The following is a 446,811-nucleotide window of genomic DNA, read 5'->3' as shown; positions in this document are numbered from 1 at the left end:
TTACATTCCGAACCCGGAAGCTAAGCCTTTCAGCGCCGATGGTACTGCAGGGGGGACCCTGTGGGAGAGTAGGACGCCGCCGAACAATCATTGAGCCCCAACCCCCGAGCTTCGGCTCGGGGGTTGGGGCTTTTTTGTTGTCTGTCACCCCATGTTCATGTGTCGGCGGGAACCTTGGCACCTCGACATGTGGAGGTAGGGACGTGCGTCAGCTGATGATGGACAGGCAACCCCTGCAAGGTCTGGGTATCGGAGTCGGCGACGAGGTGATCGTGCCGTCCTTCGCGCCGGAGTCCTCCGCGGCGGCCGTGGTGATGGTGGGCGCGACACCGGTGTTCGCCGATATCGACCCGAGGACGTACTGCCTCGACCCCGCCTCCGTGGAGGCCGTGCTGACCCCCCGGACGTCGGCCGTCATAGCGGTGCACCTGTTCGGCCACCCGGCGCCGATGCGGGAGTTGGGCGAGCTCGCGGCGCGACAGGGGATCGCGCTGGTCGAGGAGGAGGAGCCGGCGGGGGACGCGGGGGAGATCGCCCGGCGGCGCGCCCATGCCCGCTTCCTGGACTCGGCGCTGACCGGCGTCATCGTGCCGTACGTCGAGCCGGGGGCGCACCATGTCTACCACCACTACACCGTGCGGATCCCCGGCAACGGTCGGCCGGACCGGGACGCCTTCGCCAGGGCGCTGTCGCGGCGCGGTGTACGGGCCACCGTGAGCGTCCCCACGCCCGTGCACCGGCTCGCGGCGCACCGGTCCCGCGAGGTGCTGCCGGAGACCGAACGCGCTGCGGCGCAGGCGCTGTCGCTGCCGGTGCACTCGGGGCTCACCCAGCGGGAGTTGACGCATATCGCGGATGCCTGCAACGCCCTGGGCGGCCTGCTCTGATCCGATGCGACGGCAGGTCGGGGCGGGTTACCGAGCACGGCCAATCATGGGTTAAGATTTTCCATGTCGACACCGAGCCCCTATAGCTCAGTCGGTAGAGCGTCTCCATGGTAAGGAGAAGGTCTGCGGTTCGATTCCGCATGGGGGCCCCAGTAGAGAAAGACCCCTCGCCTTTGGGCGGGGGGTCTTTCTGCTGTCCGGGCACTGCCGTCCGGACAGCTTCCGGCTTCTGCCGTGCCGTCAGTTGTCGGGCAGCGCGGGGACGCGCATCGCGAGAATGGCCATGTCGTCGGAGGGCGCATCGGAGGCGAAGCGTTCCACTGCGCGCTGGATACGGGCGGCGACCGCGCCGGCGGTGAGGCCGGTGCAGGTGGCGAGAACGTCGGCGAGGCCGTCGTCACCCAGCATGCGGGTGCCCTCGCGGCGTTCGGTCACGCCGTCGGTGACGCAGAGCATGACATCGCCCGGGTCCAGGGTGATGGTCTGTTCGACGAGCTCCAGGTCCTCCAGGACGCCGAGCAGGGGCTGCGGGTCGGCGGCGGGTTCGACGGTGCCGTCCGGGCGCAGCCGCAGAGGCAGCGGGTGCCCGGCGCAGACGACCTTCAGGACGGCGCTGCCGTCGGGCTGCGGCCACAACTCCCCGTAGAGCAGGGTCAGGAAGCGGCTGCGGGCGCCCTCGTCGAGGATGGCGGCGTTGAGCCGCTCCAGGACGGCCGGGCCGCCGAAGCCCTCGCGGGCGAGCAGCCGGATCGCGTGCCGGGCCAGGCCGGTGACGGCCGCGGCCTCGGGGCCGGTGCCGCAGACGTCGCCGATGGCGAAGCCCCAGCAGCCGTCGCGGATCGGGAACAGGTCGTAGAAGTCGCCGCCGACCTCGTTGCCCTCGCCGGCCGCCCGGTAGATGACCTCGACCTCGACACCGGGGATGGGAGGCAGCCCCGGCGGCAGCAGGCTGCGCTGGAGGGCCTGGCTGATGGCCGTGCGCTCGCTGTACAGGCGGGCGTTGTCCAGGGCGAGGGCGGCGCGTCGGGAGAGGTCCTCGGCGAGTTCGAGGATCTCTTGGCGGAAGCGTTCGTCGGCGGGTTTGCCGAGGGTGAGCATGCCGATGACGCGGTTGCGCGCGACGAGCGGCAGGACCACGGTCTCGCCGCCGACCGCGGCGGCGGTCGCCAGCGCGGTGCCCGGTCCGGTCGCCGGGCGGCCCGCCTCGCCGAGGCCGAGGCTCCGCAAAGAGGCGCGCAGCGCGGTGGAGTGGGCGGCGTCGGAGGGCGCGGTCCACAGGCGCGCGCCGGGGGTCGGCTCCGGGGCGGGCGGGTTGAGCTTCGCGAGCAGGGCCTTGATGCCGTCGATCCGGTCCTCGTCCTCGTGCAGCACGAAGGCGAGTTCGGGTTCCGACTGTTCGGCGATGGTGTAGACGGCGCACCAACTGGCCAGGGTGGGAACGGTCATCTGGGCCATGAGGGCGAGCGTCTGGTCGCGTTCCAGGGTGCCCGCGAGCAGGTCGGAGGCTTCGACGAGGAAGGACAGCGAGCCGCGGCGCAGCCGTTCCAGCTCGGTGAGGCGGGCGCTCTCGACGGCCAGTGCGATGCGGTCGGCGGCGAACTGCAGCCGCAGCGCTTCCTCGTTGGAGTAGCGGCCCGGTGCCTCGGCGGCGACGCCGAGGGAGCCGGTGAGACGGCCTTCGACCTTCAGCGGCACGGTGACGATGGAGCGCATGCCGGTGCCGGCGAGCAGCGGGACGGCGCCGGGGACGGCGTTGAGGTCCTCGTGGACGGCGGGCATCCTGGCGCTGCCGTAGCGGCCGGTGCCGGCCTCGACGGGGACACGGGCGAACCGCTGGCGGGCGGAGGGCAGGCCGGTGGAGGCGCGTACCTCCAGCTCCGTTTCGTCGTCGGTGGCGAGCAGCAGGTACGCGGCGTCGCCGTCGAGCATGTCGCGGGCGCGCTCCACGGTGCGCTGCAGGAGCCCGTCGAGGTCGTCGGGCGCCGGGGAGCCGATGAACACCTCGAAGGCGTCTGCGGCCTTTCCGCGGTCGCCGGAGGCGGCGTCGGAGGTGACGGGGCCGCGTGCGGGGCTCTGCAGGACGGCCCGCTCGTCGGCGCGGACCAGCAGGCAGACGGTGGAGGGCTCGCCCGAGGTGTCGCGGACCCGCAGATGGGAGCCGTAGACGGGCTGGACGCGGCCGTCGGCGCCCCGTATCCCGTACGTGCCCTCCCAGCGGGAGAGCAGCAGGGCCTCGGCGAGGCCGATGCCGGTGCCGGGTGTCTGCGGCCAGGCGGTGAGCTCGGTGAGGGGCTTTCCGACGATCCGGTCGGAGGTGTGGCCGAAAAGATCCGTGGCGTCGTCGTTCCAGCGGGTGATGGTGGCGTGCCGGTCGACCTGGATCACGGCCACACGGACCCGCTCGTCGGTGAGCGGCAGGGCGGCGGTCGGCAGCACGGGGCTCGCGGCGCGGGTGCCCGCGGAGCGCTCCGGCAGGTCGAGCTGGAACCAGACGTGCTTGGCGGCGGGCGTGTACTCCACGCCCCAGCGGCTGGCCAGGGCGGAGCACAGGACGAGGCCGCGGCCGCCCTCGCTGTCCGGGTTGCGGATCTGCAGTCCGGCGTCCTGGACGGGGACCTCGCGCTCGGGGTACCGGTCGGCGACCTCGACTCGTACCGCTGTGTCGTAGCGCAGGCACTGTACGTCAGCGGCGGTGCCGGCGTGGACCACGGCGTTGGTGACGAGTTCACTGGTCAGGACGACAGCGTCGTCGACGATGTCGGAGAAGCCCCAGCCCTGCAGAGTGTCGCGGACGAAGGCGCGCGCGATGGCGACCGATCGCCCCACCGGCTGGAAGGTGGCCGCTGCCCGCGCCGTGATCACAGAACTCCTTGTGCGCCCCAGGACGCTGTCGTCGGTCTCGCTCTCGATTTCCTGCGCCGTCACCGGCGGCCCCCGTGAGGTGTAGGCCCGGTCTGTGGCGGGCAACCGGATGCCAGGTTACTTACCTCCGCTGATGGCGCGTGCGCTGGTTCCGGGTGTTTCTGCCTCGATCGTGCGACGGGTCATATGCGAAGCTGCCGAACTGTTATGGCCAGGCGCAGGCATGGTGAAACACTGGGCATGTCTAAGAGGCAGTTCACGAGCAGTTTTGGTCGACCCTCCGGGAGGGACACGGTGGAGTCCAGCGCATCGACGCGCGGTGCAGTTTCGCGTGCAAAGAACGCGCGATCCCGCGCCAACGGGACCATCGAGGTGGATTCGGCTGCCTTGTACAGACTTCTGGCGGCGCTGGCGTCCATGAGGGACGGTAACTTCCGCAAGCGGTTGACGGTCTCGGGAGACGGGCTGATGGCGGAGATCTCCGCCGTCTTCAACGAGGTCGCGGACCGTAATCAGCACCTGACGGGTGAGCTGGCGCGGGTGCGCCGGGTGGTCGGCCGTGAGGGAAAACTCACCGAGCGCCTGGAGACGGGGGCCTGCGAGGGTTCGTGGGCGGCGGCGATCGACGCGTCCAACGCGCTGGTGGACGATCTCGTCCGGCCGGTCTCCGAGGTCGGAAGAGTGCTGTCGGCGGTCGCGGAGGGCGATCTGGAACAGCGGATGGACCTGCGGTCGCAGGGCTCGGACGGCTCCGCGCACCCGCTGCGCGGTGAGTTCCTCAAGGTCGGCCGGACGGTCAACGGCCTGGTGGACCAGTTGTCCGCGTTCACCGACGAGGTGACCCGGGTGGCCAGCGAGGTCGGTACCGAGGGCAAGCTCGGCGGCCAGGCCAAGGTGCGCGGTATGTCCGGTTCGTGGAAGGACCTGACGGATTCCGTCAACACGATGGCGTCCCGGCTCACCGCCCAGGTGCGTGACATCGCTCTCGTGACGACGGCGGTCGCCAAGGGCGATCTGTCCCGGAAGGTCACGGTTCACGTGGCCGGCGAGATGCTGGAGCTGAAGAACACCGTCAACACGATGGTGGACCAGCTGTCGTCGTTCGCCTCCGAGGTGACGCGGGTCGCCCGCGAGGTCGGTACGGAGGGCGAGCTCGGCGGTCAGGCGCAGGTGCCGGACGTCGCCGGGGTGTGGAAGGACCTGACGGACTCCGTCAACCTCATGGCCGGGAATCTGACGGCCCAGGTGCGGGACATCGCGCAGGTGACGGCGGCGGTCGCCAACGGCGACCTGTCGCAGAAGATCACCATCGGGGCGCGCGGCGAGGTCGCGCAGCTCGCCGAGACGATCAACGCGATGACCGAGACGCTGCGGACGTTCGCCGACGAGGTGACCCGGGTGGCGGGCGAGGTCGGCGCCGAGGGGCTGCTGGGCGGTCAGGCGCAGGTGCCGGGCGCGGCGGGCACGTGGAAGGACCTCACCGACTCGGTGAACACCGCCTTCCGCAACCTCACCGCGCAGGTGCGGGACATCGCGCAGGTGACGACGGCGGTCGCCAACGGCGACCTGTCGCAGAAGGTCACGGTGGATGTCTCCGGCGAGATGCTGGAGCTGAAGAACACCGTGAACACGATGGTGGACCAGCTGTCCTCCTTCGGTGCGGAAGTGACGCGGGTGGCGCGTGAGGTCGGCGTCGAGGGCGAGCTGGGCGGTCAGGCGCAGGTGCCGGGCGCAGCGGGTACGTGGAAGGACCTCACCGACTCGGTGAACACCGCCTTCCGCAACCTGACGGGTCAGGTGCGCAACATCGCGCAGGTGACGACGGCGGTCGCCAACGGCGATCTGTCGCAGAAGGTCACGGTGGATGTCTCCGGCGAGATGCTGGAGCTGAAGAACACCGTGAACCGCATGGTCGACCAGCTGTCGTCCTTCGCGGCCCAGGTGACCCGGATGGCGCGGGACGTGGGTACGGAGGGCCGGCTCGGCGGCCAGGCACGGGTGGACGGCGTCGCCGGTACCTGGAAGGACCTGACGGACTCCGTCAACTTCATGGCGGGCAACCTGACGTCCCAGGTGCGGCAGATCGCCCAGGTGACGACGGCGGTGGCGCGGGGCGACCTGTCGCAGAAGATCGACGTGGATGCCCGGGGCGAGATCCTGGAGCTGAAGAACACCATCAACACGATGGTCGACCAGCTGTCCTCGTTCGCCGACCAGGTGACCCGCGTGGCGCGGGACGTGGGTACCGAGGGGCGCCTCGGCGGCCAGGCGCAGGTGCCGGGCGTTGCCGGTGTGTGGCGCGATCTGACCGACTCGGTGAACGGCATGGCCGGGAACCTGACCGCTCAGGTCCGCAACATCGCGCAGGTCGCGACGGCGGTGGCGCGCGGTGACCTGTCGCAGAAGATCGACGTGGACGCCCGGGGCGAGATCCTGGAGCTGAAGAACACCCTGAACACGATGGTCGACCAGCTGTCGTCCTTCGCCGAGCAGGTGACCCGGGTGGCGCGCGAGGTGGGCACCGAGGGCATCCTGGGCGGCCAGGCCGAGGTCAAGGGCGTGAGCGGCACGTGGAAGGACCTCACGCAGTCCGTCAACTTCATGGCCAACAACCTGACGAGCCAGGTCCGCAACATCGCGGAGGTCACGACGGCGGTCGCCAGTGGCGACCTGTCGAAGAAGATCACCGTCGATGCCAAGGGCGAGATCCTCGCGCTGGTCACCACCGTCAACACGATGGTGGACACGCTGTCGGCGTTCGGTGACGAGGTCACCCGCGTCGCCCGCGAGGTGGGTACCGAGGGGCAGTTGGGCGGGCAGGCCCGGGTGCGCGACGTGTCGGGCATCTGGAAGGACCTGACCGACAACGTCAACCTGATGGCCAACAACCTGACCAACCAGGTGCGTTCGATCGCCGCGGTCGCCACCGCGGTCGCCAACGGCGATCTCACCAAGAAGATCACCGTCGAGGCGCGCGGGGAAGTCGCACAGCTTGCAGAAACGATCAACACCATGGTCGACACGCTGTCGGCCTTCGGTGACGAGGTCACCCGCGTCGCCCGCGAGGTCGGCACCGAGGGCATCCTCGGCGGCCAGGCCCGCGTTCCCGGCGTCGCCGGTACGTGGAAGGACCTCACCGAATCGGTGAACGGCATGGCGTCCAACCTGACCGGTCAGGTCCGCAACATCGCCATGGTGACGACCGCGGTGGCCCGCGGCGACCTGTCCAAAAAGATCGACGTGGACGCGCGCGGCGAGATCCTGGAGCTGAAGACGACCATCAACACGATGGTCGGCCAGCTGTCCGCCTTCGGTGACGAGGTCACCCGGGTGGCGCGCGAGGTGGGTACCGAGGGCCGGCTGGGCGGCCAGGCGCGGGTGCCGGACGTCTCCGGCATCTGGAAGGACCTCACCGAATCGGTGAACCTGATGGCCAACAACCTGACCAGCCAGGTCCGCAACATCGCGCAGGTGGCCACCGCGGTGACCCGCGGTGACCTCAATCTCCGCATCGACGTGGACGCGGCCGGCGAGATCCTGGAGCTCCAGGACTACATCAACACGATGATCGTGCGCCTGCGGGAGACCACGCTCGCCAACAAGGAGCAGGACTGGCTCAAGGGCAACCTGGCCCGCATCTCCGGCCTGATGCAGGGCCGCCGGGAGCTGGGCGACGTGGCCGCGCTGATCATGAGCGAGCTGACGCCGGTGGTCTCGGCGCAGCACGGCGCGTTCTTCCTCGCCGAGGAGATCGGCGACGGCACCGAGATCGGTGTGGGGGAGGAGGGCGAGGACGCGTACGAGCTGCGGCTCGTCGGGTCGTACGGCTTCTCCAAGCGCTCCATGCCCACCACGTTCCTGCCCGGTGAGGCGCTGATCGGGCAGGCCGCGGTGGAGAAGCGGTCGATCCTGGTCGAGAACGTGCCGCCGGGGTACCTGAAGATCGTCTCGGGGCTCGGTGAGGCGCCCCCGGCGCATGTCATCGTCCTGCCGGTGCTCTTCGAGGACCGGATCCTGGGCGTGATCGAACTGGCCGCGTTCCAGCCGTTCACCCAGATCCAGAAGGACTTCCTCAGCCAGATCACCGACATCATCGCGATCAGCGTGAACACGATCAGCGTCAACACCAAGACCGAGGGGCTGCTCGAGCAGTCCCAGGAGCTGACCGAGCAGCTCAAGGAGCGGTCCGGCGAGCTGGAGAACCGGCAGAAGGCGCTGCAGCTGTCCAACGCGGAGCTGGAGGAGAAGGCCGAGCTGCTGGCCCGGCAGAACCGCGACATCGAGGTGAAGAACACCGAGATCGAGGAGGCCCGGCAGGTCCTGGAGGAGCGCGCCGAGCAGCTCGCGGTCTCGATGCGGTACAAGTCCGAGTTCCTGGCCAACATGTCGCACGAGTTGCGCACCCCGCTCAACTCGCTGCTGATCCTGGCCAAGCTGCTCGCCGACAACGCCGACGGGAACCTGTCGTCCAAGCAGGTCGAGTTCTCCGAGACGATCCACGGCGCGGGCTCGGACCTGCTGCAGCTCATCAACGACATCCTCGACCTGTCGAAGGTCGAGGCGGGCAAGATGGACGTCAGCCCGACCCGTATCGCCCTGGTGCAGCTCGTCGACTACGTCGAGGCGACGTTCCGTCCGCTGACGGCCGAGAAGGGCCTGGACTTCTCCGTCCGGGTCTCGCCGGAACTCCCGGTCACCCTGCACACGGACGAGCAGCGGCTGCTGCAGGTACTGCGGAACCTGCTCTCCAACGCGGTCAAGTTCACCGACAGCGGCTCCGTCGAGCTGGTCATCCGGCCGGCGGGTCCCGAGGTCCCGCAGTCGATCCGCGAGCAGCTGCTGGAGTCCGGGGCGCTGCGCGACGCGGACCAGCCGCTCATCGCGTTCTCCGTCACCGACACGGGGATCGGGATCGCGGCGAGCAAGATGCGGGTGATCTTCGAGGCGTTCAAGCAGGCCGACGGCACCACCAGCCGCAAGTACGGCGGCACCGGCCTGGGCCTGTCGATCAGCCGGGAGATCGCCCGGCTGCTCGGCGGGGAGATCCACGCCGACAGCCAGCCCGGCCGCGGCTCGACGTTCACTCTGTACCTGCCGCTCAGCAGCGGTGAACTGCCGCCGCACGGCTATCCGCAGCTGCCCGGCGCCGAGGTGATCAGCGACTCCGACCACCACGCGCCCGCCCGCAACCGGCTGGCGGGCAGCAGCCTGTCCCGGCTGCGCCGCCGCTCGGCGCCCCCGCAGCAGCTGACGTCGCTGCCGGGACAGCCCACCGCGATGCCCGCGGAGGAGTCCTGGGTGGACGGGGCGCACTCCGAGGGGTACGCGCGCTTCACGGGCGGCTTCCACGGTGAGAAGGTGCTCATCGTCGACGACGACATCCGCAATGTCTTCGCGCTGACCAGCGTGCTGGAGCAGCACGGGCTGACGGTGCTGTACGCGGAGAACGGCCGTGAGGGGATCGAGGTCCTGGAGCAGCACGACGATGTCGCGATCGTCCTGATGGACATCATGATGCCGGAGATGGACGGCTATGCGACGACGACGGCGATCCGCAGGATGCCGCAGTTCGCCGGGCTGCCGATCCTGGCGCTGACGGCGAAGGCGATGAAGGGCGACCGGGAGAAGAGCATCGAGTCCGGTGCGTCGGACTATGTCACCAAGCCGGTCGACACCGATCACCTGCTGGCCCTCATGGAGCAGTGGATGAACGCCCGCGGAACGCCCCGTTGAAAGGTGGACTGTTGACGCGGTGTGTCCATTCAGGTGTGAGGGGGCGGGATTCAGGGAACCTTCTGGTCTCCGCTAGCGTTTCTGCTTCGTGCACAGTGACATGGCGGTGACAGGGTGTGGCGAACGGCAGGTGCGGCTACCATGACCGGCACAAGGATGGGCGGCGCAAGGGAGTCGTCCCCGGGGGCGACCACCAGCGTGGTGCCGGGACGAGGAGGGCGGGCCATGGTGCAGAAGGCCAAGATCCTTCTTGTCGATGACCGGCCGGAGAATCTGCTGGCGCTGGAGGCGATCCTCTCGGCGCTGGATCAGACGCTGGTACGGGCGGCATCCGGGGAAGAGGCGCTGAAGGCGCTGCTCACGGATGATTTCGCGGTGATCCTGCTCGATGTCCAGATGCCGGGCATGGACGGGTTCGAGACCGCCGCCCACATCAAGCGGCGCGAGCGGACCCGTGACATCCCGATCATCTTCCTCACGGCGATCAACCACGGCCCGCACCACACCTTCCGCGGCTACGCGGCCGGTGCGGTCGACTACATCTCCAAACCCTTCGACCCGTGGGTGCTGCGCGCCAAGGTGTCGGTCTTCGTCGAGCTCTACATGAAGAACTGCCAGCTGCGGGAGCAGGCGGCGCTGCTGCGGCTCCAGCTGGAGCAGGGTGCCTCGGTGGGCACCAACGGGGCGAAGGAGCCCGCCGGGCTGCTCGCCGAACTCTCCGCGCGGCTGGCCGCCGTCGAGGAGCAGGCCGAGGCGCTGTCGAAGCAGCTCGACGAGTCGGCGGACGCGGCCGCGGTGGCGACCGCCGCGCATCTGGAGCGCAAGCTCACCGGTCTGCGGCGGGCGTTGGACGCGCTGGAGCCGGGCACCGGCGAGGGCGGCGTCAGGTTTCCCTCGCAGGACTGAGCGGCACCCCCGTCGTTGACGCTGCGTCACCCTTGGCCCGCCCGACGCGCGACACGGACGGGGGTATCCGACGCACGCGTGTCCCGCCGGTCCTTCAGAGGTAATCTCGGCACCATGGCCTCACGTACGCCCGGCGGCACTGCCAAGAAAGCTCCGGCGAAGCCTGCGGCCAAGAAGACCGCGGCGAAGAAGACCGCAGCGAAAAAACCTCCTGCCAAGAAATCGGCGGCCCCCCGTGCGGCGAAGGGGGCCGCTGCCAAGCCTGCCCCCAAAGCGGCCCCTTCGCCGACCGGTGGCGTGTACCGGATGACGCGCGCCCTGTGGCTCGGCGTCGCCCACGGCATCGGCGCGGTGTTCCGCGGCATAGGGCGCGGAGCGCGCGGGCTCGACCCCGCGCACCGCAAGGACGGCGTGGCGCTGCTGCTGCTCGGTGCGACGCTGGTCGTCGCCGCGGGTACCTGGTCCAACCTGCGCGGCCCGGTCGGCGACCTCGTGGAGATGCTCGTCACCGGCGCGTTCGGCCGGCTCGATCTGTTGGTGCCGATACTGCTGGGCGTCGTCGCGGTCCGGCTGATGCGGCACCCGGAGCAGCCGGAGGCCAACGGGCGCATCGTCATCGGCCTGTCCACCCTGATCCTCGGCGCCCTCGGCCTGGTCCACCTGGCCTGCGGTTCGCCGAGCCGGGATGCGGGAGCCGAGGCGCTGCGCGACGCGGGCGGCCTGATCGGCTGGGCGGCTGCCGCGCCGCTGCTCTACACGGTGGGCTCCGCGCTTGCCGTACCGCTGCTGCTGCTGATCACCGTCTTCGGGCTGCTGGTCGTGACGGCCACCCCGGTCAACGCCATTCCGCAGCGGCTGCGGCTGCTTGCCACCAAGCTCGGCCTGTACGAGGCACCGCCGGACCTGGACGCCGTTCCGATGGAGGAGCTGTTCGACGAGGACCCGGAGCAGGAGGAGGACGACTTCCCGCGCCGCAGGTCCCCGCTGCGCTTCACCAAGCGCGACCAGGGCATGGAGGAACTGGCGGCCCTGGGGGAGTTCGGCGACGAGGAGCAGGCCGACGAGCCCCGGCCGCGCCGCCGCCCGCGGCGCAGGGCCGAGCCCGGCGAGCAGGAGTACGCGGCCGCCTCCGGCATGGACGCCGTGGATGTGGCGGCCGCCGCGGCCGCGGCGCTGGACGGCGCCGTGTTGCACGGCGTGCAGCCGTCACCGCTGCTGGCCGGCCTCAGCAGCGGCATCAAGACCGGGACCGGGACGACGGGGACCGGCACCGGCTCGGGGGTGCCCGCGGCCCGCGCCGAGGACGGCGCCGAGCCGTCGGTCGGCTCCGGCGTCCCCGACCTGACCAAGAAGACCGTCGACCCGGTGGACCCGCTGCCGCCGCGCGCCGAGCAACTGCAGCTCTCCGGCGACATCACGTACTCGCTGCCCTCGCTGGACCTGCTGGAACGCGGCGGGCCCGGCCGTACCCGCAGCGCGGCGAACGACGCGGTGGTCGCCTCGCTGCAGCAGGTCTTCACCGAGTTCAAGGTCGACGCCACGGTCACCGGCTTCACCCGCGGCCCGACCGTCACCCGCTACGAGATCGAGCTCGGTTCGGCGGTCAAGGTCGAGCGGATCACCGCGCTGGCCAAGAACATCGCCTACTCCGTCGCCAGCCCGGACGTCCGGATCATCAGCCCGATCCCGGGCAAGTCGGCGGTCGGCATCGAGATCCCCAACAGCGACCGCGAGATGGTCAATGTCGGCGACGTGCTGCGCTCCGCGGCGGCGGCCGGCGAGGACCACCCGATGACGGTGGCGCTCGGCAAGGACGTCGAGGGCGGCTACGTCATGGCGAACCTCGCCAAGATGCCGCACATCCTGGTCGCCGGCGCGACCGGTTCGGGAAAGTCGTCCTGCATCAACGGCCTCATCACCTCGATCATGTGCCGCGCCACCCCGGACGAGGTCCGGATGGTGCTGGTCGACCCCAAGCGCGTCGAGCTGACCGCCTACGAGGGCATCCCGCATCTGATCACGCCGATCATCACCAACCCGAAGCGGGCTGCCGAGGCGCTGCAGTGGGTGGTCCGCGAGATGGACCTGCGCTACGACGACCTGGCGGCCTTCGGCTTCCGGCACATCGACGACTTCAACGCGGCGGTGCGCTCCGGCAAGACCCAGCCGCTGCCGGGCAGCGAGCGCGAGCTGTCGCCGTACCCGTACCTGCTGGTGATCGTGGACGAGCTCGCCGACCTGATGATGGTCGCGCCGCGCGATGTGGAGGACTCGATCGTCCGCATCACGCAGCTGGCCCGCGCCGCCGGGATCCACCTGGTGCTGGCCACCCAGCGGCCCAGCGTCGACGTCGTCACCGGTCTGATCAAGGCGAACGTGCCGTCGCGGCTGGCCTTCTCCACCTCCTCGCTCGCCGACAGCCGCGTCATCCTGGACCAGAACGGCGCCGAGAAGCTGATCGGCAGGGGTGACGGGCTCTTCCTGCCCATGGGCGCGAACAAGCCGACACGTATGCAGGGCGCCTTCGTCACCGAGGAGGAGATCGCCAAGGTCGTCCAGCACTGCAAGGACCAGCTGACGCCGACCTACCGGACGGACGTGGCGGTCGGCACGGCGCCCAAGCGGGAGGTCGACGAGGAGATCGGGGACGATCTGGACCTGCTGTGCCAGGCGGCGGAGCTGGTGGTCTCCACCCAGTTCGGCTCGACCTCGATGCTGCAGCGAAAGCTGCGTGTGGGATTCGCCAAGGCGGGCAGGCTCATGGATCTGATGGAATCGCGCGGAATCGTCGGGCCGAGCGAAGGTTCGAAGGCGCGCGATGTCATGGTAAAAGCGGACGAACTGGATGGGGTGCTGGCCGTCATCCGCGGTGATGCTCACTCGTAAGAGCACGCGGGGCAACCGTTTCTCCTGTTCGTGCGTCAAGTTGATGCAGGAGGACGACATATGGCCGACTGTCAGGCTCGCGCGGGCTGTCAGGTCCATGCGCGCCGGTGCCGTAAGAAACGGTCCGGCAATCCTGATGGCGGACAAAGACCGGCTGTCCGCTTGCCCCACTCTTTCGCACCCCCCCTAGACTGAATCTCCAGCAGGTGGCTGCAGCCTGAAAGGCTTCCTCGTGTCCCTCGGCAACCCGCCCTCCGACGACCGGCCCTCCGTCGGTCGTGCCCTTGCCCAGGCCCGCCTCGCCGCCGGACTGACCATTGACGAGGTCAGCTCCACGACGCGAGTGCGCGCCCCCATCGTGCTCGCCATCGAACAGGACGACTTCTCCCGCTGCGGCGGCGACGTCTACGCCCGCGGTCACATCCGCAACCTCGCCCGCGCCGTCGGGATCGATCCGGAACCGCTGGTCAAGCAGTACGCCGACGAGCACGGCGGGACCACCGCCCAAGTGCCCGTCGCGCCGCTCTACGAGGCGGAGCGGATCCGCCCGGACCGTCGCCGCCCGAACTGGACCGCGGCGATGGTCGCGGCGATCGTCGCCGTCGTCGCGTTCGTCGGGTTCACCGCGTTCAACGGCTCCGGCGGCAAGCCGCCGTCGGCCGCCGCCAAGCCCTCGGTGACCACCACCACGGCCAAGCCCAGTCCCAAGCCGGCCGACCCCAAGCCCGAGCCGACGGACAGCGCGATCGCCGCCGCCCCGGTGGGCAAGGTGACCGTGAAGCTGACCGCGGACGTCGGCAAGAGCTGGATCCAGGTGACGGACAGCACCGGCAAGCCGCTCTTCGCCGACACTCTGGAGAAGGGCGACTCCAAGACCTTCACCGACGGCAAGAAGATCAAACTCGTGATCGGCGACGCGGGCGCTATCAAGCTCTTCGTCAACGGCAAGGACCTCGGTCCCGCGGGCACCGACGGCCAGGTCGTGCGGCTCACCTTCACGCCCGGAGACCCCCAGGCTGGGTGAACGTAAGGGTGAACGTAAGAGGGACGGCTGGGACAAAGTAGGCTGAGCCTATGCCCGAACCCCGTACCGTCGCCCTTGTCACGCTCGGCTGCGCCCGCAATGAGGTGGATTCCGAGGAGCTCGCCGGCCGTCTGGCGGCGGACGGCTGGCAGCTGGTCGATGACGCCGCGGACGCCGATGTGGCCGTGGTCAACACCTGCGGCTTCGTCGACGCCGCCAAGAAGGACTCCGTGGACGCCCTCCTGGAGGCCAATGACCTCAAGGGTCATGGCCGCACCCAGGCGGTCGTCGCGGTCGGCTGCATGGCCGAGCGGTACGGCAAGGAGCTCTCCGAGGCCCTGCCCGAGGCCGACGCCGTGCTCGGCTTCGACGACTACACGGACATCTCCGACCGCCTCCAGACCATCCTGTCCGGTGGCGTGCACGCCTCGCACACTCCACGCGACCGCCGCAAGCTGCTGCCGATCAGCCCCGCCGAGCGGCAGGCCGCCGCGGTGGCGCTGCCCGGCCACGCGCAGGAGGCCCCGGCCCCCGCGCCGGCCGACCTCCCCGAGGGCGTCGCCCCCGCCTCGGGGCCGCGCGCGCCGCTGCGCCGCCGCCTGGACAACAGCCCGGTCGCCTCGGTGAAGCTGGCCTCCGGCTGCGACCGCCGCTGCTCGTTCTGCGCCATCCCGTCCTTCCGCGGCTCGTTCATCTCGCGCCGCCCCTCCGACGTCCTCGGCGAGACGCGCTGGCTCGCCGACCAGGGCGTCAGCGAGGTCATGCTGGTCAGCGAGAACAACACCTCGTACGGCAAGGACCTCGGCGACATCCGGCTGCTCGAGACGCTGCTGCCCGAGCTGGCGGCCGTCGGGGGCATCGAGCGGATCCGGGTCAGCTACCTGCAGCCCGCCGAGATGCGCCCCGGCCTGATCGACGTCCTGACGTCGACCGACAAGGTCATGCCGTACTTCGACCTGTCCTTCCAGCACTCGGCGCCCGGAGTGCTGCGCGCGATGCGCCGCTTCGGCAGCACCGAGAGCTTCCTGGAGCTGCTCGGCACCATCCGCGGCAAGGCTCCGGAGGCCGGTGTCCGGTCCAACTTCATCGTCGGCTTCCCCGGCGAGACCGAGGCGGACCTGGAGGAGCTGGAACGCTTCCTCAGCGAGGCACGCCTCGACGCCATCGGCGTCTTCGGCTACTCGGACGAGGACGGCACCGAAGCGGCCGGCTACGAGGACAAGCTCGACGAGGACACCGTCGCCCAGCGTCTGGCGCGGGTGTCGCGGCTGGCCGAGGAGCTGACCGCGCAGCGCGCCCAGGAGCGGCTGGGCTCCACGGTGCGGGTGCTGGTCGAGGCCATCGACGAGGAGACCGGCGAGGCGGTCGGCCGCGCCGACCACCAGGCGCCGGAAACGGACGGATCGACCACTCTGACCTCCTGCGAGGGCCTGAAGCCGGGCATGATGGTAACCGCGAAGGTGATCGACACCGAGGGTGTCGACCTCATCGCGGAATGCCTGTCCGGTGGCGGCAGTGTCGTGGAGGAGGTGGGCAGATGACCGGAGTCCCCGTGCCCGCCGCGGCCACCCCGGACCACATGGGCGATCCGGTGGTCGGCCAGGCCGGGCTCTGGAACATCGCCAACCTGCTCACGATGATGCGGCTGGTGCTGGTTCCCGGCTTCGTCATGCTGTTGATCCATGACGGCGGCCACGACCCCGCCTGGCGCTCGTTCGCCTGGGCGGCGTTCGCCATCGCGATGATCACCGACCTCTTCGACGGGGAACTGGCCCGGCGCTACGGGCTGGTCACCGACTTCGGCAAGATCGCCGACCCCATCGCCGACAAGGCGATCATGGGCGCGGCGCTCGTCGGGCTGTCCGCGCTGGGCGACCTGCCGTGGTGGGTGACCGGAGTGATCCTCTTCCGGGAGGTCGGCATCACCCTGATGCGCTTCTGGGTTATCCGGCACGGAGTGATCCCGGCCAGCCGCGGCGGCAAGCTCAAGACGCTGACCCAGGGCATCGCGGTCGGCATGTACATCCTGGCCCTGACCGGGCCGCTGGCGACGCTGCGGGCCTGGGCGATGGCCGCTGCCGTCGTGCTGACCGTCCTCACCGGACTCGACTACATCCGGCAGGCCGTGGTGCTGCGCCGGGCCGGCCTCGCCGCGCAGCGCGAGCGCGCGGCCTCGCAGGCGAAGCCTCAGGCTGAACCTGAGCCCGACCTTCGGGCCGCGCCCGCTCCGGAGCCGGAGCACGACCAGCGGAGCTCCTCGCGGCGGCAGAGTCACCAGAACGGATGACGGCTGCCGAGGTGCTGCGACTGCTCGACGGCCGGGGGCTCACCCTGGCGGTCGCCGAGTCGCTGACCGGCGGTCTGCTGGCCGCGGAGCTGACGGCCGTACCCGGCGCCTCCCGGTCCTTCCGCGGCTCGGTGACGGCCTACGCGACGGAACTGAAGCACGTACTGCTCGGCGTGGACGCCGGCCTGCTGGCCGCTCGAGGAGCGGTCGACCCTCAGGTGGCCCTTGAGATGGCCGAGGGAGTGCGGAGCAGACTGGAAGCGGACTGGGGCGTGGCCACCACCGGGGTCGCCGGACCCGACCCGCAGGACGGGCAACCGGTCGGCACCGTCTACGTGGCGGTGGCCGGCCCCGGAGGCTCTGCGGTCAACCCGCTGCGACTGGAAGGCGGCCGCTCCGAGATCCGTGCCGCCAGCGTGGATGCCGCACTTGCCTTGCTGGAGCGGTCCCTTACGACAGGGGTGCGGGCGAAGGATAGGGAAGAAGACGGGGGGAAGGGATGTTTGCAGCCCTGAGTGAACACGACATCGCTCCCCGCACGGCCGGTGCCCGAGGCGGTACGGTGGGGCAAGAAGGATCCGGATTCGCGGTCCGAGGAGGGAGCCACCGATGATCCTGCTCCGTCGCCTGTTGGGTGACGTGCTGCGTCGGCAGCGCCAACGTCAGGGCCGCACTCTGCGTGAGGTCTCCTCTTCCGCCCGGGTGTCCCTGGGCTATCTGTCCGAAGTGGAGCGAGGGCAGAAGGAGGCATCCTCCGAGCTGCTCTCCGCGATCTGCGACGCGCTGGACGTCCCGATGTCCGAGGTCATGCGCGAGGTCAGCGACGATCTGTCGCTCGCGGAGCTGGCCCAGTCGGCGGCTTCCGAGACCCCCGCGGCTCCGATGCGACCACTGCTGGGTGCGGTGACCTCTGTCACATCCGTCACGACCGAGCGAGTCACCATCAAGGCGCCGAAGGCGCCCGCGGAGGCCGTTGACGTGGTCGCGGCCTGACGCAGCCGTAACTCCAGAAGTTCTTGCACCGGGACCCCGGTCGGCACTGCCGACCGGGGTCCCGCGCTTTTGCCAGGTGCGGCGGGACGAGGCAGGGTAGGCGATACGGAGTTAACGGGGTTAAACGGACTATTCGTCAGTCCTGTCGCCAGTAGGAGGATTCCGCATGAGCGTCGTCAAGAGTCCGCTGTCCGAGAAGCAGCGCAAGATCGTCGGTGAGGCGCTGCAGGGCGCACTGGTGGATCTCGTGGATCTGGCGCTGGTCTCCAAGCAGGTCCACTGGACCGTGGTGGGCCCGCGCTTCCGCTCGGTCCATCTGCAGCTCGACGAGGTCGTCGACACCGCCCGGCTGCACGCCGACACGGTGGCGGAGCGGGCCTCCGCCATCGGCGTCACGGCGGACGGGCGGGCCGACACGGTCTCGAAGACCAGCGGGATCGACACGGTCACCGACGGCTGGATCAAGGACACCCAGGCGGTGGGCATTCTCATCGCGGCACTCGACTCGGTGATCGAGCGGATGCGCGAGCGCATCGGGACGACGGCGGACGCCGACCCGGTCACGCAGGACATCATCATCGGGCTCACGGCCGACCTCGAGAAGTTCCACTGGATGTTCCAGGCCGAGAACGTGTAGCGGCGGGGGTTGGGGCGGGCGTGACGGGTGCTGGAGGGGCGTAGAGCGCGTGCGGGCGGTCCTGGGCGTCTCTGGGATGCCGGTGGGCGGCTGCGGGTCGTCCCGGGCGCCTCACGCGCCTCCTGTGCCCCGGGTGCGCCGGGGTGCGCACCGGCGCCGCGCACGCCCTGGTGCCCGTGGTTCGACGCGGTCTACGATGGGCGATTCATCACGTTGAGTGCCCGCGTCATCGCAGGCAGTGGCGGCATGCTGCTCCCATCGGGTGAACGTCCTGGCGGGGATGGCGGCAGAGGGCTAGCGATCTTGGGAACCGGGCATCGCACCCTGGTGCGGAGCGCCTCTCGGGGCGCTCCGCCGCAACCTCGGGGTTCCGAAGGAGGCGGCCATGCGCGTACTCCAGCTCCAGGTCATCCGGAGTCTGTGGTCCCGCAGGGCGGTCCGCTGGGCTGTCGCGCTGGGCCTGGGGGTCCTGTGGTGGTGGGCCGCGCTGCGGCTCGCCGTGCAGCCCGACCGGGCCGGGCCCCTCGAGAGCGCCCTGCTGGCGGGTGGCTGGGGGCTGGGCCTGATACCGCTGCACGCCGTACCGCGGCCTGCCGCCCGTGCCAGGCGCGTCCGCTACCAGGGCATGGCGACCCCGCCGTTCGGCCGGAGGATCTGGCCGGTGGTGAAGGCCGAGGCGTCGGAGGCGAGGAAGAGCACGGACCCCGCAACGTCCTCGGGGGTGCCGACCCGCCCCAGCGGCGCCATTCGCACCAGTGACGCCTCAGCGCGCGCCTGGGCGGCCTCGTCGAAGGATCCGTCGGATCCCGTGCCGTAGTGGGAGGTCATCGGGGTGCGGATGAAACCCGGGGCGATGGCGTTGGCGCGGATGCCGAGCGGGCCGAGTTCGGTCGCCAGGGTCCTGGTGAGCTGCACGACGGCGGCTTTGGAGACGCTGTAGCAGAGCAGGCCGCGGGCGCCGGTGTCGATCGCGCCGGAGGCCATCGAGATGATGCTGCCGGACCGCTGGGCGGTCATGGCGCGGGCCGCCTCCTGGGCGCTGTGCAGCACGCCCTTGAAGTTGACGCCGAGCACGCGGTCGAGGTCGGCGTCGTCCGTCTCCAGGACGGTGCTGCTGTGCATGATCCCCGCGATGGCCGCCAGGATGTCGAGCCGGCCGTGGTCGCGGACGGTCTCGGCGACGGTCTCGGCCACCTGGGCCCGGTCGGTGACGTCCAGTTGCCGGGCGCGGGCGGCGCCGCCGGCCTTCTCGATCAGTTCGGCGGTCTCCCGCACGCCGGGGCCGTCGCGGTCCGCGCAGACGACGGTGGCTCCGGCTTCGGCCAGCAGAACGGCGGACGCGCGGCCGATCCCGCTCGCGGCGCCGGTGACCAGCGCGGTGCGTCCGGTGAGGTCGTACGCCTTCATGGGCATGACGCGACGGTACGACCGTATCTGACGGTCCGTCAATTGGCGTGCGGGTGCGGACCTCGCTGGCAGCGCGGACACCAGTAGGCGACGCGGGCCCGCTCCGGCGGCCCGTGCTGCCCGGCGCGGACGGCGGTGCCGCAGCGCAGGCACGGCCGGTGCTCCCGGCCGTACACCCAGTGGGTGCGGCCGCGCCGCAGGTCCCCGGTGGTGATGTGGCCGGGGCGGGCCTTGTTCGCCTCCAGCAGCTTCTTGGCGAGCACGACCAGCTTCTCGGGGCCGGCCTCGCCGACCGGCGCCCAGGGGGTGATGCCGCGCAGGAAGCAGAGCTCGGACACGTAGACGTTGCCGACGCCCGCCAGATTCCGCTGGTCGAGGAGGGCCTCGCCGACCGGTCGGGCGGCCTCGGCGCGCAGCCGCGCGACGGCCTCGGCCGGATCCCAGTCGGGACCCAGCAGATCGGGGCCCAGATGGCCGACGACGCTGTCCTCCTCGGCGGTCGGCAGCAGGTCGAGCACCGGCAGCCGGTAGCCGACCGCCACCCGGGCCGGCGTCTCCAGCACGGCGCGGACCTGGTGGAGCGGGCCGCCGCGCCACCGCTCGCCCGGCGCGTACAGATGCCAGGAGCCGTCCATGCGCAGATGGGAGTGGAGCGTCAGACCGCCGTCGAACCGGGTCATCAGGTGCTTGCCGCGGGGCACCACCTCGGTGACGCGACGGTCCACGAGGTCGGTGGTGGCGAGCTGCGGGACACGCAGGTCGGCGCGGACGAGGGCCTGGCCCGCCAGGGCCTCGTCGAGCCGGCGCGCGGTCAGCCAGACCGTGTCTCCTTCGGGCACCTCCCCATCATGCCCGCAGTCGCAGGCCGCGCGGTGTGGCGTGGAAGCCGGCGGTCTCCAGGGCGCGGCCCAGCGGTGACGTGAGCGCCGACTCCCCGTTGGTGCGCTCGACGGTGAGCCGGCCGAGCGCGCCCTCCCGGACCGCCAGCGCGAGGGTGTCCGCGGCGGCCCGCAGCCGGTCCTCGTCATCGGGCCAGGCGAGCAGCGTCTTCCCGCCGCGTTCCACGTACAGGGCGAGCTCGCCGTCGACGAGGACCACCAGGGCGCCCGCCTTGCGGCCGGGCTTGTGGGTGACGCCCTCGGGCTGCGCCGGCCAGGGCAGGGCGGCGCCGTACGCGTTGGCGGGGTCGGCGGCGGCGAGGACGACGGCCCGCTGTCCGGTGCGGGTGCCCTCCTCGCGGTCGCGGGCGGTGTTGATCGCACGGAGCCGGTCCACCGCACCGTCCATCGCGAACTGCGCGGCGCCGAGCCCTTCGACGACGTAACCCCGCCGGGTCTGGCCGGTCTCCTCGAAGGCCGACAGCACCCGGTAGGCGGCGGAGAAGCCGCCCTCGACGCCTTCCGCGGCGACCGCCCCGCGCGTGACGACGCCATGGCGGTCCAGGAGGGTGTGGACCAGGGCGTGCGCCCGCAGCGTCGGATCCGATTCCGGGGAGGGGACGAGCGACCAGCGGCCCGCCGTCGTCGGAGGCCCGGTACGGGACGCGGTCGCCCGCGGCACCCGCCCGGAGAGGGAGCCGTAACGCCCCCGGGGGACCGAACGCGGTGCCCGGTGCGCGGTGGACCCGGCGGTGCGCCCCGAACCGAGCAGGGCGCGCAGCGGGGCCAGGGTGTCGTTGGTGAGCCGGCCGGACCAGGCCAGGTCCCAGACGGCGTCCGCCAGCTCGGGGTCGGAGGGGGCCTCGCCCGCGGCCCGCACCTGGTCGGCGATCTGCCGGAAGAACAGGCCGTAGCCACCGGAGAGGGCGCCGAGCACGGCTTGGTGCAGCGGGGAGAGTTCGAGCGGCTGGGCCTCCTTGAGCAGCAGCGGGGCGGTGTCGGCGAGATGGAGCGAGACCCAGCCGTCCTTGCCGGGCAGCGCCCCCGCGCCGGACCACAGGACTTCACCGGACGCCGTCAGCTCGTCCAGCATCGCCGGGGTGTAGCCGGAGACCCGGGACGGCAGGACGAGCTTCTCCAGGGCGGAGGCGGGCACCTCGGCGCCCTGCAACTGCTCGACGGCCCTGACCAGCCCGTCGATACCACGCAGGCTGTGGGTGCCGACGTGCTGCCACTGGGGGAGGAAGGTGGCCAGGGTGGCGGGCGGCACCGGTTCCACCTCGTGCCGCAGCGCGGCCAGCGAGCGGCGCCGCAGCCGCCGCAGCACCGCCGCGTCGCACCATTCGTGGCCCGCGCCGCCCGGCCGGAACTCGCCCTGGACGACGCGGCCGCCCGCGGCGAGGCGCTGCAGCTGGCCGTCGACCACGGCCGTGCCGAGACCGAAGCGCCGCGCGGCCTCGACGGAGGTGAACGGGCCGTGGGTGCGGGCGAACCGGGCGAGCAGATCGCCGAGCGGGTCCTTGACCGGCTCGGTGAAGGCCTCCGGGACGCCGACGGGCAGCGCCGTGCCCAGCGCGTCCCGCAGCCGCCCGGCGTCCTCGACCGCCGCCCAGTGCTCGTCGCCGGCGATCCGGACCCGGATCGCGCGGCGCGCGGACTCCAGGCCGGCCGCCCAGCCCGGCTCCGCGCCGCGCGCCGCCAACTCGGCCTCGGTGAGCGGCCCGAGGAGCCGCAGCAGGTCGGCGACGCCTTCGGCGTCCTTGACCCGGCGGTCCTCCGACAGCCACTGCAGCTCCTGCTCCAGCTCGGCCAGGACATCGGCGTCCAGCAGCTCGCGCAGCTCGGCCTGGCCCAGCAGCTCGGCCAGCAGCCGGGAGTCCAGCGAGAGGGCGGCGGCGCGTCGCTCGGCGAGCGGCGAGTCCCCCTCGTAGAGGAACTGGGCGACGTAACCGAACAGGAGCGAGCGGGCGAAGGGGGAGGGCTCAGGCGTGGTGACCTCGACCAACCGCACCCGGCGCGCCTCGATGTCACCCATCAGCTCGACGAGACCGGGCACGTCGAAGACATCCTGCAGGCACTCGCGGACCGCTTCGAGGACGATCGGGAAGGAGCCGAAGTCCGAGGCCACCTGGAGGAGCTGGGCGGCGCGCTGGCGCTGCTGCCACAGCGGGGTGCGCTTGCCCGGGGAGCGGCGGGGCAGCAGCAGGGCGCGGGCCGCGCACTCGCGGAACCGGGAGGCGAACAGGGCGGAGCCGCCGACCTGGTCGGTGACCAGCTGCTCGACCTCGCCCTTGTCGAAGGCGACATCCGAGGCGCCGACCGGCGACTGGTCGTTGTCGAACTCCGTGCCCTGCCGGAGCGGTTCTGTGGCGTTGTGGTTGTCGAGTAGATCGAGACCCATCAGGTCGGCGTCCGGCAGCCGCAGCACGATGCCATCGTCGGCGTGCATCACCTGGGCGTCCAGCCCGTACCGCTCCAGAAGGCGGGCGCCCAGCGCCAGCGCCCAGGGTGCGTGCACCTGCGCGCCGAAGGGGGAGTGGACCACCACCCGCCAGTCGCCCAGTTCGTCACGGAAGCGCTCCACGACGATGGTCCGGTCGTCGGGGATGTGGCCGCAGGCCTGCCGCTGCTCCGACAGGTAGGCGAGCACGTTGTCCGTCGCCCAGGTGTCGAGCCCGGCCGCGGCCAGCCGTTCGCGGGCCTCCTCGGGACCCAGCCGCCCGACCTCGCGGACGAACGCGCCCACCGCCCGGCCGAGCTCCAGCGGGCGGCCCAGCTGGTCGCCCTTCCAGAAGGGCAGCCGGCCCGGGACGCCGGGCGCGGGCGAGACGAGCACCCGGTCGCGGGTGATGTCCTCGATCCGCCACGAGGTGGTGCCCAGCGTGAAGACATCGCCGACCCGCGACTCGTAGACCATCTCCTCGTCCAGCTCGCCGACCCGGCCCCCGCCCTTCTTCGGGTCGGAGCCGGCCAGGAAGACGCCGAACAGCCCGCGGTCCGGGATGGTGCCGCCGGAGGTCACGGCCAGCCGCTGCGCTCCGGGGCGCCCGGCGACCGTGTTCGCCACCCGGTCCCAGACGATGCGCGGCCGCAGCTCCGCGAAGGCGTCGGAGGGATAGCGGCCGCCCAGCATGTCGAGCACCGCCGTGTACGCAGAGTGCGGGAGCGCCGCGAAGGGCGCCGCCCGGCGCACCAGGGCCAGCAGTTCGTCCACGTCCCAGGTGTCGAGCGCGGTCATGGCCACGATCTGCTGCGCGAGGACGTCCAGCGGATTCGTCGGCACGCGCAGGGACTCGATGGAGCCGGTCCGCATCCGCTCGGTGACGACCGCCGCCTGCACCAGGTCACCGCGGTACTTGGGGAAGACCACCCCCGTGGAGACGGCACCCACCTGGTGCCCTGCCCGGCCGACGCGCTGCAGCCCCGAGGCGACCGACGGTGGCGACTCCACCTGGATGACGAGATCGACCGCGCCCATGTCGATGCCCAGTTCCAGACTGGACGTCGCGACCACGGCGGGCAGCCGCCCGGCCTTGAGGTCCTCCTCGACGAGCGCCCGCTGCTCCTTGGAGACCGACCCGTGGTGCGCGCGGGCCATCAGGGGCGGCGCGCCCTGCGCGGCGCCCGACTGGGCCATGATCTCGGCGGGCGGCGAGGTGTCGGGCAGCGGTTCGCCGGTGGCCCGCTCGTAGGCGATCTCGTTGAGTCGGTTGCACAGCCGCTCGGCGAGCCGGCGGGAGTTGGCGAACACGATCGTCGAGCGGTGCGCCTGCACCAGATCGGCGATCCGCTCCTCGACATGCGGCCAGATCGACGCCCGCTGATCCGCTCCCGCCGCGGGCCCGCTGTGGTCCGCGACGGGGGAGCCGCCCAGCTCGCCCAGGTCCTCGACGGGCACGACCACCGACAGGTCGAACTTCTTCTGCGACGCCGGCTGGACGATCGTCACCTTGCGCTGCGGCGACAGATAGCGGGCGATCTCCTCGACCGGCCGGACCGTCGCCGACAGCCCGATCCGCCGCGCGGGCCGGTCGAGCAGCTCGTCCAGCCGCTCCAGCGACAGGGCCAGATGCGCCCCGCGCTTCGTGCCCGCGACGGCGTGCACCTCGTCCAGAATCACCGTCTCCACGCCGCGCAGCGCCTCACGGGCGGCGGAGGTGAGCATCAGGAAGAGCGATTCGGGGGTGGTGATCAGGATGTCCGGCGGGCGCGTGACCAGGGTGCGGCGTTCGGCGGCGGGCGTGTCCCCGGAGCGGATCCCGACCCGCACCTCCGGCTCGGGCAGGCCGAGCCGGACGGACTCCTGGCGCAGCCCCGTGAGCGGGCTGCGCAGGTTGCGCTCCACGTCGACCGCGAGAGCCTTGAGCGGGGACACATACAGCACCCGGCAGCGCCGCTGGGTCTCGGCGGGCGGCGGGACGCTCGCCAGCCGGTCCAGGGCTGCCAGGAAGGCGGCCAGCGTCTTGCCGGAGCCGGTCGGCGCGACCACCAGGACGTCGGAACCCTCACCGATCGCCCGCCAGGCTCCGGCCTGGGCGGCGGTGGGCGCGCTGAAGGCTCCCCTGAACCACGCGCGGGTGGCGGGGGAGAACGCTTCCAGGGCGGCGGCCGGATCCTCCTGCGGTTCCGGCTTTCCCTGACTGGTCCGTCGCGACATGTCCTCCATCCTGCCCCGCCCCACTGACAACGGCCCGGGACATGGGCCGGGACGTGGGCCGGGACGTGGGCGGGCACCGGCCGCGGGGCTTCCGGCCCGGCGGCAGAATGGGCATATGGCACGGCGCGAGAAGGCACCTGAGCAGGCACCTGAACAGGCACGGCACTGGCAGCATCCGCAGCTGCCCGGCGTGGACCTGCTGCGCGCGCGGTACGTCAGCCACACGTTCTCCCGGCACTCCCACGACGGATATGTGATCGCGGCGGTCACCGGAGGCGTCGAGGGCATCGGCATGCCCGGCGGCGACCTGCGCGCGGGCGCCGGCGGGGTCGTCCTCATCAACCCCGAGACCCCGCACTCCGCGTACGCGGGGACCGAGGACGGCTGGAGCTACCGGGTCCTGTATCCGAGCCTCGACGTGGTGGCGGCCGTCGCCGCCGAGACGACGGCCGGTCGGCACGGCACCCCGGCGTTCACCGACACCGTCCTCGACGACCCCGACTGCGCCCGGCTGATCGCGGACATCCACGCCGCCGCAGAACACGACAACGCGCTCGCGGCCGACACCCTGCTGCGCGTCGCCGTCGCCCGGCTGCTGCGCCGTTACGGCGCCGACCCGATCGCGCCCGGTGCGCTGCCCTCAGCCGGCGCGCTCACCGCCGGGCGGGCCAGGGAGCTGCTCGTCGAGCGGATCGCGTGCCCGCCGACGCTGGACCAGCTGGCCGCGGAGCTCGGCACCAAGCCGTTCGCGCTGCTGCGCGCGTTCAAGAGCGTCTACGGGCTGCCGCCGCACGCCTGGCTGACCAGCGAGCGGGTGCGGGCGGCCCGCCGGATGCTCGACACCGGGACCACGCCCGCCGAGGCGGCGCTCGCGGTGGGGTTTACCGACCAACCGCATCTGAACCGGCACTTCACGCGCATCGTGGGCGTACCCCCTGGTGCCTACCGTCGCGAACGCGCAAGAACGTACAAGACAGGTGAGGACTTCGCTCCATAACGTTCGATGAGTGACACGAGCAGCGGGCATACACAGTGACAGCGGTGGACCGGGCGGCACGGAGGACGTGGCGCCGGCGGTTTCGGTTCTGGCTGTTTCAGGGCCGACGGAACCGTTGGAGTCGGAGTCCTCCGAGCCCTCACGGTCCTCGGAGCCGTTGGGGTCCTCTGAGCCCTCGGGGTCCTCGGAGACGAGGCCCCCGTCCGCCGTGGTCCGTGACGCACTCGGCGTCGGCGTCGCCGTGGGCCTGTCCGGGTTCGCCTTCGGCGTGACCTCGGCCGGGGCCGGACTGACCGTCGCTCAGACCTGCGCCCTCTCCCTGCTGGTCTTCAGCGGCGCCTCGCAGTTCGCCCTGGTCGGCGCGCTGGGCGCGGGCGGCAGCCCGTTCGCGGCGGCCGCCGGGGCGTTCTTCCTCGGCGCGCGCAACGCGTTCTACGGGCTGCGGCTGTCCCAGCTGCTGCGCTTCCCCCGGGCGCTACGCCCCTTCGCCGCGCAATGGGTGATCGACGAGACCTCCGCCGTGACCCTGGCGCAGCCCGACCGGCGCAGCGCGCGGCTCGGCTTCACCGTCACCGGCGCCACCATCTACCTGCTGTGGAACCTGACCACGCTCCTGGGCGCGCTCGGCGCCTCCGCGCTGGGCGACCCGGCCGGCTGGGGGCTGGACGCGGCGGGCCCCGCCGTCTTCCTGGCACTGCTCGCTCCCATGCTGAAGGGCCGCCGCGAGCGCACGGTGGCCGGGCTGGCCGTCGTCCTCGCCCTCGTCTGCCTGCCGCTGCTGCCCGCCGGGGTGCCGGTGCTCGTCTCGGCACTCGCCGCACCGATCGTCCTGCTCGCCACACGCCGCGGCACGGCACGCACGGACGCCGCCGACGTCACGAGCCTCACCAACGCCGCAAACGCCGCACACAGGACGGAGAAGGACCGATGACCACCTGGATCGCGATCGGCGTGACCGCCTTCGGCTGCTACGCGGTGAAACTGCTCGGGCTCTCCGTACCGGCCGGAATTCTGGAGCGGCCGCTGGTGAAGCGGCTCGCCGCGCTCGTCCCGCTCGCCCTGCTGGCCGCTCTCACCGCGCTGCAGACGTTCAGCACCAGCGAACTGAAACTCGTCGTCGACGCCCGCGCGGCCGGGCTCGCCGCGGCGGCGGTGGCGCTGCTGCTGCGCGCGCCGTTCCTCGTCGTCATCGCCTCTGCGGTCCTGGTGACCGCCGCCGTACGGGCCCTGACCGGCTAGCCGACCGTCCCAGGGTTGGATCGGACGGCTCAGGCCGGTCGGTCGGTTCGGGCGGCTCCGATGGGGCGGCCGTGGGCGCGCAGCGTCCGCAGGGCTTCGATGGTGATGATCGGCCGCCACTCCAGCCGGGTACCCGGCGCCCACGCGCGCCAGCGCATCGGCCAGCCGCCGTCCTCGTCCTGCTCCGCCGCCAGGAAGTCCAGCGACCGTTCCAGCTCCGCGTCGGTGAACCACTGCCGGGCCAGCGAATCCGGGCCGCGCGCGTAGTCGTGCGCGAAGTGGTACTCGCCCGGCGCGTACCCGGCGGGCAGCGGATACCGGTCCGCGCGGTCCGGATCCAGCACCACCAGCTGCTGCTCGCGCACCGACTTTCCCAGCCGGTGCGCCGCGTCCCGTGCCCGCGCCCGGTCCGGGACGGAGTCGAGGAACGCGATCGCCGCCAGGACCTCGTACGGATGGGTCGAGTCCAGTGCCTCGATCGCCGCCCAGCAGAAGTCCGTGGCCCGGAACAGCCACGCGTGCCACACACCATTGCTGTGCAGCGTCCCCACCACCGGACCCGTCGCGAGCAGATCGCCCTTCGGCGCGTCGACCACCGGGATCCACGGTGCCGCCGGATAGCCCCGCAACGACGGATGCACCGCGGGCAGTGCCCCCTCCGCCGTCGACACCTCCGTCAGGTACCGGCACACCCGCTCCGCCCGCTGGCCCCCGCACCGCCCGATCTCGTCGAGCACGCGCAACGCGTGCGCCGTGGGCAACGGCTGGCTGACGGGCCCGCGCAGATCCGGCTCCAAGGCGTGCCCGAAGCCGCCGTCGTCATTGCGGTACGCGTTCAGCGAGGTCTCGACCGCCACGGCCGCCACGTCGGAGCCGTCGAGAAAGTGGTACGCGAACCTGCGCTGCTCTAGCACGCGCGCGGTCAGCCACACGAAGTGCTCGGCGCGCGCGAGGGGAGTTCCTGACATGCCCGCACAGTAGGGCGCCTTCCCCGCACTGGATACGCCTGTCACAAGGGAGCACCCGGCCGTGCGACTCCAAGCCCCCATGTGCGGGATCCGGCCGCCCCGAAGTTGACGCGCGCGGCACCCGGGTTCCCGGCCGGCGCGGGTTCGCGGGGTCCGTCGGGACGGCGGCTCAGGCCTGCCGGGGTTCCTGGTGCGGTCCGGGTGCAGGCGCCGGCGCCGGGGCTTGCGCGGGCGGCTTTCCGGGCCAGGGAGGCAGCAGTTCGGTGGTGACAAAGGCGACGACGGCCGCCAGGATCACCACGGGCGTCATGGCGGAGCTGCCGAGCAGAAGGACCACGAGCACCACACTGCTGACCGGCAGCCGCAGGGCACTGGCCGCCGCGGCCGCCATCCCCGCCGCCATCCCCGGGACGATCCCCAGGCCGGGAAGGGGCCCGAGCAGCACGCCCACGGCGGCTCCCAGGAAGAGCGCGGGGAAGACCGGGCCGCCTCGCAGGCTGCCCAGGCAGAGCGCGTAGGCGACGCCCTTGAAGAGCAGGACGGCGAGGAGCGCACCGATACCCCAGACATGGGGGTCGCCGGCCATCTGGCCCAGCGTCGCCTGGCCGGACGAGGCGACGTCCTCTGGTGAGCGATCGGTGATCAGCGCGTAGAGGGCGGCGCAGGCGGCGGCACCCAGCGCGCAGAGCACGGTCCTGGGGAACGTCCGTGCCGAGACGAACGCCGCGACCAGCCGGCCCCCGGACAGCGCCAGGTGCACGGCGGCAGCGATGGCCACGCCCATCAGCAGCGACCAGACGACGTCCGGTGCGTCCAGGCGCGGGAACGGCATGGGCAGTTGCAGCGCCAGGCTGCCGGTCTGCAACCCGGTCCACCGTCCGAAGCCGGTGAACACCAGCGCCCCCACCCCGCTGGACAGCAGGGCGGGAAGCATGACGGCGAACAGCTGCGGCCCGCCGACTCCCGCCACCTCGATGAGCAGCACGGCCGCGATCAGCGGGTTGCCGAAGATCGCCGCGATGGCCGCGGCGGCGCCGGCGGCGCCCAGGAGCGCCGTGCTCTGCGGTGTCGCCGCGGCCCGGACGAGGTTCCTGAGGAGCAGGGCCAGGCCGCTGCCGAGGGCGATCAGCGGCGCCTCGGGTCCCAGCACCGCGCCGAACGGCAGGCCGGCCGCCGCGGCGAGCAGCACACCGGGGAGAGCGGTGGTCGAAGCGCCTCCGACGTGCAGGCCGGAGGCGGGGACATGGCCGCCGGCGCCGGGCAGATGCGTGGCGATGAGGCCGACACAGACACCGGCGATCACGAAGAGGGGCAGCGGCCACCACCACGGAGGGGTGTCCCAGCCCCAGGCGTGCGGAATGTCCGCCCACAGAACGTGTTCCAACTGGTGCATCCCGACGAGGAACCAGAACGCGGCGAGGGACACCGGCACGCCGATGAGGGCACAGAAGACGAGCGCCTTGCGGTAGCCGGGGGACAGCAACAGGTCCCGCAGCCGGTCCGCCTCCGCCGGCTGCGTCCCGCCGTCTCCGGATACGGCCGGTCGGGGCTTCGGTTCCGTCATGGGCCGTCCTCCGGGAGTTCCGGCAGGGATTCCTGCGAGGCTGCTGATGCCGCATCTCGCCGCCGGAGACCGATCCGGACCGCGCCGAAGAGCACCTTCGCGATCAGACCCACCACGATCAGGTCGGCGACCATCTGCACCGTGGTCAGCACACGGCCGGCCTCGCTGACGGGCGCGATGTCCCCGAAGCCCACGGTCGCGAAGACCGTGACCGTGAAGTAGAGCGCGTCGGTCCGGCTCAGCGGCTCCGTGAACGACGACGGCTGGTCCCTGGCGACCAGGAAGTACGCCGAGGAGAACAGCAGTAGGAACAGTGGCACGGCGGTGGCCAGCGCCTCGACGGCGCGCAGCCCGGGATACGCCGCATGAGTGACGGCCCGGACCTGCCAGACGACCAGACAGCCGAAAACGACCAGGCCCAGGCAGAGCAGAGTGGCAGTCGTGGCGTCGAGTCCGCGGTCCAGAGGTGTCAGGTAGTACAGCCAGGTGAGCAGCGCGGCCGAGGCCGCCGAGCCGAGCAGACGTCCCACCAGAACCCGTCGGCGCTGCCGCGTGATGCGGCTGTCGCTCATCGCCTCTCCTCACCACGGGCCGCGGCGGCCCTGCGGCCATTGCAGCATTCGCGGCAGTGCCTCGCACCTCGCACTCCCCACCTCTCAGCCACTCGTGTCGCGGGATACTGGGCGCATGAAGTTGACGGTGTTCTGGGAGCGGATGCGGGCGCAGTTCGGGGAGGGGTACGCGGATTCGTTCGCCCGGGATCATGTGATGGCCGAGCTGGGCGGGCGGACGGTGTGGGAGGCACTGGACTCGGGGTGGGAGGCCAAGGACGTGTGGCGGGCGGTCTGTACGGCGATGGATGTGCCGGTCGGACGGCGCTGAGCCCGCGGAGGGTTGGTCCCGGACTTTCCGCCCCGCGCGTCCAGACTGGGGTTCGTGTCCGGAACCGGCGAAAGCACCGTGCAGGAGGAGCCCCGGGCTCCGCGTGCGCGGATGCCGCGGTGGCTGCCGCGGGCGATGGCGCTCGCGCTGGCGCTGTTGGGCTGCTTCCAACTGGCCGGCTGGGCGTTCCACCAGCTGACCGGGTTGCTGGTCAACATCCTGATCGCGTTCTTCGGCGCGCTGGCCATCGAGCCGGCGGTGGACTGGATGGCGGCACGCGGCATGCGGCGCGGGATCGCCACGGGGGTGGTCCTGCTGGGGGCGTGCCTCTCGGTCGCGGCCTTCGTGGTGGCGCTCGGTTCGCTGCTCGTGGACCAGATCACGACGATCGTCGACAACTTCCCGCAGTACGTGAACGACGTCGTGGTGTGGCTCAACACCAACTTCCACACGACGTTGGACGTCGGGAAGCTGCAGGAGAACGTTCTGCACTCCGACTGGGTCCGCACCTACCTGCAGAACAGCGCGGGCAATGTGTGGGGGCTGTCGGCCACGGTCATCGGGGGCGTCTTCCAGCTCTTCACCGTGGTGCTGTTCGCGTTCTACTTCGCCGCCGACGGGCCGCGGCTGCGCCGGACGCTGTGCTCGGTGCTGCCGCCGGCGCGGCAGGCGGAGGCGCTGCGGGCCTGGGAGATCGCGGTCGCCAAGACGGGTGGGTACATCTACTCGCGGGCGCTGATGGCCCTGGTGTCGGGTGTCGCGCACTACGTCCTGCTGCAGGTGCTCGGTGTGCCGTACGCCCCGGCGCTGGCGGTGTGGGTGGGGCTGGTGTCGCAGTTCGTGCCGACGGTCGGGACGTATCTCGCGGGCGCGCTGCCGATGCTGATCGCGTTCACGGAGGATCCGTGGGACGCGCTGTGGGTGCTGTGCTTCGTCGTGGTCTACCAGCAGTTCGAGAACTACGTGCTGCAGCCGCGGATCACGGCGAAGACCGTGGACATCCACCCTGCCGTCGCCTTCGGGTCGGTCGTCGCCGGCACCGCGCTGCTGGGGGTGGTCGGCGCGCTGGTCGCGATCCCGGCGACCGCGACGCTGCAGGGGTTTCTCGGGGCGTACGTGAAGCGGTACGAGGTGACGGACCCGAGGGCGCACGGGCCGCGGCGGCGGCCCTGGCTGCGGAGAAGGCGTCGCACCTGACGGGGGAGACAGCGCGCCGGAGGCCCAGCGTGTCGCTTGACACGCAATTCGAACATCCATTCTCATGGGTGGTCCGGGCAGGTTATCCGCGGAGGTTTTCCACAGCTCGGAGCGACGTCCAGGCGCATTGTCAGTGGCAGGGACTAGCGTCATGGACGTGAAGCGATCGACTCAAACATCCCGGGTGGAGCCCATGGCAGGTAACGACCGCGAGAAGGCGCTGGACGCCGCGCTCGCACAGATTGAACGGCAGTTCGGCAAGGGCGCGGTCATGCGCCTCGGCGACAAGCCGAACGACCCCATTGATGTCATCCCCACCGGGTCGACCGCACTGGACGTGGCCCTCGGCGTCGGCGGTCTGCCGCGCGGCCGTGTGGTGGAGGTCTACGGGCCGGAGTCCTCCGGCAAGACCACTCTGACGCTGCACGCGGTGGCCAACGCGCAGAAGGCCGGCGGCACGGTGGCGTTCGTCGACGCCGAGCACGCGCTGGACCCCGAGTACGCCAAGGCGCTCGGTGTCGACACGGACAACCTGCTGCTCTCCCAGCCGGACACCGGCGAGCAGGCGCTGGAGATCGTGGACATGCTGGTCCGCTCCGGCGCCATCGACCTCATCGTGATCGACTCCGTGGCCGCCCTCGTGCCGCGGGCCGAGATCGAGGGCGAGATGGGTGACTCTCACGTGGGTCTGCAGGCCCGGCTGATGAGCCAGGCGCTGCGCAAGATCACCGGTGCGCTGCACCAGTCCAACACCACGGCGATCTTCATCAACCAGCTCCGCGAGAAGATCGGTGTGATGTTCGGCTCGCCGGAGACCACGACCGGTGGCCGCGCGCTGAAGTTCTACGCCTCCGTGCGGCTCGACATCCGCCGTATCGAGACGCTCAAGGACGGTACGGACGCGGTCGGCAACAGGACCCGCGTCAAGGTCGTCAAGAACAAGGTCGCGCCGCCCTTCAAGCAGGCGGAGTTCGACATTCTCTACGGCCACGGCATCAGCAAGGAGGGCGGCCTGATCGACATGGGTGTCGAGCACGGTTTCGTCCGCAAGGCAGGCGCCTGGTACACGTACGAGGGCGACCAGCTCGGCCAGGGCAAGGAGAATGCCCGTAACTTCCTCAAGGACAACCCGGACCTCGCCGACGAGATCGAGAAGAAGATCAAGGACAAGCTCGGCATCGGTGTCCGGACCGTAGCCCCCGGCGTGGAGCCGGGTGCGGACGCGGCGGGTCCGGCGGCCGATCCGGCCAAGGCCGAGGTCCCGGCGCCCAAGACGGTGAAGGCGACCAAGGCCACCGCGGCCAAGGCCTGAGGCCATGGCGAGTCGGCACCCCGATCGCGGCGGCTCTTCCGAGTCGAGGGCCTCGAAAGAGCCGCCGCTCAGCCCGGAGGAGCAGGCGCGGGCGTTGTGCCTGCGCCTGCTCACCGGGAACCCCCGCACGCGCAAGCAGCTCGCCGACGCGATGCGCAAGCGGGAGATCCCGGACGATGTGGCGGAGCAGCTGCTGGAGCGGTTCCAGGAAGCCGGCCTGATCGACGACCAGGCGTTCGCCAACGCCTGGGTGGAGTCCCGGCACCGCGGGCGGGGCCTGGCCCGCCGGGCGCTGGCGAGGGAGCTCCAGACCCGCGGGGTGGACGCGGAGCTGGTCACCGAGGCGGTGGGCCAGCTCGACTCCGACCAGGAGGAGGAGCGGGCCCGCGAGCTGGTGGACCGCAAGCTGCGGACCACCCGCGGGCTGGAACGTGACAAGCGGCTTCGCCGTCTCGCGGGAATGCTCGCCCGCAAGGGCTACCCGGAGGGCCTCGCCCTCCGGGTGGTCCGAAGGGCCCTGGAGGAAGAGGGCGAGGCGGAGCCGGATGTCCTGGAGTACCACCCGCTCGGATGACGTCTCCCCGTCCGGGACAACATCCCTGGCCGACACGGAATCCCCGGCCTGGGGGCACCTCCCAGCGGTAGCTGGCGGGGAGCCCGGCCGCTCGGGCCGGGAACGGCCGGCCGTCAGATATGGCCTAGGGCGTCCGGCCGCTGACCGGCTCGTCCTGCGGTGCCGTCCGGTGCGGGGGGCCGCCGCGGGCCAGGTCCGCGTAGGAGTACAGCTCGGCGGGGCGGCAGCCGACCATGACCGTCACGAGATGGCCGTCCGGGCGGATCAGCAGCACGCTGTGTGCCGTCGCACCGGGGTAGCTCTCGGTGACCAGCAGTTCGGCGCTCATCGGCAGTGCGGCGACCGCCGACGCCAGCCGCGGCATCAGACCGGCCGTCAGCCAGTGCCGGCTGTCCCACACGCCGGTGCCCGGGGCGATCAGCATCACCAGCAGGTTCTGGCCCAGCCGGTCCCGCAGCCGGCCGACGGTGCCGTCGAGCGCCGTCACCGGCACATCGACGACCAGTCCGCCCGGGGGAGTGGCGCAGGTGGCGACCAGCGGTGACCCTGCGGTCCTGCCGCCGCCACTGCCGCCCCCGCCCGGCCGCGGCGCGGGCAGGGCGAGCGGCGACCGGCCGTAGACCGGAGGGGACGCGGCGGGTCCCCGGCCGAGGTGGCTGTCGGTCAGCAGCTCGGCGTGCCCGCGGGCGGATCCCGAGAGCAGCGAGTGGCGTACCGCGTTCCAGGTACCGCCGGCGCGTACCAGCGGCAGTGCCTGGTCGGTGGCGCGCAGCCGGGCCCCGACCGCCTCGCGGCGCTCGGCCTGGTAGCTGTCGAGCAGGGTGTCGGACGCGCCGTCGTGCCAGGCCAGCGCGAGCTTCCAGGAGAGGTTCTCGGCGTCCCGCAGACCCTCCTCCACGCTCTGGGCGCCCAGGGCGCCCATCAGGTGGGCGGCGTCGCCGGCGAGGAACGTCCGGCCCACCCGCCAGCGGCGGGCGAGCCGCTGGTGCACCGGATACTCGGCCGAGCCGACGAGTTCGTACGGTACGACGCTGCCGCACCACGTCGTCAGGATGGAGCGGATCCGGGTCACCAGCTCGTCGGCGGTCAGCAGTTCGCCCCGGGCGGGCAGCAGCCAGTCGAACCGCCACAGGCCGTCCGGCAGCGGACGGGCCGTCACCTCCTGGCCGGTGCCGGCGCCGGGGGGATCGCGGTGCAGCAGGGCCACACCGGGTTCCGGGAGGGAGACGTGCAGCGCTGCGACGAGGTGCCGGTCGACGGCGGTCTTCCCGGGGAAGCGCACCGCGAGCAGCTTGCGGACCGTCGAGCGCGGTCCGTCGCAGCCCACCAGATAACTGCCGCGCCACCAGGTGCGGTCGGCGCCCCGGGTGTGCACGGTGACGCCGGTGGCGTCCTCGTCGACCGCGTCGACGCGGGAGCCGGTCACGATCCGCACGAGGCCGTGGCCGTGCAGGGCCTCACGCAGGCCCCGTTCCAGCCGGTGCTGGGAGATGTGCACCGGGGACGGTGCGGCGGCGGGTTCGACGGGTTCGCCGTCGGACGCGGAGCCGAAGTCGACGCGCAGCAGCTCCTGCCGCCGGCGCAGCGTGCGCCACCCCTTCCAGGTGGTGCCGTCCCGGTACACCTGTGGATAGCCGAGCCGTTCCAGCAGGGCGGCGGTATCGGCGCCCAGGACGGTGGTGCGTGGATGGCGCAGGTCGTCACGGGCGTCGGCCGGCCCCTCGGCTTCGTCGAGGACGATGGTCGGGACACCGCGTTTGGCCAGAGCGAGCGCGAGGGCGAGGCCCACGGGGCCCGCCCCGGCGACGATCACCGGGTCCACAGGGCGGTCCCCGGAAGATGTGCAGTCACGATACGTATGCAATCCACTGCGAGTGCGTGCGTCAAGTGACGGCGGAACGTCGGCGCGGTGCGAACGGACACACCGTCACTCCGCGGGCCGACGTACCGTCACTTCCGTTACCGACGCACCGTCAATTCCGGCGCGGACGACGGCGCATCCGCGCCGCCGTCACTCCGCGGTGGCGACCAGTGCCTCGGCCTCCGGGGCGGCCGGCGGCGCACCCTTCGGGCTGCGGCGGGCGCGCTTCTCGACCCAGGTGGCGATGCCGGAGAGCACCATGCACATCGCGATGTAGATCGCGCCGATGACGAGCAGCACCTGGAAGTACGGATAGTTGCCGGGGGTCGGGGTGTTGCCCGCCAGGATCCGGCCGACGTACAGCAGTTCGGTGTAGGCGATGAGGTAGCCGAGCGAGGTGTCCTTCAGGGTCACCACGAGCTGGCTGATGATGCTGGGCAGCATGGCCCGTACGGCCTGCGGGACCAGGATGGTCAGCATGACCTGGGTCTTGCGCATGCCCAGCGCGTAGGCGGCCTCGCTCTGGCCCTTGGGCACGGAGTTGATACCGGCCCGGAAGATCTCCGCCTGCACCGAGCCGTTGTAGAGCGTCAGACCGATGACCAGCGCCCAGAAGGGCTCGAAGACGGTCGCCCACAGCAGGTAGATCATGATGATCAGCGGCAGCGCCCGGAAGAACTCCACCGCCGCGGAGGCGATGATCCGGACCGGTTCGTGGTCCGAGAGCCGGCCGGCGGCGAACACGGTGGCCAGCAGGAGCGAGAAGACCGCCGCGAGGACGAACGCCTTGAGGGTGGCGACCACGCCGTCCGTGATCTGCTGCTGGACCCCCGCGTACTGGAACAGGTCCCACATGTACGACTTGAACTCGCCCTTGGAGTTGAGCCGCATGACGAGGAAGGCCAGCAACCCGGCCAGCGCCAGACTGCCGACAACCGTGTAGATCCGGTTGCGCATCCTGGTCCTGGGTCCAGGGGCGTCGTACAGGACACTCGCCGTCATCGGGCCACCGCCAGCCGGTTCTCGAGCAGCCGGAACAGGCCGCTGATCGCAAAGGTGATGATCAGGTACGCGAGGGCGATCCAGATGAAGATCACGGTGAGGTTCAGGCCCCTGTCGCTCAGGAGCTTCTGCGTGGAGAACAGCTCCGTGACGCTGAACGCACCGGCGATCGCCGAGTTCTTGGTCAGCGCGATCATGAGGCTGCCGACCGGCGCGATGACCGTACGGGCCGCCTGCGGAAGGATGATCAGCCGCAGGATCTGGGAGAACGTCATTCCGATGCTGCGCGCGGCCTCGGCCTGCCCGAGCGGCACGGTGTTGACACCGGAGCGCACCGCCTCGCAGATGAACGCCGAGGTGTAGAAGCCCAGTGCGAGCACCGCCAGCTGGTACGAGGTGAGCCCGGTGGTGAGGACCTCGGGCACGATGAAGGTGGCCACGAGGAACAGCAGGGTCAGCGGGGTGTTGCGCAGCAGCGTCACCCACAGCGTGCCGAAGGCCCGCAGCGGCGGCACCGGCGAGACCCGGAACGCGGCTATGAGTACACCGAGCAGCAGGGCGAGCACCGCGCTGGCGCCGGTGAGTGTCAGCGTCCCGAAGAACCCCTGGCGGAACAGGGCGAAATTGTCGGTCAGGACGTGCAGGGCGTCGGTCAGGACGTTCATCGTGGCTCACCTCGCCGGTTCGCTGAGGTCTGGCAGGAAGGCATCGTCCAGGAAGGCATCGTCGGTCCAGGGCGTGCGGGGGGTACGACGGGTCGCGCCCCGGAGGGAAGCAGCATCGAGGTTGGCCTCACGAGGACGTCGCGGCCCACCGGCCGGACGCCGCGGCCGTCGAAACGACGGAGCCGCGGCGACCGGCCTGCGGGCCGGCGGATCAGTAGCGGTCGAGGGCCGGCGGCGCGGAGTACGGCGAGCCCGACAGGCCCAGCGTCGCGTCGTAGGCCTTCTTGTAGTCGCCGTTGTCCTGGTGCGCCTTCAGCGCGTCGCTGATCGCGTCGCGCAGCACCTTGTCGTCGTGGGCGAGGCCGATGCCGTACGGCTCCTGGGAGAACGTCTTGCCGACGACCTTGAACTTGCCGGGCGCCTGCGCCGCGTAACCCTTGAGGATCGCGTCATCGGTGGTGACCGCGTCGACCTGGCCGGTCTGGAGCTGCTGCACGCAGTCCGAGTACTTGCCGAGCGCGTTGACGACGGCTCCGTACTTCGGGTCCTTGATCCGCTCCAGCGGCGTGGAGCCGGTGATGCTGCAGACCTTCTTGCCCTTGAGGGTCTCCGGGCCGGTGATGTCGGTGTTGTTCTTCGACACCAGCAGGGACTGGCCGGCGAGGTAGTACGGGCCGGCGAAGGAGATGTCCTTCTTGCGGGCGTCGTTGATCGTGAAGGTGCCGACGTAGTAGTCCGCGTCGCCCTTCTTGATCGCCGGGACGCGCAGGCTGGAGTCGAAGGTCTTCCACTCGATCTTGTCGGGACCGAAGCCGAGGTCGGCGGCGACCATCTTGGCGATCTCGATGTCGAAGCCGTTGCGGTCGTTGGTGCCGGGCGGCTGGAAGCCCAGGAACGGCTGGTCGGACTTGACGCCGATGACCAGCTTGCCGCGCTGCTGGGCCTTCTTCAGTACGGCGGAGTCGAGCGTGACGCCCGTCTTCGGCGCGTACGTCGGCAGCTTGGGGGCGTCGGCGCCGGTGGTGGCCTTGGCGCCGGGCGCGGTCGGCGTGCCCTCCTTGCCGCCACAGGCGGTCGCGGTGGCGGTCAGCGCCAGGACGACGAGCCCGGCGGCGGCGGATTTACGGATATTCATGGGGACATCCCTTGCGTCGTCAGTACGTCGTCAGTCATCGGTCGGCTGTGGTGCGGAGCCGGCCGTGCGCAGCAGCGCCCGGTCGGCCGTCAGGCAACGTCAGTGGTGAAGGGTCTTCGTCAGTGGTGAAGGATCTTCGAGAGGAAGTCCTTGGCGCGGTCGCTGCGCGGATTGCTGAAGAACTGCTCCGGCGTCGCCTCTTCGACGATCCGTCCGTCGGCCATGAAGACGACCCGGTTGGCGGCGGAGCGGGCGAAGCCCATCTCGTGCGTGACGACGATCATCGTCATGCCGTCCCGGGCGAGCTGCTGCATGACTTCCAGCACCTCGTTGATCATCTCCGGGTCGAGCGCGGAGGTGGGCTCGTCGAAGAGCATGACCTTGGGGTTCATCGCCAGCGCGCGGGCGATCGCCACCCGCTGCTGCTGGCCGCCGGAGAGCTGCGCCGGGTACTTGTCCGCCTGGACACCCACGCCCACCCGGTCGAGCAGCTGGCGGGCCCGGTCCTCGGCGGCCCTCTTGTCGGTCTTGCGGACCTTGACCTGTCCCAGCATCACGTTCTGCAGAACGGTCTTGTGCGCGAAGAGATTGAACGACTGGAAGACCATGCCGACATCGGCACGCAGCCGGGCCAGTTCCCGGCCTTCCTGCGGAAGCGGCCTGCCGTCGACCGTGATGGAGCCCGAATCGATCGTCTCCAGCCGGTTGATGGTGCGGCACAGCGTGGACTTGCCGGACCCCGAAGGGCCGATGACGACCACGACCTCACCACGGGTGATCGTCAGGTCGATGTCCTGGAGCACGTGCAGGGCGCCGAAGTGCTTGTTGACGCCTCCCAGTACGACCAGGTCGTCGGTCGCCGGCACGGCGTCCTTGGTCACTGAGACTTTGGTCATCGGCCTGTGCTCCATCCTCGTCGGTCAGGCAGACCTTAGTGATGCATGATGACGAGCGTCATTACATCTGAGCTGAACTTGAGCATCACGATTCGGATACTCTCCGCCACCGGTGATGTGCCCTGTGTTGTGGTGCGTACCGGCTGGATAACAGTCCGCGGCAGGTACCGATGCCCCCTTGACGCGCCCCTCGCCGGTCGGTCTGTATTCCGGGTAGGTATCGGAAGCCGGCCGACGGCGGGCGTCCGACCTGTGACCGAACGATTGCCGATGTGGGAAAGGAGGGTGAACCGATGCGATTGCTGCTGGTGGAGGACGACGACCGGGTTGCCGCCGCACTGTCGGCCGTGCTCGCGAAGCACGGCTTCGACGTCACCCATGCCCGCAGCGGCGAGGAGGCGCTACGCGCGCTGCTGCCCGCCCAGGGCCCGTCCTACGGGTGCGTGCTGCTCGACCTCGGCCTGCCCGACCAGGACGGCTTCGAGGTGTGCAGCCGGATCCGCCGGCGTACCTCCACCCCCGTCATCATGGTCACCGCCCGCGCCGACGTGCGGTCCCGGATCCACGGCCTGAACCTCGGCGCCGACGACTACGTCGTCAAGCCGTACGACACCGGTGAGCTGCTCGCCCGCATCCACGCGGTCGGCCGGCGACCCCCGCTGCGGCCCGGCGCGGAGTCCGCCGCCGCACCCGCCTCCGCCGACGGAACCGGCGCCGGTGAGCGGCCGTCGTCCGGCAGTCTGCGGCTCGGCCCCGTCGACATCGAACTGCCCACCCGCCGCGTTAAGGTGAGCGGCGAGCCGATCGCGCTCACCCGCAAGGAGTTCGACCTGCTGGCCCTGCTCGCGCAGCGACCCGGAGTGGTCTTCCGCCGCGAGCAGATCATCAGCGAGGTGTGGCGCACCAGTTGGGAGGGGACGGGGCGCACCCTGGAGGTGCACGTCGCCTCGCTGCGCTCCAAGCTGCGGATGCCGTCCATGATCGAGACGGTACGCGGGGTCGGTTACCGGCTCGTCGTTCCCGCCGTCTGAGATCCAGGACCCGCCGTTGAGCTCGCGTCTTCTCCCTCTGCTGCTCGCGCTGATGGCGGGCGTCCTGCTGGCTCTGGGCTTTCCGCTGGCCGCGAGCATGGCAGCGGCGCAGCAGCAGCGCGTGGTCGTCGACCGCATCGACGACACCGCGCGCTTCGCGTCGCTCGCCCAGTTCGTCACCGCCCGTACCCCGCAGTCCGCGAGCGAGGTCGGCGACGACGAGCGGCTGCACGCGCTGCGCTCCGAACTCAGCCGGTACGAGGAGCTCTACGGCATCCGCGTCGGTGTCTTCTACCGCGACCGCACGGCGATGGGCGTGGCTCCCGACGACTGGGCGCTCCCCGAAGCGGGCGAGGCGTACGGCGCGTACAGCGCGGCGCTGGCCGGCCGCCGCAGCCACGACCCGGCACAGGTGTGGCCGTGGCAGCGCCGCACCCTGGCCGTCGCCTCGCCGATCATCCGCGACGGGGACGTCGTCGCCGTCGTCCTCACCGAATCGCCCACCGGGGCGCTGCGTTCACGCATCCTGCACGGCTGGCTGCTGCTCGGCGCCGGTGAGCTGGCGGCGATGGCCATCGCCGTGCTGTTCGCGTTCCGGCTCACCGGCTGGGTGCTGCGGCCGGTCGCGATCCTCGACCGCGTCACGCACGACATCGCCACCGGGCGGATGAAGTCCCGGGTCGCCGCGGCCGGCGGGCCGCCCGAACTGCGGCGGCTGTCCCGGTCGTTCAACGAGATGGCCGACAACGTCGAGCAGGTCCTCGAACAGCAGCGGGCCTTCGTCGCCGACGCCTCCCACCAGCTGCGCAACCCGCTGGCCGCGCTCATGCTGCGGATCGAACTGCTCGGCTTCGAACTCCCCGAGGGCAACCAGGAAGTGGCCTCCGTGCAGGACGAGGGCAAGCGGCTCGCCCAGGTCCTGGACGACCTGCTGGGGCTGGCGCTGGCGGAGCACACGGACGCGGACCTCGCCCTCATCGACATCGCCGCGCTCGTCGGCGAGCGGCTCGGCGCATGGCGGCCGGTGGGCGCGCGCGAAGGCGTCGCCCTGGAGTACGCGGGCAAGACCGCGGTCACCGGCTGGTCCGATCCGGTCGCGCTCTCCAGCGCGCTGGACGCCGTCATCGACAACGCGCTGAAGTTCACACCGCGCGGCGGACGGGTCCGGGTGCTGGTCGCGGGGGCGGGCGACGAGGTCACCGTCACCGTCTCCGACGGCGGGCCGGGCCTGACCGATGAGGAGCTCAGCCGTATCGGCGACCGCTTCTGGCGCAGCTCCCGGCACCAGAACATCGACGGCTCCGGGCTCGGCCTGTCCATCGCCCGCGTCCTGCTGACCCAGGGCGGCGGCCGGCTCTCCTTCGCGGCGAACGAGCCCACCGGCCTCGCGGTGACCCTCACGATCCCGCGCTCGGCGCCGTAGCCGCCGGCCGGGCAGAACCCCGCTCCACCGCGGGATCCCTCAAGGCAGGCCGCTAGCCGCACTCCGTCTGGTCGGGCGGCAGCTGGTCCGCGAGCTCCTTCGGGGCGAGCGGCTTGAGGTAGGTGTCGTACGAGGACTTCCAGTGGCCCGAGGAGATCTCGTCCCGTATGGCGTCGCACACCGCGCCGCGCAGCGCGGGCTCGCTCCGGCGCAGGCCCACGCCGTACTGCTCGCGGCCGAACGGAGCGCCGAGCAGCCGCAGTTCGGTCGGGTGCTGGGCCCGGTAGCCGGCCAGGATCACGTCGTCGGTGGAGACCGCGTCCACCGTGCCGGCCAGCAGGTCGGTGACGCACAACCCGTACGAGGCGCGCGGTTCCAGCACTATCCGCGGGTACTCGGTGCGCAGCCGCTCCTCCGGCGTGGAGCCCTGCACGGTGCAGACCTTGTGGCCGTCCAGGTCGGCGACGCCGTTCACGCCGGTCGACCGGGCCGGCACCAGGAAGTCCTGCCCGGCCACGTAGTACGGGCCGGCGAAGTCCACCGCCTCCTTGCGCTCCTGGGTGATCGAGTAGCTGGCCACTATCAGGTCGACCTGCCCGGTGCTGAGCCGGTACTCGCGGCTCTGGGTGTTCACCACCTCGAACCGCACCGTGTCGAACCCCAGGTGCTTGGCCACCGCCCGCGCGATGTCGATGTCGAATCCGCGGAAGCCGCCGGCGGCCTGCGCGGAACGCTCGCTGAGCCCCGGCTGGTCGCCCTTCACCCCGACCAGCAGGTAGCCGCGCTCCCGGGCCGCCCGCAGGGTCGCGGAGGCGTCGAGTGACGGGCCCGCGGACACGGTGAGCCGGTCCACGGCGAACCAGCCGGCCGTCACGAGCACCACCAGCGCCAGCGCGGCCGCAGGCCACGCGCGCGGGGCGCGCAGCCGGGCGGTGAGGCCGGTGAGGCCACGGGGCGGAACGGTCGCATCAGCAGTCGCATCAGCGGTCGCGTTCGCGGAACGAGATGAACCGGACGAGCCGGATGAGCCGGATGAGCCGGTCGAACCGGACGAGTCCGTCGAGCCGGTCGCGTGCGGCGGGCCCGGCGGTCCCGTGTCCGCGGCGCTCGTGACACGGGAACCGCCGGCCCACGGCAATTCCGGGACGGGCGTCTGGCCGTCCTCCGGGTAGAACGCCATCGGATGCTGCGGGGTCTCCTGCGCCACATGCTGCAGCAGCTGCTCGGCGCGCTGCGCCGTCAGCCGCGCCAGCGGGTCCTTCACCAGGAGGCCCTCGATCAGCGGCCGCAGCGGTCCGCAGTGCTGCATCGGCGGCGGCTCCTCCTCGCGCACCGCCTCCAGAACCTCGTACGGGGTCGGCCCGCGGAAGGGCGCGCGTCCCTCGACCGTCTCGTAGAGCGTCACCCCGAGCGACCACAGGTCGGCGGCGGGCGTCGCCTCGCTCGGCGACCGTCCGTGCGGGGTGCACAGCTCAGGTGCCAGGTAGCGCGGGGTGCCGACGAGTTCGTGCAGCCGGGTCACCTGGGCCGCGCCTTCGAACGTCGCGATGCCGAAGTCCATCAGCACCGCGCGCCCGTCCCGGCGGAACAGGATGTTGTGCGGCTTCACGTCCCGGTGCAGCACTCCCGCCGCGTGCACCGCCCGCAGCCCGCGCAGCACCTCGAGGCCGATCCTGGCCGTCTGCAGCGCGGCGAGCCGGCCGCGTTCCTGCAACTGGTCCGCGAGCGACCGCGGATTGACCTGCTCCATCACGATCCAGACCTGGCCGTCGGCCTCGATCACATCGTGCACCGCCACCACGTGCTCATGCCCGATCCGGGCGATGGCCCGCGCCTCGCGGCGTGCCCGCTCCACCCACTGGGCCTGTGTGTCGGGATCCACCGCGCCCGGGAACAGCAGTTCCTTCACCGCGACCTGGCGCCCCAGCCGGTTGTCGTACGCCTCCCACACCACGCCCATACCGCCACGGCCCAGCGGGCGCTGCAGCTCGTACCGGCCGTCGACAAGAGTGTGGGGCCCGCCGCCTGGTGTACCCCCGTTTCGCATGGGTAGAGATTAGGGCCTGTTCCCCTGCGTGCGATGAGCTGGCCTAGGGTTTTACGGATCGGTAGTACCGGCGGGCGCCTTCGTGCAGGGGGAGCGGGTCGGTGAAGACGGCGGTGCGCAGGTCCACCAGTTGGGCGGCGTGCACCTTGTTGCCGATCTCGTCGCGGCTGTCGATGACCGCGCGGGTGAGCCGTTCGACGAGTCCGGTGTCCGCCCGGTCGGTCGTCACGAGCAGGTTGGCGACGGCGATGGTCGTGACGGCCGTGCCGTGCTGCATCGTCGGATAGGCGTCCGCGGGCATCACCGCCTGCCGGTAGTAGCCCATCGGGTCGCCCTTGGCGTGCAGCTTGTCCACCAGGTCGCCGAGCTGGACGAGCTTGACGTTGCTCGACGCAGCCAGAGTGTTCACGGCGTTGGTCGGCAGGCCGCCGGACCAGAAGAACGCGTCCAGCTTGCCCGCCTTGAGCAGGCCGGGCGCCGTGTCGATGCCGACCGGCACCGCGGTGAGGTCCTTGGCCGGGTTGAGCCCGGCGGCGTCCAGCAGCCGGCGGGTTATGAGGTTGACGCCGGAAGCCGCCTGGCCCACCCCAACGCGCTTGCCGCGCAGGTCACGGGCGGAACTTATCGGCGAGTCCCGTGGGACTATCAGCTGCATGTAGTCGTCGTACAGCCGCGCGCAGGCGCGCAGGCTGTCCTTGCCGGGGCCCGTGTAGTCCGCCACCGCGTCGGCGGCGGCGATCGTGAAGTCGGCCCGCCCCGAGGCGACGCGTTGCACGTTGTCGACCGAGCCCTGCGACTGGACGAGGTTCACCGTCACACCGGGCAGCTGGTCCCGCAGATCGGACTTGAGCATCTTGCCGTACGTCTCGTACACGCCGGTGGCCACGCCGGTGGAGAAGGAGACCGGTTCGCGCGGATACGAGGGACCGCGGGACGGCAGCAGCCACCACAGCAGCAGCGCGAGTGCGGCGGCGGCCGCGAGGGCCGACTGCAGCGCGCGGCGTCTGCCGATGTGGGGGACGTTCATGGTCCGGATCCTGCCAGGCGGGCGCCGCCGTGGGTAGGGCAGGCTCCCGCGGGCGGGGCCCGAGGGGCGGGAGGGGCCGAGGGGGCCGGGCCGTCCGCGGCTCTCGGTACCCCCGCGCCCCCCGTACCCTGGTTGGGTGAGCGGTGAGGTGGCTGGTTTGAGGACATACGAGGTCCGCACCTACGGGTGCCAGATGAACGTGCACGATTCGGAACGGCTGTCCGGCCTCCTGGAGGGCGCGGGCTATGTCCGTGCGCCCAAGGGGGCCGACGGGGCGGACGTCGTCGTCTTCAACACCTGCGCGGTGCGGGAGAACGCCGACAACCGGCTCTACGGCAACCTCGGCCAGCTCGCCCCGCAGAAGGCGGCCCGGCCGGGCATGCAGATCGCGGTGGGCGGCTGTCTCGCCCAGAAGGACCGCGACACCATCGTGAAGCGGGCCCCCTGGGTCGACGTGGTCTTCGGCACCCACAACATCGGCCGGCTGCCGGTGCTGCTGGAGCGGGCCAGGATCGCCGAAGAGGCACAGGTCGAGATCGCCGAGTCGCTGGAGGCGTTCCCCTCGACGCTGCCCTCGCGTCGCGAGTCCGCCTACGCCGCGTGGGTCTCGGTCTCGGTGGGCTGCAACAACACCTGCACCTTCTGCATCGTGCCCGCGCTGCGCGGCAAGGAGGAGGACCGGCGGCCCGGCGACATCCTCGCCGAGGTGGAGGCCCTGGTCGCCGAGGGCGTCGTCGAGATCACCCTGCTCGGGCAGAACGTGAACGCGTACGGCTCGGGCATGGGCGACCGCGAGGCGTTCTCCAAGCTGCTGCGGGCTACCGGGCAGATCGAGGGGCTGGAGCGGGTGCGCTTCACCTCCCCGCACCCGCGTGACTTCACCGACGACGTGATCGCCGCGATGGCCGAGACGCCGAACGTGATGCACCAGCTGCACATGCCGCTGCAGTCCGGCTCCGACACCGTCCTCAAGGCGATGCGCAGGTCGTACCGGCAGGACCGTTACCTCGGCATCATCGAGAAGGTGCGCGCGGCCATGCCGGACGCCGCCATCTCCACCGACATCATCGTGGGCTTCCCGGGCGAGACCGAGGCGGACTTCGAGCAGACGATGCACGTGGTGCGCGAGGCGCGCTTCGCGCAGGCGTTCACCTTCCAGTACTCCAAGCGCCCCGGGACCCCGGCGGCCGACATGGACGGGCAGATCCCCAAGGAGGTCGTCCAGGAGCGCTACATGCGGCTGTCGGCGCTCCAGGAGGAGATTTCCTGGGAGGAGAACAAGACGCAGATCGGCCGCACGCTGGAGGTGCTGGTCGCCGAGGGCGAGGGCCGCAAGGACAAGGCCACGCACCGCCTGTCGGGCCGTGCGCCCGACAGCCGCCTGGTGCACTTCGAGAAGCCGGCCGGTGTCGAACCCCGCCCCGGCGACATGGCCACGGTGGAGATCACCTACGCCGCCCCGCACCACCTGCTCGCCGAGCGCCCCGCGCTCTCCGTGCGGCGCACCCGGGCCGGTGACGCGTGGGAGCAGCGCACCGCCGCGCCCAAGGCGCCGGCCGGCGTGATGCTGGGGCTGCCGACGATCGGCGCCCCGGCGCCGTCGCCCGTGGTGGAGAGCGGCTGCGGGCTCGGCTGACGGCAAGGGCGCCGCGCGTTCCGCCGGACCCGCGAGGACGTCGCGCGGTTCCGGCGAACCGGTGTCCACGGTCCGCCGGAACCGCGCAGTGCCCCGTTAGGCTGCGCTCATGCTCGTAGCCGCCGCAGTCTGCCCGTCCGCCCCGCTGCTCGTACCCGAGGTCGCGGCCGGTGCCGCGTTCGAACTGGACGCGCTGCGTGCCGCGTGCGCCGATGCCATCGGGGTGCTCGCGGCGTCCCGGCCGGACCGGCTGGTGGTGATCGGCCCGGCGGGGCAGCCCGACCGGGGACGGCACCACGAGGGCGCGCGCGGTTCCTTCCGGGAGTTCGGCGTGGACCTGGACGTAGTCCTCGGCACCGCACCCGAGACCCCGGCCGAGGACGCCGGCGCCGACCGCGCGCTGCCGCCCTCGCTGGCCGTCGCCGCCTGGCTGCTGCGCGGCTGGGCCGCGGCTCCGCTGGAGGGTCTGGGCGTGGGCGAGCCGCTCGAACAGGACCGCTGCGCCGCCACCGGCGCCATGATCGCGGCAGCGGCGGACCGGGTCGCGCTGCTGGTGATGGGCGACGGCAGCGCCTGCCGCACCCTCAAGGCGCCCGGCTATCTGGACGAGCGCGCGGAACCCTTCGACGCCTCGGTCGCCGCCGCACTGGCCGCCGCCGACACGAAGGCGCTGGCCGCGCTGGACGCGGAGCTGGCGGAGACACTCAAGGCCGCGGGTCGCGCCCCCTGGCAGGTCCTGGCGGGCGCCGCGCAGGACGCCGGCCTGGCCGGACAGCTGCTCTACGAGGACGCTCCGTACGGCGTCGGCTATTTCGTCGCCACGTGGACGTAGCCACCGCCCTGGCGTAGCCGCCCCCCTGGTTGCACGCGGCACCGACGGCACCGACGGCACCGACGACTCAGACGGCGGAAGGCCGCGGGGCCGAAGCACCCGCGGCCTTCCCGCGCGCAGAGCCACGGGGAGATCAGGCCGGAGTGTCCGGCCCGCTTCCCTCCTTGCCGCCCTTCAGATGGTCCAGGGCGCCCTTCGCCTTGTGCACACCCGTGTCGATCTTGTCCGTGTACTTGCCGTGGGTCTTGGAATCCACCGCGTGGGCGGCCTTCTCCAGCCCTGACTCGATCTTTTCTCCGCCCTGGTGTGCGAGGCCGCCCGCCTTCTCCTTGGCCAGGCCGAGTTTGTCCTTGATCGTGTCCATGAGGCTCATCGGGCACCTTCCCTCGAGACAGCTATGTGCGGGCGCCCTCACCGGCCTCGCTGTCGGCGGCGTCCGCTGTGGACTGCTGCTTGGGGATGCCGACGGGCTCCGCCGCAGCATCCGGCTCAGCGTCCTCGTCCGGCTCCGTCCGCTGCTCCGCCGCGGCGGGCTCCGCGACCACCTCGACGTCCTCCGGCTCCGCCGTCAGAGTGACGGCTTCCGCCGCCTCGGTTGACGGGTCGGCCGACTGACGTCGAAACCATCCGAAAACGCCCATTTCTACTCCAGACCATACTCGTGAGGTCGAAATTCCGCGTTGCCCGGGGCGCCTCGTTGCGCTGCTCGGGTCGGGCCGGTCCGTAGAACCCGGAATCCGGCCGGCGGAATCTCTCCAGAGGCAACGAGTCCGGCGGCGCTCCGTCACGTCCCTCGATCGTGAGGGGGCCCGGAGGTTTGGGAGACTGGACACGTGCTGCACACTCCCGGGGAGCGACCCCCCGTACTTCCGAGCAAAGATCTTGTCATCGCCGTCGTCGGCCCCACCGCGGCCGGCAAGTCCGATCTGGGCGTAGCCCTGGCCCAGGCCCTGAACGGTGAGGTCGTCAACGCCGACTCCATGCAGCTCTACCGGGGCATGGACATCGGCACCGCCAAGCTGACCACCGGCGAGCGCCACGGCGTGCCGCACCACCTGCTGGACATCTGGGACGTCACCGAGGCCGCGAGCGTCGCCGAGTACCAGCGCCTCGCCCGCGCCGAGATCGACCGGCTGCACGCGGCCGGGCGGACACCGGTGCTGGTCGGCGGCTCCGGGCTCTACGTCCGCGGCGCCATCGACGCGCTGGAGTTCCCCGGCACCGACGCCGCCGTCCGGTCCCGGCTGGAGGCGGAGCTCGCCGAGCAGGGATCCGCCGCGCTGCACGCCCGGCTCGCCGCCGTCGACCCCGAGGCGGGGCGTGCCATCCTGCCCAGCAACGGCCGGCGGATCGTCCGGGCGCTGGAGGTCGTGGAGATCACCGGCCGGCCGTTCACCGCCAACCTGCCGGGCCCCGACTCCATCTACGGCACCGTCCAGATCGGCGTCGACGTGCCGCGGCCCGAGCTCGACGAGCGCATCGCGCTGCGCGTCGACCGCATGTGGGACGCGGGACTGGTGGACGAGGTGCGGGCGCTGGAAGCGGTCGGCCTGCGGGAGGGGCGCACCGCCTCGCGGGCGCTGGGCTACCAGCAGGTACTCGCGGCGCTCGTGGGGGAGTGCACCGACGAGGAGGCGCGCGCCGAGACCGTACGGGCCACCAAGCGCTTCGCGCGCCGCCAGGACTCCTGGTTCCGTCGCGATCAGCGGGTGCACTGGCTCACCGCCCGTGGCCCGGAACTCACCGAACAGGCGCTGACGTTGGTCGCAGCTGCGGTTACAGCCTGATCACGTGATGGCATCGGGACGCCTCAGCGTGAGGAGACGGCCACGCGGCCGTGCCATCATCGAGCAACGAGTTACGGCGTCAGAGATTGGGGAGGGCGCGTGGCGATGGAAGCCGGTCCCCGAGACTCTTCACCCGACCGTCATGCCAGGGCCGAGGCCCAGCCCGGGACGGACGAGCTGCTCGACCCCGGGACGCTGATCGACCCGGAGACGATGATCGAACCGGAACTCGTTCCGGTGGAGCTGCGGCCGCAGCGGCGGCTGCGGATCTGGCAGCTCGCCCCGATCGTCGCCCTCGGTGTCGGCGGGTCCCTGATGTTCGCCTTCCCCCTCGCCTTCGAGTTCGGCGACGGCGGCGCGGTCGTGGCCATGCTCGGCCTGCTGCTGAGCTGCTGCTCCGCGGGGTGGGGCATCATGGCCGCCCGCCGGGTCGGCTACACCTGGCCCGGACTGCCCGCCCGTGGCTCCGGCCGCCGCGCGGACTGGCGCTTCATCGTCGCCTACACGCTGATCAGCGCCCTGCTGGCGTTCCTCGCCATCTGGCGCGTCGCCCGCCTGCGCTGACCCCGCCCGCGCTCGGTCGCGCCGCGGCGGTGGCCTTACGCTTGTCCCTGTGACCACCACGCAGCAGAGCCTTTCCTTCCTCAAGGGCCACGGCACCGAGAACGACTTCGTGATCGTCCCCGACACGGACGGGCGCATCGAGCTGTCCGCGGCGGCTGTCGCGCGGCTGTGCGACCGCCGGGCGGGCATCGGCGGCGACGGGCTGCTGCGGGTCGTGCGCTCCGCGGCCCATCCGGAGGCCGCCGGCATGGCCGGCGAGGCCGAGTGGTTCATGGACTACCGCAACAGCGACGGCAGCATCGCCGAGATGTGCGGCAACGGGGTCCGGGTCTTCGCCCGCTACCTGCAGCGCGCCGGCCTCGCCGTTGCCGGTGACCTGGCGGTGGCCACCCGCGCGGGCGTCCGCCGGGTGCACATCGCCAAGACGGACCCGGACGGCACCCTGGGCGAGATCACCGTCGGCATGGGCCGCGCCGCCCTGCCCGAGGGCGAGGTGGCCGTCGCCGTGGACGGACACAGCTGGCCCGCGCGCAACGTCAACATGGGCAATCCGCACGCCGTCGCCTTCGTCGACAGCCTGGACGACGCGGGAAACCTGTACGCCGCGCCCGCCGTCACGCCCGCCGCCGCGTACCCGACCGGCGTGAACGCGGAATTCGTCGTCGACCGCGGTGAGCGCCATGTGGCGATGCGCGTCCACGAGCGTGGCTCCGGTGAGACCCGCTCCTGCGGCACCGGCGCCTGCGCCGTCATGGTCGCCGCCGCCCGCCGCGACGGCGCCGACCCGGCCGTCACCGGACGCCCCGTCACCTACACCGTGGACGTGCCCGGCGGCCGTCTGGTGATCACCGAGGGCGTCGACGGCGAGATCGAGATGACCGGCCCGGCCGTGATCGTCGCCGAAGGGACCATCGACCCGGAGTGGCTGGCCGCGCCGAACGCCTGACTGCCCGCCACGGCCCGCGACAGCGTCGGGAATCGGAGTTCCGGGCCGCCTTTGCGAACGAGCCTTCCGTACTGACTTCCCGCACTTGTTCCCTCGAACGGGTGATGGCGATCACTCTCGACGAGAGCGCGGCTGCCGCACGTGGTGGGCTCGATAGCATCAAGCACCGGCGCGGCCCCCATTCTCCGTGGAGAGCGCCCGCCGCCGGTTGACGCTGCCGGAGGTGCCCGATGAGCGCGGACAACGCAGTGGATGCCGCCCCCGCCCCCGACGATGAGGGCCGCAGGCGCGGACTTCGCCGCATCGACCTGCGCCGACTCGGCCGCGCGGCACTGCTCGGCCCCGGTGGCCGGGAATGGGGCCTGCCCGCCGGTGGCCGGGGCCAACGCGTGCCGGATGCCATCGAGCACCTCGCCAAAGTGCACCGGCTGCGCCATCCCGAGGTCGGCGCGGCCGGTATCGAGACGCTGCGGCGCGCGTATCTGCTCGCCGAGTCCTCGCACCGCGGTCAGATGCGCAAGAGCGGCGAGCCGTACATCACGCATCCGCTCGCCGTGACGCTGATCCTGGCCGAACTCGGCGCGGAGACAACGACTCTGACGGCCTCTCTGCTGCACGACACCGTCGAGGACACGGAAGTGACGCTCGATCAGGTTCGGGAGGAGTTCGGGGAGGAGGTCTGCTACCTCGTCGACGGCGTCACCAAGCTCGAACGGGTCGACTACGGCGCGGCCGCCGAGCCCGAGACCTTCCGCAAGATGCTCGTCGCCACCGGCAGCGACGTACGCGTCATGTCGATCAAACTCGCCGACCGGCTGCACAACATGCGCACCCTCGGGGTGATGCGCCCCGACAAGCAGGCGCGGATCGCCAAGGTCACCCGGGACGTCCTCATCCCGCTCGCCGAACGGCTGGGCGTGCAGGCGCTCAAGAGCGAACTGGAGGACCTGGTCTTCGCCATCCTCCACCCCGAGGAGCACGCCCGGACCCGCGCGATGATCCTCGCCAACGCCGCCCGCCCGGACCCGCTGGCAGCCGTCGCCGACGCCGTGCGGGGCGTGCTGCGCGAGGCCGGGATCGCCGCCGAGGTCGCCATCCGGCCGCGGCACGCCGTCTCCGTCCACCGGGTGCTGCTCAAACGCCGCGCCGCCGAACTCGGCGGCTGCGAGTTCGGACGGCTGCTGGTGCTCGTCGCGGAGGACGCCGACTGCTACGCCGTCCTCGGTGAGTTGCACACCTGCTTCATCCCGGTGATCGCGGAGTTCAAGGACTTCATCGCGGCCCCCAAGTTCAACCTGTACCAGTCGCTGCACACCGCCGTCGCCGACGAGGAGGGCCGGATCGCCGAAGTCCTGGTCCGCACCCGGCAGATGCACCGCGTCGCCGAGGCCGGTGTCATCGCGCTGGGCAATCCGCACACCGTCGCCGAGCCCCCGCAGGCCGCCGACGGCGAACGCGTCGACCCCACCCAGCCCGGCTGGCTGTCGCGGCTGCTCGAATGGCAGCGCGACGCCCCCGACCCCGACACGTTCTGGACCGCGCTCCGCGCCGACCTCGCGCAGGACCGCGAGGTCACCGTCTTCTCCGCCCACGGCGGAGACACCACCGGCACCATCCGGCTGCCCGCCGGGGCCAGTTGCGTGGACGCCGCCTACGCGCTGCACGGCGAGGCCGGCCACTCCTGCGTCGGCGCCCGCGTCAACGGACGCCTCGCACCGCTGCGCAGCAAGCTGCGGGACGGCGACATCGTGCAGATCCTGCTGGACGAGACCGGCGCCTCCGGCCCGTCCGTCGACTGGCTGGAGCACGTCCGCACGCCGGCGGCCCGTATCGCCGTCACCCGCTGGCTGGAGCTCCACCCGGCGCAGCCCGCCGACGAGGAACCCGCGGCCCGCGCGGAACGCCCCGCGTACAGCGCGGACACCGCGGCCGAGGACGAACCGGTCGCCGTCACCGACCTGGCGGGCGCCGCCGTCCGCCTCGCGCGCTGTTGTACGCCGGTACCGCCCGACGAGGTCACCGGTTTCGTCATCCGCGGCGGCACCGTCGCCGTGCACCGCGAGGAGTGCCCGACCGCGAACCGGATGACCGGCGCCGGCCGCGCCCCGATCCCCGTGCGATGGCGCGGCGGCCGCCCCGCCGGAGCGGGATTCCGCGCCACCCTGCTCGCCGAGGCGCTCGGCCGGCCCCGGCTGCTCGCGGACCTCACCGAGGCCATCGCGGGCCAGGGCGTGGGCATCGTCTCCGCCTCCGTCGAACCTCCGCAGGAGCACCGGGTGCGCCACACGTACACCGTGGAGCTGCCCGACGCGGAGGCGCTGCCGGGCCTGATGCGCGCCATGCGGTCCGTGCCCGGCGTCTACGACGTCTACCGGGCCCAGCGGGCGATGGCCGCCGCGCGGCGGTAACGGGCGGTACGCGGTCGGATCTGATCCGGTCCGGTCGGGTCCGGACAGTCGGCCGGGCGGATCAAGGCGGATCAGGGCCGATCGGGTGCGGTGCTGCGCGTCGCGCGTCCGCGGCCGCCGCCCCCTGATAGCGGTAACCCATGATCCCCATCACGCCGCGCAGCGGCGCCGTGCTGGCGGCGTTCGCCGCCGTACTGACCCTGACCGCGGCGGACCTGCCCGGTGATCCGGCCGCATCGGCTTCCGGCATCGGCGACCGGCTCTACCCGGACCTCGGCAATCCCGGCTACGACGTGGCCGCCTACGACCTCTCCTTCGACTACCACGGCCAGGACAAGCCGCTGGACGCCGTCACCCGCATCAAGGCCCGCGCTCTCGCGCCGCTGACCGGCTTCCATCTGGACTTCGCCGACGGCACGATTCGATCGGTGCAGGTCAACGGGCGTCCGGCGGCTTACAGCAGGGAGCGCGAGGAGCTCGTCGTCACCCCCGCGGAACCGGTGGAGGCCGGCGGCGAGCTGCTGATCACCGTCGCCCACACCAGCGACCCGCGCGCCGCGAACACCGGATGGGTGCGGACCGCCGACGGGCTGGCGATGGCCAACCAGGCCGACGCCGCGCACCGCGTCTTCCCGTGCAACGACCATCCCTCGGACAAGGCCGCCTTCACCTTCCACGTCACGGCCCCCGAGGACCTCACCGTCGTCACCAACGGCGTTCCCGACACCGCGCCCGTGGCCGCGCCCGGATCCGCCGTGACCTGGACGTACCGTCCGGCGAGCGCGATGGCCACCGAGCTCGCGCAGGTCTCCATCGGGCGCTCCGCCGTACTGCACCGCGCCGGTCCGCACGGGATGCGGCTGCGCGACGTCGTCGGCGCCGCCGACCGCGACCGGCTGGAGGCCCGGCTCGCGATGACCCCCGGGCAGATCGCCTGGATGGAGGAGCAGGTCGGTCCCTACCCGTTCGAGACCTACGGGATTCTCAGCGCCGACACCACCACCGGCTTCGAGCTGGAGACCCAGACCCTCTCGCTCTTCGAGCGCCGCGTCCTGCTCGCCCCCGAGGCGCTGGCCGCCCCGCTGATGGTCCACGAGCTCGCCCACCAGTGGTTCGGCGACAGTGTCACCCCCGCGACCTGGTCGGACCTCTGGCTGAACGAGGGCCACGCCACCTGGTACCAGTGGCTGTACGGAGCGCAGAAGTACGGCGTCGACCTCGACCAGCAGGTCCGCGCCGCCTACTCCGGCGACAACCGGGTACGGAAGGCCGACGGCCCGCCCGCCGAACCGAAGGTGCCCGAGCCGGGCAAGCTCGGCATCTTCCGGAACAACGTCTACGACGGCGGGGCGCTCGCCCTGTACGCCCTGCGCCAGGAGATCGGCGCCCCCGCCTTCCAGCGGCTGGAGCGTGCCTGGGTGGCCGGCTACCGGGACGCGACCGCCTCGACGGCCGATTTCACCGCCCTCGCCTCCGAGGTCGCCGGACGGGACCTGAGCGGCTTCCTGCATGCCTGGCTGTACGGGGCCGTCACCCCGCCGATGCCCGGCCACAGCGACTGGGTCGCCGGCCCGGCCGGAACCCGCGCGGCGACGCCGGCGAAACCCGCGTGACCCTCGGCGGCGGGCGTGCGACCATCGTAATGACGGACAACACGCCCGTCCTCTTCCCAGCCGATCGACCAAAGGATCCAATGACCTCCTCTTCCTCCTCTTCACAAGACCGCCAGCGCCTCCCCGAGAGCCTTCGCGCAGACGCCCTGATGGAAGAGGACGTCGCCTGGAGCCACGAGGTCGACGAAGAGCGGGACGGTGCTCAGCTCGAACGCTCCGACCGCGCCTCGCTGCGCCGCGTCGTGGGTCTGTCCACCGAGCTGGAGGACGTCACCGAGGTCGAGTACCGGCAGCTCCGTCTGGAGCGCGTCGTACTCGTCGGTGTCTGGACCTCCGGAACCGTGCACGACGCGGAGAACTCCCTCGCGGAGCTCGCCGCCCTCGCGGAGACCGCGGGCGCCCTGGTGCTCGACGGCGTGATCCAGCGCCGCGACAAGCCGGACCCGGCCACGTACATCGGTTCGGGCAAGGCGCGCGAGCTGCGGGACATCGTGCACGAGACGGGCGCCGACACGGTCGTCTGCGACGGTGAACTCAGCCCCGGCCAGCTCATCCAGCTCGAAGACGTCGTCAAGGTCAAGGTGGTCGACCGCACCGCCCTGATCCTCGACATCTTCGCCCAGCACGCCAAGTCCCGTGAGGGCAAGGCCCAGGTCTCGCTCGCGCAGATGCAGTACATGCTGCCGCGACTGCGCGGCTGGGGTGCCTCGCTCTCCCGCCAGATGGGTGGCGGCGGATCCAGCAGCGGCGGGGCCGGCGGTGGCGGCGGTATGGCCACCCGCGGTCCCGGTGAGACCAAGATCGAGACCGACCGGCGCCGTATCCGCGAGAAGATGGCGAAGATGCGCCGGGAGATCGCGGAGATGAAGACCGGCCGCGACCTCAAGCGGCAGGAACGCAAGCGCAACAAGGTGCCGTCGGTCGCGATCGCCGGATACACCAACGCGGGCAAGTCCTCGCTGCTCAACCGGCTCACCGGCGCGGGCGTGCTGGTGGAGAACACGCTGTTCGCCACCCTCGACCCGACCGTACGCCGGGCCGAGACGCCCGGCGGGCGGCTGTACACGCTGACCGACACGGTCGGTTTCGTACGGCACCTGCCGCACCACCTGGTCGAGGCGTTCCGCTCCACCATGGAGGAGGTCTCCGAAGCCGACCTCATCCTGCACGTGGTGGACGGCTCGCACCCGGTCCCGGAGGAGCAGCTCGCCGCCGTGCGGGACGTCTTCCGCGAGGTCGAGGCGCTCAAGGTGCGCGAGATCGTGGTCATCAACAAGGCGGACCTGGCCGATCCGCTCGTGCTGCAGCGCATGCTGCGGAACGAGAAGCACGCCATCGCGGTGTCCGCCCGCACCGGCCAGGGCATCGACGAGCTGCTCGCGCTGCTCGACGAGGAGCTGCCGCGGCCCGAGGTCGAGATCGACGCCCTCGTGCCGTACAGCCAGGGCGCGCTCATCGCCCGGGCGCACGCCGACGGCGAGGTGCTCTCCGAGGAGCACACCGGCGAGGGCACGCTGCTCAAGGCGCGGGTGCACGAAGACCTGGCCGCCGAGTTCGAGTCGTTCGCGCTCGTCGCGAAGCACTGACCGGTTCGCCGGCCGGTTCGCCGGAGCACGTACGGAAGGGCCCGTCCGGTGGGGACGGGCCCTTCCGCGTGCGGTGCCCTGAGGCTCCGGCGCTACTTGAACTGCTTGCTCACCTTGTCGTACACGGCCTTCGCCTCGGCGCCCAGGTGCGGGCCCGCCAGCCAGGTCGCCGTGATCGGGCCGATCGAGGTGTTGCTGACCAGCGACACCTCATTGTTCGCCGGGTTCTTGGCGTACCAGCCGCCGCCCGACGAACCGCCGGTCATGGTGCAGCCGAGCCGGTACTCGGTCGGCTGGTCGGCGACGAGCGACAGCCGGCCTGCCTTGCCCGTGCAGTTGAACAGCCGCTGGCCGTCGAAGGGCGGCGCGGCCGGGTAGCCCCAGGCGCCGATGTTGCCCATCTTCGTCACGGACGGCGCGTTGAACCACACCGGAAGGGCGGAACCGACCTTCTCCTCCAGCGACTTGGTACCGCTGGCCTTGTCCGGGGTCACGTGCAGCACCGCGAAGTCGTAGGGGGAGCCCTTGCCGCCGGTCTCCGCGCCGTTCGCGATCCACTGGTCGGAGGTGGCCGCGCCGTCCGCCCAGAAGACGCCGAGCGGTGCGAGCTCGTCGCGCTTGGCGCCCTTCAGTTGCGCCGCGGTCTTCCCGCTGTCGTTGTACGACGGGACGAAGATGACGTTGCGGTACCAGCCGCCCTCGCCACCGGCGTGCACGCAGTGACCCGCGGTCCACACCAGGTTGGACTTGCCCGGGTGGGCCGGGTCCTTCACCACGGTGCCGGAGCAGACCATCGAGCCCTTGGGGCCGTCGAAGAAGAGCTTCCCGTCGCCGGGCCCGTTCTCGTGGTACGGCGCGTCAACGGCCTTGGCCTTGTTGACCGCGGGCACCGGGTCGGTCTTGCCCTTGTCCGCCGCGACGTCGTCGGGCACCTTCTTGTCGTTCTGCTCCGCGCCCTTCATCCGGTCGTTGTCCCACAGACCGTCGATGACCGGGTTGATGAATTCGGAGGCCTTGCGCAGCCACTGGTCCTTGTCCCAGTTCTTCCAGGCCCCGTCCTGGTAGGCCTTCTTCCACTTCTCGAGGTCCCCGAGGCTGGTGGGCAGGGAGCTGGGGAGCTTGGGGCCGTCCGCACTCGTGACCGAGGCGCTCGGCTTGGGATCCGCCTTGTCGTCCGACGGCCCGCAGGCGGTGGCCGACACCGCGAGCAGGGCCGCGACCGCGGCGGCGGCCAGTGGCCGGCTTATGGATGGCATGGGTTGTGTCCCCCTGGTTGTCTAACGGCATTTCGGCCCCGGTGAAGGGGCGGTCCCCCACTATGCCGGGTGCTGTGGGGGACGGTTCGCAGCGGGTCCGCGGTTCCGGCGCGAAAGATCTCCCGGCCGACCGTGATCGGACCAGCGGCGCGTCGTTAGTGCGCATGGGGGACGACTACCGGAGGAGTGAGCACGTGGCCGCCATCCAGAGCGCGCCGGAGCAACTGGCCGAGCCGGCAGACGACTTCCCGGTGGGGCAGGGGATCCTGCGACGCCAGTCGATGCGTGAGTCCGCGGCCCGTACCTACGCCCGCTCGCTGCCTGTCGTACCGGTCAGAGCCCGCGGGATGACGGTCGAGGGCGCCGACGGCCGCCGCTACCTGGACTGCCTGTCCGGCGCGGGGACGCTGGCCCTCGGACACAACCACCCGGTCGTCCTGGAGGCGATCCGCGCGGTCCTGGACTCCGGGGCCCCGCTGCACGTCCTCGATCTGGCCACACCGGTGAAGGACGCGTTCACCACCGCCCTGTTCGAGACGCTGCCGCCGGAACTGGCGGCCCACGGGCGGGTGCAGTTCTGCGGACCCGCCGGCACCGACGCTGTCGAGGCGGCCGTCAAACTCGTACGCAACGCCACCGGTCGCGGCGGGCTGCTGGCCTTCACCGGCGCCTACCACGGCATGACCGCGGCCGCGCTGGCCGCGACCGGGGACACGGTGGCGCGCGCCACGGTCGGCGAGGCGGACGCGCGGGTGACGCGGCTTCCGTACCCGTACGAGTACCGCTGCCCGTTCGGCACCGGCGGCGACCGCGGCGCGGAGCTGTCCGCCCGGTGGACCGCGAGCCTGCTGGACGACCCCAAGGGCGGTGTACAGCCGCCCGCCGGGATGCTGCTCGAAGTGGTGCAGGGCGAGGGCGGGGTGATCCCCGCGCCCGAGGCGTGGCTGCGCCGGATGCGGGAGATCACCGCGCGCCGCGGCATCCCGCTGATCGTCGACGAGGTACAGACGGGTGTCGGGCGCACCGGCACCTTCTGGGCCGTCGAGCAGAGCGGCATCGTGCCCGACGTGATGGTGCTCTCGAAGGCGATCGGCGGCAGCCTCCCGCTCGCCGTCATCGTCTACCGGGAGGAGCTGGACACCTGGCGGCCCGGCGCCCACGCCGGCACCTTCCGGGGCAACCAGCTCGCCATGGCGGCGGGCACCGTCACCCTGAAGTACGTCCGCGAGCACGGCCTCGACGAGCGGGCCGGCACCCTCGGTGGCCGGATGCTCGCCCGGCTGCGCGGGCTGGCCGCGCACCACCCGTGCATCGGGGACGTGCGGGGCCGCGGCCTGATGATCGGCGTCGAGCTCGTCGACACCGAGGCCGAACCCGACGACTACGGGTCGCTGCCCGCGGCACCGCGGCTCGCCGCCGCCGTGCAGCAGGAGGCCCTGCGACGCGGTCTCATCATCGAACTCGGCGGCCGGCACAGCAGCGTCGTCCGGCTGCTCCCTCCGCTGACGATCACCGACGAGCAGGCCGAGGCGGTGCTCGAACGGCTCGCGGACTCCATCGCGGCGGCCGAACGGGCGGTCTCCGCGGCCCCCGGGGTTTCCGGCGCGTGCGCCGGTTCGGAGTTTTCCCGTGCGTCCGAAGACGCCGCAGCGATGGAGGAGCGCGCATGACGAGCCCGCCGGTCACGGCCGAGTACCCCCCGACCTCCGGGCCGACGGGCCCCACCGACCCACGGAGCACCGGCATGAGCGCATGCCCCGGCACCAACGCCGATCCTGCCGCCGACAGCACGACCCGCCAGGACGGGCCGACCCGCCAGGACGGGCCGACGCCCCAGGCCGGCACGGACCACCAGGCCGGCCCGGACCACCAGATCAGTGCGGCCCACCAGGCCGGCGCGGTCCAGGTCACCCAGGCTTCCCACGACAGCACGGGCCTCGTACCGCCGCAGTCGAGGCGGGCCCTGCCGCTGCACATCGGGCCCGATCCGCTCGAAGGGGCCGACGCCTACGCGGCGGCCGACGCGGCGTCGATCGAGAGCCTGCTGCGCTGCTGGGTGCGCGAGAGCGCGCTCACCGAGCCGCGGGACGGCGTGCTGCGGGTGGCACTCCCCGCCAGCGGCACCGGCTTCGACGTCCGGATCAGGCACTGGTCCGCGACCGGTCACCACCGGTTCGACACCGTACGGCTCGCCCTCGCAGACCAGGTCCCGCTGACCGCCGTCTGCCTGGCGGCGCTGCTGGCGCGCGAGGCCGGCACGGACCCGGCCGAGGGCGGCGACCTGGTCGGTCGGGTCGCCGACTCGGCCCGCCGTACCGCGCTGTTCATCGCCGACCGGCGGGCCCACCCGGCGGCGCCCGCCGGCACCGACCCCTTCCTCGAAGCCGAGCAGTCGCTCATCCTCGGCCACCCGCTGCACCCCACGCCCAAGGGCAGGGAAGGCCTCTCCGAGGAGGAGGCCCGCGCCTACTCGCCCGAACTGCGCGGCTCCTTCCCGCTCCACTGGTTCGCCGTCGACCGCTCCCTGGTCGCCACCGACTCCGCCTGGACCGTGCGCGGCCGCAGCATTCCCGCGGAACAGCTCCTCACCGAGCTCGCGGGCCCGGGCCTCGAACTCCCCGACGGCGCCGCCGCGCTGCCCCTGCACCCCTGGCAGGCCCGCGAGATCCGGCACCGGCCCGAGGTACGGGAGCTGCTCGAGACGGGACGGCTGCGCGACCTCGGCCCGCTCGGCGACCCCTGGCACCCCACGTCCTCCGTGCGGACGGTGTACCGGTCCGGAGCCCCCGCGATGCTGAAGCTCTCCCTCGCGCTGCGGATCACCAACTCCCGCCGCGAGAACCTCCGCAAGGAGCTCCGGCGCGGCACCGAGGTCCACCGACTGCTGCGCAGCGGACTCAACGAGCAGTGGCGTGCCGCGCACCCCGGCTTCGACATCGTCCGCGACCCCGCGTGGCTCGCGGTGGACACGCCGGACGGCGAGCCGCTCCAGGGCCTGGACGTGGTGCTGCGGCACAACCCGTTCGGCCCCGGCGACCAGGCCCACTGCCTGGCGGGGCTCACCTCTCCGCGCCCCTGGTCCGGGCAGGCCGCACCCGCCCTCAGCTCGCGGCTGGCCGATCTCACCGGCCGCCTCGCGGCCCGTACCGGCCGCCCGGCCGCGGCCGTTGCCACCGAGTGGTTCCTGCGCTACCTGGACGCCGTCGTCCGTCCCGTGCTGTGGCTGGACGGCGAGGCGGGGATCGCTCTGGAGGCCCACCAGCAGAACACCCTCGTCCTGCTGGACGCGGACGGCTGGCCCTCCGGCGGCCGCTACCGGGACAACCAGGGCTACTACTTCCGTGAGTCCCACCGGGCCGCGCTGGAGCAGCGACTGCCCGGGATCGGCTCGGAGAGCGACACCTTCGTCGCGGACGGGATCGCCGACGAGCGCCTCGCCTACTACCTCGGCATCAACAACGTCCTCGGTCTCATCGGCGCGTTCGGCTCCCAGGGGCTGGCCGACGAGCAGCTGCTGCTCGCCGCGTTCCGCCGGTTCCTCGGCCGCGCGGCGGCCACCGGCCGCTCACGCCTGCCGGAGCAGCTGCTCGGGGCCGCGACACTGCGCTGCAAAGCCAATCTGCTGACCCGGCTGCACGGTATGGATGAACTCGTCGGCCCGGTCGACACCCAGTCCGTCTACGTGACCATCCGCAATCCGCTGGCCGCCTGAGCGGTCCGACCGCAGGAGAGGAGGGAGCCGTGCTGCCGCCCGCCGACTCCAACACCGAGGACACCCTGGACCTGAAACTGTCCGACGAAGTCCTCGCCCTCTTCAACGCGCCGGACCCGGCACGGTCCGCCGGGGCTTCGGGCGGGGACGGCGGTCTGCTCGGCGGTGTTGCGCAGTGGGGACCGGCGGCCACCCGGGCGGGCACCTTCCAGCTCGTTCCCGCGACCGTGGAACGCGATCTGCCGATGATCTCCGGCTGGATGAACGACCCGGTCGTCGCCGAGTTCTGGGAGCTCTCCGGCGAACCACGGATCACCGAGCGGCATCTGCGCGGCCAGCTCGACGGCGACGGCCGCAGTGTCCCCTGCCTCGGCGTCCTGGACGGCACGCCCATGAGCTACTGGGAGATCTACCGGGCCGATCTCGACCCCGTCGCCCGCTACTACCCCTCCCGTCCGCATGACACCGGAGTGCACCTGCTCATCGGGGGCGTCGACGACCGGGCCCGCGGCCTGGGCAGCACCCTGCTGCGAGCCGTCGCAGACCTCGTACTCCGCCACCGGCCGGCCTGCGCACGGGTCATCGCGGAACCGGACCTGCGCAACACCCCCTCCGTCGCCGCTTTCCTCGCCGGGGGATTCCGCCTCTCCGCCGAGGTGGAGCTGCCCGGCAAAAGGGCGGCTCTGATGATCCGCGACCGTGCTGTGAGACACCTCCTCTGACCACCTGGATCCTCCGACCACCTGGATCTCCGACCACCCGGACCCCTTCGGGACCTCCTCCTCCGACCCCTGTCCGCCGCCGCGCTGTCCCCCGCAGAGGAGCACCGACCTTGCCCATTCCGCCCCCGCTCCGTGGCACCGGCTGGCAGCTCGCCGCCCGCCGCATGTTGGCCAAGATGCTCGCCGAGTACGCGTACGAAGCCGTCATCACCCCGGAGCCGGATCCCGACGCCGATGCTGCCGCAGGAATCGGAAACGGAAACGAAAACGGGTCGGGTACGGGCGGCTCGCCGTACCGGCTGGCCCTGGGCGACGGAGTCGTCTACCGGTTCCGCGCCCGCCGCGGCGCCTACGGCAGCTGGTACGTGGACGCCGGCTCCATCACGCCCACCGGCGATCCGCTGCACTTCCTCGCCCATGGACACGACACCGTGCTGGAACTGCCCGGCGACACCACGGGGCATCTGATCCGCGAGCTCCTGGCGACGCTGGCGGCCGACGTCCGGCTCGACGCCGGCGCGGTCACCGCCGCCGAGCTCGCGGCTCTGGACTACGCCGACCTCGAAGGCCACCAGACCGGCCACCCCTGGCTCGTCGCCAACAAGGGCCGGCTCGGGTTCTCCGCGGCCGACAGCGCCCGCTGGGCTCCCGAAGCCCGCCTGCACCACCGCCTTCCCTGGATCGCCGTCCACCGCGACCTCGCCCAGTACCGGGGCGTCGCCGCCCTCGACACCCCCGACCGGCTCTACGCCGAGGAACTGCCTCCGGACGTACGCGCCGCCTTCTCCCGCACCATCACCGACCACGGGCGCGACCCCGCCGACTACCTCCTGCTGCCCGTCCACCCCTGGCAGTGGGAGGAGACGATCGCGCCCCTTTTCGCCGCCCATCTCGCCGACGGTTCCATCCTGCCCCTCGCCACTGACAACGACCTGCGGCTGCCCCAGCAGTCGATCAGGACCTTCCTCAACACCAGCCGCCCGGACCGCCGCACGGTCAAACTCCCGCTGTCCGTCCTCAACACCCTCGTCTGGCGCGGGCTGCCCACCGAACGCACCCTCGCCGCCCCCGCGGTCACCGCCTGGGTGCACGCGGTGCGGGACGCCGACCCGTTCCTGCGCGACGAGACCCGGGTGATCCTGCTGGGCGAGGTCGCCTCGATCACCGTCGAGCACCCGCTGTACGACCGGATCCCGGGCGTGCCCTACCAGTACCGCGAACTCCTCGGCTGTATCTGGCGCGAGCCGCTCACCGGCCGGCTCGGCCCCGGCGAGCGGGCCCGTACGCTCGCAGCGCTGCTGCACACAGACCCGGACGGGCGCTCCTTCACCGCCGAGCTTGTCGAACGCTCCGGGCTGGCGCCACGCGTCTGGCTGCGGCATCTCTTCGCGGCCCTGCTGCCACCGCTGCTGCACTTCCTCTACCAGTACGGGACGGTCTTCTCCCCGCACGGCGAGAACGCCATCGTCGTCTTCGACGAGCACGACATTCCCGTCCGGCTCGCCGTCAAGGACTTCGTCGACGACATCAACATCTCCGCGGAGCCGCTGCCGGAACACGCGTCGATGCCCCCGGACGTCAGCGCTGTGCTGCTCACCGAACCCCCCGCCTTCCTCACCCAGTTCATCCACTCCGGGCTCTTCATCGGTGTGTTCCGCTACCTCGCGCCGCTGTGCGAGGACCAGTTGGGCGTCCCGGAGAGCGAGTTCTGGGGTCTCGTCCGCGAGACGGTCCTCCGGCACCAGGACCGCTTCCCCGAGCTGAAGGAGCGGTTCGCGACCTTCGATCTGCTCACCCCGCGGATCGACCGGCTCTGCCTCAACCGCAACCGGCTGCACCTCGACGGCTACCGGGACCGTCCCGACCGCCCGCACGCAGCCGTCCACGGCACTGTCCGCAACCCGCTGAGCGGCCCCTGACCCGGCCCCGTTCCCCGATTCCCTGCCCGGGAACGGGTGGGGAACGGGTGGGGATACCGTGTCGGAAACCACGGGAGACGGCGGCGGGGGGCGCGATGCACGACGGCGGTGACGGTCGTGACAGCGGTGACAACGGCGTCGGCGGGTCGTGCCCGGAATGCGGCCTCGCCGGCGCGGTCGCGGGCCAACTCGTCTGCCGGGGCTGCTACGTACCGTTCTCGCTGATGGCGGCGCCCGCGCAGGCCGTCCCGCCGACGCGGCCGGGCATCACCCGACGGGACGCGCCCGGCCGCGCGCTGCGGATCGTCTTCCCCGACGGCGCGGCGGTCGTCGAGCCCGGCGACCGGATCCGGCTCGGCCGGGATCCGCAGCAGTGCCCGGCCGTACGCTTCCTCGTCGGCCGCGACAACCTCTCCCGGGTCCACGCCATGGTCGGCGTCGACCCCGACGGCTCCGCCTGGATCACCGACGAGGGCTCGACCAACGGCACCTTCGTGCGCGGTTCGCGGATCGCCGCAGGAGAGCGCGTACCGCTGCGCCCGGGTGACGCGCTGCGGCTGGCCGCGGACGTCACCGCCCGCGTGGAGTCCTGACCGCCGCGTACGACGTCACACAGCGCGCCAGCGGATGGTCGGGCCCGAGCGCCGCCGCCGTCCGCGTGGACAGGTCCGTCAGCCGGCGGACGACCGTCCCCGCGCCGTTCAGCCCCTCCAGGACCCGTGCCCGGCCGAAGAGCGCGGCGAACGCGGCCGGCTCGCTCTCCCCGCCCGACCTGCTGAGCTGCTGATACAGGTTCCAGTAGCAGCGGTCGGCGTCGCCGAACCGGCCGGCCGCGAGCAGCCGCTCGGCCTCCTCCAGCCGTGACCAGGAGCTGTCCCGCGGACCGCGGTCCAGCACGGTCGGCGTCCGGGGAACCTCCCTCTTCCGAGCCGGTGCGGGCCGGACCGCCGCCCGCAGCCGCTCCGCGGTCTGCGCGGCGCCGGCCGGCCGCTGCGCCGGATCCTTGGCGAGCAGCGCGTGCACCACTTCGGCGAGCGCGGCGGGGACCTCGGGGCGACGGGCGGCGAGCGGAGCCGGCGCCTCGTGCACATGCAGGTACGCGTAACCGACGGTGTTCCCCGCCTCGAACGGCGGAGCCGCCGCCAGCAGCGCGTACAGGACGCACCCCAGCGAGTACAGGTCGGAGCTCCCGGTCACCTCGTGGCCCAGCGCCTGCTCGGGGGAGAAGTACGGCGGGGATCCCAGAATGGACATCGGCTCGGTGTACCGGGTGACGTTCGCGTCGCGCTCCGCCACCAGCCCGAAATCGCAGATCTTGACGATGCCCCTGGGCAGCAGCATCAGGTTCTCCGGCTTGATGTCCCGGTGGACCAGCCCCTGGCCGTGCGCGTGCTCCAGCCCCGCGCAGATCTGGATGCCGTACGACACCACGTCCGCGACCGGCAGCGCGCCCTGCTCCAGCAGGACCTGCCGCAGGTCCTTGCCGCGCAGCAGTTCCATCACGATGAACGGTGACCCGCCGTGCTCGCCCGCGTCGTGCACGGCGGCGATGTTCGGATGGCCCAGCCGGGCCACGGCCGTCGCCTCCCGGCGGAACCGGCCCTGCCGCGCCGAGCGCTCGCCGTCCGCCCACTCGGGGCGGAGCGTCAGGACCTTGACCGCCACCTGGCGGCCGAGCGCCTGGTCGCACGCCGAGTACACCTGCCCGAAGCCGCCGCCACCCAGCGCGACCTCCAGCCGGTACCGGCCGTTGAGCACCGTTCCGACGCCGATTTCTCCGGCCAACTCGAACGACATGCGCCAGAAGTTAGCACCGGGCGGCGGACTCCGTACGGCGAACGATCACGGCATCCGGGGGCAGGACCGCGTTGTCAGTGCGCCCCCTTAGGCTGGTTTCCCTATGACGAAGCCCGCCCTCACCGAACTCCTCCACGCAGCCGTCACCGCCGTCGGCGGTGTGGAGCGCCCCGGCCAGGTCACGATGGCCCAGGCCGTCGAGACCGCCGTGGACGACAGCGCCCATCTGCTCGTCCAGGCCGGCACCGGCACCGGAAAGTCCCTCGGCTATCTGGTCCCGGCCCTCGCCCATGGCGAGCGGGTGGTGGTCGCGACCGCCACCCTCGCCCTGCAGCGGCAGCTGGTCGAGCGCGACCTGCCGCGTACCGTCCAGGCGCTGAAGCCGCTGCTGCGCCGCGAGCCGCAGTTCGCCATGCTCAAGGGCCGGTCGAACTATCTCTGCCTGCACCGCCTGCACGAGGGGGTGCCGCAGGAAGAGGAGGACGGTCTCTTCGACCCCTTCGAAGCCGCCGCTCCCACCAGCAAGCTCGGCAAGGACCTGCTCCGGCTGCGCGACTGGGCGGACGAGACCGAGACCGGTGACCGTGACGGCCTCACCCCGGGTGTCTCGGACAAGGCGTGGTCGCAGGTGTCCGTCACCTCGCGCGAATGCCTCGGCGCCACGAAGTGCGCCTATGGCGCGGAGTGCTTCGCCGAGGCGGCCCGTGAGCGCGCCAAGCTCGCGGATGTGGTCGTCACCAACCACGCGCTGCTGGCCATCGACGCCATCGAGGGCGCGCCGGTGCTGCCCAGCCACGAGGTGCTGATCGTGGACGAGGCGCATGAGCTGGTCTCCCGCGTCACCGGCGTCGCGACCGGCGAGATCAGCCCCGGCAGCGTCAACCGCGCCGTCCGGCGGGCCGCTAAGCTCGTCAACGAGAAGGCCGCAGACGCGCTGCTCAGCGCCTCCGAGGGCTTCGAGCGGCTGATGGAACTGGCGCTGCCCGGCCGCCTGGAGGAGATCCCGGAGGACCTCGGCTACGCGCTGGCGGCGCTGCGCGACGCCTGCCGTCAGGTGATCACCGCGATCGGCGAGACCCGCGACAAGTCGGTCCAGGACGAGAACGCGGTGCGCAAGCAGGCGCTCGCCTCGGTCGAGCACGTCCATGAGGTCGCCGAGCGCATCGTGCAGGGGTCCGAGTACGACGTGGTCTGGTGCGAGAGCCACGACCGGTTCGGCGCCTCGCTGCGCGTCGCGCCGCTCAGCGTCTCCGGCCTGCTCCGCGAGAAGCTCTTCGCGGAACGTTCCGTGGTGCTGACCTCCGCCACCCTCAAGCTCGGTGGTGACTTCAACGGGGTCGCGGCCTCGCTCGGCCTCGCCCCGGAGGGTATCGAGGGCGAGGACGTGCCGCCGTGGAAGGGCATCGATGTCGGCTCGCCCTTCGACTACCCGAAGCAGGGCATCCTCTACGTCGCCAAGCACCTCGCCCAGCCGGGCCGTGACAGCCGCCGCGAGGACATGCTGGACGAACTCGCCGAGCTGATCCAGGCTGCGGGCGGTCGCACGCTGGGGCTCTTCTCCTCGATGCGGGGCGCCCAGGCGGCGGCCGAGGAGCTGCGGGGCCGGCTCGAGAATCCCATCCTGCTGCAGGGCGAGGAGACGCTCGGCGAGCTGATCCGCACCTTCTCCGAGGACGCGGCCACCTGCCTGTTCGGCACGCTCTCGCTGTGGCAGGGCGTGGATGTGCCGGGGGTGAACTGCCAGCTGGTGGTGATGGACCGGATCCCGTTCCCGCGCCCGGACGACCCGCTGATGAGCGCCCGGCAGAAGGCGGTGGAGGAGCGCGGCGGGAACGGCTTCATGTCGGTGGCCGCCACGCACGCGGCGTTGCTGATGGCGCAGGGCGCGGGTCGGCTGATCCGCGCCTCGGGCGACCGGGGTGTCGTCGCTGTCCTGGATCCCCGGCTCGCCACCGCTCGGTACGGCAGCTTCCTGCGGGCCTCGATGCCCGACCTCTGGTACACCACCGACCGCAACCAGGTGCGCCGCTCGCTGGCGGCCATCGACGCGACGGCGACGGCCATCGCCGAGACCGCGGAAGAGGTGGCCGAGGAAGCGGCGACCGGGGATGCGGTGACCGAGGATGCGGCGACCGGGGATGCGGTGACCGAGGAAGAGGTCCCCCTGGTCGAGGCCATCGCGGAGGAGAGCGTCACCGGGTGAGCCGCGGACGCGGACACGGCAGGGCCCGGGGCTCAGGACATGGCAGGGCCCCGGAACCGGCGCAGAGGTTCCGGGGCCCGGTCGTAGGGGTCGTTCAGACCCGGCGCAGTACCGCCACCACCTTGCCGAGGATCGTGGCCTCGTCACCGGGGATGGGCTGGTAAGCGGCATTGTGCGGGAGCAGCCAGACATGGCCGTCCTCGCGCTTGAAGCGCTTCACGGTCGCCTCACCGTCGAGCATGGCGGCGACGATGTCGCCGTTCTCGGCGACGGGCTGACGGCGGACGGTCACCCAGTCCCCGTCGACGATGGCGGCCTCGATCATCGAGTCGCCGACCACCTTGAGCACGAACAGCTCGCCGTCACCCACCAGCTGGCGGGGAAGCGGGAAGACGTCTTCCACCGATTCCTCGGCGAGGATCGGACCGCCGGCGGCGATCCGGCCGACGAGCGGTACGTACGACGCGGACGGCTTGCCGGTGGTGTCGGTCGGCTGCGAGTGCGTGGCGTCGGAGCCGCGGACCTCGTAGGCGCGTGGGCGGTGCGGGTCGCGGCGCAGGAATCCCTTGCGCTCCAGAGCCATCAGCTGGTGGGCGACCGAGGAGGTGCTGGACAGACCCACGGCCTGGCCGATCTCGCGCATGGACGGCGGGTAGCCACGGCGCTGGACCGAATCGCGGATCACTTCGATGACCCGGCGCTGACGGTCGGTGAGGCCGGAGCTGTCCGCGCGGATCCCGGGCGGCCGGCCGGGGAGGGAGCGGGCGGGCTTGGGCGTTTCGTCGTTCATCGCGTCCATCGGGCTGAGCCGATCCTGGGAGCGGTCCTGGGCGGTCAATGCTGCGGTGTCTGCGGTGGTGGTCACGGCGGCCCCTCTCGAGATGTTCTCCCTGTGACAGACGCTTCGCAGACTGCCCGGCGGCAAGGTCTCCACGTCCTACGACCGCACCAACTGCGTGCGGTCGGCCCGCTCAGCTGTCGCGGACAGTTAGTACAACGGTAGTGGGTTTCGAAAGGTTGCGCCAAACACACGTTCGAGTGAAATTTTGTAAATCACCTGACGTGATCAAGGTATCGGGTGTACTGATCGAATGTTCATTCGATTCCTCGCGGGAGCCGGGGTCGCCGGCGGGCCGCGTGCCCAGTGTCGCACCGTCGGCCTCCCGCCACGCCGAGGCGCGACGTCGCGTAGGCTCCGACCCGCCGCGCCGCCGCGACACGCGGAATGTTGCGCTTGGGACTCCGGCACCAGATCTAGTGGTTACATAAGTGCCAGCCACCCACCTGTAGTGGTCCCGGGGCCCCAACGCCTCAAAGGATCGCCTATGCTTGGGGCTGTTCCCAGGGGCCGTGACGAGGCCCCGGGAGCGAAATTGTCGTGCGCTCAGCCGCCGCTACGGGCTGAATGAGGGAGGGGATGGGGAACATGCACTGCCCCTTCTGCAGACACCCCGACAGCCGCGTGGTCGACAGCCGCACCACGGACGACGGCACCTCGATCCGCCGCCGCCGCCAATGCCCCGACTGCGGCCGCCGCTTCACCACGGTGGAGACGGCTTCCCTGATGGTGATCAAGCGCAGCGGCGTCACGGAACCTTTCAGCAGGAACAAGGTCATCGCAGGCGTCCGCAAGGCGTGCCAGGGCCGCCCCGTCACCGAGGACGCGCTCGCCCAGCTCGGGCAGCGGGTCGAGGAGGCGGTCAGGGCGACCGGCAGCGCCGAGCTCTCGACCCACGACGTCGGTCTGGCCATACTCGGCCCCCTGCAGGATCTCGACCTGGTCGCGTACCTGCGCTTCGCCTCGGTCTACCGGGCCTTCGACTCGCTCGAGGACTTCGAGGCCGCCATCGTCGAGCTGCGCGAGCAGCTCCCACCCACGAACCTATCCGGGCTCGACGAGGACCTCAGGGTCCCCGCGCCCGCCCCCGCCGCTGACTGACCGAGCACGGCCGATCAGCGGCAGTACCCACAGATTTGCCGAGGCGCACTGCGCCGAGGCGTCGGACAACGAACCGTGCGGCGGGATGATCCGCGCACTTCTAGGCGTTTTGCCTGTATTGGGAGGCGGCACATGACTGAGACGACGAACGGCGCGGCACGAGGATCCCGTACCAAGGGATCCAAGGGTGGCAAGGGCCTGCGGATCGAACGGATCCACACCACCCCGGGCGTGCACCCGTACGACGAGGTGGTCTGGCAGCACCGCGACGTCGTCATGACCAACTGGCGCGACGGCTCGATCAACTTCGAGCAGCGTGGCGTCGAGTTCCCCGACTCCTGGTCGGTGAACGCGGTCAACATCGTCACCAGCAAGTACTTCCGCGGCGCGGTCGGCAGCCCGACCCGCGAGTCGAGCCTGAAGCAGCTCATCGACCGCGTGGTGAAGTCCTACCGCAAGGGCGGCGAGGACAACGGGTACTTCGCCTCCCCGGCCGACGCCGAGATCTTCGACCACGAGCTGACCTACGCCCTGCTGCACCAGGTGTTCAGCTTCAACTCGCCGGTCTGGTTCAACGTCGGTACCGCCCAGCCGCAGCAGGTCTCCGCCTGCTTCATCCTCTCCGTCGACGACTCGATGGACTCGATCCTGGACTGGTACAAGGAAGAGGGGATGATCTTCAAGGGCGGCTCCGGCGCCGGCCTGAACCTCTCCCGCATCCGCTCCTCCAAGGAGCTGCTCTCCTCCGGCGGCAACGCGTCCGGCCCGGTCTCCTTCATGCGCGGCGCCGACGCGTCCGCCGGCACCATCAAGTCGGGCGGCGCCACCCGCCGCGCGGCCAAGATGGTCGTCCTGGACGTCGACCACCCGGACGTCGAGGCCTTCATCGAGACCAAGGTGAAGGAGGAGGAGAAGATCCGCGCCCTGCGCGACGCGGGCTTCGACATGGACCTGGGCGGCGACGACATCACGTCCGTCCAGTACCAGAACGCCAACAACAGCGTCCGCGTGAACGACGAGTTCATGAACGCCGTCGAGTCCGGCTCGAAGTTCGGGCTGCGCGCCCGGATGACCGGCGAGGTCATCGAAGAGGTCGACGCGAAGTCGCTCTTCACCAAGATGGCCGAGGCCGCCTGGGCCTGCGCCGACCCCGGCATCCAGTACGACGACACCATCAACCACTGGCACACCTCGCCGGAGACGGGCCGCATCACCGCCTCCAACCCGTGCAGCGAGTACATGCACCTGGACAACTCGTCCTGCAACCTCGCCTCGCTGAACCTCATGAAGTTCCTGCGTGACGACGACAAGGGCAACCAGTCGTTCGACGCGGACCGCTTCGCGAAGGTCGTCGAGCTGGTCATCACCGCGATGGACATCTCCATCTGCTTCGCCGACTTCCCCACCGAGAAGATCGGCGAGACCACCCGCGCCTTCCGCCAGCTCGGCATCGGCTACGCCAACCTCGGCGCCCTGCTGATGGCGACCGGCCACGCGTACGACAGCGACGGCGGCCGCGCCCTCGCCGGCGCCATCACCTCGCTGATGACCGGCACCTCGTACAAGCGGTCGGCCGAGCTCGCCGCGGTCGTCGGCCCGTACGACGGCTACGCCCGCAACGCGGACGCCCACAAGCGCGTCATGAAGCAGCACTCGGACGCCAACGCGGTGGCGCTGCGCAGCGACGACCTGGACGTACCGGTCTGGGCCGCGGCCACCGAGGCATGGCAGGACGTTCTCCGCCTCGGCGAGAAGAACGGTTTCCGTAACGCGCAGGCCTCCGTGCTCGCGCCGACCGGCACCATCGGCCTGATGATGGACTGCGACACCACGGGCGTCGAGCCCGACCTGGCGCTCGTCAAGTTCAAGAAGCTCGTCGGCGGCGGCTCCATGCAGATCGTCAACGGCACGGTCCCGCAGGCGCTGCGCCGCCTCGGCTACCAGCCGGAGCAGGTCGACGCGATCATCGCCCACATCGCCGAGCACGGAAACGTGATCGACGCCCCGGCGCTGAAGACCGAGCACTACTCGGTCTTCGACTGCGCCATGGGCGAGCGGGCGATCTCGGCCATGGGCCACGTCCGGATGATGGCGGCGGCCCAGCCGTTCCTGTCCGGCGCGATCAGCAAGACGGTCAACGTGCCCGAGACGGCCACGGTCGAGGAGATCGAAGAGGTCTACTTCGAGGGCTGGAAGCTCGGCCTCAAGGCGCTCGCGATCTACCGCGACAACTGCAAGGTCGGCCAGCCGCTCTCCGCGAAGAAGAAGGAGCCGGCCGCCGAGGTCGTCGTCCCGGCCGAGGTCCAGAAGGTCGTCGAGTACCGCCCGGTCCGCAAGCGCCTCCCGAAGGGCCGTCCGGGGATCACCACCTCGTTCACCGTCGGCGGCGCCGAGGGGTACATGACCGCCAACTCCTACCCGGACGACGGTCTCGGTGAGGTCTTCCTCAAGATGTCCAAGCAGGGTTCGACCCTCGCGGGCATGATGGACGCCTTCTCCATCGCGGTGTCGGTGGGCATGCAGTACGGCGTGCCGCTGGAGACCTACGTCTCCAAGTTCACCAACATGCGCTTCGAGCCGGCCGGTCTGACCGACGACCCGGACGTGCGGATGGCGCAGTCGATCGTCGACTACATCTTCCGTCGCCTGGCGCTGGACTTCCTGCCCTTCGAGACGCGCTCCGCGCTCGGCATCCACTCGGCCGGCGAGCGTCAGCGCCACCTCGACACCGGCTCCTACGAGCCGGGCGACGACGATGTCGACGTCGAGGGCCTGGCCCAGTCCGCACCGCGCCAGGTGGAGGCCCCGGCCCCTGCCCCGAAGGCCGCACCGAAGCCGGTCGCCGTCGCCAAGCCGGCCTCCCCGGCCGCCGTCCCGGCCCCGAAGCAGGCGCACAACTCCACGGAGCTGCTGGAGATCCAGCTCGGCCTGAACGCCGACGCACCGCTCTGCTTCTCCTGCGGCACGAAGATGCGCCGTGCGGGCAGCTGCTACCTGTGCGAGGGCTGCGGCTCGACCAGCGGCTGCAGCTGATCGTGCGGGTGCCGCGGGTGTGAACCGCGGTTGAGGAAGTGAGAGGTCCGGTGCCGACGGGAGTTGGCACCGGACCTTTTCCGTGTCCGGGGTGATGTCCGTGTCAGGGGTGCGGGGTTCAGCGCCGGCGGCGCGGCCGGGAATACGTGTGATCTTGAAGGACTTGTCATCGGTGAAGACACGGGGGCGGTGTTGCGGGCGGGGTGTCCGGACGGTGCGCCGCCGCCGTTTCCGCTGATGACAGGGGGCAGTTGCCATGACCGAGTTGGATATTCACTACGTGGGCGGGCCGACCGCGGTGATCGGGATCGGAGGTCTGCGGCTGCTCACCGACCCGACGTTCGACGCGCCGGGGGAGTACCCGATGGGCAACCGGTCGCTGGTGAAGACCGCCGGTCCCGCCGTCGGCGCGGACGCGGTCGGGGCTGTCGACGCCGTACTGCTCTCGCACGACCAGCACCCGGACAACCTCGACACGTCCGGGCGTGAGTACTTGGCGAGCGTGCCGCTGACACTGTCCACCGGTTCGGCGCTGGGGCGGATCGGCGGAAACGTCACGGCCCTGCCGAACTGGGAGCACACCGAGCTGACCCGCCCGGACGGCGGAACCCTCCGCGTCACCGGTGTGCCGGCGCAGCACGGGCCGGACGGCAGCGAGCCCGTCGTCGGCGAGGTCACCGGCTTCGTTCTCTCGGGCGAGGGCCTGCCGACGGTGTACGTCAGCGGGGACAACGCGTCGCTGAAGGTCGTACGGGACATCGCGGAGCGGTTCGGCCCGTTCGACGTCGCGGTGCTGTTCGCCGGCGCCGCGCAGACCCCGCTGCTTCCCGGCGCCGATCTGACGCTCGGCAGCGTCCACGCCGCCGAGGCGGCGGAGATCCTCGGCGCGCGGCAGGTCGTACCGCTGCACTTCGAGCACTGGGGGCACTTCACGCAGAACGGCGACACCCTGGTGGACGCCTTCGAGCGGGCGGGGATCAGCGACCGTCTGCACCTGCTGAAGCCCGGTGAGCGCTTCGAATCCGGGACCTCGCGGTGACGGCGACACCGGTCGGACCGGTGGCGGAGCGGGAGACGGAATCCGGGACGGCGCCCGCCGTCGGGACACCGGCTGCCGAGATACCGGTTGCCGACGTACCGGCTGCCGACGTATCAGCCGTCGAGGCACCGGCGGAGTCCGTGTGGGGCGGTGACCGGCTCGACCTGGATGCCTATCTGGAGCGGACCGGGTACACAGGCGGTCTGGAACCGACCCTGGAGACGCTGCGGGGACTGCACCGCGCGCACAGCGCGGCGATCCCGTTCGAGAACCTGGACGTCGGGCTGGACCACGAGGTCCGGCTCGACCTGGAGAGCGTGCAGCACAAGCTCGTCACGGAGCGTCGCGGCGGCTACTGCTACGAGCAGAACTCCCTCTTCGCGGCGGTGCTCGAACGCCTGGGCTTCGTCTTCACGGCGCACGGCGCCCGGGTCCGTACGGCCGGCCCGACGCTGCGGCCCATCACCCACGTCCTGCTGCGGGTCGTCGTGGACGGCGCGGAATGGCTCGCCGACACCGGCTTCGGCGCTCTGGGGACCCTGGAGCCCGTCGAGCTGCGGGTGGGCACGCCGACGTGGCAGGGCGGCTGGGCCTTCGCGGTCGCCGAGGAGGCGGGCGGGGTGCGCGTGCTGCGTTCGCTCGGGGCGCGGGGCTGGTCGGACCTGTACGCGTTCGCGCCGAACCCGCTGTACCCGGTGGATCTCGTCGTCCTGAACCACTACACGTCGACGCATCCGCTGTCCCGGTTCACCGGCCAGATCGTGGTGCAGCGGGGCACGCCGCAGGTGCGGTACTTCCTGGTGCGGGACGAGCTGACGGTGACGCGCGCGGGTGAGGCGGACGGCGCGGAGGAGCGGCGGAAGGTGCCGGCCGGGGAACTCCCCGAGCTGCTGGAGCGCACCTTCGGCCTCGTCCTCTCCGCGGCCGACACCGAGCGCCTGCGCCGTCCGCTCGATCCGGTCCAGTAGCAGGACGGGCCACCCGGCCCAGCGGCACCGCGGTCCGGCTCAGGGCACCGCGATCCCGCTCGGCGGCACACCCGGTGCGGCTCAGCAGCGCACCCCGGTGCGGCTCAGTAGGACTGCAACTCGACGAGAGTGCCGTCCGGGGTGCGCAGGTGCGCCGTACGGAGGTTGGGTCCCCACTCCGGCCGGTCCTGGGGATCCGCGACGATCTTCGCGCCGTGCGCGGCGAAGCGCGGGGTGGCGTCGTCCACGCTGTCCACCCGCAGGACAAGCATCGCCGCGTCCTGCCCGGCGGCGGTGGCCGGCAGCGCCTCGCTGCCGGCCACCGCCGCGATCGCGGCGCGGGAGAACAGGACGAGGACGGCCTCGCCGTTCAGGTCCCAGTTGGCGTATCCGGCCTCGGGGATGACCTTCACGGGCTCGATGCCCAGGAGGTCGCGCAGCGCCTCGGTCCAGAATCCGGCGGCGGTGGTGAAGTCCTCCACGAGGAGGCGGGGGTAGAGAGCGTCCATGGATCCATCGTATTCACCACCTCACCAAGGGAATTGAGCGGGTGAGCGGGCACGGGAGGGGCACTCGTCGGACTTAGGATGGCGCGGTGCTGGTGAAGTGGATTCGCTGTGGGGTCGTGGACCGGGCGGGGTTCGAACGGGGGCAGCGAAAGTGGGCGGGGCTGCGCGGGCAGCCGGGATTCCGGGGTCAGGGCGGCGGCTGGAGCCGCGCGCAGCCGGGCGTGGCGCATCTGTTCGCGTTCTGGGACAGCAGGGCGGCCTACGACGCCTTCATGGCCGACACCCACGACCGGCTCGCCGGATCGCAGGCCGATTCGTACGAGAGCCTCGGGGTGCTGCTCTTCGAGCACCGGCTGGATGTGCGGGTGGGCTTCGAGGCGCGGTTCGCCGACGCCGATCTGCTGCGCGTCGCGCATTCGAGGGTGCGGCCCGACCGCGGCGAGCACTTCATCGAGATGCAGAAGAAGGTGTGGAACCCGGCGATGGCCGGGTCTCCCGGGCTGCTGCGCGGGGCCTTCGCCGAGGGTCCGGACAGCGACTTCCTGGTGCTCTCCCTGTGGATCTCGGCGAACGAGCGCGGCAAGTACCGGCCCGCCGCGATGGCGAGGCTCGCGGAGCGCACCGAGCTGGAGACCGATGTGGTCTCGGTGGCGGGCGACGTCGTGGACATCGTGCAGGCGTGGACGGTGTGACGGAGCCGGCTGCGTGACGGAGCTGCCGGTGGCCGGACGGGCCCGGGCTCCGGAGGGGCGTACCGCGCGCCCGGGATCCGCTGCGGGAATAGGGTGATCAGCATGGGCCGACCACGCCACATCGTGCTGATCCGGCACGGAGAGTCTCAGGGCAACGCGGACGACACCATCTACGAGAGGGTGCCGGACCACGCGCTCGAGCTCACCGCGACCGGGCGCCGGCAGGCCGCCGAGGCGGGGCAGCACCTGCGGGAGCTGTTCGGAGACGAGCCCGTCCGGGCCTTCGTGTCGCCCTACCGCCGCACCTGGCAGACCTTCCGTGGGCTGGCTCTCGACCCGTCGTTGACCCACGCCATGGAGGAGCCCCGGCTGCGGGAGCAGGACTGGGGGAACTGGCAGGACGCCGAGGACGTACAGCGGCAGCGCAAGGCCCGCGACACCTACGGGCACTTCTTCTACCGCTTCGCGCAGGGCGAGTCCGGCGCCGATGTGTACGACCGGGTGGGTGCCTTTCTGGAGACCCTCTACCGGGCCTTCGACAAGCCTGACTTCCCGCCGAACGTCCTGCTGGTCACCCACGGGCTGACCATGCGGTTGTTCTGCATGCGGTGGTTCCACTGGACGGTGGAGGAGTTCGAGTCGCTGTCCAACCCGGGCAACGCCGAGAGCCGCACGCTGCTCATCGGATCGTCGGGCCGCTACACGCTCGACCGGCCCTTCGAACGCTGGCGGCTCCCGGACCCCGTGGTGGATGAAGGATTCCGCGGGTGAGTTTGCGCACAGGGTGATTGACCGGGATCAGGCACGATGTCAGAGTTTCCGACGCGATGACCGCTCACCCAGTTGACTCAGAAAACATCTCCCGCGCCCTGGCAAGTCTGCGCGGGTTGGCCGTTGGCGACGCCCTCGGCTCCCAGTTCTTCGTCCCTTCCAACTACAGCGCCCTCCAGAACGGCGGGCTGCCGCCCGGCGTCTGGCAGTGGACCGACGACACCGAGATGGCCTGCTCCGTGCTGGCCGTGCTGGCCGCCCACGGTCGCATCGACCAGGACGCCCTGGCGCAGTCCTTCGCGGAGCACCATGACTTCGACCGCGGCTACGGCCCGGCCGTGAACCGCATGCTGCGCCTGATCCGGCAGGAGGGTGCCGACTGGCGTGAACTGGCCGCGGGCCTGTTCAACGGCCAGGGCTCGTGGGGCAACGGCGCCGCCATGCGCGTCGCCCCGCTGGGCGCCTGGTACGCGGGTGACGCCGAGCAGGCGACGCACCAGGCCGAGATCTCGGCGTACACCACCCACCAGCACCGTGAGGCCGTGGTCGGCGCGATGGCCGTGGCGGCCATGGCGGCGCTGGTCGCCGACCCGGACGGTCCGAAGGACCCCTCGGCGCTGCTGGGCGCGGTGCTCGACCTCGTGCCGACCAGCGCGGTGAAGGCCGGCATACGGCGTGCGCGCGATCTGCTCGACTACGCGGACGTGGCGACGGTGGCTGCGGTGCTCGGCTGCGGCCGGCGCACCAGCGCGCACGACACCGTGCCGTTCGCGCTGTGGGCGGCGGCGCGGCACCTGGACGACTACCAGAAGGCGTTCTGGACCACGGCCAAGGCCGGCGGCGACGTGGACACCACGTGTGCCATCGTCGGCGGGATCATCGCGTCCAGGCCCACCGGGCAGCCGCCGGGCGAATGGCTGGAGCGCACCGAAGCGCTCCCGCTGTGGGCCTCGGCGCCCGCGCAGGCCTGAGACCCGGCGCGCCGGGTCTGTCCCACCGCTGGATCCGCCGCTCCGCCGCTCGGCCGCGTTCATCGGGCCGGGCGGCGGTGCGGCGTCAGGCCGCCGGTGCGGCGGATTTCCCGCTGAGCGCTTCCAGGTCGCTCTTGCGCACCCGCACCACGAGCAGCGCGGTCAGTACGGCCAGGACCACGAAGCCGACCCCCGCCATGAAGGCGGTGGATATGCCCTGGGCGAGCACGTCGTGCCCCCAGGGGGCGGGCAGCTCGTGGGTCCTGGCGAACTCGGCCCGCTGCTGCGGGGTGGCCCTGGCGAGGAAGTCCGGCACCCGGTCCTCGAACTCGCCCCGGCTCGCCGTGCCGAAGACGGTGACCAGGATCGACAGCCCGAGCGAGCCACCCACCTGCTGGGTGGCGTTGAGGAGCCCGGACGCGGCGCCCGCCTCGTGCTGGGCCACCCCGGAGACAGCTGTCAGGGTGAGCGTCACGAAGTTCAGCCCCATGCCGAAGCCGAAGAGCACCATGGGGCCGAGCACACCGCCCGGGTAGCTGCTGCCCGGATCGAGCCGGGTGAGCCAGGCCATGCCCGCGCCGGTCAGCAGCGTGCCGGTGACGAGGAACGGTTTCGGGCCCAGCACCGGCAGCAGCCGCGTCGAGAGGCCCGCGCCGGTCACGATGGCGACGGTGATCGGAAGGAACGCGAGGCCGGACTCGATCGGGCTGTACTCGAGAACGTTCTGCACGAACAGGACGATGAAGAAGAACATGCCGAACATCGCCGCGGCCAGGCTCAGCATGATCACGTAGGTGCCGGAACGGTTGTGGTCGGCGAACATCCGCAGCGGCGTGATCGGATCGCGGGCCCGCCGCTCGACCACCACGAACAGGGCCAGCAGCACGACGGCCGCCCCGAAGGCGGCCAGTGTCAGGGGATCCTTCCAGCCGGAGTCGGCGGCCCGGATGAAGCCGTACACGAGCGTCGCCATACCGCCCGTGGAGGTGATGGCGCCGAGAATGTCGAAGCGCCCGGTCTGCCGGTCGGACTCGTTGATGAACAGCGGTGCGAGGAAGGCGATCAGCAAGCCGATGGGCACATTCACGAAGAGCACCCAGCGCCAGTCGAGCCACTCGGTGAGCATGCCGCCGGCGAGCAGGCCGATCGCGCCGCCGCCCGCGGAGACGGCGGCGAACACGCCGAACGCCCGGTTGCGTTCCGGTCCTTCGGGGAACGTGCTGGTGATCAGGGCCAGCGAGGTCGGTGAGGCGATCGCGCCGCCGACGCCCTGCAGCGAGCGTGCCGCGAGCAGTTGCCACGGCTCCTGGGCGAAGCCGCCGAGCAGTGACGCGAGCGAGAACAACAGGATGCCGAAGACGAACACTCTGCGCCGGCCGAGGATGTCGCCCGCCCGGCCGCCGAGCAGCAACAGGCCGCCGAAGGTGAGGGTGTAGGCGTTGAGCACCCAGGACAGATCTGTGGTGGAGAAGGACAGTGCGTCCTTGATGTGGGGAAGTGCGATGTTCACAATCGTGGCGTCAAGGACCACCATGAGCTGACAGGCGGCGATGACGGCGAGAGCGATTCCGGGTCGTCCCTCGCGCCGGGCGGTGCCGGACGGACGCGATTCGCGTACTTGAGAGGTCGTCACAGATGATCCCCCATCAGTGATTTAGTGAACGACACCGTTCACTATATGCTTCAACGGAGGTTTGTCGATGGGTACTTCGCAGCGAATCCGGTCGGGTGCGCCGGTCCTGCCGCGCCGCCGGGGGTCGGTCCTCGAACGCGCGATCCTCGATGCGGCTCTGGAACAGCTGGGTGCCGTCGGCTGGGGCGGGATGACGATGGAGGGCGTCGCGGCGCGCGCCCAGACGGGCAAGGCGGCGGTCTACCGGCGCTGGCCGTCGAAGGAGGCGCTGGTCGCCGACGCGCTGCGGCTCGGGCTGCCGCAGATCGGCGCCCCGCCGGACCTCGGCACCCTCCGGGAGGACCTGCTGTGCCTCGTCATGCGGATGCGTGAGGCGATGTACTCACAGGGCGGCATCGCACTGCGGGCGGTGCTGGACCAGTGCGACCACGGCGCCGCCCAGCCCTTCGTCGACCTGATCATCCAGGGGGTGATCGAGCCGGGGAAGGAGCTCATCCTGGCCGTGGTGCGGCGCGGGATCGCCCGGGGCACCGTCCGCGCGGACGCCACCGCGGCCATCGTCGCGGATGTGGCGCCGGCCCTGCTGATGTATCGCGCCAAGATCGGCGACCACGCGATCGGGGAGCAGGACATGGCTGATCTGGTCGATCATGTGATGCTCCCGCTGCTCCGCCCCTGACAGGGGAGTACCCTGGTCCCCGCCATGCCGTACGAACCTCCCACCCACAGCGTCGAACGCTCCTTGCGCGCCACCCTCGGAGCGAAGATCGTCGCAGGCGTCGACGAGGTGGGACGTGGCGCCTGGGCCGGGCCCGTCACCGTCTGCGCGGCCGTCACCGGTCTGCGCCGGGCGCCCGAAGGACTCACCGACTCCAAACTGATCCCCGCCCAGCGCCGGGCCTCGATGGCCGCGCTGCTGGCCGACTGGGTGACGTCCTACGCCCTCGGCCACGCGACCGTCGAAGAGGTGGACACCCTCGGCATGACCGCCTCCCTGCGACTGGCGGCCGTCCGCGCGCTCGAAGCGCTGCCGGAACGCCCGGACGCGGTGATCCTGGACGGCAAGCACGACTACCTCGGCGGGCCCTGGCAGGTGCGCACCGTCATCAAGGGCGATCAGTCGTGCGTCTCGGTGGCGGCGGCCTCGGTGATCGCCAAGGTGCACCGCGACGCCGCGATGGCCGAACTGGGCCTGGAACACGCGCCGTTCCGCTTCGCCGACAACGCCGGCTACCCCTCGCCCGTACACCGTGCGGCGCTGGAGGAACTCGGCCCCACACCGCACCACCGGCTGTCCTGGGCGTACCTCGACGCGCTGCCGCGCTGGCAGCACCTGAAGAAGGTCCGGACTCCCACCGACCCCGGGGAGCAGCTCGGTTTCGATTTTTGACGACCCACCGCTGCGCAACCGCGGCGTATTTGATAGACATCAGCCCATGCCTCTCATCCCCGAGGAGCCTCAGATTCACGAGAGTGTCCCGGGTCCCCGTTCAGCTGCGGCCGCAGGCCGCAGCGCGTCGACCCCCCGTCCTGTCCCCGGTCCCCGTCCTACACCCCGCCCCGTGCCTCCGCGCGCCGGCTACGCGGCCAACGCCGGGCCCGGCCGGCCCGGTCCGGCCCGCGGACCCGCCCCGACCCCTTCCGCCACCGTGACGGCCACCGCGCCGCCGGTGCCGCGTTCGCCGGGCGGGACCGGGGGCGTTATCGCTACAGCGCAGATCCAGCTCATCCCGGCCCCGGCCGGCGGCGCCATCGACGCCGCCGACGAGGCGGTCGACCTGCTGTTGGACACCGGCCGTGCGCCCGGCGAGATCCTGGTGCTCACCACCGGCGAGCACCACCCTTGGGCCGCGCACGAGTTGTCCTTCGGTGAGGCGTCCTACTGGTCGCAGCACGACGCGGGTGACGACGTCTTCTACGCCGGCATCACGGCCGAACGCGCCGCCGGCCGCCCGGTCGTGGTCGTCGCGGTCAACGGCGGAACCGACGAGACCACCGCGCTGGGACTGCCCACCGCGCTGGCCCGCGCCGGTGCCCTGCTGATCGTGTGCGGCGACCCCGTGCTGATCAACGGATCGATCGCCGCGAAGGCCTGATCGACGAAGGCCTGAATCGACGAGGGCCTGATCGACGAAGGCCCTGGTGGCGAGTGTTCGGTTGGCGAGGGTGTTCGGTCAAGCGAGTGTTCGGTCAGCGAGCTGCCGTGCGGCGCAGCGCCTCCGGCGCCCTTCGTGGGCGCAGGGCCGCCGCGCCGCCCGGCCGTTCGTCGAAGGACCGTGAATTCGGGGTGCGGCCGCCGCGGTTCTCGCCCAGCACCTGCCAGCCGTCCTGGGTGAGCGTGACGTACGCGCCGCAGCGAAGCCCGTGCAGCATGCACGCGTCGCGCAGGCCCCACATCCACGCGCCGTCCTTGTCGGTCCAGCCGGGGGTGCCGTCGCGGCACATCAGCAGCACCGCGGTCCGCACCGGTGCGCGCCGCCGCAGATCGTGCGGGAGCACCCGGCGCAGATGCGCGAGGATCGCGTTGCGGTGCTCCCAGCCGTCGACGACCCCGGTACTGCCGGTGAACGAGGCACTCGCCACGAGCCGGCTCTCCGGGTCGAACACCGCGACGACGGCGGTGAGCGGAGTCGGGAGATGCCGGGACTGGAGATCCTTGACGACGTCCCGCGGGTTGGCGAGCAAAGGGACTCCCGCGGCCGTCCACTCGGCTGGTTCCAGGCTGCGGGAGAGTCGGGAGGAGGCGCGGGTAGTGGTCTGCGGAGCGAAACCTGTGGTCACGTTCCTCCCTTCCGCGGACACACCCGGCGACCGGGCGCGGGCGCACGCCGGTCAGGGGGCTCGATGAGCCGGTCGGGGATCCATCCTCAATTCTTCCCCCCACGACTGCGAGCGGCAACGGGGAGTCGAAGGTTCTGACCGGTTATGGACTCCCGCGTCGGATAGATCCCACCCATCGTCTCAAACGCCGATACCGGTCACCCCTGCGCGGCCAGGACCAGCGGGAACACCGCGGTGGCGCCCGCCTTGCGCAGCAGCCGTGCGGCGACGGCCAGCGTCCACCCCGTGTCGGCCAGATCATCCACCAGCAGCACCGGGCCCGGCGTCGCGGCCAGCTTCGCGGCCAGTTCCGGCGGGACGGTGAACGCGCCGTGCAGCGCCCGCAGCCGCTGCGCGCTGTTGCTGCGCGGCACCCGGCCGGGTCCGCCGTCCGTCGTGTAGGCGATCTGGCCGAGAAGGGGCATCCGGCCGATCTCGGCGATCCGCGCGCCCAGCGTTCCGATGAGTTGCGGGCGGGTGTGGGACGCGACAGTGACGACGCCGACGGGCCGTTGCGGTGCGTCCGCCTCACCGCTCGCCCACCCGCCATGGCCCTTGGCCCAGTCCGCCAGCACGCGCACCACCGCGTCCGCCGCGTCGCCCGGTACGGCCTGGTCCGGTGCGCCGTCGGCCAGGAGCGGGCGCAGCCGGTTGCCCCAACCGATGTCCGAGAGCCGGCCGAGCGCCCGTCCGGACGCCGCCTGCTCCCCGGCCGGGATCCGGCCCTTGAGGTCGAGCCCGATCGCCTGCAGCCCGGTCGGCCACATCTTGCGCGGCTCCACCTCGATGCCGGGACGGCCGAGCGCCGCCCGGGCGGCGTCCAGCGCGGCAGGGGAGACCTCGATACCGAACCGGGCGCCGGCGCAGTTGTCGCAGCGGCCGCACGGCGCGGCCTCCTCGTCGTCCAGCTGGAGTCGCAGGAACTCCATCCGGCAGCTGGTGGCCGACGCGTAGTCGCGCATCGCCTGCTGCTCCGCCTCGCGCTGCCGCGCGACCCAGGCGTACCGCTCGGTGTCGTACGCCCACGGCTGCCCGGTGGAGGTCCAGCCGCCGCGCACCCGGTGCACCGCCCCGTCCACGTCCAGGACCTTGAGCATGATCTCCAGCCGGGAGCGGCGCAGGTCCACCCGCGCCTCCAGCGCCGGGACCGACACTGGGCGGCCGGCGTCGGCCAGCACCTCCAGGGTGCGGCGCACCTGCTCCTCGGTGGGGAACGCGAGGGATGCGAAGTAGCGCCAGATCGCCTCGTCCTCGCGCCCCGGCAGCAGCAGCACCTCGGCATGGTCCACACCGCGCCCGGCCCGGCCGACCTGCTGGTAGTAGGCGATGGGGGACGACGGCGATCCGACGTGCACGACGAATCCGAGGTCGGGCTTGTCGAAGCCCATGCCCAGCGCGGACGTCGCGACCAGTGCCTTGACCCGGTTGGCCAGCAGGTCCGCCTCGGCGGCCATCCGATCGGCGTTCTCCGTCTTGCCCGAGTACGAGGCCACCGGGTAGCCGCGCTGCCGCAGGAAAGCGGTGATCTCCTCGGCGGCGGCGACCGTGAGCGTGTAGATGATGCCGGAGCCCGGCAGAGTCTCGAGATGATCGGCGAGCCAGGCCAGCCGGTGGGCCGCGTCCGGAAGCCGGAGCACCCCGAGCGACAGGCTCTCGCGCTCCAGCGGCCCGCGGAGCACCAGCGCACCCTCCTCGCCCGTCCCGGAGGTGCCGGTGCCGAGCTGGTCGGCGACATCCGCGGTCACCCGGGCGTTGGCCGTGGCGGTGGTGGCCAGCACCGGGACGCCCGGCGGCAGATCCGCCAGCATCGTGCGCAGCCGCCGGTAGTCGGGGCGGAAGTCGTGGCCCCAGTCGGAGATGCAGTGCGCCTCGTCGACGACCAGCAGTCCGGTCGTCGCGGCGAGCTTGGGCAGCACCTGGTCGCGGAAGTCGGGGTTGTTCAGCCGCTCGGGGCTGACCAGCAGCACATCCACCTCGCCCGCCGCGACCTCGGCCTCGACGGTGTCCCACTCCTCGGTGTTCGCCGAGTTGATCGTCCGGGCCCGGATACCGGCCCGCTCGGCCGCCTCGACCTGGTTGCGCATCAGCGCGAGCAGCGGCGAGACGATCACGGTGGGACCGCCGCCGCGCCGGCGCAGCAGAGCGGTGGCGACGAAGTAGACCGCGGACTTCCCCCAACCGGTGCGCTGCACGACCAGCGTCCTGCGGCCGTGCGCCACCAGCGCCTCGACCGCCAGCCACTGGTCCTCGCGCAGCCGGGCGGTGCCGGTGGAGTCACCGACGAGGCGGCTCAGAACGGTGTCGGCCGCGGTACGAAGCGCGGTGGGGGAGTCAGTCATGCCCCCCATGCAACCCGATGCCACCGACAACGCGCGAACCGCGTACCGAACCTGTGGACAACTCGGCCCCAAAGTTATCCACAGGTTTTTGGGGGGCCTGGCGGAGATCACCGGCCTGCGGGACTGTCGGGCCATGACACAGCACATCGAATCGCCCCGGTCCGAGAACGATCCCAAGGTCACCCTGCGCAGCCCGGCCGACCTGGCCGACGCCCTGCCGTACCTCATGGGATTCCACCCCAGTGACTCCATCGTCATGGTCGCCCTGCACGGCGACCACGGCCGCTTCGGTGGCCGGCTGCGCCTGGGAATTCCCGAGGATTCCGCGGAATGGCCCGAGGTCTCCTCGCAGCTCGCGGACTGTCTGGTGCGCGGCAGCGAGCAGCGCGGCGACCGGGCCGCGTCCATCGTCCTCTTCCTGTGCCAGGACCCGTCCGGGAGTGAGCGGCCGTCCCAGGTCATGGAGCGCCTGAGGCCGCTGGCGCAGCGGCTGCGAACGGCCTGTGGCGCCCTGGACGTGCCGGTGGTCGAGGCGCTGTGCGTCTCGGCGGGCCGCTGGTGGTCCTACTGCTGTCCCGGCACTGACTGCTGTCCCGCCGACGGCTTCACCATCGCGACATCGGGCGACTCGGTGATGGCCGCGGCCGCCGCGTACGCCGGGATCAATGTGCGCGGTTCGCTGCGGGAGATGGAGGCCCGGCTCGTCCCGCCGGCAACGGAGCGGACCGCCGGGCAGGCACGGGCGCTCGACATGGCCTGCGCCGAACTCGTCCCGCGGATCCTGGACGTGGGCGACTGCGAGGCCGTCCGGCACCGGACGCTGACCCTGGTCGGCGCGGCGCTCGACCGCTTCCGCGCCACCCCGGCGGACGGGGACGTGACGGGCAGCGACAAGCGTGATGACGCGCTGCTCGGCGACGAGGAGGCCGCCGAGATCATCCTGGGCCTCCAGGACCGCGCGGCGCGGGACCGGGCCGCGGAGTGGATGGAGCCCCCGCACACCGACCCCGCGCTGCGCCTGTGGCGGGCCCTGGCCCGGAGGTGCGTCGGACCGTACGAGGACCATGCCGCCGCCCCGCTGACGCTGGCCGGCTGGGTCGCCTGGGCGTCGGGGGACGAGCCGGAGGCGCGCGTCGCGCTCGGCCGCGCCCTCGACCTCGATCCCGGGTACACCTTCGCCCGGCTGCTCCATCACTCGGTGAACGAGGGGCTCGACCCCGAGCCGCTGCGCCAGTGTCTGCGCCAGGAGCGACGGCAACGGGTGATCGACGCGTCTAAAGCTCGCCGTGGACCAGTCGGATCAGCCGGTCGAGGACCCGGCCGCCGCTCACCCGGAGACCGTCGTGCTCGTACTCGTCGGTGACCCAGGTGCGCAGGCCGCGCACCGCACGCGCGGTGGCCAGCGAATCGGCAGTGTCGACGTACATGTCGTCGTGGTAGACCGCCGCCGCCACCGGCACCTCGTTGAGGGCCAGTCGAGCCGGGTCGTAGAGGTCCGGCCACTCCTCGCGCGACGCCAGACGGTCGGCCGCGTCCTTGAGCGGGACGAGCGCGGGGTCACCGGTGAACATCCAGGGGTAGATCATCTCACCGGTGAACAGCACAGGGCCCTGGTCCGCCAGCGCCTTGTCCACGTCGAACTGCGGGAACTCCAGATGCGCGGCCGCTGCCGCCCAGCCGGTGCCCGCGGACGACACCGAGCGCTGCCCGTAGATCGACTCGTGGAGTACGGCGTACAGCGGATTGGCCGCGAACGACAGATGGCTCTGCGCCTCGGCGAGGAAGCCGTCCGAGAGCACCGGGCCGGAGGCGCCGGGGAGGAAGGCGTCCTCCAACAGATAGTGCAGGCTGTGGGAGCCGGTTCCGGTGCCGAGCATCAGGCCCAGCGACTGGAATGCCTCCGCGGTGAACCGGCCACCGTCCGGCAGCGTCACCTCGTGGTCGCGCAGGTGACGGGCGACGGCGCGCGCGGTCTCCACGTCCCCCGGATAACGGTCGTAGTGCTCGGAGTTCTTGCGCTCCACCCGGGGGAAGGCCGAGCGGTAGACATCGACGGCGCTGGTGCGCAGCCCCGGCAGGCCGCCGGTGATGAACACCTCCCGCAGACCGTCGGGGGCCAGCGACAGATACGTCAGGGCGCAGAGGCCGCCGAAGCTCTGCCCCAGCAGGCTCCACCGCCCCTCCGCGCCGAGCAGTTCACGGCGGATCAGTTCGCAGTCCCGCACGATGGAGTCGGCCCGGAAGTGCGCGAGATACTCCGCCTGCGCGGCGCCGTCGCCGCGCGCGGGCAGGGTCTGCCGGTTGGCGGGGGTGGAGCGGCCGGTGCCGCGCTGGTCGAGCAGCAGGACCCGGTAGTCGTCCAGGGCCCGGGTCAGCCAGCTGTCCCGGCCGAGGGGGCGCGGGGAGCGGCCACCGGGACCGCCCTGCAGGAACAGCAGCCACGGCAGCGGCTCACCCTCCCGGCCCGCGGCCACGACTTCACGGGCGTACACCTCGATCCGCTCCCCGGTGGGGGCGGCGTGGTCGAGCGGCACGTCGAAAGCGTGGTCGGTCACTACGGTGCCGGGCTGGCGATACACGGCCATGGCGTCTCTTTCCGGTGGTGCGGGCGGATACCGGGATGCGATCCCTGTTCAGGAACGGTAGACGGGCCGTGACCCGCATGCCCACACGGCCGTTCACCGGGATGTGAACCCGCCGCCGACCGCCCCGACCTCGACCGTTCCCGCTCCGACCGCTCTGACCAGGACCGCCTCCGGCCCGCAGCCCGTGCACACCTCGGTGATCTGTGTCGCCGCCCCCTCGCTCGCCGTTTCCGCCGAGGACGGACAGCTGCGGGGCCAGGGGCTCGACGGCTTCTACCAGGACGGCCGACGGGTTCTGGCGCGCTGCGAGGTGCGGCTCGGCGGAGCCGAACCGATCCCGGTGCTGGGCACGCTGATCAGCGCGGACCGGGCACGGTTCGTGGCGGTGCTCAGGACCCCGGCCGATGCCGGCCCCGATCCGGCGGTCACCGTGGAGCGGCTGCGGGACGCCGACGGTTCGGAGCGCATCACCGTGCTCAACACCGGGCCGATCGTGCTCAGGCTGCCGCTCGAAGTGGCTCTCGGCACGGATCTCGCCGAACTCGGCGCGGCCGCCGCGGGGCGGGCCGGTCCCGATCTGCCGGCCAGCGTCTGTGCTGCGGGGCTGCGCTGGTCGCATGCCGGCATCGCGGTCAGGGTCACCGCGCGACCGGCTCCCGCCAGCGTGCTGGCCTCGGCCGGAGTGCTGCGCTGGGATCTGTCCGTGCCGCCCGGCGCGGGCCGGACCTTCGAGCTGCGGGTGTCCCGGGAACCGACCGGGCCCGGGGCCGGGCCCGCCGTTTCCGCGCCCGTGCGCGGTGAACGGGCGCCCGTGCCCTGGTCCGTCGCGGAGCTGTCCGGCGACGACGCCAGGGGCGAGGCCCTGCTGCGCGGCAGTCTCGACGGTCTGCGGGCGCTGCTGCTGCGCGACCCGGTGCGGCTCGCCGACGTCCATGTGGCGGCGGGTGCCCCTTGGCGGATGGGACTCGCGCCCGCCGACGCGCTGTGGACGGCCAGGTTGCTGTTGCCGCTCGGTACCCGGCTGGCCGCCGGCACCCTGCGGACCCTCGCGCGGCTCCAGGACCGGGGCAGCGGCCGGATCCCGGGTGTTCTGCGGCACGCGGGACCGCATCTGCCGCCCACCTGCTCCGGCGTCGAGGCCACGCTGCTGTTCGTCACCGTCCTGGCGGAGGCCCGGCGCTGGGGGCTGCCGCAACGGGAGGCCGAGGCGCTGTTGCCCGCGGCCGAGCGCTGCCTCGGGTGGCTGCGCACGGCCGCCGACGCGGCGGGCTATGTGCCGGATCCCGCCCCCGGCGGCCCGCTGCGCTGCGAGGTACAGGCGCACGCCCACCGGGCCGCGCTGCACGGCGCAGACCTCCTCGACGCCTTCGGCCGCCCCGGAGCCGCCGCGTGGCGCGAGTACGCGGCCGGGCTGCGCGGGCGTTTCCAGGAGGACTTCTGGGTCGACGACCGCGGTGGGGGACGGCCCGCCGCCGCGCTCGCCCCCGACGGCAGGCGGCTGACCCATCTCGGCTCGGCCGCGGTCCACCTGCTCGACACCGGACTGCTCGGCGGCGGCCTGCTGGCTCAGGGACTGCTCGGCAAGGCACGGACCGGGCAGCTGGCGCGGCTGCTCGGAGCCCCGGACCTCGACTCCGGCTGGGGTCTGCGGACTCTCTCGACCAGGTCGCCGGGGCACAATCCGTTCGGCCATCGCAGTGGTGCGGTGCGCGTCCACGAGAGCGCGCTCGCCGTATCGGGTCTGGCCGCCGCCGGATACGAGAAGGAGGCGGGCGCCCTGTTGCGCGGCGTTCTGGACGCGGCCGGGAGCTTCGGGCGGCAGCTCCCGGAGATGTACGCGGGCGAACAGCGCGCCGCCGACCGTGCTCCGCTGCCGCACCCCACCGCCTGCCGTCCGTCCGCCGTCGCCGCCGCGGCCGCCGTCCATCTGCTGACCGCACTCGCGGGGGTGCGCCCCGACGCTCCCGGCGGCGTCGTGGCGGTGCGCCCCATGAGTACCGCCCCGCTGGGTGCGGTGCGCTTCTCGGGGCTGCGGGTGGACGAGCAGCCGTTCGCGGTGCGGGTGAGCAGGCTCGGCATGGCGATGGTCGAGGAGGCCGCCCCCGCCCTGCAGCTCGGCGCGTGACCGGCCGGGTGGTCCGCGGCCGCGTTCGTGAGGCCGTCCGCCGGCGTGTCGTCCGGGGCGGCACGTACGGCGGTGTGGCCCATGGGGTGGGCGTGGCACGGGAAACAGGGTGAACAAGGGCGGCAACAGGGGGACCATCCTGCTGTTTATCGTCAGGCAGACGACTATGATCGCGCCATGTCGCCCTACGACCCGTCGGCCTTTCCACCCTTCGCCGTCACCGTCGACCTGGTCGTGCTCACAGTGCGGGACCACGCCCTGTGCGCGCTGGCGGTCCGCCGGGGCGAGCCGCCCTACCAAGGGCGGTGGGCGCTGCCCGGCGGGTTCGTCCGGGGGGACGAGGACCTGTCGCAGGCCGCGGCCCGCGAACTGGCGGAAGAGACCGGCCTGCGCGCCCAGAGCGGCGCCCATCTGGAACAGCTGGCCACGTACGGCGACCCGCACCGTGACCCCCGGATGCGGGTGGTCAGCGTCGCCCATCTCGTCCTGGCGCCCGATCTGCCCGCGCCCCGGGCGGGCGGCGACGCGCGCAGCGCCCGCTGGGCGCCGGTCGGCACCCTGCTGGAGCAGGACGGCCTGGACATGGCGGGCGAGCCTGCCCCGCTCGCCTTCGACCACGCGCGGATCCTTGCCGACGGCGTCGAGCGCGCCAGGTCGAAGATCGAGTACTCCTCCCTGGCAACCGCCTTCTGCCCGCCCGAGTTCACCGTCGGCGAGCTGCGGCGGGTGTACGAGGCGGTGTGGGGGGTGGCCCTCGATCCCCGCAACTTCCACCGCAAGGTGACGGGCACCGTCGGATTCCTCGTACCGACCGGCGGTACGACGACCCGTCAGGGCGGCCGCCCCGCGCAGCTGTTCCAGGCAGGAGGGGCTGCTCTGCTCAATCCGCCCATGTTGCGACCAGAGGTCTGATTTCGGGCGTTATGGTGCAAGGGTGATCCAGGCCATCGGATTGACCAGCATGCCCCGCCGTAACGGTCCGCCCGCGGTCGACGACCTCACCTTCGAGGTCCGTCCCGGGCAGGTCACCGGCCTGCTCGGCGCGCCGGGCGCGGGAAAATCGACCACGCTGCGGCTGATGCTCGAACTCGAGGCGGGCAGGGGCGTCACCCTCTTCGAGGGCGCCCCCCTGCACCGGGTCCGGAACCCCAACCGCGAGGTCGGCATCCTGCTCGGCGATGTGCCGGGGCACCCCGGCCGTACCGCGCGGAGCCATCTCCGGATGCTCACCGCCGCGCTCGGCGTCCCGGCGGAGCGGGCCGACGAGGTGCTCGACATCGTCGGCCTCACCGGCCTCGCGGACCACCGTCTGAGCACCTACTCACTGGGCATGGACCGGCGGCTCGGCCTCGGGGCGGCGCTGCTCGCCGAACCGCGGACCCTCTTTCTGGACGAACCGTCGTTCGGCCTGACGCCCCGTGAAGCCGCCTGGGTGCACGCGCTGCTGCGCGCCTACGCGGCCGAGGGCGGAGCCGTTCTGGTCACCGGGCGCGACGCCAAGGCGATGGCCAGGACGTCCGACCGGGTGGTCACGATCGACGGCGGCCGGCTGGTGGCGGACCAGTCCGCCGAGGAGTTCACCCGCACCCGGCTGCGCCCGCATGTGGCCGTCCACTCCCCGCACGCGCAGCGGCTCGCCGGCGTTCTGACCGACAGCGGCGCCGAGATCGCCACGGCCGCCGGCAGCCGCCTGGTCATCTACGGCACCACCTCCGCACACATCGGGGAGATCGCCTACCGGAACGGGATCCTGCTGCACCGGCTGGCGGACGAGGTCGCCGACCTCGGCCCGGTCGCCCCGCTGAGCCGCGCCGACGGTCGCGGGCCAGCTGCCGCCCCGCCCGTGGCTGCCCAGGTGGAGCCTGCCGCACCGCCCCCGACGGATCCCGCTGCGCCCGCCCGGATCCCCGCCCCCGCCCGGACCCCCGCCCCCTCCCGGGGAGCCGTCCCGCCGGCCACGCCCGTCCAGCCGCTGCGGTACGAGCTGCGCCGGCTCGGTGGTGTCGGCACTCCGTGGTGGATCGCCGCGCTGTCCCTGTTCGCCTCGGTGGCCGGAGCCCTGGTGCTCTCGCGCACCGGCGAAACGTCACCCCTGTCGATGATGTCCGGCTGGGTGCGTCAACTTCCGCTGCCGCCCGCCGCGATGGGCGCGGGCCTGCTGGGCGCGCTCGCCTACGGGCAGGAGTTCCGCTACCCGGCGCTGGCGCCCGCCCAGGTACCGGTGCCCCGGCGGCTGCGGCTGCTCGTCGCCAAGATGCTCGTGAGCGGTGCGGCCGCGCTGCTGATCGCGGCCGCCGCCGCGGTGCTCGACACCGTCGTGCTCCGCGTGATCCTCGGGCCCGGCCGGGTTCCGCTGCCCATCGACCGGCCCGCGCAGGCGGCCGGCTGGGTGGCGCTGGCCGTCGGCTGCGCCTGGGCCGGGCTGCTGGCCGCCGGACTCTTCCGCACCACCGCGCTGGGTATGACGGCGGTCCTGGCGGTGCCACTGGTCGTGGCTCCGGCGGTCGGGCTGGTGGTCCACAGCCGCACCGGCGGGCACATGATCGACGCGGCAGGGGCGCTGCTCAGCGTCCTCGGCGGCTGGCCCGGAGGCGTCGGCAGCACCGCGGCCGGGGTCGCCGGAGCGGCCGTCCAACCGTTCGGCTGCGCCTTCGTGTTGTCGCTCACCGTCCTGCTCTGCGCCCACCTCGCAACGGTGTTGCGCGGCCGTGGACGTTGACGCCGCCCAACTCGCGGTCGGATAAACGGAACTGTCTCCCTGGCCTGTCATGCAGGGCGTTTCGTTCCGATAAAGCGTCAATTATCAGGTGATGGGCGCTCACCCTTTCGTGTGCTTTTCAGCAAAGCCCTCAAGGCCTGCCGTGGCATCGCCGACAAAGGATGCGTGAGTACCCTTGCGCACACCCTGATGACCACGGCTCGTTCCGCCGACTCCAGCATCGTCGGCCCGGCCGAGCTCGACCGCTACTCGTACGCCGACGCCTCAGGTGTCGACCGCCCCGGCCTTCCCTCGTGGGACGGCGCGGACTCGGACATGGGCCGGGTCGGCCGCCGGGCCGGCGGCAGCCGTGGCCGCGGGCTGCACGGCCAACTCGTCCAGCAGCTCGGCCAGATGATCGTCTCCGGCGACCTGGGTGCCGACCGGCCGCTCGTCCCCGAGGAGATCGGCCAGCGTTTCGAGGTCTCCCGCACCGTGGTGCGCGAGTCCCTGCGCGTCCTTGAGGCCAAGGGCCTGGTCAGTGCCAGGCCGAACGTCGGGACCCGGGTCCGCCCGGTCGCCGACTGGAACCTGCTGGACCCCGACATCATCGAATGGCGGGCCTTCGGCCCGCAGCGTGACGACCAGCGCCGCGAACTGTTCGAGCTGCGCTGGACCATCGAGCCGCTCGCCGCGCGGCTCGCCGCCGGCCACGGCCGCGAGGACGTGCAGCAGCGCCTCGCCGACATGGTGGAGATCATGGGCCACGCCGCCGCCCAGGGCGACTCCCTGACCTTCTCCCGGGCGGATGCCGAGTTCCACTCCCTGCTCCTGCAGGTGGCCGGGAACCGGATGCTCGAGCACCTGGCGGGCATCGTCTCCTCCGCCCTGCACGTGTCGGGCGGCCCGGTCACCGGTTGCGAGCGGCCCGGCGAGCCCGCCGTGAGCCTGCACCGAAGGATCGTCGAGGCGCTCGCGTCGGGTGACGGAGTCGGCGCCGAAGCGACCATGCGCCAGCTCCTCGCGGTCCACACCGAGGTCCCCGCGGCCGACCACGTCGTCCCGGCTCCGCGCGAGCACTGACCGCACGGCCCAACCGCAGCCGGCCCCGGACCATCGGTCCGGGGCCGGCGGCGCCATTGCGCGAAGAGTGTCCCGGTATCGGTTCAGTACAGTTGGTATGGGGTGTGACTCGGGCCACGTGGGCCGGGCGTAACGCTTGGCGAGGCAGCGCGATGACTTAAGAGGTGATGGCCGCACGAGGAATAGCAGCGAGAGTTCTGACGCTGTGTTCCTGAGCGGTTCCACCGAGTCGTTCCCATCGTTCCGAGAGGTTGTTCGTGTCGGCCAGCACATCCCGTACGCTCCCGCCGGAGATCGCCGAGTCCGAGTCTCTGATGGCGCTCATCGAGCGGGGTAAGGCTCAGGGGCAGATCGCCGGCGACGACGTGCGTCGGGCCTTCGAAGCGGACCAGATTCCGGCAACCCAGTGGAAGAACGTTCTGCGCAGCCTCAACCAGGTCCTCGATGAGGAAGGTGTGACGCTGATGGTCAGTGCCGCTGAGGAGCCCAAGCGCACTCGCAAGAGCGTCGCAGCCAAGAGCCCGGCGAAGCGCACCGCCACCAAGACGGTCGTCACCAAGGCCACCGTCGCCAAGAAGACCGTCGCCGCCAAGGCCGCCACCGCTCCCGCGGGGGCTGTCGAGGCCGAGACGGTGGATTCGGTCGAAGAATCCGACGCACCCGCCGCGAAGCCGGCGGCCAAGAAGACGGCGGTCAAGAAGACCGCCGCCAAGAAGACGGCGGCCAAGAAGACCGCCGCCAAGAAGACCTCGGGCGATGACGAGGCCGCCGACGGTGAAGAAGCCGACGAGACGACCACGCCCGGCAAGGGTGATGAGGAGTCGGACAAGCCCGAGTCCGAGAGCTTCGTGCTCTCCGACGACGACGAGGACGACGCTCCCGCCCAGCAGGTCGCGGTGGCCGGTGCCACCGCCGACCCGGTCAAGGACTACCTGAAGCAGATCGGCAAGGTTCCGCTGCTCAACGCGGAGCAGGAGGTCGAGCTCGCCAAGCGCATCGAGGCCGGCCTGTTCGCGGAGGACAAGCTGGCGGCGGCGGACAAGCTCGCCCCCAAGCTCAAGCGCGAGCTGGAGATCATCGCCGAGGACGGCCGCTGGGCCAAGAACCACCTGCTGGAGGCCAACCTCCGTCTCGTGGTCTCGCTGGCCAAGCGTTACACCGGCCGCGGCATGCTCTTCCTGGACCTGATCCAGGAGGGCAACCTGGGCCTGATCCGTGCGGTCGAGAAGTTCGACTACACCAAGGGCTTCAAGTTCTCCACGTACGCCACGTGGTGGATCCGCCAGGCGATCACCCGCGCGATGGCCGACCAGGCCCGCACCATCCGTATCCCGGTGCACATGGTCGAGGTCATCAACAAGCTGGCCCGTGTGCAGCGTCAGATGCTCCAGGACCTGGGCCGCGAGCCCACCCCGGAGGAGCTGGCCAAGGAACTCGACATGACCCCCGAAAAGGTCATCGAGGTCCAGAAGTACGGCCGTGAGCCGATCTCCCTCCACACCCCGCTGGGTGAGGACGGCGACAGCGAGTTCGGAGACCTCATCGAGGACTCCGAGGCGGTCGTGCCGGCCGACGCGGTCAGCTTCACGCTCCTGCAGGAGCAGCTGCACTCGGTGCTCGACACTCTGTCCGAGCGGGAGGCGGGCGTGGTCTCCATGCGCTTCGGCCTCACGGACGGGCAGCCGAAGACGCTCGACGAGATCGGCAAGGTCTACGGGGTCACGCGCGAGCGGATCCGCCAGATCGAGTCGAAGACGATGTCGAAGCTTCGGCACCCGTCGCGCTCGCAGGTGCTGCGCGACTATCTGGACTGATCCTTCCCCATCCAGCGGATGCGGCCTCCGGTCCTATGGATCACTCTGGGTTTCCAGAGGGATCCACAGGGTCAGGAGGCCGTATGCGTTCCACGTTCCGGATGCTGCTCAGCGGGTCGGCGGTGGTGCTGGCCACGCTGACGGTGCCGCTCGGGGTCCCCGGCGCCGCGACCGAGGCCAGGGCGGCGGTCATAGGCGGCGACCCGGTCGTCGCCGGGCAGCGGCCCTGGGTGGTGGCGCTGGCCAGCCGGGACCGTTTCGGATCGACGAGATCCGGCCAGTTCTGCGGCGGGGCCGTGGTCTCCGCCTCGACGGTGATCACCGCGGCGCACTGCTTCGGCCGTGATGTGCTCGGTGGGGACTGGCGGGACGCCCGGGATCTGCGCGTCATCGCCGGCCGGGTCGACCTCCACGGCGCGGAAGGCCGCGAAATACGGGTGCGCCAGGTCCGGATCAACCCGGGATACGACCCGGTGACGAATGCCGGCGATGTGGCGGTCGTCACACTGGAGAGCCCGCTCGCCGCCGGATCGGCCATCGCTATGGCGGGGCCTGGCGACCCGCAGGACTATCTGGCGGGCTCGCCGGCCCGTGTGTACGGCTGGGGGGACACCACAGGCGCCGGGGCGTACTCACCGGTCCTGCGCTCGGCTGAGGTGGCCGTGCTGGCGGACGAGGTCTGTGAGCGGGCCTACCCGGGCAATGCGGACGGCACGTATCTGCGGAAGACCATGCTGTGCGCCGGAGAGCCGCAGGGCGGCAGAGACGCCTGCCAGGGCGACAGCGGCGGGCCGCTGGTCGTCGGCGGCAAGCTGGTCGGTCTGGTCTCCTGGGGCACGGGATGCGCCGAGGCCGGACATCCCGGGGTCTACACCCGGATCTCCTCGGTCAGCGCAATGGTCACGAGCGCACTGGACATGCGCCACCGCTAACGGGCCCGGAAGAGCCGACGGGCGGCCCGGCCCCAGGTGGGGTCCGGCCGCCCGTCGGTCCGAGCTCGTCGCAGGTGCGATGTGTCAGTGCTCGTCCTCGACCGTTTGCGCCGGGGTGTCGGTGAGTCGGCCGGTTTCGTCCTGTATTTCCGCAGCGATCTTCTTGAGTTCGGGCTCGAACTTGCGCCCGTGGTGCGCGCAGAAGAGCAGTTCGCCGCCACTGATGAGGACGACGCGCAGGTATGCCTGGGCGCCGCAACGGTCGCAGCGGTCCGCCGCCGTCAGCGGGCTCGCGGGGGTCAGAACTGTAGTCACGTCGCCTCTTCTCTAGCTCGACGAGCTGTCGTACCAGGGTCAACATCCAACCAGGCCGAAAACGTTCCCGCTCGTGGCTTTTCCTCGAAATCTGACTTCGAAGTGACTGGATGCTACCTGTTGGTAGCGGATTGGCCTCTGATGCGTTAGTTGTCGCTTTTGGGGCGCTTGTCCGTTTATGTCCACCGACTGGGTTGCCGGTTGTTGGTGAGGACGTGCCCGGAGCCTAAATGGTTCATGCCTCAATGGGAACGTGACATGTGTATCACTCAAATGAGGTATCGAACGTACGATCGATACGGGGCTACTCTGGGGCCCGGATACCGGGTCGCGGCACAACTGGCGTACCAGGTCTCGGTACCCTCTCACCGACACGGCCGAAGAACTTTATCGAGGAGCTGCCCGCGTGACCGCCGAAACATCCGTGCCGTCCTCCGCGCTGCTGACGGGCGCAGATCGCGACGGTTCCAACTACACCGCGCGGCATCTGCTCGTCCTCGAGGGGCTGGAGGCGGTCCGCAAGCGCCCCGGCATGTACATCGGGTCGACCGACAGCCGTGGCCTCATGCACTGCGTCTGGGAGATCATCGACAACTCCGTCGACGAGGCCCTCGGCGGTCACTGCGACCGCATCGAGGTCTATCTGCGCAGTGATTCCTCGGTCGAGGTCCGCGACAACGGCCGGGGCATCCCGGTCGACCTGGAGCCCAAGACGGGGCTGTCGGGTGTCGAGGTCGTGATGACCAAGCTGCACGCCGGCGGCAAGTTCGGCGGTGGCTCCTACGCGGCCTCCGGCGGCCTGCACGGCGTCGGCGCCTCGGTCGTCAACGCCCTCTCCGCCCGCCTCGACGTCGAGGTCGACAGGAGCGGCCACACCCACGCCATCAGCTTCCGGCGCGGTGTGCCCGGCTCCTTCTCCGGAGCGGGTCCCGACTCCTCCTTCGACGCGGCGAGCGGCCTGACCAAGGCGAAGAAGGTCCCCCGGGCCAGGACCGGCACCCGCGTCCGGTACTGGGCGGACCGCCAGATCTTCCTCAAGGACGCCAAGATCTCGCTGGAGAACCTCCACCAGCGCGCCCGCCAGACGGCCTTCCTGGTGCCGGGCCTGACCATCCTCGTCCGCGACGAACGTGACCTGGAGGGCGACGGCAAGGCCGTCGAGGACGTCTTCCACTACGACGGCGGCATCAGCGAGTTCTGCGAGTACCTCTCCCAGGACAAGCCGATCTGCGACGTCCTGCGGCTGACCGGCAGCGGCAGCTTCAAGGAGACCGTCCCGGTACTGGACGACCGCGGCCACATGACGGCCACCGAGGTCACCCGCGAGCTGGGCGTGGACATCGCGATGCGCTGGGGCACGGGGTACGACACCGTGTCGCGGTCCTTCGTGAACATCATCGCCACCCCCAAGGGCGGCACCCACGTCACCGGCTTCGAGCGGGCCATCACCAAGACGGTCAACGAGGTGCTGCGCTCCGCCAAGCTGCTGCGCGTCGCCGAGGACGACGTCGTCAAGGACGACGCCATGGAGGGCCTGACGGCGGTCGTCACCGTGCGGCTGGCCGAGCCGCAGTTCGAGGGCCAGACCAAGGAGGTCCTCGGCACCTCGGCCGCCAACCGGATCGTGGCCAACGTCGTGGCCAAGGAGCTCAAGGAGTTCCTGACCTCCGCCAAGCGCGACACGAAGCTGCAGGCGCGGGCGGTGCTGGAGAAGACCGTCGCCGCCGCGCGCACCCGCATCGCGGCCCGGCAGCACAAGGACGCGCAGCGCCGGAAGACGGCGCTGGAGACCTCCTCGCTGCCGGCGAAGCTCGCGGACTGCCGCAGCGACGACGTGGACCGCACCGAGCTGTTCATCGTCGAGGGCGACTCGGCGCTCGGTACGGCCAAGGTGGCCCGGAACTCGGAGTTCCAGGCACTGCTGCCGATCCGCGGCAAGATTCTCAATGTCCAGAAGTCGTCGGTTTCGGACATGCTGAAGAACGCCGAGTGCGGAGCGATCATCCAGGTGATAGGAGCCGGGTCGGGCCGGACGTTCGACATCGACCAGGCGCGCTACGGGAAGGTGATCTTCCTCGCGGACGCCGACGTCGACGGCGCGCACATCCGCTGCCTGCTGCTCACGCTGTTCCAGCGCTACATGCGTCCGATGGTCGAGCAGGGCAGGGTCTTCTCGGCCGTGCCGCCGCTGCACCGCGTCGAGCTCGTCCAGCCCAAGAAGGGGCAGGACAAGTACATCTACACCTACTCGGACAGCGAGCTGCGGCAGACGCTGCTCGACCTCCAGCGCCGGAACGTCCGCTTCAAGGACGGCATCCAGCGTTACAAGGGTCTGGGTGAGATGGACGCCAACCAGCTCGCGGAGACCACGATGGACCCGCGACACCGCACCCTGCGCCGGATCAACATCAGCGATCTGGAGGCCGCGGAGCAGGCGTTCGACCTGCTCATGGGCAACGAGGTCGCACCGCGCAAGGAGTTCATCACCAACTCGGCGGCGACGCTCGACCGGTCCCGCATCGACGCCTAGGCGCGACCGGCCGGCGCGTCGAAGGGCTCCTCCACCCCCGGGTGGAGGAGCCCTTCGACGTGCCGGGGTGCGGGACCGGGCACAGGTCGTCGGATATGCCTACCGGCACGGCATCACCTGATGGGGTGAACGTTTCAGCTTGATGGCACCGGATCTTCCCGTTCTGTCCATGCTTGGGCGCACAGCCAATTGGCTTGTGAAGCGAGGAGAGTTCGGTGGACAAGCACGACGGGGGCGACCCGGGTGCGCTGCGGGTGGACGACCCCTGGTACGACGCCCTGGCCGCCGGTCTCTGGGTACCGGACCCCACGGCTCCGGCACCGTCACCTGTGCCGGCGCCTCCCGCGACGCCCGTCGCGGGAACGGAGCAGGACCGGGCCGTGATCTACCTGGAGGTGCAGCGGAGCGCCGCGTTCCAGGAAGTGCGCGGCCAGTACCGCAGGTTCGCCTTTCCGGCGGCCGCGGCCTTCCTCGTCTGGTACCTGCTCTATGTGGTGGCGGCCACAGTGGCGCCGGGTCTGATGAGCCGCCCGGTCGCAGGTGAGCTCAATGTGGCCATGGTCGCGGGGCTGGCGCAGTTCGCCACGACGTTCCTGCTGACCTGGGCCTACTCGCGGCACGCGCGGCTGCGCAGGGACCGAGCGGCGCTCGACCTGCGCTGGGACACCCAGGAGCGGATGCGTTGATGGTCCGCTACCTGGCAGATCCGGCGAACGAGCACCAGGGGCTCGCTCTTGTCCTGTTCACGGTCTTCGTGTCCGTGACCCTCGCCATCACCGCCTGGGCGGGCCGGCGGCGCAGCTCGTCGGTCGAGTTCTTCGCCGGGGGCCGGCTCTTCTCCCCCATGGAGAACGGTTTCGCCATCGCGGGCGACTACATGTCGGCGGCGTCGTTCCTCGGCATCTCCGGTCTCATCGCGCTCTTCGGCTACGACGGCCTGCTGTACTCGGTCGGCTTCCTCGTCGCCTGGCTCGTCGTCCTCATGCTGGTCGCGGAACTGGTGCGCAACTGCGGCCGCTACACCCTCGCCGACGTGCTCTCCGCCCGGATGCGGCAGCGGCCGGTCCGGATCGCGGCCGGCACCTCCTCGGTCATCGTCTCGGTGCTCTACCTGGTCGCGCAGATGGTCGGCGCGAGCAGCCTGGTGGCGCTCCTGCTCGGCGGGCAGAGCGGCGCGTCCCGTACCTGGACGGTGATCGGCGTCGGCGGTCTGATGGTCGTCTACGTGTCGTTCGGCGGCATGCGCGCGACGACCTGGATCCAGATCGTCAAGACCGTGCTGCTGATGGGCGGCACCATCACGCTCGTGGTGCTGGTGCTGATCCGCTTCCACGGCGACCTGAACGGTCTGCTGCGCTCCGCGGCGGCCGGCAGCGGACACGGCAGCGCCTTCCTGGCGCCCGGTCTCAAGTACGGCGGGAGCTGGACCTCGAAGCTGGACTTCATCAGCCTCGGGATCGCCCTGGTGCTCGGCACGGCCGGGCTGCCGCACATCCTGTCGCGGTTCTACACGGTCCCCACCGCGCGCTCCGCCCGCCGGTCGGTGGTGTGGGCGATCGGGCTGATCGGTTCCTTCTACCTGATGACGATCGTCCTCGGCTTCGGCGCTGCGGCGGTCGTCGGCTCGAACGCGGTACGCACCTCCAACGCGGCCGGCAACACCGCCGTGCCGCTGTTGGCCCAGGACTTGGGCGGGGGAGCCGGTTCCACAGGCGGAACGGTTCTGTTCGCCGTCGTCGGCGCGGTGGCCTTCGCCACGATCCTGGCGGTGGTCGCCGGAATCACCCTGGCCTCGTCCGCCTCGGTCGCGCACGATCTGTACGCCACGCTGCGCCGCAGCGGGAAGCACGCGGGCCCGGCGACCGGGAACGAGGAGGTGCGGGTGGCGCGCTTCGCCGCGGTCGGGATCGGCGCGGTGGCGATCGCCCTGAGCCTGTTCGCGCAGGGGCAGAACATCGCCTTCCTGGTGGGTCTCGCCTTCGCGGTGGCCGCCTCGGCGAACCTGCCCGCGCTGCTGTTCTCGCTGTTCTGGCCCCGCTTCACCACCCGGGGAACGGTCTGCGCCGTCTACGGCGGGCTGATCCCCGCGCTGGTCCTCGTCGTGCTCTCGCCCGTGGTCTCCGGACGCCCCGACGCGCTCTTCCCCGGTGTGGACTTCCATCTCTTCCCGCTGGAGAACCCGGGACTGGTCTCCATCCCGCTGGGCTTCCTGGCCGGCTGGCTGGGCACCGTGCTCTTCCCGGAGCCAGAGGACCCGGGCAAGTACGCGGAGACCGAGGTGCGTTCCCTCACCGGCGCGGGAGCGGTGTGACGCGGCGGCGGAACGGCCCGCACACCGGGGTCAGTCCGCCGCTGCCGCCGCCCAGGCATAGCGGTGCTCGGGGCGCCCGGTGTCGCCGTACTTGAGGGTCAGGCCGATCCGCCCCGCCTGCTCCAGGTACTTCAGATAGCGCTGCGCGGTGGAGCGGCTCAACCCGGCGCGCTCGGCCACCTCGTGGGCGGAGAGCGGATGCCCGGCCTCGCGCAGCACCCGCCGTATCAGGTCCGCGGTGGGCGCCGAGTGTCCCTTGGGCAGCTCGGCCGAGGCGGCTCCCGCGGTCCGCAGCGCGCCGAAGATCCGGTCGACCTGCTCCTGGCCGGCCTCGCCGCCCCCGCCGACCCCGTCCAGGGTGCGGCGCAGCGCCGCGTATCCGTCGAGCTTGGCCCGCAGCCCGGCGAAGGTGAACGGCTTGACCAGGTACTGCAGCGCGCCGTAGCGCATCGCGGCCTGGACGGTCGCGACATCGCGGGCCGCCGTCACCATGATCACGTCGGCGTGGTGGCCGAGCTGCCGCAGCCGGCGCACCAGCGTCAGGCCCGTCTCGTCCGGCAGGTAGTGGTCGAGCAGGATCAGGTCGATCCGGGTGCGCTCCAAAGTGGCCAGCGCGTGGGCGGCGGTGTGGGCCCGGCCGGCCACCCGGAAGCCGGGGACCTTTGCCACGTAGGCCGCGTTGATCTCGGCGACGCGGAAGTCGTCGTCCACGACCAGTACCTCGATCATCGTGTCTCCCTTGCGCCGGTGAGCCCGGTGAGCCCGGTGAGCCCGGTGAGCTGATCGAATTCGGTGGGGTGGCCGGTCCGGCGGCCGCTGACGTCGTCCGCGACCAGGGACTCCGGCAGCACCACGGTGAAGACCGCGCCGCCGCCCGCGCGGGCGGTGACCCGGGCGATGCCGCCGTACCGCTCGGCGAGCCGCCGGACCAGCGCCAGGCCGAGCCCCCGGCCGCGGTGCGCCGGGCGCTCCTTCGTGGACCAGCCCTCGGTGAAGATGAGGTCGCGCGCCTCCGGCGGCACCCCGGGGCCGGTGTCGGAAACCCGCAGGACGACGGTGGTGTCCTCCTCGGTCCGCAGCTCGACCTCCACGAAGGAATCGGCGGTGCGGTGCGCGGCGGCCGCGTCCAGGGCGTTGTCGATGAGGTTGCCCAGCACGGTCACCAGGTCGCGGGGATCGACCACCCGGTCGGGCAGCACGGTCGCGGCGGAGATCCGCAGGGCCACCCCGCGTTCGGCGGCGATGGCCGCCTTGCCGACCAGCAGCGCGGCGAGCAGCGGATCCCGTACCTGTTCGGCGATCTGCTCCGCGGTGGACCGGTGGGTGTCGGCGACCTCGACGACGAACTCCACCGCCTCGTCGTGCAGTCCCAGTTCGAGCAGGCCCAGCAGGGTGTGGAGCCGGTTGGCGTGTTCGTGGTCCTGGGCGCGCAGCGCGTCCAGCAGCCCGTGGGTGCTGTCCAGCTCGCGGCCGAGCAGCTCCAGCTCCGTACGGTCACGCAGCGTGGCGACTGCGCCGCCGTCACCGGTCGGCATCCGGTTGGCGATCAGCACCCGGCCGCCGCTCACGGTCAGCAGGTCGGTGCCCTCGACCCGGCCGGTCAGGACGTCCGTCGTGCGGCCCGGCGGCAGAACGTCGTCCAGGGCGCGTCCGGTGGCGTCGGGGCCGAGCCCGAGCAGCCGCCCGGCCTCGTCGTTGACGAGCCGGATCCTGCCCTGCCGGTCCAGGGCCACGACGCCCTCCCGGATGCCGTGGAGCATCGCCTCGCGCTCGTCGAGCAGCGAGGAGATGTCGGCGAACGCGAGCCCGTGGGTGCGGCGCTGCAGCCTTCGCGAGCCGCCGATCGCGGCAAGCACGCCCGCCGCGAGCGCGGCGGCCGCGTACAGCAGCAGTCCGGGGACCGCGTCGAGCAGCCGTTCGCGGACGCTGTTGTAGGCGATGCCGACGGAGACCGCGCCGACGATCCGGCCGCTGCTGTCGCGCAGCGGCACCTTGCCCCGGGCGCTGCGGCCCAGGGTGCCGTTGTCGATCTGCATGATCTCCTGGCCGGCCAGCGCCACGCTGGGATCGGTGGAGACGTGCTCGCCGATCCGGTCCTCCTCGGTGTGCGACCATCGCGTTCCGTTGAGATCCATGACGACGACGTACTCGGCCTTGGTGGCCAGGCGGATGCGTTCGGCCTCGGCCTGGACCGGGCCGTCAGGGGTGGGCTCCGAGGTGAGCAGCGCGTCAGCGATCTGCGGTTCCGCCGCGGCGGTCTGCGCGATGGACAGCGCGCGGCGCATCGCCTGGTCGTCGAGCTGGTGGCTCAGTGGTGCGAGGAACAGGGCGGTGGCCAGCAGCGTGACGCCCGTGGTGATCGCGACCTGGGTCAGCAGGACCTGTGCGGAGACGCGGCGCGGCCACCGGATGCGCATGCGGTCTCCTTCTGCTGTGGCGATATGGGTAGGTAAACCAGGGTTTGCAACGTTCGCTGCCACGACGCTCCGCCGTGTCCCGTCTGTGAACGCAACGTAAACGCCAAAGAGGCGGATGCACAGACTCCGTTTCGCTTTCGTTGTGCGGGAGCGAGCAAAACGAGCAGAACAGCGGTTGTGAGCAGAAGGCGCCCTGTGCTCACAAGGCTGCCGCCATGACCCGGGCCGCGCCTAGCGTCCCGCCCCATGAGCAGTCAAACGAGTCCCGCCATCGAGTTGCGGGGAGCGAGCAAGGCGTTCCGGACCCCGTCCGGGGCGCTGCACACCGCTGTACGTGATCTGGACCTGACCGTGGAGCGCGGCGAGTTCGTCGCGGTCGTCGGACCGACCGGATGCGGCAAGTCCACGACGCTGACCCTGGTCAGCGGCCTGGAGGAGCCGACCGAGGGCGAGGTGCTGGTGGCCGGCGAGCCGGTCCGCGGCATCGGCGACAAGGTCGGGTTCGTCTTCCAGCAGGACGCCGTCTTCCCCTGGCGCACCGTGCTGTCCAACGTGATGGCAGGTCCCCGTTTCCGCGGCGTACCCAAGGCCGAGGCGAAGGAACGGGCCCGCGAGTGGCTGGCCCGGGTGGGTCTGACGTCCTTCGAGGACCGCTATCCGCACCAGCTGTCGGGCGGCCAGCGCAAGCGCGTGGCGCTCGCCGCCACCTTCGTCAACGACCCCGAGATCCTGCTGATGGACGAGCCCTTCTCGGCGCTCGACGTCCAGACCCGGGCGCTGATGTCCGACGAACTGCTCGACCTGTGGGCCGGCACCGGCTCCTCGGTGGTGTTCGTCACGCACGACCTGGAGGAGTCGATCGCGCTCGCCGACAAGGTCGTGGTCATGACGGCCGGACCCGCGACCGTCAAGGAGGTCTTCACCATCGACCTGCCACGGCCGCGCAAGGTCGAGGAGGTCCGGATGGAACCGCGGTTCCTGGAGATCTACCGGGAGATCTGGTCCTCGCTGGGCGAAGAAGTCCGCATCACCCGCGAGAGGGGAGCCGGCAATGCAGCCTGAAACCGCCGTCGCCGACGCCGTGACCACCAAGGGCCGGCCCGCCAAGGCGTCCACCGAGCGCACCGAGGCCCGAGCACGGGCCGCCCGCAACCGCCGGGTCCTGGTCTACGGAACCCGTCTGCTGCTGCTCGTCGCCGTGATCGGCCTGTGGGAGTGGTTCGCCCGCGCCGGGATCATCGACCCGTTCAACTTCTCGATGCCGTCGAAGATCTGGGACCAGATCCGGGAGTGGGCGCTGCACGGCACCGCGCAGGGCTCCTTGTGGGAGCAGATCTGGTACACGCTCTACGAGGCGCTCTTCGGCTGGATCATCGGCGTCGTCGCCGGCGTGCTGCTGGGCATCGCGCTCGGCCGGGTCCGCTTCCTGGCCGACGTCCTCGGCCCGTACATCAAGGTCCTCAACGCGCTTCCGCGCATCGTGCTGGCGCCGATCTTCCTCATCTGGTTCGGCCTCGGCCCGGCCTCGAAGGTCGCCTCCGCGGTCGTCCTGGTCTTCTTCCCGGTCTTCTTCAACGCCTTCCAGGGCGCCAGGGAGGTGGACCGCAACCTCGTCTCCAACGCCCGGATCCTCGGCGCGAGCAACCGCCGTGTGACGTTGCAGGTGGTCATCCCGTCCGCCACGTCCTGGATCTTCACCAGCCTGCATGTCTCGTTCGGCTTCGCGCTGATCGGCGCCATCGTCGGCGAGTACATCGGCGCGACCAAGGGCCTCGGCCTGCTGGTCTCCGCCTCCCAGGGCACCTTCAACGCGGCCGGTGTCTACGCGGCCATGGTGATTCTCGCCGTGGTGGCGCTGCTGGCCGAAGGACTGCTGACGTTCGGCGAGAAGCGGTTGTTCCGCTGGAAGCCGGCGGAGCCCGGCACCGAACCCTGAGACCCCGAACCCGGGGAACCCCGTACCTCCCTCACCTCTCCACCCCCTCACAAGGACGTGAACATGCGCAGCATGGCCAGAATCTCGGCGGTCGCGGTCGCCGGAGCGCTCGCCCTCAGCACCCTCACCGCCTGCGGCGGCGACTCCTCGGCGGCGGGCGACAACGGCAAGGTCAAGATCATGGTGGGCGGCCTGGACAAGGTCATCTACATGCCCGCGATGCTCACCCAGCAGCTCGGCTACTTCAAGGCCGAGGGGCTCGACGTCTCTCTGCTCACCGAGCCGGCCGGTGTGCAGGCCACCACCTCGCTGGTCTCCGGCGATGTGCAGGGCGTCGTCGGCTTCTACGACCACACCCTTGACCTGCAGGTCAAGGGCAAGATGATCGAGTCCGTGGTGCAGTTGGCGCAGGCCCCCGGCGAGGTCGAGGTGGTCTCCACCAAGGCGGCCGGCGACATCTCCTCCGCCAAGGACTTCAAGGGCAAGAAGCTCGGCGTGACGGGCCTCGGCTCCTCCACCGACTTCCTCACCAAGTACCTCGCCGTCAAGAACGGCGTCGACGTCAGCGACTTCACCCCCGTCGCCGTCGGCGCCGGCCAGACGTTCATCGCGGCCCTGCAGCAGGGCTCGATCCAGGGCGGCATGACGACCGACCCGACCGTCGCGCAGATCCTCGACAAGGGCATCGGCAAGGTGCTGTACGACATGCGCACCCCCGAGGGCTCGAAGGCGGCGCTCGGCGGTCTCTACCCGTCGTCCAGCCTCTACATGAGCACCGACTGGGTGAACAGCCACAAGGAGACGGTGCAGAAGTTGGCCAACGCCTTCGTGAAGACCCTCACCTGGATGTCCGCCCACACCCCGGAGGAGATCGCCGCGAAGATGCCGGCCGACTACGCGCAGGGCGGCAAGGAGCTGTACGCGCAGTCGATCAAGGCCACGCTGCCGATGTTCACCAAGGACGGGGTCATGCCGGCCGACGGTCCGCAGACCGTCGAGAAGGTCCTCAAGGCGTTCAACCCGAACCTGCGGCACGCCAACGTGGATCTGCAGAAGACCTACACGTCGGAGTTTGTGAAGAAGGCCGGCTGATCCGAACCCCGCCCGGCTCCGCGCAGCCGCTGTCAGCGGCCCCCGGCCACCGCTCCGATCCCGGTGACATCCATCCGGGCGGGCGAGCCGAGGGCCGCTCCGCAGCTCTCCGGGCGCGGGGGCAGCGCCGCGGACTCGGTGATGCAGACGTCCCAGGCCCGGCCGTCGGTGTGCGCCACCCGCACCGTCCAGGACGGCGCCGAGCCCTCCGTACGCTCCACCACGAGCGCTCCCGCCCGGACTTCACCGGTCAGGGACCGGACCGCGAGGTCGGCGGCCTGGCCGGGCCGGTCCCAGGCGGAGGCGCCGCGGCAGCCGTCGAGCGCGATCCGGTCGTCGCGGGCCGCCTTCAGCACCTCGTGCGCCAGATCCGTGTCGACCCGCCCGTAGGCGTAGCCGGTCGGCAGGACGAGCATGGTGGGGGCGAACCGGTGGCCGCCGATATGCGTGATCTCCCATACATCGCTGTCGCCGCCCTGGGCGGACAGCTGTGCGGCGAGCGGGCGACCGTACAGCGCGCAGCAGCGGTCTCGTTTGCCGTTCGTGCAGACCAGCGCGACCGGCTCGGTGTGCGGCGCGCCGAATCCCTGGTGCTCGCCGGCGCCCAGCGCGGCGAAGTCCAGCTCCAGCAGCGCGGCGGGCTCGTCGACCACGTCCTGCCGGACCCATGACCGTCCGGGGACGACATGGGCGACGAGCACCTGGTGCCGGGACGGGACGTGACAGTCCGCGTGGCGCCCCGGACGCCGGATCAGCGCGACTCGGACCCCGGTGCCGTCCGCGGCCTTCTCCAGGGCCCGGCCCACCACCGGATCCAGATGGCTCGCGGTGAAGGCCTTGGCGCCCCAGGGACCGGGCTGTTCGATCAGGAGCCAGGTTCTGGCGGTGGCGGCGGTAGCGGCGAGCGGTTCGGCCAGCTCCGCCGAAGCGTTCGTGCACGTACTCACGCAGGGCAGCCTAACCGGAGCGCGACAGGGCGCGGCACCGCCGGTGCCGCGCCCTGTCGCCCGCTGTCCGCGAAGCCGGTGGCTAGACCGGTCCGGCCACCACCGTGATCGGCTTGGCCAGCGCCACCCCTGAACCGTCCCTGCGGGGGTCCTTCGGCGGAAGGTCGGCGGGCATCCCCGTCGCCGTCGCGGCGCGGGCCGGTACCGCGCCCGCCCAGGCGAGCACCAGACCGTCCTCACCGCGCAGGAAGCGCTGGCAGCGCACCCCGCCGGTCGCCCGGCCCTTGCGCGGATACTGCTCGAACGGGGTGAGCTTGGCGGTGCCCTGGACCGAGCCGTCGAGCGTTCCCTCGGCGCGGGCCACGGTGAACACCACCGCGTCCACGCCCGGGTCGACGGCGGTGAAGGAGATCGCCTTCGCCCCGTCGGTCAGCTTGACGCCGGCCATGCCGCCCGCCGGGCGCCCCTGGGGGCGCACCTGCGAGGCCGGGTACCGCAGCAGCTGGGCGTCGTCGGTGATGAAGACCAGGTCCTCCTCGCCGGTGCGCAGCTCCACGGCGCCCACCACCCGGTCGCCGTCCTTGAGGCCGATGACCTCCAGATCGTCCTTGTTCGCGGGGTAGTCGGGGACCACCCGCTTGACGATGCCCTGTTCGGTGCCGAGCGCGAGACCGGGCGAGGACTCGTCGAGCGTGGTCAGGCAGAGCACCCGCTCGCCGGTCTCCAGGGACAGGAACTCCGAGACGGGCGCACCGCCCGCCAGGTTCGGCGCCCCCGCGGTGTCCGGCATCATCGGCAGATCGATCACGGTCAGCCGCAGCAGGCGGCCGGCCGAGGTGACCGCGCCGACATCGGCCCGCGCGGTGGTCGGCACCGCGGAGACGATCACGTCGTGCTTGGCCCGCTTGCCCTCGCCGTCGTCGAACTCCTCGCCGTTGGCGGTCCGCGCCAGCAGCCCCGTGGAGGACAGCAGCACCCGGCACGGGTCGTCGGCGACCTCCAGCGGGACGGCCGAGACCGGCGCGCCCGCCGACTCCAGCAGGACGGTGCGGCGATCGGTGCCGTACTGCTTGGCCACCGCCGCGAGCTCGTTGGAGACCAGCTTGCGCAGCTCGGCGTCCGAATCCAGGATCACCGTGAGCGCTTCGATCTCGGCGTTCAGGCGGTCGCGCTCGGACTCCAGCTCGATGCGGTCGAACCGGGTGAGCCGGCGCAGCGGGGTGTCCAGGATGTACTGGGTCTGGATCTCGGACAGCGAGAAGTGGGCGATCAGCCGTTCCTTGGCCTGCGCCGAATTGTCACTCGACCGGATGATCGAGATGACCTCGTCGATGTCGATGAGGGCGACCAGCAGGCCGTCGACCAGGTGCAGGCGGTCCCGACGCTTGGTGCGGCGGAACTCGCTGCGGCGCCTGACCACCTCGAAGCGGTGGTCGACATAGACCTCCAGCAGCTCCTTGAGGCCCAGCGTGAGCGGCTGCCCGTCGACCAGCGCCACGTTGTTGATGCCGAAGGACTCCTCCATCGGCGTCAGCTTGTAGAGCTGCTCCAGCACAGCCTCGGGGTGGAAGCCGTTCTTGACCTCGATCACCAGGCGCAGCCCGTGCGACCGGTCGGTGAGGTCCTTCACGTCGGCGATGCCCTGGAGCTTCTTCGCGCCGACCAGATCCTTGATCTTCGCGATGACCTTCTCCGGGCCGACCGTGAACGGCAGCTCGGTGACGACCAGGCCCTTGCGGCGCGGCGAGGTGTCCTCGACGGCCACGGTGGCACGGATCTTGAAGGTGCCGCGGCCGGTCTCGTACGCGTCCCGCACACCGGCCAGGCCGACGATCCGGCCGCCGGTGGGCAGGTCGGGACCGGGCACGAAGCGCATCAGGGTCTCGAGGTCCGCGCCCGGATGCTTGATCAGGTGCCGGGCGGCGGCGATGACCTCGCCCAGGTTGTGCGGCGGCATGTTCGTCGCCATACCGACCGCGATCCCCGACGAGCCGTTGACCAGCAGGTTCGGATAGGCGGCCGGAAGTGTGACCGGCTCCATCTCCTGGCCGTCGTAGTTCGGCGAGAAGTCGACGGTGTCCTCGTCGATGGACTCCACCATCAGCGTGGCGGCCCCGGCCATCTTCGACTCGGTGTAACGCATCGCGGCGGGCGGGTCGTCGTTGCCCAGGGAGCCGAAGTTCCCGTGCCCGTCGACCAGCGGCAGCCGCATCGAGAACGGCTGCGCCATGCGCACCAGGGCGTCGTAGATGGAGGCGTCGCCGTGCGGATGCAGCTTGCCCATCACCTCGCCGACGACGCGGGCGCACTTCACGTAGCTGCGGTCGGGGCGCAGCCCCATCTCGTTCATCTGGTAGACGATGCGCCGGTGCACGGGCTTGAGCCCGTCGCGGGCATCGGGCAGGGCGCGCGAGTAGATGACCGAGTAGGCGTACTCGAGGAAGGAGCCCTGCATCTCATCGACGACGTCGATGTCGAGGATGCGCTCCTCGAAGTCGTCGGGAGGAGGGGTCTTCGTGGTGCGGCGGGCCATCGCGGCTGCTGCTCCTTTTCCTGGACCTGAGCGGGACTGACGCGGACCATTGTGGACCGGCCCACTGACAGTGGTGACCACCGCCCGGCATAAGCGTGCCGCTAGCGGGAACTTCGCGTGGTGTCGGCACGCTTGCCTAGAGTGTCAGCACTCGACCAAGACAAGTGCACGCGACCGGAAGGACAGCTTGCCCATGGGTCTCACGGCCACGTCGGACGGCACACAGCCGCAGGACTCCGACGGCCTGACAGCAACCGAACACCGCCTGGCGAACGGCCTGCGTGTGGTGCTCTCCCAGGACCACCTCACCCCGGTCGCCGCGGTGTGCCTCTGGTACGACGTCGGTTCCCGTCATGAGGTGAAAGGCCGGACCGGACTGGCCCACCTGTTCGAGCACTTGATGTTCCAGGGCTCGGCCAGCGTGACGGGCAACGGTCACTTCGAGCTGGTCCAGGGCGCCGGTGGTTCGCTGAACGGCACCACCAGCTTCGAACGCACCAACTACTTCGAGACGATGCCGGCCCACCAGGTGGAGCTGGCGCTGTGGCTCGAGGCCGACCGGATGGGCAGCCTGCTCACCGCGCTCGACGAGGAGAGCCTGGAGAACCAGCGCGACGTCGTCAAGAACGAGCGCCGCCAGCGGTACGACAACGTGCCGTACGGCACGGCCTTCGAGCGGCTGACCGCGCTGGCCTACCCCGACGGCCACCCGTACCACCACACCCCGATCGGCTCCATGGCCGACCTGGACGCGGCCTCCCTGGAGGACGCCCGCGCGTTCTTCCGCACGTACTACGCGCCGAACAACGCGGTCCTGGCCGTGGTCGGCGACATCGACCCCGAGCAGACGCTGGCCTGGGTCGAGAAGTACTTCGGCACCATCCCCGGCCACGACGGCAAGCCCGCCCCCCGCGACGGGTCGCTGCCCGACGTGATGGGCGGACAGCTGCGCGAGATCGTCGAGGAGGACGTGCCCTCGCGCGCCCTGATGGCCGCGTACCGGCTGCCGCACGACGGCACCCGGGAGTCCGACGCCGCCGACCTGGCGCTGACCGTACTCGGCGGCGGCGAGTCGTCCCGGCTGCACAACCGGCTGGTGCGCCGCGACCGCAGCGCCGTGGCGGCCGGCTTCGGCCTGCTGCGGCTGGCGGGCGCGCCGTCGCTCGGCTGGCTGGACATCAAGGCGTCCAGCGGCGTCGAACTGGCCGACATCGAGGCCGCGGTCGACGAGGAGCTGGCCCGTTTCGCCGCGGAGGGACCCACCGCGGAGGAGATGGAACGCGCCCAGGCCCAGCTGGAGCGCGAGTGGCTGGACCGGCTCGCGACGGTCGCCGGGCGCGCCGACGAGCTGTGCCGTTTCGCGGTGCTCTACGGCGACCCGCAGCTGGCGCTCACCGCCGTCCAGCGGGTGTTGGAGATCACTCCGGAGGACGTACGGGCCGTCGCCGCGGCCCGGCTGCGCCCCGACAACCGAGCCGTCCTGGTCTACGAGCCCACCGGCTCGCCCGACGAGGCGGCCGACGAGACCGAGCAGGAAGGCGCGGACCAGTGACCGACGTCGCCGCGACCATGACGTTCCACCCCCAGCCGCAGCCCGGCACCGCCACCCCGTGGGCCTTCCCGGCCCCCGACCGGTCCACCCTGGGCAACGGCCTGACCGTGCTCACCAGCCACCGCCCCGGCCAGAAGGTCGTCGCGGTGGAGGTGCTGCTCGTGGCGCCGCTGGACGCGGAACCCGAAGGCCTGGACGGCGTGGCCACCATCATGGCCCGGGCGCTCTCCGAGGGCACCGACAAGCTCACCGCGGAGGAGTTCGCCGCCGAGCTGGAGCGCTGCGGCGCCACCCTGGACGCGCACGCCGACCACCCGGGCGTCCGGGTCTCGCTGGAGGTCCCGGCCTCCCGGCTGGACAAGGCCCTCGGGCTGCTCGCGGACGCCCTGCGCGCCCCCGCGTTCCCCGACAGCGAGGTCGAGCGGCTCGTCAACAACCGGCTCGACGAGATCCCGCACGAGCTGGCCAACCCGGCCCGCCGCGCCTCCATGGCGCTCTCCGCGGAGCTGTTCCCCGCGAACCTGCGCTGCTCCCGCCCCCGCCAGGGCACGGAGGAGACGGTGGCGAGGATCGACGCCGCGGCCGTCCGGGCGTTCTACGACGCGCATGTGCGTCCCGCCACCACCACGGCGGTCGTCGTCGGCGATCTGACCGGCATCGACCTGGCCGCGCTGCTGGACGAGACGCTCGGCGAGTGGACCGGCTCGACCGCGGAGCCCCGCCCGCTGCCGCAGATCACCTCGGACGACACCGCGCGCGTGGTGATCGTGGACCGGCCCGGCGCGGTGCAGACCCAGCTGCTGATCGGCCGTACCGGATCCGACCGCCACGACCCGGTCTGGGCGGCACAGGTGCTCGGCACGTACTGCCTGGGCGGCACCCTGACCTCCCGTCTGGACCGGGTGCTGCGCGAGGAGAAGGGCTACACGTACGGCGTGCGGGCCTTCGGCCAGGTGCTGCTGTCCACCCCGGAGGGAACCGGCGCCTCACTGCTCGCCATCAGCGGCTCGGTGGCCACCGAGGTCACCGGACCCGCGCTGGCCGACGCCTGGCAGGTCGTCCGCACGCTGGCGGCCGAGGGGCTCACGGACGAGGAGCGCGACGTCGCGGTGCAGAACCTCGTCGGCGTGGCGCCGCTGCGCTACGAGACGGCGGCGGCCGTCGCCGGCACGCTCGCCGACCAGGTCGAGCAGTTCCTGCCGGACGACTTCCAGGCCCAGATGTACGCGCGGCTGGCGCGGACCGGCACCGTGGAGGCGACCGCCGCGGTGGTCAGCGCCTTCCCGCTGGACCGCATGGTCGTCGTCCTGGTGGGCGACGCCTCGGTGATCGAGGGGCCCGTCACGGAGCTGGGAATCGGCTCGGTGAAGGTCATCGCGCACGGCTGACCGGCTGCCATCGGGCAGCCGTCCCCCCTCCCGGGGACGGTCGGACGACCCTTTCGCGGGCGCCGACCGGATGCGCGGCGGAACCCTGGCGCACCCCTTGGGGCGCCGGGGTTCCGGGCGTTTTGGATCTCTATACGCCCGGAACGACCCTGTGTGGCGAACGCAACATATCGCCCGTTCTGTTTGCCGTAACCGACGCGGTCCGATTAGCGTCCACCCCTGCTGCTCGTCACCATCCGCCGCGTCCAGCGGCAACCGGGCAGTGATCGCCGAGTCCCCGTCAGGCGCGAGCCTGGGGAGCCGGGGACCCACGTCCCTGGGGTGAATCGGGCCGTCCTCACCACGAGGCAGCCCGTAGGAGACCTTCCTGCTCCGAACCCGTCAGCTAACCCGGTAGGCGAGAAGGAAGGAAAGGATCTCGCCGCACCCATGGCGTTCACTGTTCTGCCCGCGCCCAGCGGGAAGCACCGCCGTCCCCGTCGTGCCGTCCTCCGCACCGGGACCACCCTGGCCGGCGTCGCGGTCCTGACCGCCGCCGGCACCTTCGGCGCCACCGCGGCCACCGCGCTCTCCACGGACCGCGCCGTCGCTCCCAAGGCCATCGAGGACACCGCGTTCGCGCGCGCCGTCGACGCCTCGGACACCCTCCCCAGCTCCCTCGCCGCCCAGGCCGCCGCCCAGCACAAGGCGGCCGACGAGACCAAGCGGAAGGCCGACCAGGCCAAGCGCGTGGCAGCGGCGGCCGAGGCCGCCAAGAAGAAGGCCGCGGCCGAGGCGAAGATCAAGGCGGAGCGCGAGGCCGAGGCCCGTGCCGCCGCCCGCGCCGCCCGCGCCGAGGCGGAGCGCAAGAGGCTCAACTCCTTCGTGCTGCCCGTCAACAGCGCCATCGGCACCGGGTACAAGGTCCCCGGTTCCATGTGGGCCTCCGGCTACCACACCGGAGTCGACTTCACCGCGTCCACCGGCACCCCGGTCCACGCCGTGGGCGCCGGCACCGTCGTCACCGCCGGCTTCGACTCGGCGTACGGCAACAACGTCGTGATCCGGCACAACGACGGCATCTACACGCTGTGCGCCCACATGTCCTCGCTCAGCGTGTCGGTCGGCCAGACCGTCACCACCGGCGAGCAGATCGGCCTGTCCGGCGCGACCGGCAACGTCACCGGCCCGCACGTGCACTTCGAGGCCCGCACCACGCCCGACTACGGCTCGGACATCGACCCGGTGGCGTACCTCCGCTCGCACGGCGTCTCCATCTGATCCATCCGATCCGTCCGAGATCAGCACTCCCGTCCCCCCACGAAGGCCCCGGCTCCCCGCCGGGGCCTTCGTGTTGTCCAAAAATAATCCATGAATTCTGGACTCCGGTCGGAATCCTCGTTGTGCTGGAATAGAGTCGCCGAAGATTACGGGGAAAAGAATGGAGACCGGCGATGCGGAATCGGATGTGAACGGGACGGACGGCGCAGGGCGTCGTATCTCCGCACAGGTCGTGTGCACCGCGATCCGTGACGACATCGTCGGCGGTTTCTATCCGCCGGGCAGCCGGCTGACGGAGGAGCTGCTGGCGAGACGTTACGGCGTCTCCCGGGTCCCGGTGCGCGAGGCGCTGCGCACCCTGGAGTCGGAGGGGTTCGTCCGCACCCGCCGGCACGCGGGCGCCTCCGTCGCCGAGCCGACGGAACAGGAGGCGGCCGACCTGCTGGAGCTCCGCGGCCTGCTGGAGCCGCTGGGGGCCGCCAGGGCGGCGCAGCGGCGCACCGACTCCCACCTCAAGGTGTTGCGCGGACTGGTGCGGCTGGGCCAGGAACGTTCCCAGCAGGGCCAGTTGTCGGATCTGCCGTCCCTGAACGGCTGGTTCCACGAAACGCTCGCCCAGGCCTCCGGCAGTCCCACCCTGGCCGCGCTGCTCACCCAGCTGCGGCACAAGATCGCCTGGGTGTACGGGGAGGGGGAGCCCGGCCGGGCGGTGGAGTCCTGGGAGGAGCACGGCGCGATAGTCGACGCGGTGGCCCGCGGGGACGCGGAGCGGGCCCGGAAGATCTCGGCCGGGCATGTGGAGCGCGCCGTCTCGGTGAGGACTCTGAAACACCCTGTATACGCCGCGCGCCGGAGGAATTAACAATAGCGCCGTATACAAGTGGGCAGAATTATCGCGGCCCTGAATGCGGAAAGGCGGGGTCGCGTTATCCGCTTGGATAACGCGACCCCGCCGAATTCCTGCGCGGGCCTGCGCCCATGGGCTCAGACGGCTTCGGGGAGTTCCTCGAGGCCCTCGGAGACCAGCTTGGCCAGCCGGTCGAGCGCGGCGTCGGCGCCATCGGCCTCGGAAGCGAGCACGATCGGCTCGCCGCCCTGCGCGCCCAGGCCGAGCACGGCCAGCATCGACGCGGCGTTGACGGCGGTGCCGTCCGTCTTCGCGATCGTCACCGGGACGCCGGCGGCGGTCACCGCGCGGACGAAGAGTGAAGCGGGGCGGGCGTGCAGGCCCTCGGCCCAGCCGACGGTGACACGGCGCTCAACCATGGTGTAGCCCTTCAGGTCGTTCCTGTTGTCTAGACCAGTCTCGCACGGACGGAAGACTGCTCAGGCACCTCGACGCGGTTCAGCCTGCCCGCTCGGGTGACCCCGCGCTAGCCGGGCGCGCGCGGACACCGGCCCGCCGTTCAGGCGCGCCGGGCCACCCGCCCGCTTACCCTGGCCCCATGACGACTCCGGCCCCCCGCCCCTATCCGGTGCACTGGGAAGCGGACGTCGTCCTGCGCGACGGCGGCATCGCCCACATCCGGCCCATCGGACCCGGCGACGCCCAGCGGCTGGTGGACTTCTACGAGCAGGTCTCCGACGAGTCGAAGTACTACCGCTTCTTCGCGCCCTACCCCCGGCTCTCGGACCGCGACGTGCACCGCTTCACCCACCACGACTACGACGACCGGGTGGGCCTGGCCGCCACCGTCGGCGACGACTTCATCGCCACCGTCCGCTACGACCGGATCGACGCCGAGGGCCGGCCGGCCAGCGGGGACGCCTACCGGGCCGAGGTGGCCTTCCTCGTCCAGGACTCCCACCAGGGCCGCGGGGTCGCCTCCGCGCTGCTGGAACACATCGGGGCGGTCGCCCGCGAGCGCGGCATCCTGCGCTTCATCGCCGAAGTGCTGCCCGCCAACCGGAAGATGGTCAAGGTCTTCACCGACGCGGGCTACACCCAGCAGCGCAGTTTCACCGACGGCGTCGTCCACCTCGAACTCGACCTGGAGCCCACCGAGGCGTCGGTCCAGGTCATGCGGGCCCGCGAGCTGCGCGCCGAAGCCCGTTCGGTGCAACGGCTGCTCACCCCCCGGTCGGTGGCCGTGATCGGCGCGAGTCGGCGGCCCGGCGGCGTCGGCCGCACCCTGCTGCGCAATCTGGTCGCGGGCGGCTTCACCGGCCGCGTCCACGCCGTCAACCGCTCGTTCCCCGAGGGCGAGAGCACCCTCGACGGCGTCCGCGCGCACCGCACCGTCGCCGCGATCCCGGAACCGGTCGACCTGGCGATCATCGCGGTGCCCGCCGAGAGCGTGCCGGAAGCCGTCGCCGCCTGCGGAGAACACGGCGTCCAGGGACTGGTCGTGGTCACCGCGGGGTACGCCGAGTCCGGACCCGAAGGCCGGGAACGCCAGCGCGAACTGGTGCGCCAGGCCCGCTCGTACGGCATGCGGGTCATCGGCCCCAACGCCTTCGGCATCGTCAACACCGCGGCCGGCGTACGCCTCAACGCCTCGCTCTCGCCCGAGGTCCCGGCCACCGGACGGCTCGGGCTGTTCACCCAGTCCGGCGCGATCGGTATCGCGCTGCTGTCCGGACTGCACCGGCGCGGCGCCGGCCTCTCCTCGTTCGTCTCCGCGGGCAACCGCGCCGACGTCTCCGGCAACGACCTGCTGCAGTACTGGCACAACGACCCGGACACCGACGCCGTCCTGATGTACCTCGAATCCTTCGGCAACCCGCGCAAGTTCACCCGGCTCGCCAAGCGGACCGCCGCGAGCAAGCCGGTCGTGGTCGTCAAGGGCGCCCTGCACTCCGGCACCACCCCGGCCGGGCACGCCGTGTCCGCGACCCGGATCCCGGACAGCACGGTGTCCGCGCTCTTCCGGCAGGCGGGCGTGATCCGCGTCGACACCGTCACCGAACTCCTGGACGTGGGCCTGCTGCTCTCCTTCCAGCCGATCCCGCGCGGCGGGCGGGTCGCGATCCTCGGCAACTCCGACTCCCTCGGACTGCTCACCTACGACGCGGCCCTGACCGCCGGGCTCCGGCCGATCGCACCGATCGACCTCACCACCTCGGCCGGGCCCGAGGACTTCCGCACCGCGCTCGCCGCGGCGCTGGCCGACGACACCAGCGACGCCGTCGTCGTCACCGCCATCCCGCGGGTCGGCTGCGAGGACGCCCCCGACCCCGAGTCCGGCGACGACCCCGCCCTCGCCCGCGCGCTGCGGATGGCGGCGGCCGGGTCCGGCAAGCCCGTCGTCGTCGCGCATCTCGCCCTGGAGACCATGGCCGACCGGCTGGGCGTCCCGGCTCCGCAAGCCGCGTCCGAGGGGTCCGACGGTTCCGCCAGTTCCGACGGATCCGAGGCGTCCGCGGACGGGCCGGACCAGGCGCGGGTTCCCGCGTATCCCGCCGCCGACCGCGCGGTGCGGGCGCTGGCGGAGGCGGTGGAGTACGCGCGGTGGCGGCAGGGGGCCGAGACGCCCGGCCGGGTGCCGCAGTTCACCGACATCGAGGAGAGCGCGGCGGCGGACGACGTGGCACGGCTGCTCGACGCTGGGGAGCACGAGGGCGAGCACGGCGTCGTGCTCGACGACGCGGCCGCCGTGGCCCTTCTGGGGCGTTACGGGATCACCGTGCGGTCCGCGCTCCCCGCGCCGGGGATCGCCGCCGCGCTCGCCGCGGCCCGGACGCTCGGCTACCCGGTCGCGCTCAAGACGACGGCCCCGCACCTGCGGCACCGGGCCGACCTCGGCGGCGTCCGCCTCGACCTCGCCGACGAGGGCGATCTGCGGCGGGCGTACGAGGAACTGACCGCGCGGCTCGGCAAGCCGGCCGAGCTGTTGCTGGTGGTGCAGGCGATGGCGCCGCGCGGAGTGGACACCGTCGTGCGCGCCACCGTCGACCCGGCGGTCGGCGCCGTGCTGTCGTTCGGCCTGGCCGGAGCCCCCTCGGAGCTGCTGGGGGACACCGCGCACCGGCTCGTGCCGGCCACCGACCGGGACGCCGCGGAACTGGTGCGCTCCATCAAGGCCGCCCCGCTGCTCTTCGGCTGGCGCGGCAGCGAACCGGTGGACACCGCGGCCCTGGAGGAGCTGCTGCTGCGGGTCTCGATGCTCGTCGACGACCTGCCGGAAGTGGTCGCCGTCGACCTGGAGCCGGTGGTCGTCGCACCCCACGGCCTCACCGTGCTGGGAGCCTCCGTCCGCCTCGACCGGCCGCCCGCCAGAACCGATCTGGGACCACGCGCACTGTCGTCCTTCTGAGCGGTACCCGCCCTTAAGATGGACCCCATGGCGAAGACCGGTATGACGACCCAGGGCCTGCGCACGGCCATCGAGCGCAGCGGCTACTACCCGGCCCTGGTGGCCGAGGCCGTCGAGGCCGCGGTGGGCGGCGAACCGGTGGCGTCGTACCTGGTCCACCAGGAGACGACGTTCGACGCGAACGAGGTGCGCCGGCATGTGACGGTGCTGGTCATCACCGATCACCGCTTCATCGTGAGCCACACCGACGAGCAGGCCGCCGACGACACCTCCCCGACGCCGTACGCGACCACCTCCACCGAGTCCGTGAAGATCGGCCGGATCTCGTCCGTCGTGGTCAGCCGGGTGGTGGCCAACCCCGAGGCGTACGTACCGGGCACGCTGCCGCGCGAGGTCGTGCTGACCATCGGCTGGGGCGCCGTCAGCCGCCTCGACCTGGAGCCCGCCGCCTGCGGCGACCCCAACTGCGACGCCGACCACGGCTACACCGGCTCCTCGACCGCCGACGACCTGTCGCTGCGGGTCAGCGAGGCCGGCGACGGGCCCGACGCGGTCCGCCAGGCCCTGGCCTTCGCGCAGGCCCTGTCCGAGGCGACGGCGGCCGACCGCTGATGGTGCACGCCGTCCCCGCCTACGACCCGGCGCCGCTGGATCCGCGTACCGCACCGGCACCGCTCTACGGCACCGGTTCGCTCTGCGACCTCTTCCCCGCCGCGACCGCCGGGCTCGCCGTCCCTGGCATGCCCGTCACCGGCCTGGAACTGGCGCCCGCCGACCGCGTCTGCGTCTTCCTGGTCGACAGCATGGGCTGGGAACTGCTGCGCGCGCACCCCGAGGAGGCGCCCTTTCTCGCCTCCCTGATGCACACCTCACTCAACGGCACCGGGCAGCCGCTCACCGCCGGCTTCCCGTCCACCACCGCGACCTCGCTCGCCTCGGTCGGCACCGGCCTGCCGCCGGCCCGCCACGGGCTCGCCGGCTACACCGTCCTGGACCCGGCCTCCGGCAGGCTGATGAACCAGCTGCGCTGGCAGCCCTGGACCGATCCGCACGTGTGGCAGCCGTACCCCACCGTCTTCCAGCTCGCCGACGCCGCCGGGGTCGCGACCTGCCAGGTGTCCTCGCCGAACTTCCAGCACACTCCGCTGACGAAGATCGCGCTCAGCGGCGGCACCTTCCACGGCCGGCTCACCGGCGACGAGCGAATGGATCTGGCGGCCGACCGGCTCGGCGCCGCCGACCGGACGCTCGTCTACACGTACTACAGCGAACTGGACTCCATGGGCCACCGGCACGGCGTCGACTCCGACGCCTGGCGCGGCCAGTTGATGATGGTCGACCGGCTCGCGCAGCGGCTGGCCGAGCAACTCCCGCCGCGCTCCGTGCTCTACATCACCGCCGACCACGGCATGATCGACATCCCGTTCGACGCCGAGTCCAGGATCGACTTCGACGAGGACTGGGAGCTCAGTGCCGGCGTCGCCGTCCTCGGCGGCGAGGCCCGCGCCCGCCATGTCTACGCCGTGCCCGGCGCCGCGGCCGACGTGTACACGGTGTGGAGCGAGGTGCTCGGCGAGCAGATGTGGGTCGCCACCCGCGAAGAGGCCCTCGCGGCGGGCTGGTTCGGCCGACCCGGCGACCCCGTCGACGAACGGGTGCTCGGGCGGATCGGCGATGTGATCGCCGTGGCCCGCGACGACATCGCGGTCATCGCGAGCCGCAGCGAGGCGGGGGAGTCCCAGATGATCGGCCTGCACGGCTCGATGGCCCCCGGCGAGCAACTCGTACCGCTGCTCGAAGTACGTTCCTGACCCGCAGCGCAGTCCTCCCAACCTCCTCCCTGAAAGGCCGTCGCCCTCCTCATGCCCGAGCTCGTGTTCTTCTCCGGAACGATGGACTGCGGAAAGAGCACCCTCGCTCTTCAGATCGAGCACAACCGCTCGACGCGGGGGCTGCAGGGCATGATCTTCACCCGCGACGACCGGGCGGGCGAGGGCGTGCTCTCCTCCCGGCTGGGCCTGTCCACCAAGGCGATCGAGGCCGCCGACGACGTCGACTTCTACGGCTATGTGGTCTCGCACCTGTCCGGTGGCGGCCGTGCCGACTACGTCCTGGTCGACGAGGCGCAGTTCTTCGCGCCGGCCCAGATCGACCAGCTCGCCCGGATCGTCGACGATCTGGGCCTGGACGTCTTCGCCTTCGGCATCACCACCGACTTCAGGACCAAGCTCTTCCCCGGGTCGCAGCGCCTGGTCGAGATGGCCGACCGTATCGAGGTTCTCCAGGTCGAGGCGCTGTGCTGGTGCGGGGCCCGCGCCACGCACAACGCCCGCACCATAGACGGCCAGATGGTCGTCGAAGGCGCGCAGGTCGTCGTCGGTGACGTCAACCGCCCGGCCAGCGAGGTGGGTTACGAGGTGCTGTGCCGCCGTCACCACACCCGGCGGATGACGGCGGCGAGCGCTCAGGCCGCGACGCTGTCCCCGGACGTCCTGCCGGTGGACCAGGCCGTCGACCGGAACGGGGTCAGCGGGCCGCGTCGATGACGGTGAAGACGGCGCCCTCGGGGTCGGCGACCGTCGCCAGCCGCCCGTAGCCCGAGTCACGGGCCGGCTGCAGCACCCGGCCACCCAGCTCGATGATCCGGCGGGCCGCCGCGTCGGTGTCCGCCACGGCGAAGTACGTCATCCAGTGCGCGCCCCGGTCGCGGGGCAGCGACTGTCCGACCCCGTGGATCCCGGCCACCGCACGGCCCTTCAGCCGCAGGGTGAGGTAGTCGAAGCCGGCCGCCGACTCGGTCTCCGTCTCGTACCCGAAGACATCGGCGTAGAACTTGGCGACGGTGGACGACTCGCGCGTCACCAGCTCGTTCCAGGCCAGCGTGCCCGGCTCACCGATGACATCGGCACCGGGGTGGCGCTGCGCCTGCCAGATCCCGAAGACCGCGCCCGAGGGGTCGACGGCCACCGCCATCCGTCCCTCGTGATCCGCGTCCAGCGGGCCGACGCCCACCGTGCCGCCGCACTCGCGGATCAGCTCCGCGGTGACGTCCGCGTCGTCGCAGGCCAGCAGCGTGGTCCAGGAGACCGGCAGATGCCGGTCCTTCGGGCCGTCTCCGATGCCGGCGATCTGCCGCCCGCCCAGCTCGGCCCGGACATAGGGGCCGAGGTGCTGCGGTCCCTCGTGGAACTCCCATCCGAACAGGGCACCGTAGAACTCCTGGGCCGCGTCCAGATTGTGTGCCATCAAGCTGACCCAGCAGGGCGTGCCGGGAGGACGCCGGCTCGGTACCTCGGTCATTGAATTCTCTCCTCGGGGCCGGCGCTCGGGGCATTCGGGGGAGGTGCCGAAGTCGATGGTTCCACCACCGGGCCCGCGACGCGCCCCGGCCGCGCCGCATCCAACCCCTAAGTGCTGAATACTGCCCGTTTTGGTATTTGACTTCCGTTTCGAGCCGGTGGCCGCGCGATGGCGATCAGTCGAACGTCCAACGTGTGAGGCCCACAATGGACGTATGGAACCCATTATCGCTGCAGCCGAACTCGCGAGCGAGCTGAGCCGGACCACCGTCCTCGACGTCCGCTACCGGCTCGGTGCTCCTCCCGGCCGTCCGGAGTACGAGGCGGGCCACATCCCCGGAGCGGTCTACATCGACCTCGAATCCGAGCTGGCGGGCGAACCCGGCACGGGCGGCCGCCACCCGCTGCCCGACCCGGAGGTCTTCGGCGCCGCGATGCGTGCGGCCGGTGTCAGGGCCGACCGCGACGTGGTCGTCTACGACGCCGCGCAGGGCTGGGGCGCCGCTCGCGCCTGGTGGATGCTGCGCTGGACGGGCCACACCCGGGTCCGAGTCCTGGACGGCGGACTGGCCGCGTGGATCGCCGCCGGGCAGCCGCTGGAGACCGGAACGGCGGATCCCGCCCATGGTGACTTCACCCCCGCCGTCGGATCGACGCCGCTGCTGACCGCCGAGGACGCGGCGGCGCTGGCCCGGCGCGGTCTGCTGCTCGACGCCCGGGCCGGCGAGCGGTACCGGGGCGAGGTGGAGCCGATCGATCCCGTCGCCGGCCACATTCCGGGCGCGGTGAGCGCTCCGACCACGGAGAACGTCACGGAGGACGGCCACTTCCTGCCGCCCGACGTCCTGGCGGCCCGGTTCGCGGAGCTGGGCGCCAAGGACTCCCCCGAGGTCGGCGTCTACTGCGGCTCCGGCGTCTCGGCGGCCCAGGAGGTGCTGGCGCTGGCGGTCGCGGGCATCCCCGCCGCGCTGTACGTGGGCTCGTGGAGCGAATGGACGGCCGATGCGGACCGTCCGGTCGCCACCGGCGCGCAGCCGGGCTGAACCCCGGACAGGGGTCGAGCGCAAAGGTAAGGGGCGGCGCACGTGGTGCGCCGCCCCTTACCGTCGATTCCTGCGGTTACTCCTGCTTCTTGCGGCGGCTGCCGAAGACGATCTCGTCCCAGCTGGGTACCGTCGCCCGGCGTCCCGGCCGGACACCGTCCGCCTCGGCCTGCCGGTCCGTGGTGCCGACCAGCCGGTCGCGGTGGCCCGCGACGGCCCTCGGCATCAGGACGTCCGCGTACGCGGAACCCGCACCCGTGCTCGCCGCGGGCGGAGCGGCCTCCTCGGCCGCCGGCTCCTCCGGCTGCTCCACCGGAGCGGCCTCCGGCGGTGCGGACGGCGGCGCCGGTACGACCATGTCGCCGCGGAAGCTCGGCACCGCCTCCAGCAGGCTGGTCAGCGAGTCCCGGTCCTCCTCGGCACGCTCGGCACTGCGCTCCTGCGGCCGGTCGGGGCGCTCCAACTGCCGGTCGAGCGCCCGGTCCAGCGGGCGGTCCCGGGGCAGCCGGGCGATCCGCGGCACGAAGGGGAAGCTCGGCGGCTCCTTGGAGTCCTGCGTCTCCGGGGCGTCCTGCTGGGTGGTCTCGCCGATCAGCGCCCGTGCCTCGTCGTCCACGGCCTGGACGAGCCGCCGGGGCGGGTCGTACGTCCAGCTCGCGGAGTGCGGTTCACCGGCCACCCGGTAGACCAGCAGGACTTCCCAGGTGCCGTCGTCGCGCCGCCAGGAGTCCCAGAGAACGGTCTCCTTCTCGGCGCCGCGCAGCAGCAGCCGCTCCGCGACCGCTTCACCGAGCTGCGGTCCGGCGCTCTCGCCGTGCCGCCGCACCGGGGTCTTCCTGGCCCGCTCGGCCATGAAGGCGCGCTCGGCAAGCACCGGACCCTCGAAGCGGCGCACCCGTTCCACCGGAATTCCGGCGGTCTGGGCAACCTCTTCCGCTGAGGCTCCGGCTCGTATCCGTGCCTGGATGTCCCGTGGCCGCAGGTGGCTCTCGACCTCGATCTGACCGAGGCGGGCACGGTCATTGCGTACCGCTGCCCGGAGTCGCTCGTCGATGGGGAGCGAATATTCCGTGCTGTCTGCAGCCTTGAGCACCAGTCGTGTGCCGTCGTTGCTGACGGCCACGACACGCAGTTCGGGCATGGGAACCTCCCGGGTGGTGCCTGCCGACGTCACGTGCGTCGCTGCTCCCGTTGGACGAGTGTGGCCTGCCCAGGTGCGGCACGCCACAACCTTGCAGGGTTACCCGGCGTGTCGGGCAGGTGCCGTGACTCGCCGTTATGGGACGGTGACCAGTTGACCACTCAGAGTGACCAAACGCGGCACCCCGGGATGAGCACCGCCTCCGGGCTCCCCTCCCGTGGTCCGGGCAACCGGACGGGAAGCCGGAGCCAGGATTCGCCACAGTACTCCATTCGGGCCACTGGGGTGGGTTGCAGCGCGGCTGAACTTCTCCCGCGACAAGGGAGTTGAGTGGCGATGCTCACAGAACGTGCGCAAGTGGAACCACTGCCTTCGCCCATATGTCTCTTCTCTGTGCAAGGTGGACGAGAACGGCTACCCAGGTATGGATATGGACGAAAAGGACGAGCGCGAAGAAACGCCCCGGCGTGGACGGTTGGACCTGAGCGTTCCGCAAGTGGCGGGCAGCGCGCTGGCCGCCGTGACCGCCGCACTGCTGGCTTCGCAGCTCGGCGTCTACGGGACGATCATCGGCGCCGGCGTGGTCAGCATCGTCGCCACCGCGGGCGGCACGGTCTTCCAGCACTTCTTCCGGCGCACCGGCGAGCAGCTGCGCACGGTGTCCACCCGGCACCTGCCGGTTTCGGTTCCGGGGACGGACCCGGAGGCCGGGCCCGGCTCCACCCGGATGTTGGAGGAACTGCCGCCACCGGGCGCGGGCGACGCCCCGGACGGGGAGTACGGCGAGGCGACCGTGCACGGCACGACCAAGCGCGGCTGGCGCAAGTCGGCGATCGGCGCCGTCGTCGTCTTCGTGCTGGCGATGGGAACCGTCACCTCGATCGAGCTGGCCAGCGGGTCGGAGCCGTCGGTCACGGCGGTCTTCGACGGCGGCGGCTCGCACTCCCGGCCGTCCGGGGAGAAGCCGAGCACCACGGCCACCCATCCGTCCGACGACTCGGGGGACACCCCGTCGCCGGGATCGTCGTCGAGCTCTTCGCCGTCCTCGTCCCCGTCCCCGTCCCCTTCGGGGAGCGGTAGCGGCTCGCCCTCGCCCGACCCGAGCGGTTCGCCTTCGTCGGGCGGCAGCCCGAGTACCAGCAGCTCCGCGACCCCGGACCCCGGCCGGTCCTCGGACGACGGCACGGGCGGCGGGGCGTCACCCGGCGCCCGGAACGGCACCCAGGGCGCCGCTGCGGGCGCCGGGACGCAGAACTGAGCGCCGGGGACCTGACGGGTCCTATGCGCCCAGCACCCGCCGCAGGTAGTCGTTGCCGAAGAGCCGCTGCGGGTCCAGCCGGTCGCGCAGGGCGGTGAATTCGCCGAAGCGCGGATAGACCCCGGAGAAGTACTCCGCGTCCCGGGTGTGGACCTTGCCCCAGTGCGGGCGGCCCTGGTGCGCGGTCATGATCTTCTCGGCCGCGGTGAAGTACTCCTGGTAGCGGCTGCCCCGGTACATGTGCACGGCGATGTACGCGCTGTCGCGGCCGGAGGCCGTGGACAGGGTGATGTCGTCGGCGGGCGCGATCCGCACCTCCACGGGGAAGCTGATCCGCAGTCCCGACGACTCGACCATCGCCTTGAGTTCGCGGATCGCCCCGACCGCCGCCTCGCGCGGCACGGCGTACTCCATCTCCACGAACCGCACCCGGCGCGGGCTCGTGAAGACCTTGTACGCGATGTCGGTGTACGTACGGGCCGACAGCGCGCGGCTGGAGACCTTCGCGATGCCGGGGATGGTGCCGGGAGCGGCCTTCCCGAGCGAACACGCGGCCTGGAAGAGGCCGTTGGAGAGCAGCTCGTCGTCGATCCAGCCCTTGACCGGGGAGAGCGGGGCCGCCGGGCCCTGACTGCGGTTGTTGCGCTTGGTGTTGCAGCTGTCGGTGTGCGGGAACCAGTAGAACTCGAAGTGCTCGTTCTCCGTCGTCAGCTGGTCGAACTCCGCCATGACCCGGTCGAAGCCCATCGGCTCCTCGCGGGCGGTGAGCAGGAAGAGCGGTTCGACCGCGAACGTGATCGCGCTGATCACCCCGAGGGCGCCGAGCCCGAGCCGGGCCGCCGCGAAGACGTCGGCGTTCTCGTCCGCCGAGCAGGTCAGCACCGAGCCGTCGGCCAGCACCAGCTCCAGGCCCTTGATCTGGGCGGAGATCGATCCCGAGTCACGGCCGGTGCCATGGGTGCCGGTGCTGGTGGCGCCGGCCACCGTCTGCTCCATGATGTCGCCCATGTTGGTCAGCGACAGGCCCGCGGCGGCCAGCGCCGCGTTCAGCTGGTGGAGCGGCACCCCCGCCTCCACGGTGATCGTGCCGCGCTCGCGGTCGATCTCCCGGATGGCCGCCAGCCGGTCCGGACGGATGAGGACCCCGCCGGTGGCGGCCGCGGCCGTGAACGAGTGCCCGGTGCCCACGGCCTTCGCCGTCAGCCCGTCCGCCGCGGCCTGGCGGACGGCGGCTGACAGCTCGTCCACCGAGGCCGGCGAGACGCTGCGGCGCGGCTGTGCGGTGACGTTCCCCGCCCAGTTACGCCACGCCTTCTCGGCGGTTCCGTTCATCGTGCTCGTCGTGCTCATACGTACGCGGCCCCTCCTGCTCCGGCGCCGGCCGCAGCCGGCGGAACCCCAGGACTGCCACCACCACGGCGAGTGCCCCGGCGGTGGCCGGTACCGCGAACGCCGCCTCCGCCCCCGACGAGTCGATCACCCACCCGGACATCGAGGCTCCGAGAGCCACGCCGACCGTGATGCCAGTGCTCACCCACGTCATGCCCTCGGTCAGCTTCGCACGCGGTACCAGCTGTTCGACCAGGGCCATGGCGATGACCATCGTCGGTGCGATGGACAGGCCCGCGACGAACAGCGCTACGGCCAGGAACCACAAGTTTCCGACCAGTAGGAGCGGGATCATACTCACAGCCATCACGCACACACCCACCAGGAAGCCGCGCGAGGCCGAGCCCTTGAGCCGGAACAGCCCGAAGGCCAGCCCCGCGACGCACGATCCGAACGCGTACACCGCGAGGACCAGGCTGGCCGCTGCCTTGTGGCCCAACTCGTCGGCGAAGGCCACCGTCGTGACCTCCACCGAACCGAAGATCGCGCCCGTGCAGGCGAAGGTGGTCACGAGCACCTGGAGGCCGGGGGAGCGCAGCGCCGAGCCGCCCGCGTGCGAGGCCGTGGGGTGCGGGACCGGCTCCGTCGAGCGCTGGGCGGTCAGCAGGAAGGTGCCGATGGCCAGGAAGGCCGCCGCGAGCAGCGGGCCGGCCTCCGGGAACCAGACGGTGCACAGCCCGATGGACAGGATCGGGCCGACTATGAAGCAGACCTCGTCGACCACGGACTCGAAGGAGTACGCGGTGTGCATCGCGGGGGTGCCGTGGTGGATCACGGCCCAGCGGGCCCGGACCATCGCGCCCAGGCTCGGCGTGGCACCCGCCATGACGGCGAAGACGAACAGCGTCCACTCCGGCGCGTCCCACACGACGCTCAGCAGCAGCCCGGCCACCGCCAGCACGGTGGTCGCCGCCGCCGGCCGCAGCACGCGGCGCTGCCCGTGACGGTCCACCAGCCGGGACACCTGAGGGCCTATTACGGCGCCGGACATCGCCAGCGTGGCGGAGAGCGCGCCCGCCAGCCCGTAGCGGCCGGTGACCTGGGAGATCATCGTCACGATGCCGATGCCCAGCATCGAAAGCGGCAGCCGGCCGATGAACCCCGCGGCCGAGAATCCCTTGGTACCAGGTGCTGCGAAGATCGCGCGATAGGGGCTGGACACGGGCACTCCACGGCGTCTTCGCCGGCGTCGGTAAGGCTTGTGACTGTTCTCCACAGGTTACGTGGCAGGGCAACCGCTTTTCTGGACGCCGGGCACCAGTGGCAGGATCGGACCATGTCCGATCACAACGAGGCCGGTCCCGCGGCCGGGCCCTATGACGCGCTGCTCCTGCTCTCCTTCGGCGGCCCCGAGGGACCCGACGACGTCGTCCCGTTCCTGGAGAACGTCACCCGCGGCCGGGGCATCCCGCGCGAGCGGCTGAAGGAGGTCGGGCAGCACTACTTCCTGTTCGGCGGGGTCAGCCCGATCAACGCGCAGAACCGCGAGCTGCTCGACGCGCTGCGCAAGGACTTCGGCGAGCACGGCCTCGACCTGCCGGTCTACTGGGGCAACCGGAACTGGGCGCCCTACCTGGTCGACACGCTGCGCGAGATGACCGACGACGGACACCGCCGCATCCTGGTGCTCGCCACCAGCGCCTACGCCTCGTACTCCGGCTGCCGCCAGTACCGCGAGAACCTGGCCGGCGCCCTCGCCGAGCTCGCGTCCGAGGGCCGCCCGGTGCCGCGGGTCGACAAGCTGCGGCACTACTTCAACCACCCCGGTTTCGTGGGCCCCATGACCGACGCGGTGCTCACCGCGCTGGGCGAGCTGCCCGCGGCGGTCAGGGACGGCGCCCACCTGGCGTTCACCACGCACTCCATCCCGACCGCCGCCGCCGACACCTCGGGACCGGTGGAGGGCCACGGGGACGGCGGCGCCTACGTGGCGCAGCACCTGGACACCGCCCGGGTGATCGCCGACGCGGTGCGGGAGGCGACCGGCACCGACCACCCGTGGAAGCTCGTCTACCAGTCGCGCAGCGGCGCCCCGCACATCCCGTGGCTGGAGCCGGACATCTGCGACCACCTGGAGGAGGTGCACGGCGACGGCGCGCCCGCCGTCGTCATGGTGCCGATCGGTTTCGTCTCCGACCACATGGAGGTCAAGTACGACCTCGACACGGAGGCGGCCGACAAGGCCGCCGCGCTGGGGCTGCCGGTCGCGCGGGCCGCGACCGTGGGGGCCGACCCCCGGTTCGCCGCCGCCGTGCGCGACCTGGTCCTGGAGCGGGCGGCGAGCGAGCGCGGTCTGGCGCCGCGGCCCTGCGCGCTGGGCGCGCTCGGTCCGAGCCACGACGTCTGCCCGGCGGGCTGCTGCCCGTCCCGGACCCCGAAGCCCGCCGTCGCGGGCACCGACTGAGGAGAGCCGTGAGCACCGAACTGCTGGAGATCGCGCTGGAAGCCGCCCACAAGGCGGGCGAACTGCTGCGTACCGGCCGGCCCGCCGACCTCGGGGTGGCGGCGACCAAGTCGAGCCCGATCGACGTCGTCACCGAGATGGACATCGCCGCCGAGAAGCTGATCACCGAACTGATCGCGGGGCACCGCCCGAACGACGGCTTCCTCGGCGAGGAGGGCACCGAGAGCGCGGGCACCAGCGGGGTGCGCTGGGTGATCGATCCGCTCGACGGCACCGTCAACTACCTGTACGGGCTGCCCTCCTGGGCCGTGAGCATCGCGGCCGAGCGGGACGGCGAGACGGTGGTGGGGGTCGTCGCGGCCCCGATGCGCGGCGAGACCTACCGAGCCGTGCTCGGACAGGGCGCCTACGTCAACGACACCCCGGCCCGGCCGCGGCCGGTGCCCGAGTTCGCGCACGCCCTGGTCGGCACCGGGTTCGGCTACCTCACGGACCGCCGGGTGACGCAGGCGGAGGTGCTGCGCACCCTGCTGCCGAAGGTCCGCGACATCCGGCGTGGGGGATCTGCCGCCATCGACCTGTGCGACGTGGGCTGCGGACGGCTGGACGCGTACTACGAGCGCGGCCTCAATCCGTGGGACTTCGCGGCCGGCGCCCTCTTCGCCCGGGAGGCGGGCGTCCTCACCGGCGGACGCCCCGGGCAGCTCCCGTCGAACGAGCTGACCGTCGCCGCCGGTCCCGGCCTGTTCGAACCGCTCCAGGGCCTGCTGGAGGAGCTGGGAGCCTGGCACGACTGACCTGGACCGACGCCGCCGTCCGAGGGCTGCAGCGGCGCCCCGGGGGCAGCTGGCGGCCCCTGCGGGATCCGTCCGGCACGGGCTGCGCCGGACCCGCGACGGACCCGTCCGGCCTGCGGCGGGACACGCGAACGCCCCGGCACCGTGGAGGTGTCCGGGGCGGGCCGACGGCCGTTGCGCTGCCGTTCCGGGTCGGAAGTTCCGGGTCGGTGGTTCCGGGTCGGAGATTCGGTCTAGGCGACCTTGGACTGGATGTTCACGCCATGCTCCGCGGCCAGGCGCCGCAGATCTTCGAGCTCGCTCTGTTCGACCTCGGCGAGGAACTCGTCGCCGGCCTCTCGGGCGTGGTGGAGGTCGGATTCAGTGCTGTGTATCCGCTGCAGGATTCCGGTGGTGAATGCGTCCATCAGCTGGCGCCCCCTCGTCGTCGTCGTTGACACGGGGTGTGTCAAAGCCCATAACGGCGCGGCGGGAAGCGCGTCAGGGCTTGGTTGGTGGGTGTACGACGGGTCCTCCCCGGGCCCGGCGACGAGGAAACCTCAAGCGGACGACGAATTCCGGTCCCCTCGCCACTTACCGCCGGTTTACGGCCGTCCGGTGCAGGATGGGAGCACATTCGTACTGCTCACGGAAGGAACAGCGCCTTGCGCGTACTGGTCGTCGAGGACGAGCAACTGCTCGCCGATGCGGTTGCCACCGGACTTCGCCGCGAGGCCATGGCCGTCGACGTCGTGTACGACGGCGGCGCCGCCCTGGAGCGGATCGGGGTGAACGACTATGACGTCGTCGTCCTCGACCGTGACCTTCCGGTCGTCCACGGTGACGACGTCTGTCGGCAGATCGTCGAGCTGGGGATGCCGACCCGGGTGCTCATGCTGACCGCCTCCGGCGATGTGAGCGACCGGGTGGAGGGGCTGGAACTGGGCGCCGACGACTACCTCCCCAAGCCCTTCGCGTTCAGCGAGCTGACCGCGCGGGTCCGCGCGCTGGGCCGCCGGACGACCACGGCCCTGCCGCCGGTCCTGGAGCGCTCCGGCATCAAGCTCGACCCCAACCGCCGCGAGGTCTTCCGGGACGGCGCGGAGGTGCATCTGGCGCCGAAGGAGTTCGCCGTGCTGGAGGTGCTGATGCGCAGCGAGGGCTCGGTGGTCTCCGCCGAGCAGCTCCTGGAGAAGGCGTGGGACGAGAACACCGACCCGTTCACGAACGTGGTGCGGGTGACGGTGATGACGCTGCGCCGCAAGCTCGGCGAGCCCCCGGTGATCGTCACCGTGCCGGGCTCCGGATACCGGATCTGAGCGGCGTGACCACTTCAGCCGCGTCCCCGCCGCCCCCCACGACGCCCCAGAAACCCGGGTGGGAACCGATTCCGGTCGAAAGCCCGCCGCCCTGGCTGCGGCCGACGATCCGGATACGCCTGACCGTCCTGTACGGCGGCATGTTCCTGATCGCCGGTGTCCTGCTGCTGTGGATCATCTATCTGCTGGCCGCGCAGGCCCTGCACCAGGGCAATGAGCTGCCCTTCAGGCTGCTCAACGGCCAGGTGTCCGGGAATTCGTCCTGCGCGCTCCCTTCGTCGGGCAGCGCCGACGAATTCACCCGGGCCATCGGCATCTGTATGCAGAACCAGCGCGAGCTGGCGCTCAACACGCTGCTCAGGCGCTCGCTGATGGCCTTGATAGGGCTGACCGTGGTCGCCTTCGCGTTCGGCTATGTGATGGCCGGGCGGGTGCTCTCCCCGCTGGGCAAGATCACCCGCACCGCGCGCGGCGTGGTCAGCTCGGACCTCAAGCGCCGGATCGAGCTCGACGGCCCGGACGACGAGCTCAAGGAGCTCGCCGACACCTTCGACGACATGCTCGACCGGCTGGAGCGGTCCTTCGACGCGCAGCGCAGGTTCGTGGCCAACGCCTCGCACGAACTGCGCACGCCGCTGGCGATCAACCGCACGCTCCTGGAGGTGCAGTTGGCCGACCCCGAGGCGTCGGCGGACCTCCAGCAGCTCGGAAAGACCCTGCTGGCCACCAACGAGCGCAGCGAGCAGCTCGTGGAGGGCCTGCTGCTGCTCGCCCGCAGCGACAACGAGATCGTCGACCGCAAGCCGGTGGACGTCGCGGAGGCGGCCTCCCAGGCCCTCGACCAGACCCGCTCCGAGGCGCAGGCCAAGGGCGTGGAGCTGCGCAGCGAGCTGGGGCCCGCGGTGGTGCAGGGCAACGGCGTGCTGCTGGAGCGCATCGCGCTGAACCTGGTGCAGAACGCCGTCCGGTACAACACGGCCGACGGCTGGGTCGAGGTGACGACCGGTACGGAGGCGGGCCAGGCCCTGCTGATCGTGACGAACACGGGCCCGGTGGTCCCGGCCTACGAGGTGGACAACCTCTTCGAGCCCTTCCGCCGGCTCCGTACGGAGCGCACGGGCAGCGACAAGGGCGTGGGCCTGGGGCTGTCCATCGCGCGCTCCGTGGCGCGCGCCCACGGAGGCTTCATCTCGGCGGAGCCGAGGGAGGGCGGTGGCCTGGTCATGCGGGTGGTCATCCCGCTGTGACCGCCGACCCGGCGGGGAGCCGGGCATGGTCCGAACGAGGTCTTCCGAGGCCTCGGAACCCCCCGTGAGGGTCGGATCGTGTTCGCTTTGCGAGTAATTTCGCGGTCTGCGAATCAGCGGGAGGCGGTGTGATTGATCACACCCGGAATTCCCGCCCCGCCTACCCTGCGTGATCACTACGCCCGAAAAAAGACCGGAAAATCCATGTTTCCGCTGGTCATGATCACGGGAAGTACACGTGTTGGCACGAGTGATGTGCGACTTTCAGACCGGAACAGGTCCTGATCGGCCACCGTTGCGATCACCTCATCCGGGGTGACGTTGGGTGTCGATTGAGTAACAGGCCTTGATGTGAGGCAAAATCTCCGCCTCAGGTCGGGCACAAGTCCGGCCTCCCGCGCGTTACGTGCGCTGAGACACCAGCAGACACCCAGAGGGGGAGAGCGACACATGGCAACGGATTACGACACACCACGCAAGACTGACGATGACGTCAATGAGGACAGCATCGAGGAACTGAAGGCTCGCCGGAACGAGAAGTCCACGTCCGCGGTGGACGTCGACGAGTTCGACCAGGCCGAGTCCCTGGAGCTGCCCGGCGCCGATCTCTCCAACGAGGAGCTTTCGGTCCGGGTGCTTCCCCGGCAGGCGGACGAGTTCACCTGCATGACCTGCTTCCTGGTTCACCACCGGAGCCAGCTGGCCGGCGAGGCGAAGAACGGCGACCCGATCTGCCGCGACTGCGCGGCCTGAGGCAGCGGGTAGCCGTGAAGGGCTCGCAGGAGGGCCGGGAGGACGACGAGCGAGGCCGTGCGGCCTCGCTCGCGGCCGCCATAGGCCGCGGGGTCAGGAGCGGGGCCAGGACGGGCGGCAAGGGCGCGAGGGTCGGTTTCGGCTCGCTCGCCGAGCGGCTCGTCGAGGCGGCCCCGCGCATCCCCGTGCGCGACCTGGCGACACTGCGCAAGCAGTTCCCGGGTCTGGGTCCCGAGGACATCGCGGACCGGCTCATCGCCGGTGCTGTCAAAGGCACCATGACCGTCGGAGCAGGCGTGGGAGCGGCGGCGATGCTGCCGACCCCGCCCGCCATGCCGGCGGAACTGGCCGCGGAGACGCTCGGCGTCGCGGCGGTCGAGTACAAGCTCATCGCCGAGCTGCACGAGGTCTACGGGCTCCGTGCGGCCGGCACCGTACGGGAGCGCGCGGCCGCCTACCTGTGGTCGTGGACCGAACAGCGGGGCATCGACGTGCTCAGGCTGTCCTCGCTCAACATCGCGCTCGGCGGCAAGATGAAGCGGGAGCTGCGCCAACAGCTCCTCAAGCGCACCGTGCGCCACCTGCCGACGCTGACCCCGTTCATGATCGGCGCCGCCGTGGGAGCCACGATGAACCGGCGCGACACCAAGAAGCTCGCGGAGAAGGTCCGAAGGGACCTGCGCGCCGCCCAGATCCCCTGGGACGAGCTGCCCGGCCCCGAGCTGCCGGAAGCCCCGCTGCCTCCCGCTATCGAGCTCTGACGGCCTCCAGGGCCTGTGCCAGGCGCTCGGGGGAGCGCGTCGACAGATAGACATACGGCGTCGGGTCCGCCGGATCCGTGATCTCGACCTTGAGCGCGGTCGGTACGTAGCTGCGCAGCAGCATGAAGGCGCGCGGGTCGGCCTTCCGGCCGCGCCAGGCGACCGTCTCCGCCGGGTCCAGCACCGTCGCCCCGCCCAGCGCCGTGACCGGGATCTTCGCCTCGCCCGCGACCAGCGAGCCGGCCACCACGCGGATCCGCGCCGAGCCGTACGAACTCAGGCCCATCGCCGCCAGAGCGGTCCCGCCGGCCAGACCCGCCAGCATCGGCAGAACCCCGAAGGGGAACAGGATCAGCGCGGCCGAGACTCCCGCCCCCAGGGCCAGGAGCCACCAGGAGCGCGGGACGGTGAGACGTTCGTCGTAGGGCTGCATGGCATCCAGCTTGGCAGACCCTTAGCGGCCGCCCGCTTCCCGCCCGGCTACTTTCCGCGCAGCCGGTCCACCGCCCGCGCGACGCGCGGCGGGGCGGACCGCAGACCGGTCGCGAGCTGCTTGGCCCAGTCCGTCGCCGCGGTCGGCGCCACCGCGTCCAGGGCCGCCGTCGAGCGGGCACCGCCCCCGACCAGGTAACGCGGCAGCGGGCGCCGGGCGCTCAGCGCCTTCAGGACCGCCAGGGCCACCGGGCGCGGACCGGGCAGCGTCCGGGCGTCGCGCACCATCTGGTCGGCGGAGGCGTACTGGTCGCGGTAGGCCGACGTGCGCTCGGCCGGCAACAGCTCCGCGCCGCGCTCCCAGATCCCGGTGCGGTGCGAGCCCGGCTCGATCAGCACCACCTTCACCCCGAACGGTGCGGTCTCCATGCGCAGCGCGTCGGTCACCGACTCCAGGGCCTGCTTGCTGGCGCAGTACCAGCCCAGCATCGGCAGCGAGACCCGGCCGGCGACCGACGAGATGTTGACGATCCGGCCCGCCCGGCGCTCCCGCATCGCCGGCAGCACCAGCCGGGCGATGCGGGCGGGCGCGACCAGGTTCGTCTCCAGTTGGCGCCGCACCTGATCGTCGTCGACGTCCTCGACGGCGCCGGGTTGGGCGAAACCCGCGTTGTTGACCACCGCCCAGGGGCCGCCGTCCGTCAGCATCGCGATCTCGGTGAACGCCTGGACACAGGACGTCGCGTCGGCCACGTCCAGCAGTACCGTGCGCACCGCCGCCCCCGTGCGTTCCACCACCGCCCGCAGCGCCTCGGCCTTCTCCGGCGTCCGCACGGTGCCGATCACGTCGAATCCGGCGTGCGCGAGCTCGAGAGTGACGGCGAGGCCGATGCCTCGGCCGGCTCCGGTGACGACGACGGACTTGGGACTCATGTGCGCTCCGGTCAAGGTGGGGTAGAAGCCGGTACGGGTCAACGGACGACCGACGGGAAAGGATCCCGCAGGAGGGTAGGGTCTCGGGCGTGAGTGGAGCTACCGCATCCGAAAGCCCTGGCCGGCCGGGCCTGAAGCCGCCGCCAGACGCAGCCCTGCCCGTACGGCATCCCGGTGCGCCCGCGCCCGGTGAGCTCCTCGGGGCGCATTACGACCAGTGTTTCGGATGTGGCGAGGGACAGCCGCACGGACTGCACCTGGAGTCCCGTGCGGGTGACGGCGTGAGCGTCACCGCCGAATTCACCGTACAGACCGCCCACCAGGGCGCGCCGGGCCTCGCGCACGGCGGCGTACTGGCGTCGGCGCTGGACGAGACGCTCGGCTCGCTGAACTGGTTGCTGCAGGTCATCGCGGTGACCGGTCGGTTGGAGACGGACTTCGTCCGCCCGGTGCCGGTCGGCACCACCCTGTATCTGCGGGCGCACTGCCGCGCGGTCGCCGGACGGAAGATCTACAGCACCGCCGAAGGCCGGATCGGCAGCCCCGACGGACCGGTCGCGGTCCGCGCGGAGGCGCTCTTCTTGGAAGTGAAGCTCAACCACTTCACCGACAACGGCCGTCCCGAGGAGATCCGGGCCGCGATGTCCGACCCTGACCAGGTCAAGGTCGCCCGCGCCTTCGAGGTGAACCCGTGAGTGAAGCAGCACGACGTCCTGTGGACGTCCTCATCCGCCGTCTCGACGACTCGGTGCCCATCCCGGCGTACGAGCACCCGGGCGACGCGGGAGCCGACCTGGTGACCACCCAGGCCGCGGAACTCGCCCCCGGCGAACGCACGGTGCTCCCCACCGGAGTCTCCATCGCGCTGCCGGACGGGTATGCCGCCTTCGTACACCCCCGCTCGGGCCTGGCGGCCAGGTGCGGAGTGACCCTCGTGAATGCCCCGGGAACGGTCGATGCCGGGTACCGTGGGGAGATCAAGGTGATCGTGGTCAACCTGGACCCGCGCGAGAGCGTGCGGTTCGAACGGGGAGATCGGATCGCCCAACTGGTCGTCCAGCAGGTCGAACGGGTCCGCTTCCACGAGGTCGCGGAACTTCCCGGTTCTGCCAGGGCCGCTGGGGGCTTCGGCTCCACCGGGGGACATGCCTCGGTAGGCGATGCCCCCGACGGCCAGGCCGGTAATGGATTCGCTTCGGTCGTTGCAGACCGGGAAGGACAGTGACCGTGTTCCGTCGTCGTCGCAAGGAGCGCGAAGACGCCCTCGACGAGCTCGAGGGCGCGAGCCCCGACGAGCTGGCCGAAGACGCCGAAAACGCCGGGGAGTCCGACGACTCCGGCGTATCGGGTCGGTACAACCTTCCGCCCGCCCCCAGGCCCGACGGGCCCTGGGACCTGAGCGAGGTCAAGCAGCCCGGCGAAGGCCGGGTCGACCTCGGCGGGCTGTTCGTGCCCGGTGTCGAGGGCATGGAGCTGCGCGTCGAGGTGGCCGGTGAGTCGATCGTCGCCGCGACCGTGGTGCTGAACGACAGCGCTGTCCAGCTCCAGGCGTTCGCCGCCCCGAAGTCCGAGGGCATCTGGGGTGAGGTGCGCGACGAGATCGCGTCCGGCATCACCAAGCAGGGTGGCATCGTCGACGAGATCGAGGGTTCGCTGGGCTGGGAGCTGCGCGCGCAGGTTCCCGTACAGCTGCCGGACGGTACCAACGGCGTGCAGCTGGTCCGCTTCATCGGCTGTGACGGCCCGCGCTGGTTCCTGCGCGGCGTCATCTCCGGCCAGGGTGCGGTGCAGCCGCAGGCCGCAGGCCTGCTGGAGACGGTCTTCCGCGACACCGTGGTGGTCCGCGGCGATACGCCGATGGCGCCGCGCGACCCGATCGTGCTGAAGCTGCCGACCGACGCCCAGATGGTGCCCGAGGGCATCGCGCAGGACGAGACCGAGGGGCCGAAGTTCGGCGACGGGCTCGACCCGATGCGCCGCGGTCCGGAGATCACCCAGATCCACTAGGGCCTTGCCTGCCGACCCACCCCGCTCCACCGGCGGGTCGGACGATCGACCGCGCGAAGGGCCGGATCCATGACCACGGATCCGGCCCTTCGCCATGTCCGGGTCCCCATGTCCAAGGCGTCGTGCCTGGGCCCCGGAGTCCGGCCTCGGACGGGCGGTGCGGGTGATCCGTCGCGGGCATGGGCAGGACCGGCACATACGCTCTCCTTGACCGGGTCGATAGGCTCCAGCTGCCACGCGCGTACACGCAGCGGCAGGCCGGGAGCCGACGGGTGCGGCGCACGGCCGGGAGCGACCACACGGGGTGTGGCCCGGTGATCCGGGCCAGGAGGGGGACAGCGCATGAGCGAGCAGTCGACCGGGCACGCGGGGACGGCGGTCGCGGACGGGCCGGCGACCGGGGAGATGGTCGTCGTCGAGGACCTGCGCCGCACCTACGGCAGCGGAGAGACGGCCGTGCACGCGCTGCGCGGTGTCTCCTTCCGGGTGCCGCGCGGTGAGCTGGTGGCCCTCAAGGGCCGTTCCGGCTCCGGCAAGACGACCATCCTCAACCTGGTGGGCGGCCTGGACTCGCCCGACGGGGGCCGGATCACGCTGGACGGCACCGACCTCGCCACCCTCGGTGACAACGGCCTGCTGGCGCTGCGCCGCGACCGTATCGGCTTCGTCTTCCAGTCCTTCGGACTGATCCCCATCCTCACCGCCGCCGAGAACGTCGGCGTCCCCATGCGGCTGCGCAAGGTCCCGCCGCGCGAGCGCGAGGAGCGCGTGGAGCTCCTGCTGTCGCTCGTCGGGCTCTCCGACCACGCCGCCCAGCGCCCCGGCGAACTCTCCGGCGGCCAGCAGCAGCGGGTTGCCATCGCCCGCGCCCTGGCCAACCGGCCCGTCCTGATCATCGCGGACGAGCCGACCGGCCAGCTCGACGCCGAGACCGGCCTCGCCGTCATGGAACTGCTGCGCGCCGTCGTCCGCAGCGAGGGCGTCACCGCCCTCGTCGCCACCCATGACGCGCAGTTGCTGGCCCTGGCCGACCGGGTGCTCGAACTGCGCGACGGCCGGATCGTCGACGAGAGGTGAGCGCACGGGCCGGCACCGCGGCGGGCGGGGTTCAGCCGCCGTCCGCGACACCCAGCTCGGCGAGCAGGTCCGCGCGCAGTTCCGCGAACCGCGGATCGGTGCGCTGCCGCGCGCCGGGCAGGTCGATGCCGCGGGCCAGGCTGATCCGGCCGTCGGTGAGGACCAGGACGCGGTCCGCGAGGAGCACGGCCTCGTCCACGTCGTGCGTGACGAGCAGCACGGCGGGACGGTGCCGGGCACACAGATCGCGCAGCAGGGCGTGCATCCGCAGCCGGGTGAGGGCGTCCAGGGCGCCGAACGGCTCGTCCAGGAGCAGCAGTTCCGGCTCGCGGACGAGCGCCCTGGCGAGGGCGGCGCGCTGGGCTTCGCCGCCCGACAGGGTCGCCGGCCAGGCCTTCTCGTGCCCGCTCAGTCCCACCTCGGCCAGCGCCGCTCGCCCGCTGTCGCGGGCGCCCTGCCGGGGCAGGCCGAGGACGACGTTGTCCAGGACCCGCTTCCAGGGCTGCAGCCGCGGATCCTGGAAGACCACCGAACGGCGCCGCGGCACGAGCAGCCGGCCGTCGATCGCCGGGTCGAGGCCGGCCATGGCGCGCAGCAGGGTGGACTTGCCGGAGCCGCTGCGGCCCAGGAGGGCGACGAACTCGCCCCGCCGGATGTCCAGATCGATGCCGGCCAGCACCTCACGGCCGTCGAACGACCGGCGTACCGAGCGTGCGGAGACCGAGACCGGCGCCGGTTCACCGGCCGGTTCCCCGGCCGCCCCCGAGAGCGTGGCCGGGGCCTTCGTACTCGTGGCCGTCGTCATCACGCGCCTCCCTCGAAGCCCCGCCGCCAGGCCAGCAGACGGCGTTCCAGCAACCGGACGAGACCGTCCGCGGTCAGGCCCAGCAGGCCGTAGATGAGCAGGCCGAGCACGATGATGTCCGTGCGGTACCAGCTCTGCGCCTGGTTCATCAGGTAGCCGATGCCGTTGGTGGCGTTGAGCTGTTCGGCGATGATCATGACGAGCCAGGCGCCGGTGAGCGCGAAGCGCAGGCCCACCAGGAACCCGGGGACGGCGCCGGGCAGGATCACGTGCCGCACCAGCCCCAGACGCCCCAGGCCGACGGTTCTGGCGGACTCCACCAGGCGGTTGTCGACGCCGCGGATCGCCGCGTAGGTGTTCACGTAGACGGGGAAGGCCGTGCCGAACGCGACCAGCGCGATCTTCGGCGTCTCGCCCACCCCGAACCAGATGATCACCAGCGGCAGCAGGCCCAGCACCGGCAGCGCGCGCAGCACCTGCATCGTCGAGTCGACCAGCTCGTCACCGAGCCGGAAGAGCCCCGCGACGACGGCGAGCACGACCCCCGCGCTCACCCCGATGGAGAGCCCGGAGACGACCCGGGTCAGCGAGGCGAGCAGATGGTCGGCCAGCTCCCCGGTGCGCCCCAGCTCCCAGGCGGCGGACAGCACCGCGCTCGGCGGGGCGAGTACCCGGTCGTTCACGATGCCGAAGGTGCCCAGCAACTGCCAGCTGAGGACCACCAGCAGCGGGCCGGCCAGCCGGCGCACGGGACGCGGCAGCCGGACCAGGGTGCGGCGCGGTCTGCTCAGCGACGCGGCGTCGACCAGCCCTTCGCGGTCAGTGACCGGTGGCACGGACCCGGCCGGTGGCGCCGTGGCGCCGCCCGCGAGGGGCGGCGCCACGGCCTCGGCCAGTACCTCAGGCACCGACGACCACCTTGTGATCGGCGGTGAAGGGCCGGCCCTCGATCAGCTCGGACGGGGTGCCGTCAGGGCCGACCGGGACATCACCGATCAGAGTGACGCGGTGCAGCCGGCGCTCCACGTCGAGGTGCTCGATGTCGCGCGGCGCGAGGTGCGCGGTGGCGCGGTTGTCCCAGAAGGCCACGCTGCCCGGCTCCCAGCGGAACCGCACGGTGTACTCGGGCCGGGTGATCTCCTCGTAGAGCAGGTTGAGGAGAGCCCGGCTCTCGCGCGGGGTGACATCCACCAGGTGGCTGGTGAAGCCGGGGTTGACGAAGAGCGCGCGCTCGCCGGTCTCCGGGTGCACCCGCACCACGGGGTGCACGGCGACGAGCAGGTTGTCGTTGATCCGGCGGGCGTACTCGCTGTTGCCCTCCGCCTTCTCCGCGCCGCCGTAGCGGTGCTCGGCGCGGAGCGTGTCGACAAAGGCGCGGACGGGCGCGGACAGGCCCTCGTACGCGGCGACCAGGTTGGTCCAGGTGGTGTCGCCGCCGAACTCCGGGACGGACTCGGCGCGCAGGATCGAACCGGCGGGCGGGTTGACAGCCGCGGTGACGTCCGTGTGCCAGCCGGCGAAGTAGCTGTACTGGCGCTTGCGCACGGCCTCGCGGAAGCCGGCGCCGTACCGCTTCTCGTAGCGGCGCGGGTCGATGGTGAAGATCTCCGGGTGGTCCTCCGGCGGGGTGTCGTCGTGCGGGTGGGCGTAGGTCAGCTCGCCGAACTGCCGGCCGAAGGCGATCTGCGAGGCGTGGTCGAGCTCCTGGCCGCGGAAGAAGACCACCTTCCAGCGGTGCAGCGCCTCCTTGATCAGCAGCAGGTTCTCCTCGGAGAGCGGGAGCGAGAGGTCCACGCCGGAGATGTCGGCGCCGGTGTGGCCGGAGGTGGGACGGACGGTGACAGCCATGGTGATCAGCCCTTCGTCAGCTGGGAGTTGAAGTTCTTGAGCAGGTCGAGGTCGAACTGTGGCGATATGTCGACGTGCCGGGGCAGCTGCCCGTTCTCCTCGAAGAGATCGGACTGCGCCTGCTGGGCGGCCCGGACGGTGGCGTCCACCGGCACGTACGAGGAGCTGCCGGAGCCCTGCCACACCTGCTTGCCGACGGTCTGCGTCTGCTTGCGGACGCCGACGTAATACGCCTTCACCCACTCGTCCGGGTGAGTGCCGATCCAGGTGTTGGCGAGGACGAGGCGGTGGGTGAAGTCCTGCAGCGCCGCCCGCTTCTCCGGGTCGGCGAGCGCCTTGTCGGACGCGAGCCGGTAGCTGTAGATGGACGGGAAGGCCCGCGCGTTGACGATCTGGACCGCGTCCGGGTGGTCGGCGAGGTACTTCACCCGGGTCTCCTCGGTGACCGGCGCGGCGTCGACCGTGCCGGACTCCAGCACGTTGCCGACGTTCTGCAGCGGCACGTCGACGGGGGTGATGTCCTGCTGCTTGAGGCCATCCTTCTTCAACACGCGCAGCAGAAAGCCCTGGTTGGCGGTGTTGCGGGAGTACGCGACCTTCCGGCCCTTGAGGTCGGCGGCGGTCCTGATGCCGCTGCCGGGCCGGGCGACGAGCGTGTAGCCGGGACCGTCCGAGGTGCTCGCCGCGATCACCTTGGCGGCGATGCCGCTCGCCTGGGCGAAGAGGGCCGGGGTGTCGCCCATGGTGCCGAAGTCGATCGCCCCGGCCTGGAGCGCCTGGTTGACGAGCGGCCCGCTGTCGAACTGGTTGAACTCCACCTTGTACGACAGGTTCTTCAGCTGTCCCGCCGCCTTCAGCGTGGTGGCCACGCTCTGCCCCTGGTCACCGATCCGCAGCGTGACCTTGCCGCTGCCGGATGTCTCGGCGGCGCTGGACGCTCCGCCGCACGCGGCCGCCAGCGGCAGCACGAGGGCGATCAGGAGCGGCACGGCGAAGGGTCGCAGCCGCGACCGTGAGGGCGGGCGCATCAGCGTTCCCCGTCGCGGGGCTGGGCGAGGGCGGTGTTGTACGCGGTGTCGTCACCGGTGACGGCCCGGCTGTGCGATCCGTCCACGGCGATCGGGGCGTCACCGGCGAGGGTGATCCGCTGGACCCGGCGCGGCAGGGTGCCGTAGTCGGCCACCGCGTAGTGCTGGGTGGCACGGTTGTCCCAGAACGCCACGTCGCCGGGCGCCCAGCGCCACCGCACCGTGTTCTCCAGCTCCGTCACGTGCGACTGCAGCAGCCGCAGCAGGTCGCGCGAGTCGTCGCCGTTCCAGCCGATGAACCGCCGGACGAAGCCGCCGAGCACCAGGGCGCGTTCGCCGGTCTCGGGGTGCACGCGCACCACCGGGTGCTCGGTCTCGTACGCGGTGGAGGTGAAGACCTCGCGCTGCCGGCGGGCGGCGTCGGTGTCGTCGGCCGGCTTGTAGGCCGCGTAGTCGTAGCTGTTGGAGTGCACCGCCCACAGCCGGTCCGCGAGTTCGCGCAGCTCGGCGGGGAGATTCGCATAGGCGGCCGCGGTGTTGGCCCACACGGTGTCGCCGCCGTACGGAGGGATGGTGACCGCCCGCAGGATGGAGCCGAGCGGGGGGTGCCGGACGAAGGTGACGTCGGTGTGCCAGTGGTTGGCGCGCCCAGTGGTGCGCCCGTAGTCGAGATCGAGGACGGCGGGCGAGCCCTCCAGCGCCGGGATGGTCGGATGCGCGGTGGTGGGCGTGCCGAAGCGGCGGGCGAAACGTTCGTGCGCCGCCTGGTCGAGATCCTGGCCGCGGAAGAACACGACCTTGTGCTCCAGCAGCGCGGCGCGGATCTCGGCGATCGTCCCGGCGGACAGATCGGCGGCGAGGTCCACGCCGCTGATCTCGGCGCCGATGTTCCCGGCGACCTTGGCGACGTCGAGTGCGGTCTGGGTGGGTGCGGTCATGGCGAAGCAGCTCCAACTCATGGGTGGGCAGGGTGGGCAGGGCGAAACCGGCACCACAGGGCGCGGAAAACCGCGGACCGGAAAACCGCGGACCGGAAACCGGCGAACCGGAAAACGGCGAAGCGGAAAACGGCGAAGCGGAAAGCCGGCCCCTGTGGAGGCGGAAAAGGCGACGGGAGATCAGGCGCCGGGGGAGCGACGGAGATCGGGCGCCAGGAGGCGGAGCCGCTCGGTCAGCGCGTGCGGCCGGCAGGGCCGGCGAGGGTGGCGCGACCGGCGGGGCCGGTGGAGCCGGTGGGACGACAGCCGAGACCGGCGAAATGGTGGGCACGGAAGGCGTTGACCGCCTCCCGCCCGGCGGCGTCGCGCGCCGTTGCCCTACCTGTCGTGTCCATGTATCGATTCTGCGGAGCTTCGACCCGCCGGGCAATGATTAACGACGCGGTGGAAGAAACCCCCGTGGCGCCGTGCCGACTACGCCGACCGGGCCGTGCGCAGTTCCATCGGCCGCCGGTAGACCGCGTCGAGCACCACGGCCCCGGCCGCGACCGCGAGCACCTGTTCACCGAAACTCGTGGGGACCACGGCCCGTTCGGGATCCGTGCACAGATGGGAGTGCGCGGCGACCTCCTCGTACAGGTCGGGCAGCAGCTCGGGGAAGTGCACCGCCGCGGCCTCCGCGACGACCAGCACCTCGGGGTTGATGACGTCGAGCAGCAGGGCCGCCGCCCGGCCCACGGTGCGCAGCCGCTCGCGCAGCATCAGCACCGCGCCCGCGTGGCCGTCGCGGGCCCGGGACAGCAGCAGCCGGAAGTCCGGCGCGGGCACGATGCCGGCCTCGAAGGCCCGCTGGGACAGGGTGAGTTCGGAGACCGCCTCCTGGAGGCAGCCGGTACGGCCGCACGTGCAACGCTGCCCGGGAGCGCCGAGCGGCAGATGCGCGACATCGCCCGCGCCCGACCTGCGGCCGCGCAGGACGCTGCCGCCCGTCGCGATCGCCGCGTCGACCACGTTGCCGACGAAGAGCTGCACCAGCTCCTCGCGCCCCACCCCCGCGCCGAACATCAGCTCCGCCCGCGCGAGCGCCCGCGCGTGTCCGTCGACATGCACCGGCAGCCGGGTCGCGGCGGCCAGCACGCTCCGCACTGGGACGTCCCGCCAGCCCAGCGGGGCGTGCTCGACGACGGTGCCCTGCTCGCTGTCCACCCAGCCGCCGGTGACGACCCCCAGGCCGAGCACGGACCGCCCGGCGGCGTGCCGGTGCAGGAAGCCGGGCAGATGGCCGCGGATCCCGCCCAGGACGTCGCCGACCGAGCCGTCGTGCGGCAGCCGTTCGTGGGCCGTCACCCGACCGCGCAGGTCCACCACGGCGAACGTGGTGTGCGGCAGCGCGATGTGCACCCCGCAGACGGCGTGGTGGGCGGGGTCGACATCCACCGGCACCTTGGGGCGGCCGGCCCGCGGTGGACCGTCCGGCGGCGGCAGCTCGCGCAGCAGCCCGAGCCCGATCAGCTCGGCGGTGTGCCGGGAGACGGCGGCCGGGCTCAGCCCGGTGTCCCGCGCCAGCGCGGTCCTGGCCACCGGACCGCCCCGCAGGACGGCCCGCAGGACCGCCCCGGTGCCGCCGCCCTCGCCGCCGCGGCCACCGGCCGGCACGGGCACGGACGGCAGGGCGACGAGCCACGGAGGGCGCGCGGTGGAGGGCATGCGCCGATGCTCGCGGGCGGCGCGCGGCGGGTCAACGGTGGGGCGTTACGTCCGTATGGCAGTCCTGCGAACACGGCCTGGCACCGTCTGTCGGCGCCCCGCGCGGCCCGTCGGGCCCGGGAGGACCGGTGTGCCTGGGGGCCGGCGAGAGCCCAGGGGGTTAAGGCGCCGTCAAGGTACTCCCCACCGGCCACCCCGGTCCCATATGTCCCCTTCGGTCGTTCTAAGGTCGAGTCAAGCGCCGCACGCGCGTCCGGGCGGCAGGCGCATCCGAGCAGAACGATGGGGCCATGGCACGCGGCAAACTGCGCATCTACCTCGGGGCGGCCCCCGGCGTGGGCAAGACCTACGCCATGCTCTCCGAGGCGCACCGGCGTACCGAGCGTGGCACCGACATCGTCGTCGCCTTCGTCGAGCACCACCGGCGCCCGCGCACCGAGGTGATGCTGCACGGCCTGGAGCAGATCCCGCGCAAGGAGCTGACGTACCGCGACGCCGAGTTCACCGAGATGGACGTGGACGCGGTGCTCGCGCGGCACCCGGCGGTCGCGCTCGTGGACGAGCTCGCGCACACCAACGTGCCCGGCTCGCGCAACGCCAAGCGCTGGCAGGACGTCGAGGAGCTGCTCCAGGCCGGGATCGACGTGGTCTCCACGGTCAACATCCAGCACCTGGAGTCGCTGGGCGACGTCGTCGAGTCCATCACCGGAGTCCGGCAGCGCGAGACCGTGCCCGACGAGGTGGTGCGCCGCGCCGACCAGATAGAGCTGGTCGACATGTCGCCACAGGCACTGCGGCGCCGCATGGCGCACGGCAACATCTACGCCTCGGACAAGGTCGACGCGGCGCTGTCCAACTACTTCCGGCCCGGCAACCTCACCGCGCTGCGCGAGCTGGCGCTGCTGTGGGTCGCCGACCGGGTCGACGAGTACCTCCAGGAGTACCGCGCCGACCACCGGATCTCCGCCGCCTGGCAGGCCCGCGAGCGCATCGTCGTCGGCCTCACCGGCGGCCCCGAGGGCCGCACCCTGATCCGCCGGGCCGCCCGGATGGCCGCCAAGGGCTCGGGCAGCGAGATCCTGGCCGTCCACATCGTCCGCAGCGACGGACTGGCCTCCGGCTCCACCAAGGAGCTGGCCGCCCAGCGGAGCCTGGTGGAGGACCTCGGCGGATCGTTCCACCACGTCATCGGGGAGGACATCCCCGAAGCCATGCTGGACTTCGCCCGCGGGGTCAACGCCACCCAGATCGTGCTGGGCACAAGCCGCCGCAAGGCCTGGCAGTACGTGCTGGGCCCCGGCGTCGGTTCCACCGTCGCCCGCGAGTCCGGCGACATCGATGTCCACATCGTCACCCACGAGCACGCCGCGAAGGGCCGCGGTATGCCCTCCGCGCGCGGCGCCAGCCTCGGCCGCGCCCGGGTGGTGGCCGGCTGGCTCACGGGCGTGCTGGGCCCCGTCCTGATGGCCCTGCTGCTCACCAACTGGCACCCCGGTATGAGCCAGGCCACCGAGATGCTGCTCTTCCTGACCCTCACCGTCGCGGCGGCCCTGGTCGGCGGGCTGCTCCCGGCGCTGACCTCGGCGTTTGCCGGATCGCTGCTGCTCAACTACTACTTCACACCGCCCACCCACTCGTTCACCATCGCCGAGCCCGAGAACATCATCGCGATCGTGATCTTCGTGGTGGTGGGCCTCGCGGTGGCGTCGGTCGTGGACCTCGCGGCCCGCCGCACCCAGCAGGCCGCGCGGCTGCGCTCGGAGGCCGAGATCCTGTCGTATCTGGCCGGCAGCGTGCTGCGCGGCGAGAGTTCCCTCGACGCGCTGCTGGAACGGGTCCGCGAGACGTTCGGGATGGACTCGGTGGTGCTGCTCGCACGGGACAGCGACCACGGCGCCTGGACCCGGGAGGCCAGCGTCGGTGACCGCCCCTGCCTGCGCCCCGAGGACGCCGATGTCGAGGTGCCGGTCAGCGACCGGCTCTCGCTGGCGCTCACCGGGCGGGTGCTGCCCGCCTCCGACCGCCGGGTGTTGTCCGCCTTCGCCGCGCAGGCCGCCGTCGTCATGGACCGGCAGCGGCTGGAGGGCGAGGCGGAGCACGCCCGCGAGCTGGCCGAGGGCAACCGCATCCGCACCGCGCTGCTCGCGGCCGTCTCCCACGACCTGCGGACACCGCTGGCTGCCATCAAGGCGTCGGTGTCGTCGCTGCGCGCCGACGACGTCGCCTGGTCCGACGAGGACGAGGCCGAGCTGCTGGCCGGTATCGAGGACGGCGCCGACCGGCTCGACCACCTGGTGGGCAACCTGCTCGACATGTCCCGCCTGCAGACCGGCACCGTCACCCCGCTGATCCGCGAGATCGATCTCGACGAGGTGGTGCCGATGGCGCTGGGCGGCGTCCCCGAGGGCAGCGTCGTCCTCGACATCCCGGAGAGCCTGCCGATGGTCGCCGTCGACCCGGGCCTGCTGGAGCGCGCGGTCGCCAACGTCGTCGAGAACGCCGTGAAGTACAGCTCTCCCGGATCCAAGGTCGTCGTGGCCGCCAGCGCGCTCGGCGAGCGGGTGGAACTGCGGGTCGTCGATCGCGGCCCCGGGGTGCCGGAAACCGCCAGGGACCGGATCTTCGAGCCGTTCCAGCGCTACGGCGACTCCCCGCGCGGCAACGGCGTGGGCCTGGGCCTCGCGGTCGCCCGCGGCTTCGCCGAGTCCATGGGCGGCACGCTGGTCGCCGAGGACACCCCCGGCGGCGGCCTGACGATGGTCCTCACCCTCCAGGCCGCCCTCGGCGGCCGCCCGGCCCGCCCCGACCTGCCGGCCGGAGCCACGTCGTGACCGCGGGAGTGAACGTGACCACGAGCAGCGGCACCGTGACCGAAGCGACGAGCATGACTGGCGTGACCGATGCGACGAACACGACCGACGTGACCGAGAAGAGGGACTCCATGTACCGGGTGCTCGTGGTGGACGACGAGCCGCAGATCGTGCGCGCTCTCGTGATCAATCTGCGGGCCCGCAAGTACGAGGTGGACGCCGCCCATGACGGGGCGACCGCGCTGCAGCTGGCCGCCGCCCGCCACCCGGACGTGATCGTCCTCGACCTCGGCCTGCCCGACATGGACGGCGTCGAGGTGATCCGGGGGCTGCGCGGCTGGACCCGGGTCCCGATCATCGTCCTGTCGGCCCGCCAGACGTCCGACGAGAAGGTCGAGGCGCTCGACGCCGGCGCGGACGACTACGTCACCAAGCCGTTCGGCATGGACGAGCTGCTGGCCCGGCTGCGGGCCGCCGTCCGCCGGGCGGCGCCCGGCGGGCCCGAGGACGATGCCGCGACCGTCGAGACCGAGACGTTCACCGTCGATCTGGCGGCCAAGAAGGTGAACCGGGGCGGCGCCGACGTCCGGCTCACCCCGACCGAGTGGCATCTGCTGGAGGTCCTGGTCCGCAACACCGGGCGGCTGGTCAGCCAGAAGCAGCTCCTGCAGGAGGTGTGGGGGCCCTCGTACGGCACCGAGACCAACTACCTGCGGGTCTACATGGCGCAGCTGCGGCGCAAGCTGGAGGCGGATCCCGCGCATCCGCGGCATTTCATCACCGAGCCGGGCATGGGCTACCGCTTCGAGCACTGAACGGGTCCGGGCGGCGGGGCGGAGATCCGCGGGCCCGCGATCGGGGCCGCGAGGCGGAAATCCGCGGGCCGGCGATCGGCCGTCCGGCGTACCGGACGCCTTGTCGGCCGGGCCCGGTACGCTTGAGACATGAGTGGTGCCACCCGTTCGGACCGACCCACCGGCCGCTTCCGCCGCATGATAGACCGCCTGTCGTCCTCCCAGGAGGAGCTGCACTCCGAGGAGCTGCAGAAGGACGCCCTGTCGGTCGGCTGCACGCGAATCTGCGACTGCGGAGACCGGCAGATAGTGACGGTGACCGGTAGTCTGCGCACGGTCACACTGCGACCGCGGGCCGGAGTGCCCGCGCTGGAGGCGGAGCTGTTCGACGGCTCCGCCGCCCTTGACGTGGTGTGGCTGGGACGCCGCAGTATCAACGGCATAGAGCCGGGCCGCAAGATCATCGCTTCGGGCCGGATCTCGATGAACCACGGTCGTCCCGTCCTGTTCAATCCCAAGTACGAACTGCGTCCGGTCGGACAGGAGTAGTCGGTGGCGTCGATCGACAAGCAGACAGAGGACCCGCGGACCGGGGAGGGGACGGACGGCGATTCGAAAGCCATCACCGAAGCCGCTCTCTTCGAGGCGTTCGGCGGCATCCGGGGCATGGTGGAGACCACCGTGCCCGGCCTGGTCTTCGTCCTGATCTACACGATCAACAGAGACATCCACATCGCGGCCATCGCCGCGCTGAGCCTTTCCGTGCTGCTCGGGCTCGCCCGACTGGCCCGCAAGGACACCCTCAAGCACGCCTTCAGCGGTGTGTTCGGCGTGGCCTTCGGCGCGGTCTTCGCGATGATGTCCGGCGATGCCAAGAACTTCTACCTGCCGGGGATGCTCTACACGCTCGGTCTGGCCGTCGCGTACATCGCCACCGCCATCGCCGGCGTCCCGCTGCTGGGCCTGATCCTCGGCCCGGTCTTCAAGGAAAACCTCTCCTGGCGCAAGCGCAACCCCGGCCGGCTGCGGGCCTACACCAAGGCCAGCTGGGCCTGGGGGCTGATCCTGCTCGCCAAGTCGGCGATCCTCTTCCCGCTCTACTGGTGGGGGGACGCCACCCAGCTCGGCTGGGTCAAGGTGGCGCTGGGCATCCCGCCGATGCTGCTCTCCGTCTACCTGACGTGGATCTTCCTGTCGAAGGCTCCGCCGCCGATCAACGTGATCGCCGAGATGGAGGCCGAGGAAGAGGCGAAGAAGGCCGCCGCCGCGTCCTGACCTCCGCGCACTCCGCTCAACTCCGCTCTTCATGACGACGGGCGCCCCGGACCATCCCGGTCCGGGGCGCCCGTCGTCATGACCGGTCCTGTCAGTCCTCCCGCTGTACGGAGAGCAGGTCCTCCAGCTGCTCCTCGCGGTGCGGTGCGGCGACGAACAGCAGCTCGTCACCGGCCTCCAGCGCGTCGTCCTTGGACGGCGTGAGCACCCGGTTGCCCCGGATGATCGTCACCAGCGAGGTGTCCTGCGGCCACTCCACGTCGCCGACACGGGTGCCGACCAGCGCGGCCTCCGGCGGCAGGGTGAGCTCCACCAGGTTCGCGTCGCCCTGGCTGAAGCGCATCAGCCGTACGAGGTCGCCGACGCTGACGGCCTCCTCGACCAGCGCGGACATCAGCCGCGGGGTCGAGACGGCCACGTCGACGCCCCAGGACTCGTTGAAGAGCCATTCGTTCTTGGGGTTGTTGACCCGGGCGACGACCCGGGGCACCCCGTACTCGGTCTTGGCCAGCAGCGAGACGACGAGGTTGACCTTGTCGTCACCGGTGGCGGCGATGACCACGTTGCAGCGCTGCAGCGCCGCCTCGTCCAGCGAGGTGATCTCGCAGGCGTCGGCGAGCAGCCACTCGGCCTGCGGCACCCGCTCCACCGAGATGGAGGTGGGGTTCTTGTCGACGAGCAGGACCTCGTGCCCGTTCTCCAGCAGCTCGCCCGCGATCGAGCGGCCGACCGCGCCGGCTCCGGCGATGGCGACTCTCATCAGTTCGCCTCCTCAGGACCCTTGGCACAGGCGGCCTCGACCTCGGCGACGCCGTCGGTGCGCATCATCACGTGCACCAGGTCGCCTTCCTGCAGCACCGTCTGGGAGCTCGGCAGCATGGCCTCGCCCAGCCGGGTGAGGAATGCCACACGGACGCCGGTCTCGTCCTGCAGTTTGCTGATCTTGTGGCCCACCCATGCCGGCGAGGTGTGCACTTCGGCGAGCTGCACACCGCCGCTCGGGTCCCGCCACAGCGGCTCGGCGCCCGAAGGCAGCAGCCGGCGCAGCATCTGGTCCGCGGTCCACCGCACGGTGGCCACGGTCGGGATGCCGAGGCGCTGGTAGACCTCGGCACGCCGGGGGTCGTAGATCCTGGCGGCCACGTTCTCGATACCGAACATCTCCCGGGCCACCCGGGCCGCGATGATGTTGGAGTTGTCGCCGCTGCTGACCGCCGCGAAGGCGCCTGCCTCCTCGATTCCGGCTTCGCGAAGCGTGTCCTGGTCGAACCCGACTCCGGTCACCCGGCGCCCGCCGAACCCGGATCCCAGGCGGCGGAAAGCCGTCGGGTCCTGGTCCACCACTGCGACCGTATGACCTTGCTGTTCGAAGGATTGCGCAAGAGTGGAACCCACCCGTCCGCAGCCCATAATCACGACGTGCACGCCCGTCCTTCCGGCTGTCAACATTTCTGGCCGATACTTGATAAGCGTCTCAGACCGCGGCCAAAGCTACACACGCTTGCACCCCAGCGGGAGGTTGCGGGCGGCCTGTGAGGGACTTTGCCATCTCTTAGGAGGGTGGCGGTCGCAAGCACGTACGGCGCAGCGCTTACCATCCTCTCCGTGCCCAAACTGACTGACCTGCCGAAACGGATCTTGATCGGCCGCGCCCTGCGCAGCGACAAGTTGGGAGAGACGCTCCTCCCCAAGAGGCTGGCGCTTCCGGTGTTCGCCTCCGACCCGCTGTCGTCGGTCGCGTACGCGCCCGGCGAAGTGCTGCTGGTGCTGTCGATCGCGGGCGCGTCCGCCTACCACTTCAGCCCATGGATCGCGGTCGCGGTCGTCGTGCTGATGTTCACCGTCGTGGCCTCCTACCGGCAGAACGTGCACGCCTACCCGTCCGGCGGCGGCGACTACGAGGTCGCCACCACCAACCTCGGGCCGAAGGCGGGTCTCACCGTCGCGAGCGCGCTGCTCGTCGACTACGTGCTGACCGTCGCCGTGTCCGTTGCCTCGGGTATCGAGAACCTCGGCTCGGCCGTGCCGTTCTTCGCCACCCACAAGGTGCTGGGCGCGGTCAGCATGATCTTCCTGCTGATGGTGATGAACCTGCGCGGTGTGCGCGAGTCCGGGTCGATCTTCGCGATCCCGACCTACGCGTTCGTCGCCGGCGTCTTCTGCATGATCCTCTGGGGCTGCTTCAAGATCGCCACCGGCGACACCATGGAGGCGCCCACCGCGCACTACACGATCCATGCCGAGGTCAGCGGTATCGGCGGCTTCGCCCTGGTCTTCCTGCTGCTACGGGCCTTCTCCTCCGGCTGTGCCGCGCTCACCGGGGTCGAGGCCATCAGCAACGGCGTCCCGGCGTTCCAGAAGCCCAAGTCCAAGAACGCCGCCACCACGCTCGCCGCCATGGGCGTGCTCGCCGTCACCATGTTCTGCGGCATCATCGCGCTGGCCATGTACACCAAGGTCAGGATGGCCGAGAACCCGGCGACCGACCTGCTGGTCGACGGCAAGCCGGTCGGCGCCGGCTACACCCAGGACCCGGTCATCGCGCAGGTCGCGGAAGCCGTCTTCGGGCACAACTCGATCCCGTTCATCTTCCTGGCCGCCGTCACCGCGCTCGTCCTGTTCCTGGCGGCCAACACCGCGTACAACGGCTTCCCGGTCCTCGGCTCGATCCTCGCCCAGGACCGCTACCTGCCGCGCCAGCTGCACACCCGTGGTGACCGGCTGGCCTTCTCCAACGGCATCGTGGTGCTGGCCGGCTTCGCCGCCGTCCTGGTCTACATCTACGGCGCCGACTCGACCCGGCTGATCCAGCTGTACATCGTCGGCGTCTTCGTCTCGTTCACGCTCAGCCAGATCGGCATGGTCCGGCACTGGAACCGCCACCTGCGCAGCGAGACCGACACCGCCAAGCGCCGCCACATGTTCCGCTCCCGGGCGATCAACACCTTCGGCGCCTTCTTCACCGGCATGGTGCTGATCATCGTCCTGCTGACGAAGTTCACCCACGGCGCCTGGGTCGCCGTCCTCGGCATGGTGCTCTTCTACGGGATGATGACCGCCATCCGGCGCCACTACGACCGGGTCTCCGAGGAGATCGCCGCGGGCGAAGAGCGCACCGACGAGGAGGTGCGCCCGTCCCGGGTGCACTCGATCATCCTGGTCTCCAAGGTCCACAAGCCGACGCTGCGCGCCCTGGCCTACGCCAAGCTGATGCGCTCCGACACCCTCGAAGCGCTCAGCATCAACGTCGACCCGGCCGACACCAAGGCCCTGCAGGCCGACTGGACCCGGCGCGGCATCGACGTACCGCTGAAGGTGCTGGACTCGCCCTACCGCGAGATCACCCGCCCGATCATCGAGTACGTGAAGGGCCTGCGGCGCGCCAGCCCGCGCGACGTGGTCAGCGTCTACATCCCCGAGTACGTCGTCGGCCACTGGTACGAGCACCTGCTCCACAACCAGAGCGCCCTGCGGCTCAAGGGCCGGCTGCTCTTCACCCCCGGCGTCATGGTCACCTCGGTGCCGTGGCAGCTGGACTCCTCCGAGCGGGCCAAGGTCAGGGCGCGCAAGCGGGCCGACTGGAACGCCCCCGGCGCGATCCGGCGCGGCCCGGTCAGCCCCCCGAAGCGGGACCGGGAGAACACCGGCCAGAAGTAGGCCGTCAGGCGCGGGGTGCGGCGGGACGTAGACTGGTGAGCTGCCGTTCTACGGTCCCGCCCGCACCACCCCGCCGCACCACCTCTCGCAGGAGCCTGTTCATCATGCAGAACCGTACGAAGGAACAGGCCGACGAGCTGGTCGGGGAGCGTTACGAGGTCGAGGTCGGACCCGTCGCGCACGGCGGTCACTGCATCGCACGTCACGAAGGACGGGTTCTCTTCGTCCGGCACGCACTGCCCGGTGAGCGCGTCGTCGCCAAGGTCACCGAGGGCGGCCCGGACTCCAAGTTCCTGCGCGCCGACGCCGTGGAGATCCTCCAGGCGTCCCCCGACCGCGTCCAGGCGCCCTGCCCGTACTCCGGCCCCGGCGCCTGCGGCGGCTGCGACTGGCAGCACGTCGCTCCCGGCGCCCAGCGCCGGCTGAAGGTCGACGTCATCACCGAGCAGCTCAGCCGCCTCGCGGGTCTCACCCCGCAGGACGCCGGCTGGGACGGCACCGTCGAGCCCGCGCCCGGTGACAAGGGCGTCGAGGGCAAGGTGCCCGCATGGCGCACCCGCGTGCAGTTCGCCGTCGACGCCGAGGGCTACGCGGGACTGCGCCGCCACCGCTCGCACGAGATCGAGCGGATCGACCAGTGCCTGATCGCTGCTCCCGGCGTCACCGAGCTGGGCATCGAGACCCGCGAGTGGCCGGACACCGCGTCGGTCGAGGCCATCGCGGCGACCGGCTCCAACGACCGCCAGGTCATTGTCACCCCCACGCCCGAGGGCCGGCTTCCGATCGTCGAGCTGGACCGGCCGGTCTCGGTCGCCCGCGTCGACGAGCAGGGCGGCGTCCACAAGGTGCACGGCCGCGGCTTCGTGCGCGAGCGCGCCGTCGGCCGCACCTGGCGGGTCGGCTCCGGCGGCTTCTGGCAGGTCCACCCGCAGGCACCCGACCTGCTGGCCGCAGCGGTCCTGGACGGCCTCCAGCCGCGTGACGGCGACACCGCCCTCGACCTGTACTGCGGCGTCGGCCTGTTCGCCGGCGCGATCGCCGAGAAGGTCGGCGAGACCGGCGCGGTGCTGGGCATCGAGTCCGGAAAGCGCGCGGTGGAGGACGCCCGGCACAACCTGGCCGATCTGGAGCGCGTACGGATCGAGCACGGCAAGGTCGAGACCGTACTGCCGCGCACCAAGATCACCGAGGCCGACCTGATCGTCCTCGACCCCCCGCGGGTCGGCGCCGGCAAGTCCACCGTCAAGCACCTCGCCTCGCTCGGCGCCCGCCGCATCGCCTACGTCGCCTGCGACCCGGCCGCGCTCGCACGCGACCTGGCGTACTTCGCGGAGGCGGGCTACCAGCCGGTCTCGATGCGCGCCTTCGACCTCTTCCCGCTCACGCACCACGTCGAGTGCGTCGCGATCCTGGCGCCGGTGGCGAAGACGGCCTGAACAGGGCTTGAGCGCAGGCACTCATCATCCGGTATCGACCTCGCTGGAGGTCGATACCGGGTTGGATCGCCATAGCGAGTCTCCGAAGGCCGCAGACTTGCATGACCGAACCCGTAAGATCACCTGATGGCGTGAACCAGCCAAATACATTTGTCCGTGTCTGTGAGTCAGTCCGCTGCGGGAAAATGGCCCGCGATGACCGCCACCAGCAGCGATCCGGAACCGCGACCGGACGGGTACAGCCCCTTCGCCCACCTCACCGTGCAGAACACCGGTCTCTACCGTCAGGTGATGCGGGCATTCGTCATGGCCAAGGAGCGGTTCGCCGTACATCTGCGTCCAGAGGACGTGCATGCCGCCCTACCGACCGAGTTGCGGCCCGCTGAGCTGGACGTCGTGGTCAAAGCGCTGGACAGCCTCGTCGGTTGGGGCAATCTCCGCGCCGACCCCGACACTGCTCGTGTCACCGCTGTCGAGGATTTCTACCGAAAGCGGTTCATTTACCAGCTCACTCGAGCCGGCGAAGCGGCTGAGGAGGCTTTGGGCGCCTATGACGAGGCGCTGGGGCGGCGCGGCGCGCTGCAGGCCGTCGCCCTGCATGACATCGTCACCCAATTGCGGGCCCTCCTCGTGCTGGCGGCAGAGGAACAGCCTGATCAAGCCAAAACACACCTGGCACTTGACGCGCTCGCGAGCAGATTCACCGCCCTCGCCGACAACGCCCGCGCCTTCATGGGGTCTCTCCAGCGGACCATCGACCTCCACGACGTCGAAGAGGACGTCTTCCTCGCCTACAAGGACAGACTGATCCAGTACCTGGAGCGGTTCATCCAGGACCTGATCACCCTCGGAGGGCGCATCGCCCAGCTGATTCTGGAATTGGAGGAATCCGAGAGAATTGAGCCGCTGCTGCGGGCCGCCGCCGCCCGCGAGGCGGTGGACGCTTCGCCGGAGGAGGCCGAACACGCCGAGCGCGAGGCGTACGACCGGTGGGCTGGGCGCTGGACCGGCCTTGCCGCATGGTTCATCAGCCGGGAGGGGCGTGAGTCCCAGACCAGACTGCTGCGTGGCCGGGCCCTCGGCGCGATCCCCCAGCTCCTGGCCGTCGTACGTTCGCTGAACGAGCGCAGGGCCGGGCGCTCCGACCGGTCAGCCGACTTCCGCACACTCGCCCGCTGGTTCGCGGAGGCACCCGATGACGACGCCCGGCACCGGCTGTGGCGCACCGCCTTCGGGCTGTACCCCGCACGGCACCTCACCGTCGATGCCGACGCCCTCGCGGTCCGCGTAGCGCGGCCGGTTCCCGCCGCCACCCCGTGGGCCGAAGCCGAGCCACTGCGGATCAGCGCCCAACTGCGCCGCACCGGTAGCTATGAGCGGCGCGGCAAGCCCCGCAAGGTCGAGGATCGGGCGGCGCCTCGCCGTAGGCTCGCCGAGGTGGCCGCCAAGCAGGCTGCCGAGATCGCAGCGGCTCGCACCAGGCTTGTCACCGACGGGGTCACCCGGCTCTCCGGGCTCGGCGAACTCGACCCCGCGTCCTTCGGGCTCTTCCTCCAACTGCTCGGCGATGCGCTGGCCACCTGGCGGCCCGGTATGCGACACACGAGGGCCACGAGCAACGACGGATCCATGGAGATCCGGCTCAGCGCACTCGCCGATGGCACCGCCGCCGAGATCCGGACGCCCGGAGGCGCGTTCCGTGGTCCTGACCACCTCATCGAGATCATCGACCTGGCGGAGGGGGACCGCGAACGATGAACAGCACCCCGCTCGCCGAAGTGCTCGACGGCCAGCACGCCGCCGATCTCCGCAGAGCAGCCCGCAATCCTCCTCAAACAGCCGCTCCTGCTCGCCCGTGGCCGCTATGCCGACGAGTTCCGCCTTGTCCGCCGGCACGCCTCCGAACTGCGCGAATGGTTCGACCGCAATACCGGCTGGTCCCTCCAGACAGATGCCGAGGCGGCCCGCCTGCGCAAAGTACCCGGCGTACTCACCGACCCCACCCACCCCGCCCGCGAGACGAGTCGTGCGGCCGCTCCCTTCACGCGCCGCCGCTACGTCCTGCTCTGCCTCGCGCTCGCCGCCCTGGAACGCGGAGAGGCGCAGATCGCCCTCGGCCGCCTCGCCGATCAAGTCGTCCTCGACGCCGCCGACCCCCAACTCGCCCGGGCGGGGATTCAGTTCACTCTGGACCGCCGCGACGAGCGCCTCGACCTCGCCGCCGTCGTGCGGCTCCTGCTCAGCCTCGGTGTGCTGCTTCGCGTCGCCGGAGACGAGGAGGCGTACGTCAGCGGAGCCGGCGACGTGTTGTACGACGTTGAACGGAGGGTGTTGGCGGGGTTGCTCGCCGCCCGTCGCGGCCCCTCCACAGTGCACGCCGAAACCCTCATGGGCCGCCTGACCGAACTCGTCGCTGAGACCGCCCTGGACAGTGACGAACTGCGCTTTCGAGCGATGCGACGCTCACTGACCCGCCGACTTCTGGACGACCCGGTGCTCTACTACGACGAACTGAACGACGCCGAACTCGGCTATCTGACCCGGCAGCGAGGGTTCATCACCGCTCGGATCACCGAGCTGACGGGGCTGGTGGCCGAGGTGCGGGCCGAAGGCATCGCGATGGTCGACCCTGACGACGATCTCACCGATGTGCGGATGCCCGAACAGGGCACCCACGGCCACATCACGCTGCTGCTCGCGGAGCATCTGGCCGCGGCGGGCGGTCCGGTGACCTGGGGACGGCTGGCGCTCAGAGTCAGGGAACTCGCGGCCGAGCACGGCGGATTCTGGTCCAAGTCCGCGCGCGAGCCCGGTATGGAAGCCGAACTCGTGGACCAGGCAGTCGCCCGGCTCGCCTCCCTCGGGCTCGTCGTCCGTACGGCCCATGAGGTGGCGCCGCGCCCGGCCCTGGCTCGGTACGCGGTCGGTAAGACCGTCGTACTGGAACCCAGCACCGCCCGTATGCCCGCGCAGCGAAAGGCCGGCACCCTGTGACTACACTCCCCGAACCACTGCGATCTCGCTGGCAACCCCTGCGCATCGGACTCGTCGACCTCTTCCACTACGACGTGGAGGAATTCCACTTCCGCGACGGACGCCTTCTCCTGCGGGGGAACAACGGCACCGGCAAGTCCAAGGTGCTCGCCCTGACGCTGCCCTTTCTGCTCGATGGCGACCTCAGCTCACGCCGCGTCGAGCCGGACGGCGATCCGGGCAAGAGGATGGAGTGGAACCTGCTCCTCGGCGGCGAGTACCCGCACTCCGAGCGGCTCGGCTACACGTGGATCGAGTTCGGCAGGCTCGACGAGCCCAGCGGCGATCGGCACTTCCGTACGCTGGTCTGCGGACTCAAGGCTGTCAGCGGGCGGGGCATCGCCCGCCACTGGTACGCCCTCACCCACCAGCGCGTCGACCACCGCCCGCAGGCGCACGCCGAGACCTCTTTCAGCCTGCTCGACGCCACCGGAACCGCCCTCTCCCGGGACCGGCTCGCCGAGGCCATTGCCGGCCACGGGATGGTGTACGACCAGGCCAAGACCTATCGCAGGGCCGTCGACGAGGCACTCTTCGGACTCGGCGAGCAGCGCTACGGCGCCCTGGTGGACCTGCTCATCCAACTGCGCCAGCCGCAACTGTCCAAGCGCCCCAACGAGGCGGCCTTGTCCCGCGCCCTCACCGAGGCGCTGCCGCCCATGGACCAGGCGGTCATCGCCGATGTGGCCGAGGCATTCCGCTCGCTGGACGAGGAGAAGGAGGAACTGGTGGCGGCCTCGGCCGCCGAGCGGGCCGCTGCCGCCTTCTTGGAGCACTACCGGCGCTATGCCCGCATCGCCACGCGGCGGCGAGCCCGCCTCCCGCGCGCTGAGCACTCCCGCTACGAGCACCTTCAGCGAGACCTCGCGGAGGCGCAGACCCAACAGACCCGCGCCCAGCAGGAACGGGCGGGTGCCGAGGAGCGGATAGCTGCACTCGAGGAGACCCAGGCACGACTACGCGCCCAGGACGCCGCCTTGCGCGAAGGCCCCGAAATGCGCAGCGCCCGGGCGCTCGAGCAGGCAGCGACGGCGGCGGAGCGGACCGCTCGAGCCCTGGATCGGGCCCGCGACGACCGGGATCAGGCAGCAGGCCTGCACACCCGGGCACTCGGGCGAGTCGGAGCAGCAGAGAACCGGCTGCGCGCCGCCCAGCAGCTGGCCGGGGAGACGCTCCGTCAGGCGGGGGAAGCAGCCGCCGCCGCCCGGATCGCAATGCCCGGAGACGACAGGTTGCCCGAGACTGAACTGCGGCGCATGACGCAGGAGTCGGTGGACCGTGGGCAGCGTGCGCTCGCCCACGCGGAGGAGCTCGCAGACGCGGCCGAGCGGGCGGCCGCGGAGCGACGCCAGGCATCCGTCCGCCTCGACGAGTCGGATGCCGACCTCGACGAGGCCACCGAGGCGCAGGGCAAGGCGGAGGAAGCCGCTGCTAGTTCCGGACAGGCTCTGCTGGAGGACGTGCGAGAACGGTCCCGCAGATGGACCGAGTTGACCTATCCGGACCTCTCCGGCCTGCTCGACGAACTTCAGGAGTGGACGCAGCACGTCGACGGGCCTTACCCGGCCCGCGCGCACGCGGCACGGGCCCACAGTGCCGCCTCACGGCAGCTGGCCGACGAGGCGGCCGAAGCAGCACGTCGGGCCGCGGAGTTGGCGGTACGCACCGGTCAGGTACGCCAGGAACTGACCGCACTGGAGGCCGGCGGCCGACGTGGCCCCCAGACCCCGCCCACCCGCACGCCGGGCCTGCGCGAGCGGCTGCCCGGTGCGCCGCTGTGGCGGCTGGTGGACTTCCACGACAGCGTGCCGGAACAGGAGCGTGCCGGGTTGGAGGCGGCGCTGGAGGCCTCCGGGCTGCTGGACGCCTGGGTACTCCCCGACGGCTCCACCCTCGCCGCGGACGGGCACGACGTACTCCTCTCCCCGGCCACCGGGCCGGTGGCCGGGCCCTCACTCGGCGGTCTGCTGCGCCCGGCCGTGGATCATGGCGATGCGCAGGCTGCGGCAGTGGCCGAGGCCACGGTGGTACGGCTCCTCGCCGCCATCGGTGCGACAGGGGAGAGCGGCGCCGGCACGTGGGCGGTACCTGACGGACGCTTCCGTGTCGGTACACTCACCGGCCGTTGGGCCAAGGCCGCCGCCGAGTACATCGGCGAGGGTGCGCGGGAGGCGGCGAGGCGGACCCGTATCGCCGTCCTGAACGCCGAACTCGAACAACTCCAGCACGAGAACCACACCGTCACGGCGCAGTCCGAGGCGTTGTCCGCGCGCCGCCGAACCCTCGACGCCGAGCTGGCCGACGTACCCGACGAAAGCAACCTCACCCGAGCACACGCCCACGTGATCGCCGCCGCGGAGACGGTACGCAGGGGCCGGATGCGGCGTGAGGAACGGGCCGCGGCCCTCGCAGAGGCGGTGGGACGGGCTGAGCGGGCCGCCGCCGAACTCACCGGGACCACCGCTGATCTGGGCCTGCCCGCCGACCGGGATGGGCTTGCTGCCGTCCGCCGGGCCCACGTCTCCCTGGCCGTCTCCCTGGCCGCCCTGTGGCCAACCCTGCGCGAACGCGGCGACGCCGCCCGCCAAGCGGCAGAGGAACGTGCCGAGGCCCTGCAGGCGGGGGAGCGGACCGCCGAACTCACGCTGCGCGCAGAGGAGGCCGGGCGCGAGGCGGCAACAGCGGACGAGCGCCACACCACGCTGCGCTCCACCGTCGGCGCGGCCGTCGCCGAGCTCCAGCGACGGCTCACCGAGACTGCCGAAGCCCTGCGCACCTGCGACGCCGACCAGCGACTTACCCACAAGAGACATGCCGAGGCCGACCGAGAAGCAAGTAAGGCCGAAGGCAGGATCGAGCAGTTGGAGAAGGGGCTCACCGAAGCGGCCGCGGCACGGGCGGAAGCCATCGCGGGCCTGCAGCGCTTCACCGCCACCGGCTTGATCCCAGTCGCCCTTCCGGAACTCTCCGTACCCGACGCGGACGAAGGGCCCTGGGCGGCAACACCCGCCATCGCTCTCGCCCGTGCCATCGAGTCCGGGCTGGCGACGACCGACGACTCGGAAGCGGCCTGGGAACGCGTACAGCGCCGGTTGAGCGAGGAGCTCAAAACCCTGCAGGACACCCTGTCCCGGCACGGGCACACGGCCTCTGCCCGCATGGTGGAGGACGGCATGGTGGTCGACATCGTCTATCAGGGCCGGGAACGTGCCGTCCCCGAACTCGCCGAGGCACTCACCGCCGAGGTCGGCGAACTCACCCGCATTCTGTCCGCCCATGAACGGGAGATCCTTGAAACGCATCTGATCACCGAGGTCGCGGGCACCCTCCAAGAACTCATCGGGGCTGCCGAACGGCAGGTGCGGGACATGAACGCCGAACTGGAGGAGCGCCCCACCTCCACCGGCATGAAACTGCGGCTGGTCTGGCGGGCCTCCCGGAAGGCTCCCTCCGGTCTTGGCCAGGCCCGTGAACGTCTGCGTCAGTCCGCCGATGCCTGGACCGCAGAGGACCGGAGGGCAGTCGGCGAGTTCCTGCAGACGCAGATCGCCCGGCAGCAGACCGACGACACCTCCGGCAGCTGGCTCGAATACCTCACCGCCGCACTCGATTACCGCTCCTGGCACGAATTCGGGGTCGAGCGCCATCAACAAGGCCGCTGGGTCCCGGCCACCGGGCCGGCCTCGGGGGGCGAGCGGGTCCTCGCCGTTTCCGTGCCGCTGTTCGCCGCGGCCTCCTCGCACTACGCGAGCGCGAGCAGCCCGTACGCGCCTCGGCTGGTCACCCTGGACGAGGCCTTCGCGGGTGTGGACGACGACTCGCGCGCCAAGTGCCTTGGTCTGTTGCATGCCTTCGATCTCGACGTGGTGATGACCAGCGAACGAGAGTGGGCCTGCTACCCACAGGTGCCGGGCATCGCCATCGCGCAGCTTTCGCGGATCGACGAGGTGGCGGCGGTCCTCGTCACCCGCTGGGAATGGGACGGTGTCAGACGGCAGCGTCATGAGGACCCGGTGCGGTCGCAGAGCCAGGATTCCGACGGGCATGAGACATACGCCGAAGCCGAGCCATTGTGGACCTGACATCCCACGAAGCCGAGGTCGACGTGGACCGGCTACGCCGTCTGTTGGGGGACCCCGATCTCAGCTGGCTGGTCGACCGTGCACACCGACGTCTGGAACGGGGACGGTCGCTCACCGGCCCGGTCTCTCTCAGCGCACCAACGCCGGCCCAGCGGGCGTCCGCCGAGCGGCTGCTCGGCCGCTCTCCCGGTGCCGGGCGCTCCCTGAGCATTCGGCTCGACGAAGTGGACGCCGTCCTGCGCCGCTCCGGCATCAGCCCCGACGGCCTGGCCGCAGCGGTGGCTGCGCTCAGTGGGCCGGTCGTCCCGCTCGGCCCCGCCCGCCAGTCCCAGGACCGGGCCTGGCAGAAGGCTTACGCACCCATCGATGCCCTCGCGGACCAGCTCCCGGCCCTTGCCGCATGGGCCGTCCGGCTCCGCGGTGACGGCCTGGTACGACGCCTGGCCGGCTCCCCCGATACGGCGCACACCCTCCTCAGCCAGGTCTCCATCGCCCTCCGCTCCCTCCCTGCCGAGCCGCCGGTGTCGCTTGCCGCTTTCGCGGCCCGAGTCCTCGGCAGCGCCCACGCGTTGGACGACGGAACTCCGCTCGCCACTCTCACTCTGGCCGGTCTTCGCGCACTGACCGGGTTCCCCGACGGGTCGGGCGCTGCGTGGCGCCGGGAGGCGTGGGCATCGGCTGGTGTCCTTCGCGACGAGCTGTCCTCGACCGTCCTCACCTTGAACTTGCGAGGCACTCCCGCCCTGGACTGGATGGCCGACGCAGGCGAACCGTCCGTTCTGACGCTACGACAGCTCATCCGTTGCCCGCCGGCGCTTGCAGCTCCGACTGTCCGAATCTGCGAGAACCCGGCCGTTCTCGCGGCGGCGGCCGATGCGTACGGCACTCGGTCCGCACCACTCGTGTGCCTTCAAGGGCAGCCGTCCGCGGCCGCCCTTACCTTGCTGCGCCATCTGCAGGAGCGCGGGGCAGCGCTCCTGTACCACGGGGACTTCGACTGGGGCGGGCTGCGCATCGCCTCCGTACTGCTGCGTCACGTCCCCTGGCTACCTTGGCACTACACGGCCACCGACTACCGCATCGCAGCCGCGGCGTCCCCCGGAGGACCGCCGCTCACCGGCTTGCGGGTCGAGGCTCCATGGGATCCGGATCTGTCGCCGGCTCTCTTGGAACTGGGAGTCCGTGTCGAGGAGGAGACCATCCTGGACGTGCTGCTGTCCGACCTCGGGAACCCGGTCTGACACGGCCGCGATGGCAAGGAGCCTCCCGCCTTCTCCCTGAATCGCACGTGATCGTCGGGCTGACCTTTCGATCTGGAAGCGCATCGGCTCGCCCAGAGCCGCGCGTGCTCCGTCGAAGTCGGCCAGCCGTGCGGCCACGGTCGCCACCGCGAGCCGCTGCGGGAGGGCGGCCGAGAACTTCAGTCCGTGTACCGCGCGGTGGTCGACGTCCGGGAGGACGAGGACGGCCTCGCCACCCTCGGTCGTCGCCCGCGAAGGCGTGCACCTCGTCGTCGACGACCGCCCGAATACCGCCCAGCAGGTGGGCGTGGTCGGTCTTCACGCCGATGAGCATGGCCTCCAGCGACTCGGGTGTATTGAGCAGAATGTCCGGTGAATCGGTACGAATGCGCACAGAGGTACCGGACCAGCCGTGCTCGGACAGGGCCGGGGTCTACTCCGTGGCCATCGCGGCGAGCTTGAGCACGGTGTTCCAGTTGCGGGCCGTTGCGGTCACCCCCAGTTTCTTGTCGGTGAACAGCAGGGCGAGCCGGGACTTCTGGATGCCGGTCGGCAGGTGCAGATAGATCTCGGTCGGGGCCTTGGGGTCGGCGAGCCGGAACTCCTCCGGCGTGTAGGCCGCGGGGTCGATGGCGGTCAGCCGCTTCTCCTCCGGCGGGCCGGACAGGAAGGTCACCAGGAACCGGGACGGCTCGACGCCGTCCATGTCGAACGGATTGTCGTCGACCACCCGCTGGAGGTCGGCACCGTCCCGCACGAGGCAGCGGATGGTGAGCCCCAGCTCCTCGCTGATGCGCGCCTCCAGGGCGGTGGCCAGCTCGGCCGGGTCGGCCCGGAGGTGGCCGAAGACGGCGTTGCCGCTCTGGAGATGAGTCCTGACGTCCGTACAGTCCAGCCCGGCCAGCAGCTCGCGCAGGGTCTGCATCGGCACCTTGTTCTTGCCGCCCACATTGATCCCGCGGAGCAGCGCCACATAGCTCGTCACGCGGCCCACCGTAGACCAGGGCTCGGACAATGCCTCAGACCTCAGACTCAGACCTCAGGCTCCGGTGACCGGGGCGCGCCCGAGCAGGCCTGTGGGATGGGGTTCGGCCGCTTCGACGACCACGGCCGTGAGGCCGGTGTCGGTCCAGGTCTCATGGTCCTCACCGGCTGCCCAGCAGGCGGTCCGGCCCGTGGTGATCGGAACCGCTCTGCCGTCCGCGCCGCTCACCCAGCCGTCGCCCGCGACCACGGTCAGTGCCTGTGGGATCGTCGCCTCGTGCCGGCCGAGGCGGCCGCCGGGGGCCAGGTGCATGAGGCTCACCGCGACCACGGCCGACCCGGAGCCGGAGCCGGGGTTTCGGTGGATACTCACGTGGCGCACGCCATGGCTGCCGTACGAGGTCAGATCGATGCCCGCTTCGGGGCCGGAATCCTTGATCTCCATACCGTCATCCTGCCGGGCTTCGCCCGTTCGGAGGACGCCGGGGCTGACGTAACGGTTCGGCAGGGGTGGCGCTGGCTACGTTCGCGGATATGAACCTCACGAGTGAGCGTCCCGCTGTCACCGAACTGCGGTTGTCCGCCTTCAAGTCGCACCGGGGCGCGAGCTTCGCACTGGGTCCGCTCACCCTGCTCGCGGGCGCCAGCGGGACCGGGAAATCGAGCGTCATGGAGGCGCTGACCGCGCTGGGGCGACTGGCCGGCGGGGAGACACTGAGCGAGGTGTTCGACGGGTCGGGGGAAGTGCCGGGGAGCGTGCGCGGCGGGGCCGCGGCCTGTGTGCCGCAGGGCGCGCAGCCGGACGCCGAAGGGCGGCGCGGATTCCGGATCGGCTGCACGGTCACCGGCCCCGTCGGGCCGGTCCGGCTGGATGTGGCCGTACAGGCCGAGCCCGAACTGCGCATCGTCGGCGAGCGGTTGACCGGCGCCGGGGAGACGCTGCTGACCACCGCGCTGCGCGACCCGGAACGGCGCACCGTCCAGGCGGCCTGGCACACGGCGGGGTTGGTACCCGTCACCCGCGCGCCGCTCCCCGACGACCTGTTGGCGACGGCGCTGCTGCCGCTGCGGGTGGCGGGTCGCACCGAGGGCCAGCGGTTGGTGCTGGCGGCGGTGGAACAACTGGTGCTGGCGTTACGCGGGGTGTTCCCGGTGGACCCCCGGCCGGAGACCATGCGGGCGCCGGTGGACATCGGGGACGGGATGCTCCGTCGCGGCTGCGAGAACCTCTCGGCGGTCCTGGCCAGGACCGAGGGGGAGTGCCGTACGCGGCATGCGGCGCTGGTGCGGGCCATGCGGGAGGTCTGCAGCCCGCCGGTCGACGGGCTGACCGTTCTGCGCTCCCGCCCGGCCGGGGCCGATCGCGGTGCCGAACTGCGGTCGGTGATCGCGGCCGTGGACCGCGGGCCGCTGGGGCTGGTGCCGGTGGACCGGCTGGGGGACGGGGAACTGCGGTTCCTGGCCATCGCGTTGGTCCTGCTCACCGGGCCTGGGGTGCTGGCGGTCGACACGAGCGCCGAACTCCTGCCGGCCGCCCAGGTGCTGACGGTGCTCAGCGACGGCCTCGACCTGGGGGTGGACCGCCGGCAGTCCCGTGAGCTGCTCTCCCTGGCGGGCATGGCGGCCGAGCGTGGCCACATCCGGCTGCTGGGATCGGTGCACGACGCTTCGGTCGCCGAGGGGTTGGGCGGGGTGTCGGTCATCGACTTCGTCCGTCCGCGGCGTCCGGAGCCGGGAGAGGCGGAGGCGGGGACGTCGGGGATGGCGGGGACGTCGGGGACGGTGGGGTCGGCGCGGCCGGTGGGGTCGGCGCGGCCGGTGGGTGACGAATCCGGGGCGAAGCCTGAAACCGGGCCCGGGACGGAGCCGGGGACGGAGCCGGGGACGGAGCCGGGGGAGCGGGTGCCCGCGCGGTCGGCGCCGACGATGCGGTAGATCTTGGCGGATGAGTGAGGATCTGCAGGCGCTGCAGCGCCGTCTGACCGCCTTCGCGGCGGCCAGGCGCTGGCAGCAGTACCACGTACCCAAGAACCTGGCCGCGGCGTTGAGCGTCGAGGCGTCCGAACTGCTGGAGATCTTCCAGTGGATGACCCCGGAGGAGGCGGGCCGGGTGATGGAGGACGCCGGGACCGCGCACCGCGTGGAGGACGAGGTGGCGGACGTCCTGGCGTATCTGCTGCAGTTCTGCGCGGTGCTGGAGATCGACGTACTGAAGGCGCTCGCGGCGAAGATCGACCGTAATGAATCGCGCTTCCCGACGCCGGCGGGGGACGAAGGGCCGGGGACTCTTCACTCGACCGGGTGACCGGGATATCCACAACCGGCGGGTAATCCACAGGCGCCGGGACCCCCCTTCCGCTCGCGGCCACCGACCGTCACTCTGGGTAACAGGTCGGTGGCTCGCAGCGGCAGGGGGAGGACATCATGGACGCGGTACGGCTCATCCTGGCGACCCGGCACGCGCTCGAACAGGCGTGGCAGGTCCAGGACCTGATCACGGAGGCGTGGCAGGCACAGGCACTCGCGGAGGCGGTGGGCGGCCATCTCGCCCTGCACGGGCCGCCGGAACTGCGGGCCGCCGGCTACTCGGTGTGCGAGGCGGGCGGCCCGGCCTGCGGACCGGCGGGGCTCTCGGGCCTCCCAGGTGCCCGGACGGACACCGTCCGGGCGGCGATACTCACCGGCGTGCGGGAGCCGGCCCGTGCGCTGACGGAGTTGCGGGACCTGCTGTCGCAGCTGTGCGCGGCCCTCGTGGGAGTGGCCTGTTCCGCGGAGGACGAGGCGGTGTACTGGCAGTGCATCGATGCGGTGGACGCCGCCGAGGACTCCAAGGACCGCGTCTGCGCGCTGCTCGGCGCGCTCGGCTCATGAAACGGGGTCCGGCCTGCCCTGGACGAGGCTGCCCCCGCCAGAAGGCTGCAGACGCGAGGACTGCAGACCCGAAGGCTGCAGACCTGAAGACTGCAGATCGGCGTCGAGGTCGGCGAGGTCGGCGTCGAGAGAGGCCATCAGCTCCTCCATCTGCTGCAGCAGACCTTCGGGAGCGGCGGCCGGCGGATGTGCCCCGGCTTCCTGTTCGGGCACGGTCTTCTGGGACATGGCGGCCTCCTGGGGCCCGGGGGCCGGGCGTTCCGACTCCGCCCCGAGCCAACGATCACGGGATGCGGCGGTCACTGCGGCCGTGCCCCGTGGGGAGGCGATGGGGTGGATATTCACCCGCCGGTGCACAAGATCGGTGGCGCCGTAACGCGTGGTTGACGTGCGAGGCGGTCCGGCGTGGAGGATGGGAGGCATGGATCTTCGTATTTTCACCGAGCCCCAGCAGGGGGCCACCTACGACACCCTCCTCACGGTCGCCAAGGCCACCGAGGAGCTCGGATTCGACGCCTTCTACCGCTCGGACCACTACGTGAGCATGGGCGGCGGAGACGGGCTGCCCGGCCCGACGGACGCCTGGATCACTCTTGCCGGGCTGGCCCGCGAGACCAGCCGCATCAGGCTCGGCACCCTGATGACGGCCGGCACCTTCCGGCTGCCCGGTGTCCTGGCCATCCAGGTCGCCCAGGTGGACCAGATGTCGGGCGGGCGCGTCGAACTGGGTCTGGGGGCCGGCTGGTACGAGAGGGAGCACACCGCATACGGCATCCCGTTCCCGAAGGAGAAGTTCGGCCGACTGGAGGAGCAGTTGGCGATCGTGACCGGCCTGTGGGCCACACCCGCCGGTGAGACCTTCGACTTCGACGGGAAGTACTACCAGCTCAAGGATTCGCCCGCGCTGCCCAAGCCGGTCCAGGCGAAGATCCCGGTGCTGATCGGCGGGCACGGCGCCAAGCGGACTCCGGCCCTGGCCGCCCGGTACGCGGACGAGTTCAACATCCCGTTCGCGTCCGTCGAGGACAGTAGGCGGCAGTTCGGCCGGGTGCGCGAGGCGGCCGAGGCGGAGGGTCGGAAGGAGGACGAGCTGGTGTACTCCAACGCCCTGGTCGTCTGCGTCGGCAGGAACGACGCCGAGGTCGCGCGCCGTGCGGCGGCCATCGGCCGGGAGGTCGACGAGCTGAAGGCCAACGGACTGGCCGGGTCCCCGGCCGAGGTGATCGACAGGATCGGCCAGTACGCGGCGACCGGCTCGACCCGCTTCTACCTCCAGATCCTCGACCTCGGCGATCTGGACCAGCTGGAACTGATCTCCGCCGAGGTCCAGTCCCAACTGACCTGACCCACTGAAACAACGAGTCCGAAACCTTGACCACGATCCCTGCCCGTTCCGAACCCGTACCGATCCAAGGAGCAACCGCCATGCTGCCCGACCTGACGCTGGGCACCCCGCTCGTCCTGGACGGCGGGCTGTCCAACCAACTCGCCGCCCAGGGCTGTGATCTGTCCGATCCGCTCTGGTCCGCCCGGCTGCTGGCCGATGCGCCCGAGCAGATCGAGGCGGCGCACGCGGCCTATGTCCGGGCGGGCGCGCAGGTGCTCATCACCTCCAGTTACCAGGCGACCTACGAGGGCTTCGCCCGCCGGGGGACGGGACGGGAGGAGGCGTCGGCGCTGCTGCGGCGCAGCGTCGAGCTGGCGCGGAGCGCCGCGGGCGGTCGCGCCGGCGTGCTGGTGGCGGCGTCCGTCGGTCCGTACGGGGCGATGCTGGCGGACGGCAGCGAATACCGGGGCCGGTACGGGTTGAGCGTGCGGGAGCTGGAGCGCTTCCACCGGCCGCGGATCGAGACGCTGGCCGCGGCCGGCCCCGATCTGCTCGCCCTGGAGACGGTGCCGGACACGGACGAGGCGGAGGCACTGCTGCGCGCGGTCGAGGGGATCGGCGTGCCGGTCTGGCTCTCGTTCAGCATCGAGGGCGACCGGACCCGCGCCGGACAGCCGCTGGAGGAGGCCTTCGCGCTGGCCGCCGCGCGGGACGAGGTGGTCGCGGTCGGCGTCAACTGCTGCGCCCCGCGGGACGCGGACCGCGCCGTGGCGCTCGCCGCGGAGGTGTCCGGAAAGCCCGTCGTCGTCTATCCGAACAGCGGCGAGGAGTGGGACGCGCAGGCGCGGAAGTGGCAGGGCGCGGTGACGTTCGAGGCTTCGCGGGTCCGGGACTGGCAGACCGCGGGCGCCCGGCTGATCGGCGGCTGCTGCCGGGTCGGGCCGGATCAGATCTCCGCGCTGGCGGAGGTGATGCGTCAGGAGGTGTGACACCCTGCCGGGCACGCGCCCGGCGCCTGCCGGACACCGGGCCGGGCCACCGGCCCTGCCACCGTAGATCCGCTCCACACGTCCATCCGGTACCGGGTGTGCATGGGGTGTGCGATGCGTCTGTGAGAGGGGAAGGACTGTGTCCATGGGCTTTCACGTGGATTCCGAGGCCGGGCGGCTGCGCCGCGTCATCCTTCATCGACCCGACCTTGAACTGAAGCGGCTCACCCCGTCCAACAAGGACGCGCTGCTCTTCGACGACCTGTTGTGGGTGCGCCGGGCGCGCGCGGAGCACGACGGTTTCGCGGATGTGCTGCGCGACCGCGGGGTCGAGGTCCACCTCTTCGGCGACCTGTTGCGGGAGGCGCTGGCGGTGCCGGAGGCGCGGGCTCTGGTGCTGGACCGGGTCTTCGACGAGAAGGAGTACGGGCCGATGGCCACCGGCCATCTGCGCGCGTCGTTCGACGAGCTGCCCGTGCCCGACCTGGTCGAGGCACTGGTCGGCGGGATGACCAAGCGGGAGTTCCTCGAGCGGTTCGCCGAACCCACCTCGGTGCTCTTCCACGCCAAGCGCCTGGACGATTTCCTGCTCAATCCGCTGCCGAACCACATCTTCACCCGGGACACCTCGGCCTGGGTCTACGACGGGGTCAGCATCAACGCGATGCGCTGGCCGGCCCGCCAGCGCGAGACCGTGCACTTCGAGGCGATCTACCAGCACCATCCGCTGTTCGCCGGTGGCGGCTTCCACATCTGGTCGGAGGGGCAGGCGGACTATCCGTCCACCATCGAGGGTGGTGACGTCCTGGTCATCGGCAATGGGGCGGTGCTCATCGGGATGAGCGAGAGAACGACCCCGCAGGCGGTGGAAATGCTCGCGCAGGGCCTGTTCGCGGCGGGTTCCGCGCGCACGATCGTGGCCCTGGACATGCCCAAGAAGCGGGCGTTCATGCACCTGGACACCGTGATGACCATGGTGGACGGCGACACCTTCACCAAGTACGCCGGGCTGGGGATGCTGCGCTCGTACTCGATCGAGCCGGGAGCGGGGGACCGGGACCTGAAGGTCACCGATCATCCGGCGGAGCACATGAACCGCGCGATCGCGGCGGCGCTGGGCCTGGACGACATCCAGGTGCTCAGCGCGACGCAGGACGTGCACTCGGCGGAGCGCGAGCAGTGGGACGACGGGTGCAATGTGCTCGCCGTCGAGCCGGGGGTGGTGGTGGCCTACGAGCGGAACGTCACGACCAACACCTTCCTGCGCAAACGCGGGATCGAGGTGATCGAGATCCCGGGGAGCGAGCTGGGCCGGGGCCGCGGTGGCCCGCGCTGTATGAGCTGCCCCATCGAAAGAGACGCGGTTCAGTGAGCGGAGAGGCGGGCCGGTAGATCTGTATAAACATGTCATTGATCGTATAGACTTCCAAGGTCCTCCCCTTGCCGCTACCTAGGAGTCCCCATGGCCATCGACCTCAAAGGCCGTCATTTCCTCAAGGAGCTGGATTTCAGCCCCGAGGAGTTCCACCACCTGGTGGAGCTGGCGGCCGAGCTGAAGGCGGCCAAGCGGGCGGGCACCGAGGTTCGGCGGCTGGTCGGGAAGAACATCGCGCTGGTCTTCGAGAAGACCTCGACCAGGACCCGCTGCTCGTTCGAGGTCGCGGCCGCCGACCAGGGGGCGAGCACCACATACCTCGACCCCTCCGGCTCGCAGATAGGGCACAAGGAGTCCGCCAAGGACACAGCGCGGGTGCTCGGGCGGATGTTCGACGGCATTGAGTACCGGGGCGCCGGACAGGTGATCGTCGAAGAGCTCGCGCAGTACGCGGGCGTGCCGGTCTGGAACGGTCTCACCGACGAGTGGCACCCGACCCAGATGCTCGCCGATGTGCTCACGATGTCCGAGCACACCGACAAGCCGGTGGGCGAGACCGCCTACGCCTACCTCGGCGACGCCCGCTACAACATGGGGAACTCGCTGCTCGTCACCGGCGCGCTGCTCGGCATGGACGTACGGATCGTCGCGCCCCGGCAGCTGTGGCCGCACGAATCGGTGGTCGCCGAGGCCCGCCGGCTCGCGGAGAGCACCGGCGCGCGCCTCACGCTCACCGAGGACGTGGCCGAGGGCGTGCGCGGTGTGGACTACATCCACACCGACGTCTGGGTGTCGATGGGGGAGCCCAAGGAGGTGTGGGACGAGCGGATCGCCCTGCTCGGCCCGTATGCGGTGACCATGGACGTGCTGCGCGCCAGTGGCAACGCCGACGTGAAGTTCCTGCACTGCCTGCCGGCCTTCCACGACCTCGGGACGAAGATCGGCCAGGAGATCTACGAGCGGCACGGTCTGACGTCGCTCGAGGTCACCGACGAGGTCTTCGAGTCCGCGCACTCCGTCGTGTTCGACCAGGCGGAGAACCGGATGCACACCATCAAGGCGATCCTGGTGGCCACGCTGGCCTGATATCTCGCACTCGTGACGGCGGTCACAGATGAGTGATAACTTCGCTCTGCGGGCGTCCGCACCCCCTCCCCCCGCCATGGAGGACGTGCCATGAGTCCCTATCCGAGCTCAGCGAGCCCCACCGGCCAGTGGAAACACCTGCGGGTGGAGCGCGCCGGTGGTGTCGTCACCGTCACCCTCGACCGCCCCGACAAGCTGAACGCCCTGACCTTCGGCTCCTACGCCGACCTGCGCGATCTGCTCGCCGAGCTGGCACACGACGGGGAGACCCGGGTGTTGGTGCTGGCCGGCGCCGGCCGCGGCTTCTGCTCCGGCGGCGACGTGGACGAGATCATCGGCGCCACCCTCGCCATGGGCGCGGGCGAGCTGCTGGGCTTCAACCGCATGACGGGCCAGGTCGTGCGGGCGATCCGCGAAGCGCCGTTCCCCGTCATCGCCGCCGTGCACGGCATCGCCGCGGGCGCGGGCGCCGTGCTCGCCCTGGCCGCCGACTTCAGGATCGTCGAGCCCAACGCCCGGTTCGCGTTCCTCTTCACCCGGGTCGGGCTCGCGGGGGCCGACATGGGAGCGGCATACCTCCTGCCCCGCATGGTCGGGCTCGGTCACGCCACCCGGCTGCTGATGCTCGGCGAGACCGTCGACGCGGCCGAGGCCGAGCGCATCGGCCTCGTCAGCCAGACCGCGGCCGACGGACAGGCCGACGCCGTGGCCGCCGCGCTCGCCGAGCGGCTCGCCGCCGGCCCCTCGCTGGCCTACCAGCAGACCAAGGCGCTGCTCACCGCCGAACTCGACATGCCACTGGCGGCCGCCGTCGAGATGGACGCCGCCGCGCAGGCGCTGCTCATGACCAGCGCCGACTATGCCGAATTCCACGCCGCGTTCACCGCGAAGCGCCCGCCCCGCTGGGAGGGGCGCTAGCCATGCGGATCGCGGTCATCGGCGGCGGACCGGGCGGGCTGTACGCGGCCGCCCTGCTCAAGCGCCTCGACCCCGCGCGCGACATCACCGTCTGGGAACGCGGCGCCCCCGACGACACCTTCGGCTTCGGCGTCGTCCTGTCCGACGAGACCCTCGGCGGCATCGAGCACGCGGACCCGGTCGTCTTCCGCGCCCTGCAGGCGGAGTTCACCCGCTGGGACGACATCGACGTGCACTACCGCGGCGAGGTCGTCACCTCCGGCGGGCACGGCTTCGCCGCCCTCGACCGGCGCCGGCTGCTGACGATCCTGCACCAGCGGTGCCGCGATCTCGGCGTCGGGCTGCAGCTGCGCGAGACCGCTCCCGCCGCCGCGGAACTGGCCGCGAGCCACGACCTCGTCATCGCCGCGGACGGCGCCAACAGCACGACCCGCGCCGCGCACGCCGATGTCTTCCGGCCGCGGCTGACCGGCCACCGCTGCCGCTACATCTGGCTCGGCAGCGACCTCCCCCTGAACGCCTTCCGCTTCGAGATCGCCGAGACCGAGTACGGCGTCATGCAGGCGCACGCGTACCCGTACCGCGACGGCGCCAGCACGTTCATCGTCGAGATGCGGGAGGACGTGTGGCTGCGCGCGGGGTTCGACCGGCTCGACGAGGCGGAGTCGATCGCCCGCTGCGAGAAGCTCTTCGCCCGCTCCCTGGACGGCCACGCGCTGCACGGCAACCGCTCACGCTGGGGCGCGTTCACGACCGTCGTCAACGAGCGGTGGTGGCACGGGCGGACCGTACTGCTCGGCGACGCGGCCCACACCGCGCACTTCTCCATCGGCTCCGGCACCAAGCTCGCCATGGAGGACGCTCTCGCGCTCGCCGCCTGCCTGCAGGAGCAGCCGGACGTGCCGGCCGCGCTGACCGCGTACGAAACCGAGCGCAGGCCCGTCGTCGAGAGCACCCAGCGCGCCGCCCGCGCCAGCCTCGAATGGTTCGAGCAGGTCGCGCAGTACACCGGCCAGCCGCCGCTGCAGTTCGCCTTCAACCTGCTCACCCGCAGCCGCCGCGTCACCCACGACAATCTGCGGCTGCGCGACCAGGGCTTCACGGACGCCGTGGAACGGGACTTCGGCACCGAGCCTGCCACCCCGCCGATGTTCACCCCCTTCCGGCTCGGCGGACTCACCCTGCGCAACCGGGTCGTCGTCTCGCCGATGGACATGTACTCGGCCGTGGACGGCACGCCCGGCGACTTCCACCTTGTCCACCTCGGGGCGCGGGCCCTCGGCGGCGCCGGCCTCGTCATGACCGAGATGGTGTGCGTCAGCCCGCACGGCCGCATCACACCCGGCTGCACCGGCCTGTACACCGACGAGCACGAGACGGCCTGGCGGCGTGTCACCGACTTCGCCCACGCGCAGTCCTCCGCCGCGATCGGACTCCAACTCGGCCACAGCGGGCGCAAAGGCTCCACCCGCCTCATGTGGGAGGGCATGGACCAACCGCTCCCGGACGGAAACTGGCCGCTCGTCGCCCCCTCCCCGCTCTCCTACCGGCCGGGCGTCAACCAGGTGCCGCGCGAGCTCGACGACGCCGGTCTCGCCGAAATCCGCGAACAGTTCACCGCGGCCGCCACGCGCGGCGCCCGCGCGGGCTTCGACCTGCTCGAACTGCACTGCGCCCACGGCTATCTGCTCTCGTCCTTCCTCTCCCCGCTCACCAACCACCGCACCGACGCCTACGGCGGCGACCTCGAAGGGCGGCTCCGCTACCCGCTGGAGGTCTTCGACGCGGTCCGGGCCGTCTGGCCGCGGGACCGTCCGATGACCGTCCGTATCTCCGCCACCGACTGGGCGCCGGGCGGCACCACCGAGGACGATGCCGTGGCCATCGCCCGCGCCTTCACCGCCCACGGGGCCGACGCCATCGACGTCTCCACCGGCCAGGTCGTCGCCGACGAGCGCCCCCGGTACGGGCGCTCGTACCAGACGCCGTACGCCGACCGCATCCGCAACGAGCTCGGCGTACCCGTCATCACCGTCGGCGCCATCTCCTCCTGGGACGACGTGAACTCCCTCCTGCTGGCCGGCCGCACCGACCTCTGCGCGCTGGCCCGCCCCCACCTGTACGACCCGAACTGGACCCTGCACGCCGCCGCCGAGCAGAACTACAGCGGCCCCGCCGCCGACTGGCCGCAGCCTTACGCGGCGGGCAGCCGCCGCCCGCCGAGCGGCCGCACGGACGCCCCGAAGCCCCGGCTGACGCTCTGAGGCGTCGCATGCCCTGCTCGCAGTGCGGTCGGTCCCACGGCGCCGGGTCCGTACGGGTGGACTCGCCGGGCGGTGTACGCCGGACAAAGGTCTGATACCGGGAAAAGTGTGATCTTGGGCTCGGAAGGTCCCCACACTCCTGGAAGAGACATCCCACCATGCGTCGTGCTCCCGCTCGCCGACTCGCCACCGCCGTGCTCGTCCTGTCCACCCTGATTCCGCTCAACCTGGCCTCGGCCCCGGCCCAGGCCGCCCCGCCGACGGCCGCGGTCACCCTCACCGACCCGTCCGCCGACGACTGCCCGCCCCATGGCCTGGATCCCGCGCTCGTGGCCCGCCTCAACAAGGCGATCGAGGACACCCGCAAGGAAACCGGCGTCCCCGGCGTGACCGTCGGTCTGTGGATGCCCGGCCGTGGCACCTACATCCGGTCGACGGGGGTGGCCGACAAGGCGACCGGCGCGCCGATGAGGCCCGACCTCAACATGCGGATCGGCAGCGAGACCAAGACGTTCACCGCCACCGCCGTTCTGGAGCTGGTCGACAAGGGGCTGGTCGGGCTGGACAAGCCGATCTCCACCTACATTCACGGCGTGCCCGACGGCGAACACATCACGGTCCGCCAGATGCTGGAGATGCGCAGCGGCCTGTTCTCGTACAGCGCCGACCCGGACTTCGTCCAGGCCCTGCTCAGCGACCCGACCCGCCCGTTCACCCCGCAGGAACTGCTGGACTACGCCTTCCGCCACCCGAACGTCTTCGCCCCGGGTACGGAGTTCCAGTACTCCAACACCAACTACATTCTGCTCGGCCTGCTCGTGGAGAAGTTCGGCAAGATGCCGCTCGCCGACTTCATCCACCAGCGGGTCACCGGGCCGGCCCACCTGAACCACACGCTGTTCCCGAAGGGCGCCGAGTTCCCGTTGCCGCACGCGCACGGGTACACGGATCAGACGCTGACCGGTGAGATCGCCGACACGACGGACTGGAACCCGAGCTGGGGCTGGGCGGCCGGCGCGATGATCTCCGACCTGCACGATCTGCACCACTGGGCCAAAGTGGTCGCCACCGGCACGCTGCTCTCCCCGGCCACCCAGGCGCAGCGGGAGAAGTTCATTCCCGTACCCGGATTCGACGGGGCGGGTTACGGTCTGGGCCTCTTCAACACCCATGGCTGGATCGGGCACAACGGCTCGCTGCCGGGCTACGAGAGCGTGACGATGTACCTGCCCAAGCAGGACGCCACCATGGTGATCCTGCTCAACACGGACATCCTGCACGACGGCTTCGAGCCGAGCACTCTCTTCGCGAAGGCGATCACCTCCATCATCACCCCGAAGAACGTCTACGAGCTCCCGGCCGAGGGCTGACCGCGGCGCAGCGTGACCGAGCGCGGTACCCGGCCGTTCTGGCCGGGTACCGCGCTCACTCTGCGTCCCGGAGCCGAATCGCCTCCGTCACTCGGTCACGGTGTCGCCATGACGGTGCGCCACCCGCCACTCGCCGCCCTCGCGGCGGTACACCTGCGTGGCCCGCAAGGTGTAGGTGCGCGGCTGTCCGTCGACGTACGTGGAGGTGTGCTCCAGGCCGGCCGTGTAGGCCATGTCGCCGAGAACGTCGTACGCCTGCAGCTCGAACGCGTACGACGTGCAGTCGGAGAAACTGTTCCCGAGCGAGGTGAAGAGCTCGTCGAGTTCCCGCAGGCCATTGGCGTTCCGCCACGCCCCGAGGACGCTGACGGGCTCATTGCGTGACCAGAGCGCCCGGCGGGGACCCGCATCGCCGTTGTGCAGCGCAAGCTCCGCCTCGTAGAGGGCGGTCTTGACCCACGCCAGAAATTCGCCGCGGTCGCTCATGCCTTCATCATGCACCCGTCGATCGGGGTGGCACCGTCAACATGAGCGCTGCGCGCAGCGTGGCGCAGCTCCATCCGGCCTGCCCTGGCGCCGGGGATCAGGCCGGTATCCAGTGCGGCCACCACGGCGGGACGTTGTTCGCCGGGCAGAGCCCGGGGTTGGGTACCCCGGCGACCGCTCCGAACCACGCGAAGTCGGCCCAGACGAGTACCGCGAGCGCCGTGAACAGCAACAACGGCGGCACGGTCAGCCGGACGGCCAGGTGCGAGGAGAGGGTGATCCGCACCGCCAGGGCGAAGGTGCCGAGCGCGGTCGCGACGGCCGCGATCAGGATCGCCGGGGTGTGGACGAACAGCCGCAGGAGGTCGGGCCCCGGGCCCGTCCCCGCATGGCACGAGACCGGCGCCAGCAGGACCAGATAGGCGGCGAGGCAGCCCGCGAGCGCTCCGTAGCTTCCCGCGAGCGCCCAGGCCGCCATGCGGTGGCGGGAGCCGAAGGGCGTGAACCTGCCGGGTGGTGCCTGTGTCCGCATGGGGCGGGAGACGGTCCGCGGCACCCGGTGGTTCCACGACCCGCTCAGGAGAGCCCCGGAACCGTGTGGACGAAGAGGGCGCCCGCGTCGTGGAGGCGTTTGTGGAGGGCGGTGAAGACCTGGGAGGCGCGGGCGCCGGGCCAGTTGGGTGGGAGGAGGGTGGTGGGGAGGCCGGGGTCGGCGTAGGGGAGTTGGCGCCAGGAGTCGAGGGCGCGGAGGTAGTCGGGGAAAGCGTCGCGCGGGGGGACGTCCGACCGCTGTGACCAGCGGTCGAGGACCGGCTCGTGGGCGTCGAGGAAGGTGCGGTGGAGGGCGGCGATGGCGTCGAGGTCCCACCAGCGGCGGACGGCGGTGGCGGTCGGTTCGAAACCGAGGTGCGTGCCGCGGAAGAGATCGACGTAGGAGTCGAGTTCGAGGCGGCGCAGGGTGTGCCGGGCCTCCTCCTGGACGTGGGCCGGGGCTATCCATACGCCGGGCGCGGCCGAACCGAAGCCGAGCCGGGACAGCCGGGAGCGCAGCAGATGCCGCTTGTGCCGTTCGGTCTCGGGGACGGAGAAGACGGCGAGCACCCAGGCGCCGTCGTCGGCGGCCGGGCCGGGGCCGCCGTAGATGCGGCGGTCGCCGTCGGCGAGGAGCTGGCGGGCGTCGTCGGACAGGGCGTACGCGGCGGCGCCGCCGACCCGGTCCGGGACCAGCAGCTCGCGCCGCTTGAGCCGGGAGACGGCCGAGCGGACCGACTGCGGGTCGATGTCCACCGCGCCCATCAGCCGGATGAGGGCGGCGACCGGCACACGGCCGTTCAGTTCGGCGCGCCCGTAGGCGCCGAAGAACGTCACGATCAGCGAACTGGGGGTGTGCTCGGTCACGTGATCACTCTAGGCCGGGCCCCGCCCGCCGGGCGGACGGTGCCATCCGTCAGCCACCGTCCAGGTCGCGCAGCCGGAAGCGCTGCAGCTTCCCGGTGGGCGTGCGGGGCAGGGCGTCCAGGAAGACGATGTCGCGCGGGCACTTGTAGGGCACGATCACGCCCTTGGTGAAGTCGCGCAGGGTACGCACCGTCGCCGCGCCGCGCGGTACGCCGTCGCGCAGGACGACGAAGGCCCGGACGATCTGGCCGCGCTCCTCGTCGGGGACGCCGATCACGGCGGCCTCGCTGACGTCGGGGTGGCGCAGCAGTGCCTCCTCGACCTCGGGGCTCGCGATGTTGTAGCCCGCCGAGATGATCATGTCGTCGGCGCGGGCGACGTAGCGGAAGTAGCCGTCCGGCTCCCGGACGTAGGTGTCGCCGGTGAGGTTCCAACCGCCCTGTACGTAGACGGTCTGGCGCTCGTCGGCGAGATAGCGGCAGCCGGTCGGGCCGCGCACCGCCAGCAGGCCGGGCTCGCCGTCGGGGACCGGCTCCCCGGCGGCGTCGACGATCCGGGCGCGGTAGCCGGGCACCGGCACGCCCGTGGTGCCGGGGCGGATGGCGTCGTCGGCGGCCGAGATGAAGATGTGCAGCAGCTCGGTGGCGCCGATGCCGTTGATGATGCGCAGACCGGTGCGGTCGTACCAGGCCTGCCAGGTCGCGGCGGGCAGGTTCTCGCCCGCGGACACGCAGCGCCGCAGCGACGCGACGTCGTAGGTGTGGGACCCGGCATCGGTTCGGTCATTCAGGTGACCGAGCATCGCCCGGTACGCCGTCGGCGCGGTGAAGAGCACGCTGACCCGGTGCGGGGCGACGGCCGCCAGCAACTGCTCCGGTCCGGCCTGCTCCAGCAGCACGCTGGACGCCCCGACCCGCATCGGGAAGATCACCAGTCCGCCGAGGCCGAAGGTGAAGCCGAGCGGCGGGCTGCCCGCGAAGACGTCGTCGGCGCGGGGGCGCAGCACCTGGGCGGAGAACGTGTCTGCGATGGCCAGGACATCGCGGTGGAAGTGCATACAGCCCTTGGGGCGGCCGGTGGTCCCCGAGGTGAAGGCGATGAGCGCGACATCGTCGGACGAAGTGGCGACGTCGGTGAAGCGGTCGGGTTTGGCGGCGGCCAGCCGCAGCAGGTCCTCGGGTGTCTCGCCGCCGTACGTGGCGATCCGCAGGTCCGGGATCTCGGCCTTGGCCAGGTCGTCCACCGACCGCAGGTCGCAGAGCGCGTGCCGGACGGCCGCGATGTCGCAGATCGTCGCGAGCTCCCCGGAGCGCTGCGCGGCCAGCACGGTCACGGCCACCGCACCCGCCTTGAGCACCGCGAACCAGCAGGCCACCAGCCACGGCGTGGTCGGCCCGCGCAGCAGCACCCGGTTTCCGGGCCGCACGCCCAGGTCGTCGGCCAGGACGTGCGCGATACGGCCGGCGGCGGCGTCCAGATCGCCGTAGGACCAGACCTCCCCGCCGGGGGTGCGCAGGCAGGGGGCGCCGGGGCTGCCGCCGGCCAGCAGTTCGGCCGCGCAGTTGAGCCGGTCCGGGTAGTGCAGGGCGGGCAGCTCGAAGACGAGTTCCGGCCACTGGTCGCGCGGCGGGAGATGGTCGCGCGCGAAGGTGTCCACGTGGGCGGATGGCAGCAGGTCCATGGGCGGTACCGCCTTCGTTGGCACCTGAGAGCGGACGAATTCAGCGTAACGTGTTGCTGACGACAGTCAACGGTACGCGATACCGCTTGGAGGAGCCGGATGTCCTCGTTCGCTCTCGACCCGGAACAGCTGAAGTGGTGCGCACAGGTCCGCTCCCTCGCGGCGAGCCGGCTGCGGCCGCTGGCGGAGGCGGGCGAACCCGGCCGGGTCAACCGCCCGTTGCTCGCGGAGCTGGGCGAACTCGGCCTGCTGGAGCGGGCCTTCCCGCCCGGCGGCCGGGTGTCGGCGATGGACCTGTGCCTGCTGCGGGAGTCGCTGGCCCGCGAGTGCACCGAGGCCGAGACCGCGCTCGCCCTGCAGGGGCTGGGCGCGCACCCGGTGCTGCGCAACGCGGAGCTGGCCGCGCGCTGGATCCCGGAGGTCACGGCGGGCCGGGCCGTCGCGGCCTTCGCGCTGACGGAGCCGGCCGCCGGTTCGGATGCGGCGGCGCTGGAGCTGGCCGCCGAGCCGGACGGTCCGGGATGGCGGCTGACCGGCGAGAAGTGCTGGATCTCCAACGCTCCGCAGGCCGACTTCTACACCGTCTTCGCCCGCACCACGCCCGGCGCGGGGTCGCGCGGGGTGACGGCGTTCCTCGTCCCCGCCGACCGCCCGGGGCTCTCCGGTGAGCACCTGGACATGCTCTCCCCGCACCCCATCGGACGGCTCGTCTTCGACGGCGTCCCGGTCGGCCCCGGCGATCTGCTCGGCGAGCCGGGCCGGGGCTTCCGCGTCGCCATGGACACCCTCAATCTCTTCCGGCCCAGCGTCGGAGCGTTCGCCGTCGGTATGGCGCAGGCCGCGCTCGACGCCGCCGTCGAGCACGCGGGTGGGCGCACGGCCTTCGGCGGACCGCTGAAGGATCTGCAGGCCGTGTCCCACGCGCTCGCCGAGACGGCGACCCGCACCGAGGCCGCGCGGCTGCTCGTCTACGCCGCCGCGGAGGCGTACGACAGCGGGGCGCCCGACATCGCCAAGCGGTCGGCGATGGCGAAGCTGTACGCGACCGAGACGGCGCAGTTCGCCGTGGACCGCGCTGTCCAGATCCATGGCGCCCGCGCCCTGGAACGCGGCCATCTGCTCGAACACCTCTACCGTGAAGTGCGGGCGCCGCGTATCTACGAGGGTGCCACCGAGGTCCAGCGCACCATTATCGCGAAGGAGCTCTACCGATGAGCCTGCGGCGCATCAACCCGGGCGAGCTGTCGCCGCCCACCGGCTTCAGCCACGCCGTCACCGCGACCGGCCGCACGCTGGTCTTCCTGGCCGGCCAGACCGCCCTCGACCAGGCGGGCAAGATCGTCGGCGACACGCTGCCCGCCCAGTTCGAGCTGGCGCTCAGCAATCTCCTGGCGGCGCTGACCGCAGCGGGCGGCGGCCCCGCCGACCTCGCCCGGATCACCGTCCACACCACCGATGTCGCCGCCTACCGGGAGAACGCCGCCGAACTCGGGCGCCTGTGGCGGTCGTTGGCGGGCCGCGACTACCCGGCGATGGCGGTCGTCGGGGTGGTCCGGCTGTGGGACGAGGAGGCGTTGGTGGAACTCGACGGGATCGCCGTCCTGGCGTAGCGCGGAGGCCGTGCGCGGACGTGGTGCCTTGGCAGCACGTAAGCCATGTGACATATTACTGCACGTGCCCACGAGACACTCGCTGGACGTCGTCATTGTCGGGGCCGGGGTGGTCGGCGCGGCCTGCGCCTACTACGCCTCCCGGTCCGGACTCTCCGTCGCCGTGGTCGACCGCGGCTCCGTCGCGGGCGGCACCACGGGCGCCGGTGAAGGCAATCTGCTGGTCTCCGACAAGGAGCCCGGCCCTGAACTCGACCTCGCGCTGCTGTCCACCAGGCTCTGGCGCGAGCTCGCCGACGAACTCCCACCGGAGATCGAGTTCGAGTCCAAGGGCGGCCTCGTCGTAGCGTCCGACGAGGCCCGCCTGGGCGCTCTGAGCACGTTCGCGGCCAAGCAGGCCGCAGCCGGCGTCACCGTGGCCGCGGTTCCGGCGGACCGGCTGCACGAGTTCGAACCGCATCTGGCGCCCGGCCTCGCCGGCGCCTTCCACTACCCGCAGGACGCACAGGTCCAACCCGCCCTGGCCGCCGCCCATCTGCTGCGCGCCGCCCGGCGCGAGGGAGCGCTGCTGCGCCTCGGCGAGGAGGTCACCGCGGTCCTGACCGGCCCCGACGGCGCGGTCCGCGGCGTACGCACCGACCGCGGTGAGCTCTCCGCGCCCGCGGTGGTCAACGCGGTCGGCACCTGGGGCGGCGAACTCGCCGCGCTGGCCGGGGTGGACCTGCCGGTCATGCCCCGGCGCGGCTTCGTCCTCGTCACCGAACCGCTGCCCCGGCTCGTCCGGCACAAGGTCTACGCCGCCGACTACGTCGCCGATGTGGCCAGCGGCTCCGCCGCCCTGCAGACCTCGCCCGTGGTCGAGGGCACCCCCTCGGGGCCGGTGCTCATCGGCGCCAGCCGGGAGCGGGTGGGCTTCGACCGCACGCTGCGGGTCGAGGTGCTGCGCCGGCTCGCGGCCGGGGCCGCCGGCCTCTTCCCGGTACTGGCCGGCGTCCGGGTGATGCGCGCCTACCACGGCTTCCGCCCCTATCTGCCGGACCATCTGCCCGCGATCGGGCCCGACCCGCGCGCCCCCGGCCTCTTCCACGCCTGCGGCCACGAGGGCGCCGGCATCGGTCTCGCCCCCGCGACCGGGCTGCTGCTCGCCGCCGCGATCCGGGGTGAGCGGCCCGCCCTCGACCTGGCACCGTTCCGCCCCGACCGCTTTCCTGGCGCGGACCCGATTCCCGGCGCGGAATCGAGAGGACCTGCGGAATCGAGAGGACCTGCGAACCCGAGAGGACATCACGATGGCGCGTAACCCCGTCGAGCTGGTCGGGGCCACCCCCGAGCCGTCGTTCGAGATCACCATGGACGGCCGCGCGGTGTCCGCGCTGCCGGGCCAGAGCATCGCCGCGGCCCTCTGGTCGGCGGGCATCCTCGCCTGGCGCACCACCCGGGTGAACGGCCGCCCGCGCGGCGCCTTCTGCGGTATCGGTTCCTGCTTCGACTGCCTCGCCACCGTCAACGGCGCCCCCAACCAGCGGGCCTGCCTGGTCCCGGCCCGTCCGGGCGATCTCGTCACCACCCAGGAGGGCCACGGCCGTGCCGACCTCGCCGTCTGAGCCCCTCTCCGTGCCCTCGACGTACGATCTGGCGGTCGTGGGCGCCGGTCCCGCCGGGCTCGCCGCCGCGGTGACCGCGGCCGACCTCGGCCTGAGCGTCGTCGTCCTCGACGCGGCGGCCGCCCCCGGCGGCCAGTACTACCGCCATCCCGCGCCCGGACTCGGCGCCGCGCGCCCCGAGGCGCTGCACCACGGCTGGGCCGCCTTCGCCGCGCTGGTGGAACGGCTCGACCGGCACACCGGGACCGGCCGGGTCCGGCACCTCACCAACCACCATGTGTGGACCGTGGAACGCGCAGGTCGGACGGAGTGGACGGCGCACGCCGTCACCGGTCCCGACGGGTCGGAGCAGGGCCGGGCTGCTGTGACGTCACGCGCGTTGCTGCTGGCCACCGGCTCCTACGAGCGCCAGCTGCCGTTCCCCGGCTGGACGCTGCCCGGGGTGGTCGGCGCGGGCGGCGCGCAGGCGATGCTCAAGTCCGGTCTGGTGCTGCCCGGACGGCGGATCGTGGTCGCGGGCAGCGGCCCGCTGCTGCTGGCGGTCGCCGGCTCGCTGGCCGCCGCGGGCGCGAAGGTGCCCGCCGTCGTCGAGGCGGCGGGTTACGCCGCGTACGCGAGGAGCCCCCGGGCCCTGGCCACCAACCCCGGCAAGCTGCTCGAAGGCGCGGTCCACGGCGCCGCCCTGCTGCGGCACGGCCTGCGCCCGCTGACCCGCAGCGCGGTGACCGAGGCCCACGGCGCCGACCGGGTGGAGGCCGTCACCGTCTCGCGGCTCACCCGCGACTGGCGTCCAGTGCCGGGCACCGGCCGGCGGATCGCCTGCGACGCGCTCGCGGTGGGCCACGGCTTGGTGCCGCAGCTGGAACTGGCCACCGGACTCGGCTGCGCCACCCGCCGCACGCCCGACGGCACCCACGCCCTCGAACTCGACGACCGCCAGCGCTCCTCGGTCCCCGGGGTCTGGGCGGCCGGCGAGGCCGGGGGAGTGGGCGGCGCCCAACTCGCCCTCGCCGAAGGGGAACTGGCGGCCCTCGCCATCGCGGCGGAACTGCGCTCCGCGGTACGCCCCGACGCCCGCCGGGCGGTCGCGCTGCGCCGCACCCGGTCCCGGCTGCGGGCCTTCGCCGACGTCATGGCGGCCGCCCACCGGCCGGGCACCGGCTGGCCGGGCTGGCTGCGCGACGACACCGACGTCTGCCGTTGCGAGGAGGTCTCCGCCGGGGAGGTCCGCGCGGCGGTCGACGATCTCGGTGCCCACGACGTCCGCACGGTCAAGCTGTTCACCCGCGCCGGGATGGGCTGGTGCCAGGGCCGGATGTGCGGCCCGGCGGTCGCATGCCTGGCGGGCGCCGGCTCATCCGGAGATGCTGGTCCCGACCGCCGTCCGCTCTCCTGCCCCGTTCCACTGGCCGCCCTGTCCGAATCGGCCGGTCCGTACGGACCAGCCGTCCGGTCCGAACCGGCCGGCCCGTCCGTGACCACGGAAGAACCGTAGGACTCCGTCCGCGAGCCCCTTGTGGTCTTCGCATATCGCACAGTAAAATGTCACATCTCACTAGAGGGAGATCCACCGTGACCACGAACACCCCGCCTCGCGACCAGCCCTGGCACGGCATCATGGTCGCCACCGCCCTCCCGTTCCACGCCGACCTGCGCGTGAACCACGACGGTTACGCCGAGCACATCGCCTGGCTCATCGAATCCGGCTGCGACGGTGTCGTTCCCAACGGTTCCCTGGGCGAGTACCAGACCCTCACCGACGAGGAGCGGGCCCGTGTCGTCCGCACCGCCGTCGAGGCGGCCGGTGACGGGGACCGCGTCATGCCCGGTGTCGCCGCCTACGGCAGCGCCGAGGCGCGCCGCTGGGCCGAACAGGCCGGTGAGGCCGGCGCCGGCTCCGTCCTGCTGCTGCCGCCCAACGCCTACCGCGCCGACGAGCGGGCGGTGCGCGCGCACTACGCCGAGGTGGCCAGGGCCGGGCTGCCGGTCGTCGCCTACAACAACCCGTACGACACCAAGGTGGACCTCACGCCGCAGCTGCTCGCCGAGCTCTACAACGAGGGCAGCATCGTCGCGGTGAAGGAGTTCAGCGGCGATGTCCGCCGGGCCTACGAGATCGCCGAGCTCGCCCCCGGCCTCGACCTGCTGGTCGGCGCCGACGACGTCCTGCTCGAACTCGGCATCGCGGGCGCCGTCGGCTGGATCGCGGGGTACCCCAACGCGTTCCCCGAGGCCTGCGCCACCCTGTACCGGGCGGCCGTCACCGGCGACCTCGACACCGCCGTGCCGCTCTACCGCGCGCTGCACCCGCTACTGCGCTGGGACTCCAAGCCCGAGTTCGTCCAGGCCATCAAGGTGTCCATGGACCTGGTGGGCCGGCCCGGCGGCCCGGTCCGTCCGCCGCGCTCCCCGCTTCCGGCCGACATCGAGACCGTCGTCCGCGCCGCGACCGAGAAGGCGATGGCCGAAGGACTCGGCTGACTCACCCGAACATCGACAATTCCAGCTGAGAACACCCGCACATCCATCGGCCGCCGCTCCGCGCGGGCGGCGGCCCGGCCCGCCCGAAGCAGACCTCTCCAGGAGGACCCCTTGCGCAGCCGGAACATCTACCACGCCGTCGACTCCCACACCGAAGGCATGCCGACCCGCGTCATCACCGGCGGCGTGGGTGTCATCCCCGGCGCCACCATGGCCGAGCGCCGGCTGTACTTCATGGAGCACCACGACCGGGTGCGGACGCTGCTGATGTACGAGCCGCGGGGGCACTCGTCCATGAGCGGCGCGATCCTGCAGCCGCCGACGCGGCCCGACGCGGACTACGGCGTGCTGTACATCGAGGTCTCCGGCTATCTCCCGATGTGCGGCCACGGCACCATCGGCGTCGCCACCGTCCTCGTCGAGACCGGGATGGTGCCGGTCGTCGAACCCGTCACCACCGTCCGGCTGGACACCCCGGCCGGGCTCGTCACCGTCGATGTCCAGGTCGAGGACGGGCAGGCCACCGCCGTCACCCTGCGGAACGTCCCGGCGTTCTCCGCCGGCCTGGACCTCAAGGTGGACGTGCCCGGCCACGGGACGCTCACCTACGACCTCGCCTACGGGGGCAACTTCTACGCGATGCTGCCGCTGGCCGACCTCGGGCTGCCCTTCGACCGGGAGCGCAAGAACGACATCCTCGCCGCCGGGCTGGCCGTCATGGAGGCCATCAACGCGGCGGACCGGCCGGTGCACCCCGAGGACCCGGACATCAACGGCGTCAAGCACGTCCAGCTCATCGCCCCCGGCTCCGACGCGCGGCTGTCCCGGCACGCCATGGCCATCCACCCCGGCTGGTTCGACCGCTCGCCGTGCGGCACCGGCACCTCGGCGCGCATGGCGCAGCTGCACGCGCGCGGTGAACTCCCGCTGCACACCGACTTCGTCAACGAGTCCTTCATCGGCACGTCCTTCACCGGCCGGCTCGTCGAGGAGACCACCGTCGGCGGGCTGCCCGCCGTGGTGCCCACCGTCACCGGCCGCGCCTGGATCACCGGCACGGCCCAGTACTTCCTCGACCCGTCCGACCCCTTCCCCGGCGGGTTCCTGCTGTGATCACCCGGGGCGGGTACGGTCAGGTCGGAGGGCTCACCGAGCCGCGGTGAAGCCCTTTGACGACCCTTCGGGAACGGGACCGCCGCTGTGACGCTGCTACACCTCGACGCCGCCGCCATCACCCGGCTCGTCGGGCCCGCCGACGCGGCGGACGCCGTCGAAGCGGCCCTCCGCGACGGGCTGGACCCGGAGACCGGGCCGCCGCGCACCGGCGTCCCGGTACCGGCGGGCGAGCTGCTGCTCATGCCCGCCACCACCGACGACTTCACCGGGGTGAAGATCGCCGGAGTGGCACCGGGCAATCCGGCGCGCGGTCTGCCCCGGATCACCGGAAGCTATCTCCTCCTCGACGGCCGGACCCTGCAGCCCCTCGCGCTGCTCGACGGGCCCGCGCTCACCTCGCTGCGCACCCCGGCGGTGTCCGCCGTCGCCATCCGCCACCTGGCCGTGCCCGACGCCTCGCACCTCGTACTGTTCGGCGCCGGACCGCAGGCGTACGGGCACCTGGCGGCGGCGCTCGCGGTACGGCCCCTGAAGCGGGTCACCGTGGTCGCCCGCCGGCCCGAACCGGGCGAGGCACTGGCGGCCCACGCCCGCAGGCTCGGCCTGGACGCCGTCGTCGGCAGCCCCGACGCGGTGACCAAGGCCGACCTGGTGATCTGCTGCACCACGGCCCGCACCCCGCTGTTCGACGGCAGCACCGTCGCCGCGCACACGACCGTGGTCGCCGTCGGCTCGCACGAGCCGACGGCCCGCGAGACCGACACCGCGCTGGTGACCCGGGCCACCGTCGTCGTCGAGGCGCGTATCGCCGCGCTGCGCGAGGCGGGGGACGTCCTGGTCCCGATTGCGGAGGGCGCCTACCGGCCGGAGGACCTCGCGGGCACCCTCGCCGACCTCGTCGCCGGCCGGGTGCGCCCCGAACCGGGCCGCCCCCGATTCTTCAAGGGCACCGGTATGGCGTGGCAGGACCTCGCGGTAGCTGCTGAGATTTTCCGGACCGCGAAAGCAACGTGACATTGTACGCTGGACCTCCGCGCGATGACGGAGGAACAGCGATGGGTGACCTGAAACAGCGCAACCTGATCACGGCGCAGGAGCGGCTGCGCGACCAGGTGGGCCACGCCCTGCGCGCCGCGCTCATCGCCGGTGAACTGCGCCCCGGCGTCGTCTACTCGGCGCCCGCCCTCGCCGCGGACTTCGGCATCTCCGCCACCCCGGTCCGCGAGGCCATGCTCGACCTGGCCCGCGAGGGACTGGTCGAACCGGTGCGCAACAAGGGCTTCCGGGTCACCGAGATGAACGAGCGCGACCTCGACCAGTACACCGAGATCCGCGCCCTCATCGAGGTGCCCACCGTCGGCCGGGTCACCCGCACCGCCACCCCGGAACAGCTGGAGGAACTGCGGCCGGCCGCCGAGGAGATCGTCGCCGCCGCCCGGGCGCACGACCTCATCGCGTACCTGGAGGCCGACCGCCGCTTCCACCTCACCCTGCTCGGCCTGGCCGGGAACGAGCGGCTGGTCGAGTCCGTGGGCGATCTCCGCAAGCGCTCGCGGCTGTACGGGCTGACGCGGCTGGACGAGCGCGGCGAGCTGGTCTCGTCGGCCGAGGAGCATGTCGAGCTGCTCGACCTGATGATTTCGGGTGATGCGGAGGCGGCTGAGGAGTGCATGGCCCGGCACCTCGGGCATGTCCGGTCGCTGTGGGCGGTGGGCAAGGAGGAACCGGCTCCGGCGAAGCCCGAGCCGGTCCTCAAGCGCAAGCTCGGCAAAGCCTAGACCGGTTGCCCTGCGGGGCTTATCCCCTCCCCGCCCCTTCCCGAAGTCCTCAAACGCCGGACAGGCTGAAATCAGCCTGTCCGGCGTTTGAGGACTGCCTATGCAAGCAGTTCGCCCATCCACGCTTCGATCCCGGCCACATCGCGCGGCAGCGCACCCGACATCAGCCGGGCGCCGTCGGACGTGATCACCAGGTCGTCCTCGATCCGGATGCCGATGCCGCGCAGTTCGAGCGGCAGCGTCTCGTCGTCGGGCTGGAGGTACAGGCCCGGTTCGACGGTCAGGACATGGCCCTCCTCCAGCACCCCGTCGAGATAGGTCTCGGCGCGGGCCTGGGCGCAGTCGTGGACGTCGAGGCCGAGCATGTGGCCGCTGCTGCACAGCGTGTAGCGGCGGTAGAGGCCGCTGTCCTCGGCGAGCGCCTCGTCGGCGGAGATCCGCAGCACGCCCCAGTCGGCGAGCCCTTCGGCGATGACGCGCATCCCGGCCAGGTGGAAGTCCCGGAAGCTGGCGCCGGGTTTGAGCGCCGCGATGCCGGCGTCCTGCGCGGCCAGCACCAGCTCGTACAGCTGCCGTTGGACGGGGGAGAAGATGCCGGACAGCGGCAGGGTGCGGGTGATGTCGGCGGTGTAGAGGGTGTCGGCCTCCACGCCCGCGTCGAGCAGCAGCAGTTCGGTGGGGTCCAGCGGGCCGTCGTTGCGTATCCAGTGCAGCACGCAGGCGTGCGCGCCGGAGGCGGCGATGGTGTCGTACCCGGTGCCGTTGCCCTCGGCGCGGGCGCGCAGGTTGAACGCGCCCTCGATCCAGCGCTCGCCGCGCGCGTGCCGCAGGGCGCGCGGCAGGGACCGTACGGCGTCCTCGAAGCCGGTGACCGTGTGGTCCACGGCGAGTTGCAGCTGTCCGACCTCCCACGCGTCCTTCACCAGCCGCAACTCGGAGAGCGCGGTGGCCAGTTCCGCGTCGGTGGCGGCGTCGCGGCCCGGCGGCAGCGCGCCGAACCCGTCCAGGTGCTCGCACCGGATGCCGGTCATCCGCTCGGCCTCCGCGAGGTCGGGGCGGCGCCCGACCCAGAACTCCCCGTAACGGCGGTCGCGGTAGAACCCGGGCTCGGTCCGTGGTGAGCGCGGCCGCAGATAGAGCACGGCCTCGTGCCCGGACGGGCCGGACGGTTCGAGGACGAGGACGTTGCCGGGCTGGTCCTCGCCGGTCAGGCCGGTGAGCCAGGCGTAGGCGCTGTGCGGGCGGAAGCGGTGGTCGTCGTCGTTGGAGCGGACCTTGAGCTGCCCCGCGGGGACGACGAGCCGTTCGCCGGGGAAGCGGGCGGAGAGCCGGTCGCGGCGGGCCGGGGTGAGGTGCGCGGCGGGCACGCGGGCGTCGTCGGGCAGCGGGGTGGCCGCCCAGCCGGCGCCCATGAAGGCGTCCAGCGCCGGCGAGGTGGGCAGATCATGACTTCCCGTATGCAGTCGGGCGGGGGTTCCGTTCATCGATGAGCTCCTTCGGACACGGGTCGGTAACGGCGACGCACACATCTTGTCAGTGCAATTTCACATTACTATGTTACGGGTCACATCTTAGAGCGCGGTTCTTCGCAGCGGAGTGACTCATATGACCAAGCGCACCCAACTCGCCCTGTCCACGGCCCTCGTGGCGTCCCTCGCCCTCGGTATCGCGGGCTGTTCCGGCGACACGAAGAGCAGCCAGGGCGGCAAGGGGAAGAACCCGGCGGCGGCCAACGACGGACAGGTCGTCGGCGGCACCCCGGTCAAGGGCGGCACCCTCACCGTCCTGTCCAACCAGGACTTCTCGCACCTGGATCCGGCCCGCAACTGGACGATGCCGAACATGGACATGGGGATCCGGCTGCTCTACCGGACCCTGACCACCTTCAAGAGCGAGCCCGGCAAGACCGGCAGCGAGATCGTCCCCGACCTGGCCACCGACCTCGGCACGTCGAGCGAGGGCGGCAAGGTATGGAAGTTCACCCTCAAGAAGGGCCTGAAGTACGAGGACGGCACGCCGATCACCGCCAAGGACGTCAAGTACAACGTCGAGCGGTCGTTCTCTCCCGACCTCACCGGCGGCCCCGACTACGCCGCGCAGTACCTGGCCGACACCAAGGGCTACGAGGGCCCCCTGACGGGCAAGCACCTCAGCTCCATCGAGACCCCCGACGACCTCACCATCGTCTTCAAACTCAAGCGCCCGGTCGCCGAGTTCGCCTCCACGGCCACATTGCCCACCTTCTCGCCCGTCCCGCAGGCTCAGGAGAAGGGCGCGTCGTACGACGCCCGGCCGTTCTCCTCCGGCCCGTACAAGATCGACAGCTACGACCGGGGCAAGAAGCTGGTCCTGGTCCGCAACACGAACTGGGACGCCGCCACCGACACCGTCCGCAAGGCGTACCCGGATCGCTTCGTCTTCGTCCAGGGGCTCAAGGGCGGCCAGGTCGACGACCGTGTCATCGCCAGTGCCGGCGGCGACGCCTCCACGGTCGAGTGGTCCAACATGCGGCCGGAGAGCGCGCCCAAGGTGCTGCCCAAGGCCGACATCAAGAGCCGGCTGATCGCCGAGTCCAACGGCTGCACCGTGATGCTGCAACTCAACACCAGCAGAGCCCCGTTCAACGACCCGAAGGTCCGCGAGGCCATGCAGTACGCGGTCGACAAGTCGTCATTGCTCACCGCGTCCGGCGGCCCCGCGCTCAACGACATCGCCACCGCCTATCTGCCGCCGGCCCTCACCGGTTCCCACCAGGCCGACACTCTGAAGATCGCGCCGGGCGGCGATGTCGCCAAGGCGAAGGAACTGCTCAAGGCGGCCGGCAAGGCCGGCGGCTTCGGAGCTACCTTCACCGTCTCGACCGGCGACAAGACCAGGGCCGAGGCGATCCAGCAGGGCCTGTCCCGGGTCGGCGTCTCCGTCACCATCAACACCGTCGACCCGTCCGCCTACTACGAGTCGATCGGCGACCTGAAGAGCGCGCCCGACATGGTGATGGCCGGCTGGTGCCCCGACTACCCGTCGGGTTCCACGTTCCTGCCCTTCGTCTTCGACGGCCGCACGATCAAGGACAAGGGCAACCAGGGCAACTACTCCCAATTCCGCGACGACGCGGTGATGAAGCGGATGGACGAGATCGCCGCGATGCCCGACGCGGCCAAGGCCAACCAGGCCTGGATCGACCTCGACGCGCAGATCATGGCCAAGTCCCCGGCCGTTCCGCTGATGCTGGAACGCAAGCCGCTGCTGGTCGGCACCAACATCGCGGGAGCCTTCGGCCACCCGGTGTGGTCGGGCCAACTCGACTACGCGGCCATCGGCCTCAAGGACCCGTCCAAGAGCCAGGGCTGAGGGGCGTACGGCGATGGCCACCCTCATCGTGCCCGAACGGGTACCGGAACCTCCCCCTGAACCCGACCTGAAGCCGGCTGCCGGCGCGGCCCCGGGACACGGGCCGTGGCGGCTCGCCTGGCGGCAGCTGAGCCGCCGTCCGGCCGCCCGCTTCGGCCTGGTCGTCGTGGCGCTGCTCGTCGTGATGGCCGCCGGCGCGCCGCTGCTCAGCGCGCTCGGCGGCTGGTCGCCCACCGAGTTCGACCAGACCGCCGTCGACCCCTACCTCGGCGGCCTGCCGCTCGGACCGCTCGGCGGGATCGGCACCGACCACTGGCTGGGCGTCGAACCCGTCACCGGCCGCGACCTGTTCGCCCGGGTCGTCAACGGCGCCCAGGTCTCGCTGCTGATCTCGCTGAGCGCCACCGCGGTGGTCGTCGTCGCGGGCACCGCCACCGGGATCGTGGCCGGCTACTTCGGTGGCCGCACCGACGCCGTGCTCAGCCGCCTGATGGACCTGACGATGTCCTTCCCGTCCCTCATCTTCATGATCGCGATGATGTCGGTGGCCCAGGACGTCAACCGGATCTTCCTGATGACAGCCATCATCGGTGTCTTCGGCTGGCCGGGCATCGCCCGCGTCGTCCGCGGCGAGACGCTCTCGGTCAAGCACCGCGAATACGTCGAGGCCGCCCGGGTCGGCGGTTCCGGCGCCTGGCGCATCCTCGGCCGGGAGATCCTGCCCAACGTCGCCGGGCCGATCATCGCGTACACCACCCTGCTCATCCCCGGCATGATCAGCACCGAGGCCGCCCTCAGCTATCTGGGCGTCGGTGTCCGGCCGCCCACGCCCTCCTGGGGCCAGATGATCGCCGACAGCGTCGCGTTCTACGAGACCGACCCGATGTACTTCATCATCCCGAGCCTCTTCCTCTTCCTGGCCGTCCTCGCCTTCACCCTGCTCGGCGACGCGCTGCGCGACATCCTCGATCCGCGCGGAGGCCGCCGGTGATCCTCTACGTCGCCCGCAGGTTCGCCGGAGTCGTCGGAGTGCTCTTCGCGATCTCCGCCATCACCTTCACCATCTTCTACGTCCTGCCCTCCGACCCGGCCGCGGCCGCCTGCGGCAAGAGCTGCAGCCCCGAACGCCTGGAACTGGTCCGCCACTACATGGGCCTGGACCAGCCGGTCTGGCGGCAGTTCGGCGACTTCCTCACCGGCATCTTCTCCGGCCGCACCCTGGGGGAGGGGCCGCACGCGCTGCACTGCGGATTCCCCTGCTTCGGCTACAGCTACGAGAACTCCGTCCCTGTCTGGGACCTGCTGATGGACCGGCTGCCGGTCTCGATCTCGCTCGCCGTCGGCGCGGCCGTGCTGTGGCTGCTGCTCGGCCTCGGCGCCGGCGTCACCGCCGCACTGCGCAAGGACACCCTCGTCGACCGCACCCTGATGGTCGGCGCGGTCGCGGCGGCCTCCATGCCGGTCTACTTCACCTCGGTGATGCTGATCTACGGCGTGATCAGGATCGCCGGCCTGCTGCCGTACCCCACCTACACCGACTTCACCGCAGACCCGCTCGACTGGGCCTCCAACCTGATCCTGCCCTGGCTGGCGCTGGCCCTGCTCTACGCCGCCATGTACGCCCGGCAGAGCCGCAGTTCGATGATCGAGGCGATGGCGGAGCCGTACATCCGCACCGCCCGCGCCAAGGGCATGCCGGAGCGCACCGTCATCGTCAAGCACGGGCTGCGCTCCGGGATGACGCCCATCCTCACCCTCTTCGGGATGGACCTCGGCGGGCTGCTGGCCGGCGCCGTCATCACCGAGTCCATCTTCGGACTGCCCGGCGTCGGACGGCTCTTCTACGACGGTCTCGTCCGCTCCGACCAGCCCGTCATCCTCGGCGTCACCCTGCTGGCGGCCTTCTTCATCGTCATCGCCAACCTGGTTGTCGACCTCCTCTACGCCGTCGTCGACCCGAGAGTGAGGTACTGATGGCCGCGCCAGGCCCCCTGCTCGAAGTCCGCGACCTCCAGGTCACGTTCCCCACCCCGGCGGGCCCCGTCCGCGCTGTCGACGGCATCGGCTTCACCGTCGAGGCGGGCCGGACCCTGGGCATCGTCGGCGAGTCCGGTTCCGGAAAGTCCGTCACGTCGCTGGCCGTCATGGGTCTGCACCGGGACGCGGCCGTGAGCGGATCCATCGCACTCGACGGCCGGGAGCTCACCGCGCTGCCCGACCGCGAGCTGAACCGGCTGCGCGGCCGCCGGATGGCGATGATCTTCCAGGACCCGCTGTCCAGCCTCCACCCCTTCTACACGGTCGGCGAGCAGGTGGCCGAGCACTACCGGGTGCACTTCAAGACCGGCCGGGCGGTCGGACGGCGGCGGGCCGTCGAGATGCTCGGCGAGGTCGGCATCCCGGAACCGGCCCGCCGCGCGGCCGACTATCCGCACCAGTTCTCCGGCGGCATGCGACAGCGCGTCATGATCGCCATGGCGCTGGCCTGCGAACCGGACCTGCTGATCGCGGACGAGCCGACCACCGCGCTCGACGTCACCGTGCAGGCGCAGATCCTCGAACTCATCGCCCGCATCCAGGCCGACCGCGGCCTCGGCGTCGTGATGATCACCCATGACCTGGGCGTCGTCGCCCGCGTCGCCCACGAGGTGCTGGTCATGTACGGCGGCCGGGCCGCCGAGCAGGCCCCCGTGGACCGGCTGTTCACCGCGCCCGCGCACCCGTACACCCGCGGGCTGCTCGACTCGCTGCCCCGGCTCGACGACACCGACGACGCGCCGCTGCGCGCCATCCCGGGCAGCCCGCCCTCGCTGCTCGCGCCACCGCCCGGCTGCCCGTACGTGCCCCGCTGCCCGCGGGCGGCGGCCGGGAGCGCGGCGGAACGGGACCGGTGCGTCTCGGAGCGGCCGGCCTTCGACCCGGCGTCCTCATCGGCCGGCGGGCACCGCGTGGCCTGCCACCACCCGCTGGAGCCGGTTCCCGCCGTTCCGGCCAAAGCCCTGGCCCCGGTCCCGGCTCCCGTCCCGGCGCCGGTCCCGGCCCCGGCCCCGGAAGGATCACGATGAGTGCCCTGGAGACGGTCGCCGCCACCGGCGCCACAGCGGGCGACGGAGCGGCGCCGCTGCTGTCCGTCCGCGACCTCGTCAAGACGTTCCCGGGCCGCCGCACCCGCGGCGGGCGCGCGGGCGCCCCCGTCCGGGCCGTGGACGGTGTCGGGTTCGACATCGCCGAGGGCGAGACCCTGGGCCTGGTGGGGGAGTCGGGCTGCGGGAAGTCCACCACCGGGCGGATGGTCGTCCGGCTGCTGGAGCCCACCTCGGGCTCCGTCACCTTCGACGGCCGCGACATCAGCCATCTGTCCGCGCGGGCCCTGCGCCCGGTGCGGCGCCATGTGCAGATGGTGTTCCAGGACCCGTTCTCGTCCCTCAACCCCCGGCAGACCGTCGCCCGCATCATCTCCGACCCGATGCTGGCGCAGGGCAGCGGAGCGGCCGACGCCCGCAGGCGCGCCGCCGAACTGATGGATCTGGTCGGCCTCATCCCCGAGCATCTCGACCGCTACCCCCACGAGTTCTCCGGCGGCCAGGCACAGCGCATCGGCATCGCCCGCTCGCTCGCCACCCGGCCGCGGCTGATCATCGCCGACGAGCCGGTGTCCGCGCTCGACGTCTCCATCCAGGCCCAGATCGTGAACCTGATGGAGACCCTGCAGCGCGAACTCGGCCTCGCCTACCTCTTCATCGCGCACGACCTGTCGGTCGTCAAGCGGGTCTGCGACCGCGTCGCGGTGATGTACCTCGGCCGGATCGTCGAGATCGGCCACAAGGCCGAGGTCTACGGCGCCCCCGCCCACCCCTATACGCGGGCCCTGCTGTCCGCCGTACCGCTGCCGGACCCGGCGGCGGAGCGGGCCCGTGAACGGATCGTGCTGCTCGGCGATCCCCCCAGCCCGGCGCATCCGCCGTCGGGCTGCACCTTCCACCCGCGCTGCCACAAGGCGCGGGAGATCTGCCGCACCGAAGCACCACTGCTGCAGATCGCCGGCCCGGGACAGCGGCAGGCCGCCTGCCACTTCCCGGAGCCCGCACCCGTCAGCTAGGTCCTGGCCGGCCGATCATGAACGGCCACTTCGCCGCCGACGGTGTCTCACCCACTCCACCCCACTCTGAGGAGTTCTCGGTGTCTCACGCCCGTTCCGCACGTCCCGCGGGAAGCGCCCGCACCACCCGTACCACCCGCGCCGTGCGCAAGAGCCTGCTGGTCGCCACCCTGTCGGCGTCCCTCACCCTGCCGATGATGCAGGTCGCCCAGGCGGGCCCGGCGGGACCGCAGGCCGCACCCGCCGCTCCGGCCGTCCCGGCGACCTTCGCCGGACAGCCGGGCGCGGGAGCCCGGCCGGCCGACGGCAACCCGTTCGACGAGGTCCAGCGGCTCGCCAAGGCCACCACCGTCGCCCCTCACCAGGCGCCCGCCCCCGGGGGCGGCGCGCACGCCGAGGGCAAGCTGCCCGGCGACCAGTCCGGGCCGGCGGCCGGCCCGTCCGTGGCGGCCCACGCCAAGTCCGCCACCCCGGTCAAGGCACTGGGCGGCACCGTCCCCTGCACCCTCGACGCCATCACCAAGCTGAGCCCGGAACGCTTCGCGGACTTCCTGGCCGACAACTACACCGTCTCCGTGGAGAACTGTCTGAGCAAGCTGCTCTGGACCTGGGACCCACGCCTCATCCCCGTCATGTCCGACGCCCATGTGCAGGCCGTCTCCAAGCGCATAGCCCTGCTCGCGCCGAAACACAGAGGCACCAACGCCAACAACCTGTACGAGATGTTCACGTACCTGCACGCGGTCGCGTACCACGACTACTCGCACACCGAGATCGACGTCACCGACGCCCCGACGGTCGCCGCCATGCAGAAGGCCATCGCCGCCTTCGGGACCGCCCCGCGCACCTTCGACGCGACCAAGCAGAACGCCCAGACGCTGCGTGAGGCGCTCTACGCGGCCAGCGCGCCCGGCCTGCGCCAGTACCAGCTCCCGCTGATCAAGAAGGTGCTCGGCACCATGGCCCCGGGAGCGGTCACCGCCACCAGCGCCGACTGGGGCGGCGCGGTCCTCGCGGCCCTGTCCGTCAACTACCTCGGCGTCTACCCCGGCAACAACGACACCGCCTTCCGTGCGGCGGCCACCGCGGACGCCGCGTACCGCGGCGCCTTCCGGGCCTTCGGCGGCTACGGCCACCTCAAGGGCACCACCAACGACTGGGTGGCGCGCGACGCGGTCGGCGAGTACGGCCGGTTCGGCCAGATCGACGCCCTCAAGACCACGATCGTCAACGACCTCGGCACCCTGCTGGGCACCACCGAGGCGAGCTTCGGCAAGATGAGCCCGCCCTGGGTCAGCGCCGCGTCGTGGCTCAACTACTACGAGGACTGCACGCGGTTCAACGTCTGCAAGGCCCAGATCGAGGCCATGCTCTTCCCCCACACCTACACGTACGACAACGGCGCCATCGAGGTCCACACCGGCCTCGACCAGGCCACCGTCGACCAGCTCTACTACGCCAGCAAGCAGGTCAAGACCCAGTTCCTGCGCGTCCTGGGCACCTCCACCCCGCTCGCCGGCGACACCAACACCACCCTGCACATCCACCTGTACGCGTCACGCGCCGACTACGAGGTCTTCCAGCCGCTGCTCACCGGCTACGGCACCCAGAACGGCGGCATGTACATCGAGGACGGCGCCACCTTCTACACCTACCAGCGCCGGGTGCCGCAGGACTCCTCGCTCACCCTGGAGGAGCTGTTCCGCCACGAGTACACCCACTACCTCAACGGCCGCTGGGCGGTCCCCGGCACCTTCGGTGACACCCGCTGGTACTCCAACGACCTGACCACCGCCATGGACGAGGGCACCGCCGAGTTCTTCGACGGCGGCACCCGCGACGACGGCATCAAGGTTCGCAAGTCCCTGGTGCAGGGCGTCATCGACGACACCTCCGGCGGCGGCCCGCGGATGAGCGTCAACCAGCTGCTGCACGCCACGTACGACGGCGACGGATTCCGCTTCTACGACTACGCGGGCACGTTCTTCGAGTTCCTGTGGACCGAGCACCCGACCCTGCTGCGCGAGATGTACGGCTACGAGCGGGCCGACGACCCGGCCGGCTTCGACGCCTGGCGCACCAGGACCGGCGCCGACGCGGCGCTCCAGCGGGAGTACGACGCCTTCCTGGACCGGCAGATCGCCCAGGTCGGCACGTTGTACGTGCCCGACACGAAGTACACGGCCAACGGGTCCCTGAAGTTCGCGACGGCCGCCGAGGTGCAGGCGGCGTTCGCCGCGGCCACCGCCAACACGCCGGTCTGCAAGGACAACGCGGACTGGAACAACAAGGTCCGCTTCACCTGCACCGGGCGCATCACGGCCAACCTCTCCGACTCCGGTAACCCCGACCGGGTCTTCAAGGACATGTCGGAGACGGTCGACTACTTCATCCTGGACCGGGCGGGCGCCGCCGCGAACAACCTGGCGGACATGAACTGCACGTTCGGCGCGGTGGACGTCTGGTCCTCGGGCCTGGCGGGCTCGAGCGACTACTCCTGCGAGGGCCCGCTGCGCCGCTGACCGCTGCCGCTTCCGGCCACCTGATGAAGACGCCGCCCCGGCCCCCGCATCGCGGGGGCCGGGGCGGCGTCCTGTGTTACAGGAGGTCAGGAAACGTGGCTCACTCGGATCGTGGTGACGCGGCCGTCGTGGGATTCGTTGGTTACGGCGATGCGGGTGCCGGTGTCGGGGACCTTGACGCCTACCTGGGGGAGGTCCGCGTTCCAGTAGACGCCGGTGTGGTCGTTGAAGACGGGGACGCCGGCGCGGGACGGGACGGTGACCGGGACGCCGTCCTTGTGGAAGGTGAGGCGGTCGGTGCGGCCCAGGGAGAACGTCGCGTCGAAGGTCTGGGCGCGCGCGTTCAGTACGGTGCCGTCGGTGTAGCGCAGGGCCGTCGGGCGGGCGTCGATGGGGAGCAGCAGGCCGCCGCCGGGGTGGTTGGCGGTGGTGTTGTCGCTGTAGGCGGTGTCCCAGAGCCAGATGAGGGCGCCCTGCTGGTACGGGTAGAACTCGACGGTGTCCTTCTTCGCCGGGTTCTTCGGGTCCTTCGACCAGCCGAAGTTGTAGGGGCCGGTCTTCAGGAAGGCGCCGTAGCCGGTGTAGCGGCGGTTCTCCACGATGTAGGCGCGGGGGTGGTCGGTGGTGCCGGCGCGGCCGGTCACGATCGTGAAGCCCTGCGCTGTCCAGCCGGCCGGGCCGGCCTCCGCGCCGTCCGCGAACAGCTGCGTGCCGCCCGCGCTGACGCTCACCGCGTCGGTGAGGACGCCCTTGCCGTGGGTGTTGCTGTCCGAGGTGACGTGGAAGCGGAGTTGGACCTGCTGTCCCGCGTACGCGTCGAGCGGGACGCTCAGCGCCGTCCAGGCGCCGGAGGTGCCGGTGACCACGGGGACCCCGGTGCCGGTGCGCGGGATGGGGGCGCCGTCCACGGTGCCGGGCAGGGCGGTCCAGTGGCTGCCGCCGTCCGTGGAGGCCTCGACGGTGAAGAAGTCGTAGTCCTTCTCGATGTCGTACCAGAGCCGGGTGTCGAGGACGGCCGGGGCGGTGGTGCCGCGCAGGTCGATGGTGCGGGTCAGCGAGCTGTCGAGGAAGTCACCGGTACCGCTCCACCACTGCTTGCCGCCCTCGTAGGGGTCGGTGAGGTCGGTGGTCGTGGTCGACGGGGGCAGATGGACGAGCAGCCCCTGTGGATCGGCGGTGTTGTAGCTGGAGACGCCGAGCCGGTGGGTGGAGGCGGGGGCGGTGGAAGCGGTCTCCTCGTAGGCGAGCCAGCCGAGTTGGAGCTTGCTCCAGGCGTCGAGGTCGCCCGGGTAGTCGCCGGTCGTGTTCGGGCCCTTGCCGAGGTAGGAGGCCGAGGACATCAGTGACCAGAAGTTGACGCTGTTGTCGCCGGTGGCTCCGTACAGGTCGGGAAGTCCGAGGTCGTGGCCGTACTCGTGGGCGAAGAGGCCCACGCCGCTGTTCTCGCCGCCGGTGAGGTAGTCACCCGCCCAGATGCCGGTGTCGCCGACCGGGGTGCCGCCGATCCGGTTGCCCTGCGGGCCCGCCTGCCCGGCCTGGTCGTAGTACGCGAACCAGCGGTGTGCCCAGACGGCGCCGGTGCCCTGGGCGCCGCCGCCCCACGTCTGGTCCTTGCCGGCGTGTACGACGACGAGGTGGTCGATGTAGCCGTCGGGCTCGTCGAAGTTGCCGTCGTGGTCGTAGTCGTACCGGTCGTAGTGGTCGTACTGGGCTATCTGGGCCTTGATGGACGCCGGGGTACGGCCCTTGGCCCGCTCGCCGTCGTACCAGGCGGTGGTGGCGTCCCGGATCATGTCCCAGTTGCTGTGGCACTGCTGGCCCTCGGGGCAGTTGTCACTGCCGTAACGGGCCTCGTTCCAGGGGAGTTTGACCCAGTCGGTGACGGTGCCCTCGATGTCGTACCGGCCGGAGGACTGGGTGCGGTAGAAGTTGCGCAGCGAGACGGTGCCGGGGGCGTCGCCGAAGAACTGCTGCTGGTAGTAGGCGCGGTCGAAGTCCTTGCGCCAGACGGTGTGGTTGTCGGCCTTCGCGGGGCGGCCGGTGGTGTTGTGCAGCGGGCCGGGCTCGCCGCCGTAGCGGGGCTGGCCGTTGTTCATGGTGGTGTTGTCCACCTGGTCGCCGAACTCGGCGAGGATGACGAAGATCTTGTCCGTACGCTCCTGGGCGAGTTCGACGTACTGCTTGCCGATCTTGACCGTGTGCGGGAGCGCCCCGCCGGGTGCGCGGGCCACGGAACCGGCGGCGACATGCTCCAACGCCTGCCGGCGCAGCGCCTGGCGCTGCAGTTCCATCGGGCTGGACGGGGCGTCGGCGTGCTGGGCGTCCTCGGGAGCGACGCCGGCGGCGGTGGTAACGGGGCCCGGGGCGGCGGCCGTTGGTGCTGTCGAGGCGGCCGCCGGGCCGGTGAGCAGCAGTGCGCCGGCTATCGCGGCGCTGGTGAGCGCCGCCATACCGGGCAGGGTGATTCTGCGCAACGTACAGGTCCTTTCGGAGGAACTGCGGGGGCGCCTCCCGGAGGAGGGGAGGGCCGGTGAGCGCAGGTAATATTTCACATGTCAAAGGTGATGTGTAGAGGGTGCGCGAAGATGCCCTGAGTGAGGAGTCGGTCGGACGGTGCGAGCGGCGGCCGTCCGCGAACTGCTGCTCCCTCCCGCTCCGTTGGCGCGGTGGGAATACAGGGGTGATGATGAGAAGGCACGTCGCAAAGTGGCGTGACACCGCGATTATTGCCGAGCCCGCCCAGGGGGCACTGTCGCCGCGTCCGTTCGGTGACGGTGAAGCTGTGTGCTGTTGCAGCTCGGTTGGCAATGCTGGCGATGCATCCAAACCATTCTCGAAGAGACTGGAGGAGTTATGCCAGTTCGAGTCATAGTGGACGACTCAGTGGCGGCCAACTCGTCGACCAACTGGTTCATCCACGGATTCACGAACAAGGAATCCGTGGTCTTCAGTATCGTGGTCTTCCCCGGCTCCGGCGCCGGTGTCCTGAATCCGGTGGGGCACGCAACCCTCACGCAGGGAGAGTCGTTCCAGCACGTCGACGGCACGAAGGCCTACAAGATCTACATCCAGAACAATGCTCCTTTCAACAGCTGCAACTTTCGCGTTCTCGCGATAGTCGAATCACTGCCCTGAGGATGGCGGGCGTTCTGTGTTCTTCGTAGGAGAAGGGCGACCCCAACCCTGTGGAAAGGCGTGAAGCAGGATGGCAAAGGTGAAGGCATTCGTCGTTCACGATGCGCTGAGCGGTCGCATCGTCTCGATAGGACGGCCGGCAGAAGGTGTGAAGGCGGTTCCACTGACCGGAGACGGACAAACGGTCCTCGAAATCGAAGTCGAAGAGAGCAGTATCGACGACATGCTCAGCGGCAAGTTCAGGGTGGACACCGAACGGCGTTCGGTCGTCAATGCCTGACAGACCCAGGTGTTCGCGGAACGCCCCGGGGCGATGTGTCTCCGGGGCGTTCCGGGGGTTCCTGCCGTGTCGGCCGGGGGCGCGATACGGTCGCGGAGATCGGTAGCCGACTCGCGAGGGGGATCAGGTGCCCGGGATCGAACTCACCGCCGGAACCGTCGACTTCGAGGACACCGGGGGATCGGGGCCGGTCGTCGTCCTGCTGCACGGGCTCGGCCAGAACGGCTCGGTGTGGAGGAAGGTCGTCGACGTTCTGCGCACCGACCACCGCTGCGTGGTCCCCACCCTGCCGACCGGCGGCCACCTCCGGCCGATGCGGCCGGACGCCGAGCTGTCACTGCGCGCGGTGGCCCTGCTGGTCGGGGAGTTCCTGGAGCGGCTGGAGCTCGACGGGGTGACGCTGGTCGAGAACGACTCCGGCCACGCCCAGGTGCTGGCCGGCGAACGGCCGGAGCGGATCGGCCGGTTGGTGCTCACGTCCTGCGAGGCGTTCGAGAACTACCCGCCGGGGGCGGGCGGCAAGATGCTGACCGCCGCGAGCCGTGTCCCCGGCGGTGTGTACCTGCTCGCCCACCTGATGGGTGTGCGGGCGCTGCGCGGGCTGCCCTTCGGATTCCGTCCGATGTCCGTGCACGGTGTGCCGAACGAGATGCTCGACGACTGGCTCCGGCCGCTGCTCGCCGACCCTGCCATCCGGGCCGATCTGCAGCGCTACCTGCGCAGTTGCCGCAAGGGCGCCATGCTAGAAGCGGCCGAAGGCCTCAGGAAGTTCGACCGCCCCGCGCTGGTCGTCTGGGCCGAGGACGATCAGATGATGCCCCGCGCGCACGGCCGCCGGCTCGCCGACCTGCTGCCGCAGGGGCGTCTCGTCGAGATCCCGGACTGCCGCACCCTCATCCCGGTGGACCAGCCGGCGGCCCTCGCGGCGGCACTGCGCGAATTCATCGGCTCCGAAGGCTGAGGAGCCCGAGGGGCCGAGGGCGTCGGGGGGACGGCCCGTGAGGCGCACAGGTCGCAGCGCTCGGAGCAGGCATCGCAACGCGGGAAGGGTTGGATCCGGCGGCCCTTTACCAGGGGCATCGAGTGGGTGATGCTGACCCGGCATTGGAGGAATGATCGACACGGCGGGAGCCGGTCGGTTCGGAGGGGAAGGCCGCAGTGGTGCGCGTAGAGCTGCTTGGACCGATTCGGGCGTACGCCGATGATGTGACACCGGTCGAGGTGGGTGGCGTCCGGCTGCGGATGCTCCTCGCCCGGCTCGCCCTCGAAGAGGGCCGGACGGTGTCCGTCGACTCGCTCGTCGACGGCCTGTGGGGAGAGGAGCCGCCCGCCGACGCGGCCAACGCGCTGCAGGCGCTGGTGTCCCGGCTGCGCCGCGCGCTGCGCGGGTCCGCGTCGTTGGAGTCCGCGTCCGGCGGCTACCGGCTCTCGGTACGGGCCGAGGACGTGGACGTTCACCGCTTCGAGGAGCTGGCCGCCCGGGGCCGGCGGGCGCTCGCGGCCGGGCGGGCCGGCGAGGCGGCCTCGCTGCTCGGAAGCGCGCTCGGGCTGTGGCAGGGCGCGGCGCTCGCCGATGTCCTCGGCGCCCCGTTCGCAGGGCCCGTCGCGACCCGGCTCGATGATCTGCGGACCGCGGCGGCCGAGGACCGCTGCGATGCCGAGCTGCGGCTCGGACGGTACGGCGAGGTGCTGGCCGACCTCGAAGCGGCCGGAGCCGAGCGGCCGTTGAGCGAGCGGGTCGCCGGGCTGCGGATGCGGGCGCTGTCCGCGGCCGGACGGCAGTCCGACGCCCTCGCGGTGTACGAGGCGATACGCAAGCGGCTCGGCGACGAACTCGGCGTCGATCCGACGGCCGAACTGCGGGAGATCCATCTTGACCTGCTGCGAGGCGAGTTGGAGACGCCGGCCGAGCGGGCCGAGGCCGCCCCGAGCCGCCTCCCGGCCCGGCTGACCAGCTTCGTCGGCCGGGACAGCGAACTGGAACGACTTGCCGGGCAGCTGGACCGCAGCCGGCTCATCACCATCGTCGGCCCCGGTGGCGCGGGCAAGACCCGGCTCTCCCTCGAAGCGGCCACCCGGGACCGTGCTCACGAGCGCGGCCGGGTCTGGTTCGTGCCGCTCGCCGGTGTGAGCGCACCGGACCAGCTGGCCGACGCGGTACTCGGCGCCCTCAGCTCCACCGACGGCCGCCTCTACGACGCCGGCCAGGGGCAGCGGGCCACCCCGATCGAGCGCATGGCCGGACTCTTCGGCAGCGGCGACGCCCTGCTGCTGCTCGACAACTGCGAGCACCTCGTCGAGGCGGCCGCGGAACTCGCCGCCGAACTCCTCGACAAGCTGCCGGAGTTGCGGATCCTCACCACCAGCCGCGAGGCCCTCGCCATCACCGGCGAGTCCCTGTGCCACCTCGGCCCCCTCGACATACCGATGGGATCACCGGAGCCCGCCGAGGCCGCGCAGTCGCCCGCCGTCCGCCTCTTCGTCGACCGGGCCGCCGGAGTCCGGCCGGACTTCACGCTCGACGACTCGACCCTCGACGCCGTGGTCGAGGTCTGCCGACGGCTCGACGGGATGCCACTCGCCCTCGAACTGGCCGCGGCGAAGCTCCGCTCGATGAGCGTCGAGCAGATCGCGCGCCGCCTCGACGACCGCTTCCGTCTCCTCGCCTCGGGCAGCCGCACCGCCCTGCCCCGCCAGCGCACCCTGCTCGCGCTCGTCGAGTGGAGCTGGGACCTGCTCGACGAACCCGAGCGGATCCTCGCCCGCAGACTGTCGGTGTTCCCGGGCGGCGCGACCGTCCCCGCGCTCGAAGCGGTCTGCGCGGACCTGTCGCTGCCGGCCGCCGACATCCCGTACGTCCTGGACGCCCTGGTCGAGAAGTCGCTGGTCCACACCGCCGACGAACGGGTGGGTGAGCCGCGCTACCGGATGCTGGAGACGGTACGTGCGTACGCGGCGAGGCAGCTCGCAGACGCCGAGTCCGACGCCGGGTCCGGAGATGCCGTCACCCAGCGCTTCGCCGCGTACTTCCTGGCCCTCGCGGAAGAACACGAACCCCGCCTTCGTACCGGCGAGCAGCTGCGCGCGATCGAGGTCTTCGACGCCGAACACGACAACCTCGTCCTCGCGCTGCGCTCGGTCGTCGACGCCCGGGACGAGAACCTGGCCGCGCGCTTCGCCGGGGCGATGTTCTGGTACTGGGGGATCAGGGGGATGAGTACCCAGCTCGACACCTATCTGGCGGAGGTCGCCGGGCCCGGCGGGCCGGATTCCGTACAGGCAGGGGATTCCGTACCGGCACCAGATTCCGGGCGGGCAGCGGGCGGCGAACGTCCGGCCGGCGAGGGTGAATCGGCGACGGCGCGTGAGTTCCACCCGGCCGTACTGCTCCTGCGGATGTCCCAGGTCTCCTTCCCCGCACGCGCTTCCGGACCGGGCGGAGCCGCGGACCAGGACCCGCTCGACTCGCCCGACCCCTGGGTCCGGGCCGGCGCCCACCTGGCACGGGACTTCGCCCTCACCGAACAGGGCGACCTGGTCACCGGCGCCGAGTCCCGGATCGAGGCCCTGCGCGGCTTCGAGGAGGTGGGCGACCGCTGGGGGCTCGTGATGAGCCTGTTCCCGATCGGCCGCGACCACTCCCTGCGCGGCGAGTACCCCCAGGCCATCGCCACCTTCGAACGGACCGTGGCCCTCAGCTCGGAACTCGGCACCGAGGACTACCTCTACCTCAGCAAGGCCAGACTCGCCCGCGAACGCCGGCGCAGCGGCGACCTGGAAGGCGCCTTCCGCGATCTGCACGCCGCACACCGGCAGGCCCGCGAGCGCGGACAGCTGCGGTTGGAGGCCAACATCCTCGTGGGCCTGGCCAATGTGCACCGCAGGGCCGGTGACCTGGCGCAGTCCGACGCGACCCTCGACCGTCTGGAGGCGCTGAGCGCCCGGCGCCCCTCCCTCAGGGAGACCGCCCGCGACCTGATCGTCAGCACCCGCATCGAGAACCGTCTCGCCGAGGGTGATGCCGCGCGGGCCAGGGCCCTGCTGCCGGAGGCGGCCGGCGCCCTGTTCGGCCAGGGCGCGGGCGCCGCGCTCGCCTGGGTGGCCGAACTGCTGGGCGGACTGCGGACCTTGGAGGGAGCCCCCGAAGAGGGCGCCCGGTCGCTCGGCATGAGCCAGGTGATGCGCGGCGCCTTCGACTGGGGCGAGCCGGAGTGGTGCGAGCTGGTCGACCGCATCGTGGCGACGCTGGGCGAGGAGCGCTTCAAGAAGGCGTTCGAGGAGGGAGCCGCGTACTCCCGCGAGGACGCGCTGCGCTGGCTGGAGGCGGAGACCTTGCGGGCGGCGCCGCGGATCTGACGAGGCCCCGCGCGGTCATGCGGACGGCCGGGCGGGGTCCGCTCCACCCCCGTGGGTGCGGACCCCGCCCGGCCGGGCTTGTCACCGGAGGATCATCCGGCGCTCTTGCGGTAGGCCCGCATCGCCAGCGGGAGGAAGACCACGATCACACCGGCCATCCAGGCGAGGCTGCCGGCCAGCGAGCCGGCGACCGGGCCGCCGTTGAGCAGGCCGCGGACCGAGTCGGCCACCAGGGAGACGGGGTTGATGTCGGACCAGGCCTGGAGCCAGTCGGCCATCTTGTTGTCGGAGACGAAGACGTTGCTGGCGAAGGTGAGCGGCAGGATCAGGATGGTCATCAGGCCCTGCACGGAGGCGGGGTTCTTGATCAGCATCCCGAGGAACACCGAGATCCAGGAGAAGCTGAGGGCGAAGCCGATCAGCAGGGCGAGCGCGGCGAGTGCCGCGACCGGGCCGGTCTCGAAGCGGTACCCCATGACCAGGGCGAGGACGACCAGGGTGCCCAGGCAGGCGACGTAGCGGACGATGTCGGCGAGCACGGCGCCGATCAGCGGGCTGGAGCGGGCGATCGGCATGCTGCGGAACCGGTCGAAGATCCCGGTACTGGCGTCCGCGCTGAGCGAGGCGCCGATGCCGATGCTGGCCTGGAAGACGGCCATCACCATGACGCCTGGGGTGACGTGCTGCAGGTAGCCGTGGGTGTCGCCGCCGGACATGGCGTCCCCGAACAGGTAGATGAACATCAGCAGGCTGATGATCGGGGTGAGGATCACATCGACCAGCTGGATCGGCGACTTCATGAACTTGGTGACGCCGCGGCCGGCGAGGGCGAAGCTGTGCTGGGCGGTCTGTGCGAGGCCGATACGGCTGGGGAGCTCGGCGTGGGGGGCGCTGAGGGTCTGGGTGCTCACGACGGGTGTCCTCTCGGGAGAGTCTGTGCGGAACGGGGGAGCGGGAGCTCAGACGGCGACGGGCTGTTCGTCGGCGACGGCGGGCGCGTGTCCGGTCAGGGCGAGGAAGACCTCGTCGAGGCTGGGCAGCCGCAGGCCGAGCTCGTCGGCGGTGATGCCGGCGCCGTCCAGACGGCGGGCGACCGCGGCGACGAGCAGCGGGTCGTCGGCCGGGACGGTCAGCACGCCGGAGTCCTCCGCCGGGGAGTGGCCGGACAACTCGGCGAGCAACTGCGCGACCCGCGGCACATCGGCGGCCATGGCGGGCCGGACCTGGAGCATCTGGCCTCCCACCCGGCGCTTGAGCTCACCGGGCCGGCCTTCGGCGACCTTGCGGCCCTTGTCGAAGACGGTGATGGAGTCGGCGAGCTGGTCGGCCTCTTCGAGGTACTGCGTGGTCAGCAGCACCGTGGAGCCGTCCGCGACCAACCGCCGTACGACGTTCCAGACCTCCTGCCGGGCGTGCGGGTCCAGGCCGGTGGTGGGCTCGTCCAGGTAGAGCACCTGCGGCCGGCCGACCAGGGAGGCGGCCAGGTCCAGGCGCCGCCGCATGCCGCCGGAGAAGGTGGCGATCGGCTTGCGGGCCGCCTCGGTGAGGGAGAAGTTCTCCAGGAGCTCCGCGGCCCGCGCCTTCGCATCGCGCCGGGACAGGCCGAGCAGGCGCGCGATGAGCACCAGGTTCTCGGCGCCGGACAGGGTCTCGTCCACGGAGGCGTACTGGCCGGTCAGCCCGATCAACTGCCGGACCCTGACCGGGTCCTTGACGATGTCGTAGCCGCCGATGCTGGCGTGCCCGGCGTCGGGGCGCATCAGCGTGGCCAGGATGCGCACGGTGGTGGTCTTGCCGGCGCCGTTGGGGCCCAGGACGCCGACGACCTTGCCGGCCGGGACCTCCAGGTCGACGCCGTCCAGGGCGGTGAAGTCGCCGTACTTCTTGACCAGTCCCTCGGCCCGGATCGCGTACGCCATGTTCAACAACTCCTCGTCAGGTCCTCGTCGTTCTCGATGACCATGACGATGCCGGGCAGCCCTGACAGTCCGCGGACAGCGCGCTGACGGTGTTCGTCGACAGCTGTCAGCCGGTGTCAGGGCTTCCGTGAAGCAAGCCCGGCACACGCTCCTTGCAGGAGTGTGTGCCGGGCCGGATGAGCCGGACGCTCGGTTCAGATCAGATGTCGCGGAACGTCTCGATCTGCGCGCCGATGGTGTTGAGCCGCTCGGCCAGGTCCTCGTAGCCGCGGTTGATGACATAGACGTTGCGCAGCACGGAGGTGCCCTCTGCGGCCATCATTGCGAGCAGGATGACGACGGCCGGGCGCAGCGCTGGCGGGCACATCATCTCGGCGGCGCGCCAGCGGGTCGGGCCCTCGACGAGGACCCGGTGCGGGTCGAGCAGCTTGACGCCGGCGCCGAGACGGGTGAGTTCGGTGAGGTAGATCGCGCGGTTGTCGTACACCCAGTCGTGGATGAGCGTGGAGCCCTGGGCGGTCGCGGCGATGGCCGCGAAGAACGGGACGTTGTCGATATTGAGGCCCGGGAAGGGCATCGGGTGGATCTTGTCGATGGGTGCGCGGAGCTTGGAGGGGCGCACGGTGAGGTCGATCAGACGGGTGCGGCCGTTGTCGGCCTTGTACTCGTCGGTGCGCTCGTGGTCGAGGCCCATCTCCTCCAGGACCGCCAGCTCGATCTCCAGGAACTCGATCGGCACCCGCCGGATCGTCAGCTCCGACTCGGTGACGACGGCGGCTGCCAGCAGGCTCATCGCCTCGACCGGGTCCTCGGAGGGCGCGTAGTCCACATCGCGGTCGATGTCGGTGACCCCGTGCACGGTCAGGGTGGTGGTGCCGACGCCGTCGACCCGTACCCCGAGCTCCTCCAGGAAGAAGCAGAGGTCCTGGACCATGTAGTTCGAGCTGGCGTTGCGGATCACGGTGATGCCGTTGTTGCGGGCGGCGGCCAGCAGCGCGTTCTCGGTGACGGTGTCGCCGCGTTCGGTCAGCACGATGGGCCGGCTGGGGGAGGTCGCCCGCTCGACGACCGCGTGGTAGGTGCCGTCGGTTGCGGTCACGTCGAGGCCGAAGTGGCGCAGCGCGTTCATGTGCGGCTGCACGGTGCGGGTGCCGAGGTCGCAGCCGCCCGCGTAGGGGATCCGGAAACGGTCGGTGCGGTGCAGCAGCGGGCCGAGGAACATGATCACGCTGCGGGTGCGGCGGGCCGCCTCGGTGTCCATCGCGTCGAGGTCCAGCTGGGCCGGCGGCACGATCTCCAGGTCGTTGCCGTCGTTGATCCAGCGGGTACGGACGCCGATGCTGTTCAGCACCTCCAGGATCCGGTAGACCTCCTCGATCCTGGCGACCCGGCGCAATGTGGTGCGCCCGGAGTTCAGCAGGGCGGCGCAGAGCAGCGCCACGCACGCGTTCTTGCTGGTCTTCACGTCGATGGCGCCGGAGAGCCGCCGCCCGCCGACGACCCGGAGGTGCATCGGCCCCGCGTAGCCGAGCGACACGATCTCGCTGTCGAGCGCCTCGCCGATCCTGGCGATCATCTCCAGGCTGATGTTCTGGTTCCCCCGCTCGATGCGGTTGACCGCGCTCTGGCTGGTGCCCAGCGCCTCCGCGAGCTGGGACTGGGTCCAGCCGCGGTGCTGGCGGGCGTCACGGATGAGCTTGCCGATACGGGCGAGGTAGTCATCGATCATGCAACAGACGATATCTCACACATGAGATGGGTGCTGTGTGGTGAAGGGCGCGTCGGGTGTGTGGAACCTCCAGAACGGGGTAGACGCGGCGCGATGACCGTCGATCCGGCAGCATCACGCAAGGTCACTATCTCGGATATGAGATTAATGCCCCTGATCGTGTGAAGCATTGCTCCAGATGGACGATCCGGCTCCGGGCCATGGCGCCGGGTGCACGGGAACGCCACGGGGGTGCCGGGGCATGACCCCGCACCGGTGATGTACTAGAGTTATCTCGACATCGAGATATCTGCCGAGGCGTACCACGCCGCAGTCACCGAGCTGCTAGGTAAGGCATACCTAACTTAGCGCTCACCTTAGCGGATCGGCATGGAGTCGTGTCGGTCGTGTCGGCAGGATTGCGGTGGTACGCGCGAATTACATGCATGAAGGAGACTGTCGTGTCGGCGAACAGCTTCGACGCCCGCAGCACGCTGCAGGTGGGCGACGAGTCGTACGAGATCTTCAAGCTGGACAAGGTCGAGGGCTCCGCCCGCCTTCCCTACAGCTTGAAGGTCCTGCTGGAGAACCTGCTCCGCACCGAGGACGGCGCGAACATCACCGCCGACCACATCCGGGCCATCGGAAACTGGGACTCGAGCGCCCAGCCCAGCCAGGAGATCCAGTTCACGCCGGCCCGCGTGATCATGCAGGACTTCACGGGCGTGCCCTGCGTGGTCGACCTCGCCACCATGCGCGAGGCCGTCAAGGAGCTCGGCGGCGACCCGTCCCGAATCAACCCGCTGGCCCCGGCCGAGCTGGTCATCGACCACTCCGTGATCGCCGACAAGTTCGGTACCCCGGAGGCGTTCGCGCAGAACGTGGAGCTGGAGTACGGCCGGAACCGGGAGCGCTACCAGTTCCTGCGCTGGGGCCAGACCGCGTTCGACGAGTTCAAGGTCGTCCCGCCGGGCACCGGCATCGTCCACCAGGTGAACATCGAGCACCTGGCCCGTACCGTCATGGTCCGCAATGGCCAGGCGTACCCCGACACCCTCGTCGGCACCGACTCGCACACCACCATGGTCAACGGCCTGGGCGTGCTGGGCTGGGGCGTCGGCGGCATCGAGGCCGAGGCCGCGATGCTCGGCCAGCCGGTCTCCATGCTCATCCCGCGCGTCGTCGGCTTCAAGCTGACCGGTGAGCTGCCGGCCGGCACCACCGCCACCGACCTGGTGCTGACGATCACCGAGATGCTGCGCAAGCACGGCGTCGTCGGCAAGTTCGTCGAGTTCTACGGTGAGGGCGTCGCCGCCACCTCGCTCGCCAACCGCGCCACCATCGGCAACATGTCGCCGGAGTTCGGCTCCACCGCCGCGATCTTCCCGATCGACGACGAGACGATCAAGTACCTCAAGCTCACCGGCCGTGACGCTCAGCAGGTCGCGCTGGTCGAGGCGTACGCCAAGGCGCAGGGCCTGTGGCTGGACCCGGCCGCCGAGCCGGACTTCTCCGAGAAGCTGCAGCTCGACCTCTCCACGGTCGTCCCCTCCATCGCCGGCCCGAAGCGCCCGCAGGACCGCATCGTCCTCGCCAACGCCTCGCAGCAGTTCGCCCGCGACGTACGCAACTACGTCGAGGACGACGACGAGGCCGGCAAGGAGTCCTTCCCGGCCTCCGACGCTCCCGCCTCCACCAACGGTGTGCCGACCCGCCCGACCCTGGTCACCCTCGCGGACGGTTCGTCCTTCGAGATCGACCACGGCGCCGTCACCGTCGCCGCGATCACCTCCTGCACCAACACCTCGAACCCCTACGTCATGGTCGCCGCCGCGCTCGTGGCCAAGAAGGCGGTCGAGAAGGGCCTGACCCGCAAGCCGTGGGTCAAGACCACCCTTGCCCCGGGCTCGAAGGTCGTCACCGACTACTTCGACAAGGCCGGCCTCACCCCGTACCTCGACAAGATGGGCTTCAACCTCGTCGGGTACGGCTGCACCACCTGCATCGGAAACTCCGGTCCGCTGGACGAGGAGATCTCGAAGGCGATCAACGAGCACGATCTGGCCGTCACCTCGGTGCTGTCGGGCAACCGCAACTTCGAGGGCCGGATCAACCCCGACGTCAAGATGAACTACCTGGCGTCGCCGCCGCTGGTCGTCGCGTACGCCATCGCGGGCTCCATGAAGGTGGACATCACCAAGGACGCCATCGGCGCCGACACCGAGGGCAAGCCGGTCTTCCTGCAGGACATCTGGCCGACCGAGGCCGAGGTCAACGACGTCGTGGCGAACGCCATCGGCGAGGACATGTTCAACAAGTCCTACCAGGACGTCTTCGCCGGTGACGCGCAGTGGCAGGCGCTGCCGATCCCGACCGGCAACACGTTCGAGTGGGACAGCGAGTCCACCTACGTCCGCAAGCCCCCGTACTTCGACGGCATGACGATGGAGACCACCCCGGTCACCGATGTCGCCGACGCCCGGGTGCTGGCCAAGCTGGGCGACTCGGTCACCACCGACCACATCTCCCCGGCCGGTGCGATCAAGGCCGACACCCCGGCCGGCAAGTACCTCACCGAGCACAAGGTCGAGCGTCGTGACTTCAACAGTTACGGCTCCCGCCGCGGCAACCACGAGGTCATGATCCGCGGCACCTTCGCCAACATCCGGCTGCGCAACCAGATCGCACCGGGCACCGAGGGCGGCTTCACCCGCGACTTCACCGTCGAGGGTGGCCCGGTGTCGTACATCTACGACGCCTCGCAGAACTACCAGGCGGCCGGCATCCCGCTGGTCATCCTGGCGGGCAAGGAATACGGCTCCGGCTCCTCCCGCGACTGGGCGGCCAAGGGCACCGCGCTGCTCGGCGTCAAGGCCGTGATCGCCGAGTCCTACGAGCGCATCCACCGCTCGAACCTGATCGGCATGGGCGTCCTGCCCCTGCAGTACCCGGAGGGCGTCACGGCGGCCTCCCTGGGCCTCACCGGCGAGGAGACCTTCTCCTTCACCGGTGTGACCGCGCTGAACGACGGCGGGATCCCGGAGACGGTGAAGGTGACGGCCGGCGACGTCGAGTTCGACGCCAAGCTGCGCATCGACACCCCCGGCGAGGCGGACTACTACCGCAACGGCGGCATCCTGCAGTACGTGCTGCGCTCGCTGATCACCAAGTAAGAGGGCCCCACCACGGCCCGCCACGGCCGTCCGGACGGACCGCATCCCCTTCCCGGGGATGCGGTCCGTCCGTATTTGTCCTTCAAGAAGTGAACATAGAAGGCATGATCAATGGTAGATAAGTGAACGCAAATGCCGTCTGTTAGAGGTGGTGTCAGAAACGGAGTCCGCTCCTCCGCGTTTCGGCCAGGTCTCAACTCGGGAAAGCTTCACGGCCAAACGGGCTTTCGATCTTGCCCTCTCAACGAGAAGTGGACTATACCTGTCGCGTCCAGGGAAGCCCGCGAGCGCGGGACGGGGCGGGGGATCGACGGGCCGAGGAGGTCCCTCGTGGCAGGACCACCCCTCCTCGGTGGATGGCAGCATCACTGAAGCTTCATCTGTTCGCGGGCGCCGGCGGATTCCGCTGCACCGCATGAGTCCTGTAGAGGGCGAGGACTTGAGCATGGGATCCGAACTGAACCGCCGGGATCTGGTCAAGCGCGCGATGGCCGTTGGCCTGGTCGCCGTACCGTCGGCATCTTTCCTCACCGCATGTGCCTCCGACAGCGGTGACAAGACCGACAAGCCCAAGGAGACCGGCACGGTCACCGCGAAGAACCCCCTCGGTGTGAAGGAGGGCGCGCCCCTCGAGGCGTTCATCTTCAAGGGCGGCTTCGGTGACGACTACGTCAAGAACGCCGAGACGGCCTACAACACCACCTACAAGACCACGGTCAAGCACACGGGTACCCAGGCCCTGGGCCCGAAGCTGCAGCCGCGCTTCGCCGGTGGCAGCCCGCCGGACGTCATGGACAACTCGGGTGCCGACAACCTCGACACGGCGGCCCTCGCCAAGCAGGGCAAGCTTGTCGACCTCACCCCGCTGCTCGAGGCCGCGTCCTTCGACGACCCGGCCAAGAAGGTCCGCGACACGCTGATCGCCGGCACCATCGAGCAGGGCCAGTACGGTGGCAAGGAGGTGTACGCGCTCAACTACGCGTTCACCGTCTACGGCACCTGGTACTCCAACAAGCTCTTCAAGGACAAGGGCTGGACGTACCCCCAGACCTTCACGGAGATGCTGGCGCTCTGCGAGAAGATCAAGGCCGCGGGCATCGCGCCGTACACGTACCCGGGTAAGTACCCGTACTACGTGCACTTCGACATCTTCGCCCAGATCGCCAAGGCCGGCGGCGTCGCCGGCATCAACGCGATCGACAACCTGGAGCCGAACGCGTTCAAGACCGACGCGGTCAAGGGCGTCATCGGGTACTACGAGGAGCTGGCCGCCAAGGGCTACATCCTCCAGGGCTCCGAGGGCAAGACCCACATCCAGGCGCAGACCGACTGGACGAAGGGCAAGGCCGCCTTCATCCCGAACGGTTCCTGGGTGGAGAACGAGGCAGCGCCCACCATGCCGAAGGACTTCGACCTGGCGGTCGGCGCGATCCAGGGCGGCGCCAGTGACAAGCTTCCGTACGGTGCCATCCGCGCCGCGGCCGGTGAGCCCTTCATCGTCGCCAAGGACGGCAAGAACCCGGCCGGCGGCATGGAGCTGCTCCGCATCATGCTGAGCAAGGCCCAGGCCAAGGCGTTCACCGAGTCCCTGAAGTCCCTGACCGCCGTCGCGGGCGCCGAGGAGGGTCTGACCCTCACCCCGGGTCTCGCCTCCGCGAGCGCAGGCCTCAAGGCCGCCGCCGCCAACGTGGTCAACCCGCGGCTCGGCGACTGGTACAAGAAGCTGAACGAAGAGACCATCGGGAACCTGACCCTCGACCTGCTCGCCGGCAAGATCAAGGCCGCCGAGTGGATCGACAAGGCGCAGGCGGCTTCGGACGCGACCGCGAAGGACTCGTCCGTCCCGAAGTTCAAGCACGCCTGACGCTTGCTTCACTTGTACTGACTGAGACGAGAGCGACCGGCGACATGCGACATGGCAAGTACCGGTTCATCATCGGTTTTCTGGCAATTCCCTTGGCTTTGTACGGGGTCCTCGTGATCTCGCCCTTCGTCCAGGACTTCCAGATCTCGATGACGGACTGGAGCGGAATCTCATCCGACAAGAAATTCATCGGGCTCGACAACTACCAGAAGCTCATTCACAACGACCTTTTCTGGAAGGCGTTGTCGCACAACATCATCATGCTGCTGGTGGTGCCGCTGATCACACTGTCGCTCGGTCTGTTCTTCGCCTTCATGCTCAATGTCGGAGGCCGCCGCAGAGGTAGTGCTGCGGGGGTCTCCGGCGTGCGGGGATCGTCCATCTACAAGGTGGTCTTCTTCTTCCCGCAGGTGCTGTCCGTCACGATCATCGCTGTGCTCTGGCAGCAGATCTACAACCCGGACAACAAGGAAGGCCTGCTCAACGCCCTGCTGGGGAACCTGGGTCTGGCTTCCGCCCAGCACGCGTGGCTGGGCGACAAGTCCACCGCGCTGGCCTGCATCATGGTCGTCATGATCTGGGCGAACGTCGGCTTCTACGTCGTCCTGTTCTCCGCCGGGATGGCCTCCATCCCGACCGAGATCTACGAGGCGGCGCGGCTGGACGGCGCCGAGCGCGGCACGACCTTCTTCCGGATCACCCTGCCGCTGCTGCGGGACACGGTTGCCACCGGCTGGGTGTACATGGGCATCATCGCCATGGACGGATTCGCGTTCGTGCAGCTGATGTCGGTGAACAACGGCGGACCCGACGAATCGACCGACGTGCTGCCGCTGCTGTTGTACAAGACGGCGTTCCGGGACAACAGCCAGTTCGGTTACGCGGCCTCGATGGGTGTCGCCATGCTGATCGTGACGCTGGTCTTCGCCATTCTCAGCATGCGGCTGTCGCGCCGCGACCGTATCGAGTTCTAGGGGTGGCGCGATGACGACGAACGCAGTTTCTGTGGAAAAGCAGAAGTCGGCGGCCCCGACCGCCAACAAGACCAAACGCAACTGGCGGCGCAGTGAGGGCGGCGTACTCAACGTCTTCTCCCACGGCTTCCTGCTGCTGTGGGCGCTCATGGTCGGCGTGCCGATGCTCTGGGTGCTCTGGAGCTCGCTCAAGACCTCGGGCGACATCGTGGGCAGCCCCTGGTCGCTCCCCACGCACCTTCAGTTCGACAACTGGTCGCGGGCCTGGTCCAAGGCCAATATCGGCCAGTACTTCATCAACACGGCGATCGTGGTCGGCTTCTCGACCACAGGCACGATGATCCTGGGCTCGATGGCCGCCTACGTCCTGGCGCGCTTCGAGTTCTTCGGGAACCGGTTCATCTACTACCTCTTCGTCGGGGGCATGGCCTTCCCCGTCGTGATGGTGCTGGTCCCGCTCTTCTTCGTCACGAAGAACCTGGGCCTGCTGAGCACGTTCCCCGGGCTGATCCTGGTCTACATCGCGTACTCGCTGCCCTTCACCGTGTTCTTCATGACGTCGTTCTTCCGGACGCTGCCCTCCACGGTGGCGGAGGCGGCGCTGGTCGACGGGGCCTCGCACACGAGGACCTTCTTCCAGATCATGCTGCCGATGTCGAAGCCGGGGCTCATCAGCATCGGCGTCTTCAACATCCTGGGCCAGTGGAATCAGTACCTGCTGCCGATCGTCCTCAACCAGGGCGACTCCAAGAACTACCTGTTGACGCAGGGACTGGCGGACCTGGCGACACAGCAGGGCTACGCGGGCGACTGGGCGGCGCTCTTCGCCGGCCTCGCCATCGCGATGCTCCCGGTGCTCGCCGTCTACATCGTCTTCCAGAAGCAGATCCAGGCCGGCCTCACCGCCGGTGCCCTCAAGTAACCACTTGGGGCCCGGCACGGACGGGGGCGGCGTGAGCGGTCTGCCGCGCGTCACCCTCAACACCGGCTTCGCGATGCCGCAGCTCGGCCTGGGTGTCGGTCATCTGACCGACGCCCAGGCCGCTGTCGCGGTGTCGGCGGCGCTCGAATGCGGCTACCGGGGCATCGACACCGCCGCGATCTACGCCAACGAGCGCGGCACCGGACGGGCGCTGGCCGCCTCGGGGCTGCCCCGCGCGGACCTCTTCGTCACCACCAAGCTGTGGAACGCCGACCAGGGCCACGACCGGACGCTGCGCGCGTTCGACGCCTCGCTGGCCGCGCTCGGCCTGGAGTACGTGGACCTGTACCTGATCCACTGGCCCCAGCCGGCCCGCGATCTGTACCCGGAGAGCTGGCGGGCGCTGGAACGGATCCACGCCGAAGGGCGCGCCCGAGCCATCGGTGTCTCCAACTTCTGTATCCCGCACCTCGAACGGCTCGCGGCCGGATCCGGCATCGTCCCGGCCGTCAACCAGATCGAACTGCACCCCTGGTACCAGCGGCCCGAGCTGCGGGCCCACCACCACGCGCGGGGCATCGTCACCGAGGCGTACAGCCCGCTGGGGCAGGGCGAGGTGCTCGCGCTGCCGGAACTCACCGCCATCGCCGAGCGGTACGGCGTGAGCACCGCCCAGGTCCTACTGCGCTGGAACCTCCAGCTCGGACATGTCGCGATCCCGCGCTCGGCCGACCCGGTCCGGATCCGGCGGAACGCGGACCTCCTCGGCTTCGTCCTGGACGACGCGGACCTGGGGGTGATCGCGGGTATGGACGCGGGGCGCCGCCTAGGACCCGACCTGAACGGCTGACGCGCCCAGGAGACGGGACCGCTAGACCGTCACCCGGTGCGCGCGGTCCCTGATCTGCTCCAGCAGCGTCGCCTGGCGCACCAGCGACTCCCCGTACGTACCGAAGGCGGCGCCGCTCAGCGCGTGGCGGGCGAACTCGCGGGCTCCGTTGGCGTACTGGTCGTCGGCCGGCAGGACGAGGTCCTCCACCGCGTCCTGCCGCTCCCAGCGCACCGCGGGCAGCAGATCGGCGGGCGGGGTGAAGGCGCGGTCCACGCTGATCCGGCCTTCGCTGCCCCACAGGGCATAGGTGGTGCGGTAGGAGGTGTCGAAGCCGAAGGAGAGCTCCGCCGAGACGCCCGACGGCGTGTGGAACAGGGCGCTGCCGCCCACGTCCACGCCCGTGCGCCCGTCGATCCGCAGCTGGGAGCCGGCCAGGGTGAGCCGGGGGCCGAGGAAGTACGTCGCCGCGCGGACGGTGTAGGCGCCCACGTCCAGCAGGGCGCCGCCGCCGAGCTCCGGGCTGTTGCGGATGTCGCCCGCCGGTCGTGGCGGGACGCCGAAGGCGGCACTGAAGAACCGCGGTTCACCGATCGCACCACCGTCGATCCGCTCGCGCACGGCCGCGTGCTGGGAGTGGTGGAGGAAAAGGAAGTTCTCCATCAGCCACAGGCCGCGGTCCCGCGCCGCGGCCACCAGCTCCCCTGCCTCCTGAGCCCCCGTCGTCAGGGACTTCTCGGCCAGCACGTGCTTGCCGGCGGCCAGCGCCCGCGTCGTCCAGGAGTGGTGCAGGCCGGTGGGCAGGACCACGTACACGGCGTCGACGTCGTCCCGCTCCAGGAGCGCGTCGTACCCGGTCACGGGCTCGCCGCCGAACCGGTCCGCGAAACGCGCCGCCTTCGCCGGGTCGCGGCTGGCCAGCGCGGTGATGCGGAGCTCCCGGACGGTGGAGATCGCCGGCAGCATCTTCCGCCAGGCGAAGTCGGCGCAGCCCAGCACCCCGAGCCGCAGCACACCGGAGGCCGGTCCAGGATCGCTCAGCACGGTTCCCCTTCACGCATCATCGTCACGCATCCCTCGTCACGCACAGCGCGTCACAGGCTCCTCGCGCAGGCGAGCAGGGTGCGCGCCTCCACGTTCAGATAATGGCCGTGGCGCACCAGTTCCATCAGCTGGGACACGGTCATCCAGCAGAAGTCCTCCGGTACCCGGACCGGCACCTCGTCACCGACCTCGATCAGCCGGTAGCGGGTCCTGGCGTGGTAGAAACGCCCGCCCTCCTCCGACAGCACGGTGTCGAAGCGCACCTGGTCGGGCGAGGCCCCGTCCACCGCGTCGAGGAACGGCGGCGGACCGCCGGAGCCGTCGGCCGCCGCGTCGGGGAGCTGCACGGTGGGCGCGATCTCGACCCGGTCCAGCAGCCCCGGCTCGTGACCGGCGCGCGCGAGCAGATGCGGTACGCCGCCGATCCTGCGGAGGAGGAACGCCGCGAGTCCCTGCCCGCGGGGCGCGAGCAGCGGTTGCGTCCAGCCCGGCACCTCCCGGTTGCCGGCCTGCACCCGTACCGCGATGACGTCGAAACGGTCGCCGGCCCGGTCCGCTATCCGCCGCGCGGAGCGGGTCCAGCCCGGCACGCGGGCCAGCGGCACCAGCCGCGCCGACCAGTCGCAGCGGGTCTTGGCCTCGGTGAACCAGCTGAGTATCTGGCCCATGGAGTGGTGCGGCGCCCGGGGAGAACGGATGTCGTCGGGAGAACGGATGTCCCCGGGACCGGGTGGGAAGGGCAGGGAGGCGATCACGGAGCGGCTGTCCATGTTGACGAGGTCGTCGATCCGCAGCATCCGCCGCAGGTCGTCCCAGGCGATCCACTGGTGGTCCTCGTGCAGCGGAACGTCCTCGGTGACCCGCACCACCATGTTGCGGTTGCGCTTGTGCCAGAACCAGGTGCCCTGCTCGGACTGCAGCGTGTCCACCAGGACCTGCCCGCGGCCGGGGCCGCGGAAGTGGTCGAGGTAGCGGGTCGGCTGGCCGCCGTGCACCCGGGTGTAGTTGCTGCGGGTGGCCTGCACGGTGGGGGACAGCTGCAGGGTGTTGATGTTGCCGGGTTCCATCTTCGCCTGCATCAGGCAGTGCGGGACCCCGTCGAAGTCCTTGACGAGGATGCCGAGGACGCCGAACTCCGGCTGGTGGATGACCGGTTGGGTCCACGTCGCGCGGCCGTCCTCCGCGGTCACCCGCAGCCCTTCCACGGTGAAGAACTTCCCGCTGCCGTGGACCAGGTTCCCGGTCGGCTCGTCGAACGACCAGCCCTCCATCTCGTCGAACGGAATCCGGGTGACGTCGAACCAGCCCGCCCTGCCGCGCTTGGTCCACCACGCCTGGAACGGTTCGGGAACCCCCTCCCAGCTCATCGTTGGGGCACCGGGACGAAGTGCGGGCTGAACGTCTCATGGATGTGGATGCGGCTGCCGTCGGAGCAGTTGATGATGTACTCCTTGAACGCGCAGGGCGTAGCGCTCCCTCCCGGCGGCCAGCAGCTCAGCCCGTTGTCGAGGATGACGCGGTGCTGCATGGAGTTGCGGGCACGCAGCTCGCGGCCCAGCGGCGTGGAGTCCTGGCTGTCCGCCAGCCAGGGCACGGCCGCCCCGTCGAAGACGACACGGTTGCTGCTGACGACCTCCCCGCCGGGGGTGAGCAGCGCCGATCTGCGGAGCACCGGCTTCGCGTCCGGGGAGAGCCCGAGTTCGTCGCGGATGCGGCGGTCCAGGGAGCCGGCGTCCACCGGAAGTTGGGAGTCGACGCGGACGATGAGCCGGCAGGCGATCAGCGACTCCAGGAGGATCGTGGTCGATCCCTCGCTCTCCAGCAGCATGCGGGTCTGCGGGGGCAGATCCATGAACGTGCCGCGCGAGCTGCCGTTGATGCTGGGGGCTTTCTCCATGGTCAGCTCGGTTCCGGTCCTTTGAGGGGCTTGCCCATCGCCGACCGGGGGATCTCGTCCAGGAAGCTGACCTGCCGGGGCATCTGGTGCGGGGCCAGCAGCGGCTGGCACCAGGCGAGCAGTTCCGCGACGGTGAGGTCGGACGTGGTCACGATCCGGGCGGCGGGCACCTGCCCGCGCACGTCGTCGGGGGCCGCGACGACCTGGACGTCGGCCACCGCCGGGTGCCGGGCCAGCACCCGTTCGATCTCCGCGGGACTGACCTTCTTGCCGGCGACGTTGATGATGTTCTTCAGCCGGCCGTTGATCCGGATGCCGCCGTCCTCGATGCGGGCCAGATCGCCGGTGCGGTACCAGTCGCCGTCGAAGTCGAGCGGGAGCAGTCCGTCGGTGCCGGTGTAGCCGGCCGCCAACGCGTCGGTCCGCAGCTGCAGTTCGCCGCCGTCCGACACGCCGTCGACCGGGACCAGCCGGGGGACGACGCCGGGGAAGGGCGCGCCGACCTCGCCGGGCAGCTGCTCTCCGGTGCTGAGGGCGGCGGAGAGCGCTCCGGTCTCCGAGGACCCGTACGCGTTGTAGAGGGCGAAGTCGTACCGCTCGGTGATGGCGCCGGCCGCCGCCGGGGGCAGCGGGGCGCCCGAGGAGACCGCCATCCGCAGCTCCCCGAAGTCCAGTGGCGCTGCCGAACCCGCCAGCAGCTGGAACTGGAAGGGCAGCCCGACCAGCGTCCGCGCCCCGTGCTCGCGCACCGCGCGGGCCAGTTGGGAGGGGACGGACCGCGAGGGGACGTGCCGGACCGGGGTGCCGTGCAGCAGGGGCGCGGCGATGCCGTAGGCGAAGCCGTAGCAGTGGAAGGACAGGGTGCTGACGACGCCCGGCAGTCCCTGCCCGTATCCCATGAAGGCCGCGATCCGGTGCGCGTCCGTGAGCACGGTCGCGGCCGGGCGGACCACGCCGGTCGGTGTCCCGGTGGATCCGGAGGTCAGGAAGATCTGTGAGCGGGCCGGGATGCCGGCCAGACTGTGGGTGGCGGGCCGGGTGTGCGTCCACAGCTCGACGCCGCCGCCCGAGAACCGCACGGCGGGCGGTTCCGGCGGCTCCTGGAGCGTGGCGCTGTCCCGGACGACGAGGCCGCCGAAGTCGGTGGGCGCGCCGGGATCGCTGTGCAGGACCGGCAGTTCCACCAGATCGGCCGCGAGGGCAACCACCGCGCGGACGGCCGTGTCGGCGACGTCCACGACCACCAACCCCGCGGCGCGGTGCCGCCCGAGGTGTTCCGCGCACGCTTCCGCCGCGGTGATCAGCTCACGGTAGGTCCACGCCCGCTTGCCGGAGATGAGCGCGGTGGCGTCGCCCCGTCCCGCGCCGTCCCGAACTGCCGCGAAGAATCCGGCGTCAGCCACTGGTCCTCCTGGGTATCCGCGTCAAGTCCCGGTCAGCGGTGGGTGATGACGAAGTCGGCCATCCTGCCGACGGACCGGAAGTTCTCCACGTCCAGGTCCTCGTCCGGGATGGTGATGTCGAACTCCGACTCCAACCACACCAGGGTCTCCAGGATTCCGAGGGAGTCGAAGCCGGCGAACTGCCGTAGGTCGTCCGTCTCCTGGAGCGATGCACCCCGCGCTTCCGGCAGCGTCTGCGACAGGCGGCTGACGAGCGCCGCCACGACTGTCTCCCGAGAAATCATCGTCCCTCTCCCACGCCATGGCAGGACCGCCCCGTAATCAGCCGGTAAGTTGTCTAGACCGGTTGAAGGCGCGAGCGTAACAGCGGGCCCGGTCGGGGCGAAAGGGCTTTCCGTGAAGAGCGCTTGGACTTGTGGCGCGGTCCGGGAACGGCCTGTCGGACAGCTCCCGAGCGCCGGCGATCACCTCGTGACATCGGCAAAACCGCCGCGTACTGTGTGGCCCGGCTGCGGCCGGGGCCCGGGAACGGGTCGCGGCGAACGCTTCGACGGGGGAGGAACGGTGGAGGTTTCCGGGGCGGCGGACCGGAGCGGGAATGATGCCGACGGGGGTGCCGAGGCGCTGTCGCAGACGCGTCTTTGCGCGTTGACGGACGCGGTCGGCACGTTCGACCGGCGGACCGCGCGGCTGGCGAGGCTGGTCGCCGCTACCGGGGCCAGGCCGGCCGGCAGTCTCGGCCGGCTCGACGAGATCGGCTGGCAGGTCGCGGGGATCCTGCGGACGCACCACGTGCGGCCGCTGCCGGTCGTGGTGTCGGTGCTGGCGGGCGACCACGGGGTCGCGGAGCACGGAATCTCCGCCCACCGGCCGGAGTCCACCGCCCGGCTCTTCGCGGAGATCGTTACGGGACGGGCGCCGGTCAGCGCGCTCGCCACCCGGGTGAATGGCCGGGTGGAGGCCGCGGATCTGGGGATCCGTACCGACACCGGGGACCACCGCTACAAGATCGGGTACGGCACGGCGGACATCACGCGCGCCGACGCGATGACGTTCGGGCAGGCGCTGGACGCGATCGAGGCCGGTGCGCGGTTCGCCCACGAGGCGTTCCCCGTCGGGAGTTTGGCCGCCTGCGGTGAGATCGGCGTGGGCAACACGACGTCGGCGACCGCGCTGGCCGCCCGGCTGCTCGGGGTGGACCCGCGGGACATCGCGGGAAAGGGCTCCGGGGTCGGCGAGGAGACCGTCCGGCTCAAGACGCGGCTGGTGGAACAGGCGCTGGAGCGCACCTCCGGGCTCGGCGGCGATCCGGTCCGGCAGCTCGCCGCGCTCGGCGGGTACGAGATCTGCGGCAATGTCGGGGTGATCCTGGCCGCCGCCGCCCGCGGCTGCCTGGTGGTGCTCGACGGTTGCATGACGGCGCTGTCCGCGCTGATCGCCTGCCGGCTGCGCCCGCAGGCCCGCGAGTATCTGGTGGCGTCCCACGTCTCCACCGAACCCGCCCACCGGTTGCTGCTGGACGAGCTGGGGCTGCGGCCGGTGCTCGATCTGGAGCTGCGCCTCGGTATGGGCTCCGGCGCCGCGCTCGCGGCCGGCCCGATCAACGCGGTACTCGCTGTGACCGAACTGGCCACGGCGTCCACCCCTCCACCTGCGGCTTCTCCCGAGACGACAGGGCAGTCCGCCGACCCTTCAGGAAGCGAACGCATATGACGGTGCGGGGCGTCATCCTCGATCTCGACGGAACGCTCGTGGACTCCCGGGGCGTGCATGTGCGCTGTCTGCGCGCGGCCTGCCAGGACGTGGGGCTGCCACGGCCGAGCGCGGCCCTCATCGCGACCCGGTCCGCCGCGACCGATCTGGCGACGCTCGCCCGGCTCGTCGGTGAGCCGCTCGCGGAGCGGGCGATGGCGGCCTACAACGCGCACTTCCCGCTCGCGCTCGCGGAGGCGCCCGCCCCGCCCCGGCCCGGCGCCGCCGAGGCCGTCCGGGAGCTGACCGCCATGGGCCTCGCCCTCGGGGTGTGCACCGGTCGCTCCCGCACCGCCGCGGCCCTGCTGCTCGCCGCCGCCGGCCTCGATGTCCCGCTGCTGGTCGCGCGCGAGGACGTGGACGAGCCCAAGCCGGCCGCCGAGGGGCTGCACCGGGCCCGGGGGCTGCTGGGACTCTCCGCGGCGGAAGTGGTCTTCGCCGGGGACACCGCGCACGACGTCCGGCAGGGGGCGGCGGCGGGCATCACCACCTATCTGGTGGGCGGCGCTGCGGGCGCGGCGCTGGCGTCGCTCGACGAACTGCCCGCTCTGCTCACTCCCTCACTCCTGCCGGCCGCCGGGAGCGAGGGATGATCGACGCCAGGAGCCCGAGTGCCGCCAGTGCCGCCAGGAGCGTCCGGCTGGAGTTCGCCGGACTGCGCACAGCCCAGGCCCCTCTGACGTGGGGTCAGCGGGTGATCTACGGGGCCGTGCGGAGCAGGACCGAGGCGCACGCCTACGACTACAACATCAAGTACTTCGTGGAGCTGGACGGTGCCTCCACCACCGAGGACGTGCTGACCGCCCTGCGCGAGGTGGTGGTGGAGCACGAGAGCCTGCGCACGGTCTACCTCCCGGGAGCGGACGGCGAGCCGCCCCGGCAGTCGGTCCAGGGGGAGGGGCGGCTGCCCGTCCGGATCGAGCACCTGGCGGCCGGCGACGATCCCGAGGCCGAGACCGTACGCCTCCACACCCGGATGGCGGAATCCGGCTTCGACCTCACCCACGAATGGGGGATCCGGGTCACGTTGCTGCTGGCGCCCGGGGGAGCGCCGTACCGTGTTCTCCTCTATCTCTCCCATGTGGCGCTGGACGGCTGGGCGCTGCGGATCCTGGAGCAGGACCTGCGGGACCGGCTGGCCGGGCGGCCCGCCGCAGGTGGGGCCGGTGTGCGGCGCACCCAGCCGCTGGATCTGGCGGAGCAGGAGCAGTCCGAGCGGGGCCGGGCGATGAACCGCCGCTCCGGCGCGTATGTGCGCACGGTCCTCGGCCGCGTCCCCCAGTCCATGTTCGCGGGGGCGTCGGGAGAACCCGGAGCCGCGCACGGCCAACTGCGCTCCGCCGCGATGGACGCCGCCGCCCGGACGATCGCCCTGCGCTGCCAGGTGAGCACGGCGACCGTCCACCTCGCGGCGTTCGCGGCGCTGCTCGCGCGCCGAAACGGCACCACCCGCTGCGCGCTGAAGACGATCTTCGCCAACCGGGTCGGCGCCGACCGGCAGGGCATGGTGGCTCCGCTCGCCTCCGATGTCGTGCTCTGCCCCGACGTCTCCGAGCCCGCCTTCGAGGACGTCGTCCGCGCCACCCACAAGGACACGCTGCGCGGATGGGCCAGGGCGCAGTACGACCCGGCGGATCTGGACGGGCTGCTCGCGGCGGCGGGGGACGCCCGGGGGCTGCGACTCGACCTGTCCGTCCTGCACAACGACACCACCCTCCTCTTCGGCGAGCCCGAACAGCGGACACCGGGGGACGGAGCGGAACAGCAGGAGGGCGCAGGCGTCCGTTCCTTCTCCTGGGCGGAGCCGTTCGCCCTGCCCGCGCTGAAGCTCTACTACAACGTGAGCTCCGAGCAGGACGGCCCCCGAACCGTGCACTCGCTGGTCGCGGACACCGCGTATCTGCGCCGGGACGACGTCCGCGGGCTGCTGCTGGACATGGAGACGCTGCTGACCGGGTCGGCCCAGCGCCCCGGGACACGCATGGCCGCACTGGAGGACGGTTTTCTCGTCCAGCCCCTCGCCAGGGGCGGCGACTGGCTGCTGACGGACTCCACGTGGGCCGACCTCGGCGCCATGCGCCGGGCCCTGCTGGGCCTGGCTCCGGTGGCCGACGCCGAACTGCTGGTCGACCGGGACGCAGGCGGCGTGCCCTGGGTGACGGCGCGGGTGGTCCCGCACGAAAGGGGCGAAGGCGGCCGGCCCGTCACCGTCCGGGAGGTGCGGCGCGCGTACGAAGCGGCGCTCTCCGTCCTGCGCGATGTCGTTCTCCCGCACTACTACATCGTCGAAAGGCCCCAGTTCCGTGTCGCGTCCCACTGACCGACCGACGGTCGGCGTCATCGTCCCCGCCATGAACTCCTCGGATTTCATCGACCAGGCCCTGGGGTCGGTGGCCATGCAGACCCGGCCCGTCGACCAGATCGTCGTCGTGGACGACTGCTCCGACGACGACACCGTGCGGCGCGTGGAGCGCTGGAGCGAGGTGCTGCCGTTGACGCTGGTCCGCAACACCCGCCGCCTCGGTGTCTGGGGCGCCCGGGGGGCCGGGATCGAGCGGCTCTCCACCGACCTGGTGTGCCAGCTCGACGGCGACGACGCGTTCCTTCCGCACCATGTCGAGGCGATGTGCGACGCCTACGACGCCTGCCCGGGGCTGATCAGCCCGCGCCCGCTGACCTGGACCGGCCGTGGGCCCTTCGTCCCCGGGACGTACACCAAGGGGCGGCTGCCGCTCCCCGGTGACCAGCTCGTCCAGCTGCTCGCGCAGAACTACGTCGTGGTCGGCGCGCTGTACAGCCGGGCGCTGTACGACAAGGTCGGCGGCTTCCGGAAGATCGCCTACGGCGAGGAGTGGGACCTGTGGCTGCGGCTGGTCGCCGCGGGCGCCGTCGTCAGCAAGCCGGCGGACCCTTCGTACGTCTACCGGGTGCGGGCCTCCAGCTACGCCGGCGGCTTCGCGCGGAACGAGGCGGAGACCGAGGTGCTCGGCCGCTTCCTGGCCGAGACCCGGGACCCGCGGCTGCGCCGGGCGGTCAAGATCGCGCTGCTCCAGCGGACGGGCACGGACGGCCTACCGGAGGCGCACGATCCGTCCGCGGTGCCCGGGGCGGGCGCGGAGATGCTGTCCCGGGCGGGCATCGGGCACGATCACCTTGTGTACGTGCGGCGGGATCCGGATCTCGGCTGGGTGCTCTCCGGACGGGACGGATCGACGGGCGCGCAGGCGACGGCGGTGATCGCGGACGACGGCCGGCTCGTGCTGCGGATGACGGGCAAGGAGAACGACTACGAGGTCACCTTCGTCGAGGACGAGCTGCTGCGCCGCGACACGTCTTCCCTCCGTGACGTTCTGCGGGGCTGACGGGGCACGGGCGACCCGTGACGGATCGGGCTTTCCGTCGCAGATTGGTCTCAGCCCTTGACGGGACATCACCCTAAAGGCTCAGCTTAGGGTTCACATGTTGTAGACGACGGGGTCTCACTGGTGCGGCCTCGTCCGTTCGGGCGGCGGTTTGTACCGCCTGCCGAGGCAGGAGTGGATGGTCGTGGAGACTCCGGGATCGCAGTCATCGCTGCACCGGGCCAACCTTGAGCGTGTGGTCCGCGCCGTACGGCTGGCCGGCTCGCTCACCCAGGCGGAGATCGCCCGGAGTACCGGGCTGTCCGCCGCCACGGTCTCCAATATCGTCCGGGAGCTGCGGGACAACGGAACAGTGCAGGTCACGCCTACCTCCTCGGGGGGAAGACGGGCCCGCAGCGTTGCGCTGTCCGGCGATGTCGGCATCGTCGTGGGCGTTGACTTCGGCCACTCCCACCTGCGGGTCGCGGTGGGGAACCTCGCACACCAGGTGCTGGCCGAGCAGTCGGAGCCGATCGACGTGGACGCCTCCGCGTCCCAGGGCTTCGACCGGGCCGAGCAGCTGGTCGCCCAGCTGATCGAGTCGACCGGAATAGGCGTGGACAAGGTGCTCGGGGTCGGCCTCGGCGTCCCCGGACCGATAGACGTGGAGTCCGGAGCCATCGGATCGACCGCGATCCTGCCCGGCTGGAGCGGCATCAACCCACGTCAGGAGCTGTCCGACCGGCTCGGCATGCCCGTGAAGGTGGACAACGACGCCAACCTCGGCGCGCTGGGCGAGCTGGTCTGGGGCGGCGGCCGGGGGGTGCGGGACCTGGCCTACATCAAGGTCGCCAGCGGCGTCGGCGCGGGGCTGGTGATAGACGGTCGCATCTACCGCGGCCCGGGTGGCACGGCAGGCGAGATAGGGCACATCACGCTGGACGAGTCGGGCCCGGTCTGCCGCTGCGGCAACCGCGGCTGCCTGGAGACCTTCACCGCCGCCCGCTACACCCTGGAGCTGCTGCGCAGCAGCCACGGAGCCGATCTCACGGTGCCGCGGATGGTCCAGTACGCCCGCGAGGGCGATCCCGGCTGCCGCCGGGTGATCGCTGACGTGGGGCGCCACATCGGCATGGGCGTGGCCAGTCTCTGCAACCTCCTCAACCCCAGCAGGGTCGTCCTCGGAGGCGATCTGGCGGAGGCCGGCGAGCTGGTGCTGGCGCCGATCCGCGAGTCCGTGGCGCGCTACGCCATTCCCAGCGCAGCCCGGCAGCTGTCGATCGTCCCCGGCGGGCTCGGCGCACGCGCGGAAGTACTCGGAGCACTCGCTCTGGTACTGAGCGAAATGGGTGATTCGACCCTTCTTGATGGAAATGCTCCGGCGGCGGTTCCGGCCCTTTCAGCGCAACGACCTGCATAACCCTGGGTTCACACAGCTAACGAAACGCGCCGTTGCCATCTCGTTAAGTGTTTACTTATTGACGGCATGGCAACGGCGGAGTTGACTCACGTGAACCTCGGCCGCAGCGTTGCGGCCTCGTCAGGGAGGCAACCCAAAATGAACGCGATGATGCGTCGTGCCGTAATCGGCTCGCTTGCGGTAACGATGGCCCTGTCCGTGGCCGCGTGCGGCAAGGCCGGAGACAACAAGTCCGACAGCAGCAAGGACAAGTCGATCGGCCTGCTCCTTCCGGAGAACGCGACGACGCGCTACGAGAAGTTCGACCGCCCGCTGATCGAAGCCAAGATCAAGGCGCTCTGCTCCGACTGCACGATCCAGTACGCGAACGCCGCCGGCGACCCGGCCAAGCAGGCGCAGCAGGTCAGCAGCATGATCACCAAGGGCGTCAAGGTCCTGATCCTCGACCCGCAGGACGCGGTCGGCATCAAGGCTTCCGTCCAGGCGGCCGTGGACAAGGGCATCAAGGTCGTGGCGTACGACCGCTTCGCCCAGGGTCCGGTCTCCGCCTACGTCTCGTACGACAACGAGAAGGTCGGCGAGCTGCAGGGCCAGGCGCTCCTGGACGCCATGGGCGCCAAGGCGACCCCGACTGCCAACGTTGTCATGATCAACGGTGACGACGCCGACCCGAACGCCGCGCAGTTCAAGGCCGGTGCCCACAAGGCGCTCGACGGCAAGGTCAAGATCGCGTACGAGCAGAGCGGTCTGTGGAAGGACACCGTCGCCAACCAGAAGGTCACGGCGGCCATCACCCAGCTCGGCGCCAAGAACATCGCCGGTGTCTACTCCGCCAACGACGGCATGGCCGGCGGTATCGCCACCGCCCTCAAGGGCGCGGGCATCAACGTTCCGCTGACCGGTCAGGACGCCGAGCTCGCCGGTATCCAGCGCCTGCTCGCGGGCACGCAGACCAGCGACATCTACAAGGCGTACAAGCCCGAGGCGGACGCGACCGCCGAGATCGCGGTCAAGCTGCTCAACGGCGAGGACATCAAGTCCGTCGCGGACATCACGGCGACCAGCGGCTCCGGCACCACCGTGCCCGCCAAGCTGTTCACCGCGGTGTCGGTGACCAAGGACAACGTCAAGGACACGGTCGTCAAGGACCAGCTCTTCACCGTTGCCCAGATCTGCACCCCTGAATTCGCCGCCGCCTGCAAGACGGCCGGCATTCAGTAGAACCCGGGGCCCCTCCGGGCCCTCGGTCCCGTAAAAGCCTGTCCGGCGCCCCGCCCCACCATCCATCCCCGCTTCGGGGTGGGGCGCCGGACGGAAACGCTTACGGGACACGGGACTTACTCCCACGTATTGACTTTGCAATCCTGTGCTTCATGCACGTCCTTCCGCGCCTCTCCCAGGGCGCGGCATCCCCGCCGGTCAGGCGGCGAAGGAGATGATTCACGTGTCCGCTACGCCCGTGTTGGCGTTGCGCGGAGTCTCCAAGCGATTCGGTGCGGTGCAAGCCCTCACCGATGTCGAGCTGGAGGTCCATTCCGGTCAGGTCGTCGCGCTGGTCGGCGACAACGGTGCCGGCAAGTCCACTCTGGTCAAGACGATCGCCGGTGTGCACCCGATCGACGAAGGCGTCATCGAGTGGGAGGGCCGGCCGGTCAGCATCAACCGGCCGCACGACGCGCAGGGTCTCGGCGTCGCCACCGTCTACCAGGACCTCGCGCTGTGCGACAACCTCGATGTCGTCGGCAACCTTTACCTCGGCCGCGAACTGCGCCGCGGGCTCGCGCTCGACGAGGTGACGATGGAGCAGCGCGCCCGCGAGCTGCTCGACACCCTCTCGATCCGCATCCCGAGCGTCCGTATCCCGATCGCGAGTCTGTCCGGTGGTCAGCGGCAGGTCGTCGCGATCGCCCGCGCACTGATCGGTGACCCGAAGGTCGTCATCCTCGACGAGCCCACCGCCGCCCTCGGCGTGGAGCAGACCGCCCAGGTCCTCGACCTGGTCGAGCGGCTGCGTGAGCGCGGCCTCGCCGTCATCCTCATCAGCCACAACATGGCCGATGTGCGCGCCGTGGCGGACACGGTGTCCGTCCTGCGCCTGGGCAAGAACAACGGTGCCTTCCCGGTGAAGGACACCAGTCCCGAAGAGATCATCGCGGCGATCACCGGAGCCACGGAGAACGCCGTGACCCGTCGTCAGGCGCGCAACACGGAGGCGGCAAAGTGAGCGACCTGTCCAAGACCGTGAAGGACACGCCCCCGGCCGACGACCCCACCGCGGCGGCGATCCCCGTCGTCGACCCGCGACTGCTGGTCCGCGAAGAGGGCCTCAAGGGCTATCTGACCGAGTTCAAGCGCAAGATTCGCGGTGGTGAGCTGGGCTCGCTGCCCGTCATCGTCGGTCTGATCATCATCTGGTCCGTGTTCCAGTCCCAGGACAGCCTGTTCCTGAGCGCCGGCAACATGGCCAACATCAGCTACTTCCTGGCCGCCACCGGCATGATCGCCATCGGCCTGGTCTTCGTGCTGCTGCTCGGTGAGATCGACCTGTCGGTCGCCTCCGTCAGCGGTCTGTCGGCCGCCGTCTTCGCGATCCTGGCGACGACACACGGAATGAACCCCTGGCTGGCCGTGTTCTTGGCCATCCTCACCGGTATCGTCATCGGCGCGCTGCAGGGCTACTTCTTCGCCAAGATCGGTGTGCCGGCCTTCGTGGTCACCCTCGCCGGCAACCTCGGCTGGAACGGCCTGATGCTGTGGCTGCTGGGCGACACCGGCAGCCTCTCGATCCAGGACAAGGGCCCGCTGCACCTGCTCGGGCAGCGCTCCTACTTCCTGAACCAGGACGTGGCCGGCGCTTACCTGCTGGCGGGTCTCGGCACCCTCGCCCTGCTCGCCGGCTCGCTCGTCGAGCAGCGCCGCCGCCGTCAGGCCGGGGTTCCGTACCGGCCGACCATCGAGATCGCCGTACGCGTCGGTGCGTTGGCCGTGGTGTCCTTCGTCGCCGCGTATGTGCTCAACCAGGCGTCGGGTGTGCCCAACGCCCTGGTGATCTTCCTCGTGGCGCTCGTGATCACCGACTTCATCCTGCGGCGCACCTCGTACGGCCGCAAGATCTTCGCCGTCGGTGGCAGCATCGAGGCCGCCCGCCGTGCCGGTATCAACGTCGCCATGATCCGCATCTCGGTGTTCTCCATCTCCGGCGGCTTCGCGGCAGCCGGCGGTCTGTTCTTCGCCGCGCAGACCTACACCGCGACGCTTGCCGCCGGTACCGGCAACCTCCTGATGCTGGCCATCGCGGCCGCGGTCATCGGTGGCACCAGCCTCTTCGGCGGCCGCGGCAACACCTGGTCCGCGCTGCTCGGCATGCTGGTCATCCAGTCGATCCAGACCGGCCTCGACCTGCTGAACATGAACACCTCGCTGCAGTACATGATCACCGGCGCCGTACTGCTCGCCGCCGTGGTCATCGACTCGCTGTCGCGCAAGACGCAGAAGGCCTCCGGCCGCGCGTAACGCTCCATCGCACACACCTCCGCATGACGGTGGTGTGGCGGCACCGGCCCGGTGCAGGGATGATCATCCCTGCACCGGGCATTCGTGTTGCCGGGTGGGCCGCGGGTGACAAACGTCGCACGGGGCGCCCCACGGCGCCGCACGCGGAACATTAGACTCGACGGATCGACCAGTTCGACAGCTTTAGGAGGCACGGGTGGCGCTGCTGACCCGTATCAAGGGACCGCGCGACCTCGACCGGCTCAGCCAGGAGCAGCTGGTGGAGCTGGCGGGCGAGATCCGTACCTTCCTCGTCGACGCGGTCTCCAAGACCGGCGGACACCTGGGCCCCAACCTGGGCGTGGTCGAGCTGACCATCGCCCTGCACCGCGTCTTCGACTCGCCCCGGGACAAGGTGCTCTTCGACACCGGGCACCAGTCCTACGTGCACAAGCTGCTCACCGGGCGGCAGGACTTCTCCAAGCTCAAGAGCAAGGGCGGCCTCTCCGGCTACCCCTCGCGCGCCGAGTCGGAGCACGACGTCATCGAGAACAGCCACGCCTCGACGGTGCTCGGCTGGGCCGACGGCCTCGCCAAGGCCAACGAGGTGCTCGGCAAGCAGGACCATGTGGTGGCCGTCATCGGTGACGGCGCGCTGACCGGCGGCATGGCCTGGGAGGCGCTGAACAACATCGCCGCCGCCCGGGACCGCCCGCTCGTCATCGTCGTCAACGACAACGAGCGCAGCTACGCCCCCACGATCGGCGGGCTCGCCGACCACCTGGCGACGCTGCGCACCACCGACGGTTACGAGCGCTTCCTGTCCCGCACCAAGGACCTGCTGGAGCGCACCCCGCTCATCGGGCAGCCGCTCTACGAGACGCTGCACGGCGCCAAGAAGGGACTCAAGGACTTCATCGCGCCGCAGGGCATGTTCGAGGACCTGGGCCTGAAGTACGTCGGCCCGATCGACGGCCATGACGTGGACGCGCTGGAGTCGGCGCTGCAGCGCGCCAAGCGCTTCGGCGGCCCCGTCATCGTGCACTGCCTCACCGAGAAGGGCCGCGGCTACCGCCCGGCCGAGCAGGACGAGGCGGACCGCTTCCACGGCATCGGGCCCATCCACCCGGACACCGGCCTGCCGATCGCCGCCTCCGGCGCCGACTGGACCTCGGTCTTCGGCGAGGAGATGGTCAAGCTCGGCCGCGAGCGCGAGGACATCGTCGCGATCACCGCCGCGATGCTGCAGCCGGTCGGCCTGGACAAGTTCGCGAAGGTCTTCCCGAACCGGGTCTACGACGTCGGCATCGCCGAGCAGCACGCCGCCGTCTCGGCGGCGGGCCTGGCCACCGGCGGCCTGCACCCGGTCTTCGCCGTGTACGCGACGTTCCTGAACCGGGCCTTCGACCAGGTGCTGATGGATGTGGCGCTGCACAAGTGCGGCGTCACCTTCGTGCTCGACCGGGCCGGTGTCACCGGCACCGACGGCGCCTCGCACAACGGCATGTGGGACATGTCGATCCTCCAGGTCGTCCCCGGTCTGCGGATCGCCGCGCCGCGCGACGCCGACCAGGTCCGCGCCCAGCTGCGCGAGGCCGTCGAGGTCGACGACGCGCCCACCGTCGTCCGGTACTCCAAGGGCGCGGTCGGCCCGGCGGTCAAGGCCGTCGGCCGGATCGGCGGCATGGACGTGCTCCGTAAGGCGACCCCCGACGAGGCTTTTGAGCGCCCCGACGTGCTCCTGGTCTCGGTCGGCGCCCTCGCCCCGATGTGCCTGGAGATCGCCGACCTGCTCGACGCCCAGGGCATCACCACCACTGTCGTCGACCCGCGCTGGGTCAAGCCGGTCGACGCGGCACTGCCGGCACTCGCGGCCGGACACCGCGTCGTGGTCACCGTCGAGGACAACTGCCGGGTCGGCGGCGTCGGCTCCGCGATCTCGCAGGCACTGCGCGATGCGGACGTGGACGTACCGCTGCGCGACTTCGGCATCCCGCAGCAGTTCCTCGACCACGCCTCCCGCAAGGAGGTCATGGCCGAGATCGGTCTGACCGCGCCCGACATCGCACGCCAGGTCACCGGTCTGGTCGCGACGATCGACGGCCGGTACGGCGAGAGCGTCGGATCGGCCGAGCCGGCGGCGGTCAGCGACTGAGGCCCGTTCCGCGCGGTTGTCGGTGAGGGGGTCCACCCATCCGGGTGGACCCCCTCACCCATCGGCGTAGGCATAGGCGCGCCTATTCGGGTGAAGCGAACCTTCGGAGTGGAGTAGCGACTGCCGACGCCCCCCAACCTGTCGGCAGGACGAACAGGAGGCGCGCCGGTGAGCACGAGTACGCAGGACAACCCGCCCCCCTCGGCGGGCAGGAATCAGAACGGGCTCTTCCGGACCAAGTCCGTCGAGCAGTCCATGCGGGACACCGAGGAGCCCGAGCACGCGCTCAAGCGGTCGCTGTCGGCCCTGGACCTCACCGTCTTCGGGGTCGGCGTCATCATCGGCACCGGCATCTTCGTGCTCACCGGCACGGTGGCGAAGAACAACGCGGGGCCCGCGGTCGCCCTCGCCTTCGTCGCGGCCGGCGTGGTGTGCGGGCTCGCGGCCATCTGCTACGCCGAACTGGCGTCCACGGTGCCGGTCGCGGGGTCCGCGTACACGTTCTCCTTCGCCACCCTCGGCGAGCTCCCGGCGTGGATCATCGGCTGGGACCTGGTGCTGGAGTTCGCGCTCGGCACCGCGGTGGTCGCGGTCGGCTGGTCCGGCTACGTGCGGTCGCTGATGGACAACGCGGGCTGGCATCTGCCGCAGGCCCTGTCCGGCACCAGTGACGCGGACGGGTTCGGCTTCGACCTTCTCGCGTTCCTGCTGGTGCTGCTGCTGACCGGGGTGCTCGTCCTCGGTATGAAGCTCTCCGCGCGGGTCACGTCGGTTGTCGTCGCGATCAAGCTGGCCGTGGTGCTGCTGGTCATCATCGCCGGCGCGTTCTTCATCAAGACCGAGAACTACAAGCCCTTCATCCCGCACGCGACGGGTTCCACCAAGGAATCCGGTTTGAACGCACCGCTCATCCAGGTGATGTTCGGCTACGCGCCGACGAGCTTCGGCGTCCAGGGCATCTTCACCGCGGCGGCCGTCGTCTTCTTCGCCTTCATCGGCTTCGACATCGTGGCGACCGCGGCCGAGGAGACCAAGAACCCACAGCGGGACATGCCGCGCGGCATCCTCGGCTCGCTCTTCATCTGCACGGCGCTCTACGTCGCGGTGTCGGTCGTCGTCACCGGCATGCAGAAGTACACCGAACTGTCGGTGGACGCGCCGCTCGCGGACGCCTTCAAGGCGACCGGACACCCCTGGTACGCGGGCGTCATCAGCTTCGGGGCCGCGGTCGGTCTCACCACGGTCTGCATGATCCTGCTGCTCGGCCAGACCCGGGTCTTCTTCGCGATGAGCCGCGACGGGCTCATTCCCCGGTTCTTCTCCAGGGTCCACCCGCAGTTCCGCACGCCGTACCGCTCGACGATCCTCCTGGGCGTGCTGATCGCCGTGATCGCGGGCTTCACCAGCATCTCGGAGCTGGCGGCGCTGGTGAACATCGGCACCCTCTTCGCCTTCGTCCTCGTCGCCGTCGGCGTCATCATCCTGCGCCGCACCCGGCCCGACCTGCCGCGCTCCTTCCGCACTCCCTGGGTGCCCGTGCTGCCGATCGCCTCGGTGGCCGCCTCGCTGTGGCTGATGCTGAACCTGCCGAGCGAGACCTGGGTGCGGTTCGGGGTGTGGATGGTGGTCGGCGTCGTCGTCTACTTCCTGTACGGCCGCAGCCACAGCCGCATGAACAAGGGCGCCTGACGACCGGTACGTTGGCAGTCGTGCCTCCGGCCCCGAAGACCACGAGCGACGCCCTCGCCGCACTCCCCGCCCCGTGCGAGGAGGACGGCGGGGGCGCTCGCCGTCGTGCCCGCCGGCTCCGGCCGCCGGACCGCTACTGGCTGCGGCTGGCACCGGTGTTGGCCGTGCTCGCCACCCTCGTGCGCCTTCCGTCGTTCCTGCGCCCGGTCTGGAACCCCGACGAGGGCTACCTCGCCGTGCAGGCCCGGATGCTCGCCCACGGGGGAGTCCTCTACGACACCGTCGTGGACCGCAAGCCGCCGCTGCTGCCGTGGCTCTACGAGGGGCTGTTCGCGGTCTTCGGCGACAGCTCGCTGTGGCCGCTGCGTGCCGCCGCCGTCGTGGCGCAGCTCGCCGCCGCCCTGCTGCTCGCCTCCGTCGCCCGCCGCCGCTGGGGGGACCGGGCGGGCGTCGCCGCGGGCGCCGGCTGCCTGCTGCTCTCCATCGGCCTGGCCCCCGAGGACACCCAGGCCGCCTCCTTCGGCGTGTTCATGCTGCCGTGGACCGTACTGGCCTTCTGGGCGGCGGACCGCCGCCGCTGGGCCTTGGCGGGCCTGGCCGTCGCGGGGGCGGCGCTGACCAAGCAGACCGGCGGCGCGGCGCTGCTGCCCGTGCTGTGGATGCTGTGGAGCGCCGGGCGGGCACCTTCCGCGGGCGACCAGGCCGGCCGGGTCGCCGTCCTGCGGCTGCTCGCCGGTTGCGCCCTGCCGGTGGCGGCCGTCGCGCTGTTCACCGGCCCGTCGCGGTTCCTGTTCTGGACGGTCACCGGCTCCGGGTCGTACGCCTCCGCGTCCGGCGCCTGGGGCGTGGCGCTGGGCCGGGGCCTGGGGAACGCCGGAATACTGGCCGCTGCGGGGGCGGCCTTCGTCGTCCCCATGATCTTCGCGCTGGCGCGCCGGGGCGGCGCCGAACGGATTCCCGCCGACCTGTGGGTCTGGCTGGGCGCCTCGGCGCTCGGCGTCGTCTTCGGCTTCCAGTTCTACGGCCACTACTTCCTGCAGCTGATCCCGCCGCTGGTGCTCGTCGGTGTCGGCGCGCTGCGCGGGCTGCCGCGCTGGTGGCCCGCGGCGACCGTCTGGACGGTGCTCTCGAGCGCCGCGTTCGCCGTCTGGGGCCTGACCGCGCCGCGTACTGAGCTGGACCACTCCGACGCCGTCGCCGCGGCCGTACGGGCCCTTACCGGCCCCGAGGACACCGTCCTGGTCTGGGGCATGCACCCTGAGCAGTACTGGCTCTCCGGCAGGGCCCCCGCCAGCCGCTATCTGACCGCCGGCTTCCTGACGAACTTCAGCGGCGGCCGCGGCGGCGCCCGGGTGGGGGAGGAGTACGCGGTCCCCGGCGCCTGGCGCACCTTCGGCGAGGAGGCGGCGCGGCGCCCGGCCGACCTGATCGTCGACGACTCGCGCGGAGCGCCGTACGCCCCCGCCCTGACGCCCTCCCTGAAGCGGCTGCTGGACGCCGGATACCGGCCCGTGGACACCGTCGGGGGCGCGGTGCTCTACGCCAGGACGACGGCCCCGGTGCAGGCCGCCGCCAGGCCCCCCGGCCGGTCCTGACACGTCCCGGTGGTATACAGGCGACGTAGCAGAGCACGCTGATCGAGGTGGCGGTATTTCATGACGGAGTCCAAGGGACTCAAGAACCAGAACGACACGGCGGACTCCGGGGCGGCGCCCCGTAAGAGTCTTCTGCAGCGCTGGCGGCCCTATGCCGCGGGCATTGTGGTGCTCGTGGTGGTGTTCGGGGCGTCCGCGGCCATCGGCGCGCATGTGCGCGGCGCGAAGGCGGACAAGGTGAAGCCGCCCGCGAACGCCGCGGGCCCGGAGGGCCAGGCGAAGCTGGCGGTTCCGGTGAAGCCGAGCATCCCGGTGACCCTGACCGTCTACGAGGACCTGCGCAGCCCGCAGTCCAAGGCCTTCGCCGAGCAGTACGCGGACGCCTTCACGAAGCTGCTGGCGACCGGGCAGGTGCAGATCGAGTACCGGCTGGTCACCCACACCGACACGCAGCTGGGCGGCAACGGTTCCCGGGCCGCCGCCAACGCGGCCGCGTGCGCCCAGGACCAGGGTCGGTTCACGCAGTTCGTGAAGCAGGTCTGGGACCGGCAGCCGGATCCGCAGGACGACGCGCTGGGCAGCCAGAAGCTGCTGAAGGAGCTGTCCCAGAAGGCCGGGAAGATCGACGAGGGCAAGTTCGTACCGTGCATGAAGGACAACGACCACGAGGGCTGGGTCGCGAAGTCCGAGTCTGACTTCGTGTCAGGCGGCTACGGCGAGGTGCCGGTCGTCCAGATCAACGGCGAGACGGTGCCGGACGTCCAGACGTCGCTGACGCCGTTCAAGCTGCAGTCGATGGTGGAGAAGGAGGCCAAGCAGGTGTCCGAGGAGACCGTCCCCTCCGGGCAGCCGAGCCTCGCGAGCTGAACCCTGTTCCACCCCTCCGTGACCGGGTGTGTCATCACTTGGCCGAGATGTATCCGACTTTTCGTCAACTTTTGGGCGAAATCGGGTATTGAAGGCATGTGACGCCCGATCACGGAGGAGTGTGCGCATGTCCATACCGTTGTTCGATGAGGTCGAACCGCTCTCCGGCTGTGTCTGCGAGGAGTGCGCGCGACAACGTCTCAGCGACTCGGTGGCGCGCGCCACCGGCACCGCCGGGACGACCACCACCGCGGCCACCCGCGTGATCGTCATGGCGGCCGCCGCCGGCACGGCCGTCGGCGGCGGAGCGGGCGCGGCCGCCGCGGCCACCGCCCCGACCGCCGCCACCGGTTCCACGCTCGGCCACGCCCTGCTCGCGGCGCCGGCCCGGGCTCCGCTGCGCCTGACGCGGGACCAGATCCTGGTCCGGGCCCAGCGGTGGGTGGACGCCGAGGTGCCGTACAGCCTGTCCGCGTACTGGTCGGACGGCTACCGCCAGGACTGCTCGGGCTTCATCTCCATGGCCTGGGGCCTCGACACCAGCGCGTGGACCGGCAGCCTGCCGGACTACGCGACGCGGATCGACCGGGACGACCTGCTCCCCGGCGACATCCTGCTCTTCCACAACCAGGCCAACCCGGAGAAGGGCTCGCACGGCGTCATCTTCGACGGCTGGGCCGACTCCGGGCACAGCGTGTACACCGCGCTGGAGCAGACCCAGCCGCACACCCGCGCCCAGACGACGCCGATGGCGTACTGGACCAACTCCGACAAGTACCTCGCCTACCGGTACAAGTACCTGGTGACGGGCACCGGCAGCCCCGAGCCGGGAGGCACGGGGACGACCGGCACACCGGGGACTCCCGGCACACCCAGGACCCCCGGCCCGACGAGGAGCGACGCCTATCCCGGCGCCGCCGCCTTCGGGCCCGGTGCGAACAACGCCAATGTCACCCGGCTGGGCACCCTGCTCGTCAGCCGCGGCGCCAGGTCCTACTACATGGTCGGCCCCGGCCCGCTCTGGTCCGAGTCCGACCGCAGCGCCACCAGCGCCTTCCAGCGCGCCCAGGGCTGGTCCGGCAGCGACGCCGACGGCCTGCCGGGACCCACCACCTGGGGGTACCTGATACAGGGCACGGGCAAGGACATCGCCGCCCGCACCCCCACGAAGCGGCCCGTCGGCGGCGCCACGGCACCCCGCTGGCCGGGCACCGGTTCCTTCCGCCCCGGACAGTCCAACGACTCCGTGCTGACCCTCGGCAGGCGCCTCGTCGCCAAGGGCTTCGGCAAGAGCTACAGCGTGGGCCCCAGCCGTACCTGGGGCGAGGCCGACCGCCGCGCCGTGGAGGCGTTCCAGCGCGCTCAGGGCTGGTCCGGGCGCGACGCGGACGGCTATCCCGGACCGGAGACCTGGAGACGACTGTTCCTGTGACGACTCACGCCGGCACGGCGGACGCGGCCCTGGCCGCCACCGCCGTCCTCCCCGCCGTCATCCCTTCCGCCACCCCTGTCACCGTTTCCGACCTCATCGAGCGCCCCGGCCGCTGCCTCCCGGGGTGGACCGCGGCGCTCACCGGGCTGGCCGCGGCGGTCGCCGGCAGCTGGCTGCTGTGGCGGACGGGCGTGCTGCCCGGGCAACTCGCCGGCCACACCGTGCTGCCCGAGGCGCCGGAACCCCGCGACCTGACCGGTCTGTGGGGTGCGGTGCTGCTGCTCGGCGCGCTGGCCGCGTTCGCCGCCGGCGGCCTCACCCGGGGCCGTCCCGGCAACGTCTGGGTGCTGACCCGGCACGGTGCCTACCAGGGCAGCGTCCGGGAGACCGGCCTGCTGTGGATCAGCCCGCTGCTCGGCCGCCGCCGGATGGACGTCAGCCTGCGCCACTGGCGCAGCCGCGCCATCGAGACGGTCGACGCGGACGGCACCCCGCTGCACGCCAGCGTCCTGATCGTCTGGCGGGTCCGGGACACCGCACGGGCTGCCTTCGCCATCGACGATCACGCGCGCTACCTGCGCGAACAGGTGGAGAGCGCGGTCGCCCGCGCCGTTTCCCGGCTGCCCGCCGACGACTTCCGCGGCTCCGGGCCCACCCTGCGGGACTCCGAACGCCTCGGCGACCAGCTCACCCGGCTGCTCGCCGCCGAAATGCGCCCGGTCGGCGTCGAGGTCTTCTCGGCGCAGCCCGTGCGCCTGGAGTACGCGCCCGAGGTGGCCGCCGCGATGCGGCGCGCCCAGGTCACCGCGCTCGACGCCCGGCACCGCCGCGCGGTGCTCGACGACGTGCTCGCGGCGGTTGCCGAGACGGTGCGCGGTCTGACCGACCGCGGGCTGGTCCAGCTCGACGACTACGAGCGGAAGTCGCTGGTCAGGGATTTGACCGTGGCCTTCTACACGGCCCGCGGCCCGGTCGTCGAGGTGCCAAGAAAATAGGCCCCCGTCCGGGTCCTGACCAGCTGCGGTCAGGACCCGGACGAGGGCACCACTTGCGGCGTTACGCCGGGACGCTCGCGACGCCCGGGGCGAGGAACGGCTTGCCGTTCACCCGCTGCGAGACACCCTCACGGTCCAGGTACGGGGTGATCCCGCCCAGGTGGAAGGGCCAGCCGGCGCCGGTGATCAGGCACAGGTCGATGTCCTGCGCCTCGGCGACGACGCCCTCGTCGAGCATGAGGCCGATCTCCTGCGCCACGGCGTCCAGCACCCGTGCGCGAACCTGCTCCTCGGTGAGCACCGAGTCGCCCTGCACCAGCAGCGCGGCGACCTCGGGGTCCAGCTCCGGCTTGCCGGAGTCGTAGACGTAGAAGCCGCGCTTGCCGGCCTTGACCACCGCGGCCAGGTTCTGCGAGACGGTGAACCGGTCGGGGAACGCCCGGTTGAGGGTCTCGGAGACATGCAGGCCGATGGCCGGGCCGACCAGCTCCAGGAGGACCAGCGGGGACATCGGCAGGCCGAGCGGCTCGATGCCCTTCTCCGCGACGGCCACCGGGGTGCCCTCGTCGATGATGTTCTGGATCTCGCCCATGAAGCGGGTGAGGATCCGGTTCACCACGAACGCCGGGGCGTCCTTGCAGAGCACGGCGGTCTTCTTGAGCTTCTTGGCGACCGCGAACGCGGTGGCCAGCGAGGCGTCGTCCGTCGACTCGCCGCGCACGATCTCCAGCAGCGGGAGGATCGCGACCGGGTTGAAGAAGTGGAAGCCGACGACCCGCTCGGGGTTCTTCAGCTTCGACGCCATCTCGGTGACGGAGAGCGAGGAGGTGTTGGTGGCGAGGATCGCGTGCGCCGGGGCGACCGCCTCGACCTCCGCGAACACCTGCTGCTTGACGCCCATCTCCTCGAAGACGGCCTCGATGATGAAGTCCGCGTCACCGAAACCGGCGGCCTTGTCGAGCGAACCGGTCACCAGCGCCTTGAGGCGGTTGGCCTGGTCCTGCTTGATGCGGCGCTTGCCGAGCAGCTTGTCGATCTCGCCGTGGACGTAGCCCACGCCCTTGTCGATGCGCTCCTGGTCGATGTCGGTCAGCACGACCGGCACCTCCAGGCGGCGGGCGAAGAGCAGCGCCAGCTGCGAGGCCATCAGGCCCGCGCCGACGACGCCGACCTTGGTGACCGGGCGGGCCAGCTTCTTGTCCGGCGCACCGGCCGGGCGCTTGGCGCGCTTCTGCACCAGGTTGAAGGCGTAGATGCCGCTGCGCAGCTCGCCGCCCATGATGAGGTCCGCCAGGGCGGTGTCCTCGGCGTCGAAGCCCGCCTGCAGGTCGCCGTCCTTGGCATTGGCGATGATCTCCAGCGCGCGGTAGGCGGCCGGGGCGGCGCCGTGCACCTTGGAGTCGGCGATGCCCTTGCCGCGCTCGACGGCCTGGTCCCAGGCCGCACCGCGGTCGATCTCGGGGCGCTCCACGACGATCTCGCCGCGCAGTACCGCGGCGGTCCACAGCAGCGACTGCTCCAGGAAGTCCGCACCCTCGAACAGCGCGTCCGCGATGCCGAGTTCGAAGACCTGCGCGCCCTTGAGCTGGCGGTTCTGGTTCAGCGAGTTCTCGATGACGACGGTCACCGCGCGGTCCGCACCGATCAGGTTCGGCAGCAGCGTGCAGCCGCCCCAGCCGGGGACGAGACCGAGGAAGACCTCGGGGAGCGAGAACGCCGGCAGCGCCGCGGAGACGGTGCGGTAGGCGCAGTGCAGGCCGACCTCGACGCCGCCGCCCATCGCCGCGCCGTTGTAGTAGGCGAAGGTCGGGACCGCGAGGTGCGAGAGCCGCTTGAAGACCTCGTGGCCGCCCTTGCCGATGGCGAGCGCGTCCTCGTGCCGCTTCAGCAGCTCGACGCCCTTGAGGTCGGCGCCGACCGCGAAGATGAACGGCTTGCCGGTGACACCGATACCGGTGATCGTGCCGGCGGCGGCCTCGGCCTCGACCTGGTCGATCGCCGCGTCGAGGTTGGCCAGCGACTGCGGGCCGAAGGTGGTCGGCTTGGTGTGGTCCAGGCCGTTGTCCAGCGTGATGAGTGCGAAGCGTCCGGCGCCCGGAAGGTCGAGGTGGCGCACGTGCGCGTTCGTTACGACCTCGTCGGGGAACAGCTCGGCCGCACCCTTCAAAAGCTCGGCGGTGGATGTCACTTGCTGCCTCCGTCGAAGTGCGGGTTCTCCCAGATGACCGTTCCGCCCATGCCGAAGCCGACGCACATGGTCGTCAGGCCGTAGCGGACGTGCGGCTGCTCCTCGAACTGGCGGGCCAGCTGCGTCATCAGCCGGACGCCGGAGGAGGCCAGCGGGTGGCCGAACGCGATCGCGCCGCCGTACTGGTTGACACGCGGGTCGTCGTCCGCGATGCCGAAGTGGTCGAGGAAGGCGAGCACCTGGACGGCGAACGCCTCGTTGGCCTCGAAGAGGCCGATGTCGTCGATGGTCAGACCGGCCTGCGCCAGCGCCTTCTCGGTCGCCGGGACCGGGCCGATGCCCATGACCTCGGGCTCGACACCCACGAAGGAGTAGGAGACCAGACGCATCCGGACCGGCAGGCCCAGCTCGACGGCGACGTCCTCGGCGGCGATCAGCGACGCGGTCGCGCCGTCGTTGAGGCCCGCCGCGTTACCCGCGGTGACCCGGCCGTGGGCGCGGAACGGCGTCTTGAGGCCGGCCAGGTTCGCCAGAGTCGTGCCCGGGCGCATCGGCTCGTCCGCGGTCGCCAGACCCCAGCCGGTCTCGCCGGCCTCGGGGTTGTTGTTGCGGATGGAGACCGGCACCAGGTCCTGCTGGATCTTGCCGTTGGCGTACGCCTTGGCGGCCTTCTCCTGGCTGCGCACGGCGTACTCGTCGACGCGCTGCTTGGTGATGGCCGGGTAGCGGTCGTGCAGGTTCTCGGCCGTCATCCCCATGAAGAGGGCGGACTCGTCGACCAGCTTCTCCGAGACGAAGCGCGGGTTCGGGTCCACGCCCTCACCCATCGGGTGGCGGCCCATGTGCTCGACACCGCCGGCCACGGCGACGTCGTACGCGCCGAAGGCGATGCCGCCGGCGACCGCGGTCACCGCGGTCATCGCGCCGGCACACATGCGGTCGATCGAGTAACCCGGGACCGTGACCGGCAGGCCGGCCAGGATGCCGGCGGTGCGGCCGAGGGTCAGACCCTGGTCGCCGATCTGCGTGGTGGCGGCGAGAGCCACCTCGTCGATCCGCTCGGCGGGCAGTTCCGGGTTGCGCCGCAGCAGCTCCCGGATGCACTTGATCACGAGATCGTCGGCACGGGTCTCGTGGTAAATGCCCTTCGGGCCCGCCTTGCCGAACGGGGTGCGGACGCCGTCGACAAAGACGACGTCCCTAGCGGTACGAGGCACGTTGGCTCTCCTCCAGATGCGGATTCGCTGCCACTGGGCGCGAGGCTGCGGCTACGACACCCATGCTACTAGCCAGTAACCAACGGGGACAGTCCCCCTGCCCGGAGCGGCGAACGTCACATACGACGAGGGCCGCTCCCGGCCGGATTCCGCGGGGGCGCCGAACCGGACAGGCCCTACGGCGCGGGGGCCTCGGGGACCGCCGGTGCCTGGGCGGCGAGGGCCGTCGTCAGGATCGGCGCGGTCAGCCCGACCTGCCAGGGGCGCGCGCCGTGGCCGGTCAGCACCGCCGCGACCTCCTCGGTGGTGGCCTCGGCCGGCGGGTCCCAGCACAGCCGGCGCACCGTGTCCGGGGTGATCAGGTTCTCCTGCGGGAGGTTCAGCTCCTCGGCGAGCTTGCTCACCGCGGCCCGCGCGGCGGACAGCCTGGCCGCCGCCACCGGGTCCTTGTCGGCCCAGGCGCGCGGCGGCGGGGGACCGACGTACGCCGGTCCCGGCTGCGGCAGCTCCCGCTCCGGCAGGGCGCGGGCCCGGTCGATGGCGGCCTGCCACTGGTCGAGCTGGCGGCGGCCCATCCGGTGCCCGAAACCGGGCAGCGTCGCGAGCACCGTCACGTTCGGCGGGCCCTCCAGGGCCGCGGTGACGATCGCGGCGTCGGTGAGGATCCGGCCCGGCGAGATGTCCCGTTCCTGGGCGGCCTGGTCGCGGGCGTTCCACAGCTCGCGCACCACGCCGATCTGCCGGCGGCGGCGGACCTTGTGCATGCCCGACGTACGCCGCCACGGGTCGACCCGGGGAGCGGGCGGCGGAGCGGCGGCGATGGCCGCGAACTCCTGCAGCGCCCAGTCCAGCTTGCCCTGCTCGCGCAGTTCCTCCTCGAGCGCGTCCCGCAGGTCGACCAGCAGCTCGACATCGAGCGCGGCGTACCGCAGCCAGGGTTCGGGGAGCGGGCGGGTGGACCAGTCGACGGCCGAGTGCCCCTTCTCCAGGGCGAACCCCAGGACGTTCTCGACCATGGCGCCCAGCCCGACGCGGGGGAAGCCCGCGAGCCGGCCGGCCAGCTCGGTGTCGAACAGGCTCTTGGGCCGCATACCGATCTCGTCGAGACACGGAAGGTCCTGGGTGGCGGCGTGCAGCACCCATTCGGTGTCGGTGAGGGCAGCGCCCAGGGTGGACAGGTCGGGGCAGCCGACCGGGTCGATCAGCGCGGTCCCGGCTCCCGTACGGCGCAGCTGGACCAGATAGGCCCGCTGTCCGTAGCGGTATCCGGACGCGCGCTCGGCATCGACGGCGACCGGACCGGAGCCCGCGGCGAATGCCGCGACGATGTCTGCGAGGGCCTCCGGGCTGGCGGTCACCGGCGGGATTCCCTCGCGCGGGTCCAGCAGCGGGACCGGCGCCGGGGCAGCCTCTGTTGCGGTCTCTCGGGCGTCGGTCACCCCCTAAGGGTATCCGTGTATCGCGAACGCCCGTCGACGGAACGTTCCGTCGACGGGCGCAGCGGCCATGCGGGGGTGTGGGAGGGCTAGTGGATGATGCCCGTACGCAGGGCCACGGCGACCATTCCGGCCCGGTCGCCGGTGCCGAGCTTGCGGGCGATACGTGCCAGGTGACTCTTCACGGTGAGCGCGGACAGGCCCATCGAGACGCCGATCGCCTTGTTCGACTGGCCTTCGGCGACCAGTCGCAGCACCTCGACCTCGCGGCCGGAGAGCTCGCGGTAGCCGCCGGGGTGGCCGGGCGCGCCGGGCGGACGGCGCTGCATGCGGGCGCCGGCCGAACCGACCGGCGCGGCGCCGGGACGGCCCGGCATGCCGCCGAGGTTGTTGCGGGTACCGGTGACGACGTATCCCTTGACGCCGCCCGCGAGTGCGTTACGGACGGCGCCGATGTCATCGGCGGCGGAGAGCGCGAGGCCGTTCGGCCAGCCGGCCGCGCGGGTCTCGGCAAGAAGGGTCAGGCCGGAACCGTCGGGGAGGTGGACATCGGCTACGCAGATGTCGCGGGGGCTGCTGACCCGGGGCCGGGCCTCGGCGATCGACGAGGCTTCGATCACATCGCGCACACCGAGCGCCCACAGGTGCCGGGTGACGGTGGATCGGACGCGGGGGTCGGCGACGACGACCATGGCCGTCGGCTTGTTCGGACGGTAGGCGACCAGGCTCGTGGGCTGCTCGAGAAGAACTGACACCGGGCCTCCTGTGGCGAAGGGGGGACTGAGAGGGTCACAGTCTCCTTCGGCAGCAATTGCCCCGGCCTTTAGGGAATGATCACGATTTGTTGAGTAACAATTCCGGCAAATCGGACGCTCGATCGAACAAGATCATGTCGAGCGCCGGGCGGGGACGCGGCGGAATTGCCCGGAAGTATGCGGAAACCGGGCGGAAGTACGCAGAAACCCGACGGACAGTCAGCCGCGGCGCTTGGGCATCGGTACGACGCCGCCGCCGGGCAGGTCGTGCGACTCGTGGCCCTCGGTGGGGGGCAGTCCCGCGCACGCGCAGAGCAGATCGCACCAGGCCGCCAGATGGGACGCGACGTCCGGAATCCCGTCCAGGCCCTCGCGCGGTGTCCAGGACGCCCGGATCTCGATCGCGGTCGAATCGGGCCGCTCCGCGATCGCACCGAAGTAGTGCGAGGAACTGCGCGAGACCGTTCCGCTCGGTTCGGTGTACTCGGCGCCGCGCGCCTCCAGCGAGCCGGTCAGCCAGGACCAGCTCACCTCGGGCAGCAGCGGATCCACCGCCATCTCCGGCTCCAGATCGGCGCGCACCAGCGTGACCAGCCGGAACGTGCCGTTCCAGGCCTCATGGCCGTCCGGTTCGTGGAGCATGATGAGCCGGCCGTCGGCCAGCTCCTCGCCGTCCACCACGACCGCTGCCTCCAGTGCGTACGCGTACGACGCGAGACGCTTGGGCGGAGCTGTCGTGTCGATCTCCACTTCGGGCCGTACCCGTGCGGAACTCAACGCGTCGACCGCGCGCTGGAAGGGGAGTGGGGCGCCGTCCCCGTCCGCAAGGTGCCCGTGAACCGCTGCCATGCCCGGAAGACTAGGCCGCCCGCGGCCTCCACGGGTGGAGCAACACCCGGGCGCGTGGGACGCATCCCGGCGCATGCGAAGATTCAAGGCGTGAGTGCGCACCAGCAGACCGCTGCTTCCCCGTTCATCCGCGCCTGTCGGCGTCAGTCCGTGCCGCACACCCCGGTGTGGTTCATGCGGCAGGCCGGCCGATCGCTGCCCGAGTACCTCAAGCTCCGTGAGGGCACCGGCATGCTGGAGTCCTGCATGCGGCCCGACATGGTCACCGAGATCACGCTGCAGCCGGTGCGCCGCCACAAGGTCGACGCGGCCATCTACTTCAGCGACATCGTCGTGCCCCTCAAGGCCATCGGCCTCGACCTCGACATCAAGCCCGGCGTCGGCCCGGTCGTCGAGGAGCCGATCCGCACCCGCGCCGACCTCGGCCGGCTGCGCGGGCTGGAGCCGGACGACGTGAAGTACGTGACCGAGGCCATCGGCATGCTCACCGGCGAACTGGGCGAGACCCCGCTCATCGGCTTCGCGGGCGCGCCCTTCACCCTCGCCAGCTACCTCGTCGAGGGCGGCCCGTCCCGCAACCACGAGCGCACCAAGGCGCTCATGTACGGCGACCCCGAGCTCTGGCGCGACCTGCTGGACCGGCTCGCCGACATCACCGCCGCCTTCCTCAAGGTGCAGATCGAGGCCGGCGCCAGCGCCGTCCAGCTCTTCGACTCCTGGGTCGGCGCGCTCTCCCCCGAGGACTACCGGCGCTACGTCATGCCCTCCTCGGTCAAGGTCTTCGAGGCCGTCGCCGACTACGGCGTGCCGCGGATCCACTTCGGAGTCGGCACCGGCGAGTTGCTCGGGCTGATGGGCGAGGCCGGCGCGGACGTCGTCGGCGTCGACTGGCGCGTCCCGCTCGACGAGGCCGCGCGCCGGGTCGGTCCCCACAAGGCGCTCCAGGGGAACCTCGACCCGGCGGTGCTCTTCGCCCCGACGTCCGCCGTCGAGACGAAGACCCGCGAGGTGCTGTACTCGGCGACCGACCTGCCCGGCCACATCTTCAACCTCGGCCACGGCGTGCTGCCCAGCACCGACCCGGACGCGCTCACCCGCCTCGTGGACTTCGTCCACCGCACCACCGAGGTCTGACGCGGCTTTCTACTCCTCGGTCGCGCTCTCCCCTTCCGGCACCACGGCCGGCGGGGAGAGCCTGCGGCGGACGAGAACGAAGACGAACCAGCCGGCGAGGCCCAGGACCGCGAACGGCAGCGCCACCGAGAGCACGACCAGGATCCCGCGCAGCGTCACGTAGAAGGCGTGCCAGCCGGTACCCAGCGCGTTCCCGACCGTGTCCCAGAAGCCGTCGTCCTTCTTCTCCGGCGGCGCGGAAGCGGCGTGTTCCGGCTCGGACAGCACCAGCGTGACGGTCGCCAGGTTCGTCCGCTCCTTCAGCGACGCCTGCTGGGCCTGCAGCGCCTCCAAGTTGGCCTCCCGGGTGCTGAGTTCACCCTCAAGAGTGACCACATCGCTGAGCTGCGTGGTCCGGCTCATCAGCTCCCGGACCCGCGCGAGGCTCGCCTGCTGCGATCGGATGCGGCTCTCCACATCCACCACCTGGCTGGTGACGTCCTCCGTGCTGACCTTGCGTTCGATCAGCCTGCCGAGGCCGGCGAGATCGTTCAGCACCTTGTCGTAGGCGTCCGGCGGCACCCGCAGGGTGATGGTGGAGTGCTCGTGGCCGTCACTGTCGCGGGTGGTGTTCTCGTCGCCGACGTAGCCGCCCGCGCCGGTGACCGTGGTCCGTGCCGACGCGAGAGCCGACGCGACGCTCTCCTTCGCCTCGACGCTGAGCGTCGCGGTGCGCACCACATAGTTCGGGGATGACGTCACCGGAATCCTGGTGGTGGCGCCCTTCGCGGTGCCCGACGGCGCGTTCGGTGCGTTCGCGGCGCCCTTCCCGGTCGCCTGGGCAGGGGCGACGGCGGCCTTGTCCGCGTCGTTGCCCGAAGTGTTCGAGGCGCCGCAGCCCGCGACGGCGAGTGTGGCCGCCAGTGCGGCGGTGGCGAGGGCCGCGAAGGGTCTGCGACGGATGGTGGTCGGCTGGCGCATCGAACTCCCCCAGAGGTCGTTCACCGGCAGGAAACCGGTGATGGAACCGGTGTTGGCCCTACGACGTGGAGGGGGCGGTCCAGGTTTCGGATCCCCGGTCCCGAAGCGGTCACGTTTAGAGCTCGTTCGGGAATCTGGGACAGTGGAGGCATGACCGACACACACCGCGGAACAGGGCATGTGATCGTTGTCGGCGGCGGAGTCTCCGGACTCGCCGCCGCCCACTTCCTGGCCGGAGGCGGCGCGCGGGTGACGGTGCTGGAGGGCTCGGCCCGGCTCGGCGGAAAGCTGTACGCGGACGAGATCGCCGGCGTGCCCGTGGACCTGGGCGCCGAGTCGATCCTCGCGCGCCGGCCCGAAGCGGTCGCCCTGGCCCGCGAGGTGGGGCTCGGCGACCGGCTGGAGCCACCCGCGGTGTCCGGCGCGGCCCTGTGGACCCGGGGCCGGCTGCGGTCCCTGCCGCAGGGGCACGTCATGGGCGTCCCCGGGGATCTGCGGCCCCTCGCGGCCTCCGGCCTGCTGTCGCCCGCCGGCCTGGCCCGGCTCCCACTGGACCATGTACTGCCCCGGACGAGGATCGGCGAGGACGTGGCCGTCGGCGAGTTCGTCGCCGCGCGGCTCGGACACGAGGTCGTCGACCGGCTGGTGGAGCCGCTGCTCGGCGGGGTGTACGCGGGCAACGCCTACGAGATCTCGCTGCGCGCGGCCATGCCGCAGCTCTTCGAGGCGGCCCGCTCCGGCCGCTCCCTCATCGAGGCCGTGCGCGGTGTCCAGCGGCGCGCCGCCAAGGCCGCCCCGGACGGACCGGTCTTCATGGGCATCCGCGGAGGCGTCGGGCAGCTGCCGGTCGCCGTCGCCGAGGCCTGCCGGGCCGCCGGCGTCACGATCGAGACCAACGCCCCGGCCAGGGAGCTGCGGCGCACCGCGACCGGCTGGCAGGTCACCGTCGGCGACCGGGTGCTCGACGCGGACGCCGTCCTGATCGCCGCCCCCGCCCCGGCCGCCGCCCGGCTGCTGGCGGCCGAGTCGCCCGTCGCCGCCGCGGAACTGTCGGCGGTGGAGTACGCCAGCATGGCGCTGGTCACGATGGCGTTCCGGCGGCGCGATGTGCTGCGCATGCCGAAGGGCACCGGCTTCCTGGTGCCGCCCGTCGACGGGAAGACGATCAAGGCGTCCACCTTCTCCTCCCACAAGTGGGGGTGGATCGACGAGGCGGGACCCGACACCTTCGTGCTGCGCACCTCGGTCGGCCGGCACGGCGACGAGGCGGACCTGGCCTGGGACGACACCGACCTCGTACGCCTGTCGCGGCGCGACCTGGGCGAGGCCATCGGGCTCTCCGCGGCACCCGTCGCGGCCCGCGTCACCCGCTGGGACGGCGGGCTGCCGCAGTACCCGGTCGGCCATGTCGAGCGCGTCACCAGGATCCGCGAGCAGGTCGGGAAGCTGCCGGGGCTCGCCGTCTGCGGCGCGGTCTACGACGGGGTGGGGATTCCGGCCTGTGTGGCCAGTGCCCGCAAGGCGGCCGACGAGGTGCTCACCTCCCTGGCCGCGACCCTGGCGACAGGCAGCGCGCGGGACGCGGGAGAATGACGGCATGACTGACTCGACTGCTGCCCCCGACGCTCCGGACAGGGCCCCGAACGCCGGCAAGAAGGCGAAGGATCTCAACGAGATCATCCGCTACACCCTCTGGTCCGTCTTCCGGCTGCGCGATGTGCTGCCCGAGGACCGTTCCGGATACGCCGACGAGGTGGAGGAGCTGTTCGCGCAGCTCGCCGCGAAGGACGTCACGGTGCGCGGCACCTATGACGTGTCGGGGCTCCGGGCGGACGCCGACCTCATGATCTGGTGGCACGCGGAGACCGCGGAGGCGCTGCAGGAGGCCTACAACCTCTTCCGCCGCACCCAGCTCGGCCGCGCGATGGTCCCGGTGTGGTCGAACATGGCGCTGCACCGCCCCGCGGAGTTCAACAAGTCGCACGTCCCGGCGTTCATCGCCGACGAGACCGTGCGCAAGTACGTCAGCGTGTACCCGTTCGTGCGCTCCTACGACTGGTACCTGCTGCCCGACGAGGACCGCCGCCGGATGCTCGCCGACCACGGCAAGATGGCGCGGGGTTTCCCGGACGTGCGAGCGAACACCGTGCCGGCCTTCACGCTCGGCGACTACGAGTGGATCCTCGCCTTCGAGGCGGACGAACTGCACCGGATCGTCGACCTGATGCGGCACCTCCGCGCGTCCGAGGCACGGATGCACGTACGCGAGGAGGTGCCGTTCTACACCGGGCGGCGCAAGGAGATCGGCGAGCTGGTGGCCGGCCTGGCGTAGCGCCTGTCCGGCCGGCCCCCAGGGCCGGCTAGGGCTTGGGCTCGGGATGCGGACCGCACGACGGCGTGCGGTCCGTTCCTGTCTCGCCCCGCAGGAGGTACGCGTCGACGCGGTCGTTGACGCAGGTGTTGGGGCCGTACACGACACCGTGCGAGCCGGATCCCCGCTCGGTGAGGAGCACGGACCCGGGCAGCCGGCGCTGGAGTTCCACGGCGCCCGCGTGCGGCGTCGCGGCATCGCGTTCGGCGGAGACGAGCAGCACCGGCGGCAGCTCGTGGCCGGACGCGCGCACCTCCAGGGGCTGCCGGTGCGGCCCCTGCCAGAACGCGCACGGCAGGTTCATCCAGGCGTTGTCCCACGTCTCGAAGGGCGCGCTGCGGGCGAGCGCGGTGTTGTCGCGGTCCCAGGTGAACCAGTCACGCGGCCAGGGCGAGTCGGCGCACTCGACGGCCGTGTAGACGGCGTTGCCGTTCTCGTTCTCGACGGCCCTCGCGGGATTGGGGGCCGCTTCCGCGATCAGCGGCTTCGGGTCGCCGTGGACGTAGGCGGACAGGGCGGCCGCCAGCTCAGGCCAGGTGTCGTCGTAGTACCCCGCGCCGAGGTAGGCGCTCTGCAACTGGCCGGGGCCGACCACACCGCCCGCGGGCCGCACGGCCAGCTCGGTCCTGACCGTGTCGTAGGCGTCCTGCACCTGCTTGCGGTCGGTGCCCAGGTGGTACACGGAGTCGTACCGGGCCACCCAGTCGCGCCAGTCGGCCCAGCGGGTCTCGAAGGCGGCGGACTGCTCCAGGTTGGCGCGGTACCAGATCTGGCGCGGGTCGGGATTGACGACGCTGTCGAAGACCATGCGGCGCACGTGCCCGGGGAAGAGCGTCGCGTACACCGCGCCGAGGTAGGTGCCGTAGGACGCCCCGTAGTAGCTGAGCTTGCGCTCGCCGAGCGCGGCACGGATGACATCCAGGTCTCGGGCGCTGTTGAGCGAGGTCAGATACGGCAGCAGATGCCCGGAGCGGCGCTCGCAGCCCGCCGCGTACGCCTTCGCGTCGGCGACCCGGTCCAGCTTGTCGCGCTCGCTCGTGGGACGTGGGTCGCGGGTCGGCGCCTTGACGAAGTCCGCGGGCGCCTCGCACGAGATGGGCGCGGACTGGCCCACCCCGCGCGGGTCGAAGCCCACGAAGTCGTAGGCGCGGGCGGCCTTGGTGTACTCCTTGACCTTCAGGACGCTCAACAGCGGGAAGTACAGACCCGAACCGCCGGGTCCGCCGGGGTTGTAGACCAGGGCGCCCTGGCGTTCACCGGCCGGTCCGGTGGCGGCGACCCGGCTGATGACCAGGTTCAGCCGCTCACCGTCGGGCCGGGCGTAGTCCAGCGGTACGGACACGGAGCCGCACCGGACCGAGGCGGGCAGCCGGGTCGCCGCGGCGCACCTGCCGAACGTCACCCCGGTCCGCCCGGCGCGCTCGGCGGCGACGGCCGCGCCGCGCGCCTCGGCCACCCGGTCGCCGTGCGGCGGTCCTTGGGCCGCCGATCCGGGGGGAGCGATGGCCAGGGTGCTCAGCGCCAGCGTTCCTGCGACGCCGTACAGCGCGATCGATCGCACAAAGGATCCTCTCGTGTCAGGGCATGACAAAAGGGATCCTTGGGGCGGTGGTGGATGAAGTAAAGGACAAGCGGCGGGTGTCGTCCCCGACCACTCCTGCCGGCCCCGGGGAGCACTCCCGGAGGAGCCCGACCTAGTGCTCTGGCCGGAAAGGTTCACCGGTTCGCGACGCCCGGCACGGCACCTCGCTGCGTTGTCGGAGTCGTCCGAGTACGCCCGGTACGAGGACGATCCTCCGCCTTGCGATGAACCGCGCCGGCCGCCGCGAACCAGGCAAACCTTTCCGGCCAGAGCACTAGCCGAGCGCCGCCCGGTGCGCGGGGTCCAGCAGCGCGGCCGGGCCGCGGACGGCCAGCGCGATGAGCGGGCCGGGGCCGTCCGGAACGGCGCGCAGCGCGTCCTGTCCTGCGGGGGAGGCCCAGCGGGTGTACGGGTGGACCTCCACGCGGGCGATGATCCAGCAGCCGGTGGTCAGCAGCAGCGGCATGGTGAACCAGGCCAGTGCCTGCCCGCCGTCGCTCTGCCCGCCGGCGGCCAGGACCATGGCCGCCGCGGCCATCAGCAGGTTCAGGACGATGGCGCCGCGCAGCTGGCGGATCCCGGCGGTGACGTTCTCACGGGCCGCCGCCGGCACCGCGAGGCCGTCGCCCGCGAGCCGTTCCCCCAGGGCGCGGATGGCGCCGGCCGCGGCGTGCGCCACCCGTATCGCGGCGACCGGGGACTGGCCGGCCGGGCCGATCGACGCTATCAGCGACCGTTCGAGATCGTCGCGGCCCTCGGCGTCGACCACCGTCGCCCACCCGGTGTGGGCGAGCACCAGCCGCCGCTCGCCCGCCATCGAGACCAGCGTCAGATCGGTGACCCGGCGCGGTCCGCCGGACAGGAACGCCGTCTCGTACAGGCCGAGTCCGGCGACCGGCGTCGGGCCGCCGGGCCCGGCAGCGGGCAGGGCGCCCGCGGCGATCGCGGCCCGGCAGAGACGAGCGCAGGAGACGGCCGCCGAGACACACGCGACGAGAAGGAACAGCATCCACATAAGGGATTTCTACTCGACGGTAGTGACACTCCGCCAGGCATTTCACGGATTGCCCGGCCCGGCCCGCCGAGGGTGTGGAGGTACTGGTGAGTCGCCGCCTCGGCCGACGTCGACGCAGGTGACCGGGGCGGCTGCCGGGACGAACGGCCCGTTACGAACTGCTGCTGCCGCAACTGGAGCCCGAGCTGGATCCGCAACTGGAACCGGAACTCGAACCACAACTGGATCCCGAACTCGACCCGCAGCTCGAACCGGAGCTCGAACCGCAGCTGGACCCCGAGCTCGAACCGCAGCTGGAAGCGGCTCCGCCTCCGCCGCCGCAGCTGGACGAGGAGCCGCCGCAGCTCGAAGCGGAACCGCCGCAGCTGGTGCCACCGCCGGCCCAGCCGCCCGCGCCGCCGCCCCACGCGGTCGGGTCGGACGGATCCGACGACGGCTGTCCGGCCGGCGCCCGGGAGGACCGCGCCAACTCGTCCCGCAGCAGGGAGTCCTGGATCGCGGCGACACCGGCCAGCGCGATCAGCAGGGAGCCGTCGTGGCCGCCGGTCGCGGTACGGGCGGCCAGCAGCGGACGGTTGGTGAGGCGCGTTCCGTGCAGGACTCGCCGGCCGGCCGGCGTGAGCCTGCCGCGCGGCGCCGAGCACGTCAGGAGGACGAGGAGCCCGACGGCGAGTCCCGGCAGCACCCGTACGAGCAAGGGCAGGCCGGAGCCGACGACGAGGTGCGGCATCACCTCCGCCAACGACAGGAACAGCAGCAGGACCCAGATGGTCTTGTGCAGCGTCGACACGCGCTGCCAGCGTCGGTGCACCTCGGGCTGGAAGAACAGGCCGCGCCGGGCGAGCCGGTCGCCGATCGCCTGCACCGGGGCTCCGGTCAGCACCGCCGTACGGACCTGGCGCAGACCGCCGCCCCACTCGGCGCCGCAGGCCTCCAACAGGGCGGTCTCCACCGGATTCCCGGCGACCGGCCGGATCACGGTCAGCTGCCCCGGAGTGGTCACGGCGATCCGGCCGTCGGCGCACATCGCCGCGATGACCGTGTCCGCGACCCGGCCGGGTCCGCCGGCCAGGAAGGCGGTCTCCAGGGGATCCCGCGGGATCTCGCCGGTGTACGGCCGGGTGAACCGGCGGGCACGGACCTTCTCCCCGACGAGATACGCCGAGGTGGCGGCGATCAGCAGGTACACCACGATCACGAGGCCGGTCATGACGGTCATCGCGGTCACCTTCCCGGCAGCGCGGTACGCGCCGCGTCCATGAACCGGCCGAACCGGCCGAGTCGTCCGAGCTGTCCGGTCCGGGCCAGGCGCCCGGAGCGGGTGGCCGCGGACAGCGGGGCCGGACCCGAGCGTTCCCGCCACCAGCCGTCCAGCAGGCGGCGGGTGGCGTCGTCGGCGACCGCTTCCGCCCCCTCGCCCAGCACATGTTCCGCGAAGCGCAGCGCGTCGAGACGGTACCCGCCCTCCAGCGGGTGCGTGGCTGCGTAGCGAAGGAAGGCGGGACGGTAGCGGTCGCCGAGGATCTGTGGCAGTTCCGGGGCCACCTTGGCGGTCACGTCGGCCCGCTTGGCCGCGAGCGCCCGCGACTGGACGCGTATCCGGCCGCGGTCGAAGCCCTCCGGGACGGGGGTGCCCGCCACGAGCGCGGACAGCAGCGCCGCCTGCGCGAGCGCGAGGCGCTGCCGGGCGGCGGCGACGTCGTCGGCCGGGACTGTGGCGGTGGCGGTGCCGGTGGCAGTGCTCGTGGTGCCGGTACGGCCGGTGTCGGCGTCAGACACAGTGCGCCTCCTTGACCTGCGCCGCCGAGGGCACACCGCGGATCGCCGCGAGTTCCGCGGCCAGTTCGGCCGTGGAAGGGAAGTTGTCGTCCCGCTCCAGCAGGACACCCGGCGGCCGGATCCGCTCGTGCAGCGCGGCGAGCACGTCCAGCACCGGCCGGGTCACCGGATGGGCGTGCGTGTCGTGCCAGACGCCGTCCTTCTCGGTCCCGCCCGCCACATGGACGTAGGCCATGGCCTCCAGCGGCAGTTCGTCGAGCACCGCCACCGGGTCCTCGCCCCGGTTCACATGGTTGGTGTGCAGATTGGCGACGTCGATGAGCAGCCGCACGCCGGTCCGCTCCACCAGCTCGTACAGGAACTCGCCCTCGCTGAACTCCTCGTCCGGCCAGCCGAGCAGCGGCGCGATGTTCTCCAGCGCGAGCGGCACGGGCAGCGCGTCCTGCGCGATGCGGACGTTGGCGCACAGCACGTCGAGCGCGTCGCGGGTGCGGGGTACCGGGAGCAGGTGCCCGGCCTCCAGCCGCGGTGAGCCGGTCATCGGCCCGCCGGCCCGTACGAACGCGATGTGCTCGCTGACCAGCGGTGCCCCCAGCAGCCCGATCCGCGCGGCGAGAGCCGCCAGCCGCCCGGGGTCCGGGCGCTCCGCGCCTCCGAGGCCCAGCGAGACCCCGTGCGGGATCACCGTCGTGCCGCGCTCCCGCAATCGCCGCAGCGGCTCCGGGAGGTGATCGGCGCAGAGGTTCTCCGAGACGACCTCCACCCAGTCGACACCCGGCAGCTCCTCGATGGCATCCGCGATCTCCGGCCGCCAGCCGATACCCGTACCCAAGTCCTTCATGCCGTCCCCCTCCGCGTCCTGTACACGCCGTGCCGGGGTGATGGCCCCGCGCGGACCGGGCGAACCCTGTGGGTGGCCGGTTCAGAGCTTGATTTGAGGTTCCCGTGCCCCGTGCGGGCCTGGTGCCCGCCCGGCGCTACGCGCTGGTGGTGCGGCGCAGCGGGAGGTAGTCGGAGACCACGGTGCAGGAGCCGGGGACGATCTCGGTGAAACCGGCGTCGCGCACCACGGGGAGGCCGGAGCCGGTGAGCGCGGGCCAACGGGCGGGCACGGGAGTGCGGACCGCGAGCGGGAAACCGGCGTCGCGCCACGCGGTGCGTTCGGCGTCCGACAGCTCCCACCAGGCGAGCTGCGCGCCGTGGCCCGCCTGGGCCATGGCCTTGCCCGCGGACATGTCGAGCTCCGGGTTCATCCACAGCACCGGCAGCCCGGCCTCGGCCGGCGGCGGGGGTGCCGGATCGTCCAGTTCGGTGCCCGAGACCTGCAGCTTCGCCAGCACCTTCGGCCAGCCGTCCAGCGGGACCGGCGGATAGACCCGTACCTCGGCGGCCAGCCCGGTCACGGTGATGCCCGGCAGGTAACCCGCCCGGCGCCACTCCGCGCCGCGCGCCCGCCGTACGACCTTGCGGATCCGCGCGTCCTGCCAGTCCCGGACCGCCTCGGCCCATTCGCCCTCACCGGCGGCCCGTTCGTCCGACAGCAGGGTGAGCACGGCGCGCGCCGCGGTCTCCAGGGCGTCGGTGCGCGTCGGCGGGTCGTCCTTCTCGATGCGCACGACGAGCGGCAGGACGAACTGGGGCGCGGCGTCGCGGTCGGTGCTGGTCACGGCCTCAGTCTGCCACCGAGACGGTTCCGGGACGCGTTCGGTCCCGCGGGGCTCGCCGCCGCGCCCGCCGTTGGTGCCGCCCTGCGGGGAGCGGCCGACGATCTACGATGGCCGGGTGGATACGGCCGCGATACGCGTTCCCAGCGAGCTCGACCCGGTGGCGCCCGTCGAACGGATGGCGCTTCCCGGCCCGGGCGACCCACCGCGGCTGTGGCTGGTGAACGCGGCCCGGCACGCCGACTTCGCGGCCCGGCTGGCGTCCGGGGTCCTCGACCCGCAGGAACTGCGCAGCGCCGCGGCGTTCCGCGCCGACGCCGACCGGGACTGCTACCGAGCCGCGCACGTGGGCCTGCGGCTGCTGCTCGGCGCCTACCTCGGCAGCGCCCCCGAGGACGTACGGCTGGTCCGGGAGAAGTGCCCGGGCTGCGGGGGGCCGCACGGCCGTCCCGCCGTGGAGGGGGGCGATGTGCACTTCTCGCTGTCGCACAGCGGCAGCTTCGCGCTGCTGGCGTTCGCCGCGACCCCGGTGGGGGTGGACGTCGAGACCGTCCCGTCCGCCGACGCGGTGGCGGACGTCGCCTCCGTGATGCACCGGGTGGAGATCGCCGAACTCGGGGCCCTGGATCCGCCGGAGCGGCCCGCGGCCTTCGCACGGGCGTGGGTGCGGAAGGAGGCGTACCTCAAGGGGCTGGGGATCGGGCTGGGCCGCGATCCCTCGCAGGACTACGTCGGGACCGGCGGGACTCCCGCGGCCGGCCCGGCGGGCTGGTCCATCGCCGATGTGGCCGTGGGCGAGAAGCGCGCCGCCGCCGTCGCGGTGGCCGATCCAGCGGTGGCCGACCCGAGTGCGGCCGCCGCGCTCTGAACCGGGCCGCGCCGCGTACCGGTCCGCGCCGCGCGGGCCTTTGCCCCGGCGGACCGCCTCACCCACCCCCTAACCCCTCCCTGTCTCCGCCGCCGGTCCGGTATCGCGTACGGACTCCTGCGAGGCTGATTTCGGCCGCATTCCAGCCGTCCCACGGTCGCCCCGCGACCCAGCCCCCGGCTCAGCAAGGAGCGTCATGGAGAGCACCAGGACCGGCAACCCGGAGATCACCGGCACGACCCGGCTGTTCGCGGTCATCGGCGACCCGGTCGCGCAGGTCCAGGCTCCGTCGATGGTCAATCCGCTCTTCGTCGATCTGGGCGCCGACGCCGTCCTGGTGCCCGTGCACGCCGCACCGGAGAACCTCCGGCAGGTCGTCACCGGACTGCAGCGCACCGAGAACGTCGACGGGCTGCTGATCACGGTGCCGCACAAGGCGGCCGCGCTGCGCTTCGCCGATCTGGTCAGCCCCGCGGCCGAGCTGAGCGGCGGCACGAACGCGATACGGCGGGCCGGGGACGGCAGTTGGCACGCGGACAACTTCGACGGTGAGGGCTTCGTCCGGGGGCTGCTCGCCGAGGGGCACAACCCGTACCGCAAGCGGATCGCGCTGGCGGGAGCGGGCGGTGCGGGCCGCGCCATCGCCGTCGCGATGCTGCTGGCGGGAGCGGAGCTCGACGTCTGGGACCGGGACCCGGCGCGGGTGAACTCGCTGGTCTCGCAGCTGGCGGAGCACTGGCCCGGCCGGGTGACGGGATCGGCGCGGGCCGACCTGACGGCGGCGGACATCGCGGTGAACGCCACCCCGATGGGCCTGAGCCCGCACGATCCGCTGCCCTTCGACCCGGCGGAGCTGCCGGACGGCGCCGTGGTGGCGGACATCATCATGAAGCCGCGCACGACCCCGCTGCTGCGGGCCGCCGCGGCGCGCGGGCTGCGGATCCAGTACGGCGCCCCGATGCTGGCGCAGCAACTCGCCCTGTACCGGGAGTTCTTCGGGATGGACGGGCTGGCGCGATCCGAACGTCAGGCGGGCCGGGACCGGTTCAGTGGTCGGGCGGTTACTGCGCGATAGCCGGTCAGTGTGCGGCGTCTTCCTACGCTGCTCGGTATGTCACCAGCTATCGCGACCCAGCCCCAACCGCCGCCGGTACAGGACCCGTTGCCGGCCCACCTGCGGGCGCGGGCGGACGAGGCGTTCGCCCTGCCCGCCGCCCAGCAGCCCGAGTACCAGGACCCGGAAGGGGTCCGCGAGGCCCGCGGCGTGCTGGAGCGGATGCCGCCGCTCGTCGTGCCCGGTGAGGTCGACCGGCTGCAGACCCGGCTCGCGGAGGTCGCCCGGGGCCGGGCGTTCCTGCTGCAGGGCGGCGACTGCGCCGAGACGTTCGCCGGGAACACCGAGGCCCATGTGCGGTCCAATCTGCGCACGCTGCTGCAGATGGCCGTGGTCCTGACCTACGCGGCCAGCCTGCCGGTGGTGAAGGTGGGACGGACCGCCGGCCAGTACGCCAAGCCGCGGTCGAACAGCAACGACACCCTCGGACTGCCGGTCTACCGCGGGGACATCGTCAACTCCGCCACCCCCACACCGACAGCTCGGATCCCCGACCCGAACCGGATGCTCCAGGCGTACGCCCACTCCAGCGCCACGCTCAACCTCATCCGGGCCATGGCCTCGGCGGGGATGGCCGATCTGCACCGGGTGCACGACTGGAACCGCGACTTCGTCCGCACCTCCCCGGCCGGTGAGCGCTACCAGGCGCTGGCCGCGGAGATCGACAACGGCCTGCGCTTCATGTCGGCGTGCAACGTCGACCACGGCGCACTGCACACCACGGAGATCTATGCCAGCCACGAGGCGCTGTTGCTGGACTACGAGCGGGGGCTGCTGCGGGCCGCGGGTCCCGAGGGTGCGGAGCGGCTGTACAGCCTGTCCTCGCACTTCCTGTGGATCGGGGAGCGCACCCGGCAACTGGACGGCGCGCACATCGCGCTCGCCTCGATGCTGGCGAATCCCATCGGCCTCAAGATAGGCCCCGGCACCACACCCGAGCATGCGGCCGAGTACGTCGAGCGCCTCGATCCCGACGGGGTGCCGGGCCGGCTCACGCTGATCAGCCGGATGGGGTACGGGAAGATCCGCGAGGTGCTGCCGGCGATCGTGGAGAAGGTGACCGCCTCCGGCCACCAGGTGATCTGGCAGTGCGACCCCATGCACGGCAACACCCATGAGACGGCCAGCGGTTACAAGTCCCGGCACTTCGACCACATCCTCGACGAGGTCAAGGGGTTCTTCCAGGTCCACCGCGAGCTGGGCACCCATCCCGGCGGGCTGCACATCGAGCTCACCGGCGACCATGTCACCGAGTGCCTGGGCGGTGCGCAGCAGATCGACGACACCGCTCTCGCCGGCCGCTACGAGACCAGCTGCGATCCGCGGCTCAATCCGCAGCAGTCGGTGGAACTGGCCTTCCTGGTCGCCGAGCTGGTGCGGGGATGACAGGGCCCGTCCGGCCGCTCGTGACCGGCCGGACCGGCCCTGGCACACCGCCGCCTGCGACGGGCCCGGTCGGGGCCTGTCGCAGGCGGTGGTCCGCGTGGTCGTCGCGCCGGCTAGCCGGCGGCGGCGTGCTCCACTTCCCGCGGCGCGGCGGGATCGCTCCGCGGCGGGGTCCTGCGGGACCGGCTCCAGGCACGCATGGCGGGCTTCTCCACGAGGGTGTGAAGGAGCCAGCCGGCGAGCAGCGTCGCCAGGAAGTAGCCGATCACCACGAGTACGGCGACCGGGGTGCTGTAGGTGTCCGCACCCAGGAGTGCGGGACGGCCCCAGAAGACCACGATCCCCTGGCACATGTAGAAGCCGAAGGAGACGTTTCCGAACCAGACCATGAACCGGCCGTTGAGACCGGTGCGCGCTCCCCGGATGTCGGCGGAGGCCACCGCGCCGATCGCCACGCTGAACGGAATGATCGTGGCGGAGACGAAGTTGAAGGGCGCCGGCACGTAGAGCGCGGCGGCGTAGCCGGCCACCAGCAGCGGCAGGACCACGAAGGCGGGAATGCGCGGCCACTTGCCCGCCAGGACGATACGCGCCAGCAGCATTCCCAGAACGAATTCAAACAACCGCATGGGCGGGAACGTGTAGTTGAACCACATCTGCGTCATCGAGAGCGGAATGATCGGGTTCTTCGGGGTGTCGGTGACGACATAGGTGGTGACCAGCCCGACGCCCACGGTGCACGCGACCATGGTCCCGGCCCACAGCCACAGCCGGCTCGACGAGATCCGGCTCACGGCGAGCAGCGCCAGCGGGAACAGCATGTAGAAGAGCAGCTCGGAACAGAGCGACCAGGCGGGCGGGTTGACCCCCATCTGGAGAGCGGCGTCCGTGCTGTAGGAGTTCACCAGGAACAGGCTGGAGAGCCAGGCGCTCACCGGGGCGTAGGCGCCGGCGAACAGCGCCAGCGCGATTCCCCAGGTGACGATGTGGTTGGGGAAGATCTTGACCAGACGGCGTCGCAGATAGTGGGTCACCTTGTCCCCGGGCCGCAGGGACCAGGTCAGGATGAAGCCGCTGAGCAGGAAGAAGAACGACACCCCCAGGTATCCCGCGGGGGCGAAGAAGTCGTAGAGGCCCTGGGCGACATCCTTGTCGCCGAAGGGGTTGATCGGCCCGGTCGGCTTGATCGGGTCGAAGGGCTGCAAAATGTGGATCGCGAAGACGAGCAGTGCGGCAAAAGGCCGCATCCCCGTCAGCGAATTGAGATTGGTGCGCTCCGGTATTCGTGGATCGGATTCCACGACCGGCATGGTTGCGGGCACGTCCGAGCTCCTCTCGCTGCCAAGGCGGCGTAATCCATCGGCAGGGAGAAGTGGAAGATCTTTCCCAGCGTGCCGGTGATCCGCAGCCATTCACGGCGAGTTTAGGTAGCCCGCACGTTCGAACCGTCCCGTATCACCCCCCTCTCTTTTCGGCTGGCTCGCACCGTCAAGTGCCGGGGAATTGAGGGGAGTTCCGGCTCCGGTCTCCCGGGTTAGTCTCGCCGCGAATCAACGGGAGACTTCGTGATTTCCGTACGTATCTATTCATCGGAGGAACGATGATCAACAGAAGGTCTCTGCTTCGTACCGGAGGAGCGCTCGCCCTGGGGGCCTCGGTCGTCGGGAACGCCCCTTCGGCCTCCGCGGCGGGCCGCACCGCCGCCGGCCCCGACTGGGACAAGCTGCGCAGCTGCATACAGGGCGATGTGGTGCTTCCGTCGGATGCGACCTATGCGACGGCGAAACAGAACAAGATCGCGGAGTTCGACGCGATCACCCCCGACGGCATCGTCTACGGGGAGTCCGTCGCGGACGCCACTGCGGCGATCCGCTTCGCCCGGGACAACGGCCTGTCGCTGCGCACCCGCAGCGGTGGCCACAACTTCGCCGGCTGGTCCCTGGGCGAGGGCCTGGTCCTGGACGTCTCGCGCATCAACCACATCAAGGGCGGCGGCAACCCGACCGTGCACCTGGGCCCCGGCGCCCACAGCATCGACGCGGTCACCGCGCTGAAGCCCTACAACCAGCAGATCGTCACCGGCACCTGCCCGACGGTGTGCCCCGGCGGATTCTTCTCCGGCGGCGGTATCGGCTACCAGAGCCGGGCCTACGGCATCGGCAGCGACCGGGTCGTCTCCGCGCTGGTGGCGCTGGCCGACGGCACCGTCGTCCGTGCCTCCGAGACCCAGCACGCGGACCTGCTCTGGGGCCTGCGCGGCGGCGGTGGCGGCAACTTCGGCGTCGTCCTGGACTTCGAGGTCCGGCCCATCGCGGCGCCGCGCATGGTCTTCTACGAGCAGATCTGGAACTGGGAGGACGCCCAGGAGTTCCTGCCGGCCTGGCAGGCGTGGTACGCCGAGTCGCCGCGCAACAGCAGCGCCCAGGTCATCATCGTGGTGCCCGACGCCGCCGCGGGCAACGCCCCGTTCATCCTCCAGCAGGGCTGCTTCTACGGGCCGAAGTCGCAGGCCGACACCGCGCTGGCCGAGCTGGGCTCGCAGGTGGGCCGCACGCCCGCCAGCAGCACCGTGCTCGACCTGCCGTACGACGAGGGCATGCACCACGTCTACGGCCTGGCCAACGAGGCCAGCGTCGAGGCCGTACTGGCCCGCACCCCCTGGCAGCGCATGCGGACCCGCATGGTCGAGCAGCCCTTCGACGCCGCGGGATCGGCCGCGGCCCTGGCCGCGTTCGACGCCGACCGGCGCCCCGGACAGACCCGCTACCTGAGCTTCATGGGCCTGGGCGGCGCGGCGGGCGACCCCAGCCCGACGGCCACCGCGTACGTGCACCGCGACTCGCTCTTCCACGTCGGCTACGGCATCGCGCTGCAGAGCCCCACCCCGACGCCCGAGGACGCCGCGGCCGCCATCGCCTGGACCACCAAGGGCTTCAACGCCATCGCACCGCTGTCCAACGGCCAGTCCTACATCAACTTCCCCGACCCGCTGCTGCCCGACTGGCAGGCCGCCTACTACGGCCAGAACTACCCGCGGCTGCTCCAGGTCAACAAGCGCTACGACCCCGACAACTTCTTCACGCACCCGCGCGCCATCGGTGCCTGACACACCGTCATCCCGCCGAGCGGACCAACGGACCAGCTATGTCACGCATACAAAGGAAGGTTGACGTCTGATGACGGTTACCGACAGCGAAGTAGTGAACTACCCCTTCGCGCCGGCCGAGGCTGTCGATGTGCACCCCAAGTACGCCGAGCTGCGCGCGGAACAGGCGCTGACCCGCGTCAACATGCAGTACGGCGGCGAGGCCTGGCTCGCCACCCGGTACGAGGACATCAAGGTCGTCCTCGCCGACTCCCGCTTCAGCCGCGCGGAGACCGTGGGCAAGGACGTACCCCGGGTACGCAAGGCCTACGAGGAGAAGAACATCGTCAGCATGGACGACCCGGAGCACGGCCGGCTGCGCAAGCTGGTCGCGAAGGCGTTCACCGTCCGGCGGGTCGAGCAGATGCGGCCCAGGACGCAGCAGATCGCCGACGAGCTGCTCGACAAGCTCACCGCCGAGGGCCGCACCGAGGGCGACCTGGCCGGCCAGTTCGCCTGGATGCTGCCGATCACCGTGATCTGCGAAATGCTCGGTGTGCCGCTGGAGGACCACTACAAGTTCCGCGGCTGGATCGACACCTGGCTCACGGTGGGTGAGACCTACACCCTCGAAGAGATGAACGAGGCGCGCTTCGAGCGGCTGCCGGAGTACCTGGCGACCCTGATCGCCAAGCGCCGCGCCGAGCCCACCGACGACCTGCTCTCCGGGCTGGTCTCGGCGCGCGACGACGAGGACCGGCTCAGTGAGGAGGAGCTGATCACCATGGGCATCGCCCTGCTGGCGACCGGCCACCACACCACGGCCAACCAGCTGGCGAACTACCTCTACACGTTGCTCTCCCGCCCCGGCTACTGGCAGCAGCTGCTGGACGACCCGGAGCTGGTCCCCACCGCCGTGGAGGAGCTGCTGCGCTACACCCCGCTGAGCCCGTACTCCGAGAACACCCGGATCGCGACGGCGGACATCGAACTCGGCGGCCAGCTGGTCAGGGCCGGCGAAGCGGTCATGATCTTCCCCGCGGTCGGCAATCGGGACGAGCGGATCTTCGAGCGCCCCGAGGAGCTCGACCTGACCCGCAAGCACAACCCGCACATGGCCTTCGGCCACGGCATCCACCACTGCCTGGGCGCCCCGCTGGCCCGGATCGAGCTGCAGATCGCCCTGTCGACCCTGATCCGCCGGCTGCCGACGCTGGAACTGGCCGTACCCGCCGAGGAGGTCCCCTGGAAGGTCGACAACGTCGTCCGCGGGGTGAGCGGCCTGCCGGTCCGGTGGTGACCACGATGAGCAGCTGGCACATAGAGGTCGATCACCGGGCGTGCATGGGGGCGGGGCTGTGCAACGGCAACCTGCCCGACCGCTTTGAGCTCGTCAACGCCAAGTCCATCCCGACAGCGGAGTGGATCGAGCCCGACGAGGACGTACTCGACGCCGCGGACTACTGCCCGTACCGGGCCATCCGCATCACAGACAAGGCCACCGGCGAGACCCTGTCGGCCGGCGACTGAGCCGAAAGGCAGGAGAACGGTCGTGACAACCACAACAACCGAGCCGGATCTGGTGTCCGGTGAACCGATACCGACGGACGAGCGGAAACCGCGCGCCACGCAGTGGTGGCGGCGTCCCTGGGTCGGCCCGCTGGCCACCGTGTGCGCCGTCTTCATCCTGCATTCGGTGCCGCGGTATCTGACCTTCGACCCCGCGCAGTCCAAGATCCCCGCCAATCCGGACTTCCCGCTGCACTACCCGATCCTGGTCGCCCACATCATCTTCGGCACGGTGGCACTGACCTGCTGCTGCCTGCAGGTGTGGCCGTCGCTGCGGCACCACTACCCGCTCGTGCACCGCACCAGCGGACGGCTGTACGTGTTCGCCGGGGTCCTCCCGGCGGGCGTCACGGCCATCGTCGTCGGGTACGTCAGCCCGTCCGGGCTGTCGATGCAGCTGAGCACGATGACGACCTCGGTGCTCTGGATCGCCTGCACCGTCGTCGGCTTCCGGATGGCGCGGCAGCGCCGGTACACCGATCACCGCAGGTGGATGATCCGCAGCTTCGCGCTGACGCTGTCGATCATCGTCAGCCGGATACTCGGGGTGATCTACGACCACACCATCCTGCCGCCGCCCGTCACCCAGAACATCCCCGAACTGATCCAGTGGGGCCAGACCCGCGCGGGCATGGCCTCCTGGCCGGGGTGGATCATTCCGCTGCTCATCGCGGAGTGGTGGATCGTGGAACGCGGCTCCGGTGCCCGGAACAAGGCCCGGCTCGCCCGCCGCCGGGCGGCCACGGCAGCCGCGTCCGCCTCCTCTTCCTCCTGACCACGCCACCTACCGGCACAGCTGTTGGGCCGCCTCCGTCCTGGAGGCGGCCCAACCCGCGTTGCGCCCGGGCTTCCGGGGGTTCCCAGCAGCTCAGGACAGTTGCTGGCGTTCACCGGTCGCCGCGGACAGCTTGATGGCATCCAGCACCCGGTGCATCCGGGCCGCGGTGCCGAAGTCGGGCTCGGCCGGCTCACCGGTCCTGATGGCGCGCGCCAGGTCCGTGTAGACCTGGTGGACGTTGCGGACCGCGGGGGAGGCGTCCGCCAGCAGCGGCCGGTAGAAGTCCGGAACGGCCAGCGGCTTCGGTCCCTCCTGGCCGTCGGTGACGACGAGGGTGAACTCGGGCCCGACCAGGTTGTCGTCCGTGGACCGCATGACCAGCCGGCCGGCCCGCCCGTGGACCTCGAAGCGGAAGCCGGCGCCCCGTGGGCCGCCCGTCATGATGTGCACCGACGCGGCCGCGCCTGACTCCAGCAGGCCGTTGACCACGATCTGGTCCGGCGAGGTGACGTCGATCCGCTCGCCCGTCTCCTCCATGGTGACCTGGGTGATCCGGGTCGCGAGAGTCGCCGACAGCTCGCTGAAGTCACCCACCGCGTACCGGAACATGTCCATCGAGTGCCCGCCGACGACCGCCAGGTGGTTGACGCCCTTCGTCCGGTCGAACAGGGCCGCGTACCGCTGGGACCAGATCTCCGGCGAGCCGAGCGAGTACGTCAGCGAGGTGGACATCACCTCGCCCACCCGTCCCTCGGCCACCAGGTCGCGCAGGTAGCGGACCGCCGGATGGTGCCTGCTCTGCAGGCCGACCGCGTGCCGCACCCCGGCGAGGTCGGCGAGTTCGCGGAAGCGGTCGGCGATGTCCGCCGACAGCGCCAGCGGCCATTCGCTGTAGACGTGCTTGCCGGCCGCGATGGCCGCCTCGACGAGCCCGTCACGCTGCGGTAGCTGCACCGCGACGGTGACCAGGTCGACGTCCGGGTGCGCCATCAGCTCCGCGGGGTTGTCGAAGGCGTGCTCGGCGCCCCAGGCGCCGGCCGCCGCCTGCGCCGACGCCAGGCTGGTGCCGGCGACCGCGGTGACCTCGTACTCCGGGTGCGCGGCGAGAGCCGGCAGATGGACCGCCCGCGCCCACCCCCGGCCCGCGTGCGCTCCGACCACTCCGACTCGGATCTTGTCAGCCACGTCCGCATCCTTCTCTGTCGATGGCGCTGTTGATTGCCGTGCTGTTGAACGACGGCGGCTCACCGCACAACCGACCGGGACGTGGCCGACGTGTGCCGGCCACGCCCCGGTCGGTCGTGATGTCCGCTCTCTCTTTGGGTTCTACTTCACCGAGACGGTCTCGCCGGAGACCCGCGCGGTGTTCTGGACGGGAGCGGCGTCCTGCTGGTCCTGGGCGCTCTCCACCTCGGGAGCCGCCTCCGTCTTCGGGGCGTCCTTGAGGATGAAGTACGTCGCCAGGAAGCCCAGCGCCACGAACCCGGCGGAGAACAGGAAGGCCAGGCTGTAGCCGTCACGCAGCGCCGAGATGTTCTCCGCGCCCTTGTCGAGCAGGGAGTTGCTGCGCGAGGTGGCCACGGTCGCCAGGACGGCGAGGCCGACGGCGGCACCGGACTGCTGGGCGGTGCTGTTCAGCCCGGAGGCGAGACCGGCGTCCTCGGGAGCCGCACCCGACATCGCCCGCATGATCACTGCCGGGACCGCGAGGCCCATACCGAAGCCCTGGATGATGAGCGTCGGCATGACGTGCTGCCAGTAGTTGCCGTCGACCGGTGCGCGGCTGAGCAGGACCAGGCCGATGGCGAGTGCCGCGAGACCGGTCATCAGTACCCGGCGGGTGCCGTAGCGGACGGTGAGTTTCACGGAGAAGAAGAGCGACATCGTGCCGATCACCAGCGGTGCGGGCAGGAAGGCGAGCCCGGTCTGCATGGAGTCGAAGCCGAGCACCCGCTGCAGGTACAGGGCGTTGAGGAACTGGAAGCCGAACCCGGCCGCGAAGACCAGGATCACCACGATGTTGGCACCGGAGATCTCCCGGTTGCGGAAGATGCGCAGGGCGAGCAGCGGCCGGCCGGCCTTGGCCTGACGCAGTACGAAACCGGCGAGCAGGACGATCGAGATCGCACCGTAGGTCAGCAGCCGGCCGGCGCTCTGGCTCGGCTCGGAGACCTGGGAGATGGTGAAGACGCCGAGGGAGAGACCGGCGGTGACCAGGACGGCGCCGATGGCGTCGGCGCCGGCCCGCAGGCCGAGTCCGTTGGTGGTGGCGAGCAGCTTGGTGCCGGCGAGGAAGGCCACCACGCCGATCGGCAGGTTCACCAGGAACACCCAGTGCCAGCCGAGGGATTCGGTGATGACGCCGCCGGCGATGAGGCCGACCGAGGCGCCGCCGGCCGAGACGAAGCTGTAGATGCCCATCGCCTTGGCCTGCTTGCCCGGCTCCGGGTAGAGCCCGACGATCATGCCGAGCACCACGGCGGAGGCCAGTGCCGCGCCGACGCCCTGGGCGAACCGGCCGGCGATCAGCAGGCCCTCGCTGTTCGCCACGCCGCAGACCAGCGAGGCGGCGGTGAAGGTCACCAGACCGCCGAGGAAGACCTTCTTGCTGCCGATCAGGTCACCGAGCCGCCCGGAGAGCAGCAGCAGACCGGCGAACGCGATCAGGTAGGAGTTGACGACCCAGGAGAGACCGGACTGCGAGAAGCCGAGCTCGTTCTGGATGGTCGGAAGAGCGACGGTGACGATCGTTCCGTCGAGGACGATCATCAGTTGCATCGCGCAGAGGACGCCGAGCGCCAGCCCGCGCGAGCTGGATTGCGTGGTGTCTGTCGGATTCACGGCTTTGCTTCTTTCCTGTGGTCGGGCCGGAACGGGCCGGTAACTCGGAATGGGCTGGGCACAGTTCGTTTCCTCAGTGCACGTCTTGTTACAGAGACCATGCTCTGGGACCATGGAGCCGAGCGGAAGGAGGCACTTTGATGTCCCAGAGGAACACCGATGTGACAGAGCAGGTCAGCGCCGCTGAGGGGTGCGAAACTCCTGCGGCGCAGGAGGCGTGCTCGGTGCTGGAGACGCTGAACAGGATCAGCGGGAAGTGGAGCATCGGCATCCTGCTCGTCACGACGCAGGGCCCCGCCCGCTTCACGGAGTTGGAGCGCGAGGTGAAGGGCATCAGCCGGCGCATGCTCACCCTGACCCTGCGCAACCTGGAGCGCGACGGCCTGCTGACGCGCACCGTCTACCCCACCGTGCCCCCGAAGGTCGAGTACACGGCGACGCCCATGGCGCGGGAGCTCTACGACTCCCTTCTCGCACTGACCGGTTGGGCCGAGCGGCACCGGCACGAGATCGACGACGCGCGCGTCGCGTACGGCCGCGCCGCCGCCGAGAGCGCGGAGAGCAGGTCGCGCGACCACCTGGCGCTCGCCGGCCGAGTGGCGTAACGCGGCGATCACACCGACCACCGGCTTCGCGGCCCCGCTGCGGAGCCGGTGAGCGCCGCCTCGGGAAGCGCGTCGCGCAGGGCGTCCACGAGCGCGAGCGTTCCCTCCGCGTCCGCGGTGCCGCCGAAGACGTAGAAGTCCGGGCGGACCAGGACGCCGCGCGCCCCGATGCCGTCCAGATACGCCGTGTACGTGCCCTCGGTGTCGACGACCGCGCCGCCGCGCGCCTGTCCGGCCGGGGTGCCCGGCGGCAGCAACCGCACCAGATGCGCACCGATGCTCTCCAGGAACTCCAGCCGGCCGACGTCCAGCACCTCACGCGGATCGTCGAGCGAGACCAGGGCGAAGCCGCGGCCCACGATCTCGTCGAAGAGCCCGGACACGGCGCCGCGCGCCACCCGGGGCTGCGGCACCTGGTCGCCGGCGCCCGGCAGCCGCCTGCCTGACTCGGTCCTGCCCAACAGCCCCTTGGTGAGCGGCTGGAAGGGGGACTGCTGCGGCCGGGTCAGGTTCCGCTCCCGGGTCGCGATCATGATTGTGTCCCGGTCGCCGGCCGCGACCGGGTCCGTCTGGCAGATGACCTTGCCGAGGTTGACCGACATCCCGATGGCGTGCTGCACATGCGCCCACCGCTCGGCGGTGTACGAGTCCAGCAGGGACTCGTCCGCGACGCCCCGGAGCACCAGGTCCAGCTTCCAGACGATGTTGGCCACGTCCCGGAAGCCCGAGCTCATGCCCTGGCCGGCGAACGGCGGCATCAGATGGGCGGCGTCGCCCGCGATGAGCATCCGCCCCGACCGCCAGGTGAGGGCGCAGCTGGCCTGGAAGGTGTAGACGGCGTGCCGTTCCATGATTCCGTCGGCCCGCGTGATGCCGAACAGGGAGAGCATCCGCCAGGCCGTCTCGACGGTGTTGAGCTCCTCCTTGGTCTCGCCAGGCAGCCGCATGAACTCCCAGCGCCGGTGGCCGGGGCCGGCCGACACCTGGGTCCTGGGCCGGTCCGGGTCGCACACCTGCAGGTTGTTCGGGGTGAACTCGCGTGCGTCGTGCAGCACGACATCGCAGATCAGCCAGTCATGGGCGAAGCCGAGGTCGTTGGCCCCGGTGCCGATCCGGTCCCGCACGAAGCTGTTGGCCCCGTCGCAGCCCACGATCCAGCGGGCGGCGATCGACCGGCGACCGCCGTCGGCGTCCTGGGCGACCAGCTCGACGCCGTCGTCCAGTTCGGTCAGTTCCACCGCCTCGTAGCCGCGCAGCACCCTGAGCCCCGGGATCCGCGCGCCGCGGGCGGCCAGCGCGTTCTCCAGGCCTGGCTGGTACATCGACGTGGACTCCGGCCAGCCGTTGCGGCCGTGCCGTTCGGCCGCGCCGATGTACAGCAGGTCCTCGTTCTTGCCGTTCTGCCAGAGGTAGTCCCCGGAGGGTTCACCGACCCTGGTCAGATGGTCACCGACGCCGGCGGCGGCCAGGATACGGGCGGCCTCGCCGTCGAAGGCCACGGCGCGGGGCATGGTGTAGGGCCGGGGATGGCGCTCGACCACCGTCACCTTCCAGCCGCGCTGTGCCATCAGATTCGCCAGTACCTGGCCGACCGGGCCGTAACCGACGATGAGCAGGTCCGCATCGTCCTCGCGAGGGACACCGCCCCTCACAGGTGACGCATGCATGGCTCACTCCCTTCCTTCACTGGGTTCTGTGCCGTCATGCCGTGACGGGCTGGTCCTGCAGCAGGATGTTTTTCACGACGGCGTCGAAGTCCTCGGGCTTGATCAGGACGCGCACCTTCTCGCGGCCGTCCTCGACCGTCAGCAGGCGCCTGCCGGTCAGCGTCATCTGGCCGTTCTCCAGGGCCCGGCCGCGGATGTACGTGACGTGCGCGGCGATGGTCCTCGCGTACTCGTCGAGGCCCGGGTTGTCGCCGGTCCACTCGACGAACCGGCGCGGCTGCGGCAGGAAGCGGTGGACCGGCGCCCACTCGCCCTCCAGCGGCTTGCGCTCCAGCACCAGGAACTCGTCGGCCTCCGTCACCCGGTAGGTGCAGCCGTACTGCTCCTGCGGCTCCTCGGAGACGCGCACCGGCTCGATGAGCGACGGGCCCGAGTAGCCGACGTCCGCCAGCCACCAGTCGTCGCCGACTCGCACCCCGTTGAAGAGGTGCTCCAGCTCCGGTCCGTAACTGCCGTCCGGGCCACGGACACCCGCGGAGAGGATGACGACCTCGTACCCGAGCCGGGTCAGCAACTCGCGGAAGAGACCGTTGAGTTCGTAGCAGACACCGCCTCGGCCCCCGACGATCACCTCCTCGAAGACGGCGTCGGCGTCGATGTTCACGCCGGACCAGATCGCCGTGCCGCGCTCCGCGTTCAGGAGGTTGTCGAAGGGCACGGCCATGAGGTGGGCCTTGTGCAGGACACGCAGGGTCTCCAGGTCGGGTGTACGGGGCCCGGAGTAGCCCAGTTTCACCAGGTAGTCATCGACGTCGAACATGGCGGGTACCTCTCGTGATCGGAAGACGGTCGGAAGTCGGTCGGACGCGGGGGGATCGGGGGATCAGCCGACTTCGACGGCGGCCCGCGGCAGCTCCTGCTGCAGGTACTCGGCCAGCAGCGACGGCGTGGGCTGGTCGAACAGCAGCATCACCGGCAGCTCGGTCCCGATCGCCGCGGCTATGCGATTGCGAAGCTCCACGGCGGTCAGCGAGTTGAACCCGACGTCGAAGAAGCCCTCGTCGTTCTCGATCGCGTCGGGCGTCGGGTGACCCAGCACGACGGCCGCTTCGGCGCGCACCAGCTCCAGCAGTGCCGCGGTCTGCTCGTCCGCGGTCAGTCCTGCGAGGCGGTCGGTGATCGATTCCTCTTCGGGCATCTCGGTCTCCTCGAGTTGCTGCTCTATGGACGGCACGGTCGTCTCCTCGGCGTTCGCGGCCGGCCGGACCGTCTTGAGCCAGTAGTGCTGTCGCTGGAAGGCATAGGTGGGCAGGTCGACCCGGCGGGGTACAGCGCCGTCGAACACCGGCGTCCAGTCCACGTGCACGCCCCGCACGTGGAGTTCGGCCAGCGAGGTGTGGAACCTCCGCAGACCGCCGTCGTCCCGGCGGAGCGATCCGATGGCGACGGAGCGGGAGGCCGCGACGCCGGTGCCGAACGACTCCTGGATGGCGGTGGTGAGGACGGGGTGGGTGCTGACTTCGATGAAGACACGGTGGTGCTGGGCAGTCAGTTCTCGGGTGGATCGGGCGAATTGGACCGGGTGGCGGAGGTTCCGGTACCAGTAGGAGGCATCGAGAGGGGTTGTGTCCCCGAGCCAGGAGTTGTCAAGGGTGGAGTACATCGGAATGAGGGGAGTGTGTGGGGTGAGCCCGTCCAGTACCCGGGCGAGCTCCCGTTCGATGCGTTCGACGTGGCTGGTGTGGGAGGCGTAGTCGACGGGGACCTTGCGGGCGCGGATGCCTTCGGTGGTGCAGGCGGTGTGGAGTTCGTCCAGTGCCTGCGGCTCGCCGGCGACGACGGTGGAGTGGGGGCCGTTGATGGCGGCGATTTCCAGCCGTCCGGCGTACTCGTCGATGCGGGCGGTCACGTCGTCGAGGGGCAGCGGGATGGACATCATGCCGCCGTGTCCGGCGAGTCCTGCGGCGATGGCCTTGCTGCGCAGGGCGACGACTTTCGCGGCGTCCTCGATGGTGAGCGCTCCGGCGACGCAGGCGGCGGCGATCTCGCCCTGCGAGTGGCCGATGACGGCGTCGGGGATGACGCCGTGGGAGCGCCACAGAGCGGCGAGCGACACCATCATGGCGAAGGAGACGGGCTGGACGACGTCGACGCGGTCGAGGGTGGGTGCGCCGTTGGTCTGGCGAACAACGTCGGTCAGTGACCAGTCGATGTGCGGGGCCAGAGCCGCTGCGCACTGGTCGATGGCGTCGGCGAAGACGGGTGATGTGTCGAGGAGTTGGGCGCCCATCCCGGTCCACTGCGAGCCCTGGCCGGGGAAGACGAAGACCGTCTTGCCGTCGGCGTCCGCGTTGCCCGTCACCACGTTCGACGCCGGCTCACCCAGGCTGAGGGCCTTCAGCCCCTGGACGAGTCCTTCGTCGTCGCCCGCGGCGCCGTCGGGGACGACGACAGCACGCTGTTCCAGCATCGCCCGCGAGAAGGCCAGCGAGTACCCCACGTCCACCGGGTCCAGGCCCTGGGTCGCGGTCGCGGTCAGCAGCCGGTCCGCCTGGCCGCGCAGCGCGCCGGCCGTCCGGCCGGAGAGCAGCCACGGCACCGGTGCCGCGGTGGTGCCGTTCTCGCGAGGGGTGTCCTCGACGGGTGGGGCCTGCTCGATGATGACGTGGGCGTTGGTGCCGCTGACGCCGAAGGCGGACACGGCGGCGCGCCGCGGCCGGTCGGTTTCCGGCCAGTCGCGGGCCTCGGTGAGCAGCTCCACCGCGCCCGCCGACCAGTCGACCGTGGACGAGGGCCGGTCGACGTGCAGCGTCCTGGGAAGGATGCCGTGCCGGATGGCCTCGACCATCTTGATGACTCCGGCGACGCCCGCGGCGGCCTGCGTGTGGCCGATGTTTGACTTCAACGAGCCGAGCCAGAGCGGCTCTTGGGCGCTGCGGTCCTGGCCGTAGGTGGCGATCAGCGCCTGGGCCTCGATGGGGTCGCCGAGGCTGGTGCCGGTGCCGTGCGCCTCCACCGCGTCGATGTCGTCGGTGCCCAGCCCGGCGTTCTTCAGGGCCGCGCGGATCACGCGCTGCTGCGAGGGGCCGTTGGGGGCGGTGAGTCCGTTGGAGGCGCCGTCCTGGTTGACGGCGGTGCCACGGACGACGGCCAGGACGGGGTGACCGAGGCGCTGCGCGTCGGAGAGCCGCTCCACCAGGAGCAGGCCGATGCCCTCACCCCAGCCGGTGCCGTCCGCCGCGTCGGCGAAGGCCTTGCAGCGGCCGTCGGTCGCCAGACCGCGCTGCCGGGAGAACTCGACGAAGACGCCCGGCGTGCTCATGATCGCGACGGCCCCGGCCAGCGCCATGTCGATCTCGCCGTTGCGCAGGGCCTGCGCCGCGAGGTGCAGGGCGACCAGCGAGGACGAGCACGCGGTGTCGACCGTGATGGCCGGACCCTCGAACCCCAGGGTGTACGACACCCGGCCCGAGGCGACGCTGCCGGAGTTGCCGGTGCCCAGAAAGCCTTCGAGCTCCTTCGGGGACAGCTCCAGGGCGGGCGCGTAGTCGTGGTGCATCGCGCCGGCGTACACACCGACCTTGCCGCCGCGCAGCGACGTCGGGTCGATGCCGGCCCGCTCGAACGTCTCCCACGAGGTCTCCAGCAGCAGCCGCTGCTGCGGGTCCATGGCCAGGGCCTCGCGCGGCGAGATCCCGAAGAAGCCCGTGTCGAACTGGCCCGCCTCGTAGAGGAACCCGCCCTCGTCGACGTACGAGGTGCCGGAGTGGCCCGGGTCGTCGTCGAAGAGCTCGGACAGGTTCCAGCCGCGGTCCTCGGGGAAGCCGGAGACGGCGTCGACGCCCTGCTCGACGAGGTGCCACAGCTCCTCGGGCGAGGAGACCCCGCCAGGGAGCCGGCAGCCCATTCCCACGATCGCGATCGGCTCACTGGCCGCCGCGCTGACCCGTTTGCTCTCCTGCTTCAGCCGTTCGTTCTCCATGAGCGAGGCGCGTAGAGCCTCAACGAGCTTTTCGTTGGGCGTGTCCATCGGTTCCTCCACAGTTGGCTACCGGATCCATCACTGATCAGTTGTTGACGGTGCCCAGCGCGCGGGCGATGAGGCTGTCGGCGTCCATGGCCACGAGCAGGTCCAGCTCCTGCGCCGCGCTGTCCGCCGACGGGTCCGCCGCGACGGCGGGGGAGTCGGGGACGTCCGCCAGCCGGACGAGCGTGTCCAGCACGCCCGCCTCGCGGAAGCGGCTGAGCGGCACGAGGGCCAGCGCCCGGCGGATGTCCGCCTCGCGGGCGTCGGTCGCGTCGTTGTCCCGGCCCTCCGGAACGAGTTCCTCCCGCAGATGGCGGGCGAGCGCGGTCGGCGTCGGGTAGTCGAAGATCAACGTGGCGGGGAGCCGTATGCCGGTCGCCTTCGCGAGGCGGTTGCGCAGCTCCACAGCGGTCAGCGAGTCGAAGCCCACCGCCTTGAAGGCGTGGTCCGCCCCGATGGGGTCGGCGCCGCCCAGTACGGTCTCGGCGTGCCCGCGGACCAGGGCCAGCAGCAGCCGGATCTGATCGGCCTCGCCCAACCCCGCCAACTGCCCAACGGGCGAGTCCACTTCCGTGGCACCGGCCTGTGCCGCCTTCCGCGGTACCCGGACCAACCCGCCGAGCGGGGGCGACAGCCGGCCGCTCGCCGCTTCGGCGCGCAGTGCGGCGAAGTTCATCTTGCTGGGCACCAGGTGGGCGATGTCCGAGCGGAGCGCGGCGTCGAACAACTCCATGCCCTCCTCGGCGCTGAGCGCCGAGGCACCGTTGCGTCGCATCCGGCTCTGGTCGCTGTCGCCGAGGTGGCCCGTCATACCGCTGGCGTCCTCCCACAGCCCCCAGGCCAGGGACGTGGCGGGCAGCCCCTGAGCCCGGCGCCGGTGGGCGAGGGCGTCGAGGGCGGCGTTGGCGGCGGAGTAGTTGGCCTGTCCGGGGTTGCCGAGGGTGCCGGCCGCCGAGGAGTAGAGGACGAAGGCGTCGAGGTCGGCGCCCTGGGTGAGTTCGTGGAGATTCAGCGCTGCGTCGATCTTCGGTTGGAAGACGGTGGCGAGCCGGTCCGGGGTGAGGGCGGTGATGATGCCGTCGTCCAGGACGCCCGCCGTGTGGATGACCGCGGTGATCGGGTGCTCTGCCGGGATGGCGGCCAGGGTGGTGGCGAGCGCGTCGCGGTCGGCGGCGTCGCAGGCGGCGATGGTGACGGTCGCGCCCAGTGAGGTGAGTTCGGCCGCGAGTTCGGTCGCGCCTTCCGCGTCGGGGCCGCGGCGGCTGGTCAGCAGCAGATGGCGGGCGCCCCGCGCGGTCACCAGATGCCGGGCGACGATGCTGCCCAGACCTCCGGTGCCGCCGGTGATCAGTACCGTGCCCTCCGGGTCGACCGTCCAGCCCGGCCTCTCGCCGTCGATGACGGTCCGCGTGAGCCGCGGTACGGACACGACACCGTCACGGAGACCTACCTGCGGCTCACCGGTGGCCAGCGCCTGGGGGAGCGCGGCGCGGCTCGCGTCGGAGTCCTCGAGGTCGACCAGGACGATACGGTCCGGGTGTTCCGACTGGGCGGAGCGGACCAGGCCCCAGACGGCGGCCGCCGCCGGGTCCGTGACGGCGTCCCGGGTCAGCACCACCAGCCGGGCGTCCTCCTGCTCCGTACCGGTCAGCCAGCCCTGGACCTCGGCCAGCACGCGGGCCGTCCGCGTCGTCGCGTCGTCGGTGGCCCCGGTCAGGTCGAGGGTCGGCCAGCCGCGCGCCGCACCGGAAGCGCCGGGCGTGCCGGGTGCCACCGGCGTCCACTCCAGGTGGAACAGCGCGTCCCGTACGAGTCCGGCGTCGGCGCCCAGTCCCTCGACGGAGACCGGCCGGAAGACGAGCGACCCGACGGAGATCACCGGGGCGCCGTTCGGATCCACGGCCTCCAGCGAGATGCCGTCGGCGCCGTTGGGCGCTATCCGCACCCGCAGGGCGGAGGCGCCTGAAGCGTGCAGCGCCACTCCCTCCCAGGCGAACGGCAGCACGGTTCGTCCCGCCGTCGCCTCGTCGCCGCCGATGAACGAAGCCGCGTGCAGGGCCGCGTCCAGCAGGGCGGGGTGCAGGCCGAACGCGGCCGCGTCCTTGACGCCCTCCTCGGGGAGGGCGACCTCGGCGAAGATCTTCTCGCCGCGCCGCCAGACCGTGCGCAGGCCCTGGAAGGCCGGCCCGTAGCCGTAGCCGGCCGCGAACCGCCGGTCGTAGAAGTCGTCGAGCGCGACGGCCTCGGCGCCCTGCGGCGGCCACACGGAGAGATCGCCGGCCGCGGTGCGCGCCGCCGAAGTCAGGAAGCCGGTGGCGTGCCGGGTCCAGGGTGCGTCCGCGTCCGCGTGGTCCTGACGGGAGTGGATGGTCACCGCGCGGCGGCCGGTCTCGTCGGCCGCGCCGACCGCGACCTGGATCCGGGTGGCGCCGGATTCGGGCAGGGTCAGCGGCGCCGCGAGGACGAGTTCGTCCAGCAGGCCGGTGCCCGCCCTGTCACCGGCCTGGACGGCCAGCTCCACCAGCGCCGTGCCCGGAACCAGCACCACGCCTTCTACGGCGTGATCCGCCAGCCACGGGTGGGTCGTCAGGGAGAGCCGGCCGGTGGCCAGCACACCGCCGGAGTCGGGCAGTACGGCGACCGCGTTCAGCAGCGGGTGCTCCGCGGGGTCCAGGCCGGCCGCGCCCACGTTGCCGCTGCCGCCGCCGGTCTCCTTCAGCCAGAACCGCTGCCGCTGGAACGCGTAGGTGGGCAGGTCCACATGCTGGTGGTCGATGCCGCCGAAGAGCGGTGTCCAGTCGACCTGGGCGCCGTTCACCTGCAGGCTCGCCAGGGAGGTGAGGAACCGCGGCAGGTCGCCGTCGTCACGGCGCAGGGTGCCGGTGACGAGCGAACCCTCGTCGTCTCCGGCCTCCAGGACGTCCTGGACCGAGGTGGTCAGCACGGGGTGGGTGCTGACCTCGACGAAGATGCGGTGGCCGTCGGCCGCGAGGGATTCCACGGCCTCGGCGAAGCGGACCGGCCGGCGGAGGTTGCGGTACCAGTACGCGGCGTCGACGGGCGTGGAGTCGTCCAGCCAGCCGCCGTTGAGGGTGGAGAACATCGGAATCGTCGGCGTTCGCGGGGTGATGCCGGCGAGGACCCGGGCCAGGTCGTCCTCGATGCGCTCCACATGGCTGGTGTGCGAGGCGTAGTCGACGGCGATCCTGCGGGCGCGTACCCCGGATGCCGTGAGCGTGGCGTGCAGTTCGTCCAGCGCCTGCGGCTCCCCGGCGACGACGGTGGAGCCGGGGCCGTTGACCGCCGCGACCTCCAACCGTCCCGCGTACGCGGTCAGATGCTCCCTGACGTCGTCCAGCGCGAGCGGGATCGACATCATGCCGCCGTGTCCGGCCAGCCCGGCCGCGATGGCCCGGCTGCGCAGGGCGACGACCTTGGCCGCGTCTTCGAGGGTGAGCGCGCCGGCCACATGGGCCGCGGCGATCTCGCCCTGCGAGTGGCCGAGTACGGCGTCGGGTGCGATGCCGTGCGCGCGCCAGAGTGCGGCCAGCGACACCATCATCGCGAACGACGCGGGCTGCAGGACATCGACCCGGTCCAGGGTCGGGGCACCCTCCGCCCGCCGGAGCACATCGGTCAGCAACCAGTCGACGTACGGCGCGAGCGCCGTCTCGCAGGCGGCCACCGACTCGGCGAACAGCGCTGAGGAGTCCAGGAGTTGCGCGCCCATACCTGCCCACTGGGAGCCCTGGCCGGGGAAGACGAAGACGGTCCTGCCGTCCGCGTCCGCGGTGCCGGTCACGACGTTGGGCGCCGGCTCACCGGCGCTCAGGGCCTTCAGGCCCGCCAGCGCCTGCGGCCGGTCGGCGGCGGTGACCACGGCGCGTTGCTCCAGCGCCGCGCGGGAGGTGACCAGCGCGTAGGCGACGTCGTCGAGCCGGGTCTCCGCCTCGGTGCCGGCTTCGAGGAGGTCGAGCAGCCGGCCGGCCTGGGCGCGCAGCGCGTCGGGCGACTTGGCCGACAGCGTCAGCGCCACCGGTCCCGCAGGGCCGCGGTTCTCACGAGGGGCGTCCTCGACGGGCGGGGCCTGCTCGATGATGACGTGCGCGTTGGTGCCGCTGACGCCGAAGGCGGACACCGCGGCGCGCCGCGGCCGGTCGCTCTGCGGCCAGTCGCGGGCCTCGGTGAGCAGCTCCACCGCGCCCTCGGACCACTCCACCTTCGGGGACGGCGCGTCCACGTGCAGGGTCCTGGGCAGGACGCCGTGCCGCATCGCCTGGACCATCTTGATGATCCCGGCCGCGCCCGCCGCGGACTGGGCGTGGCCGATGTTGGACTTCAACGAGCCGAGCCAGAGCGGCTCTTGGGCGCTGCGGTCCTGGCCGTAGGTGGCGATCAGCGCCTGGGCCTCGATGGGGTCGCCGAGGCTGGTGCCGGTGCCGTGCGCCTCCACCGCGTCGATGTCGTCGGTGCCCAGCCTGGCGTTCTTCAGCGCCGCGCGGATCACGCGCTGCTGGGACGGCCCGTTGGGGGCGGTGAGTCCGTTGGAGGCGCCGTCCTGGTTGACGGCGGTGCCACGGACGACGGCCAGGACGGGGTGACCGAGGCGCTGCGCGTCGGAGAGCCGCTCGACGAGCAGCAGACCGACGCCCTCGGCCCAGCCGGTGCCGTCCGCGCCGGCGGCGAACGCCTTGCAGCGTCCGTCGGTCGCCAGACCGCGCTGCCGGGAGAACTCCACGAACACCCCGGGGGTGCTCATGACGGCCGCGCCGCCGGCGAGTGCCATGTCGATCTCGCCGTTGCGCAGCGCCTGCACCGCCAGGTGCAACGCCACCAGGGACGACGAGCACGCCGTGTCCAGGGTGACGGCCGGGCCTTCGAGGCCCAGCGTGTACGACACGCGCCCGGAGGCGACGCTGGCGGCGGTGCCGGTGCTCAGATACCCCTCGACCTCGGCCGGCGCCTGCTCCATGTCGGTCGCGTAGTCGTGGTACATCACGCCGGAGTACACGCCGACCTTGCCGCCGCGCAGCGACGTCGGGTCGATGCCGGCCCGCTCGAACGTCTCCCACGAGGTCTCCAGCAGCAGCCGCTGCTGCGGGTTCATCGACAGCGCCTCACGCGAGTTGATGCCGAAGAAGGAGGCGTCGAACTGCGTCGCGCCGTGCAGGAATCCGCCCTCGCTGACATACGAGGTGCCGCGCCGATCGGGGTCGGGGTCGAAGAGCCGGTCGAGGTCCCAGTCGCGGTCCTCGGGGAACCCGGAGACGGCGTCGACACCCTGCTCGACGAGGTGCCACAGCTCGTCGGGCGAGGAGACCCCGCCCGGCAGCCGGCAGCCCATCCCCACGATCGCGATCGGCTCGGACTTCGCGGCCTCGACCTCCCGCAGCCGCTTGTTGGCCTGCTTCAAGTCGACCAGTGCCCGCTTCAGGTAATCGCGGAGCTTCTCGTCATTCGACATACCGGGTCTTCCCTCTCAAGGCGTCAGTTGATGGTCCGGGGGCGGTTCAGGACAGACCGAGTTCGCCGTCCATGAGCTGGAAGATCTCGTCGTCGGTCGCCGAGTCGAGGTCGACGTTCTCGCCGGGCACGCCGGCGGGGGCGCTCGATGCGGCCTCGACCTTGGCGGTCAGCAGCCGCAGCCGGACGGCCACTCCGGCGCGTACCGACTCGTCCGAGGCCAGATCGGCCAGAGCCGCCTCCAGTTGGTCCAGCTCCGCCGACACCGAGGGCGGTGTGGCAGGCTCGTCGCAGTCGAGTTCGTGCCGCAGGTACTCGGCCAGCGCGGTGGGAGTGGGGTGGTCGAAGACCAGCGTGGCCGGGAGCCGCACCCCGCTGACCGTCGCGAGCCGGTTGCGCAGCACCACGGAGGCCAGGGAGTCGAACCCCAGGTCCTTGAAGGCGTGCTGGGCCCCGACGGCCTTGGCCGTCGCGTGCCCCAGCACCGAGGCGGCCTCGGAGCGCACCAGGTCGAGCAGCGTCCGGTTCCGTTCGGCCTCGGGCAGTGCCTTCAGCCGGTCGGCCAGCGACTGTTCGGTCACGGTGGCGGTGCGGGCGACCTTGCGCGGGGTGCGCACCAGGGAGCGCAGCAGCGGCGGCACGGAGTCCGGGTCGGACGGTCCGCGCAGGGCCGCCAGATCCAGCCGCGCCGTCACCAGCGCCGCATCCGCCGACCGCAGCCCCACATCGAGCAGCGCGAGCGCCGACTCCGTGGACATTCCGGTGATCCCGGTGCGCCTGCCCCGCTGGAGGTCGGCGGTGCCGAGCGTGCCGGTCATGCCGCTGGCCTCCTCCCACAGGCCCCAGGCGAGTGAGGTGGCGGGGGTGCCCTGTTCGCGCAGTCGGTGGGCGAGGGCGTCGAGGGCTGCGTTGGCAGCGGCGTAGTTGGCCTGTCCGGGGTTGCCGAGGGTGCCGGCCGCGGAGGAGTAGAGGACGAAGGCGTCGAGCTTGGTGTCCTGGGTGAGTTCGTGGAGATTGAGTGCCGCGTCGATCTTGGGTCGTAGGACGGTGTCGATGCGTTCGGGGGTGAGGGCGGTGATGATGCCGTCGTCCAGGACGCCCGCGGTGTGGATGACCGCGGTGATGGGGTGCTCTGCCGGGATGGCGGCGAGGGTGGTGGCGAGCGCGTCGCGGTCGGCGGCGTCGCAGGCGGCGATGGTGACGTGCGCGCCGAGTGCGGTGAGTTCGGCCGCGAGTTCGGTCGCGCCTTCCGCGTCGGGGCCGCGGCGGCTGGTCAGCAGCAGATGACGGGCGCCGTGGGTGGTGACGAGGTGGCGGGCGGCCAGCGCACCCAGGGTGCCGGTGCCGCCCGTGACCAGGACGGTGCCTTCGGTATCGAGGGTCCAGCCGTCGTCCAACCCCTCGCCGGTGGTTCGGGCCAGCCGGGGGACCGTCGCGGTCCCCTCGCGGAGCGCGAGTTGCGGCTCACCCGTCGCGAGAGCCGGCAGCAGCGCGCCGCGGCTCGCCTCGGTGGCGTCGACGTCGACGAGGACGATGCGGTCCGGGTGCTCGGCCTGCGCGGTGCGGACCAGGCCCCAGACGGCGGCCGCCGCCGGATCGGTGACCGCGTCCCGGGTCAGGACCACCAGCCGCGCCCCGTCGGGACCGGTACCGGTGAGCCACTCCTGAACCCCGGTGAGAGCGCGGGCGGTCAGCTCGCGGAGACCACCGGCGTCGGTGGTGAGATCGAGGACGGGCCAGGGCTGGTCGGGGCCGGCACCGGCGAGCGGCAGCGGCTGCCACTCGATGCGGAAGAGGGCGTCGCGGTTGGCGTCCTGCTGGGTGCTGAGACGGCTGGTGTCGACGGCGCGGAAGGTGAGCGCCTGGACGGTCGCGACGGGCGCGCCGGTGGTGTCGGCGGCCGTCACCTCGACGGTGTTCTCGCCGGTGGGCGCGATCCGGATCCGGAGGTGGGTGGCGCCGGTGGCGTGCAGGGCGACGCCCTTCCAGGCGAAGGGCAGGAGCAGGTGCCCGGGGTCGGTCGCGGTGACCGCGCCGAAGCTGGTCGCGTGCAGCGTCGCGTCCAGGAGGGCGGGGTGCAGTCCGAACGCGGTCGCGTCCTTGACGCCCTCCTCAGGGATGGCGACCTCGGCGAAGATCTCCTCGCCACGTCGCCAGACCTTGCGCAGCCCCTGGAAGACCGGCCCGAACTCGTGCCCGTCCGCCGCCCGCCGGTCGTAGAAGTCGCCGATCTCGACCGCCTCGGCGTTCTCCGGCGGCCAGACGCCGGAACCGGTTGCCGGCCGGGGGCTCTCCTTCGTCAGGAATCCGGCGGCGTGCCGGGTCCACGGTGCCGGGGCGCCGACGGCGTCGGAGCCGTCCGCGGCTTCGGTGTCGTCGGGGCGCGAGTAGACGCTCACGGCCCGCCGGCCGGTGTCGTCCGCTTCGAGGACCTGCACGCGGAGCTGGACTCCGGTGCGCTCGGGCAGGACGAGCGGTGCTTCGAGGACGAGTTCGTCCAGCACGCCGGTCCCGGTCTCGTCGCCGGCGCGTACCGCCAACTCGACCAGTGCCGTGCCCGGTACCAGCACCACACCCGACTTGGCGTGGTCGGCCAGCCACGGGTGCGTCCGCAGCGACAGCCGGCCGGTGCCCACCAGGCCGTCGGTGTCCGGGAGTTCGGTCAACACGCTCAGCAGCGGGTGACCGGTGGCGCGCAGTCCGAGGGACCTGGCGTCCGCCGTGCCGCCGCCCGCCTCCGCCCAGTGGCGTTCGCGCTGGAAGGCGTACGTGGGCAGGTCCACCCGCGCGGCGGCCGTGCCGTCGAAGAGCGCGGGCCACTCGACCGCGGTGCCCCGCACATGGAGGCCGGCGACCGCCGCCAACAGGGTCGCGGTCTCCGGGCGTTCACGGCGCAGCGCAGAGACGCACAGCGTCTGCTCCGGACCTCCGGCGGATCCGTCCAGGGACTCCAGCGACTCCAGGGACTCCTGGGTCATCGCGATGAGGACGGCGTCCGGGCCGATCTCCAGGAAGGCGGTGACGTCCTGCTCGCGCAGGGTGCGTACCGCGTCCAGGAAGCGGACCGGCCGGCGCACATGCTCGGTCCAGTAGTCGGGGGAGGCGAGCTGTTCTGCCGTGACCGGCTTCCCGGTCAGGGTCGAGACGATCGGGATGCGCGGTGCCTGGAAGGTGAGCCCGGCGGCGACCTCGCGGAACGCGTCGAGCATGCCGTCCATCCGCGGCGAGTGGAAGGCGTGGCTGACGCGCAGCCGCTTGGTCTTCCAACCGAGGCTGCGGCAGGCGCTGGTGATCCGCAGGACCACGTCCTCCTCGCCGGAGATCACCACCGAGGTGGGTCCGTTGACCGCGGCGATCCCGACCCACTCGGTGTCGGTGAGCAGCGGGGCCAGGTCGGTCTCGGTGGCCTGCACGGCCACCATGGCGCCGCCCTCGGGCAGTGCCTGCATCATCCGGCCGCGTGCCGCGACCAGGGTGGCGGCATCCGGCAGGGACAGGACGCCCGCGACATGCGCGGCGGCCAGCTCGCCGATGGAGTGACCGGCGAGGTGGTCGGGCCGTACGCCCCACGACTCCACCAGCCGGAACAGCGACACCTCGACGGCGAACAGCGCGGCCTGGGTGTAGACGGTCCGGTGCAGCAGCTCGGACCGCTCCGAGCCCGCTTCGGCGAAGACCACCTCGCGCAGCGGATGGTCCACATGCCCGGCCAGCTGCCGGTCGAGCGCCTCGCAGGTCGCGTCGAACGACCGCGCGTACACCGGGAACGCCTCGTACAGCTCGCGTCCCATACCGGGCTGCTGGCTGCCCTGACCGGAGAAGAGGAAGGCGGTCCTGCCGCCGGCCGGCTCGCCGGTGATCACGGAGCCGGGGGCCGAGCCGCCGGCCAGCGCCTCCAGGCCCGCCACCAGCTCCTCGCGGTCGCCGGCCAGCACCACGGCCCGCCGGTCCAGCACGGCGCGGCTGGTCACGAGGGAGTAGGCCACGTCGCCGAGGTCGTTCTCCGTTGCGGCCAACCGGTCGGCGAGCCGCCGGGCCTGGCCGCGCAGGGCGTCCGGGCTCTTGGCCGACAGCGCGTACGGCAGCACGTTCGGCAGCGCGTGCGGCAGGACCGGCGGAACGGGTGCGGTCCCGGTGCCCGCGGGCTGCTGCTGGGCATCGGCGGCGTCGAGGGCCGGTGCCTGCTCGATGATGACGTGCGCGTTGGTGCCGCTGACACCGAACGAGGAGACGCCCGCACGGCGGGGTTTCCCGTCCTGCTCCGGCCAGTCACGGGCCTCGGTGAGCAGCTGCACGGCGCCCGCCGACCAGTCGATCTTGGCCGAGGGCCGGTCGACGTGCAGCGTCCTGGGCAGGACGCCGTGCCGGATGGCCTCCACCATCTTGATCACGCTCGCGACCCCGGCCGCTCCCTGCGTGTGCCCGATGTTGGACTTCAACGAGCCGAGCCAGAGCGGCTGTCGGTCGCCGCGGTCCTGGCCGTAGGTGGCGATCAGCGCCTGGGCCTCGATGGGGTCGCCGAGGCTGGTGCCGGTGCCGTGGGCCTCGACGGCGTCGATGTCGGTGGCGCCGAGCCCGGCGTTCTTCAGAGCGGCGCGGATCACGCGCTGCTGTGAGGGGCCGTTGGGGGCGGTGAGTCCGTTGGAGGCGCCGTCCTGGTTGACGGCGGAACCGCGGACGACGGCGAGCACGGGGTGCCCGAGCCGCCGGGCGTCCGAGAGGCGCTCGACGAGCAGCAGGCCGATGCCCTCGGCCCAACCGGTGCCGTCCGCCGCGTCGGCGAACGCCTTGCAGCGGCCGTCGGTGGACAGGCCGCGCTGCCGGGAGAACTCCACGAACGCGTCCGGGGTGCTCATCACGGCCACCCCGCCCGCCAGCGCCATGTCCGTCTCGCCGTTGCGGAGCGACTGCGCCGCGAGGTGCAGGGCGACCAGCGAGGACGAGCAGGCCGTGTCGATGGTGAGCGCCGGCCCTTCGAGGCCGAAGACGTAGGAGATCCGGCCGGAGGCGACGCTCCCCGAGGTGCCGGTGAGGCGGTAGCCCTCCGAATCCCCGTTGTCCTGCTGCAGCCGCATCGCGTAGTCGCGGTCGTTGACACCGACGTACACGCCGACGTTGCCGCCGCGCAGCGCCGCCGGGTCGATGCCGGCCCGCTCGAACGTCTCCCAGGAGGTCTCCAGCAGCAGCCGCTGCTGCGGGTCCATGGCGTCGGCCTCACGGGGCGAGATCCCGAAGAATCCGGCGTCGAAATCAGTCGCGCTGTCCAGGAACGCGCCGTTGCGGGCGTACGACCTGCCCCGGCGCTCCGGGTTGGGGTCGTAGATCCCCTCCAGGTCCCAGCCGCGGTTCGTGGGGAAGTCGCCGATGACATCGACGCCCTCCGCCACCAGCCGCCACAGCTCCTCGGAGCTGTTGGCGCCGCCGGGGAACCGGCAGCCGATCGCCACGATCGCAATGGGATCGTCCGACGCGTCCGCACCACTGGTGACCACCGGGGCCGCCGTCGCCGCCGGCCGCTCGCCGATCAGCTCCGCGCCCAGGTGGCGGGCGAGCGCCGTCGGCGTCGGGTAGTCGAAGACCAGGGTGGTCGGCAGCCGCAGACCGCTGCGCGCACCCACCCGGTTCCGCAGTTCGACCGCGGTGAGCGAGTCGAACCCGACCTCCTTGAACGCCCGGTCCGGCTGGATCCGTTCGGCGTTCGCGTGCCCCAGTACCGAGGCGGCCTCGGAGCGCACCAGGTCGAGGAGGAGCCGGCTCTGCTCGGCCTCGAGGAGCCCGGTCAGCCGCTCCGCCAGCGAGTTGCCGCCGGACGGCTGACCGCCCGCCTGGGCGGTGCGCCGTGCGGGACGCACCAGGCTGCGCAGCAGCGGAAGCACCGGTTCGGTCGCCGACCTGACCCGCAGACCCGCGAGATCCAGGTTGGCGGCCACGAACGCCGCCCCGGAGGAGCGCAGCCCCGCGTCGAGCAATGCCGTACCGGCGTCCGCGGAGAGCCCCAGCATGCCGTCCCGGCGGTGCCGCAGCAGAGCCGTGTCGTCGAGATGGGTGGTCATCCCGCTGACGTCGGACCAGTAGCCCCAGGCGAGTGAGGTGGCGGGGGTGCCGTCTGCGCGCAGTCGGTGGGCGAGGGCGTCGAGTGCGGCGTTGGCCGCGGCGTAGTTGGCCTGTCCGGGGTTGCCGAGGGTGCCGGCCGCGGAGGAGTAGAGGACGAAGGCGTCGAGGTCGGCGCCCCGGGTGAGTTCGTGCAGGTTCAGCGCTGCGTCGATCTTCGGTTGGAAGACGGTGTTGAGACGTTCGGGGGTGAGGGCGGTGATGATGCCGTCGTCGAGAACGCCCGCGGTGTGGATGACCGCGGTGAGGGGGTGCTCTGCCGGGATGGTGGCGAGGGTGGTGGCGAGCGCTTCGCGGTCGGCGGCGTCGCAGGCGGCGATGGTGACGTGCGCGCCCAGGGCGGTGAGTTCGGCCGCGAGTTCGGTCGCTCCTTCCACGTCGGGGCCGCGGCGGCTGGTCAGCAGCAGGTGACGGATGCCGTGGGTGGTGATGAGGTGGCGGGCGGCCAGCGCACCGAGGGTGCCGGTGCCGCCGGTGATCAGAACGGTGCCCTCGGGGTTGAGGGGACGGCGCGAGCTGTCCTGCCCGGCGTCGGCGCGGACGAGCCGCGGCACCGACGCGACCCCTTCGTGGAGCGCGATCTGCGGCTCACCCGTGGCCAGGGCCTGGGCGAGCGCGTCGAGGCTCGACTCCGAGTCGTCGACATCGACGAGGACGATGCGGTCCGGGTGCTCGGCCTGCGCGGTGCGGACCAGGCCCCAGACGCCCGCCGCCGCCGGATCGGTGACCGCGTCGCGGGTCAGGACGACCAACCGCGCGTCCTCCTGCTCCGCGCCGGTGAGCCACTGCTGCACCTCGGCCAGCACGTGGGCGGTCCGGCCGCGCACGTCGTCGGTGGCCCCGGTGAGATCCAGCGTCGGCCACTGCTGGGCGGGAACCTGCTCCGCCAACGGCAGCGGCTGCCAGGCCACGCGGAAGAGCGCGTCATGGTGGCTGCTGTTCCCCGGTGCGAGCCGGCTGGTGTCGACGGCGCGGAACGTCAGTGCCTGAACGGTCGCGACCGCTGTGCCGGTGCTGTCGGCGGCGTCGACGGTGACGGTGTTGTCACCGGTCGGCGCGATCCGGATCCGGAGCCGGTCGGCGCCGGTGGCATGCAGGGCGACGCCCTTCCAGGCGGACGGCAGCAGGAGCTGCCCGGGGTCGGCCGCGGTGACGGCGCCGAAGTCGGCGGCATGCAGCGCGGCGTCCAGCAGGGCGGGATGCAGTCCGAACGCAGCCGCGTCCTGGGTGTCCTCCGGGAGGGCGACCTCGGCGAAGGTCTCGTCCCCGCGCCGCCAGACCCTGCGCAGGCCCTGGAAGGCCGGGCCGAACTCCTGCCCTACGGTCGCCCGGCGGTCGTAGAAGTCGCCCACCGCGACGGCCTCGGCGTCCTGCGGCGGCCAGACGGTGAGGTCGCCGTTGGGTGCGGTCGATCCGGTGGTGAGGAATCCGGTGGCGTGCCGGGTCCAGGACGCGTCGGGGTCGGCGTGGTCCTGGCGGGAGTGGATGGTCACGCTGCGGCGGCCGGCGTCGTCCGTTCCGCCGATGGCCACCTGGATCCGTACGGCCGTCAGCTCCGGCAGCACCAGCGGCGCTTCGAGAACGAGCTCGTCCACCACATCCGTACCGGCCTTGTCACCGGCTCGGAGGGCCAGCTCGATCAGTGCCGTGCCCGGGAGCAGCGCCACCCCCTCGACGGCGTGGTCGGCCAGCCACGGGTGCGTGGCGAGGGAGATCCGGCTGGTGGCCAGCACCCCGCCGGAGCCCGGGAGTTCGACGACCGCGCTGAGCAGCGGGTGCTCGGAGGAGTCCAGGCCCGCCGCGTTGACGTTGCCGCTGCTGCCCGTATCGGACAGCCAGTACCGCTGCCGCTGGAAGGCGTAGGTCGGCAGTTCCACCTGCCGGTGCGCGCCGGCGGCGGGCGCCGGTGACCAGTCGACCGGAACTCCCCGTACCTGCAGGCTTGCCAGGGAGGTGAGGAACCGCTCCAGATCGCCGTTGTCCCGGCGCAGGGTGCCGGTGACGACCGGCGAGGCGATGTCCTCGGCCTCCAGGATGTCCTGGATGGCGGTGGTGAGGACGGGGTGGGTGCTGACCTCGACGAAGACGCGGTGGTCCTGGGCTGCCAACGCCGCCGTGGACCGGGCGAACCGCACCGTGTGCCGGAGGTTGCGGTACCAGTAGCCGGCGTCGAGGGGGGTGGCGCCGTCGAGCCACTCCCCGTTGAGCGTGGAGTACATCGGGACGATGGGCGCCTGCGGGGTCAACATGGCCAGTACGCGGGCGAGTTCGCTCTCGATGCGTTCGACGTGGCTGGTGTGGGAGGCGTAGTCGACGGGGACCTTGCGGGCGCGGATGCCTTCGGTGGTGCAGGCGGTGTGGAGTTCGTCGAGTGCGGTGGGTTCACCGGCGACGACGGTGGAGTGGGGGCCGTTGATGGCGGCGATTTCGAGGCGCCCGGCGTACTCCTCGATGCGGGCGGTGACGTCGTCGAGGGGCAGCGGGATGGACATCATGCCGCCGTGTCCGGCGAGTCCCGCGGCGATGGCCTTGCTGCGCAGGGCGACGACCTGGGCGGCGTCCTCGATCGACAGCGCTCCGGCGACGCAGGCGGCGGCGATCTCGCCCTGCGAGTGGCCGATGACGGCGTCGGGGATGACGCCGTGGGAGCGCCACAGAGCGGCCAGCGACACCATCATGGCGAAGGAGACGGGTTGGACGACATCGACGCGTTCCAGCGTCGGGGCACCCTCCACTTGGCGGATGACATCGGTCAGTGACCAGTCGATGTGGGGTGCCAGGGCCTGCGCGCACTGGTCGATGGCGTCGGCGAAGACGGGTGAGGTGTCGAGGAGTTGGGCGCCCATGCCGGTCCACTGCGAGCCCTGGCCGGGGAAGACGAAGACCGTCTTGCCGTCCGCGTCCGCGGTACCCGTCACCACGTTCGACGCCGGCTCATCCAGGCTGAGGGCCTCCAGGCCCGCCACCGCGTGCGCGTGGTCGGTGGCGGTGACCACCGCGCGCTGCTCCAGTGCCGCGCGGGAGTTCGCCAGCGCGTAGGCGATGTCGTCGAGACCGGAACGGTCGGCCTGGTCGCCGGCGCCGGATTCGAGGAGGTCAAGCAGTCGGCCGGCCTGGGCGCGCAGCGCCTCGGGCGACCTGGCCGACAGCGTCAGGGCCACCGGTCCCGCCGGGCTCCCGTTCTCGCGGGGGATCTCCTCCACCGCCGGGGCCTGCTCGATGATCACATGCGCGTTGGTGCCGCTGACTCCGAACGCCGACACCGCGGCGCGCCGCGGCCGGTCGGTCTCCGGCCAGGGCCGGGCCTCGGTGAGCAGTTCCACCGCACCGGCCGACCAGTCGACCTTGGTGGAGGGCTGGTCGACGTGCAGGGTCCTGGGCAGCACGCCGTGCTGGATGGCCATGACCTGCTTGATGATCCCGGCGACTCCGGCGGCGGCCTGCGCGTGGCCGATGTTGGACTTCAACGAGCCCAGCCAGAGCGGGAGGTGCGGGTCGCGGTCCTGCCCGTACGTGGCGAGCAGCGCCTGCGCCTCGATGGGGTCGCCCAGCGTCGTGCCGGTGCCGTGTCCCTCGACCGAGTCGACGTCCGCCGACGACAGATGGGCGTTGGCCAGTGCCTGTCGGATCACCCGCTGCTGCGAGGGGCCGCTCGGCGCGGTGAGTCCGTTCGAGGCCCCGTCCTGGTTGATCGCGGAGCCGCGGATGATCGCGGCCACCGGGTGGCCGAGCCGCTGGGCGTCCGAGAGCCGCTCCACGAGGAGCAGGCCGACGCCCTCGGCCCAACCGGTGCCGTCCGCCGCCTCGGCGAACGCCTTGCACCGGCCGTCGGCGGCGAGCGCCCGCTGTCGGGAGAACTCGACGAAGGAGGTGGGCTGGGACATCAGCGCCACGCCGCCCGCCAGCGCCATCGTGCACTCGCCGTTGCGCAGCGACTGCGCCGCGAGGTGGATGGCGACCAGCGAGGACGAGCACGCGGTGTCGATGGTGAGGGCCGGGCCTTCGAGGCCGAGGGTGTACGAGACCCGGCCGGAGGCGACGCTGCCGGCGGTGCCGGTGGCGAGGTATCCCTCCAACTCCTCGGGCGCCTGGTCCACATGGGTGCCGTAGTCGTGGTACATCACCCCGGAGAACACACCGACGTTGCCGCCGCGCAGGGTGGCGGGGTCGATGCCGGCCCGCTCGAACGTCTCCCACGAGGTCTCCAGCAGCAGCCGCTGCTGCGGGTCCATGGCGACGGCCTCGCGCGGCGAGATCCCGAAGAAGTCGGCGTCGAAGTCGGCCATGTCGTAGAGGAAGCCGCCCTCGTGGACGTACGACGTGCGGCGCCTGCTGCCGTCCGGGTCGTACAGCTCGCCGAGGTTCCAGCCGCGGTCCTCCGGGAAACCAGAGACGGCGTCCACGCCCTGCTCGACGAGCTGCCACAGCTCCTCGGGGGAGGAGACCCCGCCCGGCAGCCGGCAGGCCATCCCGACGATCGCGATCGGCTCGTCGGAGCCCACCACCTCCGGCTGCAGCTCCTCGGGCGCGGTCTCGACACCCATCAGTAGGTTGCGGAGCTGCTGGGCGACCGCGTTCGGGCGGGGGAAGTCGAAGGCGAGGGTGGCGGGCAGCTTGAGCCCGGTGCCCTCGGTCAGACGGTTGCGCAGGGCCACCGCGTGCAGGGAGGTGAACCCGAGGTCCTTGAAGGCGCGTTCGGCGCCGACCGCGGTGATCCCGCCCAGCTCCCGGACCCGGGACGCCTCGGTGCGGACCATGTCCAGCAGCAGCCGGAACTGCTCGGGGTCGGAGAGCCGGCCGAGCCGCTTGCGCAGCGCGTCGGCCCGTCGCTCGTCGGCGCCGGCGGAGCCGGGGGTGGTGTCGATGAGGCCGCGCAGCAGCGGCGGCACCTCGCCGGTGGCGATGCGGGCGGTGTCCAGGGCCATCGGGAGCAGGAACGGCTGGGCCGCCATGTGCGCGGCGTCGAACATGGCCAGCCCGGCACGGGCGTCCAGGGTGCCGACACCGGCGGCCGGTGTTCCGCCGGCGCCGTCGGACCGGTCGGTGCCGTCCGGGTCCGCGCCGTTCGCGGGCTCCGTCTGCTCCCACGGCCCCCAGGCCAGGGAGAGCGCCGGCAGGCCGCGGTCGGCGCGGTGCTGGGCCAGCGCGTCGGCGAAGGCGGTGTAGGCAGCGCGCTCGCCGTCCCCCGCCGCGCCCAGGACGCCGTCGGCCGAGGAGTGCAGGACGAAGGTGGCCGGGGTGCGGGCGAGGGTCGTCTCGTGCAGGTTCAGCAGGGCCGCGACGGCGGACTCCAGCGGACGTTCGGGACGCTGCGCGACGGCCTCCTGCCACGAGTGGGCGTGCACCACCGCGGTCAGCGGGCGCTCGGCGCGGTCCAGTACGGCGGCCAGCGCGGTCCGGTCCGTCGGGTCGCAGGCCGTGGGCGTCACGGTGGCGCCGAGCGCCGTCAACTCGCCGTGCAGGGCCGCAGTGCTGTAGTCCGCCACGCCGTTCGCGCTGACCAGCAGGATGTGGCGGGCGTGGTGCGCGGAGACCAGGTGGCGGGCGAGGGCCGCGCCCTGCGGGCTGTCGGCGCCGGTGACGACGACGGTGCGCTCCGGGTCCAGGACCGGGGGAGTGGCGGGGTCGGTGGTGTTGGGCACCCGCGCCAGGCGCGGCTGCAGCGGGATGCCCGCGCGCACCGCCAGCTGGGTCTCGTCCGAGGTCAGCGCGACGGCCAGGGCCGCGGGCAGCGCGTCGCGCGACTCCTGGGTGTCGTCGAGGTCGAGCAGGACGATCCGCTCCGGGTGCGCTGCCTGGAGCGAGCGGACGAGCCCCCACAGCGGGGCGTGGGCCAGGTTCTGCAGATGCTCACGGTGGCCCGCGACCACCGCGCCACGGGTGGCGACGGCCAGCCGGGTGCCGGCGAGCCGGCTGTCGGCCAGCCAGTGGCCGGCGGCGGCGGAGAGCTCCCTGACGGTCCGCTGCACCGACTCGGCGAGGCCGCCGGAGGGCGGTGCGACGTCGGGGAGGAACACCACCGCGTCGGGCACCGGATCCCCCGCCGCCTGCGCGTCCGTCAGCTTCGCCGCCAGACCCGCGGTCAGCGCGGCGGCGTCGGCGCCGGTCACGATCCAGTGCGAGGGGTGCTCACCGGTCTCGGGAACGGAGGGCAGCGGGACCCAGTCGAGGCGCAGCAGCGACTCGAAGTGGCTGCTGTTGGCGGCCCGCAGCCGCATCGGCTGCTCCAGCAGCTTGTGCCGGGTGATCTTGCCGGACTGTGTGCGCGGTATCCGGGCGATCTCGTAGAGCTCCTCGGGGACCTTGAAGTACGCGAGCTTCTCCCGGCAGGCGGCGTAGAGGAGTTCGGGGTCGAGCCCCTCGGGGCCCGGTACGAGGAACGCGACGGGGACCTCCCCGAGCACGTCGTGCGGGGTGCCGACCACCGCGGCGTCGGCGACGCCCGGCACGGTGCGCAGGACCTCCTCGACCTCCAGGGGGTGGATGTTCTCCCCGCCCCGGATGATGAGCTCCTTGATACGGCCGGTGATGGTGAAGTAGCCGGCCTCGTCGCGCCGGGCCAGGTCACCGGTGCGGTACCAGCCGTCCTGCAGCGCCTCGGCGGTCGCCAGCGGGTTGTTGTGGTACCCCGTCATGACGTTGGGGCCGCTGACCCACACCTCGCCCTCCTGGCCGGTGGCGACCTCGGCACCGGTCCTGGTGTCGACCAGGCGCACGTTGACGCCGGGGACGGGCAGCCCGCAGGAGCCCTCGACCCGGGCGCCGGTGGGCCAGTTGATGGTGATCGAGCCGCAGGTCTCGGTGGAGCCGTACGCGTCGAGCAGCGGAGCGCCGTACGCGTTCTCGAAGGCGGTGCGCAGGGCGGCCGTGGTGATGGCGCCGCCGACCAGGCACATCCTCAAGTCGGGTGCCTGGAAACCCTTCCGCGCGGCGGCCCTGACCAGGTAGTGGTACATGGTCGGCACGCCGGCGAGGAAAGTGGACCTCTCCTCCTCCAGCGCCTGCAGGACGTCGTCCGCCGAGAAGCCGTCGACGATACGGGCGGAGGCGCCGACCGCGGTGACCCCCAGCACGCACACGATGTGCGACAGGCTGTGGAAGAGCGGCAACGGCCACAGGACCCGGTCGTCGGAGGTGAGTCCGGGAATGGGCGCGTAGCAGGCGGCGACCGACCAGAGCCCGTTGCGCTGGGTGGAGAGCACGCCCTTGGGGCGGCCGGTCGTGCCGGAGGTGTAGAGCATCCAGGCGAGGTCGTCCAGCCCGAGGTCGTCCCGGGCCGGTACGGCCGGGTCGGTGCCGGCCAGCGTCTCGAAAGCCACCGTGCCGGCGGGCGCGTCGACCGGAATGCCCGTGGAGCCGGTGACCACGATCCGCACCGTGCGGCGGTCGCCCAGCACGTGGCGGAGTTGGCCGATGTGCGCCGCGTCGGTGATGACCACCCGGGCGCCGCTGTCGTCGAGGAGATAGCCGAGCTCCGCATCGGTGGACCGCGGGTTGAGCGGTACGCCGATGGCGGAGGCCCGGGTGATGGCCAGGTAACTCTCCACCGTCTCGACGCAGTTGCCGAGATAGATCACCGCCCGGTCGCCCGGCTGCAGTCGCAGCGCGGCCAGGTGGCCCGCGATCCGACCGGTGCGTTTCTCCAACTCCGTGTAGCTGACGTCGCGCCGGGAGTCGCTGAAGGCGACCTTGTCCCCGAAACGGTTCGCATGCTCCTTGAGCAGTTCCGGCAACGGTCGGATCAGCTCGGTACGCAGCATGTCAACACACCCCTCGATACGGACTGACGACGCGAATCTCGCAGTACTCAGTCTCGCTTGCCGAGGAATTATCGGAACCCCTGGAAGCCCCCCTAAGAGATCCCTGACCTGAGTCGCGGGAAAATGCGGAGGACTGTTCAAGAGAGGGGGTCCACCTACTACGTCTACTATCCATACATGCCCGTATCCGTCAAGGATACTGGGGTAGTGAAGCGGGTCGAGAAAGAGTAAATTCAGCCTTCTCCGCATGGGATCACGGCTTTGAACGAAGTGAGGGAATCCGTCATGACGTACAGCTGGATCTTCTGCCGCATCCCCGCCCCCCAACGGGCGGACGGACGCGGCGGTGTCACCGCTGGAGTGCCACCCACACTCCCTGACCTGGTACGCGGCTTCCGCAGGACGGATGCCGACAGCCGGTGGTTCTTCCGCCGCATCGACCACCCGGCAGCGCCCGGCCTCGCCCTCTGGTTCGGCGGCGGCACGCGCGTACTGCGGGAAACAGAGGAGCGAATACAGCTGGAATACGCGGCAGTCGGCCGCCCGATTGCATTCGAGCACCTTCCGCAGCAGGTGCCGCAGCATTCGCACGCCTGCGACATCGAATTCACCGACGATCTCTCGACGGCCTCCAGCGACCTGGCCCTGGAGGTGATGCAGGGCAGCGGATACACGCCGGACGAGCAGCTGGCCCTTGCCATTCTTCATATTCGTCATCTGGTCGCCCTCGTTCCGGAAAGGGAACGCCGGGCATTCCTCTTCCAGTGCTGGCAGGCCTGGACCGAGCAGCTCACCCCCGACCAGCGCACCGAACTGTCGGGACAGGCGGAACTGGAGGAGTCCGCGGCGCTGTTCGCCGTCATGGCACCGCCCATGCGGCCCCCTGTCGCGGACCGTTGGTACCGCTACCTGGTCACCCTGCACCGGGTCACCACCGGCCAGTGGGCCACCGAGGGCGCACCGGTCAACTACCACCTGTTCGACCACGCCCATCTGACCCACGGCCGGCTCGGCATCCCCGCCGTCACGGAGGCGCTGGCCGCACGCCTGGTGCGGGCGTCCCTCAGCCCCTCGGGCCGCGACCAGCTGCCGCTGGCCGTTCCCGCCGCCGCGCTGCAGACCGCGTGAGCCGGACGGATCGCTACGGCCGGGACGTGGTGAACGACAGAAAGGAGACATGATGAGTCCGACGCAGGCGCCGCACCGGCAGGTGGAGGTCGCCCTCGGCGACGACCGTGCGTACTCCGTCCATATCGGGCCGGGCGTACGCGAGTTGCTCCCGGAGGTGGTGGCGTGGCTCGGCGCCTCGCGGGCGGTCGTCGTCTCGGCGCGGCCCGCCGGCGCGGTGCCCGACCCGGGAGTCCCCACGCTGTGGCTCCGGGCGCGGGACGGGGAGCAGGACAAGACCCTGGAGACCGTGGGTGAACTGTGCCGGGAGTTCGCCCGGTTCGGGCTCACCCGCGGTGATGTCGTCATCTCCTGCGGAGGCGGCACCACCACCGACACCGTCGGCCTGGCGGCCTCGCTCTTCCACCGGGGCGTCCCCGTCGTGCACCTGCCCACCTCGCTGTTGGCGCAGGTGGACGCGAGCATCGGCGGCAAGACGGGGGTGAACCTGCCGGAGGGCAAGAACCTGGTCGGCGCGTACTGGCAGCCCAAAGCGGTGCTGTGCGACACCGACCTCCTGCGGACCCTGCCCGACGCGGAGCGCGTGAACGGCTACGGGGAGCTGGCGCGCTGCCACTTCATCGGCGCCGGCGACCTGCGCGGCCTTCCGCTGCACGAGCAGATCGCGGCGAGCGTCTCCCTCAAGGCGGCGGTCGTGACCGCCGACGAGCGGGACACCGGACTGCGCCACATCCTCAACTACGGCCACACGCTCGGCCACGCGCTGGAGCTGGCGACGGAGTTCGCCCTGCGGCACGGTGAGGCGGTCGCGATCGGCACGGTGTTCGCCGGCCGGCTCGCCGGGGCGCTCGGCCGGATCGACGACAAGCGCGTCGCCGAGCACCTGGAGGTGGTGCGGAGCTACCGGCTGCCCACCGCGGTGCCGGCCGGGCTCGATCCGGCGGACCTCGTCCGCTACATGCGCCGCGACAAGAAGGCGAGCCGCGGGCTGGCCTTCGTCCTCGACGGCCCGAACGGCGTGGAGCTGGTGCAGGACGTTCCCGAGGCCGTCGTCGCCGGCTGCCTGGCGACGATGGAACGGTCGGAGTCCGGCACGGGATACACGGGATACACGGAGTAGGCGCGTCGTTCGTGCGGCGCGCGGAACGCAAGGATTGGCCCGGACGTTGCAGCGTCCGGGCCAACATGCGTTCGTGGGGGCAGGAACCCCAGGGGGTCTAGCCGACCGGCACGCGTGCCGGGCACAGCACCAGCAGATCCGCGGGCCTGCGCAGGACCGCCTGCGGACCGGCCGCCAGCAGCGCGGCCTCGTCCGTGTCGGCCCACATCGCGGCCGCGGCGGCGACCCCGGCACCATGGGCGCTGGCCAGGTCGGTCACCGCGTCCCCGACCATCACCGCTTCCGAGGGATGGGCGCCCATCAGGGACAGGGCGAGTTCCACCATGTCCGGCGCCGGCTTGGGACGGGCCACCTCGTCGGATCCGATCACCTGCTCGAACATCGACAGAACGCCCACCTGCTGCAGGAGCGCGCGGGCCCGGGGGCCGCTCTTGCCGGTGGCGACGGACATCTTGATACCGCGGTCACGCAGCTCCGCCAGCAGTTCGGGAATGCCGTCGAAGAGCCGCACCTGCCCGGAGAGCCGGTAGCTCTCGCGGACGAACGGTGTCTCCATCTCCAGCGGCAGGTCCATGATCCGCATGATGTCCGGGAAGAACCGTCCGAGGTGCTTGTTGTACTCCTCGAACGGAGCCTCGCCCGGACCGCAGACCTCCGCGTAGGCGATCGTGAACGCCTGCCGCATGACCTCGTAACTGTCGACCAGTACCCCGTCGAGGTCGAAGACCACCGCCCGTATGCGATGGCCCGCGAACAGCGCGGGATAGGTCCATGGCTCACCCGTCGGGTTCTTCTGCATGACTGCTCCCCGTGTTGAGTAGATAGGGATACGCGTCCGTACGTCCGGTCCGGATCGCGGAGCGGGCATCGGCGCGGGCCTTGTGGGCCGAGCGGTAGATCCGTTCGATGACGGAGATGGTGCGGCGGACCTCCTCGACGGTCCTGCCCTTGCTCGCGGGATCGGCGAGCAGTGCGGGAAGGTCGTCGAGCTGGCGGAGGTACTCCGTGCCGATCTCCTCGTCGGGCAGCGCCACCTCGGTGGTGATGCCGTCCTGGATACGGGTCAGCGTCGACCCGTGCTTGCGGTTGGGACTGAAACCGAAGGTGCAGCGCAGCGTCGCGGTGCCGTCGCTGCCGTCGACCCGCAGCAGGGTGACGTCGTGCGGTTCGTGCGAGGCCCAGCTGGCCCTGATCGCCACCGACACCCCGTCCTCGGTCACCAGGAAGCCGCGTGCGGTGTCCTCCACGTCACCGTCCTCCTGCCGGTCGGCCGGCTGATCACGCCGCCAAGCGGCCTGCGAGGACGTGCTGTTGACGAAGTCGTCGGAGACCGTGCCGACGGCCTGGTCGAAACCGACCGGGCCCAGGATGGGACCGATGGTGTCGAGCAGGTGCCAGCCCAGGTCGAGCAGTGCCCCGCCGCCCGCGAACTGCCGCTGGGTGAACCAGCCGCCCGCGTTCGGCACGCCCCGGGCCCGTACCCAGGACAGCTCCACATGGCGGATCTGCCCCAGGTCCTTGTCGATGACGTCCCGCAGCACCTGGATGTCCGCGCGGTACCGGGCCGCGCTTCCCGCCAGCAGGACGCCGTCACCCGCCGCCTCCGCCACCGCCAGCTGCTGCGCCTCCGCGGAGTTGAGGCACACCGGCTTCTCCAGGAAGACCGGGATGCCCATGTGCAGGAGCCGGCAGGCGACCGCGCTGTGCAGGTGGTTGGGCACGGCGACGACCGCGAGGTCGACCATGCTCCGGTCCAGCTCCGCCACGTCGGACAGCAGCCGGGTACCGGTCCTGCCGTGTGCCACCTCGGCACGCGCCGCCGGACTCGGATCCACCACGGCGGTCACCGCGAACGACGGATGCTCCCGCAGCCGTGGCAGCCAGATCGACTTCGCCGCCCACCCCAGGCCCACCACGGCCGTACGGACCGGGGCGCCTGTCGGCCCGGTCGGCCCGCGGCCGGTCATGCGCGGGTGACGACGTCGGCGACGGCGGCTGCGATCTCGTACATCTGCTGCTCGGTGCCGAGCAGCGTGCGGTGGTGCAGCCAGACGCAGTCGGCGTTGATGGCCTCGGTGTTGGGGCACCGCCGGGCCAGCTCCTCGACGGTCTCGGCGGGCGCCGCCGTCTCCCAGAAGCCGTCCGACCGGTAGATCGCCCGGAAGGCGATGAAGGCCGGCAGACCCCGGGCGACCAGCTGGTCGACGAGCTCGTTGCGCTTCTCCTCGGCGATGCCGGGGATCCGGAACATCGACATGTAGTGCGGATTGACGGTGCACCGCTCGTCCTGGGCCTGCGGCACCACGCCCGGGATCTCGGCCAGCAGCCGGGCCAGCAGCGGAGCGCGCTCCTCGCGGGTGGCGATCTGGCCGTCCAGCCGCTCGAGCTGGGCGCGCAGCACCGAGGCCGAGAACTCGTTCATCCGGAAGTTCGACCCGGAGGTCTCGTGGAAGTACTTGCGGTCGGTGCGCGAACGGCCGCAGCTGTGCCGCAGGAACGCCTCCTGATAGGACGCCTCGTCCGGGAAGAGCACCGCGCCGCCCTCGCCCGCCGTCATCAGCTTGCCGTTCTGGAAGCTGAACGCGGCGATCGAGCCCAGCTCGCCGACCTTCTGGCCCTGCCACTGCGCCCCGTGGGCGTGGGCCGCGTCCTGCACCAGCGGCACACCGGAGTCGGCGGAGAGCTTGGCCAGCGCGTCCATGTCGGCGAAGTGGCCGGCCATGTGGACGGGCATGATCGCCCGGGTCCTGGAGGTGATGGCCGCCTCGGTGGCCGCCACGTCGATGCAGTAGGTGTCCGGGTCCACGTCGACGGGGACCGCGACGGCGCCCAGCCGCTGCGCGGCCTGCGACGAGGAGATGAAGGTGAAGGCCGGGACGATGACCTCGGTGCCGGGACCGACTCCGGCCACCTGCAGGGCCAGTTCGAGGGCGTGGGTGCCGTTGGTGACGGCCAGCGCGCGCACCGCGCCGTGGTGTTCCGCGAACTCGCGCTCGAAGGAGTCGACTTCACTGCCACCCATGCGCCACCACTGGCCCTGGTCCAGAGCGCGTATCAGACCGGTCCGCTCCTCGTCGCCGAACTGCGGCCAACGAGGAAGGTCCGAGAACTTCTGCGCACGATCATTCATGATGATCTGTTCCTTCTTTCGACGATTAACGCGACCGGGAGGACTGGAAATCAAGCGCCGCAGCGCGATAATCTTCTGCGGTCGCCACTGCGCCGGTGAATTCTGATCCGGGTAGATATCACGCTACCTCGGCGAAGACGACACTTCCCATCCCCTACCGGGTCCCCTCTTTCCCCCTTACGTTGCGGGCAAGGGTCTCCGGGATTCCCGTTCGATCACCGCTTCCTGATACAAAGTTGATGGGGCATAGCCCGTGCCCGTGAATCCTGAACCGCTGCGCGAGGTGAATCATGAGCGCGATACTCCTGCTGAACGGGCCCAACCTGGGAATCCTGGGGCAGCGTGAGCCCGACGTGTACGGAACCGACAGCCTGCTCGACATCGAGGAGGCCATTCAGGAGGAAGTGGCAAGCCGGGACTGGAAGGTGATCTCCTTCCAGAGCGACACGGAGGGCGACCTGGTCCGCACGCTCCACGAGAGTTACGACACGGTCGGCGCGATCGTGAACCCCGGCGCCCTCATGATCGCGGGGTGGAGCCTGCGCGACGCGCTGGCCAACTACCCGCGCCCCTGGATCGAAGTGCACCTGTCGAACGTCTGGGCCCGCGAGCAGTTCCGTCACGAGTCGGTCATCGCGCCCCTCGCGGACGGTGTGGTCGTGGGGCTCGGAGCGCTGGGCTATCGCCTCGGCGCACGCGCCCTGCTGGCGCTCGTCAGCGACAAGTGACGGACCCGACCCTTCCCCGAGGAGCGACACATGCAGGGCACGGCCACCGGTAGCCAGGCCTGGATCCGGCGCTACCACCCGGCGCCGCAGAGCCGTATTCGCCTGGTCGCGCTGCCGCACGCGGGCGGCTCCGCCACCTACTTCCATCCGCTCTCCGCGGCGCTGGGCCCCGAGGTCGAGACGCTCGCCGTCCAGTACCCCGGCCGGCAGGACCGCCGCCACGAGGCGCTCGTCCAGGACATCGGCGCCCTCGCCGACCAGGTCGCCGAGGCGCTGCTCCCGTACGCGGACCGCCCGTTGGCACTGTTCGGCCACAGCATGGGCTCGACCATCGCCTTCGAGGTGGCCCGCCGGCTGGAGCGCGACGGCAGCCCGCCGGTGGCGCTGATCGCCTCGGGCCGGCGCGCGCCCCGCACGGACCGGCGGGAGGGGATCCACCGGCTCGACGACGCGGCCATCCTCACCGAGGTCCGGCTGCTGGGCGGCACGGACGAGGTGATGCTGCAGGACGAGGAGTTCGTCCAGCTGACGCTGAGCGTGCTGCGGGGCGACTACAAGGCGGTCGAGACCTACCGGTGCGAACCGGGCGCGGTGCTCGGCTGCCCGGTCACGGTGCTGGTCGGCGACGACGATCCGAGGGTCTCGATCGAGGAGGCACGGGCATGGGCCGAGCACACCACCGGCGGCTTCGATCTGCATGTCTTCAGCGGCGGCCACTTCTACCTGGCGGACCACCAGCAGGCGGTGACCGAGCGGCTGCGAGCCGTCCTGGAACCCCATATGCGGTGATGCCGTCCCGCATCCGCGGTACGCGCGGTGGAGCACGCGGAGGGAGGGAGAACCCATCGGTTCTCCCTCCCTCCGCGTGCCGCGTCCACGCTGATCACTCGGCGACGTAGGTGTTGTGACTCCAGTCGAAGACGTGCAGCGGGCGGCCGTCCAGTTCCTCCACATCGACGGTCGGGTAATAGTGCTCGTAGCGGTTTCCGAGGAATATCTTCAGGACGTCCTCGGCCGGATCCTTGACGTGGAAAAGGCGTTCATCGACCGGCTTGCTGCCCATGGACCCGCCACGCAGAATGGTGTTCACGTTTGCTGGCTGCATATTCCCCAACTCCTGTGAAAGAAGGCTTGTCCCCAATCTATGAGCCGTGCGTCACAGCCGGAACCCCCTAACTCTCCCTTGAATCCCCGTGCGCCGGCCGCAGGGCGCCGGCCGCGCGGATATGGCTGACAGACTTCCGGTATCCGATTTCTGGGAGGGCAGCATGAGATATCTGGGTATCGACGTCGGAGGTACCAAGGTCGCGCTCCGCCTCGAAGGCGCGGGGGAGCCGGAGGAGGCGGTCTTCCGCTGGCCCGGCCCCGGTGACACCGCGCGCGACATGGCGGCCCTCGCGGAGGGCATCGCCGGGTTGCGGAAGCGCAGGCCGGGACCGGTGGCCGCGGTCGGGGTAGCGATGCCCGCGACGCTCGACCGGACCGGGCGCGTGGTGGGCTGGCCCAACAGGCCGTACTGGGAAGGGCTGGCCCTGCACGAGGAACTCGGTGCGCTGCTCCCCGATCTCCCCGCCTCCGGTATCCGTACCGCGGACGACGGCGATCTGGCCGCGGTGGCGGAGGCCGAAGCGGCGGGCGTCGGGAATCTGGTCTACCTCGGCGTCGGCACCGGGATCGGCGGTGGCCTGGTCCTCGACGGGCGGCTGTGCCCGGGCCCGGCGCGCGGCTCCTGCGAGGTCGGCCACATGGTCGTCGACCGGGCGGGGCGGCGGTGCGACTGCGGGCGCCGGGGATGCGTCCAGTCGGTGGCCTCGGGGCCCGCGACCTTGCGGCGGGCGGCCGAACTGCGCGGCGGGGAGGCCACGTTCGCGGAGCTGAGGTCGGCCTGCACGGCGGGGGAGGGCTGGGCGCTGGAGGCGGTGCGGGAGAGCGCGGCCGCGCTGGCGTCCGTGGTGATCAGCCTCGGCGAGCTGACCCATCCGGAACTGGCCGTCATCGGGGGCGGGTTCGCCACCGCGATGCCCGGCTTCGTGCCGGAGGTGGCCCGGCAGGTGGAACGTCTGGTGCGGCCCGGCGGGCCGCGGGTCCCGGTGCGGGCGGCGGAACTGGGCGGGCTCTCGTCCCTCTACGGCGCGGTGCTGCTGGCGCGCGGGCGCTGATCCCGCGTCATCGGTCCGAACCCGGTCGCCGCGCACCCGGTCCCCGCGCACCCGGTCCCCGCGCACCCGGTCGCCGCGTACCCGATCCCCGCGCGCCCGGTCGCCGCGCGCCCGGTCGCCGCGCGAACGGTCCCCGCGTGCTCGCAAAAGTGCGGGGGTTCACGGACGACCGTAGCGGCGCGGCGGCCGCACCCGGCGTCCCACGTGGGTCACCGTCCGCGTTCCGGTGCAGCGTCCGGTCGGCGCCGGGATCGTCCGGGTCCAGTGGGGTTCCGGCCGGGTGGCGGGCGCCAGGGCCAGGTCCTGGTTGAGGATCGAGCGTTCCAGCTGCTGCAGCTCCCGGCCGGGGTCGAGCCCGAACCGGTTGAGCAGCGCCGCCCGGGTGCGCTGGTACGCGGCCAGCGCGTCGTACTGCCGGCTGCACTGGTAGAGCGCCAGCATCAGCAGCCCGCACAGCCGCTCCCGCGTCGGCTCCGCCGCCGCCATGGCCTCCAGCTCCCCCAGCAGTTCATGGTGCCTGCCGAGGTCCAGCTCGATCCGTACGCAATCCTCGAACACGGCCAGCCGGGCATTCTGCACCACGTCGAGCTCGGGCCAGGCGATACCGGTCTCCGCCAGGTCCGCGAGGACCGGCCCCCGCCACATGGCGAGCGCCGCGCGCAGCGTGCGGACGGCGGACTCGCCGTCCCCGGCCGCCAGTTCGGCCCTGCCCTGCTGCTCCAGCCTGCGGAAGCGCGTCAGGTCGAGGCACTCCTCATCGATCCGCAGCCGGTAGCCCGGGGCGCAGGTGTCCAGGGACGCCGTGCCACCGGGTCCCGCGTACTCGACGATGAGCTTGCGCAGCCCGGAAATCGCGTTCTGAATCATCTTCCGCGATGTCACCGGTACGTCGTATCCCCACAGCGCACTCACCAGCTTGCTGGTGGGAACGACCGTATTCGCGTGCAGGAGAAGGAATCCAAGAGCACTTCGCTGATTGACGCCGCCCAAGGGGATTTCGGCGTCCCTCTCGAATGCTTCCAGCGGTCCTAGCACATTGAATCGCACACTTACTCACTCCAGTCCGCGACGGCCTGATGGTGCGTGGTCGGCCGGTGGCCGGCACCCGCCGACCATCTCGTCCCCCTACAGTAAACAAACCGATCGACCCGTTTGTCAATCCAACAGCGTGACTGTCTGGGGAAGTTGCCCTCGATCGCCGTGAGCAACTTCTTGACCTGCATAGATGTATGCTCCGTGAGCGTGAGCGAGACGGTTCTGTGGGCTCTCCCAAGATCCCCCGACCGCCCGGAAGGCGCCGTGAAGCCCTCCGCGACCCGTCCGGCGAGGCGATGGGCGGACGGTTCCCGCGCAGTGGGCGCACGGACACCTCCACCCCCTGAGGGGTTGCTAGCGTCCCGAGTTGCCGCCAAATGCGGAGCGCGCCGGGACGATTCACCGGCTGTGTTGCTGGAATCAAAACCTGCATACAACGGGAGGTGGCCAGTGGAGCTGGTCGAGCGTGCAGAACACAACGAGCACCTAAATCAACTACTCGCGGAATGCGCATTGCGCAAAGGGCATGTAGTCCTTTTGGACGGACCGTCGGCGAGCGGGCGAACGGAACTTCTGCGCCAGGTCGCGGAACGCGCGGCGCTCGGCGGCGGACCGGTGCTGCACGCGTCGTGCTCCCGCGCCGAACGAGCCCTCCCTTACAGCGTGCTGGGCCAGCTCTTCCGCAGCGCGACGGTGCCGGACAGCGTGGCCGCCGAGGCCGACCGGCTGCTGCGCGGCGCCACTGCCGGGACGGCCGCCGAGGGGACCGATCCGGAACACATCGGGCCGGAGACGGCCCAGCTGCTCCATGAACTCGTCCGCCTGCTGCTGCAACTTGTCGACAATGCGCCCTTGTTCATAGGAATCGACGACATCCAGCACGCGGACCCCCGCTCCCTGGACTGCCTTCTCTACCTCGCCCGCCGCCTGGGTTCGGCCCGCGTCCTCGTCGTTCTGACGGGCAACCCGGAACTGCCGCCCTCCCATCCGACCTTCCGCGCCGAGCTCCTCGACCAGCCGCACGCCCGCAGGATTCCGCTGGCGCCGCTGTCCGAAGCAGGAACGGTTCAGCTGTTGTCCGGACACTTCGACGCGTCGACGGCGGAGCGGCTCGCGCCGGAGTTCCACGGGTGCAGCGGTGGAAACCTGCCCCTTCTGCACGCGCTGATCGAGGACCACACCGTCTCCGGCGGCGTCCGCAAGGAGGGCTACGGCCAGGCCGTGCTGCGGCAGTTGCGCCGGGGCGACTCGGTGCTGCTGCGGACCGCGCGGGCGCTGGCGGTGCTCGGCGAGGCGGCCTCGCCGGACCGCATCGGCCGGCTGGCCGGCGTCGAGCCGCAACAGGCCGACCACGCGGTACGTCTGATGACCGCCGCGGGACTGCTGAGCGGCGGCACCTTCCGGAGCGAGATCGCCCGGATTGGCATCGTGGACGACCTGCCCCCGCAGGAGCGGTCGGAACTGCACGGCAGGGCCGCTGAGATCCTCTACGAGCAGGGCGGCCCCGCGACCCAGGTCGCCCGGCTCCTGGTCGAGGCCGGCCGGGCCCCGCAGCCGTGGGCCATGGGCCTGCTGCGGGAGGCGGCCGAGCAGAACCTGCTCGCCGGCCGGACGGAGCAGGCCGTCGCGGCGCTGGAGAGCGCCCACCGGCACAGCGTCCAGGAGAGCCCGGAGCGCGCGGCGATCGAGGCCAGGCTCGTACGGGTGCGCTGGCGCAGCGACCCCGCGGCGGCCGACCGCCACCTCGAGTCGCTGACCGCCGCAGCCCACTCCGGCGCGCTGGACGGGCGCGACAGCGTCGCCCTGGTCCGCCAACTGCTCTGGAACGGACGGCCCGAGGCCGCCGACGACCTGCTGGAGAAGCTCCGCACCACCACCATGGAGCCGCACAGCGAAGCGGCGGCCGAACTCCACGACACCGAACTGTGGCTGGCCTGGACCCACCCGACGCTCGCGCGCCGGCGGCAGCCGCAGCCCGGGGCGCCCCGCCCGGCCGAGTCCGCGCCCGCCCCGCAGCAGGACCCGTGGTGCCGTCCGACGGCGCTGCTGGCCGGCGCGCTGATGACCGGCCGCAGCCACGAGGTGGCCGGGCACGCCGAGCAGATCCTGCGCGACGGGCACGCGGTGCACGGCGACGCCTGGGCCGAGGAGCCCATGCTGCTCGCCCTGTCGGTACTGACCTCCGCGGGCCGTTCCGACTCCGCCGCTGCCTGGTGCGACCGGCTGCTGACCGAGCCGTACACCCCGTACTCGCCGACGCGGCTGGCGCTGCTCTCGGCGGTCCGGGCGGACGCGGCGGTCCGGCTCGGCCAGCTGTCCACGGCGGTCGACCACGCACAGCTGGCCCTCGACCATCTGACGCCAACCGCCTGGGGCGTGGCGATCGGCCTGCCGCTGAGCAGCCTGGTGCTGGCCAGCACCAGGCTGGGCCACCACGACGAGGCCGCCGGGTATCTCGCCCGGTCGGTGCCCAAGGCGATGTTCCAGAGCCGGTACGGGCTGTACTACCTGCTGGCCCGCGGCCACCACCACCTCGCGACCGAGCACTACCACGCCGCCCTCGCCGACTTCCGCTCCTGCGGTGAGCTGATGCGCCGCTGGGGCATCGACGTTCCGGGCATCGGTCCCTGGCGCACCAGCGCCGCCGAGGCATGGCTGAAGCTGGGCAACCGCGAGCAGGCCAGGCGGCTCGCCTACGACCAGTTGGGCCGTCCCGGCACCACCGGGTCCGAGGCGCGCGGCACCGCGCTGCGGCTGCTGGCCGCGACGAGCCCCGCCGAGCGGCGCCCGCAGATGCTGACCGAGGCCCTCGACCTGTTCGAGGAGTGCGGCGACCAGTACGAGCAGACCCGCGCGCTGGCCGATCTCAGTGACGCGTACTACCAGGTCGGCGACAGCCGGCGGGCGCGGATGCACTCGCGCAGGGCGCGCCATCTGGCGGGCATGTGCGGCGCGACCTCGCTCAGTCAGTCGCTGCTGTCGCTGCCCGACGAGCCCGACGACAGCCCGTCGGTCGCGGAGTCCGCGGCCGAGTCGGCGTCGCTGACCGGATCGGAGCGCCGGGTCGCCGCGCTGGCGGTGCGGGGCTACACCAACCGTGAGATCGCCGCGAAGCTCTTCATCACCCCGAGCACCGTGGAGCAGCACCTCACCCGAATCTTCCGGAAGCTGGACGTGAAGTGCCGCAGGGATCTGCCGGTCGAACTGGGAGTGGGCGGCACCGAGGTACTGGCGTCGTCGAGCGGCGGCGCGGCCTAGCGGGAGCACGACCGGGGACGGCGAACGGCGCCGGGAGCAGGCCATTGTCGGCATGGCCTGCCCCCGGCGCCGGTGTTCGGTCGTGGTCGGTCAGGTGCGGTTGAGCCCGGCGAGATGCCGCCGGTACCACCGTGCGCCGGCCGCGACCCCGGCGGCGAAGCCGAGGCCGGGCGCGAGCCCGAGGTGTTTCCAGATCCGGCCGCTCTCGTACCAGTGGTCCTGGGTGAGCAGCGCGTGCTGGTGCGCGGAGAGTTCCGGAAGCACCCGCGCGGTCAGCTCGCGGTGTGCCGCGTACGGAAGGTCGGTCTCCGGCGGGCGCACCTCCAGATTCCTCGACAACTCCGCGACCAGGGCACGGAGCACCGCCGGCCGGGGATGGTTGAGGTGATAGACGGAGTCGAGGCCCTGGCCCCAGGTGCGGCCCGCCAGGGCGGAGACCACCCGGGCCAGGTCCTGCACCGCGATCAGTGACGTCCGGGCCGTCCCGCCGTCGGGCCAGACCGGGACCTTGCGCAGCAGCCTGCACAAGGTCGGTACGAACCACCGGTCGCCCGGCCCGTACACCAGGTTGGGCCGCAGGACGATGCCCCCTCCGCTGAGCACCGTCTGTTCGGCCCGCCTGCGTGAGGCGCTGGCGGCCGAGGCCGGGGCGGGCGTCAACTGCGCTTCCGTGGAACCCCGGTGGGGTCCCGGTCCGTAGACGGAGGCGGTACTGACGTAGACGACCCGGTTCGTTCCGGCCCTGTAGGCCTCCTCGAGCAGGGCTCGAGTGCCGTGGTCGTTAATTGCTGTACACAGGACGGGATCCTTTCCCACGTAAGAAGCGAGGTGAAGCACCGTATCCGCGCCGTCACAGCTGCCCCGGAGCGTTGCCCGGTCGCTCAGATCGCCGGCGGTGCGCCGGATTCCCGCGGCTTCCATCCAGCCGGGAAGCGGGCGACGTGACAGCACGCGTATGTCGGTCCCGGAGGTTCCTGATCCCTGCGGTGCCAGTAACTCGCGCAGCACCGCGCTGCCGATGAAACCGGTTCCCCCGGCGATCAGAAGCGTCCCGCCCTCAGTCGGCAAGGACGGTGACACCGCAGGTCGCGGCGGTGACGCCACCCTGGTCGAAGCGGACGAAGACATTGTTCAACCCGGGCAGGCCGGGGGATTCGACGGTCGCCGTCACCAGGCAGGCGCTGTCGAACTCGACATAGTGGGTGAACGTCGCGTCGCAGGCGAGGGCGAGGCCGTCGGGCCGCTGGAGGGCGGCGAGTGCCGCCTGGCGGGCTGCCTCCATCACGGCCATTCCGGGGACATGGTCCACGGGGTGGTCGAAGAGCACGGGGTGGTCGGGGTCGGCGCGCAGCGTCCACACCCGGTCGACGCCCGTGTCGCCCAGCACCACATCGTGCTCCCAGCGGCGGCCGACGATCTCCGGGGCCACCGGTTCCGGAAGGACCCGCAGTGGCACGGCGTCCGACTTGTCGCCGCGCAGCCTGCGGTACGTGGCGTCGGAGACGCAGCTCAGCGCCATGCGGGTGGAGCCGATGACCCGGCCGTCCCGGATGCACTGGGCCTCGACGGAGAAGGCGCTGACCATCTTCCCGCGGCGCTTGATGTTCAGGCACTGGACATCAAGGAGGACATCCGCCGGCCGGTCGGTGAGGACCGCCCCGTCCACGTCGAGGTCGTAGGACGTGCTGTGCGAGAGGAAGTGGTACCCGAGCGGTAGGGCGAACGCGTCGTGGGCTATGAGAAGGACTATCTGGCGGATCGTTTCCGCGAGCAGCACGGGATCGTGCCAGCGCCGGCGGACCGGGCCGTAATAGCTGTGACTGCGGGGCCACTGGGCCCCGATCCTGAACCTGTCCTGGCCGGTCTCCTGGATGCCCGTGAGGAGCACCTCCGAGACGGCGGACCGATGGACGAACGTACGAGGCACTGTTCTCAGAAAGAGGTCGGGCTCCCCGATATTGGCGGAAGAAAGTTCCCGACGGTCGGCTGTAACGGCCATGCGCATCTGGACTCCTGTACGTGTGTTGAACAGGGCAAATGTTGAGCATGTGCTCGGCGCTCGGTTGGTGTGGCGAGCAAAACAATACCAGCTAGTTGGTTTTTTGACGGGAGTGTGGGCAGAATTGATGGCGGTAGGGCTCGCGGTTACGGGCAGGCATGATGGAAGATCAGATCGCGTGCCGCCCTCGATCCATGGAGGTTGTGATGGCCAGACAGGAACGCGCAGAGGTCACCCGGGAGGCGATCCTTGACGGCGCGGCCAGGGCCTTCGACGTCGCGGGCTTCCGGGGGACGAGCCTGAGCGACATCGTCAAGGAGGCGGGGGTCACGAAGGGGGCGCTCTACTTCCACTTCGCGTCGAAGGAGGCCCTCCGAGAGGCCATCATCGCCGAGCAGTTCGCCGTGTGGAGTCCGTTTCAGAACGTCGAGCGCCCCGGCATCCAGACGGTGATCGACCTGCTCCACAGCATGGCGAAGAGCCTGCAGGAGAACGAGCGGGTGCGCGCCGGTATCCGACTGGTGGTCGAGCAGAGCACGCTGAGCGGCGCCAACCCGACGCCGTACATCACGTGGATCGACCTCTTCCGCAACTGCCTCGCGCAGGCGCAGGGCAGGGGGGACGTCAAACCCGAGGTCGATGTGGACGCGGTGGCGAAGTTCATCGTCGGGTGTTGGACGGGGCTCCAGCTCACCTCGGAAGTGCTCACCGGACGGCAGGACCTGACCCGGCGGACCTCGGACATGTGGATCCTGCTGCTGCCGGCCCTCGTGCCACCGCGGCGGATGCAGCGCTTCCTGCCGGACGGCAGCCCGGAGGTCTTCGCACCGGCTCCGCCCGCCGTGTCCGCCGCTACCGGACGGGCGCCGGCAGGCACGTCACGCCGCATTCCACAGGCGGCGACGTCCTGAACCGACCCACCTGATCAACCGGCGCGATGGCCGGCAGCAGGATGTCCCACAACTCGGTCAGGCGCCGCGACGCGTCGTCCGGCGGTACGCCCAGCCAGGACAGTGTCTCCACGCACGACACCACGGCACTGGCCAGTACCTCGGTCGACGTCTGCACCAGGCCCGGGCGCAGTTCCCGGTGATGGGCCGCCGTACGCAGCAGTTGCCGGATCTCCTCGCGCCAGGCGCGGTAGAAGTCCAGCGGTGACGGCTGCTCCTGCCGGGGCCGCTCCCGCGCGATGCGGATACTCGCGCGGACCGAGGGCTCCGCGGCCAGCATGCGGGTGAGCCCGTGCGTGGAGTCGATGAGCGCCTGCAGCGGTGACCTGCCGTACTGGCCCAGTTCCTCCATGAGGTCGTCGAAGAGGTCCCGGCTGTGCCGCTGCACGGCTTCGGCGAGCTGCTCCTTCGAGGAGAAGTGGAAGTAGAACGCCCCCTTGGAGACCCCGGCCGCCTTCGTGATGGCGTCCAGGCTCGTTCTGGAGTAGCCGGCGCTGTCGAACTGCTCCGCCGCGGCCAGCACGATCCGCCGCAGCGTGTACTCCGCCCGTTCCTGCTTGGCCACTTGCTACCTCCACGGGCCGTCGTCATCGCGCGTCCACGCCGAGTCGGCCAACTGATTCCAAAATAAAACCGGGCGATTGGTATGTCAAGTCAACTATGCGCCACCCGGGACGCGTGCCGGGCCGTGCGCCCGTGCAGGCCATGGAGCCGAAGGCCTTGGCGTAGCCGGGTCGACGGGTGAGGATGGTGATCATGCACAGCGACCTTTTCGCGTCCGAGAACACGGCGCAGCCGGCCACCGAGCCCGGCATGACCCTGCAGAACGCCAAGTCGATCAAGTACGCGGTGATGGGCGAGTGTTACGCCCGCCAGGGCGCGATGGTGGCGTTCCGCGGCGACCTCCAGTTCGAGGCCAAGAGCCAGGGCGTCGGCAAGTTCCTCAAGCGCGCCTTCACCGGCGAGGGCGTGCCGCTGATGTCGGTACGCGGCACGGGTGAGGTGTGGTTCGCGCAGGAAGCGGCGAACTGCTTCATCATCAGCCTCGACCAGGGCGACGCCATCACGATCAACGGCCGCAACGTGCTGTGCTTCGACACGACGCTCGAATACGAGATCAAGGTCGTCAAGGGCGCGGGGATGACCGGCGGCGGGCTCTTCAACAGCGTCTTCACCGGCCACGGCCGACTCGGCGTGATCTGTGAGGGCAACCCCATCATCATCCCTGTGAGCCCGCAGTCCCCGGTCTACGTCGACACCGACGCGGTCGTCGGCTGGAGCGCCCAGCTGCAGACCTCCCTGCACCGTTCGCAGAGCTTCGGCTCGATGCTGCGCGGCGGCTCCGGCGAAGCGGTGCAACTCATGCTGCAGGGCGAAGGGTTCGTCATCGTCCGGCCGAGCGAGTCCAGGCCGCACCAGCCGGCCGCCCACTGACATGAGGCTGGAGGGCGTCGGCCGGCGCTACGGCCTCGGCGGGCACTGGGTGCTGCGGGACGTGGACCTCGACGTGCCACCGCGCTCGCTGCTGCGCGTCGAGGGCTCCAACGGCAGCGGGAAGTCGACGCTGCTGCGGATCGTCGCGGGCGTCGACCGGCCGTCCGTGGGGCGGATCACCGGACGCCCGGCAACCGCGTACGTGCCCGAACGCTTCCCGCCCGCGCTGCCGTTCGACGCCCACGGCTACCTCGTCCACCTCGGCGCCATCCATGGCCTGCGCCGCGCGACGGCCGCCGGGCGCGCGGGGGAATGGCTGGAGCGGTTCGGGGTGACGGGGCACGCCCGCACGCCGATGGACCAGTTGTCCAAGGGCACCGCGCAGAAGATCGCGGTCATTCAGGCCCTGCTCCCCGAGCCGCGGCTGCTGGTCCTGGACGAGGCGTGGACGGGCCTGGACACGGCCGCCCGCACCGTCCTCGACGACGCGGTACGCGAGCGGGTCGCCGCGGGCGGCGCCGTCGTCTTCGTCGACCACGACCCGCGGCGGCTCGCGGGCGAGCCGACCGGGGTCCACCGCTTCGCGGACGGCCGGCTCACGGCCGTGACGGTGCCGGATGCGGTGGCGGACGCACTTCCGGACGCGGCGCACGACGGAGCGGACGTCCCACGGGTGGTCGTCGAAGCGTCGGGCTCAGGCGAACCACCGGCCCTGCCCGGCGCACCCGGTTACGGGCCCGCCGTACCGGGCCGTCTCCGGCTCACGGTCCCCGCCCATGAGTCCGACGCGGTCCTGCGCGCCCTGCTCACCGCCGACCCGCCCTGGCACATCCGGGCCGTCCGGCCGGAGCCGGGCCCAGGTGCCTCAGGCCCGGGGGTTTCGGGCCCAGGTGCCTCGGAGGCCGGTTCCGGCTCCGGAGCGAGTTCCGCCGACACCCGGGGAGACACCGGATGACCGCCCTGATCCGCTACCAGGCCGCGCTGCTGCTCCGCTCCCAGCGCTGGCTGCCACCCGTGCTGCTCTACGGCGTGATCATGGCCATCGGGGTGTCGTCCGGGCAGCCGTTGCTCGACTCACTGGCCTTCGCCGCCGCCGGGATGCTCCCCGTCGCCGCCTGGCTGGTGCGGGTGTGCGTCACCAACGAGCCGCCCGCCGCGCGGGCCTGCGCCGCCGCGGCGGCGGGACCGGGCCGGGTGCATCTGTCGAGCGTGCTGACGGCGCTGATCGGCGCCGTCGCCCTCGGCGCGGCCGGGGTGGTCGTGGTGGCGGTGATCAGCGACGCGCACACCGCCGATCACCGGCACGCGGTCCCGCTCGGCCCGGCGATCGCGGCCGGGCTGCTGGCCGCGCTCGTCTCCGCGCTGCTCGGTGTCGCGGTCGGCGCGCTCACCAACCCGCCGGTGCTGCGCCGCGCAGGCTGGGCGATCCCGGTCTCCGGGCTGGCCGCCCTGCTGGTGCTGGTCGTCGGCGGCTCGCCCGCCAACGCCGCCGTGTCGGGCCTGGTCAGCGGCTCGCAGACCGGCGCGGTTGCGCTGCCGCTGCTGCCCCTGTGCCTGGCGGCCGTGGTGGCGGCAGCGGCGACCGCGGTCGCGTGCGCCCTCAGCTCGCGGCGCTGACGGCCCGGCCCTTCGGGCGCCGTACGGGCGCGGTCGCCGGGCGGTCGTGCCGGTCCTGCGGGTCGTTCTCCGGCTCGGCGACGGCCCATTGGGCCGCCCGGGCCAGCGAGCCGCGGTCGGGGTGGGCGCCGGGCGGGATCGGGGGCAGGACGGTGACCTCGGCGACGAGGCCGCGGGCGGCGGTCACCCGGAGCAGCGAGGCCACCAGCGTGTCCTCGCCGACGAACGCGGCCGCCGTGGCCGGACCCGCGCCCTGGAGGCGGTACCGGATCAGTACCGGCTGGACCGCGACCCCCGCGTCCAGCGCCGCCTGGAACACGGCGGGACGGAAGCGGCCCTGCTGTCGCCCGCACCAGGTGCTGCCCTCCGGGAACGCCACGACCGCGGCGCCCCCGCGCAGCACCGAGGCGATCCGGGCGACGGTGCCGGGCAGGGCGCGCAGCCGGTCGCGTTCGATGAACAGAGTGCCGCCGCGGGACACCAGGGCGCCCAGCACCGGCCAGGACGCGACCTCGCTCTTGGCGAGCATCCGGGCCGGGCGGACGGCGGCGACCAGGGGGATGTCCAGCCACGAGATGTGGTTGGCCACCACCAGCACACCGGCCGCCGGGACGCGCTCCGCCGCACCGGACGCCCGGATCCGTACCCGCACCCCGAAGGCGGCGGGCACGGTTCGGGCCCAGGCCCGGACGAGCCGGTCCCGCAGTGCCGGACGGCAGCAGCGCACCAGCGGCGCCAGGGCGAGCCCGACGGCCACCACCACGATCCCCGCCGCGCAGCGGGCCGCCTGGCGCGGCCGTCCGACGGCCGCGGAGGTCCCGGTCAGGCAGTCCCCAGGTGTGCAGGGCGCGCTCGGCAGCCAGTACGGGGCGCTCAGCGGCAGCGTCGGAGCAGGGGGTGCCGCTACGACGGCCGGCGTCACCATCGCGGGTGACGATCGCGTCAGCAGTCTCATTGGGTGGGGGCCAGCGACAGGAAGTGCCGCAGGTAGCGCGGGTCGGTCCGGCGCAGCGACAGCAGGACGTACAGGTCCGCGACGCCGAAGTCCGGGTCGTGCGCGGGCTCTCCGCAGACCCAGGCGCCCAGCCGCAGATAGCCGCGCAGCAGCGGCGGCAGGGCGTTGCGGCCGCCGGGACGCGGACGTTCGACGCCCGTCGGATCCCAGGCGCGCAGCGGCCGCACCCGGTACTCCTCGGGCGACAGATGACGGGCCTTGACGGTGTCCCACACCCCGGCGGCGGACGTCCCGCCGTCGGCGAGCGGCACCGAGCAGCAGCCGGCCAGCCAGTTGTGGCCGGTCCGCACCAGATAGCGGGCGATACCCGCCCACATCAGGCTGATCACCGCTCCGTCACGGTGGTCGGGGTGGACGCAGGACCGGCCGACCTCGACCAGGTCGCCGCGGATCGCCGCGTGCCGGGAGAGGTCGAACTCGCTCTCCGCGTACAGCCGTCCGGCCGCGGCCGCCCGCTCCGGCGGCAGCAGCCGGTAGGTGCCGACGACCGTGCCGGTGCTGTCCTCGCGGACGATCAGGTGGTCGCAGTGGGCGTCGAAGGAGTCGATGTCCCAGCCGGGTTCCGGGGAGTCGAGCAGCGCTCCCATCTCACCCGCGAACACCTGGTGGCGCAGGCGCTGCGCGGCCCGGACGTCGGCCGCGTCCCGGGCCAGCGACACGGAGTAGCGCGGGCTCGTGATCGTTGCCGAGCTGGTTGTGGAGGGGGCGGCCGCTTCGGGTTCAGCGGTGGCGAGGGAGTCCAGAGCAGTCATGCCTCTTTCATCGCCTCGCCGGCTGGATTTGACGTGACCATTGCAGGGCGCCGTGATGTGAGCTGGCTGAAATGCCTCCTCACCCAGGGCCGAACGGCACAGCTCATCGTGCAGCAGGTCGGCGAGCCGCCGGCTCAGCACCGGGGCACCCGGGTTACCCGGAGAGGAACTCGGGGGTGCCCCAGGGGAGCGTCATTGCAGGTGCAGGTCAGTCGGTGTCGGCAGGCTGGAGTCGGAGCGAGATCGAGTTGATGCAGTAGCGCTGATCGGTGGGCGTGCCGTAGCCCTCGCCCTCGAAGACATGGCCGAGGTGGGATCCGCACTTCGCGCAGCGGACCTCGGTGCGGACCGCGCCCATGCTGCGGTCCTCGATCAGCTCGACGGCGGCCGAGTCGGCCGGGTCGTAGAAGGAGGGCCAGCCGCAGTGCGACTCGAACTTCGTGTCCGAGCGGAACAGCTCGGCGTTGCAGGCACGGCAGGAGTAGACACCGGTGGTCTTGGTGTCGGTGTACTCGCCGACGAAGGGTCGCTCGGTGCCGGCCTCGCGCAGGACCGCGTACTCCTGGGGGGACAGCTCCTCGCGCCACTGCTCGTCGGACTTCTCGACTTCGTACGGCATGCCGTTGCTCCTCAGTTCTGGCTCTCCAGGCGGGACAGGATGAGGGGACCGAGGTCGGTCACGTCGCCCGCGCCCATAGTGAGAACAAGGTCGCCGGGCTTGGCCATTCCGGCGATCACGTCCGGGATCGCGTTCTTGTCGTGCTCGGCCGTCACGTCGGCCCCCGCGGCGGTGGCCGCGTCGATGATCAGGGCGCTGGTGATGCCGGGGATCGGGTCCTCGCGGGCCGGGTAGATGTCCAGCACCACGGAGGCGTCGGCCAGCGCCAGCGCCTGGCCCATCTCCACGCCCAGCTCGCGGGTGCGGCTGAACAGGTGCGGCTGGAAGACCACCAGCACCCGGGACCCTCCCCCAACCTCCGGCCGGGAGGGGCCCCCAACCGCGCCCTTGATGGCCTCCAGGTCGGCGGTCATCTCGGTGGGGTGGTGGGCGTACGAGTCGATCACCTGGACGCCGGCGACCTCGCCCTTGAGCTGCAGGCGGCGCCGGACGCCGGTGTACTTGGCGAGCGCCGAGGCGAGATTGCGGGCGGGCGTGCCCAGCGCGATACCGGCGGCGAGCGCGGCCACCGCGTTGTGCGCGTAGTGGCGGCCGGGCACGGACACGGTGAAGGTGAGCATCCGGCCGTCGAGCAGGACGGTGACCTCGCTCGTCAGACCCCGCTGGTTGATCTTGGTGATGCGCAGGTCGGCGCCCTCGGACTCCCCGACGGTGACGATGTTCAGCCCGCCGATGTCGCGGACCCGCGAGGTCAGCTCGACGGCGCCCGCCTGGTCCGCCGAGACGACGAGCGTGCCGCCGGGACGGATCCGGCCGACGAACGTCTCGAAGGAGTCGTAGATCTCGTCCATCGACGCGTAGTTGGCGTGGTGGTCCAGCTCCACGTTGAGGATGATCGCGACCTCGGGGGCGTACTTGTGGAAGCTGCGGTCGCTTTCGTCCGCCTCCGCCACGAAGATCTCGCCGCCGCCGTGGTGGGCGTTGGAGCCGGGCGCGTCCAGGTCGCCGCCGATGGCGTACGAGGGGTCGAGGCCGAGCGCGGTGAGGCTGACCGCGAGCATCGAGGTGGTGGTGGTCTTGCCGTGCGTGCCGGCCACCGCGATCGGGCGCGTGCCGTCCATCAGCGCGGCGAGCGCGTCGGACCGGTGCACGACCGGGACACCGCGCTCGGCGGCGGCCACCAGCTCCGGGTTCTCCGCGCGGATTGCGCTGGAGACGACCACGCAGGTGGCGTCGGCGGCCAGATGCCGGGCGTCATGGCCGATGCGCACCGCGACCCCCAGGGCACGCAGCGCCTCGGCCGTCTTGGAGTCCTTCGCGTCGCTGCCCGCGACCTTGGCGCCGCGCTGCGCGAGGATCTTGGCGATCCCCGACATTCCGGCTCCGCCGATGCCGATGAAGTGCGGTCGGTCCATCGTGGAGGGAATGGTGGGGCTCATACGTGGATCTCCCGGGACGTCTCGAACGGCTTGCCTGCAGCCCCGATTCTCGCACTTCCCCCCGCACGCCCGGCGCAGCGCGGTCGGTGCCGGATCCGGGTCCGGTCAGGAGGCCCGGATCAGACCGCTGCTGAGGCCCGCCGCGATGGCGCCGGTGCGGCTGTCGACGTCGAGCTTGTCGTAGATGTGCACGAGGTGGGTCTTGACGGTGGCCTCGCTGATGAAGAGCCGGCGGGAGATCTGCTTGTTGGCCAGCCCCTCGGCGAGCAGCTGCAGGATCTCGGCCTCGCGGGGCGACAACGTCGGCCGCCCCGACCGGACCCGCCCCAGCAGCCGGGCGGCGACCGGCGGGGCCAGCACGGTCTCGCCGCGGGCGGCGCAGCGGACGGCGCCGGCGACGTCCTCCGGAGGCGCGTCCTTGAGCAGATATCCGGTGGCGCCGGCCTCGACGGCCGCCAGGATGTCGGCGTCGGTGCTGTAGGTGGTGAGGATGAGGACGGCCGGCGGGTCCGGCAGCGCGGTGATCCGCCGGGTGGCCTCCACGCCGTGCATGCCGTCGCCCATCTGCAGATCCATGAGGACCACGTCAGGACGCGGTACGGTCCCGCCGGCCAGCAGCCGCAGCGCCTCGGCGCCGTCGGCGGCCTCGCCCACGGCCTCCAGCTCCGGCAGGTCGTCGACCATGGCGCGCAGGCCGCGCCGTACGACGGGGTGGTCGTCGACGATCAGGATCCGGATCACCACGGCACCGGGACCAGCACCGGCTGTGCGTCCGGCTCCGGCACCACCGCGGCAACCGCGGGCTCCGGCACCACCGCGGCAACCGCGGGCTCCGGCACCACCGCGGCAGCCGCGGGCACCGGCAGTGCCGCGGCGACCGCCGTGCCCTCGCCCGGCGCGGACTCGACGGTCAGGGTGCCGCCGAGGTCGGCGATGCGCTCGCGCATGCCGTGCAGGCCGAACGTGACGCGCTCGCCGGCGGGCGGCGACTGCGGGGCGCCGGGGTCCTGCGGGGTGAAGCCGACCCCGTCGTCGTAGACGTCCAGCGTCACCTGGCCGTCGAGGAAGACCAGCGTCACGGCGGCGTTGCGGGCCCGTGCGTGCCGGGCGACGTTGGCCAGCGCCTCCTGGGTGAGCCGCAGCAGGGCGACCTCCGCCTCGATGGGCAGCGGGTACGGGTCGCCGTCCAGCCGGAAGACGATCTTCGGGGCGGGGTGCGCGTCGACCAGCCGGGCCTGCGGGCCCGAACCGAAGGCGGCCGTGATGCGGCGCAGCGCCTCCGGCAGGGCGGCGTCCTGGAGGGCCGGCGGGGTGAGGTCCTGCACGAAGCGGCGGGCCTCGGCGAGATTCTCCGACGCCGTGCGCCCGGCCTCCTGGATCCGTTCGCTCGCCGTGCCGGCGCCCGCCCCGCCGGGCAGCAGCGCGCTGTCCGCGGCGCGGGCCAGCAGCACGATGCTGGAGAGCCCCTGGGCGAGGGTGTCGTGGATCTCCCGGGCGAGCCGCTGCCGCTCGGCGAGCCGGCCCGCCTCGCGCTGCGAGGCCGCCAGCTCGTCCCGCGTCCGCACCAGGTCGTCGATGAGCCGCTGGCGCTGCCGGCTCTCGCGATAGAGCGCCGCGTACCCGAACGCGGTGAGCACCGCGACGGCCGCGCCCGCGGACGGCCCGATGACCTTCGCCGCGGTGAGGCCGCCCGGCCCCTGCGACTGCGCGACGACGATCAGGGCGGTCGCGGCGCCGACGGCCGGCAGCGACCAGCGCGGCGGCAGAACGTGCAGATGGATGAAGAACAGCGGGAAGACGACATAGCTGAAGTCCCGGTCGGCGAGCAGCAGCCCGATCCACAGGGCGGTGACGGCCGTCAGCCAGCCCAGCACCCAGGCCCGCGACGGCTCCCGGCGCTCGCGCAGCACCCCCGCGCCGTAGACCAGCCCGAGCAGCAGGCCCGGCACCAGCAGCGCCACCGGCCTGCTGCCGAACGCCACGGGGCCGAGCGCCACGGCGAGCAGCACGAAGAACGTGCCGTGCAGGGCGGCGCGCATCAGGCGCAGTGCGGGGGTGTCCTCGGCCGTGCGACGGCCCGGGGGCCGTTCCGAGGACAGGGATATGCCGGAGTTGCTCACATCCACCGAGGGTACGGGGCACCGGACGCCCCCGGCGGGGCCGTGGCATCAACCTTTCGATGGATTCCGGTACCGGTCCTCTCCCTGATGGCAGCGGCGGCCCGGCCGGACAGCCTTGAGGGAGTACCGGAGAACCCGGGCCGCAGAACCCAGGAGGGTCCAGAAGGTGTTCGTCGCACTGCGTGACATCAGATTCGCCAAGGGGCGGTTCGCCCTCATGGGCGCGGTTGTCACGCTCATCACCACGCTCGTGGTGTTCCTGTACGGGCTGACGGACGGGCTCGGACGCGACGCCTCGTCGGCCGTCGACGGGCTGCCCGCCAACGACATCGTGTTCGGCGCTCCGGCCGGGGCCGCCGCCGAGGTGTCGTTCAGCGGCAGCACGATCAGCGACGCCCAGGCCGCGGCCTGGGCCGGCACCGCCGGGGTGACGTCCGCGGAGCCGTTGGGTGTCGCGATGACCCGGGCCGCCGGCGCCGCCGCCGCGGGCTCGGTGAGCCTCTTCGGCGGCTCCGCGACCCTGCTGCCGCCGCTGCTCTCCGGCAGCGCCCCGCGCGACGGCCAGGTCGCGGTGAGTCAGTCGGTCGCGGACACCTACGGCGTGGCCCCTGGCGGGACGCTCGGGCTCGGCACCGAGAAGGTGACGGTGTCGGGGATCACCGCCACCCGCTCGCACGGGCACGCCGCGACCGTCTGGACCACGCTCGCCACCTGGCAGCGGATCAGCGGGCAGCGGCAGCCCACCGTGCTGGCAGTGCGCCAGTCCGCGGCGGACCTCGCGGCGGTCGACGCGGCGCGGGGCACCAGGGCCGTCGCCCGCGGCGACGCGCTCGTGGGCATCGACGGCTACCAGGCCGAGCACCTCAGCCTGCAGATGATCCAGGTGTTCCTGTTCGCGGTGAGCGCCCTGGTGACCGGCGCGTTCTTCACCGTCTGGACGGTGCAGCGCAAGCCCGACGTCGCGGTGCTCAAGGCCATCGGCGCGAGCAGCGGCTATCTGGTGCGCGACGCGCTCGCGCAGGCGCTGGCCGTGCTCGGCGGCGGAGCGCTGCTCGGTGGCGCGATCGGGGCGGGGGGAGGCGCGGTCGCCGCGTCGGCGGTGCCCTTCGCGGTCGGCCCGGCCACCGTCGGGGTGCCCGTTGCCGTCATGGTGCTGCTCGGCCTGGCCGGCTCGGCCCTCGCGATCGCCCGCATCACCTCCGTCGACCCGCTGACCGCGCTGGGAGCCAACCGATGACCGCCCTCACGCTCGACTCCGTCCGGCTCACCTATCCGGACGGGGATCGCCGCCTCACCGCGCTCGACGCCGTCTGTCTGGAGGTCGCGGCGGGCGAACTGCTCGCGGTGGCCGGGCCGTCGGGCTCCGGCAAGTCCAGCCTTCTCGCGGTGGCCGCGACCTTGCTGCGGCCCGACTCGGGACGGGTCGTCGTGGCCGGCCGGGACACCGGCCGGCTGAGCGGCGGGGAGCGCACCACGTTGCGCCGCGAGCACATCGGCATCGTCTTCCAGCAGTCCAACCTGCTCGGCTCGCTGACCGCGCTGGAGCAGCTGCTCGTCGTCGAGCACCTGCGCGGCGGCCCGGTGCGCGCGGCCTGGGAACGGGCCGGGGCGCTGCTCGACTCGGTCGGCCTCGACGCGTCCAAGCGCGCCCGGCGGCCGCACCAGCTCTCCGGCGGCGAGCGCCAGCGGGTCAACATCGCCCGCGCGCTCTTCGGCCGCCCGGCGGTCCTGCTGGTCGACGAACCGACCTCCGCCCTCGACCACGAGCGCGGCGCGCAGATCGTGGACCTGCTGGCCCGGGTGACCCGCGAGCACGGCACGGCGACGGTCATGGTCACCCACGACCGCACCCTGATGAACCGCGCCGACCGCCTCCACGAAATGACCGACGGCCGCCTCGACGCGGCGCCGACGCCAACGGGCCGGCCCTGATCGGCCGCATCTGAACACAGCGCGCCCCCGGCCGGAACGGCCGGGGGCGCGCTGTGTTCAGCAGTTTCTAATCATGCTGAGCGAAGAGCTTCAGTACCGGAACGCCCACCTTGTGCCGCGCCCGCGACGTCCAGTCGCGGTGGAAGAACTCCTCCACGAAGTGCGGAGCCGTGAGCACGATCACCTCGTCGGCGTGCGTCTGCTCCACCACCGACTTCAGCAGGTCCAGCGGGTGGTCCTCGACCACCTCACCGATCGCCTCCGCGCCGGTGGCGCGCAGCGAGGCGAGCGAGTGGCTCAGGGCCCGCTCGGCCGGAAGGGTGGCCTCCTGTCCCTCGGGTACCTCTCGCTCCTTGGCGGCGTCGTCCAGATAGCCGAGGGCGACATCGTCCACGGCCCGCAGAAGCCGGTCCTGGTCGCCGCGCGGCTGCATGAGTACGACGAAGGAGACGGGCTCGTCGCCGTGGAGTGTGGTCACGAGCTCCACATCGGCGGGGGCGAGCGGCTTCTCGATCATGAGTACGGTCGTGAACACGGACGCGTCCTTCTTTCTCGTGGGCCACCGGGCCGGCACAGAAACCATCCTGCCCCGACTCCGTACGGGGCACGCGGGGTAAGTGTTCCCGCACGACAGCAAACGGAACGACATATTCCGCAGATTGTCAGCCGCGGGTGTAACGGGTGAACAGGAAACCGTCCTCTTCGAGGATCGACGTCGGGGAGAAACGTTCCGGCACGGCGATTCCGGGACCGTTCATGATCCGCGGGGCATCTCCCGCGGTCAGGAGTGGGGCGATGGTCAGACATAGTTCGTCGACTACCCCGGCAGCGGTGAACTGTGCCAACACCCGCGGACCGCCCTCGTGCAGCAGCCGCGTGAGCCCCAGCTCCGCCAGCTCGCGGACGGCCCGCACCGGATCGGCGCCGGCCCCGTCGCCCGCCGTGACGACGTGCGCGCCGGCCTTCGTGGCGGCCGCCACCCGGTCCGACGGCGCTGCGGCGCCGGTCAGGATCAACGTCGGGATCAGCGGCGCGGTGAACAGCGGCAGCGAGAAGTCCAGGTCCAGGCTCGCGCTGATCACGGCGATCACCGCTGCGGGCGGCTGGCCCGCGGCCGCCCGCCGCTCCGCGAACGCCTCACGCGCCTTCGCCGGCCGGTAGCCCTCCTGCCGAACGGTCTCCGCGCCGACGACCACCACATCGGCCAGCGCCCGCAACGTTCCGAACACCCGCAGGTCGGCCGAGGACGACAACCCCTGCGACTTCCCCTCATGCCAGGCGGCCCCGTCCAGGGACGCCACCATGTTCGCCCGCAGCCACGGGCCCGCGGCCCGGTCCGGATACGCGTACGCATCCGCGAGCGCGTCGAGGGAGTCGAGGGAGCCGAGGGTCTCATCGGCCCGGGGCACGGGATAAAGACGGCGCATGTCCCGCAGTCTGGCACGCCGCCGGCCGGATCAGCCCGCCCGGCACCCGGGGCGAAACCCCAGCCCGCCAAGCGTTCGGGAGCAGACCGCGGCCCGAATCCGGTCCGACCGACACGTGAGGGTGACAGCTCGGCCCGGCCGGCGATCGGCGTCAGGACGAGCCAGGCCGCCCGTGGCCAGGAGTGGGGTCCGCCACACTCCCGTGGAGCTGTGTGCCGGAGGGACTAGGCTGAATGGTTGTGTCAACCCCTGTCTCCGCCCTCGCCCAGACCGCCGGTTCCCACGTCGCCGGAGGCCCGGCGACCTTGTGCGGACGGACCCCTCACGTTCCCGCGGACCGGCTGGTCGCTGAGATGGTGCCGCCGCCGCGCTTCGACACCGTCCGGTTCGACAACTACCTGCCGGACCCGGATCAGCCCAGCCAGACGGACGCGGTGAAGACGCTCAGCGGCTTCGCGGCGACACTCGGCGGGGCGACCGCGGTCAACGGCGGCAAGAGGCGCTGGTTCCGGCGCGAAGCCGGGGCAGCCTCGTCCGGGCCCGGCGGGGTCTACCTCGACGGCGGCTACGGCGTCGGCAAGACCCACCTGCTCGCCTCGCTCTGGCACGCGGCCCCCGCACCGCGCGAGCTGAAGGCGTTCGGCACGTTCGTGGAGCTCACGAACCTCGTCGGGGCGCTCGGCTTCCAGCAGGCCGTACACGCACTGAGCGGCCACCGGCTGGTCTGCATCGACGAGTTCGAGCTCGACGACCCGGGCGACACCGTGCTGGTGTCCTCCCTGCTCGGCAAGCTCGCGGACGCGGGCGTGAAGCTCGCCGCCACGTCGAACACGCTGCCGGGCAAGCTCGGCGAGGGCCGCTTCGCCGCCTCCGACTTCATGCGCGAGATCCAGGGGCTGTCCTCCCGCTTCCTCCCGCTGCGCATCGACGGCCAGGACTACCGGCACCGCGGGCTGCCCGAGGCCCCGTCGCCCTTCACCGACCGGCAGGTCACCGAGGCCGCGGACCGTACGCCGGGAGCCTCGCTCGACGACTTCGGCCCGCTCCTGGACCACCTGGCGCGGGTCCACCCCAGCCGCTACGGCGCGCTGTGCGACGGCGTCGACGCCGTCTTCCTGCGGGGCATACAACCGGTGGGCGACCAGGCCACGGCGCTGCGGCTGGTGGTGCTCGCCGACCGGCTGTACGACCGCGAGGTGCCCGTGATGGCCTCCGGCACACCGTTCGACCAGATCTTCAGCGAGGAGATGCTGGCCGGCGGCTACCGCAAGAAGTACTTCCGCGCGATATCCCGGCTCACCGCGCTCGCCCGTGACGCCAAGCGACTGGCGGGCACTGGCGCCACTGCCTGATCCGTCGCACGATCAAGGCATGGCGAAGGACGGGAAGAACAGCAAGGGCGGGAAGAGCGGAAGCGCCTCGGCCGTCGACATCCGCTCCCTGCTGCGCATCGGGCCGGGCAACGGCCCGGTCAGGCTCAAGGGCCACGACTCCGCCGGCACCCCCGGCGGCCCGCCGAACAAGAAGCGGGCGCTGGCCGAGACCGCCGAGATGGGCCTGCGGCTGGCCGACCTCCAGGAGCGGCTCTTCGCGCAGAGCACGGCGGGCGACCCGCGCGCCCTGCTGCTGGTGCTGCAGGGCATGGACACCTCCGGCAAGGGTGGCACCGTCAAGCACGTCGTCGGACAGTTCAACCCGTCGGGGCTGCGGATGCGCGCCTTCAAGGCGCCGACCGACGAGGAGAAGGAACACCCCTTCCTCTGGCGGATCCGCAAGGCGCTGCCGGAGCCCGGCGAGGTCGGCATCTTCGACCGTTCGCACTACGAGGACGTGCTGATCGCCCGGGTCCGCAACCTCGTGCCGCGCGCCACCTGGTCCAAGCGGTACAGCGTCATCAACCGCTTCGAGCAGTCGCTCGCCGACGACGGCGTCGCCATCGTCAAGGTCTTCCTGCACATCGGCTACGAGGAGCAGCGCGACCGGCTGCTCGCCCGGCTCGACAACCCGGAGAAGCACTGGAAGTTCAACATCGGCGACATCGAGGAGCGGGCGCTGTGGCCCGCCTACCAGGAGGCCTACGAGTTCGCCCTGGAGAAGTGCTCGACCGACGCCGCCCCCTGGTACCTGGTCCCCGCCGACCGCAAGTGGTACCGCAACTGGGCGATCAGCAAGCTGCTGCTGGAACACCTGGAGCTGATGGACCCGGCCTATCCGGCGGGCACCTTCGACGTCGAGGAGTGCCGGGCGCGGCTACTGAAGACGTGACGGAGCCGCCGGGCAGGGCGGACACGCCGGTCACGCCTCGGACCCTGCCCTAGCCCGAGCAGGCGGTCCGCTGCGCCTCCTGCCACTCGCAGACCGGGCACATCGTCATCCCGGGCAGCGAGGCCGGGTACTCCGTCGGCCTGCCGCACAGCACGCAGTCGGCGCGCGGCCCGTCCGCCGTGGCGGAAGGGGCGGGGGTCGGTTCGGGTTCGCCGGGATCGGCGTAGCACTCGGTCACCCGTCCACCGTACTGCGCAGGACCACGGCCGAGCGGGCGGGCAGGTGGAGCACGCCGTCCGGGCCCGGCGGCTCGCAGGGGAGCCACGCCGCGGCGACCGAGGTGCTCTGCGGCTGCGCGACGAACGGGCCGGTGAGCGGGACGGCCGACGGGTCGCCGGAGAAGTTCACCGCGGTGAGGAAGCGCCCGCGGCGGATGGTGAGCACCGCCCCGCTGATGCCGATGTCGGGCGGTGGCATCAGGAGCCCGGCGCCGGACAGCTCCGGCTCGGCCTGCCGCAGCGCGATCAGTTCGCGGTACCAGCCGAGCAGCCGGGCGTGCGGCTCGCGCTCGGGCTCCGACCAGTCGAGGCAGGAGCGCAGGCGGGTGGCGGGGTCCTGGGGGTCGGGGATGTCCTCGGCGGCCCAGCCGTGCCCGGCGAACTCGCGACGGCGGCCCCGCGTGATGGCCGCGGCGAGCTCCGGGTCGTCGTGGTCGGTGAAGAACTGCCAGGGCGTGCCCGCGCCCCACTCCTCGCCCATGAAGAGCATCGGGGTGAACGGCGAGGTGAGAACGACCGCGGCGGCCAGAGCGAGCTGCCCGGGGGTGAGCCGGTCGCCGGTGGCGCGGTTGCCGATCTGGTCATGGGTCTGGGAGTAGCCGAGGAAGCGGTGCGCAGGGGTCGTCGTACGGTCCACCGGCCGGCCGTGGCTGCGGCCGCGGAAGGACGAGTAGGTGCCGTCGTGGAAGAAGACGCGGGTCAGGGTCTTGGCGAGAGCGGCGAGCGGCTCACGCGCGAAGTCGGCGTAGTAGCCCTGGGATTCACCGGTCAGCGCGGTGTGCAGGCAGTGGTGGAGGTCGTCGTTCCACTGGGCGGCCAGACCGAGCCCGCCGGCCTCGCGGGGCGTGGTGGTGCGGGGGTCGTTGACGTCGGACTCGGCGATCAGGAACAGCGGACGGCCGAGCGACTCCGACAGCGCGTCCACCGCCGCCGACAGCTCCTCCAGGAAGTGCAGCGCGCGCGTGTCGACGAGCGCGTGGACGGCGTCCAGCCGCAGCCCGTCGAGGTGGTAGTCGCGCAGCCAGGCCAGCGCGCTGCCGATGAGATACGCGCGCACCTCGTCGGAGCCGGGGGCGTCGAGGTTGACGGCGTCGCCCCACGGGGTGTGGTGCCGGTCGGTGAAGTACGGTCCGAACGCCCGGAGATGGTTCCCGGAAGGGCCGAGGTGGTTGTGGACCACGTCCAGCACCACACCGAGGCCGTGCGCGTGAGCCGCGTCCACGAACCGCTTGAGCCCGTCGGGCCCGCCGTAGGGCTCGTGGACGGCCCACAGCGAGACGCCCTCGTAGCCCCAGCCGTGGACGCCGGGAAAAGGGCAGACGGGCATCAACTCCACATGGGTGACGCCCAGCGCGGCAAGCTGCGGCAGCCGGCCGATCGCGGCGTCGAAGGTGCCCTCGCGGGTGAACGTGCCGATGTGCAGCTCGTACAGCACCGCGCCCGGCAGCGGACGGCCGTCCCACGGCAGCGTCCAGTCGAAGGCGTCATGGTCCACGACGGCGCTCGCGCCGTCCGGGCCGTCCGGCTGGCGGCGCGAGCGCGGGTCGGGCAGCGGCCGGCCGCCGTCGAGCACGTACGCGTAGCGGCCGTCCCGGCCGGCCGGCGCCTCGGCGCGCCACCAGCCGCCGCGGGCCGGATCCGGCGCCAGGGCGTGGGTACCGTCCCCGGTCAGTACCTCGACGCGCGCCGCGTCCGGCGCCCACACCTCGAACAGCACTGGCGGCTTCTCCGATCGGTCCGTCGGGGACGTTCGTCGGCCTTCGCAGACCTTCGCACCCTAGTGTCCGGCGGGCGGATGAGCACCTGTGCCCATCCGCCCGACACGCCGCGGCCCGCCGCCGGGGCCGGGGCCCGGGAACGGGGTCAGACGAAGTTGATCCGCTCCTGCGAGACGGGGTAGCCCGCCTTCGCGAAGTTCGCCGCCATCGGGACATTGCCCTGGTCGGTGGCGGCCGAGATACGGTCCGCGCCCCGCTCCACGAGGTCCTGGGTGCACTCGACGAGCAGGTCGTGGGCGTAGCCGTGCCCGCGCTGCTCCGGCACGACGCCGATGAAGCCGACGACCCACCCCGCCGGGTTCCGCGCCGGGATCTGGATGCCCGCGAGCTCACCGTCGGGCGTGTAGGCCAGCCGCCACCAATCGCGCGGCGAGGGCAGCCAGTCGAGGAACTCCAGCGCGGACCGCGCGGCGGCCTCGTGGCCGTTCTTCTCTATCTCCTCGCGGTCGTGCGCGTCGAGGGTGCCCTCCTGGATGCGGAGCAGCACGTCCAGGATCACCGCGTCGTCGGACACCGGCCGGTACTCCAGCCGCCCGGTGCGCGCGGGCAGCGGGTCGCCGGAGGTCCAGGTGTAGCGGTACCGCTCGACGAGCTGCTTGAGGCCGGCCTCGGTGACGGCGTCGATCCGGGACCGGGCGGCGGCCAGCAGCTGCGGCTGCTCGCGCCAGCCGGGCGGCAGCAGCAGGTCGTACTCGCCGTACAGCGGTGCGGTCCTGAGCAGCCGCACGCCCGCCTCGGCCTCGCCGTCGGCGAAGTCGAACCAGTCGAGCGCTTTCGGCTGCTCGTCGTCCGGCCCGGCCCACCAGGCGGCGCGGGCCACGACGACACCGTCGCGCAGGGCGACCCAGGTCCATTCGGGCCGGTAGTCGCCGCCGTCGGCGACCATGCGGTACGGGTCGCCGAGGATGGCGCGGCCGACGAGGCCGGGATCGGCGAGGGAGTGGAAAAGAGGTGCTTCGCCCGCGACGAGCGGACGGATGACCAGATCAGACATGAAGATCCTTCGGGAGAGTGGTGCGCTCCCGGTCAGACGTGGGACGCCCGGATGGCGGGGCGGGAGCGCGGGCAGGTCGTGGTGGACATCGCTCTCGCCTCCTTCCGTGGTGATCTTCGGGCGTGCGGACACCGTAGCCTGGTCCCGGCGAGGCTGTCCAGGCACTATTTTGGCCGGATGATCCCGAGCCAGGCAGTACCCGTCGTCCGGCATGCGACCAGGTCCGACCTGCCGCGCGTCGCGGAACTCGCCATCGCCCATGCCGCCTACGAGGAGGCCGACCCGCCCGCCGCCGGCTTCGCCGAACGGCTCGCCGACGCGCTCTTCGACCGTCCCGAGCCCCGGCTGATCTGCCTGGTGGCGCAGCTGCGGGACGGCTCCCTGGCCGGCTACGCGACCTGTACCCCCGAGTTCGCCACCTGGTCCGGCCACGAGTACCTGCACATGGACTGCCTGTTCCTCGACGGCGAGCACCGCGGTCTGGGCCTCGGCCGGCTGCTCATCGACGCGGTCGCGGCCGAGGCGGCGGCGCTCGGCCTGGAGGAGGTGCAGTGGAACACCCCGGTCTGGAACGAGGGCGCCATCCGGTTCTACGACCGCCTCGGCGCGACCTCCCGCGAGAAGCGCCGCTACGCCTGGACCGTGCCGGCTGACGCGGGGGCGCTTCGCGCGCTCAGCTCCTCGTAGCCGAAGCAGAGCCCCAGCACCAGGACGGCGCCGGCGACCTGGGTGAGCGCCGTGAGGTGGGTGCCGAGCGGGACGGTGGCGGCGAGCAGGGCCGCGGCGCAGAGCCGGGGGTGCAGCGGCCCGAGGCGGATGGCGCTGCGGATGGCGGTGTTGGCGGTGAGGAAGAGCGCGATGCCGCCCGCGAGCGCCCAGGCCTGGGCGCCGCCGAGGTGGTCCCCGGCGTGGCCGACGGCGGACTTGACGCCCGCGGCGAAGAGCAGCACGCCGAGCAGCAGACCGTAGTGGCCGAGGTTGTAGATCCGCACGGCCGCGAAGTTCCGCTCCCGGGCGGGCAGTTCCTCCAGGGCGCGCTCGCCCCGCTCGTCGTCGCCGTGGCCGAAGTACGCCCACCACAGGCCGAGGCAGACGCAGAGCATCAGGACGGCGGCGCTGACGCGTCCGGCGGTGAGCTGCGCGTCGCCCGCCCCGACGCCGATCGCGATCACGGACTCGCCGAACGCCACGATCATGACGAGGCCGTGCCGCTCGACGAAGTGGCCGCAGCGGATGGTGAACTCGGCCAGTCCCGCCAGCCGGGGCGTGATGAGCTGCAGGGCGAGGGAGATCGCCCACAGGGCGAGCTGCGCGCCGCCCTCCAGGTAGCCGCCGATGACCACGAGGGTGGCGTTGAGCCCGTTCATGGCGCCCATGCGGGCGACCGAGCTCAGTTCCACCCCCGAGGCGGCGAAGGTGCCGGTGTGCACGGCTATGACGAAGAGGTAGGCGAGGCCGAAGACGATGCCGCTGCCGTCGAAGGCGTGCGGGATCGCCAGCGAGATGATCAGGAAGCCGGCCATGCCGGCGAGCATCAGCCCGCGCCGGCTGTGGGTGGTGGGCGGCATCGCGTTGGTGAGCCAGATGAACGCGTCGTACATCCACCAGATCACCGCGAGCATGATCACGACGCGCAACAGCCCGCCCCCGTCGAGATGGTGGGCGAGGCTGGCGGTGAGCTGGGTGATGGTGAAGACGAAGACGAGGTCGAAGAAGAGCTCCAGCGGGCTGACCCGCAGGGCCTCCTCGTAGGTGGAGTCGGTGAAGTCGGTGGTCACGCCGGTGAGTATGAATTACCGCTGGTGCGTTCGAACACGGAATAGTGGAGTCCCGCCCCAGCGACAACTGGGGGCGGGACTCCACCGGCTGTCCGACCGCGGTTCTACCGGCGGCGCAGTCCGGTGAAGACCAGCGCCGAGCCGGCCAGCACGATCACCGCGTCGACCAACAGCGCGGTGTGGATGCCGCTGAGGACCGAACCGGTCGCGGTGGTGCGGGCGGTGGCGATCGCGCTGAGCACCGGGATGCCCATCGTGATGCCGACCTGCTGGGTCATCGAGGCGAGACCGCTTGCCAGGCCCTGCTCGTCGTCGGGCAGACCCGAGGTCGCGGTGACCATGTAGCCGACGATCGCCGAGATGTGGCCGAACGCGCCCGCCGCGGACGCGGCCAGGAGCAGCGTCAGCGCGCTGCCGCCGTCGGTGCCCAGCCAGCAGAAGGCGGCGGTGGCGACGGCCTGGACGATCAGCCCGCAGGTCATCACGGTGCGGGTGCCGTGGCGGCCGATGAGCCGCGGGGCGGCCATCCCGCCGACGAAGGCGGCGACGCCGATGCCGCAGAACGACAGGCCGGTCTGCAGCGGCGAGTAGCCCAGCACCTGCTGCATGTACAGCGTCAGCAGGAAGACGACCGAGCTCTCCATGGTGAAGGTGATCAGGCCGCCGAAGTTGCCCCACTTGACGGTGTGCCGGGTCAGGACCCGCAGCGGGGCGAGCGGGGCCTCGGCGCGCAGCTCGATGCGCCAGAAGGTGAGGAACAGGAGAGCGGCGGCGGCGAGGCAGCCCAGCGCGGTGGTGTCGGTCCAGCCGTGCTGGCCGGCCAGGGTGACGCCGTAGACCAGGGCGAGCAGCCCGCCGGTGACGGTGATCGCGCCGGGGACGTCGAGCTTGGAGCGGGCGCCGCGGCTCTCCTCGATCACGGCCGGGGCGGCGAAGAGGATGACCAGCGCGACGGGCACGTTGAGGAAGAAGGCCCAGCGCCAGCTCAGCAGGTCGGTGAGGACACCGCCGAAGATCGCGCCGATGGTGAAGCCGGCCGACATGAGGGTGCCGTTCAGCCCCAGCGCCCTGGCCCGCAGCGGGCCTTCCGGCAGCGAGGTGGTGAGCAGCGAGAGCGCGGCGGGGGTGGCCATCGCGGAGGCCAGGCCCTGGGCGACCCGGGCGCAGAGCAGCATCGCGGGACCGGTCGCCAGACCGCCGGCCAGTGAGCCGACGGCCAGCAGGCCCATGCCGGCCAGCAGCATCCGGCGGCGTCCCACGAAGTCGGCGAGCCGGCCGAAGAGCAGGGTGAACCCGGCGGCGGGCAGCATCATCGCGGTGGCTATCCACTGCAGGTTCGCCAGCGAGAAGCCGAGACCGTGGCCGATGTCCGGCAGTGCCACGTTGAGGATCGAGAAGTCAACGGCGAGCATGAACTGCGAGCCCAGCAGGAGCAGCAGCACGAGGCGCTGGCGGGGGGTCATCCGGACGGCCGTGTCGTCCGGGCCGGCCGCGGCCCCGTCCTCGATGGCGGGTGACTTGGTGAGAGTGGTCATCACTACTGTCCGATCGTGAGTACGGCGTTGCCGGTGATCCGCCGGTCGCGGAGGTCATTGAGGGTGGTGGCGGTGTCCTGCCAGCCGGCGAGGCGCCCGATCTCCGGGTGCAGCCGGTCGTTCGCCACCAGCCGGACGAGGGCGGCCAGGTCGGGGCCGAACGCCTCGTCGAAGTGCTCGTAGTGGAAGTGCCGCAGGGTGCCGGAGCGGGGGCCCTTGAAGAAGGCGAAGAAGCTCAGCTCGGCGGGCTCGCGGGAGGCCTGGCCGAACCAGATCATCGTGCCGCGCGGCCGCAGCAGCGCCAGCGCCTGTGCGGTGGACGCGCCGCCCACCGACTCCAGCACCGTGTGGAACGGCCCGCGGGCGTCGGCCAGGTCATGGATGACGGTCGCGCCGAACTCGGCGAGCCGCTTGCCGCGTTCGGGTGTCGCGGTGACGGCGGTGACCTCGGCGCCCGCGCCGACGGCCAGTTCGGTGAAGTAGTGGCCGACGCCGCCGGACGCGCCGGTGAGCAGCAGCGGATGCCCGGACACGCAGCCGGTGGTGCGCAGCAGCCGCAGCGCGGTGAGTCCGGCCAGCGGCAGCGCGGCGGCCCGGATCGAGGAGACGCCGTCCGGCAGGACCGCGAGCGCGTCGGTGCGCACGGTGGCGTACTCGGCCCAGCCGCCGCCCGCCGGATGCCCGACGACCCGCTCCCCGGCCCGCGGTCCCGAACCGTCCGCCGCGGCCTGGACGACCAGGCCCGCGATGTCCTTGCCGGGCCGCTGCCCCGGCTGCGGGCCGTGCAGCCGGAAGACCTCACCCCGGTTGACGGAGAACGCCTCGACCTTGACCAGCGCCTCGTCCGGCGCGGGCCGGGGCTCCTCCGCGTCGCCCAGGACCACCAGGCTGTCGGGGCGCCCGGTGGGCAGCAGTGCCTTCATCGTCTGTCCCTCGATCCGGCGCGGTGCGGGTGTACCGCGCTGAGATCAAGGAAAGCCGCAGGTCAGAGGGTGTGTCCAACAGCCTTTTGGCGGTCTCGACAACCGTCGGTTGTCAGTGCACTCCAGGGGGCGCCCACCCATCTGTCGGCGTTGCTGCGCTCCGAACTCGGCCCGCGCGGCGCCCGCGTCACCAACATCGAGCCGGGGCTGACCGACACCGAGCTCGGCCACCACATCGACAACCAGGAGCTGTCGGCGCAGCTCGGGGGCATGTACGAGGCGATGGGCACGCTGTCGTCGGACGAGATCGCCGACATCATCGGGTTTGTCACCAGCCGCCCCGCGCACGTTAACCTGCGCCAGGTGATCGTGCAGCCGACCCGGCAGGCATGAGCCGTACCGGAACGGGGGAACGTCGGCGGTGGATCTCGATCTCGCGCAGGTCAGGGCCTTCGTCGTCACGGCGCAGCGGCTGCACTTCGGGCAGGCCGCCGCCGAGCTGTTCCTCAGCCAGCAGGCGCTGTCCAAGCGCATCGCCCGCCTGGAGGACGCGCTCGGCGTACGGCTCTTCGACCGCACCGGCCACGGGGTCGGACTCACCCCCGCCGGGCAGCGCTTCCTCGGGCCGGCCCAGGACGTCGTCCGGGCCGGGGAGGCGGCGGTGGCGGCCGCCCGGCACAGCGAGCGCCCGCTGCGGGTGACGGTGTGGGGCCATATGTTCGTCCCGCTGCGGACGATCCGACTGGTCGTCGGGGAACAGCCGGACCTGGACATCGAGCTGAGCCTGCGGCCCGGATTCGTGACGGCGCTGGCCGGACTGCGGGCCGACGAGATCGACTTCGCGCTCGGCCGCACCCACGGCCTGGACGAGCCCTGGCCGCGCACCCTCACCAGCCGGCTGGTGCGGCTGGACCCCGTCAAGGCGGTGCTGAGCCGGGACAGCCCGCTCGCTGCTGCCTCCGCGCTGCGCCCGGACGACCTGCGGACGAGCCGCCTGTGGTTCCCGGCAGCGATAGAGAAGCTCGAGTTCCTGCGGAGCTTCGTGGAACGCTTCGACATCCCGGGGGACTTCGGCGGGATCAACCTCGGTCTCGAGCCCTTCCTCGACCACCTGCGCGGCCGCCCCGAGCACTTCTCGCTGCTGCCCACCGACGTGGAGATCCCGCCCGGCACCGGCCTGGTGGAGATCCCCGTGGTGGACCCGACACCGCTCTACGCCTGGCACGTCATCTGGCGCGCGAGCGAGAGCCACCCGGCCCTGAGCCCGCTCCTCGACGCCTTCGCGCGCACCGCGAGGGCCCACGACTGGCTGGCCTACGACCCCGCCAGGCACTGGCTCCCCGACACCGACCGGGGAGCCCTCGGACCCGGTGACGCTACGGCGTGAGCGACGTGAGCAGCGCCACCGGATGCGTCGCGAAGAGGTCCGCGACGCGTACGGCGCCACGGTGGTGAGTGCCCGTCAGCCGATCGGTCCAGTCGCCCGGCGGCAGGGTGAGCTCGGTGTCGCCCCAGCCGCCCGCCTGTTCCAGGCCGTGCGACAGCCGGGTGACGGCGGTGACCGCGCGGCCGGTCCTGACGAAGGCCACACAGTGGGCGGCCGCCGGGCCGGTGGCGTGCAGCGGTTCGTAGGTGGCCTCGGCGCCGAACCAGTCGGGGTGCTCGCGGCGCAGCAGCAGCGCCGTCGTCGTCACCAGCTCCTTCGGGCCGTCCCGCCGGTCCGCCGGCCGGTACGGGCGGCGGTTGTCGGGATCGACGAGGAGCAGCTGGGGGTGTTCGTCGCCCTGGTAGATGTCCGGCACGCCCGGCATCGTCAGCTGCAGCAGCACCGCTCCGAGCCGATTGACCTGTGAGGGGGCCTCGATCGCGCGCGAGATGTCGGCGGTCGCGTAGTAGGTCGGCCCGGTGATCAGCTCGCGGGTGAAGGTGTCGAGCCGCTTCTCGTACGCCGCGTCCTGCTCCGTCCAGCTGGTGCGCAGCCCCGCCTCGCGCTCGGACTTCAGCAGCGTCGCGGCGACCACGTCCTCGGCGCCGTAGCTGCAGAAGACCACGGCGTACTGCCAGGCCAGATACTCGGCGTGCCGGTCGACGAGCGGAATGCCGGCGCGGGTGAAGTAGCTGCGCAGGTGGTCCGATTCGCGGCGCAGCCAGGATCGCCACAGGGCCGGGTGCTCGGAGATCGCGGCGAGCCGGGCGCGGACGTCGGCGCTGCGCTTGGTGTCGTGGGTGGACAGGACGGTACCGGTGGTCGGCCAGTCGCGCTGGAGGTGGGCGCAGAAGGCGTGGAACTCCTCCGGAGAGGTGGTGGGGTGTGCGGGGTCGCGGCCGACCTCGTTGAGCGGCAGCAGCGGGTACCAGCGGTAGAAGGCGGTGTCCTCGACGGACTTGGCGTGCAGCGCGGAGGCGACCTGGGCGAAGCGGATCGCGAAGCCGGCGTCCCCGCCGAGTGCGAGGTCACGGATCTCCGCCGCGGCCGGCACCCCCGCCTCGCGGGCCGCGGTCTCCAGCAGGGTGACGGCCTCGGCGGGCGCCTCCTGGCCGGGAACGACGTAGGGGCGGTAGACCGGCAGCCGGACCAGCACCTCGCGGATGGCCCGGCGCAGCACGGCCGGGTCGTGGTCCGGCAGCGCGCGGGCGGCGGTCCGCCCGAGCCGGCTCACCTCGGCGGCCAGCTCCCGGGTCACGATCTTGTACGAGGCGCGGCGCGCCGTCGGCGCCCATTCGCCGCCGCGGTCGGCGTCCTGGCCGGTGAAGTCGGTGTAGCCCGCGGTGATGCGCTCCACCCCGGCCGGATCGGCGAACAGCCCGTCGACCCGGTCCAGCGAGTCGTACCCGGTGGTCCCGGCGCAGGCCCAGTCGGCGGGCAGCCGCTCGTCGTGGGCGAGGATCTTCTCCACGACGGTCCAGCGGCCGCCGCTCGCGGCGGCGAGCCGGCGCAGGTAGCCGGCGGGGTCGGCGAGGCCGTCGGGGTGGTCGACGCGCAGGCCGTCCACGACCCCGTCGCGCAGCAGCTCCAGGATCTTGGCGTGGGTGGCGTCGAAGACCTCGGGGTCCTCGACCCGGACCGCGATCAGATCGGAAATCGTGAAGAAGCGCCGGTAGTTGAGATCGGTACGCGCCTCCCGCCAGTGGGCGAGCCGGTACCACTGGGCGTCGAGCAGCGCGCGCAGCGGCAGCTCCTCGGTGCCGGCGCGCAGCGGGAAGGCGTGGTCGTAGTAGCGGAGCACCGGCTCGCCGAGCGCCTTGTCGTCCTCGACGCGCAGCCGGCCCAGCACCTCGCCGAGCGGGGCGCCCAGGACCGGCATCAGGAGCTTGCCGTCCAGCGCCGCCCAGTCGATGTCGAACCACCGGGCGTAGGAGGAGTCCGTCCCCTCGCGCAGAACGGACCACAGCGGCCGGCTGAGGTGTTCCGGGGCCGGTACCGCCATGTGGTTGGGCACGGTGTCCAGGATCAGGCCCAGACCGTGCGCGCGGGCGGTGCGCGACAGGGCCCGCAGCCCCTCCTCACCGCCGAGCTCCGCGCTGATCCGGGTGTGGTCGACCACGTCGTACCCGTGCGTGGAGCCGGGGGCGGCCTGGAGCACCGGGGACAGGTGCAGATGGGAGACGCCGAGCGCGGCGAGTCGCGGCACCACGGCCTCGGCGTCGGCGAACGTGAAGTCCGGTTGCAGCTGCAGCCGGTAGGTGGCTGTGGGCACGGCGGCCGTCGGCGGGGTCATGCAGGAGTGCGTACCCCGCCGCGCGGTCCTACGATCACATCGGCCCCGCGATTACGCCGGGCGTTGCAGTACCACCAGGCTTCGGTCGGTCAGCTGCAGCCGGTCACCGGCCGTGACCTTCTGCCCGCTGCCCGGCTCCACCCCCTCGGGCCGGCCGGTGTCCACCACCAGCTGCCACTCCTTGCCGTGGTTGACCGGAACCACGAACTCCAGCTCCTCGGCCTGCGCGTTGAACATCAGCAGGAAGGAGTCGTCGGTGATCCGCTCGCCGCGCGCGCCCGGCTCGGAGATCGCGCTGCCGTTGAGGAAGACGACCAGCGATTTGGCGTGCGCCGCCTGCCAGTCCCGCTGGGCCATCTCCTCGCCCTCGGGGGTGAACCAGGCGATGTCGGAGAGCTCGTCGTGGGTGCCCTCCACCGGACGGCCGTGGAAGAAGCGCCGGCGGCGGAAGACCGGATGGTCGCGGCGCAGCCAGACCATGGTGCGGATGAACTCGTGCAGCCGCTGCGCGCCGGACTCGCCCGCCTTCGGCCAGCGCACCCAGGCCAGCTCGTTGTCCTGGCAGTACGCGTTGTTGTTGCCGCGCTGGGTCCGGCCGAACTCGTCGCCGTGGGAGAGCATCGGCACGCCCTGGGAGAGCATCAGGGTGGCGATGAAGTTGCGCAGCTGGCGGCCGCGCAGGGCCAGGATGTCCGGATCCTCGGTCTCGCCCTCCTCGCCGCAGTTCCACGAGCGGTTGTGGCTCTCGCCGTCGCGGTTGTCCTCGCCGTTGGCCTCGTTGTGCTTGTCGTTGTACGAGACCAGGTCGTTGAGGGTGAAGCCGTCGTGGCAGGTCACGAAGTTGATGGAGGCCAGCGGGCGGCGGCCGTCGTCCTGGTAGAGGTCGGAGGAGCCGGTCAGCCGGGAGGCGAACTCCGCGAGGGTGGCGTTCTCGCCGCGCCACAGGTCCCGCACCGTGTCGCGGAACTTGCCGTTCCATTCGGCCCACAGCGGCGGGAAGTTGCCGACCTGGTAGCCGCCCTCGCCGACGTCCCACGGCTCGGCGATCAGTTTGACCTGGCTGACCACCGGGTCCTGCTGCACCAGGTCGAAGAAGGACGACAGCCGGTCCACCTCGTGGAACTGCCGGGCCAGCGTCGCCGCGAGATCGAAGCGGAAACCGTCGACGTGCATCTCGGTGACCCAGTAGCGCAGCGAGTCCATGATCATTTGTAGGACGTGCGGACTGCGCATCAGGAGCGAGTTGCCGGTGCCGGTGGTGTCCGTGTAATAGCGCTTGTCGTCGCCCAGCCGGTAGTACGAGGCGTTGTCGAGCCCCCGGAAGGAGAGCGTCGGCCCCAGGTGGCTGCCCTCGGCGGTGTGGTTGTAGACCACGTCGAGGATCACCTCGATACCGGCCGCGTGCAGCGCGCGCACCGCCGTCTTGAACTCCAGGACCTGCTGCCCCCGGTCGCCCAACGAGGAGTACGTGTTGTGCGGGGCGAAGAAACCGATGGTGTTGTAGCCCCAGTAGTTGTTGAGCCCCGCGTCCGAGAGCCGGTGGTCCAGCACGAACTGGTGAACCGGCATCAGCTCCAGGGTGGTGACGCCCAGTTCCACCAGGTGGCCGATGACGGCCGGGTGCGCGAGGGCCGCGTAGGTGCCGCGGATCTCCTCGGGCAGGTCGGGGTGGAGCATCGTCAGGCCCTTGACGTGGGCCTCGTAGATCACCATGCGGTGGTAGTCGATCCGCGGCGGCCGGTCGTCGGACCAGTCGAAGTACGGGTTCACCACCACCGAGGTCATGGTGTGCGGCGCCGAGTCCTGGTCGTTGCGGGTCTCCGGCTGGCCGAACTGGTAGCCGTACACCGCCTCGTCCCAGTCGATCGACCCGCTCACGGCCTTCGCGTAGGGGTCCATCAGGAGCTTCGACGAGTTGCAGCGGTGGCCCCTGGTCGGCTCGTACGGGCCGTGCACCCGGAATCCGTACCGCTGGCCCGGCATCACGCCCGGCAGATAGGCGTGCCGCACGAAGGCGTCGGCCTCCCGCAGCTCCACGGCCGTCTCGGAGCCGTCGTCGTGCAGCAGGCACAACTCGATGCGTTCGGCTACTTCGGAGAAGAGGGCGAAGTTGGTACCCGCGCCGTCGTACGTGGCGCCGAGGGGATATGCCGTACCCGGCCAGACTTGCATGTCGCGACTCTTCCACTCGCGGACCGGATGACGGTAGGCCGCTCGCCCGGTCACATCGTTGTCAACGCTGTATCTTCGCGTAGATGTGGGGGCAAAAGTGCCATTTGCGAAGGATCTTCCCCGGGAAGGGTGCGCCAAGTCACCCCCTGTCTCAACGGCCAGCAGTCGTAAGGGTGATGACGCGGTGCGGTTGTAGTCAAGTAGGGTCGATAGGGCTGCGGTGCCACCCGGTGGGCAGTAGCCTTCCTTGATCGTGGACGGGGGAGGGAGGCGGTGGCGTGGTGACGTCGGGAGGCCTTGTGCTCCCCAATGGCGGAGATCAGGGAGACCAGAGCGGCGCCATCGCCGACGGTGCGCCCGGCGCGGTCACGCTCGCGCAGCCGTTGGAGATAGGAGCGGAACTGGACTGGGGCGCCGACGCCTGGGCGGAGGTGCGCACCCGTGCCAGCCGCGCCGGGCGGGCATACGTCTGGCTCAACCTCGTCGAGCAGCGCCTGCGCGCCGTCGTGAACGCCGTGCTGCGCCCGATCTACGAGCCCGTGCACGGCGAGGAGTGGGTGGTCGCCGCCGCCGGTCCGGCCGGACACGAATGGGTGCAGCGCGCTGCCGCCGTCCGTGAGGTCAGCCGCCGCAAGGGCTTCCTGCTGGACCCGGCGGACGACAACATCCTCAGCTTCCTGACCCTCCCGCAACTGCGGGAGCTTGTCGTCCAGCACTGGCCCTGCTTCGAGCCCTACTTCGACGAGCGCCGCGATCTGGAACTCGCGCTCGACGAGCTCGAGGTCGCCCGGCATGTCGTCTCCCGCAACCGTGCGCTGTCGCGTACCGTCCTCGCCCAGGCCGAACGGGCCGCCGCCCGGCTGCTGGACATCCTCGGTTCCGGCTCCGGCTACGCCGCGGCCGACCGGCTCCCCGTCGACGTCGTCGAGGAACTGGTCGCCGACCGCTACGCCGATGTCGTCGGCGTCTACTCCGACCGGGTGCGGCTCCAGCGCCAGCTGCCCGCCGAGGACCTCTTCGGCTCCGCGCACCGGCTGGACGCGATAGGCATCGGCCTGAACCTCCTCGTGCAGAACTACTCCGGCCGCCGGCTGATGCGGCTCGCCGAGTCCGGCTGCCGCATCCGGCTGCTCTTCCTCAACCCGGCCAGCAGCGCGGTCCGGCGCCGGGAGCGCGAGCTGGGGCTCGGGCGCGGTGAGCTGAGCCGCTCCGTCGAGATGAACATCATGCACATGCGCCGGGTCAGGGCCCGGCTGCGCGACCCCGCGGCCTTCGAGATCCGGGTCTTCGACGAGACCCCGCGCTTCACCGCGTACCTCGTCGACGGCGACAGCGCCGACGGACTCGCGGTCGTCCAGTCCTATCTGCGCAAGGCCCGCGGGATGGAGGTCCCGGTGATGGTGCTGCGCGGCCCCTCGCGCCATGTCGTCAAGGAGGACCGCCGCGGCGAGCACAGCGGACTCTTCGACGTCTACCGCGAGGAGTTCGAAGGGGTCTGGGCCGACTCCCGGCCGGTCTCCTGACACCCGGGTGACCGCGCGGCCGGCGGAGACGGTCCGGCGGCGCGGACCCGGGGGACCCACTGTCAGTGGTGCACGAGAGGATGGCAGAGCACACGGGGGACCAGTGGGAGGTACGCGTATGGCATGGCATCGGGAGCTGCTGGTCGGCTTCGACCTGGAGACGACGGGGACGGATCCGCACGAGGCGCGGATCGTCACGGCCGCGGTCACCGAGGTCAAGGGCGGTGAGCCGATACGGCACCGGGAGTGGCTCGTCGATCCCGGTGTGGCCATTCCCGAGGGCGCGACCGCGATCCACGGCATCACGACCGAGCGTGCGGTGGCCGAGGGGCGCCCCTCGCGGGAGGCCGTCGCCGAGATCGCCCGCGCGCTGCGCGAGTACTGGGCGGACGGCGTGCCGGTCGTCATCTACAACGCCCCCTTCGACCTGAGCCTGCTCGCCGCCGAACTGCGCCGCCATGAGCTGCCCGCCCTCGGCGGCGCCCCCGGCCCGGCCGTCGGCCCGGTCCTGGACCCGCTGGTGATGGACCGCGCGCTCGACAAGTACCGCAAGGGCAAGCGCAATCTGGAGGCCGCCTGCGCGGTGTACGGCGTGGTGCTGGACGATGCGCACGAAGCGGGCGCCGACGCCCTCGCCGCCGTCCGGGTCGCCCGCGCGCTGGGCGAGCGGTACGCCGAAGCGGGCGAGGCCGACCTCTGGGACCTGCACCGCTCCCAGATCCGCTGGTACACCGACTGGGCCACCGGCTACCAGAAGTGGCTGCGCCGCGACCGGGACCCGGAAGCCGTCGTCGACGCGTCCTGGCCGCTGCGGCTGGACGCAACGCTCCCGCAGCAGCGCAGCGCGCCGGTCGGCTCCGGCGTCTCGCTGGGCGAGCCGGACGTGTCGGGCCAGGGCTGACGCGGACCGCTCTTCGCGGGCCGGCGGGCGCCGTCGGTCAGAAGGGGTACCAGCGCACTTCGGGATCGCCGTCCCGCAGGGACGCGACGCGGCGGCGGAACTCGGCGAGCGCCGCCGGGTTGGCGGGCGCGTGTTGGGCGACCCAGGCGCAGCTCGCGGTCTCGCGCGCGCCGCGCAGCACGGCGCAGCCGTCCCACTCGCGCACGTCCCAGCCGTAGGCCGCCGTAAAAGCGTCATAGGCGACCGGGTCCAGCCCGTAGCGGTCCCGGCTGAGCACCATCACCACCAGATCGTGTTCGCGCAGATCGGTGGAGAACGTCTCCAGGTCCACCAGCACCGGGCCGTCCGGGCCGACCTGGACATTGCGCGGCAGCGCGTCCCCGTGAATCGGGCCGCGCGGCAGCCTCGGCGTCAGCGCGGCCGCCGCCGAGGCGAAACCGTCCCGCCGGTCGCGCAGATACGCGGCGTCCGCCGGATCGATCGCCTCGCCCGCGAGCCGCAGCCAGCGCTCCACCCCGCCCAGCAGGTCGCGCGGCGGCAACGTGGGAGCGGACGGCCCTGACGGCTCCGGCAGCGCGTGCACCAGCCGCAGCAGCGCGGCGAGGTCGGCGGGCCCGGCGGGGCGCACCGGCTCGGGCAGTTGCACCCAGTAGGTGACGGGGTGCCCGTCGACCAGCCGGGCCCGCGGCGTGGCGGCCCGGACCGCCGGCACATCCTGCTCGGCCAGCCAGCCGGCGATCCGCACCTCGCGCTCGGCACGGTCGAGCAGTTCGGCGCTGCGGCCGATCTTGACGACCAGGCCGCCGCCCACCGCGAACACCGCGTTCTCGCCCAGCGCGAGCAGCCGTGCCCCGGCCGCGTCCGGCGCCCCGGAGACCGCCGGATCCGCAGCGGAGGCCGCGGCGGAAGTCGCGGCGGGCCTCGCCGCTGCCGCCAGGACGGCCCGTGCCCGTTCCTCCGTGAACGCCGCGCCCGACTGCCCCACGAGTGCCTCCGCCGTTCCCCGTTCCAATGATCACCGACAGTCTCCCACCTGCCCCGCGGGCACCCGCCCGCGACCGGCGGCCGGGAATGACGTGCCGTCACATGGTCTTGACGGGCCGTCCGGGTGTCCGGACCATGACGGGGGCCGCCGGGACCGGCTCCACGCCGGCCGGGCGGCCCACCCGACGGAGCCGCAAAGGAGCGCCTGCCGTGACCCTGGCCACCGCGCCACCCACGACCCGTCCGCGGCGACCCGACCGGGGCGTGTGGTTCCTCGTCCTCCCGGCGCTGATACCGATCCTGCTGCTGAGCGTGGGTCCGCTGCTGTACGGGATCGGGCTCGCGTTCACCGACGCGCAGTCGGGCCGCACCCAGGCGACGCGGTGGACCGGGCTGCAGAACTTCTCCGACCTGCTGAACGACTCCCTCTTCTGGGACTCGTTCCGGATCGGCCTGGTGTGGGCGCTCGGGGTGACCGTGCCCCAGTTCCTGCTCGCGCTCGGCCTGGCGCTGCTGCTCAACCAGCCGCTGCGGATGCGCTGGCTCGCCCGCGCGCTGGCCATCGTCCCGTGGGCGATGCCGGAGGTCGTGGTCGGCATCATGTGGCGGCTCGTCTACCACCCGGACGCGGGCGTGCTCAACGAGACGCTGCGCCAACTCCACCTCGGCGACGGCACCGACTGGCTCGCCGGCCTGTCGACGGCGCTGCCCGCCGTGATCGTCGTCGGCATCTGGGCCGGGATGCCGACCACCACCGTCTCGCTCCTCGCCGGGCTGCAGAACGTACCGCGCGAGCTGCACGAGGCCGCCGCGGTGGACGGCGCCGGGGCCTGGCGCAGATTCCGCACCGTGACCTGGCCCGCGCTCAGACCCGTGGCGCTCGCCATGACGGCGCTGAATTTCATTTGGAACTTCAACTCGTTCGCGCTGGTCTACGTGCTCACCAACGGCGGCCCCGGCGGCCGCACCCGGCTGCCGATGCTCTTCGCCTACGAAGAGGCCTTCCGCTACGGGCAGTTCGGCTACGCGGCGGCGATGGGCTGCGTCATGGTCGCGGTGATCTCCGTACTCCTGGCCGTGTATCTGGCCGGCCGGCTCAAGGGGGACGACCAGTGACCACCGCCCGCACCCAGCTGATCAAGCGCCGGGCCGGCCGCGCCGGCCAGTACCTCGCGCTCCTCGGCTATCTGGTCTTCCTCGGCTTCCCGCTGCTCTGGTTGGTCTCGACGGCCTTCAAACCGCCGCGCGAGCTGGCCACCCTGCACCCGACCTGGTGGCCGAAGAACCCGACCCTCGACAACTTCCGGCAGGCCTTCGACGAGCAGCCGCTGCTGCACGCCGCACTGAACAGCCTGCTGGTCGCGCTCGGCTCCGCCGTCATCGCGGTGCTCCTCGCGACGCCGATGGCGTACGTGATGGCGCGGCACCGCTCGCGGCTGAGCCGGGCCGCCACCGGGTGGGTGGTGGTCAGCCAGGCGTTCCCGTTCGTGTTGGTGATCATCCCGCTCTTCCTGATCCTCAAGCGCCTGCACCTGATCAATGCGCTGCCGGGCCTCGTGATGGTCTATGTCGTCTGGACGCTGCCGTTCGCGCTGTGGATGCTGACGGGGTACGTCCGCGCCGTGCCGCGCGAGCTGGAGGAGGCCGCCGCGGTGGACGGCGCCGGCCGGCTCCGCACCCTCGTCTCGATCACCGCGCCGCTGCTCGCCCCCGGCATCGTCGCCACCGGCCTGTTCGCGTTCATCACCGCGTGGAACGAGTTCTTCTTCGCGCTGGTGCTGCTGAAAACCCCGGAGAAGCAGACCATGCCGATCATCCTCACCCACTTCATCGGCGCCGAGGGCGTCGCGGACCTCGGGCCGCTCGCCGCCGCCGCGCTGCTCGCGACCCTGCCCAGCCTGCTGCTCTTCGCGCTGATCCAGCGGCGGATCGCCGGCGGCATGGTGGCCGGGGCGGTGAAGGGCTGATGCGCGGAACCTCCCGGCGTACGCCCGGGACCTCCCGGCGCCCGCTCGGGTTCTCCCGGTACGCGGTCGGGATCGGCGCCGCGCTCGCCCTGCTGGCGGCCGGCTGCTCCGGCGGCGGCCACACCTCCGACGACGGACGGATCACGCTCCGCTTCCAGAGCCTGGCCTGGCAGCAGGACTCCGTCGCCGCCAACCAGCAGCTCGTGGCCGAGTGGAACCGCACCCACCCGGCCGTCAAGGTCGAGTACGTGCAGGGCAACTGGGACAGCGTCCACGACCAGCTCCTGACGTCCTTCGAGGGCGGCGAGGCGCCGGACATCATCCATGACGCCTCCGACGACCTCGCGGACTTCGCGTACGGCGGCGACCTCGCCGATCTGGGCGGTCTGCTTCCGCCGACCCTGCGCGACGCGATCCCCGCCGCCTCCTGGCAGACCACGACATTCGGCAAGGGCGTCTACGGAGTGCCGTTCCTCCAGGAACCGCGCATGATCATGGCCAACCGCGCGCTGCTGGTGAAGTCCGGCGTCCGCATCCCGACGGCCGACACCCCCTGGACGTGGGAGGAGTTCCGGCAGTCCGCGAAGAAGCTGACCGCCGGCGGGACCTACGGGGTCGCGTGGCCGCTCAAGGAGCCGGTCAGCTCGACCCTCAACCTCTCGCTGTCCACCGGCGGGCAGCTCTTCGAGCGCGGTGCGGACGGCAAGGTCACCGTCCGCTTCGACGCCGCCGACCAGGTCGTCCCGCGGGTCATCCACGACCTGGTCAACACCGACCACAGCGCGTCGCGCACCACGCTCGGCATGGGCGGCTCCGACACCCTCCCGGGCTTCTTCGGCGGCAAGTACGCCATGGTCCCGCTCGGCTTCTCCTACCGTCAGCAGATCGAGCAGCAGGCCCCCAAGGGTTTCGACTGGATCGTGCTCCCCGCCCCCGCGGGACCTGACGGCAACCGCGCGCAGGGCGTCAGCCCGCAGACCCTCTCGGTCTCCCAGGACTGCGCGCACCAGAAGGAAGCCGTCCAGTTCATCGACTTCCTGCTGCGCACCGACAACGTCGTCCGGCTCGCCAAGGGCGACTGGATGCTCCCCACCGCCACCGCCGCCCTGCGCGACCCGGCCCTGCACACCGAGCAGAACGGCTGGTCCACCGGCACCGCGCTGGCCCCCTACCTCCGCCCCGCCCCCGCCCAGTCCGTCCGCGGCTACCCGGAGTGGAAGGACAAGGTCGCCACCCCCGCCTTCCAGGAGTACTACAGCGGCGCCATCGGCCTCGACGAGCTGCGCCACCGCCTGGTCGCCGACGGCAACCGCGTCCTGGCCCGCTACCAGCGGTAGCCGCGCCGGCGGTGGCAGCGCCGTCGCCCGTCGCCTCGGGCGGCTGGGGGAGCGGCGCGGAAAAGGACATGGGACGGCCCGGTCTCCCCCGTGAGAGACCGGGCCGGCCGTGTGCGGGAGGAGGTCAGACGCGGGCCGCGTCGTGCTCCTCGGCGGGGCGGGTGTGGTGTGCGGGCACCGGCGGGGCCAGGACGGCCTCGTCGTGGGTCATGTCCGGGAGCCAGCCGAGCCACTTGGGCAGGTACCAGTTGCGCTCGCCGAGCAGGGCCATGACGGCGGGGAGCAGGACCCCGCGGATGACGGTCGCGTCGATGAGGACGGCCACCGCCAGGCCGACGCCCATCTGCTTCATGCTCTGCATGGAGAGCGTTCCGAAGATGGCGAACACCGCGACCATGATGACCGCCGCGCTGGTGACGACGCCCGCCGTGGTGGTGATGCCGTGCTGGATGGCGTTCTGGGTGCTGAGGCCGCGCATCTTGGCCTCGCGGATCCGGGAGACCACGAAGACGTGGTAGTCCATGCTCAGCCCGAAGAGGATCACGAAGAGGAAGAGCGGCAGCCAGGCGACGACCGCGCCGGTCCCCGTGGCGCCCACCAGCCCCGCACCCCAGCCGTGCTGGAAGACGGCGGCGAGAACACCGTAGGCCGCGCCCACCGACAGCAGGTTGAGGACGATGGAGGTGGCGGCGATGGTGAGGGAGCGGAAGGAGAGCAGCATCAGGATGAAGGCGAAGACGATCACGAAGGCGAAGACCGGCGGGACGCTGCTGGTGATCTTGTTGGTGAAGTCCATCGAGCCGGCCGTCTGACCGGTGATCGGCGCTTCGAGACCCGGGACCTTGCCGAGCGTGTCGGGCCGCACCTCGTCCCGGAGTTGGACCAGCCCGGCCTCGGCCTTCGTCTTGTCGGTGCCACCCGCCAGCGGGACGTCGATCTGCGCGACGTTCTCCTTGGCGTGGACGGTCACGGTGACCGGTCCCTTGCTGGCGCCCTTCGAGACGGCCTCGGCCCGGAAGTCCTCGATCGCCTGCTTGACGGGCGCCGCGTTGATGTCGTCGGCCTTGACGACCACATGGGCCGGGTCGGGGCCGCCGGGGAACGCCACGTTGATGCGGTCGTAGGTCTGGATGATCGGCAGATCGTCGCCGAGCTCCTGGTTCATGGTGAGGTTCGCGGTGTGCAGCCCGAGTGCCGGGGCGGCGATGAGGATCAGGGCGCCGCCCGCGATCACGGTGGCGGTCTTCGGGTTGCGCAGTACGGGGGTGAGGACGGCGTTCCAGAAGCGGCTGTTGCCGGAGCCGGAGCGCTGGGAGGTGTTCTTCCGGGCGCGGTTGAGGAAGGGGATACGGCCCTTCTCGACCCGGTGGCCGAGCAGCGAGAGCAGTGCGGGAAGGACGGTCACGGAGCCGAACATGGCGACCGCGACGACCATCATGGTGGCCACACCCATGGCCTTGAAGTCCGCGATACCGGTGAAGAGCATGCCGGCCATCGCGACGATCACGGTGATGCCGGAGATGAGGATGGCGCGGCCGGACGTCGCCGAGGCGATCTTGATGGCGGTCTGCGCGTCGTGTCCCGCCTCCCGCTCCTCACGCTCGCGGCGCAGGTAGAACAGGCAGTAGTCGACGCCGACGGCCAGACCGACCAGCAGCATCACGGAGTTGGCGGTGTCGCTCATCGGCACCAGGTGGCTGACGACGGCGACCAGACCGGTGGTGGCCACGAAGGCGGTCACCGCGAGGAGGACCGGCAGCAGGGCGGCGACCAGCGCGCCGAAGGCGATCAGCAGGATGCCGAGGGCGACCGGGACCGCGGAGAACTCGGCGGTCTTGAAGTCGTCGCCGAACGCGTCGCCGAGCACCTTCTCGGAGCTCGCGTCGCCGAACTCCTCGATCCGCAGGTCCTGGTACTTGGCCTGCGCTCCCGCCACCGCGTCGGTGACCTTCGTGACGCGGTCCTTGGCGGTCTTCTTGTCACCGGTCATCTCGAACCGGATCAGTGCCGACTTCTGGTCCGCGGAGATCGCCTTGGTGTCGTAGGGCGACGTGATGTTCGTCGTCTGACCGGTGCCCTTGACCGCGGCCATGACCGAGTCCACGGCGGTGTGGACCGCGGGATCCGCGACCGTGCCACCGGACTTGACCTGGATGAGCACTATCTCGCCCGCGGCACCCTTGATGCCCGCGTCGTCGATGATCCCCGCCGCCTGGCTGACCTCGCCCGGCAGGCCTTCCTCCTGGGAGGCGTCCACCCGCCCGGCCATCTGCCCGATGGCGAGCGCCAGGACCACGAAGACCAGCCAGCCGATCACCGCGGTCCAGCGGTGTCGGGCGCTCCAGCCACCCATTGACGCAGCGATTCCCATTTTGCTGCCGTGTGCGCGTCCGCGACTCACGGTTCCCCCTCGTCATGGCAGCGGTACCTCACCGCTTGCTTCGCCTATGACGCTAGGTGCTGGGGTACCGCCGACCCATCAGGCTTCCAGGTGACTTGACGGTGGGGGTTCTCCCCCATGCAGGGGAGGCTACCCCCACCCCCAGAAGACGCCGGTCCCTTACACGTATAAAGATCGCCTAAGGAAACCATCGTCCAGTGCTCCGATGAATCAGCCAACTTCCCGGCAATGAAGCGGGGATTGCTGCGCTTTTCCTTGACCCTTGGCCGTCAGTGGTCGTATGTTTCCGGCACTTACGAGGCCGATCCCACGGGAGGGACCATGCCCGCACCCCTGAGGCCCGTTCGCCGCAGAGCCGCAGCCGTCTGCGCTTCGCTGGCGGCCGTCGCCGCGTTCGCCACCACCGGAATATCCCCGGCCGCCGGAGCACCGGCGGCCGCTTCACGCGATGTCTACGTCTCCCCGGCCGGTGACGATCACGCCGCCGGCACCGCCAAGCACCCCGTCCGCACCCTGGAGCACGCCCGCGACCTCGTCCGAGGACGCGCGGCACACCTCACCGCCGACCTCACCGTCCATCTGGCGCCCGGTACTTACCGGCAGACCAAGCCCCTCGTGCTCGACGCCCGCGACTCCGGGAGCAACGGCCACCGGGTGATCTGGGACGGCGCCGGGTCCGCCGTCGTCAGCGGCGGCCGCCAGGTGACCGGCTGGCACCAGGTGAGCGGCCGGCCCGGCCTGTGGGCTGCGCCCGCGCCGAGCGGCCTGACCAACACCCGGCAGCTGTACGTCGACGGGGTGCGCGCCCAGCGCGCCCGGGGCCAGGTCCCCGTCGGACTGACCGCCACCGCCACCGGCTACACGGCCTCCGCGAGCACCCTCGCCGGCTGGCGGAACATCGGCGACGCCGAGTTCGTCTACACCAGCGGCGAGTCGCTGTGGAACATCGACCGCGACGGCCTCGGCCAGTGGACCGAGCCGCGCTGCCCCATCGCCTCCGCCACCGGCACCACGATCACGATGGCCCAGCCCTGCTGGGACAATTCCAACAAGCGTGTTGAATTCCCCGACATACCCGGCCGCACCGTCAGCATGGTCGGCCCCGGCAAGCTCACCAACGGCGGCCACGCCTCGTACATCGAGAACGCGTACGAGCTGCTCGACCAGCCCGGCGAGTGGTACTTCGACCGCACCGCCCGCACCGTCTACTACCTGCCGCGCCCCGGCGAGGACCCGCGGCACGCCGACGTCGAGGCGCCGGTCGCCCAGAAGTTGATCGACGGCGGCGGAACGGCCGCCGCGCCCCTGCACGATGTCGCCTTCCGCGGCCTGCAGTTCAACTACGCGACCTGGCTGACCCCGTCCGCCCCCGGCGGATTCTCCGAGATCCAGGCCGGCTACACGATCACCGGACCGACCGGCTGGGCCACCCAGGGCCTGTGCCACTTCGTCGAGGGCGGCACCTGCCCGTTCGCCAACTGGACGAAGATGCCGGGCAACGTCTCGCTCGCGCACAGCCGCGGTGTCGAGTTCTCCGGTGATGTCTTCGCCCATCTCGGCGCGGCAGGGCTGGAGTTGGGTACCGGAACGAAGGACGCCCAGGTCAGCGGCAACATCTTCACCGACATCTCCGGCAACGGCCTGGAGATCGGCGGGGTCGACGGCGCCGAACCCGCCACCGGCGTCCAGGCCACCGACAACCACCTCTACGCGCTGCCCCGCGAATTCCACGGCGGCGTCGCGATCCTCAACGGCTACACCCAGCACACCACGATCGCCCACAACCAGATCGACCACGTCGGCTACTCCGCGATCTCGCTGGGCTGGGGCGGCTGGCCCGACAAGATCGGCTCGCCCGCGACCCCGAACGCCAGTCACGACAACGCGGTACGCGACAACCTCATCTCCGACTACATGCAGATGCTCGACGACGGCGGCGGCATCTACACCCAGGGTCTGACCGGCACCTCGATCGCCGACGGCGAGAAGGTCACCGGCAACGTCATCCGCGGGCAATGGGGCCTGGGCAAGAGCGTCTACACCGACAACGGCTGCACCTACGAGACGGTCCAGGGCAACGTCCTGTACGGCGCCTCGTACGCAAACGTCGCCAGCCGCCACACCGACTACCGCGACGCGCTCGGCAACAACGACCCCACCCTCGTCAAGGACAACTGGTGGGAGGAGGGCACCGGCGACGGCGACAACAAGGGACTCGTCACCACCGGCAACCACATCATCGCCGCCCCCACCGACGCCCCCACCGCGATCCTCGGCAACGCCGGCCTGGAACCCGTCTACCGCGGACTGCTGAACCGGCGGATCGGCGCACTCACGACACCTGAGGCACCGTCACGCGTCGGCACCAGCTCCGGCGGGGGGAGCGCGCTGGTCGTCACCTTCAACCCCACCTTCGCCGACGGCGGAGCGCCCGTCACGTCCTACACGGCCCATGTGTACGACGCCGCGGGCCACGAAGCGGCGACGGTGCCGGTCCCGGCCGCGGAGTTCGGCTCCCGCGGCTACCTCCGCGTCACGGGACTGCGGCCCGGTGAGCCGTACACCGTCACCGTGAGCGCGGCCAACTCCCGTGGGAGCGGAGCGGCGTCACTGCCGTCGAACGCGCTGGCACCCACCGCCGTCACGACGCTGCCCGCCGCACCCACCGGGGCGAAACTGCGGGCCCAGGCGCACGCGGCCACCGTCGTCTGGACGCCGCCGGTGAACACCGGCGACGCCGAGGTCACGGGCTACCTGATCACCGTCTCCGACGGCCGGACGATCGAGGTCGCCGGCCGGGACGCGCTGGTCACGCAGCCGTCGGGGAAGGGCATGTTCCGCGTCATCGGCGGTCTCACCCCGGGCACCGCGTTCAAGGTCACCATCGCGGCGGTCACCGCCGCGGGAACCGGTCCCGCGGTCACCGCGACCGGTACCACTCCCACCGCCTGACGCCGTCAGGCCGAGAGCAGGGCCCGGCGGGGGAGAAGGGCCTCCGCATAACGCTCCAGCAGCAGCTCGACGAGTTCCGGGGCCGCGCCCAGCACGGGAGCGAGGGCGTCGGCGCCGGCCTCGCGGGCACCGCGGACGATGCGGTCGGGAAGGAAGCCCGGCGCGATGACGTACGGGGCGACGGCGATACGGCGTACGCCCTCGGCACGGAGCTGCCGGACGGCGTCCTCGGTCCGGGGAAGGGATGCGGAGGCGAACGCAGGCCGCACGGTGCACCAACCGGTGCGCCGCCACTCCCGCGCGATTTCAGCGATCACTGCGATCGCCTCCGGGTCTGTGGAGCCCGCCGAGGCCAGGACGACCCCGGTCGAGCGGTCGCCGGGGGTGACCCCGGCCTCGGACAGCCGCCGCTCCAGGGCGGCGGTCAGCAGGGGCGAGGGGCCGAGGACATCGGCCACCGCGACCCTCAGCCGGGGGTGCGCGGCGGTCGACTCGCGCAGCACGGCGGGGATGTCGGCCTTCGCGTGGAAGGCGCGGGTGAGGAGCAGCGGCAGCGCGACGATGTCGCGGACCCCTTCCGCCGCGAGGTGGCCGACGACCTGCGCCACGGTCGGCGCGCAGAAGTCGAGGTATCCGGTGACGACGCGGAGCCCCGGCCGGGCGGCCCGTACCTGCTCGGTCAGCGCATGGACGGTCGCGGCATGGCGCGGATCGCGACTGCCGTGGGCGATGATCAGAAGGGGCGGCGCGTAGCGCCACGTTGGAAGGGTGGTGGCGGGCGACGGGTGGGCGGGACCGTTCATCACTGGCTCCTGGACACCAGGCCGCGGGTGCGCAGCACGCGGCGCTCCAGCGGGCTGAAGATCAGCAGATCGATGGCGATACCGACGACGAGGATGAGGATGATGCCGAGGAAGATGCCCGGCATGTCGGAACCCTCGCGCATGTTCTCCAGGTAGCGCCCCAGACCGGTACCGAGGTCGGGGGAGGAGGCGATGAGCTCGGCGGCCATCAGGGAACGCCAGGAGAAGGCCCAGCCCTGCTTGAGACCCGCCAGGTAGCCGGGCAGCGCGGCCGGCAGCAGGATGTGCCGGGCGCCGCTCACCCCGGTGGCGCCGAGCGTGCGGCCGGCGCGCAGGTAGAGCGGCGGCACCTGGTCGATGCCGGAGATCAGCCCGTTGGCGATGGAGGGCACCGCGCCGAGCAGGATGACGGCGTACATCGCGGAGTCCGTGATGCCGAGCCAGATGACCGCGGCCGGCACCCAGGCCACCGACGGCAGCGACTGCAGACCCGACAGGATCGGCCCGATGGCGGCGCGGACGAAGGGGACGCGGGCGACGACGAGTCCGACCGGGGTGCCGATGGCGACCGCGGCGAGGAAGCCGAGCAGCCCGCGCTCGACGCTGGTCCAGATGATCTGGAAGAGGGTGCCCTCGTTCCAGAGCGTCATGAAGCTGCTGCCGACCGCCCGGGGACCCGGCAGCTTGGTCTCGGGGGCGAACCCGCCGAGGACGGCGAGCTGCCACACGACGAGGACCAGGATGACCGCCGAGACCGGCGGCAGGACCTTCTTGAGCAGCACCTGGGTGAACGGGGTGCGCCGGATCTGGACCGCGTCCAGGGCATCGAGCCCGGCCTCCAGGCCCGCGAGGTCCTGGGCTCCCGTGGTGCCCTTCTTATCGGCCGGAACGGTCTCAGTGCTGGCCATGTCGGCGGATCTCCCCACGCAGTTCTTCGGTGATCTCGATGGACAGCTCGGCGACGGCGGCGTCCTCGATACGGCGCGGCTGCGGGATGTCCACGGCCCACTCGCGGGCGACCCGGCCGGGCCGGGACGTCAGCAGCACCACGCGCTCGGCGAGCCGGACGGCCTCGCGGACGTTGTGGGTGACGAAGAGGACGGAGACGCCCGTCTCGGCCCAGATACGGGTGAGCTCGCCGTGCAGGACGTCCCGGGTGATGGCGTCCAGCGCCGCGAACGGCTCGTCCATCAGCAGCACGTTGGAGTCCTGGGCGAGTGCGCGGGCGAGCGCGACGCGCTGCCGCATACCGCCGGACAGCTCGTGCACCCGCTTGCCGTAGGAGCCGTCGAGACGCACCAGGCTGAGCAGCCGCTCGGCCTCCGGGCGGCGCTCGGCGCGCGGCACACCGCGCAGCCGCAGCGCCAGTTCGATGTTCTTGCCCGCGGTGAGCCAGGGGAAGAGCGCGTGCTCCTGGAACATCAGCGCCGGACGGCCGCCGCCCGGCACGGTGATGGTGCCGGCGGTCGGCCGGTCGAGGCCCGCGACCAGGTTGAGCAGCGTCGACTTGCCGCAGCCGGAGGCACCCAGCAGGCAGACGAACTCACCGGGACGGACGTCGAGGGTGATGTCGTCGAGTACGGCCTGGGCCGAGCCCGGACGGCCGAAGACCTTGTGGACGTGGTCGATCCGTACGGCGGGCGCGACGTCTGCGACGGCGGTGTCCGCGCTGTGCTGCTCGGTGGTCCTGACTGCCGTGGCCATCCGGTCACCTCCTGGTACGTGGGCGGGCGTGCGTGCTGTGGGCCGCCGGTGTCCGACCCGTGGGGAGCGGACACCGGCTGTGCCGTGTCGTGCCGGTGCTACTGCTTGCCGAGTCCCGCCGCGTCCACCGCGGGCTTGCCCGCGGCCGTGAGGACCTTGTTGAGCAGCGTCAGGTCGTAGATCCCCGCGAGGTCCGGCTTCTTCAGCAGGCCGGCCTTGACGGCGTGGTCCGCCTCGGCGGTCAGCGACTTGGCGAGCGGGTCGTCGGTGACCTGGATGCTCGTCCACGCCGGGTCGATCACGTTGGCCGCCAGCGCCTTCTGGGTGTCCTTCTTGAGCTGGGCGTTCGCGGCGGCCTTGGCCTTGTCCGGGTTGGCCGTGATCCAGGCGTTGGTGTTCACCGAACCGCGCAGAACCGCCTCGACGACGTCCGGGTGAGCCGCCAGGAACTTCTGCGACACGATCACATTGGTGATCACGAACTTCTTGTCCGGCCACAGGTCGCGCTCGTCGAGCAGCACCTTGGCGCCCTCGGAGACCAGCTTGGAAGCGGTCGGCTCCGGTACCCACGCGCCGTCGATCGAGCCGGACTTGTAGGCGTCGGGCGTGACCTTGTTGTCGGTGCGGAAGACGGAGACATCGCCCTTGCCGCTCTGCGCGTCGACCTTCCAGCCCTTTTCGGCGATCCAGTTGAGAAAGGCCACGTCCTGGGTGTTGCCCAGCTGCGGGGTCGCGATCTTCTTGCCCTTGAGGTCGTCCAGGGTCTTGATCTTCGCGGGGTTGACGACCAGCTTCACGCCACCGGAGGCGGAGCCGGAGATGATCCGCAGGTTGGTGCTCTTGGACTTGGTGTAGCCGTTGATGGACGGCGAGGGGCCGATCCAGCCGATGTCGATGGAGCCGGCGTTCAGCGCCTCGATCTCGGACGGGCCCGCGTTGAACGTCTGGGTCTTGATGGCGGTGCCGCCCAGCTCCTTCGCGAACAGGCCCTGGTTGAGGCCGACGAGCGCGGTGGCGTGGGTGAGGTTCGGGAAGTAGCCGATCTTGACTTCGTCGGCGGAGAGCTTCTTCGCACCCGAACTGGCCACCGGGGCAGCGTTGCTGTCCGTCGTGTTGTCGGACTTCGAGCCGTACCCGCAGGCGGCGAGAGCGCCGAAGAGGAGCGGGAGGGTCGCGGCGGCGGCGATCGATCGCTTCAGGCTGCGGGTGGTTCTTGCGGCAGACACGGGAGGTGTTCCTCTCGGAGAGCCGGAGCGCGCCTAGCTGGGCGCGGCCGGGAAGTCGTCAGGTCTTCGGTGGTACGGGCGTACTCGCGTGCAGGTGCGCGGTTCAGCGGTCAGCGCGCACATCGCGCCACCCCGCCCGTGCCGGCACCGAGCAGGCCGCTGCCGACGCGGCCGCCCTCCTTCGCGAAGCCCGAATAGACCTCAGTGACCATCAGAAGTCCCACCCCTCCTGGTCGTCGCCCGCCGCGGACGTACCGGAGGTCCCGGTCGCCGCGGGCTCGGCGAATGCCTCGCCCGCCATGCCCGCGGTCAGCGTCGTGCCGTCCGCCGGGTCGATCAGCAGGAATGAACCCGTCAGCCGCGAGTCCGCGTAGGCGTCCAGCGGCAGCGGCTCGGCGGTGCGCAGCACGACGGCGCCGATGTCGTTGACGTCCAGCTGCGCCGGCCCGGACTCGTGCGCGAGCCCGGCTGTGAGATTGATGCGGTACGGAAGCTCCTTGACGACGGCCTTCACCGTGCGCGTCGCGTGCTTGAGCAGCACCCGGGAGCCGACCTTGAGCGGCCGCTCGTGCAGATGGCAGACGGTCGCCTCGACGTCCTGGGTGGTCGCCGGCGCGGAGGCGGTCGGTGCGATCAGGTCGCCGCGCGAGATGTCCAGGTCGTCGGCGAGCAGCACGGTCACCGACTGCGGTGCCCAGGCGACGTCCACCGGCTCGCCCAGCGCGTCGATACCGGTGATGGTGCTGGTCGCGCCGGACGGCAGGACCGTCACCGCGTCACCGACCCGCAGCACACCGGAAGCGATCCGGCCCGCGTAGCCGCGGTAGTCCGGGTGCTCGGTGGTCTGCGGACGGATCACGTACTGGACCGGGAACCGGGCCGGGGCGTGCGTCTGGTCGGTGCCGACCTCCACCGTCTCCAGGTGCTCCAGAACGGTGGGGCCGCCGTACCAGTCCATGTTGGCGGACGCCGTCACGACGTTGTCCCCGGCGAGCGCCGAGATCGGGATCGCGGTGATGTCCGGGACGCCGAGCGACGCCGCGTACGCGGTGAACTCCTCGGCGATGGCGGCGAAGACGGGCTCCGCGTACTCCACCAGGTCCATCTTGTTGACGGCCAGCACCACGTGCGGGACGCGCAGCAGCGCGGCCACCGCGGCATGGCGCCGGGTCTGCTCCACGACGCCGTTGCGCGCGTCGACGAGTACCACGGCCAATTCCGCGGTCGAGGCGCCGGTGACCATGTTGCGGGTGTACTGCACGTGGCCCGGTGTGTCGGCAAGGATGAACCGGCGCCGCGGCGTGGCGAAGTACCGGTACGCCACGTCGATGGTGATGCCCTGCTCGCGCTCGGCCCGCAGGCCGTCGGTGAGCAGCGCCAGGTCCGGCGCCTCCTGGCCGCGGCGGCGCGAGGCGTGCTCGACGGCCTCAAGCTGGTCGGTCAGGACCGACTTGGAGTCGTGCAGCAGCCGCCCCACCAGGGTGGACTTGCCGTCGTCGACAGAACCGGCGGTGGCGAAGCGCAGCTGCGAGGTGGCCGCGATCTGCTCGGCGGTGGTGATGCTGGTCATTTAGAAGTACCCCTCGCGCTTACGGTCTTCCATCGCGGCCTCGGACATCTTGTCGTCGGCGCGGGTCGCGCCCCGCTCGGTGAGCCGGGACGCGGCGATCTCCACGATGACCTGGTCGATGGTGAAGGCGTCGGAGTCCACCGCGCCGGTGCAGGACATGTCACCGACGGTGCGGTAGCGGATGAGCCGCTTCTCGACGGTCTCACCGGACTTCGGGCCGCCCCACTCGCCCGCCGTCAGCCACATGCCGCTGCGCGCGAAGACGTCCCGCTCGTGCGCGTAGTAGATCTGCGGCAGCTCGATGCCCTCGCGGGCGATGTACTGCCACACGTCCAGCTCGGTCCAGTTGGACAGCGGGAACACCCGCACGTGCTCACCGGCCGCGTGCTTGCCGTTGTAGAGCTGCCACAGCTCGGGGCGTTGGCGGCGCGGGTCCCAGGCGCCGAACTCGTCGCGCAGGGAGAAGACGCGCTCCTTGGCGCGGGCCTTCTCCTCGTCGCGGCGGCCGCCGCCGAAGACCGCGTCGTACTTGCCCTCGCCGATCGCGTCGAGCAGCGGCACCGTCTGCAGCGGGTTGCGGGTCCCGTCGGGGCGCTCGCGCAGCCGGCCGTCGTCGATGTAGTCCTGCACATGGGCCACGTGCAGGCGCAGCCCGTGCTCGGCGACCGTACGGTCCCGGTACTCCAGCACCTCGGGGAAGTTGTGGCCGGTGTCCACGTGCAGCAGCGAGAACGGCACCGCGGCGGGCGCGAACGCCTTCAGCGCCAGGTGCAGCATGACGATGGAGTCCTTGCCGCCGGAGAAGAGGATCACCGGTCGTTCGAACTCGCCCGCGACCTCGCGGAAGATGTGCACGGCCTCGGACTCGAGCGCGTCCAGGTGGCTCAGCGCGTGCGGCAGCGCGGTGGAGCCGCTGGGTGCGGCGACGGTGGTCATACGGCCAGTCCCCTCTCGACGAGCAGCGCCTGCAGCGCCACGGCGGAGTCATCGACGGTGCGCCCGTGGGTCTCGATGCGCAGATCCGGTGCCTCGGGTGCCTCGTACGGATCGTCGACCCCGGTGAGACCCGAGATCTCACCCGCGGCCTGCTTGGCGTACAGCCCCTTCACATCGCGCTCGGAGCACACCTCGACCGGCGTGGCCACGTGCACCTCCAGATACGCGGTGCCCTGCTTCTGGTGGCGGCCGCGGACGGCCTCGCGGCTGTCCGCGTAGGGAGCGATGACGGGGACGAGGACCTTGACGCCGTTGGAGGCCAGCAGTTCGGCGACGAAGCCGATCCGCTGCACGTTGGTGTGCCGGTCCTCGCGGGTGAAGCCCAGTCCGGCCGACAGGAACTCGCGGATCTCGTCGCCGTCCAGCACCTCCACCCGGTGGCCCGCGTCGCGCAGCCGGTCCGCCAGTGCGAAGGCGATCGTGGTCTTGCCCGCGCTCGGCAGACCGGTGAGCCACACCGTGGCGCCCGCCTCCTGCGGACTCGCTGTCACGCTCATCGCTCGCTCCTGGGATATCTGAGTGGTCATCAGCCGTGCAGCCCGCACTCGGTCTTGCCGCGGCCGGCCCAGCGGCCGGCGCGGGCGTCCTCGCCCTCCAGCACCCGGCGGGTGCACGGCGCGCAGCCGACCGACGTGTAGCCGTCCATCAGCAGCGGGTTGGTCAGCACCCCGTGCTCTGCGACGTACGCGTCCACGTCCTCCTGCGTCCAGCGGGCGATCGGGGAGATCTTCACCTTGCGGCGCTTCTCGTCCCAGCCGACGACCGGAGTGTTGGCACGGGTCGGGGACTCGTCGCGGCGCAGCCCGGTGGCCCAGGCGTCGTATGCGGTCAGTCCCTGCTCCAGCGGCTTGACCTTGCGCAGTGCGCAGCACAGGTCCGGGTCGCGGTCGTGCAGCTTCGGCCCGTACTCGGCGTCCTGTTCGGCGACGGTCTGGACCGGGGTGAGCGTGATGAGGTTGACGTCCATCACGGCGCCGACCGCGTCACGGGTGCCGATGGTCTCGGGGAAGTGGTAGCCGGTGTCGAGGAAGACCACGTCCACGCCCGGGAAGGCGCGGGACGCGAGGTGCGCCACGACGGCGTCCTCCATCGAGGACGTGACGCAGAAGCGCGGGCCGAACGTCTCGGCGGCCCAGCGCAGGATGTCCAGCGGGGACGCGTCCTCGAGATCGCGGCCCGCCTGCTCGGCCAGGTTCCGCAGGTCCTCGGCGGTGTGCTGTGCGGTGGTCACGACTCGCCTCCGGTCGGGGGGGTCTTCTGGAGTCCCTGGGTCAGCAGACCGAGGAACTTCAACTGGAAGGCCCGATTGCAGGCCCGGCATTCCCAGGCGGCGCCCGATCCGTGCGGAACCTTCTCCTCGGAGGGGCGCAGATCCTCGTCCCCGCAGTACGGGCAGTAGAACGGCGCGGCGCGCTCGGTCATGACAGCGCCTCCTCGGAGGCGCGGGCGGCCCAGGTGGCGAACCGCTCGTCGTCCTCGCGCTCGTCCTCGAAGCGCCGCAGCACCCGCTCGACGTAGTCGGGCAGTCCGGCGGAGGTGACCTTGAGTCCGCGCACCTTGCGGCCGAAGCCGGGCTCCAGACCGAGGCTGCCGCCCAGGTGTACCTGGAAGCCCTCGACCTGCTCGCCGTTCTCATCGGTGACCAACTGGCCCTTGAGACCGATGTCCGCCACCTGGATGCGGGCGCAGGAGTTGGGGCAGCCGTTGACGTTGATGGTCAGCGGCTGGTCGAAGTCCGGCAGCCGGTGCTCCAACTCGTCGATGAGCGAGGCGCCGCGCGCCTTGGTCTCGACGATGGCCAGCTTGCAGTACTCGATGCCGGTGCAGGCCATGGTGCCGCGCCGGAACGGGGACGGCTTCACCTGGAAGCCGAGCGCCTCGAGACCGGCCACCAGGGACTCGACCCGTGACTCCTCGATGTCGAGCACGATCATCTTCTGCTCGACGGTGGTGCGCAGCCGGCCCGAGCCGTGGGATGCGGCCAGTTCGGAGATCTTGGTGAGCGTCGAGCCGTCGATCCGGCCGACCCGCGGCGCGAAGCCCACGTAGAAGCGGCCGTCCTGCTGGCGGTGCACACCGACGTGGTCGCGCCACTGCTGCTCGGGGTACTCCGGGGCGGGGCCGTCGGTGAGCTTGCGCTTGAGGTACTCGTCCTCGAGGATCTGCCGGAACTTCTCGCTGCCCCAGTCGGCGACCAGGAACTTCAGCCGGGCGCGGGTGCGCAGCCGCCGGTAGCCGTAGTCGCGGAAGATGCCGATGACGCCGGCCCACACGTCGGAGACGTCGTCCAGCGGGACCCACGCGCCGAGCCGCACCCCGAGCTTGGGGTTGGTGGACAGCCCGCCGCCGACCCACAGGTCGAAGCCGGGACCGTGCTCGGGGTGGTTCACCCCGACGAACGCGATGTCGTTGATCTCGTGCGCCACGTCCAGCAGCGGCGACCCGGAGATCGCCGTCTTGAACTTGCGCGGGAGGTTGGAGAACTCCTTGGTGCCGATGAAGCGTTCGTGGATCTCGTCGATCGCCCGGCTGCCGTCGATGATCTCGTCGGCCGCGATACCCGCCACCGGCGAGCCGAGGATGGTGCGCGGGGTGTCGCCGCACGCCTCGGTGGTGGACAGACCGACGGCTTCCAGCCGCCGCCAGATCTCCGGAACGTCCTCGATCCGGATCCAGTGGTACTGGACGTTCTGCCGGTCCGTGAGGTCGGCGGTGCCGCGGGCGAACTCCTGCGAGATCTCACCGATCACGCGCAGTTGTTCGGTGGTGAGCCGGCCGCCGTCGATGCGGACCCGCAGCATGAAGTACTCGTCGTCGAGCTCGTGCGGCTCCAGGATGGCGGTCTTGCCGCCGTCGATCCCGGGCCTGCGCTGGGTGTAGAGACCCCACCAGCGCATGCGGCCGCGGAGGTCGGCGGGGTCGATCGAGTCGAAACCACGCTTGGAGTAGATCGTCTCAATGCGTGTCCGCACGTTGAGACCGTCGTCGTCCTTCTTCGTCTGCTCATTGCCGTTGAGAGGCGTGAAGTGGCCCATGGCCCACTGGCCCTCACCACGGTGGCGTCCGGCCTTGCGGCGCGCCGTGGTGTCGGCTGGTCGATCAGGAGTGGAGGCCATGGCGATGCGTCCTTCGGGCAGGGGCGAATACGTCGGTGATAGCGCGAATGCACCCTATGGCCTGCGAAAACCTGAAAACGATCAGGGCAGTTGGCGGCGGCGGGGCGCGTTGGCGACCACGACACAAGAGGGTGGCGGCGGTGCCGGCGCCAACCGGCGCGGCGCGGTCAGCTCGCCGGACAGATGGCGCTGGACACGCGGCAGAAGTCGACATGCGGCCGACCTACCAAGGCGATTCCAGTGCGGGACATGTCGGAAGCGTGGCATGAGGGTCTTGGACGAGTCCACCGTCGTCCAGCATGTGGACCACATTATCCCAAATGACGAGACGCTGTGGTGTTCGTCACTGCTCCACGGGCCACGGCCCGGTCGGGACCGGCTGTTCGGCTTCCTCTTCCGTCCGGGTGTCGAAGAGCCGGAAGCCGCGTCGCTCGTAGTTGGCCATCGCGTGCGGCCCGTCCAGGCTGCAGGTGTGCACCCACACCCGCTTCGTCGCGTCCCGCCCCGGCCACCGGCCGGCCAGGTCCCAGGCGCGGGCGGTGCCGTACGACAGCAGATGGCCGCCGATCCCGCGGCCCCGGAACGCCGGCAGCAGCCCGAAGTACATGATCTCCACGACACCGTCGTCCTGCGGGTCGAGCTCGACGAACCCGGCCGGGGTGCCCCGGTCGTACGCGACCCAGGTCTCCGAACCCGGCCGCTCCAGATGCGCCTGCCACTGCCCGTACGTCCAGGGCAGCCGGTCGGTCCACAGGCAGTCGGCACCGACCGACGCGTACAGGAAGCGGCTGAAGTCGGGAGAGGGCACCTCCGCGGCCACGATCCGGATCCCCGACCCGGCGGCGGGCGCGGCCGAGGGCCGCAGGTCCGCCGGTGACGTCTGTTCGAGGGACCAGGTGGTCACGCTGATGCTCATGCCATCAGCCTAGATCGCCCCCACCGGACGAAAGCGACCGGATCAGCGCACCGCCCCCAGCCGGGCGAAGACGACGACGTTCCCGTCGTACCCGCCCTGCTCCGTGAAGCCGCCGCCGCAGGTGATGACCCGCAGCTCGGACCCGCCGGTGGCGCCGTACACCCGCTTCGCCGGGAAGGCGTTCTTGGCGAAGACCTCGACGCCGTAGACGTCGAAGACCGCGGTACGGCCGTCCTGCCGGGTCACCTCGATGCGGCTGCCCTTCCTCAGGGCGCCGAGGCTGTAGAAGACGGCGGGCCCCGCCAGATTGTCGACATGCCCGTCGATGACGGAGGTGCCAGCCGCGCCCGGGGTGGGGGAGTTCCGGAACCAGCCGGCCAGGTTCTTGTTCGCGGGCGGCGGCGAGCCCACCCAGCCGTCCTTGTCGAGGGTGACGCTCATCAGCGGGGCGTTCACCCCGATCGACGGGATCCTCACCCGGACCGGCGGCGAGGCCGGCAGCGGGACCGCCCGGCCGGTGGTGGGGACGACACCGGGAATCGTGTCGACGGCGGCGGCCGTGGTGGGCCGCGGAGGCAGCGTCTGCTCCGCGGACCCGCTGCGTAGCAGGCCCACCCCGACGACGGCGATCACAGCGATGGTGACCGGAGCGACGAGGCCCGCCGGCTGCTGCCTCGTGGCCATGGTTTCCTCCCGCTCGGGGCTCCAGCGGTAGCTGGAGGACCGTCCCCCGGAACGCTAGGCGCGGGGCGGACGGGAGGCGACAGCTGGCAGGCGATCGGGTGGCGCGAGCGCGCGGGCCCCTGGGACCACGCGGCCGGTCCCCCCACACCCTGCCACCCGCCCCTCGTACGCTGTCCCGCATGAGTCCGAGCCGCCCTGTCGTCGTCCTCGGCGAATGCGTCGCCGACGCCTTCGCCGCCCCCCGGTCCGGCGAGCCGGCCGCCGGGCTCGACCTGACCGTCGTACCGGGCGGCGGCCCGGCCAACACCGCGGTCGCGCTGGCCCGGCTCGGCACCCCCACCCGGTTCCTCGGCCGACTGTCGGGCGACGTCTTCGGCCGGCTCTTCCGCGAACGGCTGGCCGGCTCCGGCGTCGACCTGACCGGCTGCCCGGACGCGGCCGAGCCCAGCACGCTCGCCGTCGCCGACCTCGACGCGACCGGCGGCGCCCGCTACACCCTCCACGCCGAGGGCACCGCCGACTGGCAGTGGACGGCGACCGAGCTGACGGCCGGGCTGCCCGCCGACCCTGCCTGCCTGCACACCGGCTCCCTCGCCCTGGTGCGCGACCCGGGAGCCGGCCGCGTCGAGGAGCTCCTCGACGACCTCCGCCCCCGCACCACCATCAGCATCGACCCCAACGTCCGCCCGGGACTCGTACCCCCCGACCGCTACCGGCAGCGGCTGCCCCGCTGGTGCGCGGCGGCCGACATCCTGCGCCTCAGCGACGACGACCTCGGCCATCTGCACCCCGGCACCCCGCCGGAACAGGCCTGCGACGAATGGCACGCGCTCGGCGTCCCGCTCGTCGTGATCACCCTCGGCCCCAAGGGCGCCCTCGCCTCGCTCGACGGCGAACGGCTCCATGTGCCGGCCCAGCCGTCCGACGTCGTCGACACCGTCGGCGCGGGCGACGCGTTCATGGCAGGTCTGCTGCACCACCTCCACAACGCGGGCCACCTGGGCGGCCGCCTCACCACCCTCACCCTCGCGGACGTCCAGGAGGCCGTCACCCTGGGCACGGCAGTGGCTGCCGCCACATGCGCCACCCGCGGCGCGAATCCCCCCTGGGCAACCGACCTCTAGGCTGCGCCTGCGGCGGACTTTTCCCCCACCCTCCCCCGGAGGGCCCGGCCCCCGACCCGGTCACCGCCGCGCAGCCAAAACCGCCGGCGCCACCGAGTGCGGAAGAAGATCGGCCGGGAGCGGCGGACGCACCAACTCCACATCCACCCCATCCGCGAACCGATACGGCCGATGCGCAAGCACCCCCGCAAGATTGCGGCGCAGCCGCGAAAGCTCCGCGCGAACCGTCACCGCCCTCCCCGCGTCCCCGAACAAGTCGTGCGCCAACTCCGCCGCGCTCCGGCCCCCCCGATGCAGTGCCAGGACGAAGAGCAGCTCCGCATGGCGCGGGCTGAGCTGCTGCGCCCAACTGCCCGCCGCGCCCGAGACCGTCACCGTCCAGGTGCGCGGCCGGCTGACGTCGAGGACGACCCGGCTCATGGCGGGCGCCCGGTCCCGGTCGCCGGGCCGGATCAGCCAGCCGCCGGGCAGCGGCTCCAGGGAGCAGATGCCCAGGCTCGGCAGCCACATCTCGCCGGACCGCACGGCCGCCGGCAGGGTGACCCGGTCCGGGGGCGCCATGCCGGTGACGGCGGCGGTCCAGCCGTTGCGGTCCACCGCCACGGCCTTCCCCTCCGTACGGGCGAGCAGCGGTGCGGCGATTGCCCGCAGCCGCTCGATGGAGGCCCAGTGCCGCAACCGCAGCTCGCCCTCGGCGACCCGGGTCACGGCGGTCACGAGGGACAGGGTGGCCGGGTGGATGGTGGCGGCGGGTCCGCTGATGTCCACGACGCCCAGCAGCCGCCCGTCGCGCGGATCGTGCAGCGGGGCGGCGGCGCAGGTCCACCCGTGGTGGGTTCGTACGAAGTGCTCGGAGGAGTGCACCTGGACGGGCGCGCGGGTCACCAGCGCGGTGCCGATCGCGTTGGTACCGACGACGTCCTCGGCCCAGGACGCGCCTTCGGCGAAACCGAGCCGGTCGGCGCTCTTGCGCACCGCGAGGCTGCCGTCCCGCCACAGCACCCGGCCGTCACCGTCCGTGACCACCATGATGTGCCAGGCGACGTCGGCCACCGTCACCAGGCCCTCCCGCAGCAGCGGCATGACGTCGCCGAGCGGTGAGGACTGCCGGCGGTGCTCGATCTCCTCCGTGGAGAGCAGGCCGGCGTGCCGGCCGATGTCCGGATCCACACCGTGGTTCCGGACCCGGAGCCAGGACTCGCTGATCACCGTCCGGGGCGCCGCAGGCGGCGTGTCACCCGCCAGAGAGGCTTCGTGCACGCGGGCGAGGAGCTGCGCCGACTCGCGGACGCCCATGGCCCCGAGACGGCCGAGACCGATCGGTGGGTGTGTCACTTTGCCCCCGGTTCGCCGCTTCTCACGTGCTTCTGCCCATCGTGTGCCCATCGTGCCGCCGCCACGTCCACCGTGCCCGGGCAACCCGTATATCCATTGCAACGAGCTGCAACTGTTGCGGGTGCGCGGGGACCCGGCGGACAGTGACGCCGCGACGCCGTGCGCGGTCCGACGAGATCCGTTCCCTCGTCCGACCGCCACCACAAGGTGAGAATCCCGCCATGTTGACCCCATGCCGTCCCGGGTGGTCGTCGGCGGCGTTCCCGACGTCGGTTACGTGCTCGACGGGTCCCCTTGGGCACGCTCCCAAGTAGCCTGTGGGGACGGGTTACTGGCGTCGTTTGCCGCGTGATTCCGGCGCGGCGGCCCTCGGGTGACGAGGGCACCAGGACCGGGGGTGGTGCCGAGTCGGCGCGGCGCCACCCTCTGCCGGCGCGGTGGCGGCCGCTCACCTCTCCAGGCCCCCCTCTGAAGGTGGGAGGGAGCCGCCGCCGCGCCAGGCTCCCGGCCCCGGCCGATGCCCGGCCCGATCCCAGCCCATGCCCAGCCCGGTCCCGTGTACGCGCGCGTGCCGCCTCCCTCACTCCGTGAGCGGCCGGGCGCGGTCCACGATCGAGGCCAGGTCGAGCGTGTGCGGCAGGGTGCCGAAAGTGGATCCCCAGTCGCCGCCGAGCCGCGAGGCGCAGAACGCGTCGGCCACCGCGGGCGGGGCGAACCGTACGAGCAGCGAGCCCTGGAGGATCAGGGCCATCCGCTCGACGATGCGGCGGGCGCGGGCCTCCACACCGTCCAGGTCGGCGAGTTCGGTCAGCAGCCCCTTGATGGCGCCGTCCAGCCGGTGGTCCGCGCCGCGGGCGAGGCCGATCTCGGTGAGGAACGCGTTCAGGGCCATCGGATCGCGCCGCAGCACCCGCAGCACGTCCAGCGCCTGGACGTTGCCCGAACCCTCCCAGACCGAGTTCAGCGGAGACTCGCGGAACAGCCGGGGCATCCCGGACTCCTCCACGTACCCGTTGCCGCCCAAACACTCCAGCGCCTCCACGGCGACCGCCGGACAGCGCTTCGTCACCCAGTACTTGGTGACGGCCACCGCCAGCCGCCGGAAGTGCCGCTCCTGCTCGGTGCCGGTGTCGTAGGAGGCGGCCAGCCGCATCGCGGTGGTCGTGGCGGCCTCCGACTCCAGGGCGAGGTCCGCCAGGACGTTGCGCATCAGCGGTTTGTCGATCAGCGGACCGCCGAACGCGCTCCGGTGGGTGGCGTGGTGCACGGCCTGGGCGACCGCCTGCCGCATGATGGCCGCCGAACCCACGGCGCAGTCCAGCCGGGTCGCCGCGACCATCTCGATGATGGTCGCCACCCCGCGGCCCTCCTCGCCGACCCGGCGGGCCCACGTCCCGTCGAACTCCACCTCGGCGGAGGCGTTGGAACGGTTGCCGAGCTTGTCCTTCAGCCGCTGGATCGCGAAGACGTTGCGGGTCCCGTCCGGCAGCACCCGCGGCAGCAGGAAGCAGCCGATCCCGTCCGGGGCCTGCGCCAGCACCAGGAAGGCATCCGACATCGGTGCGGAGCAGAACCACTTGTGGCCGGTCAGCGCGTACGTGCCGTCCTCGTCGAGCGGCTCGGCGCGGGTGGTGTTGGCCCGAACGTCCGAGCCGCCCTGCTTCTCCGTCATCCCCATGCCGAACAGCGCGCCCGGCTTCGCGCCGGCCGGGGCGAGCTGCGGATCGTAGATCCGCGAGCGCAGCCGCGGCTCCCACTCGGCGGCCAGCGCCGGATCGGCACGCAGCGCCGGGACCGCCGCGTGCGTCATCGACACCGGGCAGCCGTGGCCGGCCTCCGCCTGCGACCAGAGCAGGAACCCGGCCGCGCGGCGAAGGTGCCCGTCGGGGCGGGACCAGGCGTCCGTCAGGCCGGCCGACACCGCGTGGCCCAGCAGCCGGTGCCAGGACGGGTGGAAGTCGACCTCGTCGATCCGGTTGCCGTACCTGTCGTGGGTGCGGAGCACCGGGGGACTGGCGTTCGCCTCGTCCCCCCAGCGCTGCGCCTGGGCCGAGCCCGCCGCCTGGCCCAGCGCGCCCAGTTCGTCCTGGATCTCCGCCAGCCGCTCCGGGGCGGCATGGCGTTCGACGGCCTCGACGAGCGCGGCGTCGGAGGCGTGGACGTCATATCCGACCAGCGGCGGAGGCTGATTGGTCACCGTATGCGTGGGGGCACTCATGGCAGCAACCGTAGGCGCCCGCGCGCGCCGCGCGGAAGGCGCCGCCCCGCCGTCCCGCGCGCCGCCACCGTGCCTGGTCCGGGCGCCCGTGACGGGGTGGGACCGGCCCTTCCCGGGGCGGATACCGTAGGCGGGTGCACGCAGCGGATGGAAAAAGAGGGCGGCCTCCCGGCCGCTGGGGCAGGGCTCGAGCCCTGTACCGGAATGTGTCGAAGCGCAAGGTCGGCTGGCTGCTGCTGAAGGACACCGTCAACTCCTCCATCGAGTACCGGGTCACCGGACTCGCCGCGGAGGCGGCCTTCTTCGTGCTGCTGTCCCTGCCGCCGCTGCTGCTCGGGCTCGTCGGCGCGCTCGGCTACGTCGACGGGGTCATCCGCACGGACACCATCGCGCACCTTCGCGAGAACATCCTCACCGCGTCCGCGACGGTCCTGTCCGACAAGGGCGTGAACCAACTGGTCCGGCCGCTGGTCGACAGCGTCTTCCACGGGCGGCGGCCCGATCTCATCTCGCTCGGCTTCCTGATCGCGCTCTGGTCGGGCTCCCGCGCCCTCAATGTCTTCGTCGACACCATCACGATCATGTACGGCCTCGAAGGGCACCGCGGAATCGTCAAGACCCGTCTGCTCGCCCTCCTGCTCTACATCGTCGCGCTCGTCGTCGGCGCGCTGGTGCTGCCCCTGATGATCGCCGGTCCTGACGCGTTCGTCTCGCTGCTGCCGCGCAGCCAGGGCACGATCCACATCCTCTACTGGCCGGTCGTCCTACTGGTGTCGATCGCCTTCCTCACCACGCTCTACCACGTGTCGGTGCCCGTGCGGTCGCCCTGGTACGAGGACGTGCCGGGCGCGCTCATCGCGCTCATGATGTGGGTCCTCGGCAGCTTCCTGCTGCGCATCTACCTCACGCACACCGTCGAGGGACCGACGATCTACGGGTCGCTGGCCGCGCCCGTCGCGGTGCTCCTGTGGATCGGTATCTCCGCCTTCGCGGTGCTCGTCGGCGCCGCCGTCAACGCGGCCGTGGACCGTATCTGGCCCTCGCTCGCCACCGCCGCCGCCCGCGAGGAGAACGCCCGCGCCCTGGAGGCGGCCGCGGTCCGGGTGGTCGCCGACGCCGCCAGGCGGCGAGCCGCGGAGGACGGCCGCGACGACGACTTCGACGACGACGGGGATCTGGGCCCGGACGACCCGCCCGCCGAGTTCCCCGAGCGCTGGACGCGCTTCCTCCCGCCGTCCGACGTCCGCGCGCGCCTTCGCCGCCGGGACTGACCCGGGGCCGGGGCCGGGCTCGGAGTCGGGGCTCGGCTCGGAATCGGCGCCCGGCTCGGAATCGGGGCCCGGCTCGGAATCGGGGCCCGGGGCAAAATGGAGGTGTGTACCAGGAGAGGTCGTCGCGGGTCGCGGGCGCGGTGCTCTGGACCAGGACCGTCGGGGCCAAGGAGGGCGGGCCCTACCGGGTGCTGCCCGACGGCTGCATGGACGTGATCTGGTGCGATGGCGAACTGATCGTCACCGGCCCCGACACCCGCGCCCATGTGGCGCAGACCCCCGCCGGCGCGCGCTTCGCCGGGCTGCGGTTCGCGCCCGGCCGGGGGCCGGGGGTGCTGGGCGTCCCGGCGTGCGAGCTGCGTGATCTGCGGGTACCGCTGGACGCGGTGTGGCTCGGCGGCACCGCACGGCGGATCGCGGAGCGGATCGGGGACGCAGCCGATCCGGGGACCGCGCTGGAGGACGCGGTGACCGGGTCCGTAGGCGATCTCGAAGACCGGCGCGGGCCGGTGACCGTGGATCCGTTGCTGGCCGCGACGGCGTCCCGGCTGGCGTCTGGCGTCAGCGTGGCCGCCGCGGCGCAAGCCGCCGGGCTGGGCGAACGGCAGCTGCACCGGCGCAGCCTCGCGGCGTTCGGCTACGGCCCGAAAACGCTCGCACGGGTACTGCGCCTGCAGCGGGCGCTGGAACTCGCCCGGCGCGGCACCCCGTTCGCCGAGGTCGCGGTGGCGGCGGGCTACGCCGACCAGGCCCATCTCGCGCGCGACGTGAAGGCGCTGGCCGGGGTGCCGCTGGGCGAGCTCATCCGCTAGGCCGGGTCCTGCCCCGCCCGACCCGGGCGGGACGCGTCGGACACGGCCGGACCGGACCGGGTCAGGCGGGATCGGTCGGAGCCGAACCGGCGGGCAGCGCCGCCAGCAGGTCGACGTGGTTGCCGTCGGCGTCCAGGACGGTGGCGTAGCGCTGGCCCCAGAAGGCGTCGAACGGCGCGAGGTGACCGGTGTATCCGGCGCCCGTGAGGTCGGCGTAGACCTTGTCGACGTCCGCCGGGCTGTCGCAGGTGAAAGCGAGACCGGCCCGGCCGCTGCCTTGCGGCGGGGCCTGCCAGCCCAGGGTGAAGGACCGTACGACCTCCTCGGTGTCCCAGACGAGGAGCGGGCCGCCGGGAAGCGCGGCCTCGACGTGCGGCTGGCTGTCGGCCTCCGCCGGGATGTCCAGGCCGAGCCGGCGGTAGAAGGCGAGCGACGCGGCCATGTCGGAGGCGAGCAGACCGATGAACGCGAATCGAGGAGTCATACCGGCCACGTTAGGCGCGCCGCGGCCACGGGGTCTTGAACGAATCGGACGTCGAAGGAACCGGACATCACGGGCGGTCGGCGGCGGCGCCGGCCGGACGCGATAAATCGCTGGACAGCGATTCGGGCCGTGTCGTACCGTCCTCAGGACCGCAGCGGTGAGAGACCGCGGCCGGCACACATACGTGGAGGTGTTTTTCGATGACTGTCATTGCGCAGGGCGTTGCCCTCATTCCGTCGCACAGCATCCTTACCTCCGCGGTCGCCGGCTGACCTCTTTCAGACCCTCAGCTCCGGGGCCGCCCTTTCGAAGGGCATTCCGTTGACCAACGGATCTGCTTCCCTCCCGTTCACCTCGTACGGCTGGGACTCCATTCTCGACACCGAATTCACCCCGTACGCCGCCCAGGGCCTGCTGCCCGGCCGGATCGTGCGGGTCGACCGCGGGCTCTGCGACGTCGTCACCCCTGACGGCACGCTGCGCGCGGACACCACCTCCGTCAACTCCTCGTCCGATCCCATGAAGCTGGCCTGCACCGGCGACTGGGTGGCGCTCGACCTGGAAGCGCCGACCGGTCCCGCCGTGCGCGCGCTGCTGCCGCGCCGGACGGCCTTCGTCCGCTCGACCTCGTCCAGCCGTTCCGAGGGCCAGGTGCTGGCGGCCAACATCGATCACGCCGTGATCGCCGTGTCGCTGGCCGCCGAACTCGACCTGGGCCGGCTGGAGCGCTTCCTGTCGCTGGCCTGGGAGAGCGGCGCGCAGCCGCTCGTCGTGCTGACCAAGGCGGACCTCGTGGCCGACACGACCCATCTGCTCGCGGACGCCGAGAGCACGGCGCCCGGCGTCCAGGTGCTCGTGGTGAGCGCCGCGACCGGCGAGGGCATCGATGTGCTCGCGGCGGTGCTGGCCGGCAGTACCTCCGTGCTCCTCGGCCAGTCCGGCGCGGGAAAGTCCACTCTGACCAACGCCCTGCTGGGTCAGGAGATCCAGGAGGTCCAGGCCATCCGTGACGCCGACGGCAAGGGGCGGCACACCACCACCACGCGGGATCTGCTGCCGCTGCCGTCCGGCGGGGTGCTCATCGACACCCCCGGGCTGCGGGGGGTCGGGCTGTGGGACGCCGAGTCCGGTGTCTCGCAGGTCTTCTCGGAGATCGAGGCGCTCTCCGCCGACTGCCGCTTCCACGACTGCTCGCATGTCGCGGAACCCGGCTGCGCGGTGCTCGCCGCCCTGGAGGACGGCTCGCTGCCGCACCGCCGGCTGGAGAGTTACCGCAAACTGCTCCGCGAGAACGCGTGGATCGCCTCCCGCACCGACCAGCGGTTGCGCGCCGAGATGCGCCGTGACTGGAAGATGAAGTCGGCGGCGGGACGGGCGATGTACGAGGCGAAGCGCGGCGGCGGCCACCGACGGGAGGCCTGAGGCGGCCCGGTGAGGGGCCCGGCCGCGCTCTCCAACGAGGCCGCGGTGAGCGCGGGTTCAGCCGGCGCCGTTGTGACGATGACGGCGCCGGATCGCGATCGGGCTTCCCTCGCTCCAGAACGTTGCCACGACGCTCGCGATGCCGAGGGCCACAATCACGATGCCGAGGATGATCGTGTAGACCATGAGCGTCCTCCTGTTGGCGGGGGTGCGCACCATCACCGCACCTTCACAATCGCTGTCGTTCCGTGACCTTCCCGTTGCCTTTCGTTCCCAACCGTCCCAACGGGGACCAGTACTTCGACGGCCGGATCCCGCCGGTCCGGCCGTCGCCGGACCGCTGCCACCGACCGTGGCCGGAGCACCCCTACCTCACCGCGTCAGGCGGAGCGCCGTCTGACCAGGTGGGTGGGGGTGACCACCGAGGACAGCGGCAGGGCGCCGGGGGCGTCGCGCCGCGGGTCGAGGCTGCGCAGCAGCAGACGGGCCATCAGCCGGCCCATCTCCTCGATGTCCTGACGGACCGTCGTCAGCGGGGGATCGGTCCACTGCGCGACCTGGACCATGTCGTCGAAGCCGACCAGCGCGACATCGTCGGGCACGCTCCGCCCGCGCTGCCGCAGCACGCGCAGCGCCCCCGAGGCCATCAGGTCGGAGGCGGCGAAGACACCGTCCAGGTCCGGGCAGCGGTCCAGCAGCTGGGCCATCGCCCGCTCGCCGCCGTCGGGTGTGAAGTCGCCCTCGGCGATCAGCGCCGGATCGGCGTCCGGGAGGACGTCGCGGAAACCGTCGAGCCGGTCGACGGAGGCGGTCTGGTCGAGCGGTCCGCTGATGTGGGCGATCCGGCGGCGGCCGAGCCCCGTCAGATGGCGCACGGCCGCCCGCGCCCCGCCCCGGTTGTCGCAGTCCACATAGAGCGCGTTGCGGTCCCCGTCGGTCTCCGCCCAGCCGGGCCGCCCGCCGAAGACGGTCGGGATGCCCGCCTTGCGGGCGAGCTCGGGCAGCGGGTCGTGCGCGTGCAGCGAGAAGATCAGCGCCCCGTCGACATGGCCGCCCGCGAGATAGCGGCCGACCCGGTCGTAGTCGGCCGTGCCCTCGACCAGGAGCAGCACCAGCTGGTTGTCGTGCGCGGTCAGCTCCTTGCTGATGCCGCGCACCTGCTGGGCGAAGAACGGGTCGGAGAAGAACCGGGTCTCGGGCTCCGCGACCACGACGGCCACCGCGTCGTTACGGCGGGTGACCAGGGTCCTGGCCGCCTGGTTCGGTACGTAGCCCAGCTCGTCGACCGCCTGCCGCACCCGGTCGGCCAGCGGCGCGCGCACTCCCGCGCCACCGTTGACCACGCGTGAAGCGGTGGCCCGCGACACCCCGGCCCGTTCGGCGACGGCCTCCAGGGTGGGGCGGGACGGGAAGGTCTGCTCGGACACTGCACGCTCCTCTGCGAGCTGGATGCGGACAGGGTATCTCCCTGGTCCAGCGTCGGGAGAGCGCTCTCATAAGCTGCGCCGTCCCGCTGATCTCCCTGTCCGATTTCCGCCAGTCCAAGGCCGTCCGATGCCGCAGAATGGGACACATGATTGACGAAGAGACCGGATATGCGGCGGTACGCGGCCGCGATGCCCGTTTCGACGGCGTCTTCTTCTTCGCGGTCGCGACGACCGGCATCTACTGCCGTCCCAGCTGCCCGGCGGTGACGCCCAAGCAGCGGAACGTGCGGTACTACCCCACGGCCGCCGCCGCCCAGAGCGGCGGCTTCCGGGCCTGCCGGCGCTGCCGTCCGGACGCGGTCCCCGGCTCCCCGGAGTGGAACATCCGCGCCGACGTCGTGGGCCGCGCCATGCGGCTGATCGGCGACGGCGTCGTCGACCGGGAGGGTGTGGCGGGCCTGGCCGACCGGCTCGGCTACAGCTCCCGCCAGGTCCACCGCCAGCTCACCGCCGAGGTCGGCGCGGGACCGGTGGCCCTGGCCCGCGCGCAGCGCGCCCTGGCCGCACGGGTGCTGCTCCAGACCACCGCGCTGTCCGTCACCGACACGGCGTTCGCGGCCGGTTTCGCCAGCGTCCGCCAGTTCAACGACACCATCCGCGAGATCTACGCCCGCACCCCGAGCGAGCTGCGCGCCGCGGCCCGCCCCGCCACCGCCACCGCCACCGCCGAGCGCGCGACGGAGCCCGGCTCGGCCTCCGGGGTGCCCTTGCGGCTCGCCTACCGGGGCCCCTACGACGCCGCCGGGGTCTTCGACTTCCTGCGCACGGACCTGGTGCCGGGGATCGAGGAGATCACCGGCCCGCCCGGCCGGCGCACCTACCGGCGGACCCTGCGGCTGCCGCACGGCCCCGGCGTGGCCGAGGTGGACGAGCGCCGCCGTGCCGGCTGGCTCGACTGCCGGCTCCGCCTCGCCGACCTGCGGGACCTGACCACCGCCGTACAGCGGGTACGCCGGCTGTTCGACCTGGACGCCGACCCGTACGCCGTCGCGGACTCGCTGCGCGGCGATCCGCTCCTCGGCCCGCTGGTCGCCGCCCGGCCGGGGCTGCGCTCGCCCGGCGCGGCCGACCCCGACGAGCTCGCGGTGCGCGCCGTACTCGCCGACCCGGCCGCCGCCGGAGAGCTCGTCACGGCGTACGGAGAACCGCTCCCCGCCCCCGACGGCGGGCTCACCCACCTCTTCCCCGAACCCGCCCGCATCGACGACCCCGCCCTGCGCCCGCTGACCGCGGCGCTCGCCGCCGGCACCCTGCGCCTCGACCCGGGCGCCGACCGCGACGAGGTCGGCCGCGCGCTGCCGGCCCTGCCGGGGATCGACGCCTGGACCGCCGGATACATCCGGCTGCGCGCCCTCGGCGACCCCGATGTCGCGCTGCCCAACGAACCACCGCTCAGCGACGCGTGGCGCCCCTGGCGCAGCTACGCCCTCCACCACCTCTGGGCCGCGGGCCACCGCGCCCGCCCCCGACTGGAGTTGACGACCACATGACCAGCCCCGCAAGCCACGTGACGCCCGGAACGACCGCGGCCGCCCCGGTGACCCTCTACGCCACCGTCGACAGCCCCCTCGGCGAACTGCTGCTCACCGGCGACGGCACCGCCCTCGCCTCGCTCTCCGTCCCCGGCCAGCGCGGCGGCGCCACGGTCCTGCCCGGCTGGCGCCGCGAGCCCAGCGCGTTCGCCGAGGCCGAGCGCCAGCTCAAGGAGTACTTCGCGGGCGAGCGCCGGACGTTCGACCTCCCGCTCGCCCCCGCCGGCTCCGACTTCCGGCTCCGGGTGTGGAACGCCCTCGACACCGTTGCCTACGGCGCGACCGTCAGCTACCGCGGGCTCGCCGAAGCCGCCGGGTCGCCCGGCGCGGTGCGCGCCATCGGCGGCGCGGTCGGCGCCAACCCGCTGCTCGTCATCCGCCCCTGCCACCGTGTCATCGGCGCCGACGGCAGCCTCACCGGCTACTCCGGCGGCCTGGAGCGCAAGCGGACCCTGCTCGCGCTAGAGGGCGTCCTGTGACACCGTCCGCCCGTGCATTCCGGGCTCTTCGCCCTCGATGCCCCAGCTGATGATCCGGCGCGGGCGGATCCGGATCACCTCGGGGCTGAGGTAGGACCCCAGGTCGTGCGCCCCCGTCACCTGCTCCGCGTCCCCCCGGATCTCGATGCCGCGCACCGCCCACGGATGCTGGGTGACGATGTCGTCGACGATGAGCGACACCAGCGGGTTGCCCGCGATGTTCCGCCACTTCTTGGACGTCCCCATCGCGTGACCGCCGATGTCGATCGAGCCGTCGTCGCGCACCACGAACCCCACCGGGTTCGCCTGTGGCTGCCCCTTCGCGTCCACCGTCGCCAGCCGGCCCAGCTTCTGCCCGTCCAGATACGCCCGCTCGCCCGCGCTGAAAGTCGTCATACGGCCACCCTCACACCGGGCCCGCGGCCCCGCATCGGCTCTTGGACCTAGGCCGCCGGTCCCATGCCTGGCGAAGGCGGTCCCACGCCGGGTGAAGCCGGTCCCATCGCGTCAGCCGAAGACGACGGCGCCGAGCCAGGCGCCCGCCACGAGGAGGCAGGCGAAGAGCTCGGCGAGGACGGAGCGGCCGATGGCGCGCATGGCGGTGCGGGTGGCGGTCCAGGCGGCGCCGTGGGTGCCGAGGCGGACGCGCTCCACGCCGTAGATGTACGCGACGAAGCCGATGGGCGCGCCGATCACCGGAAGGACGAAGAACCCGACGATGGCGCTGGAACCGGCCGCGAAGACATTGCGCCAGGTGAGTTCCGAATCGCGGATACGGCGGGCCGGCAGCAGCCACTGGACCACCTGGTTGAGCGCCAGCAGACCGGTGGCGGTGGCGAGGACGGCCCAGGTCAGGGTGGTGTGCAGGTTGGTGGCCCACCACAGGACGGCGCCCCAGCACAGCAGCGACCCGGGCACGCCGGGCACCAGCACGCCGAGCAGGCCGAGCAGCATCACGACGCCGATCAGGCACAGCTGTGGGGTCCCCATGGCCTCACCCTGCCGGATACTCGCCGCGCCCGCCCCCGGATATCGGCCGGGTGGTCATCCGCGCCGGGCGGTCACCCGTTCCTGGCGACCCAGCCGCGCTCGTAGGCGTGCCAGCCGAGCTGGAGCCGGGTGGTGACCCCGGCGATCTCCATGAGGTGTTTGACCCGGCGCTGGACGGTGCGCAGCCCGAGATCGAGCTGCTTGGCGACGCTGGCGTCGGTGAGCCCGGCGAGCAGCAGCGAGAGGATCTGCAGGTCGACGAAGTCGGGCGCGTCCAGTGGCACCTCGTCGACGCCGAGCCCGTTCAGGCGCAGCGGCATCGACTGGCGCCACACCCCCTCGAAGAGCCCCATCAGGGATTCGAGCAGTCCGCTGGCGTGCACGACCAGGGCGGCGGGCTGGCCCATGAGGCGGGTCAGCGGCACCATGGCGAGCGACGCGTCGGCCACCACCAGCTTCGTCGGGACCCGGTCGATCACCCGTACCTGCTCGCTGCGGTTCATCGCGGCGGAGAGCTCCGTGATGCCGTTCGGGCTGGTGAGGATCTCGCGTTCGATCACCACGCGGTAGGCGACGCCCCGCTCGGCGGCCTGCTCCTCCGCGCTGTTGTCCATACCGCTCACGGCGACGGGGGTGCCGGTGACCAGGGCGCAGACCTCCTTCTCCGCGCCGAGCTGCAGCTGCAGGAAGCGCTGGGCGACGGCGTTCGCGCCGGTCACCACCTCCAGCAGATCGTGGACGGCGGGTTCGGTGGCCTCGGCCCGGAACTCCGAGGCGAGCACGGCGGCGGCCAGCTCCGCCTGTTCGAGTTCATACCGCTGCTGGGTGAGCAGCGCGGCCAGCGCGACACCCGGTGGCGCGGCCACCCAGCGGCCCGGCCGGGCGGAGGACTGGGCGACGAGCCCGTGCCCCTCCAGCCGCCGCAACGTGCGGGCCGCATCGTCCTCGGGCATGCCGAGGCGCTGCGCGAGGTCGGATATCTCGGCGGCACCGAGACCGATCAACGCGCGGTAGGCGGACTCCTGGACGTCGTCGAGACCTATGGCACCGAGCACGGCGCCCCCTCCCCGAGGTGGCGGAAATGAGCCACGGCGGTTTCCCGCCGGGGACATCTTCCCTGCTCACCCCCCTGTTCTGCCAGTGTGGCGGCGATGCGGGCATGACTTGGCACGACTTGGGTCGTTTCGCTCGAGCGCCGTCGGCCGACCCCACCGTGGGGGGAGGGCCGGCCGACGGACCCGCGTCAGGTATGCCATCCGCCGTTTCCGAACGCCTTCAGCGGTGGACAATAAGGGCATGAGCCAGCAGGGGGAGACGCACCCTCGTCAAGAGGACGAGTGGTGGCGCCAGTTGTACGGGAGCCCGGAACCGGGCGATCCCGATGAGTCGGCCGAAACGGTCGACGACCACTACGCCTCGGCCCTGTCCGCCGTGAGCGCCCCGGACGAGCCGCCCGTTCGAGACGATCCACCTGTTCGGGACCAACCGCCCGCCGACGGGGTGCCGCCCGCCCGGGATCCGTACGCTCCGGGCCCCTACGCCCAGGAGCCGTCCGGCCAGGACCCGTACGTCCACAATCCGTCCGCCCGGAATCCGTACGTCCAGGATCCGCCCGCTCACGACGATCCCGGCCCGCCGGACACCCTCCGGTTGCGCCGGGTCAGCCGGGACGCCGCCCCGGCGGCCGCACCCGCACCGCCCGGCGTCCCGTCCCAGCAAGCGTCCCCGCAGGCGTCCCCGGAGGACCGGCCGCAGCGCGGCGGGGTGATCCCCACCGCGGGTGAGGCATGGGGACCGGCGACGCGTGAGCCGACCGCCTTCGGCGAAGGGCCGGTGACCTGGAGCGATCCGGACCCCGGCCCGGCACCGGAGCTGCCCCCGGGCTGGGCGCCAGCCGAGCCGCCCGTCGAGACGGAGCCTCAGTTCGTGGGCGACGGGCCCCCGACGTACGCCGCGGAGCCGACGGCCTGGCCGGTGGCGCACCCGGACGAGCTCGACAGCCTCGTGCCCGACACCGTGCTGGACGGGGCGCAGTACGGCGTCCTGACGCTGCGGACCGCGTCCGTGCGCGGGGATTCCGCGCGGTACCGGGGCCAGCCCCGGCGGGACGCGCTGCTGACGGCGCGCTTCGGCACCGGCGACGACGGCCTGCTGCTGCTGGCCGTCGCCAGCGGGGCGCGGGCCGCCGATGACGCGCCCCGGGCCGCGCAGGACGCCTGCCGGTGGATCGCGGGCGCGGTCGGCCGCAGCCAACTGCGGCTGTCGGAGGACATCCGCGCCGCCCGCCGCGGATCGCTCAAGTCGGGGCTGCACCGGCTCACCGACCGCTGCTACGGACGACTGCGGGCCCGTGGCGAGGATCTCGGCCTGGAGGAGGGCGAGTACACGGCGTCGCTGCGCTGCCTGCTGCTGCCGGTCGATCCGTCATGCCGCATCCGGCTGTTCTTCGGGGTCGGGGACGGCGGGCTGTTCCGGATCCGCGACGGCAGCTGGCAGGACCTGGACCCGATCGGGAAGGACGCGGAGCCCGAGGAGCGCTTCCGGTTCCGGGCCTCGGTCGCGCACCCCGGCGATGCGCTGCTGCTGTGCAGCGGCGGCCTGGCCGAACCGCTGCGCGGCGAGCCGGCCCTCGCCGCCCGGCTGGCCCACCAGTGGGGCAGCGGCCGCCCGCCGGGCCTCACCGCGTTCCTGGCCGAGGCGCAGACCCGCGTCAAGGGCTACGCCGACGACCGCACCGCCGTCGGCGTCTGGGACGCCTAGGCGGTCCGACACATTCCGCCTGAGTGGCGGACCCGTCCTCGTCGTGGGGAGATGGAGCGAAGTCCCCGCGACGAGCGATTGGTGCGCCCGATGGCGAAGCAGACCGTGGCCGAGCAACTGGTCGATGTCCTGGTGCGCGCCGGGGTGGAGCGGATGTACGGCGTGGTCGGCGACAGCCTGAACCCCGTCGTCGACGCGATCCGGCGCAGCCCGTCCATCGAATGGGTGCATGTGCGCCACGAGGAGGTGGCGGCCTTCGCGGCGGGCGCGGAGGCGCAGATCTCCGGGAAGCTGACGGCCTGCGCCGGCTCCTGCGGACCCGGCAACGTCCACCTGCTCAACGGTCTGTTCGACGCGCACCGCTCGATGGCCCCGGTGCTGGCACTGGCCGCGCAGATCCCCAGCAGCGAGATCGGCACCGGCTACTTCCAGGAGACCCACCCGGACCAGATGTTCAAGGAGTGCAGCCACTACAGCGAGCTGATCTCCAACCCGCAGCAGATGCCCCGCGTGCTGCAGACCGCGATCCAGCACGCGATCGGCCGCGGCGGCGTCTCCGTCATCAGCCTCCCCGGCGACATCGCGGCGCAGCCGGCCCCGCAGCGCAGCATCGAGCACGCCCTCGTCACCCGCCGGCCCTCGGTCCGCCCCGGCGACGCCGAGCTCGACGCGCTCGCGCGGATGGTGGACGGCGCGGACAGGGTGACGCTCTTCTGCGGCAGCGGAACGGCGGGCGCGCACGACGAGGTGATGGCCTTCGCCGAACGGGTGAAGGCGCCGGTGGGCCACGCCCTGCGCGGCAAGGAGTGGATCCAGTTCGACAACCCGTACGACGTGGGCATGAGCGGACTGCTGGGCTACGGCGCCGCGTACGAGGCGATGCACGAGTGCGACCTGCTGATCCTGCTCGGCACGGACTTCCCGTACAACGCGTTCCTTCCCGACGACGTGAAGATCGTGCAGGTGGACGTCCGCCCGGAGCACCTCGGCCGGCGCTCCAAGCTGGACCTGGCGGTGTGGGGCGATGTGCGCGAGACCCTGCGCTGCCTGACGCCCAAAGTGAAGGTCAAGACGCAGCGCAAGTTCCTCGACCGGATGCTGAAGAAGCACAGCGACGCCCTGGAAGGCGTCGTCAAGGCCTACACCCGCAAGGTCGAGAAGCATGTCCCGATCCACCCCGAGTACGTGGCCTCGGTCCTGGACGAGGAGGCCGCCGACGACGCGGTCTTCACCGTCGACACCGGCATGTGCAACGTCTGGGCGGCCCGCTATCTCACCCCGAACGGCAAGCGCCGGGTGATCGGCTCGTTCACCCACGGCTCGATGGCCAACGCGATGCCGCAGGCGATCGGCGCCCAGTTCCTGGACCGCCGCCGCCAGGTCGTCGCGATGTCCGGCGACGGCGGGTTCGCGATGCTGATGGGCGACTTCCTGACCCTGGTGCAGCACGATCTGCCGGTGAAGATCGTGCTGTTCAACAACTCCTCGCTCGGCATGGTCGAGCTGGAGATGCTGGTGGCGGGCCTGCCGGCGTCCGGAACGAGCAACCACAACCCGGACTTCGCCGCGGTCGCGCGGGCCTGCGGGGCCTACGGGGTCCGGGTGGAGAAGCCGAAGGAGCTGCGGGACGCGCTGCGCGGCGCGTTCAGGCACAAGGGGCCGGCGCTGGTGGACGTGGTCACCGATCCGAACGCACTCTCCATCCCGCCGAAGATCACCGGTGAGCAGATCGGCGGCTTCGCGCTGTCGATGAGCAGAACGGTGCTCGACGGCGGGGTCGGCAAGATGCTGCAGATGGCGCGCTCCAACCTGCGGAACGTCCCGCGGCCGTAACCCCACCCCACCACTTGGTTGCTGACGTCGCTCAGGACGCACGGGCGCCCCTGTCCCGGCCTCGCGGAACCCGGCCCCATGACTGGATGGCCCTGTGCTGGGCATGCATCCCGACAAGATGTTCGACGGGGATGAGGGCGGCGGCCGGAGCGGAGCGATGGAGCGTCAGCCAAGGGAAGAAAGCAGCCACAGAACACGGAGCGCCGTCGAGGTGCGGGAACTGCGGCATGCGCTGCGCCACGCGGACCTCTCGGCGATAGCAGAGGCGCGCCGACTGCTGCGCGAGCAACTGCGGTGCTGGGGTGTGCCGGGACTGGTCGACATCGCCGAGTTACTGACCAGCGAACTCGTCACCAACGCGCTCCAGCACACCGACAGCGGAGCGGTCCTCACCGCGACGCTCTCCGGCGGGCCGGTGCACCGGCTGCGCGTCGAGGTGCACGACCACGCGGCCAGGCGCCCTCGGCTGCACACACCGGGTGAGAACGCCACGTCGGGCCGCGGGTTGTTGCTCGTGCAGGCACTCGCCGATTCCTGGGGCGTGCACTCGCTGGGCTCCGGGAAGGTGGTCTGGTTCGAGCTGGCGGTCAACACCGCCTGACGACATTGCGCCGGGCCCGGGCCACTCAGCCGAACTGCCGTTCCAAGTCCTGGAGTTTGCGCTCCAACGAGTCCAGCCGGGGGATCGTCAGCGTGTCGTCCTCGGCCGTGAGATCGACGGTGATCGGCCGCTCCTCCGCTGCCGGTGACGGTGCCGGCAGCTCGGACCGTACCGAACGCTCCGGCAGGAAGGCGGGGCGCCGTACCGGCAGTTCGGCCGTCCCGGCGGTTATGACGGGCTCCGTGGTGCCACCGCCGCCAGAACCTCCGCTGGGCAACTCCGGGCGACGGTCGCCGCGGTCCCGGCTCCAGCCGCGGTGCTGCCGGTTGAGCGCTCTGACCCGGGCCCGCTCCAGCCGGTCGTGGTCACGGCGGCGGACGTCGTTCACTTCCTTCTGCTTGCGGTCCTCGCGGACCTCCTCCACCGCCTCGTCGAGCGAGCGCACGTTCTCCAGCAGCATCAGCGACCAGGCGCCGTAGGTCTCCAGCGGGGCGCGCATCCAGCGGACCATCCGGATCTGCGGCAATGGACGTGGCACCAAACCCTGTTCGCGCAGCGCGGCCCGGCGGGTCTGCTTGAGCGCCCGGTCGAAGAGCACCGCGGCCGACAGGGACATCCCGGCGAAGAACTGCGGGGCGCCGGCGTGTTCGATACCGCGGGGCGCGTGCACCCAGTTGAACCAGGCGGCGGCGCCGGCGAACATCCACACCAGCATCCGGGAGCCGAGCGCCGCGTCGCCGTGGCTGGCCTCGCGCACCGCGAGCACCGAGCAGAACATCGCCGCGCCGTCGAGACCGAACGGGACCAGGTACTCCCAGCCGCCGTCGAGGTTCAGATTCTGCCGGCCGAAGCCGACCAGACCGTGGAAGGAGAGCGCCGCGGCGACCGCCGCGCAGCAGAAGAGCAGCACGTACGACGCGCTTCCGTAGACCGCTTCCTTGCGGCGCCGGCGTTCCTCGCTGCGCTCCCATGAATCGCTGCCGGGTACGTTCTCGTCGCCGCCGCGTGCGCGGCGGTTGCGGAGCGCGACCGCCGAGGCCGCGAGGACCGCCAGGCCCACGGCCCCCGAGAGCGTCCAGTCCAGCGATATGTCGGTAAGTCTCATGTGCGATTCCTAGCGTCGCTTCCGTCGCGCTCGGGCCGCGGGACGGCTTACGGGCGCCATCTTGGCGAACGGCGCACGGACGTGAAGAGGTTTCGCCGGAATAACACGCCTATGGATGGAAAGGTCGAACAGGTCAGCCGGTAGCGGCCAGACGTTCGATTCGATCGGCGTCGCACGTACGGGGGCAGGTCGCACACGTGTCCGCGGGGCGCAGCGTGTAGAAGAGGCAGCACGCGATCCGGTCCCGGGTGCGGGCCGGCACGTGCTCCGGCAGCGGCCGGGGTGCGCGCAGTTCGCGGAAGCCCGCACCGCCGGTGTACGGGGCGGTGGTGCCCGGCAGCAGGGCCGCCAGCTCGGCCATCGCCCGCTCGCCCTCGCCGAGCAGGTGTCCGACCCGCCAGAGTCCCTCGGTGACCTCGTCGGTGGCCATGCCCCACAGGGCGCGCCTGCCGCGCCGCAGCCGGGACTGGAAGCCGTCGAGCAGCGGCCCGAGGTGCTCGGCCAGCGCGGAGCGCAGCTCCCGTCGCAGCGCCTCCTCGGAGCGCACGACGCGGGCCCCGGGGAGAACGGCGGCCGGATCGTCCGGCAGGCAGCTGAAGTCGTGGGTGCGGACCGTCAGCCGGCCCCGGGTGCGGTGGAACGACACATCGGACACCGGCAGCCACGGGACCCTGCGGTGCAGGAACCACGGGACGGTGAAGAGCAGGCAGGCCGGCCAGGCGTAGCGGTGCAGGCCGAAGCCGGCGATCACGTCGGAGCGGCCGCGCTGCCCGTAGTCGCGCAGTACCTGCTGTTCGTCCCAGGCCAGGAAGGTGTCCAGGGCCGTGCCGCCTGTCGCCAGTTCGTCGGCGCGCACCCAGCCGTCTCCGCTGCGCGGCGCTTCCTCGGTCACGCGCAGCGAGGGGAACGCCCCGGTGAGGCGTGCGTACGCGGGCGCGGTGACAGGCATGGCGAGCATGGCGGACCGTCCTGAAAGGGTGCCAAGGGAGGTAAGCCTTACCTTATCCGATGGGGTGGGGGTTTAACCTAACGGCACTACGCCACACGAGTGGTGCCGTTAGAAGAGGGAAGGACCCGGTGAACGACACCGCCGCCGCGCGCCCCGCCGACACCCCGTCCGTCCCGCTGCCCCGCAGCCCCGGGCAGATCCGCGGACCCCACCCGCATGCCGTGCCGCCCGCCCCGGCGGCCGACGGCGAAGCCGCGGCCGAGCGGCGGCTGCCCGAGCGGTACTCGGTCCGCGACCAGGTGCTCAACGCGCTGCGCAGCGCGCTGGTCAGCGGTGAACTGCGCCCCGGCGACGTCTACTCGGCGCCGTCGCTCGCCGAGCGCTACGGCGTGTCGGCCACGCCGGTCCGCGAGGCCATGCAGCTGCTCGCCCGCGAGGGGGCCGTCGAGGCCATGCCCAACCGGGGATTCCGGGTCGCCGAACGCAGCGCGCGCGACCTCGCGGAGCTGGCGGAGGTCCGGGCCCTCATCGAGGTCCCCGTCGTGCTCGCTCTCGCCCGCACCATCGCCCCCGAACGCTGGGAGGCGCTGCGCCCGCTCGCCGCCGCCACCGTCGCCGCGGCGGCCCGCGGCGACCGGGCCGCGTACGCGGAGTCCGACCGGCACTTCCACCGCGCCATGCTCGAACTCTCCGGCAACCTCCAGCTGGTCGCCGTCGCGGACGAGTTGCACCGGCGCTCCCAGTGGCCGGTGTCCGGGCCGTCCCGCCCTCCGTCGCGCCCGGCGGAACTGCTCGCCGACGCGACGGAGCACGCCGTGCTGCTGGAAGCGCTGGTGGCCGGGGACGTGGTCACGGTCGAATCGCTGGTCCGCGAACACTTCTCCGGCTCCGCCTGGGGGTGACCGGGCCGGGACCCGAGGCCCGGCCCGCCCCGATGGCCGCCGGCCCGATCAGGTGCTTTCCGCGGGTTGCGGGAGCCAGACCGGGATCCCTCCCAGGAGGGCGTGCAGCCGGGCGGCCTCGGCCCGCAGGGCCGTGGCGGCGGGTTCGGGTTCCACGTCGGCGAGGGCGAGCATGGCGGGGGCCGTGCCCACGAGGTAGCCGATGTCGACGCGGATCCTCAGCGACTCGGTGAAACCCCGGTGGGCCTCGGCGAGGTCGCCGTCGGCGGCGGCGAGGCCGGCCAGATGGCGCCATGTGAACGAGGTCAGCAGCGCGTCGCCGTGCGCCACGGCGCCCGCGTGGGCGCGCCGGTAGGCGGCGCGGGCGGCGGTGGGGTTCTCGGCGAGGTTCTCGGCGAACAGGCCGCGGCGGAAGTCGAGCAGCGGCCGTCCGGGTGACACCTGGCTCAGCAGCGCCGCGCTGCGGCCGAACGCGGCCCGTGCCTCGTCGGCACGGTCACGGACGGAGAAGAGCGTCGCGGCGTACGCGAGGTGGCCGCGCTCGCAGGCCGCCGCGCCCCGCTCCTCGTCGCTGCCGGCCAGCGCCTCCGCGGAGCGCAGCGCGTCCTCCGCCTCGGACCAGCCGTCGAGGGTGAACATGCACCCCTCGACGAGCAGAGCGGCGCGCCGCAGCGCCGTGTCCGGGCTGTCGGCGCAGTACGGGGCGAGTATCGCCGCCGCCTCCGCCCAGCAGCCGCGGGCCCGAAGGCGCCACACGTCGGGCGTGCCCACCAAAGATTCCGGCATGGCGGTATCCGCCACAACCTATCCCCCCAAGCGCATCGTCGAGCCAGTGGTCGAAGTCCAGCACGCCGCAGGGGCCCGCGCCAAGAGGGCGGTGATCAATTGCTCTTGATCTGAGTGATCGAGGGTCGGCCGGGACGGCGTCAGCTCATGCGGAGTGCGAGGAAGAAGTCCAACTTGTCTTCCAGACGCGCGAGATCACGCCCGGTCAGTTGCTCGATCCGGCCGATACGGTACCGCAGAGTGTTCACGTGCAGATGCAGCCGGGTAGCACAGCGTGTCCAGGAGCCGTCGCACTCCAAGAACGCCTCCAGGGTCGGGATGAGCTCGGCGCGGTGCCGCCGGTCGTAGGCGCGCAGCGGGTCGAGCAGCCGTGCGGTGAAGGCGCGGCGGACGTCGTCGGGCACGAAGGGCAGCAGCAGGACGTGCGAGGCGAGCTCCTCGTGTCCGGCCACGCAGACCCGCCCGGGGCGGGCGGCGGCGACCCGGCGGGCGTGCCGGGCCTCCTCCAGGGCGCCGCGCAGCCCCTCGGCGGAGTGGACGGTGGCGCTGACGCCGATGGTGAGCCGTCCGTCGTCGGCCAGGCCCCGGCCGAGCGGGCCGCGCAGGGTGTCGAGCAGGCCGTCGGCGCGCCAGTCGTCGGTGAAGCCGCTGTCGGACGGGTCGGCGGGCGGCAGCGGCACGAGAGCCATCGCCTCCTCGCCCGCGTGCGCCACGGCGATGCGGTCTGTGGGGTCGGGGCCGATGGCCGCCGGGTCGACGAGGGCCTCCTCCAGCAGCATCTGGGCGGCCGGTCCTGCGGGCACGTCGCCACCCGTCCAGTCGACCCGGGCCACCACGACCTGCCAGTGCGGCGCGGCGCCGAGCCCGGGGACCAGGACGGGTGCGGCCACCCGCAGCCGGGCGGCGATCTCGGCCGGGGGCGAGCCGGCCTGGACCAGTTCCAGCACTTCGTGGGCGAGCCGGCGGCGCACCGTGCGGGCCGCGTCGTGGCGGTCGCGCTCGACGGCGATCAGCTGGGTGACGCCCTGGAGCAGGTCCAGCCGCTCCGCGGGCCACTCCCCGGCGTCGGCGTCGACCGCGAGGAACCAGTCGGAGAGCAGGGTGGCGCGGACGTCGGCCCCGGGGGTGGCGCCACCGGTGCGGATCGGGAAGAGCGAGTACGTGTGGGCGGCGGCGCCCGAGCCGATCGAGGTGCGGTGCGGGGAGGGCCGGGCGGTGCGCATGGCGGCCAGATGGGCGCCGGCGAGCTCGGCGCGGACGGCGGTGGGCAGCGGATGCTCCGACCCGGCGATCTGCCGTCCGGTCGCGGACAGCACCCAGGCGCGCAGGTCCAGGTCGGAGCCGAGCAGGTCCAGTACGGCGTCGGGGCCGCCGCCCGCGGGGCCGGAGGACATCAGCCGCCGGTGCCGGTCCACGACCGCGGCCAGGTCGCCAGCCCGCTCCGTGGAGACCTGCCGGACCACGTGCTCGGTGATCGAGGCGAAGGCGACGTTCTCGTCCACGGCGAACAGCGGCAGCCGGTGCCGGAAGCAGGCCGCCACCAGATCGTCGGGGATGGAACCCAGCTCAGCCTCGCCCGCCGCGAGCCCCGCCACACCGGCCGAGGCGAGGATTCGTACGAACCGCTCGGAGTCCTCGGCTTCGTGCCGCCAGGCGAGTCCTGTCAGCACCAGCTCACCGCCCGTGAGATAACGGCTCGGATCGCGAAGATCCGTCGTCATCACGCCACGGACCGTGCGGTCCAGCTCGTCCTCGCCGCCGAGCAGCCGCAGGCCTAGAACATCGGTGTCCAGCAGTGCGCGCAGCCGCATCGTTGTCGCCTTGTCTCGAACGCTTGCCTGGTCAAAGCCCTACCAGGGTGGCGCCTGGTTCGTTCCATCCGTGTTGCCGGCCCGATGCCGCGAGGTTTCGGACAGCGGCCTTTCATAGGAATCTACAAGACATGAGTACTAGCCAGCCAAGTCCTTCATGTTTTCGGTGACTGCACCCGAAAGGGTGGTGGGCCGTGTACTGGGCCCCACGCAGCGTTAACAACACGTGAACAACCCCGCTCGAGATCCGAGAAGAGAACCCCCATGGACTTCCTGCGCCCCGCAAGCTGGGAGGAGGCGCTCGCCGCAATGGCCGAGCACCCCACAGCTGTGCCTATCGCGGGCGGTACCGACGTGATGGTCGAGATCAACTTCGACCACCGCCGCCCCGACGTGTTGTTGGACCTGAATCGGATCGCTGAGCTGCAGGAATGGGAGGTGACCGAGGAGACCGTACGCCTGGGTGCCTCGGTCCCGTACACCCAGATCATGGAACACCTGCGGGCCGAGCTGCCGGGTCTGGCGCTCGCCGCCCACACTGTCGGCTCCCCGCAGATCCGCAACCGCGGCAGCGTCGGCGGCAACCTCGGCGCGGCCTCCCCGGCCGGCGACTCGCACCCGGCCCTGCTGGCCGCGGGCGCCGAGGTCGAGGCCGTCTCCGTCCGCGGTACCCGGATGATCCCGGTCGAGGAGTTCTACACCGGCGTGAAGCGGAACTCGCTCGCCGCCGATGAGCTGATCCGCGCCGTGCACATCAAGAAGGCCGACGGGCCGCAGCAGTTCTCCAAGGTCGGCACCCGCAACGCGATGGTCATCGCGGTCTGCGCGTTCGGCCTGGCGCTGCACCCCGGGACCAGGACGGTCAAGACCGGCATCGGCTCGGCCGCTCCCACCCCGCTGCGGGCCCGCGCCGCCGAGGACTTCCTCACCGCCGCGCTCGAAGAGGGCGGTTTCTGGGAGAACGGCAAGATCATCCCGCCGGCCGTGGCACGGCAGTTCGCCGAGCTGGTCTCCGGGGCCGCCAACCCCATCGACGACGTGCGAGGCACCGCCGCGTACCGCCGTCACGCGCTGGGCGTCATGGCTCGCCGCACCCTCGGCTGGACCTGGGACGAGTACCGTGGGATCGAGAGGACGCAGTCATGCGCGTGACCTTCAATGTCAACGGCCGCCCGCAGGAGGCCGACGATGTCTGGGAAGGCGAGAGCCTTCTCTACGTCCTCCGCGAGCGCATGGGACTCCCGGGCTCCAAGAACGCCTGTGAGCAGGGCGAGTGCGGCTCCTGCACGGTCCGCCTCGACGGCGTTCCGGTGTGTGCGTGCCTGGTGGCAGCCGCCCAGGTCCAGGACCGCGACGTCATGACCGTGGAGGGACTGGCGGACTACGCCAAGGACCGCGCGGCCGGTCGCTGTGGCACCGGCGCCTGTGGCACCCCGCGAGGCGAGGCCCAGAAGTGGTCGGCCAGGCCGGGCGACGGCCAGACGGGTGAGAGCACCGAAGCCGGGGACCTGTCCCCGATCCAGGAGGCGTTCATCGACGCCGGCGCCGTGCAGTGCGGTTTCTGCACCCCCGGCCTCCTCGTCGCGGCCGACGAGCTGCTGGAGCGCAACCCGTCCCCGTCCGACCAGGACATCCGCGAGGCCCTCTCGGGCAACCTCTGCCGCTGCACCGGCTACGAGAAGATCCTCGACGCGGTCCGCCTCGCGGCAGCGCGCGGCCAGTCCGTCACTGCCGGAGAGGGCGTCTGATCATGGGCGTTACCCGCAATCCCACGAGCATCACCCAGGGCAGCAAGACCAAGGGCGGCCTCGGCGAGTCCACGCTGCGCCCAGACGGCACCCTCAAGGTCACCGGTGAGTTCGCGTACTCCTCGGACATGTGGCACGAGGACATGCTGTGGGGCGTCACGCTCCGCAGCCCGCACGCCCACGCGAAGATCCTCTCGATCGACACCGGCGAGGCGTTGAAGACGGCCGGCGTCTACGCCGTCATGACCCACGACGACCTGCCCGCCTTCACCAAGTACGGGCTGGAGTACAAGGACACCCCGGTCCTCGCCGACGGTGTCGTGCGCTACCACGGCGAGCCGATCGCCATCGTGGCCGCCGACCACCCGGAGACCGCGCGCCGCGCGGCCGCCAAGATCAAGGTCGAGTTCGAGCTGCTGCCGCTGGTCATCGACGAGGAGACGGCGCTCGCGGACGGCGCGCCGATCCTGCACCCGAACCGCGACGACCACCACGCGGACCACGTCACGCACCCGAACATCGTGCACCGCCAGCCGATCATCCGCGGCGACGCCGACGAGGCCGCCAAGCGCGCCGACATCGTCATCAGCGGCGAGTACGAGGTCGGCATGCAGGACCAGGCCTTCCTCGGCCCGGAGTCCGGCCTGGCCGTGCCCGCCGAGGACGGCGGCGTCGACCTGTACATCGCCACCCAGTGGCTCCACTCCGACCTGGGCCAGCTCGCCCCGGTCCTCGGTCTGCCCAAGGACAAGATCCGGATGACGCTTTCCGGCGTCGGCGGCGCGTTCGGCGGTCGCGAGGACCTGTCGATGCAGGCCCACGCCTGCCTGCTGGCGCTCCGCACCGGCAAGCCGGTCAAGATCGTCTACGACCGTTTCGAGTCCTTCTTCGGCCATGTGCACCGCCACCCGGCGAAGCTCTGGTACGAGCACGGTGTCACCCGCGACGGCAAGATCACGCACATGCGGTGCCGGATCGTGCTCGACGGCGGCGCCTACGCCTCGGCCTCCCCGGCCGTCGTCGGCAACGCCTCCTCCCTGTCGGTCGGTCCCTACGTGATCGACGACGTCGACATCGAGGCCCTCGCGCTCTACACCAACAACCCGCCCTGCGGCGCGATGCGCGGCTTCGGCGCGGTCCAGGCGTGCTTCGCCTACGAGGCGCAGATGGACAAGCTCGCCGCCGCGCTCGACATGGACCCGGTCGAGTTCCGCCGGCTCAACGCGATGACCCAGGGCACGATCATGCCGACCGGCCAGCCGGTCGACTCCCCGGCCCCGGTCGCCGAACTGCTGCGCCGCGTCAAGGCGCTGCCGCTGCCGCCCGAGCAGCAGTGGCTGGCCGGTGACGCGGAAGGCCTCTCCACCGACGTCCGCGACCTGCCCGGCGGCCTGTCGAACACCACCCACGGCGAAGGTGTCGTGCGCGGTGTCGGCTACGCGGTCGGCATCAAGAATGTCGGCTTCTCCGAGGGCTTCGACGACTACTCCACAGCCCGCGTGCGGCTGGAGGTCATCAACGGCGAGCCGGTCGCCATGGTGCACACCGCGATGGCCGAGGTCGGCCAGGGCGGCGTCACCGTGCACGCGCAGATCGCCCGCACCGAGCTGGGCGTCACCCAGGTGACGATCAACCCCGCCGACACGCAGGTCGGCTCCGCCGGCTCCACGTCCGCCTCCCGGCAGACGTACGTGACCGGCGGCGCGGTGAAGAACGCCTGCGAGGCCGTCCGCGAGAAGGTCCTGGAGATCGGCCGCGCCAAGTTCGGCACCTACCACCCCGCGTGGGCCACCGCCGAACTCCTCCTGGAGGGCGGCAAGGTCGTCACCGACGGCGGCGAGGTGCTCGCCGATCTGGTGGACGTCATCGAGGGCGAGGCCATCGACCTCGAGCTGGAGTGGCGGCACCGCCCGACCCAGGCGTTCGACCTGGTCACCGGACAGGGCCACGGCCACGTCCAGTACTCCTTCTGCGCCCACCGCGCGGTCGTCGAGGTCGACACCGAGCTGGGCCTGGTCAAGGTCGTCGAGCTGGCCGCGGCCCAGGACGTCGGCAAGGCGCTCAACCCGCTGTCGGTCGTCGGCCAGATCCAGGGTGGCACCACCCAGGGCCTCGGCCTCGCCGTCATGGAAGAGATCATCGTCGACAAGAACGCGAAGGTACGGAACCCGTCCTTCACCGACTACCTGATCCCCACCATCCTCGACACGCCGACCATCCCGGTTGATGTGCTGGAACTCGCCGACGAGCACGCCCCGTACGGGCTGCGCGGTGTCGGTGAGGCCCCGACCCTCTCCTCCACGCCTGCCGTCGTCGCCGCCATCCGCGCCGCGACCGGTCTGGCCCTCAAGCGCGTACCGGTCAGGCCCGAACACCTCACCGGCACGTGAAGACCTCCGGACGGGGCGGGGGAATGACGATCCCCGCCCCGTCCGGGGCCACCAAGGCGCCACCAGGCGGCCTTCGTGGCAACGGCACCCGCCCGGACCGGCCGCACCCGCGGCCGCCGAGCGGGCTCCGTCCCGGCCCGTGCCCGGCTCCCGCCGCGAGCACTGGCCACCGCAGTACCCCGTTCGCCTCGGGCCGTCCCCCGGGTCGTGCAGCCATCGCACCATCCCAAAACCCGCGCACCACGTGCGGGTGTCCCATTGAACCTTGGGAGTCGGCACCATGACCCAAACCCCTGTAGAGCTGAAGACCACGGCGGAGGACGCGGGCGCGGGCTCGCGCCCGCCGGCCGGCAGATCCTGGCTCGACCGGTACTTCCACATCTCCGCCCGAGAGTCCACGATCTCCCGCGAAGTCCGCGGCGGCATCACGACCTTCATGGCGATGTGCTACATCCTGCTGCTCAACCCGCTCCTGCTGTCCGGTCCGGACGCCGCGGGGAACAAGCTCAGCCATGCGGGACTGATCACCGCGACGGCTCTCGCCGCGGCGGTCTCCACTCTGCTGATGGGATTCCTCGGCAAGGTACCGCTCGCACTCGCCGCGGGACTGAGCGTCTCCGGCGTGCTGGCCACCCAGGTGGCGCCCAACATGACGTGGCCGCAGGCCATGGGCCTGTGCGTGATCTACGGCGGCATCATCGTGCTGCTGGTGGTGACCGGGCTCCGCGAGATCGTCATGAACGCGATACCGCTGGCCCTCAAGCACGGCATCACCATCGGTATCGGTCTGTTCATCGCCCTCATCGGCCTGGTGAACGCCGGATTCGTCGGCAAGGGTGACGAGAAGGGCAACGCCCCGGTCACCCTCGGCATGGGCGGACAGCTCTCCGGCTGGCCGGTCCTGCTCTTCTGCGTGACGCTGCTCCTGATCTTCATGCTGCAGGCCCGCAACATCCCCGGCGCGATCCTGATCGGCATCGTCGTCGGCACGATCCTCTCGGTCGTGGTCAACTCCGTCGGCGGTCTCTCCGACAAGGACTGGGGCGGCGCGGCCCCGAAGCTGCACGGCAGCGCGGTCTCCATGCCCGACTTCGGGCTCTTCGGACACGTCGACTTCGGCGGCTGGGGCTCCATCGGCGGCATGACCGTCGGCGTCATCGTCTTCACCCTGGTCCTGGCCGGCTTCTTCGACGCGATGGCCACCATCATCGGCGTCGGCACCGAGGCCAAGCTCGCCGACGAGCAGGGCCGGATGCCGGGCCTGAGCAAGGCGCTGTTCATCGACGGTGCCGGCGGTGCGATCGGCGGCGTCGCCGGTGCCTCCGGCCAGACGGTCTTCATCGAGTCGGCCACCGGAGTCGGCGAGGGCGCCCGTACGGGTCTGTCCAGCGTCGTCACCGGGCTGCTCTTCGCGGCCGGCCTGTTCTTCACCCCGCTGGCCCAGATCGTCCCGGGCCAGGTCGCGGCGGCGGCGCTGGTCGTCATCGGCGCGATGATGATGAGCAACGCCCGGCACGTCGACTGGTCGGACCGCTCGGTCTCCGTCCCGGTCTTCCTGACCGTGGTCCTGATGCCCTTCACGTACTCCATCACCGCCGGTGTCGCCGCGGGCGTCATCTCCTACACCGCCATCAAGGCGGCGCAGGGCAAGTGGCGTGAGCCCGGCCTCTTCATGTGGATTCTCACGGCCGTCTTCTTCATCTTCTTCGCTCTCCACCCCATCGAGAGCTGGCTCGGCGTCAAGTAGAGGAGCTGTTCACCATGCTGGACATCGCTGACGAGCTGCACCGCTGGTGTCGGCAGGAGCGTCCGTTCGCCGTCGCGACAGTCGTCGCGATCAGCGGCAGCGCGCCCCGTCAGCCCGGTGCCGCGCTGGCCGTCGATTCCGACGGCAACGCGATCGGCAGCGTGTCCGGAGGGTGTGTCGAAGGAGCCGTTTACGAGCTCTGCAAGGAAGCGCTGGAGTCAGGGGACTCGGCGGAGCCCGTGCTCCAGCGCTTCGGATACTCGGACGAGGACGCGTTCGCCGTGGGTCTCACCTGCGGCGGCGTGATGGACATCTTCGTCCAGCGAGTCGACCCCGGCCTGCGGCCGGAGTTCACGACGGCCCTGGCCGCCGCCGCAGCGGGAGAGACGGCCGCGGTGGCCAGGATCGTCGAGGGACCGGCCGGGCTGCTCGGCCGGGCCCTGGCCCTGCGGGCCGACGGCGGTTACGAGGGCAGCCTCGGTGACCCGGAGCGGGACCGCACGGCGGCGGCCGAGGCCCAGGCCCTGATGGAGGCCGGCCGGACCGGCACCATCGGGATCGGCGCGGACGGCAGCCGCTGCGGCGAACCGCTCACGCTGCTCGTCGAGTCCAGCGTGCGGGCCCCCCGCATGATCGTCTTCGGTGCGATCGACTTCGCCCGCGCCGTCGTCAAGGTCGGCAAGTTCCTCGGCTACGAGGTGACGCTCTGCGACGCGCGCCCCGTCTTCGCCACCCGCGCGCGCTTCCCCGAGGCCGACGAGGTCGTCGTCGACTGGCCGCACCGCTACCTGGACGAGACCATCGCCGCGGGACGCGTCGACGGCCGCACGGTGATCTGCGTACTGACCCACGACGCCAAGTTCGACGTACCTCTGCTGAAGCGGGCACTGAAGCTTCCCATCGCCTTCGTCGGCGCCATGGGCTCGCGCCGCACCCACCTGGACCGCCTGGAGCGGCTGCGGGAGGTCGGCGTCACCGAACTCGAACTGACCAGGCTGCGCTCGCCGATCGGCCTCGACCTCGGCGCGCGGACGCCCGAGGAGACCGCGCTGTCCATCGCCGCGGAGATCGTCGCCCACCGGCGAGGCGGCAGCGGAGTACCGCTGGCGGGCGCGCACACGCCGATCCACCACGAGACCGAACCGCCGATATCCCGGTGGGTCGGTCCGTCGGCTGCGTAGATCGTCGATAGCGGACTGAACCTGTCCGCATCGCCTCATAGAGTAGGCGTCATGCCGACCTCGACGCTGGACCGCCGCTCGCTCAACCGCGCTCTGTTGGAGCGTCAGTTGCTCCTGGACCGGGGCGACATGCCCGCGATCGAAGTGATCGAGCGGCTGCTCGGCATGCAGTCACAGGCTCCCGCCGCGCCCTATGTCGGCCTGTGGACGCGGCTGCGGGACTTCCACTTCGACGAGCTGGCACAGCTGATGAAGGACCGTCAGGTCGTGCGGCTGACCCTGATGCGCGGCACCGTGCACCTGGTGAGCGCCGCCGACGCGCTCCAGTTGCGGCCGCTGGTGCAGCCGGCGCTCGACCAGTTCGCGAAGAGTGCCACCTGGGCCCCGGGGGCCCGCGGGGTGGACCGGGAGGAGCTGCTCGCGGTCGGCTGGGAACTGCTGGCCGAGCGCCCGCTCAACCCCCGTGAGCTGCGCGAAGGACTCGCCCCGCGCTTTCCGGACGCCGACCCCGATGCGCTGGAGAAGACGCTGCGCACCTTGGCGCCACTGGTGCAGTTGCCGCCGCGTGGCCTGTGGGGACAGGGCGGTCGGCCCATTTACGCGGGGGTCGAGGAATGGCTCGGCGCGCCGCTCGCCGTCCCGGATCCGGCGCGGATGGTCGAGCGCTACCTCGCGGCCTTCGGCCCCGCGAGCGTCGCCGACATCCAGAAGTGGTCGGGCCTGACCCGGCTGCGCCAGGTCGTCGACGGCCTGGACCTCGTCAGGTATCTCGACGAGAACGGGCGGCAGCTGTACGACAACCCCGGCGGGACTCTGCCGGACCGGGACACCCCGGTCCCGGCGCGGTTCATCGCCGAATTCGACAACCTGCTGCTGTCGCACGCCGACCGCTCCCGGATCCTCCCCGAGGAGCACCGCGCCGCGGTGATGTCGATCAACGGGATCGTGAGTGGCACGATCCTGGTCGACGGCTTCGTCGGCGGCACCTGGCGGTTCGATCGTACGAAGGCCGGCGCGGCGGTGTGCGTCACGCCCTTCGCGCCGCTGACGGCCGGCGACCGCGACGCCCTCATGCGGGAGGGCGCGCGGCTGCTGGCCGTCAGCGATCCGTCGGCGGAGAGCCACGAGGTCCGGATCGGACCTGTGAGCTGACAGCGCCGCCGCTCCGGCGTCTCAGCTCGCCGGGACGGTGTCCACCTGGGTGACGTGCGCCGCCCGGTAGGCGGCCACCTGAGCCTGGACCTGGGCTGGGCTCAGCACCTGGTCCTTGGCGAAGTAGACGTAGTCGACCTTCTCGTTGTACGAGCGGGACGTGCTGCCGGTCTGTCCGGCGAGGTCGATGAGCCAGTGGTTGAAGTCGATGAACATCGGCGTCTCGGGCAGGTACGGCTCGCCGTGCGTCGCGAACAGCTGCCCGTCGATGTAGTACTTGATGTTCGTGTTGTCGACGGTGACGATCAGGTCGTGCCAGCCGTCGTAGCTCTGCCGGCTCTCGGTGTGGGTGTTGACCGCGTTCCAGGGATCGTTCTGGTACGTCTCCCAGGACGTGGTGTACATGATGTTGCCGGTCTCGCCCCAGCCGCCGTTGGGCAGGTACTCGAAGTCCAGCTCCCCGTAGTCGGGGTCCATGTCGTGGGCGAGCGGCGTGAAGGAGAAGAACGTCTGGTTGACGTGGTCCCCGTCGGCGCCGGTGGCGGGCGTGTCGTTGAACTTGACGCGGGCGGCGTACGTCCCGTTGCGGAACTTGCGCGCGGTGGTCTGGATCTCGGTCTCTTTGGTGCCGGCCGCCGTCCCGTCGGTGGTCAGCTTGAGGTTCATGATGCTGTTGCCGTTCTCCGGCGCGAAGGTGACGTCCTGCGGCGACCAGGTGGCCCCGGGGACACCGGGTCCGCCCTGCCCGGACTTCACCGTCCAGCCGTGCTGCTGCACCAGGAGGTCGCTGCTGCTGGTGTAGTTGAAGTCGTCAAAGAGCGCCGGGCCGTTCTGGTTCGGCGGCGTGGTGGGGGGCGTCGTCGGCGGATCGGTCGGGGGCTGCGTCGGGTCGTTCCCGTCGGGCGCGGTGCCCCACAGGATCGTGCCGCCGCGCTGCACGGTGATCTTCGACCAGTCGGCGTACGACGTCTGGGCGCCGTTGAACGAGTAGTCGTCGCTCTGCCGGAGCGTCGCCCAGGTGGACCGGTAGAACCGCAGCTGCATGTCGCTGGTGTCGGCGCCGGGCGCGAGCGAGCCGGCGCCCGCGGTGAAGCCGATCTCCAGATAGCGGTCGGCGGTGGCGGTGGGGTGCGCCAGATTGCCGAACGTGCCGGTGATGTTGGCACAGCCCCGCACCGCCCACGAGCAGGCGAAACGGTACGAGGAGTCGGCGGTGTCGGCCTTGAAGTAGTAGCGCACCGTGAGACCGCTGAGCGGCACGGTCGTGCTGCCGGTGTTGGTGACCTTCAGCCACGGTTCTGACTGGTCGGCGGTGGCCCCGGTCGCGCTGGTGCGGTACTGCGCGCTGAGCGAGTCCTGGGCGGCCGAGGCGGGCATGGCCGTCAGCGCGGCGCAGGCGAGCCCCGCGGAGGTGCACAGGGCCATCGCCGTTCGCACGCGGACGGGTATACGTGATGTTGCGGACACGGTGAATCCCTCTCCAGGTGGGGGGTGTCGCAGGGGGAGGTGCCGGAAGGAACTACTGCTGGTGCGACGGGCGGGTGGTACTCGGTGGAACATCTGTGGGGGCGGTGCCGGGACGGATCCTGGCGGTGGCGGCCTAGTGCTCTGGCCGGAAAGGTTTGCCTGGTTCGCGGCGGCCGGCGCGGTGCATCGCAAGGCGGAGGATCGTCCTCGTACCGGGCGTACTCGGACGACTCCGACAACGCAGCGAGGTGCCGTGCCGGGCGTCGCGAACCGGTGAACCTTTCCGGTCAGAGCACTAGCAGCGGGTGCCGAGCGCCGCGAGCCGGGCCTCGTGGTGGCGCATGGCGGGGAGGAAGTCGGTGGTCCAGTCGCTGCGGGGGTTCCACGCGCTGTCGGCGAGCGCCGAGAGCCGGGGGAAGGCGAGGTACTCGACCTGCGCGGGCGTCGCGGCGAACTCGGTCCACAACTGCCCCTGCGTGCCCAGCACCCGGGCGGCCGCCGCCGGCTCCCAGTCCGGCGGCGCGGGATCGTTGCCGTGCACGGCCCGCAGGTCGACGACGGCGCCGGCCTGCCCGAAGGGCTCGCCCGGCCGGTCGGACTGCGGGTAGTCGAGATACGTGGAGCGGTACGGCGCCATCACCACGTCGTGGCCACGGCGGGCGGCGGCCAGCCCGTGGCCGGAGTCCCGCCACGGCATGACGGTGAACTCCCGCGGCAGTTCCCCGCCGTCCTCCGCCCAGCACACCGGCTTGCGGCCCTCCCGCAGCAGGAAGTCGCCGATCTGCCCGAGGAACCAGCCGTGCAGCGCCTTCGGCCCCGCCAGCCGCTCGGCCACGGCCCGCTGCCGCGCCCGCGGGCTGTTCTCCCACTCGACGGTGGGGCACTCGTCGCCGCCGACGTGGATGTACGGGGACGGAAAGACGTCCAGGACCTCGCCGAGCACCGTGCGGCAGAACTCCAGTACCTCGTCGTGCACGCCCAGGACGTTCTCGCACACCCCCCACTCGGTCCACACGTCCAGTTGCCTTCCTGGGACGTTCCCCAGGTGCGGATAGGCGGCGAGCGCCGCCCGCGCGTGGCCGGGCATCTCTATCTCGGGGACGACGGTGACACCGCGCTCGGCCGCGTAGCCGACGAGCGCGCGCAGTTGGGCGGCGGTGTAGACACCGCCGTGCGGGGTTTCGTCGTAGCTGGCGCTGCCGGCCCGGCCGGTCATGCTGCGGGCCCGGTGGCCGCCGGTCTCGGTCAGCAGCGGGTAGCCGGGGACCGGCATCCGCCAGCCCTGGTCGTCGGTGAGGTGCAGATGCAGGACGTTGAGCTTGTGGAAGGCGAGCAGGTCCACGAAGCGCCGCAGGAACGAGACGGGCTGGAAGTGCCGGGCGACATCGAGCATCGCCCCGCGCCAGCGGTGCCGCGGCACATCGGTGGCCTGGACGCACGGCAGCCGCCACGGCACCCCGACCACCGGCAGCGCCGACAGCGCCTCGGGCGGCAGCAGTTGCCGGATCGTCTGCACACCGTTCAGCAGCCCGGCGGGATTCGCCGCCCGCAGCAGGATCGCGTCCGGGCCGACGGTCAGCCCGTAGCCCTCCGCACCCAGCCCGCCGAGCTGCGGGTCGAGGGCGAGGATGACGTTGCCGTCGGCGGAGGTCGGGAGCGGGAGTCCGGTGGCCGGGCCGAGCAGGGTGCGCAGCAGCCGGGCGGCGCCCTCCGCGCCGTCGGTGGCGCGGACGGTCGTGGTGGCGGTGAAGGTGAAGTGGCCCGGAATACGGACCAGATGGCTGGGATGGGGAATGATCACAGGTCGGCCTCCAGGCCCGGACGGGAATCGGGGCAGCCCTCGCAGCTCGTGTCCCGCATGACGCGTCACCCCTTGACCGCGCCGGCGGTCATCCCGGAGGTGACCCGGTTCTGCAGGACGAGGAAGACCAGCAGGACGGGGAGCATGAAGAGCGACGAGGCGGCCATGGTGGCGCCCCAGTCGGTGCCGAAGACATTGCTGAACGAGGAGAGCCACACCGGCAGCGTCCTGGCGTCCTGGTTCTTGATGATCAGCGTGTTGGCGAACGCGAACTCGTTCCAGGCAGTGATGAACCCGAACAGCGACGTGGACAGCAGCCCGGGGGCGAGCAGTGGGAACGTGACCCGGCGGAACGCCTGCGGCCGGGTACAGCCGTCCACCAGGGCCGCTTCCTCCAGTTCCACCGGGATCGCGGCGAGGAACCCGCGCAGCGTCACGATGGTGAACGGCAGCGTGGTCATGAAATAGACCAGGGTGAGCATCGACAGCTTGTCGAGCATGTCGGTGTCCCGGGCGATGACATACATCGGGATCAGCAGCGCCTCCCAGGGCGCCATCTGCGCGGTGAAGACCATCAGGATGAACGCCCGCCTGCCGCGCCAGCGCATCCGGCCGACCGCGAAGGCGGCCAGCAGAGCGACGACCAGGGAGAGCAGGACCGCGCCGAGGGTGACGGTGAGGCTGTTGCGCCAGAAGGTGCCGAAGCCGTCGGCGTGCACGGCGGTGGAGAAGTGGTCGAGGGTGAGGTGCCGGGGCCAGAAGGAGGGGGTGTCGGCCTGGATGTCCACGGTCGGCTTGAAGGCGGTCAGCACCATCCAGTAGACGGGGAAGACCGACACCGCCACGACGAACAGCGCGGCGAGGTTGATCGGAACCTTGCGCAGCGACCGGGTCACAGGGCCTCTCCCTCCTGCTGGAACATCCGGCGCAGATTGAAGACGAGCGCCACGAGCAGGATCAGTACGGTGAGCGTGGAGACCGCCGAGCCGACGTCGTACTTGTGGAGCGACTGCGCGATCTGGAAGGCGTAGACGGGCAGGGTGGTGGTGGCCCCGTTCGGGCCGCCGGCGCTGATCACCCAGATCTGGGCGAAGCACTTGAAGCACCAGATCACTTCGAGCGAGGTGATCAGGGCGAAGAGCTGCCGCAGCATGGGGAAGGTGACGTGGCGGAAGACCTGGAAGCCGCCGGCGCCGTCCAGCCGGGCAGACTCGTACAGCTCGGCGGAGATCGTGGTGAGCCCGCCGTAGAGGGTCAGCGCGGCGAAGGGCACCGACTGCCAGACGACCAGGGTGACCAGGATGAAGAAGGTCGAGTTCCCGTCGGCGAACCAGGAGTAGTCGCGGTACGAGTCGAATCCGAGCTCCACCAGCACCCAGTTGACCACTCCGAAGCGGGACTGGAAGAGCCACTGGAAGATGGTGGTGGCGGCGATCACCGGGGTCGCCCAGGTCAGGACGAGCGCGCTCATCACGGCCAGCCGCATCCGCTTGCCGAGCCGCGCCAGCATCAGCGCGACCAGGGTGCCGATCACCATGATGAGTACGACGTTGAGCGCGGTCCACCACAGGGTGCGGCGTACCACCGTCCAGAACTCGGGGTCGTTCAGCACCTCCGAGTAGTTGTCGAATCCTACGAACGCGGCGCCGCCGCGGATCAGTTCGCCCAGCCGGAAGTGCTGGAAGGACATCACGGTGTTGCGGATCAGCGGGTAGAGCAGGAGGAAGGCCGTGCCCACCACGGTGGGAGCGATCAACAGGTACGGCCAGAGGTTGCCGAGCAGCGGCCGCCGGCGGCGGCGCGGCGCCGGGGGCGGATCCACGAGGGCCTGTTGAGGGGGGCGCCGACGGGCGGCGGGGGGTGCAGCGGGCACGGCACTTCTCCTGTTCAGGGAGCGGTCGTTTCAGGAAGCGGTGTTGAGGGCCTTGGTGATGGCTTCGGACGCGGTACGGGCGGCCGCGGCCGGGTCCGCTCCGGTGAGGTACTGCGTCATGTACTGCTTGATGGGGTTGTTCGCCTCGACGGCCGCCCAGTTGGGGGAGTTCGGGGTGCCGTGGCCGTTGGCCGCGCCGACCGCCATCACCGCGCCGCCCTCGTTGCCCGCCAGCACACCGGCCAGCGACGTCCTGTTGGGGACGTAGCTCATCTCCTTGGCCATGTCCGTCTGCCACTTCTCGCCGGCCAGCGCCTTGACGACCTCGTAGGCCGCGTCCTGATGCTGCGAGGCCTCCGGGATGACGAGGTCGGAGCCGCCGGTGAAGACCGCGCCGGGCTTGTCGGCCGTCTTGCCGGGGATCGGGAAGAAGCCGATCTTGTCCTTCATCGCCGGGTTGGCCTTGATGATCGCGGCCGCGCCACCGGGGACGGAGATGATCTGCGCGCTCTTGCCCTTGGCGAAGACCTCCGCCTGGAGCGGCTTGGCCTCGTCGGAGTCCTTCGGACCCTTGCCCAGGGCCTGGAGCTTCCTGTAGAACGCCATCCCGGCCTGCGCCTGGGGCGTGTCGAGGGTGCCCTTCCACTTGTCGCCGTCCTTGACGGCGAACTCACCGCCCTCGTCCCAGACGAAGCCGGCCAGCGCGTACCAGGTCTGCCCCGTCAGATAGATCCCGTCGTTGCCACCGGTGTTGAGCTTGGTGGTGTCGGCGATCCACTCGTCACGGGTCTTGGGCGGGGTGGTGATGCCGGCCTGGGTGAAGAGGTCCTTGTTGTAGACCACCACACGGTTGGCGGCGTACCAGGGGATGCCGAACTGCTTGCCGTCGATCTTGCCGGGCTCGGCCAGGCCCGGTATCCAGTCCGCGCCCTTGAGGTCGGCGATCTTCGCGGTCAGATCCTTGACCCCGCCGCTGGCGGCGTACTGCGCGACCTGGGTGTTGCCGACCTCGATCACGTCCGGCGCGTCCTTGCTCGCCAGAGCACTGGTGATCTTCGCGCCGATGCCGTCCCACTCCTGGATCTGGATCTTCAGGGTGGTACCGGAGTGGGTCGCCTCGAAGTCGGTCTTGAACCGCTGGAGGAAGGGATCGGAAACGCTGCCCTTCATGATCCACACGGTGAGCTCGGCGGGGCTCTTGCCGTCGCCTGCGGTGGCCGACGAGTCGGAGGAGGAGCTACAGGCGCTCAGGCCGGCTACGGCGATCGCGAGTGCCGCGGTGCCTGCAAGGAGTCTGGTTCTCACGGGGTCTGTCACCTCGAATAGGAGCGGCGGAACTTACCACTTCACAACTGGTCTGGTGCTGGTTGGAGAAGGTGGCATAGACCAGTAGCGGCGTCAAGAGGTCTTGCAGGCAAAGGCCTGACCCCCGGATCCTCCGCTCCGGCGGCGTCCGGCAACATCCGGTGCGCCGACTCGCGGCGGACCGGCCTGGCGTACTGGTCAGGATCTGGATAGCCTTCGGAGGAGGAACTGGACAGGACGCAGACAGGACACAGCCGAACGCGACGGGGCGGACCCCGGACGGTACGAAGGAGTCAGCATGGGAAGCGAGTCGCCACGGTCGGCGCTCAAGCGCGAACGGGTGCGCGACTACCTGTTGGAGCTCGTCGAATCCCATGCGCCGGGCGACCCGATCCCCTCGGAGCGGACGCTGTGCGAGCAGCTGTCGGTCTCCCGTCCCACGCTGCGCTCCGCGGTCGACGAACTGGTCAACACCGGGCTGATCGTCCGCGAGCACGGGCGCGGGATGTTCGTCGCTCCCGCCAAGATCACCCAGGAGCTGGTGGCGGACGAGCACTCGTTCTCGCTGCCGAAGGCCGACGGCACCTGGTCCAGCCGGGTCCTGGAGCTGACCACCGTCCAGGCGGGTGCCCGGGTGGGCCGCAAGCTGCACATCTCACCGGCGGCCGAGATCACGTACATCGCCCGGCTCCGGCTCGTCGACGGCGAGCCGATGGCCATCGAGTACCTGCACGTGCCCGCCGCGCTGGTGCCGGGCCTGGTGCCGGCGGACATGGAGTCCGGGGACTTCTACCAGTTCCTGCGCGACAAGCACCGGGTGCGTATCCACGAGGCGGTCCAGTCCATCGAGCCGACCGTCACCAACGAGGTCGAGGCCCGGCTGCTCGGCGTGCCGCTGCTCTCCCCGGCCCTGCTCTTCGAGCGTCTGACCAAGGACGACACCGGCCGCCCGGTCGAGTACGTCCACTCGCTCTACCGCGGGGACCGCTACCGGATCGTCTCCCGGCTCGCCCTCGGAGAGGCCGGGGTCGCGGGGCCGGACGCGGCGGCCCGGCACCACCCCGGCATCCCGCCGGGCGATCTGGCGGGCCGGGGCGACGTCGCCTCCTCGATGGTGGGTGACGTACAGCCCGCGGTGTGAGCGGGGCGGTCGAGGGGGAGTCGGTGGATGCGGCAGCCGGCAGTCCGCAGCGGGCAGTCCGCATCCCGCCGCCGGTCAGCGGTAGTTGAGTTCGGCCAGTTCGGTGGTCAACCGGGTACGGAAGGCCGGGATGCGGCTGAGCACCGGCAGCGCCAGGTTGCGCACCGAACGGAGCACGCGGCTGCGGGTGGTGGCGATCCGGGTCATCCGGTCGGTGAAGGCCACGACCCGCTCGGCGACCGGGCGGCGCTGCGCCTCGTAGCCGTCCAGCCGGTCCTGCGCGATGGCCCGGCCGAGCGCGAAGGCGTCCTGGATGCCGGTGTTCATGCCCTGGCCGCCGGCCGGGCTGTGCACGTGCGCGGCGTCCCCGGCGAGCAGCAGCCGGCCGTTGCGGTAGGAGTCGGCGACCCGGTGGTGCACCCGGAAGCGTGAACTCCACACCAGCCCGGTGACCTTCGCCTGGCCGGGCGCGCGCTCGTCCAGGATGCGCTGGACGTACGCGGCGTCCGGCTCGCGGGGGGCGTCGGCGACGGTGGCGACCACGCGGTAACGGTCCTTCGGCAGCGGGGCGATGACGACCAGCCCGGCCGCGTGGAACTGCAGCGACACTTCGTCGCGGCCCGGCGCCCAGTCCATCGTCACATCGGCGAGCACGAACGACTGCTCGTACGCGCCGCCCTTGAAGCCGATGCCGGCCGCCTCGCGCACGACGCTGTGCATCCCGTCCGCGCCGACCGCGTACTCGGCGCGCAGCGTCTCGCCGGTGGCCATCGTCAGGGTCACCCCGTCCGCGTCCTGCTCGGCCTTGGCGACCTCGTACGGCCGGTGCACGTCGCCGCCGAGTTCGCGCAGCCGCTCCAGCAGCACCGCCTCGGTCTCGTACTGCGGCACCATCAGCGTGTACGGGTGCGGGGTGGGCAGCCCGCCGAAGTCCAGCGCGGCCAGCTGCCGGACACCGTCGCGGACCCGGAACCGGTCGATGACCAGGCCCCGTTCGATCAGGGCGGCGGAGGCTCCCAGCTCGTCCAGCACTTCGAGGGTGCGGGCGTGCACCACTCCGGCGCGGGAGGTGTTCGCGCCCTCGGCGAGCCGGTCCAGCAGAACGAAGTCGACTCCGGCCCCGGCCAGCGTGACGGCCAGCGCGAGGCCGGTCGGACCGGCGCCCACGATCGCGACCCGGGTGGTGGCGGGGAGTGCGGTGGCGTTCATGTGGTGCCCCCTTCGCAGTGATGCCAACGCTTGTTGGCCAACGTCTGTGGACATGATGCGCCGGAGGCGACTGGCTTGTCAACGCTTGTTGGCCTACGCTTGTTGACGTGACCGACACCGAGAAGCCGCGCCGCTCCGACCGGACGAAGACCGCCATCCTCACCGCCGCCCGCGAACACTTCGCCGGTCATGGCTACGAGCGCACCACCATCCGCGCGGTCGCCGCCGACGCGGGCATCGACCCCTCGATGGTGATGCGCTACTTCGGCAGCAAGGAGGGCCTCTTCGAAGCCGCCCTCACCATCGACCTGCGGCTGCCGGACCTGACCGCCGTGCCCTCCGCCGACCTGCCGCGCGCCCTGGTCCGCCACTTCCTGGACCGCTGGGAGGGCAACCCCACCGACGACGCGCTCCTCGTCCTGCTGCGCTCGGCCGTCACCAACGACCAGGCCGCCGCCCGCATGCGCGACATCTTCGCCCGGCAGGTGGCCCCCGCCCTCGCCCCGGCGCTGGCCCCCACGGGCCCCGACAATGCCCGCCGGGCGGGCCTCGTCTCCGCCCAACTCCTCGGCCTCGCCCTCACCCGCTACCTCCTGCGGCTGCCGGCCGTCGCCGCCCTCACCCCGGATGAGATCGAGACCGCCTACGCCCCGGCGATCGCGGCAGTGCTCGGCCAGGGACGGTCCGACGAATAACCCGTTGCCCCGGCCCTGCGGCGCCGGGCACAGTGGTGCCACCACCAACGAGGCGAGAGGGGAGCGCACGATGAACGTCCAGGCCGGTCTGTCACAGGCGTATCAGCCCTCCTCCAGTTCCAGTTCCCAGCAGGGGAGCCTCGGGCAGGCCACATAGCCACCGGCGACAGCTGTCGCCGAGCCGCCCGCGGGAATCCCCGCCAGGGCGGCTTTTTTGGCGCCGCCCGTCCTCTGTGTCCTTGCCGGATGGTGCAATTGGCAGCACGCCTGACTCTGCATCAGGAAGTCGAGGTTCGAAGTCCTCGTCCGGCAGCTTGGAGAGTTGGCCGAGTGGTAAGGCAGCGGCTTGCTAAGCCGTAGTCGGGTGCGAGCCCGCGCGCGTTCGATCCGCGCACTCTCCGCGTACGTCCTGCAGTTCATGGAGGAGCCAGCCGAAAGGTGGCGCCGGCCGCGGTCTCGAAAACCGTTGGGATGCGCAAGCATCCGTGTGGGTTCGACCCCCACCTCCTCCGCTCCGGGCGAACCGGGAATCGGTGATCCCAAGGGCCTGTAAAGCCCCCGCTTCGGCTGTGGAGGTTCGAATCCTCCTTCGCCCACCCGGAAGAACGCACGCCGCTGCGGCGCGCCACGGCCACCAGGCCGCCGGCGCGCCGTCAGCGTTTGATGCTGTGACCGCCGATGCCCATCAGCCGGCCGGGTCCGCGGACGCCGTCCTCGTACCACCAGAAGCTGAGGCCGACGGCGGCCACGATGAAGCCGCCGACCGAACCGAGGGCGAGGAGCCCCGTCACGCCCTCACCGGGCTCGCCGGGGTGCTCGCCGCCGAGGTGAGGGATCGCGAGCACCGAGACGAGCATCGAGGCGATGCCCGCCAGGGTGGTCAGCAGCCATGCCCAGCGCCGGGCCCTGGTCGCGGGGATGCTGAAGACCGTGTACGTCAGCGATGTGCGGCACGTCTCGCAGGCGAGAGTGCACGACTGGCAGCCCTTCGAGGGCCGCTCGACGGGGATCTCGAAGGTCGCCGGCCGGTGTTCCGTGTAGTTGCTGTGACGTTCCGACGAGAGCAGATGTGTGTACCGGGACTGGGGATATTGTCCTAATTGGCGCTTGCCCACCGCAGCTCCTTGACGTCTGGTACCGCGGGAACACAGTAAGCGCCAACATGCCTGTGGCATAGGGAAGTTGAGGATTGAAGCAGACGGCGGGCGAGGTATGGGCGGACACGCGAGGTATCGGCCCGGGACCTCCTACGTCCGGGCCTCCGACGGCTCGGCGCGCGGCGCCGCGACGTGGCCCGGGACGGCGTCCCGCCCGGGCCGCAGGCGCGCGCTGAGTGCGAAGAGCAGCGGGGGCGCGGCCGCCAGCAGGAAGCAGACGCTCAGCGGCAGGCGGTCGACGAGGAGCCCGGCGGTTCCGGAGCCCAGCGAGGAGCCGGCGTTGACACCGGTGTTGACCCAGGCGGTGGCGCGGGTGGCGGTACCCGGCGGGGCGAGTTCGTCGGCCGCGAGGTACGCGGTTGCCATGGTGGGGGAGACGACGGTGCCGGCGGCGGCGATGCCGAGGGCGAAGAGGGCGACGGTCGGGGCGGCGCCGGTGACGGCGAAGAGCAGGGCGAGGGCGGCGAGCAGATACGGCAGTCGGCCGGCCGCCGGGCGCCGCCAGGCGATCCTGCCGTAGAGGAGCCCGCCGAGCGCGCTGCCTGTCGCGTGCGCGGTGAGGATCCAGCCGGCGGCGGAGGCGCGGTCGTGGTGGTCGGCGAAGGCGACGACGTACAACTCCAGGGCGCCGAGGCAGCAGCCGAGCCCGGCGGCGGCGTAGGCCGCCCGGCGGACTCCCGCCGACCGCAGCCGCGCGGCGGGGGCGGAGCGCTCGCGCGCGGTCAGCAGTTTCGCGGCCGGGGACGCCGACAGGGCGAGCGTGCCGGTGAGGACCAGAGCGGCGGACAGCGCGAGCCCGAGCGCGGGGCGGACCGCGACGGCGATCAGCGGGCCGGTCATGAACAGACCCTCCTCCGCCACCGTGTCGAGGCTGAACGCCCGCTGCAGCAGGGCCTTGTCGGGGACGAGAGTGCTCCACAGCGCCCGCATGGTCGGGCCGAGCGGCGGCGTGAGAGTGCCCGCGGTCGCCGACAGCACGGTGAGCAGCCAGATCGGGGCGCCGGGACGCCAGGTGGCCAGGCAGAGCGCGGTCAGCGCGACCGCGTACGGGGCAGCGAGGGCAGGTAGGGCGCGGCGGGCGCCCCAGCGGTCGATGAGCCCGGCGCGGGCGGGGCCGAGGACGACGCTGGTCACGGCGAAGGCCGTGGTGATCATCCCGGCGGCCGCGTACGAGCCGGTCGCCGCGGCGAGCGAGAGCAGCAGGGCGAGGGAGACGATCCCGTAGGAGAGCCGGCCCAGCAGGGCGGCGGAAAAGGTGCGACGGGCATGGGGAACCCGTAGAACGGCGGCGTAGGACGCCGCCGGGCGTGGCGAAGACATGGGTTTGTTCCTCAGGGAGAGGCGGGCAGGCCGGCGCGGAGGGCGGGCTGCGGCCTAGTCGCGAGAGGAGAGGAACATGCGGGCGAGAGTAGCGCACCGCGGGCGCCGGGACCATGGCGCCCGCCGCACGGGAAGGCTGTGGCGGGCGCCATGGTCCGGTCGGCGGAGCGTCCCGTGATCGTTACGGCTGGGTGAGTTCCAACCGGTCCACGTTCGGGCCGCCGTTCGCGGTGGTCGCGGTGGCGCGGACGGTGTTCGCGCCGGCTTTCAACGTGACCGTCAGCGACGCGCTCTGCCAGGTGTTCCAGTCGCCGGTCCCGCCGAACGGGTGCCCGGTGGAGACTGCCGTGCCGTTGACGCCGAGATCCATCGGCCGGCCGGTCGTCGTGCCGTTCGCATAGCGGAACGTGAGGGTGGCCTGCCCCGCCTGCGCGGCGGTCACCGACCACTGGACGTAACTCCCGGTCACGTTGTCGTAGTTGACGAATCCGGCGCCGGTGTAGCCGGTGTGGTTGGACTCGACGGCGCCCTGCGCGACCGTGGCGTCCTCGGCCTGGTACCACCCGTCCGGCTGCGTTCCGGCACGCGAGACCCGGTAGACGACGGTGGCGTGCGACGGCACGGACGCGCTGATCGCGCCGGTCGTGGAGCGGGTGGCTTTGGACCAGAGGTCCTTGAGCGTGTACGAGGGCGAGCCGCCGAGGCCGATCGCCGAGGCGGTGGTGGCGACCGTCGCCGTCGCCCCGGTCTCGTTGAGCAGCGCCACGGCCCGGTCACCGTTGGCGAGTTGCTTGCTGTAGACGGCGAGGCCGCCGGTGGCCGAGACGATGGTGGCCTGCTTGCCCAACGGGTCCTGGTCCAGGGCGATCACGTCGGTGTTCTTCAGGATGGCCTGGGTGGCGGACGACGCCGAGCGGACGTCGCTGCCGATCAGCAGCGGCGCCGACATCATGGCCCACAGGCTGAAGTGCGTGCGGTACTCGGTGGCGGTCATGCCACCGTTGCCGACTTCGAGCATGTCGGGGTCGTTCCAGTGGCCGGGCCCCGCATACGCGGCGAGATCGTCATTGGTGTGGACCCTGCTGATCATGCTCGACCAGTTGTCGCTGATGTCTCCAGTGGTGCGCCACAGGTTGCCCACGTCGGCGCCCCAGGTCCACACCTTGGGATCGGTGCGCCCCCACTCGCAGATGCTGTAGACGATCGGCCGGCCGGACTTCTTGAGCGCGTCGCGCATCGCCTTGTAGCGCTGCTGCGCGTCGACGCCCTGGTTGTTGCAGTTGTCGTACTTGAGGTAGTCCACGCCCCAGGACGCGAACAGGTCGGCGTCCTGCTGCTCGTGGCCGAGGCCGCCGGGGAAGCCTCCGGTGCCGTTGCAGGTCTTGGTGCCCGCGCTGGTGTAGAGGCCGAACTTGAGTCCCTTGGAATGCACGTAGTCGGCGACGGACTTGATGCCGTGCGGGAAGCGGGTGTGCTCGGGCACCAGGTTGCCGCTCGCGTCGCGGGTCTTCTCGGCCCAGCAGTCGTCGATGTTGACGTACTGGTAGCCGACGTCCTTGAGGCCGAGCGACACGAAGCTGTCGGCGACGCCCTTGACCATCGCCTCGTTGAAGGTCGCGCTGCACTGCGTGGTGTTCCAGTTGTTGAAGCCCATCGGGGGCGTGCGGGCCAGGCCGTTCTCCAGGGCGAGCGCGGGCTCGGCGGGGGCCAGGGCGATAAAGGTTCCGGTGGCGGCGATGGTCGCGGTGGCAAGTACGGAGCAGAGCAGGCGGTGCGGTCTCACGGCATCCTCCTCGGGTCGGCACCGGAAAGGTAGGAGCCGGACGAGTAATCGTCAAGAACCTTTACAGATAGCAGATCGGATGAATACGCTCCGATTGATGGAACTGCTCCTGGCCATAGCAGTTCTGCTGTCGCGCGCGCACCAACTGATCGGATCTATCCGCACTGAGGACATCACGACAGGAAGGACGGTGCACAGCCATGGCTGACACGACGGAGCAGGTTCCGACCCAGGGGGACCGGCGGGAGAGCCCGGCGGCCTGGAGTACGCCCGAGTACACGGTCGTCGAGACCGCGCTCGAAGTGACCGCCTACTCGCTCGCCACACGCTGAGTCCGCCGCCGTGCTGCTGCGGGTACTCGGTACCGCGGCGGGCGGCGGCATCCCCCAGTGGAACTGCGCGTGCCCCGGGTGCTCCGGGGCACGCCGCCACCCGGGGCGCCGCCGCCGTCACGCATCGCTCGCGGTCCGTGCGGCCACCGGCCGCTGGTACGTCGTCAACGCGACGCCGGACATCGGCGACCAGATCGAGGACTGCCCGGAGTTGCGTCCCGGACCAGGAGCCCGGCAGTCGCCCGTGGCCGGAATCGTCCTCACCGACGCCGAACTCGACCACACCCTCGGCCTCGCCCGCCTGCGCGAGGCCGACGATCTGCAGGTGGTCTCCACCGCCCCCGTACGGCGGGCCCTGCTGACGAAGCTGCGCCTGGGTGACGTGCTGACGCCGTACACCGCCCTGGAGTGGCGGGAGTTGGGCTCCGGCCCGGAGCCGCTCGCGGCCGGCTCGGACGTGGAGATCGACACCATCCCGGTGTCGGGGAAACGGCCGCGCTACGCCGCCGACAGCCCGCCCGACGACGCCTGGGTCATCGCACTCCGGCTGCGCGACCGCGCCACCGGCGCCTGCGCCGTCTACGCACCCGCCCTGGCCGGCTGGCCCGAAACCCTCCAACAGGCCGCAGCCGAATCCGACTGCGTCATCGTCGACGGCACATTCTGGGACGACGACGAGCCCCGCCGTACCGGCATCTCGGAGCGCACCGCCGCCGGAATGGGACATCTGCCGATCGACGGCCCGCACGGCACCGCGGAACGCCTCGCGGGCCTTCCGGGGCGCCGCCTGTACACCCACCTCAACAACACCAACCCCCTTGCGGACCCGGACGCGCCGCAGCACAAGCTGCTGGCCGGGCTGGGCATCGAGGTGGCCACCGACGGGATGGTGATCGAGCTGTGACGGTAGCGCCGACGACATCAGTACCCAGGACTTCAGCGGGGCCCGCAGCGCCCCCGGACACCACGATCGGGGCCGGACCCTGGAGCCCGGCCGCGTTCGAGGAACGGCTGCGCGCGGTGGGGGAGGAGCGGTACCACGACCGCCACCCGTTCAACCTGCGGATGCACGAAGGAACGCTCAGCCAGGACGAGTTGCGCCGCTGGATCGCCAACCGCTTCCACTACCAGCGGCACATCCCCGTCAAGGACGCCCTGATCACCGCGAAGTTCGACACCCCCGCGCTGCGGCGGATGTGGCTGCGCCGCATCCAGGACCACGACGGAGCGCGGGACGCAGAAGGCGGCATCGAACGCTGGCTCCGCCTCGGTGAGGCCGCGGGCCTCGACCGCGAGGAGCTGCTCTCCGGTGCCACCGTGCTGCCCGGGGTGCGCCTCGCGGTCGACGGGTACGTCAACTTCTGCCGGCTGCGTCCCGCGCTCGAAGCCGTCGCGGCGTCACTCACCGAGCTCTCCGCACCCGACCTGATGCGCACCCGCATCGACGCGTTCGAGCGGCACTACCGCTGGATCGACACGGACGGGCTGCACTACTTCCGCACCCGCGTCACCCAGGGCCGCCGGGACAGCGGGGAGGCGCTCGATCTGGTGATGCGGTGGGCCCGCACCCGGGAGGACCAGGAGCGCGCGGTGGCCGCGCTCGCCTTCAAATGCGATGTGCTGTGGGCGCTGCTCGACGCCGTGGACCACTCATGACGACCGCCAGGAGCGACGACTGGCGTCCTGCCCTCGCCCCCGCGATCCTGCTGCGCTGCGACCGGGTCCGCTCGACGGACCTGCTGGTGCTGCCGGAGCGGGTCGTGGTCCTGAGCGGCCGGGCGGGCGCCATCGTCCGGCTCTGCGACGGCGGCCACAGCGTTCCGGAGATCGTCGGTGAACTCTCCGAACGCTTCCCCGGCGCACCCGTGGCCACGGACGTGCCGGACTTCCTCGACCGGCTGCGGGCGGAGGGCTGGCTGCGATGACCGCTCCCACCGGATCCGGGACATCCGAACCCGAGGTATCGGAACCCGACACGTCCGAACCCGCGGCGCCGCGCCCCTGGGCGCTGCTCGCCGAACTCACCCACGCCTGCCCGCTGCACTGCCCGTACTGCTCCAACCCCCTGGAGCTGAAGGCCCGTTCGCAGGAGCTGGCGACGGGGGAGTGGCAGGACCTGATGCGTCAGGCCGGCGCGTTCGGCGTCGTGCACACCCATCTGTCGGGCGGGGAGCCGCTGCTGCGACCCGACCTCGAAGAGATCGTCACCGCCGCCGAATCCGCCGGGATCTACACCCAGTTGGTCACCAGCGGCACCGGACTCGACGCGGCCCGGCTCGGCGCCCTGACCGCGGCCGGGCTGCGCAGCGTCCAGCTCTCCGTGCAGCACGCGGACCCCGCGGCCTCGGACCGGATCGCAGGGCGGCGCTCCTTCGCCGCGAAGGAACAGGCTGCCGCGCTGGTGCGCGCCGCCGGAGTGCCGCTCGGCCTGAACGTCGTCCTGCACCGCGACAACCTGGACGCCCTGGACGCCATCGTCGAACTCGGCCTGGCCTGGGGCGTCGACCGGATCGAACTGGCCAACGCCCAGTTCTACGGGTGGGGCCTGCTCAACCGCGCCGCGCTCCTTCCCTCCCACGAGCAGCTGGCCCGTGCGCGGGAAGCGGTCGACCGGTGGCGTACCCGGCTCGGTGGGCGGCCGGACCTGGTGTGGGTGGTGCCCGACTACTTCGACGGCGTCGCCAAACCGTGCATGGGCGGCTGGGGCGCGGTCTCGCTCACCGTCGCTCCGGACGGCACCGTCCTGCCGTGCCCGGCCGCCGCCACCCTGCCCGGTCTGGATGCGCCGAACATCCGTGACCACACCCTGGAGTGGATCTGGGACCGTTCCCCGGCCTTCAACCGCTACCGGGGCACCGCGTGGATGAGCGACACCTGCCGTTCCTGCTCCCGGCGGGACGAGGACTTCGGCGGCTGCCGCTGCCAGGCCTTCGCCCTCACGGGCGACGCCGCCCGTACGGATCCGGCCTGCGCTCTCTCCCCGGACCACGGCCTGGTCCGCGCGTTCGCCCAGGAGGCCGACGCCGCCGGCCCGGCCCCGTACACCTACCGTTATCCCGGACGAGCGGCGACGCACTAGCGGACCGTTCAGCCGGTCGGTCCGAACCGTTGAGCCGGTCCGAACGATTCAGTCGGTCCGGCCGGTGACCGCGACCGTGACGCCGAGGCCGATCATCGCCAGTCCGCCCGTGCCGCCGATCGCCGCCAGGCGGCGCGGGGAGCGAGCGAACCAGGTGCGGGCGGCGGAGGCGGTGAGCGCCCAGAGGCTGTCGAAGACCAGCGCCGTCAGGCTGAAGACCATGCCCAGGACGAGCAGCTGCAGATGCACGCGGCCCGCGGACCGGTCCACGAACTGCGGGAGCACGGCCGCGAAGAAGACCATCGTCTTGGGGTTCGTCACACCGACCACGAACCCTTCCCACAGGGTCCGCAGGCCGCCGCGCGCGGGCGATCCCGGGGCCTCCTGCTCCATGGTCAGGTCGCCGCGGTGCCGCAGCGCCTTCACCCCGAGGAAGACCAGATACGCGGCGCCGCCCAGCTTCAGCGCCAGGAACACCGCCGCGGACCCCGCCACGAGCGAGCCGAGCCCGAGCGACACCGCCACGACCAGGACGTAGGACCCCACTGTGTTGCCGAGCACGCTCTCCAGGGCTGTGCGGCGGCCGTGGGCGAGTGCCCGGCCGAGCACGAACAGCACGCTGGGGCCCGGTATCAGGACCAGCAGCAGGGACATCGCGGCGAACGCCAGCAGGCGGTCGGTCGAGACCATCGCCATCACCTCCGTGCCCGTCAGGGCAGCAACCCTGCCCGGCGCGCGGACACTACCGCCTCCAGCCGGGTGTGAGCACCCAGTTTTCGCATCGCGGACCGCAGATAGCTCTTCACCGTCTCCGGCCGCAGCCCCAGCCGCCGTGCGGCGGCGGCGTTGGTCGCGCCCGACGCCACCGCGGCGAGCACATCGATCTCGCGCGGCGCCAGCGGGGAGACCGGCGCCGTCGGGGGCGGCTGCGGATTGCGGCCGTCACCGCCGAGCGCCACCGCCGCCGACGCGGCGGCGATCCGCCCGCAGGCGGTCAGCAGCGCCTGGCGGAGCCGGGGGTCGGTGATCCGCGGAGCGAGGGCCCGCAGCTCGCCGTGCGCCTCGCGGACCTCCTCCCAGGACCGGGGGTCGACGGAGACCGGCTGCTGGAAGACGGCCAGCAGCCGGTGGGCCTCGTCGCGGACCGCGAGGGACTGCTCCAGCTCCCGCGCCGCGTCCACCGCGGCCGTCAGCGGGCGGTCGCCGAGCGCCATCGGCCGGCGCAGCGCGCCGTACAGCACGCCGCGGACCCGGCTGCGGACGACCACCGGCACCGCGAGGACCGACCGCAGGCCCTCGGCGGCGACGGCCGCGTCGTACTCGTGGCTGATGACCCGCGACGACCGGTAGTCGGTGACGGCGAAGGGCCGGGCCATCGCGATGGTCTTGCCGCCCAGGCCGTTGCCCGGCGTGATCGCCACGGTGTGCAGGGCGGACGTCTCCGTGCCCGACAGCTCCGAGATCCGCAGCGGCCGACCGCCCGACAGCAGCCCGCCGAAGGCGACCGGCAGCCCGCCGGACCGCCGCAGGCGCAGCAGGGCGGCCCGTACGTCGACGGCTTCGCCGGAATCGGTCACGGTCACTCCTTCAGCCCGACACCCCCGTCCGGGGGTGGTGGGACCCGGGGCACTGGATGGACGATGCTACTCAGCGGTCAGGCACTGAGGAGGACACATGGCGGTGACCGGTGCGACGACCGGAGCGACCGATGGGCCGACCGGGGAGTTCCGGGCGGCCCGCGACTTCCTGCTGCGGCATCGCGAGGAGTACGAGACGGCCTGTGCGGGGTTCCGCTGGCCCGAGCCCGAGTACTTCAACTGGGCGCTTGACTGGTTCGACCGGATCGCCGAGGGCAACGACCGCACCGCCCTGTGGATCGTCGAGGAGGACGGCTCCGAGGGAGTGTTCTCCTTCGCGGAGCTGGCCGACCGGTCGAACCGCGTCGCCAACCACCTCAGGGGCCTCGGCGTCCGGGCGGGCGACCGGATCGTCGTCATGCTCGGCAACCAGGTCGAGCTGTGGGAGACCGCGCTCGCCGCGATGAAGCTGCGCGCCGTCGTCATCCCCGCCACCCCGCTGCTCGGGCCGTTCGACCTGGTGGACCGTATCGAGCGCGGCGGCGCCAAGCACGTCGTGGTGCGGGCCGAGGACGCCGCCAAGTTCGACCAGGTGCCGGGGGAGTACACCCGCATCGTGGTCGGCGGCGAGGCCCTGGACTGGCACCCGTACGAAGAGGCGTACGCCGGCGCGGCGGCCTTCGAGCCGGACGGCCCCACCCGGGGCGACGACCCGCTGATGCTCTACTTCACCTCCGGCACCACCGCCCGCCCCAAGCTCGTCGAGCACACCCACACCACGTACCCCGTCGGCCACCTGGCCACCATGTACTGGATCGGCCTGCAGCCCGGCGACGTGCATCTCAACATCTCCTCACCCGGATGGGCCAAGCACGCCTGGAGCAATCTCTTCGCGCCGTGGAACGCCGAGGCGACGGTCTTCATCCACAACTACACGCGCTTCGACGCGGCCCGGCTGATGGCGGAGATGGACCGGTGCGGGGTCACCAGCTTCTGCGCCCCGCCGACGGTGTGGCGGATGCTGATCCAGGCGGACCTGAGCGCGCTGCGCACCCCGCCGCGCGAGGTGGTCGCGGCGGGCGAGCCGCTCAACCCCGAGGTCATCGAGCACGTCCGCCGGTCCTGGGGCGTCACGATCCGGGACGGTTTCGGCCAGACCGAGACGGCGGTGCAGGTGGCCAACACCCCCGGCCAGCCGCTCAAGACCGGCTCGATGGGCCGCCCGAGCCCCGGCTACGTGGTCGTGCTCGTCGACCCCGCCACCGGCAAGCCGGGTGACGAGGGGGAGATCTGCCTCGACCTCGCGCACCGCCCGGTGGGGCTGATGACCGGCTACGCGGGTGATCCGGAGCGCACCGCGGAGGCGATGGCGGGCGGGTACTACCGCACGGGCGACATCGGTTCCCGGGACGCCGACGGCTACATCACCTACGTCGGCCGCTCCGACGACGTGTTCAAGGCGTCGGACTACAAGATCTCCCCGTTCGAGCTGGAGAGCGTGCTGCTGGAGCACGAGGCGGTCGCCGAGGCAGCCGTCGTCCCGGCACCCGACCCGCTGCGTCTCGCGGTGCCGAAGGCGTACATCGTGCTCGCCGCCGGCTGGGAGCCGGGCGCGGAGACCGCGAAGGCGATCTTCGCGCACTCCCGTGCGGCGCTCGCCCCGTACAAGCGCATCCGCCGCCTGGAGTTCGCGGACCTGCCCAAGACCGTCTCCGGCAAGATCCGCCGGATCGAGCTGCGCGAGGCCACCGCCAGGGACGGCAGCGCCGAGTACCGCGAGGAGGACCACAGATGACCGGGCACCAGTCGGCCGAACTGTCCTACGCGAGCGGCACCGGCACCACCCCGCTGCTCGGCGACACCATCGGCCGCAATCTGGACCGGGCGATCACGGCGTACCCCCGGCGCGAGGCGCTGGTGGACGTGCCGACCGGCCGCCGCTGGAGCTACGCCGAGTTCGGCCGGGCCGTCGACGAGGTGGCGCTGGGGCTGGCGGCCAAGGGTGTGGTCCGGGGCGACCGGGTCGGCATCTGGGCGGTGAACTGCCCGGAGTGGGTGCTCGTCCAGTACGCGACCGCGCGGCTCGGCGCCGTCATGGTCAACATCAACCCGGCCTACCGGGTGCACGAGTTGGAGTTCGTCCTCCAGCAGGCCGGCATCGGGGTGCTGATCGCCTCGACCGCGTACAAGGCCAGCGACTACCGGGCGATGACGGAGCAGGTACGCGGCCGCTGTCCGCTGCTGCGCGAGGTCGTGTACATCGGCGACCGGAGCTGGGACGAGCTGGTGGCGGGCGCGGCAGCGATGCCGGCCGGGCACCTGGCCGCCTGCGAGGCGGCGAACAGCTGCGACGACCCGATCAACATCCAGTACACCTCGGGCACCACCGGCTTCCCCAAGGGCGCGACGCTCTCGCACCACAACATCCTCAACAACGGTTACTTCGTCGGCGAGATGATCGGCTACACCGAACACGACCGGATCTGCCTGCCCGTGCCCTTCTACCACTGCTTCGGCATGGTGATGGGCAACCTGGGTGCCACCAGCCACGGCGCCTGCATCGTCATCCCGGCGCCCGCCTTCGACCCGGTCGCCACCCTGCACGCGGTCGAACGGGAGCGCTGCACGTCGCTCTACGGCGTGCCGACGATGTTCATCGCCGAACTGGACCTGCCGGACTTCGCGACCTTCGACCTGTCGTCGCTGCGCACCGGGATCATGGCCGGGTCGCCGTGCCCGGTCGAGGTGATGAAGCGGGTGGTCGCCGAGATGCACATGGCCGAGGTGTCCATCGCCTACGGCATGACGGAGACCTCGCCCGTCTCCACCCAGACCCGGCGCGCGGACGATCTGGAGCGCCGGACCGCCACCGTCGGCCGCGTCCTGCCGCACATCGAGGTCAAGGTCGCCGATCCGGCGACCGGCGCGACCGTGCCGCGCGGTACGACGGGCGAGCTGTGCACCCGCGGCTACTCGGTGATGCTGGGCTACTGGGAGGAACCGGAGCGGACCGCCGAGGCGATAGACGCCGCGCGCTGGATGCACACCGGCGACCTCGCGGTGATGCGCCCCGACGGCTATCTGGCCGTCGTCGGCCGCATCAAGGACATGATCATCCGGGGTGGGGAGAATGTCTATCCGCGCGAGATAGAGGAGTTCCTGTACACCCACCCGAAGATCGCCGATGTGCAGGTCGTCGGGGTGCCGGACGAGCGGTACGGCGAGGAGATCCTGGCCTGCGTCATCCTCCGCGACCCCGCGGACCCGCTCACCCTGGAGGAGCTCGACGGCTTCTGCCGCGGGCAGCTCGCGCACTACAAGATCCCGCGCCGGCTGCGCCTCATGGACGCCTTCCCGATGACGGTCAGCGGCAAGATACGCAAGATCGAACTGCGCGAGGACGCGGTCCGGGAGATGTCACCCGAAGCGCGCGGCGAGGCCCTGCCCCAGTAGCCCGAAGGCCGCGTCGAGCTCCGCGACCGCCTCGGGATACACCTCGTCGGCACCGCGGCCGTCCGACAGCTTCTGCCAGTTGGCCAGCCCGAGGACCTGCCGCACGGAGATGATCTGCGCCGCCGCGAGCCGCGGCACCAGGTCGCCGGGCGCGGCCGAGGACGCCTCCCGCAGCGCTCCGGCCAGCGCCTCCTGGTCGCGGACGGTGTACTCGGACAGCCGCGAGGCCAGGCTGGGCGCCGAGTAGAGCAGCGCGAGGTAGGCCAGCACCTCGGGGGTGTCGTTGAGCCCGGTGACCGGATCGCGGGCGTCGAGGCCCGCCGCGCAGTGCCGGTGCAGCGCCGTGAGCGGCGCCCGGCCGGGGGCGCGGTCCCGCACCACCCGGGCGAACTCGCCCTCGTGGTCGGCGAACCGGTGCAGCGCCAGGTCCTCCTTGCTGGGGAAGTACCGGAAGAGCGTCGGCTTGGACACTTCGGCCGCGGCGGCGATCTCGGCGACCGGCACCTGGTCGAATCCGCGCTCCAGGAACAGCGCGATGGCCGCGTCGGAGATGGCCTGGCGGGTCCTGGCCTTCTTCAGTTCGCGCAGTCCGCTCGGTGCTTCCGGCCTGTTCTCCATGGCGCTCATCCTAGACGAAGTGCAATCAAGTCAAAAACATTACTCGGTTGTATTTGAAACTCGGTCATGGTTGCATGCATTGTCGGACGAACGTCGATGAGAGGGCAGCCGATGACCAGCGTGCTGATCGTGGGAGCGGGACCGACCGGGCTGACGCTCGCCTGTGAACTGGCCCGGCGCGGCACCGCCGTCCGGATCGTGGAGCGATCGCCCGCGCCCCGGACGGGTTCCCGGGGCAAGGGGCTCAATCCGCGCAGCCTGGAGGTCCTCGAGGGCATGGGGATTCTCGACCGCTTCCGGGAGATCGGGCGCGACGACCTGATCTTCCGCAAGTACCGGGACGGCGAGGTGGTCTCCGACACCGATCCCTTCGGGACGTTCACCCCGGCGCCCGGAACCCCTTACGTACGCGGGATGTTCGTCGCGCAGTGGAACGTCGAGCGGGTGCTGCGGGACCGGCTCGCCGAGTGGGGCGTGCGCGTCGAGTTCGGCACCGAACTGACGGGGTTCGAGCAGAACGGCGACACGGTGACCGCCACCACGGCTGACGGCGAGCGGATCGAGGCGTCCTATCTGGTGGGCTGCGACGGCGGCCGCAGCGGCATCCGCAAGGCGCTGCCGGTCACCTTCGAGGGCCGGACCCTGCGGGAGGAGACGATGGTCATCGGCGACGTCGACGCCGAGGGTCTGAGCCGGGAGTACTGGCACCAGTGGATCGACGGGGACGGCGGCATCATGCTCTGCCCGCTCCCCGGCACCTCGCTGTTCCAGCTCCAGGCGGCCCCCGAGCGGGACGGCGGGGGGCTGCCGGTGGAGGCGTCGCTGGAGAGCTTCCAGCGGATCTTCGACCGGCACGCGCGGATCCCCGGCATCAAGCTCACCAACCCCGCCTGGATCTCCACCTACCGCGTCAACGAGCGCCTGGCCGACCGGTTCCGCGTCGGCCGTGTCCTCCTCGCCGGGGACGCCGCCCATGTGCACTCCATCGCGGGCGGCCTCGGGATGAACACCGGCATCCAGGACGCCTACAACCTCGGCTGGAAACTCGCGCTGGTGGCCGCGGGCCGGGCCGGTGACGGGCTGCTCGACACCTACGAGGAGGAGCGGCTGCCGATCGCCGCCTGGACGATCGACACCAGCGGTGAGCTGTGGCGCGAGGTCTCGCGGTCGATCAGGACCGCGGGCAGCGGGACGGAGGGTGTGGTCAGGCCCGACATCCTCGGGCTGGGGCTGGGCTACCGCTGGAGCTCGCTGGCCGTCGAGCGCGACGCCCGTACCGACGACGCTCCGCTGCGCGCCGGCGACCGCGCGCCCGACGCCCCGCTGCGGGACGCGGACGGCGCATCCGTCCGGCTCTTCGAGATCTTCAGCGGAACGCACTTCACGCTGCTCGGTTTCGGCGCCGGCAGCGCGGCGGCGCTCCGGGAGAGCGCGGACCGGCACGGCGACTCGGTGTGGACGTACGCGATCGGTGCGGGCCCCGGCGGCCTCGACGACTTCGCGGGGCACGCGGCCCGCGAGTACGGCGTCACCGGTGACGCGCTGGTGCTCGTCCGCCCGGACGGCCACGTCGCGCTCACCGCACCGGCCGGCGACGCCGCGGCGGTACACGACTACCTCGGCGCGCTGGGCGCCTAGACCAGGACACGACCGCGCCCCCGGACCGTCCTCCGGGGGCGCGATCGAGCCGTGGGGTGGGATCAGACGAGCGGCAGGATCGAGGTCGGGGCGTGGCCCGGCTCGGTCGCGATGTCTTCCCACTCGTTGACGCTGGCGATGTCGCTGCCGCTCATCGAGATGTTGGTGATGCGCTCCAGGATGGCCTCGACGACCACCGGGACGCGGTACTCCGCGGCGAGCTTCTTCGCCTGCTCGAACGCGGGCAGCAGCTGGTCCGGCTCGGTGACCCGGATCGCCTTGCAGCCCAGGCCCTCGACGACCTTGACGTGGTCGACGCCGTAGACGCCCAGCTCCGGGGAGTTGATGTTCTCGAACTCCAGGTTGACCTGGAAGTTGATGTCGAGGTTGCGCTGCGCCTGGCGGATCAGGCCCAGGTACGCGTTGTTCACCAGGACGTGGACGTACGGGATCTTGTGCTGCGCGCCGACCGCCAGCTCTTCGAGCATGAACTGGAAGTCGTAGTCGCCGGAGAGCGCGACGACCGTGCCCTCGGGGTCGGCCTTGGCGACACCCAGCGCGGCCGGGATGGTCCAGCCGAGCGGGCCGGCCTGGCCGCAGTTGATCCAGTGGCGCGGCTTGTAGACGTGCAGCATCTGCGCGCCGGCGATCTGGGAGAGGCCGATGGTGGTGACGTACCGGGTCTCCGGGCCGAAGGCGCGGTTCATCTCCTCGTAGACGCGCTGCGGCTTGATCGGCACGTTGTCGAAGTGCGTACGGCGCTGCAGGGTGGCCTTGCGGTGCTGGGTGGACGCGGCCCACTCGCTGCGGTCGGGCAGCCTGCCCGCGGCCTTGAGCTCCTTCGCCACCTCGACGAAGAGCTCCAGCGCCGCCTTGGCGTCCGAGGCGATCCCGTAGTCCGGCGCGAAGATCTTGCCGATCTGGGTGGGCTCGATGTCGACGTGGACGAACTTGCGGCCCTTGGTGTAGACGTCCAGCTTGCCGGTGTGGCGGTTGGCCCAGCGGTTGCCGATGCCCAGGACGAAGTCCGACTCGAGCATCGTCGCGTTGCCGTAGCGGTGCGAGGTCTGCAGACCGACCATGCCGGCGTTGAGCGGGTGGTCGTCGGCGATGATGCCCCAGCCCATCAGGGTCGGGATGACCGGGGTGCCGGTCAGCTCGGCGAACTCGACCAGCAGCTCGGAGGCGTCGGCGTTGATGATGCCGCCGCCGGCGACGATCAGCGGGCGCTCGGACTCGAGCAGCAGCGAGATCGCCTTCTCGATCTGGGCGCGGGACGCGGCCGGCTTGTAGACCGGCAGCGGCTGGTACGTCTCGGGGTCGAACTCGATCTCGGTCAGCTGGACGTCGATCGGCAGGTCGATGAGGACCGGGCCGGGCCGTCCCGAACGCATCAGGTGGAACGCCTGCTGGAAGACGCCGGGGACCTGCGCGGCCTCCAGGACCGTGGTGGCGGCCTTGGTGACCGGCTTGGCGATCGAGGCGATGTCGACGGCCTGGAAGTCCTCCTTGTGGAGCACCGCGACGGGGGCCTGGCCGGTGATGCACAGGATCGGGATCGAGTCGGCGATCGCCGAGTAGAGCCCGGTGATCATGTCGGTACCGGCGGGGCCGGACGTACCGATGCAGACACCGATGTTGCCCGGGTTGGCACGGGTGTAGCCCTCGGCCATGTGGGACGCGCCCTCGACGTGGCGGGCGAGCGTGTGGTCGATGCCCCCGCCGGCCTTGAGCGCGGCGTAGAAGGGGTTGATCGCGGCGCCCGGCACACCGAACGCGTCGGTGACGCCCTCGAGCTTGAGGATCTCCACGGCCGCACGGGCGGCAGTCATACGAGGCATCGAGTACTCCTGGGTCGGACTGTCGGGGTGGGCTCTTGCTGCGAGGCCAGGGCGCCCGGTTTTCCGTAGTGCTAGTTTCCGTAATGCGGAAGTCTAGTTCTGCTATATGGAAGTAATCTAGAACGAGGCTTTCCGCCCGTCAAGGCAGCACCTGTTCCGGACCTGTTCCGGGCCTGTTCCGGATACGAAAGAGCGGGCTGCCAACCGGCAGCCCGCTCTCGGTACGCGCGAAATCGCTGGGGAGGTCAGGGGATGACGGGTCCTGTCCGCATCAGCGTGTCGGCCGCGTCGTTGACCGGCTGCGGAGTGCCGGTCAGATCCATCACGAAGAGCGGCACGCCCAACTGGTCGGCGCGCAGCCGCGCGTCGTGCGCGTAGCCGGCCAGCGAGAAGAAGGCACCGACGGCGTCCTCGTTGAGGCAGTTGAGCCACAGGCACTCGATGTCGCGCAGCGCGGTGGGCTCGGTGGTGGGGTCGATCTGGGCCACGAGGTCGTCGCCGCGCAGGTCGATCCCGTTGGCGGCGTGGTCGCCCGCCACCCGGACGCCGCCGAAGCCGAGCCACTTCAGGTACTGGGCGGCGGCGGTGAGCGCGTCACGCGCGGTGCGGATGGTGACCGGGCGGAACGGCGGTCGCGGCGCGGGTGGCGGCGGCGCGGGGACCGCAGGCAGGGAGGGGGCGGCGGACAGCGGGCGCAGGGCCGCCGTGGCCGGACCGGGAGGAGCCAGCGCCGCCGTGTCGACCGGCATACGGATCACCGAGCCGCAGTCGCAGCCGAACTCGGGTTGCGGCCACTGGTCCTGGCGGCCGCAGTCGGGGCAGCGCATGCTCACCCACGAGTCGTCCCACGACCGGTGGCGAATCTCGACCGGGACTCCGCCGCGCAGGAGCGGGAGGGTCAGCGGCGTACCGCAGGCGCAGGGGTAGGTGGTGGTGCTGAACGCGTGCTCGCGGCGGCAGGCCGGGCAGCGCACGGGCACACTCTCTGCCATGGTTCGTTCTCCAAGGCGGGCTCCGGCAATGGTCGTTACCCCATCTTGCAGGAGATTGGAGCCGCCCGGCGACGCAGTTGGCGCGACAGGACAGTCGTCGCGTCGCCGGACGGAACCCATAGCCCGCGCTGCCGTGACCTACCCCTCAGAAGTTCACGGTGGCGCGGGCCGGCTCGGTGGGTCAGCCCTCGCGCAGCGCGCGGACCGACTCTTCCAGGCGCGCACCGTACTCGGTGTCCGCGGCGTGGAAGTGGGCCAGGTTGCGTTCGATCACGTCGTCGCGGGTGACCTGCGAGAGGAAACCGGCGATGTTGGCGATCAGACGGGACTTCTCGTCCTCCGACATGAGCCGGTACAGCTCGCCGGCCTGGAAGAAGTGGTCGTCCTTGACGTGCAGCGGGGCCTCGTGGGTGCCGGTGTGGCCGGACACCGCCTGCGGGGCGGAGAGCGCCAGGTCGGTCTGCGACGGGCCCTCGTACGAGTTGGGCTCGTAGTTCTTCAGCCCGCGCTTGCCATTGCGGGTGGCCGCCAGGCCGTCGCGGCCGTAGTTGACGGCCTCGGTCGCCTTCGGCGCGTTGACCGCCAGCAGGGTGTGGTTGACGCCCAGGCGGTAGCGCTGCGCGTCGGCGTAGGCGAAGAGCCGGCCCTGGAGCATCTTGTCCGGGGACGGGCCGATGCCGGGCACGAAGTTGTTCGGGGAGAACGCGGCCTGCTCGACCTCCTGGAACACGTTGTCCGGGTTCCGGTCCAGCACGAGCCGGCCCACGCGCTGCAGCGGGTAGTCCGAGTGCGGCCACACCTTGGTGACGTCGAACGGGTTGAAGCGGTACTCCGCCGCCTCGGCCGCCGGCATGATCTGCACGTGCAGCGTCCAGGACGGGTTCACCCCGCGCTCGATGGCCTGCACGAGGTCGCGCTGGTGGCTGTTGGCGTCCGCGCCGACCTGTTCGGCGGCCTGCTCGGAGGAGAGCGAGCGCACGCCCTGGTTGGTCTTGAAGTGGTACTTGACGAAGAACGCCTCGCCCTGCGCGTTCGTCCACTGGTACGTGTGCGAGCCGTAGCCGTTCATGTGACGGTACGAGGCCGGGATGCCGCGGTCACCGAAGAGCCAGGTGATCTGGTGGGTGGCCTCGGGGGAGTGCGACCAGAAGTCCCAGACGTTGTCGGCTTCCTGGATCCCCGTGAACGGGTCGCGCTTCTGCGAGTGGATGAAGTCCGGGAACTTGATCGGGTCCTTGATGAAGAACACCGGGGTGTTGTTGCCGACGAGGTCGTAGTTGCCCTCTTCGGTGTAGAACTTCAGCGCGAAGCCGCGCGGGTCACGCACCGCGTCGGCGCCACCGAGGCTGTCGGCGACGGTCGAGAAGCGGATGAACGTCTCGGTGCGCTTGCCGACCGTGTTCAGGAAGTCGGCGCGGGTGAAGCCGGTGACGTCGTCGGTGACCTCGAAGTAGCCGTAGGCGCCGGAGCCGCGGGCGTGCACCACGCGCTCCGGGATGCGCTCGCGGTTGAAGCGGGCGAGCTTCTCGATGAGCTGCTGGTCCTGGATCAGCAGAGGGCCGCCGAGGCCGGCGGAGGCAGAGTTCTGGTTGTCGGCGACGGGTGCGCCGGACTCTGTTGTCAGCGTGTGCTTGGGCATGGCGGCCTTCCGTGACTACAAGGGAAGCGAAAGCTTGATTCCGTATGCCGGACATTAGGGACCGGCTCACGAGAATGTCAACAGTTTGTTGAAGTTGCTGCCGAGGGCAGGCGTTGGTGCCGCCCGGCGGTGCGTTTGGGCGCGACAGGACAGGTCACGCACCGCCGGGCGGAATCGGGGGGCGAGGCGGAGCCTCGCGCGCCGGGCTGCCGTTCAAAGGGGGCCGGGCGGGGTGGGTCAGTTGATGACGGGCAGGCCGGACAGCCGCTCGACACCGCGCAGCAGCGCCGAGTGGTCCAGGCCGCCGTCACCCTGGGCGCGCAGCGAGGCGACCAGGTTGGCGACGACGGAGCCGACGGGCAGGGCCGCACCGACATTGCGGGCGGCGTCGGTGACGATGCCCATGTCCTTGTGGTGCAGGTCGATCCGGAAGCCCGGGGCGAAGTCGCGCTTGAGGAAGTTGTCCTTCTTGCGGGTCAGCACGGTGGAGCCGGCCAGACCGCCGTTGAGGACCTCCAGGGCGGCTTCCAGGTCCACGCCGGACTTCTCCAGGAAGACCACGGCTTCGGCGCAGGCCTGGATGTTGACCGCGACAATGAGCTGGTTGGCGGCCTTGACCGTCTGGCCGGAGCCGTGCGGGCCGCACAGGACGATGGTCTTGCCGAGCTTGTCGAGGATCGGCTTGGCGATGTCGAAGTCGGCCTTCTCGCCGCCGACCATGATCGACAGTACGGCCTCGATGGCACCGGCCTCGCCGCCGGAGACCGGGGCGTCCAGTACGCGGATGCCCTTGGCGGCCGCGGCCTTCGCCAGGTCCACGGAGGTCTGCGGGGTGATCGAGGAGGTGTCGATCAGGAGCGCGCCGGACTTCGCGTTCTCCAGGATGCCGTTCTCGCCGTAGGCGATGGCCTCGACCTGCGGGGAGGCCGGCACCATCGTGATGATGACGTCGGCGTCCTTGACGGCCTCGGCGATGGAGGCCGCGGCGGTGCCGCCGTTGGCCGCCAGGCGGTCCAGCTTGTCCTGCTCAAGGGTGTAGCCGGTGACGGAGTAGCCCGCCTTGACCAGGTTCTCGGCCATGGGGGAGCCCATGATGCCGAGGCCGATCCATGCGACCTTGGGAAGGGAACTCATGATGATTGACCTTTCGGATCAGTGGGCGGAGAGCCACTGGAAGTTGTCGGCACTCGGGCCGGTGGGCTTGTACTCGAGGCCGATCCAGCCGTCGTAGCCGGCCTTCTGCAGCCGGCCGACGAGGTCGTCCAGCGGCAGGGTGCCGGTGCCCGGAGCGCCGCGGCCCGGGTTGTCGGCGATCTGCACATGGCCGGTCTTGTCGGCGTAGCGGTCGATGACCTCGTTGAGGTCCTCGCCGTTCATCGACAGGTGGTAGAGGTCCATCAGGAACTTGGCGTTGCCCAGTCCGGTGGCCGCGTTGACCTGGTCGACGACCTCGATCGCCCGCGGTGCGCTGACGATCGGGCACAGCGGCGACTCGGGCTTGTTCAACGCCTCGACCAGGAGGATCGCGCCGACCCGGTCGGCGGCGCGGGCCGCCAGCACCAGGTTCTCCAGGGCCAGGGCGTCCTGGACCTCGGGGGCCGCGCCCTCGACGCGATTACCGTAGAGCGCGTTGAGCGCCTTGCACCCGAGCGAGCGGGCGAATTCCGCGGCGACCTCGATGTTCGCGCGGAAGCGGTCCGACTCCTCGCCGGGGATCGACAGCGCGCCCCGGTCGGGGCCCGGCAGCTGCCCGGCGTAGAAGTTCAGGCCCACCAGCTGGGTGCCGGCGTCGTTCAGCGCGTTGCGCAGTGCGTCGAGTTCGGCCTGGGCGGGGGTGGGTGTTTCGATCCAGGGCCACCACAGCTCGACCGCCGTGAAGCCGGCCGCGGCGGCTGCCGCGGGACGCTCCAGGAGCGGGAGTTCCGTGAAGAGGATCGAGAGGTTCACATCGAAGCGCGCTTCGGAGAGGCTCACTAGCGTTGCGCTCCTTCCGTATTGCGGAAGTTAGTTTCTGCTTAACGGAAGACTGAACGAACCGGGCACCGGCTGTCAAGTGCGGATGTCGTCACATGAGGCCGACCGGTTAGGTTGGCCCCGTGAGATTGAGGCTGGAATTCACGACGGAACCGTTCGACCTGGACGAGGCTCCCGGCCATGCGCTGGTCGCCCGCGAGGTCGTCGAGACGGCGAACCTGGACGCGGTGGACGTCGGACCGTTCGGGAACACCGCCGAGGGCTCTCCCGAGGCGGTGGTGGCCGCGGTGGCGGAGCTGCTCCGGCGCACCCTCGAAGCGGGCGCCACCCGGGTCTCGCTTCAGGTGAACGTCATCGGGGAGGGCGATCAGTGACCGGGACCGGGGGCCACCCGTTCGCCGAGGCGGTCAAGCCGCTGGTGGACGCGATGGGGGCCGAGATGGTCGCGCCGGATCAGGCGCGTGGCGACGATGTGGTGCTCAGCTGGGAGGGCGAGGAGGTACTCGCCGTCCGGTTGCCCCATCTGGCCGATTCGCTCGATCACATTCTTGCCGACCTCCAGCGCCGGCACGGCACGCTGTCCGAGCTGGACCGCAAGGACAAGCAGAGCGTGGTGCGGATCCTCGAGGAGCGCGGCGCGTTTTCCGTGCGGCACGGGGTCGAAACGGTCGCCAGTGCCCTCGGCGTGAGCCGTTTCACCGTCTACAACTACCTGAACAGGGAGAACGCGGCGAAGGCCGCCGAGTGATCGCTGGGCGGGCTCTCCCGTAACTTCGCGGCCACCTTTGTTACGGGAAGTTTTCAACAAAGTGTTGACGTGAACGGATCCCGGCTCTTAGCTTGCGGCTGTGACTTCCAGCGCTTCGCCGGGCCTCGCCCGGCTCAACTCAGCCACCGCGTCCGACGCGGCCGGACTGCTGCACGAGGTGTGCGCCAGCCGGTCGTGGGGCGCGGCGGTGATCGCCGGCCGGCCGTACCCGGACCTCGACGCACTCTTCGCGGCGAGCGACGCGGCCATGGCGGCACTGTCCGCCGACGACCTCGGTGAGGCGATGGCCGGACACCCGCCGATCGGCCGTCCCAAGCCGGGCGACCCGACGTCCGAGCGGGAACAGGCCGGCGTCCAGGAATCGGTGCGCGAAGAGCTCCTCGAGCTGAACCTCGCGTACCAGGACGCCCACGGACATGTCTTCCTGATCTGCGCCACCGGACGCACCGGTGACCAGATGCTGGCCGCCCTCAAGGAGCGGATCGGCAACGACACGGACACCGAACGTGAGATCGTCCGCGCCGAACTGGGAAAGATCAACCGTATCCGGCTGACCCGCCTCGCAGAAGAAGGAGACCCGTCAATGACGGAGACCTCCGTGTCCACGCACATCCTGGACACCAGCGTCGGCCGCCCCGCCGAGGGCGTCCCCGTGGAGCTGTCGGTCCGCAACGGCATCGACGACCTCTGGGCGCCGCGCGGCGTGTCCAAGACGGACGCCGACGGCCGCTGCAAGGATCTGCCGGCCCTGCCGGAAGGCACCACACACGTACGGCTCGACTTCGCGGTCGAGCAGTACTTCACCACCCAAAAAATCTCAGCCGAGGCACAGCAGGACGCCCCCCGCGTAAGGGACAGCGGCGCTTTCTTCCCGGAGGTGGCGATCACTTTCGCCGTCAAACCGGGTGAGCACTACCACGTACCGCTGCTGCTCAACCCGTTCGGCTACTCCGTATACCGAGGGAGCTAGCACCGTCATGCCCACGATTCTCGGCCAGAACCAGTACGGCAAAGCGGAAAACCGCGTCGTCAAGATCACGCGGGACGGCGACACCCACCACATCAAGGACCTCAACGTCTCGGTCGCCCTCTCCGGCGACATGGACGATGTGCACTACTCCGGCAGCAACGCGAACGTCCTGCCGACCGACACGACCAAGAACACCGTGTACGCCTTCGCGAAGGAGTACGGGATCGAGTCGGCCGAGCAGTTCGGCATCCACCTGGCCCGGCACTTCGTGACCACCCAGCAGCCGATCAAGATCGCGCGGATCCGGATCGAGGAGTACAGCTGGGAGCGCATCGCGTCCTCCGACAGCAACTCCCGCTTCATCGGTGCCGACGAGGTCAACCACTCCTTCGCGCGCACCAACCAGGAGCTCCGCACCACCCAGATCACCTTCGACGGTGAGAAGTGGGAGGTCATCTCCGGCCTGAAGGACCTCAAGGTCATGAACTCCACCAACTCGGAGTTCTGGGGGTACGTCAAGGACAAGTACACGACCCTCAAGGAAGCGTACGACCGCATCCTGTGCACCGAGGTGTCCGCGAAGTGGCGCTACAACTGGACCAGCGACGACGCGCGCATGCCCAACTGGGAGAAGTCCTACGAGCAGGCGCGCAAGCACATGCTCCAGGCGTTCGCCGAGACCTACAGCCTCTCGCTGCAGCAGACGCTGTACCAGATGGGCGCGCGCATCATCAACAGCCGTTCGGAGATCGACGAGATCCGCTTCTCGCTCCCGAACAGCCACCACTTCCTGGTCGACCTCGAACCGTTCGGCCTGAAGAACGACAACGAGGTGTACTTCGCCGCGGACCGGCCCTACGGCCTGATCGAGGGCACCGTCCTCCGTGACGGTGTCGAGGCCCGCATCCCGGTGGATCTCACCAACCTGTAGTACTTCTGCCTTGTCCCCCGACGCGCGCGCCGGCGTCACGGTCCCCGCATTCCGATGCGGGGACCAGGGGGAGGGCGGGGGCATCTGCGCGAGGAAGCACTGCGGACCCGGTCGTCACCCCGCCCGGCCCCCGGGTTCGTTCATCGAGAAGGAAGCACGAGGAACTGCCATGGCAGCACCGCGCATCGTCATCGAGAACTGCGCTATCGCCACCGTGGACGCGAACGACACCGAGTACGCCTCGGGCCATGTCGTCATCGCGGGCAACCGCATCGAGTCGGTAGGCGCCGGCGCTGCCCCGCAGGGACTGGAGAACGTGGTCCGCCGTGTCGACGGCACCGGCCATCTGGTCACCCCGGGCCTGGTCAACACCCACCACCACTTCTACCAGTGGCTCACCCGGGGCCTCGCCCAGGACAGCAACCTCTTCAACTGGCTCGTCGAGCTGTACCCGACCTGGGCGCGGATCGACGAGGAGATGGTCTACGCGGCCGCCCAGGGCTCCCTGGCGATGATGGCCCGCGGTGGTGTGACCACCGCGATGGACCACCACTACGTCTTCCCCCGGGGCTCGGGCGATCTGCTGGGCGCCGAGATCCGCGCCGCCAAGGAGATGGGCGTCCGCTTCACCGCCGCCCGCGGCTCCATGGACCGCGGCACGTCGGACGGCGGCCTGCCGCCGGACTTCGCGGTCGAGACCCTCGACGGCGCGCTGGCCGCGACCGAAGTGGCCATCGACACGCACCACGACGCCTCCTTCGACTCGATGCTGCACATCGCCGTCGCACCGTGCTCCCCCTTCTCCGTCTCCACCGACCTGATGCGTGAGGGGGCGCTGCTCGCCCGCCGCAAGGGCGTGCGCCTGCACACGCACGGCTCGGAGACCGTCGAGGAGGAGAAGTTCTGCCACGAACTCTTCGGCATGGGCCCGACGGACTACTTCGAGTCCACCGGCTGGCTCGGCGACGACGTGTGGATGGCGCACTGCGTCCACATGAACGACTCCGACATCGCCGCATTCGCCCGGACGAAGACCGGCGTGGCGCACTGCCCCTCCTCCAACGCCCGCCTCGCGGCCGGTATCGCCCGCGTCCCCGACATGCTCGCCTCGGGCGTGCCGGTCGGCCTCGGCGTGGACGGCACCGCCTCCAACGAGTCCGGCGAGCTGCACACCGAACTGCGCAACGCGCTCCTGATCAACCGCCTCGGCGGCGGCGAGAAGGCGCTCAACGCCCGTCAGGCGCTGCGCCTGGGCACGTACGGCGGCGCGCAGGTCCTCGGCCGCGCCGACCAGATCGGCTCCATCGAGGCCGGCAAGCTCGCCGACCTCGTGCTGTGGAAGCTCGACGGCATCGGCCACTCCTCCATCGCCGACCCGGTCGCCGCGCTGGTGATGGGAGCGGCCGCCCCGGTCACCCTGTCGCTCATCAACGGCAAGCCGGTGGTGGAGAAGAACCACCTCACCACGGTCGACGAGGACGCCATCGCGCGTCTCACCCGCGTCCAGGCCCAGCGCCTGGCCAAGATCGCCGGCCTCGTCTAGACCCACCCCCAGAGCAACCGGTCAGGGAGGGACGGCCCCTGACCGGCCGCCGGTCCCGCGTTCGCGCGGATCCGGCAGCGCCGCCCCCGGCCCGTGGACCACGGTCGGTCCTGGATCCCCGGGGGCGGCGTTTTGTGTACCCGCACATGACGAAGAACCGCCGCACCCACCCCTCTGCTTGATGTCTCGACCCGTACATGCACCTCCCTGAAATCCGCAGTGCCCTTGGCGTAACCGACAGGAGGAACCGTGGTCTCTCGATCCGTGGATTCGGATTCCGTACATCCCGTGGACCAGACCCTGCCCCCGGGCAAGCTCATCACCAGCGGCCTGCAGCACGTGGCCGCGATGTACGCGGGGGTGGTGGCGCCGCCCCTTGTCGTCGGAGCGGGCATAGGCCTGTCCACCGCCGACATCACCTTCCTCATGGGAGCCAGCCTCTTCACCGCGGGCCTCGCCACCCTGCTGCAGACCCTCGGCATCTGGAAGATCGGCGCCCGGCTGCCCTTCGTCAACGGAGTCTCGTTCGCCGGAGTGGCCCCGATGCTCGCCATCGGCAAGTCGGCGGCGCCCGGCCACGCGCTGCCCGTCATCTACGGCGCGGTGATCGTCGCGGGAGTGCTGGGATTCGTCCTCGCCCCCTACTTCTGCAAACTCGTCCGCTTCTTCCCGCCGGTCGTCACCGGCTCGGTGATCACGCTGATCGGGCTCTCCCTGCTGCCGGTCGCCATCAACTGGTCGCAGGGCGGCGTGCCCGGCGCACCCGGCTACGCGTCGGTGTCCAACATCGCGCTCGCCGGCGCGACGCTCGCCATCGTCCTCGTCCTGCGCCGCGTGCTCACCGGCTTCCTGCAGCAGATCGTGATCCTTATCGGCCTGGTGCTCGGCACGCTGCTCGCCATCCCGATGGGCAAGTCGGACTTCAGCCCCATCGGTGACGCGGGCCTGATCGGCTTCCCCGACCCGTTCCACTTCGGAGCGCCCGAGTTCCAGATCGCGGCCATCATCTCGATGTGCGTGGTCATGCTGGTCTGCATGACGGAGTCGACGGCCGACATCCTGGCCCTCGGCAAGATCGTGGACAAGCCGGCCGACGAGAAGATGCTCGCCGCCGGCATCCGCGCCGACGCGCTCGGCTCGGCCATCAGCCCGGTCTTCAACGGCTTCATGGCCAGCGCCTTCGCGCAGAACATCGGCCTCGTCGCCATCACCAAGGTCCGCAGCCGCTTCGTCGTCGCCGCGGCGGGCGGCATCCTCATCCTGCTCGGCCTGTGTCCCGCGCTGGCCTCCGTGATCGCCCTCGTACCGCAGCCGGTGCTGGGCGGCGCCGGCATCGTGCTCTTCGGTTCGGTCGCGGCCAGCGGCATCAAGACCCTCACCGAGGCGGACCTGTCCGACGGCAACAACCTGCTCATCGTCGCCACGTCGGTCGGCGTCGGCGTCATCCCGGTCGTCTCGAACACCTTCTACGAGCACTTCAACGACCACCTGAAGATCATCCTCGACTCCGGTATCAGCACCGGATGCCTGGTCGCGGTCGTCCTCAACCTCGCCTTCAACCACCTGGGCCGCAGGCCCGGCACCGAGGACCCGGGCGAGGGCGTCGCCGACGGCGCCGACGGTGAACAGGCCTCCGTGGAACGGCCGTTGCCCGTGCACTGACGCTCTGCGCGAACGGAGGGGGCGGCTTGATCCCCGGCCGCCCCTCCTCGTGTCAGGATGTGCCGATCACGGCACTCCGGAGGGGGACGGGAATGAATGAGTCGGGTCGGGTCGAGGCGTTCAGCGACGGCGTGTTCGCCATCGCGATCACGCTGCTGGTCCTGGAGATCAAGGTCCCGCCGCACGCGGGGGACCACCTGTGGTCCGCCCTCGGTGAGATGTGGCCGTCATACGCTGCCTACGCGGTGACCTTCCTGGTCATCGGCATCATGTGGGTCAAGCCTCGCTCATAGAGTGTTTGCATGGAGCGTTCGAAGACGAACAAGAAGCGTCAGACCGACTTCAGCGGCGAGCAGGCCGCGATCTACTGCCGGATCTCAAAGGCTGATGACGACGATCAGACGGGCGTCGACCGGCAGGAGCGAATCTGCCGAGACATAGCCGACCGTCTTGGTCTGGTCGTTGCACGAGAGCACGTGCACGTGGACAACAGCCGCTCCGCATGGCAGCGCAACCGCAAGCGGCCGGGCTGGGACGAGTTACTTGAGAGCGCCCGGCGGGAGAACGTCCGGCACATCATCGCCTATCACCCCGACCGCCTGATGAGGCAGCCGCGCGACCTGGAAGAACTGCTTCAGGTCGCCGATGACCACCGGATCATGCTCCATGGCGAGGCCAACCGCCGCGATCTGTCCGACCCCGACGACCGATTCATCCTCCGTATCGAAGTCGCGCACGCCTGCCGTTCTTCGGATGACACTTCCCGTCGCCTCAAGGACTTCACCGAGGAACGCGCGCAGGACGGCAAGCCGCACTCGGGCAAGCGCCGCTTCGGATACGCCAAGGGCGGGATGGAGATCATCGACGAAGAGGCGGTCATCGTGCGGGAGGTCTACCGCCGCTACCTTGACGGGGAGTCGCCCAGCGCCATCGCCCGTGACCTCACTGGGCGAGAGATCAAGACCGCCCTCGGCGCCAACTGGACCGCTTACACCGTTCGTGCGCTACTCGACTCCAACCACGTGGCAGCAGTCCGGGTGTACCAGGGCCAAGAGGTCGGGCAGGGCAGTTGGCCCGCGATCATCGACATGGGGACGTGGCGGGAGGCTCAGGCGAAGCGTCAGTTCCGGTCGGTCGAGTTCGATCAGACCGGGAAGGAAGCCCGCCGGAGGTTTTACCTCTTGCGCGGCGTCGTGACATGTGGAGCCTGCGGAACGTACATGTCGGGCAGCGGGAGCCGGGACAACTGGATGTACGTATGCAGTCGAAAGCTGCGCTACGACGAGAAGAAGTGCCAGCGCTCGATCGCAGCCGTCACGCTCGAAGAGTACGTACGTGATGTGGCACTGGAGGCGCTGAAGACGATGACCGTCGAAGGCCGGCCCACCGTCGTTGCCGTTCCGGAGAGCCAGGCTGCGGAGCTTCAGGCGGAGCATGAGCAGTTGGTCGATCTCAACGCCATGTGGACGGCTCGTGAGATCAAGACGAGTGAGTACCGCAGCATGCGCAAGACGATCGAGGAGCGGATTGCCCGGCTCCAGCGCAGAGCCGTTTTCCGCCCGGTCGAGGTACTGAAAGGGGTCACCGGACCCGGAGCGGCGAAGGCGTGGTTCTCCGACTCGATGACCGATGAGCGGCGGAACGCCATCCTGCGTTTCCTGATCGCTGCCGTGATCATCGGACCTGCTACGCACAAGGGCCGAGTATTCGACTATGACCGGGTGGAGATCGAGCCCAATCCGCTGGACTGATCACGAGCCCGGCCGGTCCACGTCGAGCAGCCGGGCCAGCCGTTGGGCGTGACGGAAGCTGATCCGCTTCGGGAAGCGAGCCGCCGCACGAGCCACAGCCTCACGGCGCCGCTGCCCTTCGTCCCGCCGCGTCACTCGGACGCCCTCCGCTCCTCCCGGGCGATCTCGCGGTTGGTGGCGAGGTCTTCGGCGATTCCGGCGGCTATGAGGGCGGCGCCGGGGGAGTGGCCGGAGCCGATGTAGCGCCAGTGCGCGTCGGTGATGGTGGCGGAGTCGCTGGGGAGTTCCGTTCCGGGGCGTTCGTGCGCGGCGCGTTCGGCGCGCAGTGCCGTGTATGTCGTTGAGTACGCGCGGGATTTGGTGAGGATGTGGCCGCGGTAGCCGAGGGTGTGGGTCCAGGCGCGTAGTCGCAGGGGTTCGTATTCGGGTAGGCCGCCGAGTCGCCAGCAGGTGTGCATGAGGGTGCGGACGTGCGCGGTGACGGGTGCGAAGTCGATTTCGGCGGCGCTGGTGATCGCGTGGTCGAGGCCGGCGGAGGTGTCGGCGGCTCCCTTGGTGACGTATTTGGCGACGTACGCGGCCACCACATCATCGTCCAGCCCCTCACCATCGCCGAAGGCCCGCAGCGGCCGGGCATCGAGTTGGCTGCCCCAGCGCAGTACACGTTCTCCCAGGGCCAGGCCGTAGGCGGTACAGAGTCTCGTCCGGTGCGCGGCCGACTGGACGGCGGCGCTGAGCCGCTCGGTTGTGCCCCAGATCGGGGGCGGATCGTGGGGACCGCTGGGGCCGTCGAGGCGCACGACGGCGTGGACGTGGATGGCTGCACGGCGCTGATATTCGGCGACCTTGGCGAAGGACAGCCGGGCGTGGTCGGGGAACGTGGACTGCGCGAGCCCGGCCGCCGAGGCCAGGTGTCGCCGTACGGCGCGGGTGAAGCGGGCCCACAGCTCCCCGGCATGTGCGTGCCACAGGACGTGTGCCGGGTAGTCGTAGCAGTCAGGGCACAGGGGTTGGCCGGCCGATGGGTCCGACGGTTCGTGTACCAGACCGCAGCCGACCGGCCGACCATGCTCGCAGGGGCCCCCATCGCGCCGGGGTCGGCATCGCTGGCCGTCGGTGGCTCGGTGGACGGGTCCGAAGCTGGGGGCGGTGAGGGTCACGAACAGCCGTGGCCGGTCGCGCACTTTTGTCGGGACGGTTTTGCCTCCGACGAGTCCGGCGCGAACCAGGTGGAAGGTGTCGCCTGCGTGGAGGCGGGAGCACGGTGCGCACACGGTCTGTCGCCGGTTGCGGCAGCGGACCATCAGCCGTTCGCCCGGCTCGTTCGTCGTGTCGTAGTGGTGCAGTATCTGGCCCGTGTCGGTGTCGCGGGTGGTGATGGAGCCGGTCAGGTAGACGGGGTGTGCGCATCCGCCGGTCGCGGTGACCTGCTCCAGCCAGCGGCCGAACAGGGGATCGTGGGCGCGGGCGATGATGTCGCGGTCGGTGTCGGAGAGCTGACGCAGGCGCGCCGCGCGGTTCAGTGCGGCGCGCCGGTCAGCGGGGGTCATGAAAGATCCGCCGGAAGCGGTAATGGTGGGGGCCTCCCAGGGTGAGCCGCCGAAGCGGCAAGGGTGGACGGGGTCGGGTGGGCTGTATTCATGGGAATCACTCCTTGTGGATCAAGGGTTTGGGTTAGCGGATGGTGCCTTTGCCCCGGCAGCAGCGGCAGCGCCGCAGGTGTCCGGTGCGGGTCTTGCGGGTGCGTTCGCCTTTGCAGATGGGGCAGATCACGCGGCGCATGCTCACGTAGGGGCCTCCGGTTGGTCAGTGGTGCAGGAAGCCGCCGAGCAGCCAGTTCACGGTGGCGATCACGGCCCAGCCCATCGGGGTCAGGGCCAGGTAGAAGCCGAACAGTGCGGCCATGGAGGCTTCCCAGGGGCGCATGTCCCGGGAGCGGACCAGCAGGACGGTGATGATCCCGAAGATGAGCACCAGGGGCATGGGGGTGGTCACTCGGTGCCCTCCGTGGGGAGGGTGGTGAAAGCCCGGAGTTTCGGTGCCCGGTCCGCGTTCCGGGCAGCTGCCGCTTGTGCGTCAGACACCGCAGTGAGGTGCGATCTGCCGCGCACCCAGCCGCCGTCATCTGCCGTGGTGACGGCGACACCTTGTTCGGTGGGTGTGATCGACTGTGCGACGGCCGCCGCGTCCTTGTTCAGGTCCCCGAGGGTCATTTCCGCTGTTCCCGGGTCGTTGACGCGATGGCAGATCCGTCCGCTGAGTTGGGCGCGCAGCGCGGTCACGCCGGGGCCGAGGTCGGAGCCGACTCGTTGTCCGGCCACCACCAGGTGCACGCCGAGCGCGGCACCGAGCTGCGCGATCCGCAGGAGGTAGGTGGAGCACTGTTCGGCTTCCGCCTTGTCTTCCCGGCTGCCGGAGGTGAGGTACAGCTCGGCGATCTCATCGACGATCACCATCACCGGTATCGGCCGGGCGATCTCCGGTAGATCCCAGATCGAGCGTGCCCCGGCCATCCGGCATACCCGCATCCGTTCTTGCAGATCCACCACCAGTGCAGAGAGCACGACCAGCGCTTCCCTGCGGCTGGTCGCGAGCGCGGACAGACGGGGGTCGAAGATCCCCAGTTCCATGCCGCCCTTGCAGTCGATCCCGACCAGTGCCACGGATTGCGGGGCGAGTTCGGTGACCAGCCGGGCCAGCAGCGTGGACTTGCCCGAGCGGGTCGCACCGACGATCAGCCAGTGCGGCACCCGGCGGAAGTCCATGACCCATTCCCGGCCGCTTTCCAGCATCCCCACCTGTGCCGTCAAGAGCGCAGCCTCAGCCGGAGCCGGGGGAGCTCCGGGTGCCGCCAGCGGATCGGTGGCGGTGGCGACCAGGTGCACGATCCCGCGTTCGGGCGAGGTCACCCGCACCGCGAACACCCGCCACGCGTGCGCCAGAGCGTCGGCCGCCGCCATGAACCGCAGGGGTGTCTGACCAGGGTGTAAACGCACCACGACGGACAGGCCGTTGGGTGTGGCCCGAGGGAAGGAGGTGCGCGGCGCCCGGGGCCGCAGCGCTGAGCCTTTGACCGCCATCCCGCCGACCCGGACCTGATCGGGGCGGTAGGACACCGACAGATCGTTGAGATGCGCGACTCTGCGCCAGGTGAACACCACCCGTGCCGCCGCGACCGGGTAGCCGGTCAGGTACCAGTACCAGGTAGGACGCCATTCGCGCAGCGCGCTGCCTGCCACCAAGAGCCAGGCGAGCACGACCAGCCCGAACGCCAGCATCAACGACCCCATCACGCACCACCCGCCTTACTGGGCAGCGTCGGTGCCGCCCCGCCCGCAGGGGACATGACCGGTATCGCGGTGATGGCTGCCGCGCGGAAGCTGATCCCGTGCCGGTCACCCATAGCCCAGGCGAACGCCTCCAGGCCGGTCACCTTGACCGGCATGCCTTCCTCGATGCCCCGCGGTTCGCCGGTCACGGAGATCTCGATCACCGAGACCCGCCGTCCTTCCTGCCGCACCATGACGGCCACGGTGTAGATCGTGTTGCCGTCCTTGTCCTTCTTGACCTCCTTGTTCTCGAAGTTGCCGATCTTTGCTTCCGGCGCGACCGCGCACCGCAGTACGCCGAGCCGGGATGTATCCACAGGTATGGCCTGCATGGGTGTTGGTCTCCTTGACCACTCAGACGCGGCGCATATGCCGTCGTCACTCGTCCTTACGAGTGACGACTATGCATGTCTTGACGGGAAGAGGCAAGCACTTATGCTGACGAGTGACGTAATACGTCGGGCGCTGTCCGCCCGAGACTCATCCCGTGCCCGCCAGCGGAAGGCCACCCACATGCCCGGCATCGAGCGCCACGAACCGCTCTACCAGCAGGTTGCCGCCGCGATCCGGCAAGGCATCGCGAACGGCGAGTTCCCCGCCGGCGCCCCGCTTCCCTCCGAGGCCCAACTCATCGAGCGCTACAAGGTTTCCCGCCCGACCGTGCGCAACGCTATTGCGGCGCTCAGGTCAGAAGGGCTGATCGACGTAGTGCACGGCAAGGGCAGCTTCGTGAAGGGCGCGTCGACACCGCCGCTGACGATCGAGCGGACCATCACCCGCACCGGCAAAACATTCACAACGGACCAGACCGTGTGGGAACAGGTCCACGAACCAACCGTCTACCGGACCACCACCACCACCGCAACCGGGCCCCTCCTCGAACTCGACGAGGAGGAAGCCCTCTTCGGTATCGACCGCGTGCTGATCAACCCGGCCACCGGCACCCGCGCACTGCACCGAGTATCGATCCCGTTCTCCACAGCTGAGATCGCGCCATCCCTCGCCGAGACACCCGACGCGGCGCCAGAAGCGATCTACGCGGCACTGACCGCCGCCGGGCACAAGCTCACCTGGTCCGAGACCGTGCAGGCCCGCATGCCGCAGGCCGACGAGCGCAGCACCCTGGAACTGCCCGACGCCACGCCAGTTGTGCACATCCTGCGCGTCACCCACGGCACCGAATATCAGCCGCTGATCCTCGAAGAGCTGCGCACCAGCGGCGCCCGCGCCCAGCTCTCCTACCGCATCACCGCCGACAGCCCCCGCACGCTCCGTGCCGTCCGCAGCTGACGAGCCGGATCGGTCCAAACCTTCTTCACTGACTCAAGGCCCGCGCACGGCGCGGGCGCGCGCCGCCGGGCGCGGCCTGCCTCCTGTCTTCGCCCCGGCTGGCCGCGCCCGGCGGCGCGCTCGGTGGCTGCGGGCATGAAGTGGGAGACACCCTCTATGGCTGGGGCGGTCGGCTCCACGGGTTTAGGCGGCCACTTTGGGGCGAGCCTCTAAGATCATGGCCCCAACGTCGTGCTTTACGGGCAGGTCCACAGACTGCCCGACTCGCCGGAAGCTTACGGGCCATGATCACTCGCCCCAAAGCAGCTCCCGCCCAAAGCCGCTCCGCCGACCGTGGCTGTTATTCCCGGGGTTTCGATCTAGTCATCTTCCTCTGCGAGAGGTCCAAACGGGGCAAGTGTGGTCCAGTTTGCTCGCGTCGGAGCGCCACTCCAATGCGTGATTGTGCGTCCTTCAGTTGCGAATACCTGGCAGCCCCGCCGACTCAGAGCGTTTACCACCTTTGGTGATGGATGCTTTTCTGAGATCTTCGCAGAACTAATAAATGCGGTCGCATCGGAGTATGAGGAGCCGCGTTCTCCAAAAATTCGGTTCAGAATCGTTGGCCCAAGATTTCTGCGGCTTCCGTGGTGTGGCGCCTGGAAAAAATTGAGTGGCGTAACGTGGAAGCTTCCTAGGGTGCGCTCGTACTGGTCGCACGCTTCATCGAGAGCAGAGATCCCGGCGTCTCCGGTGAACATCAACCTATTCGACCCAACGCGGAGTAGCGTGATCACGGATGTATTGTTTCGAGGGCTTGTCTCGCCATCGTCTTTCAATGTTTCAATCGGCAGGTAGGAAAGTGTCTTAGAGAGCAGATCTCGGACCGTCGAGGCGAAACTAGATTTGGACGCATGCGATAGACCGCTTCGCTGTTCTGCTAGGTGTTCTTCGAGCAACTTCTCGTAATAGGCTGTAGTGGGTCCTAGCACTGAAACCTGGCCACCGAATCGACTCAAGCCGGTAAATGGCTCGGTGACGGTGACTCCACGCGACTTGGCCAGCGAGAGCAACGAGTCTAGGGCCTCCAAGTTACTGAAATCGCTCACATCGTAAGTGTGCAATCTGGGCTGGTGGATCAAAAGTTCCTTCGCCTGTACCTTTTCAAGCAGTATGGACAGCCCATTGAGGTGATCCGCGTCTGGGTGAGTAGATACCACAAGATCGACAACATCGGTTTTGTAATACTTTGCAATGTGGTCGGCAAGGTTCTCGCCGATATGCGAGAAGCCGCCGTCGATCACCATGACTGCATTTCTCTGCTCAGCTTCGACGGTGAAGCGGATTGCAATGGCGTCGCCACTCTTCGAACCCGGTGCCGCCGCACTTTCCACTGGAAGGAAATCTACCTCGTACACATTGCCTCCTTATTGCTGCGGATTATTGCTGGTCGTGGAATTGGCGCTCTGACTGTCCTGCGAGGAAATCGGTAGCACGTCCAGTGCGTCCAGGAGGCGTTCAGCGTAGTCATAGGCTGCGGATTTAACCCAGTCCGAGTTCACTACTTTCCACCAAAAAAGTGCAAGACCTAGGCTGGCACAGGCTACCAACGCGAAGCCTGTTTTCCAGGCGAGCAGGTCGTAATGGGAAGCGACAACTCCCCCCACGCTTGCGCCGCAAGCAGCCACGGAAATGGTGAGGCCGATGGGTCGCATCCCGAGCATGTTTCGTCTAAATCCGTAATGGCAGTTCTCTAGGAAGATAAGCCTGAACTGTGACGTATCCCGCGTCTGGGAAATCAGATATTTTACGCCTACTTCATAAGCCTCATCGGCTTTCGCTGGATTACTGGTTTCCTGCCTCTTTGTTGGCATTGCTTGACCCGTTAGGTCAGTTATTTTCTGATGCCTGCGGGCCAGTAGTGTTTGATTCTTTGCGTCGCATTGTCTCAAAGCTAGAGTAGTTGGAGGGCCGCCCCAAGAGGACCACAGCTCGGGCTGGATGGCTCTGCCGCGATCCCTCACGAGTTGATCCACGAGAATTATTGTCCCGCTGGCCACTGCTAGCAACCACAACTTTTTCCAGTTGACCAGAGCGGGAATTAGAGCAATGCAGACGAGGGCGACAGGAAAGGCGACTATGAATGCTGGAGCGAGACGCGCCTTGCGGCTATACCCATCAACTAGATGGCCTATGTTGGTACCCAGTCCGGACAAGGAACCCCGCTTTTCGAAACCGACGTCGGTGCGTGCGTGACCGATGTCTTCGCAGCTGGACAGGTGCCGGTGGGGCGGCAGCTTTCTACTCTTCCAACATGTTGAGGCATCAGTCCGACATTGGATAGTTCTTTGCGAAACTTCTTCGCGACCCGTGCCCGGCTGTGTTTGGGGGCGGCCCATTCCGGTAGGCCCTCATGAGCAGTGGTCGGGTCCGTCGGCAGCCGGACTGGGCACTCCCTGGGCCGTGCGAGTTCGACCAAAGCTGACAGGCGGCACCCGTCGGTGACCACCCCCACCCCGCTCCGGCCTGGGCCGGCCGAGTTGATCTGCGAGACTGCAAGGGTTATGCCGAAGCCCGGAGAACTGAGCTGACGTTCGCTGGTCCCGCGCACTGGGAGTCTGTCGTTCGGGATGTGCCACAGTCGTGCCACATCGTGCGGTCAACCACGGTCAATGACGGGTCGTCGCAGTCGAGATGCACTTTTCCTGGGCCACCGCTACAGCCGAAACGACCTGGGGAACTTCGCCGCTGACCACGTCCGCCCTTACAAAGCCGTGGTGCCCGGTCTGCCGCTGGAACTCCCGTGGGCAGCCAGTACTCTGCGGCCAACAGTCTGCCGAGCTTGGAGGTTCCGAGGAGCAGCTAGTAGTACTCCCGGATGTATCCCAGCGCCTTCCCGAAGACCTCCTGGTCGCGGATCTTGAACTTGATGTAGAGCGCCTTGCGGAGCGCCTGCTGGACGAGGCGATCGCCTTCGTTGGTGTCCTGCCAGCCGTCGAAGCGGACGGTACGGACGACGGAGTCGACCTCGTCGACGACCTTCTCGGCGATGATCGGGGTCTCCTCGCCCTTGAGTGACTCGAAGAGGTCGGTCAGGGCAGCCTTGCCGCGCTCCTCACGGGGCACCTCGGCGGCGGCCTTCTCCGCTGCGACTGTGTCTCGCGCCAGCGCGAAGAGTTCCTTGAGGAACTCGAGCGATGCCTGCTGGGAGTGGGCGTACTTCTCCCGCAGGGCATTCAACCGCTGGCCGAGCTCGATGAAGGCCGGGGTGCCGACGTGCTTGGCGATGCGGGCGGTGATCCACTTCTCGACCTCGGCAGGGTCGATGTCCTTGCGCTTGCCGGTCATCAGGTCCTCGATGACCTGAGCGTCGAGGACGATGGTCTCCAGGTCGGTGCGGGGGACCTCGACTGTTACGTGCTGGTTTATGAGCTCTAGGGTCTTGGCGCCTAGCGTGTGCCAGACCAGTCGGCCGGTGACGTCGGTGGGCTGCACGGACTGGTAGACGTCGGTTAGCCAGCGGTAGTCCGACTCATACTCGGACAGGGTCGGGTCCGGGGAGAGGGTCTCCCACAGCTGGGCGACGACGCTGTACGCAGCTCCGAAGGCGTCGCGGGACTCGTCGGAGTCGATCGCGGTCTGTGCCTGGATCAGGCCCTCGTAGCCGCCGACGGTGCGGTCGACACCCGGGAAGAACGCCAGAGCAGCCTCGATCACGGGACCGAGCTGCTCGCGGAGGACCGAGATGTTGGAGATGACCTGCTTGACGGACTTGTCGTCGAACTCGAAGGCCTTGGCGACGTCGTCGAAGATGCCGAGGTAGTCCACTATCAGGCCGTGGCTCTTCGCGGGCGGGTAGACCCGATTCGTGCGGCAGATTGCCTGGAGCAGGGTGTGCTCGCGCAGGGGCTTGTCAATGTACTGGGCGTAGAGGATCGGGGCATCGAAGCCGGTGAGCAGCTTCGCGGTCACAATGATGATCTTCAACGGGTCGACCGGGTCGTTGAAGCGGGCGGTGATCCGCTCCAGCTCCTCCCGACCGGGCGTCCACTGCTTCCACGCCGGCTTGTCACCGCGGCTGGTGGACATCACGATCGTGGACACGTCCGGGCCGAGCAGGCGGTCAAGTTCTTCCTTGTACGCCACGCAGGTGGCCTTGTCGTAGACCACGACCTGCGCCTTGAAGTCCTGGGGCTCGACCTTGGTGGTGAAGTGCTCGGCAATGTCCGCGGCGATCTTGCGGACCCGTTCGGGGGCCTTGATCAGCGCCTCCAGGGAGGCGGCGTTCTTGGACAGGGTAGTGCGGTCCTCTTCGGTGAGCCCGTGGCGGTCGGCGAGCTCGTCGAAGGCTGCGTCGATCGACTCCTCGTCCAGGTGGATCTCCGAGAGGCGTGGCTCGAAGTGCAGCGGCAGGGTGGCGCCGTCGCGGATGGAGTCGGAGAAGGAGTAACGCGAGAGATACCCGTGCTCGTCAGCCTCGGAGCCGAACCACATGAAGGTGTTGCGGTCGCGCTTGTTGATCGGCGTGCCGGTCAGTCCGAACAGGAACGCGTTGGGGAGCGCCTCGCGCATCTTGCGTCCGTAGTCACCCTCTTGGGAGCGGTGAGCCTCGTCGACCATCACGATGATGTTGTCGCGCGCGTCCAGGACACCGGGTGCTTCGCCGAACTTGTGGATCGTGGTGATGATAATCTTCCGCGCCCCCGCAGTAAGGAGCTCCTGTAGCTCCCTGCGGGACTCCGTCGAGACCACGTTCGGTACGTCGGAGGCGTTGAACGTTGCTGTGATCTGGGTATCCAGATCGATCCGGTCGACCATGATGATCACCGTCGGCGAGGTCAGCCCCGCCGTCGCGCGCAGTTTCTGCGCGGTGAACACCATCAGCAGCGACTTCCCTGACCCCTGGAAGTGCCAGATCAGCCCTTGCTTGATCCGCCCGTGTAGCACCCGCTCCACGATCAAGTTAGTTGCCTGGAACTGCTGCAACCGCGCAATCACCTTGATCTTGCGGTGCTTCTTGTCGGTCGCGAACAGCGTGAAGAACCGCAGGAAGTCCAAGATCGTATCCGGATCCAGAACGCCCTCGACCGCCTCTTTGACCGCCGCGAGGCCCATCTTCACCGGTGTGTGGTCGTCACCGGACTCATCCGCACGCCACGGTCCCCACAGTTCCACCGGCATCCCGACCGACCCGTAGCGGAAGTCCTTGCCCTCGGTGGCGAAGTTGAGCACGTTCGGCACGAAGAACGCCGGCACGTTGACCTCGTAGTCCTCCTTCACCTGCGCGGCCGCGTCGATCCAGGAATACGCCGGCCGCACCGGCGACTTCGCCTCCCCCACGACCAACGGGAAGCCGTTGCACCAGATCACCAGGTCGAAGCGCCGCTCCAGCCGCCCAACCCCGTAAGTCACCTCGGTGGAGATGATCCAGTTGTTCGTGCTGTGCTCGCCGGGGTGGTCGAAATCGATCAGTTTGACGGTCACATGCTCGCCATTGGGCCCGAACGGCATCGACTTCTGCCCTGTGAGCCATGCCGCGAACTCCTGGTTCGCTACCACCGGATTCGGCGTGTTGCGCGCGGAGACCAGGATCGCGCGCAGCTGGTAGACCACCTCATCGGCCAGACGCGAATCCGCCTCGATGGTCTGGTTGAGGCGGATTAACGCCTCGCGCACCTGCTGCTCAAGCATGACTTCGTCCGTACGCCGAGGCAGATGACTCCCCGGCACAAACCGCACGTCCACCGACTCCACCAGATCCCGGACGAAGTCGCGGACGGTGTTTGCCTCGTTGAAGGTCACTGAGCACCGCCGAAGATTGCGCCCATGAAATGGTGGCGCAAGCCTGCAGAGGCCCGCTCAGCTGCAGATACCGCAGTGATAACCGAAGCTGCGGTTCCGGCGCGAGCATTGAAGCGGGACTGTTCCGCAAGGGTCAATCGCCTTACCTCTATGCCCGACGCACCCTTGACACCGATGTGGTGGATGTTTGTCCCGGCCGAGGCACGAAGGAACGCGCCGGTCTCAAACGCCCACGCGCACCAATGCTCGACGAATTCTGGAAGGCTGACACCGTCGATCGCGCGGTACCGCAGCAGGGTGTTCTGAAAGCAGACCACTCCAGCCAACTCGCCGCGCCAGACTGCCGGTATCCCAACTGCGGTTGCGCTGGCACTTCCTTCCGAGACCAGAACGTCGCCCGACTCAAGGTGAAATTTCGCCTGTTCATCAGGCGTGAAGTTCATCTGTTTGACGTCGTCGAGGTCGATACCGGTGAGCATGACATTCGCTGACCTAAGGTATGGAACCAGGTGCTCGCCAGCTTCATGCTTCGGAGAGCGCTGCCGCCCAATCGTGATATCGAATAATTCACCGGCCGTGGCACGTGAACCTTCCGTATCGAAGGCATCGGATCTAAGTTGCGTCAGCACGGCTCGAGCGGCTGCCATCCCAGCAACGGATGCTTGGCGATCACGCTCGACGGCCCAGAGGAGGTCGGCGAGGCGCTGCTGTTCGTCGAGGGGTGGGACGTCGAACTCGTAGCGCTGCATCTGACCCCAGAGCAGGCGAGGGTTCATCGAGCCAGTGGCCTCGGCAGTCGCGTAGGCGATGAAGTGGTCGGAGGCGAGGACGAGGGGCAAGAAATCCTGCAGGAGTCCGTTTTCGGTGACAGCGTCGAGGACGTAGGTCTTGTCGGCAACTACGCCGGAAAAGTTCACGACGCCGGACTTGCGAAGGTATGGACGTGCTGAGACGAAGAGAATCTGACCCGGCTGGAAGAGGTAGGTGAAGGTCGAGCCCATCTGCCCGTCGTTGACGTCGCCGAATCGCTCGATGGTGAAACTATCACTATCAATATGACCACCACCGACGTAGCGGTCGACATCGCCATTCACCGGGTCCGCCTGGGTACGGGAGCGGCGGATTACGTCGCCGAGCCGCACTCGCTTCCACGTGGTCTTATCTAGGTTGAGGCTCATCCAGCTACCTCCGCGCGCAACAGACCGAGAACGTCCTCGGCAGCGACGTCCGCTGCGGCTGCAGCCTCGCGCCATCCTGCGAGCGCCACTGCGACCGAGTCAGTGGGCGTCGAGCCACGACCTGGCGCGACAGGTGCGACGTACTGCGGAATAGCCATGTTGCCGTTGTTGGCGCGGATCTCGTCGAGGGTGGCGACTCGGGCGAAGCCTGGCTCGTCAGCGAAATTCTGGAACGCGCGCAGGATCCTCTGCTGATGTGTTTCGGAGAGGAAGGACTGGACGCCTGCCCGATAGAACTCCCTTTTCGCGTCGATAAAGAGCACCTTGTGCTTCCGGTCAGCCGGCTTCTGCTTTCGGAGGACCAAGACGATCGCTTCCATGCCCGAGTTGTAGAAGAGCCCATGGGCTAGACCGATCACCGCCTCGACAGCGTCGGCGTCGATCATGGCCTTTCGAACTGTCGCCTCCCCGATCCGGTTCAGAACCCCGTGAGGCAACAGGATTGCGGCACGCCCGGTCATGGGATCGAGGCTCGCCTCGATGTGCTGGATGAAGGCGTAATCCGCAGCGTTCTGGGGCGGTATGCCCCAGACGTCGCGGCCGTAGGGGTCCTTGGTAAAGGCAGCCCGGTTCCACGTCTTGATGGAGTAGGGCGGATTGGCCAGAACGACGTCGAAGGTCCGCAGCCGACCGTGGACATTGAGGAAGGCCGGCCTGGCGAGGGTGTCGCCGTGGGTGATGTAGCCGTCGGCGATGCCGTGGAGGAAGAGGTTCATCTTCGCGATCGCCGAGGTGCCGTAGTTGAGCTCCTGGCCGTACAGGCGCAGGTTGCGCCACTCCTTGCCCTGACGCTTGAGCTCGGCGACGGTGGAGATGAGCATGCCGCCCGTGCCACAGGTGGGGTCGTAGACCGACTCTCCCGGCTCGGGCTGGAGCATCATCGTCATCAGGTGCACCAGGGTGCGGTTGGTGTAGAACTCCTGGGCGGTGTGGCCGGAGTCGTCGGCGAACTTTTTGATCAGGTACTCATAGCCCTGCCCGAGCTCGTCCTCTGGCAGGTTCGCCACCGACAGCGTCTTGGTCGAGAAGTGCTCGACCAAGTCGGAGAGAGTCGAGTCGGGGAGCAGGTCCTTATTAGTCCACTCACCGTCGCCGAAGACGCCAGTGAGGGTGTCCGGGTTTGCGGACTCGATGGCCCGCATCGCGGCCTTGAGCGCGGTGCCGACATTGCTAGTGCCCTTGCGCAGGTCGGCCCAGTGGGCGCCGTCGGGGATGGCGAAACGATGGTTCTCCGGGAGGTCGGCCAACTCCTCGTCGCCATACACCTCCAGGGCGGAAGCGTGCTCCTCGTCGTAGACATCGGAGAGGCGCTTGAGGAAAACCAGTGGGAAAATGTACTGCTTATAGTCGCCAGCGTCGATCAGCCCGCGCAGCAGCACTGCGGCACCCCACAGGTAGGACTCCAGTTCCCGCTGGGCGATCCGCTTCGAGCTCGTCGTGGTCATGCGCCCAAACCCCACTTCGCCAGCTCGGCCTCCAGCGCTGCACCGGTCTCGCGTGCCTTCGCGTGCGCGGTCTCCAGGTCGGCCAAGGCCTGCTCCAGGGTGATCTGCTCGCCAACCTCGGCCGGCTCGACGTACAGCGGGATCTTCAGGTTCCAGCCGTTGATCTTGATGTCGTCCAGGGTCGCGACCGCGGCCAGGCCGAGCTGGTCGGCGTATTCCTGATACACCTTCAGGAGAATCTTGACGTGATCAGGCTGGAGGGTGTTCTGGTTGCGACCGCGCTTGGAGAGCAACTCTCCGTTGATGAAGAGCACCTTGTCCTGCTGCTCGGCGGGGCGCTGACGGCGCAGGATCAGCACGCAGGCGGCCAGGCCGGCGCCGTAGAACAGGTTGGGCGCCAGGCCGATGACGGCCTCCACGAAGCCGGCTTTGAGGATGTGCTCGCGGACGCGGCCCTCGGCGCCCTGACGGAACAGAGCGCCCTGGGGGAGGACGACCGCGACCCTTCCTCCGGTGGGTGAAGCGGAGGTGAGCATGTGCTGGACCCAGGCCCAGTCGGCGTACCCCTTCGGGGGCACCCCACCCAACTCATTGCGACCCCACGGATCGGAGGCCCACTGCTCGTGGCCCCAGTTCTTCAACGAGAACGGCGGGTTAGCGATCACACAGTCGAACCTGGCCAGCCGACCGTGGTCAAAGTACGCAGGGTCGCGCAGCGTGTCGCCGCGCTCGATATGAAAGTCCTCCATACCGTGCAGCAGCAGGTTCATCCGGGCAATCGCGGAGGTGGTGAGCACCTTCTCTTGGCCGTACAGCTTGCCGAGCACGGTCTTCGGGTCATCGCCGAGGGCCTTGATGTGCTGGATGACCTCGATCAGCATGCCGCCGGTGCCACAGGCCGGGTCGTAGACCGTCTCGCCTTCCTGGGGGTCGAGGATGTTGACCAGTAGCGCGACCACCTCGCGCGGGGTGTAGTACTCGCCGGCCTTCTTGTTGGACTGGTCGGCGAACCGCTTGATCAGGTACTCGTACGCCTGCCCCAGCACATCGGGGGCGGCCTCAGAAATCGAAAGAACCTTGGTCGAGAAGTGCTCGATCAGGTCGATCAGCTTGCTGTCCGGGAGCTTGTCCTTATTGGTCCAAGTCGCGCCGCCGAAGATGCCGTACAGCGTGCCCTGGTTGGCTTGTTCGATCCCGCGGAACGCCGTCTTGAACGCCTCACCGACGTTCTCGGTGCGCTCGCGCACGTCTTCCCAGTGACATCCCGCGGGGATGATGAACCGGTGGTTCTCCTCGAACGCCGCGTACGTGTGGTCGCCGCCAGACTCGTCCAGTGCGCGGGCGTACTCCTCGTCGTACACATCGCTGATCCGCTTGAAGAACATCAACGGGAAGATGTACGCCTTGAAGTCCGCCTGATCGATGCTGCCCCGCAGCAGATCAGCCGCCTTCGCCAGATACGACTCCAACTCCCCCAGCGTCAACGGCACCGGAAGCTCCTGCTCCCCCGCACCGTCGCGTCGCCGTACACCGGATAGTGCTCCGCGCCGCCGACCACCTTGTCCAGTTGTGCGGCGAAGTGATTGTCCGCCGACCGACCTTCAAGGACATCATCATGAGCCACGCACGTGCTACGCAGCGACACCAAACGTGCCACGAACACCCCACCCCAAGAACTAACGGCCGCTCAGGTACCCGGCCCCCCAACCGAGTTCCACCTGATACGTCAAACGATTCATCAGTTTAGGTGAAGATGCGGCATGCACGTAAGGGTCTTGCGGATCATCCGTATCCAAACCGTTGCCTTGCTGTCCGTTGCGCGATGCCAGCGTCACACCGGCAACGCGATGGGGGATAAGGGGGCGTTGCACATCGTCTGGCTGGGTCGCGCGTAGCTAGTGAGGTGGTTTTGAGGTGGTGGCTCGCCTCGTGTGTCGCCTTTCGTTTCAGATCTTGGCGGTCTGCTGCGTGAGTCCGTGAGTCGGCGCTG

General features: G+C 71.2%; 361 protein-coding genes, 5 tRNA genes, 1 rRNA gene, 2 pseudogenes and 1 riboswitch. Of the genes and pseudogenes, 209 read left to right on the top strand and 160 right to left on the bottom strand.

All coding sequences use genetic code 11. The features are described 5' to 3' along the window. The 3 genes from rrf to AC07DC_RS25415 all read left to right on the top strand — a co-directional run. Positions 1 to 85 (top strand): 5S ribosomal RNA (gene rrf, locus AC07DC_RS25425); the annotation flags it as partial. 118 nt (positions 86 to 203) lie between these two features. Beyond that, a complete protein-coding gene (locus AC07DC_RS25420) occupies positions 204 to 887 on the top strand; it encodes a DegT/DnrJ/EryC1/StrS family aminotransferase (protein WP_478916770.1) in 684 nt (227 codons plus the stop codon). 76 nt (positions 888 to 963) lie between these two features. Continuing rightward, positions 964 to 1,039 (top strand) — tRNA-Thr (locus AC07DC_RS25415). A gap of 88 nt (positions 1,040 to 1,127) precedes the next feature. Here AC07DC_RS25415 and AC07DC_RS25410 read toward each other — a convergent pair. Further along, positions 1,128 to 3,749, bottom strand: a complete 2,622-nt coding sequence (locus AC07DC_RS25410) for a SpoIIE family protein phosphatase (RefSeq protein WP_478916792.1) — start codon at positions 3,747 to 3,749, stop codon at positions 1,128 to 1,130. Positions 3,750 to 4,043: 294 nt separating this feature from the next. Between AC07DC_RS25410 and AC07DC_RS25405 the strand changes: the two genes are divergently transcribed. The 9 genes from AC07DC_RS25405 (at position 4,044) to AC07DC_RS25365 (ending at position 18,215) form a co-directional block, all read left to right on the top strand. After that, entirely contained in the window at positions 4,044 to 9,482 is a 5,439-nt protein-coding gene (locus AC07DC_RS25405) for a HAMP domain-containing protein (protein ID WP_478916769.1), read from the top strand. 225 nt (positions 9,483 to 9,707) lie between these two features. Further along, on the top strand, positions 9,708 to 10,388 hold the full coding sequence (locus AC07DC_RS25400; protein WP_478916768.1) for a response regulator: 681 nt from the start codon (positions 9,708 to 9,710) through the stop codon (positions 10,386 to 10,388). A gap of 114 nt (positions 10,389 to 10,502) precedes the next feature. Further along, the gene (locus tag AC07DC_RS25395) at positions 10,503 to 13,274 is read left to right on the top strand and encodes an FtsK/SpoIIIE family DNA translocase (protein WP_478916767.1); all 2,772 of its coding nucleotides are present in this window, start codon (positions 10,503 to 10,505) and stop codon (positions 13,272 to 13,274) included. Positions 13,275 to 13,506: 232 nt separating this feature from the next. Then, a complete protein-coding gene (locus tag AC07DC_RS25390) occupies positions 13,507 to 14,298 on the top strand; it encodes a helix-turn-helix domain-containing protein (RefSeq protein ID WP_478916766.1) in 792 nt (263 codons plus the stop codon). A 50-nt stretch (positions 14,299 to 14,348) separates the two neighbouring features. Next, positions 14,349 to 15,839: a 30S ribosomal protein S12 methylthiotransferase RimO gene (rimO, locus tag AC07DC_RS25385; RefSeq protein ID WP_478916765.1), complete on the top strand. Its 1,491-nt coding sequence runs from the start codon at positions 14,349 to 14,351 to the stop codon at positions 15,837 to 15,839. Next, positions 15,836 to 16,585 (top strand): CDP-diacylglycerol--glycerol-3-phosphate 3-phosphatidyltransferase, encoded by a 750-nt coding sequence (gene pgsA, locus AC07DC_RS25380; RefSeq protein ID WP_478916764.1) that lies wholly within the window; start codon positions 15,836 to 15,838, stop codon positions 16,583 to 16,585. The genes rimO and pgsA overlap by 4 nt, the downstream gene beginning before the upstream one ends. Continuing rightward, a complete protein-coding gene (locus tag AC07DC_RS25375; protein WP_478916763.1) occupies positions 16,582 to 17,100 on the top strand; it encodes a CinA family protein in 519 nt (172 codons plus the stop codon). Before pgsA ends, AC07DC_RS25375 begins: the two co-directional genes overlap by 4 nt. A 94-nt stretch (positions 17,101 to 17,194) precedes the next feature. After that, entirely contained in the window at positions 17,195 to 17,578 is a 384-nt protein-coding gene (locus AC07DC_RS25370) for a helix-turn-helix domain-containing protein (RefSeq protein WP_138358948.1), read from the top strand. Positions 17,579 to 17,744: 166 nt separating this feature from the next. After that, positions 17,745 to 18,215, top strand: a complete 471-nt coding sequence (locus tag AC07DC_RS25365; protein ID WP_478916762.1) for a Dps family protein — start codon at positions 17,745 to 17,747, stop codon at positions 18,213 to 18,215. 615 nt (positions 18,216 to 18,830) lie between these two features. On the opposite strand, the gene AC07DC_RS25360 is transcribed toward AC07DC_RS25365, so the two are convergent. Genes AC07DC_RS25360 through AC07DC_RS25350 form a run of 3 tightly spaced genes read right to left on the bottom strand, consistent with a single transcriptional unit; the run spans position 18,831 to position 25,157 of the window. After that, the gene (locus tag AC07DC_RS25360; protein WP_478916761.1) at positions 18,831 to 19,628 is read right to left on the bottom strand and encodes an SDR family NAD(P)-dependent oxidoreductase; all 798 of its coding nucleotides are present in this window, start codon (positions 19,626 to 19,628) and stop codon (positions 18,831 to 18,833) included. Between the two features lie 32 nt (positions 19,629 to 19,660). After that, positions 19,661 to 20,461 (bottom strand): DNA-formamidopyrimidine glycosylase family protein, encoded by an 801-nt coding sequence (locus AC07DC_RS25355; protein WP_478916760.1) that lies wholly within the window; start codon positions 20,459 to 20,461, stop codon positions 19,661 to 19,663. A 7-nt stretch (positions 20,462 to 20,468) separates the two neighbouring features. Further along, on the bottom strand, positions 20,469 to 25,157 hold the full coding sequence (locus tag AC07DC_RS25350; RefSeq protein WP_478916759.1) for an Lhr family ATP-dependent helicase: 4,689 nt from the start codon (positions 25,155 to 25,157) through the stop codon (positions 20,469 to 20,471). A 115-nt stretch (positions 25,158 to 25,272) separates the two neighbouring features. Here AC07DC_RS25350 and AC07DC_RS25345 point away from each other — a divergent pair, with 115 nt between their 5' ends. From AC07DC_RS25345 to AC07DC_RS25335, 3 genes are all read left to right on the top strand, one after another. Further along, complete coding sequence (locus AC07DC_RS25345) at positions 25,273 to 26,154, top strand: AraC family transcriptional regulator (protein WP_478916758.1); 882 nt, start codon at positions 25,273 to 25,275, stop codon at positions 26,152 to 26,154. 157 nt (positions 26,155 to 26,311) lie between these two features. Next, positions 26,312 to 27,085, top strand: a complete 774-nt coding sequence (locus tag AC07DC_RS25340; RefSeq protein WP_478916757.1) for an AzlC family ABC transporter permease — start codon at positions 26,312 to 26,314, stop codon at positions 27,083 to 27,085. Beyond that, on the top strand, positions 27,082 to 27,393 hold the full coding sequence (locus tag AC07DC_RS25335) for an AzlD domain-containing protein (protein WP_478916756.1): 312 nt from the start codon (positions 27,082 to 27,084) through the stop codon (positions 27,391 to 27,393). The genes AC07DC_RS25340 and AC07DC_RS25335 overlap by 4 nt, the downstream gene beginning before the upstream one ends. A gap of 29 nt (positions 27,394 to 27,422) precedes the next feature. Here the strand turns inward: AC07DC_RS25335 and AC07DC_RS25330 are convergent, their stop codons facing one another. The 3 genes from AC07DC_RS25330 to AC07DC_RS25320 all read right to left on the bottom strand — a co-directional run bounded on the left by AC07DC_RS25330 (position 27,423) and on the right by AC07DC_RS25320 (position 30,497). Further along, positions 27,423 to 28,361 (bottom strand): hypothetical protein, encoded by a 939-nt coding sequence (locus AC07DC_RS25330; RefSeq protein ID WP_478916755.1) that lies wholly within the window; start codon positions 28,359 to 28,361, stop codon positions 27,423 to 27,425. A 169-nt stretch (positions 28,362 to 28,530) separates the two neighbouring features. After that, a complete protein-coding gene (locus AC07DC_RS25325; protein WP_478916754.1) occupies positions 28,531 to 29,925 on the bottom strand; it encodes a chloride channel protein in 1,395 nt (464 codons plus the stop codon). Further along, positions 29,922 to 30,497: a potassium channel family protein gene (locus tag AC07DC_RS25320; protein WP_478916753.1), complete on the bottom strand. Its 576-nt coding sequence runs from the start codon at positions 30,495 to 30,497 to the stop codon at positions 29,922 to 29,924. The genes AC07DC_RS25325 and AC07DC_RS25320 overlap by 4 nt, the downstream gene beginning before the upstream one ends. 115 nt (positions 30,498 to 30,612) lie before the next feature. Between AC07DC_RS25320 and AC07DC_RS25315 the strand changes: the two genes are divergently transcribed. The 4 genes from AC07DC_RS25315 to recX all read left to right on the top strand — a co-directional run bounded on the left by AC07DC_RS25315 (position 30,613) and on the right by recX (position 33,890). Further along, entirely contained in the window at positions 30,613 to 30,807 is a 195-nt protein-coding gene (locus tag AC07DC_RS25315; protein WP_478916752.1) for a DUF3046 domain-containing protein, read from the top strand. 111 nt (positions 30,808 to 30,918) lie between these two features. Continuing rightward, complete coding sequence (locus AC07DC_RS25310; RefSeq protein ID WP_478916791.1) at positions 30,919 to 32,004, top strand: AI-2E family transporter; 1,086 nt, start codon at positions 30,919 to 30,921, stop codon at positions 32,002 to 32,004. A gap of 193 nt (positions 32,005 to 32,197) precedes the next feature. Then, entirely contained in the window at positions 32,198 to 33,316 is a 1,119-nt protein-coding gene (gene recA / locus AC07DC_RS25305; RefSeq protein WP_478916751.1) for a recombinase RecA, read from the top strand. A gap of 4 nt (positions 33,317 to 33,320) precedes the next feature. Beyond that, entirely contained in the window at positions 33,321 to 33,890 is a 570-nt protein-coding gene (gene recX, locus AC07DC_RS25300) for a recombination regulator RecX (protein ID WP_478916750.1), read from the top strand. Between the two features lie 124 nt (positions 33,891 to 34,014). Here the strand turns inward: recX and AC07DC_RS25295 are convergent, their stop codons facing one another. From AC07DC_RS25295 to AC07DC_RS25275, 5 genes are all read right to left on the bottom strand, one after another. Then, positions 34,015 to 35,712 carry an FAD-dependent monooxygenase gene (locus tag AC07DC_RS25295; protein ID WP_478916749.1) on the bottom strand — a complete coding sequence of 566 codons (1,698 nt, stop codon included), beginning with the start codon at positions 35,710 to 35,712 and terminating at the stop codon, positions 34,015 to 34,017. A gap of 189 nt (positions 35,713 to 35,901) precedes the next feature. Then, positions 35,902 to 36,753 (bottom strand): amino acid ABC transporter permease, encoded by an 852-nt coding sequence (locus AC07DC_RS25290; RefSeq protein ID WP_478916748.1) that lies wholly within the window; start codon positions 36,751 to 36,753, stop codon positions 35,902 to 35,904. Further along, positions 36,750 to 37,397 carry an amino acid ABC transporter permease gene (locus tag AC07DC_RS25285; protein ID WP_478916790.1) on the bottom strand — a complete coding sequence of 216 codons (648 nt, stop codon included), beginning with the start codon at positions 37,395 to 37,397 and terminating at the stop codon, positions 36,750 to 36,752. Before AC07DC_RS25285 ends, AC07DC_RS25290 begins: the two co-directional genes overlap by 4 nt. Before the next feature lie 232 nt (positions 37,398 to 37,629). After that, complete coding sequence (locus AC07DC_RS25280) at positions 37,630 to 38,553, bottom strand: glutamate ABC transporter substrate-binding protein (RefSeq protein ID WP_478916747.1); 924 nt, start codon at positions 38,551 to 38,553, stop codon at positions 37,630 to 37,632. Positions 38,554 to 38,672: 119 nt separating this feature from the next. After that, positions 38,673 to 39,449, bottom strand: a complete 777-nt coding sequence (locus AC07DC_RS25275; RefSeq protein WP_478916746.1) for an amino acid ABC transporter ATP-binding protein — start codon at positions 39,447 to 39,449, stop codon at positions 38,673 to 38,675. Between the two features lie 293 nt (positions 39,450 to 39,742). Here AC07DC_RS25275 and AC07DC_RS25270 point away from each other — a divergent pair, with 293 nt between their 5' ends. Beyond that, positions 39,743 to 40,480, top strand: a complete 738-nt coding sequence (locus AC07DC_RS25270) for a response regulator transcription factor (RefSeq protein ID WP_478916745.1) — start codon at positions 39,743 to 39,745, stop codon at positions 40,478 to 40,480. Positions 40,481 to 40,496: 16 nt separating this feature from the next. Then, positions 40,497 to 41,903, top strand: coding sequence for a sensor histidine kinase (locus tag AC07DC_RS25265; protein WP_478916744.1), 1,407 nt, complete (start codon positions 40,497 to 40,499; stop codon positions 41,901 to 41,903). Positions 41,904 to 41,955: 52 nt separating this feature from the next. Here AC07DC_RS25265 and AC07DC_RS25260 read toward each other — a convergent pair whose 3' ends face one another. After that, positions 41,956 to 43,950: a bifunctional serine/threonine-protein kinase/glutamate ABC transporter substrate-binding protein gene (locus tag AC07DC_RS25260; RefSeq protein WP_478916743.1), complete on the bottom strand. Its 1,995-nt coding sequence runs from the start codon at positions 43,948 to 43,950 to the stop codon at positions 41,956 to 41,958. A 43-nt stretch (positions 43,951 to 43,993) separates the two neighbouring features. Beyond that, a complete protein-coding gene (locus AC07DC_RS25255; protein ID WP_478916742.1) occupies positions 43,994 to 44,977 on the bottom strand; it encodes a TAXI family TRAP transporter solute-binding subunit in 984 nt (327 codons plus the stop codon). Between the two features lie 148 nt (positions 44,978 to 45,125). Between AC07DC_RS25255 and miaB the strand changes: the two genes are divergently transcribed. Then, positions 45,126 to 46,613, top strand: a complete 1,488-nt coding sequence (gene miaB, locus AC07DC_RS25250) for a tRNA (N6-isopentenyl adenosine(37)-C2)-methylthiotransferase MiaB (protein WP_478916789.1) — start codon at positions 45,126 to 45,128, stop codon at positions 46,611 to 46,613. 109 nt (positions 46,614 to 46,722) lie between these two features. Continuing rightward, positions 46,723 to 47,445, top strand: a complete 723-nt coding sequence (locus tag AC07DC_RS25245; protein WP_478916741.1) for a class III extradiol dioxygenase subunit B-like domain-containing protein — start codon at positions 46,723 to 46,725, stop codon at positions 47,443 to 47,445. A 133-nt stretch (positions 47,446 to 47,578) separates the two neighbouring features. Here AC07DC_RS25245 and AC07DC_RS25240 read toward each other — a convergent pair whose 3' ends face one another. Both AC07DC_RS25240 and AC07DC_RS25235 read right to left on the bottom strand, forming a co-directional pair. Further along, on the bottom strand, positions 47,579 to 47,818 hold the full coding sequence (locus AC07DC_RS25240) for an antitoxin (protein WP_478916740.1): 240 nt from the start codon (positions 47,816 to 47,818) through the stop codon (positions 47,579 to 47,581). A gap of 22 nt (positions 47,819 to 47,840) precedes the next feature. Further along, entirely contained in the window at positions 47,841 to 48,086 is a 246-nt protein-coding gene (locus AC07DC_RS25235) for a hypothetical protein (RefSeq protein WP_478916739.1), read from the bottom strand. Between the two features lie 195 nt (positions 48,087 to 48,281). Between AC07DC_RS25235 and miaA the strand changes: the two genes are divergently transcribed. From miaA to hflX, 6 genes are all read left to right on the top strand, one after another. Then, positions 48,282 to 49,232 carry a tRNA (adenosine(37)-N6)-dimethylallyltransferase MiaA gene (miaA, locus tag AC07DC_RS25230; RefSeq protein WP_478916788.1) on the top strand — a complete coding sequence of 317 codons (951 nt, stop codon included), beginning with the start codon at positions 48,282 to 48,284 and terminating at the stop codon, positions 49,230 to 49,232. A gap of 105 nt (positions 49,233 to 49,337) precedes the next feature. Further along, positions 49,338 to 49,796 carry a hypothetical protein gene (locus AC07DC_RS25225; protein ID WP_478916787.1) on the top strand — a complete coding sequence of 153 codons (459 nt, stop codon included), beginning with the start codon at positions 49,338 to 49,340 and terminating at the stop codon, positions 49,794 to 49,796. 49 nt (positions 49,797 to 49,845) lie between these two features. Continuing rightward, a complete protein-coding gene (dapF, locus tag AC07DC_RS25220; RefSeq protein WP_478916738.1) occupies positions 49,846 to 50,742 on the top strand; it encodes a diaminopimelate epimerase in 897 nt (298 codons plus the stop codon). A 230-nt stretch (positions 50,743 to 50,972) separates the two neighbouring features. Beyond that, the gene (locus AC07DC_RS25215) at positions 50,973 to 53,150 is read left to right on the top strand and encodes a RelA/SpoT family protein (protein WP_478916737.1); all 2,178 of its coding nucleotides are present in this window, start codon (positions 50,973 to 50,975) and stop codon (positions 53,148 to 53,150) included. A gap of 140 nt (positions 53,151 to 53,290) precedes the next feature. Continuing rightward, positions 53,291 to 54,763 carry a M1 family metallopeptidase gene (locus AC07DC_RS25210; RefSeq protein WP_478916736.1) on the top strand — a complete coding sequence of 491 codons (1,473 nt, stop codon included), beginning with the start codon at positions 53,291 to 53,293 and terminating at the stop codon, positions 54,761 to 54,763. Positions 54,764 to 54,843: 80 nt separating this feature from the next. Beyond that, on the top strand, positions 54,844 to 56,349 hold the full coding sequence (gene hflX, locus AC07DC_RS25205) for a GTPase HflX (RefSeq protein ID WP_478916735.1): 1,506 nt from the start codon (positions 54,844 to 54,846) through the stop codon (positions 56,347 to 56,349). Between the two features lie 92 nt (positions 56,350 to 56,441). On the opposite strand, the gene AC07DC_RS25200 is transcribed toward hflX, so the two are convergent. Beyond that, the gene (locus tag AC07DC_RS25200) at positions 56,442 to 57,605 is read right to left on the bottom strand and encodes a trypsin-like serine peptidase (RefSeq protein WP_478916734.1); all 1,164 of its coding nucleotides are present in this window, start codon (positions 57,603 to 57,605) and stop codon (positions 56,442 to 56,444) included. A gap of 164 nt (positions 57,606 to 57,769) precedes the next feature. On the opposite strand from AC07DC_RS25200, the gene AC07DC_RS25195 reads away from it, so the two are divergent. The 5 genes from AC07DC_RS25195 to AC07DC_RS25175 all read left to right on the top strand — a co-directional run bounded on the left by AC07DC_RS25195 (position 57,770) and on the right by AC07DC_RS25175 (position 64,551). Further along, the gene (locus AC07DC_RS25195; RefSeq protein WP_478916733.1) at positions 57,770 to 59,275 is read left to right on the top strand and encodes a diaminobutyrate--2-oxoglutarate transaminase; all 1,506 of its coding nucleotides are present in this window, start codon (positions 57,770 to 57,772) and stop codon (positions 59,273 to 59,275) included. Positions 59,276 to 59,349: 74 nt separating this feature from the next. Then, complete coding sequence (locus AC07DC_RS25190) at positions 59,350 to 61,317, top strand: IucA/IucC family protein (protein WP_478916732.1); 1,968 nt, start codon at positions 59,350 to 59,352, stop codon at positions 61,315 to 61,317. Then, positions 61,314 to 62,039 (top strand): GNAT family N-acetyltransferase, encoded by a 726-nt coding sequence (locus AC07DC_RS25185; RefSeq protein ID WP_478916786.1) that lies wholly within the window; start codon positions 61,314 to 61,316, stop codon positions 62,037 to 62,039. Before AC07DC_RS25190 ends, AC07DC_RS25185 begins: the two co-directional genes overlap by 4 nt. Before the next feature lie 164 nt (positions 62,040 to 62,203). Next, a complete protein-coding gene (locus tag AC07DC_RS25180; RefSeq protein ID WP_478916785.1) occupies positions 62,204 to 63,958 on the top strand; it encodes an IucA/IucC family protein in 1,755 nt (584 codons plus the stop codon). Between the two features lie 95 nt (positions 63,959 to 64,053). Then, entirely contained in the window at positions 64,054 to 64,551 is a 498-nt protein-coding gene (locus AC07DC_RS25175) for an FHA domain-containing protein (RefSeq protein WP_478916731.1), read from the top strand. On the opposite strand, the gene AC07DC_RS25170 is transcribed toward AC07DC_RS25175, so the two are convergent. Further along, entirely contained in the window at positions 64,529 to 65,755 is a 1,227-nt protein-coding gene (locus AC07DC_RS25170) for a serine/threonine-protein kinase (RefSeq protein WP_478916730.1), read from the bottom strand. The two genes, AC07DC_RS25175 and AC07DC_RS25170, sit on opposite strands and share 23 nt — an antisense overlap. A 103-nt stretch (positions 65,756 to 65,858) precedes the next feature. Here AC07DC_RS25170 and AC07DC_RS25165 point away from each other — a divergent pair, with 103 nt between their 5' ends. Continuing rightward, the gene (locus tag AC07DC_RS25165) at positions 65,859 to 67,958 is read left to right on the top strand and encodes an ATP-dependent DNA helicase (RefSeq protein ID WP_478916729.1); all 2,100 of its coding nucleotides are present in this window, start codon (positions 65,859 to 65,861) and stop codon (positions 67,956 to 67,958) included. 94 nt (positions 67,959 to 68,052) lie between these two features. Here the strand turns inward: AC07DC_RS25165 and lexA are convergent, their stop codons facing one another. Next, positions 68,053 to 68,823, bottom strand: a complete 771-nt coding sequence (lexA, locus tag AC07DC_RS25160) for a transcriptional repressor LexA (RefSeq protein WP_478916728.1) — start codon at positions 68,821 to 68,823, stop codon at positions 68,053 to 68,055. A gap of 561 nt (positions 68,824 to 69,384) precedes the next feature. Between lexA and nrdR the strand changes: the two genes are divergently transcribed. From nrdR to AC07DC_RS25140, 4 genes are all read left to right on the top strand, one after another. Then, positions 69,385 to 69,897, top strand: a complete 513-nt coding sequence (nrdR, locus tag AC07DC_RS25155; RefSeq protein WP_478916784.1) for a transcriptional regulator NrdR — start codon at positions 69,385 to 69,387, stop codon at positions 69,895 to 69,897. A gap of 132 nt (positions 69,898 to 70,029) precedes the next feature. Next, positions 70,030 to 72,930, top strand: a complete 2,901-nt coding sequence (locus AC07DC_RS25150; RefSeq protein ID WP_478916727.1) for a vitamin B12-dependent ribonucleotide reductase — start codon at positions 70,030 to 70,032, stop codon at positions 72,928 to 72,930. A gap of 256 nt (positions 72,931 to 73,186) precedes the next feature. After that, positions 73,187 to 73,969 carry an MBL fold metallo-hydrolase gene (locus AC07DC_RS25145; RefSeq protein WP_478916726.1) on the top strand — a complete coding sequence of 261 codons (783 nt, stop codon included), beginning with the start codon at positions 73,187 to 73,189 and terminating at the stop codon, positions 73,967 to 73,969. Beyond that, positions 73,966 to 74,937, top strand: coding sequence for an arylamine N-acetyltransferase family protein (locus AC07DC_RS25140; RefSeq protein ID WP_478916725.1), 972 nt, complete (start codon positions 73,966 to 73,968; stop codon positions 74,935 to 74,937). The genes AC07DC_RS25145 and AC07DC_RS25140 overlap by 4 nt, the downstream gene beginning before the upstream one ends. A gap of 104 nt (positions 74,938 to 75,041) precedes the next feature. Here AC07DC_RS25140 and AC07DC_RS25135 read toward each other — a convergent pair whose 3' ends face one another. Then, a complete protein-coding gene (locus AC07DC_RS25135; RefSeq protein ID WP_478916724.1) occupies positions 75,042 to 75,446 on the bottom strand; it encodes a VOC family protein in 405 nt (134 codons plus the stop codon). Positions 75,447 to 75,532: 86 nt separating this feature from the next. On the opposite strand from AC07DC_RS25135, the gene AC07DC_RS25130 reads away from it, so the two are divergent. From AC07DC_RS25130 to AC07DC_RS25120, 3 genes are all read left to right on the top strand, one after another. Then, entirely contained in the window at positions 75,533 to 76,138 is a 606-nt protein-coding gene (locus AC07DC_RS25130; protein WP_478916723.1) for a YdbC family protein, read from the top strand. 102 nt (positions 76,139 to 76,240) lie between these two features. Beyond that, positions 76,241 to 76,909, top strand: coding sequence for a histidine phosphatase family protein (locus tag AC07DC_RS25125; protein WP_478916722.1), 669 nt, complete (start codon positions 76,241 to 76,243; stop codon positions 76,907 to 76,909). Between the two features lie 56 nt (positions 76,910 to 76,965). After that, positions 76,966 to 77,880, top strand: a complete 915-nt coding sequence (locus tag AC07DC_RS25120; protein WP_478916721.1) for an ADP-ribosylglycohydrolase family protein — start codon at positions 76,966 to 76,968, stop codon at positions 77,878 to 77,880. A gap of 85 nt (positions 77,881 to 77,965) precedes the next feature. Here AC07DC_RS25120 and AC07DC_RS25115 read toward each other — a convergent pair whose 3' ends face one another. Then, positions 77,966 to 79,513: an MFS transporter gene (locus AC07DC_RS25115; RefSeq protein WP_478916720.1), complete on the bottom strand. Its 1,548-nt coding sequence runs from the start codon at positions 79,511 to 79,513 to the stop codon at positions 77,966 to 77,968. Between the two features lie 67 nt (positions 79,514 to 79,580). Here AC07DC_RS25115 and AC07DC_RS25110 point away from each other — a divergent pair, with 67 nt between their 5' ends. Genes AC07DC_RS25110 through AC07DC_RS25100 form a run of 3 tightly spaced genes read left to right on the top strand, consistent with a single transcriptional unit; the run spans position 79,581 to position 81,609 of the window. Then, positions 79,581 to 80,192, top strand: a complete 612-nt coding sequence (locus tag AC07DC_RS25110) for a TetR/AcrR family transcriptional regulator (protein ID WP_478916719.1) — start codon at positions 79,581 to 79,583, stop codon at positions 80,190 to 80,192. Positions 80,193 to 80,216: 24 nt separating this feature from the next. Next, complete coding sequence (locus tag AC07DC_RS25105) at positions 80,217 to 80,903, top strand: ribonuclease HII (protein ID WP_478916718.1); 687 nt, start codon at positions 80,217 to 80,219, stop codon at positions 80,901 to 80,903. A 46-nt stretch (positions 80,904 to 80,949) separates the two neighbouring features. Continuing rightward, a complete protein-coding gene (locus AC07DC_RS25100) occupies positions 80,950 to 81,609 on the top strand; it encodes a hypothetical protein (RefSeq protein ID WP_478916717.1) in 660 nt (219 codons plus the stop codon). Positions 81,610 to 81,703: 94 nt separating this feature from the next. On the opposite strand, the gene AC07DC_RS25095 is transcribed toward AC07DC_RS25100, so the two are convergent. Continuing rightward, a complete protein-coding gene (locus AC07DC_RS25095; RefSeq protein ID WP_478916716.1) occupies positions 81,704 to 82,294 on the bottom strand; it encodes a hypothetical protein in 591 nt (196 codons plus the stop codon). 197 nt (positions 82,295 to 82,491) lie between these two features. Then, a complete protein-coding gene (locus AC07DC_RS25090; protein ID WP_478916715.1) occupies positions 82,492 to 84,672 on the bottom strand; it encodes a RecQ family ATP-dependent DNA helicase in 2,181 nt (726 codons plus the stop codon). A 133-nt stretch (positions 84,673 to 84,805) separates the two neighbouring features. Between AC07DC_RS25090 and AC07DC_RS25085 the strand changes: the two genes are divergently transcribed. Further along, on the top strand, positions 84,806 to 86,035 hold the full coding sequence (locus AC07DC_RS25085) for a DUF4192 domain-containing protein (RefSeq protein WP_478916714.1): 1,230 nt from the start codon (positions 84,806 to 84,808) through the stop codon (positions 86,033 to 86,035). Here the strand turns inward: AC07DC_RS25085 and AC07DC_RS25080 are convergent. After that, a complete protein-coding gene (locus AC07DC_RS25080; RefSeq protein ID WP_478916713.1) occupies positions 85,947 to 87,257 on the bottom strand; it encodes an alpha/beta fold hydrolase in 1,311 nt (436 codons plus the stop codon). The two genes, AC07DC_RS25085 and AC07DC_RS25080, sit on opposite strands and share 89 nt — an antisense overlap. Before the next feature lie 103 nt (positions 87,258 to 87,360). Here AC07DC_RS25080 and AC07DC_RS25075 point away from each other — a divergent pair, with 103 nt between their 5' ends. From AC07DC_RS25075 to AC07DC_RS25050, 6 genes are all read left to right on the top strand, one after another. Beyond that, positions 87,361 to 89,382, top strand: a complete 2,022-nt coding sequence (locus AC07DC_RS25075) for a glycogen debranching N-terminal domain-containing protein (RefSeq protein WP_478916712.1) — start codon at positions 87,361 to 87,363, stop codon at positions 89,380 to 89,382. Between the two features lie 177 nt (positions 89,383 to 89,559). Then, positions 89,560 to 90,294, top strand: a complete 735-nt coding sequence (locus AC07DC_RS25070; RefSeq protein ID WP_478916711.1) for an NUDIX hydrolase — start codon at positions 89,560 to 89,562, stop codon at positions 90,292 to 90,294. Between the two features lie 22 nt (positions 90,295 to 90,316). After that, positions 90,317 to 92,101: an ABC transporter ATP-binding protein gene (locus AC07DC_RS25065; protein ID WP_478916710.1), complete on the top strand. Its 1,785-nt coding sequence runs from the start codon at positions 90,317 to 90,319 to the stop codon at positions 92,099 to 92,101. A 111-nt stretch (positions 92,102 to 92,212) separates the two neighbouring features. Further along, positions 92,213 to 93,163 (top strand): FadR/GntR family transcriptional regulator, encoded by a 951-nt coding sequence (locus tag AC07DC_RS25060; protein ID WP_478916709.1) that lies wholly within the window; start codon positions 92,213 to 92,215, stop codon positions 93,161 to 93,163. 257 nt (positions 93,164 to 93,420) lie between these two features. Then, on the top strand, positions 93,421 to 94,977 hold the full coding sequence (locus tag AC07DC_RS25055) for an RNA polymerase sigma factor (protein WP_478916708.1): 1,557 nt from the start codon (positions 93,421 to 93,423) through the stop codon (positions 94,975 to 94,977). Between the two features lie 83 nt (positions 94,978 to 95,060). Further along, positions 95,061 to 95,909 carry a S1 family serine peptidase gene (locus AC07DC_RS25050; protein ID WP_478916707.1) on the top strand — a complete coding sequence of 283 codons (849 nt, stop codon included), beginning with the start codon at positions 95,061 to 95,063 and terminating at the stop codon, positions 95,907 to 95,909. 84 nt (positions 95,910 to 95,993) lie between these two features. Here the strand turns inward: AC07DC_RS25050 and AC07DC_RS25045 are convergent, their stop codons facing one another. Next, complete coding sequence (locus AC07DC_RS25045; RefSeq protein WP_138357478.1) at positions 95,994 to 96,224, bottom strand: DUF7455 domain-containing protein; 231 nt, start codon at positions 96,222 to 96,224, stop codon at positions 95,994 to 95,996. Positions 96,225 to 96,630: 406 nt separating this feature from the next. On the opposite strand from AC07DC_RS25045, the gene AC07DC_RS25040 reads away from it, so the two are divergent. The 3 genes from AC07DC_RS25040 to AC07DC_RS25030 all read left to right on the top strand — a co-directional run bounded on the left by AC07DC_RS25040 (position 96,631) and on the right by AC07DC_RS25030 (position 101,065). Then, positions 96,631 to 98,754 (top strand): DNA gyrase/topoisomerase IV subunit B, encoded by a 2,124-nt coding sequence (locus AC07DC_RS25040; protein WP_478916706.1) that lies wholly within the window; start codon positions 96,631 to 96,633, stop codon positions 98,752 to 98,754. Between the two features lie 215 nt (positions 98,755 to 98,969). After that, positions 98,970 to 99,440, top strand: a complete 471-nt coding sequence (locus AC07DC_RS25035) for a DUF485 domain-containing protein (RefSeq protein ID WP_478916705.1) — start codon at positions 98,970 to 98,972, stop codon at positions 99,438 to 99,440. Further along, on the top strand, positions 99,440 to 101,065 hold the full coding sequence (locus AC07DC_RS25030; protein WP_478916704.1) for a solute symporter family protein: 1,626 nt from the start codon (positions 99,440 to 99,442) through the stop codon (positions 101,063 to 101,065). The genes AC07DC_RS25035 and AC07DC_RS25030 overlap by 1 nt, the downstream gene beginning before the upstream one ends. Positions 101,066 to 101,095: 30 nt before the next feature. Here the strand turns inward: AC07DC_RS25030 and AC07DC_RS25025 are convergent, their stop codons facing one another. After that, complete coding sequence (locus AC07DC_RS25025) at positions 101,096 to 101,794, bottom strand: response regulator (RefSeq protein WP_478916703.1); 699 nt, start codon at positions 101,792 to 101,794, stop codon at positions 101,096 to 101,098. After that, on the bottom strand, positions 101,791 to 103,482 hold the full coding sequence (locus AC07DC_RS25020) for a sensor histidine kinase (protein ID WP_478916702.1): 1,692 nt from the start codon (positions 103,480 to 103,482) through the stop codon (positions 101,791 to 101,793). Before AC07DC_RS25020 ends, AC07DC_RS25025 begins: the two co-directional genes overlap by 4 nt. A 246-nt stretch (positions 103,483 to 103,728) precedes the next feature. Here AC07DC_RS25020 and AC07DC_RS25015 point away from each other — a divergent pair, with 246 nt between their 5' ends. The 3 genes from AC07DC_RS25015 to AC07DC_RS25005 all read left to right on the top strand — a co-directional run bounded on the left by AC07DC_RS25015 (position 103,729) and on the right by AC07DC_RS25005 (position 106,510). After that, positions 103,729 to 104,544 (top strand): ABC transporter ATP-binding protein, encoded by an 816-nt coding sequence (locus AC07DC_RS25015; RefSeq protein ID WP_277440461.1) that lies wholly within the window; start codon positions 103,729 to 103,731, stop codon positions 104,542 to 104,544. Continuing rightward, the gene (locus AC07DC_RS25010; protein WP_478916700.1) at positions 104,534 to 105,418 is read left to right on the top strand and encodes an ABC transporter permease; all 885 of its coding nucleotides are present in this window, start codon (positions 104,534 to 104,536) and stop codon (positions 105,416 to 105,418) included. Before AC07DC_RS25015 ends, AC07DC_RS25010 begins: the two co-directional genes overlap by 11 nt. A gap of 63 nt (positions 105,419 to 105,481) precedes the next feature. Further along, the gene (locus AC07DC_RS25005) at positions 105,482 to 106,510 is read left to right on the top strand and encodes an ABC transporter substrate-binding protein (protein WP_478916699.1); all 1,029 of its coding nucleotides are present in this window, start codon (positions 105,482 to 105,484) and stop codon (positions 106,508 to 106,510) included. Positions 106,511 to 106,542: 32 nt separating this feature from the next. Here the strand turns inward: AC07DC_RS25005 and AC07DC_RS25000 are convergent, their stop codons facing one another. Both AC07DC_RS25000 and AC07DC_RS24995 read right to left on the bottom strand, forming a co-directional pair. Further along, positions 106,543 to 107,457 carry a sucrase ferredoxin gene (locus AC07DC_RS25000; protein WP_478916698.1) on the bottom strand — a complete coding sequence of 305 codons (915 nt, stop codon included), beginning with the start codon at positions 107,455 to 107,457 and terminating at the stop codon, positions 106,543 to 106,545. A gap of 82 nt (positions 107,458 to 107,539) precedes the next feature. Next, positions 107,540 to 109,990: a DNA gyrase/topoisomerase IV subunit A gene (locus AC07DC_RS24995; protein WP_478916697.1), complete on the bottom strand. Its 2,451-nt coding sequence runs from the start codon at positions 109,988 to 109,990 to the stop codon at positions 107,540 to 107,542. A 193-nt stretch (positions 109,991 to 110,183) separates the two neighbouring features. Here AC07DC_RS24995 and AC07DC_RS24990 point away from each other — a divergent pair, with 193 nt between their 5' ends. From AC07DC_RS24990 to AC07DC_RS24975, 4 genes are all read left to right on the top strand, one after another. Continuing rightward, a complete protein-coding gene (locus tag AC07DC_RS24990; RefSeq protein ID WP_478916696.1) occupies positions 110,184 to 111,542 on the top strand; it encodes a M16 family metallopeptidase in 1,359 nt (452 codons plus the stop codon). Positions 111,543 to 111,559: 17 nt separating this feature from the next. Further along, entirely contained in the window at positions 111,560 to 112,930 is a 1,371-nt protein-coding gene (locus AC07DC_RS24985; protein ID WP_478916783.1) for a M16 family metallopeptidase, read from the top strand. Between the two features lie 257 nt (positions 112,931 to 113,187). Continuing rightward, a riboswitch (cyclic di-AMP (ydaO/yuaA leader) is annotated at positions 113,188 to 113,344 on the top strand. 15 nt (positions 113,345 to 113,359) lie between these two features. Beyond that, the gene (locus tag AC07DC_RS24980) at positions 113,360 to 114,190 is read left to right on the top strand and encodes a M23 family metallopeptidase (RefSeq protein ID WP_478916695.1); all 831 of its coding nucleotides are present in this window, start codon (positions 113,360 to 113,362) and stop codon (positions 114,188 to 114,190) included. Positions 114,191 to 114,350: 160 nt separating this feature from the next. Further along, positions 114,351 to 115,052, top strand: coding sequence for a GntR family transcriptional regulator (locus AC07DC_RS24975; RefSeq protein ID WP_478916694.1), 702 nt, complete (start codon positions 114,351 to 114,353; stop codon positions 115,050 to 115,052). A gap of 122 nt (positions 115,053 to 115,174) precedes the next feature. On the opposite strand, the gene AC07DC_RS24970 is transcribed toward AC07DC_RS24975, so the two are convergent. Continuing rightward, positions 115,175 to 115,456, bottom strand: a complete 282-nt coding sequence (locus AC07DC_RS24970) for an HPr family phosphocarrier protein (protein WP_478916693.1) — start codon at positions 115,454 to 115,456, stop codon at positions 115,175 to 115,177. Between the two features lie 179 nt (positions 115,457 to 115,635). Here AC07DC_RS24970 and AC07DC_RS24965 point away from each other — a divergent pair, with 179 nt between their 5' ends. Genes AC07DC_RS24965 through AC07DC_RS24950 form a run of 4 tightly spaced genes read left to right on the top strand, consistent with a single transcriptional unit; the run spans position 115,636 to position 120,992 of the window. Next, a complete protein-coding gene (locus AC07DC_RS24965) occupies positions 115,636 to 118,446 on the top strand; it encodes a bifunctional acetate--CoA ligase family protein/GNAT family N-acetyltransferase (protein WP_478916692.1) in 2,811 nt (936 codons plus the stop codon). Positions 118,447 to 118,473: 27 nt separating this feature from the next. After that, the gene (locus tag AC07DC_RS24960; protein ID WP_138357495.1) at positions 118,474 to 119,058 is read left to right on the top strand and encodes a DUF5998 family protein; all 585 of its coding nucleotides are present in this window, start codon (positions 118,474 to 118,476) and stop codon (positions 119,056 to 119,058) included. Further along, the gene (locus AC07DC_RS24955; protein ID WP_478916690.1) at positions 119,058 to 120,257 is read left to right on the top strand and encodes an alkaline phosphatase family protein; all 1,200 of its coding nucleotides are present in this window, start codon (positions 119,058 to 119,060) and stop codon (positions 120,255 to 120,257) included. The genes AC07DC_RS24960 and AC07DC_RS24955 overlap by 1 nt, the downstream gene beginning before the upstream one ends. Before the next feature lie 51 nt (positions 120,258 to 120,308). After that, a complete protein-coding gene (locus AC07DC_RS24950) occupies positions 120,309 to 120,992 on the top strand; it encodes a thymidine kinase (RefSeq protein WP_138357497.1) in 684 nt (227 codons plus the stop codon). On the opposite strand, the gene AC07DC_RS24945 is transcribed toward AC07DC_RS24950, so the two are convergent. Continuing rightward, positions 120,973 to 121,746 (bottom strand): VOC family protein, encoded by a 774-nt coding sequence (locus AC07DC_RS24945; protein ID WP_478916689.1) that lies wholly within the window; start codon positions 121,744 to 121,746, stop codon positions 120,973 to 120,975. The genes AC07DC_RS24950 and AC07DC_RS24945 overlap by 20 nt on opposite strands. A 214-nt stretch (positions 121,747 to 121,960) precedes the next feature. Between AC07DC_RS24945 and AC07DC_RS24940 the strand changes: the two genes are divergently transcribed. After that, positions 121,961 to 122,788: a sulfurtransferase gene (locus AC07DC_RS24940; RefSeq protein ID WP_478916688.1), complete on the top strand. Its 828-nt coding sequence runs from the start codon at positions 121,961 to 121,963 to the stop codon at positions 122,786 to 122,788. A gap of 76 nt (positions 122,789 to 122,864) precedes the next feature. On the opposite strand, the gene sepH is transcribed toward AC07DC_RS24940, so the two are convergent. Next, the gene (sepH, locus tag AC07DC_RS24935; protein ID WP_478916687.1) at positions 122,865 to 123,929 is read right to left on the bottom strand and encodes a septation protein SepH; all 1,065 of its coding nucleotides are present in this window, start codon (positions 123,927 to 123,929) and stop codon (positions 122,865 to 122,867) included. Between the two features lie 430 nt (positions 123,930 to 124,359). Between sepH and AC07DC_RS24930 the strand changes: the two genes are divergently transcribed. Further along, the gene (locus AC07DC_RS24930) at positions 124,360 to 125,187 is read left to right on the top strand and encodes a hypothetical protein (protein ID WP_478916686.1); all 828 of its coding nucleotides are present in this window, start codon (positions 124,360 to 124,362) and stop codon (positions 125,185 to 125,187) included. A 21-nt stretch (positions 125,188 to 125,208) separates the two neighbouring features. Here the strand turns inward: AC07DC_RS24930 and AC07DC_RS24925 are convergent, their stop codons facing one another. Beyond that, positions 125,209 to 126,537, bottom strand: coding sequence for a D-arabinono-1,4-lactone oxidase (locus AC07DC_RS24925; RefSeq protein ID WP_478916685.1), 1,329 nt, complete (start codon positions 126,535 to 126,537; stop codon positions 125,209 to 125,211). After that, positions 126,488 to 127,738 carry an MFS transporter gene (locus AC07DC_RS24920; protein ID WP_478916684.1) on the bottom strand — a complete coding sequence of 417 codons (1,251 nt, stop codon included), beginning with the start codon at positions 127,736 to 127,738 and terminating at the stop codon, positions 126,488 to 126,490. The genes AC07DC_RS24925 and AC07DC_RS24920 overlap by 50 nt, the downstream gene beginning before the upstream one ends. Before the next feature lie 114 nt (positions 127,739 to 127,852). Between AC07DC_RS24920 and AC07DC_RS24915 the strand changes: the two genes are divergently transcribed. Together AC07DC_RS24915 and AC07DC_RS24910 are read left to right on the top strand one after the other, a co-directional pair. Then, positions 127,853 to 128,980: a ferrochelatase gene (locus AC07DC_RS24915; protein ID WP_478916683.1), complete on the top strand. Its 1,128-nt coding sequence runs from the start codon at positions 127,853 to 127,855 to the stop codon at positions 128,978 to 128,980. 8 nt (positions 128,981 to 128,988) lie between these two features. Beyond that, the gene (locus AC07DC_RS24910) at positions 128,989 to 129,777 is read left to right on the top strand and encodes an inositol monophosphatase family protein (RefSeq protein ID WP_478916682.1); all 789 of its coding nucleotides are present in this window, start codon (positions 128,989 to 128,991) and stop codon (positions 129,775 to 129,777) included. A 233-nt stretch (positions 129,778 to 130,010) separates the two neighbouring features. On the opposite strand, the gene AC07DC_RS24905 is transcribed toward AC07DC_RS24910, so the two are convergent. Continuing rightward, entirely contained in the window at positions 130,011 to 130,184 is a 174-nt protein-coding gene (locus AC07DC_RS24905) for a hypothetical protein (RefSeq protein ID WP_478916681.1), read from the bottom strand. 237 nt (positions 130,185 to 130,421) lie between these two features. Here AC07DC_RS24905 and AC07DC_RS24900 point away from each other — a divergent pair, with 237 nt between their 5' ends. The 4 genes from AC07DC_RS24900 to AC07DC_RS24885 all read left to right on the top strand — a co-directional run bounded on the left by AC07DC_RS24900 (position 130,422) and on the right by AC07DC_RS24885 (position 133,836). After that, positions 130,422 to 131,075, top strand: a complete 654-nt coding sequence (locus AC07DC_RS24900) for a response regulator transcription factor (protein ID WP_478916680.1) — start codon at positions 130,422 to 130,424, stop codon at positions 131,073 to 131,075. A 5-nt stretch (positions 131,076 to 131,080) separates the two neighbouring features. After that, positions 131,081 to 132,322: a sensor histidine kinase gene (locus tag AC07DC_RS24895; RefSeq protein WP_478916679.1), complete on the top strand. Its 1,242-nt coding sequence runs from the start codon at positions 131,081 to 131,083 to the stop codon at positions 132,320 to 132,322. A gap of 450 nt (positions 132,323 to 132,772) precedes the next feature. Beyond that, entirely contained in the window at positions 132,773 to 133,075 is a 303-nt protein-coding gene (locus tag AC07DC_RS24890) for a DUF4193 domain-containing protein (protein ID WP_138356502.1), read from the top strand. Beyond that, positions 132,994 to 133,836: a hypothetical protein gene (locus AC07DC_RS24885; RefSeq protein ID WP_478916782.1), complete on the top strand. Its 843-nt coding sequence runs from the start codon at positions 132,994 to 132,996 to the stop codon at positions 133,834 to 133,836. The genes AC07DC_RS24890 and AC07DC_RS24885 overlap by 82 nt, the downstream gene beginning before the upstream one ends. On the opposite strand, the gene AC07DC_RS24880 is transcribed toward AC07DC_RS24885, so the two are convergent. Continuing rightward, a complete protein-coding gene (locus AC07DC_RS24880; protein ID WP_478916678.1) occupies positions 133,823 to 134,269 on the bottom strand; it encodes a DUF3093 domain-containing protein in 447 nt (148 codons plus the stop codon). The two genes, AC07DC_RS24885 and AC07DC_RS24880, sit on opposite strands and share 14 nt — an antisense overlap. 47 nt (positions 134,270 to 134,316) lie before the next feature. Next, the gene (locus AC07DC_RS24875; protein WP_478916677.1) at positions 134,317 to 135,201 is read right to left on the bottom strand and encodes an SDR family oxidoreductase; all 885 of its coding nucleotides are present in this window, start codon (positions 135,199 to 135,201) and stop codon (positions 134,317 to 134,319) included. 89 nt (positions 135,202 to 135,290) lie between these two features. On the opposite strand from AC07DC_RS24875, the gene AC07DC_RS24870 reads away from it, so the two are divergent. The 4 genes from AC07DC_RS24870 (at position 135,291) to AC07DC_RS24855 (ending at position 138,285) form a co-directional block, all read left to right on the top strand. Then, complete coding sequence (locus AC07DC_RS24870) at positions 135,291 to 135,896, top strand: PaaI family thioesterase (protein ID WP_478916676.1); 606 nt, start codon at positions 135,291 to 135,293, stop codon at positions 135,894 to 135,896. Then, positions 135,893 to 136,426 carry a dUTP diphosphatase gene (dut, locus tag AC07DC_RS24865; RefSeq protein WP_478916675.1) on the top strand — a complete coding sequence of 178 codons (534 nt, stop codon included), beginning with the start codon at positions 135,893 to 135,895 and terminating at the stop codon, positions 136,424 to 136,426. The genes AC07DC_RS24870 and dut overlap by 4 nt, the downstream gene beginning before the upstream one ends. 2 nt (positions 136,427 to 136,428) lie before the next feature. After that, a complete protein-coding gene (locus tag AC07DC_RS24860) occupies positions 136,429 to 137,208 on the top strand; it encodes a DUF3710 domain-containing protein (protein ID WP_478916674.1) in 780 nt (259 codons plus the stop codon). A gap of 342 nt (positions 137,209 to 137,550) precedes the next feature. Then, positions 137,551 to 138,285, top strand: coding sequence for an ABC transporter ATP-binding protein (locus tag AC07DC_RS24855; RefSeq protein WP_478916673.1), 735 nt, complete (start codon positions 137,551 to 137,553; stop codon positions 138,283 to 138,285). A gap of 31 nt (positions 138,286 to 138,316) precedes the next feature. Here AC07DC_RS24855 and AC07DC_RS24850 read toward each other — a convergent pair whose 3' ends face one another. From AC07DC_RS24850 to AC07DC_RS24820, 7 genes are all read right to left on the bottom strand, one after another. Beyond that, a complete protein-coding gene (locus tag AC07DC_RS24850) occupies positions 138,317 to 139,090 on the bottom strand; it encodes an ABC transporter ATP-binding protein (RefSeq protein ID WP_478916672.1) in 774 nt (257 codons plus the stop codon). Next, complete coding sequence (locus AC07DC_RS24845) at positions 139,090 to 139,998, bottom strand: ABC transporter permease (protein ID WP_478916671.1); 909 nt, start codon at positions 139,996 to 139,998, stop codon at positions 139,090 to 139,092. The genes AC07DC_RS24850 and AC07DC_RS24845 overlap by 1 nt, the downstream gene beginning before the upstream one ends. After that, positions 139,991 to 140,938 (bottom strand): TauD/TfdA dioxygenase family protein, encoded by a 948-nt coding sequence (locus tag AC07DC_RS24840; protein ID WP_478916670.1) that lies wholly within the window; start codon positions 140,936 to 140,938, stop codon positions 139,991 to 139,993. The genes AC07DC_RS24845 and AC07DC_RS24840 overlap by 8 nt, the downstream gene beginning before the upstream one ends. A 5-nt stretch (positions 140,939 to 140,943) precedes the next feature. Next, positions 140,944 to 141,966, bottom strand: coding sequence for an aliphatic sulfonate ABC transporter substrate-binding protein (locus AC07DC_RS24835; protein WP_478916669.1), 1,023 nt, complete (start codon positions 141,964 to 141,966; stop codon positions 140,944 to 140,946). Beyond that, a complete protein-coding gene (locus tag AC07DC_RS24830) occupies positions 141,966 to 142,904 on the bottom strand; it encodes a TauD/TfdA dioxygenase family protein (protein WP_478916668.1) in 939 nt (312 codons plus the stop codon). Before AC07DC_RS24830 ends, AC07DC_RS24835 begins: the two co-directional genes overlap by 1 nt. 233 nt (positions 142,905 to 143,137) lie before the next feature. Continuing rightward, complete coding sequence (locus AC07DC_RS24825; protein WP_478916667.1) at positions 143,138 to 143,299, bottom strand: hypothetical protein; 162 nt, start codon at positions 143,297 to 143,299, stop codon at positions 143,138 to 143,140. Positions 143,300 to 143,378: 79 nt separating this feature from the next. Further along, positions 143,379 to 144,611 carry an ROK family protein gene (locus AC07DC_RS24820; RefSeq protein WP_478916666.1) on the bottom strand — a complete coding sequence of 411 codons (1,233 nt, stop codon included), beginning with the start codon at positions 144,609 to 144,611 and terminating at the stop codon, positions 143,379 to 143,381. A gap of 290 nt (positions 144,612 to 144,901) precedes the next feature. Between AC07DC_RS24820 and AC07DC_RS24815 the strand changes: the two genes are divergently transcribed. From AC07DC_RS24815 to AC07DC_RS24800, 4 genes are all read left to right on the top strand, one after another. Next, entirely contained in the window at positions 144,902 to 147,442 is a 2,541-nt protein-coding gene (locus AC07DC_RS24815) for a DUF4118 domain-containing protein (RefSeq protein ID WP_478916665.1), read from the top strand. A gap of 110 nt (positions 147,443 to 147,552) precedes the next feature. After that, on the top strand, positions 147,553 to 148,236 hold the full coding sequence (locus tag AC07DC_RS24810; protein WP_478916781.1) for a response regulator: 684 nt from the start codon (positions 147,553 to 147,555) through the stop codon (positions 148,234 to 148,236). A 129-nt stretch (positions 148,237 to 148,365) separates the two neighbouring features. Further along, positions 148,366 to 148,764, top strand: a complete 399-nt coding sequence (locus AC07DC_RS24805; protein ID WP_358790963.1) for an OB-fold nucleic acid binding domain-containing protein — start codon at positions 148,366 to 148,368, stop codon at positions 148,762 to 148,764. A gap of 3 nt (positions 148,765 to 148,767) precedes the next feature. Further along, positions 148,768 to 149,490 carry a DUF3159 domain-containing protein gene (locus AC07DC_RS24800; protein WP_478916664.1) on the top strand — a complete coding sequence of 241 codons (723 nt, stop codon included), beginning with the start codon at positions 148,768 to 148,770 and terminating at the stop codon, positions 149,488 to 149,490. Positions 149,491 to 149,581: 91 nt separating this feature from the next. Here the strand turns inward: AC07DC_RS24800 and AC07DC_RS24795 are convergent, their stop codons facing one another. Continuing rightward, positions 149,582 to 150,250 carry a potassium channel family protein gene (locus tag AC07DC_RS24795; RefSeq protein WP_399650780.1) on the bottom strand — a complete coding sequence of 223 codons (669 nt, stop codon included), beginning with the start codon at positions 150,248 to 150,250 and terminating at the stop codon, positions 149,582 to 149,584. Next, positions 150,250 to 150,915 carry a potassium channel family protein gene (locus AC07DC_RS24790; protein ID WP_478916663.1) on the bottom strand — a complete coding sequence of 222 codons (666 nt, stop codon included), beginning with the start codon at positions 150,913 to 150,915 and terminating at the stop codon, positions 150,250 to 150,252. The genes AC07DC_RS24795 and AC07DC_RS24790 overlap by 1 nt, the downstream gene beginning before the upstream one ends. A gap of 180 nt (positions 150,916 to 151,095) precedes the next feature. Between AC07DC_RS24790 and AC07DC_RS24785 the strand changes: the two genes are divergently transcribed. From AC07DC_RS24785 to AC07DC_RS24760, 6 genes are all read left to right on the top strand, one after another. Further along, positions 151,096 to 153,147, top strand: a complete 2,052-nt coding sequence (locus AC07DC_RS24785; RefSeq protein WP_478916662.1) for an APC family permease — start codon at positions 151,096 to 151,098, stop codon at positions 153,145 to 153,147. A 104-nt stretch (positions 153,148 to 153,251) separates the two neighbouring features. Beyond that, positions 153,252 to 154,583, top strand: coding sequence for a class I SAM-dependent RNA methyltransferase (locus AC07DC_RS24780; RefSeq protein ID WP_478916661.1), 1,332 nt, complete (start codon positions 153,252 to 153,254; stop codon positions 154,581 to 154,583). 195 nt (positions 154,584 to 154,778) lie between these two features. Beyond that, positions 154,779 to 156,341 carry a TIGR02677 family protein gene (locus AC07DC_RS24775; protein ID WP_478916659.1) on the top strand — a complete coding sequence of 521 codons (1,563 nt, stop codon included), beginning with the start codon at positions 154,779 to 154,781 and terminating at the stop codon, positions 156,339 to 156,341. A gap of 45 nt (positions 156,342 to 156,386) precedes the next feature. Beyond that, positions 156,387 to 157,577 carry a TIGR02678 family protein gene (locus AC07DC_RS24770; RefSeq protein ID WP_478916780.1) on the top strand — a complete coding sequence of 397 codons (1,191 nt, stop codon included), beginning with the start codon at positions 156,387 to 156,389 and terminating at the stop codon, positions 157,575 to 157,577. Then, the gene (locus AC07DC_RS24765; protein WP_478916657.1) at positions 157,574 to 161,698 is read left to right on the top strand and encodes a TIGR02680 family protein; all 4,125 of its coding nucleotides are present in this window, start codon (positions 157,574 to 157,576) and stop codon (positions 161,696 to 161,698) included. The genes AC07DC_RS24770 and AC07DC_RS24765 overlap by 4 nt, the downstream gene beginning before the upstream one ends. Next, the gene (locus tag AC07DC_RS24760; protein ID WP_478916656.1) at positions 161,689 to 162,939 is read left to right on the top strand and encodes a TIGR02679 family protein; all 1,251 of its coding nucleotides are present in this window, start codon (positions 161,689 to 161,691) and stop codon (positions 162,937 to 162,939) included. Before AC07DC_RS24765 ends, AC07DC_RS24760 begins: the two co-directional genes overlap by 10 nt. Before the next feature lie 433 nt (positions 162,940 to 163,372). Here AC07DC_RS24760 and AC07DC_RS24755 read toward each other — a convergent pair whose 3' ends face one another. Together AC07DC_RS24755 and AC07DC_RS24750 are read right to left on the bottom strand one after the other, a co-directional pair. After that, positions 163,373 to 163,924: a DUF1697 domain-containing protein gene (locus tag AC07DC_RS24755; protein ID WP_478916655.1), complete on the bottom strand. Its 552-nt coding sequence runs from the start codon at positions 163,922 to 163,924 to the stop codon at positions 163,373 to 163,375. Positions 163,925 to 163,978: 54 nt separating this feature from the next. Beyond that, positions 163,979 to 164,368 carry a hypothetical protein gene (locus AC07DC_RS24750; protein ID WP_478916654.1) on the bottom strand — a complete coding sequence of 130 codons (390 nt, stop codon included), beginning with the start codon at positions 164,366 to 164,368 and terminating at the stop codon, positions 163,979 to 163,981. An 89-nt stretch (positions 164,369 to 164,457) separates the two neighbouring features. Here AC07DC_RS24750 and AC07DC_RS24745 point away from each other — a divergent pair, with 89 nt between their 5' ends. From AC07DC_RS24745 to AC07DC_RS24735, 3 genes are all read left to right on the top strand, one after another. Beyond that, positions 164,458 to 165,858, top strand: coding sequence for an AAA family ATPase (locus AC07DC_RS24745; RefSeq protein ID WP_478916653.1), 1,401 nt, complete (start codon positions 164,458 to 164,460; stop codon positions 165,856 to 165,858). Positions 165,859 to 165,868: 10 nt separating this feature from the next. Further along, positions 165,869 to 166,228 carry a nucleotide pyrophosphohydrolase gene (locus AC07DC_RS24740; RefSeq protein ID WP_478916652.1) on the top strand — a complete coding sequence of 120 codons (360 nt, stop codon included), beginning with the start codon at positions 165,869 to 165,871 and terminating at the stop codon, positions 166,226 to 166,228. Positions 166,229 to 166,347: 119 nt separating this feature from the next. Beyond that, positions 166,348 to 166,794, top strand: coding sequence for a DUF6099 family protein (locus tag AC07DC_RS24735; RefSeq protein WP_478916651.1), 447 nt, complete (start codon positions 166,348 to 166,350; stop codon positions 166,792 to 166,794). Here the strand turns inward: AC07DC_RS24735 and AC07DC_RS24730 are convergent. Further along, positions 166,789 to 167,022: a hypothetical protein gene (locus tag AC07DC_RS24730; protein WP_478916650.1), complete on the bottom strand. Its 234-nt coding sequence runs from the start codon at positions 167,020 to 167,022 to the stop codon at positions 166,789 to 166,791. The genes AC07DC_RS24735 and AC07DC_RS24730 overlap by 6 nt on opposite strands. A 193-nt stretch (positions 167,023 to 167,215) precedes the next feature. Between AC07DC_RS24730 and AC07DC_RS24725 the strand changes: the two genes are divergently transcribed. The 7 genes from AC07DC_RS24725 (at position 167,216) to AC07DC_RS24695 (ending at position 176,123) form a co-directional block, all read left to right on the top strand. Beyond that, complete coding sequence (locus AC07DC_RS24725) at positions 167,216 to 168,139, top strand: LLM class F420-dependent oxidoreductase (RefSeq protein ID WP_478916649.1); 924 nt, start codon at positions 167,216 to 167,218, stop codon at positions 168,137 to 168,139. An 80-nt stretch (positions 168,140 to 168,219) separates the two neighbouring features. Continuing rightward, positions 168,220 to 169,110: a homocysteine S-methyltransferase gene (gene mmuM, locus AC07DC_RS24720; RefSeq protein ID WP_478916648.1), complete on the top strand. Its 891-nt coding sequence runs from the start codon at positions 168,220 to 168,222 to the stop codon at positions 169,108 to 169,110. Positions 169,111 to 169,255: 145 nt separating this feature from the next. Next, the gene (locus tag AC07DC_RS24715; RefSeq protein WP_478916647.1) at positions 169,256 to 170,482 is read left to right on the top strand and encodes an arginine deiminase; all 1,227 of its coding nucleotides are present in this window, start codon (positions 169,256 to 169,258) and stop codon (positions 170,480 to 170,482) included. 90 nt (positions 170,483 to 170,572) lie between these two features. Continuing rightward, a complete protein-coding gene (gene argF / locus AC07DC_RS24710; RefSeq protein WP_478916646.1) occupies positions 170,573 to 171,571 on the top strand; it encodes an ornithine carbamoyltransferase in 999 nt (332 codons plus the stop codon). A gap of 90 nt (positions 171,572 to 171,661) precedes the next feature. Next, a complete protein-coding gene (locus AC07DC_RS24705) occupies positions 171,662 to 172,489 on the top strand; it encodes an enoyl-CoA hydratase family protein (protein WP_478916645.1) in 828 nt (275 codons plus the stop codon). Positions 172,490 to 172,491: 2 nt separating this feature from the next. Continuing rightward, on the top strand, positions 172,492 to 174,753 hold the full coding sequence (locus AC07DC_RS24700; RefSeq protein WP_478916644.1) for a bifunctional salicylyl-CoA 5-hydroxylase/oxidoreductase: 2,262 nt from the start codon (positions 172,492 to 172,494) through the stop codon (positions 174,751 to 174,753). A 158-nt stretch (positions 174,754 to 174,911) separates the two neighbouring features. Beyond that, positions 174,912 to 176,123, top strand: a complete 1,212-nt coding sequence (locus AC07DC_RS24695) for a serine hydrolase domain-containing protein (protein ID WP_478916643.1) — start codon at positions 174,912 to 174,914, stop codon at positions 176,121 to 176,123. A gap of 87 nt (positions 176,124 to 176,210) precedes the next feature. On the opposite strand, the gene AC07DC_RS24690 is transcribed toward AC07DC_RS24695, so the two are convergent. The 4 genes from AC07DC_RS24690 to AC07DC_RS24675 form a co-directional block, all read right to left on the bottom strand. Continuing rightward, complete coding sequence (locus AC07DC_RS24690; RefSeq protein ID WP_478916642.1) at positions 176,211 to 176,609, bottom strand: nuclear transport factor 2 family protein; 399 nt, start codon at positions 176,607 to 176,609, stop codon at positions 176,211 to 176,213. A gap of 97 nt (positions 176,610 to 176,706) precedes the next feature. Further along, positions 176,707 to 177,141: a hypothetical protein gene (locus AC07DC_RS24685; RefSeq protein WP_478916641.1), complete on the bottom strand. Its 435-nt coding sequence runs from the start codon at positions 177,139 to 177,141 to the stop codon at positions 176,707 to 176,709. A gap of 44 nt (positions 177,142 to 177,185) precedes the next feature. Next, complete coding sequence (locus tag AC07DC_RS24680; RefSeq protein WP_478916640.1) at positions 177,186 to 178,007, bottom strand: PaaX family transcriptional regulator; 822 nt, start codon at positions 178,005 to 178,007, stop codon at positions 177,186 to 177,188. A gap of 49 nt (positions 178,008 to 178,056) precedes the next feature. Next, a complete protein-coding gene (locus tag AC07DC_RS24675) occupies positions 178,057 to 179,688 on the bottom strand; it encodes an AMP-binding protein (RefSeq protein WP_478916639.1) in 1,632 nt (543 codons plus the stop codon). Between the two features lie 99 nt (positions 179,689 to 179,787). Between AC07DC_RS24675 and AC07DC_RS24670 the strand changes: the two genes are divergently transcribed. The 9 genes from AC07DC_RS24670 (at position 179,788) to AC07DC_RS24630 (ending at position 188,277) form a co-directional block, all read left to right on the top strand. Beyond that, on the top strand, positions 179,788 to 180,903 hold the full coding sequence (locus AC07DC_RS24670) for an acyl-CoA dehydrogenase family protein (protein ID WP_478916638.1): 1,116 nt from the start codon (positions 179,788 to 179,790) through the stop codon (positions 180,901 to 180,903). Continuing rightward, the gene (locus AC07DC_RS24665) at positions 180,900 to 181,298 is read left to right on the top strand and encodes a RidA family protein (protein ID WP_478916637.1); all 399 of its coding nucleotides are present in this window, start codon (positions 180,900 to 180,902) and stop codon (positions 181,296 to 181,298) included. Before AC07DC_RS24670 ends, AC07DC_RS24665 begins: the two co-directional genes overlap by 4 nt. A gap of 64 nt (positions 181,299 to 181,362) precedes the next feature. Further along, complete coding sequence (locus AC07DC_RS24660) at positions 181,363 to 182,598, top strand: NAD(P)/FAD-dependent oxidoreductase (RefSeq protein ID WP_478916636.1); 1,236 nt, start codon at positions 181,363 to 181,365, stop codon at positions 182,596 to 182,598. Next, on the top strand, positions 182,588 to 182,902 hold the full coding sequence (locus AC07DC_RS24655) for a (2Fe-2S)-binding protein (RefSeq protein ID WP_478916635.1): 315 nt from the start codon (positions 182,588 to 182,590) through the stop codon (positions 182,900 to 182,902). The genes AC07DC_RS24660 and AC07DC_RS24655 overlap by 11 nt, the downstream gene beginning before the upstream one ends. 10 nt (positions 182,903 to 182,912) lie before the next feature. Beyond that, positions 182,913 to 184,397 (top strand): FAD/NAD(P)-dependent oxidoreductase, encoded by a 1,485-nt coding sequence (locus AC07DC_RS24650; RefSeq protein ID WP_478916634.1) that lies wholly within the window; start codon positions 182,913 to 182,915, stop codon positions 184,395 to 184,397. A 47-nt stretch (positions 184,398 to 184,444) separates the two neighbouring features. Next, positions 184,445 to 185,383, top strand: coding sequence for a dihydrodipicolinate synthase family protein (locus tag AC07DC_RS24645; RefSeq protein ID WP_478916633.1), 939 nt, complete (start codon positions 184,445 to 184,447; stop codon positions 185,381 to 185,383). A 111-nt stretch (positions 185,384 to 185,494) separates the two neighbouring features. Further along, positions 185,495 to 186,496 carry a proline racemase family protein gene (locus AC07DC_RS24640; protein ID WP_478916632.1) on the top strand — a complete coding sequence of 334 codons (1,002 nt, stop codon included), beginning with the start codon at positions 185,495 to 185,497 and terminating at the stop codon, positions 186,494 to 186,496. Between the two features lie 87 nt (positions 186,497 to 186,583). Further along, positions 186,584 to 187,513 carry an ornithine cyclodeaminase family protein gene (locus tag AC07DC_RS24635; RefSeq protein WP_478916631.1) on the top strand — a complete coding sequence of 310 codons (930 nt, stop codon included), beginning with the start codon at positions 186,584 to 186,586 and terminating at the stop codon, positions 187,511 to 187,513. A 41-nt stretch (positions 187,514 to 187,554) separates the two neighbouring features. Beyond that, positions 187,555 to 188,277: a GntR family transcriptional regulator gene (locus AC07DC_RS24630; RefSeq protein ID WP_478916630.1), complete on the top strand. Its 723-nt coding sequence runs from the start codon at positions 187,555 to 187,557 to the stop codon at positions 188,275 to 188,277. Between the two features lie 98 nt (positions 188,278 to 188,375). Here AC07DC_RS24630 and AC07DC_RS24625 read toward each other — a convergent pair whose 3' ends face one another. Next, positions 188,376 to 189,761 carry an aminopeptidase P family protein gene (locus tag AC07DC_RS24625; RefSeq protein WP_478916629.1) on the bottom strand — a complete coding sequence of 462 codons (1,386 nt, stop codon included), beginning with the start codon at positions 189,759 to 189,761 and terminating at the stop codon, positions 188,376 to 188,378. A 121-nt stretch (positions 189,762 to 189,882) separates the two neighbouring features. Here AC07DC_RS24625 and AC07DC_RS24620 point away from each other — a divergent pair, with 121 nt between their 5' ends. From AC07DC_RS24620 to AC07DC_RS24595, 6 genes are all read left to right on the top strand, one after another. Continuing rightward, positions 189,883 to 191,628, top strand: a complete 1,746-nt coding sequence (locus tag AC07DC_RS24620) for an ABC transporter substrate-binding protein (RefSeq protein WP_478916628.1) — start codon at positions 189,883 to 189,885, stop codon at positions 191,626 to 191,628. A gap of 13 nt (positions 191,629 to 191,641) precedes the next feature. Further along, the gene (locus AC07DC_RS24615) at positions 191,642 to 192,619 is read left to right on the top strand and encodes an ABC transporter permease (protein WP_478916627.1); all 978 of its coding nucleotides are present in this window, start codon (positions 191,642 to 191,644) and stop codon (positions 192,617 to 192,619) included. Next, the gene (locus AC07DC_RS24610) at positions 192,616 to 193,602 is read left to right on the top strand and encodes an ABC transporter permease (RefSeq protein WP_478916626.1); all 987 of its coding nucleotides are present in this window, start codon (positions 192,616 to 192,618) and stop codon (positions 193,600 to 193,602) included. Before AC07DC_RS24615 ends, AC07DC_RS24610 begins: the two co-directional genes overlap by 4 nt. Further along, the gene (locus AC07DC_RS24605; RefSeq protein WP_478916625.1) at positions 193,602 to 194,693 is read left to right on the top strand and encodes an ABC transporter ATP-binding protein; all 1,092 of its coding nucleotides are present in this window, start codon (positions 193,602 to 193,604) and stop codon (positions 194,691 to 194,693) included. The genes AC07DC_RS24610 and AC07DC_RS24605 overlap by 1 nt, the downstream gene beginning before the upstream one ends. Then, on the top strand, positions 194,690 to 195,727 hold the full coding sequence (locus AC07DC_RS24600; protein ID WP_478916624.1) for an ABC transporter ATP-binding protein: 1,038 nt from the start codon (positions 194,690 to 194,692) through the stop codon (positions 195,725 to 195,727). Before AC07DC_RS24605 ends, AC07DC_RS24600 begins: the two co-directional genes overlap by 4 nt. Before the next feature lie 194 nt (positions 195,728 to 195,921). Beyond that, positions 195,922 to 198,249, top strand: a complete 2,328-nt coding sequence (locus tag AC07DC_RS24595; RefSeq protein WP_478916779.1) for a collagenase — start codon at positions 195,922 to 195,924, stop codon at positions 198,247 to 198,249. Positions 198,250 to 198,335: 86 nt separating this feature from the next. On the opposite strand, the gene AC07DC_RS24590 is transcribed toward AC07DC_RS24595, so the two are convergent. Continuing rightward, on the bottom strand, positions 198,336 to 200,723 hold the full coding sequence (locus AC07DC_RS24590; RefSeq protein WP_478916623.1) for an immune inhibitor A domain-containing protein: 2,388 nt from the start codon (positions 200,721 to 200,723) through the stop codon (positions 198,336 to 198,338). 379 nt (positions 200,724 to 201,102) lie between these two features. Between AC07DC_RS24590 and AC07DC_RS24585 the strand changes: the two genes are divergently transcribed. The 4 genes from AC07DC_RS24585 to AC07DC_RS24570 all read left to right on the top strand — a co-directional run bounded on the left by AC07DC_RS24585 (position 201,103) and on the right by AC07DC_RS24570 (position 206,020). Continuing rightward, a complete protein-coding gene (locus tag AC07DC_RS24585) occupies positions 201,103 to 201,384 on the top strand; it encodes a hypothetical protein (RefSeq protein WP_478916622.1) in 282 nt (93 codons plus the stop codon). 70 nt (positions 201,385 to 201,454) lie between these two features. Continuing rightward, the gene (locus AC07DC_RS24580) at positions 201,455 to 201,664 is read left to right on the top strand and encodes a hypothetical protein (protein ID WP_478916621.1); all 210 of its coding nucleotides are present in this window, start codon (positions 201,455 to 201,457) and stop codon (positions 201,662 to 201,664) included. A gap of 127 nt (positions 201,665 to 201,791) precedes the next feature. Beyond that, the gene (locus AC07DC_RS24575; RefSeq protein WP_478916620.1) at positions 201,792 to 202,625 is read left to right on the top strand and encodes an alpha/beta fold hydrolase; all 834 of its coding nucleotides are present in this window, start codon (positions 201,792 to 201,794) and stop codon (positions 202,623 to 202,625) included. Between the two features lie 245 nt (positions 202,626 to 202,870). Next, positions 202,871 to 206,020, top strand: a complete 3,150-nt coding sequence (locus AC07DC_RS24570) for an AfsR/SARP family transcriptional regulator (RefSeq protein ID WP_478916619.1) — start codon at positions 202,871 to 202,873, stop codon at positions 206,018 to 206,020. 92 nt (positions 206,021 to 206,112) lie between these two features. Here AC07DC_RS24570 and AC07DC_RS24565 read toward each other — a convergent pair whose 3' ends face one another. The 3 genes from AC07DC_RS24565 to AC07DC_RS24555 all read right to left on the bottom strand — a co-directional run bounded on the left by AC07DC_RS24565 (position 206,113) and on the right by AC07DC_RS24555 (position 209,668). Continuing rightward, a complete protein-coding gene (locus AC07DC_RS24565) occupies positions 206,113 to 206,931 on the bottom strand; it encodes an ABC transporter permease (protein ID WP_478916618.1) in 819 nt (272 codons plus the stop codon). A 48-nt stretch (positions 206,932 to 206,979) separates the two neighbouring features. After that, the gene (locus AC07DC_RS24560; protein ID WP_478916617.1) at positions 206,980 to 207,939 is read right to left on the bottom strand and encodes an ATP-binding cassette domain-containing protein; all 960 of its coding nucleotides are present in this window, start codon (positions 207,937 to 207,939) and stop codon (positions 206,980 to 206,982) included. Between the two features lie 199 nt (positions 207,940 to 208,138). Then, complete coding sequence (locus AC07DC_RS24555; RefSeq protein WP_478916616.1) at positions 208,139 to 209,668, bottom strand: helix-turn-helix domain-containing protein; 1,530 nt, start codon at positions 209,666 to 209,668, stop codon at positions 208,139 to 208,141. Between the two features lie 440 nt (positions 209,669 to 210,108). Here AC07DC_RS24555 and acnA point away from each other — a divergent pair, with 440 nt between their 5' ends. The 5 genes from acnA to AC07DC_RS24530 all read left to right on the top strand — a co-directional run bounded on the left by acnA (position 210,109) and on the right by AC07DC_RS24530 (position 217,430). Continuing rightward, positions 210,109 to 212,820 carry an aconitate hydratase AcnA gene (acnA, locus tag AC07DC_RS24550; RefSeq protein ID WP_478916615.1) on the top strand — a complete coding sequence of 904 codons (2,712 nt, stop codon included), beginning with the start codon at positions 210,109 to 210,111 and terminating at the stop codon, positions 212,818 to 212,820. A 445-nt stretch (positions 212,821 to 213,265) separates the two neighbouring features. Next, positions 213,266 to 214,684, top strand: a complete 1,419-nt coding sequence (gene ngcE, locus AC07DC_RS24545; protein ID WP_478916614.1) for an N-acetylglucosamine/diacetylchitobiose ABC transporter substrate-binding protein — start codon at positions 213,266 to 213,268, stop codon at positions 214,682 to 214,684. A gap of 44 nt (positions 214,685 to 214,728) precedes the next feature. Next, positions 214,729 to 215,658: a carbohydrate ABC transporter permease gene (locus AC07DC_RS24540; protein ID WP_478916778.1), complete on the top strand. Its 930-nt coding sequence runs from the start codon at positions 214,729 to 214,731 to the stop codon at positions 215,656 to 215,658. Between the two features lie 10 nt (positions 215,659 to 215,668). Continuing rightward, the gene (locus AC07DC_RS24535; protein WP_478916613.1) at positions 215,669 to 216,580 is read left to right on the top strand and encodes a carbohydrate ABC transporter permease; all 912 of its coding nucleotides are present in this window, start codon (positions 215,669 to 215,671) and stop codon (positions 216,578 to 216,580) included. Between the two features lie 31 nt (positions 216,581 to 216,611). Then, on the top strand, positions 216,612 to 217,430 hold the full coding sequence (locus tag AC07DC_RS24530; RefSeq protein ID WP_478916612.1) for an aldo/keto reductase: 819 nt from the start codon (positions 216,612 to 216,614) through the stop codon (positions 217,428 to 217,430). Between the two features lie 21 nt (positions 217,431 to 217,451). On the opposite strand, the gene AC07DC_RS24525 is transcribed toward AC07DC_RS24530, so the two are convergent. From AC07DC_RS24525 to AC07DC_RS24505, 5 genes are read right to left on the bottom strand one after another with little or no spacing between them, the layout of a single operon-like run. Continuing rightward, positions 217,452 to 218,453, bottom strand: a complete 1,002-nt coding sequence (locus tag AC07DC_RS24525) for a Gfo/Idh/MocA family protein (protein ID WP_478916611.1) — start codon at positions 218,451 to 218,453, stop codon at positions 217,452 to 217,454. Positions 218,454 to 218,503: 50 nt separating this feature from the next. Next, entirely contained in the window at positions 218,504 to 219,820 is a 1,317-nt protein-coding gene (locus tag AC07DC_RS24520) for an NDP-hexose 2,3-dehydratase family protein (protein WP_478916610.1), read from the bottom strand. After that, positions 219,817 to 220,350, bottom strand: a complete 534-nt coding sequence (locus AC07DC_RS24515; RefSeq protein ID WP_478916609.1) for a hypothetical protein — start codon at positions 220,348 to 220,350, stop codon at positions 219,817 to 219,819. The genes AC07DC_RS24520 and AC07DC_RS24515 overlap by 4 nt, the downstream gene beginning before the upstream one ends. Positions 220,351 to 220,352: 2 nt before the next feature. Then, positions 220,353 to 221,753 (bottom strand): class I adenylate-forming enzyme family protein, encoded by a 1,401-nt coding sequence (locus AC07DC_RS24510; RefSeq protein ID WP_478916608.1) that lies wholly within the window; start codon positions 221,751 to 221,753, stop codon positions 220,353 to 220,355. Positions 221,754 to 221,785: 32 nt separating this feature from the next. After that, positions 221,786 to 222,037 (bottom strand): acyl carrier protein, encoded by a 252-nt coding sequence (locus tag AC07DC_RS24505; protein WP_478916607.1) that lies wholly within the window; start codon positions 222,035 to 222,037, stop codon positions 221,786 to 221,788. 364 nt (positions 222,038 to 222,401) lie between these two features. On the opposite strand from AC07DC_RS24505, the gene AC07DC_RS24500 reads away from it, so the two are divergent. From AC07DC_RS24500 to AC07DC_RS24435, 14 genes are all read left to right on the top strand, one after another. Continuing rightward, positions 222,402 to 223,466: a nicotinate-nucleotide--dimethylbenzimidazole phosphoribosyltransferase gene (locus tag AC07DC_RS24500; RefSeq protein ID WP_478916606.1), complete on the top strand. Its 1,065-nt coding sequence runs from the start codon at positions 222,402 to 222,404 to the stop codon at positions 223,464 to 223,466. After that, positions 223,463 to 224,098, top strand: coding sequence for an HAD family hydrolase (locus AC07DC_RS24495; protein WP_478916605.1), 636 nt, complete (start codon positions 223,463 to 223,465; stop codon positions 224,096 to 224,098). Before AC07DC_RS24500 ends, AC07DC_RS24495 begins: the two co-directional genes overlap by 4 nt. Beyond that, positions 224,095 to 225,825 (top strand): condensation domain-containing protein, encoded by a 1,731-nt coding sequence (locus AC07DC_RS24490; protein WP_478916604.1) that lies wholly within the window; start codon positions 224,095 to 224,097, stop codon positions 225,823 to 225,825. Before AC07DC_RS24495 ends, AC07DC_RS24490 begins: the two co-directional genes overlap by 4 nt. Continuing rightward, positions 225,764 to 226,867: a glycosyltransferase family 2 protein gene (locus AC07DC_RS24485; RefSeq protein WP_478916603.1), complete on the top strand. Its 1,104-nt coding sequence runs from the start codon at positions 225,764 to 225,766 to the stop codon at positions 226,865 to 226,867. Before AC07DC_RS24490 ends, AC07DC_RS24485 begins: the two co-directional genes overlap by 62 nt. Positions 226,868 to 227,051: 184 nt before the next feature. Then, positions 227,052 to 228,266 (top strand): ROK family transcriptional regulator, encoded by a 1,215-nt coding sequence (locus tag AC07DC_RS24480; RefSeq protein ID WP_138354276.1) that lies wholly within the window; start codon positions 227,052 to 227,054, stop codon positions 228,264 to 228,266. A gap of 138 nt (positions 228,267 to 228,404) precedes the next feature. Further along, positions 228,405 to 229,487 (top strand): sugar ABC transporter substrate-binding protein, encoded by a 1,083-nt coding sequence (locus AC07DC_RS24475; RefSeq protein WP_478916602.1) that lies wholly within the window; start codon positions 228,405 to 228,407, stop codon positions 229,485 to 229,487. A 214-nt stretch (positions 229,488 to 229,701) separates the two neighbouring features. Beyond that, complete coding sequence (locus tag AC07DC_RS24470; protein WP_478916601.1) at positions 229,702 to 230,490, top strand: ATP-binding cassette domain-containing protein; 789 nt, start codon at positions 229,702 to 229,704, stop codon at positions 230,488 to 230,490. After that, positions 230,487 to 231,779 carry a sugar ABC transporter permease gene (locus tag AC07DC_RS24465; RefSeq protein ID WP_478916600.1) on the top strand — a complete coding sequence of 431 codons (1,293 nt, stop codon included), beginning with the start codon at positions 230,487 to 230,489 and terminating at the stop codon, positions 231,777 to 231,779. The genes AC07DC_RS24470 and AC07DC_RS24465 overlap by 4 nt, the downstream gene beginning before the upstream one ends. 196 nt (positions 231,780 to 231,975) lie before the next feature. Further along, the gene (gene dxs, locus AC07DC_RS24460) at positions 231,976 to 233,913 is read left to right on the top strand and encodes a 1-deoxy-D-xylulose-5-phosphate synthase (RefSeq protein ID WP_478916599.1); all 1,938 of its coding nucleotides are present in this window, start codon (positions 231,976 to 231,978) and stop codon (positions 233,911 to 233,913) included. 255 nt (positions 233,914 to 234,168) lie between these two features. After that, a complete protein-coding gene (locus tag AC07DC_RS24455) occupies positions 234,169 to 235,602 on the top strand; it encodes an amino acid permease (RefSeq protein ID WP_478916777.1) in 1,434 nt (477 codons plus the stop codon). A gap of 20 nt (positions 235,603 to 235,622) precedes the next feature. Further along, positions 235,623 to 237,197 carry a glycosyltransferase family 39 protein gene (locus AC07DC_RS24450; protein ID WP_478916598.1) on the top strand — a complete coding sequence of 525 codons (1,575 nt, stop codon included), beginning with the start codon at positions 235,623 to 235,625 and terminating at the stop codon, positions 237,195 to 237,197. Positions 237,198 to 237,257: 60 nt separating this feature from the next. Further along, complete coding sequence (locus tag AC07DC_RS24445) at positions 237,258 to 238,064, top strand: DsbA family protein (RefSeq protein WP_478916597.1); 807 nt, start codon at positions 237,258 to 237,260, stop codon at positions 238,062 to 238,064. Positions 238,065 to 238,191: 127 nt separating this feature from the next. Then, positions 238,192 to 239,496 carry a peptidoglycan-binding protein gene (locus AC07DC_RS24440; RefSeq protein WP_478916596.1) on the top strand — a complete coding sequence of 435 codons (1,305 nt, stop codon included), beginning with the start codon at positions 238,192 to 238,194 and terminating at the stop codon, positions 239,494 to 239,496. Beyond that, the gene (locus AC07DC_RS24435) at positions 239,493 to 240,491 is read left to right on the top strand and encodes an SPFH domain-containing protein (protein ID WP_478916595.1); all 999 of its coding nucleotides are present in this window, start codon (positions 239,493 to 239,495) and stop codon (positions 240,489 to 240,491) included. The genes AC07DC_RS24440 and AC07DC_RS24435 overlap by 4 nt, the downstream gene beginning before the upstream one ends. A gap of 61 nt (positions 240,492 to 240,552) precedes the next feature. Here AC07DC_RS24435 and AC07DC_RS24430 read toward each other — a convergent pair whose 3' ends face one another. The 5 genes from AC07DC_RS24430 to AC07DC_RS24410 all read right to left on the bottom strand — a co-directional run bounded on the left by AC07DC_RS24430 (position 240,553) and on the right by AC07DC_RS24410 (position 246,936). Continuing rightward, complete coding sequence (locus AC07DC_RS24430; RefSeq protein WP_478916594.1) at positions 240,553 to 242,679, bottom strand: 3-hydroxyacyl-CoA dehydrogenase NAD-binding domain-containing protein; 2,127 nt, start codon at positions 242,677 to 242,679, stop codon at positions 240,553 to 240,555. Next, positions 242,676 to 243,896: a thiolase family protein gene (locus AC07DC_RS24425; protein ID WP_478916593.1), complete on the bottom strand. Its 1,221-nt coding sequence runs from the start codon at positions 243,894 to 243,896 to the stop codon at positions 242,676 to 242,678. The genes AC07DC_RS24430 and AC07DC_RS24425 overlap by 4 nt, the downstream gene beginning before the upstream one ends. 176 nt (positions 243,897 to 244,072) lie before the next feature. Beyond that, positions 244,073 to 245,335: an HRDC domain-containing protein gene (locus tag AC07DC_RS24420; RefSeq protein WP_478916592.1), complete on the bottom strand. Its 1,263-nt coding sequence runs from the start codon at positions 245,333 to 245,335 to the stop codon at positions 244,073 to 244,075. Between the two features lie 86 nt (positions 245,336 to 245,421). Beyond that, positions 245,422 to 246,087: a LuxR C-terminal-related transcriptional regulator gene (locus AC07DC_RS24415; protein WP_478916591.1), complete on the bottom strand. Its 666-nt coding sequence runs from the start codon at positions 246,085 to 246,087 to the stop codon at positions 245,422 to 245,424. Positions 246,088 to 246,306: 219 nt separating this feature from the next. Beyond that, positions 246,307 to 246,936: a DUF3000 domain-containing protein gene (locus tag AC07DC_RS24410; RefSeq protein ID WP_478916590.1), complete on the bottom strand. Its 630-nt coding sequence runs from the start codon at positions 246,934 to 246,936 to the stop codon at positions 246,307 to 246,309. A gap of 63 nt (positions 246,937 to 246,999) precedes the next feature. Between AC07DC_RS24410 and hemE the strand changes: the two genes are divergently transcribed. After that, entirely contained in the window at positions 247,000 to 248,070 is a 1,071-nt protein-coding gene (gene hemE, locus AC07DC_RS24405) for a uroporphyrinogen decarboxylase (RefSeq protein ID WP_478916776.1), read from the top strand. Positions 248,071 to 248,079: 9 nt separating this feature from the next. Here the strand turns inward: hemE and AC07DC_RS24400 are convergent, their stop codons facing one another. Beyond that, positions 248,080 to 249,030 (bottom strand): DUF4349 domain-containing protein, encoded by a 951-nt coding sequence (locus tag AC07DC_RS24400; RefSeq protein WP_478916589.1) that lies wholly within the window; start codon positions 249,028 to 249,030, stop codon positions 248,080 to 248,082. A gap of 150 nt (positions 249,031 to 249,180) precedes the next feature. Between AC07DC_RS24400 and hemG the strand changes: the two genes are divergently transcribed. Both hemG and hemQ read left to right on the top strand, forming a co-directional pair. After that, complete coding sequence (hemG, locus tag AC07DC_RS24395) at positions 249,181 to 250,623, top strand: protoporphyrinogen oxidase (protein ID WP_478916588.1); 1,443 nt, start codon at positions 249,181 to 249,183, stop codon at positions 250,621 to 250,623. A gap of 4 nt (positions 250,624 to 250,627) precedes the next feature. Then, positions 250,628 to 251,362, top strand: a complete 735-nt coding sequence (hemQ, locus tag AC07DC_RS24390) for a hydrogen peroxide-dependent heme synthase (protein ID WP_478916587.1) — start codon at positions 250,628 to 250,630, stop codon at positions 251,360 to 251,362. Between the two features lie 28 nt (positions 251,363 to 251,390). On the opposite strand, the gene AC07DC_RS24385 is transcribed toward hemQ, so the two are convergent. The 5 genes and pseudogenes from AC07DC_RS24385 to AC07DC_RS24365 form a co-directional block, all read right to left on the bottom strand. Then, positions 251,391 to 252,962 carry an alpha/beta hydrolase gene (locus AC07DC_RS24385; protein ID WP_478916586.1) on the bottom strand — a complete coding sequence of 524 codons (1,572 nt, stop codon included), beginning with the start codon at positions 252,960 to 252,962 and terminating at the stop codon, positions 251,391 to 251,393. Between the two features lie 295 nt (positions 252,963 to 253,257). Then, a complete protein-coding gene (locus AC07DC_RS24380; protein WP_478916585.1) occupies positions 253,258 to 253,998 on the bottom strand; it encodes a TIGR04222 domain-containing membrane protein in 741 nt (246 codons plus the stop codon). Between the two features lie 151 nt (positions 253,999 to 254,149). Then, a complete protein-coding gene (locus AC07DC_RS24375; RefSeq protein ID WP_478916583.1) occupies positions 254,150 to 255,217 on the bottom strand; it encodes a TIGR04222 domain-containing membrane protein in 1,068 nt (355 codons plus the stop codon). 5 nt (positions 255,218 to 255,222) lie between these two features. Then, positions 255,223 to 256,618 (bottom strand): annotated as a pseudogene (locus tag AC07DC_RS24370) (MbnB/TglH/ChrH family RiPP precursor modification enzyme). Positions 256,619 to 256,754: 136 nt separating this feature from the next. Next, positions 256,755 to 257,444 (bottom strand): aminoacyl-tRNA hydrolase, encoded by a 690-nt coding sequence (locus AC07DC_RS24365; protein WP_478916582.1) that lies wholly within the window; start codon positions 257,442 to 257,444, stop codon positions 256,755 to 256,757. A 115-nt stretch (positions 257,445 to 257,559) separates the two neighbouring features. On the opposite strand from AC07DC_RS24365, the gene AC07DC_RS24360 reads away from it, so the two are divergent. The 3 genes from AC07DC_RS24360 to AC07DC_RS24350 all read left to right on the top strand — a co-directional run bounded on the left by AC07DC_RS24360 (position 257,560) and on the right by AC07DC_RS24350 (position 260,809). Then, positions 257,560 to 258,309: a 4'-phosphopantetheinyl transferase family protein gene (locus AC07DC_RS24360; RefSeq protein ID WP_478916581.1), complete on the top strand. Its 750-nt coding sequence runs from the start codon at positions 257,560 to 257,562 to the stop codon at positions 258,307 to 258,309. A 196-nt stretch (positions 258,310 to 258,505) separates the two neighbouring features. Then, a complete protein-coding gene (locus AC07DC_RS24355; protein WP_478916580.1) occupies positions 258,506 to 259,384 on the top strand; it encodes a shikimate dehydrogenase family protein in 879 nt (292 codons plus the stop codon). Between the two features lie 36 nt (positions 259,385 to 259,420). Continuing rightward, positions 259,421 to 260,809 carry a class II 3-deoxy-7-phosphoheptulonate synthase gene (locus AC07DC_RS24350; RefSeq protein ID WP_478916578.1) on the top strand — a complete coding sequence of 463 codons (1,389 nt, stop codon included), beginning with the start codon at positions 259,421 to 259,423 and terminating at the stop codon, positions 260,807 to 260,809. Positions 260,810 to 260,922: 113 nt separating this feature from the next. Here the strand turns inward: AC07DC_RS24350 and AC07DC_RS24345 are convergent, their stop codons facing one another. Then, positions 260,923 to 262,131 carry an acyltransferase family protein gene (locus tag AC07DC_RS24345; protein WP_478916577.1) on the bottom strand — a complete coding sequence of 403 codons (1,209 nt, stop codon included), beginning with the start codon at positions 262,129 to 262,131 and terminating at the stop codon, positions 260,923 to 260,925. A gap of 278 nt (positions 262,132 to 262,409) precedes the next feature. Here AC07DC_RS24345 and AC07DC_RS24340 point away from each other — a divergent pair, with 278 nt between their 5' ends. The 4 genes from AC07DC_RS24340 (at position 262,410) to AC07DC_RS24325 (ending at position 266,238) form a co-directional block, all read left to right on the top strand. Further along, on the top strand, positions 262,410 to 263,915 hold the full coding sequence (locus AC07DC_RS24340; protein WP_478916576.1) for an FAD-dependent oxidoreductase: 1,506 nt from the start codon (positions 262,410 to 262,412) through the stop codon (positions 263,913 to 263,915). 70 nt (positions 263,916 to 263,985) lie between these two features. Then, a complete protein-coding gene (locus tag AC07DC_RS24335) occupies positions 263,986 to 265,194 on the top strand; it encodes a cytochrome P450 (RefSeq protein WP_478916575.1) in 1,209 nt (402 codons plus the stop codon). Positions 265,195 to 265,199: 5 nt separating this feature from the next. Then, positions 265,200 to 265,424, top strand: coding sequence for a ferredoxin (locus tag AC07DC_RS24330; RefSeq protein WP_478916574.1), 225 nt, complete (start codon positions 265,200 to 265,202; stop codon positions 265,422 to 265,424). Positions 265,425 to 265,446: 22 nt separating this feature from the next. Further along, complete coding sequence (locus AC07DC_RS24325; protein WP_478916573.1) at positions 265,447 to 266,238, top strand: DUF2306 domain-containing protein; 792 nt, start codon at positions 265,447 to 265,449, stop codon at positions 266,236 to 266,238. A gap of 93 nt (positions 266,239 to 266,331) precedes the next feature. On the opposite strand, the gene AC07DC_RS24320 is transcribed toward AC07DC_RS24325, so the two are convergent. Both AC07DC_RS24320 and AC07DC_RS24315 read right to left on the bottom strand, forming a co-directional pair. After that, on the bottom strand, positions 266,332 to 267,426 hold the full coding sequence (locus AC07DC_RS24320; RefSeq protein ID WP_478916572.1) for a Gfo/Idh/MocA family protein: 1,095 nt from the start codon (positions 267,424 to 267,426) through the stop codon (positions 266,332 to 266,334). A gap of 141 nt (positions 267,427 to 267,567) precedes the next feature. Continuing rightward, positions 267,568 to 269,082, bottom strand: coding sequence for an MFS transporter (locus AC07DC_RS24315; protein ID WP_478916571.1), 1,515 nt, complete (start codon positions 269,080 to 269,082; stop codon positions 267,568 to 267,570). A 140-nt stretch (positions 269,083 to 269,222) separates the two neighbouring features. Between AC07DC_RS24315 and AC07DC_RS24310 the strand changes: the two genes are divergently transcribed. Next, complete coding sequence (locus tag AC07DC_RS24310) at positions 269,223 to 269,687, top strand: winged helix-turn-helix transcriptional regulator (RefSeq protein WP_478916570.1); 465 nt, start codon at positions 269,223 to 269,225, stop codon at positions 269,685 to 269,687. Between the two features lie 8 nt (positions 269,688 to 269,695). On the opposite strand, the gene mhpA is transcribed toward AC07DC_RS24310, so the two are convergent. The 5 genes from mhpA to AC07DC_RS24285 all read right to left on the bottom strand — a co-directional run bounded on the left by mhpA (position 269,696) and on the right by AC07DC_RS24285 (position 294,715). Beyond that, on the bottom strand, positions 269,696 to 271,354 hold the full coding sequence (gene mhpA, locus AC07DC_RS24305; protein WP_478916568.1) for a bifunctional 3-(3-hydroxy-phenyl)propionate/3-hydroxycinnamic acid hydroxylase MhpA: 1,659 nt from the start codon (positions 271,352 to 271,354) through the stop codon (positions 269,696 to 269,698). A gap of 34 nt (positions 271,355 to 271,388) precedes the next feature. Beyond that, a complete protein-coding gene (locus AC07DC_RS24300; RefSeq protein WP_478916567.1) occupies positions 271,389 to 272,174 on the bottom strand; it encodes an arylamine N-acetyltransferase family protein in 786 nt (261 codons plus the stop codon). A gap of 63 nt (positions 272,175 to 272,237) precedes the next feature. Next, a complete protein-coding gene (locus AC07DC_RS24295) occupies positions 272,238 to 275,396 on the bottom strand; it encodes a type I polyketide synthase (protein ID WP_478916566.1) in 3,159 nt (1,052 codons plus the stop codon). Between the two features lie 25 nt (positions 275,397 to 275,421). Next, complete coding sequence (locus AC07DC_RS24290; RefSeq protein WP_478916565.1) at positions 275,422 to 280,845, bottom strand: SDR family NAD(P)-dependent oxidoreductase; 5,424 nt, start codon at positions 280,843 to 280,845, stop codon at positions 275,422 to 275,424. Between the two features lie 46 nt (positions 280,846 to 280,891). Continuing rightward, positions 280,892 to 294,715 (bottom strand): SDR family NAD(P)-dependent oxidoreductase, encoded by a 13,824-nt coding sequence (locus AC07DC_RS24285; protein ID WP_478916564.1) that lies wholly within the window; start codon positions 294,713 to 294,715, stop codon positions 280,892 to 280,894. Between the two features lie 285 nt (positions 294,716 to 295,000). On the opposite strand from AC07DC_RS24285, the gene AC07DC_RS24280 reads away from it, so the two are divergent. Both AC07DC_RS24280 and AC07DC_RS24275 read left to right on the top strand, forming a co-directional pair. After that, complete coding sequence (locus AC07DC_RS24280; protein ID WP_478916563.1) at positions 295,001 to 295,843, top strand: lantibiotic dehydratase C-terminal domain-containing protein; 843 nt, start codon at positions 295,001 to 295,003, stop codon at positions 295,841 to 295,843. A 49-nt stretch (positions 295,844 to 295,892) separates the two neighbouring features. After that, positions 295,893 to 296,963, top strand: coding sequence for a 3-dehydroquinate synthase (locus AC07DC_RS24275; protein WP_478916562.1), 1,071 nt, complete (start codon positions 295,893 to 295,895; stop codon positions 296,961 to 296,963). A gap of 97 nt (positions 296,964 to 297,060) precedes the next feature. Here AC07DC_RS24275 and AC07DC_RS24270 read toward each other — a convergent pair whose 3' ends face one another. Genes AC07DC_RS24270 through AC07DC_RS24260 form a run of 3 tightly spaced genes read right to left on the bottom strand, consistent with a single transcriptional unit; the run spans position 297,061 to position 300,093 of the window. Beyond that, a complete protein-coding gene (locus AC07DC_RS24270) occupies positions 297,061 to 297,762 on the bottom strand; it encodes an HAD-IA family hydrolase (protein ID WP_478916561.1) in 702 nt (233 codons plus the stop codon). Beyond that, positions 297,740 to 298,930, bottom strand: a complete 1,191-nt coding sequence (locus AC07DC_RS24265; RefSeq protein ID WP_478916560.1) for a Gfo/Idh/MocA family protein — start codon at positions 298,928 to 298,930, stop codon at positions 297,740 to 297,742. The genes AC07DC_RS24270 and AC07DC_RS24265 overlap by 23 nt, the downstream gene beginning before the upstream one ends. Next, on the bottom strand, positions 298,927 to 300,093 hold the full coding sequence (locus AC07DC_RS24260) for a DegT/DnrJ/EryC1/StrS family aminotransferase (RefSeq protein WP_478916559.1): 1,167 nt from the start codon (positions 300,091 to 300,093) through the stop codon (positions 298,927 to 298,929). The genes AC07DC_RS24265 and AC07DC_RS24260 overlap by 4 nt, the downstream gene beginning before the upstream one ends. 290 nt (positions 300,094 to 300,383) lie before the next feature. On the opposite strand from AC07DC_RS24260, the gene AC07DC_RS24255 reads away from it, so the two are divergent. Together AC07DC_RS24255 and AC07DC_RS24250 are read left to right on the top strand one after the other, a co-directional pair. Next, entirely contained in the window at positions 300,384 to 300,821 is a 438-nt protein-coding gene (locus AC07DC_RS24255) for a type II 3-dehydroquinate dehydratase (protein ID WP_478916558.1), read from the top strand. Between the two features lie 30 nt (positions 300,822 to 300,851). After that, a complete protein-coding gene (locus AC07DC_RS24250) occupies positions 300,852 to 301,610 on the top strand; it encodes a thioesterase II family protein (protein WP_478916557.1) in 759 nt (252 codons plus the stop codon). 94 nt (positions 301,611 to 301,704) lie between these two features. Here AC07DC_RS24250 and AC07DC_RS24245 read toward each other — a convergent pair whose 3' ends face one another. Beyond that, complete coding sequence (locus AC07DC_RS24245; protein ID WP_478916556.1) at positions 301,705 to 301,911, bottom strand: DUF5988 family protein; 207 nt, start codon at positions 301,909 to 301,911, stop codon at positions 301,705 to 301,707. A gap of 178 nt (positions 301,912 to 302,089) precedes the next feature. On the opposite strand from AC07DC_RS24245, the gene AC07DC_RS24240 reads away from it, so the two are divergent. Further along, entirely contained in the window at positions 302,090 to 302,980 is an 891-nt protein-coding gene (locus AC07DC_RS24240) for an ROK family protein (protein ID WP_478916555.1), read from the top strand. A 159-nt stretch (positions 302,981 to 303,139) separates the two neighbouring features. On the opposite strand, the gene AC07DC_RS24235 is transcribed toward AC07DC_RS24240, so the two are convergent. Continuing rightward, positions 303,140 to 303,862 (bottom strand): AfsR/SARP family transcriptional regulator, encoded by a 723-nt coding sequence (locus AC07DC_RS24235; RefSeq protein ID WP_478916554.1) that lies wholly within the window; start codon positions 303,860 to 303,862, stop codon positions 303,140 to 303,142. 561 nt (positions 303,863 to 304,423) lie between these two features. Between AC07DC_RS24235 and AC07DC_RS24230 the strand changes: the two genes are divergently transcribed. Next, a complete protein-coding gene (locus AC07DC_RS24230) occupies positions 304,424 to 307,273 on the top strand; it encodes a helix-turn-helix transcriptional regulator (protein WP_478916553.1) in 2,850 nt (949 codons plus the stop codon). A 90-nt stretch (positions 307,274 to 307,363) separates the two neighbouring features. On the opposite strand, the gene AC07DC_RS24225 is transcribed toward AC07DC_RS24230, so the two are convergent. Then, positions 307,364 to 308,401, bottom strand: a complete 1,038-nt coding sequence (locus AC07DC_RS24225; RefSeq protein ID WP_478916552.1) for an NAD-dependent epimerase/dehydratase family protein — start codon at positions 308,399 to 308,401, stop codon at positions 307,364 to 307,366. Continuing rightward, positions 308,331 to 309,272: a ScbA/BarX family gamma-butyrolactone biosynthesis protein gene (locus AC07DC_RS24220; protein WP_478916551.1), complete on the bottom strand. Its 942-nt coding sequence runs from the start codon at positions 309,270 to 309,272 to the stop codon at positions 308,331 to 308,333. The genes AC07DC_RS24225 and AC07DC_RS24220 overlap by 71 nt, the downstream gene beginning before the upstream one ends. A 206-nt stretch (positions 309,273 to 309,478) precedes the next feature. On the opposite strand from AC07DC_RS24220, the gene AC07DC_RS24215 reads away from it, so the two are divergent. Then, on the top strand, positions 309,479 to 310,183 hold the full coding sequence (locus tag AC07DC_RS24215; RefSeq protein ID WP_478916550.1) for a ScbR family autoregulator-binding transcription factor: 705 nt from the start codon (positions 309,479 to 309,481) through the stop codon (positions 310,181 to 310,183). Here the strand turns inward: AC07DC_RS24215 and AC07DC_RS24210 are convergent. Continuing rightward, entirely contained in the window at positions 310,125 to 310,787 is a 663-nt protein-coding gene (locus AC07DC_RS24210) for a ScbR family autoregulator-binding transcription factor (RefSeq protein WP_478916549.1), read from the bottom strand. The two genes, AC07DC_RS24215 and AC07DC_RS24210, sit on opposite strands and share 59 nt — an antisense overlap. A 191-nt stretch (positions 310,788 to 310,978) precedes the next feature. Between AC07DC_RS24210 and AC07DC_RS24205 the strand changes: the two genes are divergently transcribed. The 3 genes from AC07DC_RS24205 to AC07DC_RS24195 are packed head-to-tail and all read left to right on the top strand — an operon-like array spanning position 310,979 to position 313,273. Next, entirely contained in the window at positions 310,979 to 311,656 is a 678-nt protein-coding gene (locus AC07DC_RS24205) for an AIM24 family protein (protein ID WP_478916548.1), read from the top strand. 1 nt (position 311,657) lies between these two features. Continuing rightward, on the top strand, positions 311,658 to 312,611 hold the full coding sequence (locus AC07DC_RS24200; protein WP_478916547.1) for an ATP-binding cassette domain-containing protein: 954 nt from the start codon (positions 311,658 to 311,660) through the stop codon (positions 312,609 to 312,611). Further along, positions 312,608 to 313,273: an ABC transporter gene (locus tag AC07DC_RS24195; protein WP_478916546.1), complete on the top strand. Its 666-nt coding sequence runs from the start codon at positions 312,608 to 312,610 to the stop codon at positions 313,271 to 313,273. Before AC07DC_RS24200 ends, AC07DC_RS24195 begins: the two co-directional genes overlap by 4 nt. Here AC07DC_RS24195 and AC07DC_RS24190 read toward each other — a convergent pair. The 6 genes from AC07DC_RS24190 to AC07DC_RS24165 form a co-directional block, all read right to left on the bottom strand. After that, positions 313,257 to 314,198 (bottom strand): lysophospholipid acyltransferase family protein, encoded by a 942-nt coding sequence (locus AC07DC_RS24190; protein WP_478916545.1) that lies wholly within the window; start codon positions 314,196 to 314,198, stop codon positions 313,257 to 313,259. The genes AC07DC_RS24195 and AC07DC_RS24190 overlap by 17 nt on opposite strands. 26 nt (positions 314,199 to 314,224) lie before the next feature. Beyond that, positions 314,225 to 315,040: a GNAT family N-acetyltransferase gene (locus AC07DC_RS24185; RefSeq protein ID WP_478916544.1), complete on the bottom strand. Its 816-nt coding sequence runs from the start codon at positions 315,038 to 315,040 to the stop codon at positions 314,225 to 314,227. 208 nt (positions 315,041 to 315,248) lie between these two features. Further along, positions 315,249 to 315,659, bottom strand: a complete 411-nt coding sequence (msrB, locus tag AC07DC_RS24180) for a peptide-methionine (R)-S-oxide reductase MsrB (RefSeq protein WP_478916543.1) — start codon at positions 315,657 to 315,659, stop codon at positions 315,249 to 315,251. Between the two features lie 11 nt (positions 315,660 to 315,670). Next, on the bottom strand, positions 315,671 to 317,098 hold the full coding sequence (gene murC / locus AC07DC_RS24175; RefSeq protein WP_478916542.1) for a UDP-N-acetylmuramate--L-alanine ligase: 1,428 nt from the start codon (positions 317,096 to 317,098) through the stop codon (positions 315,671 to 315,673). Between the two features lie 105 nt (positions 317,099 to 317,203). Next, a complete protein-coding gene (locus tag AC07DC_RS24170) occupies positions 317,204 to 317,839 on the bottom strand; it encodes a response regulator (protein WP_478916775.1) in 636 nt (211 codons plus the stop codon). Then, the gene (locus AC07DC_RS24165; protein WP_478916541.1) at positions 317,836 to 319,218 is read right to left on the bottom strand and encodes a sensor histidine kinase; all 1,383 of its coding nucleotides are present in this window, start codon (positions 319,216 to 319,218) and stop codon (positions 317,836 to 317,838) included. The genes AC07DC_RS24170 and AC07DC_RS24165 overlap by 4 nt, the downstream gene beginning before the upstream one ends. A gap of 166 nt (positions 319,219 to 319,384) precedes the next feature. Between AC07DC_RS24165 and AC07DC_RS24160 the strand changes: the two genes are divergently transcribed. After that, positions 319,385 to 320,455 (top strand): FtsX-like permease family protein, encoded by a 1,071-nt coding sequence (locus tag AC07DC_RS24160; RefSeq protein WP_478916540.1) that lies wholly within the window; start codon positions 319,385 to 319,387, stop codon positions 320,453 to 320,455. Beyond that, the gene (locus AC07DC_RS24155) at positions 320,452 to 321,150 is read left to right on the top strand and encodes an ABC transporter ATP-binding protein (RefSeq protein ID WP_478916539.1); all 699 of its coding nucleotides are present in this window, start codon (positions 320,452 to 320,454) and stop codon (positions 321,148 to 321,150) included. The genes AC07DC_RS24160 and AC07DC_RS24155 overlap by 4 nt, the downstream gene beginning before the upstream one ends. Before the next feature lie 67 nt (positions 321,151 to 321,217). Here AC07DC_RS24155 and AC07DC_RS24150 read toward each other — a convergent pair whose 3' ends face one another. Together AC07DC_RS24150 and AC07DC_RS24145 are read right to left on the bottom strand one after the other, a co-directional pair. Further along, a complete protein-coding gene (locus tag AC07DC_RS24150) occupies positions 321,218 to 321,685 on the bottom strand; it encodes an indole-3-glycerol phosphate synthase (RefSeq protein WP_478916538.1) in 468 nt (155 codons plus the stop codon). Positions 321,686 to 321,812: 127 nt separating this feature from the next. Beyond that, complete coding sequence (locus AC07DC_RS24145) at positions 321,813 to 322,577, bottom strand: pyrimidine reductase family protein (RefSeq protein WP_478916537.1); 765 nt, start codon at positions 322,575 to 322,577, stop codon at positions 321,813 to 321,815. 233 nt (positions 322,578 to 322,810) lie between these two features. Between AC07DC_RS24145 and zapE the strand changes: the two genes are divergently transcribed. Next, positions 322,811 to 323,929 (top strand): cell division protein ZapE, encoded by a 1,119-nt coding sequence (gene zapE / locus AC07DC_RS24140; RefSeq protein ID WP_478916536.1) that lies wholly within the window; start codon positions 322,811 to 322,813, stop codon positions 323,927 to 323,929. A gap of 19 nt (positions 323,930 to 323,948) precedes the next feature. Next, positions 323,949 to 324,842, top strand: a complete 894-nt coding sequence (locus tag AC07DC_RS24135) for a PPK2 family polyphosphate kinase (RefSeq protein WP_478916535.1) — start codon at positions 323,949 to 323,951, stop codon at positions 324,840 to 324,842. A 49-nt stretch (positions 324,843 to 324,891) separates the two neighbouring features. Here the strand turns inward: AC07DC_RS24135 and AC07DC_RS24130 are convergent, their stop codons facing one another. From AC07DC_RS24130 to AC07DC_RS24120, 3 genes are all read right to left on the bottom strand, one after another. Beyond that, positions 324,892 to 325,080 carry a hypothetical protein gene (locus tag AC07DC_RS24130; RefSeq protein ID WP_478916534.1) on the bottom strand — a complete coding sequence of 63 codons (189 nt, stop codon included), beginning with the start codon at positions 325,078 to 325,080 and terminating at the stop codon, positions 324,892 to 324,894. After that, on the bottom strand, positions 325,077 to 326,837 hold the full coding sequence (gene treZ / locus AC07DC_RS24125; RefSeq protein ID WP_478916533.1) for a malto-oligosyltrehalose trehalohydrolase: 1,761 nt from the start codon (positions 326,835 to 326,837) through the stop codon (positions 325,077 to 325,079). Before treZ ends, AC07DC_RS24130 begins: the two co-directional genes overlap by 4 nt. 146 nt (positions 326,838 to 326,983) lie before the next feature. Next, positions 326,984 to 327,892 (bottom strand): GNAT family N-acetyltransferase, encoded by a 909-nt coding sequence (locus tag AC07DC_RS24120; RefSeq protein ID WP_478916532.1) that lies wholly within the window; start codon positions 327,890 to 327,892, stop codon positions 326,984 to 326,986. A 177-nt stretch (positions 327,893 to 328,069) separates the two neighbouring features. Here AC07DC_RS24120 and AC07DC_RS24115 point away from each other — a divergent pair, with 177 nt between their 5' ends. Next, on the top strand, positions 328,070 to 328,579 hold the full coding sequence (locus tag AC07DC_RS24115) for an N-acetyltransferase family protein (protein WP_478916531.1): 510 nt from the start codon (positions 328,070 to 328,072) through the stop codon (positions 328,577 to 328,579). Here AC07DC_RS24115 and AC07DC_RS24110 read toward each other — a convergent pair. From AC07DC_RS24110 to AC07DC_RS24100, 3 genes are all read right to left on the bottom strand, one after another. Beyond that, positions 328,522 to 329,670: a low temperature requirement protein A gene (locus AC07DC_RS24110; protein ID WP_478916530.1), complete on the bottom strand. Its 1,149-nt coding sequence runs from the start codon at positions 329,668 to 329,670 to the stop codon at positions 328,522 to 328,524. The genes AC07DC_RS24115 and AC07DC_RS24110 overlap by 58 nt on opposite strands. Before the next feature lie 104 nt (positions 329,671 to 329,774). Further along, on the bottom strand, positions 329,775 to 331,205 hold the full coding sequence (locus AC07DC_RS24105; protein ID WP_478916529.1) for an MFS transporter: 1,431 nt from the start codon (positions 331,203 to 331,205) through the stop codon (positions 329,775 to 329,777). 2 nt (positions 331,206 to 331,207) lie between these two features. After that, the gene (locus AC07DC_RS24100; protein WP_478916528.1) at positions 331,208 to 332,128 is read right to left on the bottom strand and encodes a zinc-binding dehydrogenase; all 921 of its coding nucleotides are present in this window, start codon (positions 332,126 to 332,128) and stop codon (positions 331,208 to 331,210) included. Between the two features lie 126 nt (positions 332,129 to 332,254). On the opposite strand from AC07DC_RS24100, the pseudogene AC07DC_RS24095 reads away from it, so the two are divergent. Together AC07DC_RS24095 and AC07DC_RS24090 are read left to right on the top strand one after the other, a co-directional pair. After that, positions 332,255 to 332,521 (top strand): annotated as a pseudogene (locus AC07DC_RS24095) (short-chain dehydrogenase); the annotation flags it as partial. Positions 332,522 to 332,549: 28 nt separating this feature from the next. Continuing rightward, positions 332,550 to 333,515: a LysR family transcriptional regulator gene (locus AC07DC_RS24090; RefSeq protein ID WP_478916527.1), complete on the top strand. Its 966-nt coding sequence runs from the start codon at positions 332,550 to 332,552 to the stop codon at positions 333,513 to 333,515. On the opposite strand, the gene treY is transcribed toward AC07DC_RS24090, so the two are convergent. Beyond that, positions 333,505 to 335,847, bottom strand: coding sequence for a malto-oligosyltrehalose synthase (treY, locus tag AC07DC_RS24085; RefSeq protein WP_478916526.1), 2,343 nt, complete (start codon positions 335,845 to 335,847; stop codon positions 333,505 to 333,507). The genes AC07DC_RS24090 and treY overlap by 11 nt on opposite strands. 51 nt (positions 335,848 to 335,898) lie before the next feature. Beyond that, entirely contained in the window at positions 335,899 to 338,019 is a 2,121-nt protein-coding gene (glgX, locus tag AC07DC_RS24080) for a glycogen debranching protein GlgX (RefSeq protein WP_478916525.1), read from the bottom strand. Positions 338,020 to 338,300: 281 nt separating this feature from the next. On the opposite strand from glgX, the gene AC07DC_RS24075 reads away from it, so the two are divergent. Together AC07DC_RS24075 and AC07DC_RS24070 are read left to right on the top strand one after the other, a co-directional pair. After that, positions 338,301 to 339,542, top strand: coding sequence for an SAV2148 family HEPN domain-containing protein (locus AC07DC_RS24075; RefSeq protein WP_478916774.1), 1,242 nt, complete (start codon positions 338,301 to 338,303; stop codon positions 339,540 to 339,542). Positions 339,543 to 339,660: 118 nt separating this feature from the next. Continuing rightward, positions 339,661 to 340,443 (top strand): exonuclease domain-containing protein, encoded by a 783-nt coding sequence (locus AC07DC_RS24070; RefSeq protein ID WP_478916524.1) that lies wholly within the window; start codon positions 339,661 to 339,663, stop codon positions 340,441 to 340,443. A gap of 37 nt (positions 340,444 to 340,480) precedes the next feature. Here the strand turns inward: AC07DC_RS24070 and AC07DC_RS24065 are convergent, their stop codons facing one another. Next, complete coding sequence (locus AC07DC_RS24065) at positions 340,481 to 341,428, bottom strand: phosphotransferase enzyme family protein (protein WP_478916523.1); 948 nt, start codon at positions 341,426 to 341,428, stop codon at positions 340,481 to 340,483. Positions 341,429 to 341,637: 209 nt separating this feature from the next. On the opposite strand from AC07DC_RS24065, the gene AC07DC_RS24060 reads away from it, so the two are divergent. Genes AC07DC_RS24060 through AC07DC_RS24050 form a run of 3 tightly spaced genes read left to right on the top strand, consistent with a single transcriptional unit; the run spans position 341,638 to position 344,731 of the window. Then, positions 341,638 to 342,543 carry a carbohydrate ABC transporter permease gene (locus tag AC07DC_RS24060; RefSeq protein WP_478916522.1) on the top strand — a complete coding sequence of 302 codons (906 nt, stop codon included), beginning with the start codon at positions 341,638 to 341,640 and terminating at the stop codon, positions 342,541 to 342,543. Continuing rightward, a complete protein-coding gene (locus AC07DC_RS24055; RefSeq protein WP_478916521.1) occupies positions 342,540 to 343,394 on the top strand; it encodes a carbohydrate ABC transporter permease in 855 nt (284 codons plus the stop codon). The genes AC07DC_RS24060 and AC07DC_RS24055 overlap by 4 nt, the downstream gene beginning before the upstream one ends. Continuing rightward, a complete protein-coding gene (locus AC07DC_RS24050) occupies positions 343,394 to 344,731 on the top strand; it encodes an ABC transporter substrate-binding protein (protein ID WP_478916520.1) in 1,338 nt (445 codons plus the stop codon). Before AC07DC_RS24055 ends, AC07DC_RS24050 begins: the two co-directional genes overlap by 1 nt. A gap of 124 nt (positions 344,732 to 344,855) precedes the next feature. Here AC07DC_RS24050 and AC07DC_RS24045 read toward each other — a convergent pair whose 3' ends face one another. Further along, positions 344,856 to 347,084 (bottom strand): MMPL family transporter, encoded by a 2,229-nt coding sequence (locus AC07DC_RS24045; protein ID WP_478916519.1) that lies wholly within the window; start codon positions 347,082 to 347,084, stop codon positions 344,856 to 344,858. 369 nt (positions 347,085 to 347,453) lie between these two features. Between AC07DC_RS24045 and AC07DC_RS24040 the strand changes: the two genes are divergently transcribed. Then, positions 347,454 to 350,084: a fibronectin type III domain-containing protein gene (locus AC07DC_RS24040; protein WP_478916518.1), complete on the top strand. Its 2,631-nt coding sequence runs from the start codon at positions 347,454 to 347,456 to the stop codon at positions 350,082 to 350,084. 5 nt (positions 350,085 to 350,089) lie between these two features. Here the strand turns inward: AC07DC_RS24040 and AC07DC_RS24035 are convergent, their stop codons facing one another. The 13 genes from AC07DC_RS24035 to AC07DC_RS23975 form a co-directional block, all read right to left on the bottom strand. Further along, positions 350,090 to 350,887: a sirohydrochlorin chelatase gene (locus tag AC07DC_RS24035; RefSeq protein WP_478916517.1), complete on the bottom strand. Its 798-nt coding sequence runs from the start codon at positions 350,885 to 350,887 to the stop codon at positions 350,090 to 350,092. After that, positions 350,887 to 351,795, bottom strand: coding sequence for an ABC transporter permease (locus tag AC07DC_RS24030; protein WP_478916515.1), 909 nt, complete (start codon positions 351,793 to 351,795; stop codon positions 350,887 to 350,889). Before AC07DC_RS24030 ends, AC07DC_RS24035 begins: the two co-directional genes overlap by 1 nt. Next, on the bottom strand, positions 351,782 to 352,591 hold the full coding sequence (locus AC07DC_RS24025) for an ABC transporter ATP-binding protein (protein WP_478916514.1): 810 nt from the start codon (positions 352,589 to 352,591) through the stop codon (positions 351,782 to 351,784). The genes AC07DC_RS24030 and AC07DC_RS24025 overlap by 14 nt, the downstream gene beginning before the upstream one ends. A gap of 98 nt (positions 352,592 to 352,689) precedes the next feature. Continuing rightward, on the bottom strand, positions 352,690 to 353,817 hold the full coding sequence (locus tag AC07DC_RS24020) for an aliphatic sulfonate ABC transporter substrate-binding protein (RefSeq protein WP_478916513.1): 1,128 nt from the start codon (positions 353,815 to 353,817) through the stop codon (positions 352,690 to 352,692). Positions 353,818 to 354,028: 211 nt separating this feature from the next. After that, the gene (locus AC07DC_RS24015; RefSeq protein ID WP_478916512.1) at positions 354,029 to 355,387 is read right to left on the bottom strand and encodes a sulfate adenylyltransferase subunit 1; all 1,359 of its coding nucleotides are present in this window, start codon (positions 355,385 to 355,387) and stop codon (positions 354,029 to 354,031) included. Further along, a complete protein-coding gene (gene cysD / locus AC07DC_RS24010; protein ID WP_478916511.1) occupies positions 355,388 to 356,323 on the bottom strand; it encodes a sulfate adenylyltransferase subunit CysD in 936 nt (311 codons plus the stop codon). After that, positions 356,320 to 356,880: an adenylyl-sulfate kinase gene (cysC, locus tag AC07DC_RS24005; RefSeq protein WP_478916510.1), complete on the bottom strand. Its 561-nt coding sequence runs from the start codon at positions 356,878 to 356,880 to the stop codon at positions 356,320 to 356,322. Before cysC ends, cysD begins: the two co-directional genes overlap by 4 nt. 29 nt (positions 356,881 to 356,909) lie before the next feature. Further along, complete coding sequence (locus tag AC07DC_RS24000; RefSeq protein WP_478916509.1) at positions 356,910 to 357,614, bottom strand: phosphoadenylyl-sulfate reductase; 705 nt, start codon at positions 357,612 to 357,614, stop codon at positions 356,910 to 356,912. Then, positions 357,611 to 357,805, bottom strand: a complete 195-nt coding sequence (locus AC07DC_RS23995) for a hypothetical protein (RefSeq protein WP_478916508.1) — start codon at positions 357,803 to 357,805, stop codon at positions 357,611 to 357,613. The genes AC07DC_RS24000 and AC07DC_RS23995 overlap by 4 nt, the downstream gene beginning before the upstream one ends. After that, complete coding sequence (locus tag AC07DC_RS23990; RefSeq protein WP_478916507.1) at positions 357,802 to 359,499, bottom strand: nitrite/sulfite reductase; 1,698 nt, start codon at positions 359,497 to 359,499, stop codon at positions 357,802 to 357,804. Before AC07DC_RS23990 ends, AC07DC_RS23995 begins: the two co-directional genes overlap by 4 nt. A gap of 167 nt (positions 359,500 to 359,666) precedes the next feature. After that, positions 359,667 to 359,750: a putative leader peptide gene (locus tag AC07DC_RS23985; RefSeq protein ID WP_331283982.1), complete on the bottom strand. Its 84-nt coding sequence runs from the start codon at positions 359,748 to 359,750 to the stop codon at positions 359,667 to 359,669. 92 nt (positions 359,751 to 359,842) lie between these two features. Beyond that, entirely contained in the window at positions 359,843 to 360,415 is a 573-nt protein-coding gene (locus AC07DC_RS23980; RefSeq protein ID WP_478916506.1) for a GNAT family N-acetyltransferase, read from the bottom strand. A 42-nt stretch (positions 360,416 to 360,457) separates the two neighbouring features. Next, positions 360,458 to 361,099 (bottom strand): class F sortase, encoded by a 642-nt coding sequence (locus tag AC07DC_RS23975; RefSeq protein WP_478916505.1) that lies wholly within the window; start codon positions 361,097 to 361,099, stop codon positions 360,458 to 360,460. 179 nt (positions 361,100 to 361,278) lie between these two features. On the opposite strand from AC07DC_RS23975, the gene AC07DC_RS23970 reads away from it, so the two are divergent. Beyond that, a complete protein-coding gene (locus AC07DC_RS23970; RefSeq protein ID WP_478916504.1) occupies positions 361,279 to 362,223 on the top strand; it encodes a carbohydrate kinase family protein in 945 nt (314 codons plus the stop codon). Between the two features lie 60 nt (positions 362,224 to 362,283). Here the strand turns inward: AC07DC_RS23970 and AC07DC_RS23965 are convergent, their stop codons facing one another. Then, positions 362,284 to 363,558, bottom strand: coding sequence for a GAF domain-containing protein (locus AC07DC_RS23965; protein ID WP_478916503.1), 1,275 nt, complete (start codon positions 363,556 to 363,558; stop codon positions 362,284 to 362,286). Between the two features lie 580 nt (positions 363,559 to 364,138). Next, positions 364,139 to 365,776 carry an acyl-CoA dehydrogenase family protein gene (locus tag AC07DC_RS23960; RefSeq protein WP_478916502.1) on the bottom strand — a complete coding sequence of 546 codons (1,638 nt, stop codon included), beginning with the start codon at positions 365,774 to 365,776 and terminating at the stop codon, positions 364,139 to 364,141. 206 nt (positions 365,777 to 365,982) lie between these two features. Here AC07DC_RS23960 and AC07DC_RS23955 point away from each other — a divergent pair, with 206 nt between their 5' ends. Together AC07DC_RS23955 and AC07DC_RS23950 are read left to right on the top strand one after the other, a co-directional pair. Then, the gene (locus AC07DC_RS23955) at positions 365,983 to 367,047 is read left to right on the top strand and encodes a YihY/virulence factor BrkB family protein (RefSeq protein WP_478916501.1); all 1,065 of its coding nucleotides are present in this window, start codon (positions 365,983 to 365,985) and stop codon (positions 367,045 to 367,047) included. A gap of 104 nt (positions 367,048 to 367,151) precedes the next feature. Then, positions 367,152 to 367,859, top strand: coding sequence for a helix-turn-helix domain-containing protein (locus AC07DC_RS23950; protein WP_478916500.1), 708 nt, complete (start codon positions 367,152 to 367,154; stop codon positions 367,857 to 367,859). A gap of 61 nt (positions 367,860 to 367,920) precedes the next feature. Here AC07DC_RS23950 and AC07DC_RS23945 read toward each other — a convergent pair whose 3' ends face one another. Next, positions 367,921 to 368,343, bottom strand: coding sequence for a VOC family protein (locus AC07DC_RS23945; protein ID WP_478916499.1), 423 nt, complete (start codon positions 368,341 to 368,343; stop codon positions 367,921 to 367,923). A gap of 321 nt (positions 368,344 to 368,664) precedes the next feature. Between AC07DC_RS23945 and rsgA the strand changes: the two genes are divergently transcribed. Beyond that, positions 368,665 to 369,765 (top strand): ribosome small subunit-dependent GTPase A, encoded by a 1,101-nt coding sequence (rsgA, locus tag AC07DC_RS23940; protein WP_478916498.1) that lies wholly within the window; start codon positions 368,665 to 368,667, stop codon positions 369,763 to 369,765. A gap of 57 nt (positions 369,766 to 369,822) precedes the next feature. Here rsgA and AC07DC_RS23935 read toward each other — a convergent pair whose 3' ends face one another. Both AC07DC_RS23935 and AC07DC_RS23930 read right to left on the bottom strand, forming a co-directional pair. Then, the gene (locus AC07DC_RS23935; protein WP_269276532.1) at positions 369,823 to 369,951 is read right to left on the bottom strand and encodes a hypothetical protein; all 129 of its coding nucleotides are present in this window, start codon (positions 369,949 to 369,951) and stop codon (positions 369,823 to 369,825) included. A gap of 194 nt (positions 369,952 to 370,145) precedes the next feature. Then, positions 370,146 to 371,192, bottom strand: a complete 1,047-nt coding sequence (locus AC07DC_RS23930; RefSeq protein WP_478916497.1) for a LacI family DNA-binding transcriptional regulator — start codon at positions 371,190 to 371,192, stop codon at positions 370,146 to 370,148. A gap of 146 nt (positions 371,193 to 371,338) precedes the next feature. Between AC07DC_RS23930 and AC07DC_RS23925 the strand changes: the two genes are divergently transcribed. Continuing rightward, positions 371,339 to 372,742, top strand: a complete 1,404-nt coding sequence (locus AC07DC_RS23925; protein WP_478916496.1) for a DNA-3-methyladenine glycosylase 2 family protein — start codon at positions 371,339 to 371,341, stop codon at positions 372,740 to 372,742. Beyond that, on the top strand, positions 372,739 to 373,263 hold the full coding sequence (locus tag AC07DC_RS23920; protein ID WP_478916495.1) for a methylated-DNA--[protein]-cysteine S-methyltransferase: 525 nt from the start codon (positions 372,739 to 372,741) through the stop codon (positions 373,261 to 373,263). Before AC07DC_RS23925 ends, AC07DC_RS23920 begins: the two co-directional genes overlap by 4 nt. On the opposite strand, the gene AC07DC_RS23915 is transcribed toward AC07DC_RS23920, so the two are convergent. From AC07DC_RS23915 to AC07DC_RS23905, 3 genes are all read right to left on the bottom strand, one after another. Continuing rightward, positions 373,246 to 373,659, bottom strand: coding sequence for a PPOX class F420-dependent oxidoreductase (locus tag AC07DC_RS23915; protein WP_478916494.1), 414 nt, complete (start codon positions 373,657 to 373,659; stop codon positions 373,246 to 373,248). The genes AC07DC_RS23920 and AC07DC_RS23915 overlap by 18 nt on opposite strands. 111 nt (positions 373,660 to 373,770) lie before the next feature. Continuing rightward, a complete protein-coding gene (locus tag AC07DC_RS23910; protein ID WP_478916493.1) occupies positions 373,771 to 374,253 on the bottom strand; it encodes a DUF456 domain-containing protein in 483 nt (160 codons plus the stop codon). Positions 374,254 to 374,324: 71 nt separating this feature from the next. Continuing rightward, complete coding sequence (locus AC07DC_RS23905) at positions 374,325 to 375,308, bottom strand: helix-turn-helix domain-containing protein (protein ID WP_478916492.1); 984 nt, start codon at positions 375,306 to 375,308, stop codon at positions 374,325 to 374,327. Between the two features lie 241 nt (positions 375,309 to 375,549). On the opposite strand from AC07DC_RS23905, the gene AC07DC_RS23900 reads away from it, so the two are divergent. The 3 genes from AC07DC_RS23900 to AC07DC_RS23890 all read left to right on the top strand — a co-directional run bounded on the left by AC07DC_RS23900 (position 375,550) and on the right by AC07DC_RS23890 (position 379,447). Continuing rightward, complete coding sequence (locus AC07DC_RS23900) at positions 375,550 to 377,013, top strand: protein phosphatase 2C domain-containing protein (RefSeq protein WP_478916491.1); 1,464 nt, start codon at positions 375,550 to 375,552, stop codon at positions 377,011 to 377,013. A 90-nt stretch (positions 377,014 to 377,103) separates the two neighbouring features. Then, positions 377,104 to 378,846, top strand: a complete 1,743-nt coding sequence (locus AC07DC_RS23895) for a pyruvate dehydrogenase (protein WP_478916490.1) — start codon at positions 377,104 to 377,106, stop codon at positions 378,844 to 378,846. A 157-nt stretch (positions 378,847 to 379,003) separates the two neighbouring features. After that, on the top strand, positions 379,004 to 379,447 hold the full coding sequence (locus tag AC07DC_RS23890) for an ATP-binding protein (RefSeq protein WP_478916773.1): 444 nt from the start codon (positions 379,004 to 379,006) through the stop codon (positions 379,445 to 379,447). 25 nt (positions 379,448 to 379,472) lie between these two features. On the opposite strand, the gene AC07DC_RS23885 is transcribed toward AC07DC_RS23890, so the two are convergent. Further along, positions 379,473 to 380,552: a DUF2637 domain-containing protein gene (locus tag AC07DC_RS23885; protein WP_478916489.1), complete on the bottom strand. Its 1,080-nt coding sequence runs from the start codon at positions 380,550 to 380,552 to the stop codon at positions 379,473 to 379,475. A 133-nt stretch (positions 380,553 to 380,685) separates the two neighbouring features. Then, positions 380,686 to 381,510 (bottom strand): (2Fe-2S)-binding protein, encoded by an 825-nt coding sequence (locus AC07DC_RS23880; RefSeq protein ID WP_478916488.1) that lies wholly within the window; start codon positions 381,508 to 381,510, stop codon positions 380,686 to 380,688. A 119-nt stretch (positions 381,511 to 381,629) separates the two neighbouring features. Between AC07DC_RS23880 and AC07DC_RS23875 the strand changes: the two genes are divergently transcribed. Beyond that, positions 381,630 to 382,403 (top strand): GntR family transcriptional regulator, encoded by a 774-nt coding sequence (locus AC07DC_RS23875; protein ID WP_478916487.1) that lies wholly within the window; start codon positions 381,630 to 381,632, stop codon positions 382,401 to 382,403. Positions 382,404 to 382,451: 48 nt separating this feature from the next. On the opposite strand, the gene AC07DC_RS23870 is transcribed toward AC07DC_RS23875, so the two are convergent. Together AC07DC_RS23870 and AC07DC_RS23865 are read right to left on the bottom strand one after the other, a co-directional pair. After that, positions 382,452 to 383,189: a hypothetical protein gene (locus AC07DC_RS23870; protein ID WP_478916486.1), complete on the bottom strand. Its 738-nt coding sequence runs from the start codon at positions 383,187 to 383,189 to the stop codon at positions 382,452 to 382,454. Positions 383,190 to 383,329: 140 nt separating this feature from the next. Continuing rightward, on the bottom strand, positions 383,330 to 385,000 hold the full coding sequence (locus AC07DC_RS23865) for a PucR family transcriptional regulator (protein ID WP_478916485.1): 1,671 nt from the start codon (positions 384,998 to 385,000) through the stop codon (positions 383,330 to 383,332). Positions 385,001 to 385,264: 264 nt separating this feature from the next. On the opposite strand from AC07DC_RS23865, the gene AC07DC_RS23860 reads away from it, so the two are divergent. From AC07DC_RS23860 to AC07DC_RS23835, 6 genes are all read left to right on the top strand, one after another. Continuing rightward, positions 385,265 to 386,152 carry an FAD binding domain-containing protein gene (locus AC07DC_RS23860; RefSeq protein WP_478916484.1) on the top strand — a complete coding sequence of 296 codons (888 nt, stop codon included), beginning with the start codon at positions 385,265 to 385,267 and terminating at the stop codon, positions 386,150 to 386,152. Further along, positions 386,143 to 386,748: a (2Fe-2S)-binding protein gene (locus AC07DC_RS23855; RefSeq protein ID WP_478916483.1), complete on the top strand. Its 606-nt coding sequence runs from the start codon at positions 386,143 to 386,145 to the stop codon at positions 386,746 to 386,748. Before AC07DC_RS23860 ends, AC07DC_RS23855 begins: the two co-directional genes overlap by 10 nt. Positions 386,749 to 386,750: 2 nt before the next feature. Further along, positions 386,751 to 389,138 (top strand): xanthine dehydrogenase family protein molybdopterin-binding subunit, encoded by a 2,388-nt coding sequence (locus AC07DC_RS23850; RefSeq protein ID WP_478916482.1) that lies wholly within the window; start codon positions 386,751 to 386,753, stop codon positions 389,136 to 389,138. A gap of 280 nt (positions 389,139 to 389,418) precedes the next feature. Next, positions 389,419 to 390,885: an NCS2 family permease gene (locus tag AC07DC_RS23845; protein WP_478916480.1), complete on the top strand. Its 1,467-nt coding sequence runs from the start codon at positions 389,419 to 389,421 to the stop codon at positions 390,883 to 390,885. Positions 390,886 to 390,899: 14 nt separating this feature from the next. After that, positions 390,900 to 392,066 carry an XdhC family protein gene (locus AC07DC_RS23840; RefSeq protein ID WP_478916479.1) on the top strand — a complete coding sequence of 389 codons (1,167 nt, stop codon included), beginning with the start codon at positions 390,900 to 390,902 and terminating at the stop codon, positions 392,064 to 392,066. A gap of 51 nt (positions 392,067 to 392,117) precedes the next feature. Continuing rightward, positions 392,118 to 393,218: a winged helix DNA-binding domain-containing protein gene (locus AC07DC_RS23835; RefSeq protein ID WP_478916478.1), complete on the top strand. Its 1,101-nt coding sequence runs from the start codon at positions 392,118 to 392,120 to the stop codon at positions 393,216 to 393,218. A gap of 21 nt (positions 393,219 to 393,239) precedes the next feature. Here AC07DC_RS23835 and AC07DC_RS23830 read toward each other — a convergent pair whose 3' ends face one another. From AC07DC_RS23830 to AC07DC_RS23810, 5 genes are all read right to left on the bottom strand, one after another. Next, the gene (locus AC07DC_RS23830) at positions 393,240 to 394,643 is read right to left on the bottom strand and encodes a cellulose binding domain-containing protein (protein WP_478916772.1); all 1,404 of its coding nucleotides are present in this window, start codon (positions 394,641 to 394,643) and stop codon (positions 393,240 to 393,242) included. A 337-nt stretch (positions 394,644 to 394,980) separates the two neighbouring features. Then, a complete protein-coding gene (locus AC07DC_RS23825; protein WP_478916477.1) occupies positions 394,981 to 396,486 on the bottom strand; it encodes a beta-N-acetylhexosaminidase in 1,506 nt (501 codons plus the stop codon). A 65-nt stretch (positions 396,487 to 396,551) separates the two neighbouring features. Beyond that, complete coding sequence (locus AC07DC_RS23820; RefSeq protein WP_478916476.1) at positions 396,552 to 397,382, bottom strand: carbohydrate ABC transporter permease; 831 nt, start codon at positions 397,380 to 397,382, stop codon at positions 396,552 to 396,554. Next, positions 397,379 to 398,359, bottom strand: a complete 981-nt coding sequence (locus AC07DC_RS23815; protein ID WP_478916475.1) for a carbohydrate ABC transporter permease — start codon at positions 398,357 to 398,359, stop codon at positions 397,379 to 397,381. The genes AC07DC_RS23820 and AC07DC_RS23815 overlap by 4 nt, the downstream gene beginning before the upstream one ends. 30 nt (positions 398,360 to 398,389) lie before the next feature. Further along, a complete protein-coding gene (locus AC07DC_RS23810; protein ID WP_478916474.1) occupies positions 398,390 to 399,664 on the bottom strand; it encodes an extracellular solute-binding protein in 1,275 nt (424 codons plus the stop codon). A 298-nt stretch (positions 399,665 to 399,962) separates the two neighbouring features. Here AC07DC_RS23810 and AC07DC_RS23805 point away from each other — a divergent pair, with 298 nt between their 5' ends. Continuing rightward, positions 399,963 to 400,805: a GntR family transcriptional regulator gene (locus AC07DC_RS23805; protein WP_478916473.1), complete on the top strand. Its 843-nt coding sequence runs from the start codon at positions 399,963 to 399,965 to the stop codon at positions 400,803 to 400,805. Positions 400,806 to 400,880: 75 nt separating this feature from the next. On the opposite strand, the gene AC07DC_RS23800 is transcribed toward AC07DC_RS23805, so the two are convergent. Continuing rightward, positions 400,881 to 402,014 carry an FAD-dependent oxidoreductase gene (locus AC07DC_RS23800; RefSeq protein ID WP_478916472.1) on the bottom strand — a complete coding sequence of 378 codons (1,134 nt, stop codon included), beginning with the start codon at positions 402,012 to 402,014 and terminating at the stop codon, positions 400,881 to 400,883. Between the two features lie 107 nt (positions 402,015 to 402,121). On the opposite strand from AC07DC_RS23800, the gene AC07DC_RS23795 reads away from it, so the two are divergent. The 5 genes from AC07DC_RS23795 to AC07DC_RS23775 all read left to right on the top strand — a co-directional run bounded on the left by AC07DC_RS23795 (position 402,122) and on the right by AC07DC_RS23775 (position 403,305). Next, positions 402,122 to 402,709, top strand: a complete 588-nt coding sequence (locus AC07DC_RS23795) for a TetR/AcrR family transcriptional regulator (RefSeq protein ID WP_478916471.1) — start codon at positions 402,122 to 402,124, stop codon at positions 402,707 to 402,709. Between the two features lie 240 nt (positions 402,710 to 402,949). Beyond that, a tRNA-Gln gene (locus tag AC07DC_RS23790) sits at positions 402,950 to 403,022 on the top strand. 3 nt (positions 403,023 to 403,025) lie between these two features. Beyond that, a tRNA-Ser gene (locus tag AC07DC_RS23785) sits at positions 403,026 to 403,110 on the top strand. A 19-nt stretch (positions 403,111 to 403,129) separates the two neighbouring features. Next, a tRNA-Ser gene (locus AC07DC_RS23780) sits at positions 403,130 to 403,221 on the top strand. A 4-nt stretch (positions 403,222 to 403,225) separates the two neighbouring features. After that, positions 403,226 to 403,305, top strand: a tRNA-Tyr gene (locus tag AC07DC_RS23775). 57 nt (positions 403,306 to 403,362) lie between these two features. Here AC07DC_RS23775 and AC07DC_RS23770 read toward each other — a convergent pair. The 3 genes from AC07DC_RS23770 to AC07DC_RS23760 form a co-directional block, all read right to left on the bottom strand. Then, a complete protein-coding gene (locus AC07DC_RS23770; protein ID WP_478916470.1) occupies positions 403,363 to 403,824 on the bottom strand; it encodes a hypothetical protein in 462 nt (153 codons plus the stop codon). Positions 403,825 to 403,956: 132 nt separating this feature from the next. Continuing rightward, positions 403,957 to 405,186 carry an MFS transporter gene (locus tag AC07DC_RS23765; RefSeq protein WP_478916469.1) on the bottom strand — a complete coding sequence of 410 codons (1,230 nt, stop codon included), beginning with the start codon at positions 405,184 to 405,186 and terminating at the stop codon, positions 403,957 to 403,959. Between the two features lie 181 nt (positions 405,187 to 405,367). Then, complete coding sequence (locus AC07DC_RS23760; RefSeq protein ID WP_478916468.1) at positions 405,368 to 406,969, bottom strand: carbohydrate-binding protein; 1,602 nt, start codon at positions 406,967 to 406,969, stop codon at positions 405,368 to 405,370. A 200-nt stretch (positions 406,970 to 407,169) separates the two neighbouring features. On the opposite strand from AC07DC_RS23760, the gene pqqA reads away from it, so the two are divergent. The 5 genes from pqqA to pqqE all read left to right on the top strand — a co-directional run bounded on the left by pqqA (position 407,170) and on the right by pqqE (position 410,380). After that, positions 407,170 to 407,301, top strand: a complete 132-nt coding sequence (gene pqqA, locus AC07DC_RS23755; protein WP_478916467.1) for a pyrroloquinoline quinone precursor peptide PqqA — start codon at positions 407,170 to 407,172, stop codon at positions 407,299 to 407,301. Positions 407,302 to 407,311: 10 nt separating this feature from the next. Then, a complete protein-coding gene (gene pqqB / locus AC07DC_RS23750) occupies positions 407,312 to 408,205 on the top strand; it encodes a pyrroloquinoline quinone biosynthesis protein PqqB (RefSeq protein ID WP_478916466.1) in 894 nt (297 codons plus the stop codon). Positions 408,206 to 408,270: 65 nt separating this feature from the next. Continuing rightward, on the top strand, positions 408,271 to 408,957 hold the full coding sequence (gene pqqC / locus AC07DC_RS23745) for a pyrroloquinoline-quinone synthase PqqC (protein WP_478916771.1): 687 nt from the start codon (positions 408,271 to 408,273) through the stop codon (positions 408,955 to 408,957). Continuing rightward, positions 408,954 to 409,226, top strand: coding sequence for a pyrroloquinoline quinone biosynthesis peptide chaperone PqqD (gene pqqD, locus AC07DC_RS23740; protein ID WP_478916465.1), 273 nt, complete (start codon positions 408,954 to 408,956; stop codon positions 409,224 to 409,226). Before pqqC ends, pqqD begins: the two co-directional genes overlap by 4 nt. Next, entirely contained in the window at positions 409,223 to 410,380 is a 1,158-nt protein-coding gene (gene pqqE, locus AC07DC_RS23735; protein WP_478916464.1) for a pyrroloquinoline quinone biosynthesis protein PqqE, read from the top strand. Before pqqD ends, pqqE begins: the two co-directional genes overlap by 4 nt. Positions 410,381 to 410,428: 48 nt before the next feature. On the opposite strand, the gene AC07DC_RS23730 is transcribed toward pqqE, so the two are convergent. Both AC07DC_RS23730 and AC07DC_RS23725 read right to left on the bottom strand, forming a co-directional pair. Next, positions 410,429 to 411,070 carry a LysE family translocator gene (locus AC07DC_RS23730; protein ID WP_478916463.1) on the bottom strand — a complete coding sequence of 214 codons (642 nt, stop codon included), beginning with the start codon at positions 411,068 to 411,070 and terminating at the stop codon, positions 410,429 to 410,431. 20 nt (positions 411,071 to 411,090) lie between these two features. After that, positions 411,091 to 411,957 (bottom strand): helix-turn-helix transcriptional regulator, encoded by an 867-nt coding sequence (locus tag AC07DC_RS23725; protein ID WP_478916462.1) that lies wholly within the window; start codon positions 411,955 to 411,957, stop codon positions 411,091 to 411,093. Between the two features lie 97 nt (positions 411,958 to 412,054). On the opposite strand from AC07DC_RS23725, the gene AC07DC_RS23720 reads away from it, so the two are divergent. Then, positions 412,055 to 413,752 carry an AMP-binding protein gene (locus AC07DC_RS23720; protein WP_478916461.1) on the top strand — a complete coding sequence of 566 codons (1,698 nt, stop codon included), beginning with the start codon at positions 412,055 to 412,057 and terminating at the stop codon, positions 413,750 to 413,752. Beyond that, on the top strand, positions 413,749 to 415,410 hold the full coding sequence (locus AC07DC_RS23715) for an AMP-binding protein (protein WP_478916460.1): 1,662 nt from the start codon (positions 413,749 to 413,751) through the stop codon (positions 415,408 to 415,410). The genes AC07DC_RS23720 and AC07DC_RS23715 overlap by 4 nt, the downstream gene beginning before the upstream one ends. Here the strand turns inward: AC07DC_RS23715 and AC07DC_RS23710 are convergent. Continuing rightward, positions 415,375 to 416,037 carry a TetR/AcrR family transcriptional regulator gene (locus AC07DC_RS23710; protein ID WP_478916459.1) on the bottom strand — a complete coding sequence of 221 codons (663 nt, stop codon included), beginning with the start codon at positions 416,035 to 416,037 and terminating at the stop codon, positions 415,375 to 415,377. The two genes, AC07DC_RS23715 and AC07DC_RS23710, sit on opposite strands and share 36 nt — an antisense overlap. Before the next feature lie 102 nt (positions 416,038 to 416,139). Between AC07DC_RS23710 and AC07DC_RS23705 the strand changes: the two genes are divergently transcribed. Continuing rightward, positions 416,140 to 417,666, top strand: a complete 1,527-nt coding sequence (locus tag AC07DC_RS23705) for an FAD-dependent monooxygenase (protein WP_478916458.1) — start codon at positions 416,140 to 416,142, stop codon at positions 417,664 to 417,666. Positions 417,667 to 417,728: 62 nt separating this feature from the next. Here the strand turns inward: AC07DC_RS23705 and gcl are convergent, their stop codons facing one another. The 5 genes from gcl to AC07DC_RS23680 form a co-directional block, all read right to left on the bottom strand. Next, positions 417,729 to 419,507 carry a glyoxylate carboligase gene (gcl, locus tag AC07DC_RS23700; protein WP_478916457.1) on the bottom strand — a complete coding sequence of 593 codons (1,779 nt, stop codon included), beginning with the start codon at positions 419,505 to 419,507 and terminating at the stop codon, positions 417,729 to 417,731. 245 nt (positions 419,508 to 419,752) lie between these two features. After that, a complete protein-coding gene (locus AC07DC_RS23695) occupies positions 419,753 to 420,499 on the bottom strand; it encodes a hypothetical protein (protein WP_478916456.1) in 747 nt (248 codons plus the stop codon). 181 nt (positions 420,500 to 420,680) lie between these two features. Then, positions 420,681 to 422,138, bottom strand: a complete 1,458-nt coding sequence (locus tag AC07DC_RS23690) for a catalase (protein WP_478916455.1) — start codon at positions 422,136 to 422,138, stop codon at positions 420,681 to 420,683. A gap of 237 nt (positions 422,139 to 422,375) precedes the next feature. Continuing rightward, the gene (locus AC07DC_RS23685) at positions 422,376 to 423,272 is read right to left on the bottom strand and encodes a 2-hydroxy-3-oxopropionate reductase (RefSeq protein WP_478916454.1); all 897 of its coding nucleotides are present in this window, start codon (positions 423,270 to 423,272) and stop codon (positions 422,376 to 422,378) included. A gap of 18 nt (positions 423,273 to 423,290) precedes the next feature. Beyond that, positions 423,291 to 424,112, bottom strand: a complete 822-nt coding sequence (locus AC07DC_RS23680; protein ID WP_478916453.1) for a TIM barrel protein — start codon at positions 424,110 to 424,112, stop codon at positions 423,291 to 423,293. 122 nt (positions 424,113 to 424,234) lie between these two features. On the opposite strand from AC07DC_RS23680, the gene AC07DC_RS23675 reads away from it, so the two are divergent. From AC07DC_RS23675 to AC07DC_RS23640, 8 genes are all read left to right on the top strand, one after another. Next, a complete protein-coding gene (locus AC07DC_RS23675) occupies positions 424,235 to 424,486 on the top strand; it encodes a hypothetical protein (protein ID WP_478916452.1) in 252 nt (83 codons plus the stop codon). Between the two features lie 53 nt (positions 424,487 to 424,539). Continuing rightward, complete coding sequence (locus AC07DC_RS23670; protein WP_250992822.1) at positions 424,540 to 424,860, top strand: helix-turn-helix domain-containing protein; 321 nt, start codon at positions 424,540 to 424,542, stop codon at positions 424,858 to 424,860. A gap of 100 nt (positions 424,861 to 424,960) precedes the next feature. Beyond that, positions 424,961 to 425,851 carry a 2-oxo-4-hydroxy-4-carboxy-5-ureidoimidazoline decarboxylase gene (gene uraD / locus AC07DC_RS23665; protein ID WP_478916451.1) on the top strand — a complete coding sequence of 297 codons (891 nt, stop codon included), beginning with the start codon at positions 424,961 to 424,963 and terminating at the stop codon, positions 425,849 to 425,851. Positions 425,852 to 425,858: 7 nt separating this feature from the next. Beyond that, positions 425,859 to 426,782: a factor-independent urate hydroxylase gene (gene pucL / locus AC07DC_RS23660; protein WP_478916450.1), complete on the top strand. Its 924-nt coding sequence runs from the start codon at positions 425,859 to 425,861 to the stop codon at positions 426,780 to 426,782. Positions 426,783 to 426,951: 169 nt separating this feature from the next. After that, entirely contained in the window at positions 426,952 to 428,325 is a 1,374-nt protein-coding gene (locus tag AC07DC_RS23655) for an 8-oxoguanine deaminase (protein WP_478916449.1), read from the top strand. Between the two features lie 249 nt (positions 428,326 to 428,574). After that, positions 428,575 to 429,987 (top strand): nucleobase:cation symporter-2 family protein, encoded by a 1,413-nt coding sequence (locus tag AC07DC_RS23650; RefSeq protein WP_478916448.1) that lies wholly within the window; start codon positions 428,575 to 428,577, stop codon positions 429,985 to 429,987. Between the two features lie 92 nt (positions 429,988 to 430,079). Next, the gene (locus AC07DC_RS23645; RefSeq protein WP_478916447.1) at positions 430,080 to 430,280 is read left to right on the top strand and encodes a TMEM175 family protein; all 201 of its coding nucleotides are present in this window, start codon (positions 430,080 to 430,082) and stop codon (positions 430,278 to 430,280) included. 9 nt (positions 430,281 to 430,289) lie between these two features. Then, positions 430,290 to 431,738 carry a recombinase family protein gene (locus tag AC07DC_RS23640; protein WP_478916446.1) on the top strand — a complete coding sequence of 483 codons (1,449 nt, stop codon included), beginning with the start codon at positions 430,290 to 430,292 and terminating at the stop codon, positions 431,736 to 431,738. A gap of 131 nt (positions 431,739 to 431,869) precedes the next feature. Here AC07DC_RS23640 and AC07DC_RS23635 read toward each other — a convergent pair whose 3' ends face one another. From AC07DC_RS23635 to AC07DC_RS23620, 4 genes are all read right to left on the bottom strand, one after another. Further along, the gene (locus AC07DC_RS23635) at positions 431,870 to 433,288 is read right to left on the bottom strand and encodes a replication initiator (RefSeq protein ID WP_478916445.1); all 1,419 of its coding nucleotides are present in this window, start codon (positions 433,286 to 433,288) and stop codon (positions 431,870 to 431,872) included. A gap of 256 nt (positions 433,289 to 433,544) precedes the next feature. Next, complete coding sequence (locus AC07DC_RS23630; RefSeq protein WP_478916444.1) at positions 433,545 to 433,733, bottom strand: hypothetical protein; 189 nt, start codon at positions 433,731 to 433,733, stop codon at positions 433,545 to 433,547. Further along, positions 433,730 to 435,028 carry an FtsK/SpoIIIE domain-containing protein gene (locus AC07DC_RS23625; protein WP_478916443.1) on the bottom strand — a complete coding sequence of 433 codons (1,299 nt, stop codon included), beginning with the start codon at positions 435,026 to 435,028 and terminating at the stop codon, positions 433,730 to 433,732. Before AC07DC_RS23625 ends, AC07DC_RS23630 begins: the two co-directional genes overlap by 4 nt. Further along, complete coding sequence (locus AC07DC_RS23620) at positions 435,028 to 435,399, bottom strand: SCO3933 family regulatory protein (RefSeq protein WP_478916442.1); 372 nt, start codon at positions 435,397 to 435,399, stop codon at positions 435,028 to 435,030. The genes AC07DC_RS23625 and AC07DC_RS23620 overlap by 1 nt, the downstream gene beginning before the upstream one ends. Before the next feature lie 181 nt (positions 435,400 to 435,580). Here AC07DC_RS23620 and AC07DC_RS23615 point away from each other — a divergent pair, with 181 nt between their 5' ends. Beyond that, positions 435,581 to 436,357: a GntR family transcriptional regulator gene (locus AC07DC_RS23615; protein ID WP_478916441.1), complete on the top strand. Its 777-nt coding sequence runs from the start codon at positions 435,581 to 435,583 to the stop codon at positions 436,355 to 436,357. A gap of 359 nt (positions 436,358 to 436,716) precedes the next feature. Here AC07DC_RS23615 and AC07DC_RS23610 read toward each other — a convergent pair whose 3' ends face one another. The 6 genes from AC07DC_RS23610 to AC07DC_RS23585 form a co-directional block, all read right to left on the bottom strand. Then, a complete protein-coding gene (locus AC07DC_RS23610; RefSeq protein WP_478916440.1) occupies positions 436,717 to 437,754 on the bottom strand; it encodes a ComEC/Rec2 family competence protein in 1,038 nt (345 codons plus the stop codon). A 9-nt stretch (positions 437,755 to 437,763) separates the two neighbouring features. Continuing rightward, on the bottom strand, positions 437,764 to 438,372 hold the full coding sequence (locus AC07DC_RS23605) for a hypothetical protein (protein ID WP_478916439.1): 609 nt from the start codon (positions 438,370 to 438,372) through the stop codon (positions 437,764 to 437,766). A gap of 826 nt (positions 438,373 to 439,198) precedes the next feature. Then, positions 439,199 to 442,138 carry a type I restriction endonuclease subunit R gene (locus AC07DC_RS23600; protein WP_478916438.1) on the bottom strand — a complete coding sequence of 980 codons (2,940 nt, stop codon included), beginning with the start codon at positions 442,136 to 442,138 and terminating at the stop codon, positions 439,199 to 439,201. Further along, on the bottom strand, positions 442,135 to 443,316 hold the full coding sequence (locus AC07DC_RS23595; RefSeq protein ID WP_478916437.1) for a restriction endonuclease subunit S: 1,182 nt from the start codon (positions 443,314 to 443,316) through the stop codon (positions 442,135 to 442,137). Before AC07DC_RS23595 ends, AC07DC_RS23600 begins: the two co-directional genes overlap by 4 nt. Next, positions 443,313 to 444,821: a type I restriction-modification system subunit M gene (locus AC07DC_RS23590; protein ID WP_478916436.1), complete on the bottom strand. Its 1,509-nt coding sequence runs from the start codon at positions 444,819 to 444,821 to the stop codon at positions 443,313 to 443,315. The genes AC07DC_RS23595 and AC07DC_RS23590 overlap by 4 nt, the downstream gene beginning before the upstream one ends. Continuing rightward, complete coding sequence (locus AC07DC_RS23585; protein ID WP_478916435.1) at positions 444,818 to 446,311, bottom strand: type I restriction-modification system subunit M; 1,494 nt, start codon at positions 446,309 to 446,311, stop codon at positions 444,818 to 444,820. The genes AC07DC_RS23590 and AC07DC_RS23585 overlap by 4 nt, the downstream gene beginning before the upstream one ends. Positions 446,312 to 446,811 lie beyond the last annotated feature (500 nt).

The sequence above is a fragment of the Streptomyces sp. NPDC045021 genome (assembly GCF_056432645.1).
This window is presented reverse-complemented; position numbering and strand designations above follow the sequence as displayed.

Excerpts from the sequence above, each read along its gene's own strand:
- AC07DC_RS25400 (WP_478916768.1), top strand. The coding sequence starts at position 9,708 with ATGGTGCAGAAGGCCAAGATCCTTCTTGTCGATGACCGGCCGGAGAAT.
- AC07DC_RS25395 (WP_478916767.1), top strand. The coding sequence starts at position 10,503 with ATGGCCTCACGTACGCCCGGCGGCACTGCCAAGAAAGCTCCGGCGAAG.
- rimO (WP_478916765.1), top strand. The coding sequence starts at position 14,349 with ATGCCCGAACCCCGTACCGTCGCCCTTGTCACGCTCGGCTGCGCCCGC.
- pgsA (WP_478916764.1), top strand. The coding sequence starts at position 15,836 with ATGACCGGAGTCCCCGTGCCCGCCGCGGCCACCCCGGACCACATGGGC.
- AC07DC_RS25375 (WP_478916763.1), top strand. The coding sequence starts at position 16,582 with ATGACGGCTGCCGAGGTGCTGCGACTGCTCGACGGCCGGGGGCTCACC.
- AC07DC_RS25370 (WP_138358948.1), top strand. The coding sequence starts at position 17,195 with ATGATCCTGCTCCGTCGCCTGTTGGGTGACGTGCTGCGTCGGCAGCGC.
- AC07DC_RS25365 (WP_478916762.1), top strand. The coding sequence starts at position 17,745 with ATGAGCGTCGTCAAGAGTCCGCTGTCCGAGAAGCAGCGCAAGATCGTC.
- AC07DC_RS25360 (WP_478916761.1), bottom strand. The coding sequence starts at position 19,628 with ATGCCCATGAAGGCGTACGACCTCACCGGACGCACCGCGCTGGTCACC.
- AC07DC_RS25350 (WP_478916759.1), bottom strand. The coding sequence starts at position 25,157 with ATGTCGCGACGGACCAGTCAGGGAAAGCCGGAACCGCAGGAGGATCCG.
- AC07DC_RS25345 (WP_478916758.1), top strand. The coding sequence starts at position 25,273 with ATGGCACGGCGCGAGAAGGCACCTGAGCAGGCACCTGAACAGGCACGG.
- AC07DC_RS25335 (WP_478916756.1), top strand. The coding sequence starts at position 27,082 with ATGACCACCTGGATCGCGATCGGCGTGACCGCCTTCGGCTGCTACGCG.
- AC07DC_RS25330 (WP_478916755.1), bottom strand. The coding sequence starts at position 28,361 with ATGTCAGGAACTCCCCTCGCGCGCGCCGAGCACTTCGTGTGGCTGACC.
- AC07DC_RS25325 (WP_478916754.1), bottom strand. The coding sequence starts at position 29,925 with ATGACGGAACCGAAGCCCCGACCGGCCGTATCCGGAGACGGCGGGACG.
- AC07DC_RS25320 (WP_478916753.1), bottom strand. The coding sequence starts at position 30,497 with ATGAGCGACAGCCGCATCACGCGGCAGCGCCGACGGGTTCTGGTGGGA.
- AC07DC_RS25315 (WP_478916752.1), top strand. The coding sequence starts at position 30,613 with ATGAAGTTGACGGTGTTCTGGGAGCGGATGCGGGCGCAGTTCGGGGAG.
- AC07DC_RS25310 (WP_478916791.1), top strand. The coding sequence starts at position 30,919 with ATGCCGCGGTGGCTGCCGCGGGCGATGGCGCTCGCGCTGGCGCTGTTG.
- recA (WP_478916751.1), top strand. The coding sequence starts at position 32,198 with ATGGCAGGTAACGACCGCGAGAAGGCGCTGGACGCCGCGCTCGCACAG.
- recX (WP_478916750.1), top strand. The coding sequence starts at position 33,321 with ATGGCGAGTCGGCACCCCGATCGCGGCGGCTCTTCCGAGTCGAGGGCC.
- AC07DC_RS25290 (WP_478916748.1), bottom strand. The coding sequence starts at position 36,753 with ATGACGGCGAGTGTCCTGTACGACGCCCCTGGACCCAGGACCAGGATG.
- AC07DC_RS25280 (WP_478916747.1), bottom strand. The coding sequence starts at position 38,553 with ATGAATATCCGTAAATCCGCCGCCGCCGGGCTCGTCGTCCTGGCGCTG.
- AC07DC_RS25275 (WP_478916746.1), bottom strand. The coding sequence starts at position 39,449 with ATGACCAAAGTCTCAGTGACCAAGGACGCCGTGCCGGCGACCGACGAC.
- AC07DC_RS25270 (WP_478916745.1), top strand. The coding sequence starts at position 39,743 with ATGCGATTGCTGCTGGTGGAGGACGACGACCGGGTTGCCGCCGCACTG.
- AC07DC_RS25260 (WP_478916743.1), bottom strand. The coding sequence starts at position 43,950 with ATGCGAAACGGGGGTACACCAGGCGGCGGGCCCCACACTCTTGTCGAC.
- AC07DC_RS25255 (WP_478916742.1), bottom strand. The coding sequence starts at position 44,977 with ATGAACGTCCCCCACATCGGCAGACGCCGCGCGCTGCAGTCGGCCCTC.
- AC07DC_RS25245 (WP_478916741.1), top strand. The coding sequence starts at position 46,723 with ATGCTCGTAGCCGCCGCAGTCTGCCCGTCCGCCCCGCTGCTCGTACCC.
- AC07DC_RS25240 (WP_478916740.1), bottom strand. The coding sequence starts at position 47,818 with ATGAGCCTCATGGACACGATCAAGGACAAACTCGGCCTGGCCAAGGAG.
- AC07DC_RS25235 (WP_478916739.1), bottom strand. The coding sequence starts at position 48,086 with ATGGGCGTTTTCGGATGGTTTCGACGTCAGTCGGCCGACCCGTCAACC.
- AC07DC_RS25225 (WP_478916787.1), top strand. The coding sequence starts at position 49,338 with ATGGAAGCCGGTCCCCGAGACTCTTCACCCGACCGTCATGCCAGGGCC.
- AC07DC_RS25215 (WP_478916737.1), top strand. The coding sequence starts at position 50,973 with ATGAGCGCGGACAACGCAGTGGATGCCGCCCCCGCCCCCGACGATGAG.
- AC07DC_RS25210 (WP_478916736.1), top strand. The coding sequence starts at position 53,291 with ATGATCCCCATCACGCCGCGCAGCGGCGCCGTGCTGGCGGCGTTCGCC.
- hflX (WP_478916735.1), top strand. The coding sequence starts at position 54,844 with ATGACCTCCTCTTCCTCCTCTTCACAAGACCGCCAGCGCCTCCCCGAG.
- AC07DC_RS25200 (WP_478916734.1), bottom strand. The coding sequence starts at position 57,605 with ATGCCATCCATAAGCCGGCCACTGGCCGCCGCCGCGGTCGCGGCCCTG.
- AC07DC_RS25195 (WP_478916733.1), top strand. The coding sequence starts at position 57,770 with ATGGGGGACGACTACCGGAGGAGTGAGCACGTGGCCGCCATCCAGAGC.
- AC07DC_RS25190 (WP_478916732.1), top strand. The coding sequence starts at position 59,350 with ATGAGCGCATGCCCCGGCACCAACGCCGATCCTGCCGCCGACAGCACG.
- AC07DC_RS25180 (WP_478916785.1), top strand. The coding sequence starts at position 62,204 with ATGTTGGCCAAGATGCTCGCCGAGTACGCGTACGAAGCCGTCATCACC.
- AC07DC_RS25175 (WP_478916731.1), top strand. The coding sequence starts at position 64,054 with ATGCACGACGGCGGTGACGGTCGTGACAGCGGTGACAACGGCGTCGGC.
- AC07DC_RS25170 (WP_478916730.1), bottom strand. The coding sequence starts at position 65,755 with ATGTCGTTCGAGTTGGCCGGAGAAATCGGCGTCGGAACGGTGCTCAAC.
- AC07DC_RS25165 (WP_478916729.1), top strand. The coding sequence starts at position 65,859 with ATGACGAAGCCCGCCCTCACCGAACTCCTCCACGCAGCCGTCACCGCC.
- nrdR (WP_478916784.1), top strand. The coding sequence starts at position 69,385 with ATGCACTGCCCCTTCTGCAGACACCCCGACAGCCGCGTGGTCGACAGC.
- AC07DC_RS25150 (WP_478916727.1), top strand. The coding sequence starts at position 70,030 with ATGACTGAGACGACGAACGGCGCGGCACGAGGATCCCGTACCAAGGGA.
- AC07DC_RS25145 (WP_478916726.1), top strand. The coding sequence starts at position 73,187 with ATGACCGAGTTGGATATTCACTACGTGGGCGGGCCGACCGCGGTGATC.
- AC07DC_RS25135 (WP_478916724.1), bottom strand. The coding sequence starts at position 75,446 with ATGGACGCTCTCTACCCCCGCCTCCTCGTGGAGGACTTCACCACCGCC.
- AC07DC_RS25125 (WP_478916722.1), top strand. The coding sequence starts at position 76,241 with ATGGGCCGACCACGCCACATCGTGCTGATCCGGCACGGAGAGTCTCAG.
- AC07DC_RS25120 (WP_478916721.1), top strand. The coding sequence starts at position 76,966 with ATGACCGCTCACCCAGTTGACTCAGAAAACATCTCCCGCGCCCTGGCA.
- AC07DC_RS25110 (WP_478916719.1), top strand. The coding sequence starts at position 79,581 with ATGGGTACTTCGCAGCGAATCCGGTCGGGTGCGCCGGTCCTGCCGCGC.
- AC07DC_RS25105 (WP_478916718.1), top strand. The coding sequence starts at position 80,217 with ATGCCGTACGAACCTCCCACCCACAGCGTCGAACGCTCCTTGCGCGCC.
- AC07DC_RS25100 (WP_478916717.1), top strand. The coding sequence starts at position 80,950 with ATGCCTCTCATCCCCGAGGAGCCTCAGATTCACGAGAGTGTCCCGGGT.
- AC07DC_RS25090 (WP_478916715.1), bottom strand. The coding sequence starts at position 84,672 with ATGACTGACTCCCCCACCGCGCTTCGTACCGCGGCCGACACCGTTCTG.
- AC07DC_RS25085 (WP_478916714.1), top strand. The coding sequence starts at position 84,806 with ATGACACAGCACATCGAATCGCCCCGGTCCGAGAACGATCCCAAGGTC.
- AC07DC_RS25080 (WP_478916713.1), bottom strand. The coding sequence starts at position 87,257 with ATGGCCGTGTATCGCCAGCCCGGCACCGTAGTGACCGACCACGCTTTC.
- AC07DC_RS25070 (WP_478916711.1), top strand. The coding sequence starts at position 89,560 with ATGTCGCCCTACGACCCGTCGGCCTTTCCACCCTTCGCCGTCACCGTC.
- AC07DC_RS25050 (WP_478916707.1), top strand. The coding sequence starts at position 95,061 with ATGCGTTCCACGTTCCGGATGCTGCTCAGCGGGTCGGCGGTGGTGCTG.
- AC07DC_RS25030 (WP_478916704.1), top strand. The coding sequence starts at position 99,440 with ATGGTCCGCTACCTGGCAGATCCGGCGAACGAGCACCAGGGGCTCGCT.
- AC07DC_RS25025 (WP_478916703.1), bottom strand. The coding sequence starts at position 101,794 with ATGATCGAGGTACTGGTCGTGGACGACGACTTCCGCGTCGCCGAGATC.
- AC07DC_RS25020 (WP_478916702.1), bottom strand. The coding sequence starts at position 103,482 with ATGCGCATCCGGTGGCCGCGCCGCGTCTCCGCACAGGTCCTGCTGACC.
- AC07DC_RS25015 (WP_277440461.1), top strand. The coding sequence starts at position 103,729 with ATGAGCAGTCAAACGAGTCCCGCCATCGAGTTGCGGGGAGCGAGCAAG.
- AC07DC_RS25010 (WP_478916700.1), top strand. The coding sequence starts at position 104,534 with ATGCAGCCTGAAACCGCCGTCGCCGACGCCGTGACCACCAAGGGCCGG.
- AC07DC_RS25005 (WP_478916699.1), top strand. The coding sequence starts at position 105,482 with ATGCGCAGCATGGCCAGAATCTCGGCGGTCGCGGTCGCCGGAGCGCTC.
- AC07DC_RS24995 (WP_478916697.1), bottom strand. The coding sequence starts at position 109,990 with ATGGCCCGCCGCACCACGAAGACCCCTCCTCCCGACGACTTCGAGGAG.
- AC07DC_RS24990 (WP_478916696.1), top strand. The coding sequence starts at position 110,184 with ATGGGTCTCACGGCCACGTCGGACGGCACACAGCCGCAGGACTCCGAC.
- AC07DC_RS24985 (WP_478916783.1), top strand. The coding sequence starts at position 111,560 with ATGACGTTCCACCCCCAGCCGCAGCCCGGCACCGCCACCCCGTGGGCC.
- AC07DC_RS24980 (WP_478916695.1), top strand. The coding sequence starts at position 113,360 with ATGGCGTTCACTGTTCTGCCCGCGCCCAGCGGGAAGCACCGCCGTCCC.
- AC07DC_RS24975 (WP_478916694.1), top strand. The coding sequence starts at position 114,351 with ATGGAGACCGGCGATGCGGAATCGGATGTGAACGGGACGGACGGCGCA.
- AC07DC_RS24970 (WP_478916693.1), bottom strand. The coding sequence starts at position 115,456 with ATGGTTGAGCGCCGTGTCACCGTCGGCTGGGCCGAGGGCCTGCACGCC.
- AC07DC_RS24965 (WP_478916692.1), top strand. The coding sequence starts at position 115,636 with ATGACGACTCCGGCCCCCCGCCCCTATCCGGTGCACTGGGAAGCGGAC.
- AC07DC_RS24960 (WP_138357495.1), top strand. The coding sequence starts at position 118,474 with ATGGCGAAGACCGGTATGACGACCCAGGGCCTGCGCACGGCCATCGAG.
- AC07DC_RS24955 (WP_478916690.1), top strand. The coding sequence starts at position 119,058 with ATGGTGCACGCCGTCCCCGCCTACGACCCGGCGCCGCTGGATCCGCGT.
- AC07DC_RS24950 (WP_138357497.1), top strand. The coding sequence starts at position 120,309 with ATGCCCGAGCTCGTGTTCTTCTCCGGAACGATGGACTGCGGAAAGAGC.
- AC07DC_RS24945 (WP_478916689.1), bottom strand. The coding sequence starts at position 121,746 with ATGACCGAGGTACCGAGCCGGCGTCCTCCCGGCACGCCCTGCTGGGTC.
- AC07DC_RS24940 (WP_478916688.1), top strand. The coding sequence starts at position 121,961 with ATGGAACCCATTATCGCTGCAGCCGAACTCGCGAGCGAGCTGAGCCGG.
- sepH (WP_478916687.1), bottom strand. The coding sequence starts at position 123,929 with ATGCCCGAACTGCGTGTCGTGGCCGTCAGCAACGACGGCACACGACTG.
- AC07DC_RS24930 (WP_478916686.1), top strand. The coding sequence starts at position 124,360 with ATGGACGAAAAGGACGAGCGCGAAGAAACGCCCCGGCGTGGACGGTTG.
- AC07DC_RS24925 (WP_478916685.1), bottom strand. The coding sequence starts at position 126,537 with ATGAGCACGACGAGCACGATGAACGGAACCGCCGAGAAGGCGTGGCGT.
- AC07DC_RS24915 (WP_478916683.1), top strand. The coding sequence starts at position 127,853 with ATGTCCGATCACAACGAGGCCGGTCCCGCGGCCGGGCCCTATGACGCG.
- AC07DC_RS24905 (WP_478916681.1), bottom strand. The coding sequence starts at position 130,184 with ATGGACGCATTCACCACCGGAATCCTGCAGCGGATACACAGCACTGAA.
- AC07DC_RS24890 (WP_138356502.1), top strand. The coding sequence starts at position 132,773 with ATGGCAACGGATTACGACACACCACGCAAGACTGACGATGACGTCAAT.
- AC07DC_RS24880 (WP_478916678.1), bottom strand. The coding sequence starts at position 134,269 with ATGCAGCCCTACGACGAACGTCTCACCGTCCCGCGCTCCTGGTGGCTC.
- AC07DC_RS24875 (WP_478916677.1), bottom strand. The coding sequence starts at position 135,201 with ATGAGTCCCAAGTCCGTCGTCGTCACCGGAGCCGGCCGAGGCATCGGC.
- AC07DC_RS24855 (WP_478916673.1), top strand. The coding sequence starts at position 137,551 with ATGAGCGAGCAGTCGACCGGGCACGCGGGGACGGCGGTCGCGGACGGG.
- AC07DC_RS24850 (WP_478916672.1), bottom strand. The coding sequence starts at position 139,090 with ATGACGACGGCCACGAGTACGAAGGCCCCGGCCACGCTCTCGGGGGCG.
- AC07DC_RS24840 (WP_478916670.1), bottom strand. The coding sequence starts at position 140,938 with ATGGCTGTCACCGTCCGTCCCACCTCCGGCCACACCGGCGCCGACATC.
- AC07DC_RS24835 (WP_478916669.1), bottom strand. The coding sequence starts at position 141,966 with ATGCGCCCGCCCTCACGGTCGCGGCTGCGACCCTTCGCCGTGCCGCTC.
- AC07DC_RS24830 (WP_478916668.1), bottom strand. The coding sequence starts at position 142,904 with ATGACCGCACCCACCCAGACCGCACTCGACGTCGCCAAGGTCGCCGGG.
- AC07DC_RS24825 (WP_478916667.1), bottom strand. The coding sequence starts at position 143,299 with ATGGACACGACAGGTAGGGCAACGGCGCGCGACGCCGCCGGGCGGGAG.
- AC07DC_RS24820 (WP_478916666.1), bottom strand. The coding sequence starts at position 144,611 with ATGCCCTCCACCGCGCGCCCTCCGTGGCTCGTCGCCCTGCCGTCCGTG.
- AC07DC_RS24815 (WP_478916665.1), top strand. The coding sequence starts at position 144,902 with ATGGCACGCGGCAAACTGCGCATCTACCTCGGGGCGGCCCCCGGCGTG.
- AC07DC_RS24810 (WP_478916781.1), top strand. The coding sequence starts at position 147,553 with ATGTACCGGGTGCTCGTGGTGGACGACGAGCCGCAGATCGTGCGCGCT.
- AC07DC_RS24805 (WP_358790963.1), top strand. The coding sequence starts at position 148,366 with ATGAGTGGTGCCACCCGTTCGGACCGACCCACCGGCCGCTTCCGCCGC.
- AC07DC_RS24795 (WP_399650780.1), bottom strand. The coding sequence starts at position 150,250 with ATGAGAGTCGCCATCGCCGGAGCCGGCGCGGTCGGCCGCTCGATCGCG.
- AC07DC_RS24780 (WP_478916661.1), top strand. The coding sequence starts at position 153,252 with ATGCAGAACCGTACGAAGGAACAGGCCGACGAGCTGGTCGGGGAGCGT.
- AC07DC_RS24775 (WP_478916659.1), top strand. The coding sequence starts at position 154,779 with ATGACCGCCACCAGCAGCGATCCGGAACCGCGACCGGACGGGTACAGC.
- AC07DC_RS24750 (WP_478916654.1), bottom strand. The coding sequence starts at position 164,368 with ATGGAGATCAAGGATTCCGGCCCCGAAGCGGGCATCGATCTGACCTCG.
- AC07DC_RS24745 (WP_478916653.1), top strand. The coding sequence starts at position 164,458 with ATGAACCTCACGAGTGAGCGTCCCGCTGTCACCGAACTGCGGTTGTCC.
- AC07DC_RS24740 (WP_478916652.1), top strand. The coding sequence starts at position 165,869 with ATGAGTGAGGATCTGCAGGCGCTGCAGCGCCGTCTGACCGCCTTCGCG.
- AC07DC_RS24735 (WP_478916651.1), top strand. The coding sequence starts at position 166,348 with ATGGACGCGGTACGGCTCATCCTGGCGACCCGGCACGCGCTCGAACAG.
- AC07DC_RS24730 (WP_478916650.1), bottom strand. The coding sequence starts at position 167,022 with ATGTCCCAGAAGACCGTGCCCGAACAGGAAGCCGGGGCACATCCGCCG.
- AC07DC_RS24725 (WP_478916649.1), top strand. The coding sequence starts at position 167,216 with ATGGATCTTCGTATTTTCACCGAGCCCCAGCAGGGGGCCACCTACGAC.
- mmuM (WP_478916648.1), top strand. The coding sequence starts at position 168,220 with ATGCTGCCCGACCTGACGCTGGGCACCCCGCTCGTCCTGGACGGCGGG.
- AC07DC_RS24715 (WP_478916647.1), top strand. The coding sequence starts at position 169,256 with ATGGGCTTTCACGTGGATTCCGAGGCCGGGCGGCTGCGCCGCGTCATC.
- argF (WP_478916646.1), top strand. The coding sequence starts at position 170,573 with ATGGCCATCGACCTCAAAGGCCGTCATTTCCTCAAGGAGCTGGATTTC.
- AC07DC_RS24705 (WP_478916645.1), top strand. The coding sequence starts at position 171,662 with ATGAGTCCCTATCCGAGCTCAGCGAGCCCCACCGGCCAGTGGAAACAC.
- AC07DC_RS24700 (WP_478916644.1), top strand. The coding sequence starts at position 172,492 with ATGCGGATCGCGGTCATCGGCGGCGGACCGGGCGGGCTGTACGCGGCC.
- AC07DC_RS24695 (WP_478916643.1), top strand. The coding sequence starts at position 174,912 with ATGCGTCGTGCTCCCGCTCGCCGACTCGCCACCGCCGTGCTCGTCCTG.
- AC07DC_RS24690 (WP_478916642.1), bottom strand. The coding sequence starts at position 176,609 with ATGAGCGACCGCGGCGAATTTCTGGCGTGGGTCAAGACCGCCCTCTAC.
- AC07DC_RS24685 (WP_478916641.1), bottom strand. The coding sequence starts at position 177,141 with ATGCGGACACAGGCACCACCCGGCAGGTTCACGCCCTTCGGCTCCCGC.
- AC07DC_RS24675 (WP_478916639.1), bottom strand. The coding sequence starts at position 179,688 with ATGGACCTGCTGCCATCCGCCCACGTGGACACCTTCGCGCGCGACCAT.
- AC07DC_RS24670 (WP_478916638.1), top strand. The coding sequence starts at position 179,788 with ATGTCCTCGTTCGCTCTCGACCCGGAACAGCTGAAGTGGTGCGCACAG.
- AC07DC_RS24665 (WP_478916637.1), top strand. The coding sequence starts at position 180,900 with ATGAGCCTGCGGCGCATCAACCCGGGCGAGCTGTCGCCGCCCACCGGC.
- AC07DC_RS24655 (WP_478916635.1), top strand. The coding sequence starts at position 182,588 with ATGGCGCGTAACCCCGTCGAGCTGGTCGGGGCCACCCCCGAGCCGTCG.
- AC07DC_RS24645 (WP_478916633.1), top strand. The coding sequence starts at position 184,445 with ATGTCACATCTCACTAGAGGGAGATCCACCGTGACCACGAACACCCCG.
- AC07DC_RS24630 (WP_478916630.1), top strand. The coding sequence starts at position 187,555 with ATGGGTGACCTGAAACAGCGCAACCTGATCACGGCGCAGGAGCGGCTG.
- AC07DC_RS24625 (WP_478916629.1), bottom strand. The coding sequence starts at position 189,761 with ATGAACGGAACCCCCGCCCGACTGCATACGGGAAGTCATGATCTGCCC.
- AC07DC_RS24620 (WP_478916628.1), top strand. The coding sequence starts at position 189,883 with ATGACCAAGCGCACCCAACTCGCCCTGTCCACGGCCCTCGTGGCGTCC.
- AC07DC_RS24615 (WP_478916627.1), top strand. The coding sequence starts at position 191,642 with ATGGCCACCCTCATCGTGCCCGAACGGGTACCGGAACCTCCCCCTGAA.
- AC07DC_RS24605 (WP_478916625.1), top strand. The coding sequence starts at position 193,602 with ATGGCCGCGCCAGGCCCCCTGCTCGAAGTCCGCGACCTCCAGGTCACG.
- AC07DC_RS24600 (WP_478916624.1), top strand. The coding sequence starts at position 194,690 with ATGAGTGCCCTGGAGACGGTCGCCGCCACCGGCGCCACAGCGGGCGAC.
- AC07DC_RS24595 (WP_478916779.1), top strand. The coding sequence starts at position 195,922 with ATGATGCAGGTCGCCCAGGCGGGCCCGGCGGGACCGCAGGCCGCACCC.
- AC07DC_RS24585 (WP_478916622.1), top strand. The coding sequence starts at position 201,103 with ATGCCAGTTCGAGTCATAGTGGACGACTCAGTGGCGGCCAACTCGTCG.
- AC07DC_RS24580 (WP_478916621.1), top strand. The coding sequence starts at position 201,455 with ATGGCAAAGGTGAAGGCATTCGTCGTTCACGATGCGCTGAGCGGTCGC.
- AC07DC_RS24560 (WP_478916617.1), bottom strand. The coding sequence starts at position 207,939 with ATGGCGTACGCGATCCGGGCCGAGGGACTGGTCAAGAAGTACGGCGAC.
- AC07DC_RS24555 (WP_478916616.1), bottom strand. The coding sequence starts at position 209,668 with ATGATCGATGACTACCTCGCCCGTATCGGCAAGCTCATCCGTGACGCC.
- ngcE (WP_478916614.1), top strand. The coding sequence starts at position 213,266 with ATGGGATCCGAACTGAACCGCCGGGATCTGGTCAAGCGCGCGATGGCC.
- AC07DC_RS24540 (WP_478916778.1), top strand. The coding sequence starts at position 214,729 with ATGCGACATGGCAAGTACCGGTTCATCATCGGTTTTCTGGCAATTCCC.
- AC07DC_RS24535 (WP_478916613.1), top strand. The coding sequence starts at position 215,669 with ATGACGACGAACGCAGTTTCTGTGGAAAAGCAGAAGTCGGCGGCCCCG.
- AC07DC_RS24520 (WP_478916610.1), bottom strand. The coding sequence starts at position 219,820 with ATGAGCTGGGAGGGGGTTCCCGAACCGTTCCAGGCGTGGTGGACCAAG.
- AC07DC_RS24515 (WP_478916609.1), bottom strand. The coding sequence starts at position 220,350 with ATGGAGAAAGCCCCCAGCATCAACGGCAGCTCGCGCGGCACGTTCATG.
- AC07DC_RS24505 (WP_478916607.1), bottom strand. The coding sequence starts at position 222,037 with ATGATTTCTCGGGAGACAGTCGTGGCGGCGCTCGTCAGCCGCCTGTCG.
- AC07DC_RS24495 (WP_478916605.1), top strand. The coding sequence starts at position 223,463 with ATGACGGTGCGGGGCGTCATCCTCGATCTCGACGGAACGCTCGTGGAC.
- AC07DC_RS24490 (WP_478916604.1), top strand. The coding sequence starts at position 224,095 with ATGATCGACGCCAGGAGCCCGAGTGCCGCCAGTGCCGCCAGGAGCGTC.
- AC07DC_RS24485 (WP_478916603.1), top strand. The coding sequence starts at position 225,764 with ATGTCGTTCTCCCGCACTACTACATCGTCGAAAGGCCCCAGTTCCGTG.
- AC07DC_RS24475 (WP_478916602.1), top strand. The coding sequence starts at position 228,405 with ATGAACGCGATGATGCGTCGTGCCGTAATCGGCTCGCTTGCGGTAACG.
- AC07DC_RS24470 (WP_478916601.1), top strand. The coding sequence starts at position 229,702 with ATGATTCACGTGTCCGCTACGCCCGTGTTGGCGTTGCGCGGAGTCTCC.
- AC07DC_RS24455 (WP_478916777.1), top strand. The coding sequence starts at position 234,169 with ATGCGGGACACCGAGGAGCCCGAGCACGCGCTCAAGCGGTCGCTGTCG.
- AC07DC_RS24445 (WP_478916597.1), top strand. The coding sequence starts at position 237,258 with ATGACGGAGTCCAAGGGACTCAAGAACCAGAACGACACGGCGGACTCC.
- AC07DC_RS24440 (WP_478916596.1), top strand. The coding sequence starts at position 238,192 with ATGTCCATACCGTTGTTCGATGAGGTCGAACCGCTCTCCGGCTGTGTC.
- AC07DC_RS24410 (WP_478916590.1), bottom strand. The coding sequence starts at position 246,936 with ATGGCAGCGGTTCACGGGCACCTTGCGGACGGGGACGGCGCCCCACTC.
- AC07DC_RS24400 (WP_478916589.1), bottom strand. The coding sequence starts at position 249,030 with ATGCGCCAGCCGACCACCATCCGTCGCAGACCCTTCGCGGCCCTCGCC.
- hemG (WP_478916588.1), top strand. The coding sequence starts at position 249,181 with ATGACCGACACACACCGCGGAACAGGGCATGTGATCGTTGTCGGCGGC.
- hemQ (WP_478916587.1), top strand. The coding sequence starts at position 250,628 with ATGACTGACTCGACTGCTGCCCCCGACGCTCCGGACAGGGCCCCGAAC.
- AC07DC_RS24380 (WP_478916585.1), bottom strand. The coding sequence starts at position 253,998 with ATGTGGATGCTGTTCCTTCTCGTCGCGTGTGTCTCGGCGGCCGTCTCC.
- AC07DC_RS24375 (WP_478916583.1), bottom strand. The coding sequence starts at position 255,217 with ATGACCGTCATGACCGGCCTCGTGATCGTGGTGTACCTGCTGATCGCC.
- AC07DC_RS24355 (WP_478916580.1), top strand. The coding sequence starts at position 258,506 with ATGGAGAGCACCAGGACCGGCAACCCGGAGATCACCGGCACGACCCGG.
- AC07DC_RS24350 (WP_478916578.1), top strand. The coding sequence starts at position 259,421 with ATGTCACCAGCTATCGCGACCCAGCCCCAACCGCCGCCGGTACAGGAC.
- AC07DC_RS24340 (WP_478916576.1), top strand. The coding sequence starts at position 262,410 with ATGATCAACAGAAGGTCTCTGCTTCGTACCGGAGGAGCGCTCGCCCTG.
- AC07DC_RS24335 (WP_478916575.1), top strand. The coding sequence starts at position 263,986 with ATGACGGTTACCGACAGCGAAGTAGTGAACTACCCCTTCGCGCCGGCC.
- AC07DC_RS24330 (WP_478916574.1), top strand. The coding sequence starts at position 265,200 with ATGAGCAGCTGGCACATAGAGGTCGATCACCGGGCGTGCATGGGGGCG.
- AC07DC_RS24310 (WP_478916570.1), top strand. The coding sequence starts at position 269,223 with ATGTCCCAGAGGAACACCGATGTGACAGAGCAGGTCAGCGCCGCTGAG.
- mhpA (WP_478916568.1), bottom strand. The coding sequence starts at position 271,354 with ATGCATGCGTCACCTGTGAGGGGCGGTGTCCCTCGCGAGGACGATGCG.
- AC07DC_RS24300 (WP_478916567.1), bottom strand. The coding sequence starts at position 272,174 with ATGTTCGACGTCGATGACTACCTGGTGAAACTGGGCTACTCCGGGCCC.
- AC07DC_RS24290 (WP_478916565.1), bottom strand. The coding sequence starts at position 280,845 with ATGTCGAATGACGAGAAGCTCCGCGATTACCTGAAGCGGGCACTGGTC.
- AC07DC_RS24285 (WP_478916564.1), bottom strand. The coding sequence starts at position 294,715 with ATGCTGCGTACCGAGCTGATCCGACCGTTGCCGGAACTGCTCAAGGAG.
- AC07DC_RS24280 (WP_478916563.1), top strand. The coding sequence starts at position 295,001 with ATGACGTACAGCTGGATCTTCTGCCGCATCCCCGCCCCCCAACGGGCG.
- AC07DC_RS24275 (WP_478916562.1), top strand. The coding sequence starts at position 295,893 with ATGATGAGTCCGACGCAGGCGCCGCACCGGCAGGTGGAGGTCGCCCTC.
- AC07DC_RS24270 (WP_478916561.1), bottom strand. The coding sequence starts at position 297,762 with ATGCAGAAGAACCCGACGGGTGAGCCATGGACCTATCCCGCGCTGTTC.
- AC07DC_RS24265 (WP_478916560.1), bottom strand. The coding sequence starts at position 298,930 with ATGACCGGCCGCGGGCCGACCGGGCCGACAGGCGCCCCGGTCCGTACG.
- AC07DC_RS24260 (WP_478916559.1), bottom strand. The coding sequence starts at position 300,093 with ATGAATGATCGTGCGCAGAAGTTCTCGGACCTTCCTCGTTGGCCGCAG.
- AC07DC_RS24255 (WP_478916558.1), top strand. The coding sequence starts at position 300,384 with ATGAGCGCGATACTCCTGCTGAACGGGCCCAACCTGGGAATCCTGGGG.
- AC07DC_RS24250 (WP_478916557.1), top strand. The coding sequence starts at position 300,852 with ATGCAGGGCACGGCCACCGGTAGCCAGGCCTGGATCCGGCGCTACCAC.
- AC07DC_RS24240 (WP_478916555.1), top strand. The coding sequence starts at position 302,090 with ATGAGATATCTGGGTATCGACGTCGGAGGTACCAAGGTCGCGCTCCGC.
- AC07DC_RS24225 (WP_478916552.1), bottom strand. The coding sequence starts at position 308,401 with ATGTCTTCGTCCGCTTCGACCAGGGTGGCGTCACCGCCGCGACCTGCG.
- AC07DC_RS24220 (WP_478916551.1), bottom strand. The coding sequence starts at position 309,272 with ATGGCCGTTACAGCCGACCGTCGGGAACTTTCTTCCGCCAATATCGGG.
- AC07DC_RS24215 (WP_478916550.1), top strand. The coding sequence starts at position 309,479 with ATGGCCAGACAGGAACGCGCAGAGGTCACCCGGGAGGCGATCCTTGAC.
- AC07DC_RS24205 (WP_478916548.1), top strand. The coding sequence starts at position 310,979 with ATGCACAGCGACCTTTTCGCGTCCGAGAACACGGCGCAGCCGGCCACC.
- AC07DC_RS24200 (WP_478916547.1), top strand. The coding sequence starts at position 311,658 with ATGAGGCTGGAGGGCGTCGGCCGGCGCTACGGCCTCGGCGGGCACTGG.
- AC07DC_RS24195 (WP_478916546.1), top strand. The coding sequence starts at position 312,608 with ATGACCGCCCTGATCCGCTACCAGGCCGCGCTGCTGCTCCGCTCCCAG.
- AC07DC_RS24190 (WP_478916545.1), bottom strand. The coding sequence starts at position 314,198 with ATGGTGACGCCGGCCGTCGTAGCGGCACCCCCTGCTCCGACGCTGCCG.
- AC07DC_RS24185 (WP_478916544.1), bottom strand. The coding sequence starts at position 315,040 with ATGACTGCTCTGGACTCCCTCGCCACCGCTGAACCCGAAGCGGCCGCC.
- msrB (WP_478916543.1), bottom strand. The coding sequence starts at position 315,659 with ATGCCGTACGAAGTCGAGAAGTCCGACGAGCAGTGGCGCGAGGAGCTG.
- murC (WP_478916542.1), bottom strand. The coding sequence starts at position 317,098 with ATGAGCCCCACCATTCCCTCCACGATGGACCGACCGCACTTCATCGGC.
- AC07DC_RS24155 (WP_478916539.1), top strand. The coding sequence starts at position 320,452 with ATGACCGCCCTCACGCTCGACTCCGTCCGGCTCACCTATCCGGACGGG.
- AC07DC_RS24145 (WP_478916537.1), bottom strand. The coding sequence starts at position 322,577 with ATGCGCCGTCTTTATCCCGTGCCCCGGGCCGATGAGACCCTCGGCTCC.
- zapE (WP_478916536.1), top strand. The coding sequence starts at position 322,811 with ATGGTTGTGTCAACCCCTGTCTCCGCCCTCGCCCAGACCGCCGGTTCC.
- AC07DC_RS24135 (WP_478916535.1), top strand. The coding sequence starts at position 323,949 with ATGGCGAAGGACGGGAAGAACAGCAAGGGCGGGAAGAGCGGAAGCGCC.
- AC07DC_RS24120 (WP_478916532.1), bottom strand. The coding sequence starts at position 327,892 with ATGTCTGATCTGGTCATCCGTCCGCTCGTCGCGGGCGAAGCACCTCTT.
- AC07DC_RS24115 (WP_478916531.1), top strand. The coding sequence starts at position 328,070 with ATGATCCCGAGCCAGGCAGTACCCGTCGTCCGGCATGCGACCAGGTCC.
- AC07DC_RS24105 (WP_478916529.1), bottom strand. The coding sequence starts at position 331,205 with ATGACCACTCTCACCAAGTCACCCGCCATCGAGGACGGGGCCGCGGCC.
- AC07DC_RS24100 (WP_478916528.1), bottom strand. The coding sequence starts at position 332,128 with ATGAAGGCACTGCTGCCCACCGGGCGCCCCGACAGCCTGGTGGTCCTG.
- treY (WP_478916526.1), bottom strand. The coding sequence starts at position 335,847 with ATGACCCCGCCGACGGCCGCCGTGCCCACAGCCACCTACCGGCTGCAG.
- glgX (WP_478916525.1), bottom strand. The coding sequence starts at position 338,019 with ATGCAAGTCTGGCCGGGTACGGCATATCCCCTCGGCGCCACGTACGAC.
- AC07DC_RS24070 (WP_478916524.1), top strand. The coding sequence starts at position 339,661 with ATGGCATGGCATCGGGAGCTGCTGGTCGGCTTCGACCTGGAGACGACG.
- AC07DC_RS24050 (WP_478916520.1), top strand. The coding sequence starts at position 343,394 with ATGCGCGGAACCTCCCGGCGTACGCCCGGGACCTCCCGGCGCCCGCTC.
- AC07DC_RS24045 (WP_478916519.1), bottom strand. The coding sequence starts at position 347,084 with ATGGGTGGCTGGAGCGCCCGACACCGCTGGACCGCGGTGATCGGCTGG.
- AC07DC_RS24040 (WP_478916518.1), top strand. The coding sequence starts at position 347,454 with ATGCCCGCACCCCTGAGGCCCGTTCGCCGCAGAGCCGCAGCCGTCTGC.
- AC07DC_RS24035 (WP_478916517.1), bottom strand. The coding sequence starts at position 350,887 with ATGAACGGTCCCGCCCACCCGTCGCCCGCCACCACCCTTCCAACGTGG.
- AC07DC_RS24030 (WP_478916515.1), bottom strand. The coding sequence starts at position 351,795 with ATGGCCAGCACTGAGACCGTTCCGGCCGATAAGAAGGGCACCACGGGA.
- AC07DC_RS24025 (WP_478916514.1), bottom strand. The coding sequence starts at position 352,591 with ATGGCCACGGCAGTCAGGACCACCGAGCAGCACAGCGCGGACACCGCC.
- AC07DC_RS24015 (WP_478916512.1), bottom strand. The coding sequence starts at position 355,387 with ATGACCAGCATCACCACCGCCGAGCAGATCGCGGCCACCTCGCAGCTG.
- cysD (WP_478916511.1), bottom strand. The coding sequence starts at position 356,323 with ATGACCACCGTCGCCGCACCCAGCGGCTCCACCGCGCTGCCGCACGCG.
- cysC (WP_478916510.1), bottom strand. The coding sequence starts at position 356,880 with ATGAGCGTGACAGCGAGTCCGCAGGAGGCGGGCGCCACGGTGTGGCTC.
- AC07DC_RS23995 (WP_478916508.1), bottom strand. The coding sequence starts at position 357,805 with ATGACCGAGCGCGCCGCGCCGTTCTACTGCCCGTACTGCGGGGACGAG.
- AC07DC_RS23990 (WP_478916507.1), bottom strand. The coding sequence starts at position 359,499 with ATGGCCTCCACTCCTGATCGACCAGCCGACACCACGGCGCGCCGCAAG.
- AC07DC_RS23985 (WP_331283982.1), bottom strand. The coding sequence starts at position 359,750 with ATGTCCCGCACTGGAATCGCCTTGGTAGGTCGGCCGCATGTCGACTTC.
- AC07DC_RS23980 (WP_478916506.1), bottom strand. The coding sequence starts at position 360,415 with ATGAGCATCAGCGTGACCACCTGGTCCCTCGAACAGACGTCACCGGCG.
- AC07DC_RS23975 (WP_478916505.1), bottom strand. The coding sequence starts at position 361,099 with ATGGCCACGAGGCAGCAGCCGGCGGGCCTCGTCGCTCCGGTCACCATC.
- AC07DC_RS23970 (WP_478916504.1), top strand. The coding sequence starts at position 361,279 with ATGAGTCCGAGCCGCCCTGTCGTCGTCCTCGGCGAATGCGTCGCCGAC.
- AC07DC_RS23960 (WP_478916502.1), bottom strand. The coding sequence starts at position 365,776 with ATGAGTGCCCCCACGCATACGGTGACCAATCAGCCTCCGCCGCTGGTC.
- AC07DC_RS23945 (WP_478916499.1), bottom strand. The coding sequence starts at position 368,343 with ATGACTCCTCGATTCGCGTTCATCGGTCTGCTCGCCTCCGACATGGCC.
- AC07DC_RS23935 (WP_269276532.1), bottom strand. The coding sequence starts at position 369,951 with ATGGTCTACACGATCATCCTCGGCATCGTGATTGTGGCCCTCGGCATC.
- AC07DC_RS23925 (WP_478916496.1), top strand. The coding sequence starts at position 371,339 with ATGATTGACGAAGAGACCGGATATGCGGCGGTACGCGGCCGCGATGCC.
- AC07DC_RS23920 (WP_478916495.1), top strand. The coding sequence starts at position 372,739 with ATGACCAGCCCCGCAAGCCACGTGACGCCCGGAACGACCGCGGCCGCC.
- AC07DC_RS23915 (WP_478916494.1), bottom strand. The coding sequence starts at position 373,659 with ATGACGACTTTCAGCGCGGGCGAGCGGGCGTATCTGGACGGGCAGAAG.
- AC07DC_RS23910 (WP_478916493.1), bottom strand. The coding sequence starts at position 374,253 with ATGGGGACCCCACAGCTGTGCCTGATCGGCGTCGTGATGCTGCTCGGC.
- AC07DC_RS23900 (WP_478916491.1), top strand. The coding sequence starts at position 375,550 with ATGAGCCAGCAGGGGGAGACGCACCCTCGTCAAGAGGACGAGTGGTGG.
- AC07DC_RS23895 (WP_478916490.1), top strand. The coding sequence starts at position 377,104 with ATGGCGAAGCAGACCGTGGCCGAGCAACTGGTCGATGTCCTGGTGCGC.
- AC07DC_RS23890 (WP_478916773.1), top strand. The coding sequence starts at position 379,004 with ATGGAGCGTCAGCCAAGGGAAGAAAGCAGCCACAGAACACGGAGCGCC.
- AC07DC_RS23885 (WP_478916489.1), bottom strand. The coding sequence starts at position 380,552 with ATGAGACTTACCGACATATCGCTGGACTGGACGCTCTCGGGGGCCGTG.
- AC07DC_RS23880 (WP_478916488.1), bottom strand. The coding sequence starts at position 381,510 with ATGCTCGCCATGCCTGTCACCGCGCCCGCGTACGCACGCCTCACCGGG.
- AC07DC_RS23870 (WP_478916486.1), bottom strand. The coding sequence starts at position 383,189 with ATGCCGGAATCTTTGGTGGGCACGCCCGACGTGTGGCGCCTTCGGGCC.
- AC07DC_RS23865 (WP_478916485.1), bottom strand. The coding sequence starts at position 385,000 with ATGCGGCTGCGCGCACTGCTGGACACCGATGTTCTAGGCCTGCGGCTG.
- AC07DC_RS23860 (WP_478916484.1), top strand. The coding sequence starts at position 385,265 with ATGGACTTCCTGCGCCCCGCAAGCTGGGAGGAGGCGCTCGCCGCAATG.
- AC07DC_RS23855 (WP_478916483.1), top strand. The coding sequence starts at position 386,143 with ATGCGCGTGACCTTCAATGTCAACGGCCGCCCGCAGGAGGCCGACGAT.
- AC07DC_RS23850 (WP_478916482.1), top strand. The coding sequence starts at position 386,751 with ATGGGCGTTACCCGCAATCCCACGAGCATCACCCAGGGCAGCAAGACC.
- AC07DC_RS23845 (WP_478916480.1), top strand. The coding sequence starts at position 389,419 with ATGACCCAAACCCCTGTAGAGCTGAAGACCACGGCGGAGGACGCGGGC.
- AC07DC_RS23840 (WP_478916479.1), top strand. The coding sequence starts at position 390,900 with ATGCTGGACATCGCTGACGAGCTGCACCGCTGGTGTCGGCAGGAGCGT.
- AC07DC_RS23835 (WP_478916478.1), top strand. The coding sequence starts at position 392,118 with ATGCCGACCTCGACGCTGGACCGCCGCTCGCTCAACCGCGCTCTGTTG.
- AC07DC_RS23830 (WP_478916772.1), bottom strand. The coding sequence starts at position 394,643 with ATGGCCCTGTGCACCTCCGCGGGGCTCGCCTGCGCCGCGCTGACGGCC.
- AC07DC_RS23805 (WP_478916473.1), top strand. The coding sequence starts at position 399,963 with ATGGGAAGCGAGTCGCCACGGTCGGCGCTCAAGCGCGAACGGGTGCGC.
- AC07DC_RS23800 (WP_478916472.1), bottom strand. The coding sequence starts at position 402,014 with ATGAACGCCACCGCACTCCCCGCCACCACCCGGGTCGCGATCGTGGGC.
- AC07DC_RS23765 (WP_478916469.1), bottom strand. The coding sequence starts at position 405,186 with ATGTCTTCGCCACGCCCGGCGGCGTCCTACGCCGCCGTTCTACGGGTT.
- pqqA (WP_478916467.1), top strand. The coding sequence starts at position 407,170 with ATGGCTGACACGACGGAGCAGGTTCCGACCCAGGGGGACCGGCGGGAG.
- pqqD (WP_478916465.1), top strand. The coding sequence starts at position 408,954 with ATGACGACCGCCAGGAGCGACGACTGGCGTCCTGCCCTCGCCCCCGCG.
- pqqE (WP_478916464.1), top strand. The coding sequence starts at position 409,223 with ATGACCGCTCCCACCGGATCCGGGACATCCGAACCCGAGGTATCGGAA.
- AC07DC_RS23730 (WP_478916463.1), bottom strand. The coding sequence starts at position 411,070 with ATGGTCTCGACCGACCGCCTGCTGGCGTTCGCCGCGATGTCCCTGCTG.
- AC07DC_RS23720 (WP_478916461.1), top strand. The coding sequence starts at position 412,055 with ATGGCGGTGACCGGTGCGACGACCGGAGCGACCGATGGGCCGACCGGG.
- AC07DC_RS23715 (WP_478916460.1), top strand. The coding sequence starts at position 413,749 with ATGACCGGGCACCAGTCGGCCGAACTGTCCTACGCGAGCGGCACCGGC.
- AC07DC_RS23710 (WP_478916459.1), bottom strand. The coding sequence starts at position 416,037 with ATGAGCGCCATGGAGAACAGGCCGGAAGCACCGAGCGGACTGCGCGAA.
- AC07DC_RS23705 (WP_478916458.1), top strand. The coding sequence starts at position 416,140 with ATGACCAGCGTGCTGATCGTGGGAGCGGGACCGACCGGGCTGACGCTC.
- gcl (WP_478916457.1), bottom strand. The coding sequence starts at position 419,507 with ATGCCTCGTATGACTGCCGCCCGTGCGGCCGTGGAGATCCTCAAGCTC.
- AC07DC_RS23695 (WP_478916456.1), bottom strand. The coding sequence starts at position 420,499 with ATGGCAGAGAGTGTGCCCGTGCGCTGCCCGGCCTGCCGCCGCGAGCAC.
- AC07DC_RS23690 (WP_478916455.1), bottom strand. The coding sequence starts at position 422,138 with ATGCCCAAGCACACGCTGACAACAGAGTCCGGCGCACCCGTCGCCGAC.
- AC07DC_RS23685 (WP_478916454.1), bottom strand. The coding sequence starts at position 423,272 with ATGAGTTCCCTTCCCAAGGTCGCATGGATCGGCCTCGGCATCATGGGC.
- AC07DC_RS23670 (WP_250992822.1), top strand. The coding sequence starts at position 424,540 with ATGGGGGCCGAGATGGTCGCGCCGGATCAGGCGCGTGGCGACGATGTG.
- pucL (WP_478916450.1), top strand. The coding sequence starts at position 425,859 with ATGCCCACGATTCTCGGCCAGAACCAGTACGGCAAAGCGGAAAACCGC.
- AC07DC_RS23655 (WP_478916449.1), top strand. The coding sequence starts at position 426,952 with ATGGCAGCACCGCGCATCGTCATCGAGAACTGCGCTATCGCCACCGTG.
- AC07DC_RS23645 (WP_478916447.1), top strand. The coding sequence starts at position 430,080 with ATGAATGAGTCGGGTCGGGTCGAGGCGTTCAGCGACGGCGTGTTCGCC.
- AC07DC_RS23640 (WP_478916446.1), top strand. The coding sequence starts at position 430,290 with ATGGAGCGTTCGAAGACGAACAAGAAGCGTCAGACCGACTTCAGCGGC.
- AC07DC_RS23635 (WP_478916445.1), bottom strand. The coding sequence starts at position 433,288 with ATGACCCCCGCTGACCGGCGCGCCGCACTGAACCGCGCGGCGCGCCTG.
- AC07DC_RS23625 (WP_478916443.1), bottom strand. The coding sequence starts at position 435,028 with ATGGGGTCGTTGATGCTGGCGTTCGGGCTGGTCGTGCTCGCCTGGCTC.
- AC07DC_RS23620 (WP_478916442.1), bottom strand. The coding sequence starts at position 435,399 with ATGCAGGCCATACCTGTGGATACATCCCGGCTCGGCGTACTGCGGTGC.
- AC07DC_RS23615 (WP_478916441.1), top strand. The coding sequence starts at position 435,581 with ATGCCCGGCATCGAGCGCCACGAACCGCTCTACCAGCAGGTTGCCGCC.
- AC07DC_RS23595 (WP_478916437.1), bottom strand. The coding sequence starts at position 443,316 with ATGAGCCTCAACCTAGATAAGACCACGTGGAAGCGAGTGCGGCTCGGC.
- AC07DC_RS23590 (WP_478916436.1), bottom strand. The coding sequence starts at position 444,821 with ATGACCACGACGAGCTCGAAGCGGATCGCCCAGCGGGAACTGGAGTCC.